323 protein-coding genes, 1 tRNA gene, 10 pseudogenes and 1 riboswitch (1 of these 335 only partly in view) are annotated in these 358,117 nt (G+C 61.4%); of the genes and pseudogenes, 135 read left to right on the top strand and 199 right to left on the bottom strand.

All coding sequences use genetic code 11. The features are described from left to right. Together ACZ9EJ_RS30755 and ACZ9EJ_RS30750 are read right to left on the bottom strand one after the other, a co-directional pair. Positions 1-1,047 (bottom strand): ABC transporter permease (locus ACZ9EJ_RS30755; RefSeq protein ID WP_476100478.1); only part of this gene is annotated, 1,047 nt, incomplete at its 3' end. 81 nt (positions 1,048-1,128) lie between these two features. Beyond that, a complete protein-coding gene (locus ACZ9EJ_RS30750; RefSeq protein ID WP_046629700.1) occupies positions 1,129-2,157 on the bottom strand; it encodes an ABC transporter substrate-binding protein in 1,029 nt (342 codons plus the stop codon). A gap of 191 nt (positions 2,158-2,348) precedes the next feature. Here ACZ9EJ_RS30750 and ACZ9EJ_RS30745 point away from each other — a divergent pair, with 191 nt between their 5' ends. Beyond that, complete coding sequence (locus ACZ9EJ_RS30745) at positions 2,349-3,350, top strand: LacI family DNA-binding transcriptional regulator (protein ID WP_046639998.1); 1,002 nt, start codon at positions 2,349-2,351, stop codon at positions 3,348-3,350. 39 nt (positions 3,351-3,389) lie between these two features. On the opposite strand, the pseudogene ACZ9EJ_RS30740 reads toward ACZ9EJ_RS30745, so the two are convergent. From ACZ9EJ_RS30740 to ACZ9EJ_RS30710, 7 genes and pseudogenes are all read right to left on the bottom strand, one after another. Further along, positions 3,390-5,250: pseudogene (locus ACZ9EJ_RS30740) on the bottom strand (DUF2264 domain-containing protein). 64 nt (positions 5,251-5,314) lie between these two features. Next, on the bottom strand, positions 5,315-6,595 hold the full coding sequence (locus ACZ9EJ_RS30735) for an ABC transporter substrate-binding protein (protein ID WP_046629698.1): 1,281 nt from the start codon (positions 6,593-6,595) through the stop codon (positions 5,315-5,317). Between the two features lie 31 nt (positions 6,596-6,626). Continuing rightward, positions 6,627-7,358 carry a DUF624 domain-containing protein gene (locus ACZ9EJ_RS30730; protein ID WP_046629697.1) on the bottom strand — a complete coding sequence of 244 codons (732 nt, stop codon included), beginning with the start codon at positions 7,356-7,358 and terminating at the stop codon, positions 6,627-6,629. A 20-nt stretch (positions 7,359-7,378) separates the two neighbouring features. Then, positions 7,379-8,488 carry an ABC transporter ATP-binding protein gene (locus ACZ9EJ_RS30725; RefSeq protein ID WP_046629696.1) on the bottom strand — a complete coding sequence of 370 codons (1,110 nt, stop codon included), beginning with the start codon at positions 8,486-8,488 and terminating at the stop codon, positions 7,379-7,381. A gap of 10 nt (positions 8,489-8,498) precedes the next feature. Then, positions 8,499-9,671, bottom strand: coding sequence for a glycoside hydrolase family 88 protein (locus ACZ9EJ_RS30720; protein WP_046629695.1), 1,173 nt, complete (start codon positions 9,669-9,671; stop codon positions 8,499-8,501). Between the two features lie 4 nt (positions 9,672-9,675). Continuing rightward, entirely contained in the window at positions 9,676-10,512 is an 837-nt protein-coding gene (locus tag ACZ9EJ_RS30715) for a carbohydrate ABC transporter permease (protein ID WP_040125532.1), read from the bottom strand. A gap of 3 nt (positions 10,513-10,515) precedes the next feature. Then, positions 10,516-11,514 carry a carbohydrate ABC transporter permease gene (locus tag ACZ9EJ_RS30710; protein WP_370649818.1) on the bottom strand — a complete coding sequence of 333 codons (999 nt, stop codon included), beginning with the start codon at positions 11,512-11,514 and terminating at the stop codon, positions 10,516-10,518. A gap of 172 nt (positions 11,515-11,686) precedes the next feature. Between ACZ9EJ_RS30710 and ACZ9EJ_RS30705 the strand changes: the two genes are divergently transcribed. Both ACZ9EJ_RS30705 and ACZ9EJ_RS30700 read left to right on the top strand, forming a co-directional pair. Beyond that, on the top strand, positions 11,687-13,468 hold the full coding sequence (locus ACZ9EJ_RS30705) for a heparinase II/III domain-containing protein (protein WP_046629693.1): 1,782 nt from the start codon (positions 11,687-11,689) through the stop codon (positions 13,466-13,468). 11 nt (positions 13,469-13,479) lie between these two features. Continuing rightward, a complete protein-coding gene (locus tag ACZ9EJ_RS30700; protein ID WP_046629692.1) occupies positions 13,480-14,268 on the top strand; it encodes a discoidin domain-containing protein in 789 nt (262 codons plus the stop codon). A 135-nt stretch (positions 14,269-14,403) separates the two neighbouring features. Here the strand turns inward: ACZ9EJ_RS30700 and ACZ9EJ_RS30695 are convergent, their stop codons facing one another. The 3 genes from ACZ9EJ_RS30695 to ACZ9EJ_RS30685 all read right to left on the bottom strand — a co-directional run bounded on the left by ACZ9EJ_RS30695 (position 14,404) and on the right by ACZ9EJ_RS30685 (position 15,908). Next, a complete protein-coding gene (locus ACZ9EJ_RS30695) occupies positions 14,404-14,790 on the bottom strand; it encodes a type II toxin-antitoxin system VapC family toxin (RefSeq protein WP_046629691.1) in 387 nt (128 codons plus the stop codon). Next, positions 14,790-15,044, bottom strand: coding sequence for a type II toxin-antitoxin system VapB family antitoxin (locus ACZ9EJ_RS30690; RefSeq protein ID WP_046629690.1), 255 nt, complete (start codon positions 15,042-15,044; stop codon positions 14,790-14,792). Before ACZ9EJ_RS30690 ends, ACZ9EJ_RS30695 begins: the two co-directional genes overlap by 1 nt. Positions 15,045-15,623: 579 nt before the next feature. Beyond that, on the bottom strand, positions 15,624-15,908 hold the full coding sequence (locus tag ACZ9EJ_RS30685) for a type II toxin-antitoxin system ParD family antitoxin (RefSeq protein WP_046629689.1): 285 nt from the start codon (positions 15,906-15,908) through the stop codon (positions 15,624-15,626). Positions 15,909-16,213: 305 nt separating this feature from the next. Here ACZ9EJ_RS30685 and ACZ9EJ_RS30680 point away from each other — a divergent pair, with 305 nt between their 5' ends. The 3 genes from ACZ9EJ_RS30680 (at position 16,214) to ACZ9EJ_RS30670 (ending at position 19,232) form a co-directional block, all read left to right on the top strand. Continuing rightward, positions 16,214-16,564 (top strand): transglutaminase-like domain-containing protein, encoded by a 351-nt coding sequence (locus tag ACZ9EJ_RS30680; protein ID WP_476100467.1) that lies wholly within the window; start codon positions 16,214-16,216, stop codon positions 16,562-16,564. A 169-nt stretch (positions 16,565-16,733) separates the two neighbouring features. Further along, positions 16,734-18,737, top strand: coding sequence for a putative bifunctional diguanylate cyclase/phosphodiesterase (locus tag ACZ9EJ_RS30675; RefSeq protein WP_046640000.1), 2,004 nt, complete (start codon positions 16,734-16,736; stop codon positions 18,735-18,737). Between the two features lie 231 nt (positions 18,738-18,968). Beyond that, the gene (locus ACZ9EJ_RS30670) at positions 18,969-19,232 is read left to right on the top strand and encodes a LysR substrate-binding domain-containing protein (protein ID WP_046640001.1); all 264 of its coding nucleotides are present in this window, start codon (positions 18,969-18,971) and stop codon (positions 19,230-19,232) included. A gap of 432 nt (positions 19,233-19,664) precedes the next feature. On the opposite strand, the gene ACZ9EJ_RS30665 is transcribed toward ACZ9EJ_RS30670, so the two are convergent. Next, complete coding sequence (locus tag ACZ9EJ_RS30665; RefSeq protein WP_255743150.1) at positions 19,665-19,841, bottom strand: hypothetical protein; 177 nt, start codon at positions 19,839-19,841, stop codon at positions 19,665-19,667. A 728-nt stretch (positions 19,842-20,569) separates the two neighbouring features. Here ACZ9EJ_RS30665 and ACZ9EJ_RS30660 point away from each other — a divergent pair. The 7 genes from ACZ9EJ_RS30660 to ACZ9EJ_RS30630 all read left to right on the top strand — a co-directional run bounded on the left by ACZ9EJ_RS30660 (position 20,570) and on the right by ACZ9EJ_RS30630 (position 27,563). Continuing rightward, positions 20,570-21,580 carry a substrate-binding domain-containing protein gene (locus tag ACZ9EJ_RS30660; protein WP_046640002.1) on the top strand — a complete coding sequence of 337 codons (1,011 nt, stop codon included), beginning with the start codon at positions 20,570-20,572 and terminating at the stop codon, positions 21,578-21,580. Positions 21,581-21,620: 40 nt separating this feature from the next. Then, a complete protein-coding gene (locus tag ACZ9EJ_RS30655) occupies positions 21,621-22,895 on the top strand; it encodes an ABC transporter substrate-binding protein (RefSeq protein WP_046629803.1) in 1,275 nt (424 codons plus the stop codon). Between the two features lie 72 nt (positions 22,896-22,967). Continuing rightward, positions 22,968-23,819 carry a carbohydrate ABC transporter permease gene (locus ACZ9EJ_RS30650; protein ID WP_037078359.1) on the top strand — a complete coding sequence of 284 codons (852 nt, stop codon included), beginning with the start codon at positions 22,968-22,970 and terminating at the stop codon, positions 23,817-23,819. Beyond that, positions 23,816-24,667: a carbohydrate ABC transporter permease gene (locus ACZ9EJ_RS30645; protein ID WP_046640003.1), complete on the top strand. Its 852-nt coding sequence runs from the start codon at positions 23,816-23,818 to the stop codon at positions 24,665-24,667. The genes ACZ9EJ_RS30650 and ACZ9EJ_RS30645 overlap by 4 nt, the downstream gene beginning before the upstream one ends. Positions 24,668-24,680: 13 nt before the next feature. Further along, positions 24,681-25,739 (top strand): ABC transporter ATP-binding protein, encoded by a 1,059-nt coding sequence (locus tag ACZ9EJ_RS30640; protein WP_046629685.1) that lies wholly within the window; start codon positions 24,681-24,683, stop codon positions 25,737-25,739. Between the two features lie 19 nt (positions 25,740-25,758). Continuing rightward, entirely contained in the window at positions 25,759-27,015 is a 1,257-nt protein-coding gene (locus tag ACZ9EJ_RS30635) for an MGH1-like glycoside hydrolase domain-containing protein (protein WP_046629684.1), read from the top strand. 200 nt (positions 27,016-27,215) lie between these two features. After that, the gene (locus tag ACZ9EJ_RS30630; RefSeq protein WP_046640004.1) at positions 27,216-27,563 is read left to right on the top strand and encodes a DUF977 family protein; all 348 of its coding nucleotides are present in this window, start codon (positions 27,216-27,218) and stop codon (positions 27,561-27,563) included. Between the two features lie 270 nt (positions 27,564-27,833). Here the strand turns inward: ACZ9EJ_RS30630 and ACZ9EJ_RS30625 are convergent, their stop codons facing one another. After that, positions 27,834-28,571: a FadR/GntR family transcriptional regulator gene (locus ACZ9EJ_RS30625; protein WP_046640058.1), complete on the bottom strand. Its 738-nt coding sequence runs from the start codon at positions 28,569-28,571 to the stop codon at positions 27,834-27,836. A 280-nt stretch (positions 28,572-28,851) separates the two neighbouring features. Between ACZ9EJ_RS30625 and ACZ9EJ_RS30620 the strand changes: the two genes are divergently transcribed. Continuing rightward, positions 28,852-30,507 (top strand): acyltransferase, encoded by a 1,656-nt coding sequence (locus ACZ9EJ_RS30620; protein ID WP_046640005.1) that lies wholly within the window; start codon positions 28,852-28,854, stop codon positions 30,505-30,507. Between the two features lie 19 nt (positions 30,508-30,526). On the opposite strand, the gene ACZ9EJ_RS30615 is transcribed toward ACZ9EJ_RS30620, so the two are convergent. The 13 genes from ACZ9EJ_RS30615 to ACZ9EJ_RS30555 all read right to left on the bottom strand — a co-directional run bounded on the left by ACZ9EJ_RS30615 (position 30,527) and on the right by ACZ9EJ_RS30555 (position 39,145). After that, a complete protein-coding gene (locus ACZ9EJ_RS30615; RefSeq protein ID WP_046640006.1) occupies positions 30,527-30,712 on the bottom strand; it encodes a hypothetical protein in 186 nt (61 codons plus the stop codon). A gap of 130 nt (positions 30,713-30,842) precedes the next feature. Further along, positions 30,843-31,079, bottom strand: a complete 237-nt coding sequence (locus ACZ9EJ_RS30610) for a GCG_CRPN prefix-to-repeats domain-containing protein (RefSeq protein ID WP_370651201.1) — start codon at positions 31,077-31,079, stop codon at positions 30,843-30,845. A 280-nt stretch (positions 31,080-31,359) separates the two neighbouring features. Then, positions 31,360-31,761, bottom strand: a complete 402-nt coding sequence (locus ACZ9EJ_RS30605) for a hypothetical protein (RefSeq protein WP_476100460.1) — start codon at positions 31,759-31,761, stop codon at positions 31,360-31,362. Positions 31,762-31,891: 130 nt separating this feature from the next. After that, the gene (locus ACZ9EJ_RS30600; protein ID WP_046640007.1) at positions 31,892-32,653 is read right to left on the bottom strand and encodes an ABC transporter ATP-binding protein; all 762 of its coding nucleotides are present in this window, start codon (positions 32,651-32,653) and stop codon (positions 31,892-31,894) included. Then, on the bottom strand, positions 32,650-33,690 hold the full coding sequence (locus ACZ9EJ_RS30595; RefSeq protein ID WP_046640008.1) for a FecCD family ABC transporter permease: 1,041 nt from the start codon (positions 33,688-33,690) through the stop codon (positions 32,650-32,652). Before ACZ9EJ_RS30595 ends, ACZ9EJ_RS30600 begins: the two co-directional genes overlap by 4 nt. Next, positions 33,687-34,709: an ABC transporter substrate-binding protein gene (locus ACZ9EJ_RS30590; protein ID WP_046640009.1), complete on the bottom strand. Its 1,023-nt coding sequence runs from the start codon at positions 34,707-34,709 to the stop codon at positions 33,687-33,689. Before ACZ9EJ_RS30590 ends, ACZ9EJ_RS30595 begins: the two co-directional genes overlap by 4 nt. Positions 34,710-34,855: 146 nt before the next feature. Beyond that, positions 34,856-35,044: a hypothetical protein gene (locus ACZ9EJ_RS30585; RefSeq protein WP_046629679.1), complete on the bottom strand. Its 189-nt coding sequence runs from the start codon at positions 35,042-35,044 to the stop codon at positions 34,856-34,858. Positions 35,045-35,050: 6 nt separating this feature from the next. After that, entirely contained in the window at positions 35,051-35,218 is a 168-nt protein-coding gene (locus ACZ9EJ_RS30580) for a hypothetical protein (protein WP_476100456.1), read from the bottom strand. A 318-nt stretch (positions 35,219-35,536) separates the two neighbouring features. Next, a complete protein-coding gene (locus tag ACZ9EJ_RS30575) occupies positions 35,537-35,740 on the bottom strand; it encodes a hypothetical protein (RefSeq protein WP_046640010.1) in 204 nt (67 codons plus the stop codon). Between the two features lie 171 nt (positions 35,741-35,911). After that, on the bottom strand, positions 35,912-36,355 hold the full coding sequence (locus ACZ9EJ_RS30570; RefSeq protein WP_251089797.1) for a hypothetical protein: 444 nt from the start codon (positions 36,353-36,355) through the stop codon (positions 35,912-35,914). Between the two features lie 11 nt (positions 36,356-36,366). Then, a complete protein-coding gene (locus tag ACZ9EJ_RS30565) occupies positions 36,367-36,759 on the bottom strand; it encodes a hypothetical protein (RefSeq protein WP_046629676.1) in 393 nt (130 codons plus the stop codon). Positions 36,760-36,819: 60 nt separating this feature from the next. After that, complete coding sequence (locus tag ACZ9EJ_RS30560; protein WP_037078387.1) at positions 36,820-37,392, bottom strand: hypothetical protein; 573 nt, start codon at positions 37,390-37,392, stop codon at positions 36,820-36,822. 475 nt (positions 37,393-37,867) lie between these two features. Continuing rightward, on the bottom strand, positions 37,868-39,145 hold the full coding sequence (locus ACZ9EJ_RS30555; RefSeq protein WP_046640012.1) for an ABC transporter substrate-binding protein: 1,278 nt from the start codon (positions 39,143-39,145) through the stop codon (positions 37,868-37,870). 194 nt (positions 39,146-39,339) lie between these two features. Between ACZ9EJ_RS30555 and ACZ9EJ_RS30550 the strand changes: the two genes are divergently transcribed. The 6 genes from ACZ9EJ_RS30550 to ACZ9EJ_RS30525 are packed head-to-tail and all read left to right on the top strand — an operon-like array spanning position 39,340 to position 47,476. Further along, the gene (locus ACZ9EJ_RS30550) at positions 39,340-41,856 is read left to right on the top strand and encodes a hypothetical protein (RefSeq protein ID WP_046640013.1); all 2,517 of its coding nucleotides are present in this window, start codon (positions 39,340-39,342) and stop codon (positions 41,854-41,856) included. Positions 41,857-41,871: 15 nt separating this feature from the next. After that, a complete protein-coding gene (gene bglB, locus ACZ9EJ_RS30545) occupies positions 41,872-42,966 on the top strand; it encodes a beta-galactosidase BglB (protein WP_046640014.1) in 1,095 nt (364 codons plus the stop codon). After that, the gene (gene pglB, locus ACZ9EJ_RS30540) at positions 42,963-44,327 is read left to right on the top strand and encodes a polygalacturonase PglB (protein ID WP_046640015.1); all 1,365 of its coding nucleotides are present in this window, start codon (positions 42,963-42,965) and stop codon (positions 44,325-44,327) included. The genes bglB and pglB overlap by 4 nt, the downstream gene beginning before the upstream one ends. After that, the gene (locus ACZ9EJ_RS30535; RefSeq protein WP_046640016.1) at positions 44,315-45,433 is read left to right on the top strand and encodes an ABC transporter ATP-binding protein; all 1,119 of its coding nucleotides are present in this window, start codon (positions 44,315-44,317) and stop codon (positions 45,431-45,433) included. Before pglB ends, ACZ9EJ_RS30535 begins: the two co-directional genes overlap by 13 nt. After that, positions 45,420-46,415 (top strand): carbohydrate ABC transporter permease, encoded by a 996-nt coding sequence (locus tag ACZ9EJ_RS30530; protein WP_046629669.1) that lies wholly within the window; start codon positions 45,420-45,422, stop codon positions 46,413-46,415. Before ACZ9EJ_RS30535 ends, ACZ9EJ_RS30530 begins: the two co-directional genes overlap by 14 nt. A 2-nt stretch (positions 46,416-46,417) precedes the next feature. Beyond that, positions 46,418-47,476, top strand: a complete 1,059-nt coding sequence (locus tag ACZ9EJ_RS30525) for a carbohydrate ABC transporter permease (protein WP_046640017.1) — start codon at positions 46,418-46,420, stop codon at positions 47,474-47,476. A 3-nt stretch (positions 47,477-47,479) separates the two neighbouring features. On the opposite strand, the gene ACZ9EJ_RS30520 is transcribed toward ACZ9EJ_RS30525, so the two are convergent. Both ACZ9EJ_RS30520 and iolG read right to left on the bottom strand, forming a co-directional pair. Then, positions 47,480-48,520, bottom strand: a complete 1,041-nt coding sequence (locus ACZ9EJ_RS30520; RefSeq protein WP_046629667.1) for a LacI family DNA-binding transcriptional regulator — start codon at positions 48,518-48,520, stop codon at positions 47,480-47,482. Positions 48,521-48,803: 283 nt separating this feature from the next. After that, on the bottom strand, positions 48,804-49,799 hold the full coding sequence (gene iolG / locus ACZ9EJ_RS30515; protein ID WP_046640018.1) for an inositol 2-dehydrogenase: 996 nt from the start codon (positions 49,797-49,799) through the stop codon (positions 48,804-48,806). Between the two features lie 169 nt (positions 49,800-49,968). Between iolG and ACZ9EJ_RS30510 the strand changes: the two genes are divergently transcribed. From ACZ9EJ_RS30510 to iolB, 5 genes are all read left to right on the top strand, one after another. Continuing rightward, positions 49,969-50,781, top strand: coding sequence for a MurR/RpiR family transcriptional regulator (locus ACZ9EJ_RS30510; RefSeq protein WP_046640019.1), 813 nt, complete (start codon positions 49,969-49,971; stop codon positions 50,779-50,781). Positions 50,782-50,910: 129 nt separating this feature from the next. Next, the gene (locus tag ACZ9EJ_RS30505; RefSeq protein ID WP_046629664.1) at positions 50,911-52,839 is read left to right on the top strand and encodes a bifunctional 5-dehydro-2-deoxygluconokinase/5-dehydro-2-deoxyphosphogluconate aldolase; all 1,929 of its coding nucleotides are present in this window, start codon (positions 50,911-50,913) and stop codon (positions 52,837-52,839) included. Continuing rightward, entirely contained in the window at positions 52,836-54,659 is a 1,824-nt protein-coding gene (iolD, locus tag ACZ9EJ_RS30500; protein ID WP_046640020.1) for a 3D-(3,5/4)-trihydroxycyclohexane-1,2-dione acylhydrolase (decyclizing), read from the top strand. Before ACZ9EJ_RS30505 ends, iolD begins: the two co-directional genes overlap by 4 nt. 1 nt (position 54,660) lies before the next feature. Then, complete coding sequence (gene iolE / locus ACZ9EJ_RS30495; RefSeq protein WP_046640021.1) at positions 54,661-55,572, top strand: myo-inosose-2 dehydratase; 912 nt, start codon at positions 54,661-54,663, stop codon at positions 55,570-55,572. Next, positions 55,569-56,378 (top strand): 5-deoxy-glucuronate isomerase, encoded by an 810-nt coding sequence (gene iolB, locus ACZ9EJ_RS30490; protein ID WP_046640022.1) that lies wholly within the window; start codon positions 55,569-55,571, stop codon positions 56,376-56,378. The genes iolE and iolB overlap by 4 nt, the downstream gene beginning before the upstream one ends. On the opposite strand, the gene ACZ9EJ_RS30485 is transcribed toward iolB, so the two are convergent. Together ACZ9EJ_RS30485 and ACZ9EJ_RS30480 are read right to left on the bottom strand one after the other, a co-directional pair. Further along, the gene (locus ACZ9EJ_RS30485) at positions 56,375-57,898 is read right to left on the bottom strand and encodes a sulfatase family protein (protein WP_080955714.1); all 1,524 of its coding nucleotides are present in this window, start codon (positions 57,896-57,898) and stop codon (positions 56,375-56,377) included. The genes iolB and ACZ9EJ_RS30485 overlap by 4 nt on opposite strands. A gap of 133 nt (positions 57,899-58,031) precedes the next feature. Next, entirely contained in the window at positions 58,032-58,982 is a 951-nt protein-coding gene (locus ACZ9EJ_RS30480) for a LysR family transcriptional regulator (protein ID WP_046629660.1), read from the bottom strand. 170 nt (positions 58,983-59,152) lie between these two features. Here ACZ9EJ_RS30480 and ACZ9EJ_RS30475 point away from each other — a divergent pair, with 170 nt between their 5' ends. The 6 genes and pseudogenes from ACZ9EJ_RS30475 (at position 59,153) to ACZ9EJ_RS30450 (ending at position 67,624) form a co-directional block, all read left to right on the top strand. Further along, positions 59,153-60,661 (top strand): ABC transporter substrate-binding protein, encoded by a 1,509-nt coding sequence (locus ACZ9EJ_RS30475; RefSeq protein WP_046640023.1) that lies wholly within the window; start codon positions 59,153-59,155, stop codon positions 60,659-60,661. A gap of 12 nt (positions 60,662-60,673) precedes the next feature. After that, positions 60,674-61,615 (top strand): ABC transporter permease, encoded by a 942-nt coding sequence (locus ACZ9EJ_RS30470; RefSeq protein WP_046640024.1) that lies wholly within the window; start codon positions 60,674-60,676, stop codon positions 61,613-61,615. Continuing rightward, on the top strand, positions 61,612-63,375 hold the full coding sequence (locus ACZ9EJ_RS30465; RefSeq protein WP_046629657.1) for a dipeptide/oligopeptide/nickel ABC transporter permease/ATP-binding protein: 1,764 nt from the start codon (positions 61,612-61,614) through the stop codon (positions 63,373-63,375). The genes ACZ9EJ_RS30470 and ACZ9EJ_RS30465 overlap by 4 nt, the downstream gene beginning before the upstream one ends. After that, positions 63,372-64,184: an ATP-binding cassette domain-containing protein gene (locus ACZ9EJ_RS30460; RefSeq protein WP_046629656.1), complete on the top strand. Its 813-nt coding sequence runs from the start codon at positions 63,372-63,374 to the stop codon at positions 64,182-64,184. The genes ACZ9EJ_RS30465 and ACZ9EJ_RS30460 overlap by 4 nt, the downstream gene beginning before the upstream one ends. Before the next feature lie 4 nt (positions 64,185-64,188). Then, complete coding sequence (locus ACZ9EJ_RS30455; RefSeq protein WP_046629655.1) at positions 64,189-65,949, top strand: sulfatase family protein; 1,761 nt, start codon at positions 64,189-64,191, stop codon at positions 65,947-65,949. 12 nt (positions 65,950-65,961) lie between these two features. Further along, a pseudogene (locus tag ACZ9EJ_RS30450) lies at positions 65,962-67,624 on the top strand (glycoside hydrolase family 3 protein). A 75-nt stretch (positions 67,625-67,699) separates the two neighbouring features. On the opposite strand, the gene ACZ9EJ_RS30445 reads toward ACZ9EJ_RS30450, so the two are convergent. Continuing rightward, positions 67,700-68,653: a formylglycine-generating enzyme family protein gene (locus tag ACZ9EJ_RS30445; RefSeq protein ID WP_046640061.1), complete on the bottom strand. Its 954-nt coding sequence runs from the start codon at positions 68,651-68,653 to the stop codon at positions 67,700-67,702. Positions 68,654-69,176: 523 nt separating this feature from the next. Between ACZ9EJ_RS30445 and ACZ9EJ_RS30440 the strand changes: the two genes are divergently transcribed. The 3 genes from ACZ9EJ_RS30440 to ACZ9EJ_RS30430 are packed head-to-tail and all read left to right on the top strand — an operon-like array spanning position 69,177 to position 72,551. Continuing rightward, positions 69,177-70,658: a lipopolysaccharide biosynthesis protein gene (locus ACZ9EJ_RS30440; RefSeq protein ID WP_046640025.1), complete on the top strand. Its 1,482-nt coding sequence runs from the start codon at positions 69,177-69,179 to the stop codon at positions 70,656-70,658. A 41-nt stretch (positions 70,659-70,699) separates the two neighbouring features. Next, positions 70,700-71,698, top strand: coding sequence for a polysaccharide pyruvyl transferase family protein (locus ACZ9EJ_RS30435; RefSeq protein WP_046629652.1), 999 nt, complete (start codon positions 70,700-70,702; stop codon positions 71,696-71,698). Between the two features lie 31 nt (positions 71,699-71,729). Next, a complete protein-coding gene (locus tag ACZ9EJ_RS30430) occupies positions 71,730-72,551 on the top strand; it encodes a hypothetical protein (protein ID WP_046640026.1) in 822 nt (273 codons plus the stop codon). A gap of 77 nt (positions 72,552-72,628) precedes the next feature. Here ACZ9EJ_RS30430 and ACZ9EJ_RS30425 read toward each other — a convergent pair whose 3' ends face one another. Beyond that, the gene (locus tag ACZ9EJ_RS30425; protein WP_046640027.1) at positions 72,629-73,669 is read right to left on the bottom strand and encodes an SMP-30/gluconolactonase/LRE family protein; all 1,041 of its coding nucleotides are present in this window, start codon (positions 73,667-73,669) and stop codon (positions 72,629-72,631) included. 347 nt (positions 73,670-74,016) lie between these two features. On the opposite strand from ACZ9EJ_RS30425, the gene ACZ9EJ_RS30420 reads away from it, so the two are divergent. Beyond that, positions 74,017-75,939, top strand: a complete 1,923-nt coding sequence (locus ACZ9EJ_RS30420) for a methyl-accepting chemotaxis protein (RefSeq protein WP_046640062.1) — start codon at positions 74,017-74,019, stop codon at positions 75,937-75,939. 297 nt (positions 75,940-76,236) lie between these two features. Here ACZ9EJ_RS30420 and ACZ9EJ_RS30415 read toward each other — a convergent pair whose 3' ends face one another. The 7 genes from ACZ9EJ_RS30415 to ACZ9EJ_RS30385 all read right to left on the bottom strand — a co-directional run bounded on the left by ACZ9EJ_RS30415 (position 76,237) and on the right by ACZ9EJ_RS30385 (position 82,594). Further along, positions 76,237-77,679, bottom strand: coding sequence for an amidohydrolase family protein (locus ACZ9EJ_RS30415; RefSeq protein ID WP_046640028.1), 1,443 nt, complete (start codon positions 77,677-77,679; stop codon positions 76,237-76,239). A 79-nt stretch (positions 77,680-77,758) separates the two neighbouring features. Further along, on the bottom strand, positions 77,759-78,142 hold the full coding sequence (locus ACZ9EJ_RS30410; protein WP_046640029.1) for a hypothetical protein: 384 nt from the start codon (positions 78,140-78,142) through the stop codon (positions 77,759-77,761). Then, positions 78,139-78,999, bottom strand: coding sequence for a DODA-type extradiol aromatic ring-opening family dioxygenase (locus ACZ9EJ_RS30405; protein ID WP_046629636.1), 861 nt, complete (start codon positions 78,997-78,999; stop codon positions 78,139-78,141). The genes ACZ9EJ_RS30410 and ACZ9EJ_RS30405 overlap by 4 nt, the downstream gene beginning before the upstream one ends. Before the next feature lie 39 nt (positions 79,000-79,038). After that, positions 79,039-80,223 (bottom strand): CaiB/BaiF CoA transferase family protein, encoded by a 1,185-nt coding sequence (locus tag ACZ9EJ_RS30400; protein WP_046629634.1) that lies wholly within the window; start codon positions 80,221-80,223, stop codon positions 79,039-79,041. A gap of 9 nt (positions 80,224-80,232) precedes the next feature. Then, a complete protein-coding gene (locus tag ACZ9EJ_RS30395) occupies positions 80,233-81,045 on the bottom strand; it encodes a citryl-CoA lyase (RefSeq protein WP_046640030.1) in 813 nt (270 codons plus the stop codon). 21 nt (positions 81,046-81,066) lie between these two features. Next, the gene (locus ACZ9EJ_RS30390; protein WP_046640031.1) at positions 81,067-81,642 is read right to left on the bottom strand and encodes an NADPH-dependent FMN reductase; all 576 of its coding nucleotides are present in this window, start codon (positions 81,640-81,642) and stop codon (positions 81,067-81,069) included. Positions 81,643-81,778: 136 nt separating this feature from the next. Beyond that, entirely contained in the window at positions 81,779-82,594 is an 816-nt protein-coding gene (locus tag ACZ9EJ_RS30385; protein ID WP_046640032.1) for an IclR family transcriptional regulator domain-containing protein, read from the bottom strand. Between the two features lie 120 nt (positions 82,595-82,714). Between ACZ9EJ_RS30385 and ACZ9EJ_RS30380 the strand changes: the two genes are divergently transcribed. The 5 genes from ACZ9EJ_RS30380 to ACZ9EJ_RS30360 are packed head-to-tail and all read left to right on the top strand — an operon-like array spanning position 82,715 to position 87,295. Continuing rightward, on the top strand, positions 82,715-83,983 hold the full coding sequence (locus ACZ9EJ_RS30380; protein ID WP_046640033.1) for an amino acid ABC transporter substrate-binding protein: 1,269 nt from the start codon (positions 82,715-82,717) through the stop codon (positions 83,981-83,983). A 52-nt stretch (positions 83,984-84,035) separates the two neighbouring features. Next, positions 84,036-84,914, top strand: coding sequence for a branched-chain amino acid ABC transporter permease (locus ACZ9EJ_RS30375; protein WP_046640034.1), 879 nt, complete (start codon positions 84,036-84,038; stop codon positions 84,912-84,914). Then, positions 84,911-85,861: a branched-chain amino acid ABC transporter permease gene (locus ACZ9EJ_RS30370; protein WP_046640035.1), complete on the top strand. Its 951-nt coding sequence runs from the start codon at positions 84,911-84,913 to the stop codon at positions 85,859-85,861. Before ACZ9EJ_RS30375 ends, ACZ9EJ_RS30370 begins: the two co-directional genes overlap by 4 nt. Continuing rightward, complete coding sequence (locus ACZ9EJ_RS30365; RefSeq protein ID WP_046640036.1) at positions 85,858-86,571, top strand: ABC transporter ATP-binding protein; 714 nt, start codon at positions 85,858-85,860, stop codon at positions 86,569-86,571. The genes ACZ9EJ_RS30370 and ACZ9EJ_RS30365 overlap by 4 nt, the downstream gene beginning before the upstream one ends. After that, on the top strand, positions 86,564-87,295 hold the full coding sequence (locus ACZ9EJ_RS30360; RefSeq protein WP_052754065.1) for an ABC transporter ATP-binding protein: 732 nt from the start codon (positions 86,564-86,566) through the stop codon (positions 87,293-87,295). Before ACZ9EJ_RS30365 ends, ACZ9EJ_RS30360 begins: the two co-directional genes overlap by 8 nt. Positions 87,296-87,351: 56 nt before the next feature. Here ACZ9EJ_RS30360 and ACZ9EJ_RS30355 read toward each other — a convergent pair whose 3' ends face one another. Continuing rightward, entirely contained in the window at positions 87,352-87,975 is a 624-nt protein-coding gene (locus ACZ9EJ_RS30355) for a TetR/AcrR family transcriptional regulator (RefSeq protein ID WP_046629797.1), read from the bottom strand. 264 nt (positions 87,976-88,239) lie between these two features. Here ACZ9EJ_RS30355 and ACZ9EJ_RS30350 point away from each other — a divergent pair, with 264 nt between their 5' ends. The 9 genes from ACZ9EJ_RS30350 to ACZ9EJ_RS30310 all read left to right on the top strand — a co-directional run bounded on the left by ACZ9EJ_RS30350 (position 88,240) and on the right by ACZ9EJ_RS30310 (position 97,108). Further along, complete coding sequence (locus ACZ9EJ_RS30350; protein ID WP_046640037.1) at positions 88,240-89,100, top strand: FAD binding domain-containing protein; 861 nt, start codon at positions 88,240-88,242, stop codon at positions 89,098-89,100. After that, positions 89,097-89,591, top strand: a complete 495-nt coding sequence (locus tag ACZ9EJ_RS30345; RefSeq protein ID WP_046629615.1) for a (2Fe-2S)-binding protein — start codon at positions 89,097-89,099, stop codon at positions 89,589-89,591. The genes ACZ9EJ_RS30350 and ACZ9EJ_RS30345 overlap by 4 nt, the downstream gene beginning before the upstream one ends. Beyond that, the gene (locus ACZ9EJ_RS30340; protein ID WP_046629612.1) at positions 89,588-91,957 is read left to right on the top strand and encodes a xanthine dehydrogenase family protein molybdopterin-binding subunit; all 2,370 of its coding nucleotides are present in this window, start codon (positions 89,588-89,590) and stop codon (positions 91,955-91,957) included. Before ACZ9EJ_RS30345 ends, ACZ9EJ_RS30340 begins: the two co-directional genes overlap by 4 nt. A 35-nt stretch (positions 91,958-91,992) precedes the next feature. Continuing rightward, entirely contained in the window at positions 91,993-93,243 is a 1,251-nt protein-coding gene (locus ACZ9EJ_RS30335) for an ABC transporter substrate-binding protein (protein ID WP_046629610.1), read from the top strand. Positions 93,244-93,264: 21 nt separating this feature from the next. Continuing rightward, entirely contained in the window at positions 93,265-94,140 is an 876-nt protein-coding gene (locus tag ACZ9EJ_RS30330) for a branched-chain amino acid ABC transporter permease (protein WP_046629608.1), read from the top strand. A gap of 10 nt (positions 94,141-94,150) precedes the next feature. Then, positions 94,151-95,149 (top strand): branched-chain amino acid ABC transporter permease, encoded by a 999-nt coding sequence (locus ACZ9EJ_RS30325; protein WP_046640038.1) that lies wholly within the window; start codon positions 94,151-94,153, stop codon positions 95,147-95,149. Beyond that, positions 95,146-95,901, top strand: a complete 756-nt coding sequence (locus ACZ9EJ_RS30320) for an ABC transporter ATP-binding protein (protein WP_046629604.1) — start codon at positions 95,146-95,148, stop codon at positions 95,899-95,901. Before ACZ9EJ_RS30325 ends, ACZ9EJ_RS30320 begins: the two co-directional genes overlap by 4 nt. Beyond that, positions 95,894-96,598, top strand: coding sequence for an ABC transporter ATP-binding protein (locus ACZ9EJ_RS30315; RefSeq protein ID WP_046629602.1), 705 nt, complete (start codon positions 95,894-95,896; stop codon positions 96,596-96,598). Before ACZ9EJ_RS30320 ends, ACZ9EJ_RS30315 begins: the two co-directional genes overlap by 8 nt. A 72-nt stretch (positions 96,599-96,670) precedes the next feature. Further along, complete coding sequence (locus ACZ9EJ_RS30310; protein WP_046629601.1) at positions 96,671-97,108, top strand: CoxG family protein; 438 nt, start codon at positions 96,671-96,673, stop codon at positions 97,106-97,108. Between the two features lie 33 nt (positions 97,109-97,141). Here ACZ9EJ_RS30310 and ACZ9EJ_RS30305 read toward each other — a convergent pair whose 3' ends face one another. From ACZ9EJ_RS30305 to ACZ9EJ_RS30265, 9 genes are all read right to left on the bottom strand, one after another. Further along, a complete protein-coding gene (locus ACZ9EJ_RS30305) occupies positions 97,142-97,822 on the bottom strand; it encodes a glutathione S-transferase family protein (RefSeq protein ID WP_046629599.1) in 681 nt (226 codons plus the stop codon). Between the two features lie 99 nt (positions 97,823-97,921). After that, entirely contained in the window at positions 97,922-100,027 is a 2,106-nt protein-coding gene (locus tag ACZ9EJ_RS30300) for a molybdopterin cofactor-binding domain-containing protein (RefSeq protein WP_046629596.1), read from the bottom strand. Further along, on the bottom strand, positions 100,027-100,506 hold the full coding sequence (locus tag ACZ9EJ_RS30295) for a (2Fe-2S)-binding protein (RefSeq protein ID WP_046629796.1): 480 nt from the start codon (positions 100,504-100,506) through the stop codon (positions 100,027-100,029). Before ACZ9EJ_RS30295 ends, ACZ9EJ_RS30300 begins: the two co-directional genes overlap by 1 nt. Positions 100,507-100,618: 112 nt before the next feature. Then, positions 100,619-101,731, bottom strand: coding sequence for a Bug family tripartite tricarboxylate transporter substrate binding protein (locus tag ACZ9EJ_RS30290; protein ID WP_080955715.1), 1,113 nt, complete (start codon positions 101,729-101,731; stop codon positions 100,619-100,621). Continuing rightward, entirely contained in the window at positions 101,728-102,351 is a 624-nt protein-coding gene (locus ACZ9EJ_RS30285) for a nuclear transport factor 2 family protein (protein WP_046629595.1), read from the bottom strand. The genes ACZ9EJ_RS30290 and ACZ9EJ_RS30285 overlap by 4 nt, the downstream gene beginning before the upstream one ends. A gap of 48 nt (positions 102,352-102,399) precedes the next feature. Next, a complete protein-coding gene (locus ACZ9EJ_RS30280; RefSeq protein ID WP_046640039.1) occupies positions 102,400-103,905 on the bottom strand; it encodes a tripartite tricarboxylate transporter permease in 1,506 nt (501 codons plus the stop codon). An 18-nt stretch (positions 103,906-103,923) separates the two neighbouring features. Further along, on the bottom strand, positions 103,924-104,385 hold the full coding sequence (locus tag ACZ9EJ_RS30275) for a tripartite tricarboxylate transporter TctB family protein (protein ID WP_046640040.1): 462 nt from the start codon (positions 104,383-104,385) through the stop codon (positions 103,924-103,926). Between the two features lie 235 nt (positions 104,386-104,620). Next, positions 104,621-105,382: an SDR family NAD(P)-dependent oxidoreductase gene (locus tag ACZ9EJ_RS30270; RefSeq protein ID WP_046629589.1), complete on the bottom strand. Its 762-nt coding sequence runs from the start codon at positions 105,380-105,382 to the stop codon at positions 104,621-104,623. A 33-nt stretch (positions 105,383-105,415) separates the two neighbouring features. After that, positions 105,416-106,189 carry an HpcH/HpaI aldolase family protein gene (locus ACZ9EJ_RS30265; protein ID WP_046629587.1) on the bottom strand — a complete coding sequence of 258 codons (774 nt, stop codon included), beginning with the start codon at positions 106,187-106,189 and terminating at the stop codon, positions 105,416-105,418. A 219-nt stretch (positions 106,190-106,408) separates the two neighbouring features. Here ACZ9EJ_RS30265 and ACZ9EJ_RS30260 point away from each other — a divergent pair, with 219 nt between their 5' ends. Both ACZ9EJ_RS30260 and ACZ9EJ_RS30255 read left to right on the top strand, forming a co-directional pair. After that, the gene (locus tag ACZ9EJ_RS30260) at positions 106,409-107,302 is read left to right on the top strand and encodes a beta-keto acid cleavage family enzyme (RefSeq protein ID WP_046629794.1); all 894 of its coding nucleotides are present in this window, start codon (positions 106,409-106,411) and stop codon (positions 107,300-107,302) included. Between the two features lie 251 nt (positions 107,303-107,553). After that, entirely contained in the window at positions 107,554-108,354 is an 801-nt protein-coding gene (locus tag ACZ9EJ_RS30255) for a cupin domain-containing protein (RefSeq protein WP_255736582.1), read from the top strand. A 44-nt stretch (positions 108,355-108,398) separates the two neighbouring features. Here ACZ9EJ_RS30255 and ACZ9EJ_RS30250 read toward each other — a convergent pair whose 3' ends face one another. Together ACZ9EJ_RS30250 and ACZ9EJ_RS30245 are read right to left on the bottom strand one after the other, a co-directional pair. Next, positions 108,399-109,406, bottom strand: a complete 1,008-nt coding sequence (locus tag ACZ9EJ_RS30250) for an NAD(P)H-quinone oxidoreductase (RefSeq protein WP_046629584.1) — start codon at positions 109,404-109,406, stop codon at positions 108,399-108,401. Positions 109,407-109,432: 26 nt separating this feature from the next. Then, positions 109,433-110,380: a DUF6282 family protein gene (locus ACZ9EJ_RS30245; RefSeq protein WP_052754062.1), complete on the bottom strand. Its 948-nt coding sequence runs from the start codon at positions 110,378-110,380 to the stop codon at positions 109,433-109,435. Between the two features lie 119 nt (positions 110,381-110,499). Here ACZ9EJ_RS30245 and ACZ9EJ_RS30240 point away from each other — a divergent pair, with 119 nt between their 5' ends. Next, the gene (locus tag ACZ9EJ_RS30240; RefSeq protein ID WP_046629574.1) at positions 110,500-111,282 is read left to right on the top strand and encodes a helix-turn-helix domain-containing protein; all 783 of its coding nucleotides are present in this window, start codon (positions 110,500-110,502) and stop codon (positions 111,280-111,282) included. 82 nt (positions 111,283-111,364) lie between these two features. On the opposite strand, the gene ACZ9EJ_RS30235 is transcribed toward ACZ9EJ_RS30240, so the two are convergent. After that, entirely contained in the window at positions 111,365-112,039 is a 675-nt protein-coding gene (locus ACZ9EJ_RS30235; protein WP_046629572.1) for a GntR family transcriptional regulator, read from the bottom strand. A gap of 239 nt (positions 112,040-112,278) precedes the next feature. Here ACZ9EJ_RS30235 and dctP point away from each other — a divergent pair, with 239 nt between their 5' ends. The 6 genes from dctP (at position 112,279) to ACZ9EJ_RS30205 (ending at position 117,990) form a co-directional block, all read left to right on the top strand. Next, on the top strand, positions 112,279-113,262 hold the full coding sequence (gene dctP / locus ACZ9EJ_RS30230) for a TRAP transporter substrate-binding protein DctP (protein ID WP_046629570.1): 984 nt from the start codon (positions 112,279-112,281) through the stop codon (positions 113,260-113,262). A 97-nt stretch (positions 113,263-113,359) separates the two neighbouring features. Further along, positions 113,360-113,878 carry a TRAP transporter small permease gene (locus ACZ9EJ_RS30225; RefSeq protein WP_046629568.1) on the top strand — a complete coding sequence of 173 codons (519 nt, stop codon included), beginning with the start codon at positions 113,360-113,362 and terminating at the stop codon, positions 113,876-113,878. Then, a complete protein-coding gene (locus tag ACZ9EJ_RS30220; RefSeq protein WP_046629566.1) occupies positions 113,875-115,176 on the top strand; it encodes a TRAP transporter large permease in 1,302 nt (433 codons plus the stop codon). The genes ACZ9EJ_RS30225 and ACZ9EJ_RS30220 overlap by 4 nt, the downstream gene beginning before the upstream one ends. 4 nt (positions 115,177-115,180) lie before the next feature. After that, positions 115,181-115,621 carry a type II 3-dehydroquinate dehydratase gene (locus ACZ9EJ_RS30215; protein ID WP_046629564.1) on the top strand — a complete coding sequence of 147 codons (441 nt, stop codon included), beginning with the start codon at positions 115,181-115,183 and terminating at the stop codon, positions 115,619-115,621. Positions 115,622-116,107: 486 nt separating this feature from the next. Next, on the top strand, positions 116,108-117,277 hold the full coding sequence (locus ACZ9EJ_RS30210; protein WP_046629562.1) for an ABC transporter substrate-binding protein: 1,170 nt from the start codon (positions 116,108-116,110) through the stop codon (positions 117,275-117,277). A gap of 314 nt (positions 117,278-117,591) precedes the next feature. Beyond that, entirely contained in the window at positions 117,592-117,990 is a 399-nt protein-coding gene (locus ACZ9EJ_RS30205) for a c-type cytochrome (RefSeq protein ID WP_080955717.1), read from the top strand. Between the two features lie 180 nt (positions 117,991-118,170). Here the strand turns inward: ACZ9EJ_RS30205 and ACZ9EJ_RS30200 are convergent, their stop codons facing one another. From ACZ9EJ_RS30200 to ACZ9EJ_RS30190, 3 genes are all read right to left on the bottom strand, one after another. Continuing rightward, complete coding sequence (locus tag ACZ9EJ_RS30200; RefSeq protein WP_080954062.1) at positions 118,171-118,464, bottom strand: type II toxin-antitoxin system RelE/ParE family toxin; 294 nt, start codon at positions 118,462-118,464, stop codon at positions 118,171-118,173. 2 nt (positions 118,465-118,466) lie between these two features. After that, complete coding sequence (locus ACZ9EJ_RS30195) at positions 118,467-118,745, bottom strand: type II toxin-antitoxin system ParD family antitoxin (RefSeq protein ID WP_046629560.1); 279 nt, start codon at positions 118,743-118,745, stop codon at positions 118,467-118,469. A 339-nt stretch (positions 118,746-119,084) separates the two neighbouring features. After that, on the bottom strand, positions 119,085-119,855 hold the full coding sequence (locus tag ACZ9EJ_RS30190) for a nucleotidyltransferase domain-containing protein (RefSeq protein ID WP_370650409.1): 771 nt from the start codon (positions 119,853-119,855) through the stop codon (positions 119,085-119,087). A gap of 250 nt (positions 119,856-120,105) precedes the next feature. On the opposite strand from ACZ9EJ_RS30190, the gene greA reads away from it, so the two are divergent. The 8 genes from greA (at position 120,106) to ACZ9EJ_RS30150 (ending at position 127,967) form a co-directional block, all read left to right on the top strand. After that, a complete protein-coding gene (gene greA / locus ACZ9EJ_RS30185; RefSeq protein WP_046629557.1) occupies positions 120,106-120,588 on the top strand; it encodes a transcription elongation factor GreA in 483 nt (160 codons plus the stop codon). Positions 120,589-120,713: 125 nt separating this feature from the next. Further along, complete coding sequence (locus ACZ9EJ_RS30180; RefSeq protein WP_046629555.1) at positions 120,714-121,646, top strand: MYG1 family protein; 933 nt, start codon at positions 120,714-120,716, stop codon at positions 121,644-121,646. A gap of 99 nt (positions 121,647-121,745) precedes the next feature. Then, positions 121,746-122,957, top strand: a complete 1,212-nt coding sequence (locus ACZ9EJ_RS30175) for a LysR family transcriptional regulator (protein ID WP_046640041.1) — start codon at positions 121,746-121,748, stop codon at positions 122,955-122,957. Positions 122,958-123,253: 296 nt separating this feature from the next. Next, positions 123,254-124,432, top strand: a complete 1,179-nt coding sequence (locus tag ACZ9EJ_RS30170) for an ABC transporter substrate-binding protein (RefSeq protein ID WP_046629551.1) — start codon at positions 123,254-123,256, stop codon at positions 124,430-124,432. A 178-nt stretch (positions 124,433-124,610) separates the two neighbouring features. Then, positions 124,611-125,468 carry a branched-chain amino acid ABC transporter permease gene (locus tag ACZ9EJ_RS30165; RefSeq protein WP_037083028.1) on the top strand — a complete coding sequence of 286 codons (858 nt, stop codon included), beginning with the start codon at positions 124,611-124,613 and terminating at the stop codon, positions 125,466-125,468. Beyond that, the gene (locus ACZ9EJ_RS30160) at positions 125,465-126,502 is read left to right on the top strand and encodes a branched-chain amino acid ABC transporter permease (RefSeq protein WP_080954061.1); all 1,038 of its coding nucleotides are present in this window, start codon (positions 125,465-125,467) and stop codon (positions 126,500-126,502) included. Before ACZ9EJ_RS30165 ends, ACZ9EJ_RS30160 begins: the two co-directional genes overlap by 4 nt. After that, positions 126,502-127,251, top strand: coding sequence for an ABC transporter ATP-binding protein (locus ACZ9EJ_RS30155; RefSeq protein ID WP_046629547.1), 750 nt, complete (start codon positions 126,502-126,504; stop codon positions 127,249-127,251). Before ACZ9EJ_RS30160 ends, ACZ9EJ_RS30155 begins: the two co-directional genes overlap by 1 nt. Continuing rightward, a complete protein-coding gene (locus tag ACZ9EJ_RS30150; protein WP_046629545.1) occupies positions 127,248-127,967 on the top strand; it encodes an ABC transporter ATP-binding protein in 720 nt (239 codons plus the stop codon). Before ACZ9EJ_RS30155 ends, ACZ9EJ_RS30150 begins: the two co-directional genes overlap by 4 nt. A 72-nt stretch (positions 127,968-128,039) precedes the next feature. Here the strand turns inward: ACZ9EJ_RS30150 and ACZ9EJ_RS30145 are convergent, their stop codons facing one another. Genes ACZ9EJ_RS30145 through ACZ9EJ_RS30135 form a run of 3 tightly spaced genes read right to left on the bottom strand, consistent with a single transcriptional unit; the run spans position 128,040 to position 130,999 of the window. Beyond that, the gene (locus ACZ9EJ_RS30145) at positions 128,040-128,792 is read right to left on the bottom strand and encodes an ABC transporter ATP-binding protein (RefSeq protein ID WP_046629543.1); all 753 of its coding nucleotides are present in this window, start codon (positions 128,790-128,792) and stop codon (positions 128,040-128,042) included. Continuing rightward, positions 128,786-129,856, bottom strand: coding sequence for a FecCD family ABC transporter permease (locus ACZ9EJ_RS30140; RefSeq protein WP_046629542.1), 1,071 nt, complete (start codon positions 129,854-129,856; stop codon positions 128,786-128,788). Before ACZ9EJ_RS30140 ends, ACZ9EJ_RS30145 begins: the two co-directional genes overlap by 7 nt. 6 nt (positions 129,857-129,862) lie before the next feature. Next, positions 129,863-130,999 carry an ABC transporter substrate-binding protein gene (locus tag ACZ9EJ_RS30135; RefSeq protein ID WP_046629539.1) on the bottom strand — a complete coding sequence of 379 codons (1,137 nt, stop codon included), beginning with the start codon at positions 130,997-130,999 and terminating at the stop codon, positions 129,863-129,865. A 115-nt stretch (positions 131,000-131,114) separates the two neighbouring features. Between ACZ9EJ_RS30135 and ACZ9EJ_RS30130 the strand changes: the two genes are divergently transcribed. From ACZ9EJ_RS30130 to ACZ9EJ_RS30110, 5 genes are all read left to right on the top strand, one after another. Beyond that, positions 131,115-131,900 (top strand): class I SAM-dependent methyltransferase, encoded by a 786-nt coding sequence (locus ACZ9EJ_RS30130; protein WP_046629537.1) that lies wholly within the window; start codon positions 131,115-131,117, stop codon positions 131,898-131,900. Between the two features lie 309 nt (positions 131,901-132,209). Then, positions 132,210-132,725, top strand: a complete 516-nt coding sequence (locus tag ACZ9EJ_RS30125; protein WP_046629790.1) for an invasion associated locus B family protein — start codon at positions 132,210-132,212, stop codon at positions 132,723-132,725. A 42-nt stretch (positions 132,726-132,767) separates the two neighbouring features. Beyond that, positions 132,768-133,043, top strand: coding sequence for a type II toxin-antitoxin system VapB family antitoxin (locus tag ACZ9EJ_RS30120; protein WP_255736584.1), 276 nt, complete (start codon positions 132,768-132,770; stop codon positions 133,041-133,043). Further along, entirely contained in the window at positions 133,043-133,435 is a 393-nt protein-coding gene (locus ACZ9EJ_RS30115; protein ID WP_046629535.1) for a type II toxin-antitoxin system VapC family toxin, read from the top strand. Before ACZ9EJ_RS30120 ends, ACZ9EJ_RS30115 begins: the two co-directional genes overlap by 1 nt. 145 nt (positions 133,436-133,580) lie before the next feature. After that, positions 133,581-136,682 (top strand): response regulator, encoded by a 3,102-nt coding sequence (locus ACZ9EJ_RS30110; RefSeq protein ID WP_255736585.1) that lies wholly within the window; start codon positions 133,581-133,583, stop codon positions 136,680-136,682. Between the two features lie 134 nt (positions 136,683-136,816). On the opposite strand, the gene thiD is transcribed toward ACZ9EJ_RS30110, so the two are convergent. From thiD to thiM, 3 genes are read right to left on the bottom strand one after another with little or no spacing between them, the layout of a single operon-like run. Then, the gene (gene thiD, locus ACZ9EJ_RS30105; RefSeq protein ID WP_255736586.1) at positions 136,817-137,620 is read right to left on the bottom strand and encodes a bifunctional hydroxymethylpyrimidine kinase/phosphomethylpyrimidine kinase; all 804 of its coding nucleotides are present in this window, start codon (positions 137,618-137,620) and stop codon (positions 136,817-136,819) included. Further along, on the bottom strand, positions 137,617-138,255 hold the full coding sequence (gene thiE / locus ACZ9EJ_RS30100; RefSeq protein WP_046629533.1) for a thiamine phosphate synthase: 639 nt from the start codon (positions 138,253-138,255) through the stop codon (positions 137,617-137,619). Before thiE ends, thiD begins: the two co-directional genes overlap by 4 nt. After that, positions 138,252-139,052, bottom strand: a complete 801-nt coding sequence (gene thiM, locus ACZ9EJ_RS30095) for a hydroxyethylthiazole kinase (protein WP_046640042.1) — start codon at positions 139,050-139,052, stop codon at positions 138,252-138,254. The genes thiE and thiM overlap by 4 nt, the downstream gene beginning before the upstream one ends. Positions 139,053-139,102: 50 nt before the next feature. Further along, positions 139,103-139,198: riboswitch (TPP riboswitch) on the bottom strand. 114 nt (positions 139,199-139,312) lie between these two features. Here thiM and ACZ9EJ_RS30090 point away from each other — a divergent pair. Beyond that, on the top strand, positions 139,313-141,556 hold the full coding sequence (locus tag ACZ9EJ_RS30090) for a heavy metal translocating P-type ATPase (protein WP_046640043.1): 2,244 nt from the start codon (positions 139,313-139,315) through the stop codon (positions 141,554-141,556). A 28-nt stretch (positions 141,557-141,584) separates the two neighbouring features. Here the strand turns inward: ACZ9EJ_RS30090 and ACZ9EJ_RS30085 are convergent, their stop codons facing one another. After that, positions 141,585-143,279: a glycoside hydrolase family 13 protein gene (locus ACZ9EJ_RS30085; RefSeq protein ID WP_046629527.1), complete on the bottom strand. Its 1,695-nt coding sequence runs from the start codon at positions 143,277-143,279 to the stop codon at positions 141,585-141,587. 144 nt (positions 143,280-143,423) lie between these two features. On the opposite strand from ACZ9EJ_RS30085, the gene ACZ9EJ_RS30080 reads away from it, so the two are divergent. Together ACZ9EJ_RS30080 and ACZ9EJ_RS30075 are read left to right on the top strand one after the other, a co-directional pair. After that, a complete protein-coding gene (locus ACZ9EJ_RS30080; protein ID WP_046629525.1) occupies positions 143,424-143,603 on the top strand; it encodes a hypothetical protein in 180 nt (59 codons plus the stop codon). A 10-nt stretch (positions 143,604-143,613) separates the two neighbouring features. Beyond that, positions 143,614-143,841 (top strand): hypothetical protein, encoded by a 228-nt coding sequence (locus ACZ9EJ_RS30075; RefSeq protein WP_046629786.1) that lies wholly within the window; start codon positions 143,614-143,616, stop codon positions 143,839-143,841. A gap of 79 nt (positions 143,842-143,920) precedes the next feature. Here the strand turns inward: ACZ9EJ_RS30075 and ACZ9EJ_RS30070 are convergent, their stop codons facing one another. The 4 genes from ACZ9EJ_RS30070 to ACZ9EJ_RS30055 all read right to left on the bottom strand — a co-directional run bounded on the left by ACZ9EJ_RS30070 (position 143,921) and on the right by ACZ9EJ_RS30055 (position 148,173). Continuing rightward, complete coding sequence (locus ACZ9EJ_RS30070; protein ID WP_046629522.1) at positions 143,921-144,727, bottom strand: class I SAM-dependent methyltransferase; 807 nt, start codon at positions 144,725-144,727, stop codon at positions 143,921-143,923. A gap of 153 nt (positions 144,728-144,880) precedes the next feature. Further along, positions 144,881-145,951: an HlyD family secretion protein gene (locus ACZ9EJ_RS30065; protein WP_046640044.1), complete on the bottom strand. Its 1,071-nt coding sequence runs from the start codon at positions 145,949-145,951 to the stop codon at positions 144,881-144,883. Between the two features lie 49 nt (positions 145,952-146,000). After that, positions 146,001-147,563 carry an MFS transporter gene (locus tag ACZ9EJ_RS30060; protein WP_046629785.1) on the bottom strand — a complete coding sequence of 521 codons (1,563 nt, stop codon included), beginning with the start codon at positions 147,561-147,563 and terminating at the stop codon, positions 146,001-146,003. Positions 147,564-147,717: 154 nt separating this feature from the next. Beyond that, positions 147,718-148,173 carry a MarR family winged helix-turn-helix transcriptional regulator gene (locus tag ACZ9EJ_RS30055; protein WP_046629518.1) on the bottom strand — a complete coding sequence of 152 codons (456 nt, stop codon included), beginning with the start codon at positions 148,171-148,173 and terminating at the stop codon, positions 147,718-147,720. A 249-nt stretch (positions 148,174-148,422) separates the two neighbouring features. Here ACZ9EJ_RS30055 and ACZ9EJ_RS30050 point away from each other — a divergent pair, with 249 nt between their 5' ends. Next, positions 148,423-148,626 carry a hypothetical protein gene (locus ACZ9EJ_RS30050; RefSeq protein ID WP_046629517.1) on the top strand — a complete coding sequence of 68 codons (204 nt, stop codon included), beginning with the start codon at positions 148,423-148,425 and terminating at the stop codon, positions 148,624-148,626. A 224-nt stretch (positions 148,627-148,850) separates the two neighbouring features. Here the strand turns inward: ACZ9EJ_RS30050 and ACZ9EJ_RS30045 are convergent, their stop codons facing one another. Both ACZ9EJ_RS30045 and ACZ9EJ_RS30040 read right to left on the bottom strand, forming a co-directional pair. Beyond that, positions 148,851-149,474: an MFS transporter gene (locus tag ACZ9EJ_RS30045; RefSeq protein WP_476100539.1), complete on the bottom strand. Its 624-nt coding sequence runs from the start codon at positions 149,472-149,474 to the stop codon at positions 148,851-148,853. 21 nt (positions 149,475-149,495) lie between these two features. Further along, entirely contained in the window at positions 149,496-150,272 is a 777-nt protein-coding gene (locus tag ACZ9EJ_RS30040; protein WP_476100411.1) for an MFS transporter, read from the bottom strand. A gap of 229 nt (positions 150,273-150,501) precedes the next feature. On the opposite strand from ACZ9EJ_RS30040, the gene ACZ9EJ_RS30035 reads away from it, so the two are divergent. From ACZ9EJ_RS30035 to ACZ9EJ_RS30025, 3 genes are all read left to right on the top strand, one after another. Beyond that, the gene (locus ACZ9EJ_RS30035) at positions 150,502-151,347 is read left to right on the top strand and encodes an IclR family transcriptional regulator (RefSeq protein ID WP_476100409.1); all 846 of its coding nucleotides are present in this window, start codon (positions 150,502-150,504) and stop codon (positions 151,345-151,347) included. A gap of 327 nt (positions 151,348-151,674) precedes the next feature. Further along, positions 151,675-152,910, top strand: coding sequence for a peptidase T (gene pepT, locus ACZ9EJ_RS30030; RefSeq protein ID WP_046640046.1), 1,236 nt, complete (start codon positions 151,675-151,677; stop codon positions 152,908-152,910). Between the two features lie 228 nt (positions 152,911-153,138). Further along, positions 153,139-154,716 (top strand): ABC-F family ATP-binding cassette domain-containing protein, encoded by a 1,578-nt coding sequence (locus ACZ9EJ_RS30025; RefSeq protein WP_046629509.1) that lies wholly within the window; start codon positions 153,139-153,141, stop codon positions 154,714-154,716. 6 nt (positions 154,717-154,722) lie between these two features. Here the strand turns inward: ACZ9EJ_RS30025 and ACZ9EJ_RS30020 are convergent, their stop codons facing one another. From ACZ9EJ_RS30020 to ACZ9EJ_RS30000, 5 genes are all read right to left on the bottom strand, one after another. Then, positions 154,723-155,280 (bottom strand): isochorismatase family protein, encoded by a 558-nt coding sequence (locus ACZ9EJ_RS30020; protein WP_046629506.1) that lies wholly within the window; start codon positions 155,278-155,280, stop codon positions 154,723-154,725. Positions 155,281-155,440: 160 nt separating this feature from the next. Continuing rightward, on the bottom strand, positions 155,441-155,674 hold the full coding sequence (locus ACZ9EJ_RS30015; RefSeq protein ID WP_046629504.1) for a hypothetical protein: 234 nt from the start codon (positions 155,672-155,674) through the stop codon (positions 155,441-155,443). A gap of 156 nt (positions 155,675-155,830) precedes the next feature. Beyond that, positions 155,831-156,613, bottom strand: a complete 783-nt coding sequence (locus ACZ9EJ_RS30010; protein WP_046629502.1) for an SDR family oxidoreductase — start codon at positions 156,611-156,613, stop codon at positions 155,831-155,833. A gap of 76 nt (positions 156,614-156,689) precedes the next feature. Further along, entirely contained in the window at positions 156,690-157,109 is a 420-nt protein-coding gene (locus tag ACZ9EJ_RS30005) for an HD domain-containing protein (protein WP_046629499.1), read from the bottom strand. Positions 157,110-157,167: 58 nt separating this feature from the next. Continuing rightward, entirely contained in the window at positions 157,168-157,542 is a 375-nt protein-coding gene (locus ACZ9EJ_RS30000; protein WP_046629497.1) for a GFA family protein, read from the bottom strand. Positions 157,543-157,698: 156 nt separating this feature from the next. Here ACZ9EJ_RS30000 and ACZ9EJ_RS29995 point away from each other — a divergent pair, with 156 nt between their 5' ends. Next, on the top strand, positions 157,699-158,202 hold the full coding sequence (locus ACZ9EJ_RS29995) for a hypothetical protein (RefSeq protein WP_046629496.1): 504 nt from the start codon (positions 157,699-157,701) through the stop codon (positions 158,200-158,202). 24 nt (positions 158,203-158,226) lie between these two features. Here ACZ9EJ_RS29995 and ACZ9EJ_RS29990 read toward each other — a convergent pair whose 3' ends face one another. From ACZ9EJ_RS29990 to ACZ9EJ_RS29965, 6 genes are all read right to left on the bottom strand, one after another. Further along, positions 158,227-159,603, bottom strand: coding sequence for an FAD-binding oxidoreductase (locus ACZ9EJ_RS29990; protein WP_046640047.1), 1,377 nt, complete (start codon positions 159,601-159,603; stop codon positions 158,227-158,229). After that, complete coding sequence (locus ACZ9EJ_RS29985; protein WP_476100537.1) at positions 159,600-161,285, bottom strand: thiamine pyrophosphate-requiring protein; 1,686 nt, start codon at positions 161,283-161,285, stop codon at positions 159,600-159,602. Before ACZ9EJ_RS29985 ends, ACZ9EJ_RS29990 begins: the two co-directional genes overlap by 4 nt. Beyond that, positions 161,285-162,514: an alpha-hydroxy acid oxidase gene (locus ACZ9EJ_RS29980; RefSeq protein WP_046629489.1), complete on the bottom strand. Its 1,230-nt coding sequence runs from the start codon at positions 162,512-162,514 to the stop codon at positions 161,285-161,287. Before ACZ9EJ_RS29980 ends, ACZ9EJ_RS29985 begins: the two co-directional genes overlap by 1 nt. 12 nt (positions 162,515-162,526) lie before the next feature. Then, positions 162,527-164,227 (bottom strand): thiamine pyrophosphate-requiring protein, encoded by a 1,701-nt coding sequence (locus ACZ9EJ_RS29975; protein WP_046629487.1) that lies wholly within the window; start codon positions 164,225-164,227, stop codon positions 162,527-162,529. 44 nt (positions 164,228-164,271) lie between these two features. Beyond that, a complete protein-coding gene (locus tag ACZ9EJ_RS29970; RefSeq protein WP_046629784.1) occupies positions 164,272-165,735 on the bottom strand; it encodes an NAD-dependent succinate-semialdehyde dehydrogenase in 1,464 nt (487 codons plus the stop codon). Between the two features lie 139 nt (positions 165,736-165,874). Next, the gene (locus ACZ9EJ_RS29965) at positions 165,875-166,666 is read right to left on the bottom strand and encodes an SDR family NAD(P)-dependent oxidoreductase (RefSeq protein ID WP_046629486.1); all 792 of its coding nucleotides are present in this window, start codon (positions 166,664-166,666) and stop codon (positions 165,875-165,877) included. A 226-nt stretch (positions 166,667-166,892) separates the two neighbouring features. Here ACZ9EJ_RS29965 and ACZ9EJ_RS29960 point away from each other — a divergent pair, with 226 nt between their 5' ends. From ACZ9EJ_RS29960 to ACZ9EJ_RS29945, 4 genes are all read left to right on the top strand, one after another. Next, the gene (locus ACZ9EJ_RS29960) at positions 166,893-167,678 is read left to right on the top strand and encodes an alpha/beta fold hydrolase (protein ID WP_046640048.1); all 786 of its coding nucleotides are present in this window, start codon (positions 166,893-166,895) and stop codon (positions 167,676-167,678) included. Next, entirely contained in the window at positions 167,675-168,835 is a 1,161-nt protein-coding gene (locus ACZ9EJ_RS29955) for an LLM class flavin-dependent oxidoreductase (RefSeq protein WP_046629481.1), read from the top strand. The genes ACZ9EJ_RS29960 and ACZ9EJ_RS29955 overlap by 4 nt, the downstream gene beginning before the upstream one ends. A gap of 405 nt (positions 168,836-169,240) precedes the next feature. After that, positions 169,241-169,426: a hypothetical protein gene (locus ACZ9EJ_RS29950; RefSeq protein WP_046629479.1), complete on the top strand. Its 186-nt coding sequence runs from the start codon at positions 169,241-169,243 to the stop codon at positions 169,424-169,426. 120 nt (positions 169,427-169,546) lie between these two features. After that, positions 169,547-170,218, top strand: a complete 672-nt coding sequence (locus tag ACZ9EJ_RS29945) for a spermidine synthase (protein ID WP_046629477.1) — start codon at positions 169,547-169,549, stop codon at positions 170,216-170,218. Positions 170,219-170,270: 52 nt separating this feature from the next. On the opposite strand, the gene ACZ9EJ_RS29940 is transcribed toward ACZ9EJ_RS29945, so the two are convergent. Further along, positions 170,271-170,978, bottom strand: a complete 708-nt coding sequence (locus ACZ9EJ_RS29940) for a GntR family transcriptional regulator (protein WP_046629474.1) — start codon at positions 170,976-170,978, stop codon at positions 170,271-170,273. Between the two features lie 201 nt (positions 170,979-171,179). On the opposite strand from ACZ9EJ_RS29940, the gene ACZ9EJ_RS29935 reads away from it, so the two are divergent. From ACZ9EJ_RS29935 to ACZ9EJ_RS29910, 6 genes are all read left to right on the top strand, one after another. Next, on the top strand, positions 171,180-171,791 hold the full coding sequence (locus tag ACZ9EJ_RS29935; RefSeq protein ID WP_046629472.1) for an NADPH-dependent FMN reductase: 612 nt from the start codon (positions 171,180-171,182) through the stop codon (positions 171,789-171,791). 63 nt (positions 171,792-171,854) lie between these two features. After that, positions 171,855-172,979 carry an LLM class flavin-dependent oxidoreductase gene (locus ACZ9EJ_RS29930; RefSeq protein WP_046629470.1) on the top strand — a complete coding sequence of 375 codons (1,125 nt, stop codon included), beginning with the start codon at positions 171,855-171,857 and terminating at the stop codon, positions 172,977-172,979. Between the two features lie 14 nt (positions 172,980-172,993). Then, on the top strand, positions 172,994-173,773 hold the full coding sequence (locus tag ACZ9EJ_RS29925; RefSeq protein ID WP_046629463.1) for an alpha/beta fold hydrolase: 780 nt from the start codon (positions 172,994-172,996) through the stop codon (positions 173,771-173,773). 272 nt (positions 173,774-174,045) lie between these two features. Beyond that, entirely contained in the window at positions 174,046-176,397 is a 2,352-nt protein-coding gene (locus ACZ9EJ_RS29920; protein WP_046629460.1) for a xanthine dehydrogenase family protein molybdopterin-binding subunit, read from the top strand. A 10-nt stretch (positions 176,398-176,407) separates the two neighbouring features. After that, complete coding sequence (locus tag ACZ9EJ_RS29915) at positions 176,408-177,130, top strand: enoyl-CoA hydratase/isomerase family protein (protein WP_046629458.1); 723 nt, start codon at positions 176,408-176,410, stop codon at positions 177,128-177,130. Positions 177,131-177,290: 160 nt separating this feature from the next. Continuing rightward, complete coding sequence (locus tag ACZ9EJ_RS29910) at positions 177,291-178,352, top strand: methyltransferase domain-containing protein (RefSeq protein ID WP_046629456.1); 1,062 nt, start codon at positions 177,291-177,293, stop codon at positions 178,350-178,352. Positions 178,353-178,500: 148 nt separating this feature from the next. On the opposite strand, the gene ACZ9EJ_RS29905 is transcribed toward ACZ9EJ_RS29910, so the two are convergent. The 15 genes from ACZ9EJ_RS29905 to speB all read right to left on the bottom strand — a co-directional run bounded on the left by ACZ9EJ_RS29905 (position 178,501) and on the right by speB (position 193,350). Then, positions 178,501-179,490 carry an AraC family transcriptional regulator gene (locus ACZ9EJ_RS29905; RefSeq protein ID WP_046629454.1) on the bottom strand — a complete coding sequence of 330 codons (990 nt, stop codon included), beginning with the start codon at positions 179,488-179,490 and terminating at the stop codon, positions 178,501-178,503. A 77-nt stretch (positions 179,491-179,567) separates the two neighbouring features. Beyond that, a complete protein-coding gene (locus tag ACZ9EJ_RS29900) occupies positions 179,568-180,383 on the bottom strand; it encodes an SDR family oxidoreductase (protein ID WP_046629452.1) in 816 nt (271 codons plus the stop codon). 103 nt (positions 180,384-180,486) lie between these two features. Beyond that, complete coding sequence (locus ACZ9EJ_RS29895; RefSeq protein ID WP_476100401.1) at positions 180,487-181,449, bottom strand: thioesterase family protein; 963 nt, start codon at positions 181,447-181,449, stop codon at positions 180,487-180,489. Further along, entirely contained in the window at positions 181,446-182,504 is a 1,059-nt protein-coding gene (locus ACZ9EJ_RS29890; protein WP_046629448.1) for an alcohol dehydrogenase, read from the bottom strand. Before ACZ9EJ_RS29890 ends, ACZ9EJ_RS29895 begins: the two co-directional genes overlap by 4 nt. A gap of 183 nt (positions 182,505-182,687) precedes the next feature. Further along, positions 182,688-183,188: a MarR family winged helix-turn-helix transcriptional regulator gene (locus tag ACZ9EJ_RS29885; RefSeq protein WP_046629446.1), complete on the bottom strand. Its 501-nt coding sequence runs from the start codon at positions 183,186-183,188 to the stop codon at positions 182,688-182,690. After that, positions 183,185-184,054 (bottom strand): fumarylacetoacetate hydrolase family protein, encoded by an 870-nt coding sequence (locus ACZ9EJ_RS29880; RefSeq protein ID WP_046629444.1) that lies wholly within the window; start codon positions 184,052-184,054, stop codon positions 183,185-183,187. Before ACZ9EJ_RS29880 ends, ACZ9EJ_RS29885 begins: the two co-directional genes overlap by 4 nt. Positions 184,055-184,082: 28 nt before the next feature. Beyond that, positions 184,083-185,132 carry a gentisate 1,2-dioxygenase gene (gene gtdA, locus ACZ9EJ_RS29875; protein WP_080954059.1) on the bottom strand — a complete coding sequence of 350 codons (1,050 nt, stop codon included), beginning with the start codon at positions 185,130-185,132 and terminating at the stop codon, positions 184,083-184,085. Positions 185,133-185,356: 224 nt separating this feature from the next. Further along, complete coding sequence (locus tag ACZ9EJ_RS29870) at positions 185,357-186,259, bottom strand: IclR family transcriptional regulator (RefSeq protein WP_046629442.1); 903 nt, start codon at positions 186,257-186,259, stop codon at positions 185,357-185,359. Between the two features lie 59 nt (positions 186,260-186,318). Then, positions 186,319-187,398 carry an iron-containing alcohol dehydrogenase gene (locus ACZ9EJ_RS29865; RefSeq protein ID WP_052754060.1) on the bottom strand — a complete coding sequence of 360 codons (1,080 nt, stop codon included), beginning with the start codon at positions 187,396-187,398 and terminating at the stop codon, positions 186,319-186,321. Between the two features lie 110 nt (positions 187,399-187,508). Next, complete coding sequence (locus ACZ9EJ_RS29860; protein WP_046629438.1) at positions 187,509-188,279, bottom strand: carbon-nitrogen hydrolase family protein; 771 nt, start codon at positions 188,277-188,279, stop codon at positions 187,509-187,511. Between the two features lie 12 nt (positions 188,280-188,291). Further along, positions 188,292-189,086 carry an ABC transporter permease gene (locus ACZ9EJ_RS29855; RefSeq protein WP_046629436.1) on the bottom strand — a complete coding sequence of 265 codons (795 nt, stop codon included), beginning with the start codon at positions 189,084-189,086 and terminating at the stop codon, positions 188,292-188,294. Next, on the bottom strand, positions 189,083-189,937 hold the full coding sequence (locus ACZ9EJ_RS29850; protein ID WP_046629434.1) for an ABC transporter permease: 855 nt from the start codon (positions 189,935-189,937) through the stop codon (positions 189,083-189,085). The genes ACZ9EJ_RS29855 and ACZ9EJ_RS29850 overlap by 4 nt, the downstream gene beginning before the upstream one ends. Then, positions 189,934-190,971: an ABC transporter ATP-binding protein gene (locus ACZ9EJ_RS29845; RefSeq protein WP_046629432.1), complete on the bottom strand. Its 1,038-nt coding sequence runs from the start codon at positions 190,969-190,971 to the stop codon at positions 189,934-189,936. The genes ACZ9EJ_RS29850 and ACZ9EJ_RS29845 overlap by 4 nt, the downstream gene beginning before the upstream one ends. A gap of 157 nt (positions 190,972-191,128) precedes the next feature. Beyond that, positions 191,129-192,217 carry an ABC transporter substrate-binding protein gene (locus ACZ9EJ_RS29840; RefSeq protein ID WP_046629430.1) on the bottom strand — a complete coding sequence of 363 codons (1,089 nt, stop codon included), beginning with the start codon at positions 192,215-192,217 and terminating at the stop codon, positions 191,129-191,131. Positions 192,218-192,291: 74 nt separating this feature from the next. After that, positions 192,292-193,350 (bottom strand): agmatinase, encoded by a 1,059-nt coding sequence (speB, locus tag ACZ9EJ_RS29835; RefSeq protein WP_046629429.1) that lies wholly within the window; start codon positions 193,348-193,350, stop codon positions 192,292-192,294. 183 nt (positions 193,351-193,533) lie between these two features. On the opposite strand from speB, the gene gcvA reads away from it, so the two are divergent. The 3 genes from gcvA (at position 193,534) to ACZ9EJ_RS29820 (ending at position 197,025) form a co-directional block, all read left to right on the top strand. Continuing rightward, positions 193,534-194,475 (top strand): transcriptional regulator GcvA, encoded by a 942-nt coding sequence (gene gcvA / locus ACZ9EJ_RS29830; protein WP_046629427.1) that lies wholly within the window; start codon positions 193,534-193,536, stop codon positions 194,473-194,475. 123 nt (positions 194,476-194,598) lie between these two features. After that, positions 194,599-196,317 carry an ABC transporter ATP-binding protein gene (locus ACZ9EJ_RS29825; RefSeq protein WP_046640049.1) on the top strand — a complete coding sequence of 573 codons (1,719 nt, stop codon included), beginning with the start codon at positions 194,599-194,601 and terminating at the stop codon, positions 196,315-196,317. A gap of 36 nt (positions 196,318-196,353) precedes the next feature. Further along, the gene (locus tag ACZ9EJ_RS29820) at positions 196,354-197,025 is read left to right on the top strand and encodes a DUF2161 domain-containing phosphodiesterase (protein WP_046629422.1); all 672 of its coding nucleotides are present in this window, start codon (positions 196,354-196,356) and stop codon (positions 197,023-197,025) included. A 66-nt stretch (positions 197,026-197,091) separates the two neighbouring features. Here ACZ9EJ_RS29820 and ACZ9EJ_RS29815 read toward each other — a convergent pair whose 3' ends face one another. Together ACZ9EJ_RS29815 and ACZ9EJ_RS29810 are read right to left on the bottom strand one after the other, a co-directional pair. Further along, positions 197,092-197,418, bottom strand: coding sequence for a hypothetical protein (locus ACZ9EJ_RS29815; RefSeq protein WP_080954058.1), 327 nt, complete (start codon positions 197,416-197,418; stop codon positions 197,092-197,094). Positions 197,419-197,505: 87 nt separating this feature from the next. Continuing rightward, positions 197,506-198,369 (bottom strand): DMT family transporter, encoded by an 864-nt coding sequence (locus tag ACZ9EJ_RS29810; RefSeq protein ID WP_046629420.1) that lies wholly within the window; start codon positions 198,367-198,369, stop codon positions 197,506-197,508. A gap of 199 nt (positions 198,370-198,568) precedes the next feature. Here ACZ9EJ_RS29810 and ACZ9EJ_RS29805 point away from each other — a divergent pair, with 199 nt between their 5' ends. After that, positions 198,569-199,924 (top strand): aminotransferase-like domain-containing protein, encoded by a 1,356-nt coding sequence (locus tag ACZ9EJ_RS29805; RefSeq protein WP_046629782.1) that lies wholly within the window; start codon positions 198,569-198,571, stop codon positions 199,922-199,924. Between the two features lie 48 nt (positions 199,925-199,972). Here ACZ9EJ_RS29805 and ACZ9EJ_RS29800 read toward each other — a convergent pair whose 3' ends face one another. Next, positions 199,973-201,016, bottom strand: a complete 1,044-nt coding sequence (locus tag ACZ9EJ_RS29800) for a GlxA family transcriptional regulator (protein WP_046629418.1) — start codon at positions 201,014-201,016, stop codon at positions 199,973-199,975. A gap of 148 nt (positions 201,017-201,164) precedes the next feature. Between ACZ9EJ_RS29800 and ACZ9EJ_RS29795 the strand changes: the two genes are divergently transcribed. Continuing rightward, positions 201,165-202,241, top strand: coding sequence for a class I SAM-dependent methyltransferase (locus ACZ9EJ_RS29795; RefSeq protein WP_046629416.1), 1,077 nt, complete (start codon positions 201,165-201,167; stop codon positions 202,239-202,241). A 68-nt stretch (positions 202,242-202,309) separates the two neighbouring features. On the opposite strand, the gene ACZ9EJ_RS29790 is transcribed toward ACZ9EJ_RS29795, so the two are convergent. The 3 genes from ACZ9EJ_RS29790 to ACZ9EJ_RS29780 form a co-directional block, all read right to left on the bottom strand. After that, entirely contained in the window at positions 202,310-203,383 is a 1,074-nt protein-coding gene (locus ACZ9EJ_RS29790) for a glycoside hydrolase family 25 protein (RefSeq protein WP_046629414.1), read from the bottom strand. A gap of 128 nt (positions 203,384-203,511) precedes the next feature. Next, positions 203,512-204,066, bottom strand: coding sequence for a sugar O-acetyltransferase (locus ACZ9EJ_RS29785; protein ID WP_046629412.1), 555 nt, complete (start codon positions 204,064-204,066; stop codon positions 203,512-203,514). A gap of 23 nt (positions 204,067-204,089) precedes the next feature. Next, positions 204,090-204,575, bottom strand: coding sequence for a GFA family protein (locus ACZ9EJ_RS29780; protein ID WP_046629781.1), 486 nt, complete (start codon positions 204,573-204,575; stop codon positions 204,090-204,092). 137 nt (positions 204,576-204,712) lie between these two features. Here ACZ9EJ_RS29780 and ACZ9EJ_RS29775 point away from each other — a divergent pair, with 137 nt between their 5' ends. Continuing rightward, positions 204,713-205,582, top strand: coding sequence for an NAD(P)-dependent oxidoreductase (locus tag ACZ9EJ_RS29775; protein ID WP_046629411.1), 870 nt, complete (start codon positions 204,713-204,715; stop codon positions 205,580-205,582). Positions 205,583-205,615: 33 nt separating this feature from the next. On the opposite strand, the gene ACZ9EJ_RS29770 is transcribed toward ACZ9EJ_RS29775, so the two are convergent. Next, positions 205,616-206,065: a DoxX family protein gene (locus ACZ9EJ_RS29770; RefSeq protein ID WP_046629409.1), complete on the bottom strand. Its 450-nt coding sequence runs from the start codon at positions 206,063-206,065 to the stop codon at positions 205,616-205,618. A 150-nt stretch (positions 206,066-206,215) separates the two neighbouring features. Between ACZ9EJ_RS29770 and ACZ9EJ_RS29765 the strand changes: the two genes are divergently transcribed. Further along, on the top strand, positions 206,216-206,518 hold the full coding sequence (locus ACZ9EJ_RS29765) for an Rdx family protein (protein ID WP_046629407.1): 303 nt from the start codon (positions 206,216-206,218) through the stop codon (positions 206,516-206,518). Between the two features lie 102 nt (positions 206,519-206,620). Further along, positions 206,621-206,707: transfer RNA gene (locus ACZ9EJ_RS29760), tRNA-Leu, on the top strand. Between the two features lie 149 nt (positions 206,708-206,856). Here ACZ9EJ_RS29760 and ACZ9EJ_RS29755 read toward each other — a convergent pair. The 3 genes from ACZ9EJ_RS29755 to ACZ9EJ_RS29745 all read right to left on the bottom strand — a co-directional run bounded on the left by ACZ9EJ_RS29755 (position 206,857) and on the right by ACZ9EJ_RS29745 (position 210,488). Further along, positions 206,857-207,957 (bottom strand): hypothetical protein, encoded by a 1,101-nt coding sequence (locus tag ACZ9EJ_RS29755; RefSeq protein ID WP_046629405.1) that lies wholly within the window; start codon positions 207,955-207,957, stop codon positions 206,857-206,859. Next, complete coding sequence (locus ACZ9EJ_RS29750; RefSeq protein ID WP_080954057.1) at positions 207,957-209,291, bottom strand: glycosyltransferase family 4 protein; 1,335 nt, start codon at positions 209,289-209,291, stop codon at positions 207,957-207,959. Before ACZ9EJ_RS29750 ends, ACZ9EJ_RS29755 begins: the two co-directional genes overlap by 1 nt. Before the next feature lie 279 nt (positions 209,292-209,570). After that, positions 209,571-210,488: a hydrogen peroxide-inducible genes activator gene (locus ACZ9EJ_RS29745; protein ID WP_046629403.1), complete on the bottom strand. Its 918-nt coding sequence runs from the start codon at positions 210,486-210,488 to the stop codon at positions 209,571-209,573. A gap of 208 nt (positions 210,489-210,696) precedes the next feature. On the opposite strand from ACZ9EJ_RS29745, the gene katG reads away from it, so the two are divergent. After that, complete coding sequence (gene katG, locus ACZ9EJ_RS29740) at positions 210,697-212,880, top strand: catalase/peroxidase HPI (RefSeq protein WP_046629401.1); 2,184 nt, start codon at positions 210,697-210,699, stop codon at positions 212,878-212,880. A gap of 73 nt (positions 212,881-212,953) precedes the next feature. Here the strand turns inward: katG and ACZ9EJ_RS29735 are convergent, their stop codons facing one another. The 6 genes from ACZ9EJ_RS29735 to cyoA all read right to left on the bottom strand — a co-directional run bounded on the left by ACZ9EJ_RS29735 (position 212,954) and on the right by cyoA (position 218,618). Continuing rightward, entirely contained in the window at positions 212,954-213,409 is a 456-nt protein-coding gene (locus ACZ9EJ_RS29735) for a hypothetical protein (protein WP_255736616.1), read from the bottom strand. 125 nt (positions 213,410-213,534) lie between these two features. Continuing rightward, positions 213,535-214,284, bottom strand: coding sequence for an SURF1 family protein (locus tag ACZ9EJ_RS29730; RefSeq protein WP_046629397.1), 750 nt, complete (start codon positions 214,282-214,284; stop codon positions 213,535-213,537). A gap of 36 nt (positions 214,285-214,320) precedes the next feature. Then, positions 214,321-214,728, bottom strand: coding sequence for a cytochrome o ubiquinol oxidase subunit IV (gene cyoD, locus ACZ9EJ_RS29725; protein WP_046629394.1), 408 nt, complete (start codon positions 214,726-214,728; stop codon positions 214,321-214,323). After that, entirely contained in the window at positions 214,725-215,357 is a 633-nt protein-coding gene (gene cyoC / locus ACZ9EJ_RS29720) for a cytochrome o ubiquinol oxidase subunit III (RefSeq protein WP_046629392.1), read from the bottom strand. Before cyoC ends, cyoD begins: the two co-directional genes overlap by 4 nt. Positions 215,358-215,361: 4 nt before the next feature. Further along, entirely contained in the window at positions 215,362-217,365 is a 2,004-nt protein-coding gene (gene cyoB / locus ACZ9EJ_RS29715) for a cytochrome o ubiquinol oxidase subunit I (RefSeq protein ID WP_046629390.1), read from the bottom strand. Positions 217,366-217,385: 20 nt separating this feature from the next. Continuing rightward, positions 217,386-218,618, bottom strand: coding sequence for a ubiquinol oxidase subunit II (gene cyoA, locus ACZ9EJ_RS29710; RefSeq protein ID WP_046629388.1), 1,233 nt, complete (start codon positions 218,616-218,618; stop codon positions 217,386-217,388). Between the two features lie 330 nt (positions 218,619-218,948). On the opposite strand from cyoA, the gene ACZ9EJ_RS29705 reads away from it, so the two are divergent. Continuing rightward, positions 218,949-220,307 carry an MFS transporter gene (locus ACZ9EJ_RS29705; protein WP_046629386.1) on the top strand — a complete coding sequence of 453 codons (1,359 nt, stop codon included), beginning with the start codon at positions 218,949-218,951 and terminating at the stop codon, positions 220,305-220,307. Between the two features lie 165 nt (positions 220,308-220,472). Here the strand turns inward: ACZ9EJ_RS29705 and ACZ9EJ_RS29700 are convergent. The 8 genes and pseudogenes from ACZ9EJ_RS29700 to ACZ9EJ_RS29665 form a co-directional block, all read right to left on the bottom strand. Then, positions 220,473-220,821 (bottom strand): annotated as a pseudogene (locus tag ACZ9EJ_RS29700) (dihydrodipicolinate synthase family protein); the annotation flags it as partial. Between the two features lie 6 nt (positions 220,822-220,827). Beyond that, a complete protein-coding gene (locus ACZ9EJ_RS29695; RefSeq protein WP_046629384.1) occupies positions 220,828-221,970 on the bottom strand; it encodes a M24 family metallopeptidase in 1,143 nt (380 codons plus the stop codon). A gap of 103 nt (positions 221,971-222,073) precedes the next feature. Continuing rightward, positions 222,074-223,324 carry an NAD(P)/FAD-dependent oxidoreductase gene (locus tag ACZ9EJ_RS29690; protein ID WP_046629382.1) on the bottom strand — a complete coding sequence of 417 codons (1,251 nt, stop codon included), beginning with the start codon at positions 223,322-223,324 and terminating at the stop codon, positions 222,074-222,076. A 34-nt stretch (positions 223,325-223,358) separates the two neighbouring features. Further along, positions 223,359-224,075, bottom strand: a complete 717-nt coding sequence (locus ACZ9EJ_RS29685) for a GntR family transcriptional regulator (protein WP_046629380.1) — start codon at positions 224,073-224,075, stop codon at positions 223,359-223,361. Between the two features lie 148 nt (positions 224,076-224,223). After that, on the bottom strand, positions 224,224-225,552 hold the full coding sequence (locus ACZ9EJ_RS29680) for an FAD-dependent oxidoreductase (protein ID WP_046629377.1): 1,329 nt from the start codon (positions 225,550-225,552) through the stop codon (positions 224,224-224,226). 335 nt (positions 225,553-225,887) lie between these two features. Next, positions 225,888-226,190: an Eco29kI family restriction endonuclease gene (locus ACZ9EJ_RS29675; RefSeq protein ID WP_476100535.1), complete on the bottom strand. Its 303-nt coding sequence runs from the start codon at positions 226,188-226,190 to the stop codon at positions 225,888-225,890. Continuing rightward, positions 226,111-226,386, bottom strand: coding sequence for a GIY-YIG nuclease family protein (locus ACZ9EJ_RS29670; RefSeq protein ID WP_052754058.1), 276 nt, complete (start codon positions 226,384-226,386; stop codon positions 226,111-226,113). The genes ACZ9EJ_RS29675 and ACZ9EJ_RS29670 overlap by 80 nt, the downstream gene beginning before the upstream one ends. Positions 226,387-227,064: 678 nt before the next feature. Then, a complete protein-coding gene (locus ACZ9EJ_RS29665) occupies positions 227,065-228,345 on the bottom strand; it encodes a hemolysin family protein (RefSeq protein ID WP_080954074.1) in 1,281 nt (426 codons plus the stop codon). 588 nt (positions 228,346-228,933) lie between these two features. Here ACZ9EJ_RS29665 and ACZ9EJ_RS29660 point away from each other — a divergent pair. Further along, positions 228,934-229,020 (top strand): small membrane protein YohP, encoded by an 87-nt coding sequence (locus ACZ9EJ_RS29660; RefSeq protein ID WP_441937964.1) that lies wholly within the window; start codon positions 228,934-228,936, stop codon positions 229,018-229,020. Positions 229,021-229,465: 445 nt separating this feature from the next. Here the strand turns inward: ACZ9EJ_RS29660 and ACZ9EJ_RS29655 are convergent, their stop codons facing one another. The 4 genes from ACZ9EJ_RS29655 to ACZ9EJ_RS29640 are packed head-to-tail and all read right to left on the bottom strand — an operon-like array spanning position 229,466 to position 232,091. Then, a complete protein-coding gene (locus ACZ9EJ_RS29655; RefSeq protein ID WP_046629376.1) occupies positions 229,466-230,044 on the bottom strand; it encodes a DUF2076 domain-containing protein in 579 nt (192 codons plus the stop codon). Positions 230,045-230,072: 28 nt separating this feature from the next. Then, positions 230,073-230,789, bottom strand: a complete 717-nt coding sequence (locus tag ACZ9EJ_RS29650; RefSeq protein ID WP_046629374.1) for a Bax inhibitor-1/YccA family protein — start codon at positions 230,787-230,789, stop codon at positions 230,073-230,075. A 17-nt stretch (positions 230,790-230,806) separates the two neighbouring features. After that, a complete protein-coding gene (locus ACZ9EJ_RS29645) occupies positions 230,807-231,568 on the bottom strand; it encodes an anti-sigma factor family protein (RefSeq protein WP_046629372.1) in 762 nt (253 codons plus the stop codon). Then, positions 231,561-232,091 (bottom strand): sigma-70 family RNA polymerase sigma factor, encoded by a 531-nt coding sequence (locus ACZ9EJ_RS29640; RefSeq protein ID WP_046629369.1) that lies wholly within the window; start codon positions 232,089-232,091, stop codon positions 231,561-231,563. The genes ACZ9EJ_RS29645 and ACZ9EJ_RS29640 overlap by 8 nt, the downstream gene beginning before the upstream one ends. Positions 232,092-232,352: 261 nt before the next feature. On the opposite strand from ACZ9EJ_RS29640, the gene ACZ9EJ_RS29635 reads away from it, so the two are divergent. Then, a complete protein-coding gene (locus ACZ9EJ_RS29635; RefSeq protein ID WP_304655468.1) occupies positions 232,353-232,490 on the top strand; it encodes a YHYH domain-containing protein in 138 nt (45 codons plus the stop codon). 484 nt (positions 232,491-232,974) lie between these two features. Here ACZ9EJ_RS29635 and ACZ9EJ_RS29630 read toward each other — a convergent pair whose 3' ends face one another. From ACZ9EJ_RS29630 to ACZ9EJ_RS29605, 6 genes and pseudogenes are all read right to left on the bottom strand, one after another. Next, positions 232,975-234,225: an SAM-dependent methyltransferase gene (locus ACZ9EJ_RS29630; protein ID WP_046629367.1), complete on the bottom strand. Its 1,251-nt coding sequence runs from the start codon at positions 234,223-234,225 to the stop codon at positions 232,975-232,977. Between the two features lie 347 nt (positions 234,226-234,572). Then, on the bottom strand, positions 234,573-234,773 hold the full coding sequence (locus tag ACZ9EJ_RS29625; protein WP_046640050.1) for a hypothetical protein: 201 nt from the start codon (positions 234,771-234,773) through the stop codon (positions 234,573-234,575). 144 nt (positions 234,774-234,917) lie between these two features. Continuing rightward, positions 234,918-235,217, bottom strand: a complete 300-nt coding sequence (locus ACZ9EJ_RS29620; RefSeq protein WP_046629362.1) for a hypothetical protein — start codon at positions 235,215-235,217, stop codon at positions 234,918-234,920. A 65-nt stretch (positions 235,218-235,282) separates the two neighbouring features. Beyond that, a complete protein-coding gene (locus ACZ9EJ_RS29615; protein ID WP_046629360.1) occupies positions 235,283-235,822 on the bottom strand; it encodes a hypothetical protein in 540 nt (179 codons plus the stop codon). Between the two features lie 386 nt (positions 235,823-236,208). Further along, positions 236,209-236,310 (bottom strand): annotated as a pseudogene (locus tag ACZ9EJ_RS29610) (IS630 family transposase); the annotation flags it as partial. Further along, positions 236,304-237,200 carry an AraC family transcriptional regulator gene (locus ACZ9EJ_RS29605; protein WP_046629358.1) on the bottom strand — a complete coding sequence of 299 codons (897 nt, stop codon included), beginning with the start codon at positions 237,198-237,200 and terminating at the stop codon, positions 236,304-236,306. The pseudogene ACZ9EJ_RS29610 and the gene ACZ9EJ_RS29605, both read right to left, overlap by 7 nt. A 164-nt stretch (positions 237,201-237,364) precedes the next feature. Here ACZ9EJ_RS29605 and ACZ9EJ_RS29600 point away from each other — a divergent pair, with 164 nt between their 5' ends. The 3 genes and pseudogenes from ACZ9EJ_RS29600 (at position 237,365) to ACZ9EJ_RS29590 (ending at position 239,272) form a co-directional block, all read left to right on the top strand. Beyond that, on the top strand, positions 237,365-238,105 hold the full coding sequence (locus ACZ9EJ_RS29600; protein ID WP_046629778.1) for an SDR family NAD(P)-dependent oxidoreductase: 741 nt from the start codon (positions 237,365-237,367) through the stop codon (positions 238,103-238,105). 173 nt (positions 238,106-238,278) lie between these two features. Further along, positions 238,279-238,671, top strand: coding sequence for a helix-turn-helix domain-containing protein (locus tag ACZ9EJ_RS29595; protein ID WP_046640051.1), 393 nt, complete (start codon positions 238,279-238,281; stop codon positions 238,669-238,671). Then, positions 238,613-239,272, top strand: a pseudogene (locus ACZ9EJ_RS29590) (IS630 family transposase). Before ACZ9EJ_RS29595 ends, ACZ9EJ_RS29590 begins: the two are co-directional and overlap by 59 nt. 259 nt (positions 239,273-239,531) lie before the next feature. Here the strand turns inward: ACZ9EJ_RS29590 and metG are convergent. Then, positions 239,532-241,130 (bottom strand): methionine--tRNA ligase, encoded by a 1,599-nt coding sequence (gene metG, locus ACZ9EJ_RS29585; RefSeq protein WP_046636202.1) that lies wholly within the window; start codon positions 241,128-241,130, stop codon positions 239,532-239,534. A gap of 581 nt (positions 241,131-241,711) precedes the next feature. Here metG and ACZ9EJ_RS29580 point away from each other — a divergent pair. Together ACZ9EJ_RS29580 and ACZ9EJ_RS29575 are read left to right on the top strand one after the other, a co-directional pair. Next, on the top strand, positions 241,712-241,936 hold the full coding sequence (locus tag ACZ9EJ_RS29580; protein ID WP_046636204.1) for a hypothetical protein: 225 nt from the start codon (positions 241,712-241,714) through the stop codon (positions 241,934-241,936). A gap of 153 nt (positions 241,937-242,089) precedes the next feature. Next, entirely contained in the window at positions 242,090-243,898 is a 1,809-nt protein-coding gene (locus ACZ9EJ_RS29575) for an amidohydrolase (protein WP_046636206.1), read from the top strand. A gap of 678 nt (positions 243,899-244,576) precedes the next feature. Here ACZ9EJ_RS29575 and ACZ9EJ_RS29570 read toward each other — a convergent pair. Continuing rightward, positions 244,577-245,503 carry a LysR family transcriptional regulator gene (locus ACZ9EJ_RS29570; RefSeq protein WP_046636208.1) on the bottom strand — a complete coding sequence of 309 codons (927 nt, stop codon included), beginning with the start codon at positions 245,501-245,503 and terminating at the stop codon, positions 244,577-244,579. 145 nt (positions 245,504-245,648) lie between these two features. Here ACZ9EJ_RS29570 and ACZ9EJ_RS29565 point away from each other — a divergent pair, with 145 nt between their 5' ends. Then, positions 245,649-246,308 carry a hydrolase gene (locus tag ACZ9EJ_RS29565; RefSeq protein WP_046636210.1) on the top strand — a complete coding sequence of 220 codons (660 nt, stop codon included), beginning with the start codon at positions 245,649-245,651 and terminating at the stop codon, positions 246,306-246,308. 199 nt (positions 246,309-246,507) lie between these two features. Here ACZ9EJ_RS29565 and ACZ9EJ_RS29560 read toward each other — a convergent pair whose 3' ends face one another. The 8 genes from ACZ9EJ_RS29560 to ACZ9EJ_RS29525 form a co-directional block, all read right to left on the bottom strand. Further along, entirely contained in the window at positions 246,508-246,849 is a 342-nt protein-coding gene (locus tag ACZ9EJ_RS29560; RefSeq protein WP_046634193.1) for a hypothetical protein, read from the bottom strand. Positions 246,850-246,895: 46 nt separating this feature from the next. Continuing rightward, on the bottom strand, positions 246,896-247,459 hold the full coding sequence (locus ACZ9EJ_RS29555) for a hypothetical protein (RefSeq protein WP_255736804.1): 564 nt from the start codon (positions 247,457-247,459) through the stop codon (positions 246,896-246,898). Between the two features lie 26 nt (positions 247,460-247,485). Then, positions 247,486-248,736, bottom strand: coding sequence for a DUF5996 family protein (locus ACZ9EJ_RS29550; protein ID WP_046634198.1), 1,251 nt, complete (start codon positions 248,734-248,736; stop codon positions 247,486-247,488). Positions 248,737-248,830: 94 nt separating this feature from the next. Next, entirely contained in the window at positions 248,831-249,766 is a 936-nt protein-coding gene (locus ACZ9EJ_RS29545; RefSeq protein ID WP_046634199.1) for a pirin family protein, read from the bottom strand. Positions 249,767-249,785: 19 nt separating this feature from the next. Continuing rightward, a complete protein-coding gene (locus ACZ9EJ_RS29540) occupies positions 249,786-250,784 on the bottom strand; it encodes a LysR family transcriptional regulator (RefSeq protein WP_080954212.1) in 999 nt (332 codons plus the stop codon). Between the two features lie 33 nt (positions 250,785-250,817). Then, positions 250,818-251,855: an LLM class flavin-dependent oxidoreductase gene (locus tag ACZ9EJ_RS29535; protein ID WP_046634201.1), complete on the bottom strand. Its 1,038-nt coding sequence runs from the start codon at positions 251,853-251,855 to the stop codon at positions 250,818-250,820. A 556-nt stretch (positions 251,856-252,411) separates the two neighbouring features. After that, the gene (locus tag ACZ9EJ_RS29530) at positions 252,412-253,425 is read right to left on the bottom strand and encodes a homoserine dehydrogenase (RefSeq protein ID WP_046634204.1); all 1,014 of its coding nucleotides are present in this window, start codon (positions 253,423-253,425) and stop codon (positions 252,412-252,414) included. Positions 253,426-253,441: 16 nt separating this feature from the next. Next, entirely contained in the window at positions 253,442-255,205 is a 1,764-nt protein-coding gene (locus ACZ9EJ_RS29525) for a monovalent cation:proton antiporter-2 (CPA2) family protein (RefSeq protein WP_046634206.1), read from the bottom strand. A gap of 371 nt (positions 255,206-255,576) precedes the next feature. Here ACZ9EJ_RS29525 and ACZ9EJ_RS29520 point away from each other — a divergent pair, with 371 nt between their 5' ends. Beyond that, a complete protein-coding gene (locus ACZ9EJ_RS29520) occupies positions 255,577-256,344 on the top strand; it encodes an alpha/beta fold hydrolase (RefSeq protein ID WP_046634207.1) in 768 nt (255 codons plus the stop codon). A 757-nt stretch (positions 256,345-257,101) separates the two neighbouring features. On the opposite strand, the gene ACZ9EJ_RS29515 is transcribed toward ACZ9EJ_RS29520, so the two are convergent. From ACZ9EJ_RS29515 to ACZ9EJ_RS29505, 3 genes and pseudogenes are all read right to left on the bottom strand, one after another. Continuing rightward, positions 257,102-258,091, bottom strand: a complete 990-nt coding sequence (locus tag ACZ9EJ_RS29515; RefSeq protein ID WP_046634209.1) for a zinc-dependent alcohol dehydrogenase family protein — start codon at positions 258,089-258,091, stop codon at positions 257,102-257,104. Between the two features lie 62 nt (positions 258,092-258,153). Then, entirely contained in the window at positions 258,154-258,456 is a 303-nt protein-coding gene (locus tag ACZ9EJ_RS29510; protein WP_046634211.1) for an ArsR/SmtB family transcription factor, read from the bottom strand. Between the two features lie 566 nt (positions 258,457-259,022). After that, positions 259,023-259,358 (bottom strand): annotated as a pseudogene (locus ACZ9EJ_RS29505) (hypothetical protein); the annotation flags it as partial. 267 nt (positions 259,359-259,625) lie between these two features. Here ACZ9EJ_RS29505 and ACZ9EJ_RS29500 point away from each other — a divergent pair. The 4 genes and pseudogenes from ACZ9EJ_RS29500 to ACZ9EJ_RS29485 form a co-directional block, all read left to right on the top strand. Beyond that, positions 259,626-259,940 carry a helix-turn-helix domain-containing protein gene (locus ACZ9EJ_RS29500; protein WP_046634215.1) on the top strand — a complete coding sequence of 105 codons (315 nt, stop codon included), beginning with the start codon at positions 259,626-259,628 and terminating at the stop codon, positions 259,938-259,940. Continuing rightward, a complete protein-coding gene (locus ACZ9EJ_RS29495) occupies positions 259,933-261,177 on the top strand; it encodes a type II toxin-antitoxin system HipA family toxin (RefSeq protein ID WP_046634217.1) in 1,245 nt (414 codons plus the stop codon). Before ACZ9EJ_RS29500 ends, ACZ9EJ_RS29495 begins: the two co-directional genes overlap by 8 nt. A 73-nt stretch (positions 261,178-261,250) precedes the next feature. Beyond that, positions 261,251-261,382: pseudogene (locus ACZ9EJ_RS29490) on the top strand (HNH endonuclease); the annotation flags it as partial. Continuing rightward, positions 261,378-261,774: pseudogene (locus ACZ9EJ_RS29485) on the top strand (toll/interleukin-1 receptor domain-containing protein); the annotation flags it as partial. The pseudogenes ACZ9EJ_RS29490 and ACZ9EJ_RS29485, both read left to right, overlap by 5 nt. A gap of 195 nt (positions 261,775-261,969) precedes the next feature. Here ACZ9EJ_RS29485 and ACZ9EJ_RS29480 read toward each other — a convergent pair. The 7 genes from ACZ9EJ_RS29480 to ACZ9EJ_RS29450 form a co-directional block, all read right to left on the bottom strand. Beyond that, positions 261,970-264,078: a beta-galactosidase gene (locus tag ACZ9EJ_RS29480; protein WP_046634382.1), complete on the bottom strand. Its 2,109-nt coding sequence runs from the start codon at positions 264,076-264,078 to the stop codon at positions 261,970-261,972. A gap of 107 nt (positions 264,079-264,185) precedes the next feature. Continuing rightward, positions 264,186-264,977 carry a 2-oxo-tetronate isomerase gene (gene otnI / locus ACZ9EJ_RS29475; protein WP_046634219.1) on the bottom strand — a complete coding sequence of 264 codons (792 nt, stop codon included), beginning with the start codon at positions 264,975-264,977 and terminating at the stop codon, positions 264,186-264,188. Between the two features lie 11 nt (positions 264,978-264,988). Then, positions 264,989-266,695, bottom strand: a complete 1,707-nt coding sequence (locus tag ACZ9EJ_RS29470; protein ID WP_046634220.1) for an ABC transporter ATP-binding protein — start codon at positions 266,693-266,695, stop codon at positions 264,989-264,991. A 10-nt stretch (positions 266,696-266,705) separates the two neighbouring features. Further along, entirely contained in the window at positions 266,706-267,896 is a 1,191-nt protein-coding gene (locus tag ACZ9EJ_RS29465) for an ABC transporter permease (protein WP_046634222.1), read from the bottom strand. A 10-nt stretch (positions 267,897-267,906) separates the two neighbouring features. Next, on the bottom strand, positions 267,907-268,893 hold the full coding sequence (locus tag ACZ9EJ_RS29460) for an ABC transporter permease (protein ID WP_037083921.1): 987 nt from the start codon (positions 268,891-268,893) through the stop codon (positions 267,907-267,909). Positions 268,894-269,001: 108 nt separating this feature from the next. Further along, complete coding sequence (locus ACZ9EJ_RS29455) at positions 269,002-271,110, bottom strand: alpha-amylase family protein (RefSeq protein ID WP_046634225.1); 2,109 nt, start codon at positions 271,108-271,110, stop codon at positions 269,002-269,004. Between the two features lie 88 nt (positions 271,111-271,198). Beyond that, positions 271,199-273,124, bottom strand: coding sequence for an ABC transporter substrate-binding protein (locus tag ACZ9EJ_RS29450; protein ID WP_046634226.1), 1,926 nt, complete (start codon positions 273,122-273,124; stop codon positions 271,199-271,201). 172 nt (positions 273,125-273,296) lie between these two features. On the opposite strand from ACZ9EJ_RS29450, the gene ACZ9EJ_RS29445 reads away from it, so the two are divergent. Next, a complete protein-coding gene (locus ACZ9EJ_RS29445; RefSeq protein WP_046634230.1) occupies positions 273,297-274,346 on the top strand; it encodes a LacI family DNA-binding transcriptional regulator in 1,050 nt (349 codons plus the stop codon). Positions 274,347-274,402: 56 nt separating this feature from the next. Here ACZ9EJ_RS29445 and kduI read toward each other — a convergent pair whose 3' ends face one another. The 9 genes from kduI to ACZ9EJ_RS29400 all read right to left on the bottom strand — a co-directional run bounded on the left by kduI (position 274,403) and on the right by ACZ9EJ_RS29400 (position 283,147). Then, entirely contained in the window at positions 274,403-275,251 is an 849-nt protein-coding gene (gene kduI, locus ACZ9EJ_RS29440; protein WP_046634233.1) for a 5-dehydro-4-deoxy-D-glucuronate isomerase, read from the bottom strand. Between the two features lie 154 nt (positions 275,252-275,405). Next, complete coding sequence (locus tag ACZ9EJ_RS29435) at positions 275,406-276,032, bottom strand: class I SAM-dependent methyltransferase (RefSeq protein WP_046641271.1); 627 nt, start codon at positions 276,030-276,032, stop codon at positions 275,406-275,408. A 95-nt stretch (positions 276,033-276,127) separates the two neighbouring features. Further along, positions 276,128-277,273, bottom strand: coding sequence for a glycoside hydrolase family 88/105 protein (locus ACZ9EJ_RS29430; protein ID WP_046641270.1), 1,146 nt, complete (start codon positions 277,271-277,273; stop codon positions 276,128-276,130). Between the two features lie 6 nt (positions 277,274-277,279). Beyond that, complete coding sequence (gene pglA, locus ACZ9EJ_RS29425; RefSeq protein ID WP_046641269.1) at positions 277,280-278,794, bottom strand: polygalacturonase PglA; 1,515 nt, start codon at positions 278,792-278,794, stop codon at positions 277,280-277,282. Between the two features lie 4 nt (positions 278,795-278,798). Next, the gene (locus tag ACZ9EJ_RS29420; RefSeq protein ID WP_046641268.1) at positions 278,799-280,055 is read right to left on the bottom strand and encodes an ABC transporter substrate-binding protein; all 1,257 of its coding nucleotides are present in this window, start codon (positions 280,053-280,055) and stop codon (positions 278,799-278,801) included. Between the two features lie 32 nt (positions 280,056-280,087). After that, positions 280,088-281,197 carry an ABC transporter ATP-binding protein gene (locus ACZ9EJ_RS29415; RefSeq protein WP_046641267.1) on the bottom strand — a complete coding sequence of 370 codons (1,110 nt, stop codon included), beginning with the start codon at positions 281,195-281,197 and terminating at the stop codon, positions 280,088-280,090. A gap of 4 nt (positions 281,198-281,201) precedes the next feature. Next, on the bottom strand, positions 281,202-282,110 hold the full coding sequence (locus ACZ9EJ_RS29410; protein WP_046641266.1) for a carbohydrate ABC transporter permease: 909 nt from the start codon (positions 282,108-282,110) through the stop codon (positions 281,202-281,204). 3 nt (positions 282,111-282,113) lie between these two features. Further along, positions 282,114-282,998, bottom strand: a complete 885-nt coding sequence (locus tag ACZ9EJ_RS29405; RefSeq protein ID WP_046634248.1) for a carbohydrate ABC transporter permease — start codon at positions 282,996-282,998, stop codon at positions 282,114-282,116. Then, the gene (locus tag ACZ9EJ_RS29400) at positions 282,995-283,147 is read right to left on the bottom strand and encodes a hypothetical protein (protein ID WP_476100378.1); all 153 of its coding nucleotides are present in this window, start codon (positions 283,145-283,147) and stop codon (positions 282,995-282,997) included. Before ACZ9EJ_RS29400 ends, ACZ9EJ_RS29405 begins: the two co-directional genes overlap by 4 nt. Before the next feature lie 165 nt (positions 283,148-283,312). Between ACZ9EJ_RS29400 and ACZ9EJ_RS29395 the strand changes: the two genes are divergently transcribed. The 3 genes from ACZ9EJ_RS29395 (at position 283,313) to ACZ9EJ_RS29385 (ending at position 285,610) form a co-directional block, all read left to right on the top strand. Next, the gene (locus ACZ9EJ_RS29395; protein ID WP_046641264.1) at positions 283,313-284,221 is read left to right on the top strand and encodes a helix-turn-helix domain-containing protein; all 909 of its coding nucleotides are present in this window, start codon (positions 283,313-283,315) and stop codon (positions 284,219-284,221) included. Between the two features lie 172 nt (positions 284,222-284,393). Continuing rightward, complete coding sequence (locus ACZ9EJ_RS29390; protein ID WP_046641263.1) at positions 284,394-285,413, top strand: ketopantoate reductase family protein; 1,020 nt, start codon at positions 284,394-284,396, stop codon at positions 285,411-285,413. After that, entirely contained in the window at positions 285,410-285,610 is a 201-nt protein-coding gene (locus tag ACZ9EJ_RS29385; RefSeq protein ID WP_046641262.1) for a hypothetical protein, read from the top strand. Before ACZ9EJ_RS29390 ends, ACZ9EJ_RS29385 begins: the two co-directional genes overlap by 4 nt. A 76-nt stretch (positions 285,611-285,686) precedes the next feature. On the opposite strand, the gene ACZ9EJ_RS29380 is transcribed toward ACZ9EJ_RS29385, so the two are convergent. From ACZ9EJ_RS29380 to hutI, 5 genes are read right to left on the bottom strand one after another with little or no spacing between them, the layout of a single operon-like run. Beyond that, on the bottom strand, positions 285,687-286,271 hold the full coding sequence (locus ACZ9EJ_RS29380; protein ID WP_046641261.1) for a HutD/Ves family protein: 585 nt from the start codon (positions 286,269-286,271) through the stop codon (positions 285,687-285,689). Positions 286,272-286,276: 5 nt separating this feature from the next. Continuing rightward, the gene (gene hutU, locus ACZ9EJ_RS29375; RefSeq protein ID WP_046634263.1) at positions 286,277-287,950 is read right to left on the bottom strand and encodes a urocanate hydratase; all 1,674 of its coding nucleotides are present in this window, start codon (positions 287,948-287,950) and stop codon (positions 286,277-286,279) included. Positions 287,951-287,963: 13 nt separating this feature from the next. Then, entirely contained in the window at positions 287,964-288,782 is an 819-nt protein-coding gene (hutG, locus tag ACZ9EJ_RS29370; protein WP_046641260.1) for an N-formylglutamate deformylase, read from the bottom strand. Next, entirely contained in the window at positions 288,783-290,318 is a 1,536-nt protein-coding gene (hutH, locus tag ACZ9EJ_RS29365; RefSeq protein WP_046641259.1) for a histidine ammonia-lyase, read from the bottom strand. It abuts the gene before it with no gap. Further along, positions 290,315-291,568 (bottom strand): imidazolonepropionase, encoded by a 1,254-nt coding sequence (gene hutI, locus ACZ9EJ_RS29360; protein WP_046641258.1) that lies wholly within the window; start codon positions 291,566-291,568, stop codon positions 290,315-290,317. Before hutI ends, hutH begins: the two co-directional genes overlap by 4 nt. 98 nt (positions 291,569-291,666) lie before the next feature. On the opposite strand from hutI, the gene ACZ9EJ_RS29355 reads away from it, so the two are divergent. Both ACZ9EJ_RS29355 and hutC read left to right on the top strand, forming a co-directional pair. Then, on the top strand, positions 291,667-293,013 hold the full coding sequence (locus tag ACZ9EJ_RS29355) for a formimidoylglutamate deiminase (protein ID WP_046641257.1): 1,347 nt from the start codon (positions 291,667-291,669) through the stop codon (positions 293,011-293,013). Then, the gene (hutC, locus tag ACZ9EJ_RS29350; protein ID WP_046641256.1) at positions 293,010-293,735 is read left to right on the top strand and encodes a histidine utilization repressor; all 726 of its coding nucleotides are present in this window, start codon (positions 293,010-293,012) and stop codon (positions 293,733-293,735) included. The genes ACZ9EJ_RS29355 and hutC overlap by 4 nt, the downstream gene beginning before the upstream one ends. A 36-nt stretch (positions 293,736-293,771) precedes the next feature. Here hutC and ACZ9EJ_RS29345 read toward each other — a convergent pair whose 3' ends face one another. The 17 genes from ACZ9EJ_RS29345 to ACZ9EJ_RS29265 all read right to left on the bottom strand — a co-directional run bounded on the left by ACZ9EJ_RS29345 (position 293,772) and on the right by ACZ9EJ_RS29265 (position 315,452). Then, positions 293,772-295,508: a M14 family zinc carboxypeptidase gene (locus ACZ9EJ_RS29345; RefSeq protein WP_046641255.1), complete on the bottom strand. Its 1,737-nt coding sequence runs from the start codon at positions 295,506-295,508 to the stop codon at positions 293,772-293,774. Further along, positions 295,505-296,350, bottom strand: a complete 846-nt coding sequence (locus tag ACZ9EJ_RS29340; protein ID WP_476100374.1) for an ABC transporter permease — start codon at positions 296,348-296,350, stop codon at positions 295,505-295,507. The genes ACZ9EJ_RS29345 and ACZ9EJ_RS29340 overlap by 4 nt, the downstream gene beginning before the upstream one ends. Positions 296,351-296,355: 5 nt before the next feature. After that, complete coding sequence (locus ACZ9EJ_RS29335; RefSeq protein WP_046641253.1) at positions 296,356-297,279, bottom strand: ABC transporter permease; 924 nt, start codon at positions 297,277-297,279, stop codon at positions 296,356-296,358. A 65-nt stretch (positions 297,280-297,344) separates the two neighbouring features. Next, positions 297,345-298,880 carry an ABC transporter substrate-binding protein gene (locus ACZ9EJ_RS29330; RefSeq protein ID WP_046641252.1) on the bottom strand — a complete coding sequence of 512 codons (1,536 nt, stop codon included), beginning with the start codon at positions 298,878-298,880 and terminating at the stop codon, positions 297,345-297,347. A gap of 37 nt (positions 298,881-298,917) precedes the next feature. Next, positions 298,918-300,750: an ABC transporter ATP-binding protein gene (locus ACZ9EJ_RS29325; protein WP_046634291.1), complete on the bottom strand. Its 1,833-nt coding sequence runs from the start codon at positions 300,748-300,750 to the stop codon at positions 298,918-298,920. A gap of 333 nt (positions 300,751-301,083) precedes the next feature. Next, complete coding sequence (locus tag ACZ9EJ_RS29320) at positions 301,084-301,842, bottom strand: iron ABC transporter ATP-binding protein (RefSeq protein ID WP_046641251.1); 759 nt, start codon at positions 301,840-301,842, stop codon at positions 301,084-301,086. After that, on the bottom strand, positions 301,839-302,780 hold the full coding sequence (locus ACZ9EJ_RS29315) for an iron chelate uptake ABC transporter family permease subunit (RefSeq protein ID WP_046641250.1): 942 nt from the start codon (positions 302,778-302,780) through the stop codon (positions 301,839-301,841). The genes ACZ9EJ_RS29320 and ACZ9EJ_RS29315 overlap by 4 nt, the downstream gene beginning before the upstream one ends. Before the next feature lie 10 nt (positions 302,781-302,790). Further along, entirely contained in the window at positions 302,791-303,768 is a 978-nt protein-coding gene (locus ACZ9EJ_RS29310; protein WP_046641249.1) for an ABC transporter permease, read from the bottom strand. After that, entirely contained in the window at positions 303,765-304,664 is a 900-nt protein-coding gene (locus ACZ9EJ_RS29305) for a siderophore ABC transporter substrate-binding protein (protein WP_046641248.1), read from the bottom strand. The genes ACZ9EJ_RS29310 and ACZ9EJ_RS29305 overlap by 4 nt, the downstream gene beginning before the upstream one ends. 43 nt (positions 304,665-304,707) lie before the next feature. Next, positions 304,708-305,007, bottom strand: a complete 300-nt coding sequence (locus ACZ9EJ_RS29300) for a DUF2218 domain-containing protein (protein WP_046641247.1) — start codon at positions 305,005-305,007, stop codon at positions 304,708-304,710. A 107-nt stretch (positions 305,008-305,114) separates the two neighbouring features. Next, positions 305,115-307,325 carry a TonB-dependent receptor gene (locus ACZ9EJ_RS29295; protein WP_052764644.1) on the bottom strand — a complete coding sequence of 737 codons (2,211 nt, stop codon included), beginning with the start codon at positions 307,323-307,325 and terminating at the stop codon, positions 305,115-305,117. Between the two features lie 197 nt (positions 307,326-307,522). Further along, the gene (locus ACZ9EJ_RS29290; protein WP_251090672.1) at positions 307,523-308,497 is read right to left on the bottom strand and encodes a FecR family protein; all 975 of its coding nucleotides are present in this window, start codon (positions 308,495-308,497) and stop codon (positions 307,523-307,525) included. Between the two features lie 100 nt (positions 308,498-308,597). Further along, positions 308,598-309,113 (bottom strand): sigma-70 family RNA polymerase sigma factor, encoded by a 516-nt coding sequence (locus tag ACZ9EJ_RS29285; protein WP_046634306.1) that lies wholly within the window; start codon positions 309,111-309,113, stop codon positions 308,598-308,600. 259 nt (positions 309,114-309,372) lie between these two features. After that, positions 309,373-310,674, bottom strand: coding sequence for a DUF6005 family protein (locus tag ACZ9EJ_RS29280; protein WP_046634308.1), 1,302 nt, complete (start codon positions 310,672-310,674; stop codon positions 309,373-309,375). After that, positions 310,671-311,951: an AMP-binding protein gene (locus tag ACZ9EJ_RS29275; protein ID WP_046634311.1), complete on the bottom strand. Its 1,281-nt coding sequence runs from the start codon at positions 311,949-311,951 to the stop codon at positions 310,671-310,673. The genes ACZ9EJ_RS29280 and ACZ9EJ_RS29275 overlap by 4 nt, the downstream gene beginning before the upstream one ends. Then, the gene (locus ACZ9EJ_RS29270; protein ID WP_046641246.1) at positions 311,948-313,684 is read right to left on the bottom strand and encodes an IucA/IucC family protein; all 1,737 of its coding nucleotides are present in this window, start codon (positions 313,682-313,684) and stop codon (positions 311,948-311,950) included. Before ACZ9EJ_RS29270 ends, ACZ9EJ_RS29275 begins: the two co-directional genes overlap by 4 nt. After that, positions 313,668-315,452, bottom strand: coding sequence for an IucA/IucC family protein (locus tag ACZ9EJ_RS29265; RefSeq protein ID WP_046641245.1), 1,785 nt, complete (start codon positions 315,450-315,452; stop codon positions 313,668-313,670). The genes ACZ9EJ_RS29270 and ACZ9EJ_RS29265 overlap by 17 nt, the downstream gene beginning before the upstream one ends. A 499-nt stretch (positions 315,453-315,951) precedes the next feature. Between ACZ9EJ_RS29265 and ACZ9EJ_RS29260 the strand changes: the two genes are divergently transcribed. After that, the gene (locus ACZ9EJ_RS29260) at positions 315,952-317,154 is read left to right on the top strand and encodes a mandelate racemase/muconate lactonizing enzyme family protein (RefSeq protein WP_046641244.1); all 1,203 of its coding nucleotides are present in this window, start codon (positions 315,952-315,954) and stop codon (positions 317,152-317,154) included. A gap of 11 nt (positions 317,155-317,165) precedes the next feature. Continuing rightward, entirely contained in the window at positions 317,166-318,080 is a 915-nt protein-coding gene (locus tag ACZ9EJ_RS29255; RefSeq protein WP_476100364.1) for a DMT family transporter, read from the top strand. A gap of 79 nt (positions 318,081-318,159) precedes the next feature. On the opposite strand, the gene ACZ9EJ_RS29250 is transcribed toward ACZ9EJ_RS29255, so the two are convergent. From ACZ9EJ_RS29250 to ACZ9EJ_RS29230, 5 genes are all read right to left on the bottom strand, one after another. Further along, positions 318,160-319,164, bottom strand: a complete 1,005-nt coding sequence (locus ACZ9EJ_RS29250) for a TRAP transporter substrate-binding protein (RefSeq protein WP_046634320.1) — start codon at positions 319,162-319,164, stop codon at positions 318,160-318,162. 33 nt (positions 319,165-319,197) lie between these two features. Then, positions 319,198-320,475, bottom strand: a complete 1,278-nt coding sequence (locus tag ACZ9EJ_RS29245; RefSeq protein WP_007761243.1) for a TRAP transporter large permease — start codon at positions 320,473-320,475, stop codon at positions 319,198-319,200. Beyond that, entirely contained in the window at positions 320,475-321,008 is a 534-nt protein-coding gene (locus ACZ9EJ_RS29240) for a TRAP transporter small permease (protein WP_046634322.1), read from the bottom strand. The genes ACZ9EJ_RS29245 and ACZ9EJ_RS29240 overlap by 1 nt, the downstream gene beginning before the upstream one ends. Before the next feature lie 341 nt (positions 321,009-321,349). Further along, positions 321,350-322,060, bottom strand: a complete 711-nt coding sequence (locus tag ACZ9EJ_RS29235; RefSeq protein ID WP_046634326.1) for a FadR/GntR family transcriptional regulator — start codon at positions 322,058-322,060, stop codon at positions 321,350-321,352. A gap of 34 nt (positions 322,061-322,094) precedes the next feature. After that, positions 322,095-323,540 carry an FAD-binding oxidoreductase gene (locus tag ACZ9EJ_RS29230; RefSeq protein ID WP_046634328.1) on the bottom strand — a complete coding sequence of 482 codons (1,446 nt, stop codon included), beginning with the start codon at positions 323,538-323,540 and terminating at the stop codon, positions 322,095-322,097. 180 nt (positions 323,541-323,720) lie between these two features. Here ACZ9EJ_RS29230 and denD point away from each other — a divergent pair, with 180 nt between their 5' ends. Both denD and ACZ9EJ_RS29220 read left to right on the top strand, forming a co-directional pair. Further along, positions 323,721-324,704, top strand: coding sequence for a D-erythronate dehydrogenase (gene denD, locus ACZ9EJ_RS29225; RefSeq protein WP_046634330.1), 984 nt, complete (start codon positions 323,721-323,723; stop codon positions 324,702-324,704). Between the two features lie 175 nt (positions 324,705-324,879). Next, entirely contained in the window at positions 324,880-326,478 is a 1,599-nt protein-coding gene (locus ACZ9EJ_RS29220; RefSeq protein ID WP_476100359.1) for a diguanylate cyclase domain-containing protein, read from the top strand. 36 nt (positions 326,479-326,514) lie between these two features. Here ACZ9EJ_RS29220 and ACZ9EJ_RS29215 read toward each other — a convergent pair whose 3' ends face one another. Genes ACZ9EJ_RS29215 through ACZ9EJ_RS29200 form a run of 4 tightly spaced genes read right to left on the bottom strand, consistent with a single transcriptional unit; the run spans position 326,515 to position 331,581 of the window. Continuing rightward, positions 326,515-328,308 (bottom strand): ABC transporter ATP-binding protein, encoded by a 1,794-nt coding sequence (locus ACZ9EJ_RS29215; RefSeq protein WP_046641243.1) that lies wholly within the window; start codon positions 328,306-328,308, stop codon positions 326,515-326,517. After that, positions 328,302-329,321: a glycosyltransferase family 2 protein gene (locus tag ACZ9EJ_RS29210; RefSeq protein WP_080954214.1), complete on the bottom strand. Its 1,020-nt coding sequence runs from the start codon at positions 329,319-329,321 to the stop codon at positions 328,302-328,304. Before ACZ9EJ_RS29210 ends, ACZ9EJ_RS29215 begins: the two co-directional genes overlap by 7 nt. Beyond that, positions 329,321-330,424 carry a glycosyltransferase family 2 protein gene (locus ACZ9EJ_RS29205; RefSeq protein ID WP_046641242.1) on the bottom strand — a complete coding sequence of 368 codons (1,104 nt, stop codon included), beginning with the start codon at positions 330,422-330,424 and terminating at the stop codon, positions 329,321-329,323. The genes ACZ9EJ_RS29210 and ACZ9EJ_RS29205 overlap by 1 nt, the downstream gene beginning before the upstream one ends. Beyond that, positions 330,409-331,581, bottom strand: a complete 1,173-nt coding sequence (locus tag ACZ9EJ_RS29200) for an acyltransferase family protein (RefSeq protein WP_080955789.1) — start codon at positions 331,579-331,581, stop codon at positions 330,409-330,411. Before ACZ9EJ_RS29200 ends, ACZ9EJ_RS29205 begins: the two co-directional genes overlap by 16 nt. 688 nt (positions 331,582-332,269) lie before the next feature. Between ACZ9EJ_RS29200 and ACZ9EJ_RS29195 the strand changes: the two genes are divergently transcribed. From ACZ9EJ_RS29195 to ACZ9EJ_RS29185, 3 genes are all read left to right on the top strand, one after another. Continuing rightward, the gene (locus ACZ9EJ_RS29195) at positions 332,270-333,394 is read left to right on the top strand and encodes an efflux RND transporter periplasmic adaptor subunit (protein WP_046641277.1); all 1,125 of its coding nucleotides are present in this window, start codon (positions 332,270-332,272) and stop codon (positions 333,392-333,394) included. Continuing rightward, positions 333,391-336,447 (top strand): efflux RND transporter permease subunit, encoded by a 3,057-nt coding sequence (locus ACZ9EJ_RS29190; RefSeq protein WP_046641241.1) that lies wholly within the window; start codon positions 333,391-333,393, stop codon positions 336,445-336,447. Before ACZ9EJ_RS29195 ends, ACZ9EJ_RS29190 begins: the two co-directional genes overlap by 4 nt. Before the next feature lie 279 nt (positions 336,448-336,726). Continuing rightward, positions 336,727-337,449 carry a response regulator transcription factor gene (locus ACZ9EJ_RS29185; protein ID WP_046609676.1) on the top strand — a complete coding sequence of 241 codons (723 nt, stop codon included), beginning with the start codon at positions 336,727-336,729 and terminating at the stop codon, positions 337,447-337,449. Between the two features lie 212 nt (positions 337,450-337,661). On the opposite strand, the gene ACZ9EJ_RS29180 is transcribed toward ACZ9EJ_RS29185, so the two are convergent. Further along, complete coding sequence (locus tag ACZ9EJ_RS29180; protein WP_046641240.1) at positions 337,662-338,510, bottom strand: MipA/OmpV family protein; 849 nt, start codon at positions 338,508-338,510, stop codon at positions 337,662-337,664. 261 nt (positions 338,511-338,771) lie between these two features. Between ACZ9EJ_RS29180 and ACZ9EJ_RS29175 the strand changes: the two genes are divergently transcribed. After that, positions 338,772-340,127 carry an ATP-binding protein gene (locus ACZ9EJ_RS29175; RefSeq protein ID WP_046641239.1) on the top strand — a complete coding sequence of 452 codons (1,356 nt, stop codon included), beginning with the start codon at positions 338,772-338,774 and terminating at the stop codon, positions 340,125-340,127. 152 nt (positions 340,128-340,279) lie between these two features. On the opposite strand, the gene ACZ9EJ_RS29170 is transcribed toward ACZ9EJ_RS29175, so the two are convergent. Next, positions 340,280-341,161, bottom strand: a complete 882-nt coding sequence (locus ACZ9EJ_RS29170) for a glycosyltransferase family protein (protein WP_476100353.1) — start codon at positions 341,159-341,161, stop codon at positions 340,280-340,282. Between the two features lie 307 nt (positions 341,162-341,468). Beyond that, on the bottom strand, positions 341,469-341,786 hold the full coding sequence (locus tag ACZ9EJ_RS29165; protein WP_046634346.1) for a hypothetical protein: 318 nt from the start codon (positions 341,784-341,786) through the stop codon (positions 341,469-341,471). Between the two features lie 540 nt (positions 341,787-342,326). On the opposite strand from ACZ9EJ_RS29165, the gene ACZ9EJ_RS29160 reads away from it, so the two are divergent. The 3 genes from ACZ9EJ_RS29160 to ACZ9EJ_RS29150 are packed head-to-tail and all read left to right on the top strand — an operon-like array spanning position 342,327 to position 346,916. Next, on the top strand, positions 342,327-343,286 hold the full coding sequence (locus ACZ9EJ_RS29160) for a class I mannose-6-phosphate isomerase (RefSeq protein WP_046641238.1): 960 nt from the start codon (positions 342,327-342,329) through the stop codon (positions 343,284-343,286). Then, positions 343,283-345,583, top strand: coding sequence for a glycosyltransferase family 4 protein (locus tag ACZ9EJ_RS29155; protein WP_046641237.1), 2,301 nt, complete (start codon positions 343,283-343,285; stop codon positions 345,581-345,583). Before ACZ9EJ_RS29160 ends, ACZ9EJ_RS29155 begins: the two co-directional genes overlap by 4 nt. A gap of 34 nt (positions 345,584-345,617) precedes the next feature. After that, positions 345,618-346,916, top strand: coding sequence for a glycoside hydrolase family 130 protein (locus ACZ9EJ_RS29150; RefSeq protein WP_046634351.1), 1,299 nt, complete (start codon positions 345,618-345,620; stop codon positions 346,914-346,916). A 254-nt stretch (positions 346,917-347,170) separates the two neighbouring features. On the opposite strand, the pseudogene ACZ9EJ_RS29145 reads toward ACZ9EJ_RS29150, so the two are convergent. Together ACZ9EJ_RS29145 and ACZ9EJ_RS29140 are read right to left on the bottom strand one after the other, a co-directional pair. Beyond that, positions 347,171-347,718, bottom strand: a pseudogene (locus ACZ9EJ_RS29145) (efflux RND transporter permease subunit); the annotation flags it as partial. A 1-nt stretch (position 347,719) separates the two neighbouring features. After that, positions 347,720-347,791, bottom strand: a pseudogene (locus tag ACZ9EJ_RS29140) (TetR/AcrR family transcriptional regulator); the annotation flags it as partial. Between the two features lie 33 nt (positions 347,792-347,824). Here ACZ9EJ_RS29140 and ACZ9EJ_RS29135 point away from each other — a divergent pair. Beyond that, entirely contained in the window at positions 347,825-348,124 is a 300-nt protein-coding gene (locus ACZ9EJ_RS29135; RefSeq protein ID WP_476100532.1) for a hypothetical protein, read from the top strand. Positions 348,125-348,134: 10 nt separating this feature from the next. On the opposite strand, the gene ACZ9EJ_RS29130 is transcribed toward ACZ9EJ_RS29135, so the two are convergent. After that, positions 348,135-348,338 (bottom strand): hypothetical protein, encoded by a 204-nt coding sequence (locus ACZ9EJ_RS29130; protein WP_476100550.1) that lies wholly within the window; start codon positions 348,336-348,338, stop codon positions 348,135-348,137. Here ACZ9EJ_RS29130 and ACZ9EJ_RS29125 point away from each other — a divergent pair. Further along, positions 348,256-349,182 (top strand): ArsR/SmtB family transcription factor, encoded by a 927-nt coding sequence (locus ACZ9EJ_RS29125; protein ID WP_046641234.1) that lies wholly within the window; start codon positions 348,256-348,258, stop codon positions 349,180-349,182. The genes ACZ9EJ_RS29130 and ACZ9EJ_RS29125 overlap by 83 nt on opposite strands. A 32-nt stretch (positions 349,183-349,214) precedes the next feature. Here the strand turns inward: ACZ9EJ_RS29125 and arfA are convergent, their stop codons facing one another. Beyond that, on the bottom strand, positions 349,215-350,762 hold the full coding sequence (gene arfA, locus ACZ9EJ_RS29120) for an arabinosylfuranosidase ArfA (protein ID WP_476100529.1): 1,548 nt from the start codon (positions 350,760-350,762) through the stop codon (positions 349,215-349,217). A gap of 13 nt (positions 350,763-350,775) precedes the next feature. After that, positions 350,776-351,006 (bottom strand): ABC transporter ATP-binding protein, encoded by a 231-nt coding sequence (locus tag ACZ9EJ_RS29115; protein ID WP_046634363.1) that lies wholly within the window; start codon positions 351,004-351,006, stop codon positions 350,776-350,778. A gap of 325 nt (positions 351,007-351,331) precedes the next feature. Here ACZ9EJ_RS29115 and ACZ9EJ_RS29110 point away from each other — a divergent pair, with 325 nt between their 5' ends. The 3 genes from ACZ9EJ_RS29110 to ACZ9EJ_RS29100 all read left to right on the top strand — a co-directional run bounded on the left by ACZ9EJ_RS29110 (position 351,332) and on the right by ACZ9EJ_RS29100 (position 355,573). Continuing rightward, entirely contained in the window at positions 351,332-353,428 is a 2,097-nt protein-coding gene (locus ACZ9EJ_RS29110) for a carboxy terminal-processing peptidase (protein WP_046634365.1), read from the top strand. A 129-nt stretch (positions 353,429-353,557) separates the two neighbouring features. Beyond that, a complete protein-coding gene (locus ACZ9EJ_RS29105) occupies positions 353,558-354,325 on the top strand; it encodes an SDR family NAD(P)-dependent oxidoreductase (RefSeq protein ID WP_046634367.1) in 768 nt (255 codons plus the stop codon). Positions 354,326-354,334: 9 nt separating this feature from the next. Next, complete coding sequence (locus tag ACZ9EJ_RS29100) at positions 354,335-355,573, top strand: D-arabinono-1,4-lactone oxidase (RefSeq protein WP_046641232.1); 1,239 nt, start codon at positions 354,335-354,337, stop codon at positions 355,571-355,573. An 87-nt stretch (positions 355,574-355,660) separates the two neighbouring features. Here the strand turns inward: ACZ9EJ_RS29100 and ACZ9EJ_RS29095 are convergent, their stop codons facing one another. After that, positions 355,661-356,560 carry a LysR family transcriptional regulator gene (locus ACZ9EJ_RS29095; RefSeq protein ID WP_046634371.1) on the bottom strand — a complete coding sequence of 300 codons (900 nt, stop codon included), beginning with the start codon at positions 356,558-356,560 and terminating at the stop codon, positions 355,661-355,663. Between the two features lie 15 nt (positions 356,561-356,575). Here ACZ9EJ_RS29095 and ACZ9EJ_RS29090 point away from each other — a divergent pair, with 15 nt between their 5' ends. Continuing rightward, on the top strand, positions 356,576-358,117 hold the 5' portion of the coding sequence (locus tag ACZ9EJ_RS29090; RefSeq protein ID WP_080955787.1) for an MmgE/PrpD family protein. 99 nt of this gene lie beyond the right edge of the window; the window shows 1,542 of its 1,641 coding nt (coding positions 1-1,542); its start codon is at positions 356,576-356,578; its stop codon lies off the right edge, out of view.

Below are 358,117 nucleotides of genomic sequence, written 5' to 3'. Positions count from 1 at the left end.
CCAGCGGTTTGCGCGCAATGTCTGCGAAGCCTCCTCCATCGAGGGGCTCACCCCTTCGACGACGCCGATCAGCACCAGGAAGGAAATCGGCGTGAAGGAAAGGACCTGGGCGATCCAGATGCCGGTGAGGCCATAGAGCCAACGGCTGGGCTCTATGCCGAAGACCGACGAAAGGCCCTGGGTGACGACGCCGGCTCGGCCGAACAGGAGCGTCAGCGCAAGGCCGATGACAAAGGGCGGTGTGATGATCGGCAGCACGGTCAGCAGCCGCAGGCCCTTCTTGAAGGGAAAATGCGTGCGCGTTGCGACCAGCGCGAAGGCGAGACCCAGGAGCGTTGAGCCCGCAGCCGTCATGATCGCCAGGAAAAGCGTGCGCCAGGCGATCCCGCAGCGTGTGCCGCCGACAAGACAATCGAGGCTCCAGATCGAGGAGTCGGCGATGTTGCGGCTGAAACCATCGAAATTCACCGAGCCGTCGAAATCCTGGAAGGCGCCGATGAACATGCTGCCGATCGGATAAAAGACGAAGACCGTGACGAGGAAGATCAGCACGGAGATGGTGGAGACGACAAACGCGTCGCCGCGCATCACACCCCTTTCGGCAAGGCCGAAGGAAAATAAGAGGACGAAGACCACGGACATCAGGACGGCGCCGGCCCCCATCGACGACTGGCCGCCGGCGAGCTCACCAAAGAGCGTCTGGGTGATCGTCCAGCTCCAGCCGGTATTGCCGATGGCAAGCCCCTGGAGCGCGAGAAAGACGACGCCCAAGCCGCCCGCCCAGGCGAGAAGCGCGCCGCGCCGCATGGGATCTGCCACGAACCGCGCCGCGGCTGCGCCCAGAAGTGCCAGCAAGGCGGCGAGTAACCAGAAGCGGCCGTGCATGAAGATCTGCAGCATCCCGGGAGCGGCCGAGACCGCCCCCGGGAAGTCCCCCAGCCAGGAGAATGATAGAAAACCCTTCTCGATCCGGTACCACGGCAAAACGACCATGGCCGCGGCGCCGAAGGCAAGGACAAGGTCCAGTCTGCGATTGCGATTGTCCATGGCCGGCCGCGACCTCATCGAGAGCATGGAAAGTCAGGTCGCGCTACAGGCCAAGCCGCAGCGCGACGATGGCGATCGGGATCAGTTGGCGCTCGCGCCGATCTCCTTGTCCCAGCGCTCAAGCAGCTTTTTGCGGGTGTTCGGGTCGCCGTATTTGGTGAAGTCGTAATCGATCAGCTTGATGTCGGCGAACTTCGGCGCTTCCTTCGGCACTTCCGCCTTGGCGTTTGACGGAAGCTGGAAGGACTTCGCCTCCTTCATGTGCGACTGCACGTCGGCCTTCAGCGCCCAGTCATACCATTTCTTGGCGTTTTCCAGGTTGCGGGCGCCCTTGACGATCGACATCGAGCCGATCTCGTAGCCGGTGCCCTCGCAGGGCGCGATCGACTTGACCGGGAAACCTTCGACCGTCTGAGCCACCGCATCATGCATGAACACGATGCCGATCGCCGTCTCGCCGCGGGCGGCGGCCTTGACCGGTGCCGAGCCGGACTTGGTATATTGCGAAATGTTGGCGTTGAGTTTTTTCAGATAGTCATAGGCCTTGTCCTCGCCCATGATCTGCACGAGCGTCGCCAGCGCCGTGTAGGCAGTACCGGAGGAATTCGGGTTGGCCATCTGGATCTCGCCCTTGAACGAGGCGTCGAGAAGGTCGGCCCAGCACTTGGGCTCCTTGTAGTTCTTCTGCTTGAAGAGTTCGGTATTGTAGCCCCAGCCGAGCGCGCCGGCATAGACGCCGACCGTTCGGAAACCGGAGCTTTCCGCCTGCTTCTTGGCCCAGTCGTTAAGCTCCCCGAGAAGCGGCGACTTGTATTCCTGGGTCAGTCCTTCGGTCGCCGCCTGTAGGTGCGGGTCGCCGGTCCCGGCCCACCAGATGTCCGTCTTCGGATTGCGCGCTTCGGCGCGGATCTTGGCATAGGTTTCGCCGGACGACAGGCGAACCATGTTCACCTGAATGCCGGTATCCTTCTGGAACATCTGCTGCATCATCTCGCAGATGACCACGTCTGCGGAGCAGATCAGGTTGAGTTCTTCAGCGGCACGAGATGCCGATACGTTCATCGTCAGGCCGGCCGCGAGTGCGGCAGCGACCGTGAGAGTCAGGCGCATGATTATCCTCCCAGATTATGGTGACGCCTCCACATCACCCGCCTTTGCAAGCGTGTGCAATGGTTTCACGTAGCTGTGGATCTTGTCAATAACAAATCGCTAAAGAATTCGATGCTGCGCCACACTTCTTGTCATCCACCTGTTGCACTCGCTTGCAAAAATAGGCATTGATTGAGGCAAGGGAGGGGGCGATGAGCCGCAAGATTTTCGTCAGCGCCAAGGAAGTCGCTGACCGGGCGGGCGTGTCCCGGTCGGCCGTCTCGCGTACGTTCACGCCGGGTGCGAGCGTTTCGGAAGAAACGAGGCGGCGGGTGACCGAAGCGGCCGACGCCCTGGGCTATCACGTCAACCATCTCGCCCGCGGGCTGATGCGCAACGAAAGCGGCATTGTCTGCCTGATCGTTTCCGAGCTCGATACGCCCTATCGCGCCAGCCTCATCCGCGCGCTCACCGGCCAGCTCCAGAGCGCCTCGAAGGTCGCCATGCTGATCAATACCGACCGCTCCGACGACAGCGTCGACCAGGCGCTCCGCCAGGCGATCAGCTACCGCGCCGATGCCTCGATCATCCTGTCGGGCATGCCGGACAGGTCGATCACTGATCTCTGCCTGAAGAGCGGACAAAGGCTTGTTCTGATCAACCGCGACGAGGATCGGGAGGGCGCCCTGATGATCAACCTCAATGATCGTGAAGCCGCCCGGCGCAGCTTTTTCGCCCTGTTGCGTGCCGGCTGTCGCAACTTCGCGTTTGCCAATTCTGAAGCGATGACGCCGAGCCTGATGGCCCGCGAGGAGGGTTTTTGCGCGGCCGGTCGCGAACATGGCCTGGAGGTGTCCGTCGAACGTTTCGGCCCGACCACTTATCAGAGCGGCGTGGTGCTGGCGCAACGGCTGCTCACCCGCGAAAAGCGGCCCGACGCGATCTTCTGTGTCAACGATCTGCTTGCCTGCGGCTTGATGGATGCCGCCCGGCATCAGTTCAACCTTGCCGTTCCGTCCGAACTCTGCGTCGTCGGCTTCGACGACATCGAGCAGGCATCCTGGTCCTCCTACAATCTCACGACCTTCGCCCAGCCCGTCGAGCAGATTGCGGCCGAAGCCGTGACCTGGCTCGATCAGGTCACGTCGGCTGGGTCGAATTCCCGAAGACTTGATGCGGAACTCGTCTGGCGCGGATCGGTGAGAGGCGGATGAAGCGGCAGGGAAGCATAGGGTAGGCCGCTGTGGCCTGCCTCACTTGCCGCCGGCGAGGTTGAAGGCTGGGATCACCTGTCCTTCCGTGCGGAACAGCCGTTCCAGTTCCGCCACATCCGGGCAGACCGGGACGGACTGCAGAAAGGCCGGATCCATCTCGGTTTTGGGGAGTGCGATGACCGCTGCCGCGAGCAGCGTCGTCCCGGCCTCGATCTGTCCACGGAGCTGGGGAAGAAGCGTCCTTGCGTGAATGAGATTGGTATTGGCGATCGGGCTCATGGCATGGCCCTCCCGCTTCAAGGCAGGCGAGAGGTCGATGATCGCGCTGGTGTCTGTCCGGCCGTGCCAAACAGCGAAACCTTCGCCTCGGCTGGCGATGTCGGCCTGGAAATCCGCCTGTTCAATGGCAAAGCCGCCCTCCGTCGTTTGCAGAGTGCGAGGGGTGGCAATGCGGTGGATGCGGATATGCCACGGGTTGGCCGGCACCAGCCATGTCTCCACCGTGACGTCGCTCCAGGGCTTCCAGCGGGAATAGAGCCTGTCACCGGCGATCAGCGCCTGCTCGAGGGTCTCGCGCATGCGGAAATGCACGCCGTCGTCGGACAGGCCCAGCATGCCGTCAAAACTTGCTGCCGCGAAATGCCGGTCGTTGGCCTCGATGTTGAAGGCGTAGCGGGTGGAATAGACGAATTTCGAGTATTTCTCATGGGCGCCGCGCATCTTGTCGTGCTGCTGACCGGAGGCGAGAACGACGACATTGCCGGGCGTATGCATGGCGACCATGCCGGGCTCCTCGAGCGGAACCGGGTCCGGAAAGGAGGGCGCGGGGGCTTCCTGCGCCAGCCAGAACGGATGGTCCTCCGACAGAGCCAGGGGCAGAAAAAATTTCAGCGCCCAATAGGGAGAGCCGGCAGAATTGTAGCTCTCGCTCATCAGCAGATTGGGATAACCGTAGCCGATTGACAACACGCCGTCGCGGTCGGCGATCGGAAGTTTCGACCACCAGCGGATATGGCGCATGTAGTAGCCCTTGATCTCGGCCCAGGGCAGGGCTTCGACGCCCGCAAACGCCAAAGCGCCCCAGAAGCCGCCGGCGGCAAACCGGTATGTCTGGCTGCGCCCGAAGGCGAGCGCGGCGCCGTCTGGGCCGAACCAGTGGCGGATATCCTGCGCAAAGACACGGGCTCGCTCGCGATAGGCATCGCCGCGCTCAGTATCGGCCTTCGCGAGCACCGAATAGATCAGCGCATAAAAATGCAGGGCGAAGGGGATATAGTGGTCGACGCGCTTGACCGGCCCGTCGCGATACCAGCCTTCGCCCAGCCGGAAGGCCTCCGTCTCGTCGAGATAGGTCTCCGTCATGGACCGGTCAAAGCTTATGCCGACGCGCGTCAGGCCGAGATCGATGAGAACCCGGAAGAATTTCCAGTTGTTGTCGATGAATTCCTTGTCGCGGGCCGACAGGAGATAGGCTGCGACGGTCTTCTTCTGCTCGTCGCCAAGCGGATCCCATATCTGTTCGGGAACCAAGGCAAGCGCAAAACCCACCGCAGCCAGTTCCACCTGACGCTGGTCGCGATCGGAGATGTCGCCCCAATATTCCGGATGAGAGGGATCGGTGCCGTTGGCGAGGCCGCGGCGGTAGAGGTCCCAATACGGGAAGTCATGGCCTCCGGCTGCAAGCGGCACGATCCCCCAGAGCGGCCGGGCAAAACCTTCGAGGTCGGCCGCGGCACGGTCGAAATGCGCGCCGGTGGCACTCAGGCGGACCCGTGCGCCACCTTGCGAAAAATAGGCAAGAAGCGGTTTGAACAGATCCAGCACCGCCCTTGCCAAGATCGGCTCGGGAAAGAAGAGGGTTCCCGCAAAGGGGATTGGTTCGAACTGGGTCGTAGATCACGGGCAAACCATTTTTTATCGAAAGAAAAGACCCGCGGAGGACGCGGCCTCCGCGGGTCGGGCTGTTACTTGATGGCCTTCACGCCGTCGGTCATTTCCTTCAGGCCGTCGTCGATGGAGATGTTGTCGGTCATGATCGAGTCATGCGCACGGTTGAGGACAACCTCGATCTTCGCGGCATTCGGATTGACGGCCATTTCCAGGAAGGACTTGCCGGACTGGAGTGCGTCCTTGCTCGCCTGGTCCTGGGGGAAGCCGGGCAGCGATGCGATCTTGGCGGTGACTTCCGGCGTGCGGACAGTCGGGATCGTGCCGGTGCCGGCGATGATGGCCGCACCTTCCGGGCCGGTGACGAACTTGATGAAGTCAAGCACCTCGGCCTTGTGGGCGGAGTTGGTGTTGACCGCGAGACCGGAAATCTGCGCTGCGGTCGTGCCCGCTGCAACGCCGTCCGGATGCGGGAACTTCACGATCCCCCAGTTCTTGCTCTTGGATTCGCCGGAGGCAACCTTGGCGATCTGGGTGCCGACGAACCAGGTCCCCATCGGCAGCATGCCGATCGTGCCGTTGAAGAACAGCGCCGAGTAATGGGTATTGGAGGTCTTCAGCGACCCATAGGACGGAACAACACCGGCCTTCTGCAGCGCAAGCGCCCGCTCATACCACGGCTTCAGGAAAGCGTAGTCCGGTCCAGCCAACGTCTTTTTGCCGTCGAGGATGCCCGGAAGCTGGACCGTTGAGCGCCATGTGTGGAAGAGGGCGCCGTAGGTCTTGTTTGCGCCCATGCCGCCTGCGAGCTTCGTGGCGATCTGGTCGAACTGCGCCCAGGTCATGTCGTTGGTCGGATAAGTAACGCCGGCCTTGTCGAAAATGTCCTTGTTGTAATAGACGACCCAGAAATCCGAGCGGAACGGCAGGGCATAGATCTTGCCGTCGATCTTGAGCTCGTCGACAAGGCCGCCGAAGGACGCGGGATCGATCTTCTGTTCCGTCATGAAGCCGGAGAGGTCCGAAATCGAGCCGGCGCGGACGAGGTTCGTGTAGTTCGGAACGTCCTTGACGGTGACGATGTCTATATCCTTGGAGCCCCCCGCGAGCTGCGTGGCGATCATCTGCTGGTAGTCCTGCGAACCGAGGTCCACGGATTCGAACTTAACGTTCGGATTCTTGGCCTGGTATGCCGCTATCAGCGGCTTGTAATAAGCCACCTTGTCCCAATCCCACAGCGCCCATTTGAGCGTCACGGCATTGCCCGATTGTGCGTATGCCGATCCTGCGAACGACGTCGCCATGGCGAGACCCGCCATCGCCAACCTCACCGATCTCCCGAATTTCCCCAAATACATTTCCGTTCTCCTTCCCTGAAGTGTCTCTGGATTAGATATGCTTGGCGTCACCAGCATGCGGTTCGCGATGCGCCTGTATTGCCATTGGCAGGGCTAGAACCATGACCGCTGCCCGATGGACGCCGAATGTGACGGCGAACATTCCGAGTGAAAAATTGAGGGTGGCCGGCATGAACACCGACACCGGATAAAAGACGATATGCGCGAGCCAGAGCGCGGCGACGAATACAAGCGCGGCGAGCGCCGGCAGAGGACGGACGACCGATGCGATGGCTGCGAGCCGCAGCAGCACTGGCGCCGAAAGATCGCGCATCACCATCAGCACCACGAGGTGGCAGGCCACCAGGAGGATGAAAACCGTCGCGATCAGCGCAATCGTCAGCGGCAGGGCGAGGACGAGATTGTCTTTCGCGGTTGCGGCATAGGTGACGATCGCATAGACGCCGAGGCCGATCGCAAGGGTGAAGGCAAGGCCCCACGCGGTCGCGCGCCAGAAATATCGGAAAAACGCTTCGACGAAATCCCGCAGGAGATAGGTGTTGCGGTCTTCGACGAAGGCGACCGAAATGCGGGCGGTTGCAGCGATCGCGGCGGGGATGGTGACGACGAAGAGCGCGGCCAGAATGAACAGGATGTTCAATTTGACCATCTCCCACCACTCGCGCGCGAACGTATCGGCGAAAAGGGCGAGACCGGTCTTCTTCGGCGCATTCTTCGGAATGCCCGGCCCCTCCTTCGTCCACATGTCGCGCAGCCATTGCATGGCCGTTTCCTCCCGCCCGCCTAATAAAGGATCGAGCGCTCCGTTTGCTTGTCGAACAACTGCATATTGGTCGTGTCGACGACCAGCTTGACCTCGTCGCCGATCGCGCCCTTGAAGCGGGGCGACACGCGCGCGATCAAGCTGCGCCCGCCGGCGACGATATTGAGGTGGATTTCCGAGCCCATCGGCTCGGCGAGTTCCATGACGGCGCTGAACGGCGCCAGGTTTTCCGGCGCGATGTCGGCTGGCGGCAATTCGTGGAAGTTCTCAGGCCGGATGCCGATGACCAGCTCGCGGCCTTCATAGGGTGCGATGCGGCTTTTGTCGAAATGCGCCGGCAAGGGCAGTTCCCGCCCATCGAACAGGGCAAAATATCGCTCGCCGCGCCGCTCGATCACGGATGGCATCATGTTCATCTGCGGTGCGCCGATAAAGCCGGCGACGAACATGTTGAGCGGCCGGTCATAGAGGTTCTGCGGGGTATCGACCTGCTGGATATGCCCGTCCTTCATCACCACGATGCGATCGGCCATGGTCATCGCCTCGATCTGGTCGTGGGTGACGTAGATGAAGGTGGCATGCAGACGCTTGTGCAGCTTGGTGATCTCGGCGCGCATGGTGCCGCGAAGCTTGGCATCGAGATTGGAGAGCGGCTCGTCCAGCAGGAAGACTGCCGGATTGCGTACCATGGCGCGCCCGAGCGCGACGCGCTGGCGCTGGCCGCCGGACAGAGCCTTCGGCTTGCGGTTGAGAAGGTGCGTGATGTCGAGAATCTTCGCGGCGTCCTGAACCTGGCTGTCGATAAAATCCCGGGAGACTTTCCGAAGCTGCAGGCCGAAAGCCATGTTCTTGTAGACGGTCATATGCGGATAGAGCGCATAGTTCTGGAAGACCATGGCGATGTCGCGGTCCTTGGACGGCACATCGTTCATCAGGTCGCCGCCGATCTGAAGCTCGCCGCCGGAAATCTCCTCCAGCCCGGCGATCATCCGGAGCGTCGTCGATTTGCCGCAACCCGACGGCCCGACGAGAATGATGAATTCCTTGTCGGCGATCTCCAGATCGATGTCATGGACGACAGTGAGGGCGCCGTAGGACTTGTTCAGTTTTTTCAGTGAAATGCTGGCCATCGGTTATCTCTCACCAATAGGAAGACCAGGCGCGCGCGAGGCGCGTCAGGGCTTCCATGTAATAATAGTCGCCCCAGGAGACGCACTCGTCGACGCCTTCGCCGCGGCAGGTGTTGTAGGGCGATTTTTTGGAATAGGTCCCGTTGAGGACAAGGCCGTTGGACATGGCCGGGTCCTTGACCGCGTAGTGCTCGGCGAGGCTCTTCATCATGCGCCGCGCCAGCTCGCGGTAACGCACGGCGGCATCGGCCTCGACAAGGTCGGCCATTTCGAGCAATCCGCAGGCAACGATCGAGGCCGACGACGTATCGCGCGGCTCACCATCTCCGTCGGAGAACACCAGATCCCAGTAGGGCACCATGTCGGCCGGCAGCTTCTTCAGATAGAAATCGAGGAGCCGGTCGAAGGTGTTGCGATATTCGTCGATCGGCTCATAGCGATAGGAAAGCGCCATGCCGGCAATACCCCATGCCTGCCCGCGCGCCCAGAAACTGTCGTCCTTGTAGCCCTGTTTCGTCGCACCGCGCACGGGGGCACCGGTAACCGGATCCATGTAGAACGTATGATAGGTGGAATTGTCCGGCCTGACCGAATTTGCCAGCGTCGTGCGGGCATGGATGAGCGCGATGTCGCGGTATTTCCCATTACCCGTCTCGCGGCTTGCCCAATAGAGCAAGGGCAGGTTCAGCAGGCAGTCGATGATGTAGCGGTATTCGTCCGCGACACCCTTGCGGCCCCAGGCCTGGATGAACTGGCCGATCGGCTGGAAGCGCTCGATAAGCTGGTCCGCGGCCAGAATGGCGGCCTTGCGTCCGTCCTCGTCGCCGACAAGCTTCCACGCCGCGATGCAGGAGGGCGAATAGAGAAAGCCCATGTCGTGGTGGTCGGTCTCGATGCGGTTCTCGATCCTATGCAGAAAGCTCTGCACCTGGATCTGCGCCGCATGCTGGAAAACCTTGTCGCCCGTATGCTCGAACGCCAGCCAGATTTCTCCCGGCCAGAAACCCGCGGTCCATTGGGTGTTCTCGACGGCGGGATAAAAATTGCCGACGCTGGAATGGTTCTGGCACGCATAGGTGAAGGCCGGCAGATTGCGCCGGACCTGGGCGACGGCGAGATCGAGCGCTGCCTTGACCTCGGCATCCGTGATCGGTTGGGGAGCGATCTGCGTGAAGGCATTCATGACGTTAACCCTTGAGGCCCGACGACGCTACGCCTTCGACGAAGAAGCGCTGCAGCGACAGGAAGACGATCAGCACGGGAATAAGGGCGACGACCGATGCCGCCATGATCAGCCCGTATTCGGCGGAATATTGCGAGATGAACATGCGCAGGCCGATCTGGATGGTCTTCAGCTCCGTCTTGGTCAGGTAGATCATCGGACCGAGGAAGTCGTTCCAGGTGGTGACGAAGGTGAAGATGGTCAGCGTCGAAAGCGCGGGCTTCGACAGCGGCAGCATGATGCGCGCCCAGATCTGATATTCGTTCATGCCGTCGATGCGCGCTGCTTCGCAAAGCTCCGTCGGGATCGACATGTAGAACTGCCGCATGAGGAACACACCGAAAGCGGTGAAGGCCTGCAGGCAGATCAGCGCCAGGTGCGTATTGTTCAGGCCGAATTCGCGCATCAGCAGGAATTGCGGCACCATGTAGACCTGCCACGGCATGGCAATCGTCGCGATATAGCCAAGGAAAAGGGTGTTCTTGTAGGGAAAATCGAGCTTGGCAAAGGCATAGGCGGCGAAGCTCGACGTCAGTAGCTGGAGCAGGGTGACGATGATCGTCAGCTTCGATGTGTTGTAGATGAACAGGCCAAGCGGGATCTTCGTCCAGATGTCCACGTAGTTCTGCCACTGTGGTTGCGACGGAATCCACTCGATCGGGAAGACGAAGACATCGCGGCTGAGTTTCAGCGAGGCTGACAGCATCCAGGCGAAAGGCATCAGCATCACCGCGGTGATGACGATGACCGTTGCATAGACTGCAATGCTCTTGGCGGTGACCTTGCGTCCGGCAATCTTCACGGATCAATCCTCCTTCTGTCGGCGGAACTGGACGACCGTGACCGCCAGCACGAGAAAGAAGAGAACAAGCGCAATCATGCTGGAATAACCGAGGTCCCAGGAGATGAAGGCTTCGTTGTAGATGTGATAAACGAGGACCAGCGTTGAGGTGCCGGGCCCGCCCTGGGTGATCATGTAGATCTGGTCGAAGACCTTGAACGACTGGATGGTCAGCATGACCGTGACGAAGAAGGTCGTCGGCCCGAGCTGCGGCAGGGTGACATAGAGAAACTTTTGCCACGCATTGGCGCCGTCGAGATCGGCCGCCTCGTAGAGCTCGGAATTGATGCCCTGCAGCCCGGCGAGGTAGATGACCATGTAATAGCCCATGCTCTTCCAGACGCCGAAGAGGATGACCGTCACCATCGCCCAATGCCGGTCGGCTGCCCAGCCCGGCATGTCCTTGGGGTCCAGGCCGAGTGTATAGAGGATCATGTTCACCGGCCCCATTTCGGGGTTGAAGATCATGTTCCAGACCACGGCAACCGCCACCAGCGAAGCGACGTAGGGAAAGAACATCGCCGTGCGGAAGAAGTCGCGCCCGAAGATCTTCTGGTTCAAGAGGATCGCCAGGCCGAGCGCGCAGGCGAGCGTCGCGGGGACCGATACGACCGTATAGATGATCGTGTTCCAGAATGCGGCAATGAAGACCTTGTCTTCGAACAGCCGCCAGAAATTGTCGAGACCGGCAAACGTGATCGCATTCGAGCCGTCCCAATGCATGAACGCCAGCACGAAGGCGAACAGGATCGGACCGAGTGTAAAGACGGCGAAGCCAAGGAAATTCGGGGCGATGAAGGAGTAGGCGACCAGCGCGCTCTGCATCTTGCGCCGACGGCGCGACAACACCTTGCCCGACCGCCGGGATGCTGCCGGCGCATCACCTGCGGCAATGGTCGAATTCGACATGGACACTTTATCCCTCCTCGAACCAGGATGCTCCGATCGATGCCCAAGGGCCATCCACGGCCGCCCATTGTGTTACGGGCGTGCCGCCTCCCTATCGAGGGGATAGCACATCTCTCACATTGGTCAAACAAATTTATGGATAAATCATATGAATTCTGTAGTCATCTTAAAATACGTATGATAGGTGGCGAATGAGGTCGTTTATCGGTCGCATGGAGGAAGGTCGATGTTCAGCGAGATCGCCGGGTCGCTGCCGCCGGTTTTGGCGGACTTCATGCCCGGCGCGCCGATCGGCGACCGGGTCGCCTGGGATGCCGTGTCCGATGATATGCGTTCTGCGGTCATGCGGGATGCGGAGGCGGCGCTTGGCCGTTCGTGGTCGGTCATCAAGGCTTCTGACTATCGCGAATATTCGCTGAACGGGAACCGCTCGCGTTTCGAAGCGCTGTATTTTTCGCGGCGACGGATGTTGAACGATCTGGTTCTTGCCGAGCTGCTCGAGGCCAAGGGGCGGTTCATCGATGCAGTCGTGGACGGCATCTTCCTGATCTGCGAGGAAAGCGGCTGGCAGCTTCCGGCTCACAACGCCTATGAGCGGGGTGGGCAGCGATTTGCCTTGCCCGATACGGAGCAGCCGGTCGTCGATCTGTTTGCGGCGGAGACAGGTGCCCTTCTGGCGACCGCGGCTGCTCTGATGCGAGATGGGCTCGACGAGGCCGGCCCGCAGGTCGTCGCCCGCATCGAGCGGGAGATCCGGTTGCGCATCTTGTCGCCCTATCTCGACCGGCATTTCTGGTGGATGGGCAACGGCAGGGAGCGAATGAACAACTGGACGGCGTGGATAACCCAGAACGTCCTGCTTTCAGCCTTCGCCCTCAAGACGGACCAGGGCCTGCGGCTGCGGGTCGTCGAGAAAGCCCTTTCCAGCCTCGACGCCTTCATCAAGGATTACGCGGATGACGGGGCCTGCGAGGAGGGAGTGGTCTATTACCGCCATGCGGCGCTCTGCATGGCCGGGGCGATGGCCATTCTCGACACGGTGGCGCCGGCTTCGATGGCGCCGCTTTGGAAGGCTCCGAAAATCCGCAGCATGGCGGACTATATCGTCAACATGCATGTGGCCGGCCGCCGGTATTTCAATTTTGCCGATTCTGCCGCGGTGATAGAGCCATGTACCGTTCGCGAATATCTGTTCGGCAAGGCCGTCGGGTCCGATGTCCTGGCGGCATTCGCCGCGCGCGACCGTCTGTCGTCGGAGCACAAACACCTGCCTGAGGAGTGGAACCTCTGGTATCGCGTGCAGGAACTGCTGGTAACGCCGGAAGCCGGCGGAGAAGCGAAGCTGGCGGGCGATACGTTTTATCCGGGAATTGGCCTGTTCGTTGCCCGCGACGATCGCTTTGCGCTTGCCGTCAAAGGCGGCAATAACGGGGAAAGCCATAACCACAACGACGTCGGCAGCCTGACGGTCTATAAGGACGGCAAGCCGTTCCTGATCGACGTTGGCGTCGAAACCTACACGGCAAAAACCTTTTCCTCCGAGCGCTACGATATCTGGACCATGCAGTCGGGCTTCCACAACCTGCCGACTTTCGGTGGTGTGAGCCAGGCCCCCGGGGCGGATTTTGCGGCGCGGGACGTCCACGCTGAATTCACCGAAAAACAGGCGCAGGTTTTTCTGGACATCGCGGCGGCCTATCCGGTCGAGGCACGCGTGCAATCCTACCGGCGAACCGTCACGCTTCGGCGCGGACAGGAGATCGAGGTCGTGGACATTCATGAGGGCGAACTGCCAGCGGTGCTTTCTGTGATGACCTGCGTCGAGCCGATCATCGACCACGCCATTCATTTCGACGGTCTCGGTCGCATCGACCTTGAGGGGGCAGGCGGGATCGAGGTCGAGGCAATCGACATCGACGATGCCCGCCTGCGCATCTCCTGGCCCCCGAGAATTTATCGACTGCGCATCCCCTTTGCCGGGACCTGCCTGAAACTGCGGATCGTCTGAGGAGGACGAGCATGGAACTGACACTGAAGGTCGTAGATGTGGCGGGCGAGGTCCGCGCCAGGGCAACGGGCACGGACGAGGCCTATCTCGTTTTTCGCGACAGCTACAACGACGGCGATCAGGTCGTCGTCGAAACGTCCCAGCCGGGATATCTCATGCTCGCGCTCGACGACGCGATGACGCCCGCGACCGTCTATATGAAGGGGCGTAGCTATGCGCTCGGGGTCCCTTTTGGTCCCAAGCGCATTCCTTATTCTCCGCGGGCCTTCGAAGGCAAAATCCACAGACTGTGCGTCCGCAAGGCGCGCCCGGAGGAAATCGCAGCGCGTCGGAACCTGGCGTTCAATCCGTGGGATGACCATGCCAATGCCTCTGTCTTTCCGCACGCCAAGGCGAATGTCGAGACACGCGGGGAGGCGGTCTTCGCCGCCCGCAACGCCATAGACGGCGAAAAGGCGAATGACGATCATGGCTTCTGGCCCTATACGAGCTGGGGGATCAATCGCGATCCGGATGCGACGCTGACGCTGGATTTCGGCCGGCCGGTGAAAATCGACGAGATCGTCCTCTACCTGCGAGCGGACTTTCCGCATGACGCCTGGTGGGAAAAGGCGAGCGTCACCTTTTCCAACGCCGAGACCGCATGTTTGTCGCTGGTCAAGACGGGTGCGGCTCAGTGTTTCCCGGTGAGGGAGCAGACGGTGGAATGGATCAGGCTGCACAGCCTGATCAAGGCCGACGACCCATCGCCCTTTCCGGCGCTGACCCAGATAGAGGTCTGGGGACGCGAGGCGGACTAAGTGAATCTGCGCCGAAGGTTGACCCCTATGATCCGGTCGATATAGCCTTGATCTACAGATGCGCCGGCAGGGGAGGGGCCGGCGGAGCAGGAAGAACCGGTGCATCGTTGGGCTGCATGGTCGGGTTCGTCGTGATTAGAGTGCCTGAACATCGGTCTGCGAAAAGTCTTTGCCCTTGAACAGCAGCGGCTCGCCGGTCAGTGCGGCGAGAGCGTACGAGAAGCAGTCGCCGTAGTTCAAGGCAGCCGGATGACGGCCCTTGCCGTAGCGGCGCCGGGCCCGGCGAGCCTGATCGGCGTGCTCGGCGCTCACCGCAACGACATCTACTTTGACCTTGTGCAGCCAGAGATCGAGTTCAGCTCCACCCGCTTCGCCAAAGCGCCCCTCGATGACCATCGAGGCTTCGAGAAGCGTTGCCGCCGAAATGAGCCGGAGGGGATCGTCGGCAATGCGTTCGCGATAATATTGGGCATCCGGCTCACTGAAGAAGATTGCGACGATCGCCGACGTGTCAATCACCATCAGTTCGGAACACCGTTTTCATCGTAGCCGATGATTTCATCCGGGCTGCGGTCATCGAGAACCGGCAGAGCGCTGAGGCGCCGTTGCATTGCCTCCATATCCTCGAGAAGGGCAGCCTTTGCCGCTTCCGATCCCATACGCTTGAGACGTTCCTCAAGCGCGCGTCGTGTCGCTAGGGTGATGGTTTCACCGGTACGTGCAGCCAGCTCACGCGCGAGCTTTTCAGTATCGGGATCTTTGATGCTCAGTGCCATAGCAGGTATCCAGGTTCCTCTATATCCACAATCTACCTGGTAAATCGTCGCAGCGCACGCAACTACGCATGTGAGTGAGCGCCGAAGGTTGACCCCTGTCATCGGGCCCGAAAAGCCTTGATCTGGTGAGATAAAATGCAGATCGGGTGGGGTCACGATCGGCGCCGATGATGACCTCGCCCTCGTTGCGAGTTTGCAAGTAAAGTCAGGCGGTTACCGCCGTTCAAACGGGGTCAACTTTCGGCTCTGTTTCACATCCTTGTTACTATTTGCGGTCGTCGAGAGGATGCTCGCCGCGTTGAAAGTGCTGTCCTGCGTACAGGAGGCGCAAAAGACCACCTCGTTGTCCTCGACAACAAACACCACACTGACGCGGCGCTAAAGCCGATAAGCCGCATTCCATTGCGCGCGTCGCGGATCGTGCCGCGCTCCGGAAATGTCTCAAATTCCGTCAGGAATGCCCGAATCCGCGCGATATTTTGCGGGCTAGGACCGCGGAGGATGACGTCCTGCGAACCGACCGATAAATCCAGGCGACATCTGCTTCCGCTTCCTCGGTGAGACGAACGCGATAACGCTTCACGCACCCTCTTCCTGATCAATGGCATCCATCTGCGCTTCGATGCGCTTCCACGCTTCATCCAGCGGCCGGGCTTTACCACGATTGGCTTTATGCGCGTCATAGGCGGCCGCAGCTTCGTGGCGCAACCATTGTTCGACAGCGTTCTCCCGTTCTTGCAAAGCCCGCAATCCCTCGCGGATAACTTCGCTTTCGGAAGCATAATCTCCGCTGGATACCCGGCTTTTCACCAACGTTGCCATCTCGATCGGCAACGTGATACTCATCTGCTGAGTTGAACGCATGGGTTGATACCCTTTATTTCTACACTCTTATAGCATGGAATGGGATAGAATCCTACTCCTTCATGACAACCTCGGAAAATCCGGGGCAAGGGGGATATCAACCAATCCAGCGGTGTCACCGGTCGCTGAGTGTGAATCAGCGCCGAAGGTTGACCCCATGATCGGGGCCGTAGAGCCTTGATCTACTGAGATGGAATGCAGATCGGCTGGGGTTCACGATCGGCGCCGATGATGACCCCGCCCTCGTTGCGAGTTTGCAAGTAAAGTCAGGCGCTTGCCGCCTTTTCAAACGGGGTCAACCTTCGGTGCTGTTTTACAGATGGGGCTCTTGCAGGGACTTCGCCGTTCTGTTCGCCGAGGCGGCACGTAGCTTAGGCTTCGGTGCCCGGATTGTTTCCGGCTACATCTTCAAGCCGGACCGCACGCTTGGAGGGTCGACGGACAGCGGCTCGACCCATGCGTGGGCGGAAATCTTTGTCCCAGGAGCAGGCCGGATAACATTCGATCCAACCAACCGAAGCATGGGCGGTGCAAACCTCATTCCAGTGGCGGTAAGCCGCGATATCGCGCACGTCGTACCGGTTTCAGGAAGCTCTGGCAGCACGGACGCCTTTATGGCAATGGATGTTGCGGTCGAGGTCAAGGAAACTGAATGATCCTAATAGCGCGCGGCTCCCTTCGGTCATAACAGGTCATCATGCGCGTCTGGGGCGATATGCGCACGAGGTACGTGACCGCAGGAATGACGGTCCTATATAGCCTCGTTGCATTCGGCTCGCCCTACACCACATACACGTGTATGCTCCAGAGAGCAGAGGATGGAACATGCTCACCCCCTTCGAGGTCGTTTTCGCTAACATCGCTCAAGGCATCGCCCTTCTGGATTCGGATCTGCGGGTGCTGGTGGTAAACAATCGCCTGTCGCAACTGCTGCAAATTCCGGAACTGACTATGGGAGTGGATGCAAAGGCGATCGCTGAGCAGTTGCCTGCTGATACCCAAGCTAGGCTTTGGTTGACACACTTGGTCACCGAACAGAAATCGCTGCAGCAGGAAATAGAAGTCGGCAACGGACTCCTCTCCCTGACTTCCACTCCCGTGGGCGAGGGCCGCTGGTTGATCCAGTGCAAGGATATATCAGCGCACGCGGTGATAAAAAAAGAGCTTTCCGAACAGACAAACCTTTTCGATACGGCTTTAGCCAACATGCCTCACGGGTTGTGCATGTTCGACGCGGACAAAAATCTGATGCTGTGCAACGCGGCGTACTCGCGCTTGTACAATTTGCCGGAGCAACTGACCCGACCGGGTACACCATTGCAGCAGATTCTCGACTATCGGGTGATAGCGGGCAATGCGCCCGCCCATCGTGAAACCTATTTCGATGTAGTCGTCGAAGCCGCCCTGAAACGGTCAGTGGCAAGTCAGAACATATCGCTGATGGATGGGAGAGTCATAAAGATCTCACACAATCCCATGGAGAACGGCGGATATGTCGCAGCGCATGAAGATGTCACCGACGCGGTGCGTGCGGATGAGCAAATCAAATACATGGCTGGCCACGACCCGCTGACGGGGTTGCCCAATCGAACGCTGTTGCGCGAGAAGATCGACAGGGAGCTCGCAGTCAGCGGGAAGACAAGCTCCTTGCTATGTTTGGATCTGGACCGATTCAAGGAGGTAAATGACAGCCTGGGGCATGCCGTGGGCGATCTCCTGCTCAAAGCGGTTGCAGACAGGCTGACGGACTGTTTACGCGACGGCGACAGCATCGCGCGCCTCGGCGGCGATGAATTCGTTATCTTCCAGACCGATGTCCAAAGCAGAGACCAGGTTTCATCCCTGGCCCAGCGGATTATTGACGTTGTCGACAAGGCTTTCATCATCGATGGAAAATCCGTTCGCATTGGCGTCAGCATCGGCATTTCGATGGCTCCGGACGACGGCGACATGGGCGACTCGCTTTTGCGGCACGCCGACACGGCTTTGTATAAGGCAAAGGCGATGGGCCGCGGCACCTTTTGCTTCTTCGAAACCGTGATGGATGCCGACAGGCAAGCGCGTCGTGATCTTGAAACTGTGCTCCAGCAGGCCCTCGAAACCAATCAATTCGAGCTTTACTATCAGCCGCAGGTGGATACGGTAACCGAACAGGTTGTTGGGTTCGAGGCCCTGCTGCGTTGGCATCACCCTGAACGCGGTCTGGTTTCGCCGGCTGAGTTCATCCCGCTGGCGGAGGAAACCGGAATGATCGTGCCCATTGGGGAATGGGTCCTGCGTCAAGCCTGCAAAGATGCCGCGAGTTGGCCGGCCGATATCGGCGTGGCCGTCAACCTTTCCCCGCTGCAGTTCAAGAGCCAGACGCTTGCGCACACCGTCGTCTCCGCGCTTGGCGATGCAGGGCTACCAGCATCTCGGCTTGAACTCGAGATCACTGAATCGGTTCTGCTGACCGACAACGACACGGCCTTGGCAACGCTGCACCATATCAGGAGCCTGGGAGTGCGGATTGCGATGGACGACTTTGGTACCGGATATTCATCGTTGAGCTATCTTCGGCTCTTTCCATTTGACAAGATCAAAATCGACCAATCCTTCATTCGCGAACTTGGAAACTCCAAGGATTGCGCTGCCATTGTGAAAGCCGTCGTCGATCTGGGGGCAAGTCTCGGCATCACGACCACTGCGGAAGGTGTCGAGACCAGCGATCAATTGAACCGGGTAAGAGAGCAGGGCTGTAGCGAAATACAAGGCTACTTGTTCGGAAAGCCTCTCCCTATCAGCAGCGTCCATGAACTGTTGAAGCGCCACTCGCCTGAGGCTGCCTGACGGATTTGCCTGCCAAAAACGGCCTACGCGTGAACCTCGTTTTGCCGCAGAATGGTAGCGATTTTCATGATGTTTCTTCCTTCAGTAGCCGTCTTCACGACCGAATCTCCTGGGCCGAAGACCAATCACTGGTCGGCGCAACTCAATGAGTGAAAGAGGAAACCGCTCCCAGAATAAGTCGGCGCCTTCGGCTCAAACTGGCATTTTCGTGGGAAGAATGGCAGTGACGAGGTGATCCGTGTCTCCGGTGGCCTCATCACGGACAGTGGCGATATCCTGCGGGAGGCGGCTATCAACGGCCTCGGTATTTCCCAGGCGACATGGTGGCTGTTCCGCAAGGAGATGCAGCGGGGCCTGCTGGTGCCCCTGCTGCAAGATTACGAGATTGAGGCGGACCCGATTGCGATCGTCTTTCCGGCGAGCCGTCGGACACCTGCAAAGGTGCGCGCAGTCGTTGATTTTCTTCTTAAAATTACTAGATGTGACACGCCATAGGTGTGAATCGGCGCCGAAGGTTGCCCCTATGATCGGGCCCGCAGAGCCTTGATCTACCAACAGGTCGCTGAAAAACATGTCCCTGAAGGATCGCTTTCTGCGGTTGCGGTTGGTGACAGGTAACGGACACTTTGTGTGTTACGCGGGCGGGTGTCTTGGATGCTCTACGCCGAGCAGTTACGCGTCGATCAATCTGGGCATCCTTGCGAGATTGCAGGCAGCCATTGTTAGTGTGAACTGGGCACTGAGCGAACCGCTCTCCGTATCCAAACCACGCGTGCCCATGCCCCTGTTCAACATCACAAACAGGAATCATGTTTCGTCTTCAGCGTCCATAGATGAGTTTTTCAGCAGCGTGCTAAGTGTCTCGGAGTCCGATTTCCACCGAGACCGCCGAAGAGGACGTGCCTGAAAATCGCTCGGAAGTCCTACTCAGCGCCGCGGAGGATCCAGCGTTGGAAGGGACTTCGCGTGAGCGGCCGCTTCGCCGGAGTAGGGGAAGTCCTCACCGAGCTGGCGGTCGCCGTCATAAACTTTGAAGGTCGGTCCCTCGAGCTCAACAATCCTATAGCCGTTGACGAACTCGACCTTCGGCGTTTTCCATCCCATATCAGCTTCCTTCTTAGAATCTCTAAAGCCGCAGCACGCGCTCGCCGGCACACTACAGTATTCTTTGCCCCGGAATCACCAAGACGACTTGCACCCGCTCATGTTATCAGGAGCTTGGTAAGTGGCACCATTAACGCGGTACGCCGATCCGATCAAAACGGTTTCGTTACAACAAACGCGATGATCGCCGAAAGCCCGAGGATCATTGCCGTCAGGACCGTAGCGAAACCGGCCATAGACGAGGCTGGCGGCCTGAGACGCCCGGAAAACATCCTTTAAGACCGCGATCGTGCGACAACGACCAATGCCGGAGTCGAAACAAGTCGATCGAAGCGAGGGGATCTGGCGATGATCTCCGGTGTCGCGTAGGCCAACGCCAGGATTTCTGCCCTGGTGCCGCCTAATCCGGCGACGATCGCAGCGATATGCGCGGATATTAACACCCGATAGAACATCGTCACCGACGTCGATATGTCTGGGACGCTGAAGTGGCTTCGATGTCGTCAAGTGCGGACGAGGGATCGTGATCAACGTCACGCCCGGCCGCCAACCGCCGGCGAACGTCCGCTTCCCGGGGGTAGTCAGCCGCCGTCCGGACACAAACCCGGCCAAGTCAATTTCGACGAGCCACGCTTGGAAGACGATAGGTGCCGGAGGGATCTCCAAAACGTTTTGGTTGACTCTCAAAACGTTTTGGAAAATGTTTGCTTCAATTCGGGAGGAAGATTTTGGCTAATCTGAAACAGCTGGCACATTCGCTCGGACTGTCGATTACCACTGTGTCCCGAGCACTTGATGGTTATTCCGACGTGTCCGCGGCCACCCGCGCGCGGGTTCGTGAGGCAGCAGAGGCAGCAGGTTATCGGCCGAATGCCTCCGCTCGTCGGTTGCGCAAGCAGCGCGCTGAACTGGTCGCCGTGACGCTGCCGAGTGATCCTGGCCACGTAGGCCCCCCTCATTTCCTCGACATGTTGTCAGGCTGCGCCGAACATCTCGCCGCGGCCGGTCTCAATCTCGTCATCGCGCCTGTGCCACGGGGTGTCAGCGAACTTGAGATATGCCAACGTTTCGTCGATGGGCGCCGCGTCGACGCCATGCTGCTGGTCCGCACCAAACGCAAGGACGAGCGCGTCGAATACCTTCAGTCGCGTGGCATTCCCTTCGTCACCAACGGCCGCACCGAGAGCCTGATCCCCCATCCGTTTATCGACGGCGATGGTTTTGCCGGGTTCCGCGCCGCGACGCTGCGCTTCCATGCGGCGGGGCATCGGCGCATCGGCCATATCGCCGGGCCCCAGGAATATTACTTCGCGCATGTCCGTCGCCGCGGCTGGCAGGCGGCGATGGAGGAATGCGGGCTTGCGGCCGATCTCTGCGCCCAAGGAGCGCCGCTCGAACAGGGCGGCTATCTCGCAGCACTCGAACTGCTGCGCCAGCCGTCGCGGCCGACCGCCCTTGTCTGCGCCACCGACGAAATGGCGATCGGTGCGCTGCGGGCGCTGCGCGAGGTCGATGGCGGTAACCAGATCAGCATCGTTGGCCATGACGATCTGCCGATGGGTGCCTTCACCAGCCCGCCGCTCTCGACCATGCGCATGACCGGCGAGAACCTCGGCGCGAGCTTCGCCTCGCTGCTGCTGCGCGCCATTGCCGGAGAGCCCGCCGAAGAGCTCCAGGAGCTTCACGCGATCGAATTCGTCGATCGCGACAGTCACCGCCGCCCGCCACTGGCGGCATAGACAGCAGTGCATTCAAGACAAATAAATGAAGGAGGAGAAGATGAAGCGTATCGTGTCACTTACAATTCTGGCTTCGACGGTGCTGGCGTTCGCCTCGCCGGTGCTTGCCCAGACGGTTTTCGTATCTACCCAGCTTCGCCCGATCGAGGAGGCGACCGTGGTCCGGCAGGACCTTTTGAAGGATGCCGGCAAGGTCGACTACGTGGTCGAGGAGCCGCCGCAGTTCGCAGTGCGCATGGAGGCCGAAGCGCAGGCCGGCAAGCACACCGTCAGCCTCGTCGGCGCGCTGCATGGCGAGCTTTCGCCGCTCGCCGACAGGGGCCAGCTCGAACCGCTTGACGAACTTGCCAAGAAGCTCGCCGCCGGCGGCATGCCGCAATCGGTTCTTGATCTCGGCAAGCTCGGCAAGCCCACGCAGCAGTATATTCCGTGGATGCAGGCGACCTATGTCATGGCCGCGAAGAAGGAAGCCCTGCAATACCTGCCGAAGGGCGCAGATATCAACGCGCTGACCTACGACCAGCTGATCGAATGGGGCAAGAATATGCAAGCTGCCACCGGCCAGCCGCAGATCGGTTTCCCGGCTGGTCCGAAGGGCCTGATGGCGCGTTATTTCCAGGGCTATTTTTATCCGTCCTTCACCGGGGGCGTAGTGCGCACCTTCAAGAATGCAGATGCCGCAGCCGGCTGGGAGAAGCTGAAGGCGCTCTGGGCCTATGTCACCCCGAACTCGACCAATTACGACTTCATGCAGGAACCGCTGGCCTCGGGCGAGGTCATGGTCGCCTGGGACCATGTCGCCCGCCTGAAGAACGCCATTTCGGCGGCACCGGATGACTATGTCGTCTTCCCGGCACCAGCCGGCCCCAAGGGCCGCGGCTACATGCCGGTTCTGGCCGGGCTTGCCATCCCCAAGGGCGCACCGGACACGGCAGGGGCCACGAAGGTCATCGAAACGCTGACGACGCAGAAAACCCAGCTGCTTACGGCTTCGAAGGTCGGCTTCTTCCCGACGCTCAACGTCCAGCTGCCGCCGGACCTCGACAAGGGCGTGGCGCTTCTCGCCGGTGCGGTCACCAAGACACAGGGCTCCAAGGACGCCGTGATCTCGCTTCTCCCGGTCGGCCTCGGCGACAAGGGCGGCGAATTCAACAAGGTCTACATGGACGCCTTCCAACGCATCGTGCTGCAGAACGAGCCCATCGCTGATGTGCTCGTCAAACAGGGCGCCACCATGGCCAAGCTGATGACGGACACCAAGGCACCCTGCTGGGCTCCGGACGCCAAGAGCGACGGTGCTTGCCCGGTCCAGTAATCCTCCCGGGAAGCGTCCGGGCGCGAATGCCCGGGCGCACCTTACCCTTCAACATGTCCGAGGCGGGAGCCGATGACCCAAAACCGACCCTGGATTCCCTATCTGCTGATCCTGCCGTCAGTCGCCTTTCTGGCGCTGCTCTTCGTCGTGCCGCTGGTGCAGACGATCTGGCTGGCTCTCTCGGACAACGGCGCACCGTCGCTAGCGAATGCCGAGCGCATGGTGACCGATATCAATTTCACCCGTTCGGTCAGGAACACCTTTCTGTTGACGATCGTCGTCGTGCCGGTGCAGATCGCTATCGCGCTTGCCATGGGCACGATGGTCTCCAAGGTCGGCCGCGGCCGCGAGACCATTCTCTGGATCTGGACCATCCCGCTTGGCATTTCAGACCTCGCTGCCGGCCTCGTCTGGCTGTCGATCCTGCAGAATACGGGCTATTTCAACTCGCTCCTCTTCAGCCTCGGTGTGATCGGCCGGCAGGCGAGTTGGCTGTCCTACCAGACGCCGATCGCGCTTTTCATCGCGATCGCAGTTGCGGAAATCTGGCGCGGCACGGCGATCGTCATGGTCATCATCGTCGCCGGTCTCAACCAGGTACCGAAGGAATTCAAGGAAGCCGCCGAGATCTTCGGCGCCGGCCCATGGACGCGCTTCTGGCGCATCACCCTGCCGCTGATCCGGCCTGCCCTGCAATCGGCGCTGATTCTGCGCACCGTACTCGCCTTCGAAGTGTTCGCAGTGGTCTACGCGCTCGGCGGGCGAAATTTCCCGGTGCTCGTCGGCGAGGCCTATAACTGGCAGAACCAGAACCAGAATTACAGCGTCGCGGCGGTCTACGCGGTGCTGATCATGATCATCTCGCTTGCCGCGACGCTGATCTATCTGAAGGCCCTGAAAGTCGATCCGGAGCGCTTGCCATGAGTAAGGAAACCATGAGCACGATCAAGGCCAGTCCCGCAAGCTTCGCCTCCTCCCGCCGCTGGCTCCTCTGGAGCGGTATCGCGGCGCTCTGCGCCTGGGTTCTGGTGCCGATCTATCTGGTGGCGCTTGGTGCGCTCGGCGGTCGCCAGGGCGTCTATATCTGGCCGAAGACGGGATTGCCGACCGGAATTTCGCTCGAACCCTTCATTCTGTTCCTGAAAACCGAAGGCGTCGTCCAGTCCTTCCTCAATTCATTCGGAGCGGCGGGCATCACGGTAGCGCTGTCTATTCTGCTCGGTGCGCCGGCGGGTTATGCTTTGGCCCGCTACGATTTCCGGGGCAAGGACAGCTACCGGCTTCTGGTCCTGTTGACCCGCGCCTTCCCCTTGGCGATCCTGGCGCTGCCGCTCACCGTCTCCTTCATCCGGCTCGGCCTCTATGACACGATCATCGGCGTCGGCCTCATCCACACGGTGCTGGCGCTGCCTTTTGCGGCGCTCGTCACCCAGGGCATATTCCTGGGCGTTCCGAAAGAACTCGAAGAGGCCGCCTGGGTGTTCGGCTGCACCCGCGTCCAGGCCTTTTTCAAGGTGGTCGCGCCGCTGGCTTTGCCCGGCATCGTCGCCACGGCCGTGTTCGCCTTCGTCATCTCCTGGAACGAGGTGTTCGCCGCCTCGGTACTGACGGTGCGCAACCGCACGCTCACGGCCTATCTGCTGACGGTGCTGTCGGAAAGCCCGATGCATTACCGCTTTGCCGGCGGGCTTGTGCTCATTCTTCCTTCCGTTGTCTTCATCTTCGCGGTCAGGCGTTACCTCTTCGCGATCTGGGGCATTTCCTCCAAATAACGGGACCATCGACATGGCCAATATTGTCATTGACCGCATCCGCAAGAGTTTTGGCGCGTTCCAGGCGCTGAAGGAGGTCTCGCTGACAATCAACGACGGCGAGTTCGTATCGCTGCTCGGTCCCTCGGGCTGCGGCAAGACCACGCTCCTGCGCATCATCGCCGGTCTTGAAACCTCGACTTCGGGGGATGTCCGCATCGGCGACAGGTCGATCATCGGCCTGGCACCCAAGGATCGCGGGCTGGCGATGGTCTTCCAGAACTATGCAGTCTTCCCCCATATGACGGTCTACGAAAACGTCGCCTTCGGCCTGCGCATGCAGAAGGCGGACGATACGCGGGTGAAGGCGCAGGTGGAGAAGGCGGCCGGTCTGTTGCATATCGAGCCGTATCTCGACCGTTACCCGAACAAGCTTTCGGGCGGCCAGCGCCAGCGCGTGGCGGTTGCCCGCGCGCTGGCCGTCCAGCCGAAGGTGCTGCTGATGGACGAGCCACTCTCCAACCTCGACGCATTGCTGCGGCTCGAAATGCGCACGGAACTGAAGACCGTGCTGCAATCGGCGGGCACGACGACCATCTATGTTACCCACGACCAGACAGAGGCGATGGGCCTGTCGGATCGTATCGCCGTCATGCACAATGGCGTCGTCGAGCAGGTCGGTCATCCGGTCGAGATCTACAATCATCCGGCCACGCGCTTCGTCGGCGGTTTCATCGGCAACCCGCCGATGAACTTCATCAAGGTGCCCGTCTCGAACGGCCAGGTGGCGGCAGGCGAAGAACAGCTTGCGGCGCCGAAGGATGTCGGCAATGAAATCGTGCTCGGCCTGCGCGGCGAGGCGGTCGAACTGGCGCCGCTGCCCCAGGGGCTGGAGATGAAGGTGCGGGTCGCCGAGCCGATGGGCTCGCACCTGCTGCTGACCGGTTCCATCCACGACCAGCCGGTGCGGGTCATCCTTCCGGCATCCGAGACCGTGAAAAGCGGCGATACGATCGGCCTGAAGCTCGACAGCAAGCGCATCACCTGGCTTTCGCCCGAAAGTGGCAAGTCCTTTCCGGCCCTCTTGGCCTGAGCATACCGGAGTACCCGACATGAACGTGCATATCACTGAGGCGAAGCGCATCCTGGTCGCCAATGACCGCGGCGGCTATACGGTGCCGACCGACCGGCTCTACCCCTTCCAGTGGAACTGGGATTCCGCCTTCGTCGCCATGGGTTTCGCGCTTTATGATACCGACCGTGCCTATCGCGAACTGGAGCGGCTGATCGAAGGCCAGTGGGCGGACGGCATGGTGCCGCATATCGTCTTCCACCAGCCGAGCGAGACCTATTTCCCCGGTCCGAGCGTCTGGCGCACCCGCCACACGATCCCCACCTCCGGTATCACCCAACCGCCGGTCTTTGCGATCGCGCTGCGCAAGGTTTTCGAGGCGGCCGGCAGCGGCGCCGAGGCACGCACCCTGCCGCTCTACGAGGCCGCGCTGAAATGGCATCGCTGGTGGTATTACGCGCGTGATCCGGAAGGCACTGGCCTGGTCGCCCTGCTGCACCCCTGGGAGAGCGGCAGCGACAACTCGCCGGCCTGGGACATCGCGCTCGCCCGCGTGCCGACCACCACCGACACGCCGGTCGTGCGCAAGGATACCGGTCACGTGAACGCCTCGATGCGCCCGCGCGACGAGGACTATAACCGCTTCATCCATCTGGTCGACACCTATGCCGCCTGTGGTTGGGATCCAGCGAAACAATGGGAAAAGGCGCCATTCAAGGTGGCCGAGATCCAGACCACGGCCATCCTGCTGAAGGCAGGCGAGGACCTCGAACATCTCGCCCGCGAATTCGGCCGGATGAAGGATGCCGCCGAGATCGCCGCCTTCAACGAGCTCACTCGCAAGGCGATACTCGCGCAATGGCGTCCGGCCCTGTCCCGCTTCGTGTCCCGCGACCTGATCTCCGGCGAGGATGTCGAAGCCGCGACACAGGCGGGCTTCATCCCCCTCCTGTCGCTCGACTTGGAAAAGAATATCGCCGACGCGCTGGTCGATGAGATGAAGGCCTGGTCGAGGGGCCTCAAAGTCGCCTTCCCGACCACCAAGCCGGGCATCGCAAGCTGGGAACCGAAACGCTACTGGCGGGGCCCTGCCTGGGCGATCATCAACTGGCTGCTGATCGACGGCTTCAAGCGCAACGGTCAGCTGGAAGCGGCCGAAGAGCTGCGCATATCGACGGTCGCGGCGATCGAGGCGGAAGGTTTTGCCGAATATTTCGACCCGGTGACGGGCGAAGGCTGCGGCGGCCTCGGCTTTTCTTGGACGGCCGCCGCTTATATGTGGCTTACGTGGGCATAAGGTTCACAATTCTGGACCTGCTGCGCCATCAGGGAGAGCTGGTCCGAGTTCCCGACACCCAATCTTGATAACCGGCGGCGGCGGTTGCGCTTCAGGAAGGGTGGGCTCCTGGGTTTCCAAGGCTGCACAAATCAGATTCATGACTGTCTTTTGGAGACAGTCATGGGTGTTTTGGATCGTGTAGTCCTTCAGGACGAACAGTGGGAGCGGATATTATCTTGCACTGCGGCGGACACAGGGGCACGAGCCGAGCCGATGAGCAGGGTTGGAATCCGTGGGTTGACTCCTTCCAGCGAAGCCTGCAGCGGCAGAAACAGCGGCTGGAGCGCAAGATCGAGGGCGAGCGCATCCTTCTTGGTGATCTGCCGGAGCTGTCCATCGCAATTCTCGAATTGGCCCGCGAGCGTGGAAGAGTGACCGTGATGGACGCGGCCAAGGTCACAGGCGCAAGCAGAAATACCGTCAAGGATCATCTGCGCGCATTAAACTCGCAGGGGCATCTAGCCCTTCATGGAGCAGGCCGCTGTACCTGGTACGGCCTGAGCTGACCAAGGAAAATGACCGGTGGACCGCCAGTGTGTGAATCAGCGTCGAAGGTTGCCCCCTATGATCGGTCCCGTAAAACCTTGATCTACTGAGATGGAATGCAGATCGGCTGGGGTCATGATCGGCGCCGATGATGACCCCGCCCTCGTTGCGAGTTTTCAAGTAAAGTCAGGCGCTTGCCGCCTTTTCAAACGGAGTCAACCTTCGGTGCTGTTTCACAGCGGATTGGGGCTTAAGAGCCGGGCCGGCCATGCGGTCGGCCAGCTAAAGCATCAGCTCGAAAACGCCTTGAAATCCCTCAGCACATCCCGGTAGCGGATCTGGCTTCCTCTCAGGTGGTCGCGCATGGCATTGCGCGCTGCCTCTTCGTTGCGATCCGAGATCGCCACGACGATCGCTTCATGTTCCGTATGGATCATGCGGCGGTAGGAGGTCTGTTCTCCGGACCGTTCGCCGGGGGTCGCCCTTGATTGCGGAATGGCCGCGGTGCCATGAAATTCCAGATGCTGCCGGAACAGCGGGTTGTTCGTGGCGTCGGCGATGGCGAAATGCAGCGCAAGATCCGCCTCGCGGATGGATTCGTTCCGCTCGATGCATTGCAGGATATGGCGATGACAATCGAAGATCGCCTCTTCCTGAGCTGGTGACCGGCGCATCGCCGCCAGACCGGCAGCCTCGATCTCAAGCGGAGCCCGCACCTCGAGCACCTCCAGATCGGACGATACGCGCGCGCGGTCTATTTTCCGGCCGGAAGGGGCCGGGGCATCCTGGCTGAGTACATAAATGCCCGCGCCCTGTCTCACTTCGACAAGTCCGTCGGAACGCAGAGCGGCGACGGCTTCCCGGACCACCGTGCGGCTGACGCCGTGGGTTTCCGTCAGTTCGACTTCGCTGGGGAGTTTGTCGCCGGGCAGGTACTGACCGCTGGCAATTGCTGCGCGAAGACTTTCTCCGACCCGTGACACCAGCGATCCCGGTCCCCTGTTCCGATCCTTGGTCTGGGTTGTCACGCTCAATCCCCGCTGCAACGACGCGACGCTTCTGCGCCGTATTCATCACACGTGTATGACAAATTCAGGCTCATATCAATGCGGGAGTGAATTCCATCTGTCTTTGGAAGCATTGCTCAAGGCCGGGGAGGCCATAAACTAAAGCTGGACGCTCGGATTCGTCTGCTGTATTTCCTCAATTTGCCGAATGTCAAAAATTGGTATGATGACATCGGCTATCGCTTTCCGACCCTGTCGGCTTTTTTTTCGGCCTGAAGCCGGCGTGCAAACGAGTGACGAGATGCGGACAAATCCAGAAGTTTCCGAATCCGAGTTGGACCGGGAAGCCAGGCTGCAATTCCTCACATGGGAGCGCGGACCTGCGGATATCCAAAGCGATGTCCAGAAAAAGTTGAAGGAAAAGCTGGCACAGTCCGCCGGAGCACGGATCGCGGATAGTGCTTATATCGCAAGCGACGCCCGCGTCTTTACATCCTCCCTGGTCGTCGGCGATCGATCCTGGATTTCGGGACATGCGCTCGTGCGGGGAGAGGTGGAACTCGGCGCCAATTGTTCGGTCAACCCCTACGCATGCATTTCCGGAAAGGTCCGGTGCGGAAACGGCGTGCGTATTGCCTCGCTCGTCTCGATCGTCGGTTTCAATCACGGTTTCGACGATCCGGACATACCGATCAACGATCAGCCTCACGAGACGCTCGGCATTACGATCGGCGATGATGTCTGGATCGGTGCCAATGCCGTCATTCTGGACGGCGTGACGATCGGTAGGGGCGCCGTTGTCGCCGCCGGGGCCGTCGTGACCAAAAACATTCCAGATCTGGCGATCGCGGCCGGCGTACCGGCCAAAGTCGTGCGCCGTCGCGGGGAAACGGCGGCAGTGGGAAAATCGCGCCGGGCCGAGGTCGAGCGGGCGTTGCTGCGGATCAGCAGGGTGTCGGAAGCCGAGTGGCGGGATGTGCGGGAACGGCATCTGACGCCGGAGGGTTATCTGTCGCCGGATGCCCACGGTGTTGCGCGCATGAGCGTCAGGCACGAATGTGATGCGATCGAGATTGCCGCCGGTTTCGGAGAACAGCTTTCCGGGAATGAGGCAAGGGCGGTCGTCGATCGTCTTCAGGCGCTTCAGGATCCCGCGACCGGCTTTTTCCCCGATCCGTTTCAACCGCCCGACCCAGCGAAGAACATCCGCGATAACTCCCCGGCTCTCTATAACGTGCTGGCGGTCGGTTATGCGCTGGAGATACTCGGAGCGCATCCATCCCACTCCATCTCGGGCGTTGAGCTGGACGCGGTCGGGCTTTGTGACTGGCTGGAGGCCTTGCCCTGGAGCAGCCGCGCATGGTGGTGCGGCGACCGGGTCGACGCTATCGCCACTGCGCTTTATTTTAACGCCCGGTATTTCAGGAGCGGCAGGGGGAAGGAAATCCTCTTCGGCTGGCTTTCGACCCATATCGATCGTTCGACAGGACTGTGGGGGAAACCAACCGCCGAACAGGGCTTTCTGCAGCCGGTAAACGGCTTTTACCGCCTCACACGTGGAGCCCATGCCCAGTTCGGCGTCCCTGTTCCTTTTCCTGAAGCTGCGATCAATTCCGTCATGACGCACTACCGAAACAACCAGGGTTTTTCCGGGTCGACCTACACGGCGTGCAATCTGCTCGATACGATACATCCGCTTTGGTTGTGCCTCAAGCAGACGGATTTCATGCGCGGCCAGGCGGAAGCAGTGGCTGAGGACATCATTCTGCGTTCGCCGGACCGGTGGCAGGTAAAAAAGGGCTTTGCCTTCGCAGATGGTCAGGTGGGAAGCCTGCAGGGCACGGAAATGTGGCTTTCGACCCTTCATCTTGCCGCGGACCTGTTGGGCATGGCTGAAAATTTCGCCTACGTTCCCAAAGGCGTGCATCGGACGCGGCCGGCGGGACTGGGGCTGTAGCGGAAGCGCAGATTGTCGCCTAGCGGAACCGCGGCGGCCGCGGCGGCGAGTTCGAGCGGATCTCGTGCACAGGCGCGTGTTTTCCCAGCAGTCTTAACATCTTCTTTTCGTCCTCCAGCCGCATTCCGTTTTTACGGCAGTGTTCGGCGACGTCGTGGTCGCGTGGCCCGGGAATTCTGACCTGCCGGTTGGTATCCTTTTTCATGTCGTTTCCTCCTAACGATAAAACGCCGCAGTCCGGCAAATGTTCATTAGAAGGAACTAAAATTCAACCCCTGCCGTCTCAGGCCCGGCATTAAAAAAGCCCCTCTGCGGAGCAGAAGGGCTTTCTCGTATCAACGCCAGTCCCGATGATCGCGCCAGTCGCGATGACCTCGCCATTCCCAGCGAGGCGGCCCTCGGTAATCCCATCGATCCCGACGATCCCACCGATGGCTATAGCGGGGCGGCGGCGGCCGCCAGCGGTTGGGGCGGCAATCGCCCCACCGGTTCAGGTGGTAACCGCGGCCGCAAGCCCAATCGACCTTTTCGGCGGTTGGTTTTGCCGGGACGGCAATGTTTCCAATCGGCATGGCATTTGCCGCGCCTCCAAAAAAACAAGCTGCGACCAGACTGGCCGCCAAGACTATCCTGCGCATCGGTTTCCTCCAGAAATGCACACGCGGACAGATTGCGGCGCCATCCTTGAACCGTTGCTGAAGTCCACATTCATCTGCGCTTCAGCTTATGTACAGCGCTTAAGGCGCGGTCTTCGCGCACCTCTGCTCAAGCCCCGGAGGCTCTCTTCCAAGAGAGTGCGGCGAGGCGGCTCGAAGAAGGGACCGATCGGTTTCCTTCTGGTCTCAGCCGGCCTCAGCGATAACGTGGGCGGTCCCGGCCGTCGCCGCGACTGTCGGAATCGTCTGAAGACGATCCTCGCTCCAGCCGGTCCAGCACCTGCAGGAGAAGATCCGCACAATCCTTTGTCGGTTCGCCGTCGGCGCAGCGCAGGTCGATCGTGGTTCGCCCGTTCTCGATGCGGAAACGCGCGCCACGCTCCCGTGGCGGTCGACGGTCCGCCACCGGGGTCATCCGCCACTCGTCCCCGTCCCTGTCGGCGTCCGGTCCCTGAGGGCCAGGCGGTGGTGGGTTCGGCGCTCGATCCCGATCTGTCTGTGGCGGGGTGCTGGGAGACGCGTTAGGAGTTTCCTGCGCGAGTGTCAGGTTGGCCGACAGCGAAAGAACGGCCGCTGCCGTGATGAGAAGACGTTTCATGTCGGGCCCTCCGGTTCTGGGTGACCAACAACAATGGCAAGGGCTTGTTTGTTCCGGCCAACATTCGCGCAGCCGCCTTCGGCTCGGTTCACGCGGGCGTTCGCTCGAACCTTCGTCGTTGATGGAAAGATCAGACGAGGTAGTGGATATGGGGTCGTGAATGGTGCGGCGAGGCTTCTACCCGTGCTTCGACGGAGAATACATCCCTGAGCAGGGCTTCGGTCAGCACCTCTTCCGGTGTCCCGCTGGCGACGATCCTGCCGTTCTGCATGACGATCAGCTCATCGCAGAACATGGCCGCATGATTGAGATCGTGAAGCGCGATGATGCTCGTCATCGGCAGGCCGGAAACCAGCCGCATCAGGCCGATCTGATGCTGGATATCCAGATGGTTGGTCGGTTCGTCGAGGATGAGTTCCTTCGGCGATTGCGCCAGCGCCCTTGCGATATGGGTCCGTTGCTTCTCGCCGCCTGAAAGCGATTGCCAGCGGTCGTTGCGCTTGTGGGCCATGCCGGCCCGCGCAAGAGCGGTCTCGACCGCTTCGTCGTCGGTGAGCGACCAGCCGGAAAATATCGACCGGTGCGGAAACCGCCCGAGCTTCACCACATCGACGACCCTCAGATTGGCATTGGTCGTGGCGTGCTGTTCAACAAAGGCGACCCGCTTTGCGATCGCACGCCGCCCGATCGTCTTGAGATCCTTGCCCTCGAGCATGATGGAGCCCGAATGCGGCAGTTTCAGACCCGCGAGCAAACGCAGGAGCGACGTCTTTCCCGAGCCGTTCGGTCCGAGCAGGCCGAGCGTCTTGCCCGGTCGTGCCTCGAACGAAACCCCGTCGAGCACGGTTTTCCTGCCAATTTTCCAGGTGAGGTTCTCGGTCTTGATGCTCATGACGCGCGTTGGAACCGGTAGAGGATGATCGAAAAGAAGGGCACGCCGACCAAGGCGGTGACGACGCCGATCGGCAGGACCTGCTGCGGGATAAGGGTGCGCGACGCAATATCTGCCACAACCATGAAAACGGCACCGATGACGGCGCAGGCGGGAAGCAATCGAACATGCAGCGGCCCGACGGCGAACCGCGCCACATGCGGGACGACAAGGCCGACGAAGCCGATCGAGCCGACCATGCTGACGATCGTCGCCGTCATCATCGCGGTGAGTGCGAAAAGCACGATGCGTGCCCGCGCGACATTGACGCCGAGCGATGCCGCCGCTTCGTCGCCGAAGGCAAAGGCGTCGAGCACGCGGGCATAAAGCAGGCAGGCCACCAGGGCCACACCGACGATGATCGAGACCAGCATCAATTCGGGCCAGCGGACACCGCCAAAGCTACCGAGCAGCCAGAACATAACGTCGCGCGCCTGCTGGGCATTGCCCGACGTCGTGACGATGTAGGAGGTCGAGGCATTGAAGAGCTGCGAAGCGGCGACACCGGCAAGAATGGTGCGGTCCGCACCGCCGCGCGTGCCGTTGGATAGCAGGGCCACGAAGAAGAAGGCCGCGAAGGCGCCGGCAAAAGCACCGGCCGACAATGAAACCGCGCCCGCGCCGACACCGAGGATGACGATCGCGACGGCGCCGGTGGACGCGCCCGCTGAGATGCCGAGAACATAGGGCTCGGCCAGCGGGTTGCGCAGCAGCGATTGCATGATTGCGCCCGACAGGGCGAGGCCCGCGCCGCAAAAGGCAGCGACCAGCGCCCGGCTGAGACGGTAGTCCCAGATGACCGTCTCATGGATGCGGTTGAGCCCGACCGCCGTCCATCCCAGCCGGTTGGTGACCGCAGAAAAGGTGGTCGAGAGCGGGATCGGCAGATCGCCGATCCCGACGCTGATGCCGACGACGAGACCGATGGCTGCAAGCGAAGCCACGAGCACGGCCGCGAAGGCGAAAAGCTGCTGAAGAAAGCGGCGCTTTTCCGTCACTTCAGAAGACCGATGGCCTTCAACTGTTCGGCCACCTGTTCGGCGCCGTAGATCGTCCGCACGGTCGGGTTCATGGCCTGACCGTCCATCACCACCATTGCCTTGTTCTTGACGGCGGTGATCTGGCTGACGGCCGGATCGGTGGTCAGGAACTTGATCTTTGCTTCCGGCTTGTCGAGCTCCCAGCGGTTACGGTCCAGATTGGCGACGACGATCACGTCCGGATTGGCAGCGATGATGCTTTCCCAGCCGAGCGTCGGCCATTCGGCTTCGGCGGTGACGGCATTGCGGCCACCCAGGACATCGGCGATGAAGCCGGACGCTGCGTTCTTGCCGCCAAGATAGGCATCGGCCGACGGGCTGGGGCTGGAGAACCAGAAGACGTAGGAGAGGCTTTTGCCGTCCTTCGAAACGCTGGAGCGGAGCTTGGCCTCGCGCGCCTTGAAGTCGGCGATCAACGCCTGGCCGCGATCGGCGACATCGAAGATCTGCGATAGTTCATCGATTTCCTTGTAGAGCAGATCCATGTTCCAAAGCTGGGCGCGGCTGCCATACTGGTCCTTGACCTCCTTGGTGCTGAGGCAGGTGCTGGGCGAGAGATAGGTCGGGACGCCGACCTTGTCGAAATCCTCACGCTTGGCGACCTTGCTGCTCGGGCCGACCAGGCTTGGCAAGGCGGCGGCCACGAAATCCGGGTTCTCGGCCAGAATCGATTCGAAGGTCGGGAATTCGACGCTCAGAAGCTTGACCTTGGCATTGGCGTCAGCAAGCTGCGGCAGAACCTTGCTCGGCCAGAAGGCGGTGCCGGCCATCTTGTCCTGGAGGCCGAGCAGCAGCAGGATTTCGGCGCTGTTCTGGCCAAGGCCGATGGCCCGTTCGGGCGCCTTCTGGAAGCTGACCTGCGCGCCGCAGTTTTCGACGGTCAGGGGGTATTTCGTCGATGCGTAAGCCGAGGAAACAGTGAAGCTGGATGCAGTCGCGATCAACAGCGCGGTCAAGGTGGATTTTAGCGTGAGCATGGCAGGTCCTGGTTCAAGTCTGCCACGGCGAATAGCCGTTCCTGCTCGTTTTAACAAGATAAAGCCAGTCACCTTTGATGTCGCATTTGAACGGCCTGCGCCTCATCTCTCTCCGCAAGGCCGCAAGGCGCAGCGGGGTGGTGGCGTCAGGTGTGGGCATAGATCCCATACAGCGCGATGAACATGTAAAGGCAGAAAGCTGCCACCGCCACGCCGGCGATAAACATGACCAAGCCCCGGCCGGCGATGACTTTGCGCTTTTTTTGGGGTTCGGAATCTGCCGATGGTGACAATCCCGTCGGCGTTTCGCTCCTTGGCGTTTCGCTTGGCTTCATCGTCTATCACTTCGTCTGGTCGATGGCGTGCGGGGATGGCGGTGTCCGGGAACCCGCGGGCTCGCCGGGGTGCAGGAAAAAGAAATAGACAGCACCGATGACAAGTGCGGCCGCTAGAATGGCGGTGACAAATTTCATCATGTTGTTGCCGGCTTTTCTGGGCGTGTCGTTCATGAAGGCTCGAACAGGCGGATCGGGGAATAGTTCCTCGACCAATGCCGGAAGCGCATGACGCCCCCCAAGAGCGATTCGAGGGCTCCAGGATCAACCTGGTCTTCAGGCCGCTGCCGCAAGCAGGACGCTTGCGAGGATCAGGCAGCCAAGCGCTACGTTCAGTCCGATGTAAAACGCCAGTTCATGTTGGTTGCCGGGTCTGCGGTGCATCTCGTTCTCCTCCTGAAAGCCAAACCTGCCGTCGCGTTGGAAAGTTCCGGCCGGGCATTGTCATGGCGCTGAAAAGGGATCGCACGAAGGAGAACGCGAAGACGCTTCCTAGTCTCCCGCGGCCCCAAGCCCAAGCGGCCCATTGATCCGGTTCAAGGCTTCCCCGAGGGATCTGACCGCTTCCATCGTCGCGGCCTGCGCCGACATCAGCATCGCGAGGTCAGCGTCCTTGCCCTGGTGGGACAGCGCGAGGGCGCGCTTGTGCAGCTGTTGGCTCATGGTGCTGAGCTGCGCAAAGGTATTTTCGTCCATCTTCATCCTCCGAAGTCTGCGCGGCTTTAAAGCCCCAGGCGGCATTCCGTTCCCTCAGCGAGCTGAATGGCAGGAATTCGTAAGCGGCGAACTGAACATGCGGGGATCATCCGCATGCCCCGAAGGTTCCGGCTCCCGCTCTTGGTGGGAGCCGGTTCGTCGTTTTCCAGGTCACTGCTGCGGCAGAACCACATTGCTGTCGGTGGTGCTCTTGACCGGCTTCTGGCCCGGGACATGAGACATGCTGCGCGTCTTGCTTTGCAGCTCGTCACCTTTGACCCGCGTTTTCGTCTGCGATTTGCTGAATGTGCCTTGGTCCATGGCCTGCGCCTTCGACTGCGCCTTCAGCTGGTTGGGGTTCTCGTTGACCTTAGTCTGGCTTTGGGCCTTGCCATCGGCTGTCGCCGCACTGCCTGCAGAGCCGATCGAGGCTGTCGTGCCATCGTCGGTGCGACAGGCTCCGGCGGTACCGAGTGTGCTTGCCGATGTGCCGCCTGCGGCGGCACTGCCACCGGAGCCGACCGTACCAGCCGCGTTGCAGTCCTGTGCAAACACGGGTGTCGTGGCGACCGAGGCCATAAGCACGAGGCCTGCCAGAGTTATCTTCTTAGACATGCCTATCTCCTTCATTTCCGAGGCTTGGTGACGTCGCAGGTGCCGTCCGACCGGCGGGTGATCACTGTCCCATCAGGCCTGGTGACACTTGCCGTCGAAAATGCCTGATTGCCGGCCGTGCCTGTCGTGACGGACGAGCCGGCGCTGGACGAAGCCGAGCCACCGCCCGAGTGCATGGTGGTTGTCTTGCCGTCGATTGTCGTCGAGGACGAAACGCTGCCGCCACCTGCGGTTACCGATGTGGACGTGCCGTTGGCGATAGAACCCGTGCTCTCGATGATGGTACAGGTCGTGCCGTCGTCAAGCTTGATGGTTTCGGTGGCAAAGGCCGAGATCGCGGTGATGGTCGCGAGGATCAGCGGCAGTGCGAACGTGCCTCTGTATGCGAATGATGCCGATGTCATTTCGGCTCTCCTATGGATAGGACGAAGGCGGAACAATCCGCCCTCGACCGATGGATGGGACTAGCAGGAAGCGCCGTCTTTCTTGGCCTGGCCCGGAGGACATGCCTTCTTGCCCTGTCCATGTTCCTGACCGGCCGCGCCAGCCGAGCTGCCGCCGGTTCCGACCGAACTGGTCGACATGCCGTCCTTGGCGGACGTGCCGCCGGTCCCGAGCGTCGAAGCGGAGCCAGACCCGCTGCCGGAACCTGCCGCCGAACCGCCGGTGCCGACGGAGCTGCTGGACTGGCCATCGCCCGCGGACGTGCCACCGGTGCCGAGCGTCGAAGCGGAGCCCGACCCGCTGCCCGAGCCTGCCGCCGAACCGCCGGTGCCAACCGAGCTGCTGGACTGGCCACCGCCCGCGGAAGATCCGCCGGTGCCGAGGGTCGAGGCGGAACCGGAGCCGCAGTTGGTGGTGCCGGGCGCGCAATTCGTTCCGGCGGAGCTGCCGCCCGTCCCGACCGTGCTGCTGGACGTGCCGCCGCCGGCACTCGTTCCTCCGGTGCCGACGGTGCTGCTGGTCTGGGCGAAGGCAGACAGGGTAGTGCCCGCGAGAAGTGCTGCGGCAAAGGCCGCACGTGTGACGATGTTCATGTCTTATCTCCTTGAGTTTCCACATGCTTCCGACCGCGACAGCGTTTTCCGAAGCTGCGGAACAAACTGGCTCTTGGCGGCGCATGTTCCCGCCCAGGGGCTTCAGTCCGATCAGGGCTGAGACCTTAGCCCATGGGCAGCATCGACCAAGGTCTGGTGCGAGGGGGAAAAGGTCCCGAACGCGGAACTTCGGCCGCATCGCGGTGTTCAGGGCGTCTCGGAAAGGGAGGTTCAGATGGAGGAGAGTGTGTATCAGGCCCGTTGGCTGCTGATCATCATGGCTTTGCTCGCTGTCGGCTTGACCGCAGTCGGGGCCGCGGCCGGATAAGCCGTCGCAGCGTCATTCCATCGGGGCGGGTCTCTCGCTGTTCGGCCCTAGAGACAGGCAGCCGAAGCACCCGATGCCGGATCAAGAGTTGCTTCTTCCAGATGAGGCATGCCGGGCTGAATTGGCTACCCGGCATGCCTGGTCGTGTTACTTGACTGCCAGCGCCTCGTTGATCTTGCCGGCGTCAGCCTCGAGGTTCTTGTAGGTTTCCTCCAGGCTCAATTCGCCAACGATGAGCTGGCTCATGCGCTGGACGATCTGCTGGTAGATCGCCGTCCCGCCCTTCATGCGTTCGAAATCGCGCGCGGCCTGCGGAACGTTCTTCTTGTTGTCGAGAAACACCGCCATCGATGCCTTGGCGTCGTCGCTGGAGATCTTGTATTGCGGGTTCTTGATGTCCGCTCCGGTCAGGATGACATAGGTTTCGGCGATTTCGCGCTGTACCTTCTCGGAGCCGAGAAACTCGATGAATTGCGCTACCGCTTCGGGATGTTCCGTGCGCTTGAAGCCGACGATCGCGGTCGCGCCTGGCATCGCATAGCAACCCGCATCGCCGCAGGGAGCGTTGATGGCCGTCCACTGGAACGCGTTGCCGATCTTCTTCTGGAAGGGGTTCACCATCCAGTTGCCGGCGAGATAGGTGACGACATTGCCGTTGACGAATTCGTCGCCCATGTTCTTGTACTGCGAGCCGCCGGCCGCCCCCCACATTTCCTTCGGGAAACTGCCGTTCTGGGTCCAGGAATAAAGGTCCGCGATATATTTGCGGGCGCCTGCATCCGGGAAGTTGAACTTGCCGTCCTTCACATAGACCGAGCCGTAGGAATAGGCGCCGCCCGAGAAGCGGTGGCCCGACCGGTCCATGGTAAAGGGGATCTGCGCGCCTGTGGCCTTTGCGACGCGGGCCGAGGCCTCGACGATCTGCTTGAGCGCGGCCTTCGGGCCGGGCAGGGGTTCGCCGGCCTGCTCGAACAAGGTCTTGTTGACGAACGGCAGGTTCAGCGTCTGGGACGCCACGTAACCGTTGATCGACTTCGGGTCGTTGATGTTAGGCAGGCGAAGCTGGTTGAGGCTGTCTCCGTGGAGCTTGGCGAAGGTGTCCGGGTCCTTCATGTAGGAGCGCATGTCGAGATAATAGGGGGCGAGCTGCCAGTCGGTGATCTTGGCGAGATCCGGTCCCTTGCCTGCCGCCAGCTGGACCGGCAGCTGTTTCACCACCGCATCATAGCCGGACGATACGAAATTGACCTTGACGTCGGGATGCGACGCCTCGAACTCCTTGCTCAAGGCGGCCATGCGCTCGACATAACCCTGGTCGTCGTCGGTGAACAGGAAAGTAATGGTCTTGGCGTCCGCCATGGCCGCGCCCGAAAGAGCGAAGGCCGAGAATACGAACGCACTTATCCCTGATAGAAGTCTCTGCATTTTTCATCCTCCCAATGAAAATATTTTCACAATTCGGAAGGTTTCCTTTCGGATTTTCCCTCGAATTTCTCCTTTTTGAAGCTTGACAATCCAAACGTCAAGCTGTCTTGTCGCCTAAATTCGAAACTGCTGACAAAGCTGAAACGGCAAGTTTAGAATTATGAAATTATTTTCATGGCCTGAGGGAGGCAGTCATGGAGCATTTACCTGCGGCCGCAGCCCGTTCGGGCGGCGCCAGCTATCATGTCGCCCCCGGCGAAACCTTCACCGCATGGGTCGTCTCGGACTTGCGCCAGACGTATTTTCCGGGTGAGCCCGCGCCGGCGGAAGATCGTGCCAACTACCGGTTCATCAACGGCTTCGTGGATGTCGGCGACCTTCCTTGCAGAAAGGCCTTCCAGGCGCAGATGATCGGACGGGAAATCCGTCCCGAGAACGGCTGGAAACCGGCCTCCCTGAACCTGCCGGGGCCGAATCGTCGTGTCGAATTCACAGGCTTCTGGCACGTGCCCACCCATGTCAGCCGCTGGCTGCGCGGCAGTTTCCGCGCCGAAGCCGCCCGCGACGTTCCGATGCGGCTGAGAACCTGCGGCGGCGTGCGGATCTGGGTCAACGGCGAGGAACAGGTGCGGTTCGAGCCCTTCCGGCGCAACGTCGAGAGCGAGACGTCGATCCTCCTGGCGCTGAAGGCCGGCGACAATGACATCCTCGTGCTGACCGAAGACCTGGCGGAGCGGGACACGATCTGGTTCTTCGAGCTGGAACTGGCCGATACCCAGCCGCTGGACATCGCTTTGCCCACCGCGCTTGACCGGCAGGAGGTCCGCCGGCTCGAGCTCCTTGCGCGCGCCATCCGCCCCGCCGCCGACGTTTTCGTCGACCGCCCGCTGGAAATCCTCTTCGACACTCCGCCGGGTGCCGATCTGCCCGTCGGCATCGAAGTCTATAGTCACGGTCATGACCGGGCCGTACTGGCGAAGGCGGACCTGACGCTCGCCGCCGGCGAGACGCGGCTGGTCGCTGCCAAGATCAAGGGCCTGCCGGACGGATATCACGGCATCAGGCTGAAGATCGGTTCCGGCGCCGCAACCGTTGCCCGCCATATCGACGCTGCCTTCATGAGCGACCTCGTCCTGCCTCAGGCCGCGGCGACACTTGCCGAGCGCAAGCGCGAGGCGCTGGTCTTCAGCGCCCGTTTCGGCGCCGAACGGATCGGCCGCGTGCTTGCCATGGCTGCGTCAGGCGAGATCGACCGCGAGGTGATGGAAAGGATCATCACGGCCACCCTCGAGGTCATCGACAGACGGGAGGATTGCTCGGATTTCGTCATGGTGCCGCTCCTCTGGCTTCTCGGGCAATACGAGCACGTCCTGTCGCCGGAGACCGCGGCCAGAATCCGCGCGTCCGTCGTCGGCTACCGCTACTGGGTGGACGAGCCCGGCAACGACGTGATGTGGTTCTGGAGCGAGAACCATGTCCTGTGTTTCCACACGAGCCAGTTCATTGCCGGCAGTCTGATGCCGGATACCGTATTCTCCGCTTCCGGCAGGACGGGTCGCGAGCAGGCGCAGCTTGCGGAAGACCGGCTTCGCCGCTGGTTCGACAGCGTCGAGGCGCACGGCCTCGCCGAGTGGAATTCCGCAGCCTATTATCCGGTGGATTTTATCGGTCTGCTGGCCCTTGAGCGCTGGGGTAGCGACGATATCGCTCCGCGCGCCCGATATCAGCTGGATCTGATCTTCCGGATGATCGCGCTGCACACGCTGGCGGGCGTTCCCGCCGGTTCGCAGGGGCGCGCCTACGACAAGGAACTGAGGGCCGGCCCCCTGACGGAACTGGCGCCATTCGCCCGCGTGGCATTCGGCAGCGGCTGGCTGAACGGCGGCGTCGCCTCCCTGCCGATGTTCTGCGCCGGCTCCTACACCCCGCCGGCCGACCTGCCGGACTATGCCCAGCTGGTGCAGGGACGCTCGATCGAAGCGCGTTATGCCCAGGGGCTCGAAAGCGGCAAGCTCGTGCTCTTCAAGACGCAAGCTTCGCAGCTCTCTACGGTCATTGATCACAAGACTGGCCGGCGGGGCCACCAGCAGCACGTGCTCGATATCCGGCTTGCCGGCCACCCGATGGCGAGGCTCTGGGTCAATCATCCCGGCGAAGACGATCCCTGGGGCACGCAACGCCCCTCCTATTGGGCCGGCAATGGCATCCTGCCCCGCGTCATGCAATATCGCGACGTCGTTCTGCTGATCGCCGACACCGAGGGCACGCGCCATGCCTGGACCCATGCCTATCTCGGTCGTGACGGCCTCGACGAGGTCGCCATCGACGGAAACTGGCTCCTGACCCGCTCAGGCCGGGGTTTTGCGGCACTTTATGCGACGAACGGACTTGAACTCGTGACCGACGGAGCGACCGCCGGACGTGAAGTGCGCTCCGAGGGCGCCCTCACCGGCTGGGCGGCCGTGGTGGGCGCGGGCGACGAAGCCGCTTTCCATCGTTTCGTCGAACGTATCCGCGCCACCTCCGTCTCGTTCGACGCTGAAGGCAGGGTGCTGAGCCTTTCACCGCCGGGCCGCGAGACGCTCGCGCTCTCCTATGCTGGAGAATTCACCGTCGGCGGAGAACCGCGACCCTTCGTCCACGACCAGCCCGTGCCGATCCTGACCTATGACAGCACGACCGCCGCCGGCGACCATCCATTCTATGCATAAAGGACATTCCGACCGATGGATTCGATGACCTTCAACAAACCGGCCCTGCAGGAGACGATCGATCAGGTCGCGGTTGCGTTCAGCCGCCTCAAGGGCATCAAGGAAGGCCTTGCCGGTGCCGATGCGGACGGCGGTATCCAGTTCGACGAATGGGACTGGGAAGTCGGCGTCGGCCTCTACGGGTTCCTGCGCCGTGCGCTTGCCGCCGGCGACCGGAAGGCCATCGACGATCTGGTCGCCTGGTACGGCCGGCAAATCGGCCGGGGCCTGCCGCCGCGGCAGATCAACAGCACGGCGCCCATGCTGCCGCTCGCCATCCTTATCGACCATGTCGACAGGCCGGACTTCCGCGCGCTGGTCGAGGACTGGGCGGACTGGCTCGTCCACCGGCTTCCGAAGACCGAGGACGGCGGCTTTCAACATGTCGTCAAGGAACGATTGAACGACGGCGAGCTCTGGGACGATACGCTGTTCATGGCTGGCCTGTTTCTGGCACGGGCGGGCGTCGCCTGCGGGCGTCGCGACTGGATCGATGAGGCCGTCTACCAGTTCATGGTGCATACCCGCTATCTGTCCGACCCGGTCACCGGCCTCTGGTATCATGGCTGGACCTTCAATGGCCGGCACAATTTCGCCAGGGCCTTCTGGGCGCGCGGCAACGCCTGGATCACGGTTGCCATTCCCGAACTGTTCGAGCTCGTTCCCGACCTTGAGGAAAAGGACAAGCGTTTCCTCTCGAACGTGCTTGCGAGCCAGGTCAGCTCGCTGAAGCGGCTGCAGCGCCCCGACGGCATGTTCCATACACTGCTCGACGACCCGACATCGCCCCTTGAAACATCGGCGACGGCCGGGATCGCCTACGGCATCCTGCGCGGCATCGACGCGGGCATCCTCGATCCTTCCAACCGGGTGCATGCGGAGCGGGCGCTTTCGGCCGTGCTCTCCCAGGTCGATGACGAGGGCGTCGTCCAGGGCGTTTCGGATGGCACGCCGATGGGGCACGACCTGGAATTTTATCGTCGGATCCCCAACCTGCCGACCCCTTACGGGCAGGCGCTGACGATGCTGCTTTTGACGGAAGTCCTGCTCGAGGGCGAGGAGGGTGCATGAACAGGTTCCCGTCCCTTCTCATCGAGCCCGTGCAGGAGGATGAGACGGCGCGCATTCAGGCGGCGATCGATGAGGTCGCAGCACGTGGAGGCGGCTGTGTGGAACTTGCAGAAGGCACCCACAATACGCGCGGGCTGAGGCTGCAATCCGGCGTCGAGCTTCATCTGGCAAAGGGTGCGATCCTGCGCCCGGCGGCCGACTACGGGGCTTACGGGGAGACGTCGGTGTCGGTTGTCGCCGAGAAGTCGAACCGGGCCATGATCGCTGCCAGAAACGCGACGGGCATAGCCCTGACCGGGCCTGGGCGGATCGAGGCGGGCGGCGAACATTTCATCGCCGGCAACGACGAGGCGATGGGCACCCTTGTACCGGCGGAGTTCCGCCCGCGGGTGGTCGTCTTCGAATCCTGCCGCGGTGTCCGGATCGAGGGGTTGGAAATCCTCGATTCGCCAATGTGGACGCTGCACCTCGTCAATTGCGACGACGTCTATGTCGGCGGCGTGAAGGTGTCGAACAACCGGCGCATGCCGAATACCGACGGCCTCGTGCTCGACGCCTGCCGGTACGCGGTTGTGGAGGACTGTGTCATATCGACGGCCGATGACGGCATCTGCCTGAAGACCAGCGCCGGACCGGACGGCCAGGCGATCGGGCAATGCGAAAACGTGCTCGTGCGACGCTGCGTGGTCGAAAGCAACAGCTGCGCGCTGAAACTCGGCACGGAGTCCTTCGGCGATTTCACCGACGTCGTCTTCGAGGACTGCCGCGTCCACGGGTCAAACCGGGGATTGGGCCTGTTTTCGCGCGACGGCGGGCACATGACCGACATCCGCTTCTCCCGGATAGAGGTCGACTGCCACGAGACGCTCGACGGCTTCTGGGGATCGGGCGAAGCGCTGACGGTGACGGTGGTGGACCGCATTCCCACCCGCCGTGCCGGCGCCGTTCGAAACCTCGTCGTCGAGGACCTCCATGGTCAGATGGACGGGGCGATCGCGCTCGTTTCGACCTCCGCCGCGAAAATCCACGGCGTCAGGCTTTCGCGGCTGCGGCTGCGGCAGAGAAGAGGCCTGCTTGGAACGGGACTTCGCTATGATCTGAGGCCGACCAACGCGGATATCGCACCGAGCGCGGACGCTGCCGGGCGCGCGAATGCATGGACGAAGGGTGCGGACGGACGGGTGGTCGGCCTTGTCGACTACCCGGGAGGCATGCCGGCGCTTTTCACCGCCGGCATAGAGGGGATTACGATCGAGGAGACGCATTTCGAAAGGCCGCAACCGATACCGGAAGGCTGGAACGTCCAAAGCGTCATCCATAAAGTGACTGAACCTGACGGGAGCAGGGAATGGGAAATCTGAAACTTACGAATGTCACCAAGGCGTTCGGCGCGCTAACCGTTCTGCACGGCATCGACCTGACGATCGACAACGGCAAGTTCGTCGTTTTCGTCGGCCCGTCCGGCTGCGGCAAGTCGACTCTTCTGAGGATCATCGCGGGGTTGGAGGACATCAGCGCCGGCGGCATCGAGATCGGCGGGCGTGACGTCGTCCAGCTTTCGCCGGCTGAGCGGAAGATCGCCATGGTCTTCCAGTCCTATGCACTCTATCCCCACATGAGCGTGCGCAAGAACCTCGCCTTCGGGCTCGAGAACCTGAAATTCAAGCGCAGCGAAATCGAGACGCGGATCGGGGAGGCGGCGCGCATGCTGGCGATCGAACCCTATCTGGATCGCAAGCCGCGGCAGCTTTCCGGCGGCCAGCGCCAGCGTGTCGCGATCGGACGCGCCATCGTGCGCAACCCCGATATCTTCCTTTTCGACGAGCCGCTCTCGAACCTCGACGCGGCGCTGCGCGTCCAGACAAGGGCCGAAATCACCCGGCTGCATCGCCAGTTGAGGACGACGATGATCTACGTCACCCACGACCAGGTCGAGGCGATGACCATGGCCGACGAGATCGTCGTCCTGAACGGCGGGCGGATCGAGCAGGTCGGAACGCCGCTCGAACTTTTCGACAACCCGAGGAACCTCTTCGTGGCTGGCTTCCTGGGCTCGCCGCGGATGAACATGCTGAAGGGCAAGGTGACGGCGCTTGGCGAGGCCGGGATAACGATCGACGCCGGCTACGGCGCGCCGCTCACAGCGTCAATCGATCCCACCGCGGCGAAAGTGGGCCAGGCCGTGCTTGTCGGCATACGGCCCGCGCATTTCGCGGTCGGCGATGAAGGACTGCCGTTCGTCGTCCAGTATCACGAGAGCCTTGGAACCGAGACCTATGTCTACGGGACGCTCGAAGGGCGAGACGAACAGATCATCGTTCATCAGACCGGCCATTTCGCGCCACGGCCCGGCGACCTTCTGCGGATCATGCCGTTACCCGGCCGGGTGCACGTCTTCGATCCCGATAGTGGCCTCGCCTTGCCGCAGTCGGTCAGCCAGCGGAGTGATGTCCATGAGCACGCCTAAGGCGACCGATCTCGGCGGCCGCGCCCTCGACTTCGTCATGGGCGTCGTCGAGGCGCCCATCAACGGGTTCGAGCGGCTGATGGGCAGGAAGCGGATGCCCTATCTGTTCCTCGCGCCGAATCTCATCCTTTTCGGCATCTTCACCTTCCTGCCGATCGCCATCGCGGTTGGCTATGCCTTTACCGGCGGCACCGGCCTGTTCGTGTCGGAGCGGCCTTTCGTCGGCTTCGACAATTTCCGCCAGCTCCTGCAGTGCGAAGATTATCTTCGTCCGGGGAGCTGCCGCGAGTCCCTGTTCTGGACGGCGGTCTGGAACACGCTCTGGTTCGTCGGCTTCAACGTCGCCGCGACCCTGCTCGTGGCATTGGTGACGGCTCTCATCCTCAACCGGGCGATGGCCGCGCGCGGTTTCTTCCGGGCCATGTTCTTTTATCCCGTCCTGCTGTCCCCGGTCGTCATCGGCCTGATCTGGAAATGGTTCCTGGACCGCAACGGCCTGCTCAACGCCTTCCTGCAAATGCTCGGCGTACCGCCGGAAATCTTTCTGCTGGACGTCGGCTGGTCGCGTTTCTTCGTCGTCGTCGTTTCCGTCTGGTTCCATATGGGCTTCTATACGCTGATCCTTCTGGCCGGCCTGCAGGCCATTCCGAAGGATCTTTACGAAGCCGCCTCGATCGATGCGGCCTCGCCCCGGCGCACGCTTTTCCGCATCACGCTTCCGCTTCTCGGGCCGAACCTGCTCGTCGTGCTGATCCTGTTGATGATCCGCTCGGTCCAGATCTTCGACGAAGCCTGGGTGCTGACCAATGGCGGCGGGCCCGGCACCGCAAACAGCTTCATCGTGCAGTACATCTACCAGATGGCCTTCGGCAGCGACCTGCGCCTTTTCGGGCTCGCCTCGGCGGCGTCGGTGCTGATGGGTCTCGTGCTGCTGGCCCTGACGCTCATACAGCTGCGGCTTGGCCGCAAGATGGAGTCCTGACCATGTCGCAAGGCCTATCCCCCATCGCCTTCCTGACACGCACCCGCCGGCGGGGCCGGATTGGCGTCACCGACATTCTTTCCTGGGCCTGGCTGATCCTGGGTACGCTTGCCGTGCTCGTTCCGGTGGTCTGGGCGGGCCTTTCCTCGTTCAAGCCGGCCGCCGAGATCACCCGCTTTCCGCCGACGCTGCTGCCGCGTGCGGCGGTTCAGCAGACGGTACCGGGTTTCGACGCCCCGCTCAGCCTCTGGACCGTCGATGTCGACGGTCAGCGGCGCGAGATGGCGATGGTCCGGCGTATCGGGCTGAAAGCGCAGATGATCGATCCGAGCAATCCCGGACCGCCGGTCAGCGTCGATGTCAAAAACATCGCGCCGGTCCAGCGGCTCACCATCGCGATGGAGAACTATACCGATCCGCTTACCAGGTTCGACTTCCTCACCTTTTTGCAGAATTCGGTCTTCGTCACCTTCGTTGCGACACTGCTGACGCTTGTCGTCAATGCGCTTGCGGCTTTCGCATTGTCGAAATACCGGTTCCGGGGCGAGAAGGCGATCTTCGTCCTGATCATCTCGACGCTGATGATCCCCCTGACGGTGGTGATGGTCCCGGCCTATCTGGTCGTTGTCGGCGTCGGCCTGGTGGACAGTCTCTGGGGCATCATCATCCCGACGGTCGCCTCGCCGACCGGCGTCTTCCTGCTGCGCCAGTACATGCTCACCATTCCAGACGAACTCATCGAGGCGGCCCGTGTCGACGCGGCAAGCGAGTTCCGGATCTTCTGGCGCATCGTCCTGCCGCTGACGGCGCCGGCGCTCGCGGTGCTGGCGATCTTCTCCGTCCTGTGGCGATGGAACGACTTCCTGTGGCCGCTGATCGTGCTCAGCAGCCGGGAAAACTTCACCCTGCAAGTCGGTCTCAATGCCTTCCAGGGCGAGTTCTCCGTGCAGTGGAACTACATCCTCGCCATGACCTTCCTGAGCCTGGCGCCGGTCACGGTCGTCTTCCTGTTCCTGCAGAAATACATCACGACCGGCATTGCAGGCACGGGAATGAAGTGAGGTTCACCGGCGGGGCGGCGCGACGCTGCCCCGCAGCACCAGCTTGCAGCCGAGTTCCAGCCGATAGGCCGGCCGCAGCGGATCGTTGGCGACGAGCCGCTGCTCCAGAAGGCTGATTGCGGCCGCCCCCAGCCGGTCGGTCGGCAGTTGGACCGTCGAGAGCGGCGGCGTGCTGAACTCGCCGGGCACGATATCGTCGAAGCCGAGCACGGACATGTCTTCCGGCACGCGGATACCGAATGCGGCCAGCGCCCTCAGGCAGCCGAGCGCCAGGTTGTCGGCGGCGCAGAAGATCGCCGTCGCGCCACGCAGGCTGCGATCGTCGGAAAGCAACTGGCGGATGGCCTGTTCGCCCTGGTGGGGTTCGTATCCCTCCGCCTCGACGATCATCTCCGGCGATACGGCAAGGCCGGCTGCGAGATGCGCATCGGCGTAGCCGTCATACCGGCGGCGGATGGTGGTCCTGCCCTTCCAGGTCAGATGCAGGATGCGGCGATGGCCGAGCGAAAGCAGGTGCTCGGTTCCCTGGCAGGCGCCGAAGCGGTTTTCACCGGTGACCGTATCGACCAGCATCGAAGGGTCCTCACCGTTCAGGATGACGAGCGGCGCAGGCCCTGCGGCGAGGGCGCGGATCAGTTCCGGCCGGTCGTCGTTGAGGATGACGATGCCGTCGACGTTTTCGGCCTGCGCCATGCGGCGCACCTCGTTTGCGTCGATCCGGCTGCCGGCGCTGACGAAAGGGACGATCCGGATGCTGAGGCGCTCGCATTCCTGGCGCAGGCTGTTGAGCATCGTCCAGCTGACGAGATTGACGTCGCTGTGAGGCGCCGCCTCGCTGGTGATCGCCAGGAGGATCGTGCGAAGCGTGGCGATCGTCGCCCGGCTTCTGCGCTGTTCCAGATATCCCAGCCTTTGCGCGGAATTGAGCACCCGCTCTCGAACTTCCACGGATATGGGCGCGGTTCCGTTGAGAACATGGGACGCGGTACTGAGCGAAACACCGGCATCCAGAGCCACATCTTTCAAGCCTATCTTGGCTTTCAACGGAATTTCTTTCGATTTAAGCCGGCTTCTGAAGCACCAATACGAGCAAGCAATTTCTCACGTTATCGTGCAGGCCATTTGGACATCTCCGCGCAAGGCTCGTGGCCGGAGCGGATACCTCATCCCCTGATGCGATGAACTTCGTCCATCATGCATGCTCACGTGGCTCCAGCGCAAGACAATCCTGGCGCGGCCGTTTGTGGAAAAGCCGCGCCCGCCGTTATTGTGGAAGCCCTTTCGTCTCCCCGCCTTAACACCTGTCTTTGATGCCAGCTGCCTGTGATTATTGGCCGATGACGATCGACTTGCCTTCCTTGACGGCCCGCAGGGCCGCGTCCGCGAGCGCCAGGGCGATCACGCCGTCTTCGGCGGAAGGCGAGGGCTCCGAGCCGCTTTCGAGGCTGTCGATGAAGGCGGAAATTTCCGCCGCATAAGCCTCGGTATAACGGGTCATGAAGAAGTCGTGCAGCGGCGGGCGGGTATAGCCGTCCTTGTTGGCGATCTCGATCGAGACCGGCCGCTGGTTTTCGGCGGCGACGGAGCCGAGCGATCCGTGCACCTCGATGCGCTGGTCATAACCATAGCTTGCCCGGCGGGAGTTGGAGATGATCGCCTGCCTGCCGCTTTTCGTCGTCAGGATGAGGCTTGCGCTGTCATAGTCGCCAAGCTCGCCGATTTTCGGATCAACCAGCACGGCGCCGGACGCCATGACGCTGTGGATTTCCTCACCGAGCAGGAAACGCGCCATGTCGAAGTCGTGGATCGTCATATCGCGGAAAATGCCGCCGGAAACCTTGATATATTCGGCCGGCGGCGGGCCGGGATCGCGGCTGGTGATGGTCACCATCTCGACCTTGCCGATCCTGCCGTCGTCGATCGCCTGTCGCACGGCGCGGAAATGCGGATCGAAGCGGCGGTTGAAGCCGAGCATCACCTTGGCGCCGGTTCTGCGCACCGTCTCGACGCAGGCTTTGGCGCGGTCCACGTCAAGGTCGATCGGCTTTTCACAGAAGATCGCCTTGCCGGCCTTGGCGAAGCGTTCGATCAGGTCCGCATGGGTATTGGTCGGTGTGCAGATGATGACGGCATCGATATCGCGATCGGCCTCGACCGCGTCGATCGTGCTGACCTTGCAGCCGGTGCTGTCGGCAATTGCCTTCGCCGCATCGGTCATGGCATCCACGACGGCGACGAGCTTCGCCCGCTTGTCCTGCGCAATGGCGCGCGCATGTACCTTGCCGATCCGGCCTGCGCCAAGAAGCGCCAGTTTCGTGACCATGATGTCCTCCCGTGACATTGTCCGCTGTTTCAGCCAGGCCCGCCTGCGCGCGGGCGACGCAGCCGTTTTCCCTGCTGCGTTTCAGACTGTCCAAATCGAAATTTGGAATATATGTTCTATTTTTGCTAGTTTGTGATTTCATCCATGTCAAGGAGAACGGAAGAACCGAATGGAGGACAGGGCGCCGACCAGCATCAAGCAATTCGAAGAACGGCTGATCGACGTTTCGGAAAGCCTGCCGAAGCGGCTGCGGCAATGCGCCGACTATGTCGCGGCCAACAAGGACCGGATTGCGGTCTCTACGGTGGCCGAGATGGCGGAAGGCGCGGGCGTACAGCCGTCGGCCTTCATGCGCTTCTGCCGGATTCTCGGTTTTTCCGGGTTCTCCGAAATGCAGCGGCTGTTTCGCGAGTTCTACGCGGGCGGCTGGCCGGACTATTCGACGCGACTGAAACATCTGCGGGAAAAGGCCGAGGGCAGCGCTTCCGCGCTGCTGGGCGAGTTCGTCGATGCGGGCCGCGCGTCGCTCGAAAACCTCCTGAAGACGATCGACGCAAAGACCCTGGACGACGCCGTCGACACCCTGGCGAAAGCCCAGATGATCCACATCATCGGTCTCAGGCGTTCCTTTCCGGTCGCAAGCTACATCTCCTATGCGTTCGAGAAGATGAACGTCCCGGCCATGCTGCATTCCGGCGTCGGCGGGCTCGACAACCACAATGCCATCCGGACCGGCGACGTGCTGCTGGCGGTCACCTTTTCTCCCTATTCGGCAGAGACGGTCGATATGGTCGAGGCGGTGAGCGCGCGCGGCATCCCGGTCGTGGCCTTGACGGATACGATCGTCAGCCCCTTGCGGAAGTTCGAAACGATCACACTTTCAGTCTCGGAGGTTGATTTCGGCGCGTTCCGTTCGCTGTCGGCGACACTCTGTCTGGCCATCGTGCTGTCGGTCGCGGTGGGCACAAAGCGATCCGAGTGAATGTTTATGTTGAAATCTTAAAAAATGGAATTTATAGTCCATTTCTGACTGGAGGCGGCCGGGGAGGATCGGCCGGTTCCGGGCGCTATCGACGGGGCATGGAGTCCCGCCGCAGCGAGGGAGGAAATCTTGGCGTCACTGGATCTCATCACGATCGGCCGTTCGTCCGTTGATCTTTACGGCGTGCAGGTCGGCGGGCGTCTGGAGGATATGGCCTCCTTCAACAAATATATCGGCGGCTCGCCGACCAACATCGCCGCGGGTGCGGCAAGGCTCGGGCTGAAATCGGCGCTGATCACCCGCGTCGGCGCCGAGCATATGGGCCGGTTCATTCGCGAGCAGCTGATCCGCGAGAAGGTCGACGTGCGCGGCGTCAGGACCGATCCCGAGCGCCTGACGGCGCTCGTTTTGCTCGGCATCCGCGACCAGCACCAGTTTCCGCTGATCTTCTATCGCGAGAACTGCGCCGACATGGCGCTTTGCGAAGACGATATCGATCCCGGCTTTATTGCAGAAGCGGGCTGCGTCTGCGCCACGGGTACCCATCTCTCCCACCCGAATACCGAAGCCGCCGTCTTGAAGGCGCTGCGGCTCGCCCGCGAGAATGGCGCCCGCACGGCCCTCGACATTGATTATCGCCCGAACCTGTGGGGCCTTGCGGGCCATGAGGCCGGCGAAAGCCGCTTTATCGAGTCCGGCAAGGTGACCGCCAAGCTGCAATCGAGCCTGCATCTGTTCGACCTGCTGGTGGGTACGGAAGAGGAATTCCATATCGCCGGCGGTTCGACCGATACGCTCGAGGCGCTGAGGGCGGTTCGTGCCGTCTCCAAGGCGACGCTGGTCTGCAAACGCGGGCCGATGGGCGCGGTCGTCTTCGAAGGCGAGATTCCGGACAGTCTCGACAAGGGGCAAACCGGCCAAGGTTTTCCGATCGAGGTCTTCAACGTGCTCGGCGCCGGCGACGGCTTCATGGCAGGTCTGCTGAAGGGCTGGCTCACCGGCGAGGACTGGCCGACGGCGCTGAAATACGCCAATGCCTGCGGCGCCTTCGCCGTCTCGCGCCACGGCTGCACGCCGGCCTATCCAAGCTGGGAAGAGCTGCAGTATTTCTTTCGCACCGGCATCCGGGACAAGGCGCTGCGCAAGGACGGCGCGCTGGAGCAGGTTCACTGGTCGACCAACCGGACGGGCGAGTGGCCGCAATTGCGGGTCTTCGCCTTCGATCACCGCATGCAGCTCGAAACGATCGCCGACGAGGCGGGCCAGAGTTCGGAGCGGATCGACGAGTTCAAGGCACTCTGCCTGAAGGCCGCGCTCGACGTTTCGGATGGCAGGCAGGGCTACGGTATTCTCTGCGATGGGCGGCTTGGCCGCGAGACGCTTTACAAGGCGACGGGCACGGGCTTGTGGATCGGCCGGCCGGTGGAATGGCCGGGCTCGCGCCCGCTTACCCTGGAGCCCGAGCTTGGTCCTGATTTCGGCGGCATCGCGGAATGGCCGGTCGAGAATGTCGCCAAGGTTCTCTGCTTCTACCATCCCGATGATCCGGCCGAGATGCGGGAGGAACAGGAAGAGGTGATCCAGCGCCTGTTCGCCGCCACCCGCCGCAACCGGCTGGAAATGCTGCTGGAGGTGATCCCCTCCAAGGTCGGACCGGTCAACGATCGAACCGTTGCCGATATCATCGAGCGCTTTTACGAGATCGGCGTCTATCCCGACTGGTGGAAGCTCGAGCCGATGAAGAGCGAGGCCGCCTGGGCGAATGCCTGCGCCGCGATCGAGAAGCACGATCCCTATGTGCGCGGCATCGTCGTGCTCGGGCTCGATGCGCCGATGGCGGAGCTGGAGGAAAGCTTTGCCACTGCGGCACGCTTCGATCTTGTGAAGGGGTTTGCGGTCGGTCGGACGATTTTTGGCGATGCCGCGCGGCGCTGGTTTGCCGGCGCGATCGGCGACGAAGAGGCGATCGCCGACATGGTGCGTAAATACCGCGAACTCTGCACGGCCTGGGACACGGCGCGCGCAAGAGCAGGCAGCGGAGGAGGAAACGGCCGATGAAAACAGTGAGATTGACCGCGGCGCAGGCGATGGTGCGCTATCTCGCCAACCAGATGACGGAGGAGGGTGTTCCCTTCATCGCCGGTGTCTGGGCTATCTTCGGCCATGGCAATGTCGCCGGCATGGGCGAGGCGCTGGCGGGTATCCGGTCCGACCTGCCGACCTATCGTGGTCAGAACGAGCAGTCGATGGCCCACGCGGCGATTGCCTATTCGAAACAGCTGCGCCGCAGCCGAGCAATGGCGGTGACCTCCTCGATCGGACCGGGCGCGCTCAACATGGTGACGGCGGCCGCACTTGCGCATGTGAACCGCCTGCCGGTGCTCCTCATCCCGGGCGATGTCTTTGCCAATCGCGGCCCAGATCCCGTCCTGCAGCAGATCGAGGATTTCGGCGATGGTCTTGCAAGCGTCAACGACTGCTTCCGGCCGGTCAGCCGCTATTTCGACCGCATCAGCCGGCCGGAACACCTTCTGACCGCGCTGCCGCGCGCCATGCGGACCCTGACGGATCCCGCCGATTGCGGCCCGGTGACATTGGCTTTCTGCCAGGACACCCAGGCCGAAGCCTATGATTATCCGGAAAGCTTCTTCGAGCCGAAGACCTGGCATTGGCGCCGGCCGCGGCCGGATGAGAACGAGCTTGGACGTGCGGTCGAGGCGATCAGGGCCGCAAAAAACCCGGTCATCGTCGCCGGCGGCGGCGTGCATTTTTCCGGCGCGACCGGGACGCTCGCGGCGTTTGCGAGCCGGCACAATATCCCGGTCGTCGAGACGCAGGCCGGCAAGTCGGCGCTGTCCTGGGACCATGCATCCAATTTCGGCCCGGTCGGCGTGACCGGCGCTTCGAGCGCCAATGCCGTTTGTGAAAATGCCGATCTGGTGATTGGCGTCGGCACCCGTTTCCAGGATTTCACCACCGGCTCCTGGGCGCTCTTCAAGAACCCCACGCGCCGTATCCTGTCGCTCAATGTCCAGCCCTATGACAGCGCCAAGCACGAGGCCATCCCGCTCGTTTCGGACGCGAAGGTCGGACTGGAGCTCATCAGCGCGGCGCTCGGCGATCATCGTTTCGGGGCAGCGGATGCGAGCCTGAAGGAAGACTGGTTTGCCAAGGCGGATGCGGTCACCGCCGCCCCCACGGACGGCAATCTTCTGCCGACCGACATGCAGGTGATCGGCGCAGTCCAGCGCGCCTCGCGCGACAACACGGTCGTCATGTGCGCGGCCGGCACCATGCCGGGCGAGTTGCATCAGCTCTGGAAGGCGGGCAGGCCGCTCTCCTATCACATGGAATACGGCTTCTCCTGCATGGGCTACGAGATCGCCGGCGGGCTCGGCATCAAGATGGCGGAGCCGGATCGCGACGTGATCGTCATGGTCGGGGACGGTTCCTACATGATGATGAACTCGGAGCTTGCGACGGCCGTCGCCATGGGCGTCAAGATCACCGTCGTGATCACCGACAACCGCGGCTACGGCTGCATCAACCGGCTGCAGATGGCGACTGGCGGCGAGCAGTTCAACAATCTCTATGCCCACACCAACCAGGCGAATCCGATGGAGATCGATTTCACCGCCCATGCCGCCGCAATGGGCGCCGATGCCCGCAAGGTCTCCTCGATCGCGGACCTGGAAGCGGCATTGAACGGCGCGAGGGAAGCCAAGGTCGCAACCGTGATCGTCATCGACACCGATCCCTATCCGACGCCCGAAGGCGGGGGGTACTGGTGGGACGTCGCGGTGCCGGAGGTCTCTGGCCGCGCTGAAGTCAAGCAAGCTCGCGCCGCCTATGAAGCGGCACTCAAGGAAAGACGCTGACATGATCCTCTACGGTACCAATCCCATCGCATGGTCGAATGACGACGACCGCTCGCTCGGCGCCCATATCAGCCTTGACCAGTGCCTGGACGAGACCGCGAAGATCGGTTTCGACGGCATCGAGAAAGGCCACAAGTTCCCTCAGGAACCGGCAGCATTGAAGGCCGTGCTGGAGCCGCGCGGGCTGCGCTATGTTTCCGGCTGGCATTCGCTGAACCTGCTCGTCAACTCCGTCGAGGACGAGAAACGTGCGATGCAGCCGGCGCTCGATCTCCTCAAGGCGATGGGTTCGAAGGTCATCATCGTCTGCGAGACGTCGAACGCGATCCACGGCGACGACGGCAAGGCCGTCAATGACCGTCCGAAACTCGCTGACGGCGACTGGAAATCCTTCGGTGCCGGCGTCGAGGCGCTGGCGGAGTTCGCAGCCGGGCAGGGCGTCACGCTCGTCTACCATCACCATATGGGCACGATCGTCGAAAGCGAAGACGAGATCGACAGGCTGATGGCCCATACCGGCCCGCACGCGAAGCTCCTGCTCGATACCGGCCATTGCCTGTTCGGCGGCGGCGACCCGGAGCGCGCCGCGAAAAACCACATGGCCCGCGTCGGGCATATCCATGCCAAGAACGTGCGGCCCGATATCGCCGCGCAGGTGCGGAGCGAAGGTCTTTCCTTCCTCGAAGGTGTCCGCCGTGGCGTCTTCACCGTCCCGGGCGACAAGGAAGGCGGCGTGAGTTTCCCGCCGGTGCTGAAGGTCGCCGCCGACCATGGTTATGAGGGCTGGCTGGTGATCGAGGCGGAACAGGACCCGGACGTTCGCAATCCCTTGGAGTACCAGAGCATGGGTCTTTCCTCGCTGAAGGCGATGGCCCAGGCCGCCGGCCTCGACAAGGGGAGGGGCAACGCATGACCAACCTGCTGCGCAAGCCGACCGGCGCATCCGGCAAGGTGCATGACGTGACGCCGAAGGATGCCGGCTGGGGGTATGTCGGCTTTGGCCTCTACCGCCTGAAGCCGGGCGAAAGCGCTGCGGAAAAGACCGGCGATACCGAAGTTATCCTCGTGCTGATCGAGGGCAAGGCGGAGATTTCCGGCGGGGGCAAGGCTTTCGGCGAACTCGGCGACCGGATGAACGTCTTCGAGCGCAAGCCGCCGCACTGCGTCTATGTGCCCGCCGGTTCCGACTGGAGTGCCAAAGCAACCACCGAATGCACGCTCGCCGTCTGTACCGCGCCGGCCAAGCCCGGACGCGAAGCGGCGGTGATCGGACCGGAAGGGCTTTCCCTCAACACCCGCGGCAGGCAAGCCAATACCCGCTACATCTTCCCGATCGCCATGGAGGAAAGGGACGTCGCCGACAGCCTTCTGGTCACCGAGGTGTTCACGCCGGCCGGCAATTGGTCCTCCTATCCGCCGCACCGGCATGACGAGGACAATTTCCCCGACATGACCTATCTGGAAGAGACCTATTACCATCGGCTGAACCCGGCGCAGGGGTTCGGCTTCCAGCGGGTCTTCACCGAAGACGGTTCGCTTGACGAGACCATGGCAGTCTCCGACCACGATCTCGTGCTGGTGCCAAAGGGCCATCACCCCTGCGGCGCGCCCTATGGCTACGAGATGTATTACCTGAACGTCATGGCTGGCCCGATCCGCAAATGGCGGTTCAAGAACCACCCGGACCATGACTGGATCTTCAGAAGGGACAATCCCTAAGCCGGTTGCCTGGGATGCTCGGCGATGTCGCCGATCTCGGCCATATAGGTGTCGAGCTTGGCGAGCATCTCGCGAAAAACTCCCGCATAGGCGGGATCGTCGACGACGTTCCGCAACTCGTGCGGATCTTCCAGGCAGTCGAATAACTCCCATTCCGGCGGTGCGCCGTTCGGTCGAGCGCCGGGCTGTCCCAGATCGTCGTTGTACCAGTAGATGAGCTTGTAGCGGGCGTCGCGCACTCCGTAATGCGCCCAGGCGCCATGGATGGCATCGTTGTGCATCCAATAGCGATGGTACACCAATTGCTGCCAGTCGTCCGGAGTCCGCCCCTCCAGCACGGGTCGCATCGACCGCCCCTGCATGAATGAAGGCGTCCGCGCCCCTGCATAGTCCAGGAAGGTCGGGGCAAAATCGACGTTGCAGGCGAGGTCGCGACTGGTCGTGCCGGCCGGGATCGCCGCCGGGTAACGCGCCAGGAACGGCATCTGCAGGCTTTCCTCGTACATGAAACGCTTGTCGAACCAGCCGTGTTCACCAAGGAAGAAGCCCTGGTCGGAGGTGTAGATCACCAGCGTGTTCTCGGTCAGGCCTTTTTCATCGAGGTAGTCGAGCAGGCGACCGACATTGTCGTCGATCGATTGAACCGTCCGGAGATAGCGCTTCATGTAACGCTGGTATTTGAATTCCGCGAAAGCCTGTGGATCGGTGAAGGTGTAGTTCCGGCCGGTCGAGGCGCATACCACGGTGATGCTGTCGCCGATTTTAAGTTCAGGCACGCGGCGAACCGGGATCTGATCCAGCATCAGCTCTCCTGCGACGGTCGCCGGCCCCTCCGGCTGCACGAGCCCGAGATCCTCCCAGTTGAGGTCGGAGCGAATGCGCATGCGGGCCGCCGCCGCCGCCGCCGCGCGGGCGGAATAATCGTCGTTGAACGTCGACGGCAGCGGAAGATCCTCTTCCGCCCAGAGATGATTGTATCTGGGGTCGGGAACGAATTGACGATGGGGCGCCTTGTGATGACACATCAGAAAGAAGGGGCGACCATCGCCTTTTTCGATGAAATCGATCGACTTGTCGGTGATGATATCGGTGACATAACCCGGAATTCGCCGCCGGCCTTCGCGATCGATGAAGGCCGGGTCCCAGTAATCCCCCTGCCCAGGAACGACGGCCCAGTCATCGAACCCTTTCGGTTCGTGGAGAGGTCCTTCGCCGAGATGCCATTTGCCGAAAATGCCGGTGCGATAGCCTGCCGCTTTCAAAAGCTTGGCGACGTTGGGAATACGATTGTTCATGTGCGTCACAAGCGTCGTGACGCCATTGACGTGGTTGTGCGTGCCGGTCAGGATCGCGGCCCTCGACGGCGTGCAGATCGAATTGGTGACATAGGTTGCATCATGCCTCACACCCTCCTTTGCGAGACGATCGAGATTGGGAGTGTGGTTGAGACCTGCGCCATAGGCCGAGATCGCCCGCGCGGCATGGTCGTCCGACATGATGAAAATGATATTCGGTCGCAAGTATTCCTCCCTCGCATGCGGCAGGAATACGTATGATCGCGACCATCGAACCCACCACCGCCTTGGTCAAGGATACAGCGTCAGGCCATGCGGAAATAATGCAATTTCAGAAGCGAGCGATGCTCAAAACTGATCACTGCTGATCGCCAGGCCCGGTCTCCGGTGGGTTATCGAGATGAAACCGCTCCTTGCAGAGTGCGATCATCTGGCGCACCGGAGCCCAGTCGCTCAGTTCCTCGCGGTAGATCACCCCCGTCCGCGTATGCCTGTAGTTGAGGTTGACCGGCACCGGGACGATGCGCGGGCAGGAGGTTGCAAGAACGGCCGCATCGGGCAGCAGGCAGAGGCAATCGCTCCGCTGAAGAATGGACAATGTCGAATGCAGGCTCTCGCAGCTCAACCGGATGTCGGGCTCCCGCCCCAGCCGCTCGAAAAGACCGTGCTGCGTGGTTGCCTGATAGATCGGAAGCTCGGAATGGACGAGCCAGGGATAGTCGAGCAGGCGCTCCGGTGGAACCGCTCCTGCGCCATCGCGCGCGGCGAAGATCGGATGATCCTCGCGCGCCATCACATTGTTGATCACTTTCGTCAGCGCAAGTGCGACGAGGCGGAAGTCTTGCGGATCATCGATGGTCACTCCCGTGAACAGCATGTCGAGGCGCCCCTCCAGGAGATCGGTGAGCGAAGTCGCATAACGGCTGTTCCTTAGTTCGAACACGATCTTGGGGAATCGTCGCTGCATGTCGACGAGCAGTTCGGGCAGGATTGCAGGACGCCACATCGGTCCGGCGCCAATCCGGAGATAGGCCTTGCCTATTGCCCTGTCGGACATCAGCTCCTGCTCGGCCACCTCCCAGTGCCGCATCATCCGCAACGATTCCGACAATACCCTCTCGCCGAACAGCGTCGGACGGACGCCGCGTGCATGCCGGTCCAGAAGCGGCCGCCCGAAATGGGCCTCCAACTGGGCGAGAGATCGAGACAGGGCGGGCTGCGTAAGGTTCAGCCGCTCGGCGGCACGACGCAGGCTGCCTTCCTCCACAATCGCCTGCAGACGGAAGAGGTGGGTGATCTGATCCAGCATGGCAGTGATAAGCTTCGTTTATCGGTCGCGCCGTTAATTGCATTTTTCGTGCATTGCCTCAACTGGTATGACTTTAGAACGCCAAGAATGTGTATTTGGCAGAATCTTATTCGCTACATGCAGCCTGTCTGGCCGGGGAGCGGGCAAGTCAGGCTCTCGGGGAGGAGAGCATGCGAAACCGATTGATTTTGTCCGCCTTGACGGCGGCTTTTTTATCCGTGCCGCCGATTGCCAAGGCAGAGGTCGCGAACAGTCCCGAGACGCTTGCGCTCGCCGGCATTCTGGATAACGACACCTTCGACCGTGCCGGCCTTTCCATCGGCCATCGCGCCCAATACTGGATGCCGGTCTTCGACACGCTGCTCTACACGGCGCCCGATGGCAAGACGATGCCGAACCTGGCCACCGAATGGCGCTTCAACGGCGACGGCACGGAGCTGACGCTCAAGCTGCGCGAAGGCGTGAAGTTCAGCGACGGAACGCCCTTCAATGCGGAAGCGGTGAAGGCAAACCTCGAATACCTGCGCGATGGCGTCGGGCAGAACACCTGGATGGCTGGCGCCATCAAGAGTGTCGAGATCGTAGGCCCTGTCGAGGTGAAGCTGCATCTCAAGGAGCCAGATCCGGGCATGCTCTTCAATCTGGCGACCGTCGGCGGCGCTATGGCGAGCCCCGCGACGCTCGGCAAGGCTGATTCCAAAATGCTTCCGGTCGGCTCCGGGCCCTACATCTACGATACGGCGCGCTCGGTGACCGGGCGCCAATACGTCTACAAGCGCAATCCGGATTATTGGAATGCAAGCGCCTTCCCGTTCGAAACCATGACGATCACACCGATCAACGATCTCAGCGCGCGGATGAATGCGCTGAAATCCGGCCAGGTGGACGCTGGCGCGGGCGAAGGGCAGGTCGTCACCGAGGCCGAAGCGAGCAAGCTGACGGTCTCCAGATTGCCCGTGGACTGGCTGGGTCTGTTTCTCTCCGACCGCGACGGCAAAATGGTGAAGGCGCTGTCCGACGTCCGCGTCCGGCGCGCGCTCAATATGGCATTCGATGAAAAAGCGATCCTGAAATTCGTCGCCAGGGGTTACGGCGAGGTCACGGACCAGCCCTTCGTTCCGCCGAGCGAGGCCTTTGATCCATCACTCGACGGGACCTATCAGTATGATCCGAAGGCGGCCCGTGCGCTGCTTGCCGAAGCGGGGTATCCAAACGGCTTCAGCGTCACCATGCCGGATATCGGCACGCTTGCCCCCTACACGCCGATCATCACCCAGCAGCTCAAGGATATCGGCGTCACCGTCAGTTGGGTGAAAGTTCCGCCGAATGTCACGATCGCCGAGTTGCTGTCCGGCAAATACCCGATGTTCCTCTTCCGTCTGGGCAGCCAGTCGCCCTGGGCCGACTTCAACAAATTCGCCTTCGCAAACTCCCCCTGGAATACTTCCAAGGCAAAGGACGAGAAGCTGGAGGCCCTCCTGAAGAAAGCCCAGTTCACGCCTCCGGGCAAGGAACAGAATGCCGCGATGCAGGCCGCCAATCGATACATGGTCGAGAATGCCTTTTTTGCGCCCTGGTTCCGCATCGACAGCATCTACATCTCCAACGCGCAGGTGAAGGTGCAGATGCAGGCCCAGAACATCGTGCCTTGGCCGCGCAATTATGCGCCCGCAAAGTGAGTTCGGACGCCGATGATACGGTATCTTCTGAAACGGGTTGCTTCCGGCATCGCGCTGCTTTGCCTGGTCTCGACCGTAACTTTCATGATGGTTTTCGGCGCCACGGGCAATGTCGCCCGCAACATCCTCGGTGAGAATGCCACGGCCGACCAGGTGACGGCGCTGAACAGCCGGCTGGGGCTCGACCGACCGCTGATGGTCCAGTTTGGCGATTGGGTGAGCCATGCCGTCCGCGGCGACCTCGGCCCGTCATGGACGATGAGCGAGAGCGTGGCATCGGCACTTGCGAGCCGGCTGCCCGTCACCCTGTCGATGGTGACGATCGCCGTCGCGATGATGGCACTGCTTTCGGCGATGCTCGGCATTGCCGCGGCTGTCCGCGGCGGCTGGGCGGACCGCGTCATCCAGATCGTCAGCGTCGCGGGTTTTGCCATGCCGAACTTCTGGCTTGGCCTGCTGCTGGTCCTCACCTTCTCGGTCAAGCTCGGTTTGTTGCCTGCAACAGGTTATGTTTCGTTCGGCGCTTCACCATCCGCTTGGGCGGCTTCCCTGGTGCTGCCCGTAACGTCGCTGGTGCTTTCGGGAATAGCCTCGGCCTCCCAGCAGATCCGGGGCGCGGTTATCGATGCGCTCAAGCAGGACTACGTGCGCACGCTCCGCGCCCGCGGCGTCAGCCCGCGCTCGGTGCTCTATCGCCATGCACTGCGCAATGCGATGCCGGCGGCTCTGACCGTCCTGTCGGTACAGTTCATTGCCCTTCTTGGTGGTGCCGCCGTGATCGAGCGCGTATTCGCCATTCCCGGCATGGGCTCGTTGACGGTCTCGGCAGCGCTGATCGGCGATGTTCCCGTGCTCATGGGAGTGGTCGTCACCCTCATCATCGTGGTCGTTCTGGTGAACATACTGATCGACTTCCTAAACGCATGGGCAAATCCGAAGGTGAGGATGTCATGAGCGATATCAACACTGCCCAGGCGCCAATCCCCGCCGCTACGCAGCGCCGTCATTTCGTCCGCTCGGTGCTCACCAATCCGACAGGTCTTGTCGCCTCGCTGGCGCTGCTGGTCGTCGTCGCGTCGGCGATCTTCGCGCCTCTGCTTGCACCCAACGACCCCTCCGCCGTCCAGATATTCAAGGTCAACGCCGTCGCCGGCGACGGTTATCTCCTCGGCGGCGACGGTTCGGGGCGCGACATATGGAGCCGTCTCGTGCATGGCGGCCGCAACACATTCCTCGGCGCGCTGATCACGGTGGTCATCGCCGCATCCATCGGGGTGACAGCGGGGCTCTTCGCCGGCTTTTACGGCAGGAAGCTCGATCTGGTGGCCCGCTGGATCTCCGACGGCATCATGGCACTGCCGGCGCTGATCGTGCTGCTCGCCTTCTATCAGGCACTCGGGGCTTCGATCTATCTGTCGATGGCGGTCTTCGGGGTGATGCTGTCGCCGGGCTTTTTCCGGCTGACGCGCAATCTCGTCAACGGCGTCAAGCACGAACTCTATATCGACGCGGCACGGGTCTCGGGCCTCAGCGATCTCCGGATCATCACCCGGCATATCCTGCTTTCCGTGCGGGCGCCGGTGGTCATCCAGACCTCCATCGTCGCCGGCATTGCGATCGTCGTCCAGTCCGGTCTCGAGTTCCTCGGGTTGGGCGACCCCAGCACGCCGACCTGGGGCGGCATGCTGCAGGACGCCTTCTCCAACATCTATGTCTCGCCGCAGGCGATCCTCTGGCCGGGGCTGGCAATCACGGCGACGGTGGCGTCGCTGGTGCTGCTTGCGAATGCCATTCGCGACCGCATGCAGCAGGGCGGCGTTCAGGTCAGAGCGCCGAAGGTCCTTCCCCTGGCGGCGAGCGAACCGCTGCCGCAGGCCGCACCCGATGTGCTCCTCGACGTGCGGGACCTGGTCGTTGCCTATCCTGCGAACGACGGCTGGCGCGAAGTCGTAAAGGGCGTGAACCTCAGCCTCCGGCGCGGCGAAGTTCTGGGGCTCGTCGGCGAAAGCGGATCGGGCAAGAGCCAGACGGCCTTCGCCATCCTCGGACTTCTCTCGCCGGGTGGTCGGGTTCTCTCCGGCTCCATCCTCTTCGACGGTATCGATCTCGGAAAATCTTCCCAGCATGAGGTCCGGGCACTTCGCGGCAAGCGCATTGCCTATGTTCCCCAGGAGCCGATGGCCAATCTCGATCCGGCGTTCCGGATCGGATTCCAGCTTGTCGAGCCGATGATGACGGTGCTTGGAATCTCCCGGGCGGAAGCGACGCGGCGGGCGCTGAGACTGCTTGCCCGCGTGAAGCTGCCGGATCCGGAACGGGTATTTCGCGCCTATCCGCACGAGATCTCGGGGGGCATGGCCCAGCGCGTCCTGATCGCCGGTGCGGTCGCCTGCAGCCCCGACCTTCTGATCGCCGACGAACCGACGACTGCGCTCGACGTAACCGTGCAGGCGGAAGTGCTCGATCTTCTGCGCGATCTGCAAAAGGAGTTCGACATGGCGGTCATGCTGGTGACCCACAATTTTGGCGTCGTGGCGGATAGTTGCGACCGGGTGGCCGTCATGAAGGATGGCAGGGTCGTCGAAACCAATACGGTGACGGAACTGTTCGCCGCTCCGGCGCACGACTACACCCGCATGCTTCTCGACTCCGTTCTCGAGGACGGGCAGACCCGCACATATCGACCGCCGATGACGGAGGAGATGCGCGCATGAACGATCAGATCCTTGTCGATTGCCGCGACGTGAACGTCCATTTCGGCGCCCATCATGTCCTGAGACACGTCAATCTCACCATCCGCCCCGGCGAAACCGTGGGGTTGGTGGGCGAGAGCGGGTCGGGCAAGACCACGCTCGGGCGCGCCATTCTCGGCATCGGCCCGGTCAGCTCCGGCGAGATAGTGTTCGACGGAGAGAATATCGCCGGGGTGCCGCCCCGTGCGCGCAAAAGCCAGGCGGCCATCCAGGCGGTCTTCCAGGATCCCTACAGCTCGCTCAATCCGTCGATGACGATCGAGGACATCCTGACGGAACCGATTATCGCGCGCCGACTCGCCTCGCGTGCCGATGCCTCCAGGCAGGTCCGAAAACTGCTCGATCAGGTTGCGCTGCCAAGCGACGCGGCGGAACGGTTTGCCCGCGAGTTTTCCGGCGGCCAGCGCCAGCGGATCGCCATTGCCCGCGCGCTGGCGCTGTCTCCGCGCCTCATCGTCTGCGATGAACCGGTCTCCGCGCTCGATCTTTCCACCCAGTCCCGGGTGATGGACCTGTTCATCGAGATCCAGGAGCGGACGGGAGTCGCCTATCTGTTCGTTTCCCACGATCTGGCCGCGGTGCGCCACATCTCACACCGGGTTGCGGTGATGCGTTTCGGCGAGATCGTCGAATTTGGAGAATGCGATCAGGTGACGGCGCGTCCCGCTCACGACTACACGAAGCGCCTGCTTCTCGCCGCCCCGGTTGCCGATCCCGCAAGGCAGGCGGAACGGCGCGCCGCGTTTCGCGCCCTCGAAATGACGGCCTAGACCGATGCGCGCGATCGTCCTGATGTTCGACAGTCTCAACCGCCGCCTTCTGCCGCCCTACGGCGACAGGATCGCCCATGCGCCGAATTTCGGGCGGCTTGCGGAAAAGACGGCCACGTTCGACCGCTGTTATGCCGGTTCCATGCCCTGCATGCCGGCGCGGCGCGAAATGCATACCGGCCGGTACAACTTTCTCCACCGGTCCTGGTCGCCGATCGAGCCGTTCGATGACAGCGTGCCGGAACTGCTGAGAAACGCCGGGATCTACACCCACCTGGTCACCGATCATCAGCACTATTGGGAAGATGGCGGAGCCACCTATCACACGCGCTTTTCCTCGCACGAGTTTTTTCGCGGCCAGGAGGGCGACCTCTGGAAAGGTATCGTCGAAGGTGTCGACCGCGGGCGTCTCGCCGACTTCCTCTACCAGATGCGGCGGCAGGACCCCATCAACCGGACCTATCTCAAGGACGAGCGTAACCATCCGCAAACCCGGACCTTCGATGCCGGGCTTCAATTCATAAAGGACAATGCCGGCCAGGACGACTGGATGCTGCAGATCGAGACATTCGATCCGCACGAGCCGTTTTTCAGCTATGCCGAATATCACGCGCTCTACCCCGATACGGGCGAGGATTTCGACTGGCCGCCCTATGATCGCGTCACCGAGGCGGACGAACGGGTTCTCCAGGCGCGGCACCGCTATATGGCGCTGCTTTCGATGTGCGACCGCAATCTCGGCCGGCTGCTCGACATGATGGACGAAAAGAACATGTGGGACGATACGATGCTGATCGTCTGCACCGACCATGGCTATATGCTCGGCGAAAGGGGCTGGTGGGGCAAGTCCGTCATGCCGTGGTACGACGAGACGATCCACACGCCCTTCTTCGTCTGGGATCCGCGGGCCGGGGTTGCCGGCGAACGGCGCTCCGCGCTCGTTCAGACCATAGACATAGCGCCGACGCTGCTCGACCTCTTCGGACTCCGGCCAACGCCCGATATGCAGGGAAAACCGCTTCTCGACACAGTCAGGAACGATGCTCCGGTCCGCAAGGCCGGACTGTTCGGGAATTTCGGGGGGCACGTATGTGTTACCGACGGCCGTTACGTCTACATGCGATGCTGCGCCGCCGAGGACAATTTGCCGCTCCATGAATATACGTTGATGCCGACCCACATGCGCGCCCGCTTTTCCCCGGACGAACTGTCGAAGGCGGAACTCGCGCAGCCTTTCTCTTTCACCAAAGGGGCTCCTGTCCTGCGCATACCGGGATGGACAATCCGGGGACCCTGGGTCTTCGGGACCCTGCTCTACGATCTTGAGACGGATCCGGAGCAGAAAAATCCGCTCAGAGATGATAGAGTTGAATTGCGGATGGCCGAGTTGCTCGTGGATCTGATGCGCGCCTCCGATGCGCCGTCCGATCAGTTCGAACGACTGGGCCTTCCCGAGACGGGACCGGTGTGCAGCGAGCACCTGCTGGTCGAAAGACAATGGGCGCAGGTGGTTTCCGGCCAGCGCAGCGTGGCGCGGGCAAGCGATTTCCCCCCGGGGGCTCGAGTGGCAAATATTCCGATCGCGAAACTCATGGCCGACGAAACCGCGCGCCGCATCCTGATTGCGGAGGTTCCCCGTCTTGCGGACAAGCCGCTGCCGGCCCCACTCGCCGCAAAGACGCTTGTGCAGGCCGCAGCGGCCTTGCCGGAACTGGACCGGGAAAAGCTCGAGGCGCTCGAGCGTGCGCTCACAGAGCAGGTTTGAACGGAGGGATCGATGCCGTCGACACTGGATCATCTGACGATACCGCCCTTCAATCTCGATCGCGAAGCGATCGACTGGGTGACCCGGACGTTCCGGACCCTGGACGATACCGCGCGCGCCGCCCAGCTGTTTAATCTCAATTCGCGCGGCGACGACCGCGAGACGGAGATCCTTCGGCTTGGCGAGCTGCAGCCGGGTGGCATCACCCGTTATTTCGGTGCCGACGGCGATGCGGGAACGCGAGCATATGGCGGCGATCCAGGCCGGCGCCAAAATCCCTCTGCTCGTTTCCGCCGATCTCGAAGGCTCTCGCATGAGCCTCACCTTCGGCACGGCCGTTCCCAATCCATTGGCGCTTGCCGCCGTCGATGACGTCGCGCTGACGGAGGCGATCTCCGACCTGATGGCGCGCGAAGCCCGGTCCGTCGGGATCAACTGGTCCTTCACGCCGGTTCTGGATATCAACGCTGCCTTTCGCAGCCCGATCGTCGCAACGCGGGGATACGGCTCGGATCCGGCGCTGATCAAACGTCATGCGCTTGCGCAGATGCGTGTCTTCCAACGCCTCGGCCTTGCCGCGACCGTCAAACATTGGCCGGGCGAAGGCTATGACGAACGCGACCAGCACCTGGTCACCACCATCAATCCGTTGTCGATGGAAGAATGGCGCGCCACGTTCGGCGTGCTTTACAAGGCCGCCATCGACCAAGGGGTCAAGTCGGTCATGTCAGCGCATATCGCGCTGCCGGCCTATCTCCTGGAACGCGATCCCGAGGCGGGTGAAGAAGCTTATCTTCCGGCTTCGGTCTCTGCGCCGCTCAATACCGCACTCCTGAGGGGTGAACTCGGCTTCAACGGCCTGATCGTCTCCGATGCAAGCGAAATGGCAGGCCTTTCGGGCGTGATGCCGGCGCATGACGCGAAGATCGAGATCATTGCGAGTGGTTGCGACATGGTTCTTTTCTCCTCGAAACCTGAAGCGGAAATCGCTGCCGTGCGTGACGCCGCCCATTCCGGGCGCATTTCAGCCGAGCGTTTCCAGGACGCGGTCACACGCGTCCTCGCCCTCAAGGCGTCGCTCGGCCTGCATCGCAGCGTCGAGATGCCGATCCATGTGAGGGAACCGTCGGGCCAGGAATGGGCCAGCGAGGCTTTTGCTCGCGCCCCAACGCTGGTGAAGGACAGGAACGGCACGCTGCCGCTCGATCCTGAAAAGCATCGCCGCATCCTTGTCGTTTCCGGCGGGATCGTCGAGCCGATGCCGAATGCGAGGCTGGATTTCAAGCTGCCGGAAATGCTGGCTGCCGAGGGTTTCGAGGTGACCCTTAGTCCCTATGGCACGCCGCTCGATGCGGAAGGGCACGACCTCGTCCTCTATCTGTTCGGCGAGGAGACGCTTCTGACGCGGGGGCGTATTTTTCTGGACTGGCGCGCACTTCATGGGGATTTCAGGGCCGCCATGAAACGGCCGTGGACGAGCCTGCCGACGGTGATGATCTCCTTCGGCTTTCCCTACTACCTCTACGACGCCCCCCGGGTGCCCACCTATATCAATGCCTATTCCACCCACGAGGCGATGCAGGCCGCAGTGCTGGAGGCGCTGATGGGGCGGAGGCCGTGGAATCGCAACAGTCCCATCGATCCCTTCGCCGGAGCGCCTGACGCACGATATTGACGGGCTCCGGGCAGGCGCCGGATGAAGGGCATGAGGCGCCCCTCCGATCGACCAGACCGAGGCGCCACCGTGCAATCAAGGACCACTATCCTTTCCAGCCACGATGTCATAAGCGATCCGGAAGCCGGTATTGCTTGAGGCGCTGTCCGGGGAAAGGCCCATCCGCGCTGCGATCCGGTACCGATAGCAGTAGCTTTTGTGGCAGAGGAACGAGCCGCCCTTCAGCACCTTGTCGGAGAAGCGCTTCGCATGCTCGTTCCGCGTCTTCGCCTGTTTTGAGAGCGAGCGCACCTTGAAAGGATCGGCTGTCCATTCCCAGACATTGCCGGCGAGATTGTAGAAACCGGCTTTATTCGGGGCGAAGCTGCGCACCGGCGCGGTGCCGAAATATCCGTCCTGCAGCGTGTTGGTGTCGGGAAAGCGGCCCTGCCAGATATTGCAGAAGATCGACTCATCGGTCGGTTCCTCCTCGCCCCAGGGATACCGCCGGCGGCGGTTGCCGCCGCGCGCGGCGTGTTCCCATTCCGCTTCCGTCGGCAGTCGGCCGCCGACCCACTTTGCGAATGCGAGTGCGTCGTTCCAGGAGACGTGGGTGACCGGATGGTCAAGCCGATCGTCGATCGAACTGCCGCGGCCTTCCGGCTGCCGCCAGGTGGCATTGTCGATGCGCGTCCACCAAGGGGTCCCGGCGACACCACCCGTCGCAAGTCTGATGTCGCCGAGCAGCGGTGCGAATACGGCGGAAGAGCCGAAGCGTTCCGATTCCGTGACGTATCCGGTCGCTTCGACGAACTCGGCAAACCGGCGGATCGTGACCGTCTCGGCCTCGAGGTGGAAATCCTGCAGCGAGACCTTGCGCTCCGGGCCCTCGCCATCGGCGGGAATCACCGGGTCATGGGTTCCGACGAACGTGTCGCCGCCCTTGACGGCAATCGTTTCCCCCCGGAGGCCGCGAGAGATCGTGTGTGCCGGTGTGTCGAATATTCCCTGCTCCGTTTCCCGTCTTGATCCTGAACAGCAGCCACCCATCGCGTTTTCCTGATATGCCTTCATTTCTTCCACGGACTTTCCGGCCGCCAGCCTCCTCGTCCGCATCGACGCTTTTGCCTTGGCAAATGTATAAACGCTCGACCGCGGGAATGCCAAAAGCAATCGGACGACGAATGCCGGAAATGCGCCCATCCCGCGGCGTTGTGCACCTGCTCTTTCGCACTTGCGAAGGGGATCACAAAACAAACATCATTTCCGGTCAACTAGATCGTGAACGGTCTCCAGCCCTGATCAAGGCTGCCGGATCGCGCCGTCGGACGAGACGATCGACTCGTTCGGTCACTAGGAATGCACACTAGGCTACTAGGGGGAAATTGCATGGAGAGATCGATGACCGAAGTGTCCAGCAGATAGGCCCGCCCATTTTAATGCGGCAAGGAAATCTCACGCATCACGGGCGCGGAACCTGCGGCTTGAAAAGGAGCCGGAATTCCGCGGAAAAGGGTAGCTACGGAATGATGTCGCTCACGTACGATCGGTATTTGTCGCGAAGAGGTCGGTCATGAGCATCGCCGATCGCCTGGTCACCGGAAGTCTCTGGGTCTCCCTCTCGAGGGTCATCGTCAATGGCTTGTCGACCCTCAGTACCATCATCCTGGCCTGGTACTTGCTGCCGTCGGATTTTGGCCTCGTAGCGCTTGCGACGACCATGCTCGCCATCGTGACGACGATAACCGAGCTTTCGTTGAACGAAGCTCTTATCCGTCACGAAGCCCCGGAAGAATCCCATTTCAGCGCCGCATGGACACTGGCTGCGACCCGCGGCCTGATATTATGCGCCTTGTTCGCCGCGTTCGCCTATCCGGCGTCCCTCATCTACGACGAGCCGCGCCTTTTCGACGTCCTCCTTGTGCTGAGCCTTAGCCTGCTCATCAACGGGTTCGCAAATCCGCGAAGGATCATGCTCCAGCGGGAGCTGATTTTCCGGCAGGAGTTCGTGCTGAACGTTGCCCAGAAGATCGCCGGATTTGTGGCGACCGTCGCCATCGCCATCATCTATCAAACCTATTGGGCGCTTGTGGTCGGCACATTGGTGATGCAGATCACCAATGTCGTGGCGTCCTATTTCATCCTGCCGTTCCGGCCCCGGATCACCTTCTCCCACATGCGCGAATTCTTTTCGTTTTCGATCTGGATTACCGCCGGGCAGATCGTCAACACGCTCAATTGGCGTTTCGACTACCTGCTCATCGGCAAGCTGCTGACTGGCTCAGCCCTGGGATATTATTCGCTGGGCGGGCAGCTCGCGATGACGCCGACGCGCGAAGCGACCGCGCCGCTGACCGCCACCATCTATCCCGCTTTTGCCAATGTCCGCCATGATCCCGCCCGTCTCGCCGCAGCCTATCAGCGAGCGCAGGCATTGCTGACGGCGGTTGCGTTACCCGCCGGGATCGGAATGGCGGTCATCGCAGATCCCCTGGTCAGGCTCGTGCTGGGTGAAAAGTGGCTTCCGGTGATTTTCATCATCCAGGCGCTGGCGTCCGTTTATGCGCTGCAGACATTGGGATCCCTCAATCAGCCTCTCGGCATGGCGCTGGGGCAAACCCGGACCCTGTTCATCCGCGACGCGCAGATGCTTCTCGTCCGGATCCCGGTGATCACGATCGGCCTGGTGTTCTGGGGGCTTCCGGGGTTGATTTTCAGCCGCGTGCTCACCGGCCTCTTCAGCGCTTTCGTAAACATGCTCATCGTCAAGCGCTTCATAGATGTTTCGGTCTCGGCACAGCTATGGGCAAATTTCAGAGCGCTTGCGAGCTCAGCCGTGATGGCTGTCGGCGTCGCGCTTACCGATCGCTACATGGGAGTCGAAACCACGCATACAGGGCTGGTCCTGCAGCTTGCCGCCCTTATCTGCCTTGGAGGCGTTCTCTATTGCGGCTCCAGTCTCTTTCTTTGGCTGGTGATGGATCGTCCAAACGGTCCGGAGACTGAAGTCAGAAAGATCGCCGCCAAGGTCTTGTCCAAAGTCAGTCACGCCTGATCGCGGGGCTTGTTGTTCTAAACTTTTGAAAGAGAGGCATAATGTCAGGTGCTCAGCAATCCGAACTTATCACCAAGCTTCAGGACAGGACCCACGATTGCCTTAAGGAGTTCATCCGGCCCGATGAACCGATAGCGATACTGGACTTTCCTGATATCAGGAATTGCGGAGATTCCGCGATCTGGCTGGGAGAGATGGCCTATTTGCAGCAGCGATATGCAAAGCGGCCTTCCTATGTTTGCACGACCGATGATTTTTCACCGGATGAACTCAAGAGCTCTGCCCCGAACGGCCCGATCTTCATCCATGGGGGTGGCAATTTCGGCGATATATGGGTGTTTCACCAGGATTTCCGGGAACGCGTGATGGAGCTGTTTCCCGACCGGCAGATCGTCCAGTTTCCGCAATCGATTCACTACAAGTCCGCGGAGCGGCTGGAGCAGAGCAAGCGCGCGATCGGCAAGCACAGGAACTTCGTGCTCCTGGTGCGCGACGAGGAGTCGTTTCAGTTCGCCAAGGAAAATTTCGATTGCCAGGTCTATCTGTGCCCGGACATGGCATTCTGCATCGGCAGGATAGAGCCCGCTGCGCCGCAATTCCCGGTCCTCGCAATGCTCCGCCAGGACAAGGAGCAGGTCGGAACGGTCGATTTTTCCGCCTATCCGGACATCCCCAAGGAGGACTGGATTACCGAGAGCCGATCAAAGGTGCGTGTTGCAAAAGCGCTCGGGGCGGCCTCCGCACTGCTGCATCTCACCCCTTCCGAAATGCGGCTGCGCAAACTGGATGCGGCCGCCAACAACCGCTTCCAGCGCGGCATACGGCAGATTTCCCGCGGCAAGGCCATCGTGACGGACCGTCTGCATGTGCATATCTGCTCGCTTCTCATCGGACGCAGCCATGCTGTGCTCGACAATAATTACGGAAAAATCCGCAGATTCATGAACGCCTTTTCCGGAGGCACCGATCTCTCCTACAAGGCGACTTCGCTCGACGACGGCATCCGATGGGCAAAAGAACGGGCAGGTGTCGCGGCATGACGCTGCCTGAGATCAACGACCGGAGGCTGTCATGAGTGTTGTGACCTTCATCATCCCCGTACGGCACCAGGACAACGCGCGCGACTGGGCCATCCTGAAGCGAAACCTGACCCAGACCGTGGCATCCATCGCGAACCAGACCAATCCCGACTGGCGGGGGGTCATCGTCGCCAACAGAGGGGCTGATCTTCCCGCCCTGCCGGAGAAGTTCTCGGTGGCATGGGTGGACTTTCCGCCGAACGACATCCACGAGCGGGGCGATGCGACGGAAGAGGATTTTCTCGATTCATTCCGCGCCGACAAAGGCCGCCGCGTGCTTGCGGGCATGCTCACGGCCCGCGATTGCCGCTTCTTCATGATCGTCGACGATGACGATTTTGTCAGCGCCCGAATTACCGCATATGCTGCCCGGCACCAGAACGAGAACGGTTGGACGATCGACAAGGGCTATATCTGGGACGATGGCGGCAGCATTCTGCTGTGCCGCGACCAGTTCAACCACTATTGCGGAACCTCGCTGATCATTCGTTCGGACCTCTACGGACTGCCGTCAAAGGCGGAAGACGTTTCGCTCCAATGGATCAAGGACATGCTCGGCAGCCATGTCCGCATAGAATCCATCCTGGCCGAACGCGGAACGCCCTTGAACGCGCTGCCATTCAGGGGTGCGGTCTACCGTGTCGCCCACAAGGGATCGCACAGCAAGGCGCCCAGCCTGATCCACATGTATTTCCTGAACAGGAACGTTCTCAGGCAGCCTGTCCGGGTTCTCAAGAACTTGACGAAGCTCCGGCCGCTGTCAGCGGGATACAGAAAAGAGTTTTTCGGGCTTGCCGCCGGAAAGACGGATTAGATATCGCGGCGCATCGATGGTAGCGGCGAAAGCGGCCGGAACCTGATGGCCGGCCGCTTCGGATTTCGTCGCGGCAATTAAACGGCGCCGCGGGTTTCCACGTAGACCGCATAGACCGAGTGGCTGCTCGCCATATAGAGGCGGTTCTTCTTCGGGCCGCCGAAGACGAGGTTCGGGCATCGCTCCGGAAGCTTGATGAAGCCGATCGCCTTGCCGGCCGGGTTGAATATCTTGACGCCGTTCAGATCCTCGGGCCTGGCGCCTGCAGCGCCGTTCGATCCCCAGCCGCACCAGAGATTGCCATCGACGTCGATCTTTAAGCCGTCGAGACCGCCGTTGTCGTCGGCCGTCACCAATGCCGTCTTGTTCGACAGTTTCACGCCATCCGCGCCGACATCGTAGCTCCAGATGATGCGGAATGGCGATGCGCGCCCTTCGACGATGTAGAGCTTCTTTTCATCCGGAGAAAACGCGAGGCCGTTCGGGCCTTTCAGCTCGTCGGTAACGAGGCCAAGCTTGCCGTCCGGCGATATGCGATAGACGGAGTGCGGCAGCTCCGCCGTGCCCTTCTCGCCCTCCCACTCGCCGGCGATGCCGAAGGGCGGGTCCGTGAACCAGATGGAGCCGTCCGACTTGCAGACGATATCGTTCGGGGAGTTGAGCTTCTTGCCGTTGTAGCTGTCTGCGAGCACGGTGATCGATCCGTCATATTCGGTGCGGGTGACCCGGCGCGTCAGATGTTCGCAGGAAAGCAGGCGGCCTTGGCGGTCGCGGGCGTGGCCGTTGGCATAGTTGGCGTTGGCGTTGTAGACGCTCCAGGTCTCGTTGGCTTCGTCATAACGCATGACCCGGTTGTTCGGAATGTCGCTGACGAGCAGGTAACGCCCGTCGCCGAACCAGACAGGACCTTCCAGCCAGCGGGCGCCGGTGGCGACCTGTTCGAGCGAGCTGCTGGCGACACGATATTTCGTAAAGCTCGGATCGAGGACCTGGATGGCGGGATCGGGATAGATGGGGCTTGGCGTAAAGCCGATCGCTTGCGCGGATGCCATTTTCGGGAGGGTGGTTGCCAGAGCGGCCGCTGAGAGCGTCATGATGTTGCGGCGTGAAAAATTCACGGGGAAATCCTCTCATTATGGATAGTTGATTTCATATCAATTTAACCGGTTTGACGGGGAACCGAGACCACGGTCCGCCACCCAGATAAAGGCAGTCCATTGTGCGCCGCAACAAACAAGATCGCCTTCTGCCGCCTTTGGTTAAGCAGTGGTGAAGTCTGGGCGGAGGTTCGAGCGAACCTTTGATGCGCTGCGGCAAGAGTAAGATTTTATTATGAAAAAGCGCCTATGAAAAAGGTAGGATCAAGTTCGATCACCATGCGCATGATGTGCACCGTCCGGCACTGCTCCGGTATTTTTTACTTTTCGATGCACTGTCGCTCTTTCACGGTTTTTTGAGGTATCTGATGCTCAAGAATTTGAAGATTAAAACAAAATTTCTCATGGCGATTGCCATCCTTGCCGTCATTTCCCTGGCAGGCCTGATGTACGTCACCAGCAGGTTCACCGCCGCCAACGAGGCCTATTCCGGCTTCCTGCAGAAGGAAAGCAACGCAGCGACCTTCGGACCCCGCGGCGCGGCCGGCATGTGGACCTCGACGACATGGCTGAGCCGCGCCCTCGCCCAGGACCCGGCAAGCGCGGCTTTCCAGGATCTCTCGGGCCGGTTTTCCAAGGAATTCGCGGGCGCCCGTGACCGCCTGAGCCAGATCCCGGCGCTGGTCCCGAGCCGCAAGGCGGCGATCGACGAACTGCTTGCCGGTGCGGACGCGCTGAAGGCAATCGGCGACGATCTTCTCAAGGCCCATACCGCAGGCGACCAGGAAAAGGTCCGTGCGCTCTCGGCCAAGCTCGACCAGGCAATCGTCGACCTCTCGCCGAAATTCGGCGCCAATAACGGCGCCATGGCCGAAATCCTCAACAACGGCGCCAAGACGCTGAGCCAATCGGTCTCCAGCACGATCACCTATGCGATCGGCGGCATGCTTCTAGGCATTGTGATCGCCGCCGTGCTGTCCATGACCATTGCCCATAAGGGCATCACCGCGCCGATGGCCCGCCTGCGTGAGCGTATGGCGTCGCTGGCTGCCAGCCAGACGGAAGCTGCCATAGACGGTCTCGACCGCAAGGACGAGATCGGCGAAATGGCCAAGGCCGTCGCCATCTTCCGCGACAACGCGCTGGAGCGTGCCCGCCTGGAACGGGAAGCCGAAGACAATCGCGGCCTGTCCGAGCGCGAGCGCATAGAGCGCGAAACCCAGAGGACGCGCGAAGCCGCCGAGATCAAGTTCGCCGTCGAAAACCTGGCAGAGGGCCTTAGCCATCTGTCGGACGGCAATGTCTCCTATCGCATCGAAAAACAGTTCACCGCGACGCTGGACGGTGTCCGCAACGATTTCAACGCCTCGGCTACCAAGCTGCAGACGGCCCTGGAGCAGGTGGCGGAGAATGCCCGCAGCATCCAGGCCGGCTCGGCGGAGATCAAGGCAGCCGCCGACGATCTGGCCAAGCGCACCGAGCAGCAGGCGGCTTCCGTCGAGGAAACCGCCGCGGCTCTCGAGGAAATCACCACCACCGTCAAGGACGCCACCAAGCGCGCTCAGGAGGCCGGCGCGCTCGTTGCCCGCACCCGTAGCGGTGCGGAAAACTCCGGCGAGGTCGTCCAGCGCGCCGTCAGGGCGATGGAACAGATCGAGAAGTCCTCGGGCGAGATTTCCAACATCATCGGCGTCATCGACGATATCGCTTTCCAGACCAATCTTCTGGCATTGAACGCCGGCGTCGAAGCGGCCCGTGCGGGCGATGCGGGCAAGGGCTTTGCCGTCGTCGCCCAGGAAGTGCGCGAACTCGCCCAGCGTTCAGCCAAGGCCGCCAAGGAGATCAAGGCCCTGATCACGACGTCGAACGAGCAGGTCAATGCCGGGGTGCAACTGGTGGGCCAGACCGGACAGGCGCTGGTAACGATCGTCGCGGAAGTGCAGGAAATCAACCGGCACGTGAATGCCATCGTGGAGTCTGCCCAGGAACAGTCTTCGGGCCTTCAGCAGATCAACACGGCCGTCAACCAGATGGACCAGGACACTCAGAAGAATGCCGCGATGGTCGAGGAATCGACCGCGGCAAGCCATGGTCTCGCCCGGGATGCGGCATCGCTCAACGAACTGCTGGCCCAGTTCAAGCTGCCCGGTCAGCGCCACGTTCCGCGTGCGGCCGATCGCCGCGACACGCCGGCCGCCTCGCCGGCCCGCAATCTGGCCCGCAGGGTTGCCACGGCCTTCTCCGGCGGCTCCGCGGCCGCTGCGGTCAGCAACGATTGGCAGGAGTTCTAGGCGCGCCTGCCGGGATCTGGCATCGCACGGTATTTTGGAAATGGTGCAGGGTCCTTCCGGACCTTGTCACCGGCTCCCCGTATCCGAGCGCTATCTGACCCGCGGCTAAGAGCCTTCGGAGGCTGTCCCAAACCTCTCACGAACGCCCGCCGCACTCGGCCGGCGTCGCCGAGACCGACGGTCTCGGCAATCGCGCATCCCGCCGATCAGCACCAAGAACCTGCACGTCTATCCGCCGAGATCGACAAGCGTCGAAAACTGCGACTGGCCGCCAGGCCGACGCTGATGGCATATCACTCAGAACAGATCCGGCCTGATTCCGGCGGCACCCAGCAGGAAGTCGCGGCTTGCCTCCAGTTCCGACCTCAGCCTGGCGATGTCATGACCAAGCAGCGTGCCCTGCCATTTGCGGATCTTGCCGGCGCAAAGCACCGTTGAGACGTTGGACCGCTCCATCAGGGTGACGACGGCGCCGGGGACGTGGTTCAGCGGGGCGACGTTGATGGCATTGGCATCGAGCAGAATGATGTCGGCTTCCTTGCCCGGCGTCAGCGTGCCGGTCTTGTGGTCGAGCTTGAGGCCCCGCGCCCCTTCGATCGTCGCGAAGCGGATGACGTCGATCGCCGACAACAGCTTCGGATATTCCTCGCCGCGCAACGCCTTGTCGTTCGCCAGCATTCGCTGCAGCGTGATCGCCGAGCGCATCTGGGTGAACATGTCGGCGGTCATGGTGCATTCCACATCCGTCGACAGGGACGGTTGAAGGCCGAGATCGAGCGCCTGTTGAAGCGGCGGGTTGCCGTGCCGCATCTGCATCTCGATCGGTACCGAGAGCGATATATGCGAGCCCGCATCGGCGGCACGCTTCCAGGCCATGTCGCTCATGCCGGTCATGTGGATGAAGATATTGTCCGGTCCGAATTTTCCGGCCTCCGCCAGCTGGTCGAAGACCGGCTGCATGCCGAAGGTGCCGACCACGTGCAGCGCGATCGGAATTCCGAGCTCCCGGCCGAGCGCCCAGGCCTCCTCATGGAACGGCAGGTAGATTTCGCCGCCCATGACCATGGTCAGCAACTGGTCGTCGCTCGCAAAATGCTCGGCCTTGATGCGTCGGGCATCGCCCGGATATTTTGCAGCGTCGCCCCAGCCTTCGAAATAACCGAAAACGCCGCGCCGCCCGGCATCGCGAAGTGCGGTGATCGCCGCATCGGAATGTTCCGGCGAATGGTGGATCTGGCTGACATCCATGACGGTCGTCACGCCGGCATCGATCTGGGAAAGCCCGCCGAACAATTCCGAAATGTAGACATCCTGCGGCCGGTAGAGGACCGAGAACTTCTGGAGCAGCCATTCGTAATAGTTGGCAGCACTTTCCGGCCGCCCGTCATTGATCAAGATCGCATTGGCAAGCAGGCTTCGAAGCGCCGTCTCGAACTGGTGGTGATGGGTGTCGATGAAGCCCGGCATGACGACCGTCCCGGAAGCGTCGATAACGGCGGCCTCCGGCGCGTTGATCGAGGCGGCGACCTCGACGATCCGCGATCCGCGGATCAGCACGTCGCCCCTGGCAAAATTGCCGACGGCGCTATCCATGGAGAGCACCGCGCCCCCGCGGATCAGGGTAAGGCGATCGGGATCGCCAACGCCGACCGGCATGCTGGCCGGCGCGGCAATAATCTTGCCGGAGCCGCTACCGAGTTCCGCCGGCGCATGCGCCCGGTTATTGCAGAATCTGCACATGGTCTTCCCCTCCCAGCCTGAAATGACGATGCTCCCGGTCGCCGGTGCGGCGTCGGAGGGCTTCGCTACGACGCGTCTCTCAGCGCGCGGCTGCCTGCCACAGCGCTACCGACGGGTAATCCTTGCCGTTCCAGTGCTTAAGCTTCTCCGCGAATTCGCGCTGGAAGGAGAGGGGGCCGCTCTTTGCCATGTAATCCTCGTCATAGATGGCGATGAAGATCGTCAGCGACAGGAAGAAATGGGCGCCCATCTCGAACAGCGCCACATAATCGTGGTTGATCAGAGCTTCGCGTTCCAGGTCGGTAAGGGAGTTGACGGTCGAGATTTCCGCGTCGTTCAGCTTCGGGCCGATCGACTGCTCCCAGCTGGCGACGAGCGAGCGCGGGTCTTCCTTGTAGCGGCGAAGCAGTTCCGGGTCGCGGTCGACGGTAAACAGGAACTTGTTCACATAATACTTGCTCATGCGGCTGCTCCTTCCGGATACCAGGTGAAGTATGCCTCCATCGTGTGGAAGAGGTCCAGATTGTCATGATAGGCGGTCGGGATCGGCCCGGCGATCCCCATCATCAGGATCAGGTCCATGAAGCCATGGGTCGCGTTGCCGCTCTTCGTCATGCTTTCATGGGTGACGTTGGCGAGGATTTCCTCGATATTGCCGGTCGACAGCCATTCGATCGCCTTGCGGTCGAATTCCGGATCCGGGCCGGTTTCCTTGAACTGGCGCGGGCCTCCGAGTTCGAGCGACAGGTGCCCGCTGCCGACGGCGGCGATGCGCTTGTCGGAGGGGAACTCGTCGATGATCTCGCGAATGGCGCGGCCAAGATCCCAGAAGCGTTTTGGCGAGGGCAGGGGCGGCGCGAAGATATTGGTGTAGATCGGCACGACGGGCAGGTCGGCATCGGGACGGGTGGTGATGATCGGGCAGATGATCGAATGGTCGAGCTTCAGTTCATGGCTGAAGGCGAAGTCGAAACCGCGGTCCATCAAGCCCTGGTGCATGAAGTTCGACAGTTCCTCGTGACCTTCCAGCACATATTTCGGAATGCCGAACTCGCGCTCTTCATTATAGAAGGTCGCGTCGTAGCGCGGCGCCTTGCCGATCAGGAAGGTCGGATAGTTGTCGAGGAAGAACTGGTGGAAATGGTCGGCGCCGACCATGACCAGGATATCCGGCTTGGCGCGGGTCAAGGTCTCGCGATAGGCCTCGACCTTGCGTTTCCATTCCGCCGCCTGCGGCATCTGCTGTTCCGGCGGCATGGTTGTCGCCTTCAGGTAAAAGGGGTGGTGGGTGGTCGCAAGGACCGCTGCCAGGGTTGCCATCTTCTCCTCCGAATTTGTCCTGTCTCTTAGACCGAATTCCTAACCCGCCACAGCCGCCGTCTCCGTTTCCAGCGCCGGCCAGGCTGTCGGATTGCTTTGCAGCGCCGCGCGGATCTCGTCCCCGTGCTGGTTGACGACCGGCGCGGCCCGCACCGTCTTTGCGTGTTCGCCATCGAACGAATAGGCGGGCCGCACGGTCTCCTTGGCACCTTCGATCCGGCCGGCGACCGGTACGAACATTTCAAGATGCTGTGCCTGCGGATCGTTCACCACATCCGGGATGGTGTTGATCGGCGCGAAGGGCACGTCGAATTTCGAGAAGCGCTCCACCCATTCCGGCCGGGTCCTGGTGGAAAAGATCGCGTTGAGCTCGGCGTTCAGCGCGTCGTAATTATCGATGCGCTTCAGCCGCTGCGAGAACCGTTCGTCCCTGGCAAGTGCCTCGCCCTCGATCGCCTCGACCAGTGCATCCCAGAACTTGTCGAGCGAGGACAGGTGGAAGGCAAACAGCTTGTCGTCCCTGCAGCGGACGATGAAGGCCTGCGCAAGGCGCGGACGATCGACGCCGCTCGGTTCTTCGCCAAGGGCGAAATAGCCCATGAAGGGCTCGACCGCGAAATGCATCATCGCCTCGACCATGGAAATGTCGATGCGCTTGCCCTTGCCGGTGCGGCCGCGTTCGATCAGCGCCGCCGAAATGCCGAGCGATGCATAGATGCCGGTGATCGCATCGGCGAGCGCCGGGCCGATGAAGCGCGGTTGTTCGGGATCGATCGAGACGCTGAGAAACCCGCTGACGGCCTGCGCGACGGAATCGTAGACCGGCCGCTGCGCATAGGGACCGTCGGGGCCAAACCCGCTGATCGAGCAGTAGATCAGCCTGGGATTGATCTTCGACAGCGTTTCGTAGTCGGCGCCGATGCGGCCTGCCGCGCCGGGGCGGAAATTCTGGATGTAGACGTCCGCCTGGGCGATGAGCTGGTAAAAGACGTCGCGGTCCTGCTCGTTTTTGAGATCCAGCCCGATCGCCCGCTTGTTGCGGTTATAGGCCTGGAAATGGGCGCTGTAGAAACCGGTCTTGAAGCTGCGATAGGGATCGCCATTGCCGGCCGACTCGATCTTGATGACGTCGGCGCCGAGATCGGCAAGCATCATGCCGGCGCAGGGGCCGGTAATGAACGTGCCCTGTTCGACGATGCGGATTTGGTCCAGAGCTTTGAGCATGTCCGGGTCCTAGTTCTCGTTTGCCATGAAGCCGTCGGGCGCGGGGCCGTCGTATTCGATGGCGCTGGCGGCGGCGGCAGACATGACGAAGCCGATCGGCCTTGTCTGTTCTTCAAGCAGGTGGCCGATCAGCCCGGCGGTGCGGGCCAGAAGCGGCACGCCCTTCAGGGCGAGCAGCGGGTAACCGGCATCGAGCAGCACGCAGGGAATGGCGCTTGAAACGTTCATGACCAGTGGCCTGCCGATGATCTCGGGGATGAGCCCTTCGACCGTCTTGGCGATCTCGCAATGGATGCCGGCGACGCCGAGTTCGCGGGCGATCGCCAGCAGGCGTTCGGCGCGCGGGTCATGGCCCTTGTGCAGGGGGTGCCCGTAGCCGGGCACCGGCTTCTTCTGTTGCCTGTAATCGCGCAACAGCTTTTCGGCGGCGGCTTCCACCGATCGGCCGCTCGCCTCCGCCTTTTCGCGGATATCGCGGAAGAAGGCTCCTGAGGTCTCGGACGCGCCGAGAATGACTGAACCGCAACCGAGAAGACCGGCGGCGACGGCGCCCTGAACCGCTTCGGGAGAAGCGGCGAGCGTCATCCGCGCCACCTGCACGCTTGGCACCAGGCCATGTTCGGCGATCGCCACCAGCGTCGCGTCGAGCATGCGGCGCTGCTTTTCGTCCGGCAGAGAGCCGGCGACCAGCAACCAGGTATATTCCGTAAACGAGATCGAACCGATCAGGTTGTCGACGAGGTCATGGCCCCGTACGATGATCGTCTCCGGATTAGAGGTGCAGATCGCCTGGTAGGGCGCGGATTGCTTGCCGATTTTCATGCTGATGTCCTTGGAGAATGGTTAGGCTGCAACGCTGGCCTTGCCGGCGAAGCGGCTGGCCCAACGGTCGAACTGATCCATGAACTGCTGCAGGAAGAGGCGGGTTTCCTCATTGGTCACATCGCCTTCGGGGGTAATGAGGCCGGGCGGCAGATGGATGAACGCTTCGGGTAGCCCCATCACGGCAACGTCGAGGCAGCCGAGAATGGCACGCAGGTGCTGCTGCGCCGCTGCGGTGCCGATCCGGCCGTAGGAGGCGCCTGTGATCGCTGCCGGCTTGCCGGCCCAGGCGCTGGTATCCCTGGGCCGCGAAGCCCAGTCGATGGCATTCTTCAGCATGGCAGAGATCGAGCGGTTGTGCTCGGGGGTGACGAAAAGCAGCGCATCGGCTCGCTTGATCTCTGCCTTCAACCGTTCGACCTGCGGGGGCGCGCCGGCATCCAGCACGTCCTGGTCGAAGATCGGCAGGTCACGGATCGTCACCCATTCGAAATCGATGTCGGGCTTCGCGAGCCGCGTCAGGGCGAGGGCGAGCAGCCTGTTGAGCGACGCCTGCCGTGCGCTTCCGACGATGACTGCGATGTGCAATCGCGCCATGAATCCCTCCCATGCCATCCTTAAAAGTATTCGCTTGGCGAATTTATATTCGTATAATGAATTTCGATGACGCGGAGTGTCAAGCCCTGTCGCAGGAGCTTTGAAAATTTTCGCAGGCGGAGTTGGTTTTGAGGGATCAGCGGGTGGCCGGGTTGGCCGGCGCCAGCGAATGCACAAGCGCCGGAAAACGGCTGAACAGCTGAGAGAGCCGGTTGGCCGCCAGCCGCAATTCCGGCAGGCGCTGTTCGACCAGTTCCTCCGGCGTCAACCGGGGCGTATAGCCGGAACTGTTGATCGCGCAGACGACCCGTCCGGTATTGTCCTTGACCGGCACGGCAAGCGCTGTAATGCCGTAATCGAGCTGGTCGACGGTGATCGAATAGCCCTTTGCGCGGGTCTCGATCAGGATGTCGCGGAGTTCGGCCTCGTCGGTCACCGTGTAGTCCGTCAGCTTCACCGGCGTATAGGCCTGAAAAAACCGGTCCATCTCCTCTTCCGCAAGAGCTGCCATCAACACCCGGCCCATCGAGGTCGCGTAGGCTGGATAGGTGACGCCGAGGCTGGCATTGCGCCTTACGCCGCGGCTTTCGGAAAGATGTGCAATGTAGAGCACGTTCGTGCCGTCGAGCACGGCCATGTTGGCGGCATCGCCGAAAAGCGAGGTGATCCGGTGCAGTTCGGGAGTGACCGCTTCTTCGACATTGAAGGCGTTCAGGTAGGCGGAACCGAGGGTGAGGACGCGGGGTGCGAGGAGAAAATGCTTGTTGTGCCGGCGGATGAAACCGAGCGCCTCGAGCGTCAGGACATTGCGCCGGACGGTGGCGATCGACATGCCGACCTTGCGGGAAAGCTCGGCCAGCGTCATTTCCGGGTCCTTGGCGTCAAAAGCCTCCAGAACCGACAATCCTCGTGCCAACGCCTCGACGAACTCGGGCGAATTGCTGTCAATCATCGGAAATTCTCCTGCTGTGCGGCATTTCGTTCGCACACGGGATTGACAAGCGCAAGACCTGCTGCCTATCGTTATGCGAATATTTATTCGTCTAGCGAATTTTCTTGGGAGGGAAAAGCTATGAAGACAAGGCGTCAGTTTCACAAGCTCATGGCGGTAACGGCTGCGGGTCTTGCCGCGCCTGCAATCCTGGGCAGCAAGGTATTCGCGCAGGACAAGCCGATCCGGGTTGGCGCCAGCGTGTCGCTCACCGGTCCGCTTGCGAGCACCAAGAACGGCCAGATCGGTTACGAGCTCTGGCGAGACGATGTCAATGCGGCAGGCGGCCTTCTCGGCCGCAAGGTCGAACTGGTCATCTACGACGACCAGAGCAGTGCCGCCAACGTGCCGGCGATCTATTCGAAGCTCGTCGATGTCGACGCCTGCGACGTGCTGTTTTCGCCTTATGGCGCCAACCTTTCCGCGCCGGTCATGCCCTTCATCAAGCAGCGCGACCTGTTCATGATCGGCATGTTCGGCCTCGCCGGCAACGATGTCGCCAAGCACGACAAGTTCTTCCACAGCGGCCCGTGGGGGCCGAATTCCGGACGGGACTGGGCCCGCGGCTTCTTCGATCTTGCCAAGGCGCAAGGGGTCAAGAAGATCGCCATCATCAATGCCGACCTGGAATTTTCGAAAAACGCCGCAAAGGGCGGCGCGGAAGTCGCCAAGGAATACGGCATGGAGGTCGTGTTCAATCAGAGCTATCCGCCGAACACGTCCGACTTCTCCTCGATGATCCGCAATATCAATGCGGGGGATCCGGAAGCGATCTTCATCGCCTCCTATCCGGCCGACAGCACGGCGATCATCCGCGGTGTCAAGGAAATCGGCATTTCCGACAAGGTGAAGCTCTTCGGCGGCGCCATGATCGGTCCACAATACGGGGCGCTGCTCGGTTCGCTCGGTCCCGAACTCAACGGGCTCGTGAACTCGCATACCTTCGTTCCGGAGCCCACCATGCAGACACCGGCGATCAAGAGCTTTTTCGACCGGTACACGCCCATCGCCGTGAAGCAGGGTGTCGATCCGCTCGGTTTTTACATTCCGCCCTTCTATTATGTCGCCGGCCAGCTGGCGGCGGCTGCGATCACCGGTTCGAAATCTGTCGACCCGGCCAAGATGGCGGCCTTCCTGCATGCCAACGCCGTCGATACCATCGTCGGCAAGATCGCCTTTACCGAGATCGGCGACTGGAAGGAACGCCGCGTCCTGATGGTGCAGTTGCGCGGCATCAAGGGCAACGATCTCGAACAGTTCCGCAATCCGGGCCACCAGGTCATCCTCGACCCGCCGTCCCTGAAGACCGGCGAGCTTGCCGCGCCCTACAACAAGGCGCGCGCCAGCTAATCCTTCAACCGATCCAGAGAGCCGGCGCAAGGCCGGCTCAAGGACCCTTTACATGCTATCGATCGACATTCTGCTGAACGCCATTGTGACGGGCATTATGCTGGGGAGCGTTTATGCATCGCTCGCCCTCGGGCTCGGGGTCACCTTCGGCACTCTCCACATCCCCAATATCGCCCATCCGACGCTCGTCGTCGCCGGCGCGTTCTTCGTCTACACGCTGACCCAATGGGGGCTTGATCCGATCGTCGCGGCGTTGATCGGCCTTGTACCCTTCTATCTTCTCGGGGTCGTGCTCTACGCCTTTTACTCGGCTGTTTTCGAACGCAAGGGCGGCGCCAACGTGCTGCAGAGCCTGACGCTGTTCTTCGGCCTGTCGCTCGTCATCGAGATCCTGCTGTCGCTCGGCTTCGGTTCCGAGCTCAAGTCGGTCAGCGTTTCCTATATCGGCTCGAGCCTCAAGCTCGGCGTCCTCACCGTTCCCTACCGGCTGCTGATCCCCGCGCTTCTCGCCCCCGTGACGATCGCAGCCGTCTGGTTTTATCTCAGCCGCACCAATTCCGGCACGGCGATCCGCGCGGTGGCCCATGAGGAGCGGGCGCTTTCGATCGCGGGCCTCAATCCGGCCTCCGTCAAGCGGCACGCTTTCGGCATCGCCACCGCGACCGCCGTCATCGCCGGAGCCGCCCTGATCATGGTCGGCCCGATCGAGCCCTTTGCCGGGCGCTACCAGATCGGCCGGGTCTTTGCGATCGTGGTTCTCGCCGGCATGGGGTCCATTCCCGGCAGCCTGGTGATCGCAATCATTATCGGCATCGCGGAGGCGCTGGTCTCCAGCTACCTCAATCCCTCCTGGTCCCCCGGCGTCGCCTTTGCGATCCTGCTGCTGGGCCTCGCCCTGCGCCCGCAGGGCCTGTTCGGAGCTGCGCGATGAGAAAGAATTCCCTCGTCTTCCTCGCGGGTATCGTCATAGTCCTGGCGCTCGGCTTCCTGATGCCGTGGCTGCTCAGGAACCCGTTCTATTTCTTTGCCGGCTATGTCGTCCTTCAATATGTGACGATCGCCACCGGCTGGAACATTCTCGGCGGTTACGCGGGCTATATCAATTTCGGCGCGGCCGGTTTCTTCGGCGCCGGCGTCTATCTTTCGGCATTCCTGTTCACCACGTTCGGCCTGCCGCTGCCGCTCTGCATCCTGGCTGCCGCGATTGTCGGCGCCATTCTCGGCGTGCTGATGGGCTACCTGACATTGCGTATCCAGGGCGTCTATTTCGCCATCGCCACGCTCGGCCTCGTCGTTGTCCTCGAAACCATCGTGCACAACATCTCAGGTCTCGGCGGGGCAAGCGGCATGGCCGTCTACGGCCCGCGGCCGCCTGCCTGGAGCCCCGGGCCTTCGCAATACAATTTCACCGTCATGGTGGTGATCGCGGTCGTCAGCGTCGCACTCGCCCGCTGGGTGGAGATTTCCTGGATCGGCCGTGGATTGAGGGCGGTGCGGGCAAGCGAGGACGCGGCGGAATGTTCAGGCGTGCCGACGCTTCGCCTCAAGCTGGTCGCCTGCGCCCTGAGCGGCGCGGTGCTTGCCGCGGCCGGTGCGCCCTATCCGTTCTACACGTCCTTCGTCGAACCGGTCACGGCCTTCAGCCTGATCATCGGTTTGAACGCCATCGCCATGCCGCTGATCGGCGGCACCCGAACCTGGGTTGGCCCGGTGATCGGCGCTCTTCTGCTCGCCTCGGTTCAGCAGATCGCCACGGTCACCATATCCTCAGAGCTCAACATTCTCTTCGTTGGCGCGGTCCTGATCGCCTTCGTGGCTTTTGCTCCCGGCGGCATTTCCGATCTCTTCTTCCGCAAAAAAGGCAGGGCAAGACCATGACGGAGGCGGTTCTCTCCCTCAAGGGCGTCGAAAAACGGTTCGGATCGTTCCGCGCGCTCGGTCCCGTCGACCTCGATGTCGGCGCAGGCGAACGGCTCGGCATCATCGGCCCGAACGGTTCCGGCAAGACGACGCTCATCAACTGCATCACCGGCGTCTACCGTCCCGACAGCGGATCGGTGTTTTTCGAGGGCCGGGATATCTCGCATCTTCAAGCCCACAAGCGAGCCCGGATGGGCATCGCCCGCAGTTTTCAGATCCCGCGGCCGTTCACCGGCATGACCGTGTTTGAAAACCTCCTCGTTCCGCTCGATTACTGCCATGTCGAGGGCAGCAAGCATGAGCGGGCAAGAGCGGTGCTTGCGAGCGTCGGGCTGTCGGGCCGCAGCTCGGATCCGTCCGAGAAGCTGACCCAGCTTGAATTGCGCAAGCTGGAACTGGCTCGCGCGCTTGTCGGAAATCCGAAGGTCCTGATCGCGGACGAGGCAATGGCGGGCTTGTCCGAAGAGGAGATCGACGAGGTTCTGGCGATCTTGCTCGCGCTCAACCGGTCAGGCGTCGCGGTGATCATGATCGAACATATCATGCATGCGGTCATGCGCTTTTCCGAACGGGTCGTCTGCTTCGAGACCGGCCGCCTGATCGCCGCCGGGACCTCATCGGAGATCGCCGAAAATCGGCTCGTTCAGAAGGTATATTTCGGTGAATAGGCTGATCATTGAAAACCTGTCGGCAGGCTACGGTGCCGTCTCGGTCCTGCGAAAGGTCTCGCTGGAACTGAACGAGAGCGAAATGGTCGCGCTGCTCGGCATGAACGGCAACGGCAAGAGCACGCTGCTCAACTGCATCCTCGGTTTCGTGCGGGCCAGCGCGGGTCGGATCGTGCTCGAATGGAACGGCAAGAATACCGACCTCACGAAACTTCAGCCGCACGAAATCGTCCGCCATGGGCTGTCGATCGTCCCGGAGGGGCGGCGCCTCGTGCCGAACATCTCGGTCGAGGACAATCTCAAGCTCGCGGGCAGCAACCCGCTGGTCCGGGACCGGATGAAGCAGAACCTCGCCTATTGTTTCGAAACCTTTCCGCTGCTTCTGGAGCGCCGCAGACAGATCGCTTCGACCATGAGCGGCGGCCAGCAGCAACTGCTGGCGATCGCCCGTTCGCTGATGACGGCGCCGAAGATCATCATCATCGACGAACCCTCGGTGGGCTTGGCGCCGATCGTCGTGCGCGACGTGCTGAATGCCATCACCCGGCTGCGCGAGAAGAGCAACATGACGATCCTGATGGCGGAGCAGAGTTTCTTCCAGGCGATCGACGTGTCGTCGCGCGCCTATGTGCTGGCGCATGGCAGCATTCAACGGGAGTTCAAGCGCTCGGATGGCGAGATCGCCCATGACGAGATCCGCCGCGCCATGCTGGGCGCACATTAGGGGAGGCATATCGGAACCGCGGTGATCATGACGGACGGCGGCATCAGGCGGATGCGCTAGGGTTTCCGTTGAACGATCGCCTTTGCGATTGCGGGGCCGCCGAGCATGAAGCTTCTGACGCCGTCGCGGACGATGTCGTCCAGAGATTCCGGGGTGGGCGTCGCATATACGAACCGACGGATCGCCAGATAGAAGATGCGGCCGTGGAGACCCCAGAACAATTCGGTCTCCCGCTCGCAAAGCGGCGCCTCGTCCGGGCCCGGCAGGCCCAGCTCGTGGCGGAGTTCGAGGCAGGCAGGCTCGACGATCTGCCGGCGCACGATGTCGAGATAGCGCGTCGTGATGTCGAAGGTCTTGAGGCCGGAAAAGACGAAGATCCGGACCCAGTCGTAGTGGAAGACGCGCTCCACATAACGCAGATAGAATTCCGTCAGCCGGCTTTCCAGTGATCGGCCGCGGTCGATGATGAGATCGGCCCAGCTATCGTCCCAGCGGCTGAGATAAACATGTTCGTAGACCCGCTCGATCAGGGCTTCCTTGCTGGGAAAATGCCGGTAGATCGCCGAATGCGTGATACCGATCCGCTTGGCGAGCTCGCGGGTCTGGCCCTCGAAACCATGTTCGGCGAAGAAGCGGACGGCCTCTTCCAGGATGAACTGTTCACGCTCGTTCGCCCGCATGTATTGTTTGGGACGCCGCGGTTTTTCTCCGCCACCTTCGCGCTCAAGGCTGTTCTGCTGATCCGTCATGCCTGCCCTGATCTGCCATGCCCGCCACCGAGTCATCGGCAACCTTGTTTCGCATAGCGATACCGCGACAGGCGTTTGAGACCAAGTGGTAATTTTATTTGAGACCAGTTGGTTATTTTTCTTGACCGGCGGATCGACCTGCGAAATATTGTAACCAAGTGGTCACAAATCCGGAGGGCCACGTGGGAGGAGCCGGTGAAGGCGAGAGCTTTCGACTACATGCGCCCGAAATGCGTGCAGGAAGCCTTGGAAGCTTTCGCCAGCGCGGATGGTGATGCGAGCTATATCGCGGGAGGGCAGAGTCTCGTCCCGGCGCTCGCGCTTCGGCTGCAGGCCCCCGGCCTTCTCATCGATATCGCTCGCCTGGACGAACTGCGCGGTCTTTCCATCGTCGACGGTCATCTGCGCATCGGCGCCACCACCCGCCACTGCGAAATTCTCGGCTCGAACCTCGTGCGGGAACATGCGCCACTGCTTGCAAAAGCGGCTCCTTTCGTGGCGCACCCGGCGATCCGCAACAAGGGTACATTCGGAGGTAGCCTGGCGCTTGCCGATCCCGCATCGGAATTTCCCGCCATGGCGCTGGCGCTTGATGCGATCATCGAAATCGCCTCGGTTGAAGGCAGCCGCCGCGTCGGCGCCGGGGATTTCTTCATCGATCTTTATGAAACGGCGCTTCAGCCCGGCGAGATCATCACCGCGGTACACGTCCCCGTGGCAACCGTGAAAACCCGGACGGCCTTCGACGAATTGGCCCGCCGGCGCGGCGACTATGCGATCGTCGGCGCAGGCATCGATGCGCAGATGCAGGGCGGTTTTGTCGAGCGCATGCGGATCGCCTTCCTTTCGGTGGGCCCGACGCCGGTCAGGGTGAGTGCGGTCGAAGCCGCGTTGACCGGGCGGCAGTTGACGCCGGAGGCGATCCGGCAGGCACAGGACGTGCTCGGCACGGAGCTTGATCCGGCCGGCGACGAGCACACGCCTCCAGAGATGCGCCGGCATCTTGCAAGGGTGTTGCTCGGACGACTGCTTGGTCGGCTGGAGGCGAATGTATGAGCGGCAAGGTGGCAATTTCGCTGACCGTGAACGGCGAGACGATCGAGGCGCTGGTTGCACCGCGCACCACGCTTGCCGATTTCCTGCGGCAGGACATCCAGCTCACCGGTACCCATACGGGTTGCGAAATGGGTGTCTGCGGCGCCTGCCTGGTACTGCTGGACGACCGACCGGTGCATGCCTGCCTGATGTTTGCGGTGCAGGCCGACGGCTGCGCCGTCGAGACGATCGAGGGCCTGACCCATCGACGAGCGATCGACGACCTCCAGAAGGTGTTTCACGAGCGCAATGCGTTGCAATGTGGTTTCTGCACTCCGGGCATGCTGGTGAGTGCCTACGGGATTCTGGCTTCCGGGGGTGAACCCGATCGCGACGGTATCCGTGACGCGCTCTCCGGAAACTACTGTCGCTGTACCGGTTACGAAGCGATCGTCGATGCGATCGAAATGACGGCGAGACAGCGTCGGCAGCATAGGGAGGAGGAGGCATGAACGCGTTTGCCGGCTCCATCGACAGGCCAAACTCCTATATCGGCCGCTCTGTATCGCGACCGAATGCCAAACGTCTGCTCGAAGGCCGGGGGCGGTATGTGACCGATCTCGTGCTGCCGCGCATGCTACATGCGGCTTTCGTCCGCAGCCCCTATGCGCATGGAAGACTTGTCTCGATCGATATCGAGGAGGCAAAGGCCCTCTCCGGCGTTCGCGCGGTCTTCACGGGTGAGGACCTGGCATCGATCTGCGCGCCCTGGACCGGCACGCTCGAGCATTTCAACAACATGAAGTCTCCGCCGCAAGTGCCGCTACCTCTCGAAAAGGTGATGTGGTCGGGGCAGCCGGTCGTTCTCATCGTCGCCGACAGCAGGGCAATCGCCGAGGATGCCGCCGAGCTGGTGATCGTCGATATCGAGGAGCTTCCGGCGCTGGCGGATCCGGTCGAGGCCATGTCTGCCGAAGCGATGTCGCAAGAGCTCGCCGACAATATCTGCTTTGCCACGAAACTCGACAGTGGCGGCGTCGAGGAGGCATTCGATGCAGCGGACACGACGGTCGGGCAGAGCTTCATTTTCGGCCGGCACACGGCGGTGACGCTCGAACCGCGCGCGATCGTTGCCGACTACGATCCGAGCGAGAACCGGCTGACGGCCCACCACGCGACCCAGACGCCCTATCAGTTCCAGGATGTCTATTCCCGCCACTACGGCATTCCGGAAGCCAATGTCCGCGTCATCGCGCCGGATATCGGCGGTTCGTTCGGAATGAAACTGCATGTCTATCACGAGGAGATGGCGGTTGTCGGCGCGTCGATCCTGCTCGGTCGCCCCATCAAATACGTCGCCGACCGGATGGAATCCTTCGTCTCGGATATTCATGCCCGCGACCACCGGGTAACCGGGCGTCTTGCCCTCGACAGGGACGGCCGCATCACGGCTATGGATGTGGACGACGTAACCGCGATCGGCGCCTTTTCGAGCTATCCGCGCACCAGCGCGGTCGAGGGAAACCAGGTCATCCGCCTGATGGGCGCGCCTTATGACTTCTCGTCCTATCGCGCCAATCTTTCGGTCGTGTTCCAGAATAAGGTGCAGACCAGCCAGTATCGCGCCGTCGGGCACCCGATCGCCTGTGCGGTGACGGAATGCCTGGTCGATGCCGCGGCGCGCGAACTGGGGCTCGATCCGTTTGAAATCCGCGAACGCAATCTCATTCCGGACAACAGCTATCCCCGCACATCGCCGACCGGATACCAGTTCGAAAAGCTCTCCCACCAGGTCTGTCTCGCGCGACTGAAGTCGATCATGAATTATGACGATCTTCTTGCGGAGCAGGCAGATCTGCGGGTGAAAGGTGTGCTGCGCGGTATCGGTATCGCCCTCTTCGTGGAGATCACCAACCCGAGCCCGGCTTTTTACGGTGTCGGCGGCGCGCGGATTTCCGCGCAGGACGGCGCCATCCTTAAACTCACGCCGTCCGGCGAGGTGCATTGTTCGATTTCCGTGACCGAACAGGGCCAGGGGACGGAGACCATCATCGGTCAGATCGTCGCGGACCAGCTCGGCATCGATCGTGAAAAAGTGCGGGTGATGACCGGCGACACGGATACGACACCCCACGGCGGCGCCACCTGGGCCTGCCGTGGGGCGGGCATCGGCGGCGAAACGGCGCTGCAGGCGGCGCGCAAGCTGAAGGCAAATCTGCTCGCCGTTGCGGGCCTCATCCTGCAGGCGCAGCCGGGCGAGCTTGATATCCGCGCGGACTGGATCGTCGAGGCGGTCACGGGCCAGCAACGCATCAGCCTGGCGGAAGTCGCACGCATCGCTTTCTTCCGGTCGGACACGCTGCCGCCCGAAACTCAGGCGCAGCTTTCCGTTGTACATCACTATGCGCCGCAAGGTTATCCGTTCGCATTCACGAACGGGGCCCAGGGCTGCCTGGTGGAAGTGGATGCGGAGACCGGTTTCGTGAAGATCCTCAAGCATTGGGTGGTCGAGGATTGCGGCCGCATCATCAATCCGCTGCTGGTCGACGAACAGGTGCGGGGCGGCGTGGTGCAGGGGCTGGGCGCGGCCTTTTTCGAGGAATGCCTCTACAACGAGGACGGTCAGCTCACCAACGGTTCGCTTGCCGACTATCTCGTGCCGATGGCCTGCGAGATGCCGGATATCGAGATTTCCCACGTGGAGACGCCGACCCGGGACACCGAACTCGGTGCAAAGGGCTGCGGCGAGGCGGGCACAGCGGCGGCTTCCGCTGCCGCGATGAATGCCGTCAACGATGCGCTTGTCGGACACGGCGCGGTGCTGACGCAGATACCGATGACGCCGACGCGCATTTTGAGGGCGCTCGGCACGATCTGAACGCAATAACGATCCGATGTCAGGAGGAGGACAGGATGACAAACGAAATTGAGAAGCTGGCTTTAAGGCCGATCGGCCGCCGCGCAGCCCTTATCGGGTTGGCCGGCGTGGCCGGAACACTTTCGATGCCGTGGATAGCCCGGGCGCAGGCGGAAACCATCCGCATCGGGTTTCCGACGCCTTTGACCGGCCCGTTCGCCGCCGAGGCCAACGACCAGGTCCGCAGCGCCCAGCTCGCTGTGAAGCTTGCCAACGACAAGGGCGGAATTGCGGGCCGCAAGGTCGAGCTCCTGGTGCGCGACGACAAGCTGAATGCCGGCGAAGCCGCTACCCGAACGCTCGAACTGATCGAAAAGGACAAGGTTCATGCGGTGGTCGGCGCACTTTCGAGCGCCGTACAGCTTGCGGTCAACGAGGTGACCCGTGCCCGCAGCATGCTGTACATCTCGATCAGCCAGTCGGACACCATCAACGAGATCAAGGATTTCAGCCCCTATACGTTCCATGAGGCGCTCAATCCGACGATGACGACCGCGGTCGTCGCCAAGCACAGTTTCAAGAAGGGTTCGAAGGTCGCCTATCTTGTTGCCGACTATGCCTACGGTCACGAGATGCTGCGCGGTTTCAAGCGGGCGGCCAAGGAAATCGGTGCGCAGACAGTCAGCGAAATCCTGCACCCGTTCGGCGCGGCGGACTATTCGACCTTCATCCCGACCATCCTGGCATCAGGCGCAGACATCCTCTGCATCTGCAATTTCGGCCGCGATCAGGCCAATTCCATCAAGCAGGCGGTGGATTTCGGTGTGAAGGATCAGATGAAGATCGTCGTGCCGGTGCTGCTCCATAACCAGCGGCTTGCGGTTGATCCCGAAGTTTTCGAAGGGGTCACCGGCGGCGCGAACTATTACTGGGGCCTGGAAGAAACGGTGCCTTCCGCAAAGGCGTTCAACGACGCCTTCAGAGCCATGTACAAGGGCACGATCCCGACCGATTACGGAGCCTACGGCTATACCGGCGTCGCTTCCCTGTTGATGGCCATCGAAAAGGCAGGCGGAACGGAGCCGCAGAAGGTCATAGCGGCCCTGGAAGCGTTGAAATATGATATCGCCAAGGGAGAGCAGTCCTACCGCAAGTGCGACCACCAGTCGATGCAGTCGGTACTCGTCCTGGAATCAAAGGCGAAGAAGGCGATGAAATCGGATGCCGATCTCTTCAAGATCGTCGCCGCGGAACCTGCATCGGAGAGCGTTCTGCGAACCTGCTCCGAACTCGGCTTCAAGAGCTGATACCCTGGGACGGATGAGGTCATGACTGTCCAATTGATTGCAATGCAGCTGTTTTCGGGTCTCGCGCTGGGCGCGGTCCTGATCATGGTTGCGCTCGGCCTGTCGATCATCTTCGGCATGCTCGGCATCGTGAACTTCGCACATGGTGCGCTGTTCATGGTGGGAGCCTATGCGGGGCTCTACGTTGCCGGCCTGACGGGGAGCTTCTGGTGGGCCCTCCTGATCGCGCCGGTCATGATCGGCCTGTTCGGCATGCTGATCGAGCGTTTCCTCATCCGTCCACTCTATGGCCGCTCGCCGGACGATCCGCTGCTTCTGACCTTTGGCCTTGGTTACGTGCTGGTCGAGGCGGTACGGATATTTTTCGGCACCGACGGCATTCCGTTCTCGACGCCGGGAGCCCTTCGCGGTGTGGTGAACCTCGGCATCGGCTTTTTTCCGCTCTACCGGCTGTTCGTCATCGGCGTGGTCGTCGCCGTTCTGTTGCTGCTGTGGATCGGTCTCGAAAAGACGAAATTCGGCCTGATCGTCAGGGCAGGTTCCGCCGATCCGCTGATCATGCGCGTGCTGGGTGTCGATATCAGCAGGTTGTGGCTGGTCGTGTTCGGGATCGGGGTCGGCATCACCGCACTCGGCGGCGTGCTTGCTGCGCCGATGCGCAATGTCAGCCCGGAAATGGGCACCCTGGTGCTGGCCGAGGCCTTCGTGGTGACCGTCATCGGCGGCATGGGCTCGCTTCCTGGCGCCGTCATCGCCGGGCTCATCGTCGGCGTCTCGGTCAGCATGACATCGCTCTTCGCACCGGAAATGGCAACGATCGTCATGTTCGCGCTGATGGCGCTCATTCTGCTGGTGCGTCCGAACGGCCTTTATGGCCGCGCCGCACCTGGACTTTAGGGAGACCGCCATGTCCGTCATCAGAAATGCGGAACTTGTCCCGGCGCCCGCCCGCCGCAGCTTCGCGACGCTGTTTTCCAACGTCAGTCGCTGGCGGGTACCGCTTTCAATCCTGGCGCTCTGCATCCTGCCCTGGGTGCTGCCCTCGCAGGCGCTGGCCGTCAACGTGCTGATCTACGGCCTCGTCGCGGTCGGATACAACCTGCTTTTCGGTTACACCGGCCTGCTTTCCTTCGGTCATGCGGCCTTCTTCGGGGCCGGAGCCTATGCGACGGGTATTGCGATCGGTGCTTTCGGGGTCCACTGGTTCATCGCGATGCTGATCGGCGTGCTGGTTTCGGGCCTGCTTGCGACGGTCATGGGCGTGCTCGCCATCCGCACGCGTGGCATCTACTTCTCGATGGTGACGCTCGCGCTGGCACAGCTCGTCTACTATGCGGCGCTGCAAGCCTCCTCCTGGACAGGCGGCGAAAACGGTCTGCGCGGCTTTACGGTCAGCACGCTGCACCTTCCCGGCTTCTCGGTGAATTTCCTCGATCCTCTCGTGAAATATTACGCGATCATGATCGTGGTCGCGGCAGCACTCTGGTTCGTGTCGAGGGTACTGAGTTCGCCTTTCGGCGCGGTGATCGAGGCGATTCGCGAAAACGAGACGCGGGCGCGCGCCTGCGGTTATGATGTCGAGCGAACCAAGCTGTTGTCCTTCATCCTTTCCGGCATTCTCTGTGGGCTCGCGGGCACGCTGTCGGCGATGCATCTTTCGATCGTGCCCCTGGATTCGCTCCACTACCATACGTCCGGTCTGATTGTGATGATGACGCTGCTCGGCGGCGCCGGCAGCTTCTTTGGTCCCTTTATCGGCGCGCTGGCGTTTCTTTCCATGGAAGACATCTTCTCGCTCTGGACATCCAACTGGCAGCTCATTGTCGGCGTGATCTTCATCCTCTTCGTCCTCTATCTGCCGAAGGGCATCTGGGGCACCTTGATCTCCTGGGGTAAAAGTCGATGAGCGCACCCATCATGAGCGTTACCAATATCGGCAAGCAGTTCGGGGGCCTGGTCGCGTTGAAGGACGTGACGGCCGATTTCCGGGAAGGCCAGATCACCGCCATCATCGGGCCGAACGGTGCCGGCAAGAGCACGTTCTTCAACATCCTGTCCGGCGCCCTGAAGCCCTCGAGCGGCACGCTCAGGTTTCGTGGCGCGGATATGGCGGGCGTGCCGCAGCACGACTACGTGCACCGCGGAATCGCCCGCTCGTACCAGATCACCAACATCTTCCCCAACCTTTCCGTCCTCGAGAACGTCCGTGTCGCCGCACAGGCTTTCCGGTCCCGCATGAACATCTGGGCAGACCGCAGTGCAGACCGGGATAGCCTGGACAGGGCGTCAACCATGCTCGCATCTGTCGGGTTGTCGGCGCGGGCGGCGACGCCGGCCAAGTTCCTGGCGCACGGACAGCAGCGTGCGCTGGAGATCGCTATCGCCCTGGTGGCCGATCCGGCGCTTCTTCTGCTCGATGAGCCGACTGCAGGGATGGGGCCGGAAGAGACGCGCGAGATGGTCGCGCTGATAGAGAAGCTGGCGGCCCAACGCACGATCCTGCTGGTCGAGCACAAGATGAAGATGATCCTCGGCCTCAGCGACCGCGTGCTCGTACTTCACCATGGCCAGTTGCTGGCCGACGGGACACCGACCGAAATCCAGGCGAACTCCGAGGTTCGCCGCGTCTACCTGGGACAAAACGATGGCTATGCTTGAAATCGAAGGCCTGAACGGCTGGTATGGCGCGAGCCATGTGCTTCACGGGGTATCGTTCGCGGTGGAACCCGGCGAGATCGTCGCGCTTGTCGGCCGCAACGGCGCGGGCAAGACGAGCATCATCCGTTCGATCATGGGTCTCATGCCGCGCACCACCGGCGCCATCCGCTTCAACGGCGAAGACATATCCCGGCTAAAGGCTCATGACCGCTATGTCCGCGGCCTCGCCTATGTTCCCGAGGAACGTCGTATCGTGCGTGGGCTGACGGTGCTGGAAAACCTGCAGCTGGGGCTCGTCGCCGACCGCAAGCGGATCGACGAGGCGGCTGCGATCGACGAGATCGCCCGCAGTTTCCCGCGTTTGAAGGAGCGGTTGCATCAGGAGGGTGTGACGATGTCGGGCGGCGAGCAGCAGATGTTGGCGATAGCCCGCGCCATGATCGCCCGGCCGAAGATGATCCTGCTCGACGAGCCGTCGGAGGGCATCATGCCGGTGCTGGTCGAGGAGATGGGCGCACTGTTCAGGCGGCTGCGGGAGGAGGGGACGACGCTGCTCCTTGTCGAGCAGAATGTCGAATGGGCGCTGAACCTTGCGGACCGGGCGGTTATCGTCGACCAGGGCGAGATCGTCTATCGCAGCGATGCCGCAACACTTCTGGCGGACAAGGACATTCAGGAGCGATACTGCGCGGTCTGAGCCGCAATCCACCGACCCGATCATCATCGAACACAGGGCTTCGTCGGTTACGCGGCGAAGAGCGATATTCCTATGGAAATCACTGGAGAATACCGGCTGGAAGAGCCACGTGACGACGTGTGGGCGAGGCTCTTCGATCCCGATGTCCTGCGCCGTTGCATTCCGGGGTGCAAGGAACTGACGCAGACGGCCGAGAACAGTTTCGACGCGAAGGTCGTGCTCAAGATAGGCCCGGTTTCCGCAACCTTTGCGGCCACCGTCGAGATCATCGATATCGAGGCGCCGGAGAGCTGCCGCATCATCGGCAAGGGAAACGGCGGCATTGCCGGTTTCGCCAAGGGAGACTGCGCTGTCAGGCTTGCGCAGGATGGCGGCGCCACCATCCTGACCTATAGCGCCAATGTGGACATCGGCGGAAAGATTGCAGCATTGGGCGGCAGGTTGGTGCAGGCGACATCGAAAAAGCTCGCCGACCAGTTCTTTGTTTCATTCTTATCGCGCGAAGATTAATGCGGGCTGATGCGGCTCGAAACGGAGATCCCCTCATTTGAAGTGGGGGTTATCCTCCCGCTCCAGCACCGCCCTCACGGCCGGCCGCTCGAGCATCTGGTTGTGATGCCTTGTGAAACTCTTCAAGCTGTCCATGGGCAGTCCGTTGCTTCTTCCCCAGCCGTAGAAGACGAGGGCGTAGGGATCCACCACCGTGTATCGGTCGCCCATGATCCACTCGTTGCCAGCGATCAGCCCGTCTATCTCCTGCATGCTCTCCCAATAGGAAGAAACTGCCTTGCTGCGAACGTCGTCATAAATTTCTTTTCTTTCGACGAACCTGTAAGGCCTGAACTTCGCTCTCTGGAAGATATGAGGCGTGTTCGAGAACCAGGCCATCTGGGAGATGCAGAGCGTCTGGCCGAGGGTGTCCGCCGGAAACAGGCCGGCGTCAGGACTGGTCAGGGCAATAAACGTCAATATGGCGGTGTTCTCGGTGATCACCCTGCCATCCGGCGCGATGAGTGCCGGCACCCTGCCACGGGGATTGATTGCGAGGTATTCCGGAGTGAGATGCTGGTTTTCCGAGAGCAGCGTCCTCACCGGTCTAAACGGCTTGCCGGTCTCCGCGAGGGCGATGTGCGATGCCAGCGCACAGGATCCGGGACTGTAAAACAATGTCAATTCGCCTGTCGGGTTCGATATTCCGCCCGCAGCTGCAGATTGATCCGCCATTCTCAACTATCCTTCTTATTCGATGCGAGCGGAAGCTTTCCCGGACGCGCGATTCAAAAGTCGATGTCCCATCCGAACTCGGCCGTGCCGGCCGTCTCGTCATGCCATCAGGGCCGTCATGATCCGATCGCGGGTCATCGGCATATGATGGATACGCGTGCCCAGGGCATGGGCGACCGCGTTGCCGATGGCGGCTGCCGTTGGACCGCCTGCGCATTCCCCGACGCCGAGCGGCGGGTATTCGCTGGCCTCGACAAGCTCGACGCGAATCTCGGGTATCTGGGAAAAGCGGATGACCGGATAACTGTCCCAATCGAGCGTCGCGACACCCTTCGGACCGAAGCGGACCTCCTCCATCAGCGTCCAGCTGATGGCCTGGACAATATTGCCTTCGATCTGGTTGAGAATTCCGTCGGGATTGATGGCGAGCCCGGCATCGACGGCGCACCAGACATCCGTGATCCGCACGGCCTCGTCCACGTCGACGGCGGCGACCACCGCCGCATAGGCGGAAGAATTCTTGTAGCGGGCAAGGCCGACACCCAGCCCGCTTCCACCGCCCCCCGCATCGCGGGACGACCAGTTCGCCATCGCGGCCACTTTCTCGAGAACGCGACGGGCGCGAGGGTCGGAAAGGATGGCCAGCCGGTATGCAAGCGGATCTTCGCCGACGCGTGCGGCCAGATCATCGAGAAGGCCTTCGATCGCGAAGACGTTCAGCGTCGCTCCGAGGCCACGCAGTGACGAGGTCCGCACCGGCACGTCGTGGATCAGATGCAATTCGATCCGCTTCGGGCCGATGTCGTAAAGGGGAATGCCGTTGCGGACAGCTCCGCCGCCGCGTTCAAGCGGAATGTCGAAGGGTTTGCGCTCAGGTGGCGGCGTCTTCATGGCGTGGGCGGCGAGCAGGCTGGCGCCGCCGACGCCGGGCCGCTGGCCATGGGTGGCGCTCCAGATTTCGGTGGTCCAGTCGACGGGCCGGCCAGCGGGATCCAGTCCTGCATGGACGGTGACGGTCATGGCGGAGGAGAGCGGCTCATAGCCGAATTCCTCTTCGCGCCGCCACATGAGGCGGATCGGCTGGTCGGGTAGCGCAAGTGCCACGAGGGCAGCGTCGAGGGCGGCGTCGTCGGCACCGTTGTGGCCATAGCAGCCGGCTCCCTGGACATGATGGCAGGCAACTGCGTCGAGAGAAACTCCGACCGTCCTTGCGATATTCTCCCTCAGCGGGTGCATGCCTTGAGCATGGGACCAGACGGTTAGGATACCGTCACGGTAAAGCGCGATCGCGCAGGAGGGCGCGATGGAGCCGTGCGAAAGGAACGGGCGGGTGAAGCGCGCGCAGACGCGATCCGTCGAAAGCGCCGGCGGAGGATCGCCCATAAGACGATCGTCCGAGGGCTGGGAGGCGACCCAGTCGGGCGTCGCCTGTTCGGGGGAGAGATTGAGGGCGTTATCCCAGACGGCGCATTCTGTTGCAGCGACGGCGGCAGCGCGGACCGCGGTCTCGTCGGTGCCGACGAATGCCACGAAATTGTTGAGGCGAACGATGCCAATGTCGGCTCCCGATCTGCGCCGGATGATCGTCTCATCCAGTTGCAGAAGCGCCGCGCCCGGCCCGGGCTGGCGCAATGTCCGCGCGTGCAGCATTCCCGGAAGCACCATATCCTGGAGGAAGCCGGACCCGGTGAGTTTTGCCGGCAGGTCCAGCCGTGGGACAGATCTGCCGACGAAGCGATGAGCGCTTTGGGGTTTTGGCGCAACCGTGCCGGTGGCTTCGGCGGAAAGGTCGAGTTCTCCAGCAATGCTCCAATAGTCGATGCCGCTCGGCGCACCGTTCTTCAAGAAGGCGCCGTCCGCGACCGTCAGCTCGTCGGGCGCCGCATTCAAGCGCAGCGCCGCCCGCGCCAGGGCAAGTGCCCGGACTTCCGCTGCGACGAGGCGGATCGCAGCGCCGGAATGCTCGATGGACCAGCTTGAGGCGGTATAACCTTCGCCTGGACCCTCGACGCTGTTGCCGGACATCATCCGCACTTGGTCTATGCGAAGATCCAGTTCCTCCGCGGCGATCTGCGCAAGCGCCGTCAGCACGCCCTGGCCGAGTTCCACCTTGCCGGTGCCGATCCGCACCGTGTGGTCGTCCTGAAAGCGAAGCCAGCGGTCGAGCCGGGGATTGTCCTTGAGGCTGAAGGTGAGCGCGGGCATCAGGCTACCTTTTCACGCATGTCGGCTGCCGCCTTGAGCACGGCGCGCAAGATGCGCGGGTGCGAACCGCAGCGGCAGAGATTTGCGTCGAGCGCGGCGGCGATGTCGGCCCGTGTCGGGTCGGGATTGTGATCGAGGAAAGCCTTTGCCGCGATCAGAATGCCCGACAGACAGTAACCGCATTGTCCCGCCTGCTCGTCGAGGAATGCCTGCTGCAGCGGGTGCAATGCATCCGCCGAGCCCAAGCCTTCGACCGTCGTGATGGTGCAGCCGGAAAGCGTGCCGATCTCCCGGCTGCAGGAATAGGCGGCAACGCCGTCGATCAGGACCATGCAGGCGCCGCATTGCTCCAAGCCGCAGCCATACCGGCTGCCTTTCAGCCCGAGGTGATTGCGCAGCACGTCCAGAAGCGGCGCTGTCGAAGGCACGTCCAGCTCATGCGCCTGCCCATTGACATTGAGAGTGAGGCATTCGTTCATCCGGTTCAATTCCATCCCTATGCCAGCATCTTCGAGTCCCGGCGAGAGGTGTCGCGGCCGAGTGATTGCGGCCGCGACCCCGAAAAGCCTTACCGCGCCTGCGATGCGCAGCTCAGGTTGGCTCGACAAGCCCGGCCTTGACCAGCGGCTCGATCGAGCGGATCTCGCGTTCGATCGAGCCGGCCATTTCGTCAGGCGAATTGACGACGGGGGTCAGTCCGAGCGACGCAAATTTCTTCTGTGCCGCCGGGGTATCGCTCCACTCCTTGATGGCGGTATGGATCTTGGCTACGATTTCCTTGGGCATTCCCTTTGGACCGACAGCGCCGAACCAGAGGGTCTGTTCGTAGCCGTTGAGGCCCTGTTCTGCGACGGTCTGCACCTCTGGCAGCTCCGGAATTCGCTTGGCCGAGGTCACCGCAAGCCCGCGGATTTTTGCCTCGCGGATATGGGGAAGATAGTTTGACGGGGCGTCGAGCGCGAAGTGGATGTGTCCGCCCAACAGGTCCGCCAGCAGCGGCGGCGAGCCCTTGTAGGGAATATGGTTGATCTGCACGCCGGCCATCTGGCCGATGATGGCAGCGGCTATGTGCCCCTTGGTCCCCGCTCCCGGATTTCCGATATTCAACTTTCCAGGGTTTGCCCTTGCATAGGCGATGAGTTCCTGGACGGATTTCGCCGGAGCCGAAGCGCTTGCGCTCAGCAGCGCCGGGCTTTCAGCGACAATGGAGATCGGTGTGAAGTCCACCTGCGGATCGTATGCAAGGTTCTTTTGCACCACCTTGTTGGCCGCAATCGGCGCGCTGCCGCTGATCATGATTGTGTAGCCGTCGGCTGCTGCGCGCGCGAGCCTGCCGCCGGCCAGGGCCCCGGCTGCGCCAGCGTGGTTCTCGATGACGAATTGCTGGCCGTATTTGGCCGTCAAGGCGTCCGCCACCAGCCGGGCAATTATGTCACTGGTGCCCCCTGGAGGATAAGCCGAGATCACCACCACCGATTTGCTCGGCCAACTGTCGGCCAGCGCAATTCCTCTGGACGCCAGCATGGCAGCTGTCCCGCCCAACACGATAAATTCCCGCCTGTTCATTGCACGTCTCCTCCCACCCGTTAAATCGAGTTCTATAGGCGCAACACTATCGTGCCGGATTGCGAGCGCGAACCTCTGACTGAGACCATTCCGCTGCTTGGAATGGTCCGCTCGATAGCAAGCCTTGATGGCCGTCATTCCGTGCCGGCAAGCCAGCGTTCCTCGCCTTCGTGAAAAGCGCCGAGTTGCTCCGGCTGATCGTCGCCCAGCAGATCGGGTTTTACCGTCACCCCGCGCGTGTGCTGGATATATGCCAGAAATTTGTAGGAGGGGCGCATCGTTGACAGGACCGACCAGTCGATGGGAAGTCTCTCCGCCGGGTTGACGGGCTTGGCGATATCCCTTTCGAACAGGACCTCGAAGGTGAGGAGCTTCCAGGTCCCGGCCTCCCGCACGGCGCGGGAGAAGAACCGGCAGAAGACGTGAAGGTCGATCTCGACGCCATCAGGCCTCGCGCGGTTGAAGATCATCGCCGGACTTTCGACCGTTGCCCGGTCCCCGGTCACTTGCGCAAAGGCGGGAAAGACCCAGTGTTTGCTGTTGCCGGTCGCCTTCATCCACTCGCGCGTCGCGTCCACATAGGCCTGACCGCCGCGTCCCTCGTACCAGCTCGTCCGGACATAGGCGTCGCGGTGGAAGCATGCGCTCATCACGTCAAAACGGCGCTGGTCACGGGCAAAGCGTTCGCGGCGTACGAGATCGAAGAGTTCTTCGCGGTCTAGAAGGGCCTTTAGGCGCGTGCCGTCGTCCTGCTGCATAAGGGTCTCCTCAAGGTTGGTGCGTATATGGATTCCGCGCTGTGCCGATCAGTCGACTTCCTGCAGCCCTTCCTCGCGCACTTTGCGAAAGCGCGGCGACACGATCGACAGGAGTAGCAGGGCGGCGACGACCAATGTTCCGAGACTGAGGGGGCTCGTGAAAAAGACGCTTGCATCTCCGTGAGAGATCAGCAGCGTCCGGCGCAGATATTCTTCCGCCATGGGACCAAGGATCATGGCCAGGATGAGCGGCGCGGGCTCTGCTCCCATCCGCTTGAAGAAATATCCGAGCACGCCGAACAGCGCCATCATGTACACGTCGAAAACGCTGTTGTTGATGCTGTAGACGCCGATGGCCATGAAGACGCAGATCGTCGGGAACAGAAAATGGTATGGCACCGAAATCAGCTTTGCCCACATGCCCACGAGCGGCAGGTTCAGGAAAAGCAACATCAGGTTGCCAATCCACATCGACACGACCAGGCCCCAGAACAGGGCAGGCTGCTGAGACAGGATTTCCGGCCCGGGCTGGACACCCTGCACGACCAGCGCTCCGATCATCAGAGCCATGGTCGCGGTTCCCGGCAGGCCGAGCGTCAGCATCGGTATGAAGCAGGTTTGCGCAGCGGCGTTGTTCGCGGCCTCAGGTGCCGCTACCCCCTCGATCGCACCCCTGCCGAATTGCTCGGGATGCTTCGATATCTTTTTCTCCAGGGCATATGCCGAGAAAGACGCGAGCAGGACGCCGGCGCCCGGCAACACTCCGAGCAGGACCCCGATACCGGTGCCGCGCAGGATCGGCGCAGTCATCCGGCGCCAGTCCTCGGCCGTCGGAAACAGGCTGCTGACGGGCGCGACCCCGACCACCCGCAGACGCTCGTTTTCCAGGTTCATGAGGACGTCGCCCAGACCGAATATGCCGGTGGCGACAACGACGAAATCCAGCCCGTCGAGCAGGTAGGGCGAGCCGAATGTAAACCGTGCGGCCCCTGAATTGATGTCGGTTCCGATCATTCCGAGGATGATGCCGAACAGCGCCATGCCGAAGGCCGTCAGCAGCGACCCGCTGGTCAGCACCATCGAGGTGATGAGGCCGAGCATGATCAGCGAGAAATACTCCGCAGGTCCGAAGGTGAGGGCAAGGCTTGCCAGCAGTGGCGCTGCTATCACGATGAAAAGCGTTCCCACCGTGCCGGCGAAGAAGCTGCCGATGGCGGCGGCCGCCAGCGCGCGCCCGGCTTTGCCCTGCTTTGCCATCTGGTGCCCGTCGAGCGTGGTGACGACGGATGAAGCCTCTCCGGGAAGATTCATCAGGATCGCGGTCGTCGAGCCTCCATACTGCGATCCGTAGAAGATGCCCGCCAGCATGATCAGCGCCGTGTCGACCGGCAGACCGAACGTGAACGGCAGGAGCATGGAAATAGTCGCGATCGGTCCGAGGCCGGGCAGGACACCCACCGCGGTGCCAAGAAGCACTCCCGCAAAACAATAGGCGAAGTTGGACAGCGTCGTTGCCGTCGAAAACCCCAGGAGAAGTCCATTGAAAATGTCCATGTCAATCCTGCAAAGCGGTTAGAAACCGGGAACCCGTAGCCAGCTTCCCACGATGGGGATGGGCAGGCCGAGGAGTTCGATGAAGACGACGGAGCAGAGCGCGGCAAAGGCGAGAGAGCCTGCGGCGGTCTTCCATCCGATGTGAAATTTGATGCTCGTCGCCGCGGTCAAGATCGTCAGCAGGAGAACGGCCAGCGGCAACCCCAGTGTCTCGACCGCCAGCCCGAAAATCACGACGGCGCCGGGGATCAACAAGAGCGGCTTCCACCGGATGGCGGGCAGAATTTCCGGCTGTGCGAGCTGCGACCGAAACAGGACGAGGAGGCCCGTCAACACCAGCAAGCTCGAAATGATGACAGGAAAATAACCCGGCCCCATCCGGCCTGAGGTGCCGAATGGGTAACTCATCGCAACTGAAACGGACACGACGCCAAAAACAACGAAAAAGAGTCCCAGTAGAACGTCTTGGCTCAGCTTCATTCGAGGCTCCCATCCCAAAGTTGTTCATGCGATTTGCAATAATGCGCGCTCATTGGTCTGTCCAACAAGCGGACCAATACCCCTCGCCAGATCGCAACATTCACAATACAAAGCCGGCTCACGCTGGCAATGTCGCAGACAATCTGTTTCGCCAGACGATTGACCAACCTGCAGAAGCAGCGGGAAGGCAGCGCCAGAAGGCGCCACCGCTTTTGAAAATCTGCGGCTTCAGCGGCTAGAGATGGCGGCCTTCGTCGACCGGTATGACGATCCCAGTCGAACTGGTGAGGTTGACGATGCAGGCTGTCACTGCCCGCGCGACATCGTCGGGAGCGGTGATCCTGGCAAGAGGAAGTCGTTCTGCGACTTTTTGCAGCTGATCCCGGGTACGGTGAGGAACGAAATCCGTATCCACCCCGGCGGGCGAAACGGAGAAAACCCGAACTTTGGGCGCCAGCACCTTGGCAAGCGCAATTGTGAGCGCATCCAATCCGCCCTTCGCCGCAATATAGGCCAGGCTGCTTCCCACGCCGGTCCGGGCGGCAATAGAGGAGATATTGACAACGGCGGCGTTGTGGCCTTGCTCCAGCATCGGGCGGAACGCCCGAACCATCGCGAAGGGGCCTCTGAGGTTTATCGCTACGGCGCGATCGAATATGTCGTCGGTGAGTGCGTCGAGATCATTTGCCGCGACCGGGGTCGTCGCACCCCCGCAATTGACCAGGGCATCGAGGCTACCGAATTTTTCACCGACGGCAACGGCTGCCTCCGCGACGGATGCCGGATCATCGATCGCGATGCGCAGGGCCATGTGGCCGCTGCCATAAAGGCTTTGGACGACGTCAGCGGCGATCTCCGGGCGGCTGTTGTAGCCGACGACGATGGTGGTGCCCATCCGGGCGAGCCGAGCGGCGATGGCGCGCCCGATCCCGCTGTTTCCGCCGGTCACGAGCGCAACTCTTGGAACGGCCAGTTCCGGAACTTCGATCAGTGGCATTTTTTCTCCCCAAAAGACCTGCCGACAATGAATTTAAGCCGAATATTCCCTGAGAGCCGCGGCGGCGGCCGATCGGATGAAGCCATGGTCGCTCGACACCAGCATCGCGCGCGCGCCGAGTTCGGCCGCAAAATCGAAGTCGGCCTTGCTGGTCGGCAACATCATGAGCGGAATATCGGCCGCTCGTGCCGCCGCCGCGATCTGCCTGCTTAGTTCCGCCACCTTGGCGCCGGCATGCGGATCGCCTCGGTGTGCTGCCGTCAGATCTCCCCGGCCGATGAACAATGCGTCTATGCCATCTACCCTGGCAATATCCGCCGTCAGGTCAACGGCTTCGAAATCCTCGATCATGGCGATGCAGGCGACCCGGCTGTCCTGCAGCGACATATGATGCTCCGCGTCAATACGTCCCCAATTGCTGGCGCGTGTCAGTCCGGCAAAACCTCGGCTGCCTCCCGCATACCGGCAGCTGCGTGCGATTGCCCGAGCCTTTTCGACCGTGCTTACATGCGGGACCATGATCCCCATCGCGCCCGAATCGAGCGCCGACAGGATGTTTGCTTCACTGAATTCGGCGATGCGCACGACGGGCGCGATATTCGATGCACGAGCGGCAAGGATCATCAGGTCGGTTATGTCGCGGCCGAGCGCGGCATGCTCCTGGTCGATGACCACGAAATCGTAGCCGATCGCCCCCAATATCTCGACCACCTGCGTCGTGGGAAGCTTGAGGAATGTGCCGAGCATCCGCTGGCGTGTCAGCAGTCGTTCACGGAATGCGGTAAAAGCGGGACGCTGTTCTGTCATCTGGCTACCTTTCGTTGCCGATCCCTAGCCATTTCATCGCCAGGAGCGAAGGCAATTGCGGCCCCGTTTCTCCCTGCGAAACATTCCCCACCCGGCCGGCGTTTCTTCTCGCGAAACGGGCGGCGATACCAATTGCGATCCGCGGCTTCGGATGCGAGCCAATGTCTCAGGACAGTGCGACTTCATTCGCGCGTGACGTTCAACGAGGAACACAAAGCCTTGGCTAATCCGACCATCATAAGCTGCGCCGTCACAGGCAATATCACGACGATCGACCAGACCCCTTATCTGCCTGTCACTCCGGAGCAGATTGCTACTGCCTGCATCGATGCTGCGCGGGCGGGCGCTGCGATCGTGCATATCCATGTGAGGCATCCGGACGGCAGGCCCAGCGTGGAATTGCAGCACTACCGCGAGGTTGTCGAGCGCCTGCGGGCAGCGGACGAGGACGTGATCATCAACCTCACGACCGGCCCCGGCGGGCGGTTCGTTCCCAGCGAAGACGAACCGCGCATCGCGGCGCCCGGGACCACGCTGATGCGACCGGAGCAGCGGGTCGAACATGTCGCTTATCTGCGGCCCGAGATCTGCAGTCTCGATTTCAACACGATGTATTCCGGTTCGTCCGTGGTCATCAATACGCCCCGCAATCTCGCAGTCATGGCGGACATCATTCGCAATGCGGGTGTACTGCCGGAGATCGAGGTATTCGATACGGGAGACATACAGCTCGCCAACCAGTTCCTTCAGGAGGGGAGGCTGGCGGAGCCCGCACTGTTCCAGATCGTGCTCGGAGTGCGTTACGGGGCAGTCGCCACGCCGGAAACGCTGATGTACATGAAATCGCTTCTGCCGGCACGCGCTCATTGGGCGGCGTTTGGCGTAGGGCGCTGGGAGTTTCCGATGCTGGCGCAGGCCTGGCTTCTGGGCGGTCACGTTCGGGTCGGGCTGGAGGATAACATCTATCTGGAAAAAGGCGTCCTCGCCTCGAGCAACACCGTGCTCGTGGAGAAGGCCGTGCGCATTTTAAGAGAGCTGGGAGGCGCCATCGCGACCGCCGGCGAGGCGCGAGAAATTCTGGGGCTCAAGAAGCAGCTTCCAAAGTCGCGCTAGAACCTGCCGGCGGTGCATGCCGCTCGGCCGGTTTCCCGGGAACCCGCGGCGCAGCCCTGCTCAAAACAATCCGGTTCCCTGGCGCAAGCCAGACGATTTCGACGACAGCCAGCAGTTCTGGCAGAAAAGCGGAGATGCCAATGTACGTTCAGAGTGATCCACGATCCAATCTGTCCAATGCTGCAAAACCTAGCGGCACGAAAGTGCACAGCAGCTATTTCGGCTCGCAGCTTTCCCTATTCTACGAAGCCGTGCCCCAGATCGCCGATGCCAACGGCGACACATGGATCAGCCGTGGACAGAACTTTGTCGTTGCATACAGCAACGCGAAAGAGGGCGGGCTCTTCTCACGGCGGTCGCAGCCCGATGAATATGCCTTGATCATTCCCGACAGGGAGACGTCGGTCGAAATCACGACCGCAGATGGAACCACCGTCGTTCCGGGATATTCCATCGCCTTCGTGCCGCCGGGCGACAGCTCGATCCGGGTATCCACGGGCGGCAGCATCGTGCGCCTTTTTACACCGAAGTCCGAGGACCTCGCCAGCATCGCCTCGAACGCGGATGCCTTCCTCGGGGCGCATCCCAATGTCCCACCCTTCGAAGCCTGGCCGGAGCCGCCCGGCGGGCTGAAGTTGAAGTGGTACACGCTGGAGGTTCCGGACGATCCGTCCCGGTTCGGGCGCATCTACCGCTCTACGACGTTCATGATCAATTACCTGTCGCCGCGCATCGGTCCTCGCGAACGGGACAAAGTGTCCCCGCACCATCACGACGATTTCGAGCAATGCTCGCTGGCGTTAAGCGGTTCCTTTACGCACCATCTGCGCTGGCCCTGGACCACGAACATGAACATCTGGCGGGAGGATGAACATCTCTACTGCGAATCGCCGTCGATCTGCGTTATTCCTCCGCCCGCGATCCACACGACAACCGCTGAATCCGCTGGCGTAAACCAACTGGTGGACATCTTCGCGCCGCCACGGATGGATTTTTCGCAAAAGCCGGGCTGGGTCCTCAACGCGGACGATTACCCGATGCCGCAGTCCTGACGGTCTATCGGTCGGCCGCCGGCTCCGGGTCTCAGGTTCGGCCGCTACTCCGGAACGGTGTGGGCAAGCGCCGGATCGACGGCAAGGACAACTTTGCCGATCTGGCGGTTTTCGTCCAGGATGCGATGAGCCTCCTGCACTTGTCCGAACGGGACGACCTGATGAATGCGGGTGACGATGCGGCCGTCCTCGATCAGCGGCCAAACGTAACCGACCAGGTCCTTCGCAAGCCGTCCCTTGTAGGAGGGCGGCCTTGGTCTCAGCGTCGATCCGGTGATCGTCAGTCGTCGGCGAACCAGCGTACGGATATCCACCTGCGCCGTGCTGCCTTGATGGCTGGCGATGAAGACGAGCCGGCCGTCGTCCTTCAACAGGTCCAGCTGGCGCTGCGTCCCATTTCCGGCTTGCCCGTCCAGGATGACATCGACCCCTTCGCCGCCGGTCAGGCCGCGGATGTGTTCATCCCAGGCATCGCGATAGTCAACCGCGGCTTGCGCGCCAATCATCCTGCAGACAGCCCGTTTGTCATCGGTGCCGGCGGTTGCAAAGACGGTCGCGTCTCGAAGATGTCTGGCGATCTGGATGCCGGCCATTCCAACCCCGCTGGTTCCACCCTGGATCAGCAGGGTCTCCCCATATTCCAGACGCGCCAGCCAGATCAGATTGTTCCAGGCCGTGAAGAAGACTTCCGGAAGCGAGGCAGCCTCTATAAAGCTCAGACCTTTCGGGATCGGCATGCATTGCACAGCCGGCGCCACGCAGAACTCCGCATAGCCGCCGCCGTTGACGAGCGCGCAGACCAGGTCTCCCACCCGAAGCCCGTCAACACCTTCGCCGACATCGTCGATGATACCGGCAACGTCGAGACCGGGAATTTGCGAGGCGCCCGGCGGTGGCGGATAGAGACCGCGCCGCTGCTGGACATCCGGCCGATTGACCCCGGCTGCGACGACACGGATCAGCACTTCTCCGGCCTGCGGCCGCGGCCGCGGTCGTTCAACGATCCGAAGAACTTCAGGCCCGCCCGGACGTTCGATCCCGATGACTTGCATGTAGCGAGGTCAGCTGAACGGAATGGTCACGTCGCCAATCCGACCAGCTTGGCCGGATTGTCCGCGACCATGGTGCGTACGTCCGTTTCGCTGAATCCCAATGCCAGGCACAGCTTGATCGCCTGGCGCATGCCTTCCACAGGCGTCGGATTGTCGATCTGCCCGAGATCCGAGCCGATCGAGGAATGTTCGACGCCAGCAGCCATGATGTGTTCCTTGAATTCCTCCGGCGTATAGGTGTTGAAGCGGGAATCGACATACAGTCCAGCGGACTGTTCGATGACGGCGCCGAGTTGAGCCAGTTCACGAACGTCGTCGGGCGTGAAGTGGAGCCCGTACATGGGATGATTGACGAGCAGACGCTTGACGCCGCGGGCACGCGCTTCATCGAAGAGCTTCCAGATTTCCCAGACATGCAGATGCCCGGAGGACAGAATGACATCGAATTCCGCAATCATGTCGAGGATCTGCTTCACCTCGTCCAAAATGTTCCCATAAGCATCGACAGGCGTCAGCGCCGGCGAATGCCTCAGCTGGACATTTGAAGCAAGCCGCGTCTTGCGATGCGCGCTGCGGATGTGATTGGCCGCCTGTGCGGTTGGCATCCAGATCAGCTTTGCGCCCATTTTCAGCTGGGCGTCGACGACGAACGGGTTCAATCCGCCCGTCGAATTGTTGAGCACGAGGCCGCTGAACATCGACAGACCTCGGTCTCCGAGCAGCCGCTCCATCATCGGGATCACTGGCGCCACCGAATAGTGATGGTCTTTAAACAGAAGTCCGCGCATACCCGCCGCCGCCGCCTCCTCGGCGGCCTCCATGTGGTCCAGCTTACGAGGCATCGTCGAGGGGCCGGAGTGAACATGAAGATCAACTGCGCCACGCAGCAAAGTGCTTGCCAATTCATCGTCAACACCGGCGATAAGCCTTCTGACTTCCTGTCTATTGCGGTTCATGTCGTCTGCCGAAGCCATGGCAATCTCCTGCTTACATCTTGAACCTCCCTAAAGCTTGACTCCAGATCGCGACAACTTATCATCCCCGGCATTTCGCTAGTCGAAACAGCCATCTAGATTCTACGGGAGGAGGATCCATGGGCATTCGAGCAATCGAACGCGCGATGAATGTTCTGCAAGAGCTGAACCTTCACCCAATCAATACAATTGCCCAATTGCATGCCCGGACAAAGCTCCCGAAACCTACCCTCGTTCGCATCCTGCGTACGCTCGAGGAAGCCGGATATGTCGAAAATGACACGCGGCAGGGAGGCTATCAGGTCAGCGGGCTGGTGACGTCCCTGAGCTCCGGCTTTCACAAGGGGCCGCTGGTGGTGGAAGCGGGCCGCGCCTGGGCCATCGCGATGACCCGCAAACACAAATGGCCGATAGCGATAGCCCTGCCCGACTACGATGGGATGGTGGTGCGCTTCAGCACGGTGCCGGACAGCTTCATTTCGCCGTTTCACAGCACGGTCAACAAGCGCCTCTGTCTGCTTACGCGCGGACTGGGGCTGGCTTACCTTGCCTTCCTCGAGAAGGATGAATTCGACCTGATCATCGACGTGCTGAAGAGATCGGACGATCCGGAGAACGCGCTCAGCCATCATCCAGCCGAACTGAAGCGGGTTATCGGCAAGGTTCATCGAGACGGCTATGCCACCCGGTCGTCTCTCGTGGAGCCGAAAAACTCCAATACCATTGGGGTTCCCATCATGGGCCAGGGCGGGCGGGTGCTAGCGAGCATAGGACTGACCTACTTCAAGTCGGCCTTCGGCTCGGAACGGGAAGCTTGCGAACGCTACGCCCCGATCCTGCAGTCGGCCGCGGGTGCGATCTCGGAAGATCTGGACCGCCTCTCCAACAGTTTTGCCACCTGATCCACCCGGGCCGCCTGCCGGACCGAGACAGCAAGGGCTGCTGGACCGTCTCGGCAAGAACTGCTGTCGATTGGCGGCCATATCAGCTGATGCGGCCGCTTTTCAGAACATGTTCGGTGCCGTTGCGGACATGCCGCGTCAGTATATCCCGAGCGCCGTCAACATCCCGTTTCATGGCAAGCTCGAAAAGCCGCCGGTGGTCGTCCACCACCGGTTTGCCGCGAAAACTCTCGGCCAGCAGATGGTAACGCAGGAAGCGGTCGAAGACGGACGAGAGCGTCGCCATCAGCGTCTCGGAATTGCAGGCCGAGACGAGCGCCTGATGAAATTCCCAATCGTAACGTACCCAATCGACGGTACGTGAGGCATCGCCCTCGAGAAGCTGACGCTCGATCGCCGAAAGCTTGTGATGCGCTGCCACGATGCGCGCTTCCCAATCAAGATCTCCCGTTGCGAAGGAGAGGCCGATCGCATGGCTCTCAAGCAGGATGCGAAGATCCGCCAGTTCCAGGAGTTCCTGCCGGGACGCCGGGCTCACCTCAAACCCACGCTGCCCTTCGGCAATAACAAGGTTCTCTGTGGTGAGCCGGCTCAATATTTCCCTGAGCGTCGAGACGCTGACGGAATAACGCTCCTTGGTTTGCTCCAGCCTGATTTTGGAACCGGGGGGCAGTGCGCCGGAAATGATATCCTGGCGTATCCGCCTGAATACGGTCTCGCCGATCGTCTGGGCGGCCTCTTTTTCCGATTTGAGCATGTTTCCCCCTTTGAGCTCATCGTATATAGCTGATGAAAAGAAAAATATAGGATATAACCTGGTTAGTATGCTATTTTCTGTTTTATGTCCGAAGGCTCGAAAAGCCAGGCAAAGGCAGAATTGACTTATACGAACTATTTCGTACAATACGGAGGTGCAACGTTCTCGGGAGGAATGGCTTGCACTAGGCAGGCTTCGTCGCAGGTAAGCGGCGCGCCGTGAGGAGGAGGAACCAGCCCATGACATTCGAACTGACCCGCCGACACTTTCTCGGCGCCACATTGGCAACCGCCGCCCTGTCCGTGCCGGCGATGGCGCAGGACAAGCCGGTCCTGAAGTTTTCCGCGGTATTTTCCGAACAGGATATTCGCGCCCAGATGACCAAGATGTTCGCCGAGGCGATCGCCGGCTCGTACAAGCTGGAGCCTTATTACGGCGGCAACCTCTTCAAGCAGGGCACCGAGCTCGTCGCCATCCAGCGCGGCAATCTGCAGATGGGCAATATCGCTCCGCAGGATGTTTCCAACCAGATTCCGGAATGGTCAGTGCTCACCTCGGCCTATCTGTTCCGCGACGCGCAGCATGTGACCAAGTTCTTCCGGAGCGAGGCCGGCGCGGAATTCAAGAAGATGGCCGACGAAAAACTCGGCGTTTATATTCTCGGCCCAACCTATTTCGGCGCTCGGCAGATCGGTTTGAAGCCGAACAAGAAGATCACCACGCCCGCGGACATGGCGGGTATCAAGCTGCGCATGCCGGGTGGCGATGCATGGCAGTTCCTCGGCGCCGCGCTCGGGGCCAACCCCACGCCGATGGCTTATGCCGAAGTCTATACCGGTCTGCAGACCGGCGCGATCGACGGCCAGGACAATCCGCTGCCGAACGTCAAGAACATGAAGTTCTATGAAGTCATGTCGCAGATCGTCATGACCTCGCATCTCATCGGCTACGATCTGCTGACCATTTCCAGCAAGATCTGGAAGGGCATGAGCGCCGACCAGCAGAAGTCCTTCCAGGCCGCCGCCGACAAGGCGATGAAGTGGAGCGAGGACCAGCACCTTGCGCAGGAGAAGACGCTGGTCGACGAATTCAAGAAGGCCGGTCTCAATATCTACGAGCCGGACATCGCTGCCTTCCGCAAATTTGCCCAGGAGAAATACCTGGCCTCCGATCTTGCCAAGTCGTGGCCAAAGGGCGTTCTCGAAAAGGTTGCGGCAATCTGAAATAGTCCGCCCAAGGGCGGGCTCCTCACAAATGCGGCGGCGGGCCGGAGCGATCAAACGCCCGGTCTGCTGACCGAGCCTCCGGGGGAGGGGGTAAATGAATTCGAAACTTATCGCTGCGAGCGGCTGGCTGCGGCGCCGCGCCGAAAATCTCCTGGCGCTGATGCTGCTCGGGATGTTTGTCGCTTTCGTGCTGCAGATCATCTTCCGCTACATCCTGAACCTTTCGGTTGGCTGGACCAACGAGATCAGCGTCGTGTTGTGGATCTGGATCGTGCTGTTCGGCGCTGCCTTCGTGGTGCGGGAAGTGGAGGAGATCCGCTTCGACTTCTTCTGGGCTGGCGCGGGTGACAGGGCGCGGCGGGTGATGCAGATCATCTGCGCCATCGCGCTCGTCGTCCTGTTCGGCATATCCCTGCCGGCGGTGATCGACTACGTGAGTTTCATGAAGGTGGAAAGCACCGCCTATTTGAAGATCCGCTTCGACTACCTTTATTCCATCTATATCGTCTTCGCCGTCGCGATGATCGTGCGTTACATATGGCTCGGAGTGCTCGCTGTACGCGGCAGGGCGCCCGAAGCCTTTGATCCCACTAAAGCGGGCTCGGGCGTATGAACTTCACAAGCCCCTTTTCGATCGCGATCGTCGTCATCACGGCGCTCGCCTTCCTCGGCCTGCCGATCGGCCTTTCCATGATGTGCGGCTCGATCCTCTACCTGCTCCTCGCCGGGGCGGACATGGGCACGGTGGCCGAACAGTTCCTGAATGGCATGTATTCGAACTATGTCATCCTGTCGGTGCCGCTCTTCGTGCTGGCCGCAGAGTTCATGAATATCGGTTCGATGACCGAACGGCTGCTGGCGTTCTGCAACGTACTGGTCGGCCGCTTCCGTGGCGGGCTGGCGCAGGTCAACGTGGTGCAGAGCATCATCTTTGCCGGCATGTCGGGGTCGGCGATCGCCGATGCCGCCGGAAGCGGCCGGATGATGCAGAACATGATGACGCGGGATGGGCGCTACACGCCAAGCTTTGCCGCGGCGTTGACGGCCGTCACGTCAGTCATCGGCCCGATCATCCCGCCCTCGATCCCGATGGTCATCTATGCGCTCGTGTCGGATGCCTCGATCGGCTACCTCTTCCTCGCAGGGATGGTGCCTGGCCTGCTGATGGCCGGCCTGCAGATGATGCAGGTGGCGATCACCGCGCGGCGCAAAAATTTCCCCGTCGAAGATCCGGTGCCGCTGCGGGATATTCCCCGCATCACCTGGCGCGCCTTCCCGGCCTTGATGATGCCGGTCGTGCTGCTCGGCTGCATCTATTCAGGTATTACGACCCCGACCGAAGCCGCCGCGCTCGCGGCTGCCTATGCGCTGGTGATCTCGCTGGTCATATACCGGAGCATCAGCTTCGGAGCCTTCTACGATTCGCTTTTGCTCAGCGCCAAGTCGACGGCGTCCATCGGCATGCTGATCGCCGGCTCTCTGGTGTTCAACTATGTCGTGACGATCGAAAATATCCCCGACGCCCTGCGGGTGCTGTTGACCAGCTGGGACCTGACGCCCACCAGCTTTCTCATCCTTGTCAACATCCTGCTGCTTCTGCTCGGCTGCGTGCTGGAGGGCACGGCGATCCTCCTGATCATCGTGCCGGTCTTCATTCCGACCGCCCAGGCGCTCGGAATCGACATGGTGCATTTCGGGGTCGTGGTGGTCGTCAACATCATGCTCGGCCTCGTCACGCCACCTTACGGTCTGCTGCTCTTCATCATGACGAACATTTCCGGCGTGCCGGTGAAGGACATCATCAAGGACGCGGCACCCTTCATTTTCTGGATGGTGGTCAGCCTGGTCATCATCACTTTCGTGCCGGACGTCGTCCTCTGGCTTCCGCGCCTAATGGGTTATCAGGGGTGAACCGATGAAGCCGATCTATATTCTCAACGGTCCGAACCTCAATCGGCTCGGGAAACGCGAGCCGGAAATCTACGGCACCACGACGCTTGCGGAAGTGGAGGCGTGGTGCCGGGAGGCGGCGGGCGAACGCCCGGTCGAATTCCGCCAGACCAACAGCGAGGAGAAGCTGATCGACTGGGTGCATGAGGCAATCGACGAGGGTGCGGGGATCATCATCAATCCTGCCGCTTTCACCTTCACGTCCCTGGCGCTCCTCGATGCTTTGAAGATGTTCCAGGGGCCGATCATCGAGTTTCACATCAGCAACGTCCATCGCCGCGAACAGATCTATCACAACTCCTATGTCTCCATGACGGCGACGACGGTGATGGCCGGTCTCGGGGCTACAGGCTATCCGCTGGCGGTGAAGGCGTTGGAGCGACTGATCGAAGAGCAGAGACGATAGGCCATCTCGAGCGGCCGGCGTTCCGGCAAATAACGCTCGCACCCCAAAAGGCTAATATTGACAGGCAATGTATACAGACCTATTGCTGGTATAACGCAATTGTGGGGGAGCGGCAGGCCGGCGGTTTTCTTGGTCGCGTATGGCATTCCTTTTTATCCAGGTTTTTCTTGCAGTGTCGATGCCCGGGGCGGAGTTAATCGTTTCCATGGGCGGTTGTTGGCAAGACGCGACGGAAGAGGCGAGGCTGTATACACGGGATTTGCAAATCCGGGCCAAATTCTCAGAAGCGACTGGGACATGTCTGGTCACGTTCTGCCGGCTGACGAAAGCGGAAAATAGTCGGACGCCAAACTGTTGCGGCCGTTGACTGTTGATCGCGATGTCCCCGATATATCCCGACAGGTTGTGATGGGCCGGAGGCCGCAAGGAGGACGCGGCCCGTCGACAGGAGTTTTGAGAACAGTTCGTCTTAGAGGAGGAAAGAGAATGATCACCAGAAGAACATTGATGGCTGCGGCCGGTCTCGCCATGGGCGGGCTCGTTGCCATTCCGGCGTCCGCGCAGGAGACGGTCAAGATCGGCCTTATCCTGCCGATGACCGGCCCGTTCGCATCCACCGGCCGCCAGGTCGAAGCGGGCGTCAAGGCCTATATGGCGCTGAACGGCGATACCGTCGCCGGCAAGAAGATCGAAGTCGTGCTGCGCGACGACGGTGGTGTCGCCGACCAGACCCGCCGCATCGCCCAGGAACTCGTCGTCAACGACGGCGCCAAGATGCTGATGGGCTTTGGCTTGACGCCGCTTGCCATGTCGGTTGCGCCGGTTCTCAACCAGGCGAAGATCCCGGCGATCATCACCTCGGCTACGACCTCGGCGATCATGCCGCAGTCGCAATACTACGTCCGCACCTCGATGGGCGGCCCACAGTCCGCCGTTCCGGTGGCCACCTGGGCGGTGCAGAACAACCTGAAGAAGGTGGTGACGCTGGTCTCCGATTACGGCCCGGGGATCGATATCGAGCAGGGGTTCACCAACCAGTTCAAGAAAGACGGCGGCACGATCGTCGAGGCGATCCGCGTGCCTTTGGCGAACCCGGATTTCGCCCCCTTCCTGCAGCGCGTCCGTGACGCCAAGCCCGACGCGGTCTTCGCCTTCGTGCCGGCCGGCATCGGTGCGCAGTTCATGAAGCAGTATGTCGACCGCGGCCTGGCCGACGCCGGCATCAAGCTGATTGCCACCGGCGACGTCACCGACGACGACCTGCTGAACGGCATGGGCGCGGTCGCCAAGGGCGTCATCACCGGCCATTTCTATTCGGCCCTGCACGACAGCCCGGAAAACAAGGCTTTCGTCGCCCAGGTCAAGAAGGCTGCCAACAACATGCGCCCGAACTTCATGTCGGTCGGCGGCTATGACGCCATGACGCTCGCCTATATGGCGCTGAAGAAGACCAATGGCGATACCGACGGGACCAAGCTCATCGAAGCCATGAAGGGCGCCACTTGGACGAGCCCGCGTGGCCCGATCACCATCGATCCGGCCACCCGCGATATCATCCAGGACATCTACATGCGCGAAGTCAAGGAAGTAAACGGCGAACTCTACAACGTTGAATTCGCGACCTTCCCGAAGATCAAGGACCCGAACGCCAAGTAAGGCGAGGTTGGTATTGCCAAGATAGGAATGGCGGGCTTTGGTCCGCCATTTTTGGTTTTGGGCCTGCTTACGGCCCGGGGCGAACGTTGCGCTTGAATGGAGCTTTTCCCACGGAGAGTCTCGCGCGATCGGCGTTGAATTAGCGGCCGACCGCCCCGTTGTTCCTTGGTTCGTTCGTTGGCGGCTAGATCCATCGCTAATTGAGCACGTTGAAAAGCCACAATCATGGTCCTTGTGCCAACTTCGCGTTGATCGCGACGTTACTGTCGCCCGTGAAATCATTCGTGAGCGATCCATCGATCACGAGGTCTCCGATGTATTTCACAGTGCACAGCCGTCGCCGATGGTCAGAAATCGCGACTAAGGCAACCATTCAGTTTGGCCTGAAGCTCTTCGTGGGGATAGTCGTTTTCGTTGGTGCCGCCCATGCCAGTGCGTCTGAGCCTGCCACTACAAAGCGAGGTCACGACCTCGTCTCGGACAACTGTTCCGTCTGTCACGCCATCGGCAAAACAGGCGATAGCCCGCTTGCGGCTGCTCCGCATTTCAGGGACCTTCATCAGCGCTACGACGTGGAATTCCTGATGGAGGCGCTGGTCGAGGGGATAACGACCGCACACCCGGAGATGCCGGAATTTCGGTTCAGCTCTCCGGACGCCGCGGCAATTGTCGCTTACCTCAAGTCACTGGAAGAACCGAAAACCCGAGACTGAGCCTACCGTGTCATTCCTCAGTGCGTCGCAGCCGTACCATTTTCATATATCGTAGATTGGGCGATCGGGTAGATCTCGCCGTCGGAAGCCGACATCAACTGACGACGGTTCCATAAGTATGCTTACGCCTGACAACGGATGCGATCCGGGTCTATATGAAGGGCACCGTAAGCCCGCCGTTCATATATTGACTTTGGATGATATCTTTCTGCGCCCATGCAGGACGCGGACGATTTCAATGGTACCGCCACTGAGCCGATAAAGAGTCAGATATTCACCTGAGACGAGATGCCGAAGTCCAGGCGCGATATCGTCGCGCGCAACTCCCGAGTAGGGGTGTCGGGCGAGATTGTCCCAGCGTGCTTCAATCGCGTCAAGAACACGGTCAGCTGCAGATATGTTGTCAACGGCTATGTAGGACCATATCTCTATCAGGTCCTCGTCCGCACGATTGGTTCGGATAACTGGAAGCACGGTTAGCGTTCGTGTCGTGAGGATTCTAATCGTTCGCGCGCTGTAGCTTTTACCTCTGCCATTGTCGTGCGCGAACTTGGGCCGCTTTCGATGCCCTCCTGCACGAGCACTCGCAAATCCTCGACGGTATAGCCGAGTAAATCACGTCGCTCCTTCCACTCGCGGACGGCATCACGGATGGCTTCGCTCGTCGATGCATATTCGCCAGCATCGACCGCGCTTCGCACAAAGCCCGCCATTTCGGATGTCAGTGCAATCGTAATTTTCTCGACCGTCGCCATACTTTTCAGCCTCCGACTTACGCGTAATGGTATGCGATTGGCGTACCGTATGCAAGGGATGTCTATTGTATTCGGAGCAGTACACGACGCCTGGAGCCGAATGACTATCCAACCCGCCCCAGTCGGCCACCAAGTGGTCGTAGGTTCAAATCTAATCAAGGCGACCGGTTTTGACCCGCCATTCGCCCACTGATAGAATTCGCTAGTCGCTATTCCGCTCAAGCATTTTGAGGTGCTCCGTGCATACGTCTATGACCAACTCCAGCAGCAGGCTGGTCCGTTCTCCGAGCCACGAGAGCGCCTCCTCGCTGATCTCGTAATGTTTGGAGTACCGCGCCTTCACATAGGCTTCGTTGAGCGTGTTGAACCAGGCGCGCTCGCGGTGCTGATCGCGCGGGAACGCCTCGGCCAGACGCCGGTCCTGCTCCTCGGCAAGCGAGCGCAGGAATTTGATGTTGTGGGAGGGCGGGCCGTAATTCGTGAGCGTGAGGAGCACGCAGGAATAGGTCTGCTCAAGCGATTGATGGAGAAGAAACGCGGCCTCGTGGGTATACCGGCTTGAATCGCTGACATCGCAAGAGTCTTCAGATTCCGCGCTGTCGTAGATCGCTGTTCAAAATGCTCCCTCGCAACCCGCAGCCGATCTACCGGCGAAAGAGCCTGCGGCTCCGCAAGCAGCTCATCGTCCAGTTCATAAAGGACGATGCCTTCCTTGCGGATATCGGAGAAGAAGTACTGTCCCTCCTTCAGATAGGTGTTCACCTCCCGCCTGGAATGGACGATGAAGCTCACCGGTGTCTCGATCGACTTGTCGCGGATCAGCCGGTCGGCGGCCTTGCACCAGTAGTCGGCGAATTCGCAGAGCCTGCGGTCGTTGACGATAATCAGCAGATCGAAGTCGGAGCGATAGCCCTTCATGGTGAACGGCTCGTCGACCCGGCCGCCCTTGGCATAGGAGCCGAACAGGATGATTTTCAGGATCCGGCCGCGCTTCTTGAACTCGGCCGTGCCCTGTTTCAGGGCGTCCTCGAATTCCTCGTGCAGGATTTCCAGGACCCTGCCGAGCTCTCGCTGTTTGCGCGGTGGTATATGATCGAGCGACGATTTCATGAGCAATCGATAGGAGAAAGATCTGGAACCGTCCACTGGCAGTTCAGGTAGTCCCCCGGGTCCACCGCCAGGGAATTCGGGCAGCGATTTGGTGTCCGCCGAGTAGTGAAGCGCAGGTTGCCGCGCGCGGGATGCTCCGATGGATCGAGATTGGCGGTTGTTGCGTTGTTGTCGTATGCATGGGTCCGACAAATGGCGGGCCAAGGCGTTCCATGTGTCGCGGGTGCGCCCTACCAGACGGAGTTTGAGATTGAGTGTTGCCTTCACCAAGGAAGAGAGTTCCGAAACCGCTTCGGAAACCCTGCTGCCCGACCGTCCGATTTCGCCGCACCCGAACTTGGTGACGGAAGCGGGGTTGAAGGCTTTGGAATTGCAGCTCCGGGATGCGCGCGAAGCCTATGGCGCGGCGAGCGCGATCGAGGACGTCAATGAACGGCGGCGGCAGCAGGCAAATCCCATGCGTGATGCGCGCTATTTTGCAGCGAGAGTTCACACGGCCCAGCTCGTTCCGAACCCGACGTCGATCGAGAATGTCGCTTTCGGCAGCACGGTGACCTTTAGCCGTGACGATGGGCGCGTTCAGACCTATCGAATCGTCGGAGAGGATGAAGCGGATCCCAAGACCGGATCGATCTCTTTCGTTTCCCCGGTGGCCAGGCTGCTGATGGGCAAGGCTGTCGGCGATGTCGTCAGCGTCGGCGATCAGGAGCTGGAGGTCCTCGCAATCTCCTGAAGCGCTCATATGGACGCTGTATACGTGTTCAAACGGGCGAATGACGGGTTGAGCAGGCGTCCGGCAATGGCTATCAGGTGCGGACTGCAAACCGACCTTCAGCGAACCACGAGGCGCATTCCGGCATGACCCCAGATTTTCTCGTCACCCATTCGGGTGGCTTTCATGCCGACGAACTGCTGTCGAGCGTCGTCCTGACCCGGCTTTTTCCGAAGGCTCGGATCGTTCGCAGCCGCGCGCCCGAATGGATTACACCCGGTGCCGACCGCATCATCTACGACGTCGGCGGCGCCTATGACGCTGCGGCGCAAGTCTTCGATCACCACCAGCGCGGCGCGCCGCTGCGGGACGATGGCCAGCCTTACAGCTCGTTCGGATTGGTCTGGAAGCATTATGGCCGTGATTATCTCGCCGCGCTGGGCCTTCCCGGGGCTCATGTCGAGACCTTGCACGCCTCTTTCGATGCGAGCTTCGTGCTTCCGGTCGATCTGATGGACAATGGTGCGCTCAGCCCTTCGATTGCGGGGCCGCTGGCTGGGCTCACCCTGCCATCTCTCCTCGAAACCCTGAAACCCGTTTTCGACGAGACCGATCCGGAAGCGGAAAACCGCGGTTTCCACGCGGCACTGGCCATTGCCCGCAGTTTCGTCGAGGCAAGGATTGCCCAGAGCGCCGCAAAATTGCGGGCCGAGGCACTCGTGCATCAGGCGATCGTGGCTACGGGCGAAGGGCGCATTCTGGAATTGCCGGCTGGGATGCCATTCCGCCCGGCGATCATCAAGGCAGGCGCCGATCATCTGTTGTTCGTCGTTCACCCGCGTGACAAGGACTGGTGCCTCACGACTATCCGCCGTGCGGACGAAGGTTTCGAGGTGCGCGCCGATCTGCCGGCGGCCTGGGCCGGCCTGACCGATCGGGATCTCGAGGCAGCCTGCGGCGTCGAGGGCGCGAGCTTCTGCCACAATGGCCGGTTCATCGCCGCCGCCAGGACCCGCGAGGCGGCGCTCGCCATGGCCGAGCTGGCGGTCAGGGAAGCCGTTTCCAACGAGGCCAAATAAGGGGCGGGGGCGGCAAGGAAGGGGTGGCAGCCGCGGAGACGCGGTCGGTAACCGGGCTTGCGCTTCCGGCATCTGCCAGATGTGCTAGAAGAGCCCATCATGAATTCCTCGCGGTCCGCCTCGTCATCGACGATCCTGCATCACAGCCTCAGGCACCTGAGAGCGTTCCTCGCGGTCGTCGATGCCGGCTCTGTGACCAAGGCGGCAGAGCTCTGCTTCGTCTCCCAGCCTGCGGTCACCCAGGCACTGTCGAAGATAGAAAAGACCGCCGGCCTGCCGCTCTTTTCCCGCACTCCGCAGCGGATTTTTGCCAATGGCGCCGGCGAAATCCTGGCGCTGCGCATCAAGCGTGCCTTCGCATATCTTGATCCCGCCTTGTCGGAACTGTCGCCGCGACTGCGGGTAACGGCGACGACCGCGCAGCTGAAATCGCTGATCGCGGTTCGGGAAACCGAGAATTTTACGCTTGCGGCGGCCCGACTGGACCTCAGCCAGCCAGCGGTCTATCGCGCCGTCAGCCAGCTCGAAGAGGAGGCGGCGCGTCCGCTGTTTGAACGCACGTCCTACGGCATCGTCGCGACGCGTGCGGCCCATACGCTCGCTCAGGCGGCAAGGCTCGCCTTTGTCGAACTGGAACAGGCGGATGCGGATCTTGCGGAGCTGACGGCCGCCGAGATCGGCCAGATCGTCATCGGCGCGACGCCGCTTGCCAAATCCTATGTGCTGCCGAAGGCGATCGCGGGGTTCCGGAAGATCCGGCCGAACCTGCCGATCCAGATCCAGGAGGGTCCTTACCCGGACCTGCTGGGTGCTCTGCGCCGTGGCGAAGTGGATTTCATGATCGGCGCGCTTCGAGTGCCGGCGCCGATCGGGGATGTGGAACAGAAGGTTCTGTTTCACGACACGGTGGTCATGGTTTCGGGGCAGGCACATCCGCTGGCCGGTCGGGAGGAGCTGACCGTGGAGGACCTTGCCGCCTTCCCCTGGGTCGTCAACCAGAGCGGGACGCCGATGCGCCGGTATTTCGACAGCGTCTTTGCCGGTTCGGCAAATGGCCCGCCGAAGAGCATCGTCGAGACCGGTTCGCTGATCTTGATGCGCGAGCTCCTGGATTCCACCGACCATCTCGGCTGCACATCCCGTCTCCAGGCCGAAGCGGAGATCGCCCGCGGGCTGATGCGGGCACTGCCCTTCGACCTCAGCCACACATCGCGGCCGATCGGGGTGACGACGAGAAGGAACTGGCTGCCGACGGCCGCACAGCAGGCGTTCCTGGAGCTTTTGCCCACCTGGTCCGATCGATTGCTATAACCATAACTTATGAGTCCGGCAGATGAACTGATTGAGCGTGGAGACGCGGCCGGGCTAAGGTGCAAATGTGCCAGAGAGGTGGAGAGTCTGGTATTGGCGCGGGAATCGCCGTGTCGAGGCCATGGAGGTTAACGAAAAGTTGAAAATGGTGGGACGTCGAAGTATCTCGGCCCGTTGACTGACGTATCGGCGGTCTACGATATAGGCTACCGGTCATGGCAGGCCCTGGGCTGACGTCCGGATCCAGTCCAGCAAGGGCCACGACAAGAAAATTCCGCACTCGGAGGAGGAAATACATGCTGAACAGAAGAATGCTCATTGCAGCTGCCGGCGTAGCGCTCAGCTGCCTTGCTGCCATTCCGGCGGCTGCCCAGGAAACCATCAAGATCGGCCTCATCCTGCCGATGACCGGTCCGTTTGCATCGACCGGCCGTCAGGTTTCGGCCGGCGTCAAGACCTTCATGGCGATGAAGGGCGACACGGTTGCCGGCAAGAAGATCGAGCTCGTCATCCGCGACGACGCCGGCACGGCCGACCAGACCCGCCGCATCGCCCAGGAATTGGTGGTCAACGACGGCGCCAAGGTTCTGGCCGGCTTCGGCCTGACGCCGCTCGCCATGGCGGTCGCCCCGGTCGCGACCCAGGCGAAGATCCCCTCCGTGGTCATGGCTGCCGGCACGGCCTCCATTACCAAGGCGTCGGAATACATCACCCGCACCTCGGGTACCCTGCCGCAGTACTCCCTTCCGGTCGGCACCTGGGCTGCCGCCAACAAGATCAGGAAGGTCGTGACGCTGGTTTCCGACTACGGTCCAGGCATCGACGCGGAGAAGTGGTTCACCAAGGAGTTCAAGGCCAAGGGCGGCGAGATCGTTGAAGCCGTCCGCGTCCCGCTCGCCAATCCCGATTTCGCGCCCTTCCTGCAGCGCGTCCGTGACGCCAAGCCCGATGCGGTTTTTGTCTTCCTTCCGTCGGGTGCCGGTTCGCTGTTCATGAAGCAGTTCGCCGACCGTGGCCTTGCCGATGCCGGTATCAAGCTGATCGCGACCGGCGACGTGACCGACGACGATATCCTCAACTCGATGGGCAAGCCGGCAATCGGCACCATTACCGGCCATTTTTATGCGACCGCCCATGACAGCCCGGAAAACAAGGCCTATGTCGCAGCCTTCAAGAAGGCCAATTCCGACATGCGCCCGAACTTCATGTCGGTTGGCGGCTACGACGGCATGGCGCTGATCTACGCGGCGCTCGAAAAGACCAAAGGCGACGTTACCGGCCCGGCCTTCATGGCCGCCGTCAAGGGCCTCTCGTGGACGAGCCCGCGTGGTCCCGTCTCGATCGATCCGGAAACCCGCGATATCATCCAGAACATCTACATGCGCGAGGTCAAGGACGTAAACGGCGAGCTGCAGAACGTCGAGTTCCAGACGTTCAAGGATCTCAAGGATCCGGAAAAGGCGGAAGCCAAGTAAGGGCGCTTTGCAAACGGACGGCGGGAGACTGCTTCCGCCGTTCCGCTGCGAGAATATCCTGGCATCCTTGTTCTTGACCGCAGTCTCCCGAGTGGGAATGTTAGGATCTGTTGATCGGTAAACGGGCGCGCGGCCATGGGCGGAAAAACGCCGGCGGTCGCTCTCAAAGAAGAGCCAAATGCTTACAATCCTGTTCGATGGCATTGCCTACGGCATGCTGCTTTTCATTCTGGCCTGCGGGCTGACGGTAACGCTCGGTCTGATGAATTTCATCAACCTGGCGCATGGCGCGTTTGCCATGGCCGGCGGCTACGTGACGGTGGTGATGATGAACCGTTACGGCATCTCCTTCTATTGGTGCCTGCCGGCGGCCTTCATCGTTTCGGCACTGATCGGCCTTCTGCTGGAGCGGACGCTCTACCAGTGGCTCTACCAGGCGCCGCATCTGGACCAGGTCCTCTTCTCGATCGGCATCGTCTTCATGGCGATTGCAGCGACCGACTATTTCATGGGCGGCCAGCAGCAGTTGATCAACCTGCCGCCGGAACTTTCCGGCCGCATGGACGTGTTCGGCGTCGGCGTCGGCCGCTACAGGCTCTTTACCATCATCGTCTGCGCCGCACTGGCGCTCGCTCTGCAGCTCATCCTCTCGAAGACCCGCTTCGGCAGCCGGCTGCGCGCCGCGGTCGACGACCGGCGCGTCGCCATGGGCCTCGGCATCAATGTACCGCTCGTCTTTGCACTGACCTTTGCCTTCGGTTCGGGCCTTGCGGGCTTGGGCGGCGCGATGGGCGCGGAAATCCTCGGCCTCGATCCGAACTTCCCGCTGAAATTCATGATCTACTTCCTGATCGTCGTCTCCGTCGGCGGCACGTCCACCGTCTCGGGACCGTTCCTCGCCGCCTTGCTGCTCGGCATCGCCGACGTGGCCGGCAAATATTACGTGCCGGCGATCGGTCCCTTCGTTATCTACGCGCTGATGATCGTCATGCTGATCGTGCGGCCGAACGGCCTGTTCTCAAGGGGCGGCCGATGAGCGTTCTTCCGCAGGAAACAACCGTGTCCGCAAATTCCTCCACCGCCACAGCCGAGACCCGCGCTGCGAAGCTGATGAAGCGCAGAAGCCGCATCCGCTTCTACGAATTCATCGTCTGGATCGCCGCGATCGCAGCCTATTTCCTGCTGCCTTCGAAGATGCTGATCCTCACCGAGATCGCCATCCTGGCGCTGTTTGCCGTGTCGCTCGACCTGGTGCTTGGGTTTGCCGGCATCGTTTCGCTTGGCCATACCGCCTTTTTCGGCCTCGGCGCCTATGTGGCGGGCCTGTTGGCGCTGCATTTCATCGCCGAACCGGTGACAGGCCTGATCGTCGCCGGTATCGTGTCCGGCCTTCTCGGACTGCTCACCAGCTTCCTCATCCTGCGCGGTTCGGACCTCACCCGCCTGATGACGACGCTCGGCATCGGTTTGATGATGGCGGAAGTCGCCAACCAGATGGCCTGGCTGACCGGCGGCGCCGACGGCCTCAGCGGCTTTTCGCCCGGCCCGATCCTCGGTCTGTTCGAGTTCGATCTGTTCGGCAAGGTCGGTTATCTCTATTGCGTCGTCGTTCTCTTCATCGGCACGATGATCATGCGTCGCATCGCCTTCTCGCCCTTCGGCCTGTCGCTGAAAGCCATCAAGGGCAATGCGATGCGCTCTGCGATGATCGCCGTGCCCGGCCGCAAGCGCATCGTTATCGCCTATACGATCGCGGCGGTGTTTGCCGGCATGGCGGGTGCGCTGCTCACCCAGACGACGGCCTTCGTTTCCCCCGACGTGCTCGCCTTCCATCGCTCGGCCGACGTGCTACTGGTGCTCGTCATCGGCGGTACGGGTTATCTTTATGGCGGGATCTTCGGCGCGATCCTGTTCACGCTGGTCAAGGACTGGCTGTCGGTGATCACGCCGCAATACTGGATGTTCTATATCGGCCTGCTGCTCGTCATCCTCGTGCTGATCGGTCGAGACCGGCTGTCGCGCTGGGTCGAATACCTGCCCGAGCGCCTTTCGAAGAAGGAGGACCGCTGATGAGCGAGATCGTTCTCGAGACCAGACACCTGGTGCGACGCTTCGGTGCCTTCCTTGCCACCAATGACGTGAGCCTGAAGGTGGAGCGCGGTGCTCGCCATGCGCTGATCGGCCCGAACGGTGCCGGCAAGACGACGCTGATCAACCTTCTGACCGGTGTTTTGCCGCCGTCGGAAGGCCAGGTTTTCCTCGAAGGCGAGGACATCACCTCGATGGCCTCGTTCCGTCGGGTCAAGCGCGGGCTGACCCGCACCTTCCAGATCAACCAGCTCTTCAACGAGTTCACGCCGCTCGAAACCGTGGCGCTGGCGATTGCCGAGCGGGAAGGCGTCGGCCACAATCTGTGGCGGTCGATTGCCGGTTACGGCAAGGTGGTCGACGAGGCGGCAGCCCTGCTGGCGCGCTTCGGCCTTGCTTCTGTGATGGGCGAGCGCACCGTGATCCTGCCCTATGGCAAGCAGCGCCTGCTCGAGATCGCGCTCGCTTTCGCCTCCAGGCCGCGGGTTCTGCTGCTCGACGAACCGGCCGCCGGTGTGCCGGAGGACGAGCGGCACGAAGTACTGCAGATCGTGTCCGACCTTCCCGCCGACGTCACGGTACTTCTGATCGAGCACGACATGGATCTGGTCTTCTCGTTCGCCAACCGGATCTCGGTTCTGGTGGCGGGCGCCGTCTTCGTCGAAGGAACGGTGGCGGAAATCTCCGCCGATCCGCGCGTCAAGGCGGTCTATCTTGGAGAAAATGCATGAGCGCCCCGGTTCTTCTCACCGAAAAGCTGGTCGCAGGTTATGGCGAGGCGAGCGTTCTCGCCGGCATCAGCCTGAAGATCGAGGAAGGCCGCACTCTGGCCCTGCTCGGCCGCAACGGCACCGGCAAGACGACCTTCGTCAATACGCTCGCCGGCGTCACCACGCATCATTCCGGCTCGATCCACCTGATGGGGCGCGACGTGACGAAACTGCGAGCCGACCGACGCGCCGCGGCCGGCATCGGCTGGGTGCCGCAGGAGCGAAACATCTTCAAGTCGCTGACCGTCGAGGAGAACATGACGGCGATCGCGCGTCCCGGTGTCTGGACGCTGGAGCGGGTCTATACGATGTTCCCGCGTCTCAAGGAGCGCCGCAAGAACCTCGGCAACCAACTCTCTGGCGGCGAGCAGCAGATGCTGGCGGTCGGTCGGGCACTGATGGTCAATCCGAAACTGCTTCTGCTCGATGAACCGACCGAAGGGCTTGCGCCCATCATCGTCGACGAGTTGCTGGCGGCGATCCAGCGGATCACGCAAGGCGAAGGCATGTCGGCCATCATCATCGAGCAGAAGGCCCGCAAGGTTTTGCCGCTTTCCGACGACGCCGTCATCCTCGATCGCGGCGCAATCGTCTACCAGGGCACCAGCGCCGACCTGCTCGCCAACGAGGATATTCTCGGCCAGCATCTGACCGTGGAAAAGGGCGCAAGGCACTAATTCTCAAACGCGCGAGAGGGCATAAACCCCCTTTCGACGCCAATGAGCTGAACTCCGGATCCAGCGATCCGCTCAGTGTGCCGTCCCATCGACGATCACGTGGTCGTGGTCCATCGAGCATTTCTCGATGCGGGCATGCACCCTGTAGACGTCCCGCAGCATATCGACCGTGACGACGTCGCGCGGGTTGCCGCAGGCGCGCATGCGGCCGTTGGCGATCACCAGGACCTTGTCGGCAAAACGCAGTGCCTGGTTGAGGTCGTGGATGGCGATCATCACGATCATGCCCTTGGAGCGCGCTCGCCGCTGCATGAAATCCAGCACCTCGACCTGGCGGTGAAGATCGAGCGCGCTGGTTGGCTCGTCCATCAGCATGATTTCCGGCTCGCGCACCAGCGCCTGGGCGATCGACACAAGCTGGCGCTGACCACCGGAAAGCGCACCGAGATCACGAAACGCGATGGAGGTGATGTTGAGCGCCCTCATGATCTCGTCGATGAACGAGAGATCGCTGTCGCTGACGGTCCAGGACTGACCCTGCTTGCGGGCAAGAAGAATGGATTCATAGACGGTCAGCACCGCATTGGCGGACGTGTCCTGCGGCATGTAGGTGATGGCGTTCCTGGTCCTGGCGCCATCGATGACGATATTGCCCGGTCCCTTCAGGAGGCCCGTGATGCGCTTGAACAGCGTCGACTTGCCGGCGGCGTTGGGGCCGATGACGGCGATCAGCTCGCCGGCCTGCATGACCGGCGTCGTCACGTCTTCCACGAACAGCTTGCGGCCGTGATAGGCGCCAACCGATTGCAGTTGCATCGCTACCATGACCGGCTCCGGTTCGAGAGGATGAGCGAGAAGAAGAACGGAACGCCGACCAGTGCTGTGATGATGCCGATCGGGAAGACGACGCCGGGGATGATCGACTTCGAGACGATCGAGGTGACCGACAGAAGCAGCGCTCCCGACAGGATCGAACCCGGCAGGAAGAAGCGCTGGTCTTCGCCGAGGATCATGCGGGCGATATGGGGCCCGACCAGGCCGACGAAACCGATCGTGCCGACGAAGCTGACCGGGACTGCAGCGAGCAGCGAGATGATCAGCATGGTTTCGAGCCGGATGCGCCGAACATTGACGCCAAAGCTCGCGGCCTTGTCCTCGCCGAGCCGGATGGCGGTCAGCGCCCAGGCGTGGCGGGCAAACAGCGGCAGCGCGATCAACAGGACGGCAAGCGTGATGCCTATCTTCGGCCAGGTCGCCTTGGTGAGGCTGCCCATGGTCCAGAAGACGACGGCCGACAGCGCCTGCTCGGAAGCGAGATATTGCAGGAAGGCGAGCAGCGCATTGAAGGTGAAGACCAGCGCAATGCCGAGCAGGACGACCGTCTGCACCGAAACGCCGCGCATCTGCGAGATGAAATGGATGAACAGCGTGGCGATCAGCGCCATGATGAAGGCATTGACCGGTACGAGCAGGGTGGCTGCGACCGGCAGGATGGAGACGCTGGTGACGATCGCGAGCGCTGCCCCGAAACTGGCGGCCGCCGAGATGCCGAGCGTGAACGGGCTGGCGAGTGGGTTGGCAAGGATGGTCTGCATCTGCGCACCAGCGACCGACAGCGCGGCGCCGACGACGATCGCCATGACGGCAACCGGCATGCGGATATCCCAGACGACCGCCCTTATCTGCGCCGAGACGGAAGAGGGATCGATCAGCGCGGCGATCACCTCGCTGAGGCTGTAGCGGGCAGGGCCCCAGGCGAGATCGACGGCGAATGACAGACAAAGGGCGGCTGTCATGGCTGCGAGGATCATGAGCTTGCGCCGGGCGAGGGCGCGATAGCGCTCGCGCCCGGCTTCAGCTTCGATCGGCAATGCGGCGATCTCGGCCATATCGGTTTACTTCGCTGCCTTGGCGTCCAGCCAGTAACCCGGCTGATAAGGGACCGGCAGGAATTTCTCGTGGAATTCCTTGAAGGTCGCGTCCGGATCGAGATCGGCGAACAGGTCGGGATGGAACCATTTTGCCATCTGCTGGACGGCGACGAACTGGTAGGGGCTCGTATAGAACTGGTGCCAGATGGCATGCACATTGCCGCCCGCGACCGCCTTGGAACCGGTGAAGGCCGCGTTCTGCATCAGGGCGTTCAACGCCTTGCCGCTGTTCTCGGCGGTTGCGGCGGCCGTCGGACCGACATTCACGAAGTCCTTGGCGTTCTTGGTCTGGCTCCAGTTGGAACCGGTGACGACGATGACATCCGGATTGGAGGCGACGACCTGCTCGGCATTGATGGAGCCCGTATAACCCGGCAGGAAGTCCGAGCCGAGGTTGTGGCCGCCGGCCCAATCCACCATCAGGCCGAAATTGTCCGGGCCGAACGTGCCGCAGCACTCGACGAGGCCGGCCGCACGATACATGAAGACATTGGGCTTCTTCGGATTGGCCGCCTTCAGCTTGTCGGTAACGCGGGCCATCTGTTGCTTCCAATAGGCGGCGACGGCTGCGGCGCGATCCTCGTGGCCGAAGATCTGGCCGAGAACCTTGAGGCTCGGTTCGGTATTGTCGAGGATGTGTTCGCGGAAATCGATATAGACGATCTTCACGCCGATCTTGTTCAGCATCTCCTCGAGTTTAACCTCGTCGGCAGCCTTCTTGTTGCCGATCGGCAGCAGCATGACATCCGGGTTCAGCTTGACGACGGTCTCGGTCTGCAGCGTACCGTCGGTCAGGTTGCCGAGGAAAGGCAGTTCCTTGCCCTTCGGGAATTTCGCGAGATAGGTGTCGTAACCGTCCTTGTCGGTGGTCAGCAGGTCGTTGCGCCAGCCGACGATCTTGGCGAAGGGGTCGTCCTTTTCGATCGGAGCAACCGAATAAAGCATGCGGCCTTCCCCGAGAATGACGCGCTCGACCGGCTTGTCGAACTTCACTTCACGGCCTGCCACGTCCTTGACGGTGAAGGACTGCGCCAGCACGGAAAAGGGCAGGAGGCTCGCCAGCACAACCGTTGATGTTGCAAGCATTTTCGCGAAATTCATCTGGAAACTCCCCCGATGTCTGATAATGTCCGCATGCATATGAAATATGACTTTTGGAATCAAGTTCTATGTTTTAGAGCTTTTCCAAAGTAGTCTGACTGTCGGGGCGCCTATAATGAATTCGATGAACTCCAACTATTCCATCCGTGATGAAATCCGCGACTTCTGGTCGGAGAGGGCGGCGACGTTCGACGAGAGCGTCGGCCACGAAATCTTCTCGGAGGAAGAACGCAAGGGCTGGCAGCGGCTGATCCGCAAGCATCTCGGCGACGGCGCCGGCCGCGCCGCTCTGGACCTCGCCTGCGGCACCGCCGTCATTTCGCATCTGATGAACGACGTCGGTTTCAAGGTCACCGGTCTCGACTGGTCGGATGCGATGCTGTCCCAGGCACGCGCGAAGGCAGAGAAGCGGGGCACCGATATCCGCTTCGTATCCGGCGATGCTGAAAATACCATGGAGCCGAAGAACAGCTACGACGTCATCACCAACCGGCATTTGGTGTGGACACTGGTCGATCCGCCGGCCGCCTTTGCGGAATGGTTCTCCGTCCTGAAGCCCGGCGGCAAGGTGCTGATCCTCGACGGCAACATGGGCAAGGAGACCTGGGTCAAGAGCCTGCAGAAGTTCTTGTCCAGGATCACCGGCAAACCTGCGCCAAGCCACATGAGCCCAGCCATGGCGGCGCGCCACCAGAACATCCGTTCGCGTGTCTATTTCTCCAACGCGATGCCGGCGGAAGCCGTGGTCGATCTGCTGACCAAGGCGGGTTTCGTCAACATCGTCGTCGATCGCAGGCTGTCCGACATTCATTGGGCCCAGGCCCGAAAGATGCCCTTCCTGCGCGGCCTCGAACGCATGGTGCAGGAACGCTTCGCGATCTGTGCGACGAAGCCGGAATAGTCTCCCGATTGAGGAGGCAGTTGGCAGCCGGCTTTGGCCCCGCCGCAAATATGCACGGCATTTATGGCCGCCTGACATGATTGTGATTGGGCTGTGACCCTGGGGCATTAACCTTTGACCGCTTCCCCCAAAATGCGGGGGAGGCGCAAGGTAACGCGGATCACGATCCGGCCTCACCCGGGCCTTGCGAGTGCCCCGTTTCGGGACGTGCTCCCGATGCAATTAACCTTGTGATAACCGATCGATTTTTGAATGGGCTATCTTCTGCGCGTGGCCGCCGCCGCCGCGGCTCCCTCGCCATTTCCGACCATGGAGACAAGATTGTCCATCAAGCTTTTTGCCCTTTCCGCGCTCGCTCTTTTTACAATCGCAGCACCCGTCCTTGCCCAACCCACCCCGAGCATGGTGAGAAAATTCGATGCCTGGGGCCTCTATTCCTACAAGGGCGACGGCGGCACGACTTGCTACGTGCTGACGACGCCGACGCAGATGCAGCCCGCCAATGTCGATCATGGCGACAACTTTTTCCTCGTCGCGCCAAAGCCTTCCGGATCCGGATTCTATCCGCAGGCGATCATGGGTTACGACCTCAAGGGCGGATCGCAGATGACGGTCACCGTAGATGGCCGAACCTTTGCCCTGGAGCCGAAGGGCAATTCCGGCTGGACGAAACAGGAGAGCACCGATGCAGCTCTTATCGCCGCGATGAAGTCGGGAAGCAGCATGACGCTTGAGGCGGTCTCCCAGCGCGGCACGCAGACCAGCTACACTTTCTCGCTTTCCGGCGTGAGTGCGGCATTGAACCAGGCAGGGCGCTGCAGCTGACAGGGTTTCGCTGGCTTTGTCATGACGGATGTGGTACCTGTCATGACAAAGACCGGAGCGACGGCCATGAACCTGCAGATACGTGATCCCCTTGCGCATGAACTAGCCCGTGAACTGGCAGAGAAGCGAAAGATTACATTGACCGAAGCGGTGATAGTCGCCCTGAAAGCTGAGCTGGAAAAGGAAAACTCCGCACAGGAGAAGAGCAGGTCGCTGGTCGAACGGCACGCCTTCCTGGCCGAAAAGCTGAAGGCACTTGGCGCCGGCGAAGGCCGTGAGATGACCAAGGACGAGATCGACGATATGTGGGGCCACTAGTGTTCATCGACACCTCGGTGATCGTGGCAATTCTTGCCCAGGAAGATGATGGCCCCGCCTGGTCGAAACGGATGGAGGCTGCCGAGCGCCTCCTGACAAGCCCGCTTGTTATTCTCGAGGCAACGATGGTTCTGTCGACCAGGCGGATTGCCGATCCACTTGTGACCCAGATGGTAGTTTCGGACTTCCTCCGAAGCAGCGGCGTCGAGATCGTCCCAATCGAGGAAGCAGATGGCGAGCTGGCGATCCGGGCTTTCCGGGACTACGGAAAGGGCAGCGGGCATCCGGCGCAGCTTAACCTGGCCGATTGCCTTTCTTATGCCTGCGCCAAAAACCGCGGCCTGTCGCTGCTCTACAAGGGCGGCGATTTTGCCCGTACGGACCTCGCCTGACGCCTTCCGGACTGCGTGGAAAATAGCCCTCGGCGCCCATGGCTTTTTCAGGGCGGTGCCCTAATTGACGATTATCAAAAAGGCTGTCTAGGTGATCGTTGTCATGTAAGACGGCAGCATAGCGCCGATCGCCGCCGAAAGCCCGATGATGAATCATTCGACTGCCGAGACAGCCTTTCTTTCCCATAGCGGCGAAATGGCCCGTCTTATCGCGGCTTTCGATTGGGCGGGCACCTCGCTTGGGTCGATCGCCACCTGGCCGCAGAGCCTCAAGACTACAATTTCGCTCATGCTTCGTTCGCCAGTACCGATCGTCACGCTGTGGAACGAGGACGGCGTGATGATCTACAACGACGCCTATTCCGAATTTGCCGGACGGCGCCATCCCGGCATCCTCGGCTCCAAGGTGCGTGAGGGCTGGCCTGAAGTCTCCGAGTTCAACGACAACGTCATGAAGGTCTGTTTCGCCGGCGGCACGCTTGCCTATTCCGACCAGGAAATGGTGCTCGACCGCTCCGGCGTGCCCGCCTCCGCCTTCATGAACCTCTATTATTCTCCGGTCTACGACGAGGTCGGAGAACCCTTCGGCGTGATGGCGATCGTCGTGGAGAACACTGCCAAGGTGCGGGCCGAGCGACGACTGCAGGGTGAGGGCGAGCGTCTGAGGCTGATGTTCGATCAAGCGCCGGGCTTCATGGCCATGGTGACCGGACCGGACCATGTTTTCGAAATGGCGAACGGCGCCTATATGCGCCTTGTCGGCGGCCGGGACCTGCTCGGCCGGCCGATCCGGGATGCCCTGCCGGAAGTGGCGGAGCAGGGTTTTTCCGACCTGCTTGACGAGGTTCGCAGAAGCGGCCGCCCTCATCTCGGACAGGGGGTGAGCGTGATGCTGGCGCGTCGGCCCGGACAGCCGGCAGAAGAGCGTTTCGTGGATTTCGTCTATCAGCCGATCGTCGACGACGCCGGCCAGCCGACCGGCATCTTCATCCAGGGCAGCGACGTCACCGACCAGAAGAAGGCGGAGATCGCGCTTCTGCAGGAGACCCGGCATCTCGAGGTGCTGAACCGGCTCGGAGCCGAACTTTCCGCCGAACTCGACCTCGAAAAGGTGGTGCAGATGACCACCGATGCCGGCGTCGAACTGACCGGTGCGCAGTTCGGAGCGTTCTTCTACAATGTCGTCAACGACCGCGGCGAAAGCTACATGCTCTATGCGCTGTCCGGTGTTCCGCGATCGGCCTTCGAGAATTTTCCGATGCCGCGTAACACGGATGTTTTCGCGCCGACATTCGGCGGCGAGGGCGTTATCCGCTCCGACGACATCATGGCGGACCCACGCTACGGCCGGAATGAACCGTATTTCGGCATGCCGAAGGGCCATCTGCCGGTGCGCAGCTATCTGACGGTTCCGGTGATCTCCCGCTCCGGCGAGGTGATCGGCGGCCTGTTCTTCGGCCATGCCCAACCCGGTCAGTTCCGTGAGGAGCATGAGCGTTTGGTGGTGGGAGCTGCCGGTCAGGTGGCGATCGCCATCGACAATGCCCGGCTTTTCCGTGCGGCAGAGCGCGATCTGGCGGAACGCCAGCGTGCCGAGGAGGCGTTGCAGGCGCTGAATGCCAGCCTCGAACAGAAGATAGCATCCGAGATATCCGAGCGCCTGAAGACGGAAGAGGCGCTGCGCCAGAGCCAGAAGATGGAGGCGCTCGGCCAGCTGACAGGCGGCGTCGCGCACGATTTCAACAACCTGCTGCAGGTAATTTCCGGCAATCTTCAGCTTCTCGCCAAGGACGTTGCCAACAACCAGCGCGCCGGTCGCCGGGTAGAGAATGCGCTTGCCGGTGTACAGCGGGGTTCCAAGCTCGCCAGCCAGTTGCTCGCCTTCGGCCGCCGCCAGCCGTTGGAGCCCAAGGTCGTGAACATCGGCCGGTTCCTCACCGGTATGGAAGAGCTGCTACGCCGAACGCTGGGCGAGGATATCGAGGTCGAGACGATCCGCTCCGGCGGCCTCTGGAATGTGCTGGTCGATCCGACCCAGATCGAGAATGCGCTGCTCAACCTCGCGATCAACGCCCGCGACGCGATGGAAGACGGCGGTAAGCTGACGATCGAGGCGGGCAACGCGTTCCTCGACGATAATTATGTGCGCCAGCATGCGGACGTGCCGGCCGGCCAATATGTGATGCTGGCGGTGACCGACACAGGCACCGGCATGACGCCGGAGGTGATGGAGCAGGTGTTCGAGCCGTTTTTCTCGACCAAGCCCGTCGGCAAGGGTACCGGCCTCGGCCTTTCCATGGTCTACGGTTTCGTCAAGCAGTCCGGCGGCCATATCAAGATCTACAGCGAGCTTGGGCAGGGCACCACCGTCAAGATCTATTTCCCGCGCATCCAGCGCAGCGAGGATCTCGTCACCGACGCCGATTTCGGTCCGGTGACCGGCGGCACCGAGACCATTCTGGTGGCGGAGGATGACGAGCAGGTGCGCGCCACCGTCGTCGAACTGCTCGGCGATCTCGGATATGCGGTGCTGAAGGCGAAGGACGCCGCGGGCGCGCTGAGCGTCATCGAAAGCGGCGTGCCGGTCGACCTTCTCTTTACCGACGTGGTGATGCCGGGACCGCTGAAAAGCACCGACCTTGCCAGGCATGCGCGCGAGCGGATGCCTGATATAGCCGTGCTGTTCACCTCCGGTTATACGGAAAACTCGATCGTGCACGGCGGCAGGCTCGATCCCGGCGTCGAACTGCTCTCGAAACCCTATACCCGCGAGGCCTTGGCGCGAAAGATTCGCCACGTGCTGAACGGCCAGCAGCATCGCAACCGGGTGAGGGCATCGTTCGCAACCAAGCCGCCTGCCCCGCCGATCGGGCAGCGGCCGGTTCTCCCGCATTATTCCGTGCTGCTGGTCGAGGACGATTTCCTGATCCGCATGAGCACGGCCGATCTCCTGGCCGAACTGGGGCACCAGGTTTCCGAAGCCTCGACCGCGGAGGAGGCGATCACCATGATAGAGGCGCGCAGCTTTGACGTCGTGGTCACGGATCTCGGCCTGCCGGGCCTTTCCGGCGGCGAATTCGCCCAGCAGGCGCGTAGACTATCTCCCGATGTCGGTATCGTGTTCGCAACCGGCAACGACCGGATTCCCGACGAGGCGGCAGTAGAGGGCGCGGTTCTTCTGAAAAAGCCCTACGGCAGCCAGGAGATCGCCATCGCCTTCGAGAAGATTGCGGCGCAGAAGGGCTGAGAACCGGCCGTCGCACTATCGAGCTGGACGACTGTGCTTTCACCGTCGATCGCGAGAAAGCCCCGGGTAACTTCTTGCGACCGCCAGGACTGACGTGCCCCGATATGGTCGGAGCCCTTCGCCTTGAACGTGCCTCACCACCACTGGTAAAAATGTGATACCGGTCCGTGGCCGGTACCGACGGTGAGGGTATCGGCCGCTGCGATCGCTCCTGCGAGATAGGTCTTGGCGACGGCGACCGCCTGCGCGGACGAGGCGCCCTTGGCGAGTTCGGCGGCGATCGCGCTCGACAGCGTGCAGCCGGTGCCGTGGGTGTTGCTGGTCGGGGTGCGCTTGCCCTCGAACCAATGGATGCCGGTGGCGTCGGCCAGCACATCCGGGCTGTCCTCTCCTTCCAGATGGCCACCTTTTACCAATACCGCCTTCGGGCCGATCGTCAGCAGCCGCCCAGCCTGGACCGCCATCTCCTCTCGGGTCGTGGCGACCGTGTCGCCGAGCAGCGCTGCCGCTTCCGGCAGGTTGGGGGTGACGACGGTGGCGAGCGGCATCAGCTTGTAGGTGACGGCGTCCACCGCGTCGAGCGCCAGCAGCGGCGAACCGCCCTTGGCGATCATCACCGGATCGAGCACGATCGGCACGGTATCGCGGTAGGGACGGAGTGCCTCGGCAACCGCTTCGGCGATCTCGGCATTGGCAATCATGCCGATTTTCACGGCATCGACCCGCACGTCGAGAAAGATCGCGCGGATCTGGTTTGCGACGAAGGCTGCGGGCACTGCATGCACGCCGCTGACCCCTTGGGTATTCTGGGCGGTCAGCGCCGTCAGCGCCGCCATGCCATAGGTGCCGCGCGCCGCGAAGGTTTTCAGGTCCGCCTGGATGCCGGCGCCGCCGGAAGGGTCCGAACCGGCTATCGACAGGACATTCTTGATGCTCACGTGCGTGCCCTTTCGATTTCCGCGGCGATCCTGCGGGCTGCGGCCCGCGGATCGGGCTGGCCGCAGATGGCGGAGACGACCGCGATGCCCTTTGCGCCGGCGGCGAGTGCAGGTCCGGCATGTTCCGCCTTGACGCCACCGATCGCGACCGCCGGAACCGGCGCCATGGCCGCGATGCGCGCAAGCCCGTCGAAACCGATCGGCTGCTTGTGGTCAGGCTTGGTGCTTGTCGCAAAGACGGGACCGATGCCCACATAATCAACGATCGACGGATCCACCCGCCGCGCCAGGTTCTCGGTCTCGACCGAGAGGCCGAGGATCATGCCATGGCCGACGCGCTGCCGCGCCATCACGGCGACCATATCGCTCTGGCCGACATGCAGGCCTTCGGCGCCGATCGCGATCGCCGCTTCCACGTCGTCGTTGATGATCAGCGGCACGCCGGTGCCTGCCAGAACCGCCTTCAGCGCACGGCCGGTTTCGATCATCTGCGCTGTGTCCGCCTGCTTGTCGCGGAGCTGGACGATGGTCGCGCCGCCGGCGACCGCCAGCCTTGCCGTCTCGACCATGCCGATCTCCCGGCAGAGATCCGGATCGAGGACGAGATAGACGGAAAGATCGAAGGTCTTTTTCATGCGGAAACGATCCTTGCCTTGGCATCGAGTGTCTCGCCGGTCAGCGCCGCGAGACGGTCGAGGAAGATCGGCGAGAAGAAGCCGGGCCCGGAGGCGGTGAAGGCCGCTTCCTCTCCCGCGACCGCGAACATCGCGAGTGCTGCGGCCGTCGCCTCGAAAGGATTGTCCGTGCTGGCCGCAAAGGCACCCACAAGGCAGGTAAGCGAGCAGCCGAGCGCGGTGACCCGCGGCATCAGGGCCGAACCACCGAGGATGCGGGCCGAACGCCGACTGTCGGTGACGAAATCCACCTCGCCGGTAACGGCCACCACGCAGCCCTGCCGCCGGGCGATGGCGATGGCGGAGCCTTCGGCCGCCGCGACGCTGTCGCCGCTGTCGACGCCATGGCCGCTCGACTGGCTGCCGGCCAGCGCGATGATTTCCGATGCATTGCCGCGGATGACGGTAGGTCGCAGTTCCATGAGCTCGGCAAGTGCGGCGCGGCGATAGGCGGTGGCATAATGGGCGACGGGATCGAGCACCCAGGGTTTGCCAGCTTCGGTGGCGGCTTCGGCCGCGGCCTTCATGCCGGCCAGGAAATCCGGCGACAGGGTGCCGATATTGATCGTCAGGGCCGAGGCGATGCGGGCGAATTCGCCGGCTTCTTCCTTCGTGTGCACCATGGCGGGGGAGGCGCCGGCCGCAAGCATCACGTTGGCGGCGATGTTCATGGCCACGAAATTGGTGATGTTCTGGACGAGCGGATTTTTCGCGCGCATCGCGGTCAGCAGCTGGCCGGGGGTCTCGCTAAGGGGCATTGTCGTGTGCATGTCTGCCTCGTTCGGCGGGGCAGGCGCGGGGCGCGGTTGTCAGCGCCCGGACGACTCCCTCCGCCAGCATGATCTGGTTCAGGTTCTAAGGGTGCTTCTCAGCCCGGCTCTGCCGGACGCCCCTGTCTTCACCATGGCTTACAGCAAAGATAATGCGCTTCGCCAGTGATTTTTTCTGATTTTGGGCCTTGCAGCTCTAGTCGCTAGAGGTTGTAGAGACGAGGCTCGGTCCAAACGGGAAAGAGACGATGAGCGCGACGACACAGGCACGATACAAGGTTGGCGGCATGGATTGCGCCAGCTGCGCGACGAAGATCGACACCGCGGTGCGCCGCATGCCGGGCGTCGAGGACGTGTCCGTTTCGGTGGCTTCGGGCACGATGACGGTGAGGCATGACGGGACCGGTGATCTTGTCGCCATCGAGAAGAAGGTCGTGGGGTTGGGTTATTCGCTCAGGGCTTTGGGAAGGGGCAAACTCCCGATCACCCCCATTGAGGGGGAGATCCGCGGGACGCACGACCACGACCACCATCATCACGCCCATGATGGCGCGCACGATCATTCCCCTCACGACCACGGCTCTACCGAAATTGAAGGCCTGCACGGCCACGATCACGGTCCGATGGAGGGACCGTGGTGGAAATCGGCCAAGGGCCGATTGACGATCCTGGTCGGTGTTGCGTTGGCCGTGGCTTACGGGATCGGCCACCTGCTGCCGGCCTATGACGCTTACATTTTCACGGCCGCGATGCTGATCGGCCTCGTGCCGATTGCCCGTCGCGCCGTCATGGCCGCATTTGCCGGCACGCCGTTTTCCATCGAGATGCTGATGACGATCGCCGCCGTCGGTGCTGTTGTCATCGATGCGTCGGAAGAGGCGGCGGCCGTGGTTTTCCTGTTCCTGATCGGCGAACTGCTGGAAGGGGTGGCAGCCGGCAAGGCGCGGCAGAGCATCCAGAGCCTGACGGCGCTGGTGCCGAAGAACGCGCTGCTCGAAGAGAACGGCCGGGCCCGTGAAGTGCCGGCCGAGAGCCTTGCCGTCGGCGCGATCATCCTCGTGCGTCCCGGCGACCGCATTTCAGCGGACGGCATCATCATTGCCGGCGAAAGTGCAATCGACGAAGCGCCGGTGACGGGGGAAAGTACGCCGGTTGCCAAGGGTATCGGCGATACGGTGTTTGCCGGCACGATCAACGGCGATGCGGCCTTGCGGGTCCGCGTGACGGCCGCCGCCGAGGACAATACCATTGCCCGCGTGGTGCGGCTGGTCGAGGAGGCGCAGGAGAGCAAGGCCCCGACCGAACGCTTCATCGACCGGTTCTCCCGCTATTACACGCCGGGTGTCGTCGCCGTTGCGGCTTTGGTCGCCATCCTGCCACCGCTTGTCGGCGGCGAGTCCTGGAGCGAGTGGGTCTATAAGGGCCTGGCGATACTCTTGATCGGTTGCCCCTGTGCTCTGGTCATCTCGACACCGGCGGCAATCGCCGCGTCGCTGTCGTCAGGCGCCCGCCGCGGTCTGCTGATGAAGGGTGGCGCGGTGCTCGAAACGCTCGGCAAGATCACCGCTGTCGCGCTCGACAAGACCGGAACGCTGACTGCCGGCAAACCTCAGGTGACCGACGTCATCGCCTTCGGCCGCAATGCGGAAGACGTGCTGCGTTTTGCTGCCGCTCTAGAGGCCGGATCGAGCCATCCGCTCGCCGTCGCCATCCTTGCCAAGGCTGCCGATGACGAGGTCGAGATCCCGGCTGCAGCGGATGCCAGGGCACTTGGCGGCAAGGGCGTGACGGCGACTGTCGAAGGTCAGGAGGTTTTCCTCGGTTCGCCAAAAGCCGCGGCTGAGCGGGTTTCGCTGCCGATGGCCCATTCCCGGCGGATCACCGGCCTTAACGACGAAGGCAAGACTGTCTCGGTGCTGATCGTCGGCGGGGTGCTTGCCGGTGTGATCGCCATGCGCGACGAACCGCGTCCCGACGCCAGGGCCGGCCTGAAGGCGCTGACCGATGCCGGCATCAGGACCGTGATGCTGACCGGCGACAATGCACGCACCGCCGCCGCGATCGGCAAGGATCTCGGCATCGAGGTGCGTGCCGAATTGATGCCGGAAGACAAGAGCCGCATCGTCGGCGAGTTGAAAAGCGAGGGTTTCGTGGTCGGCAAGGTCGGCGACGGGATCAACGACGCCCCAGCGCTCGCCGCAGCCGATGTCGGCATCGCCATGGGCGGCGGCACGGACGTGGCTCTCGAAACCGCCGACGCCGCAACGTTGCACGGTCGGGTCGGCGACATCGCCGCCATGATCGAGCTGTCAAGGCGGACGATGCGCAATATCTACCAGAACATTACGATCGCCCTGGGTTTGAAGGCTATCTTCCTGGTGACCACCATCCTCGGCATTACCGGGTTGTGGCCGGCGATCCTTGCGGATACCGGCGCGACGGTGCTGGTGACGATCAATGCGTTGCGGTTGCTGCGGGTGAGGGCGGTTTGAGGGGCGGATCGGTAGGTGACGAGTCTTTTCAAACAGGCCGTGCCAGAACCGAGAAAGCCTCGTATGGCTTCAGCGTCAGGTTCTCGCCCAGTCGGTCGACGGGTTCATAGTTCGAGATCAGGCATTCGCCGGACATTCGCAATTCGCCCGGCAGCTCGACCGCCACTTCGCGGGCCGTGAAATTGGCCAACACCACCATGCGCTCCCCGTCGAGCGTTCGCGAGTAGACGAAGACGTCCGGATGGCTGTCGAGCCAGCTCTGATAAATCCCATAGACGATCACCGGGTGTCGTTTCCTGAGCGCGATCAACTTGCGATAATGGTTCCAGATCGACTTTTCGTCGGTCATTTCGCGTTCGGCATTGATTGTCGGATAATTGGGATTGACCTCGATCCACGGCATGCCTGTCGAGAAGCCGCCATAGGGCGCGGCACTCCATTGCATCGGGGTGCGGGCATTGTCGCGGGCATTTTCGTTGGCGCCCTTGATGAATTCATCGGGCGACAGGCCGGCCTCGATGTGGAGGCGGTGCATGTTGAGCGTCTCGATGTCGCGATATTGTTCGATCATCGTGAACGGCACGTTGGTCATGCCGATCTCCTCGCCCTGGTAGATGAAGGGCGTGCCCTTCATCAGGTGCAGCACGGTTGCCAGCATCTTGGCCGATTCTGCCGGATGACCGGTGGCATCGCCATATTTGGAGACGGCGCGGGGCAGGTCGTGATTGCCCCAGAAGAGCGAATTCCAGCCGTCGTCCGACAGCGCGTATTGCCATTTGCCGAGCACCGATTTCAGTTTCACCAGGTCGAACGGTTTCGAGCGCCATTTGCCAAATATCTCATCCCATTGCTGGGTCACATGCTCGAACTGGAAGACCATCGACAGTTCGTGGCGGTTGCGGCCGGAATACAGGAGAGCCGAACCGGGCGTCGCGCTCCAGGTCTCGCCGACGGTCAGGATATCGCGATTGCCGAATGTCTGGCGGTTCATTTCCTGCAGGTAGTCGTGCAGGTGAGGCCCGTCATGGACGATTTCCCGGTCCACCTGCTTGCCGATATAATCGATGACATCCATGCGGAAACCGGCGATGCCGCGCTCCAGCCACCAGTTCATCATCTTGTAGATCTCGTCCCGGACCGCCGGGTTTTCCCAGTTGAGATCCGGTTGGCGGGTCGAGAACAGATGCAGGTAATATTCGCCGCTCAAGGGATCGAGCGTCCAGGCCGGGCCGCCGAAGGAGGATTTGAGGCTGTTTGGCGGTCCGCCGTCCGGGGCCGGTTTGCGCCAGATGTAGAAATTGCGGAACGGGTTGCTTAGGCTCTTGCGGCTCTCGAGAAACCACGGATGTTCGTCCGACGTGTGGTTGACGACGAGATCGAGGACGATACCGATGCCCCGGTTCCGCGCCTCCGATACCAGCCTGTCGAAATCGGCAAGCGTGCCGAATTCCGGTGCGATGTCCTGGTAATCGGAAATGTCGTAACCGTTGTCGTCCATCGGCGACTTGTAGATCGGCGACAGCCAGATCACGTCGATACCGAGGGATTTCAGGTAGTCGAGCTTGGAGGTGATGCCGGGAATATCGCCGATGCCGTCGCCGTTGAGATCGCAGAAACTGCGCGGATAGACCTGATAGACGGTGGCGGTATGCCACCATTTGCGTTCTATCGGCAATGCAGCCTGCCTGATCGCGGCGGCAAGCTGATCCTGAAAGTCGTTCATCAAAGCCCTCCCTGCCTCTTCAACCTGTTCGAACGCGAGAGCGCGACGGGGGTTCCTCACCCGGGCGGCAACAACGCGTCAGACGGAACATCGGGACCCGCTGCGGGTTCGACCAGTGGGAAACCAAAAGAAAAGGAGACCTTGATGAGCAGCAGACTTCCCCCGACGCCTCCGCAAAACCTGAGCCACAAGGGCTCCGGGGAGCAGACCCATGCGGCCGACATCAAGCGCGGCAAACCCCAGGCGAACGATCCCGGCAAGCAGGGTCAGCAAGGCAATACCAAGGTCAACACGACCCATCAGGGTTATCAGCAGGACCGATAGGGAGTTCATGATGTCGACATCGCAGAAGACAGCCGCAAGCATCCGCCAGGGCGGGCCGGGCGCGTCCCATGAAAATGCCCCCGATGTGAGAAAGGGCGTGCCGCTCGAGGTGAAGAAGCCGCCGGCCGACGACGACCGGCGCTCCAGGAGCCGGGTCTCCGGCGGCGGCGGCGAACGCGACAGCCACCATACCCATGATGCGAAGAAGAAGGGCGGACAGGCGCGTTCAACGCATTGATCCGTCGCATGGGACGAAATGAAAAAACGCCCTTCCGGTAAAATGCCGGGAGGGCTTTGTGTTTGCGCTATCAACAAGATCAGGCGGGGGGAACCACTCCCCGGCAGGCCCAGGCGACGGAGACGAACGATCGCGGCCCGTCCGGTTTGCCGGCCTCGTAGGCGGCCCTGACCGCGGCGTCGGTTTTCGCCCGAAGCGCCGGTTCGAGCGAGTCAACATATTTGCCTAGCGGTCCTTCGCCGGCGGCGATCGGCGCCCAGTAGTCGTCGAAGGACTGAAAATCCATCCGGATCATCAGCGAGACTTCCGCCACGTCGATGAGACCTCGGCGCAGGAAGCTGTCCTTCATCTCGCCCGGCTGCATCATCGGCTGGAAGAAATGGTGGCTTCGCATCTGCCGGGCATTGTCGTCCAGCATCGAAACCGTGTCCCACATCATCCGCATGGCGGGCATGCCGCCGAGATGATCCCAGACGGTTGCAGCCACCACCCCGCCCGGCCGCACCACGCGCCGCATTTCGGCGAGGGCCTTGTCCGCTTCCGGCACGAAATGCAGGACGAGAAGCGCCATCGCCCGGTCGAAATATCCGTCCTCAAACGGCAGCGCGCAGGCATCCGCCTGGCTGATCCTGATCCTCGGATCGGTGTTGCGACGGATCGCCTCTTCGACGAAGACGGGCGAATAGTCGATCGCCGCGATCTCGGAAAGATTGGCTGCCTTCGGCAGTGCGAATGTCAGGCTTCCCGTGCCGCAGCCGACGTCGAGAACCTTCTCCCCATCTTGAAGACCGGCGAAATCGATCAGCTGAGGTGCCAGCCTCTGGCTCCAGCGCCCCATGAGTTGCTCATAACCGGCGGCTTTGCGAACATTGAAACTCGATGTCATGACGCCCTCCCAAGCTTTCGGGATGGAGGCTATCCCTGGTTCCGCCGGTTGCCAAGACGGCAAAACAGGCTACGCGAGTAGAGGATGGCGTCGTCGGTGCCGAGCAGCATCGGAATGTCGGTAATGTTCGGATTCTCAATCACCTGCCGGCGATCAGTCGAGCTTGGCCTCGGCTAGAGCCGCGCCGCCCTGGGCGAGGTCTACGCTTGCGACCACCGACATGCCAGGGACGAGCCTTTCGGTCAGCCTCTGTTGCGGCTCGATGGCGATCCGAACCGGAATGCGCTGGGCAACCTTGGTGAAGTTGCCGGTAGCGTTGTCGGCCTTGATGACCGAAAATTCCGAACCCGTGGCCGGGGCGAAACGCTCGATCCGGCCGGTGAATTTTTCATGCCCCAGGGCATCGACGGTGAAGGACACCTTCTGGCCGGCCGCCATGCCGCCGAGTTGGGTTTCCTTGAAATTGGCGACCACCCAGACATGCGTGGGCACGATCGAGCCGATCTGGGTGCCGACAGATACATACTGTCCGACGCGGCCCGCGACCTCGCCGAGCGTGCCATCCTGCGGCGCGGTGATGCGGGTATTGGCAAGGTCGATCTCGGCAAGCTTTACCGCCGCTTTGGCGCTTTCGACATTGGCTTCGAGTGACTTGCGGGCGACGACGATCGTATTGAGATCCTGTTCGGCGACCAGTTCGGCGGCCTCCGCCTGATGCACTGCTGCCTGGGCCTGGTTGAAGGTGGCGCGGGTCTTTTCCGCGTCGCTCTGGGTGGCGATGTTCTTTTCGAGCAGGCCCTGGGTGCGGTCATAGGCGGTTCTGGCCGCGTCGAAGGCGGCATTGGCGCTTTCGACAGCCGCCTTGGCGGACTGGATCTTGGCTTCGGCCGACTTGCGGCTCTGTTCGGAATTGGAGAGCGAAGCTTCTGCCGTCGCCAGTGCCGCTTTCGCCTGTTCGAGCTTCTGGGCGTAGATGCGGTCGTCGATCCTGGCGATCAGGTCGCCCTGGCTCACCCTCTGATAATCCTGCACCGGCACTTCGGTGAGGTAACCGGCAAGCTGGGGACTGAGGATGGTCACCTGGCCGCGCACATAGGCGTCGTTGGTGGTCTCGACCGAGCCGTGGAAGGGCGGCAGGTTCCAGGCGTAGAGCACGACGACAATGCCGGCAGCGCCGATGGCAAGTGCGACATAGGTGGCGATGAAGCGGAAGATCTTGGACATGGCAGTTTCGTTTCTGGTTCTTTATTTCTTCTTGGGATGTGATCGAGCGTCAGGCCGCGGCGGGCATGGCGGCCCGGATTGACGAAAGCCGGTGTCGGTTGCGCCAGGCGACGTGGAGGAGAAGCAAGGCGAGGGCCGCGAGCGACGCCCAGGCGGTCAGCAGGAAGGCGTCGTCATAGGCGAGCGCATAGGCCTGCTGCTGCACCTGCCTGGTGAAGAGGGCGGCACCCTGCAAAACCTGCTGGTTCGGGTCGGTCAGCACCCTGCCATAGGCGCCGCCAAGCTGTTTCAGGCGGGCTGCGACGAGCGGGTCGGTGGAGGCGAGTTCGGAGACCAACCGGAAGGAGTGGAACTGCTCGCGCCATTGCACGAAGGTGCCGTAGAACGCGCTGCCGAGATAACCGCCGATCTTCTGGGTGGCGAGGAAAACGACGATGAAGGAGAGGATGTAGCTCGGTCCGCGTTTCATCGCGGCACCCAATCCGATCATCAGCGCTGGCGGCAGGAAGAGGCCGCTCGCGAAACTCACCAGGAATTGGCTGAGATACATCTGCTCCGGCCGGGTCAGAATGGTCGACTGGCTGTCCATATAGCTGCCGGCCGCCACCAGCAGCAGCGAGACGGCGTGGATCGCCGAGGCGCGGGCGGGCTTCATGATCATGGCGCAGCTGATGCCGGAAACCACGGCGCCCGCGAGGATGACCCAGTAAAGCCCAGCCATCTGCTCGTTCAGCATGCCGGCATTGCGCAGAAAGTTGACCGCGCCACTGGTCTGTTCGGAAAACAGCAGACGGGACACCATCAGCGCGCCGGCAAAGTGCAGGATTTCGCGCGAGGTAAGCCAGCGAATGTCGACCAGGTGGTTCTTTCTGTTGAGCTCGATTGCCGCGAAGATTGCCGAGGCCGCGATGCCGGTGATGATCATCCAGGCCAGCCAGTCGACCGCCGTCCACCAGTAGAGCCGACCGACGGTCAGTACGACAGCAAAGCAGCCGAGGGCGATGGCGAGGAAGATATAGCTGACAACATCGAGGCTGCTGATGACTTTCGCGCGCGGCGGCGAGGCGAGCGGCAGCAGGTAGACAAGACCGAGCGAGACCATGGCGAGCCCCAACTCGACCAGATAGAGCGCATGATAGTCACCGATATCGAGCAGATAGGGTGAAATGATCCCGGTCACCGGCGAGGGGAGGGCGAGCGCCGTCAGAGCAGCGCAGAGGCCGATGCTCATCTTCTTTGCCGGGGAGACCGGTTCGAGAATATAGAGGAAGCCGAGTGAGGTCATCGGCGCTGCGGCAACGCCTGCAAAGAAGCGCAACGCCAGGGCGCTCTCGTAGCTGTCCGACCCGAAATGCGCCAGGCACACCAGCACGTAGACGACAATCGCCACCTCCGCGAAGCTGCGGAGGCCGTACTGGGCACGCACCTTGAAGAGCAGCAGCGTCAGGCTGGCATTCGGGAAGAGATAGGCTGCCATCAGCCAGGTGGCTTCCGTCTGGGTGAGATCCATCGGACCGGCGATCTGCTGCAGGTTGGTGGAGATGAAGCTCATGCCGAGCCCCTGCGTCAACGCGATCAGCGTGCCGGCCAGCATATAGGCTGCGATCATCATCGGCGACTTGGGTGCGAAGGCAGGCGGCGCGATTGCGGCAGGCCCGGAGGAAGCGGCGGGCGGTTGGGGCCTCGGTCCGACGGTTTCGGCCGGCTCCGCGTGTCGGCGGAAATCCGCTCTTATGATCGCTGCTTGGTCTTGCCTTGCTGCTGCCTCACGCGGGGACATTGATGTCCTCCATCTCGCCGATATTGGCCGTGATCCGCTCGAACAGCGCCATTGCGACCTGTACCTGGTCGGCGTCGATGTCCTGAAAGATCTGCTCGCGTATGCGGTCGGCAATCGAGCTGACGAGGCTTGCCTGTTCCTCTCCGTGGGCCGTTAGAAACAGAAGCTTGACACGGCGATCGTTTGGGTCCGGCCGGCGTTCGATCAGGCCGTTCTCCTCCATCCGATCCAGGAGACGCACCATGGTCGCCTGTTCGAGTTCAAGTTCGCAGGCCAGTTCGCTCTGCGTCATGTTCTGCTTTCTGGCGAGGCGAAACAGGGCGCGGGCGCGCGGATAGGTCAGCCCATGCGCCGTGACCTGCTGGTTGAAGGCCGTGCGGATCTTGCGGCTGACCTTGGTCAGGGCCTCGAAGAATTCGGATGCGATCGGATCATTTTTCATCGTGAGCTTAATATTAGTATGCTAAGTTTTCTCACGCTTTACTTAGCGCACGAACTAATTCGTTTCAAGGGCTGGCGGTCGCTTCGCGCGGGTTTGGAGGCGATGACAAAGAGAGGTGGGTGCTGACGCTTGAACCCGCCGACATCCTGCGGCAGGCACGGCGGTGCGGGATTAACCTCCCATTAACCATGGTTGGCTAGAAATGATGATGCGCGAATGACCTGCGCGCCTAACCTCTATGGGATCAACATGTACGTTGTATCGGTGCTCGACAATGGCGACCAACGGACCTTCGTGTCCGAAAGCCTGAAAATATTAGACCGGATCGTCTACGCCACCATCTGTGGCTCTCCAAAGCAGTTCCTGCTTTCGGAGGTCGTCGATATCGTCCCGGTCGATGCAAAACCTACCAAAGCTCCAACGACACGCAACGCCGCCTCGCTGATCCAATAGTCACCTGAAACCGGGCTGACCGAGGAGCGAAAGCAATTTCGTAGCCGTGAGCCGGCCTCAGGCGGTCGTTGATCATGATCCATGTCGGGACCCGGCCGGGAGCTCGCTCACGCGCGCCTGCTCACGTGGCTGCAGCCGATCACACACCGGGTTGCAGCCATGGAGGGCTCGCCGGCCAATGTCGGCGAGCTTTCATGGGCCATGCCCCATAAGCGGCCCCATCGTTACTCCGCCGCGTCGGCCTGATCGGCCGCTATTCTTTCCTCCTTCGCCTCCTTCTTGCGGCCCGCGAGCACGTCGCCGGCCGTCTCCGACAGGCGGAAGAAGGAGAAGCACGAAGATGCGGAAATGATCGCGATGATGATGAAGGACATCGCGAAGGCGAAGTTGGTGAGCGTTTCGGCGCCGCCGGAGAAATAGTGTAACAGCATTGCAGACATCGCGACGCCGGTACTCTGGGCGATGCGCTGCGCCATCTGCGACAGCGACGTCGCGTGGCTCATCTCGGGGTCTTCGGTCTCCGCGAATGTCAGCGTGTTCAGCGACGTGAACTGCAAGGCGCGGAAGAAGCCACCGAGCAGAATGATGACCACCATGACCACCGGCGCCGTGGCGGGCGTGAAAGTGGCAAGCAGCGCCATCGAGGCGCTGGCAATCAGTGCGTTCCAGAAGAGCACGCTGCGGAAACCGAAACGGCGCAGGATGCGCCTCGTCATGGTTCGCATGCCGAAGGCGCCGATCGTCGACACGAAGGTGATGGCGCCCGATTGCAGCGGCGTATAGCCGAAAACCTCCTGCATCAGCAGCGGCAGCATGAAGGGCAGGGCACCCATGCTGATCCGGAACAGCGAACCGCCGGTGACGCTCGATCAGAATGTGGGATAACGGAAGAGCTTCAGGTCAAGGATGGCATTCGGCGTTTTGCGTGCATGGCGGATGTAGAGGGCGAGCAGAGCGACACCGCCCGCAACCAGGACCAATGCGCTGGAACTCATGCCGCGGGCGAAGGAATCGAACCCGAAGATGACCGCGCCGATGCCGCCGCCGGTGAGGATGAAGCCGGGGAAATCAAACGAAGTACGCTCCGTCGGCGGGATTTTCTCGATCAGCGCAAGCGTCAGGATGATTGCGACGATGCCGACCGGCAGGTTGATCCAGAAAATCCAGTGCCACGAGCTGATTCCGGTGATGAAACCGCCAAGCAGCGGCCCGATCGCCGGGCCGACCACGGCCGGCATGCTCATCAGCACCATGGCGGACACCAGTTCCTCGCGCGGCACGGAGCGCACCAGGATCAGCCGTGCCGTCGGCAGCATCAGCGCGCCGCCGAAGCCCTGCAACGCGCGCGCTGCGATCAGCATGGTGAGGGTGGTCGAGGCGGCGCAGAGCAGCGAGGCAAGGGTGAACAGCGCGATTGCCGAACAGAACACGCGCCGGGCGCCGAAGCGGTCCGCAAGCCAGCCGCTCAGGGGCAGGAAGACACCCAGCGAAAGGACGTAGACGGTGATCGCCGAATGCAGCGCAAGCGGCGGCTCGCCAAGTGCGTCGGCAATCGTCGGCAGAGCCGTGGCGATCGCCGTCGAATCGATCTGTTGCATGATGAGCGCCGATGCGACGATCAACGGCACGGTCTTGCGGGTGTCCAATGGTAGTCTTTCGGTTCAAGCCGTTGTTTCGTAAGCCCGGTTCCTGGCAGGCCACCAAACCGCGCAGCCACCAATGATGTTTCCGCTTGCTTCGGTCGTCGTCATGTGTTCTTCTATATGGAACGCCGGTCCATCCATAGGATAATCCCTTGGCTGTCGGGCTGTCAACGACGCTTTTGCAATCGCCGTGTGCGAGCGTGTGTCAGCCGATGCCCGGCGGCAGATTGTCATGGGAGCGACAACTGACATGAAGACCATGGGTGACATCGAGATCACGGGCAGACAGGACGAGGACCGGAAGGGCCGCCTTTCCTCGGTCTCCATGGCGATCCGCATCCTCAAGGCCTTCGAGGGCGATGATGCGGAAATCGGCGTCACCGAGCTTGCCCGCCGTCTCGGCATCGCCAAGAGCACTGTCCATCGCCTGGTAGTGACGCTGATGGCCGAGGACTTCCTCGAACAGAACAGCGAGACCGGCCGTTATCGGCTGGGGCTGGGGCTTTTCGGGCTGGGATCGCTGGTGCGCAACCGTATGGATCTTTCCACCGAAGCGCGCACGCTGCTGATCGACCTGAGGCAGGAAACGGGCGAGACGGTGCTGCTTGCGGTACCGGCCGGGCCGGAGATCATGTATGTCCGCGTCCAGCCGTCCCGGCAGGCGGTGCGCATCAATGCGGAAATCGGCATGCGCGCGCCCTATCATTCGACGGCCGCCGGCCGTGCCGTCCTCGCCTTCCAGCCGGAAGACCGCGTCGCTGCCCTTGTCGGGGCGACCCTGCCGCTCCGAACCCCCAAAACCGTCACCGAACCCGACAAGCTGCAGAAACTGCTCGGCAATATCCGGCGCCTTGGCTACGCGATGGAAGACGAGGAGAACGAACTGGGCATGCGCGCCATCGCCGCACCCATCCATGACGCCCAGTCGGAGGTGGTCGGCGCGGTCGCCATCGCCGGTCCCGTCCAGCGCCTGTCGCTGAAGAATCTCAACGGTTTTGCCGAACCGCTGCTTGTCGCGGCGCGGGCAATCTCGGCCCGGCTAGGGCATCGCGGCTCGCTCGGTGCCGGCGATTCCTGAGGTGCGGCAGCAGTGACGATTGAATGTTCCAGAAGGGTTGCCGCGGGTCGGACCTGCTCCAGTTCAATAATCGAACCGTTCGGTTCGATCACGTCGGCGCACGTCTTACGAGGAGATCAAGGCGATCGCCACTTATCTCAAGAGCACCAAAGGCGGCCTGGCGCAGAAACCGCAGCCTATCCCGGCGAGCGATGCGCATGAAGGTGGAGCGGCGATCTACCACGACACCTGTTCAGCCTGCCATGTTGCCACGGTAAGGGCTTCACGCGCCCAGATCCTCCCGCTACAACTCCGTTGTTCCGTTTTACAATTCTGGATTTGAGAGCCATGGCCGACAGCGTTACCGATCGTTTTCTCCGTTATGTTGTCATCGACACCCAGTCGGACGCCATGTCGCCGACCCAGCCTTCGACAATGAAGCAGAAGGATCTCGGGCGATTGCTGGTGGAGGAAATGCTGGCGATCGGCATCACCGACGCCCATCTCGACGAGCACGGCTATATCTACGGGACGATCCCGGCGACCACATCGAAGAACAACGTGCCGGTCATCTGCTTCTGTGCCCATATGGACACGGCACCCGATTTCTCCGGCACCAACGTCAAACCGCAGATCGTCAGGAACTATCAGGGCGGCGATATCCAGCTTGTCGGCGACCGGAACCAGGCGATCCGGGTGTCCGAACATCCGGTGCTGAAGGACCAGATCGGCAACGACATCGTCACCTCCGACGGCACGACACTTCTGGGCGCCGACGACAAGGCCGGCATTGCCGAGATCATGTCGGCGGCCGAATTCTTCATCAACAACCCGGACGTCAAGCACGGCGCGATCCGCATTCTCTTCACCACCGACGAGGAGATCGGCCGCGGCGTCGACAAGGTGGACTTAAAGAAGCTCGGCGCCGATTTCGGCTATACTCTGGACGGCGAGACCGCCGGCACGATCGAGGACGAGACGTTTTCAGCCGATGCGGTGGAGATCGCCATCAAGGGTGTCGCCATGCATCCGGGTTTTGCCTTCGGCAAGATGGAAAACGCCATCAAGATCGCCGGCGGCATCGTCGCCAAACTGCCGAAGGACATGACGCCCGAGACTACCAAGGGCCGCGACGGCTTCATCCATCCGACCGGCATTTCCGGGGTGATGGAAAAGGCGCACCTCTCCTTCATCATCCGCGATTTCACCGAGGAGGGCCTGAAGGCCAAGGAGACCCTGCTCGAAGACATCACCAGGCAGGTGATCGCCGACTATCCCGGCTCAAGCTACACGTTCACGGTCAAGGAACAGTACCGCAACATGAAGGTGGTGCTCGACCAGCACCCGGGCATCGTCGATTACGCGGTCGAGGCGATCAGCCGGGCCGGCATGACACCGGTGCGCGGCAGCATTCGCGGCGGTACGGATGGTTCGCGCCTCTCCTTCATGGGCCTGCCCTGCGCCAACCTCTTCGCCGGCGGCCACGCCTTCCATTCGCCACTGGAATTCGTCAGCAGCCAGGACATGGAACTGGCGGTGAAGACGGTGATCGAGCTTGCGAAACTGTGGGAGGAGCGGGCGTAACCGCTCTTTCCAGATGGTGTGCTTTAAGGCCCACGAGGCATCTCCTGTTGCCCCCCGGTCAACAGACAAGGGCCCCTCGCACTACCCCGCCAGCCGTCTCCCTGCCAGTCTTGAACGCGCCGCATTTTCCGCCTAAAAAACCGCCATCTGCAGCACCAACAGGATGGTGGATCATGGACCTCAACCGAAACGCAACGCCGCTTTGCCTTGCCATTCGGGAATCGATCCATGCCTTCCATTACGCTTGCAAACCTTTCGTGGTCCACGCCTGACGGCCGGCCACTCTTTTCCAATCTGAACCTCAGCTTCGGGCCCGAACGCGCTGGCCTTGTCGGGCGCAACGGCGTCGGCAAGACGACGCTTTTGAAGCTGATCGCTGGCGAACTGACGCCCGCATCCGGCACGGTCTCCGTGTCCGGCAGCCTCGGCGTGCTGCGCCAGAGCGTGCTGGTCGCGACCGGGGAGACGATCGCCGACCTTTTTGGCACGAGCGATGCATTGGCGGCCCTTGCCCGAGCCGAGGCGGGTGAGGCCTCCGCCGAGGAGCTTGCCAATGCTGACTGGATGCTGGAGGCGCGCATGGCCGCGGCGCTGGCCCGGGCAGGCCTCGATGCGGATGCGCGCACGCCGCTCGAAACCCTGTCAGGTGGCCAGCGCACCCGTGCGGGGCTCGCAGCACTGATCTTCGCCGGGCCGGCTTTCCTGATCCTCGACGAACCTACCAACAATCTCGACCGCGAGGGCCGCCAAACGGTGATCGATCTGCTGTCCGGCTGGCGGGGTGGTGCGATTATCGTCAGCCACGACCGTGGACTGCTCGAAACCGTCGATGCGGTCGTCGAACTGACTTCGCTCGGTGCCACCCGTTATGGCGGCAACTGGGGCCGCTACCGGGAGCGCAAGGCGTTGGAACTGGCGGCCGTCGAACACGATCTCGCTGACGCCGAAAAGCGGATGGCGGAGGTCAACCGCGCGGCGCAGGAAACCACGGAGCGCAAGGCGCGCAAGGATAGCACCGGCAAGAAGAAGGCCGCGCGGGGCGACATGCCGCGCATCGTCGCCGGCGGCATGAAGCGGAGGGCGGAAAACACCAGCGGCGACAATGCCCGGCTTGCCGAGCGGCTGCGAACCCGGGCGGCCGACGACATCTCCGCCGCGCGGGAAAAGATCGAGATCCTGCAACCGCTCTCCGTGGCGCTGCCGCCGACCGGCCTGCCGGCAAGCCGGGTCGTACTCCGGATTGACAATGTCACCGCCGGTTATGACGTTGAACACCCGGTCCTGCGCGACTTTTCCCTCGAGATCACCGGACCGGAACGCATCGCCGTCACCGGGCCGAACGGTTCGGGAAAGACGACGCTGCTGTCGCTGATTTCGGGCAGCCTGGCGCCCTTCTCGGGCACGGTGCGGGTGCCGGCCAAATCCGCCATGCTCGATCAGCGGGTGAGCCTGCTCGATCCGGCGCTCTCGATTCGCGACAATTTCCGGCGTCTCAATCCGCAGGCGGACGAAAATGCCGGCCGTGCGGCGCTCGCCCGCTTCATGTTCCGCGCCGATGCCGCGCTGCAGGTGGTCGGCACCTTGTCAGGCGGGCAGATGCTGCGGGCGGGGCTTGCCTGCGTTCTCGGCGGGCCGGAGCCACCGTCGCTGCTCATTCTCGACGAGCCGACCAACCATCTGGATATCGATTCCATCGCCGCGGTTGAGGCCGGATTGCGCGCCTATGACGGCGCGCTGCTGGTCGTCAGCCATGACGAGGTGTTTCTTGAGACGATCGGCATCACCCGCCGGCTGGACCTGGGCTAGGGCCGGTCAAGCCGCCGGCGAGCCGGTAAGCACCTCGGTCGTCACCAGTTTGGCACCGGCCTCGGCGAACTGGGCATTGTAGCGGCGGATGATGGCAGCGGCGCTCTCCTGCGGCTGGTCGAGCGTGCTGTGGGCGTCGGAAACGACCGTCACCTTCAGCCCGGCCGCGATCGCGCCCTGCACCGTGCCGGCGACGCAGAAATCCGTCTGCGCACCGAGGATCACTACTTCCGGCGCACCCTGGCTCTCGACCCATGCGCCGAGTTGCGGATTGCTGAAGGAGTCCCGGACGGACTTCGAGAAGGTCGGCTCGTCGTCCCGCTGGCCGAGCGCCGGCCAGACGGGCCAGCCCGGCTCTCCCGGCGCCAGCGGATCGCCGTCCGGCCCGTCATGGCGCACGAAGGCGATCGCCCGGCCGTCACGCCGTGCCCAGTCGATGACCTTTCGGGCACGCTCGGTCAGGAAATCCGCCTCGTGCAGGGGCGGCTCGACAAGGCCGTCGAACATGTTTGTCTGCAGGTCGATGACGATGACCGGCGCTTTTCCCGCTGAAGTGCTGGACATGGGTTGGCCTCCATTCAAGACAAGAAATTGCCGGATTCCTTGCGGATTTCAATCCATATCTTTTCGCTCAGGGCCTGATCGGTTACGGCATGCGTCAACGGGCCGGTCGGCCGGGAAAGGGCAGCCCGAGCGCCGCCCTCTCCCGTTTGCGATCTGGCGATCAGCGGCAGACGCGGGTGGTCTTGACGACGACACGGCCGTGGTAACGGGTCTTCACCTTCTTGACCATGCAATCACGGTGGCGGGGACGATATGGACGGTAGACTTCGCGGACGGTGTGGCGCGGGGCGATACGCTCATTGGTGGTGATGGTGACGCTCGCGGCGTTGGAGGGGCCGGCCACGGAGAGAATGGAAGAAATGGCCAGGGCCGATGCGAGAAGCAGGTTTTTCATTGGGTGTTTCCTCAATCTTTTGCGCGATTTGAACGCGGATCGAGGAAAGGGGTTCCACGAAGGGGATGGGACTGAAGTCCTACGCCCGCCCTTCAGCCCACTGGTTCCCCGCCTGATGGCTCCCTTCGCGAGCACCGATCAAAGCGGAAAACAATCCTACCTCAGCAGCCCCTGTCCGCCGTCCACATAGATCGGGGTACCGGTCACATGTCGAGAGCGGTCGGAGGCGAGGAAGGCGATGACTTCGGCAACGTCCTCGCTTTTTCCCGGCCTGCCGTCGCTGATCGGAACCTGGCCCTCCGGCCATTCCACCGGAATGGCGGTTTCCTGTTCGTGGCGGAGCTTGGTGTTGTCGCGGATATTGGTCTCGATCTCGCCGGGGCAGACGGCGTTGACGCGGATGTGATGTTTGCCGAGTTCCAGCGCCAGCTGCTGCACCATTGCCACTTGCGCGGCCTTGGTGGCGGTATAGGCGGTGGCGCCGGGTGTCGTGAAGGTGCGGTTGCCGTTGATCGAGGAGATGACGATGATCGAGCCTGTACCCTGCGCCTTCAGATGCGGCACGGTAAGATGCAGCGTCAGATAGGTGCCGCGCAGGTTGACGGCGATCGTCCTGTCGAACTCTTCCGGCTTCAGGTCGTCGATCGGCGCCCAGACGCCGTTGATGCCGGCATTGGCGACGACGATGTCGAGCCGTCCGAGCTTTCCAGCAAGCCGGTCGATCGCCTCGCGCATCCGGTTCTCGTCGGAAACGTCGGCTTCGAGCACCAGCGCTTCGCCGCCGGCCTTCTCGATCTCTCTGGCGGTTTTGTCCAGCTCGGTCCTGGTATGGCCGAGCAGGGCGACCTTTGCGCCTTCCGCCGCGAGTTTCATCGCCGCCGCCTTGCCGATACCGGAGCCTGCGCCTGTTACCAGAGCCACCTGATTGTTGAGTTCCATGAGCCCATCCTGTCGCCGGAGCGCGGCTTCTGCCGCGCGAAAACGAACGGCAAGGGATGGTGCATGGTTCCCGGGATCAGGATGGATATCGCTCGTTGAGGATGCGCAGGCCTTCGGCAAATTTCGAACCGTCGCCGCCCATCTGGCGCATCTGGGCAAGATTGTCGGTGAGGTCGGCGCGCTTGACCGGCCGGGCCAGCGGGTTTTCGATCGAGCGGCGGACGAAGGTGAAATATTCCTCGCCGTCGCGCTTGCTCATCGCATCGACGGCATTGACGACCGCTTCGGAAAAGCCTTCCTGGCGCAGACGCCCGAGCGTCCAGCCGGGGCCTTTCTCGACCACGTCATGCAACCAGGCGACCTGTTTTTCGTCCTCGCCGTCGACGTTTTCGGCGACGCGCCGGACGTGTTCGATGAACGGGCCGCCGGTTTTCGAAGACTGTCCTTCATGGGCCTGCGTCGCGATGGCGATCGCCTTGTCGATCAGTTCCGACATTTGTCTGTCTCCGTCCGTTCGGCGGCACTTTATAAGGTCCGCGCGCGACGACAATGCGTCAGCTGCGGTCTTCCTCGAACTGAGTGACAGGAAGCGGGCTCAGCCAGTTCTCCCGCCGTTTCACCCAGAGTTCGTAGGTCGGTTCAAGGTCCGTCGGGGCCATGTCGAGCGCGCCGACACGGATCTCGATTTCGTCGCCGTCGCTTTCGCTGAAGACGCGTGAGCCGCATTCGGGGCAGAAACCGCGACCATGGAAATATTTGACCTCGCCAGTGCTTTCAAAGGCATGTCGCGGCCAGATGCCGAACGTGGCGAAGCTGGAGCCGCTTTCCTTGCGGCAGTCGGTGCAATGGCAGAGCCCTATCCTGAGCGGTGCATCCTTCACCGAAAATTGCACCTTGCCGCAAAGGCAGCTTCCAGACCGGATGATCATGTTTTCTGCTCCTTCTTCCTCGTTCGGGAAACGCAGTTAGGGCAGGGGAGGACGAAGGGAAGAGATCAGGCGGGTTCCGAGGCGGCCGCCCTGGGGTCCTTGTGGAACGGAACGGCTCGCCCGGCGTTCGAAGCAGACACAAATGGGATTATCGCCATGCGCTCGTTTCTAGTCTCCGCCGCATTTATCGCCTCGGCTTTCTCGCCGACCTTGGCTTCGGCGGCTGAGGGTGACTTTTTAAAGACGCTCGCCGGCAGCTGGAGCGGCAACGGGACCGTGCTGACCCGCATCGGGGCCAAGCCCATCAATGTCACCTGCAGCTTCAATTCCACGACGGGAGATACGACCCTTTCGATGCAAGGGACCTGCCGCGGGCTGCTGGTCATCCGCCGCAGCATATCGGCCGATCTCAAGGCCTCGGACCGCGGTTACAGCGGCACCTATACCGGCCCGTCGGGGCAGCCCTCGACCTTGTCCGGCAATCGCCGCGGCAATGCGATCAATCTCGGAGTCCGTTGGGCACGGGTGATCAATGGAGACCGCGTCGCCAACATGACGATCGAGAAGATCGGCAATGATCGCATGCGGCTGCGGACGGTCGACAAGGATCCGCAGAGCGGCAAATCGGTGGTGACCAGCAGCATCGATCTCAGCCGCTGACCGATCTCGGGCCGGCGTCTGCGTTCACTCCACCTGGCCGAGCTTGCCGGGGTTCATGATGCCCTTCGGGTCGATCGCCGCCTTGATGGCGTTCATCATGTCGATGGCGTCGCCATGTTCGCGGCGCAGATATTTCAGCTTGGAGATGCCGATTCCGTGTTCGCCGCTGAACGTGCCGCCCATGTCGATGGCGCGCTGGTAGAGCCGCTCTGCAAGCCGTTCTGCTTCCGCCAGTTCTTCCGGGATTTCCGGCTTGATCAGGTAGCCGACATGGAAATTGCCGTCCCCCACATGGCCGATGATCTTGCCGATGACGAAGGAATTGTCGATGTCCTCGCGGGCGGCGAGCACCGCTTCGGCAAGCCGCGAAATCGGCACGCAGACGTCTGTCGTGAAGGCCTTGCAGCCGGGGCGTAGCGTCTGGTTGGAATAGATCGTCTCGTGGCGGGCCTTCCACAGCCGCTCGCGGTCTTCGGTGCGGGTCGACCATTCGAAATCCGAGCCGCCGAATTCGTCGGCGATCTCCCGCACGGTGTTCGACTGTTCCTCTACCCAGCGCGGGCTGCCGTGGAATTCGAGGAAGAGGGTGGGGGCGAGTTTCAGGGTCAGACCCGCATGCCGGTTGGCAGCCTCCACGGCCACCTCGTCGAGGAACTCGATCCGGGCGACCGGGATGCCGCTCTGGATGGTCGCGACGACGGCTTCCACAGCGCCGCGCATCGTTTCGAAGGCACAGACGGCCGACGCGATGGTTTCCGGGATCGGGTGGAGCTTGACGGTCACCTCGGTGATGACGCCGAGCGTGCCTTCGGCGCCCACATAAAGCTTGGTCAGGTCATAGCCGGTCGAGGATTTTTTCGTGCGCCGGCCGGTGGTGATGATCTTGCCCTGCGGCGTCACGACCCGCAGAGCCAGGACGTTTTCGCGCATCGTGCCGTAGCGCACCGCGGTGGTGCCGGAGGCCCGCGTCGAGGCCATGCCGCCGATCGAGGCGTCAGCGCCGGGGTCGATCGGGAAAAACAGACCGGTATCGCGGATATGGGCGTTGAGTTGCTTGCGGGTGACGCCCGCCTGCACCTGAACGTCGAAATCCTCGTGGTTGACCTGGACGATCTGGTTCATGCGGGTGAGATCGAGCGAGATCCCGCCCTTGAGCGGGATCGTATGCCCCTCCATCGAGGACCCGGCCGCAAACGGCGTGACCGGGATGCCAGCCTCGAAACAGGCCGAGACGACGCGCGCCACCTCGTCCTCGCTTTCGGCATAGACCACCGCATCCGGCAACCGTGTCGGCTGCCGGGACATGTCGTGGCCATGATGTTCGCGCACCGCTTCAGTGGTCGAAAGCCGGTCGCCGAAGTGGAGTTTCAGGGCGTCGAGGGTGGATTCCAGGGAGGTCATTTTTTCTCACCCGTCAGCATGCGGTGGTAGCGCGAACGGGCGATTTCCTGCGTCGTGATGAATTCGAGGAGAACCGGCACGCCCTTTTGCGTCTGCTCGATGCCCCGCTTGATCGCCGGGATGATCTCGCTCGGCTCGGTGACGCGTTCGCCATAACCGCCGAGCGCGCGCGCAAAGGCGGCATAGTCGCCGGAAATGTCGGTCGAGCGGTATTTCTCCGTCGAAACCTTCATGATCGGCAGTTCCATCGCCATGGAAAAATTGTTGAGCAGGATCGACAGGATCGGCAGGCGCTCGCGCACCGCGGTTTCGAAATCCATCCCGGTAAAGCCGATCGCCGCATCGCCCCAGACGTTGATGCAGAGCTTGTCGGGATGCATCAGCTTGGCGCCCATGGCGAGGCCCAGGCCGTAACCGAGCTGGGTCGTCTTGCCCCAGCCGATATAGGTGAGCGGCTTTACCGATTTCCAGAACGGCGAAAGCTGGTCGCGCGGGCTGCCGGCATCATGGGTGATGATGGTGTTTTCGATATCGACCGTATGCTGCAGGTCCCAGAGCACGCGATAGGGCGACAGCGGCTTGCTGTCGGAGGTGAGTTTCGGCATCCATTCGGAAAGCCATTCTTCCTGCACCCTGGCAATTTCGGCGGCGACTTCCGTATGGTCGCGCGGTAAAACCTTGCGGGCTTCGAGCTCGGCAAGTACCGCGTCGAGCGTCAAGGCTGCATCGCCGACCAGCGCCACCTTGGCCTCGATATCCTTGTTGACGTGGTCGGGGTCGAGCGTTGCGTGGATGACCGTCTTGTCGAGCGGCATCTGCACGCCGAAGGCGGTCTCGGTGAAGGAGCAGCCGATGCCGAAGATCAGGTCGGAACTATCGAGGAAGTGGCGCAGGGTCTTGGAGATCGCCGCACCGCCGGCGCCGACCGACAGCGGATGGGTTTCCGGGAACGCGCTCTTGCCTTCGAGGCTGGTCGAGACTGGGATTGCCAGCAGTTCGGCGAGCTGTTTCAGCTGCGGCCAGGCCTGCGCGTAATGAATGCCCTGGCCGGCATAGAGGATCGGGCACTTGGCGGCGAGCAGCAGGTCGACGGCGTCGCGCACCGCGATCGGGTCCGGCCCGTAGCGGGTGGAGAGAACCGGCCGGTAGGTCAGCGGTTCCGGCACATCGTCCTGCCAGATGTCGTTGGGGATTTCGATCAGCACCGGCCCGCCGCGACCGTTGCGCAGCTTGGAGAAGGCGCGGCGAAAGATGTTGGGGATCTCGGCGGCGGAGGTGATCGGCTCGGCGGACTTGGTGATGTCGCGCATCGAGCGTGTCGCATTGTAGTTCGGATCGACATGCGCGACGCGACGCTCATAGCCCATCGGCAGCACCAGCAGCGGCACGGATTCCGAATAGGCCTGGGCGATACCGCCATAGGCGTTTTCGGTGCCTGGTCCGAGCTGCATGGCAAAGACGCCGATCGTCTTGCCGGATGAGAGGCGCGACATGGCGTCGGCCATGTGCAGGCCGTGGCGTTCCTGGCGCACGATGATCGGGCGGACATCGGCCATGGCCGCGTGTTCGAGAACGTGGTTCACGGGGTAACCGCAGATGACCTCGATCCCCTCGCGCTTCAGAATTTCCACGATGGCGTCGGCAACTTTCATGGGTTTCTCCTCCCCGGAGACGTGATCGATTAGAGGTGAGGTTGGAAATCGTGTGCCGTCCAGGCGCCGGGATGGCGAACGGGCGCGCGGCGGGCCTGGTCGGTATTCAGCAACCCGCTCTGGCCGAGCGTAATGCGGTATTCCTCGATGAAGGCCTGCGCCATGTGGGTGGCGCCATGGTCTCCGAGTGCGGCAAGGCCAAGCATGAAGGCACGGCCGGCAAAGGACGAACGGGCGCCGCAGGCGACCGCGCGTACCATGTCGACGCCGGAGACGACGCCGCTGTCGAACAGCACCGTACCACGTGTGCCCACCGTGCGGGCGATTTCCGGCAGCACGTCGATCGTCGCGGGTGCCGCATCGAACTGGCGGCCGCCGTGGTTCGAGACGACTACGCCGTCGAGGCCGAGTTCCAGCGCCTTCTCGGCGTCGGCCGGGTGCATGACGCCCTTGACCATCATCGGGCCTGGCCATTTATCGCGCAGCCTAGCGATCTGCTCCCAGGGGAAGCCGCCGCCGATATGTTTCTGCACGAAGGCGGAGGTGGTGACGCGGTCCGGGGCGCCGGCAAAGCCTGCCATGTTGGCGAAGGTCGGCATGCCCTTTCGGCGGATCGCATCCAGCCAGAAAGGGGCCAAGGCCGCAGCCATCATCGTCTTCGGCGTCAGCCGGAATGGCATGGTGAGGCCGTTCCTCAAGTCGCGCGGCCGCTTGGCGCGCACCGGCACGTCCAGCGTCGCGACCAGAACCTTGGCGCCGGCGATACGGGCGCGTTCCGCCATTTCGAGACTGTATTGATGGTTGTTGGGCGCCATCGGGTAGAGCTGGAACCAGGTGACGTCAGGCGCCCATTCCACCACCTGCTCGATCGTCGCGCAGGCAAGCGTGCCGACCAGATAGGGGATGTTGTGGGCCTGGGCGGCCTTGGCGAAACGCTCGGTCGCGCCCGGCCACATCATGCCGTCGAAGCCGATCGGCGAGATGCCGATCGGTGCGGCGTAACGATAGCCGAAGAGTTCGACCGAGGTATCGACATTGGACACGTCGATGCCGTAGCGCGGCACGACTTCGACGGCCTGCAGCGCGGTCCGGTTGCGGCCGAGGCCGGTTTCATCGCCGGCGCCGCCCTGCAGAAACTCGTAGGCAAAACGCGGAATCCGCCATTTCGCCCGTTTTTCGAGATCGCCGATCATCGGATAACGCCGGCGGAGTTCCGCCAGCGTCTCTATCGTCCTTGCGTCGCTCCCGGCTCCCCCCATGACCGACGCCTCCTAGTAGGAAACCATGACTTCGAGCATGGCCTGCCGGCCGCTCCTGGTCGCGGCGAGTGCCCGCTGCAGCGCCGCCGGCAGATCGGCACCGGTCTCGACGCGTTCGGCATGGGCGCCGTGGGCGCGGGCGACGGCGGCATAGTCCGGTGCCGGATCGAGCGCGGTGATCGGCATGGTGTTGGCGGTTGCCGCACTGCCGTCCGGATACATGTAGAGCGTCGAGCGGCGCACGGCGTTCCAGATGCCGTTGTTGAAGACGATCGTCAGCAGCGGCAGCTTCAGCGCGGTCGCGGTCTGGTGGCAGGCGACAGGATTGGCGAACATGTAGGAGCCGTCGCCGATCGTGGCGATCACCTGGCGGCTGCGGTCGCCGAGCTGGGCGCCGAGCGCTGCGGTCAGGCCAAAGCCGAGACCGCCGGACAGCGGCGTCGAGAAGTAGGATTTTGGATGCTTGAACTCCATCACCGACGGATCGATGCCGAGTTCGTTCACCACGGTCGTCTTCTCGTCCATGATGGCGGAGACACAAGCGCTGACATGGGCGGGTGTCATCGGCGAACCGTTGCCGAGGGCAGCGCGCTTGGCGGCCGCTTCGACCTGGGCTGCCTTCACCTTGGCCCACTTCTCTCGGCGCTCGGAGAAGGTTTCGGACGCCGGCACACGCTCGGTCATCGCAGCGGCAAGCGCCGCGATCGTCTTGTTGATGCCGCCGGCGAGCGCGATGTCGATCGGAAAGCTGCGGATCGGCACGCGGCTATGCTGCGGGTCGGGGCCGATGGCGATGACCTTGGCACCTTCGGCTATGTCCGTATGGTCTGAAATCCACGGCACCGCGGCATTGATCACGACCACGACATCGGCTTCCTTCAGGACCTGGGTCGAGTCGCGGCCGATCATCATCGGATGGTCGCTCGGCAGTGCGAGACGTGTCGCCCACATCTCGACGGTCGGCAGCGCAAATTTTTCGACGAAGCCGGCGAGCGGTTCGAAATCCGGTGCCAGTTCCGGGCTCTGGGTGATGATCAGCGGGTTCTTGGCCTTGGCGAGAAGGTCAGCGGCCTGGGCGATCAGATCGGGGTCGGCCGGGCCGTAGGTGGTCGGGGTGACCGTCGAGCGGTGATTGATCTCGATCTCGGCGCCTTCGGCCAGCGCCTCGCGTGGCAGGCTCAGGTAGACCGGACCGCGGGGCTCGCTCATGGCGATGCTCATGGCGCGGTCGATGACGATGCCCGCCTGTTCCGGATAACGCAGTTCATAGTCCCACTTGACCACTTCGCGGACCATGCCGCCCTGGTCGAACATTTCCTGGCCCCAGTGGATCGGCGAGGAGCGCGAGCCGAAACGGCCGTGTTCGGTGATCGGCGTGCGGCCGGAGAACATCATGACAGGCACGTTCTCGGAGCGCGCGTTGATCAGGCCCATCACCGAGTTGGCAAGCCCGACATTGACGTGGACGATGACGCCGGCCGGTTTTGACGTCATCAGGTAATAGCCGTGCGCCATGCCGACCGCGACACCCTCATGCGGGATGACCAGGGCTTCCGGCATTTTCAGGCCGGTTTCGGGCTGGCGGGCAAACGCCTCGATGATCGACGGGAAGTCGGTGCCGCCATTGGCGAACAGGACATCGATGCCGGCGGCCTTCATGTGCGACAGAATTGCCTCGGCCGCGAATGTTCCGGTCGGTTTTTCGTGTTTCATGCTGCAATCCTCGTGAAAATTCTAAATCCGCCGGAAAGATGTCCTCAGGTGATGCTGACCGTCTTGGTGACCATGTAGGCATCGACGCCCTCGATCCCGACTTCGGAACCGTGGCCGCTCGCCTTCACCCCGCCGAACGGCGTTTCCGGCATGGAGATGTTGAAGGAATTGATGCCGACCATGCCTGCTTCCAGCGCGTCGGAAAGTTTTGCGATGGTCTTGTGCGAGTTTGAGAAGGCGTAGGCGGCGAGGCCATAGGGCAGTTCGTTCGCCTTGGTGACCGCGTCGTCGAAATCCGAAAAGCGGTTGAGCACGGCGACCGGGCCGAACGGCTCTTCGCTCATGATCCGCGCATCGCTCGGCACGTCGGCAAGCACGGTCGGGGCATAGAAAAAGCCTTCGTTGTTGATGCGATGGCCGCCCGCGAGCAGCTTGGCTCCCTTGGCGGTGGCATCCTGCACCAGCGCCTCGATTGCGTCACGCCGGCGGCCGTGGACCAGCGGTCCCATGCCGGTCGCCGGATCGAGGCCGTCCCCGACCGTGATCTTGCCGGCTCGCTCGGCAAAGCCGGCGCAGAAGGCCTCGTAGGACTTGTCCTGCACATAGAAGCGGGTTGGCGAAACGCAGACCTGGCCGCCGTTGCGGTATTTGCGCTGCACCGACATGTCGAGCGCGGCCGTCTGGTCGGCATCGTCGAAGACGAGCACCGGCGCATGGCCACCGAGTTCCATCGTGGTGCGCTTCAGGGTTTCCGAGGCGAGCCGGATGAGGTGCTGGCCGACCGGAACCGAGCCGGTAAACGAGATCTTGCGGATGATCGGCGAGGCGAGCAGGTGGCGCGAGATGAAGTCCGGCACGCCATAGACGACGGCGATGACGCCGGCCGGAACGCCCGCATCGAGAAGGCATTGGGCGACGGCGGCAGCCGATGCCGGGGCCTCTTCACCGGGCTTGTAGATCATCGTGCAGCCGGCGGCGAGCGCCGAGCCCATCTTGCGGGCGGCATTGCCGACCGGGAAATTCCAGGCCGAAAACCCGGCTGTCGGGCCGACCGGTTCCTTGACCACCTGGAAGCGGGTTTCGCCGATACGGCCGGGAATGACGCGGCCATAGGTGCGGCGGCCTTCCTCGGCGAACCACTCCATTTCTTCGGTGGCGAAATGGGTTTCGAGCCGCGCTTCGGCGATCGGCTTGCCCATTTCGAGCGTCGCGAGCGTGGCGATCTCTTCCTGCCGGTCATGCATCAGCTGCGCTGCGCGCTTCAGGATACGGCCGCGCTCGCGCGGGTTCGTCGCGCGCCACAGCGGAAAGGCGCGTTTGGCAGCCTCGAGCGCCTGGTCGAGATCCTGGGCCGTCGCATGCGGCACCACGCCGATCGCTTTTTCGGTGGCGGGGTTGATCAGCGGCTGCGTCTTGCGGTCGCCATTCTCCAACCAGGCGCCATCGATCAGGAGACGCGCCGACTGGTAAGCGTCGGACGAGCCGGCTGGATTGGTCGCGATGTTCATGATCGTCTCCTCCGTTTTCATGAGACGAGTGCGTTTGGCATTCGTCAATTTCGGGCTTTTCCGAAACCCGACTTCCTCGTCCACTTATAGGGGATAAAGCAGGGAGCCTGATATTGTCAATTCCAACGTTCACGCCGGTTCAGATAGCCACCGTACCGCCGTCGATCGGGATTACCGCTCCGGTCATGAAACTCGATGCCTTCGATGCCAAAAGCAGGGCGAGGCCCATGATCTCGTCCGGCTCGGCGATGCGGCCGAGCGGCACTGTATCGGCAAAGGCCTTTTCCACCTCCGGTTCGCGGATGCGGCCGCCGGCGATATTGGTGCGGAAGGGGCCGGGCGCGATGCCGTTGACGAGCACGTTATAGGGCGCCAACTCCCAGGAGGCCTGCTTGACGAGGTTGACCACGGCGCCTTTGCTCGATGCATAGGCGTAACCGGTCATCGGGTCGGCGCGCAGGCCGGCAATCGAGGCGATCGCGACGATGCGGCCGCTTCTCTGTTTCTTCATGTGCCTGGCGGCGGACTGGATGGCGACGAACGTGGCGGTGAGGTTGACGTCCACCACCTTGTTCCACAGATCGTCGCTGACATTCTCGATCGCGCCGGCCTCGGTGCGGGAATTCGGGCCGCCGCTGATGCCGGCATTGGCGACGAGAATATCGAGGTGTCCGTGCTTTTCGGCAACGCCATCGATGGTGTTGCGCAGGCTTGCGCTGTCACAGACATCGACCTGATGGCTTTCGGCGGAAAAACCCTGGTCGTTCAGCCATTGACAGGCGGCGGCGAGCGCCTCGGCGTCGAGATCAAGCAGCGCCACACGCGCGCCATTGGCCGCCAGCGTCTTGGTGATGGCAAGGCCAAGGCCGCTTGCCGCACCGGTGACGACGGCGACTTGACCCTTCAGGTCGAACAGTTTTTCCGCTTGCATTCCTATCCTCCCTGCGACCCGGCGAACATGATCCTCCCCATCCAGGCGGCACCTACTTTTTGTATGCAATCCTCGAAGATGCAAGTTAGAAATTTGCTATTATCAATCAAAATTTGACAGAAGCATATTGACCCTCCCCGAAAGGTTATACAGATTGCCGCCATTCGCGGGTGCCGAGGAGCGCCTGCCTTAACGGTTGTCAGGTCCCGGGGAGGGTGAAACACCGATGAGCTTTACCGAAAGCCTTGAAACCGTCACCGGAACGAAGATCCGGATCATGCGGAAAGGCACCGGCGGTCCGCTGCTCTTCCTGCATGGCGCGAGCGGCGCCTCTCGCTGGCTGCCCTTCATGGACAAGCTCTCCGAAACCCATGAGGTCATCGTGCCGGAACATCCGGGTTTCGGCGGCTCCGACAGTCCCGAATGGCTCGACAACATTTCCGACCTCGCCTTTTTTTATCTGGATCTCCTCGACCATCTCGGCCTCGAGAAGGTCAACCTTGTCGGCACGTCGATCGGCGGGTGGCTGGCGGCCGAGATCGCCATACGCAATGCGACGAAACTCGGCTCCCTGACCGTCGTGGCGCCTGCCGGCATCCGCGTGAAGGGCATTCGCAAGGGCGACGTCTTCATGTGGAACCCGCAGGAGACCGCCCGCAACCTCTTTCACGACCAGGCGTTTGCGGAAGCGATGCTGGCGGCTCCGCCGCCGTCGAAGGAAGGGATGGAGATCCTGCTCAGGAACAAGCTCACCTCGGCCAAGCTCGCCTGGGAGCCGCGGTTCCTCAATCCGGACCTCCACAAGTGGCTGCATCGCATTTCGGTGCCGACGCTGATCGTCTGGGGCGACGACGACAAGGCGATGCCGGTCGGTTACGCTCCGGCCTGGCGGGAGCTCATTCCCAACTCTCGGCTCGAGATCATCGAGAACTGCGGACATCTGCCGCAGATCGAAAAGGCCGACCGTTTTGTCGAACTGGTCAGTGGCTTCATCGGGGAGGTTACGCGATGAAATTCTACTTCATGCACCTGATGCCCTATGCGGATCTCGATCTTTCCTATGACGAGAAGCACAATTCCGCCTGGGTCACCCTGCCGAACACCTATTACGACCCGAAGAAGGGCCACCAGCTCTACAACCGTTATCTGGACGAGCTCGAATATGCCGACCAGCTCGGTTTCGACGGCATCTGCGTCAACGAACACCATTCGAACGCCTATGGGCTGATGCCGATACCCGGCGTCATGGCCGGCGCGCTTGCCCGCCGCACCAAAAACGTCAAGATCGCCATTCTCGGCCGCGCGCTGCCGCTCCTCAACAACCCCCTGACCGTCGCGGAAGAATTCGCGATGGTCGACAACATCACCGGCGGCCGTCTGATCGCCGGCATGGTGCGCGGCATCGGCGCCGAATACCATTCCTGGGGCGTCAATCCTGCCTTCAGCCACGAACGGTTCCAGGAAGCCCACGACCTGATCCTGCAGGCCTGGACGCAACCCGGTCCGAGCGTCTTCGAAGGCAAGCACTACAATTTCGAATACGTGAACGTCTGGCCGCGGGTCTACCAGGACAATCCGCATCCGCCGATCTGGATCCCCAGTCAGGGTTCCAGCGAGACGATCGAATGGGCCGCCCATCCGGATCGGAAATACACCTACCTCCAGACCTTTGCCTCTGTCTCGACCGTCGCCCGCTACATGAAGATGTATAAGGACGTGGCTGCCGGCTACGGCTACGAGGCGACCGAGGACCAGCTCGGCTGGTCGCTGCCGCTCTATGTCGCCGAGACTGACGAGATCGCCCGCCGCGAAGCCAAGGAGCATATCGAGGCGTTCCTGCAGAAATTCCTGCGCATGCCGATGGAGATGCTGCTGCCGCCGGGCTACACCTCCGTCAAATCCATGGTCGGAGCAATGTCGGCCAAGGCCGGCCATTCGATGAAGCAGACGATCGACAGCGTCATCGAAGAGGGCAAGTTCATCTGCGGCAGCCCGGCGACGGTGCGCGAGAAGCTGGAAGAATACCAGGCGCAGATAGGTTTCGGCCATCTGCTCACGCTCCTCCAGTTCGGCACCCTGCCGGCCGAGCTAACCCGCAAGAACATGGAGATCTACTCCAAGGAGGTCATGCCGTATCTGCGCAGCGTGACCGCCAGTCGGGCGGCTTGAGGAGGGGATGCCAATTTGATGATTTTGGTAGGCCTATGAAGCCTTTGGGCGTAGTCATATCACCCAAGGTTCATCTTGATGTGTGATCGCGATTGTCGTCATTTGAGGCGTAGGACCGCACTATTGTCACCCCCCAGTCGCTGCGGTCTTAGCGGCCGGCGCCCCAAAAGCCGGCCGCTCCCCTCGGGGCTATACCCCTTGTGCTAGGTCTTTTGGACGAATTGAGGACTTCGCAGTCCGGAGTACAATAGCATTCTCCTAAGTCGAGCGTAGAAGAGGTTACGTCTTAGGAGAGGCCCGCGCAGGGGGAAAAGGCGCGGGCCTTTTTATTTTTGCAGCACAGCATCAAAAAGGTGATGCTATTTGTAAAATTTCATGCATGTTCGCCGCGGGCTGGGGCGAGACATGATTCCAAAAAACAACGATGGGCGCTCGGATGATCTTCCGATCGGAGGCGATTATTCGGAGTTTACCGATAGCGAACTCGAAGAGCTCGCTTCTGTGCTGATCCAGGCGCTGACAATTCCGCCGCTGTCGGCCTGTTCCAGCTCAGGCGTTGCAGAGCCTGCCCCACAACCGCCATCGGAATGAATTCACCCTCGTCAGCATGACCTCGGTGCTCCGCTTCTTTCACCTCCTGCCGATAGTCCGGTATTTTCTCCGCAATGTCTGTGTTAGGAGGCGTCCCACACGAGACGATGAGATAGGCCGATGCTTCCCTGGATACAGCTGGACTGCGCAACCATTCCCGGCGAAGGCGGCGAACTGCGCCTGAAGCAGCGCGGGTCCGAATTTTCCATCATGCTCGGCTCGACCGAGCTGATGAACAGCCGGCTGAGCGGTTCGGAAGAGGCGCTGGCGACACTCTCCTGCGAGCGGATTGCCGGGCGGAAAAACTCCCACATGCTGATCGGCGGCCTCGGCATGGGGTTTACCCTGCGAGCGGCCCTGGGAGCCCTCCCGGACGACACCAGGGTAACCGTCGCGGAACTGGTTCCGGCCGTGGTCGACTGGGCGCGCGGGCCGATGGCGGAATTTCACAAGGGCACGCTCGACGATCCGCGCGTCGATATTCATGTCGGTGATGTCGGCGCGCTGATCCGCTCGCGCACTGCCGCCTACGATGCCATCCTGCTCGATGTCGACAACGGCCCCGACGGGCTGACGCGCGCTTCCAACGACAGCCTTTATAACCACACCGGGCTTCGGGCCGCCAAGGCTGCGCTGCGCGAAAACGGCGTCCTGGCCGTCTGGTCTTCGGCACCGGATGCCGGCTTTACCCGCCGATTGCGAGATGTCGGATTTGCCACCGAGGAGGTTTACGTGCGTGCCAACGGCAAGCGCGGCGGCCGCCACGTCCTGTGGATGGCCACCAACCGGTAGCAGGTCGGCAACGGCCAGTCCGCGGAGCCTCAACGAAACCGGCTGTCGCACCTCATTTCGCCCCGTCTTCATGCGCCAGCGAGCCCGAAGCGGTGGGCAGCAGCGAGAAGAGATGGGCGTTCATCGCCGCTTGCGCCCATTCGGGATTGCGGGCCTTCAGTGCCGAGAGGATTTCCCGATGCTGGGCGTGGGTGCGGCGCGTGCGCACCTCGACCGGCTCCGAGTAGCGGTTGAAGATCGAGGCCGGCAGTTCCAGCGAGGAGGCGAGGATCTTTTCGAGCCGTGGGCTTTCGGCGGCAGCGGCGATGACCGCGTGGAATTCCGCGTTGAGCTTGTCGAACCCTTCGAGATGTTCGTTCCAGCCGAGTTCCTCGAACTGGGTCTCCATCAGCCGTTCCAAATCCTGCAGTCGCTGCAGGTCGGCCTCCGAAATGCGGCTGGCGGCGCGGCTTGTCGCATGACCTTCGAGAATGGCACGCAGCCGAAAGATCTCGACCGCGTCGTCGAGCGAAAAATCCGCGACGATCCCCCGCCGGTAACGTTCCAGCACCACGAGGCCCTCGGCGTTCAGCCGGTTCAACGCCTCCCGGATCGGCGTGCGGGAGACGCCGATGGCGGCGGCGAGCTGGTTTTCGAGCAGCTTGTCGCCGGAGCGCATTTCGCCCGTGAGGATCAGATGCCGGATATGATGATAGGCGGTCTCGACGGCGCTCTGCGTCGCCGCGTCCTTGGCTCCGTCTCTGGTTGTCTCATTCGTCAAGCCGCCACCTGTCCCTTCCCCCTGATGATATGGGAGATTACGACAAACAATCCGCCGAAGCCAACCGCCACGAAGTGCATACCATTTCGCCGAAGACGGCGTTATTTCCGCACATACTTCTTGACATCTCGAAAAAAGGTATACAAAAATTCCTCAGGAGGCCTGATAAGGCAGTTGGCTGCGGCCGAAGGAGGAGACCCCATGACGCAGACCCGCAAACCCTTTATCGTCGGTATCGGTGGCACCCAGCGCCCCGGTTCGAGTTCCGAACTCGCCCTACGCTACTGCCTCGTGGCTGCCGAAAAGGCCGGCGCGGAAATCGACCTCATCTGTGGAGCAGAACTCGAACTGCCGCTCTTTGACCCAGGCGTGATACACCGCACTCCGGCCGCCCTTCGCCTGCTCGAGTCGCTTCGCCGTGCCGACGGCATCATCATCGCAACCCCGAGCTATCACGGCGGCATGTCCGGCACGATCAAGAACGCGATCGACTATACGGAAGACATGCGGGGTGACGTGCGCTCCTATTTCGATGGTCGCGCCGTCGGCTGCATCGTCTGTGCCGCCGGCGACCAGGCGCTCGGCGCAACACTGATCGGCCTGCGCTCGGTCGTGCATGCGCTACGCGGCTGGCCGACCCCTTACGCGGCGACCATCAAATCCAACGAGAAACCTTTCGTCGAGGGCAAGCCGGCTCGCCGCGAGGTTGCCCAGCCCCTCGAAATCGTCGCTTCGCAGGTCGTCAGCTTTGCCAAAATGGCGATGGCCAGCCGCATCGAAGACGTCGCGCCACGCCTCGTCGCTAGCAACTGATCCGATTTCAGTCGTCGCGGATCCGTTTGCCTTCATCCGGCGACGGTCCCAGTGGAGCTTTCCATGAAGTTCAATTTTTTCCACCTGATGCCCTATCCCGACTACGACAAGCTGCCGCATGAATGGCCGGTCAGCACGCACGGGATCGACAGCACCCGCATCCAGGCGCTCTACAACGAATATATCGACGAGATGGTCGACGCGGAGAATTATGGTTTCGACTGGGTGGGCTGCAACGAGCACCATTTCAGCCCTTACGGTCTGATGTCGAACCCGAACCTGATCGCCGGCGCGCTTGCCCGCCAGACGTCCAAGGCGAAGATCGCGATCGTCGGCAACCTGTTGCCGCTTTTGAACCCGGTCCGCGTTGCCGAAGAATATGCGATGATCGACGTGATGTCGGATGGCCGCCTGATCGCAGGCTTCCTGCGCGGCATCCCGCACGAATACATCGCCTACAATATCCCGCCGAGCGAATCCCGCAGCCGCCTGCGCGAAGCGACCGAGCTGATCATCAAGTGCTGGACCGAGGACGAACCTTTCGGCTGGGAAGGGGAGCACTACCAGTTTCCGGCCGTCTCGATCTGGCCAAAGCCGATCCAGAAACCGCATCCGCGCATCCTGATGTCCGCCAGCAATGCGGAATCGGCGGAATTCGTCGCCAAGATGCGTGCGATCATGGGCATCACGCTGATCCAGGACCTGTCGATCGCCAAGGCCGCCGTCGAGAATTTCAAGAAGACCGCCCGCTCCTACGGCTGGGAGCCGACGCCGGACGACATCCTGGTCGGCCAGCAGATCTGCATCGCCGATACGGATGAGGAGGCGAGGCATCACATGGCCGCCGCCCAGACCTATTTCCACCAGACGCTGATGCGCCCGCAGCGCTCCGCCCAGCAGCTCGTTCTCGGGCAGAGCCGTTACTATACCGAGGCCGATGCCGGGGAGAGTTTCCAGAAGCGCCTCGCAACGCTGCGCAGCCGTACTGTGGAAGAACAGATCGAAGCCGGGTCGATCATCTGCGGCAGCCCGCAATCGGTGATCAAGCAGATCAAGCGTCTTCGCCAGGAGCTCGATTGCGGCCTGCTGAACCTGACGATCAAGGTCGGCAACATGCCGGGCAGCGTCGTTCGCCGCGGCATGGAACTGTTCCGCGACCGCGTCGCCCCGGAAGTTGCTGGCCTTTAAGAGGAGTTTGATCGATGAGCTTTGAATTGAAGACGGTCGAGCTTTCCGGCGGCAGGCTCTCCTATCATGTCGGCGGCGCGGGGCAGCCGGTCGTTTACCTCCACGCCGCCGGTGGCGTGATGCTGACCGAGCCGCTGAAGGCGCTGACGGGCAACCACACGGTCTATGCGCCGATCTGCCCGGGCTTCGACGGCACCGAGCCGAACGAAAGCCTGAAGACGGTACAGGACTGGGCGGCCATGGTCGCCGAATTCGCCGAAAAGCTTGTTGGCGCGCGTTTCGACGTGATCGGCTCGTCGTTCGGCAGCTGGTCGGCCTTGTGGCTTGCCGTCGAACATCCGAAGATGGTCGACCACCTGGTCCTCGGCGTGCCGGCCGGCTTCCGCTTCGAAGGCAAGGGCGGTCTGCCGGCCGATCCGGAGGCGCGTTTCAAAGCGCTCTACGCCCATCCGCAGAAAATCAACTCCACGCCGAAATCGCCTGAAGTCATGGCCGACAACGGCAAAACCTACGAGCGCCTCGCCAATGATGTTCAGGTCGACGAGGCGCTGAGTGCCCGACTGCCCTCGATCGAGGCGGTGACGCTGATCCTGCTCGGCACGGAAGACAAGGTCGTGCCGGCAGAGGCCGGCGCGCACCTGAAGCGCAATATCCCGACCTCGCAGCGCGCCTTCATCTTCGACGCCGCCCATTCGATCGAAGTCGACCAGCCGGAGCGTACGCTGCGGCTGTGGACCGACTTCCTGAAGCGCGGCCCCGGCTACGTGCTTAACCAGGGGCCGGAGGCCGCCTGACGCCATCCCTTCCCAGGGAAGCTTGGCCCAGACCTCGGTCTGGGCCTTTTTTATTGCGAGGCTTTGCGCTTTCGCTCATTCCGGTCGGCGCTCGGCCGCCGTCGAAAGGGAGAGCTTTTCAGGGCCAGGCACCGCAGTCATGATTTTCAACATTGACGGATATAATATGTCTATTATGAATTGATTTGCGTTTCGCTTCAGGAAGGCCCAAGAGCCGCATGCGGAATGCCATCGTCCGGGATATGTGGGACGATGCGAATGGGAGGAATGGCATGATCGGCGAAGACGTCAGGCGCAAGGAAGACAACCGGTTGATCACCGGCAAGGGTCAATACGCCGACGACCTCAAATTCGAGAACACGGCCTATGCCGCCTTCGTCCGCTCGCCGCATGCCCATGCCATCATCCGCAGCATCGACACATCAGCCGCCCGCGACATGCCGGGCGTGCTGGCCGTTCTGACCGGCGAGGATATTGTCGCCGCCGGCATTGCGCCGATCCCGCATGCGATCGGCAGTTCGCAATTCGGCTCCGACATCCGCATCAAGAACTATGACGGCACCGAGCGCGCCCGCACCCACCACCAGGCGTTGCCGACCGACAGGGCCCGTTTCGTCGGCGAGGCGGTCGCCATGGTGATCGCCGAGAGCACCAATCTCGCCAAGGATGCCGCCGAGGCGATCGAGATCGACTGGGAAGAGCTGCCGGCCGTCGTGCGCGGCGTCGACGCGCTGGAAGAGGGCGCCCCGCAACTATGGGACCATGTGCCGGGCAACCGGGCGATGGATGGTGAAGTCGGCGACAGGGCCGGCACTGAAGACGCATTTGCCAAGGCCGCCCATGTCCTCGAATTTACGAGCTGGGCGCAGCGCGTCACCGGCGTGCACATGGAGCCCCGTTCCTCCGCCGCTGAATACGATCCGGAGACCGGCAAGTTCACGATCCATGCCTCCGGCGGCCATGGCGTCGTGATGATGCGCGAGCAGATCGCGGCGTCGCTCGGCGTCGACATGGCCTTCGTGCGGGTTGTCGCGCCCCGCGATGTCGGCGGCAATTTCGGCACCCGAAATGCCACCTATCCGGAATTCGTGCTGCTGCCCTATGCAGCCAAGCTCACCGGCCGGCCGGTCAAGCATCAGGCGGAACGCATCGAGGCATTCCTGTCGGATTTTCAGGGCCGAGACTTGCATGTGAAAGCCAGGCTTGCGCTCGACGAAAACGGCAAGTTCCTCGCTTTCCATTCGGTCAATACCAGCAATATCGGCGCCCATACGGTGTCCTACACGCCCCTTAACAAGGGCATCCAGCTGATGACCAGCCTTTATCGGGTGCCGGTCGCGCATGTGGAATTCCGCGCCGCGATGTCGAACACCGTACCGACCATCCCCTATCGCAGCGCCGGCCGCCCCGAAGCCATGTATATCATCGAGAGGATGATCGACCTTGCCGCCCGCAAGTTCGGTTTCGACCGGGTGGAACTGCGCCGCATCAACATGATCCCGGATGAGGCCTCGCCCTATACCAACCCGATGGGCGTCACCTATGACAATGGCGACTATATCGGTTGCATGGACAAGGTGCTCGACATGGCCGACTGGAAGGGTTTCGAAGCGCGTCGTGCCGAGGCCCGCAAACGCGGCATGTATCGCGGCATCGGCCTTTCCAACTATATCGAGGGCACCAGCGGCGTGCCGCGCGAGCGCGCCGAGATCACGGTCGATCCGACCGCCGGCATGGTTGACGTCGTTATCGGCACCCAGAACACGGGGCAGGGGCACGAGACGGCATTCGCCCAGCTGGTCGGCTCCTTCCTCGGCGTCTCCCACGAGGTGGTGCAGATCCGCGCCAGCGATACGGATTTCGTCTCGGCCGGCGGCGGTTCGCATTCCGGACGCTCGCTGCGCTTCGCGAGCATCGTCATGCACAAGGCGACCGCCGAGATCATCGAGCGCGGCCGCAGGATCGCCGCCTTCATGCTCAACGTCGCGCCGGAAGAGATCGACTTCACCGACGGCCATTTTCGCGCCCGCGGATCGAACGGCGTCGTCAGCCTGTTCGAGGCAGCGCAGGCTGCCGAAAACGACCTTGGCCTGCCAGATGAGCTGCGGGGCACGCTTGCGGCGATTTCCGACGAGACCACCCACGGGCTTGCCTACCCCTATGGCGCCGCGGTCTGCGAAATCGAGATCGATCCGGAAACCGGTTTTTTCCATATCCCGCGTTATTCGACGGTCGATGACGTGGGCAAGGCGCTGAACCCGATGATCGTCGACGGGCAGACCCATGGCGGGATCGTTCAGGGCGCCGGTCAGGCGCTGTTCGAATGGTCGAACTATGATCGCGAGACCGGCCAGAACCTGTCGGCCACCTTCATGGATTATCAGGTGGCCCGTGCGTCCGATTTCCCGAGCTTCGACACCCATATCAGCGAAGTACCGGCCAAAAGCCATCCGCTCGGTTTCCGTCCGGGCGGCGAGGGTGGTACGACACCGTCGCTCGGCGTGACGATCAACTCCATCACCGACGCGCTCGCCGATCTCGGCGTCACCCATATCGAAATGCCGGCGACGCCCTCCCGTATCTGGGAAGCGATCCGGGCGGCAAAAGCCAAACAAGAAGCGTGAGGAAAAAGCATTGTCCGACGTCCTGATCAATACTCGGGGGAACGCCCTTGAGATTACCCTCAACCGTCCCGACAAGGGCAATGCGCTGACGCCCGAGATGGCGCAGGCCATCACCGCCGCATTGAAGTCGCTGTCGCCGGACATCCGCGTTGTGCTGATGAATGCCAAGGGCGGCGATTTCTGCACCGGCCGCAGCGCCGCGATGCCGGCCGCCGGTTCTCGCGCCACCGCGCTCGACCTGCGCAACGCGATCTCCGATCCGGTGCTCGATTTTTATGAAGTGCTGCGCGAAATCCCGGTTCCGTTCATCACCGCCATCCGCGGCAGGGCCGCCGGCGTCGGCTGCGCCATCGCGGCTCTCGCGGACGTCGCGATCGCCGCGGAAAGCGCCAGTTTCCAGGTGCCGGAGATGAATCACGACATTGCCCCGACGCTGGTGCTCAATGCCCTTGCCGACCGGGTTTCCCGTGCCACGCTCGCGCGCATGGTGTTCACCCGCGACGTGATCCCCGCGACGGAGGCCAAGATGCTCGGCATCGTCGGCATAACGGTTGCCGATGCCGGCATCGATGCGGAAGTGGAACGCATCGTCGGCCAACTCGAAAAGAACTCGGTGCCGACCGTTCGCGGCATCAAGGCCTTCCTCTCGATGAGCCCGGAAACCTCCTTCGCATCCCGCAAGGAACTGGCCGCGCTGATCAACTGCGTGGCGACGGCGGAGAAATTCCGCTGATTTCAGCGCAGCCCTCATCCGCCGATCGGTAGCTTCTCCGCGATGGAGAGAAGGTATTGCGGAATTCGATCGGCCGTCTAGTCCGAATGCATCATTGACGGGGTGCTGCCTCAGCGTAGAATTCCGCCGGGCTGGGGCGGGCGTACCTATGGAGGGTGCCATGCAGGAAGCTGATATGCAGAAAGTCGACGAACTTGTCGGTCGCCTGGTCGGTGATCTCGGCGCCGGCGTGTCCGGCGTTCTCGTCGTGCTGGGTGACCATCTCGGCCTGTTCCGGGCGATGATGGATGGACGGCCACGATCCTCGATGGAGCTGGCGGAAACGACGGGGCTCACGGAACGGAACGTGCGCGAATGGCTCGCCGCCATGGCCGCGGCCGATTACATCTCCTATGATGAAGCCTCGAACAAGTTTGCCATGACGCCCGAGCAGGCGCTGGTTTTTGCCAATGAGGACAGCCCGGCCTTCTTTGGCGGCGCTTTCGAAATCGTGCAGTCGATGTGGATGGACGAGCCGAAGGTGGAGGAAGCCTTTCGCACCGGCCGTGGGCTCGGCTGGCATGAACACAGCACCTGCCTCTTCCGGGGCACGGAGCGCTTCTTCCGGCCCGGTTACAACAGCCATCTGGTCAACGAATGGATTCCGGCGCTTCAAGGCGTCAAGGAAAAACTGGAACGTGGGGCGGAGGTCGCCGACGTCGGCTGTGGTCACGGCGCCTCGACGATCCTCATGGCCAAGGCCTTTCCGAAGTCGCATTTTCACGGGTTCGACTATCATGCCCCTTCCATTGAGCGGGCAAAACGCGCGGCGCAGGAGGCTGGCGTCGGCGACCGGGTGACGTTCCGCCAGGCTTCGGCGAAGGAATTCCCGGGCGGCAACTACGATCTCGTCGCCATGTTCGACTGCCTGCATGACATGGGCGATCCGGTCGGAGCGGGACGTCATATCCGCGAGACGATGGCGAAGGGCGGCACCTGGATGATCGTCGAACCCTTCGCGCATGACGGCTTGAAGGACAATCTCAACCCGGTCGGGCGTGTTTATTACGGCGCATCGACCATGATCTGCACTCCCGCCTCCATGGCGCAGGAGGTAGGCCTTGGCCTCGGAGCCCAGGCTGGGGAGATGAAGCTTCGCAAGGTGGCGCGCGACGCCGGCTATTCGCACTTCCGACGGGCGAGCGAAACTCCATTCAACATGATCTTCGAAGTGCGAGCCTGAGTTTTCGGGTCTAAGCGGCTCCGTATGTACAAGCCGGAGTGAAGCCCTGACGCCACGAATTATCGGTGGTGTCAGGGCCGGCCCGCGGATACATGCGCAGCCCGTCGCTGACGACGCCTCCAATGCCTCAACTCAGGTCATTGCGAAATCAGGCGTGCTGCCTGACACTATCGGGGGTTTTCCCCGTCCAGCTCCGGAATGCCCGATAAAAGGAGTTGGGCTCGTCGAAGCCCAGGAGGAATGAAATCTCCGACGCCGGAAGAGCCGTTTTTTCCAGGTAGTGGCGTGCCAGCGCCTCCCGCGTCTCCTTCAGAATCTGCTGGAAGCTCGTACCCTCGGCTTCGATCCGGCGCTGGAGCGTACGCTTGCTCACCGCCAATTTTTGGGCGATGGCCTCCATGGTCGTCAGGCCGCTCGGGATGGCCTCGTGAAGTGCGGCCCGGACCCGTTTGGCGACGGTCACCGATGCGTCGAGGTCCGCCAGACGCTGGCGCAGATCAGGTTCGAATGCGGCCCAAAGAGGTTCGTTTGACGTCAGGAACGGGCGGACTGCATCGGATTTTGCAAACCTGACCATATGATGAGGGCCACGGCGGAGACGAGCGCCCAGGAAATCCTCATAGGGAGCCAATGGCGACGGCAGCTCTGTCGTCGTAACCTCGATCGGAGAGACGGCCTCTCGGGTGCCGACCCGGACAAGGGTGACACAGAAAAGCAGCTCCATTGTCACCAGAGACACGGGAGGGCGCCGCGGCCCGTCGAGCCAGGCGAACTGGATGGTCAGCATGTCGCGGTCGTCGCGCACGTCCATCTGCATCGGGCCGATTAGCTTCTTGTATTTGGCGACGCGCTGCGCCGCCACCAGCAGATTGGGACTGCAGAGCGCCGCGAACAGGGGCGGAGAGAAGGATTCGGCGCGGACGGCTTCGCAAACTCGAATGGGAAAAAGAGGGTCGCTCTTCTCCTGCTCGGCACTTTCCCAGAGACGATAATAGTCCTCCGGCTCAAGCCGCACCGAAGGCTGGTGCAACAAATCGTCCGGAAGGCCGGCACGGCGCAGCACATTCGCCGGTACGACGCCGAGGTCTGCGAGCAATGTGCGCCAGGTCGTGTCGAGAGCGTAGGTGAGCGTCTGCATGGGGAACCTTAGGCTTGATTGGAGCCGATTGTCTATCGCTCCGCGCCAGGGGATGGCGCGGAGCGACAGGAGGATTGTCAAAGCCCGAACTGTGCCTTCATGCCGCCGAAGAAGGTTGCGTCGTCGGATACAGCCCGACTTCCGAGTATCTGCACTGCGTCCGCGCCGGCCGCATAGCGAAGCTGGTCGGTGCCATCAGTGGTGGCTCCATAGATCACCTCGGCCACAAGCTCAGGCTCGGAGGCATTCTCCATCATCGGGCCGAAGAAGCCGAACAGCGACTGCACGAGCGGCTGATATTCGGTGAGGCTCTCATCATTGCTCATGTCGAATGAGCGGCCGCTGAAGTCGGTCCTGATGCCGCCCGGTTCGATGACCTTGACGGTGATGCCCAGCGGCGCGAGTTCGTACTGCATCGACTCCGACAGGCCCTCCACGGCGAATTTCGTGCCGTGATAGAGCGTGCCCAGCGGGAAGGCCATGCGGCCGCCAATCGACGAGATATTGACGATGGTCCCGCCGCGGTTGGCGCGGAAATGAGGGAGCACCGCCTGTGTCGTCGCCAGCAGGCCAAGGACGTTGACGTCGAACTGACGACGGATTTTGTCGAAGGGCGTCGCCTCCAGCGGGCCATATGCGCCATAGCCCGCATTGTTCACCAGAGCATCGATGCGTCCGAACCTGGCGATCCCCGCATCGATTGCCGAGCGGATGGAGGGCGCGTCCTGAACGTCGAGACGGGTGACCAGCACATTGTCGAGCTTCGTCAGTTCAGTCTCCCGCTCGGGCGTGCGCATCGTCGCGATGACGTTCCAGCCGTTCTGGTGGAAGAGCTTGGCGGTGGCGCGTCCGAGGCCGCTGGACGTGCCGGTGATGAGGATGGTCTTGGTCATGGGGTTCTCCTTCGTGTTGATGAACACAAAGGTATGGGCAGACCGTGCCACGCGCACTGGCAGGAGATGCCAATCGACTAGCGGATCGCGCCACCAGGAGCTGTTAAAGCGCCAGCCCCTCGGTCACCAGCGAAGCAAGCGCCTCGGTGGCAGCCGGAGAGATCTGCACGATCGCCCGCGCATCGAGATCGAACACCACCGCGACCGACTGCATCGTGCCGAACACCCTTCCCGTGAAGGGGTCGACCATCCAGAAGATCAGCGACATGACGCGCTGGTCGGTCTTCTGCAGCCCGCCCCAGATCTCGAAACAGTCGCCGACGCGCGGTGTTTCCCCATAAAGGATGCGGAACTCCAGTACCGCGCCGCCGAGCTTGCCGGGCGGCGTTTCGGCATGTTTGCTGACGATCTCGCGGATTGGGCCGGTCAACTGCTTCACTCCGCCGCCGACCGCGCCGATGAATTTCTGCGAGCCGAGACGGTTGAAGGCGTCGCAAGCCTCCCGTTCGATCAGGCTCATCGCGGTGCGCTTCAGGCCGAGCGCAACCGCCCGGTCGCGGGAGGCGCTGATCGTAACCGGTTCGTCGCCGGTGCCGCGCGCCAATGCCTCCTTGGGAGCCTCGACCAGCCCGGCGGAAGCTTTTTCGCGGAAAGTCGCCGGCCAGGGTCGGGGCGTCTTGAGGTCGGTCGCATCCACATGGGTCACCCGCACCCGGAAGCTCGCGGCCAGTTGGCCGGAATGGCTGTTGTGCAGCATGAGAACCGCAAACGCCGTCGTTTCGCCGATCTCGAGGAAGCCGGCGGTCATGTGCAGCGACGTGCCGGCATGGGCCTCGCGGTGGAAGCGGATGTGATGCTCGTTATAGGCGATTGTCGTGGCTGATGTTGGCGAGAACAGGCCGGGCAGGCCGTTGAAGCCGAAGAGTACTGCAAGGCCTTCGTTGGCACGGGCGACATAATACTGGGTGTTCCAGTGGGCGTTCTCGTCCACTTCCCACTGGCGCACGCTGCCGCGCCAAACCTCGATCATTGGAGCTTCGATCATTTCTGCCTGTTGCGCACTCACGCCGGCTCCTCCTCCAGAACGATACGTCCCTTGACGGCACCCTTGGAGAGCCGGTTCATCGCCTCGTTGATCGATGATTTCGGCACCGCCTCATAGGGAATAGCGTCGAGTTTTCCGCTTTTTGCGAGCTCGACCAGGTCCCGCAATTCCTGCAGCGAGCCGGTGATGCTGCCGATCAGGCTCAGGCCGCCTTGCGCCATCCGCATTGTCGGGATGGTAAGCTGGCCGCCGAACATGCCGACCATGATGATACGGCCACCGCGCGCCAGCGCCGGGAAGCAAAAGGCCGCCGTCTGGCTGTTGTTGACGAAATCAATGATGGTTCGCACGGGCCGGCCGACCGTATCGACGATCCTCTTCGTCATGTCGTCGCCGGTCGAAAGCACAGTTTTCTGAGCGCCGGCCTCGGTTGCGATCTTCAGCTTCTCTTCCGAAACATCGACCACAACGATATTACGGTGCCCGAGCGCCTTCAGGATGACGATGCCGCTGAGGCCCAGCCCGCCCGCCCCAACCACCACGATCGCCTCGTCGGGGCGAACCGGCATGGCCTTTTTGATCGCCGAATAGGCGGTAAGGCCCGAGCAGGCATAGGTGGCGGCAAGTGCGGGGTCGAGATCGCCGGTATCGATCAGGTAACGGCTATGCGGCACCACCACATGGCTGCCGAAACCGCCGGGCCTGCGCATGCCGAGCGGCCGGCCCTGCATGCAGAGGTTTTCCTGGCCCGCGCGGCAGGTTTCGCACTCGCCGCAGCCGAGCCACGGATAAACGAGCCTGACATCGCCGACCTTGACGTCCTTGACCTCAGGGCCGACGGCGGTGACGGTGCCCAGGATTTCATGGCCGAGGGTGAGCGGGTACTTCATCCCGATACTGTCGATCGACACTTGCCTGTCGCCCATGTCGAAAATGCCCTTCCACAGGGTCAGGTCCGAATGGCAGAGCCCGCAATGGGACACCGAGACGACGACCTCGCCACCTGTCGGTTCAGGGGTCGCGTCCTCGACCTCCCGCAGCACTTCCGATGCCTCGAATACCTGCCATGACCGCATGATTTTCGCTCCTCCCAGATGCTGAGAAATGAGTATCAGGCCGCCTGTTATGTGGCAATCGGGAAATGGCTGGTTGGTTGAGAAGATAGCGCTGGTTGTGGTGCTTGGCGTCTGGGATATGGATGCTCCCACGCCATCCTCATCCCTGTGACAAGCACAGGGATGAGGATGGGGAGGCAGGCGCTACTCCGCCTTTTCCTGCCCCTCGATCGCCGCCTCAGCGCCCGCAATCGCCTTGTCGAGCAGTTCCAGAAATGCCTGTCGCTCCTCCGGCGAAAGAAACCGCAGCAGGTCGGCCTCGTGCTGCGGCGTCGAGGTTTCCACCAGGGCGGCGGCCTCGAGTCCGTTCTTGGTGAGGCGCAGTTCGTAGACGCGGCCGTCATCGGTGGCGCGGTCGCGTTCGACGAGTTTGTGTTTGATGAGCGGGCCGAGCGTCTGCACCAGCGTCGGCGGTTCGATGCGCAGGCGGCGGGCAAGCGCGATCTGGCTGATGCCGGGATAACGGCGGATCAGCAGCAGCACGCCGCCCTGGACCGGGGTGACCGCTAGCGAGCGGGCGCGGAACCAGGTCTGCCAATGGCTGCCGAACAGCGCCTGCAGGCGGCGGATGCGAATGCCGACGACACCGTCGAGAAGGACGGCATGGCCGTCCTTCTCTGCCGATGGGGTGGGCTCCGAACTCATGTCTTGTCCCAGTTGCCGTAGACCTTCACGTCCATCGAGCCGATGCCTTCGAACGTGCCGTGCAGCACGTCGCCGGGAGCGATCGGGGCGACGCCTTCCGGCGTGCCGGTCATGATGATGTCGCCGGGATAGAGCGTGTAGGCCTTGCTGGCAAATTCGATCAGCTTCTGGACGTTGAAGATCAGCATGCTGGTGTTGGATTTCTGCCGGGTCTCGCCGCCGATCGTGAGTTCGAAATCGAGATTGTTCGGGTTCGGGATCTCGTCTGCGGTCACCACATAGGGGCCGAGGACGCTGAACGTGTCGAGCGACTTGCGGTAGCTGCGCTCTTCCGGGCCGCGGATGGTGATGTCGTAGCAGATGGCATAACCGGCGACATAATCCAGCGCATCGGCTTCCGACACGCGAAACGCTTGTCTGCCGATGATGACGGCGAGTTCGATCTCGTGGTCGGTGCGCCGGTCTGCCCAGTCGACGACGACGCCTTCCGACGGGCCGACCAGCGAGCTGACCGCCTTCAGGAACACGCCGGCCTCGGCGATCGGCTTGATCTTCATGCCGTGATGCAACTGGTCGCTGTCCAGCACCTCGTCGAGGTGGAGCCGGTAGTTGACCGGGGCGCCGACGATCTTGCCGGGATTGGCGATCGGGCTGAGAAGCGCGACGTCCGGCAGCGGCTTAGACGGTGCGGTCTTCGCCATCTCTTCCATGACGGGCCGCAAGTCCGCGAAATGGGCCATGAACTGGTCGCCGTGGGGGAAGGGGTAACGGTAGTTCGGCAGGCGATCGAGGACGCTTGTGACGTCCTTCACCTGATCGCCGACGACCACGCCGAGACGATTATCGTCGTAGCGACAAAAACGCATGATTTCTCTCCCTGATCCTGGTGTTCGCTCAGACGCGGGTGCGGTCTTCGCGGAAATAGCCAAGCTTCTCCTGCGCCACGCGGTCGGAGAAGCAGAACACGACGACGTCCTCGTTCGCCTTGAACGAGCGCCACGACCAGCCGGGCACGACGATCACGTCCTTGGGGCCGAAGTCGAAGGTTTTCGCGCCTATTGTAATCGAGCCGGTGCCTTCGGCGATGCACATGACGATATGGTCCGTGGAGCGGATGTTTGCCGTTTCCATGCCCTTCGGGAAATGGCTGAGCCAGGCAGACATGGTCGGCATGGTCCAGCCGCCGTCGAGCGGATTGGAGTACCGCAGCGTCGTGCCGATATGCGTGTCGACCGCCTCGCCGCGGGATGCGCGGTAAAGCGCTTCGCGGCTGCGCTCATAGGGATAGTTGAAGATCGGCGTCGTCTGGCCATAGGGGCTGGAACCGCTGATCGGCAGCATGCCGGAGCCGAAACGGGCGAGCGAGTCGCCTTCCGGCCGAAGCAGTTCCTGTTCGGTGTCGTTGGAATCTTCGCGGAACACCGCTTCGAAAAAGGCGATCATCGGCACGTCGAGACCGTCCAGCCAGGCGGCCGGGTCGGAACCGTCATTGCCGTGGTCGTGCCAGGCCCAGACGGGCGTGATGACGAAATCGCCGAACGCCATGCGGGTGCGCTCGCCGCCGACGGTCGTATAGGCGCCCGAACCTTCCAGCATGAAGCGCAGCGCCGAAGGCGTGTGGCGATGGGCTGGCGCAACTTCGCCCGGCATGATGATCTGGATGCCGGCATAAAGCGTCGAGGTGGCACGCGACTGGGCCGGGAAGGCGGGGTTTTCGAGGATCAGCACGCGACGTTCCGCCTCCTCGGCGGTCAGCAGGCTGCCGGATTCGAGGATCAGCGGGCGGATGTCGTCGTAACGCCAGCGATGCGCCTGCGCCCTGGAAGTCGGCTCGGGCGGCAGCATGCCCTTCATCACTTCCCAGAGGGGTGCCATGTTATGCGGCTTGAGCCGCGCATAAAATTCCTCCCGTTTCGCAACGGTGGCTGCATCGATCTCATGCATGAAATCCTCCTCCTTGGCTCCTCCAGCCAGAGATCGTAAGGTACACTAATTAATTTGATGTGGTCAATTACCGAAGCAGGCCGCGAGGGCCTGATGCTCTGCCTCCGTAACGCTCGGCGCCCCTTGCACGCTGGGCGGCTGGAGCGGCTATTTCGCGGCACATCCCCTCTCCGGTGAGAACGAGGTGGGGAAGCCGGATGAGGGCGCTTTAACTTTTCAGAATGTCACCGCCCCGCCGTGCTTTTCGCCTTTGTCGGCTTGCGCGGCGCGGGCAGCTTGACTTTGTTCTCGCCCTTGGCCCCGCGCCCAGGTGCGCCGAGCCGTTCGGAAAGCCGGTGGGCGGCGGACAGCAGTGCTTCGATCGTCGGTTTCTTGCGGGAGCCGGCGAGCTGTTTGTCGGAGCCGAGCACGGTCATGGTCGCGACGATCCGGCCGCTATAGTCGAAGACCGGCGCGGCGATCGCGGCGAAGCTCGAATTGATGCTGTTGACCGTCATCGCATAACCCTGGTGGCGCACGGTCTCGATGATCTTCTGGATGTCCTTGATGGTGGTGACGCGCGGCGAGAGCAAGGCGGTGTCATCCGACGCACCCCGCTTGGCTGCAGCGATCTCGTCCTGACGCACCGCCATGGTTTCGCTTTCGTTGAGATAGGTGAGGAAGACCTGGCCGGTTGCCGAGGTCAGAAGCGGCAGCACGTAGCCGAGGCGCACGGCAAGCGATCCTTGCCGCTCGCCGTCCACCTTGGAAACGATGCCCGGCCCGCGGTCGCCCCACAGCGAAAGATAGGTCGCGAAACCGGCGGTGCGCTGCAGCGCCGCCAGTTCCTCGCGGGCGAATTCCACCACGTCGAGCTGACGGATGGCCGACAGGCCGAGCTGGATCGCGAAGCGCCCGAGCCCGTAATGGCCGGTGACCGGATCCTGAAAGGCGACGCCCTCCTTGACGAAGCTGACGAGGTAGAGATGCGCCTTGCTGGGCGGCATGCCGGCTGCGGCAGCAATATCGCGCAGCGGCAGCGGGCCGTTCGCCGCCTCCATGGCGCGAATGACCTGGAAGCCGACCTCGATCGACTGAATGCGGCGCTGGGTCCATTCCTCCGGCGCCTTGGTCTTATCTGACGGCATCCTAAATCCCCTGTGTTCCCAGACAATTATATTTATATTTTGTGCAGGTCGAGCCCGCTTTAAGCGTAGTTTTCCACAACCCGGAAGGCGGCGACCAGATCATTGGCACCGAGCATCCGTTCCTGATTGACCATGAACGGGCTTTTTGCGCAGGCCGTCGCAAGAGGCTCGATCGCCGCATCGCCGACATCCGGGAGGCCAAGCGCCGAAAGCCGGCGCGGCATGCCGATCTCGTCGTAAAAGCCGAACAGGGTCGTCAGTTCGTCTTCGCTACGGCCCTCCGCAACGGCCTGCACCAGCGTGCCATAGGCGGCATGTTCGCCGTGCAGGGACTGTTTTCGCACCGGCTCGATCGCGCCGAGTTCGGTCGCGACCGCATGGGCGATGGAAAGACCGGTGTTTTCGAAGGCGACGGCGCTGAGCCAGAGGATCGCCTCGACGACGGCTTCGAGATCCGGTGTCACCTCGCCTGTTCCGGCCACCCGCATGGCACCCGGCCCGTGTTCGAGCAGCATACGGTAACAGATATCGCCGAGCATCACGCCCGTCTTCAGCGGCCGCGTGCCCTGCTTTGAAAGGCCGGTGCCTTTCCAGGCGCCTTCCGTCTCGAATTTTGCGGTCAGCGCATCGCCGATGCCACCGAGCAGCAGCCGGGCAGGGGCTTTGGCGATGATCGCGGTGTCGACAATCACGAAGGCCGGGTTCTGGTCCATCTGCTCGACTGCGATCATCCTGTGGTCGTCGTCGTAGATGACGATGCCACGGGTCGAGGGTGCGTCGGTGGAGGCGACAGTCGGCACGCTGACGAAGGGCAGGCCGGTGCGGCGTGCCACACCCTTGGCGACATCAAGCGTCCGCCCGCCGCCGATGCCGACCACCACTTCGCCGCCCCTGGCGCGAACCAGTTCGGCCAGGCGGTCCATTTCCCGGTAGGTAACGTCCGCATCGAAGGGGATGATGGTGGGCGTGATATCCTGGCGGGTGAGCGTTTCGGTCAGGCCCGCCTCGACATGGGGAAACACCGCGGCGTCGCAGATTGCTACGACCGAACGGCCGAGCGTCGCCGCCTTTTCGCCAAGCAGATTTAAGGACCCGGGACCCTGGATATAAAAAGCCGGAGCCCGGAATATACGTGTCATGCCTCCCCCCGGAATGCTGTAACGCCGAACGCTATACAACATTATCAAAGGAATTGGGAGCTTCGCCAAGGTCGTATTGACCTGGGCTGATTACTCCGGAGGCGCGGGACTCAAATGAGATCGGCGAGATAGGTGTTCTCCGCCCGCGACTGGGCGTAGGCCGTCGGATCGATCTCGGCGATGATCAGGGCCTCACCCTCGGCGGGTGCCTCGGCAATCAACCTGCCGTCCGGTGCCGCGATCCGCGAAAGGCCGGCATAGGCGAACAGATCGTCGGAGCCGCAATGGTTGATATAGGCGACAAAAACCTGGTTCTCGAAGGCGCGGACCTGGATCATGTGCTCGGCGATGAACTGACCGGACCAGCCGGTCGGCAGCGCTGTCGGCACGACGACGAGATCGGCGCCGCCCTTTGCGAGCTGCCGGACGTTTTCCGGGAATTCGACATCGTAGCAGATCAGGAACCCGAGCCTGACGCCTTCGTGCGTCACCAGAACCTGGCGGCGATCTTCCTGTGCGAACCACTTGCGCTCATAGGGGCCGTAGAGATTGCATTTGCGATAGACCGCCGTCTGGCCCTTGCCGTCGGTGAAGAAGGCACTGTTGAAGGTGTTTTCGAAGGTCTTTTCGGCAAAGCCGGCGACGATCGCCAGCCCATGTTTGGCGGCGATCTCCGACAGCCGGTCGGTTACCGGGCCGTGCGCGGGCGTGGCGAGATCGGGAAATTTCTCCGCCGCGCCATAACCGGTCAGCGCCAGTTCCGGGGCGATCAGCAGGGTGGCGCCCTTGGCGGCCGCCTCATCGGCCGCCGTCTCGATCTTGGCGAGGTTCGCCTCGATGTCGCCGACGACGGGCTGCATCTGGAAACCGGCGATCTTCATGGGCTCGTTCCTTTAGCGCTCGTCCGACATGGCGCCCAAGAGTTTCGGCAGGTCGCCGAAGCGCGCCACCAGGCCGAAAATCACTGCCGCGATGACCAGGAAAAGCACCGTCACCGCGGCCATGGTCGGCGTATAGCCGTAGCGCAGCGCGTTGAAGATCTTGATCGGCAGGGTTTCCATGGTGAAACCAACGGTCATGTAGGCGACAATATATTCGTTCAGCGACAGAACGAAGGCGAAGGCGTAACCGGAAACGAGATAGGGCAGGATCAGCGGCAGTACGACGGTTCTGAAGATGACCCGGTCGTCGGCACCCATGGTGGCGGCCGCTTCCACCAGAGAACGGTCGATCGCCGAAAAGCCGAGCGACAGGGTCACCAGCGGCAGCGTGACGAAGAAGATGCCGTGGCTGATCACCGCCGTCCATGGTTGGCCGTAAAAGCCGGTCGTCGCCCAGAAGGTAAGCAGCCCGAGCGCGGTAATGACTGGCGGCAGGGTGAAGGGCGCCACACCGAGAAGCTGGAATATGTTGGCCCAGGGGGCGATCCGCCGCCACAGGAACCAGGCAAGCGGCAGTGCGATCAGCAGCGCCAGAAGCGCCGAGGAGGCGGCAAGCGTCAGCGAGGCGACCAGCGCATTGCGCCATTCGGGATTGGTGAAGATCTGGCCGTACCAGGAGAGCGAAAAGCCCTGCGGCGGGAAGGCGAGCGTCTGGCGCGCATTGATCGACACGCCGGCGACGACGATCAGCGGCAGAGCCAGGAACAGGCCGACGACGAAGAAGAAGAGGCGGCGCATTGTTGTCATTTCGCTTGCCTCTGCTGTCCGGCATAGAGCGCGAGACCGACCAATGCCAGCGACACGAGCACAAGGAAAACGGCCATGGCGGCGGCAAACGGCATGTTCGATTGGTAGATCGCCTGGTCGGTGATCAGCACCGACAGCGTCCAGTGCTGGGGCCTTCCGAGCAGTTGCGGCAGCAGGTAGGAGCCGAGCGCGAAGATGAAGACCATGATCAGCGTCGCCAGAATGGTGTTGCGCAGCGCCGGCACCACGACGGTGAAGAAGGCCTTGACCGGCGAGGCGCCGAGCGTGCGCGCCGCTTCGGTGAGCGTCGGGTCGAGGCGCACCAGCGCCGGATAGAGGACCAGTACCGTGTAGGGGAAGGCCTGATAGGTCATGGCGGTCATGACCGCGCCGAAACTCGGGGTCAATGCCTGGGCCTGGGCCATAAGCCCCAGCCAGACGAACAGGTTGGTGATGCCGGCGGTGCGCGAAAACAGCGTCGACCAGGCAAAACCGATCATCACTTCCGAGAGCGACAGGATGGAGAGCAGCGCCACCAGCCAGACGATCTGGATCTTTCGGGGCGAGCGGGAGAGGAGATAGGTGAAGGGAATGCCGATCACGACGCAGGCCGCCGCGACTGCGATCGCCAGGAACAGCGAAAAGCCGAGGACCTTGCCGAAGAACAGGCTGAGGAAACGGGCATAGTTGTCGAATACGAAGGCGGGCGTATAGAAACCGCCTTGTTCACGCTGAAACACGGAGACCGCGATCATCGTGGCGAACGGCACCACGAAGAACACGATCAGCATGCCCGCCGGGAAAAAGAGCGGTCCGTAATCGGCAAGGCGTTGCGGCGGTTCGCGTCTCATCTGGCGAGCACCACGCTGGTGGCCGGATCGAGCCTGATGCCGACGCTCTGGCCGACCGAAACGTCCGGCCGGTTGCGCGGCGAGGATACCGCGATCACCTGGGTGCCGCCCGCCTCCACGAAGGTTTCGATCGCCCCGCCGAGATCACGGATGAAGGTGACGGTGCCGGCAATCGCCCCGTGACCGGGGGCGGTGAGCTGCACGTCTTCCGGCCTCACCGAGAGCATGCCTTTTGCCGCACCGGCGGGGAGCGCTATACCCTCGACCAGTTCGCCGAGCACGCTGGCGCGGCCGGCGCTGTCGGCTGCGACGGGCAGGAGGTTGGTCTGGCCGATGAAATCGGCGACGAAACTATCGGCTGGGCGGCGGTAGATATCGACCGGGGCGGCCGCCTGGCGGATCTCGCCGCCGTTCATGACGACGACGGTATCGGCCATTGTCATCGCCTCGCGCTGGTCATGGGTAACGACAATGGTGGTAATGCCGAGCCGCTGCTGAAGTTGGCGCAGTTCCACCTGCATCGCCTCGCGCAGCTTCGCATCGAGCGCAGACAACGGCTCGTCGAGCAGGAAAAGCTTTGGCGAGATGGCGAGTGCGCGGGCGATCGCCACGCGTTGCCTTTGGCCGCCGGAGAGTTTTGCCACGGAACGATCGGCAAAACCCGGCAGATGTATCATCGCCAGCAGTTCGTCGACGCGCTTCTTCTGTATGTCCTTGGGCGTACCTCGGATTCGCAGCGAATAGGCGATGTTTTCTCCGACCGTCAGGTGCGGGAACAGCGCCAGCGACTGGAAAACCATGCCGAGGTCGCGCTTGTGGGTCGGCACCTGGGTGATATCGGCGCCGCCGAGCTGGATCGAGCCGCCGGTCGGAAGATCCAGGCCCGCGATCATCCGCATCAGCGTGGTCTTGCCGCAGCCCGACGGTCCGAGCAGGCAGACGAACGTGCCGTCCGGCACCGACAGGTTCACGTCGTTGACGGCCGTGAAGTTGCCGAACTGCTTCGTCACATGGTTGAGGTTCAATCCGGACATGCGGTCTCCGCGGTTTTAGCTCGCTTATTTCGTCGAGAGCATGCAGTAGTCCCCCCTCATCCGCCTGCCGCCACCCTCTCCGCTTGGGGAGAGGGTGGCCGAGCGAAGCGGAGGCCGGGTGAGGGGGCTTCCGGCTCCGGCCTTATGCGGATTGAGATCAACCCGCGATCATTTCCGTCCACTTCTGGTTCAGGAAGTCGGACTTGGTCTGGTAGAGATCGTAACGCGGGATGATCGGCTCGATATCGGAAGAGACCGAGGCGAATTCGGCGGCGGTAAGGTCGAGCAGGTCGCGCTTGACGGTCGGCGAGGTGCCGACTTTCCGCGAGAGAGTCGCCTGGATGGCCGGCTGGCACATGTAGTTGATGAACGTATGCGCTTCCTCGGTCTTCTTCGAGGCACGCGACAGCGCCCAGCAGCCGCTGTCCTGGATGCCGCCTTCCTTCGGGAAGGTCGAGCGGACGGGGCTGCCCTGCGAGGCGGCAAGGCCTGTGACGTCGTGGTAATACTGGCCCATCGGGATTTCGCCGGATTTCAGCGCCTGTTCGAACTGCGCTTCGTCGCGATACCAGAGGCGGACGTTCGGCTTCACTTCCGAGAGCTTTTCGAGCGCCTTGAGGATGCCCTCGTCGGTGTCGAGCGCCTTGGTGCCGCCCATGAAGGTCTTCGCCGTCACTTCAAGCAGGAAAGAGTTGGAAACAAGCGCCAAAAGGCCAAGCTTGTCGGCATTCGCCTTCTCCCACAGCGCTGCCCAGGAGGTCGGTGCTTCCTTGTAGGCCTGCGTGTTGGTCACCAGCGTGATGTACCAGGAGACGGCGCCGATGCCGGCGATCTTGCCATCCGGATATTTGTTGACGAAGTTGGCGATGAGGTTCTTGGAGTTCGGCAGCTTGGCGGCATCGAGCGGCGCCCAGAGATTGGTGGTCTGGCCCTTCAGCATCGCGACCTGCGACATCATCGAGACGTCGGCCGGAGCAGCGCCCGCCTTGGCGGCCTGTTCGAGCTGAACCAGCCAGGCTTCCCCGGTCGGCTCGGCGACGGATTCAATCGCTATGCCGGTCGCCTTGGTGAAGTCCGGAAAGATGTTCTTGTCGAACGAATCCTTGAAGAAGCCGCCATAGACGCCGACCTTCAGCGACTTGTCCTGGGCGCGCAGCACCGACGGCATGGCCAGCATGGAGGCACCGGCAACACCGGCACCGAGCACGCTGCGGCGACCGAGTTTGGCGTTCAGAATGTCACGCATGATTTTCTCCTTTGTTTTTTAGGCCAGCCGGTGTTTCACCGGCTGGCGAGTTCCCTTGTTGTCTGCAGTTTATGTCAGGCGCGGCCCTTCACGGAAGGGCTGAAGACCATCAGGCTCAAAATTTCGAACAATATCTGGGCGCCCGCATGCGCCGTGTTGTTGGTCGCGTCATATTGCGGTGCGACCTCGACCACATCGCCGCCGACGATGTTGATGCCTTTGAGGCCGCGGATCAGTTCAAGCACTTCGCGGGTGGTGAGCCCGCCGATCTCGGGCGTGCCGGTGCCGGGCGCAAAGCTTGGGTCGAGGCTGTCGATATCGAAGGAGACATAGGTCGGGCCGTCGCCGACGATTTGTCTGGCCTTCTCGATGATCGCGGGCAGCCCCATGCCGGTCACTTCCTCCGCATGGATGACGGTCATGCCGGACTCGTAGGAGAATTCCCAGAGATATTCGGCGGCACCCCGGATGCCGATCTGGATCGTGCGGGTGGGATCGAGCACGCCGTCCAGCACCGCGTTGCGGAACGGGCCGCCGTGGTGGAACTTCGTTTCGTCGAAGAATCCGCTCGTATCGCAATGGGCATCGATATGGATCATGCCGACCGGCGCCTTTTTGCCGACGGCCTTCAGGATCGGATGGGTGATCGAATGGTCACCGCCGACCGAGAGCGGCAATACACCGGCATCGACGATCTGGCCCACGCGCTTTTCGATGTCGTCATGGCTCATTTCCAGCCGATAGCGGCTGCGGAAGGCCACGTCGCCGATATCGGCGACATTGAGTTCGTAGATCGGCGCGCATTCCATCACGTGGTTATAGGGGCCGACGCGCTCGATCGTGCGCAGGGCCCGCGGCCCGAAGCGCGAACCCGGGCGGTTGGTGACGCCGAGATCCATAGGCATGCCGACCATCGCCACCTGCAGGTCACCGAAATCCGGGTTCTCCGCGTCGAGCGGCCTGTAGGGCGCATCAAGAAGCGTGGGGATGCCAGCATAGGGCGCGACGCGGGTGCCGGCCTTGTCGAAGATCTTCTCGCCGACCTTCTTAAATTTCGGATCGAAGATCTCGCCGCCGGGGCTGTCGAGATATTTTGCGCGCAGTTCCTCGAGCTTCTTCGCATCGAATGTCATGATCGCCTCACCTGTCTGCAGAGCTGCTTGTGTGCAGCCTAATTTTTGTTCCGCCGGGCTTGTCGCCCTTGTTTTCATCATTATCCGTCAGGTGCGGGTGGAAAAGCAATTGAGATTGTTCTAGCAGTAGCTGTGAGAAAAACTAACAGTTAAGATCAATCCGAGGAGCAGTCCGGGATCAAGATGAGCAACCGTCTGCCGCCGCTCAATCCCCTGCGCGCCTTCGAGGCCACCGCCCGCCGCGGCTCGGTTTCGGCGGCGGCGCGGGAGCTCAACGTTACCCACGGCGCGGTCAGCCATCAGATCAAGGCGCTGGAAAGCTCGCTGCAGGTCTCGCTGTTCGAGCGCGGCGCCAAGCGACTGAAGCTCACTTCCGAGGGCGCTCTCTTGCTTCCTGCCGTCAGCCAGGCCTTCGGCGAGATCGCCGCCGCGACCGCGCAGATGAAACGGCCGGCGACATCGGGCGAACTGTCGATCACCTGCGTGCCCGCGCTGTTGTCTTTCTGGATCGTGCCGCGTCTCAACTCATTCACCGAGCAGTTTCCGGGCGTCCGGCTGAAGCTCGCCGCCTCCAACGATCCAGCAGTGCTGCATTCGTCGGATGTCGACGTGGCCGTCCTTTACGGCGACGGCAACTGGCCGGATGCCTGGACGCGGCTGTGGAGCAACCTGCAGCTATTTCCGATCGCCAGCCCGACCCTGCTCAACAGCCGGCCACTGCGCTCGATGCGCGATCTGGAAGACCATGTCCTGCTGCATGGGGACGCGGACGGGCGCGAGTGGAACACCTGGCTTTCCGCCGCCGATGCGATCGACCTGCCGCGCAGGCAGCAATATTTCATGGGCGATGCCCGGTTTTCGACGGAGGCGGCGCTGCACGGCCAGGGGATCGCGCTCGGCGACACGATCACTGCCAGCAAGCTGATCGCCCGCGGCGAGCTGGTCGTGCCCTTCGACTTGAGCGTTCCGGCCAACGATGCCTTCTACGTTGCCTGCCGGCCGGCCATGCGGTCGGCGCCGATCGTGCGTGTCTTCATCGACTGGCTGTTCGCCTCGCTGGAGGCAGATCAACTCGCCGAACCGCATACCTCCGCTCGCATCCTGTTGCGCGGCCGCCGCGCCTGATATCTATCCTATATCCATTGGCCGGGTGCTCAGGCGCGCGGAGGTTTACCTCGCCGGCGAACCCGGCTAAGCGGGTTCAAAAACTTGCCGCTGCTACTCATCTATTGATTTCAAGAGTGTCCGATGCTTCGTCGCTTCTTTGCCTATTACCGTCCATACCGTGGGCTTTTCCTCCTGGATTTCGGCTGCGCGATCATCTCCGGCGTGCTGGAACTCGGCTTTCCGATGGCGGTGAAGCTGTTCGTCGACCGGCTTCTCCTCAGCCACGAATGGCTGCTGATCCTGCTCGCCTCTGCGGCGCTCCTGTTGATCTATGCGATCAATACCGGCCTGATGGCGATCGTTACCTATTGGGGCCACATGCTTGGGATCAATATCGAGACGGACATGCGCCGGGCCGCCTTCAACCATCTCCAGAAGCTCTCGTTCAGCTATTTCGACAATCAGAAGACCGGCCATTTTGTCGGGCGCCTCACCAAGGATCTGGAAGAGATCGGCGAAGTCGCCCATCACGGACCGGAAGACCTGTTCATCGCCATCATGACCTTTGCCGGCGCTCTCGCGCTGATGTTCTCGGTCAACCCGCAGCTGGCGATGATCACCGCCGTCGTCGTGCCGATGACCGCCTGGGTGACGAGCCATTTCGGCGGCCGAATGACCGACAATTTCCGCCGTCTCTTCGGTCGCGTTGGTGATTTCAATGCCCGCATCGAGGAGAATGTCGGCGGTATCCGGGTTGTGCAGGCCTTCGCCAACGAGCAACACGAACGAGAGCTCTTCGAACAGGACAACCAGAACTACCGGCGCGTAAAGCTCGATGCCTACAAGCTGATGGCCGCCAGCAGCTCGCTCAGCTACATGAGCATGCGGCTGACCCAGATGGTGGTGATGATCGCCGGCGCTTATTTCGTGCTGTCGGGCGAGTTGACCGCCGGCGGCTTCATCGGCTTCCTGCTTCTGGTGGGCGTGTTCTTCCGCCCGGTCGAGAAGATCAACTCGGTGATCGAGACCTACCCGAAGGGCATTGCCGGTTTCCGCCGCTTCACCGAACTGATCGATACCGAGCCGGATATCGCCGACGCGCCGGATGCGATCGACGTCGATCACCTCAAGGGCGAAATCGCTTACGAGAACGTCTCCTTCGGTTACAGCCCGGACAAGCCGGTTCTGGAAAACGTCAACCTTGCGATCCGCGCCGGCGAAACGATCGCCTTCGTCGGCCCCTCGGGCGCCGGCAAGACGACGATCTGCTCGCTGCTGCCGCGTTTCTACGAGATCGGTGGCGGAAGCATCACCATCGACGGAATGGACATCCGCAAGATGACCAAGGTGTCGCTGCGCCAGCAGATCGGCATCGTCCAGCAGGACGTCTTCCTGTTCGGCGGCACGATCCGCGAAAACATCGCCTATGGGCGCCTCGGCGCCAGTGAAGCCGATATCATCGAGGCTGCTCGCCGGGCGCGGCTCGAAGAAATGCTCGCCGGCCTGCCGCAGGGCCTCGACACCATGATCGGCGAGCGCGGTGTCAAGCTTTCGGGCGGCCAGAAACAGCGCGTCGCGATCGCCCGCATGTTCCTGAAAAACCCGCCGATCCTGATCCTCGACGAGGCGACCTCGGCGCTTGATACCGAGACGGAACGCGCCATTCAGGGCTCGCTTGCCGAACTCTCGCAGGGTCGCACGACACTGATCATCGCCCACCGCCTCGCCACCATCCAGGGTGCCGACCGCATCGTCGTCATCGACGGCAACGGTATCCTCGAACAGGGCACCCACCAGGACCTGATCGCCAAACGTGGCGCCTATACCAGGCTCCACGCGGCGCAGGTTGGGATGATGTGATACTGTCCACCCACTGATTCACCGCCGCCGGACCGCATGGAAACCTCGCTCTACCTCCCCGTCAAGACCTTTCTCGAAAGCTTCGGATACGAGGTGAAGGGGGAGGTGGGCGGTTGCGATCTGGTGGGGTTGAGCGGGACGGATCCGCCTGTCGTTGTCATCTGCGAGCTGAAGCTGACCTTCAATCTTGAACTGATCCTGCAGGCGGTCGATCGGGCTGGCGTTTCGGACGAGGTCTGGATCGCGGCGCGTGTTTCCGCAAAGGGCAGGGGCCGGGAGGCGGACAAGCGGTATCGCGATCTCTGCCGCCGGCTCGGGATCGGCATGCTCGGCGTTTCGGATCAGGGCGAGGTGAGCGTGCTGGTCAGTTCAGTCTCGCCGATGCCGCGCACCAATCCGAAACGGCGCACGCGGCTCGTCAAGGAGCATTGCAAACGGCGCGGCGATCCGGCGGTCGGCGGCAGCACCAAGATCCCGGTCATGACCGCCTATCGTCAGCAGGCGCTCGCCTGCGCCTCGGCGCTTAGCGGCGGTCCGCTTCGGCCGCGAGATCTCAAACACGCAGCTCCTACAGCGGGGACGATCTTGCGTGCCAATTATTACGGCTGGTTCGAGCGCATCGACAAGGGGGTCTATGGGCTCACCGAGGTCGGGCGGCAGGCTCTGCAGCGCTGGCCGCAGACGGTGCCGCGCGAGAACGAGTTTTAATTGCGCCAAACAGAAAGCCGCCCGCCTCGAAGGCGGACGGCTTTGTTTATCTCTCGAGCAACAGCCTTACGGCTGCGTACCGGTGCCACCGGTTGCACCACCGGCCGGCGGAGTTGCCGGGGCGGGGCTAGCTGCCGGCGGAGCTGCCGGGGTGATCGGAGCCGGTGCGGGGGACGACGTAGAGTTGTCGGTTACCGGCGGATTGGTCGAAGAGGTGGTCTGAGGGTCGGTCGAAGAACCGCCCATCTGCGACCATACGAATGCGCCGACCAGAATGACGGCGATCACGGCTACCCACGGCACCCACGAGGAGCTGCTGCCGGTACGAATTTCCGTTGTCCGGATGTCCGGATCACGGGGCTCGAACTTTCTGTCATTGGGATCAAAAGTCATGATTGCTTCCTCCTTCTGCAGCCGGATAATGCCTCGGTACGCGTTTGGTTCCCGATTTCGTGAACGGCGCAAGCAGGTCGTGCCGAATTAACGTGCAAATTTCTTTGCGCCTGCCACACAGGCAACCACCGCAAGCGTTGCCGCGAACATGCCGAGGCTGACCTTTTCCCCGAGGAGTGCGGCGGCCAGGAGCAGGCCGAAAAAAGGCTGCAGAAGCTGCAGCTGGCCGACGCCTGCAATGCCGCCGAGCGCAAGGCCGCGATACCAGAAGATGAAGCCGATCAGCATGCTGAACAGCGAAACATAGGCCAGGCCGAGCCAGGACGTGCTGTGGAGGTTTGGAAACGCGGCCGGCACGGCCACGATCGACAGCGTGAGCATCACGGGCAGGGAAAGCACCAGCGCCCAGGAGATGACCTGCCAGCCGCCGAGTTTGCGCGAGAGGCTGGCGCCTTCCGCATAACCGAGCCCGCAGACTATGACCGCCGCCAGCATCAGGAGATCTCCGACCGAGGAGGCTGCCTGTTCCTGAAACAGCGCGAAGCCGGCGACAATCGCGCTGCCGACGCAGGAGAAGAACCAGAAGACGGGCTTTGGACGCTCGCCGCCCCGGAGTACCCCGAAGATCGCTGTCGCGAGCGGCAGGAGGCCGATGAACACGATCGAATGCGCCGAGGTGATGTGTTTCAGCGCAAGGGCCGTCAATAGGGGGAATCCGATGACCACGCCGAGCGAGACGATCGCGAGCGGCAGGAGATCGGAGCGGGCAGGGCGTTTTTCGCGGAAGGCCAGCAGCAGACACAGCGCCAGCAGGCCGGCGATCGTGGCGCGCGCCACGGTCAGGAACAGCGGATCGAAATCGGCCACCGCAATCCGGGTGGCCGGAAGCGATCCGCTGAAGATCAATACGCCGATCATGCCACTGATCCAGCCGCTTGCCGTGTTGTTCATCAAAGTCTCCTGTATCTGCGGGTATTCCCCTTGGACGCTCGTCCGAGCGCGTTCCTTGGGTATTTCCCGCTATCAGCCGGAGCCATGGCGCTACCAGAGACAATACGATACAATTTGCAGAAACTGTTATGGTTCATGGAGCGGTACGGTGGATGCAAGGGCGGAACAGAAGGGCGGCGGCCAACGTATCGGGACCGTCATGGCGGAGATCCGCAGTCGTATGGCCGGCCGCGGTCTGGTGCCTGGCGCACGGCTGCCTTCGGTGCGTGTGTTCGCCAAGGCGATGCATGTCTCCGTCTCGACGGTGGTGGAGGCCTATGAGCGGCTGGCCGCGGAAGGGCTGATCCGCTCCCGGCCGGGGTCGGGCTTCTACGTCTCGAGCCCGCTGGCACCGCTTTCGCTCTCCGAGATCGGCCCGAAGCTCGACCGGGCAATCGATCCGTTCTGGGTATCGCGCCAGGCTCTCGAGGACGGCGACCTGTTGAAGCCCGGCTGTGGTTGGCTGCCGTCCTCCTGGATGCCGGAGGCGGCGATCCGAAGGGCTCTGCGCAGCCTGTCGCGCAGCGAGGATCGGGTCCTGTCGGACTACGGCACGCCGCTTGGCTCGCCACAGCTGCGGCAACTCCTTTCCCGGCGAATGGGCGAGCACGGCATCGCTGCTGCTCCCGACCAGATCATCCTTACCGAATCCGGCACCCAGGCGATCGACCTTCTCTGCCGTTTTCTGATCGAGCCGGGCGACGCGGTCCTGGTCGACGATCCCTGCTACTTCAATTTCCACGCCCTGCTGCGTGCGCATCGCGCAAAAGTCGTCGGCGTGCCGATGACGCCGGCCGGGCCGGATATCGAGGCGTTTGAAAAGGCGATCGAGGAGCACAGGCCGCGGCTCTACATCACCAATTCGGCGATCCACAATCCGACCGGCGCGACACTTTCGCCGGTTGTGGCACACCGGCTCCTGAAACTCGTCGACCGGGCCGGGCTGACGGTCATCGAGGACGACATCTTCGCGGACCTGGAACACGAGCCGGCGCCGCGTCTGGCCGCCTTCGACGGGCTCGACCGGGTGGTGCATATCGGCAGCTTTTCGAAGACCCTGTCGGCTTCGGTACGCTGCGGTTTCATTGCCGCCAGGCGGGAATGGATCGAGGGTCTGGTCGATCTGAAGATCGCCACGAGCTTTGCGGCGGGCCGGCTGTCTTCCGAACTCGTATTGCTGCTGTTGACCGATGGCAGCTACCGGAAACATCTGGAAGAGCTGCGCGTCCGGCTGTCGCGGGCAATGGAGGCGACGACGGGACGTCTTGCGACGCTCGGCATCACGCCCTGGCTGCAGCCCCGCGCCGGCCTGTTTCTCTGGTGCAGGCTTCCGAACGGCATAGAGGCGGCCGATGTGGCGCGTACCTGCCTTGCCGACAATGTCGTGCTGGCCCCCGGCAACGCATTCAGCCTCTCCCAGAACGCCGGCAGCTTCCTGCGCTTCAACGTGGCGCAGTCTGAGAATGCGAGGATATTCCGGAGCCTGGAGCGAGCTCTGGACGCCTTGCGTCAATGACGGCCTGGGTCAATAACGGGTTGAGAGCTGCCGACCGGGGTTCGGTCGTCAGGTATTCTTGTCCGGGCGCGCAAAATCCGGGATCTGGAAACGCCGCCGGTAGGCGCCGGGTGCCAGGCCCGTGACGCGCTTGAACAGACGGCGAAAGAAGGCGGGCTCTTCATAACCAACCTGCCAGCTGATCTCGTCGACCGAAGCTTCCGTCCCCTCCAGCCGGCGCTTGGCCTCCTCGATCCTCAGGCGCTGCACGTAGGCGATCGGGCTGACACCTGCTGCGGCCGTAAAACGGCGCTTGAACGTGCGTTCGGTAAGGCCAGCCCGCAGGATCATCTCTTCGAGAGGGTTCGCGACGGAAAAGTGGGTTGCGATCCAATCCTGTGCCGCCTGGACTGCCGTATCGCCATGCCCCCTGTGGCCTTCGAAGACGATATAGGGGGCGAGCCCGTCCTGATGCCATTGCAGCGCGAAGTAGCGCGCGATCGACTGGGCCGCCGCAGCCCCCATATGGCGGGCGATGAGATAGAGGACGAGGTCGTGCCAGGTCATCGAGGCGCCCGAGCTGATCAGCTCCTCGCGCCGCCCGGAAACGACCAGCACCCGTTCGGGATGGATCGGCACCTGCGGAAAGGCGACCGCGAAGGCACCGGCATAACCGAAATGCACGGTCGCATCGGCGCCGTCGAAGAGGCCGGTCTCGGCCAGCAGGAAAATGCCCGAACAGGCCGAGCATATCAGCGCGCCGCCCGCATGCATCCGGTTTACCCAGTCGACCAGCTCCGGGTAGCGGCCTTTCCGCCAGCCGTCCGGCCTCAGCAGGATCGACGGAACGATGACGATATCGGTCGCCTCAAGCGTGGCGATGCTGCGCTGGACGGTGACCGGCACCAGGCTTGCGAGCGTCATCGGCCCGGCCTCAATTCCGACAATCTGGACTTCGAACGGGCGGGTTATCGCAACGTCCGGCGGCGGCAGGACGGAAAAGGCGTTCATCACGTCGAAGACGCCGCTCAGCGTCGAGACCACGGCGTCGGGAATGGCCACGAGGCTGACATGCAGCGGCTTCAAGCCTGTCCCGGTCGCTTTATGCGGCATAACGATCCTCCAACGATCAAATCCCTACACCGAGCCTGGGAGTGGCGCAAACGGCCCGATTGTGGATTTTCCCGCTCTGCCCGAACCGGTCTGGACCTGCGATCCTCTGCCATCATCAACTTCCGATGAAGGAACAGGAGATAGCAATATGGACTACGTCAAGACAAACGAGATCGATCCGGCCAAGCTGGACGCGATCGTTTCCCGCGCCATCGGCGATCTGTCGGCGGGGTACGGAGGCGTCATGGTCAGTATCGGCCACCGTCTCGGGCTCTACAAGGCGATGGCCGGGGCCGGACCGCTTAGTGCCCACGAACTGGCAAGCCGCACCGGCTGCGCCGAGCGTTACATCCGCGAGTGGCTGAGTTCGCAGGTCGCCGGCGGTTATGTTCTGTTTCACGCCGTCAGCGACAGTTTCGAACTTACCCCGGAACAGGCGCTGGTGCTTGCCAACGAGGATAGCCCGGTCTTCCTCGCCGCCGCCTGGGGCGTGCCGGCTTCCATGTGGTCGGACGAGGAAAAGGCGCTGGAGGCCTTTCGCAAGGGTTCCGGCATTCCTTGGGGCGACCATGATGGCCGGCTTTATTGCGGCGTCGCCTCGCTTTATCGCAACGCCTACAAGGCAAGCCTGGTCCCGGAATGGCTGCCGGCGCTCGACGGTGTGGTCGACAAGCTGAAGAGCGGCGCCTCGGTCGCGGATGTCGGCTGTGGCCATGGTCACTCCACGGTGCTGATGGCGCAGGCTTTCCCGGCTTCGCGGTTCCGTGGCTTTGATACGCATCGGGTATCCCTCGACGAAGGCCGCAAGATCGCGGCGGAAGCGGGCGTCACCGGACGGGTCGCGTTCGAGACAGCGCGCGCCGAAAACTATCCCGGCAAGGGCTACGACCTGATCTGCTTCTTCGATTGCCTGCACGACATGGGCGACCCGTTGGCGGCAGCCCGGCATGCGGCGAGAACGCTTGCGCCGGATGGTACGGTGATGCTCGTCGAGCCTTTCGCCAACGACCGCGTCGACGACAACATCTCGCCCGTCGCACGCATGTATTACGCCGCATCGACGACGATCTGCTGCGCCCATGCGATTTCCGACGGCGGTCACATGGTGCTTGGTGCGCAAGCCGGCGAAGCAAGGCTGCGGGAGATTTTCTACAAGGCCGGCTTCACCCGCTTCCGTCGGGCGATGGCAACGCCGTTCAACCTCGTCCTCGAGGCGCGGCTGTAATCCATCCGCATTGACGTAACCTCCAGGGAGCGTGCGGGGTCTGTTTCACAGGGCCCTGCGCGCTTGTTCTAATTCTGTGCGATCGTCGTGCGCGGCGAGGCCCAGTTGTGCCACTGCTCTTCCGAGCCGTGGAAGACGTTGAGGTCGATCTTGCCGTCGACGCCATGCGACAGGCCGGAGCCGGAATATTGCCAGAAGAGCCACCTGCGGCCCGGATAGACCTTGGAAGGGTGCTGTGCGACCGCGCGCAGCCAGAAGGGATAGTTGAGAAGCTCGCCCGACAGATTGTCCTCGTAGAAATCCGGCGCTGTGTAGATAATCGGCCGCTGGCCGTAATAGCGCTCCAGCTTGTCCATGAAGACCTGCATCTTTTCGAGCACCCGGGCGCGGGAGAGTTTCGCCTTGCAACTCGACTCGCCGTTCCATTCGACGTCGATCACGGGCGGCAGCGCGTCGGGATCGCGGGGCACGTTGCGGATGAACCAGTCGGCCTGTTCGCCGGCGGTGCGGCACCAGTAGAAGAAATGGTAGGCGCCGCGCCTGATGCCCGCCTCCTTGGCTCGTCGCCAATTGGTTCTGAACATCGGATCGAGATGGTCGCCACCATCGGTGGCCTTGATATAGGCGAAGTTGGCGCCCTGGGTCCGAAGCTTCGCCCAGTCGATGTCGCCCTGCCAGCGCGACACGTCGACGCCGTGCACCGGGTAGCTTCTCGGCGAAACCCTTCCGAAATTGATCGGCTTGGCATCGCGGAACTGGCGGCTGTAGATCTGCAGGCGCCCTCTGCGGGGGGCGGTTTCCAGTGCCGGCTGGTCGGGTACCAGCATGGCGACCGGTCGTTCGGCGGGAAGCGGCATGCCGACCGTCATTTCCCGCGCAAAGGCCTGCGGTGCCGGCGTCGCGCCGTTCCAGGCGATATCCTGTTGCTGCGGTAAGGTCTGTTGCGGAGGGGCCTGCTGCGCGCCGAGGCGCGAGGTCTTGCCGACACCCACCGAAGGGACAGGGGCGGCGGGCAGATCGACCGAGCCTGTCTTCTCCTGGGTTGCGACGCCGGCGACCAGTTCGTCCGGACCGGATGCCGAGGCGCAGCCCGCCAAGGCGAGGCAGGTGACGAGGAGTGCTGGTACAGCCGATAAACGCATTTTGAAACCCGTACGCAAGACAACAAAGACGGCCGCCCCCGCCGTCGATAGATCCCCGACAGGAATTGCTAACGGAAAATTACCAAAAAATGCTGAATCCAATCTTTACGCGCGGAGATGTTCTGAAATCAGCCGCGCGGCGTGATCAACCGCGCCGGGTTTCCCACGACCGTGGCCCCCGGCGACACGTCCCGCGTGACGACGGAGCCAGACCCGACGATCGCTCCGCCACCGATCGTGATGCCGCCTAAAATGATTGCGCTGCCACCGATCCAGACGTCGGCGCCGATGCTGATCGGGCGGCCGATCTCAAGGCCCCGGGCGCGCAGCACGGGGTCGCGGTGGTGATCGGCGCAGTAGATCTGGACGCCCGGCCCCAGCATCGAACGGGCACCGATTCGAACCGGTGCGGTGTCGAGGATCGTGCAGCCGGCATTCAGATAGACGCCTTGCCCAAGAAAGACATTGAAGCCGTAGGCGCAGTGGAAGGGTGCTTCCAGAAATGCGTCGGGCGCCGCGCCAAACAGCGTGCGCAGTGCAGGGGCCATTGCACCGCGCTCGGCGGGCGACATGGTGTTATGCGCATGCACGGCCATCCGCGCCTTGTCCCTCAACGCATCGAGTTCCGGATCCAGGCAGCAATACCACTCGCCGGCCGCCATCTTTTCGCGTTCGCTCGCCATCCCGCCTCGTGATCCTTCCCGCGTCAGCGTTCCGCCCCGGCCTTGACCCGGGCGGCCTCGCGCCGCGCCAGGCTTTCGGGCGGCCACATCGTCTTCGTACTATAATATTCATCGAGGACATTGGCGTTTTCTGGCAGGCCCAACCAAGCGACTTTCGAGCGGGTGAAGATATGCACGTCCGGTGAGAATTCGGAGCGCCTTTCGAGCGTCTGGACCCGGATGAACAGCATCCATTTGCGTCGGCCGTAGTCGCTCCAGACCGCCGTCTGGCATTGCGGGCAGCGGTAAATATCGTGGGGCAAGCCGCTATCGGTCTTCATGGAAACCGCGACCGGCTCGGTCTCGGTGATCTCCACCCGGTCGGCTTCCATCAGGGCATTGATGGCAAAGGCGCCACCGCTCTGCTGCTGGCAGTCGGTGCAATGGCAGCAATGGATGAACATGGGCCGCCCATGCATGCGATAGCGGACTTTGCCGCAGAAGCATCCGCCCTCGAATATCTCGCTCATCTTCCGTCCGAGCTCCCTCACATTGCGCATGACGAATATGGAATATTCCTCAACCCTCCCGCAATGCAAAATGAACAAGACGAGACCGGCATGTTCTGCTTTAACTCCGGCAGCAACGATATGAGCAGGATCAACGCATGACGAAAGAGCGGATTGGTATCGTCGGCCTCGGCCGGATGGGCAGCGCCATGGCCCGGCGCCTCGCGACCCAGGGATTTGCGGTGGCGGGATGGACGCGCAGCGGCCTTGGCCCCGACAAGGCGACGGCCCTTGGGATCTCCGCCTCGGTCGATCTGGTTTCACTGCTCGATGCTTCGGACATGGTCATCCTTGCCCTGCTCGACGATGCCGCGGTGCATGCCACGCTCGGAGAGCTTGCCGTCGCCGATCTTGCCGGCAAGCTGATCGTCGATACCAGCACCGTCAGCCCCGAGACGCTGCGTGCCCATCACGATGCCATGGGCAAGGCGGGTGCGGCGCTTCTCGATGCACCGATCTCAGGCGGGCCGGAAATGCTGCTGGCGGGCACGGTCGGTCTTTATATCGGTGGCGCGGAGCAGGATTTTCAGCGTTTCCTGCCGGTGGCCGAGGTGCTCTCGAACCGTATCCATCATGTCGGTAGACTGGGAGACGGCGCCTCCGCCAAGCTCGTCAACAACATGATGCTGATGGGGCTGTGGCAGATCATGAAGGAAGCCGTGGAGCTTGGTGGCAAGGCGGGGCTGGGGCGCGACAAGATGATCGAGATCCTGTCCGGCAGCCCGGCGGCGAGCCCGGCCATGCGATCTCGGCTTCCCGTCATACTCGGCGAAACCGAGGCGGTCGGCTTTCCGGTCTCCGGCGTGCTGAAGGATATGGGCGTGGTTCTCGATCTTGCCCGCGGCCTTGGCGTCGCAACGCCGGCCATCGAGGCGGCGCGTGCCAGCTTCGAGAATGCAGCGGCGCTTGGGTTTGCCGAGGCCGATCTTGGCACCGTCGTCCGGCTGGCGCTCGAAGGAAAAGGCTGAGCCCCGGGGAGAGGCTCAGCCATGACAGCGAGGTCAGAACGTCCGGCCGAGGCGGGCGTCGACTGAATGGCTATTGCCGCCGCGCAGGGCGAAGAACAGGAAGATCGCCGCCCATAGAATGGACTTTTCCGCTCCGGCGAGACCCTGGTTCTGCACGATACCATGGAAATAGACGGTGACCAGAAGAACGATCATCGCGGCGAAGGAGGCCGGGCGGGTGAAGAGGCCGATGGCGACGAGGATGCCGCCGAAAAATTCCGTCGCGGCGAGCAGCGGCGACCAGAAGACGCCCGGATAGAAGCCGAGGCTTTCCACCATGCCGGTTGCGCCGAACGGATTGGTGATCTTGCCGAAACCGTGGGTGACAAGCAACACGCCGGCCGTCACGCGCAGGATCGTCTCGACGATCTCATGGGCGGAGGTATAAACGGGGGCGAGCGCCGGAATGATCAGGCGGGAGCGGGTGGTGGATTGAAGAGCCATGGGACCTCTTTTAATGAAAACAACGCGACTATCGTTGGAGCAGCCCAAATTGACGTTCGCGCCCTTTCTGTCGAGATGCGCGCGTTCAAAACCTGACCATCCTGGTTGACATTATCGTGAGACGGAATTGACTTGGGTAGAAGGCGAAACATGATGGAAAAACCGCGCATTACGATTCTCTATTGCACCCAGTGCAACTGGCTGCTCAGGGCCGGGTGGATGGCGCAGGAGCTTTTGCAGACCTTTGGCGACGCGCTCGGCGAGGTGGCGCTGATCCCGGGCACCGGCGGCAATTTCGAGATCCAGGTGAATGGCGAACTCATCTGGGAACGCAAGCGGGACGGCGGGTTTCCCGGGCCCAAGGAGTTGAAGCAGCGGGTGCGCGACATGATCGACCCGGACCGAGACCTCGGCCATCTGGACCGCAAGGCGAAGGAAGACGGCGAGAGCTGAAGCCGTCCGTGACAGATCCATGAAGGTTTTTCGGCGACGGGCACGGAAACTTCAAAAAGCCAGTTGACAGGGGAAGGTCACACCCGTACATGGCTCTCCGTCGCCCAGATGGCGGAATTGGTAGACGCGCCAGCTTCAGGTGCTGGTACCCGAAAGGGTGTGGAGGTTCGAGTCCTCTTCTGGGCACCATTCCATTTATTGAGCATTGTTTTTGCTCTGTTTTTTAGGTAAATTTGTCTCACTTTCACCCACCCCTTTCGGGGCGTGGGACAAATTTCATTGCTGGTTTGTTCTGATCTCGGTTTGTTGATTGCGGCGGCCGCTAGTTTCCAGCGGTTCTACGGGCTCAGCGGCGAAGTTTGCAGGATGTATTCCTCATATTCATGATACCGGGCGATACCAAGCCAACGACGCAATCGTCGGGTAAGGGAATCGAACATAGCCAGCGGCATGCCCTGAGCCAGAAAATGGTTGCGGAATAGAAAGACGGAGATACGTGCAGGAAGCGTCTGAGGCTGAAGCCACGAAATGTCCTCGTGGAGTTGCTCGCTATATTTCTCGGCAGCAACACGGTAGGGGGAAAGTTCGATCGACACCGCGTCGTAGTAGGCACGTAGATCTCGTTGCCTCAAAGCACTCCAGAACCTCCGCCCGGCTTTCATCTGCGTCCAAGGCTTGACGCCCATTGCATGAATGAAGTGTGGATGCCCGCGTAACAGGCATTGCAGGCGCTCAAACGGGGTCCAACCGGCAGGGCCGAAGCACTGGGCGATATCCAAGCCCCGGCGTAGCAATCTTAGAGGTATGCCCGCAAATCTCTCGGCGCCAAGGAGGGCGGTAAGCACCTCCTGATCGCCAAGCATGTGAATGGGTCGTTCTGCAGCTCGTTTGGCTTGCGCGTGTCGATAACGTGGGTGATGCAGAAGCTCTGTCCAGGCTTCAAGAAGTTGCCGATGATCTTCTGTGGCTCTCAGGATGCCGGTGTTCACGGTTGCGGTCAGGGCGCGCCCCGGCTTCATGCCCCAGTACAGGGTGCGCTTCAAACTTCCTTGCTGCTGCGACCAATAGGTCTCTTCCGTAGCGACAAAAACATCACGGGGCAAATTGTCCAGCCCTGCCGTTCCGGCCCCAATCCAGATGATGTCAGAATCGAACCAAAAAACCTCCGAATGTCCGAGATCGAGAAGGCGCAGCAATGCCGCTGGCTTCACGTCGAAACCACCGATTTCGTCGACATCAAAGACGAGTTCTCGAATGAAGGGAAAATCTGCCATCCAAGCCCTGAAGCTCTCGGGCATGGAGCGGTGGGCGACATATAATACCGCTCCGGGAAAACGGTTCATCAGACTCAGCAAGGTGAGCTTAACGCCCGTGAAATTGTGAGGTCTGTCCTCGTAGACACAAATTGCTCGGGTTGGCTCGGTTGACGAGACCGTCATTACTTGCCCCCGACAATCAAGGCCATTTGTTTTTCCCGTTTGTCTGAGTTCAAATCGTTGTCTTCCGCAGCTTTGACGTGATTTTGGATTGCCACGGCGTAAAGCTGTATGATTTGCGTGATCTTGTCGTCCCAATCAAAGTGCGTAAGCGCTTTTGCGCGGCCAGCTTCCCCAAGGCTGCGCCGTAGATCCACATCATCGGAAAGACGCTGCATCGCCTCGGCGAATCCTGCAATAATATTGTCTCGGGACGTTGGCTGGACGAGGACGCCGCAATCGTCATCCAGATAGTCGTCGGGGCCACCCCACTTTGTTGCGATGACAGGCAAACCGACGGCCATCGCCTCGAGAACGACGGCACCCCCGCATTCGTGAAGGCTGGGCATGACGAAAACATCCGACTGCTGCAGAACCCCTGCACATTCGCGTTGAGGCAAAAATCCGTGAAAACGTACCCGGCCAACCAGATCCATGGCCTCAACCATCGCTTCGAGCTTACTGCGCATCGGGCCGTCACCGACGATATCCAGTTCCACACGTTCCCGGCTTTTGACGCGTCTCAATGCCATTAGAAGGAGATCCGCTGCCTTCCAGTCAACCAACCTCCCCAGATAGACGAAACGAACCGGCTTTCCCGGCCGATCGTCAGCGTGGTTGCGCCGCGTCCAGAGTTCAGCGTCAATGCCATTTTCGACGAGCATCGCGACCGTGCCGCCGATATTCGCGGGTAGAACCGCGCGTGTTCTCTCGTTGGCTGCCAGCAGCAGTGCGGCTTCTCGCTTGCCGCGCATCAAAAGATGCATGACGTCTGACAAACGCCGCCCAAGCTTAAACAGTAAATCACCGGTGCCACTTGTTCGTCCCTTCGGATGGACGCCCGGCGGATAGGACATATTGCCGTTCATCGGTCCGATAACAACCGGCGCACCCACGTTGATGATCAGAGACGGTTCACGTGGCGAGACCGGAATTGGCTGGTGGACGACCTCTATGCCCAGCGTGTGGACCAGTTCGCGCGTGATGCGCCGCGCGCTCATCTGTGTCGCGACGCGGCTGATATAGCCGACGGTGATGTTGGCGAGTTGGTCCGGCAAGAGCTGCCCCAACCTCCACATCAGAATATTCAGCCGGGTGTCCTTGATGAAATGCATGTGGTCTACAGCGTCGGGTGCGTGAGAAGTCAACTCCTCCCGAGTACGCTCATGAACCACAAGCCAGGTCTCTATGCCCCGGGCACGCAACCGGGTGAAATAATGCCATGGGAGGGAAGCTTCGCCACCGAACTTCAGCGAGGCGTGTTCAGCGACAATCAGAACCTTATTGATGGAACTCATGTTCTACCCTTGCAATAAGATAGCCGCCATTTTCTGGCACCGCCGATATTTGGGCAACGCCGTCTAATGTAGCCTGCGGCTACCCCTAAAGAAGGTGAGAGACGCCGTGCGGGCATGGGGCCAATGAGGGAAAATTCGGAATATGTCGTTCAAGGGACCGCGCGATCCGGATGATCCCCCGGAGATTGACAGGCTTTCGGATTGGCTCTTGCTCACGATTGCCCGAACTCTGCTCGTGGATCACCCGGGGCTCCCTCCGGGAGCCGCTTCGTTGCGGTCTTAGGGCTGCATCGCGTGCTGCCTGCGCACCGTGTCGGCCGACCCGCGCACCACCTCGGAAATCTGCAGGAGTTGGGTGACCAAGGGCGTCGAATTGCGCCAGATCATTCCGATGCTGCGTGAGGGCCGCGGCGACTGGAAGCGGGAGATCGACACCTGCGCCGAGCGCGTTTCCACCGGGACGGCCATTTCCGGGATCAGCGTGATGCCGATACCGGCGCTGACCATCTGCACGAGCGTCGACAGGGAACTGCCCTCCATGACTTCCCGCAGGCGCGTCGTGCCTATCTTGCAGAACGAGAGAGCCTGGTCTCGAAAACAATGGCCTTCCTCCAGCAGGAGCAGGCGCATTTCGCGGAGGGCCTCGCGTTCGGGTACCGGCTTGCCCTCGTCCTCTCGTCGCCGGACCAGCACGAACTCCTCGTCGAACAATTTGAGCTCGGTCAGGAACGGTTCCGACACCGGCAGGGCGACGATTGCCAGATCCAGTTCGCCCTGCGCCAGTTCCTGGACCAGTTTTGCCGTCTGTGTCTCTCGCACCTGTATTTCAATCCCGTCGAAGGTTCTGTTCAGATCGTTGATGATCGCCGGCAGGAGATAGGGCGCGATCGTCGGGATGATCCCGATGCGCAAGCGCGCCAGAAACGGATCGCGCGACGCACGGGCAAGGTCCGCCAGTTCATCCACCGCCCGCAGGATGTCGCGAACCCGCAGCGCGAAGGTCTGGCCGAAGGCGGTCAGTTTCACTTCGCGCGCATTCCGTTCGAAGAGATCGCCGCCCACTTCCTGTTCGAGTTCCTTGATCTGCATCGACAGGGCTGGCTGGGAAATCGCGCAGGCATCGGCTGCGCGGCGGAAGCGGCCGTCCCGCGCGAGGGCTTCGAAATAGCGGAGCTGTTTGAGAGTAAGATTCTTCATAACCCCAGCTTATCGCCGCGATCAGTAAATCCAACTTAAATTTATGAGACGCTTCCGATAAGAAGGAAGACGAGGGAGGGCGCGCGTTTGGCTTGCTCCGGTTAAACAGGCGGGACTACAGTCGGGAATAGCGCGGCCGGACCCAGGCGGTTCGGGAAAAATTGCCCTCTTTTGCACGGCAGATAATTAAGTCATCAAGGAGATAGTCATGGATGCGAAATCTAGCGAAAACGCCGGCAAATGTCCGGTCGCCCATACGCCTCGCGGCAGATCGAACCGCGACTGGTGGCCTAACCAGCTGAACGTCCAGGTCCTTCATGGGCACTCGGTGCGTTCCGACCCTATGGGCGAGGCGTTCAATTATGCCGAAGAGTTCAAGACGCTCGATCTCGAGGGCCTGAAGAAAGACCTTCATGCCCTGATGACCGATAGCCAGGAGTGGTGGCCGGCCGACTTCGGTCACTACGGCGGCCTGTTCATCCGCATGGCCTGGCACAGCGCCGGCACCTACCGCATCACCGATGGCCGCGGCGGCGCCGGCCAGGGGCAGCAGCGTTTCGCGCCGCTCAACAGCTGGCCGGACAACGTCAACCTCGACAAGGCCCGTCGCCTGCTCTGGCCGATCAAGCAGAAATACGGCAACAAGATCTCCTGGGCGGATCTGATGATCCTCACCGGCAACGTCGCGCTCGAATCGATGGGCTTCAAGACGTTCGGGTTCGCCGGCGGTCGCGCCGACGTCTGGGAGCCGGAAGAGCTCTACTGGGGTCCGGAAGGGACCTGGCTCGGAGATGAGCGCTACAGCGGCGAACGCCAGCTCGCAGAACCGCTCGGTGCCGTGCAGATGGGCCTCATCTACGTCAACCCGGAAGGCCCGAACGGCACCCCGGATCCGCTGGCATCCGCCCGCGACATCCGCGAAACCTTCGCTCGCATGGCGATGAACGACGAAGAGACCGTGGCGCTGATCGCCGGCGGCCACACGTTCGGCAAGACCCATGGCGCTGGCGATCCGTCATTCGTCGGTGTCGACCCGGAAGGCGGCGAGCTCGAATCCCAGGGCCTCGGCTGGTCGAGCAAGTTCAACACCGGCGTCGGTCGCGATGCGATCGGCAGCGGCCTGGAAGTGACCTGGACCCAGACCCCGACCCAGTGGAGCAACTACTTCTTCGAAAACCTGTTCGGCTTCGAATGGGAGCTCACCACGAGCCCGGCCGGCGCCAAGCAGTGGGTGGCCAAGAATGCTGAAGCTTCCATTCCGGACGCTTTCGACCCATCGAAGAAGCAGCTTCCGACCATGCTGACCAGCGATCTGGCGCTGCGTTTCGACCCGGCCTACGAGAAGATCTCGCGCCGTTTCCTCGAAAACCCGGCTGAATTCGCCGATGCCTTCGCCCGCGCCTGGTTCAAGCTGACCCACCGCGACATGGGGCCGAAGGTTCGCTACCTCGGTCCGGAAGTGCCGGCCGAAGATCTGATCTGGCAGGACGTGATCCCGCCGGTCAATCATGACCTGGTCGACGACCACGATGTCGCCGACCTCAAGTCCAGGATCCTGGCATCGGGCCTCACGGTACAGGAACTGGTCTCGACCGCCTGGGCTTCCGCCTCCACCTTCCGCGGTTCCGACAAGCGCGGCGGCGCCAATGGCGCGCGCATCCGGCTTGCGCCGCAGAAGGACTGGGAGGCCAACCAGCCGGCGCAGCTCGCCAAGGTCTTGGGCGTTCTCGAAGGAATCCAGAGGGATTTTTCCGCCACCCGTACCGGAAGCAAGAAGATCTCGCTGGCCGACCTGATCGTCCTTGCGGGTGCCGCCGGCGTCGAAAAGGCTGCCAAGGCAGCAGGAGAGGACATTGCCGTACCGTTCACGCCGGGCCGTATGGACGCTTCGCAGGAACAGACGGACGCGGCTTCCTTCGCGCCGCTGGAACCCCGTGCCGATGCCTTCCGCAACTATGTCAACAGCGGCAAGACGCAGTTCATGAAGGCTGAAGAAGCCCTGGTGGACCGCGCTCAGCTGCTGACGCTGACGGCACCGGAAATGACGGTTCTCCTCGGCGGCCTGCGCGTGCTGAAGGCCGGCCAGCCCGAACACGGCGTCTTCACGTCCCAGCCGGAAACGTTGACGAACGATTTCTTCGTCAACCTGCTCGACATGAGCACCGAATGGTCGCCTGTTGCCGGCAAGGATGGAGTCTACGAAGGCCGTGACCGCAAGACCAAGGCACCCAAGTGGACCGGTACCCGCGTCGACCTGATCTTCGGCTCACATTCGCAGCTTCGTGCGATCGCTGAAGTCTATGCCCAGTCCGACGCCAAGACCAAGTTCGTGAAGGACTTCGTGGCGGCATGGACCAAGGTCATGAACGCCGATCGGTTCGATCTCGTCTGATCGATCAAGATGGCCCGGACGTGGCTCAGCTACGTCCGGGCACTTTTTCAGTGCTGATGATACGCCGGACTTCTCAGGCCGGTACGAAGGCCGAGGCGATCGCCAGCACGAATCCGAGGATCGTGGCGCAGACCGACAGCGCTTCGCGCGTCTTTTCGGAGCTGACGCCCCATCCCTCGCTGATGAGATAGCGCGCGATCAGGCCCAGCGACAGCAGGCCGACGCAGCCGAGGAAGGCGAAGAAATAAATTCCATACTGCATGTTGGAGATCTTCTTGGTCAGCACCTCGGTTATCCCGACCAATGTCGAGAGGGATAGAAGCAGGCTGCCGATGATCAAGTATTCGGCATGTTGCGATCGGGCGGTCGAATAGAGCGACAGGATCGTGAACAGGAACGCGACAAGGACGATGGCGATGTAATTGCCGCTGACATGCCCGGTCGCGGAAATCGACATGAAGATCGATGTCAGGATGAACAGCGCTGCCGCCAGGATGATCTTGTATTTCGAGTTGAAAAACTGGCGCATGATACCGATCCGCTCCAAACTGGCCGTCTCCGGCGCTGGTAAAGGCCGGTTCTCGGACTATGGGAAATTCGGCGCGTGATGAACAGCTTGCCGGGCTGCTATTCGGTGGAAATCCACGCCCGAGTTCAGGCCGGACGTTTCCGCTGGATGGCGTAGGCCCCTCCGGCGCTCATCACGGCCAGCAGATACCAGGTCACGGCATAGACGAGGTGGCTGTTGCGGAAGCGGATCACCGTCAATCCGCCGACCGGCAGGCCGCCCGGGATCGGCGTCGCGTCGGCATCGATGAAATAGGGCGCCACCTTTTCGAGACCCTTGGCGGCGGCAATCGCTGCCACGTCGCGAGAGTACCAGCGGCCGCTCGCGGGATCGTTGGAGCGCAGGAAGGCACCGCCCGGCTCGCTGATGCGGATGAGGCCGGTAATCTTCACGGGGCCCTGGATCTCTCCGTCCGCGCGTGCCGCCGGGTCGCGGCGGTCGAGGGGGACGAAACCACGGTTGATGAGGACGGTGGTTCCGTCCTTCTGTTCCAACGGCGTCAGAACCCAGAAGCCGGGACCGAGATCGGTGACGGCCTGAACCAGCGTTTCCTCGCCATGATGAAAGAAGCCGGTGGTGGTGACGCGGCGATATTCGTCGTTTTCGGCGTTGATCGCAGGCCAGGCCGGCGATGAAGGGGCGGGTGCCGGCGTCGCGGTGACCCGGGCGTCGACGCGGGCGATCAGATCGAGTTTCCAGGAGAGCCGCTGCACTTGCCAGGTGCCGAGCCCGATAAAGGTCAGCGCCAGGAAGAGCATCGCACCCGCGAATACGAGCCGGGAGCGGGCCGGCTCCCCATCCGCTGTCTGTCCGGCCAAAGGATGATCGAGAGCCACGCGTCTATCCTTTCCAGGCTCATCCCCGACAGGGGATCACGGCATGTTCTTCATCATCTCCGGCGACATCGGCATCATGTTGGTGTTCAGATGGTGCATGACCCAGAGCGATCCGGCAAGCGTGATGCCCACCAGTACAAGGGTGAAGAGCAGTGCCATCATCGTCCATCCGCCTTCCGACCGCGGGTTCATGTGCAGGAAGTAGACCATGTGCACGATGATCTGGATCACACCCAGCCCCATGACGAGGAAGGCTGTGAACAGCTTGCTGTCGATGGCGCCGCTCATCACCAGCCAGAACGGAATGGCCGTCAGGATCACCGACAGGGCGAAGCCGATCATGTAGCTCCTGAATGTGCCGTGTGCCGCCTCATGGCCATGGCTGTGGCCGTGATGGGTCTGGCTGGCGCTTTCGTGCGACGGAGCGTTGGGGTGCGAGCTCATCCGAGGACTCCCATCAGGTAAACGAAGGAGAAGACGCCGATCCAGACGACGTCGAGGAAGTGCCAGAACATCGAAAGGCACATCAGGCGGCGCTTGTTCTCGGGGATCAGGCCGTGCTTGCCGACTTGCACCATCAGCGTGATCAGCCAGATGATGCCGAAGGTGACGTGCAGGCCGTGGGTGCCGACCAGCGTGAAGAAGGAGGAAAGGAAGGCCGAACGGGTCGGTCCGGCGCCCTCGTGGATCAGGTGGTTGAATTCGTAAAGCTCGAGGCCGAGGAAGGCGGCGCCAAACACGCCCGTCACACCGAGCCAGAACAGGGTCTCGGCCTTCGCCCCCCGTTCCATCTGCAGCATGGCAAAGCCGTAGGTGATCGACGAGAAAAGCAGCATTGCCGTGTTGACGGCAACGAGCGGCAGGTCGAACAGGTCGGCGGGCGAGGGACCGGCCGCATAGTTGCGGCCCAGCACGCCGTGGGTGGCGAAAAGCACCGCGAAGATCAGGCAGTCGCTCATCAGGTAGAGCCAGAAGCCCAGCATGGTGCTGCCTTCCGGATGATGCTCGTCGGTGACGTAGAATTGCGGCTTGCCGTTGTCCGTGCCGTGGGTTTGCGCTTGCGTCTGGCTCATGATCTCAGGTCCGTTCCGCGAGCAGCTTTGAGCGCGCGTCCTCTGTTGCGGTCACGGTTTCGGCGGGAATGTGGAAATCCCGGTTGTAGTTGAAGGTGTGGCCGATCGCCGTGGCGACCATCGCGATGAAGGAGAGGGCCGCCAGCCACCAGATGTACCAGATCATGGCGAAGGCGAAGACGATGCTGATGCCGGCCAGGATAATCCCGGTGCCGGTGTTTTTCGGCATGTGGATCGGCTTGAAGCCGCCGAGCGGGCGTTCGTAGCCGCGAAGTTTCATGTCGTACCAGCTGTCATGATCATGCACGACGGGCGTGAAGGCGAAGTTGTAGTCCGGCGGGGGCGAGGAGGTCGACCATTCCAGCGTGCGCCCGTCCCACGGATCCCCGGAGGTCTCGCGCAGCTGGTCGCGGCGCAGGAACGAGACGACGAGCTGGATGATGAAAGCCCCGATGCCGCAGGCGATGATCCCGGCGCCGATGGCGGCGATGACGAACCATACCTGCAGGGAAGGATCCTCGAACTGGCTGACGCGGCGGGTGACGCCCATCAGGCCGAGCACGTAGAGCGGCATGAAGGCGACGAAGAAGCCGATCTGCCAGCACCAGAAGCTGATGAGGCCCCAGAACCTGTCGAGCTTGTAGCCGAAGGCCTTCGGCCACCAGTAGACGATGCCCGCCATGAGCCCGAACAGCACGCCGCCGATGATGACGTTGTGGAAGTGGGCGATCAGGAAGAGCGAGTTGTGCAGCACGAAGTCGGCCGGCGGGATGGCCAGCATGACGCCGGTCATGCCGCCGATGACGAAGGTCACCATGAAGCCGATCGTCCAGTACATCGGCAGCTCGTAGCGGATGCGGCCGCGATACATGGTGAAAAGCCAGTTGAACATCTTCGCGCCGGTCGGGATCGAGATGATCATCGTCGTGATCCCGAAAAAGGCGTTCACGCTCGCGCCGGCGCCCATCGTGAAGAAATGGTGGAGCCACACGATGTAGGAGAGGATCATGATGACGCACGTGGCGTAGACCATCGAGGCGTAACCGAAGAGGCGCTTGCCGCTGAAGGTGGCGACGACTTCGGAAAAGATGCCGAAGGCCGGCAGTACGAGGATGTAAACTTCCGGATGGCCCCAGATCCAGATGAGGTTGATGTACATCATCGGATTGCCGCCGAGGTCGTTGGTGAAGAAGTTCGTTCCGACATAGCGGTCGAGCGACAGCAGGGCGAGCGTGGCGGTCAGGATCGGGAAGGTTGCAACGATCAGCACGTTGGTGCAGAGCGAGGTCCAGGTGAAGATCGGCATCTTCATGAAGGTCATGCCCGGCGCGCGCATCTTCACGATCGTGGCGATCAGGTTGATGCCCGATAGCGTCGTGCCGACGCCCGCAACCTGCAGGCCCCAGATGTAGTAGTCCACCCCGACGCCCGGACTGTAGTCCGCGCCTGAAAGCGGCGGATAGGCCAGCCAGCCGGTGCGGGCGAATTCCCCGACGAAGAGCGACATCATGATGATGACGGCGCCGGCCGTGGTCATCCAGAAGGAGAAGTTGTTGAGGAAGGGGAAGGAGACGTCGCGCGCGCCGATCTGCAGCGGCACCACGTAGTTCATGAAACCGGTCACAAAGGGCATCGCCACGAAGAAGATCATGATCACGCCATGGGCGGTGAAGATCTGGTCGTAGTGATGCGGGTTGAGGTAGCCCTCGTTTCCGTTGAAGGCGATCGCTTGCTGGATGCGCATCATGATCGCATCGGCAAAACCGCGCAGCAGCATGATGATGGCGAGCACGATATACATGATGCCGATCTTCTTGTGATCGACGCTCGTGAACCACTCGGTCCAGAGATAGCCCCAGAGCTTGTATCTGGTGATCAGCGCCAGGAGGGCGATGCCGCCGATTGCGACCGCTATGAAGGTCACGATCAGGATCGGTTCGTGATAGGGGATGGCTTCCAGGGAAAGCCGTCCGAAAAGAAATTGAGTGAGCGTGGTGTTGCCGAACATGGGTTTCTACCGGATTTCGTTCAGGGCTTTGACGGGGCGTCGTTGTTGAGCTGCGCCGGTGCCGCGCCGCCCTGCGGAGTTTCGGGCGTGCTTCCGGAAGCGCCACCGTGCATGTCGTGCCCGCCTGGCGCGGCGTGCGCGCCCTGGTTCGTCGACGCCCCCCCGGATTGTCCCTGGGGCTGCTGGCTGTTGACGCCTTGCGCCGGTTCCGGGCTGCGGGCCGGATTGCCGGTGGCCGGGAAGGTGGCGGCAGGCGCCGCCGTGCCGTGCGCCGCTTCGCCCGCATGGCGGTTGTCGTGCTCCAGCCTGGCGCGGTTCTCGTGGCTTTCGGTGCCGGCACCACCCGCCATGTCGATATGCATCATCTCGTCCATGCACATCTTGCCGGGCGTCGCGCACATATTGAGCACGGCGCGATAGAGCCCGTCCTCGACGGATGCATAATAACGCACCGGTTCCTTGGCGCTCGGTTTCTCGAGCTTCAGATAGGCGTCGCGGTTGAGCGCCGTGCCGTTCTGCTTCACGCGGGCCACCCACTGGTCGAAACCGGCCTGGTCGACGCCGTGGAACTTGAAACGCATGTGAGAAAAACCGTCGCCGCTGTAGTTCGAGGAGAGGCCTTCGTATTCGCCGGGCCTGTTGATGACGGCATGCAGCTTCGTCTCCATGCCGGGCATGGCATAGATCATGCCCGCCAGCGCCGGCACATAGAAGGAATTCATCACCGACGAGGCGGTGATCCTGAAGTTGATCGGCACGTCCACCGGGGCCGCCATCTCGTTCACTGTGGCGATGCCGTAGTCCGGGTAGAAGAACAGCCATTTCCAGTCGAGTGCCACGACCTCGACCGTGAGCGGCTTTGTCTCTGCCGGGACGGCACGCTGGGCGTCCAGCCGTTCGAGCGGCCGGTAGGGGTCGAGCTTGTGGGTGCTGATCCAGGTGACGGCACCGAGCGCGATGATGATGGCGAGCGGTGCGGACCAGATGATGACTTCGAGCCGCGTCGAATGATGCCATTCGGGATCATAGGGCGCGCTGGTGTTCGAGCTGCGATAGCGCCATGCGAAAAACAGCGTGAGGAAGATCACCGGCACGATGATGATCAGCATCAGCACCGTGGCAACGACGATCAGGTTGGCCTGCTGTTTGGCGATATCGCCGGAAGGCGACATGACGACCAGATTGCATCCGGAAAGGCCTACAAGGACCAAAAGAGCGAACAACCGTGCTACGATTTTCAACTGAGGGGTCATCTCGAGCTCAAATTTGCGTTTTGTCTAGTTCGGAATAGGCTTGTTCCGGTGCAGGCTGAAATGAGGTGGTTCGTCGCAGTGCAGCAATATGTCGCAGTGCAGCAAAAAACCGCATGGCCTTGTGCACCGTTTTGCGGCACCACCGGCACTCTCGGCATTTGCCTCCGCCAACCGGAAATCTAGGACAACCTACCGGACTGACCAGAGGGTGTGATTGAGAAGACGGTGCGGCTTGCCGCGATTGTCAGGTTTTTTTAGCCTTGTTCCTTGATCTCGACAGCATCTTGATCAACATTTCGGGGCGAGGCGAACTATCGCCAGGAGGATTTCATGAGCACGGTCGTCAATCCCGCGTCAACAGGTCCGACATCGTCCGGCCTCGAAAGGGACGCCCGTCGCATTCATGACGACAAGCCGATCTCGCCGGGCAGCATCGCGCTCGGTGTGATCATCGGCCGCATGTCGGAATTCTTCGACTTCTTCGTCTATGGACTGGGCTCCGTCCTCGTCTTTCCGAAGCTGATCTTCCCGTTTGCGCCGACCCCGGTTGCCGCAACCCTGATGTCGTTCGCGATCTTCCCGCTCGCTTTCATGGCCCGGCCCGTCGGGTCGTTCGTCTTCATGTGGATAGACCGTAATTATGGGCGCGGCACCAAGCTGACGATCGCGCTCTTCCTGCTCGGCGGATCGACGGCTTCGATCGCCTTCCTGCCGGGTTACGATGCGATCGGCTACTGGGCGGTGGCGTTGCTGGCGCTGTTCCGCATGGGGCAGGGTTTTGCGCTCGGCGGCGCCTGGGACGGGCTCGCTTCGCTCTTGAACCTCAATGCGCCGCCAAACCGGCGCGGCTGGTATGCGATGATCCCGCAGCTTGGCGCTCCGATCGGCTTTGCGCTGGCGAGCATCCTGTTCGGTTATTTCGTCGCCAATCTCTCGGAAGCCGATTTCATTTCCTGGGGCTGGCGTTATCCGTTCTTCGTGGCGTTTGCGATCAACGTCGTGGCGCTGTTTGCGCGCCTGCGCATCGTTGCCAGCAAGGAGTTCGGCTCGGCGCTCGAAGCCAACGAGTTGCAGGCCCGGCCGATCTTCGAAATGCTGAGCAAGCACGCCCATGACGTCGTGCTCGGCGCCTTCGTGCCGCTCGCCAGTTTCGCCATGTTCCATCTGGTGACGATCTTCCCGTTGAGCTGGGTGACGCTCTATGGCGGGCAGTCGGCGGCGGAATTCCTGTTCGTGCAGGTGCTCGGTGCTGCCGTCGGCATTGTCGGCATCATCCTGTCCGGCCTGATCGCCGACCGAATCGGCCGCCGCAGCCAGCTGATGATCGGCGCGGTTATCATCGCGATCTTCTCGTTTTCGGCGCCGTTCCTGCTCGATGCCGGCGGCAAGGGGCAGGATGCCTTCATCATCATCGGCTTCGGCATCCTCGGCCTCTCTTTCGGCCAGGCCTCCGGTGCCGTCTCCTCGCGCTTCGGGCAATATTACCGCTATACGGGTGCGGCGCTCACCTCCGACCTCGCCTGGCTGGTCGGCGCCGGTTTCGCACCGCTGGTGGCGCTCGGCCTCGCCAGCAGCTTCGGCATCATCTTCATCGGCGGATATCTGATCTCCGGCGCGATCTGCACGATCGCGGCGCTCAGCCTCAGCCGGGTCCTGGACCAGAGCGGCGAGCCGGGGCAGGGGCGGTAATATCCTCCACCCACATTCCTGTGTTTGTCACAGGAATCCAGCCACGGTGCGTCGGCGCCGTGAGTGAAAGCATGATCTTGAAGAGCCTTTCGCGCCCAAGGGCTTGGGCGCGCTGGATCCCTGTGACAAGCGCAGGGATGAGTGAGTATTGGAGGCAGTGCGCCCTCAAGCAGCCTTCTTGGCAAGCGTTGGCCGCGTGGCGGCAGCCTTTTTCGACCATCGCCGTCACTTCCGCACGGCGCGCACCCGTCAGCGGCGTGCGTGCGGACGCGCTCGAAGCGTGGCCCATGATCTGCTCGGCGAGCTTGATCGACTGGACCAGGTCGTGCTCGGCATCGAGATGCAGCAACGGCATGAACCAGCGATAGATGGCGCGGGCCTTGACCCAGTCGCCGCGGGCGGCGGCGGCCACGAGGGCAACGGATTCCTGCGGGAAGGCGCTGGTGAGGCCGGAGACCCAACCCTTGGCGCCCAGCATCAGGCCTTCGAGGGCCACGTCGTCAAGGCCGGCGAAGTGCGGTCACGCGAAGGGTTCGGTCGGGCTTTTGCTCGGCTGGGTGAACCATTGCGGCCCGGTTTCGGTCATGTGGATATGGTCTTCGAGACGGATGCCGAAGCGGTCCGGGAAAACGATCATCGGTTCGTTGGAGAAACACATGCCCGGTTCGAGCACGGTCGCATTGCCGCGAACGATATAGGGTTCCTCGTGGATTTCGAGGCCTAGCCCGTGGCCGGCGCGATGCGGCAGACCAGGCAGGCGGTAGTCCGGGCCAAGCCCGTGTTTTGCCAGAACCTTGCGGGCCGCATCGTCGAGGCTGCCGCAGGCGGCGCCGAGGCGGGCGGCCTCGAAGACAGCCTGTTCCGCCTCGCGCTCGATCGCCCAGGCGGCAGCGAATTCCTTCGTCGGCTCCTCCAGCACGTAGGTGCGGGTGAGATCCGAATGATATCCGTCGAGCCGGCAGCCGGTATCGACCAGAACCACGTCGCCGGGGGCATAGGCCTGCTCGCCGTCGGCGCCGTGGGGAAGCGAGGTCGCGACCCCGAAAGAGACGATGCAGAAGCTCGAACCACCTTCGGCGCCCAGCGCGCGATGCTGTTCGTCGATATGGCGCACCACATCGGAAGCAAGCACACCCGGCTGGATAAAGGCATGCGCGCGGCGATGCACTTCCAGCGTCAGGTTCATCGCATGCTGGATGAGGTCGATCTCGGCCTTCGATTTCCGGAGCCTGAGATCGCGGATCAGACGGCCGCCATCGACAAGCCGCTCGGTACTGAAGACGGCAGCAAGCTGGTGGTAGACGAACAGCGGCAGCGCGTCGTCGAGAGCGACTTTCACGCCGGAAGGCAGAAGTGAGGCGACCAGCGCCGCGCTCGCTTCATCCTCCTGCCAGACGACGATCTCGCCGGGCAGATGGGGCAGGCTCTCAACCCGGCTCTGTTCGAACCCCGGCACGATGTAGGTGACCGAATTCGGGGTCACCAGCGCGCCGAGCAGGCGTTCGCTCTGGTGCCAGACCAGGCCGGTGAAATAGCGCAGGCTCTCGCTGGCGCCGAGCAGGATACCGCCCAGCCCCCTTTCGTCCAGCGCCGCCTGCAGCCGGACAAGGCGCTGCCGCCGCTCTTCGTCGGTGATCTTCGCGGCGGGGTGCGACCAGGCCATGTCCGCTTCCTTTCGATTTCGTTCGACTTATATCGTTCTGTAGTCAGTTTGTCGACAAAGGTGTTTGGCGCATGTCGCCGACCGGCATCCGCCGTCGTCTTTGTCAGCGAAACCGGCTGATGCTGTAAGGCTCGACGTCGAGGGCAGGTTCTCTGCGTGCGGCGATATCGGCGACCAAGCGGCCGGTCGCGGCCGACTGCGTGAGCCCGAGATGCCCGTGGCCGAAGGCGTAGATGATTGCAGGCGATGCGGTCGAAGCACTGATGACCGGCAGGCAGTCCGGCATGGAGGGACGAAAACCCATCCATTGGCGGCCGCCCTCGGTCTTCAGGTCGGGCAAGAAGCTTTTTGCTTTTGTCAGCATCGCTTCCGAGCGCTTGTAGTTCGGGGCCAGCTTCAGCCCGCCGAGCTCGACTGCGCCGCCGACGCGGATGCCGGAGGAGAGCGGTGTCACGACGAAGCCGTGATCGTTGAAATAAAGCTGGCGATGAAGCGGGAAGGCGCCCGGCGGCAGGGTCGTGTTGTAACCTCGCTCCGTTTCGAGCGGCGCATGATCGCCGAGGCCGGTTACGATCTTCTTCGACCAGGCACCGCCGGCCAGTACGACGGTCTTCGCCTCGAAGACGGCGCGATCCGCCAGAATAACTCTGGCGCCATCGTTTATGGGCTCGATGCGCACGACCTCCCCGATCCTGAGCGAAGCGCCCCGGGCCATGGCGTTGCCGAACAGGGCCTGGGTGAATTCCAGCGGATCGGAGACCTGCAGGCCGGAAGGCGTGAAGATGCCGTGCCGGAACTGCGGCGCAAGGCCCGGCTGGAGGGAGTCGATCTCGTCGCGGCCGACCCTCTGGAATTCGAAACCGGCCTTGAGCTTCGCCTGCCAGTCGTCAGAGGCAGCATTGAGGCTTGCCTCGCTGTCGTAGAGATCGAGCGTGCCGGTCTGCTTGATCATCGCCCGAAGGCCGGCTTGCTCGACGGTCCGCAGCATTTCGCTGCGCGCCATCGGCATCATCCTGGCATGCACGCCGACGGTACGCTCATAGGCCGGCCGGGCGCTGGCGCGCCAGAGGCGCCACAGCCACGGCACCATATTGAGTGCGTAGGAAGGCGGCAGGCTGAGGGGACCGAGCGGATCGAGCAGCCATTTCGGCGCTTTCCACATCATGCCGGGTGCGGCGATCGGGATGATTTCCGGAAAGGCGAGAATGCCCGCATTGCCGCTGCTTGCACCCCGTGCCACCTCGCCGCGCTCGATTATCAGCACCGAACGTCCGTCGTCCAGCAGGTACTGCGCCGACATCGTGCCGATAATGCCCGAGCCGATGACGACGGCGTCGACCGAAGAGGAATTCATGATTTCTGTCCTGTGAAGCGAATGCGGACGGGGGTCAGGATGCGGCAAGATCGATTGGTTGGCCGAGATCGCGGGCGATATAATCCTGGATCTGCCGGACGATCTGTTGTGCATGCTTGATGGCGAGCCTGTCGGAGCGCTCGACGTCGCGCGCCTCGATCGCGGCGATCATCTCCTCGTGTTCGTCGACATACTGACGTGGCAGCCGATCGTCGAAGGTACGATAATAGAGGCGCAGGATGCGGCGCCCCTCATCGAGCAGTCGGGCGAAGAAGGTAGTGTAATAGGCATTGCCGGCGAGTTCGGCGATCGCCACATGGAATTCCCGGTTCGCCTCGATCATCGCGAAGGCGTCGTGGGCGGCGACCGCTGCGGCGAACTCCGCCTGCCGCTTGCGGATCTCGCCCATCGCCTCCGGCGTCGCGCGCATCGCGGCACCGCGGGTGGTGACACGGTACATCAACGTCAGCGCATCGAAATAGGGAGGCAGAGAGGCGAAATCGATCGTCGCGACGATCGTATTGCGGTTCGGCAGCGTCGTGACGAGGCCATCGGCGGAAAGTCGCAGCAGCGCTTCACGGATCGGCGTGCGCGACATGCCGAAGCGCTCGGACAGCCGAACCTCGTCCAGCGGACTGCCGGGGGGCAAGGTCATGGCGAGGATTTCACGGCGCAGGATCGTATAGACGCTCTGAGTCCCGGAGCCGCGGATGCGGGAAATATCGGTTTCTGCAGGTTCGTTCTTCGCCATCGTTGACCGTGTCTCCCTCGTCACGCCACTGCGCTATATATTTGCACACATATTGTCGACATGGAATAGCCTGAAGGGATCCCACGCGATCAAACGGGTTGTGCCTGAAAGTGAGCACGTCGTGACGTCCCTGGGACTGACGCAGTGGTTATTGGTTCGTGGCCTTCGTCCTGCCGCTCGCCCGGGAGCCGATAACCTGCCCTGCCGCTAGTCTGCCCGCTACGATCGCGCCTTCGACATAGCCCGGATAGGATGGGGAAAGTTCCGACGATACGAAATGAATGAGCGGGAGACCTTCAGTGATGATGTCCTCCGCATGGCGGGCATCGAGATCGATCACGACATCGCTATAGGCGCCGCCGCTCCACAGATCATCGACCCAGTCGCGGACATGGATATCGCGCGGATTGCCGCCTTCAGGGCCGAAGGCTGCACTTAGTTGTTCCCGGATGAAGGCGATCAGTTCCGCGCGCGGCCGCTTGTGCCATTCCTGCGCTTCCGGCCCGCCGACAAAAACGATGAGGCCGGCATAATCGTCGTGGCTGGCATCGCAGGCATAGAGACCTTGGGGTTCATGCCACATGACGGCGCCGGAAAGCCCGTGTTCCCGCCAGAATGGCTTGTCGTAACTGACCTGCAGCTTGATCGAAAGGCCGGGCGCCCAGGCGCAAAGCGCCTTCTGCAGTCGTTCGGGAAGAGCAGGCGAAAACGGAATCCTGCGGATCATCACCGGCGGCAGCGCGAGGATGATGCGTTTCGCCGAGAGCCGCTCATTGCCGGCCATGATGGTGACGCTGGTTCCGGAATGTTCGATGCCCGTCACCGCGGTGCCGAGGCGCAGCCGGTCGCCAAGCCGCGCCGCGAGCTGGTCGGCCAGCGCATGCAGCGAGCCGGGAAGGAACATTTCCATTTCCGAATAGGTATTGGTGATGCGCCGGTCGTTGGACGCGAGCCAGGTGAAGGCAACTTCTTCCGGCGCCCGGCACCAGAGGCCCTTGATCAGCCGCAGGAAACTTTTCCTGACATCGTCCGCCACGTCGTCTTGCCGGGCAACCCAATCGGCCACGGTCAGTTTCGCCAGCTCCGGATTGTCCGGGTCGGTTGCGATCATCCGGTCGCGCAGCGCATCGACGCCTTGCCAGCGCGCAAAACCCTGCTGCGGCGAGACCGGCGGCCGGTAGATCATCTCGCCATCGTAGTGGGTCATGACCGGCGTCCCGCCGTTTTCCTCGATGAGCCCCATCAGTTCGCTCATGTCGCGACAGAAGAATTGTCCGCCGGTATCGACCCGGGTACCGTCCGGCAGAGTCTCGGACTCGACTTTGCCGCCGACCCGATCGCGCGCCTCGAGCAGCAACACGTCGAGCCCTGCATCGACAAGCTCCAGCGCAGCACTGAGGCCCGTAAAACCCGCGCCGACGACGATGGCATCCCGCTCAGGCATTGTTTTCTCCGACTGTCTCCCTGCCTTTGCCATTACCGCAAGCGCTCGGGCACGTCTATGAGGCTGGAGGCGGGCGACCGGAATCCGTGCGCTCCCGGGAACCTATGCCTGAGAGCGGCGGATTGGTCCACCGCTGCCATTGTCGCGGTTCCTATCTCTCTGTCACTCCCAATTAGCGAGCACTGACTTCCAATCTGCGGGCCTGGATAGGCAGTCAGCGAAGATTGGGGGAGTATATGTTCGGTGGGTTATAGACTCGGGGAGCGGGCGCGTGCTCTTCGACAGCTTCAGCCTGTTCCCAGAATTGGCGAGCCTCGGCGCTATCCTTAAGGAAACGGTGAATGAGTTACGTTTGTGCCTTTCAGGCGCTAGCAACTGGCGAAACCCACGTGTTTGCCAATTCCGTACACAATCCGAGTTTCGTTATTCCAGAGTGGCCTAAACAATCCAATTAGCTGTCTCTCCGCAGCCGCCTGGTAACCGCTTTGAACCGCCAGATATCTGCATTCAAAATCGCGGCTTTCGATGCCCGCGGCTTTTCGAATGCTCTTGCGATGTTCTTTCAAGCGATCAAAGAGCTTCGTTCCCTGGTCAACTGGCGATTCTGGATTCCCCTCCGGATCGGCCTTGCCGACGTATTTGTGGGGTCTCTGTTCCGGCGACCGGCGCATATGGAGGAAAATCATCCGGGGAATAGATCGCATAAACGCCTGCACCAGAGAAGCCTTGCAAATCCTCTAGTCGCTGGGGCGGCTGCGCGACCAACGCGATCGAAATGAAGCGGCCGATCAGGTTGGGCTCCGTGGGATCAAAGAAAGATGTGGGCAATTGGACAGCATCAATTTCTCTGACCACCTGCTCCAACATCCTCTGCATTTCCAGCAGTCTACCAGTAGCTTGTTGCGAGCGGGCGCGGAGAAGCCTTGGCCGTGATGAGTGTCCTTCGCTTCTGCAACGAGCCGTTCTATTTTTCGTCGCCCGTGAGCCGGTCCAGAAGCTGACGCGCAGAAAGCCCGCCGAGCCGTCTGCCAACCTCAACATCCGGCCGTCGGTCACGACGCTTAATCGTTTCTTGCAGTTCTGCGAGCGGAACCGGATGTCTATCCGGAGGCGCTGAAAGAACTTATGGACGGGGGAGGAGTATAATTGACGCAGCTGCGTTAACGCACATCAATGCATTTAGCGAGTGCCTCTGAGTTCAGAGGCTCATGGTCGGGCTCACGCAGTTGCAGAACCGTTAACGAAAGCTAAGCAACCCAAGGTCGAGAATCGCCCATCAAGGTCGGGCAGGCATGATTTGCGATTTATGACGGCCAGATTGAACGATAATGCAAGATTATCGTTCATTTTCTGCGACTGACAGGCGGTGCGGATAAGTGGCGCACATTAGTAAGAAACCGCACATCTTGATCTCCCCGGCTTCGCTGGAGCGCGTTGTCGCGCTGCACTGATACCGATGAAGTTGGCCTCAGGCCGGACTGTTTCGTCCGGCCTCGTCATTGTTGCCAGCCAACCGATCACTCCTGGAGCGTCAGCCGAGCCGCTTCAGTCTGCAGCCTTCTTGACCAACAGCTTGTCGACGCGTCGGCCATCCAGATCGACCACCTCGAAATGCCAGCCCTTTGTCGTAAAGCTTTCTCCCAAGGACGGGAGGCGTTTCAGTTCATCGATGACGAAACCGGCGACCGTTTCGTAGTCGGGCTCCTCAGTGAGGGTAAATCCCATTTCGCCTGCGAATTCGTCGATTGGCATCCATCCGGCGACGAGGAACGACCCGTCGTCGCGTTTCACGATCGCAGGCTCTTCGCTTTCACCTTCCTGGAAGACGCCGGTGATGGCCTCGAGAACATCCCCCGATGTGACGATGCCTTCGAAATGACCGTATTCGTCATAGACGAGGACCATGTGAGAAGGCGATTTACGCAGCGATTGAATGACATTCAGAGCACCGGTGCGGTCGGAGACGACAGGCGCCTCCCGCATGAGGCTCCGCACATCGAGGTTGGTTCCCTGCAGGAACGCATCGAGCGCGTCCTTTACGAAGAGCACGCCCAGGATCTCGTCCGAGGAACCGTTTCTCACGGGCAGGCGCGACTTTTGGGAATTGCGCAGCTGCTCGCGGATTTCGGCCAGATCATCCTCTATGTCGATCACTTCGACGTCGCGACGAGGCGTCATCAATCCGCGGGCGGCCCGATCAGCCAGACGCATGACGCCCGAAATCATCTCTGACTCCCCGGTCTCGATGACACCAGCGTTGTGGGCTTCAGCGAGCACCGTGCGAATTTCCTCGTCGCTCATCCTTTCGTCCGTCTCGCCCTTCTGACCGAGCAGCGCGAGAACGGCCTTTCCTGATGTGTTGAGAAGCCAGACCAGAGGCATGGCGACCTTGGACAGGAGCGCCATGGCCGGAGCGACCTTCGAAGCCACAGTCTCGGGGGCTCTGAGCGCTATCTGCTTCGGCACCAGCTCTCCGACAATGAGCGACAAATAGGTGATGGCCACGACGACCGACCCGACACCCAGGCCGTCAGCCATGGCTTCCGACAAGCCTTGAGCTTGAAGCCAGCCGGCAAGCCGCGCGCCGAGTGTCGCGCCAGAAAACGCGCCTGACAGAACGCCAACCAGTGTGATGCCAATCTGCACGGTGGAGAGAAAGCGGCCGGGATCTTCAGCAAGGCGAATGGCGATCGCGGCGCCCCGGTTGCCCTGATCGGCAAGAAGCTTCAGGCGGACCGGGCGGGAGGAGACGACAGCGAGTTCCGACATGGCAAGAACGCCGTTTATGATAGTTAGAAGGATGACGATGGAGATTTCGGTTAACACGAGAGGTCCATTGATTGGGTCGAGACGTTGGCAAGCGAAAAATGCTTGCGGATCCGGGATGCCGATGAGCCGGCCGATCCCCACGTTTTCACTGCCTGAGAAGAAGCCTGGAATGAAAAAAACGTCGACATCCACTCATATACGACACGATCATCCGGTCTTGCAAACCGAGGTGCCACGAGACGCAAGCAGTCGTCTCGGAGACGGCGGGATCGGGCGTAATGTGGTCGAGGACCTGACGCCGTGGCGTCGACGAGGTTGCTATGGATAGCCCGCTGGCCGCGAGGGAGTGGCATGTCAGAGGGTGTCCACACCGGAACTGAGATGGCCCCGGCCGGCTTACCCAGGCGTGCGAGACTTCGCGGTCCGGGTGATTTGTCTTCATCCGATCGCCAGGCGGTTGAGCACGAGGGACGGCCCCACCGGGCATTAATGTTCAATTTGGAAACCTCTAAATCAGCCGACCGCCTGCAGGAGGCCAAGCAGTAATTTCAATTGCCTTGTCGATGCACACCGGAACAACCAACACACCTATGTTGTTTACGCTGAGGGAGCCGCATCATGCGTCGATGACAGGAGTGAGTTGACATGCTTAAGTTTATCGGTGGAACTATAGGAGCGATTTTTCTCATTGGATTGATCGTGGTGGTCTTGTTCCTTAAACTTATTTTCTGACGCGGCGTCCGTTTTAATGGAACCAGCCACAACTAGAGACGCGCGGCCGATGAGGCCTTCCGCCCCTATACTCAATCACACTCCACTTGGGTCTATGTTTCTTGCTGCGGCATCACCTCACGCTAATCCGTCGGCCGTTGCGTTGGCCGCATGGGGCATGCTGTTTGATGGAAAAGAACTTCCTGACTGCACGCTTGTCGAGTTGGTCGCGATACTTGTGGAGCGAGCGTCAGTTCCACCAGCAACTCGGTCGGCGTGAATCGCAGCTCTTTCGTTCCGCGTCCGCGGCGCGCCCCTGCATCGAACAAGTTAGCAAGAATCATTGCCAACTGAGGGCCCATCTAAACTGAGAACATCATCCAATCGTCTGTTGATGTTCTCGATGAGCCGCCGGAGCTTGGGAGGATAGGACGCCCCGGCGGCTCAACTCGAATTGGTGACGAGATCAGATGTCCTCGTCGCCACCGAAGTCCGTCTCATCTGCCAGAGCTTCGGCCTCCGGTGCGGCAGCCTCGGGTGTTGCGGCTTGCGCCTTGTCAGCGCCGAACATGCCACCGATCGCGTTGCCGAGAAGAACACCGCCGGCGACGCCCATGGCAGTCTGTGCCGCGCCGGCAAGGAAGCCGCCACCGCCGCGGCTCTGGGTCGGCATGCCGTTCTGGCCATACCCCTGGTTCTGCCCGCCCCACGGAGAACCGGGAGCGGCGCGCCCATCGAAGGACGGCTGTGGTGACGCGGAGCGCCGGGCAGGGGCGTTGTTGCCGAACATCGAGGAGAAGAAGCCTCCTCCGCGCGAACCCTGTGTTTCCTGAGCTTCGAGTTCTTCAATACGGCGCTGTGCCGCTTCGAGAGCCTGTTCCTGCACCACGATTGTCTGGGCCATGTAGTAGGGCGCGCCGGGCTGTTGGCTGATCCGCTCCTGGATGAAGCGTTCGGATTCGGCATCGCGATGGCCGGCTTGGCGCTCGACATGGGCGAGCTTGGAGAACAGGCCGTCAATGGCCTGCTGGTCGTTGCGATCCATGAGATGTCTCCTTGGGTATGGACTGCTGTTACTCTTCGCGCTGCCCAGTGAAGTTCAGCAGCAGCTGGAAGATGTTGACGAAGTTCAGGTAAAGCGACAGAGCGCCAAATACGGCGAGCTTCTGCTGGGATTCCTGGTCGTAATTGTCGGCGTACTGCTCCTTGATGTTCTGGGTGTCCCAGGCAGTCAGACCGACGAAGACGACAATGCCGATGACCGAGACGGCAAATTGCAACGCACTGGATGCGAGGAAGATGTTGACGATCGAGGCGATCATCACACCGATCAGACCCATGATCATGAATGACCCGAACTTGGCGAGGTCGCGCTTCGTCACATAGCCGTAAAGGCTGGTCGCGCCGAACATGGTGGCGGCGATGAAGAATGTCCGCGCGATGCTCGCTCCTGTGAACACCAGGAAGACGGATGCGAGGGATAGGCCCATGACCGCGCAAAAAGCCCAGAAAGTCATCTGCGCTGCGGACGCTGACATCGAATGCATCTTGAACGAGAAGAAGAAGACGAAGGCGAGCGGTGCCAGCATCACCACCCATTTCAAGGGAGTGGAGAAGATCGGCACGTAGAGCGCAGGGGTCGTGCCGACGATGAAGGCGACAAGCCCCGTTACAACCAGGCCAAGGCCCATATAGTTGTAAATGCGCAGCATGTGCTTGCGCAAGCCTTCGTCGAAAACTGCGGCAGATGCGGGGTTATGGGTGCCGTAGCGGTCCTGTTGCGGATACATGATTGTCTCCTTGACGATCAGTAGAGTGAGTTTTTGAGAAGTTCGGCCTCGTCGATCAGGCCGATGTTGGGAGTGCTCGAGATCACCGCATAGGCGACTTCGCCGAGCTGCCACCAGGCGGCTTCGGCGTCCATGAAATCGAGGTCTTTCACGGGCTCCACTGCGAATTGGCCTGGGCGGACGGCAAAGAGCGAGATCAGCGCGCCCTCTTCCGTCCGGACACTGGTCTCGACGCTGGGCCCGAAGTCCGATGGGAAGACCTGGACGTCAATGACCGTCCACCCCGTTGGCAGTTCCGGCATCACGATCCCTGTGGCGGCGCGGATGTCATCGCGGTCGTAGATCTTGACTTCGGGTTGAGACGGCATCCCGGCGCGGACGAGCGATGTCTGGTGGGCGCGAACGGCCTGTCCGACGAATGAAGGCGGAGGAACGGAAGCGTTGACCTCGCCTGGTCCCATCGACGAATGTGCAAACCAGCCGGCTGTCAAAAGGATGCCCACGGCCGCTACCTTCTGCAGGGCCGTCCACATCCGGGCATTGGCGAGCCCCGAGGACAGGTGACGAGCTGCTTCCCGGGTCCGCGGGTTACAAACGACACCGCCTGCGGTCATCGCAAGCTTTAAGGTTGTGCGCATTCCGAGATCCGCCATCACCCGGGCGGCCACCTCGGGATGTTTCGCGAGCCAGGTTTCGACCCTGAGCCTTCCAGCAGGGTCCAACTGGCTGTCGACATAGGCATCTAGGTCGGTATCGAGAATGGTTGCGACGTCAGTCATTGCCGCCTCCTACGATTTTGAGATGGCTGGGCTTCCTGGTTCCGTCCTCAAACGCCCGGAGGTTAGCCCTTGCTCGAGACACCCGGGACATCAGCGTCCCAACAGGAATGCCGAGCGTGTCGGCGGCCTCCTGATAGGACAGGTCTTCGACGGCGACGAGATGCAAGGCTTCGCGCTGCTCTTCCGGCAGGGCCAGAAAAGCTTCGCGAACCTGGGCGAGATGTACGGAATGCTCTTGGCCCGCGGCATAAGACAAATCGGTTTCCAACATTGTCACATCGTCGCGGCGGGTTCTTGCTGCTGAAGACCGCACCCGGTCTACGTGGGTATTGTGGACGATGGAGAGCAGCCAGTTCCGCAGGCTCGCACCCGGACGAAAGGTCGCCCGCCGTTCGTAGGCCCGAACTAGGGCATCGTGAACGAGATCTTCTGCATCAGTCGCGTTTCGTGCCAGCGAGCGCGCATAGCGCCTAAGCGTGGTCAACTGTCCGATTACATCAAAAGCACGTCTGTTGCGGTCCATGTCTCCATATACGGAGCCGGCACTGTTTTTCTTCCATCATCGCCGGATTATTTTTGAACTCGGATGAAAGGTGCCGTTGCTGACGGTGGCACCGCCAGGGCCCGACGAATGATCTTCGCTATCTTAACCTAAAGGCGAGTTTTCGAAAAATACAACTCGACTCGTCCGCCAAGTAGGCTAGGTTGAAGCCGGGTCAGGGAGTACTCGTTGATATCGCGATACGCGTGTGTTGTCCTGCCTAGACGCTTTTGGGAGGAATTTATGAAGCTTGCAATTACCAGTCTCATACTTGTCATCGCCCTCGGGTTATCGAGCTCACTGGCCACCGCGCATAGTGGCGGGACCGATAGCAACGGTTGCCATCAGGACAATAAGAACGGCGGTCGTCATTGCCACTGAGTGGATTGCGACTGCTGTCTTGATCGCGTTCGCGACCGCCGGCGCCGCTCATGCCTGGGACGGCGTTGGTAACAGCACCGGCGGATCAATCGAGACAGGCAAGGGAAACCTGGTTCATATTGGACGGATGATTGAGATTTACGACTATAGTGGGGGGGTGCCGCGACGTCGACGTCCAGAGTATCCGCCGCTACGGCACCTCAGTCGAGGTGAGGTCTATGACCACGACAGCGGCGAGACGCGTACCTTGGACATGGAAGTCGACTAGCCGGAAACGTGGCTCGGCTTTGCTCGTGCTCCGCACAACCAGCTTGCCGCATTGTCGGATCCGATCGTGGTGGAAATTTCTGACCATAGGACTACGCCCTTCTGGTCGATGAGGTGGTGTCGCCCGCTTCAACGTCGGGTGGCCAGTCCCCAGCACGTTCCTGGCGTTGCTGAAATCAGTCGGGTAGCGATGACAGACAGTCGATGGGTGCCTGGCCTAACGACCCTTCACAGATAGGCCGATCGCCTGTTCCTGAAGCAAATAGGCTTTCTGCCGTTCTGTAATATAATCTCGAACGATCGGGGCCGCGTCCCGGCTGCGGGATAGCTGCATGTGAAACACCAGTTGGCTACCGGTCCGAAACATCATTTCGCAGCTTATCAGATAAAATTCCCACATCCGGGCAAAACGCTCATCGTGCAATTCGATGACCTTGTCGCGGTTCTTCTCGAAACGTTCCACCCAGTGGGCCAGCGTCATCGCATAGTGGACGCGTAAAAATTCGAGGTCGGTGACCCAAAGGCTATTGCGCTCTACGACCTCGAAGACTTCCGACAAAGCCGGAGAATAAGCTCCGGGGAAAATATACTTTCGAAGCCAGGCGCTCGCCATGCCGGGAGGGCTCATGTGGCCGATCGAATGGATGACGGCGATACCATCATCCGGCATCAGCGCGTTCAGCTTCTTGAAGAACTCATCGTAATGACTGACCCCGACATGCTCGAACATGCCAATCGAGACTATCCGATCGAACGTCCCGGTGACATCTCGATAGTCGCGCAGATCGAACCGGACACGATCGGCGACGTCAGCATTCCGGGCTCGTTCAGTCGCCAGCACCTGCTGTTCCTTCGACAGGGTGACGCCAACCACTTCGACGTTTTCCAGTTGGGCGAGGTAAAGCGCCATGTCGCCCCAGCCGCAGCCGATATCAAGCACCTTCATCCCCGGCTTCAGATGGAGTTTCGAGGCCAGCAACCGAAGCTTGTTTCTCTGGGCCTGTTCCAGGGTTTCGTCCGCCTCACGAAAATAGGCGCAGGAGTAGAGCATGTTGTCGTCGAGGAAGAGTTTGTAGAAATCGTTGCCGAGATCGTAATGGTGGGCGACGTTGCGCTGCGCCTCACCCTTGACGTTGGACTGCTGGCGCTTGCGGAAACGCATCTTGATGGCGCGCAACAGCTTTTGGATTGGATAGGAGCCAAGCGACAACCGATTGATCGAGAACAGGGTCAGGAAGTCTCGAAGTGTCGAACCGTTTTCAAAGCGGAGTGTGCCGTCCATATAGGCTTCGCCGGCCGCGAGTTCCGAGTTGAAGACCAGAGTGCGGTAAAGTCTGCGCTCTGTCAGTCGCATCGTCACTTCCGGGCCCGCCTCACCTGCAAAGACATGGCTGCGCCCATCGGCGTCAATCACCGTCAGCTTGCCTCTGCGGATGAAGGCTTTCATCATATGCGACAGAGGAAACATGCAGGACCTCGACGGATGGAGCGGGATTGAAGCGTCGCGAGCGACGATTCTGCAATTGGATGAAACGACCATAGACAGCGGAGACCAGACTAGCCTCCAGCTGACGATAACAATGTAGAAGTCGATCGACAACATCAGCCGCATCTAGCCGCCGGCGTTTGAAGAAAAGTCGCCGCGCTGGTCGATAGATCGCGGCGCAATCTTGCCATCAGGCGTGTGCCTTGCGGTCAACTTCGCCGAACTGAATAAACGCCAGCTACACGATCAGCTGCAGGGCTTCTGCGATGTTCGAACAAGAGTATTTGATGCTTATCCCGAGTTGCCCAAGGACGTCTCCCTCTATTCGGTCAAGGAGCGTTATCGTCGATGGTATCCCTTCGGCCCAACAGAGTCGCCAGATGGAATTGCGTGGCGAGAAGGGCGATATACGCCCCGAGTTCGGCGACTTCTTCTATCGTTACGGCCGTGCCGGCTGCCAAGGGGAGCTTGAATCCCAGGTGCCCTTCCGCAGCCGTTGAGACGAGCATGGCGACAACGACCAGAGCCATTGACGATCCTGGAGCTTCACCGGTGTTTAACAGCTGCAGCCCCAACTGCGGAAGGCGTCTCGCTACGATGACGGCAACGCTGAACAGGAGTAGCAACAATACAGCTGCGGTAATGTATTGCGAATACGGCAGTGCGTTAACAGATTAGCGTGGTCCATTCGTTCCGACTGACGTGGGGTCCAGGAACACCGCGCCAAAACTAAGATCCCTGGAAACGAGCAGGATCCAGAGGGGAATCGCTGCGAGCAAAATCGCCTTCGGCTGGTTAGCTGACTTTTGATACAGGAAAATCGTATGCAGCGGACCCAGCAGAAGGACTGCCGCCTGGGCGTTCTCGATCGGCTGATTTTCCCAAGCCCACCATGGAGGAAGCACGATCCCGAGCAGAGGGGCTGCGATCACCAATCCCAACGCGGTCAGAAAAACCACTTTCGGAAGAAGCAACCAGGGAAGGATTCGTCTCGGCATTTCAGGGGAACTATAATTTATTGATCCCCGTTGCAATCCATCTAGTTCTCCACCAACTCTTCCGCGACTGCGCTGGCCAGGACCTGATCAGTTCCACGAGGATACCGGGGCAGGGTAAGCGTGATGGCAATGTCGCGTCCCGCGACGTTGGCCGAATAGCGCTTGTAGATCGTATCCTGGCCTTGCTCCTCCCCGAGAAGCATGGCCTGGACCAGGCCCGTCAGACCTTTCTCGGCTGCCCTCGCGTCGCTCCCGGCAGATGCAGTCGTGCAGCCTTCGACCGTTCTCTTCCCCACCATCGCCCTGTAGACGACCAGGGCTTCGAACGGGGTTCTTTCGCCATCGCCGATCGTCCAACCCTCGATCGCGATAGGATCATCGACTGGCGTAAAGGCCATGGCCATGTCTGCTGCCAGTGGAGCCCATCCCTCCTGCCGTGCCTTCGACAGCGTTGCCTCGAACTTTGGTCCTTCTCGCAAACAATGGGAGACGAACAGATCGACGCTGGTCTCAGCTCCGTTGGCGGTCACGGGCATAGCTATCCTTGCAGCGAGCAAGATCGGCAGAACAGATATTTTCATGCTGCCTCCCAGGAACAAGCCGTTATACCCGCCGCTACAGCTGCCACCACTTTCAAGACAATACCCGCCAAGGCTTCAAGGCTTTTTGATGTATTTCCAGGAGGCGCGTCGGATTACGACCGATTGCCTCGTCGATGCATGTGAGGGACTGCAATTTACGCTGCTGACAGATTGCCTCCGCGTAGCTCGACGCGTCGAGGGAAGAAGTCAAGAAGATTGCAAGCGGGTTCAACTAACATCCGGATCCTGTCGCCGAGGTGGCGAATTTGACCTTGCCCCAAAGGGGACTTGGGTGATCCGGCGGTAGGCCTGCAAAAACGCCGCCAGGTCGGCGACCGGCCTAAGCCAAGCACCTTTCGCCTTAACCAACCGCTCGGCTCGCTCACTTTGTGGAATCCGACATTGTCGAGGATGACGACGTCTCCAGGCGCTAATGTCGGAGCGAGCTGGGTGCCGATCCAGGTCTCGAAGAGGCGACGGTTCATCGGCGCTCATGCCCCCGTTGCAAGTCGGCGACGGGAGGACTGCCGAACATGCTCTTGTACTCCCGACTGAATTGCGATGGGCTAACGTAACCGACCTCATAAGCAACACGCGACACGTTGGCGGAACCGGCAGCCAAGAGCTTTCGAGCTTCCAAAAGACGGATATGGCGTTGAAAAGCAAGCGGGCTGAATCCCGTCACACCCTTGAAGTGTCGATGAAACGACGTGACGCTCATTCCTGCGGACGCTGCCAAATCGGGGATGTTGACGGGCTTGTTGTGGTTGGAAGCAAGCCAATCGGCGGCCGCCTTGAGTTGCTGGAACCGCTCGTCTCGCTGACCGATCTGACGTAGCGTATCTCCCATCGTACTCTGGAGCAGGCGGTAGTAGAGTTCGGTCTCATAGTGCGGCGCAAGCAAGCCGATGTCGTCCGTAGTGTTCAAGAGCCCAACAAGCCGTGCCAGTGGCTCGCCGAACAGGCCGTTCAGCTCTCCCGCCGCTACCGCGCAGGTCCAGCGGTCGTCGCGTTTGGGCATATTGAGCATGACGCGCGTAAGCATAGTTGTATCAAGATGAAGGCTAATTGCGACATAAGGCAGATCGGGCGTAGCGTCGGTGAATTGATGGATAAAGGGCAGACCAAAGGACGATGCCGCGCAAGCACCCGCCGTCAGTTCGAAGCGGTTGGCGCCCATAATTAAAACCTTTATCCCACGGAGAACTGCGTAAAACATGGGTTCGAACACAGCTGGCGTGGGTGAAGTCGGGACCGTACTCGTCCAGACCGTCAGACGTGGGACAGGCGTCGTAATCCCGACAGTTCCCGTACGGCCGGCGACAAAAGGAGCGACGTCGTCCAGCAGGCGACCGGTCACGTTCTCGGAGATGTTCATTCCCAGCGATATGACAGATGTGGAAGGATCAGGCAAGGATGTGGTGGGATCGGAGATGGTGATTTTCTCGTGACCGCTTATCTGCAGGCCGGAAGGGAACGGAAATGACGACCTTCCTGGCCCTGAAAGTGGGCCTCCGAAAACATGTAGCAAAAGGATGTAACATGGCTGATCTTATGGGGAAGCGCGCTCTCGTTACCGGAGGGTCACGGGGTATCGGCGCTGCGATCGCGCTGGTGTTGGCCGAGAAGGGCGCGGACGTGGCAATCACATACAACCAGTCGCCTGGGCGCGCGGACGGCGTCGTGTCGTCAATCGAAAAGCTGGGCCGACGTGCGCTGGCCGTGCAGGCCGACAGCGCCGATCCGGACGCTGCTAAGCGGGCCGTGACTGAGACAGTCGAAAAGTTCGGTGGCCTTGATATTCTGGTGAATAGTGCGGCCATCGGGTTAGCCGGACCGATCGCCGACCTCGACCTCACGGAGTTCCAGCGCCTTATGGACATCAACGTGCGTGCACCAGTCGCTTTTGCAAAAGCCGCTATACCGCACTTGACTAAGGGCGGCCGTATCATCTCAATCGGATCGGCGCTTGGGGATCGCGTACCCTTTCCAGGAGTGACTGCTTACGCGATGTCGAAGTCGGCATTGCACTCTTTCACGCGCGGTCTGTCGCGGGAACTTGGGCCAAACGGCATTACCGTCAACCTGGTATCACCCGGGTCAACTGATACGGAGGCAAATCCAGCTGATGGCGCAGGCGCTGATTTCCAGCGAGGCCTCTCATCGATCGGACGCTTTGCGGAGCCGCGCGAAATTGCGGACGCTGTTGCATTTTTGGCAGGCCCCGGCGCAAATATGATTACCGGTACAACCGTTACCGTAGACGGGGGCGCAAACGCTTGAGTCAGGCCGCGTTTGACTGATTTCGCTAACCACTCGATCGGAAGCAGGCACTGGCAATAGGGCCCGCCGCCCCGATCAATCAATTTAGCCTAAAGCGTGTCGCGGCTAACCAGATTCAAGATTCCCGATTTGGTTGAATTGTGATTCACTATGCCGATGAGAGGAGAAACCTCATGGGCAAGCCGCATCCGATTGAGTTGCGTGCGCGTGTCGTAGCGTTTGTGGAGGAAGGTTATAGCAATCGTGAGGCCGCCCGGCACTTCCGGGTGTCGCCGCGGTTCGTCAATAACATGATGATCCTGCAGCGATCGTCAGGCTCGCTTGCTCCCGCCCGGCAGGGCCATCCACCCGGCAGCAAGCTTTCAGTCCATAGCCAATGGATCAGCGAGAGGGTGTCGGGCCAAGGCGAAGTGACATTAGATGAACTGTGCGTCGAACTGGCTGGGCGGGGTGTCGAAGTGCATCGCGCCACGGTGGGCCGTTTTTTGCATCGGCTTGGATTGAGCAATAAAAAAAAGCCTAAAGGCAAGCGAACAGCGCAGGCCAGAGATCGCCAAGGCGCGTGACCTATGGATCAAACGTCGAAGGCGCTTCTTCAACAAAGCGCTGGCGCGGCTCATCTTCATCGATGAGACATCGACGAATACGCGACTGACCAAGCGCACCGGATGGTCCCGCAGGGGCCAGCGGTTCGTCGCCTATGCTCCCTTCGGAAAATGGAAGACGCAGACCTTCATCGCCGGGCTGAGATCGCACGGGATGGTCGCGCCTTGGATCGTCAACGCACCGATGAACAGTCGCATCTTCGAAGTCTGGATCGAGACTCAGCTCGCGCCGACACTATCGCCAGGCGACGTCGTCATTCTCGACAGTAAGGCGGAGAAGCAAATGATCCAGTGAATCATTTGCCTGCCGAACGGCTTCCATAAAAGCGAGCGGGCAGAGCAATTGGTCAAGGCAAAAGGTGCGTGGCTGCTCTTCCTGCCGCCCTATTCACCGGACCTGAACCCGATCGAAATGGCCTTTTCCAAACTCAAGGCTCTGCTGAGAAAACGAGCTGTCCGCAGCTTCGACACCATCACACAGGCGCTCGGCGATATCATCGGCCTCTTCTCAGTCTCCGAATGCCGAAACTTCTTCAAAGCGGCAGGATATGAGGCGGAATAGATGCGACATGCTTTAGTTGATTCCAGCAATCGCACTGCGCGGTCGGATCGGAGCGCGCAGTGCGATTGAGCTTTTTCGCGACCATTCTGCGGGGCTGACTTGCTTGTCGAGATCACTTCTGGGAATCCGGTCGATGAAAGAGGACAATGTAACTGCCTGTCGGTGGTGGCGTTCCTCAAAACGCCACCACTCTGGATCGCAGGACAGGGCTCGCGAACGTCGGCGGTTGGTTCAAATCGCCAGGGAGGTTGGTTATGCTTTACGGATAAGGCGAAATCGCTTCATTGCTGGCAGAAGCGGAAGAGAGATGAGCCCTCCGCTGCGGAAACAGAACTGTGCCAGGCAACGTTCTGCCGCCTGATACCGTCAAGGGGACGTCGTACCTTGCGGGCACTACAAGGCCAAGTTTGTCGTGCAATTCCGCCGCCGCTCTGGGCAGGAAAGGCAGAAGACACCGCGCTACGATGGCAAGGCCATGGACCTGCTCCGCCAATGTGGCCCCGAGGCGAAGCGATATTGCGGCTCGCTCATCTGTTTCGATGTTTCTGAGCAGTGCTTTCGCATCCCCCCAAGGGGCCTGCCTCGTGAATTCCCTGTTCGCCTCGCTCAGATAGGCAAAAATCTCGGCAAGGCCGACATGAAGCTCATAATTGTCGAAAGCCTGATGAACTCTTTCGTAAAGTCCTGACGCTTGTCGCACAAGCGCACTGTCCAGGACTTGAGGTGTGACCCCGTCGAACGCACTGCCCAGAAGTGTCAGCACCCGGTTCGCCAGGTTCCCCAGTTGTCCGCCAAGTTCCCCAGACCACGCGGCCTCCAGCCGTTCTTCGGAAAAATCCCCATCATCTGCGGAGCGTATGTGCCGAAGCAGATAGTATCGGAGGGCATCCGGCGTGCCATACGTCTCGACGAGGCGATCCGGGGGGATTCCGTTTCCGGCCGACTTGCCGATTTTCCTGCCGTCGACCGTAAGATAGCCGTGCACGAAGATGGATGAGGGCAGGGGTAGACCGGCTGATAGTAATATTGCCGGCCAATAGATGGCATGGAATTTCGAGATGCCCTTTCCGACGAAATGGATGCGTTCACCATCACCGGCCCAGTAGCGCTGATAGATCAAATCGTCAGATCCGTGCCCGAGGCCGGTCAAGTAATTCGCGAGGGCATCAAACCAGACGTAGACGACTTCGTCGCCGCCGGGGACCGGCACGCCCCATCCACGCGCCCGTTCCGCGCTGCGCGACACGCTGATGTCCGTCAGTCCACGCCGGAGCAGGGCGACGATTTCGTTGCGTCTATGCGCAGGCGTAATCTGAAGCTTTTCAGTTTCGATCAGATCAAGGATCCGGTCGCCGTATCGGGAAAGGCGGAAAAACCAGTTTTCTTCTTGAACTAGTTCAAGGGGTACGCCGTGCTCGGGGCATTTCCCATCATCGAGTTCCGATGGCTCGTAAAACTGCTCACAGCCCACGCAATAGAAGCCTTCGTAAGCCTTCCGATAAAGATCGCCACTGGCGGCGCAGGCATTCCAGAGGGAGTGGACGCAAGCGAGGTGTCTTGGATCGCGCGACGTGCGAACGAACTCATCGTTGGAAATGTCAAGCTGTCTGCCGAGCCGCTCGAAACTGTCGCCGTTCGCAGCGACAAAATCGGCGACCGATTGTCCCACGGCTTCTGCCGCGCGAACGTTTTTGAGGCTGTTGTCGTCGGTTCCGCACTGAAAACGGACATCCTTACCGAGCAGCCGGAAATGGCGAGCATAGGTATCGGCCTGCACGAGCTCGAGCGCAAATCCGACATGCGGCGAAGAATTCACATAGGGTATCGAGGTGGTGAGGTAGGTCGTCAATACAGTCATTGGAATATCCTCTCGAAGGTTGGAAAGGCCTTGGAGGCGGATAGCCAAAGAAAAACCGCCTCGAAGGGCGGTCTGTTGTGCACCGACGACGCACGGAACCCGCCACGCTATGAGCGCAGCATCATCATCGTGACGTTGATCGTGTTACATTTCATATTCATAGCGATATCATTTGCCAACTCGCATAACAAGGTTTCATCCGTTCCGCGCGGCGCGACACTGTTTTGCAGATATCATTGCACCGGATGTTTCCAAGACTTCGGATTAGCGTTCCAATCCCGATCATGGAGTTTTCGCAAGTGCGAACGCGTGTTGCAAACGGAGAATGGTACGTCGATCAACCACCTCGCGGCTTGTACCGGAGAGCGATCGAACCGAGCGGCGCCTCAAGATACGGCCGAGCGCTGGAGGCGTCGAACCGGCAGCAAATCCATGATAGCTGACACGCAGATGAGGTAGAGCCGCGCATGGCGCATCTTTGCTAACCGTGCGGATGAGGCGCGGGGCAGCCACGCTCCGGGCGACGCTGTTTAAATTGAGCGGCTAACGGCAGCACTCAATCGCCCATCCGGAAACTGGAAATGCGCCGGTCGATCTCTGCCTCGACCTCAGTGATCCTCCGGCTGGACGTCGATACGCGATGCCCACTGGCCGTGCCGTTGACGATATCTACCCGCAACAGAAAATTCGCCGAATATGCGTGGGTTTCGTTTGGTGTTCCTATTCTTGCAACAAAGCGTCGCAAGGCAGAGGGCTATCAGGTGGCTCAAGAGAATGACAAGATCTCCGTGGTCGGCTTTCCATAGAGGCCACGTCGCAACGCGCGCCAACGAACGGCCAATACCGGACTATTCCGCAATCTTTTGTAACGGTCTCGACCAACTCCGTCCATCGTACGAGGCCGGAAGGCCCAGCATCGCTCGCCCACAATTCGTAAAAATCAGCCGCTTGAGGGGAAAATGATCAGGAAAATACTCATTGCGTCGTTATTGACGATTTCTTCTTTTTCCGCGGTTCAGGCGCAAACGACGCAGGGCCAGTCCGGCGCTGATCTGATCGTTTTCAACGCAAAGATCTTCACCGGCAACCGCGCGCAGCCCGAGGCTTCGGCCCTCGCCGTTACGAAAGGGCGCATCTATTCCGTTGGCTCCGATGCAGACATTCTCGGCCTGAAGAATTCTGAGACCAAGGTGATTGATGCGCGCAGCCGAAGGCTGATCCCCGGCATCATCGATGCTCATATACACGTCCTCAACGACTTGGCCTATAACTACAACATCCGATGGGATGGTGTCCCGACGCTCCGTCGGGCGTTGACTATGCTGAGCGAGCAGGCCGCACGCACGCCGGAAGGGCAATGGGTCAAGGTGATCGGCGGCTGGTCCCCCTACCAGTTCGAGGAAAACCGCTTTCCCACGTTGGACGAACTGGAGAAGGCCGTACCCGATCGCCCATTGATCGTTCAATATGCCTATAACCAGGCGTTTTTGAATAAGCGGGGGATGGACGCACTTGGCGTGGGCACGGACCGGTTCCCGAAGGTGCCGGACACTGAAATCGAAATGGACAGTCGCGGCAACCCTACCGGTGTGATCCACGGTTACACCTGGTTGTTTCTCGCCCTGGAGATGGTGGTGCCGCAGCCTACGTTCGACGAACAGGTGAGTTCGATGATCAGCAGCATTCACGGTCTGAACCGGTTCGGCGTGACCTCGGTCATCGATAATGGAGGCAGGTGGCCATATCCTGAGGCCCAGGCGCGGGTTGCCGTGCTTGCACGAGACAACCGCCTCAACGTGCGGATGCCTTTTGTGGACTTGCAGCTCGGCGACGGGGGGCCGGTCAACATGGTGGATCTGCATATCGAAGCGGTCATGAAAACGGCGCCGATCGGTGTCGGACAGAACCTGCATCCCACCCTGGACCATGGCCATGAATATCGAGGAGCGGGCGAGGTTCTGAGCGGGGAAGTGCACGATCATGAGAACTTCGATCGCCCGGCGGTCATCATTGAGCCGGAGAAGATGAAGCGCTTCGTGGAACAGGACGTGAGGAAGCTGGTTGAGCGACGCATCCCTTTCCGCATGCACACCACCTATAACGAGAACATCACCCCCTTTCTCGATGCTCTGGCGAAAGTGAACGAAACGATCCCGCTCGACGGTCTCAAATGGAGCCTCGAACACGCCGAGACCATCAGTCCCGAGAACATCGAACGGGTGAAGAAGCTAGGTGGCGGTATTGCCCTAGATACAAAAATGGCACTGCACGGAGACGGTTTCATAAAGACCCATGGACGCGATAAGGCTTTGCACACGCCGCGGCTGCGTATGCTCGTGGACAGCGGCATGCCGCTGGCGATGACCACCGATGCCTTCCGTGCAGCCACGTTCAACCCATGGGTCGGCATTAGCTGGATGGTGTCCGGAAAGTCTGTGTCCGGATCCGAGGTCCTCGCATACGACAACCGCCTTTCCCGCACCGAGGCACTGAAGCTCTTCACCACTGGCGCGGCGTGGTTCATGAAGACGGAATCCGAAATGGGCCAGATCGCACCGGGCAATCTCGCGGATTTCGCTGTACTCGACAGGGATTATTTTTCCGTGCCTGAGGATCAGATCAAATCCGTCTCCTCCGTTCTGACTGTGATGGGCGGTAGGGTCGTGTTTGGTGCACAGGACTACAGCGCTCTTTCCCCAAAACTGCCTGCGATCCTTCCGGCTTGGTCGCCCGTTGGATATTTCGGCAGCTATTACGGGGAGAAGTGACCTTAGCGCCCATGTTTCTGCATGCTGTATTTGGGAAAAAGCGACAGTCGCGCCGAGGCGAGACGCCGCGGCTGATCGCCCGGGTATGCTGCAGGCCTGCCGACTAGCCACCCGTGAGGCTGGGCGTTCAGTGGCAAGGTAGCCGAAGCGCGGAGGCGAGGCAGAAGGCAGGCATCGAAGAAGCATTGCAGACCTACAAGGTGGCGCTGAACGCCTCGGTATCGAAACGGTGCTGACCATATTCGCACCTGACGGCGTCTTCAGGGCCCCTAACAGCCCTTCGACGGTCGGCGCTGATGCAATCCGGGCTGCCTAAAATGGCATCTTCCAGGCGATTACGTTAGGTACCGAGTTGACGGTCGAGGAGGTCGTGCAGGTCGCTCCGAACTGGGCGTTCGCCCGCACGAGCTCAACGGGCATGTGACTGTGAACGCGATAAAACAGCGTGTCCCCGACGCCAACCACGAACTGTTCATCTTCCAAAAAGGCGAAGACGGCGCGTGGAAAAAAAATTGCGCGCTACGCGTTCGCGACGACGAACCCGCTCCTCCGGTAACTGGGCACGCGCAACACCTGACAGGGTCACCGAGGCGAGAAGGACAGACTGGACGGCGATCAGCGGTCTTATGCAGCCGTCATTCTGCAGCTTCGGCCGAGTATAAAGGCCATGCGAACTCGCTACCCTTGCGCCGTTGGGTCGTCTTCCTTGCCGACATTCTGCGCGCCCACGCCAACGGGCGGGGCCCCGAAACATTCCATGAGCATGTCAGTGAGGACTCTCACTTTTCGGGAGGGATACTGACCGGGCGGCCTCACGACGAAGATACCGGCAGGCGGTATCGGATGTCGCGCCATAATTGGCACAAGTGCGCCAGAAGAAATATGGTCCGCGACGAGCGGTTCGGGCAAATAGGAGATCCCGATCCCTTCCAGAGCGGCTGCTACCAGCGATATTGCATTGTCAGCAACGAAACGTCCTCGCGGACGCACCTTGATGATCTTGTCGCCATCAGTGAATTGCCACGTCTCAGCCTCACGCATCACGACATGGTGTTTCGCAATCTCCTCCGGTGTTTCGGGAGCGCCATGAGCCTCTATGTAGGCAGGGCTCGCGACAAGTTTGGCAAAGATCGGCCCGACACGTTTTGCGACGAGATTTGAATCTGGAAGGTGACCAAGCCGGATGGCGCAATCAAAACCCTCTCCGACGAGATCAACGAAGCGATCCGTGTAGGAAGACTGAATTTGTAGTTGTGGGTGTCGGCCTGCCATCTGAGAGAGCACGGGAGCAAAATGCGTCGGACCAAATGACAGCGGAGCGGCTACGCGCATGCGGCCTCGAAGCTCACCGGCCGGCAGGATCGTTTCCCGTGCTACATCCAGTTCGGCAGAAATCCGGGCTGCGTACTCCCTGAATGTAGCACCTGCTTCTGTTAGCGCTATACCGCGTGTCGTCCTTGCGAGTAACTGTGCACCGAGCTCCGCCTCGAGCTGGGTGATCCTCCGACTGACCATCGACTTGGAAATACCCAGGCGCAGGGCGGCCGCCGACACCCCTCCCGCATCAGCAACCTCGACGAATATCCTCAGATCCTCAATTTCCACTTCGCGTTCCCTCTATTGCAACACAGCGTTACACGGTCGACGACTACCGGGCTCCAGAAGAGAATGACAGGTTCCCCGCGGATGGCCCCCGATAAGGGCATCCTCGCAACAAGCCTGAACGAACCGCCAATAAAGGATGTATTCTATGACCTTTCGAAACGGCCTCAATTCTCTCCTTCGTCCCGAAGATTCCGTCCTCATTCTGATCGATCATCAGCCTTACCAGCTAGCCAACGTCAATAGCCATGATCCTCAGGCTGTGGTCAACAACGCGACCGCCCTGGCAAAGACGGCAAAAGCTTTCAAAGTTCCAACCATCCTCACCAGCGTGATCGCTGATCGTGGTGGCAAGCTCTTCAGGCAAATCACGGACGTCTTTCCGGGGCAAGAAGTGATCGACCGGACCTGGGTGAACACCTGGGAGGATGGGAAGGTGGTAGAATTGGTCAAGGCGACTGGCCGCAAGCAATTGATCATCGCCGGCCTGTGGACCGAAGTTTGCGTTGCGATGCCCGCGATTCAGGCAGCCGGCGAAGGCTGGGACGTCACCGTAATTACCGACGCATCGGGCGGAAGTTCAACCGAGTCTCACCAGGTCGCCATCCAGCGGATGATAGCGGCTGGCGTCAACATGATGACCTGGATGGCTCTGGCGAGCGAATGGCAGCGGGACTGGGCGCGCACTGAGCACATAGAAGAACTGACCGAGGTGCTCATCTCGCATATGGGCGGCAGCGGCATCGCATATATGTGGGAGCAGCAGTTGCTCAACTCGCCGATCCCGACGACCAAGGGCGGGCACTAAACTTGGTTGGGACGATGAGGATTTCGATGGAGCTTCGCGAAACTGCGAACGATCCGTCGGTCCTCGTCGTCCCCCTTTACCCTTGGTCGTCTCTCTGCGACTCGAGCGTGGGAACGCAACCTCCATCACTGGCGGTTGAAGGCTGTAGCTCAATCAAACAGATCTAAAATTCCACACGCAATTTTCTCGCCATTCCCGGCTACCTGGGTGGGTAGGGCTCGATATCCGCCGACCAGTAGTGCCTGGCGATGTTCTGACTGTTGCGGATGACGTGGTAGGCGATTTCGGGATCCCCGCCTTCGAGTGTGTCCGGGTCCGCACCGCACATGAGGCAGTACATTCTCTGATGAATGACGCTCGCAAAATATGACAGCGCCGGCGCGGATTCTTCATGCCCGATCCCTCGCATGCCTTCGGCAGCCTGTTTGACCGCCTCCTCCAAGGCTACGGAGACCGCATTGGCCAGCGCCTTGTCCGCACTCTCGATGACGGCGACGGTCTGTCTTTCAGACTGTGTAAGAACAGGGCAACTTTTTGTCACGCTAATTCCATGAATAGGTAAGGTTTCCGATTGTGCAGCACCGCACCTAGTGCGGTGAACCGGTGAGGAGCGACAGGTAGCTTTTTGCTCTTTCGGTAAACTCGCGGTCGGTGTCGGATACGGACTCAAGCCTCGCGTGGCGTGCGTCAATTGCTGCTTCGAGGTGATTTGTGATTTCCGGATCCGAAGCGCGCGCGCGATCGACCAGAGCTCGAATAACCGTTTTCAGCACGAAGTTCTGGGCGGAGAGTTCCAGTTGCTGTCGTTCACTCTTGTCCTTTTCGATGTCTTCCCGGCGGTCTTTCTTCTTCCGAAGTGCTGCTGGACTGCCGCGTTCCCTCTCCCAGCGGCGGGCGGCACTGCGTCCCAAGTAGAGGAATTTCCATGCGGTTTCAGGATCTCCTCCCATACTGGTTGTCAGGTCGGCTCCGCACAAACGCAGGAACAGGTGGCGGAGAACGCCGTCGGCGAAATAGTCATGTGGCGAGATGCGTGAACCCAGTCTCTGAAGTTCATCTCCAGCGGTCCTGGCAGCGTTATCGATGGCCTCATCGATGGCCTCCATCAGGATCTTATCTGCCTCCTGGAACAGGTAGGTTTCTTTCTGCATGCTATCCTCCATGCTAGGCAGTTCACTCACTGGCGAAGAACGTCCTGCCACTCTGGATGCCGTTGAATCTGGGCTTTGGCAAACGGGCAAAGGGGAATAATCGAAACCCCTTCGCGTCGGGCGTCCTCGATCGCCTGGCGTACAAGGCGCTCACCGACCTTTCGTCCCCTCAAAGCGGCAGGAACATCGGTATGGTCGATAATGATGAGCTGTTTTCCAGCTCGACTGTAGGTCATCTCCGCTTCGACGCCCTCAACCACGATCCGGTACCGCCCCTTCGACGTCCCATCCTCCCGTTCTACCTCCTCGCTGACCGAGGGAGCAGCCTTCTTCGGAAGCCTCTCATTCAGTTCCCGGACTTTGCCGCGCTGCCCGTGCGTGCACTCGAGCAGATCTCGGTCCCAACCTCCCAGATTGGCGGCAGCTTCGTAGGTGGAGACGAGAAACGCCAAGAGGGCTTCATCAGGATCAGCAGCGGACTGCACCGCCTCGTAAGGCAGGATGAATTCCGACAGGCCCTCATGCCAGAATGCGGCATCGGGCCGGACCGACGAGGTACGAAAACCGCTCGGTGCCGGATAGGCGTAGGCGTAGAATGCTGGATAATCGATGCCACCGCCTCCGGGCCAAAAGCCCGCCGAAGAAACCTCGCGGTCATAGGCTTCCTGCGCCACGTCATCTGGTAACGCCGGTATGCCTCCCGGATGGATTGGCGCCTGCCGTCCCGAAAACCGTGTGACGGCCAGATCGAAGCTTCCCCAGAAGATATGCACGGGGCTGGATTTCCCAATGAAGGAGGTGCGGAAGGCTTTGAAAACGCTGTCTATCGCCATCAATGCCTGGTGAAAACTCCGAACGGCATCACGGTCATAAGGGCGTTCCCGATGGTCTTCCTCGAACGGCACGGGGTCCGCCACTTCATTTGGCTGCCCATGGAAGTCCGGCCTGCCGCCGAGTTCGGAGATCAGACGAGCGAAATTGGCATGGAACTCCGCCACCGTAGATGTCCCCAGCGCAAAAGAAGCACGACGTCCGTCGCCGCTCGTACCGACGACCGCATGGTCATGAAAGTCGAATATAATCTCGATGCCAGGGCCATCAGGGATCGGGGATGATGTCAGACCGGAAGGGGTTACGTAGAAGGTCGCGTTCCAAGAATGATTGAGCCACGGTGTATGAGCCAGCCGATATTTGCCGACGACCTGCAGGTAGAGATGCAGGGCGGAACACGTTTCCCGCCAACTGAGGTAGTCGAGGCGTGGCCATTTCTTGCTCATTTTGCTTTCTCCATCCTGTTCGAAACGCGCGAGGTCGTGAATGCCGTTCCTGGCCTGATTCATCGCTCCAAGGCGATCGCGCTACAGCCGTCGGTCAGTCTGGAAGCGGTATATGCTCGTCCCGGTCATCGACCGGAAGATCGAACCGCCCCTTGCCCCAATTCTGTGCACGCCATTCCGCCTTGGCCTCCTCGATGCGATCCTTTGAAGAGGCAACGAAATTCCACCAGACATAACGCGGCCCGATAAATGTCGCGCCACCGAGGATCATCAGCCGTGCGCCTCGTTCACTCGCCGCGACCGTAATCCTGTCACCAGGACGGAACACCATCATCTGCGGTGCTTCGAAATCCTGGCCGGCGATCGAGATCGAACCTTCGACGATATAGATGCCTCTGTCCTCGTGATTGTCCGGCAAGGGGAGGCGGCTTCCAGGGCCCAACGCTACGTCGGCATAAAATGTTTCTGACAACATGGTGGCGGGCGCGGTCTGGCCATAGGCGTTGCCCAAGATAAGCCGTACGGAAGCGCCACCGTCCTCAATGACCGGCAACGCCTCCTTGCCATGGTGTTCGAACGTCGGCTCCATGTCCTCGTGGCTTTCAGGCAAAGCCAACCAAGTCTGGATCCCGAACAGGCTGTTCGGCCCCGTTCGGGCCGTTGCCGTCGTGCGCTCCGAATGTGACACGCCACGCCCTGCGACCATCCAGTTCAACTCACCTGGGCGGATGATCTGGTTGGCACCGGTACTGTCGCGGTGGTGAAAGTCGCCGCGATACAGATAGGTGACCGTGCCGAGCCCAATATGTGGATGCGGCCGGACATCAATACCCTGGCCTGTCAGGAGTTCGGCCGGCCCCGCCTGATCGAAGAAGATGAATGGTCCCACCATCTGTCGGTTCGGAGCCGGAAGAGCACGCCGAACCTCAAAGCCGCCAATGTCGCGGGCACGCGGAATGATGAGGGTTTCGATCGCGTCGATACTTACCTCGTCAGGGCAACCGGGCTCAAATGCGGGATTCCAACTCATGTGCGGTTACCTTTCCTATCTATAACGGTTTAGGTCGCGCGACGTGCTTCGATTGCTGCGTCTTCCTGATCCATCTGACGCGGGTGAACTGTTCAGAGAACAGGAGAACTGATCGGGGTGTCATAAGACCAGTTTCTGGGCTCCACGGATCCCGAAGCTTTTCGAACGACGCGATCAGAAATTCGGAGAGGATACGCACCTTGCGCGGTGGATGCGGACTGGATGGCCTCACAACATGAACGTCCCCGACGGGTAGCGGAAAGCGAGTCATGATCGGAACGAGGGCGCCCGACGCGAGATACGTATGGGTTACACAATCGGGAAGCCGTGCAATGCCAACCCCTGCAGCCGCGGCTTGGGCGATCGCCGCGCCGTTGTTGGAACTGAAGCGACCCTGTGGCTGCACGGTGATGATCCTGTCGCCTTCCAGGAACCGCCAGGCCTCGGCACCCAACAGTGCTTGGTGAGATGCGATCTCGTCCGGCGTTTCAGGCGAGCCATGCGCCCTGATATAGTCCGGGCTAGCAACGAGCTTGCCATAGATCTCGCCAACGCGCTTGGCGATCACGTTGGAGTCGCGCAAGGCGTCGACTCGAATTGCGCAATCGTACCCTTCCGCAACCAGATCGACGCAGCGGTTGCAATATTCGGCATGGATCTGAAGCTGCGGGTGGTGGCGCGCCGTGTCCGTAAGCACGGATGCGAAGTGCATTGGACTCGATGTCAGCGGGAGGGCAACCCTCAAACGTCCGCGAAGGTCGCCCTCAGGCATAATCGTTTCGCGGGCGATGTCTATTTCCGTGCAGGTTTTTGCCGCGTAATCGCGAAACGTGACACCCGCCTCCGTGAGGCCGGCCCCACGGGTGGTGCGCGCAAGAAGTTGCACTCCGAGTTCTACCTCCAGCCGGGCTAGCCGCCGGCTGACCATCGACTTGGAAATCCCCAATCGACGCGCCGCGGGCGATACACCTCCGGAATCGGCAACTTCGACAAAGGTCCGCAGATCTTCGATGTCCATTCGGGGCCCCCGTGTTGCGATCAAGCTCAGAAATCAGGTCCGTTGCGCTGCTCTGACGATTGGCGCAACTTCGGTGCCCAGGAGTTCAATCGATTGTCTCATCGCTGTAGTGTTGAGAGCGGCCGTACTCATCTGGAAGGTGATGCGGGATACGCCACCCAGTGTTTCATTGGCCTGCAGCATCTTGGCCGCTACCGTTTTCGGATCACCGACCAAAAAGGCACCCTCCGGGCCTGCCATAATTTCGAATTGCTGCCGCGTCGGCGGCGACCAGCCGCGCTCGCGACCGATATTCGTTGTCAGATACGCCCAGCCCGGGAAAAAGGCGTCCCTTGCGGCCGCATCGGTTTCGCCTACGAAGCCCATCGCATGAATACCGATCTTGAGCATCTCCGGCCTATGCCCTGCGCGCTTGCCGGCTTCGCGATAGAGATCGACGAGCGGGCGGAAGCGTTCGAAGCTTCCGCCTATGATCGCGATCATCAGCGGAAGGCCAAGCGCACCGGCGCGGGCAAAGGACTGCGGCGTGCCGCCTACGCCGATCCATATCGGCAGGTGCTGTTGATGAGGCCGTGGATAGATGCCTTGTCCGCTAAGCGGCGGTCGGAAACGCCCTTCCCAGGTGACATTCGTCGACTCTTGCAGAGCAAGCAAGAGATCGAGCTTTTCCGCAAAAAGGTCGTCGTAGTCACGCGTGTCCAGGCCGAACAGTGGGTAAGCTTCGACGAACGACCCGCGACCAACAACGATTTCCGCGCGCCCCCCGGATATCAGATCGAGGGTTGCAAAATCCTGAAAAACCCGCACAGGGTCGGCGGCACTTATAATTAATACCGCGCTCGTCAATCTGATCTGGCTGGTCCGCGCCGCTGCAGCAGCCAGTATGATCGTCGGGGCTGAGTCGAGAAACTCCGCGCGGTGATGTTCGCCGATACCGAACACATCCAATCCAACGCGGTCCGCCACTTCGACTTCCTCGATCAGTTCCGCCATGCGCACGGTGGACGAGGGAACCTGACCTGTGCTCGGGTCTGGTAGAACAGCTGCAAAACTGTCGATGCCGATTTCCATTATGGGTCCTTTGAAACCTGTGTGGCGCAGAGCTTCTTTCACTGCGGGCGCACCGCCACCGACGCCTCGAAAGTGTCATTTCAGTAGGTCACACGGTAGTGCTCGTTCTTGCGAAGCTGTGTCGCAAAATGGGGAACGCTACCAACGAGGCACACATGCTGGGTGCGGATGCATGGAATCTTGCGGAACGACAGAAGATCATCAGGTCAAATCCACTAGATTGCCTCACGGCCGGCACACAATAGCGATCCTGACCGAGGAGATGGCGGGGCTTGAAGAAGCCGCTCTCGCTGCTTGCGTCACTGCCGTAGAGGTTGCATTGGCGCGCAATCGGCAATTATGATCTTACACCACCGCCGTCGGGCATTCAGGTTGGACGCGCTCAGCATTGCCAAGGAAAGTGCGAGCAGCGTGGAGAGGCGGATTGAACGTTTCGGTTACATCATCAACTCAACGTCGTAGCCGGCGTCCCGCAAGGAAGGTTCGAATCTGCCGAGATCTTCGAACCCGACATTTCGAATGGCCTGCAACTTGCGGTTCGTCATCGTCATGCCTTCTATTCCGCCAGGGGGCTTGAGGCCCGCGCGGTCAGGATGTGCTCAAGATCCTTCAGCGCGGCGGCGGCGGTGGCCAGCGGCTCCTTGCCGGCTCCGATCGCGATCGTTTCGCCCATCGCGTCAGTGGTAATGCGGATCGCCTTGTCCTTTCCGCGTATGTTCGCGAATGGATCGGAAAGCGGATATGTCCTGATGCCGACCTCGGCGCGAAATGTGTCGTTGAGATGCGTAAGGCTGCCGACAAGTTTGGGAACGTGCCCCTCCCTGCGCCATGCCTCGATAAGCTCTGTGGTCACCGACTGGATGCCCTGGACGTTCAGGTCATCCATCGTCAGGTTGGCGCCGAGGCCGAAATTGGCGAGGATCAGCAGCTTACAGGCAGTATCCCAGCCTTCTGTATCGTTGCGCGGATCGGCTTCGGCGAAGCCGCCCTGCTGCGCCTCGCGCAACGCCACGTCGAAGCCGATCCCGCGCGTCGTCATGGCGTCGAGCAGGTAATTGGTGGTGGCATTCAGGATGCCTTCGACCTCGAGCACTTCGCAGCCCTTGAGGCTGTGGTGGACGAGATCGATCGTCGGCAAGGCGGCCGCAGCAGCACCACTAAGTTTCAGCATTGCGCCCGAGAGTCGGGCAAGCTCGCGCAATTGCCGTCCGCTGTGGACCAAGGCGCCTTTCGATATGACGATCGTGTCACGCCCGGTCGAGAGGGACGAACTGATGTAGGCGAGCCCTGGCCCGCCGGTGCGGAAATCGCTCGGCCCGGCTTCGATCAGGATATCGGCGCCGCTTGCCGCGATGAAGTCCGGACCCGTAAGAGCGTCTTCTAGATTGTCCAGCCGGTCCGCCTCGAGGCCGTTCTCATCCCTCAAGCCGGATCGCGATCCGCAGACGGCAACCAAGCGGACATCCGCCCCATAGACCTGGGAGTAACGTCCGCGGCGGGACAGAAGCAGGTTTGCCGTCGCTCGACCAACACTCCCGAAACCTGCAATGGCAACCTTTATCGTTTGCACGGGCCTCTACTCGCTGCTATTCCTGTACCGACAGCCTGCTGAGCGGTTCCGGAATGGGCTGGATGTGAAGACGGTTGCGGCCTGACATGATATCTCCTTGCACCTGCTCCGTGAGGCGCGCGATATCCCGCTGACGGATATCTTCGGCTGCCTCCTCGATATCAAGGTCACCATAGCCCAAAACGCGCAATCCCTCGGCTCCCATCAGATAGGCGGACTCGACCGTCTCGCGGATCTGATAGTCCACGCCCGCGCGGATCATCTCCACCGCATGTCCGCGATCATAGCTTCGCACGAGAAGCTTTGCCTGCGGAAATTCATGTTGTGCCAGTTCCACGATCTGCAGCGCGGCTTTCGGATCATCGATGCAGATCATCAGGGCATCTGCGGAACCGGCACCGGAATGGCGCAGGGTATCGAGCCTGCTCCCGTCGCCGAAAAAGACCTTGAACCCGAACCGTTCCGCCTCGCGGATACGGTCGGGATCGGCATCGATCACGGAGAGACTGACACCCCTGGAAAGCAGCAGTTGCGAGGCGATCTGGCCAAACCGGCCGAAGCCGATCATCAGTACAGTCCCGGTCAGATTCCGAGCTGTATCGACCCCGTCCATCGACGATTCTTTTCTCAACAGCCGGTCCGCCGCGATCATGAGAAGCGGCGTCAGCGCCATCGAAAAGATCACCACGGTGGTAAACAGGGCGTTCTCGCGGCTATCGATCACGCCGCCTGTCGTCGCTGCAGCATAGAGCACGAAAGCGAATTCGCCGCCCTGCAAAAACATCGACGTCCGGTGCAGAGCCTGGTGATTGGAACTGCGGAACAGGCGCGCAACCGCATAAACGACGACGCCCTTTGCGATCGTGAATGCGATCAGCATGGAGACAAGAAGCCACCATTCGGTGGCCAGGACGGAGAGATCGAGCGACATCCCGACAGCCAGGAAAAACAGGCCCATCAGAAGACCGCGAAACGGCTCGATATCGCTTTCGATCTGATGCCGGTAGCTTGAACTCGACAGCATGACGCCGGCGAGGAACGCGCCCATCGCCATGGAGAGGCCGGCCAGGTCCATCAAAAGCGCTGCTCCTAGAACCACCAGCAGCGCGCCGGCCGTCATCACCTCGCGCGTTCGGGCGCGTGCCAGCAAGGCGAAGAGCGGGTTCAGCCCCCATCTCGATACAGCCAGAAGCACGAGCAAAGCGCCAAGTGCCAGCAGGATTTCCATCCAGCCCGATTGGCCTTGCGACAAAGGCGACAGGAAGGCGACAATGGCCAGAAGCGGCACGATCATGAGATCCTCGAAGAGCAGGATCGACACCGATTTCTGGCCCTCTACGGTGGAGATCTCGCCGCGATCCTGAAGAACCGACATGATGACGGCCGTCGAGGAGAGGACAAAACCTGCCCCGGCGACGAAGGCTACCGGGCGGGACAAACCGAAGGCCAGCATGCCCGTCAGCGTAAGGGCCGCGATGGCCAGGGCGACCTGTACGAGCCCCAGACCGAAGATCTGGCCACGCATGGCCCACAGCTTTTGAGGGCGCAATTCAAGTCCGATCACGAACAGGAACATCACCACCCCGAGTTCCGAGAAATGCAATATCGACAGGGCGTCCGCAAACAGGCCGAGCACCGAAGGACCGACAAGCACGCCGGCAGCGAAATAGCCCAGGACCGATCCGAGGCCCAGCCGCCGAAACAGAGGCACCGCAACGACAGCCGCTCCCATCAGGACGATCGCCGGTCCGATCGTCTGCCCCAAGCTCGCTTCAGTCATTCATTCGCCTTTCCATTTATCGGCTTGACCGACGACACCAGCCGATGGCGCCCTTTCCCCGCTTGTTGCACGGCAATTCGACAAGCAGCGGACAACGATATGGCGGGTTTCATTCAAGCCAAACCGCTGTCTTCACCTGCGCGCCTTTCGCCACGAGTTTCCTGATGGCTACTGGTAGCGTTGCGGAGATTGCCTGAATAGTCGCGGGCAATGCAAAAGTCTGTCGCGGATAGAGGAACGCCAAACCCCTAGCTAAGGCGCTGAATTTTTGCGAATTTCTGGACCCAAAGTCTGATGTGCTGTCGTTCAGGTGCGTCTCAGCTTGTCCGTTCCCGCCGCAATTGAACAACGAACACAGTCAGGAGATTTCCATGTCCAATCTTGCCGTCACGGCGGTCGTCGCAAGCCCCCTTTTGTCCGGAACTGCTGTTGCGCAACAATCGAAGCCCACCATCGTACTCGTCCACGGGGCGTTCGCGGACTCGTCAAGCTGGAACGGAGTGATCACGCGACTTCAGCAAGACGGATACAAAGCGGTTGCGATCGCCAATCCGCTACGCAGCGTTTCGAGCGACGCGCGTTTTGTTGCTGATGTTGTCGACAGCATCGAAGGACCAGTGGTCCTCGTCGGACATTCCTATGGTGGCCAGGTAATTTCGAACGCCGCTAGAGGACACGATAATGTCAAGTCCCTCGTCTATGTGGCGGCCTTCGCACCCGACGTTGGCGAAGCGGCGGCCGACCTGGCGGGCAAGTTTCCAGGTGGCACGCTCGGCGAAGCGCTCGCTCCTCCGGTCAAGCTAACGGGGGGCGGCGTCGATCTCTACATCGATCAGGCAAAATTCCATGACCAGTTTGCTCACGACGTTTCAACCGAAGCTGCTGCGTTGATGGCAGTTGGCCAACGGCCGATCACCGAAGCCGCTCTGACGGAGAAATCGGGTGAGCCAGCCTGGAGATCATTGCCCTCCTATTTTGTCTATGGCGATGGCGATAAAAACATACCTGCCAAGGCGCTCGGGTTCATGGCCGATCGTGCGGGCTCCAGGCGCACGGTCGTTGTTGAAGGCGCATCGCATGTGGTTATGTTTTCCAAACCGGAGATCGTGGCGGATTTAATCGAAGAAGCCGCGAAGTGACGTGTGCCTATACAAAATACGCAACTCCCACTCAGGAGGCGCTGTAACTATTCACGCCGCGATATGTGCGAGAGCGGAGGACCACAAAGTTCTGGTCGACGTTCATTGGTCGCCGAACTTTAGCGCTCCTCCTGTTCTTCACGACGACGCGTGGACTGCCGGCTCGCAAAAGAGGATGAGAGCCTCGCTGACGATGCCTCTTCAATGAGCGGCATTCTCGCATTGGGCGGCACCAGACGGTGAAATGACGTTAGTCATTTGGCGTAGGCGTCGCCTGTCTTTGGGACAGACGGCGTTGCCCTTCTTCACCGAAGGTGACAACGAGATTTGCGTGCCGGTAAAAGGTGGCTGTAAAAAACGACCTGACAACCACCCAGTAGTTTTCTAAAGCCGCCCGTACTAAACGGCGATGTTCAAGTCATCATATTCGCTGGCGGTAAAAGCCGCGGCTTCGATATGATGGACCTGCGGTTCGTCCGAAAAATAGTCCTGCAAGCCCATCATGAACGTCTGATGGTCTTCACTCGCCTCGAAGCCCGGCGTGTGATCCTCGAGCGAGCGCCATCGCACGATCAGGTGGAACAGTTCGGGCCTTCGATCCCTTGTGCCAGAAGATGACCGCGGTAACCCTGTGCGCGGCTTAGCAACGGAACGACTTAGGTGAATGCCTGCCTGAACGTGTCAATATGCTCCTTGCCAACCGGTAGCACAGCGATCTCATAAATCATGGTTGCACCTTTGAGGTGAGTTGGAGCGTTTAGGAACTTGCACGCGCAGTGGCAGCCGATGGGTCGACTGCGATCGCGATTTTTCCCCGGACACCATTGTTCGGGGTCTCAAGGCGTGCATGGGCGAGAGAAATGTCATCAAGCGAATAGACGGCGCCAACGTGCGGCCGTAACTGACCACGCTCCACCAATGTGCTCAGTTCATCAAGCTTGCCTTGGTTCTGCCTTGTGAAAACGAAATGAAAACTCGCGTTCTTGCCCCATGCCTCGATGAGGTTCTGTGGGTGTGCGATATCGACGATCGTTACGACGCGGCCAAGTTGCGCGAGCACGTTCGGGCTGCGGGACAATGTGTTGCCACCCAGCGTGTCAAACACGACGTCGACCCCGCGGCCATCCGTTTCCCGCATGATAGCGTCGACATAATCTTCTTTCCTGTAATCGATGACGACGTCAGCCCCGACACTTCGTGCAAACTCGAAGTTGTCTTCGCGTACGGTCGTGAAGACCTTTGCACCGATGGCTTTCGCGACCTGTATCGCCACATGACCGACCCCACCCGCGCCGCCATGGATCAGGATGCTTTCTCCCACTCTCAAAGCTGCACGCGAGACGAGGGCCTCCCACGCCGTCCCGCCAACCAGGCTCAGGCTCGCTGCTTCGAGATGGCTAAGCGACCTCGGTTTCCTTCCGATGATGTTTTCGTTCGCAACGTGGTACTCGGCATAGCTTCCCGGCCCCTGGAATATCTGCGGGGTGTACCAGACTTCGTCTCCTGGAGAGAACATCGTCACGCCTGGTCCGACTGCGTCGACAACCCCGGATACATCATGACCGGTGATGGCCGGCAATGGTACGAAGTCGCGGTAGTCGCCGCGCCGAACCTGATAATCCAAGGGGTTGATCGACGTGGCATGTACGCGCACCAGGACTTGTCCTGCCTGCGGAACGGGCTTTGGTAATTCGGAAAGCTCGAACGAATCCGGGCCGCCAAAAGAGTTGAGTGTCATCGCTTTCATTGTAGATCCTCGTTTCGTTGATTTGGGATATCGCGATTTTTCGATATCATGCGTTAAAAAAATTACAGGTCTTTGCCTATTGTCTCGGCAAGAGCACTGATGGTTGCTTCGTTCCGCTTGTAGTAAGTCCATTGACCGATGCGCCTGACTTCGACCAGGCCGGCCCGCTGCAGCGTTGCAAGATAATCGGACACAGTTGACTGCGACAGACCGACACCTTCCTGTATGCTACTGACGCAGACACCTACCGTGTGAACGTCACCTTCGTCCTGCGGAGGAAAATTCTTCACGGGATCCTTCAAACCCCGCACGATTTCAAGACGTGTACGGTTTGAGAGGGCTTTGAATATCTCGAGCAGATCCATGCCCTAAATATATCGGTAATTAGCGATATGTCAATACGATAAATGACCACGTGGCCATCTTGCTGTACATCCGCCGATTGAGGTGGGTGATCTTGAAAAGCAAACATGCGAGGTTGTAGCATCGAAGCGGTCGATGCTCACCACGATGGGTTGACGAGCCCTTAAAAAGGCGTTGCTATGCCGACTATATCATAACCCTTTAGATCGTCGCGGAGAGGATATGTGCCTTCCAGCACCGAGACACGCGGGATTCAAGCTTCTCGTTAGTTGGGAGTCAAAATTACAGGCCAGTGGTTCGCGTCCCTTCAAAGGCGACGCTTCCACCTGAACCTTGTTGAGCCAAGGGTATCGGAAGCGAAGAATCCCGGCGACGGAATCTTCCCAACTGCCTCTTCTCTGAGCGCCACGCGCAACACCGTCAGTGCCAATGGCGTGTCCAATTATTTCGACAGCCATACAGCTTTCCGGCTCCAGGCGTCGAAATAACCCGAGTATCGCGTCACGTATACGTTTCTTCGAGATTTGACGCGCTAACCTCAGAATAATCGGTCCGACATCTCGACAAATTTCACCGTCTTGACGAAGAATGTGCCAGGATCTTTCGCTCTCCCGAGCAGCACGCCGCGATGCTTGTCGATATAGGCCTCAAGGTATTTGTAGAGATCGAGCAGGTCCGGCAGGATCAAGCGGAACGGCTTCTGTCCGAAAAACGATGACCCGGAATTCTTGAATGCGACCGAAGGGATCAGCACTTCTCAGCCGCCATCACGATCGCTCCAGCGCAGCTCACCGCACTTCATATCTTCGAGCCGCCGCTCCAACGTCGGGAAATGCCCGCGCGGGCAGACGCGAAGCTGACGCAGGTTTTTCTGTCGAAGGCCGAGATGCAGGCCGAGCCGCAGATGAAAGATCGTGTTTGGGCATGCACATTCCGTTTCTCTCTGGCAACAATGCCGAGGGCGAGCGGAAATAGGAACGTGGCTTTAACAAAGCATGTATGGTGGGTGCGACTCGCTGGCCGTAACGCGGCCATTTAGAAATCAGCATAAATGATATATAAACAGATCAATTCAATGGCGATGGTCCGTATTCATATCTTTTTCGTTGACTGAGCTCAGAATGTTTGAGATAGCTTGCCCTGCTCCACGGAGAACTTTTGGGTAGGTAGGATGGCACGGTCTGAGTCAGATGCCTTGCTGGAAATCGGGCAGTTGCTGAAGGCTACGCGCAAAGGCAGGCAACTGACGCAGGAGCAGGTTGCCGACCTAGCTGGTATATCGCGTCCCCGCTACCGTGAGATAGAATCCGGAAGCAGTTCTGCGCGCACGACGACCCTGATCAACATCGCCCGCGCTCTCGGACTTGAATTGATGCTCATACCGCAGGCGATGGTTCCAGCCGTTGACGCATTGTTGCGGCCGCACGACGATCTAGACGATCTTCCGGCATTCATGGCTCATCCGGACGGGGATGAGAATGTCTGAAACTTTCCCCGATCCGAGATCCATCTCGTCGCTCGAAGTGCTGCTGAATGATCTGAGGGTCGGCACAATCATTCGGACGCCCGGCGACTTCAACGCCTTCAGCTTCGAGCACAGCTATCGTGCGACAGGCGGCTTTCCGGTGCTCAGCCTGTCGTTCCGCACAGCCACTGGCGGCTTGCGCAAGGACCCGAAACCCGTAGCCAGAGCGTTGCCGGCATTCTTTGCCAATCTGCTACCTGAAGACAAGCTGCGCGAGGCGATGGAAAAACACCACGCGGGTAGTGTTCGCGCGGGAAACGATTTCGACTTGCTCGTCGCGCTCGGGTCTGATCTGCCTGGCGCCGTCCGCGTCGTGCCGAGCGACAGGGCGATTGTGCGTCTCGACAATCTGCCAGCCCATAAGCCGAAAGCACGGTTTTCGCTCGCGGGCGTCCAGATGAAGCTTTCGGTGATCAAGAACACGGGCAAGGGCGGTGGGCTGACTTTGCCGCTCGGCGACGATCAAGGATCCTACATCGCAAAGTATCCATCGACCTCGTTTCCCGGCGTTTCGGAAAACGAATATGCCAATCTCGCACTGGCGGAAGCGATCGGCATGGAGGTGCCCGAACGGGAGCTTGTTGAGCAGTCGGAGTTCGAGGGTATACCGAAGGAATTCGAGACGCTGTCGGATGGAAAAGTCCTGCTCGTCAAACGCTTCGATCGTGGCGCAAACGGCGAGCGCATCCACATTGAGGATTTCGCGCAGGTGTTCGGAATCTATCCTTCGCGGAAATACGAAGGGGCTGCCTATCATGATATCGCCGCAGCACTGAACGTTGCCGTTTCCTCCGCCGCTGCTCTCGAGTTCGTCCGTCGACTGGCTCTGGCAGCCATAACCGGCAATGGCGACATGCACCTGAAGAACTGGTCATTGATCTATCGTGGGGTAGGCGACAAACCGCAACTCGCGCCTGTCTACGATGTGCTATCGACGGTCCCTTACATCCCTGCCGATGCTATGGCTCTATCGCTTGCCGGCGAGCGCCGCTTTAAGGCGTTGAATGCGCAGCGATGGAAAGCCTTCGCCAATCGTGCGCGTTTGCCGGAAGCGGCCGTGCTCAAAACGGTGGTTGATACGGCCGAGCGCGTAAATGAAGTTTGGTGGTCGCTGCCGGAACGGAAAGCCATTCCGCCGAAAGTGCTCGAGCGTATCGATACGCACGTAAGGCTGATGACAGCGATCCTTGGCACCTGAGGGCATGCATAGTGACCGTTCTCCCTGGTTTGAATCGCGGTCACCATGGTAGAGATCGAGTAGGGGATTCAGGATTTTCATTCACCGCACAGATTCTATCTACGACGACAGCCCGGTTGAGCAATATCAGTTTCCGAGCCAGTATCTCGGCCGCGTCCAAGCCTGCGTTGGGGACTGGATCATCTACTACGAACCTCGGAAGGTTCCGCGATGTTTTTCTATGTCATGCGCGGGACGATCGTCAGGGAGATGCCAAGACGCTACATGACCTGCTTGAAGCGCGCGGCGTATCAGTCTGGTTTAGCGAGAAGGGCGTCGCTCTCGGTACATCGCTGCTTCGGGAAATTGACAAAGGATTGGCGAAATCACGCGTAGGGTCGTTCTTGTAACGCCCGCATTGCGTCGCCTTCCAGCCGCAGGGGTAAGGAGCTTTCAGCCCTGTTGGCGACGGAACAGCTCGTGCCGATCGTGCATTACACGACATATGACGCTCTGAGGAACGTCAGTCCTCTTTTGGCCTCGCGAAGCGGGTTAAGCACCGAAGAAGACACGATGTCCGTGGTAGCCGACAAGCTCGCCGAGCTTATGGCTACTTAGCGTCGAGGAAGAAGTCCGGATGCTTAAAACGAATACCCGTCAAGCTCACTGGCGCCGAGCAAACCCGGTTAAGTACGATGCTCATCTTGCCGTGCAGCGAGCCGTCAAAGCAGGGAGTCTGGCGAAGCAGACATGCGAAGCCTTGCGGGTCGTTCTCCCTGTAACGTTTTGAGCAAGGTAAGACGCGGATTGGTGTCATGCGAGCTGCAGGATCAGGACGTCGCGGGCCGGCACCTCGATCATGCCGCCGTCATGGGCGTGTCCGACGAGCCAGACGGCCTTGCCGGGGGCAAGACGCCCATGGCCCTCGGCGAGCTTGACTTCGGTCAGCTGCGCCGAACGGGTCGGATTGACGAGCCAGAGGAAGCTGCCTTTTTCGCCCTTATGGATACGTGCGAACAGCGCCTTGTTCGACAGGGTCACATGCGGCGCGCAGCCGCTCCAGCGCAGCAGTTCGGCGAAGAAGGCGCCGTTCGCCTTGCCCTGCGACTTGTAATAGGCGACCGACGGATTGGTGCCGATCAGCAGCGTGCGCCCCTTGCCATAAGCGTTCTCGACCACGGCAAGCCGCCCGTCGTCGAAATTGCCGCGCGCTGTGCCGCCGGCCAGCATATAGGACTGCAGGAAACCACCGCCATCGACCGTTGCTCCATCCAGCTTGAAATGGATGCGGTCGCCGATGTCCGGCATGAATTCGACCTGATCCTCCCGGGCGCCGAACACCTTGTCGAGGCCCATATTCGGTTGCACCTGGCCGACATGGCCGCGGTCGCCGAAATAACCGGGGCAGGCTTCGGCAATCAGCGTGCCCCCCTTTTCCACCCAGGCGGCAAGACGTTCTGCCTGCTTCGCGGTGAACATGATCGGGTAGGGGAAATAGAGGCGATCATAGGCATCAATATCGTCGATATGCACCCAGTCCGGCTGGACGCCGTTTTCGAGGAAGGCGCGATAGGCGCCCCACATGGCTTCCGGATAGGGCTTTTCCTTGCGGTCGTAGTTCAGGAGGTAATCCCATTCCTGGGTCTCGGGAACTACCAGGATGCCGATTTCGCCGCGCACCGGTTTTGCCTCCCAGAGAGCGGCCTGTGCCGGGTCGTTGGCCCATTTCGCCATGTCGCTCTGCATCTTCGAGCGCGGCGTGCGGGCGCCGTCCATGCCGTATGCGCCGAAAGCGCCGAAGAGCGGACCGTCGAGCAGCGGCCGCCAGCGCAGGTTCAGCACGCCGCGGGCGCCGCCCGCAAACGAGGTCATGGTCCACAGGCGGATATCTTCCGGTTCGGCGATGCGGCCGTCGTCCTTGTCGCGGCCGATCACCTGCGGCTGCAGCCAGAGCGGTCCGCCCTGGCGTTCGGCATGCCAGAAGGGTTTGCCGCGGGCAGCGGCGCGGTTGATGTCGACGCCGTACCAGTTCTTCCAGGCTTCCGATCCCTTGCGGGCCTGGATCCAGGTGAAGCCGTAGATCTCGACCTTGGAGGCCGCCAGCCAGTCGTCGCAGCCGTTCGACGCCATGTTGGGGATCGCACCGGATATGCCATGGGCAGCGATCGTGTTCTTTGGATCGACGGCGCGGATGGTGTCGATGCGCCATTGCATCTGTTCGTAGAAATTGTCGCGCTTGAATTGCAGCCAGTCGATGCATTCGGGATAGGGCGCCATGTGGACCGGCGGTTCGACGTCCTCCCATTCGGCATAACTGTAGCGGTGCCAGGCCTTGGCGAGCAATTTCAGCGTGCCGTATTTCTTCTCCAGCCAGGTGCGGAAGGCGGACTTCGCATAGCTGCTGTAATCGACATCGGCGGAATAATTGCATTCGTTCCAGACGTCGTAGCCGTAGATCGCCGGATGGTCCTTGTAGCGGGTGGCGAGTGCGGTGAGGAACCTGCCGGCCGCTTCCTTCACTTCGGGGCAGTTGAGCGTCAGCGCGCCTGCGCCGCCGCCATTGTTGGAAAAGCCGCCGGTTGCAGCAGAAACACCCATATAGGAGCCGAGTCTGGTGCCATCGGCATTGACCTGCAGCGCATCGGCATATTTGCGCACCGCCCAGTCGGGCACGGCATGGATGAGCTCGGCGATGACCGTCTTGATGCTATTCTTGGCGGCGAGGTCCATCTGCCGGTCGTATTCCTCCCAGTCGTAGACGCCCGGCGCGGTTTCGATCGCGCTCCACATGAACCAGTGGCGGAAGATGTTGAGGCCGTCCTCGCCCGCCGTTGTGTAGTCGCGCTCCCAGTCTTCGCGAGGCGGGTTGGACTTGCGGAAATAGACGGCGCCGAAGGGGAATGGGATATCGTTCTTTAGCATGGTCCTGTCCTTTTTCATCGATGGCGGACATGGCTCCGCCCTCCGGGAAGGGCTCCGGTTTGGAAGCGGCGAAGATGAGGTCCGATTAGTTCGGAAAAGCGTTGATCTTAACGAGGCCCTCCGCAGAGATGGGGCTTCATCCAGGTGAGGCCGTTGCTGGTGCCGGCCTTCGGTCGGTATTCGCAGCCGACCCAGCCGTCGTAACCGAGGCGGTCGAGTTCAGGGAGAATGAAATCGTAGTTGATCTCGCCCATGCCGGGCTCGTTGCGGCCGGGATTGTCGGCGATCTGAACATGGGCGATCTTGTCCTTCAGGCGGATGAAGGTCGGGATGAGGTCACCCTGCATGATCTGCATGTGGTAGAAATCGTACTGGATGTAGAGATTGTCGGAGCCGACCTTGTCGAGGATGCGTTCCGCATGATCGGTTGTCGACAGGAAGAATCCGGGAATGTCGCGCAGGTTGATCGGCTCGATCAGCAGCTTGACGCCGGCATCGGCGCAGTGCGGTGCGGCATATTTGAGGTTGTCGACCAACACTTTTTCCAGAGCCTCGACATCAGCCCCGTTCGCAACGAGGCCGGAGATCACGTTGACTTGTTGGCAGCCGAGCGCCTCGGCATAGTCGAGCGCCAGAGCCACGCCGTCGCGGAATTCCTGGATGCGGTCCGGCAGGCAGGCGATGCCGCGCTCGCCGCCGGCCCAGTCGCCCGAAGGCACGTTGAAGAGCGCCTGGACGAGGCCGCTTGCCTTCAACGCATCGGCGACCTTCTCTTTTGGCTCGGCATAGGGACCGAGATATTCGAGCCCGCCAAAACCGTCCTTCGCGGCGGCCGCGAAGCGATCGAGGAAGGGCAGGTCCTGATAGAGGAAGGAGAGATTGGCGGAGAATTTCGGCACTGGCACTGTCCTTAGAGAACGGGTGCGACGAAGCGGTGCCGGTGCAGCATGCGCTTGTCGCGGGGGTCGGGATTGGGAACGGCGGAAATCAGGCTCCTGGTATAGGCCTCCTGCGGCGCGGTGCAGATCTGCTCGGCCTCGCCGAGTTCGACGATCTTGCCGCGATGCATGACGGCGACGCGGTCGCAGAAATAGCGCACCACTGAAATGTCGTGCGAGATGAAGATGAAGCTGAGGTTCAGCCGCTGGCGGATATCCAGCAGCAGGTCGAGGATCTGGCTGCGGATCGAGACGTCGAGCGCCGAGGTCGCCTCGTCGGCGATGATGATGCGCGGATCGAGCGCCAGCGCACGGGCAATGCCGATGCGCTGCCGCTGGCCACCGGAAAAGGCATGCGGATAACGTTCCATGCCCATCGGATCGAGACCGACGAGACGCATCAGTTCGGCGACGCGCTCTTCGAGCGCCTTGCCCTTGGCAAGGCCGTTGATGATCAGCGGGTCGCCGATCACTTCCTTGACCGTCATGCGCGGGTTGAGCGAGGCAAACGGATCCTGGAAGACGAGGCGGACTTCCCGGTGGAAACTGCGCAGCTCCTTCTTGGTCAGGCTGGTGACATCCACCTCGCTGCCATCCTTGTTGCGGTAGACGACGCTGCCCGTCGTCGGCTCGACGGTGCGCAGGATCAGCCGTCCGAGCGTCGTCTTGCCCGAGCCGCTTTCGCCGACGATGCCGAGGTTTTCGCCGGGATAGAGATCGAAATTGGCGTCATCGACCGCCCGCAGCGAATTGGTTTTTCCGTGCCAACCGAACGTCTTGCCGAGATTGCGGACCGAAAGGATCGGCTGCTGCGGCTGCGCTGAGGCGGCCACCGCCGGCACCCTGCCTTCGACATGGCGGGTGAGCTTCACCGTCGAGGCGAGAAGCTGGCGCGTGTAGGGGTGCTGGGCGTCATGGTAGATCGCATCGACCGGACCACGCTCGACGATACGGCCGAAGCGCATGACGGCGACATCATCGGCGACCTCGGCGACGATGCCCATGTCGTGGGTGATCAGCAGCATCGCCATGCCGCGCTCCACCTGCAGGCGCTTGATCAGGTCGAGGATTTCGGCCTGGGTGGTGACGTCGAGCGCCGTGGTGGGCTCGTCGGCGATCAGGATATCGGGATTGCCGGCAAGCGCCATGGCGATCATCGCCCGCTGACGCATGCCGCCGGAAAATTCGAACGTGTAGCGGTCGGCCATCTGGTCGGGATTTGGAATTTCCACCTGGCGCAGCAGTTCGACCGTTTTCGCCCGCGCGGTGCGCTTGTCGAGATCGCTGTGCAGGCGAACGGCCTCGATGATCTGCGAGCCGATCGTGTGGACCGGCGACAGTGAGCTCATCGGTTCCTGGAAGATCAGGCCGATCCTGCGTCCGCGGATGGCGCGCATGGCCTGGCCATCCGGATCGTGCCTGGCGATATCGGTGACCGCGCCACCGTTGCGCAAAAGGATGCGCCCGCCGACGATGCTGCCGGGCCGATCGACGATCTGCAGCAGCGAACGGGCGGTGACGCTCTTGCCCGAGCCGCTCTCGCCGACGAGGCAGAGCGTCTGGCCGCGCTTCAGCTCGAAACTGACATTCTCGACGGCATGCAGGATATGGGTCCGCAACCGGAAATCGATCGAGAGGTTTTCGACGGAGAGGACGACGTCTTCGGCAGGATCGGTCATGTTTTCCTCCTCAATTGTCATAGGGGTCGGCGGCATCGCGAAGGCCGTCGCCGAAGAAATTGAAGGACAGCACGGCGACGATCACCGCAAGCGAAGGCCAGATCAGCAGCCATGGGGCGGTTGCCACCGTGCGGATGTTCTGGGCGTCCTGAAGCAACACGCCCCAGCTGACGACGGGTGGTTTCAGGCCGATGCCGAGGAAGGACAGCGAGGTTTCGGCAACGATCATGGTCGGCACGGCAAGCGTCACGACGGCGAGAATATGGCTCGTCAGCGACGGCAGGATATGGCGGAAGATCAGCCGCTTTTCGCTCGATCCGTCGAGCATGGCGGCGGTCACGAAATCCTCGCTTCGCAGGGCCAGGAAACGGCCGCGCACCTCGCGCGCAAGACTGGTCCAGCCGAGCAGCGAGACGATGATGGTGATGACGAAATAGACGTTGACCGGCGACCATGTCAGCGGGATCGCCGCCGCAAGGCCAAGCCAGAGCGGGATGGTCGGCATGGCGCTGACCACCTCGATCATGCGCTGGATCACCGTATCGACCCAGCCGCCGTAAAAACCCGATATCGAGCCGAGCACGACGCCGAGGACGAGCGACATGACGACGCCGACGAGGCCGATCGACATGGAAATCCGCGTGCCGTAGACCAGCCGCGAGAAGACGTCGCGGCCGAGGCGGTCGGCGCCGAGCAGATACATCGGGTCGTTCGGATTGAGCGGGCCGATCAGGTGGCGGTCCATCGGGATCAGGCCCCAGAGTTCGTAGCGGGCGCCTTTGACGAACAGGCCGACCGGCACCACCTTGCTGTCGTCGACGACGAAGGTGCGCCGCAGCGCCACCTTTTCGATCTCCACCTTGTAGCCCTTCACATGGAAGTTGAACTCGGAACTGCCGTCCGGCTTGGTGACGAAGAAGCTCAAGCCCTGCGGTGGCGCGTAGGTATATTGCGGCCGCGAGGTCGAAGGCAGGCTGGGCGCCAGGAATTCGGCAAACAGGCCGATCAGATAGAGGATCAGGATGACCGCACCCGCGAACATCGCCACCTTCTGCCGGACCAGCTTGCCGGCGATCAGCCTCCAGGGTCCGACGGTTGCGGTCGAAACGCTCTTTCCGGCTTTGAGCGGACTGATCGAGGGGCCGTCTGCGACGGTGTGAACGGGGCCGGAATAGGTTCCGAATGTCTCGTGCGTGCTCATGCGGCCTCCCTCAATTGAACCGGATGCGCGGATCGAGCAGCGCGAGCAGCAGATCCGAAAGCAGCATGCCGACAAGGGTGAGGGCACTCAAAAGCAGGATGAAACTGCCGGCGAGATACATGTCCTGCGATACCAGCGCCCGAAACAGCAGCGGGCCGGCGGTCGGCAGGTTAAGCACGATGGCGGTGATCGTCACGCCGGACACCAGATGCGGCAGCACCCAGCCGATTGCCGAGACGAACGGGTTGAGGGCGATGCGCACCGGATATTTGAGAATGACCTTGTATTCCGGCAGGCCCTTGGCGCGGGCGGTGATCACATAGGGTTTGTGCAGTTCGTCGGTCAGGTTGGCGCGCAGGACGCGGATCAGCGCAGCCGTTCCCGAGGCCCCGATGATGATGATCGGGATCCACAGATGGGCGAGGAAATCGCCGACCTTGGCAAGGCTCCAGGGAGCCTCGGCATATTCGGGAGAGTTGAGACCGCCGACGCTCTGGCCGAGATAGCGGTAGGCGAAATACATCAGCACCAGCGCCAGGATGAAGTTCGGCACGGCAAGCCCGATGAAGCCGAAGAAGGTGAAGACGTGGTCACCGATCGAATGGCGACGGACGGCGGAGTAAATGCCGATCGGCAGCGCGACGATCCACACGAACAGCAGGCTTAAGAGCGAGATGACCAGCGTCGAGCCCATCCGGCCCCAAATCAGGCCGGAGACGGGCTGGTTCCATTCGAACGAATGACCGAAGTCGCCGCGGCTGACGATGCCCCAGATCCATTTGAGATACTGGATATAGAAGGGATCGTCGAAGCCGTAGATTTCCTTCAGCCGCTCGATCTGGGCCGGATCGACCGCCTGGCCGCTGTCGCTCATCGTGGCGATCATCGATGTCAGGTAGTCACCCGGCGGCAGCTGGATGATCAGGAACGATATCAGCGACATGCCGAACAGGGTCGGGATCATGTAGAGCACGCGCTTGAAGATATAGCCAAGCATCGGAATAGTTCTCCTCCCGTTGAAGACGCCGTTGCGGCGCCACCTTCGGATCTCCATCCGCTTCCGGCCCTCCAGGCCGAAAGCCTTCCTCCATTTCAGTTTCCCACCTTATTTCCAGGTGAGATGCAGCACCTCCAGCCGCTCTATGCCCGGCACGTCCACTTCCGCGCGTCCATCCTTCACGCTGAAGCTTGCTGCCCTGTCCGCAACGACGAGCCAGGCCTTCGCAACCGATTTGCCGCTCGGAACTTCCACCGAAACGGTCTGGGCCGCCAGCGGATAATTTTCGCGGATCGGCCCTTTCATCATCATCGGGTTGGTGAGGTTGAAGAGGCTGAGCGCGATACCCTCGGTGTTTTCCCTGAGCGCGAGGTCGATGACGCCCGGGCCTTCGACGGTGACGCGAGGGGTCTTGCCGAGCGCCCAGTGGACGGCGTTGGACAGCAGGCGGGCGTGATCGACGGCAAAGACTTCCCAGAAAATTTCGCCGATATTCCAGGGAATATAGACAGTGCGGCCACCCCTGCCGGTTTCGCGGGCGATGACGGCCGCCCCTTCCGGGTCTTTACGCGGATAGACTTCCTCCATCGGAAGATCCGGGAAATCGGGAACGTAGAGGACGGGCGTTTCAGCGCCCGCAGCCGGTTCGACATGGATCAGCCTTGTGCCGCCCATGATCCGCTCGGCACCATCAAAACCCCTGTTGACCGGGTGGTCACCGGACAGCGCCACATAGGTGTTCTTGACGATGCCGCGCGGGCCGGAGACGAATTTTGCGCCGAGCACGTCCGACAGGCCGAATTCGGGCCGCGTCTTGCCGAATTCGTCACGGAGCGAGGTCTCGTAGGAGGCGACGACACTGCCGCCGCGCGCAACATAGGCGCGGATGGCCTCGTTCTGCGCATCCGAAAGGCAGGAGGCGTTGGCGAGGATGATGACCTTGAAGCGATCGAGATTGTCCTTGGTCAGCACCTGATCGGACAGAAGCTCGAAGGGCAGGCGTGCCTCGACCAGGGCGTGGTAGACGCCGAGATCGTGTTTCTCCGCGGCGTGGCGTTCTTCCGGGGCCCAGTGGCGCAAGGTGGTCGACGGGTCGATCACGGCGATTTCCGCCGTCGGCCTCATGCTTTCGAGGACCGGCTCGACGGCCGACTGAAGCACGAAAGCCTCGGCGACCGGCTCCACCCAGCGTTTGTCGGGCACCACGCCGTTGAACTTCGTGAACCAGGCGAAAAGCCCGTGGGCCGTGCCGTTGTTGATCCACAGCTGCATCTCCTCGCCCGAGGTCACCGCATCCTTCCAGCGGTATTCCTCCTCCGGGCCGATCGAGGTGATCAGCACCACGGGGCGATCGGCAAAGGTGGCACGGATGCGCTTGCCGTTGCGCCCCGCCGACCAGCCGAGTTCCAGCCCCTTGCGGCCCTGGTGGTCGACAACGAGGAAGGGGCAATGTTTGGTGATGACGGAGAGATCGAACTCCATCAGCGACGCGCCGCTCATATTGGGGATGAAGCTCGCATGCGGTCGCATGGCTTTCACCGCGTCGTCCCACTGGGCGATCACGTCGGTCAACACGCGGCGGCGCCATTGCAGCCAGGCCTGCCAGGCCGGGTCCTCGGCATCCGCCTTCTTCGGCAGGGCGAAGCCGGACATGTCCTTGAAGCGGCGGGCGCTGTCTTCGCTGTAATCGACGCCATGGCCCTGCCAGCGATTGGCGAAGATCGCGTCGATATCGTATTTGCGGACGATCTCCTTCACCACTTCCGGCATGAACACCGAATTGTAGTCGCCATAGGCATTTGTCACCCAGACATCCGGATAGGCCCAGTGGCGGCGCGGCGTGCCGTCGGCATTGAGCATCACCCATTCCGGATGCGCCTTGGCCGCATCGTCATGGATGGCATGCGGATCGACGCGGGCCATGACATGCATGTCGAGCTTGCGGGCGGCATCGACGAGAGCGCCGAAAATGTCCTTGTCGCCCAGATATTGGCTGACGTAGTGATAGGGAACCTTGCTTGGATAGTAGGCGATGTAACCGCCGGCACTCAGGCATAGGGCGTTGGATTTCGTGCGCTTGAAGACGTCGATCCAGAAGGCGGGGTCGTATTTTTCCGGGTCATCCTCCACGAAGGTCAGCTGAGTCCAGCGCGTCGCGGTCCTGTACCAGTCGGGAGTTCGCAAGGTGTCGGTGTTCTGTCGTCTCGCCTCGAGCATGATAGGTATCCAGTTATCGGAAAAAGGGGCTCCGTGGCGCCGGCCAGCTTGCGCCGGCGCCTGGAAAACATCGGAATGGGCGAGGCCTTCAGACCTTGTAGAACTGCTCCGGCATGGTCGGGGCAGGGGTCGGCCAGCCGAACGAATTCGGCATGGTCTTGGTGATGTTCTTCATGTTGTTCTTGACGATGCCGTAGCCGTCCGGCGGCTGCGAAATGCCAAAGACATAGAAGTTGTCGGCGGCCCCCTGCAGGATCTGTTTCATGATCTCGCGCTGGCCCGCCTGATCCGATGTCGCCTTCAGCTTGTCGTAGAGGGCGAGCAGCTTCTTGGTCTCTTCCGGCGGCTCCTCGGCATTGGCGTTCTTGGGATCGAGATACCAGAGCTGCCAGGCCGGCGCATACATCGCGTTGCTGTCGGTGGGCACGTAGTAGCGCGGATCGAGCATCGCCGCGACGCCGCCATTGGCGCCGAACTGATGCGCTGTCGCGTCGAAGTCGCGGCCCTGGCGAACGCGCGTTTCCCAAAGAGAGCGGTCCATGGTGCGCATCTGCGCATCGATGCCGACCGCCTGGAACATCGGGATTGCCAGCTGGAAGAGATCCAGGAAGATCGGGCGGGCCTGGTCGATCTCGAAGATGATCGTCAGCCGCCGACCCTTCTCGTCGAGACGGAAATTCTGGCTGTCGCGCTTCGGGACCAGCTCGTCGAGCATCGCATTCGCCTTGTCGACGCTGTACTCGGTGAACTGCCTGGCGAGCACCTCGTTATAGAGCGGATCACCTTCCTTGATCGACGGCTGGGCGGGCGCGCCCTGGCCGACCAGCACCGCGTCGATCAGCGTCTGACGGTCGAGTGCGGTTGAAAGAGCTGCGCGAAACGTCTTGTTTCGGAAGAGCTTTCGCTTCGTCTCGTCATTGTGGTTCAGGTTGAAGATGAAGTTCATGACGTTGGCCTCGGTCGAGGTCAGCGTGTAGAAATCATAGTCGCCCTGCTTGCGGGCGTCATAGAGAACCGACTTGTTGTTCGGCGTTGCGATATACTGGTCCATCAGGTCGATTTCGCCCTGCATGCATTTCAAGAGCAGCACCTGCGGATCGGCGACCATCTGGTAGACGATGCGGTCCATATAGGGAAGCTGGTTGCCCTCGGTATCGACCTTCCAATAATAAGGGTTGCGTTCGGCCACCACCCGCTCGGTATTCTCGCCCGGTGCGATCGTGAAATACCACGCGTTGAGGCAGGGCTTCTTCGAGGAATTGAGGAAGAAGGCGTTGTCGTCCTGGAAGCCGGAGGCCGACTGGAACGCGGCGATCCAGCTCTGGAAACCGCGGCTCTTGGCAAGCTCGTCTGCCTTTGGATTGTAGTCGATGTGGAACTGCTCGAGATAATGCTTGGGGCAGCGGGTCGTGTGATCCCAGTTGGACCAGGCGACCTGCAGCGGGAACATACCGTTAGGCTTCTCGAAGATCACCTTGAAAGTCTGTTCGTCGACCACTTCCAGCTTGGCGGGCTTGCCGGCGGTTTTCCAGTGGCCCTGGCTGGTGACGGCGACGCGCTTGTCGGTCAGCACGGTGTCGTACCAGAACTTGACGTCGGCGGTGGTGTAGGGATGTCCATCGGACCACTTCATGCCCTTGCGCAGGCGGATGGTGTAGACGGTGGAATCCGCGTTACCTTCGAAGGCTTCCGCGACATTGAGCGTCACCCCCGACCAATCGGGGGTATAACGCAGGAGAGGTTCATAGGCCTGGTATCGGAACAGCATCGAGAGGGAACCGCCGCCGACCAGCGCCAGCTTCCAATCGCCTCCGTATTTTCCAACGCTTTCAAGGGGTTTTATCACAAGGGGGTTGGCGGGCAGTCGATCCTTGACGGGAGGCAGGGCGCCGCTCGCGACCTTGTCCTTCAAGAGGCCTGCCTCCTTGTAGTCGAGGGCTAAAGCCGGCAGGGCCGGCAAAATCAAAACGGCCGAGGTCCCGGCCAGAAACGCACGACGTTTCAGCTTGATCATGAGTGTCTCCTCCACACGCAGTCCCCGCCGTTACCTATTATTTCCCTTGGGCGTGGATAACGAAAAGTTTGCATTAGAATACTGTTAGGTAAAGTGTTATGTAGCGTTGTTTGGCAAAATTGCGTTTTGCGGTGCAGCAGGTCGCCAGGCGGCAGTTGCAGAGGGGGTTGGAATGAAAGACAGGGGGCGGGTCACGTTGCAGACCATCGCGCGCGAGGTCGGCCTTTCGAAATATGCGGTGTCCAGATCGTTGTCCGGCAAGAGCGGGGTCAGCGAGGAGACCCGCGAGCGAATACGCGAAACCGCCGAGCGGCTCGGATACAGTAAACCCGCCAATCGGGCTACGTCCGGCGATATCGCGGTGGTGTTTCATGACCTCGATCCGGTCAATAGCGAGCTACACATGCAGATCCAGAACGGTGTGCAGGCCGAGGCGCACAGGCTCGGCATGGGGCTTCGGCTGTTATGGACCCACAGCCAAGGGCAGCTTGAAGAATTGGCGCATACTTGTGCGGGCCTGCTTCTGGTCGGACCGCACGACCGCGAGGCGATCCGCGCCGCGATGGCGACCGGCACTCCGATTATCCGCTTCGGCTGGGTCGATCCGCTCGAAGATGCCGATCAGGTCTCCGGCACAGACCACGAGGCAGGGCAGGCCGTGATCCAATACCTGATAGACCTCGGCCATCGTTCCATCGCCTATGTCTATGGAGTCCCTGGTTATCGCGGCCGACGCGAGCGCTTCTACGGAGCACGCGAAATTGCAGAGCGTCACCCGGATGTTGCCCTGCATGTGCTGCAGTTCGAAGAGGAAAACGGCTTTGCCGAAGCCTATCGGGAGCTCAAGGACAAGGGCGATCGGCCGACCGCCTTCTTCTGCGCGCATGATGGTTTGGCGCTCACCGTTGTTTCCGAACTCCTGGGCCAGGGTTATCGCATTCCCGATGATGTCTCGGTGGTCGGTTTCGGCGATTTTTCGCCGGCAAAGCAGATCTCGCCGGCTTTGACGACGGTGCGGATGGAAGGCCAGGAATGTGGAGCCGTCGGCCTGCGGCTGCTGCTCGAGCGGATCGAAAACCCGCGCCAGCCGGGGACGCCGGCGCGCAGGATCCATGTGGCGTCGCGGATCGTCGAGCGCCGCTCCACCGGCCCATGCAAGGACCCCGCGCATTCGGGCGAACGCACGGTAGTCCGACAGGAACCGCGGATAGTGCCCGTCTGATGGTTCCCGCGCTTCGGGCAGATCAGGTGCCTGATGGCGAATGGTCGTCGATGGACCTATTTGAGGCTCTTCATATCCACCATGTCCATGTCGGTGAAGGACTGGTTGTCTCCGGCCATGCTCCAGATGAAGGCGTAGGCCCCGGTGCCGGCGCCGCAATGGATGGACCAGGGCGGCGAGAGCACGGCCTGTTCATTGCGAATGATGAGGTGGCTGGTCGCCGCCGGACGCCCCATCAGGTGGACGACGAAGGCATTCTCCGGCAGTTCGAAATAGAGATAGGCTTCCATCCGCCGGTCATGCAGATGCGCCGGCATGGTATTCCAGACGCTACCGGGTTCCAGCCGGGTCAGCCCCATCAGCAGCTGGCAGGTCGGAAGCACTTTCGGATGCAGATATTGGTAGAGCTTGCGCTTGTTCGACGTGGCATTGTCGCCGAGATTGTTCTCGATCGCATCCGTGCTGCTGACGATCCGCGAGGGTAAGGTGGCGTGCGCCGGCGCACTGTTGATATAAAATTTCGCGGGCGCCGACGGATCGTCGCTCTCGAAGAAGATCTCCTTCGTTCCCATGCCGAGATAGAGCCCGTCCATTGGCAGGAGCTCGTAAGCCTTGCCGTCGGCGATGACGCGGCCCGGTCCGCCAATATTGATGAGGCCCAGTTCGCGGCGCTCCAGCAGATAGTCCGCGCCGACCAGTCTGGCTAATTCGCTGCCGACACCGAGGCTTGCCTGCGTGGGTGCCACCCCTGCCACCAGCATGCGGTCGTAATGGGTATAGACGGCCTGCAGCGTTCCCGCGACAAAGAGATCCTCAATCACGAAATTTTCGCGTAGGTCCGCGCTCGTCATGCGCTCCGACTGGCTGTAGTGAACGGCATGGCGCGTCCGGACATCGATCGTCATGGTCTGTTTTCTCCTGTTTCTCGGCGCGAGCGCGCTGGGTAGTGTCTCAGTTTGACTTCGGCCTTCGACCCGGACGGGAAGTTTGGTCTATCCGGCTTGGCGTCCCATGCAGACGCGGCACACCGCTTCGATCCGGGCCTAAACCATGTGTGCGTTATGCCCGACTCGCCCGAACGCTCAGCCACCGATCATTGGGGCTTCCGACGCAATGACGTAGCTCGCTGACAATCCAGCCAGCGTCTGTCAGCGTCGATCGCAGGGCAGGCTCGCGCCAGTACGTTTCGACGTAGCGCCGAGGCGCTACAGCGCTGCCGTGCGTGGACACATCGTCGCCATCGCCCTCTCTAACCGAGGCGTGCAGTCGGCCACCAGTCCGGGTCGCCTTGGCAAGCCGTCCAAGCACCACGCGCAAATCTTCGCGCGCGACGTGGATCAGGCAGGCACAGGCCCAGATCCCGTCATACGGCGTGCCAGGACGCTGCGGGTCGGCCAGGTCTTCCGTCAGCGGGTCCAGCAGGTCAGCTTCGAACCCACTCTTGCGAAGCAATTCCACAAAACCCTTCGAAATGTCGGTGCGCCGGACGCTAATCCCCCGCTTCTCAAGCTCAAGTGCATCTCGCCCGCCCCCGCTTCCGATCTCCAGCACCCTCCCCGAACCACCCAGCTCGGTCACGAAGGCATCGATCTCGGTCGCGACCCATTTGGGCATCGCTGCGGCTTCGGCAGCGTACTCCGCCGCGACCGAATCATAGGACCGTACAGTGTCCCTGTCGGTGCCCATTTTAGCGCGCCTCCCTCAAGACAAAGCCTCCAATGAGCGGGAGGCCTACCTCTCAACCATAACAGAAGTTCGGTCTGAGACACTAGCGAGCGCTGCTATCGCTTGACGGCGGCGCTGAGCTCGACCTGATCCCCCAGCCGCGCAGACTGGGACATCATCGATTGTCTGTCCAGCAGCGTTTCCGCATAGGCCATCATCAGAGGTCCGACGCCCTTGATGTCGTCGGGGCGGATTTCCTCGGAGAGATAATAGCCGACGGAGCCGTCGCGATAGCGGCCGTTGAAGCCTCCAAGGCCTGCAACGCAACAGATGTTGTGAAGCCTCAGCCGTCCATCCGCATCCCGCCGTAGCTCCTGTCCGGTCAGCGATTGCAGGCTCGCTCGACCGGCCTCGGAAACGCCGGGGGGGCCGCCGAGCCGCGCGAGTTTCTGAACGAAGTAGGAGAACATCGCGGTGGCTGAGCTTTCGGGATAGTTCTGCGCCTCGTCCGGCCGGTCGATCACCTGCAGCCAACGGTGATCCGCGGTGCGAAGAGCGATGATCCGGGATGCCAGCGCCGCCGCGCGGTCGCTCAGCTCCCGTCTGGATGTGCCGGCGGGCAGGTTCTCGATGATGTCGACGAAGGCCATCGCCAGCCAGCCGATCGATCTTGCCCAATGGGCCGGGGAAAGGCCGCTTTCCGCATCCGCCCAAGCCTGTTGCCGGGCCTCGTCGTAACCGTGGCGATAAAGATCCGCCTGCCGGTCATAGGTGAGGTCGAGCGCCGTCGTGAACTGCCGGAGCGCTTCCTCGACGGCCTGGGGTTTTGAGACCGCTTGCGCGTATTCCACCTTGAAGGGGAGCGCCATATAAAGCCCGTCCAGCCAGATCTGATGCGGGTAACGCAGCTTGTGCCAATAGACGTCGCTGCCGGTGCGCGGATGCGTTTCGAGCTGCCGCGCAAGCGGTGCGGCGGCATCAAGCCAGCGGCTCTCGCCCGTCAGCCGATGGAGAAAGACGAGCGCACGGCCGGGCAGGATGTTGTCGATGTTGAATTCGTTGATCTCGTAGCCGACAAGCCGACCCTGCGCGTCGATCTGACCACTGACCAGCCGGATGAGATGATCCAGCCATGGGCGCTCGCCGGTCGCTTCATAGAGCGCGATCAGGCCGCGATAGAGGCAGCCGTCCTCGTAACACCAGGCCCCGCCTTTGTAATATTCATAATCGCGTGCGTAATTCTCGAAGTAGTCCTGAAGCATTGGATTTCAGTCTTGAGCTGGATGGATGGAAACCGGAGAAAGCCGTGCTAAGCGGCTGAAAACGGCGTTTTCCGCAACGATACCGGCATGCCGGAGCGGCAGGAGTAGAGAGGCCATTTCCGGCACTTCGGCCTCGGCATCCGGCGCGAAGGAAACGGTGTAGTTCTCGAAGACAATGTCGCGGATCGCCGCTTCCGGCAGGCCGTAGAAGACGGCGGCAGCCGTTCGCGCGCCGGTAACCGTAACGTTCTCGACGGAGATCGAGCTAATGCTCGGCGTTTCCAGGGAGACCGGCAGCGGCGACCGGGACTGGACGTAATCGGACCGGCCGTCGGCATCGCAGAAATAGAAGGAATTGACGGCGACCGGGGTTGCGACATCCTCCATCAGGCTGTCGGCCAGGCGGATGTCGGCGACCGTGCCGCCGCGTCCCCGGCGTGTCTTGATGCGCAGCCCCCGGTCCGTTCCCTTGAAATGGCAGTTTCGGATGGTGATGTCGCTGATGCCGGCGCTCATCTCGCTGCCGATGACCACGGCACCATGGCCGCGCTCCATCAGGCAGTTCTCGATCCGCACATGCTCGGTCGGGCGGTCGGGTCCACCCTGAAGGCTGCGTTTGCCGGCCTTGAGCGCTATGCAATCGTCGCCGACCGAGATATGCAGGCCGACAAGGCGGATATCGGAACTGCTTTCGGGGTTGAAACCATCGGTATTCGGAGAGTCCGGATCGTTCTCTATCGTGAGATCCGCTGCAATGAGCCGTTTGCAGAAAACCGGATGGACTGTCCAGGACGGCGAGTTGCGGATGGTGAGGCCGGAAAGCGTCACATCCTCGCAAGCCGAGAGAAAAATGGTGCGGGGGCGCCTGGCGCCCTGGCGTGTTTCCTTCGGCCATGACCACCAGTCGCCGCGATCTCCGCCGCCGTCGATGGTGCCGGTGCCGGCAAGATGCACGTCCCGGCAGTCGATCGCATTGATCAGGCTGGCGTAACAGGCCTCCGCCACGCCTTCCCAGGTGCCAAGAATGCGGCCATCCGCATGGCGCGCCGGCAGGATGGGAAAATCGTGCCTGTTGGCGATTGCCGCGAGCTCCGCGCCGTCTTCGAGCAGCAAGGTCATGTCGCTCTTGAGGAAGACCGGACCGCTCAGCCAGCGCCCCGCCGGAATTCTCAGCGTGCCTCCCGGAGCGAGCACCGCGATGGCCCGTTGGATCGCTTGGGCGTTGTCCTGTGCGTCCGTCGAAGCGCCGAAGTCGCGGATGTCGAGCACGGCAGTTTCCTGCCGTGTGATAAATTCGAGCCGGGCACCAGCTGCATGGAAAAAGTAGGTTGTGCCCGGTTCAAGAGAAGCGACCGTGAAGACGACAGTCCGTGTCGTCCCCTCGGCGACCAACGCGCCATCGATCTCCCGAACCTGCCAGGCAAGCGTGTCATCGCGCATGTGGAGATGCCTTTCGGCATCGACGCTGAAGGTCGCGCTGCGGGGACCGGCAATCAGGAGTTCGATGGCGACGTCCGTCACGTCCTCAGATCCCCGTCAGCGCTTGGTTGATACCGGCGATGATCTCGGTTGCGGCATCCTTGGAGGATTGCTGGCCATAGGCGAAGGCTTCGAAATTGGTGTCGAAGACTTCCGTGACGCGCGGATGTTCGTTGAGCGGCGAGACGCCGGGGCTGGTCGGCTCCATCACCCGCTTGTAGGCTTCCAGCTGCACCGGTTTGATCTTGCCTTCCTTGGTCAGCGTATCGAGCGCCGCCTTGCTGGACGGAATGCCGCGCGTCGCCCCCATGATCTTGACCGCTTCCGGGTCGTTGAGCAGGCAGTTGAGCACCTGGGCCGCGGCCTTAGGATCCTTGCTGTTCCTGGAGATCGAAAACAGCATGGAGGGCTTGCGGTAGACGCCATCGGTCTTTGCGCCCTCGATCGTCAACAGCTTGACGGGCACGAGCTCCTGGCCCTTTTCCATCGGCGTTGCGATCTTGCCGTAAGTGCTGTCCCACTGGTAGGTGCCGGCGACCTGGCCCTTTGCCCATTTCTGGTTTTCATGCAGCGGCGTATTGCCGCCGGCGGCGACCTGTTTCCAGCTCTCGATGACGCCCTTGTCGACCAGTGTCTTGTAGAATTCCAGGCCTTCGGCGAGTTCGGCTTCGCTCCAGGCGACCTTGTTGGTAGCCGGGTCGATCAGGTCCTTGCCGGTCTTCTGGGTGGTGCGCAGGATCACCATCAGGCGGGCGTCGAGAGCGGCGCCTTCGAAGGGATAATACTCCTTGCCGAGCTTTTCCTTCATCTTCGGCGCTGCGGCGATCAGCTCTTCCCAGGTTTTCGGGATCGGGATGCCGGCCTTGTCGTAAGTCGTCTTGTTGAACATGAAAACGCGGCCGGTGGTCGAGACGGAAATGCCGTTCAGCTTGCCCTTGACGGTGCCGCTGTCGAGATCCGGCTTCGACCACTGGCTGAGGTCGATGATGTCCTTGTACTGGTTCAGGTCGGCAAAGCCGTCGCCGTTCTTGGTGAATAGGGGCAGCCAGGGCCAGTTCACCTGCATGATGTCGGCCTCTGTGCGGCCGGCGAGCTGCGTGGCGATCTTTTCCTGATGGCCCTGGAAGCCGGTGAATTCAGGCGCGATCGTGTGGCCGAATTTCGCGCCGCAGACCTTCAGGGCCTGCTGGGTTGCGACATGGCGGTCGTCGCTGCCCCACCAGGACATGCGCAGATCCGAAGCGAATGCGGTCGAAAGGCTGGTGGCGGCAAACAAAGCCGCGGTCATGAACATGGTTCTCATTTTGGCTCCTCCCAAGTTGGAACGATGAAGTTTCAAATCGCCAGGCTGATATTCTCCCCGGACTGGCGGTCGAACAGATGCACTCCCTTCGGGTCCGGGCTCAGCCAGACCCAGTCGTCGCGAAGCGCGCCGCGGTCGTAGGACGCGGACGGCACCACGGCGATCAGGCGTTTCGGGCCGATGTCGACATAGAGGTAGACTTCGTGGCCCATGAACTCGATATGGGTAAGCTTGCCCTTGATGGTGCCGGGCGTTTCGGCCGCGACGATGCGCAGGTGCTGCGGCCGGATGCCGAGCGTGACGTGTTCGCTGCGGCCGGAAATCCGCTTGGTGAACTCGTCGCCGAGCACAATCACCTGCTCCGCTGCCCGCACGCTGTTTTCTCCTTCGAACGTGCCGTCGAGGAAATTCATTTCCGGGCTGCCGATGAAGCCCGCGACGAATGTATTGGCTGGGCGGCTGTAGAGCGTCACCGGATCGGCGACCTGCATGATGTGGCCGTCCCGCATGACGCAGATTCGGTCGCCCATGGTCATGGCTTCGGTCTGGTCGTGGGTAACGTAGATGACGGTCGCCTGCTGGCCGTCCGCCTTCAGGCGCTTGTGCAGATCGGTGATGCGCACGCGCATCGAGGCCCGCAGCTTGGCGTCGAGATTGGAGAGCGGCTCGTCGAACAGGAAGACCTGCGGTTTCTTGATCAGCGCCCGGCCGACCGCGACGCGCTGCGCCTGGCCGCCGGAGAGCTGTTTTGGAAGCCGGTCGAGCAAGGGGTCGATCTCGAGAAGATTGGAGACGTGCTGGGTGGCCTGTTCGATCTCGGCGGCCGGGCGGCGCTTCAGCCGCATGCTGAAGGAGAGGTTCTTGCGCACCTTCATATGCGGATAGAGCGCGTAGTTCTGGAAGACCATGGATATGCCGCGGTCGCCCGGCGTCTTGTCGTTGACCAGCTCGCCGCCGATACGGATCTCGCCGCCGGTCACCCGTTCCAGCCCGGCGATCATGCGAAGCGTGGTGGACTTGGCGCAGCCGGACGGGCCGACCAGCACCATGAATTCGCCGTCTTCGACATCGAGGTTGATGCCATGCACGGCGCGGAACGAACCGTAGTCCTTTTCGAGGTTTCTCAGTTGAAGACGCGCCATGTGACTATCCTTTGATCCCGCCGGAGGAGATCCCGTCGATGAAATATTTCTGGGCGAGGAAGAAGACCGCGAGTGCCGGCGCCAAGGACAGGACCGACATCGCCAGGACCCGGTTCCATTCGAAGGCTTCGGTCGTGTCGATCGACAGTTTCAGCGCCAGCGAAATCGGGTACTTGTCGACCGAAGAGATGTAGATCAGGGGTCCTAGGAAGTCGTTCATCGTCCACATGAACTGGAACAGGCAGACCGAGATCAGCGCCGGCATCAGAAGCGGCACGACAATGAAGATCAGCGTTTGCCAGGTGGTGGCTCCGTCGACCCGGGCTGCCTCCTCCATGTCGCGCGGAATGGCGCGCAGGAACTGCACCAGCATGAAGACGAAGAAGGCATCACCCGCAAGCGCCGAGGGCACCCAGAGCGGCAGATAGCTGTCGAGCCAGCCGAGATCGCGGAAGATCAGGTATTGCGGAATGCGAGTAACGACGTTCGGCAGGAGCAGCGTCGCGATCAGCGCTGAAAACAGCACCTTCTTAAAAGGGAAATCGAAGCGGGCGAAGCCATAGGCGACCGCGGTGCAGGAGATCGCCGTGCCGATCACCTTCGGGATGACGATCCACAGCGTGTTGACGAAGAACGTGCCGAAGGAATAGGGCGTCGAGGTTTTCCACCCCTTGATATAGCCGTCGAGTGTCGGGTTCTCCGGCCAGAAGCCGGGATTTGCGAAGATCTCCGAATTGGTCTTGAACGACGCCCCGATCAGCCAGATCAGCGGATAGAGCATCAGCAGCCCGACCCCGGTCAGCAGAGCGAAACGCAGCGCGGCATTGAAACGGTGCCGACGCGTTTCGCGGCTGCGGGCGATGTCGATGTCGCGGGCGGCTGGCGAGTTCTGAGAGAGGATGTGATCGGTCATGGGTCAGCTCCTCTTGTCGCCGGCGTAATAGACCCAGTGGCGAGAGGACCAGAAGGCGACGAGGGTGAGGGCCATGATGATGAGGAACAGGACCCAGGCGATAGCCGAGGCGTAACCCATGTCGAAGCGCTTGAAGGCCTCGTCATAGATGTAGATCGGCAGGAGATAGGTGGATTTCAAAGGCCCCCCTTGGGTGATGATGTAGGGTCCGTTGAACTCCTGGAAGGCCTGGACCATCTGCATGATCAGGTTGAAGAAGATGACAGGCGTGATCAGCGGCAGGGTGATGTAGACGAAGCTGGTCCATTTGCCGGCGCCGTCGATCGAGGCTGCCTCGTAGAGCGTCTTGTCGATGCTCTGGAGCGCGGCAAGGAAGATCACCATGGCCGAACCGAACTGCCAGAGGCGCAACAGCGTGATGGTGAACAGCGCATTGGTCGGGTCGCCGAACCAGTTGACCGGCTCGAAGCCCAGCAGGGCAAGGCCCATGTTGACGAGGCCGACATCGGCGAAGATGTAGCGCCACAGGACCGCGATGGCGATCGAACCGCCAAGGATCGACGGCACGTAATAGGCCGTCCTGAAAACGTTGATGAATTTCAGCTTGTAATTGAGGATCACCGCCATGAAGAGCGCGAAAGCGAGCTTCAACGGCACCGTCATGAACACGTAGACCAGCGTGACCCAGAGCGATTTGCGGAACGTCCGGTCGTTGGTGAACAGCCGGATATAGTTCTGCAGACCTGTGAAGACCGGCTCGTTCATCAGGTTGTAGTTGGTGAAGCTCAGATAGAGCGACGCGAGGAAGGGCAGGGCGGTGAAAACCAGAAGCCCGATGATGAAGGGCGACAGATAGATAAGCCCAAGGAACCTGTTGTCGCCGCTCATGCCGCCCGCCCCAGTCTGGCGTGGAGCCGTGCGTGGGCGGCGACGGTTCCGTCATAGGCAAGGTCGCCCATGAGTTTCGTCGCCCAGTTGAGCGTGCCGCCCTCGATATAGGCGGCATTGAACGAAGAGACACTTCCTTTATTGTGCATCGCAACCTCTGGCACTTCGATCTCCGGACCCACCTGATCCCTCAGGTTTCCAAGAAAGAAGTGCCATTTCCTCCCATTTCCGTCTCTGACATGTTGAGATATCAGCTCCCACGCTGATATTCTCACTTTGCTAGTCAGATCAAATCGACAAATTCGGGGAAAAGGATGGATAAAATTGAAGGTAGCGTTCTGTCCGCGATTCCGATGAACGCGATGGCGTTGACGCTGACGCGCTCAACCATAAGGATGCAGCACTCGCATACCTGGGGCGTGGACAAATCGAACAGCGTGCATGACCTGATCATCTGTCTGACGGGCTCGGCACGATATGAGGTGGGGGGCGAGACAATCGACATGGCGCCGGGCAGGGCGATGCTCCTGCCTGCGAATACGTGGTTTTCCGGCTATTCGACCTCGCGGGAAGCCTATACCGGGATTGCCCAGCATTTCACGCTCGACCTCTTCGGGCGGCTCGACCTGATCGCCCAGATGAACCTGAAACACGCCGTCACGCTCGCACGCTGGGAAATGATGGAGCCGCTGACGCGTTATTACCACGACAATTCGCCGCCCTATTCGACCACGCTGCTTCAGCATCACCTCTTCATGTTCCTGCTGATCGAATTCATCGAACAGGCCCATACCGGCTGGAGGGAGCAGTCGGTCGGCAACGTCAACAATCCGGATGCGCTCTCCTTTTCGGTCATGGTGGCGGCGAGCCAGATCGCGGCCGATCCGCTGGGCGAGGAGATCGTCGGAAGAACGATCAAATCGGTGCCCTATAATCCGGATTACTTCAAGCGGGAGTTCCGAAAGCGGGTTGGCTGGACGCCCGACAAGTTCCAGGAATTCAAGCGGATGGAGCGGGCCATGGGCCTGATGGCCGGCGGTTGTACGGTGAAGCGCGCCGCCGAGCTTTCCGGCTATACGGACGCCTACTACTTCTCCCGCATGTTCAAGCGCTATATCGGCATCAGCCCGCAGGGCTATCAGCAGTCAGAAAAGCGCAGCCGTGAAGGCGCCTTCCCGAGGGGCGAGGAGGACGGCCAGCTGATCTATCCGCTGACGCGCTGAACAGGCCGGATGGGCTTGGCGGCCAACACCTGCGACCGCCGATCAGGTACTGGGTGGGCCAATAGCTGTTCTCGAAGGCGCGCCGGGTCTTGCAAACCGCAACGAGCGCGCGTTAGGCAATGTGGGATATAGCGCTCGCAGGAATGCGGGCGTTTTTGGAAGGACCTTGGACATGAGCCAGCCAATTCTGATCTGGGGCGCCGGCGCGATCGGCGGCACGCTGGGTGCGGCTTTCATCCGCGCCGGCGAGGACGTGATCTTCGTCGACAACGTCAAGGATCATGTCGATGCGATCAATGAGAAGGGACTGAAGATCGTCGGCCCGATCTTCGAAGATACCGTCCGGGCCAGAGCCTATTTGCCGGAAGAGCTGGAAGGCGCGTATCAACGGACTTTCCTCTGTGTCAAAGCTCATCATACGGAGGCGGCGGCAAGGTCTCTCGTCCAGCATCTGCCCGCCGACGGATATCTGGTTTCCGCCCAGAACGGGCTCAACGAACGAGTGATTGCCCGTATCGTCGGGGAACATCGCGTCATCGGCTGCTTCGTCAATTTCGAGTCGGATTATCTGGAGCCGGGCGTCGTGCAGTATGGCGGCCATGGCGCCGTGGTGATCGGCGAACTCGACGGGCGTTTCACGGAGCGGGCCGAGGATATCTACCAGCTGATGCGGCAGGTCGAGCCGAAGGCTCTGATCACCAGCAATATCTGGGGCTTTTTGTGGGGCAAGCTCATCTACGGCGCACTGCTGTTCGGCACAGCTCTCACCAATGACAGCATTGCCGATGTACTCGAAAATCCGATCGCCCGCCCGGTTCTGCGCCGGCTTGCGCTGGAAGTGGCGACGGTGGCGGCTATCAACAACATCCGGCCGGAAGCCTTCGACGGATTCGATCCGTCCGCCTTCGGGCCGCTGGCTTCACCGCAGCAGACCGAGACGTCCTTCGATGACATGGTGGCGCAGAACCGCAGGTCGGCAAGATCGCACTCCGGCATCTGGCGCGATCTCGCGGTGCGCAAACGCAAGACCGAGGTGGAAGCACAGGTGATGCCGGTCGTAGAGATCGGCAGGGAATTGCGCGTTCCGACGCCGCTTGCCGCGCGCCTAATTGAGATGATCCACGAGATCGAGGACGGTAAACGCCCGCTCGACATGGCCAATCTCGAAGAGCTGGCGAATGCGGCGGCATGAACATCTCGTCGACGGCAAGCTGGGGCTCATCTCGATTTCGCAATCTGCCAGAGAAAAAACGGACCACCGACGAGGGCGACCAGCAGGCCGACAGGCACCTGCCAGGAAAGATGATGGACCGGCCGAGCCAGTCGGCGACCGCCATTGTGATACCGCCAAGGAACGAGCTGACGAAAAGCTGGGGCAGCGGCCGATGATAGCCGAGATAGTCGCAGCTCCGTCATATAATCGCGGTCGAGAACGACGAGGAGCGCGCTTGCCGGACCGAGAGCGTCAGTGCAAGCCGTGCCCAGCCTCGGGATGCAGCTCTATCAGGAAAACCTCCGAGTCCCCGGAGATAACTAGGTCGCCCGTCACTTCGGCGCCGACGCTCAGGCAATCAAGCGTCCCGAGTTCAAATTTCTCCGAACTCAACGCGATCGTGTGTTTTCCTGTCGCAAGAACAAATCTCAAAAATGCCGACGGCCGCAGCGAGACGGGCGTCGGTTGCCTGATGACGCGATGAGAGAACCGGCCGCGCCGCGTCATCACGTTGAGGTCCGTTGTCACGCCATTGACCAATGTGGCAAAAACCGGCCTGTCGGCAGCGAACGGATAGGGCTCGGAACTGCGCGTGAGAGTGACAGACGTGTCGCCATCGACCGTCAAATCCATCCCGTCCCCGGAGAGGATCGCCAGGGTTCGATCCACGTCCGGAAAGCTTGAGAACGGTCCGTCGGAGGCAACGCTCGCCATGCTGATGCGCCAATCGAAATCCTCGATTGATGCACCGGCGGGATGGACGGCGATCTCCACCGTCTCGCCGCCTCCGTTTTTCCACGGCATTCGTTTGTAGTCGGATGCGCGCAGGATTTTCATGGGGCTCAGTTTCCGAGAATGCCGGGCAGGCGAAGTCCGTTTTCCTTGGCGCTATCCACCGCGATCTCGTAGCCCGCATCCGCATGGCGCATGACGCCGGTGGCGGGGTCGTTCCAGAGCACGCGTTCGATCCGGCGGTCGGCGTCCTCGGTGCCGTCGCAGCATATGACCATGCCGGAATGCTGCGAATAACCCATGCCGACGCCACCGCCGTGATGCAAAGACACCCAGGTGGCACCGGATGCCGTGTTGAGGAGCGCATTCAGCAGCGGCCAGTCGGATACCGCGTCCGAACCGTCCTTCATCGCTTCCGTCTCCCGGTTGGGAGAGGCGACCGATCCGGAGTCCAGATGGTCGCGGCCGATCACGATCGGCGCTTTCAGCTCGCCGTTGCGCACCATCTCGTTGAAGGCGAGGCCAAGCTTGTGGCGGACGCCGAGGCCCACCCAGCAAATGCGCGCCGGCAGGCCCTGGAAGGAAATCCGTTCACGCGCCATGTCGAGCCAGTTGTGGAGATGCGCGTCGTCCGGCAGCAGCTCCTTCACCTTGGCGTCGGTGCGGTATATGTCTTCCGGATCGCCGGAAAGGGCGGCCCAACGGAACGGGCCGATGCCGCGGCAGAACAGCGGGCGGATATAGGCCGGCACGAAGCCCGGGAAGGCGAAGGCGTTTTCCAGCCCTTCGTCCTTGGCGACCTGGCGGATATTGTTGCCGTAGTCGAGGGTCGGGATGCCGGCGTTCCAGAAGGCGATCATCGCCTCCACATGTTCGCGCATCGAGGCGCGGGCGGCTTTTTCCACCGCCTTCGGATCGCTTTCGCGTTTCGCCTTCCATTCGGCGATCGTCCAGCCCTTCGGCAGGTAGCCGTTGATCGGATCGTGGGCGGAGGTCTGGTCGGTGACCATGTCCGGACGAATGCCGCGACGGACCATTTCGGGCAGAATCTCCGCGGCATTGCCGAGCAGGCCGACGGACTTCGCCTCGCCTGCTTCCGTCCAGCGGGTGATCATCTCCATGGCTTCGTCGAGCGTTTCCGCCTTCGCGTCGACATAGCGGGTGCGCAGCCGAAAATCGATGCTGTCCGGATTGCATTCGACCGCCAGGCAGCAGGCGCCGGCCATGACGGCGGCCAGCGGCTGGGCGCCGCCCATGCCGCCAAGGCCGCCGGTCAGGATCCATTTTCCCTTGAGGTTGCCGCCATAATGCTGGCGTCCGGCCTCGACGAACGTTTCATAAGTGCCCTGCACGATGCCCTGGGTGCCGATATAGATCCACGACCCGGCCGTCATCTGGCCGTACATGGCAAGGCCCTTTTTGTCGAGTTCGTTGAAATGGTCCCAGGTCGCCCAATGGGGCACGAGGTTCGAATTGGCGATCAGCACGCGCGGCGCGTCCTTGTGGGTGCGGAACACGCCGACCGGCTTGCCGGATTGCACCAGCAGCGTTTCCTCCTCCGTAAGCGTCTTCAGCGTCGCAACGATCCGGTCGAAATCGTCCCAGGTGCGGGCAGCGCGCCCGATGCCGCCATAAACGACCAGCTCGTTGGGGTTTTCCGCTACGTCCGGGTCGAGATTGTTCATCAGCATGCGCAACGGCGCTTCCGTCATCCAGCTTTTGGCGTTGAGCTGGTTGCCGCGGGGGGCGCGAATTTCGCGGATATTGTGGCGGGGATTGGTCATCGGAACGTTCCCTTTATCGGTTGTTGTTGTTCTCTGAAGCGAGGTCGAGGGCGATGCGCTCGATCCGCGTCAGGATATCTTTCAGATGGGCGCGCAGTCGCTCTGCCTTGGCCGCGTCATAGGCAAAGGGCAGGGTCTCTGTGGCGAGATGGGTGGCCTGTGCAAGTTCCATCTGGATGGCGTGGACGCCGGTTTCCGGCTTGCCGTAATGCCGTGTCGTCCAGCCGCCCTTGAAGCGGCCGTTGAGGATGCTGGTGTAGCCCGACGTCGCCGCCGTCACGGCGAGCACCGCCTGCTCGATTGCCGGGGCGCAGGTCCTGCCCATGTCCGTGCCGATGTTGAAATCGGGCAGGGTGCCTTCGAAGAGGAACGGGATATGCGAGCGGATCGAATGGCAATCGTAGAGCACGGCAATGCCGTGAATGGATTTGACCCGTTCGATCTCGGCTGCGAGCGCGGCATGATAGGGCGCATGAAAATCCCGCAGCCGCTCTGTGGTGTCGACCTCGGTCGGCGCGGCGCTCTGCTGCCAGATGTTCTTGCCGTCGAAATCCGTCTCCGGGATCAGGCCGGTGGTGTTCTGGCCGGGATAGAGGCTGACACCCTGCGGGTCGCGGTTGGCGTCGATCACGTAGCGGTGGAAGGTGGCGCGCACCGTAGTGGCATCCGCGAGAAGGCCATCGTAGAGCTCATGGATGTGCCAGTCCGTATCGGCCAGGAGGCGACCGTTGTCGTTCAGCCGCTCCCAGACAGCTAGGGGCACGTCGGTTCCCGTATGCGGAAAGCCGAGAATGACGGGGGAGGTGCCCTGTCTGACTTCGAGCACAGCCATTCAAGCCTCCAGAGCCGGCAGGATATCCGATGAAACGGATGCGGCGAGCGCGCCCGAAGTCACGAGATCTGTCGCCGCCTTGAGGTCGTTCGCCATGTAACGGTCCTCGTCCAGGCTCGGAACGGCGGAGCGGATGGTGGCGATCACCTTCTGAAGTTCCGGGCTCGTCGTCAGCGGGCTGCGCAGTTCCACCCCTTGAGCCGCCGTCAGCGCTTCGATACCGATGATGGTCGCGAGGTTGTCAGTCATCTGGAGAAGCCGGCGCGCGCCATGGCAGGCCATCGAAACGTGGTCTTCCTGATTGGCGGAGGTCGGCGTCGAATCGACGGAGGCCGGATGCGACATCTGCTTGTTTTCCGACATCAGGGCGGCGGACGTGACTTCCGCGATCATCAGCCCGGAATTGAGCCCCGGCTTTTTTGCGAGAAAGGCCGGGAGGCCGTAGGAGAGGGCCGGGTCGACGAGTAATGCGATGCGGCGCTGGGCGATCGCGCCGATTTCGCAGACGGCAAGCGCGATCTGGTCGGCGGCAAACGCCACCGGCTCGGCGTGGAAATTGCCGCCGGAGACGACGCTATCATCTGACAGCACCAGCGGATTGTCGGTCACTGCATTCGCTTCGATCTCGAGAGTCCGGGCGACGGAGCGCAGGAGATCGAGGCAGGCGCCGTCGACCTGCGGCTGGCAGCGGATGCAATAGGGGTCCTGCACCCGTTCGTCGCCTTGCAGATGGCTTTCGCGGATGACCGAACCCGACAGCAGGGCGCGCAGAGCCGCGGCCGCATCGATCTGGCCCTTGTGGCCGCGAAGTGTGTGGATATCGGGATGGAAAGGCGCAGACGAGCCCATGGCGGCATCCGTCGACATCGCACCGGTTACCAGTGCGGCCTGGGCAGCCCGATGAGCACGGAACAGGCCGGCCAACGCCAAGGCCGTAGAGGTCTGGGTGCCGTTGATCAGCGCAAGCCCTTCCTTGGCGGCAAGCACGACCGATTTCAATCCGGCTTTCGCGAGGGCCTCGGCAGCCGGCAATAATGCGCCTTGATAAAAGGCCTCGCCTTCGCCCATCATCACGGCCGCCATATGCGCGAGCGGCGCGAGATCCCCCGACGCGCCGACCGAGCCCTTTTCCGGAATGAGCGGGATCACGCCTTTTTCCAGCATCGCCTCGATCAGGCGCACCAGTTCGAGACGGACGCCGGAGGCGCCGCGCCCAAGTGAGACGAGTTTCAGTGCCATGATCAGGCGGACGATATTTTCGGCAAGCGGGGCGCCGACACCGCAGCAATGCGACAGGATCAGTTTGCGCTGGAGTGTGGCGACATCGGCACTATCGATCTTGATCGACGCCAGTTTTCCAAATCCCGTGTTGATGCCGTAGACCGGCTCGTTGCCGGCGGCGATCTGGGCGATCCGCGCCGCAGCCTTTTCGATCCTGGTGTCGAACGAAGGATCGATCCGTACCGGCGTGCCGTTCCAGTAGATGTCCTGAAGCTCGCGAAGGCTCACCGAGCCAGGTGTCAGAACGATGCTCATGCGAAAACCCTCTCGCCCTTGAAGATTCGTGTCATCAGCGGGTTGAAGCCGATGCGATAGACAAGCTCAGCCGGCCGCTGGATATCCCAGATCGCAAAGTCGGCGGATTTGCCGATCTCAAGCGTGCCGGTTTCGGCCTGAAGACCGAGGGCGTACGCGGCCTCCCGCGTGACGCCGGCAAGGCATTCCTCGACCGTCAGGCCGAACAGTGTCGCGCCCATGTTCATGGTCATGAGCAGCGAGGTCAGCGGTGAGGTGCCCGGATTGCTGTCGGTCGCAAGCGCGATACGGGTGCCAGCCTCGCGCAACGCCTGGACAGGCGGCGCCTGCTTTTCCCGAAGCGTATAGAAGGCACCCGGCAGCAGCACGGCGACCGTGCCGGCTTCAGTCATGATCTTGGCGTCTTGTGCGGAAAGATATTCGAGGTGGTCGGCTGACAATGCGCCATAGGAGGAGGCAAGGCGCGCGCCGCCAAGATCGGAGAGCTGTTCCGCGTGAAGTTTGACGGGAAGGCCAAGCGCCTTCGCCTTGTCGAAAACCCGGCCGATTTCGGCGGGCGAGAAGGCGATGCCTTCGCAGAAACCGTCGACCGCGTCGACCAACCCTTGCGAATGGGCCGCCTCAAGACCCGGCAGGACCACGTCAGTAATGTAGTCGCCGTTACGGCCCTTGTATTCCGGCGGTGTCGCATGTGCGGCAAGCCAGCTCGTTACGATCCGCACCGGCCTGACGTCGCCAAGCCTGCGGGCAACCCGCAGCATCTTCAGCTCGCCCTCGATGTTCAGCGCGTAGCCGGATTTGATCTCGACCGTGCAGATGCCTTCGGCCAGCAGCGTGTCCAACCTGCGAAGCGCCTGCTCCAGAAGTTCGTCTTCCGAGAGGGCATTGGTTTCCATCACCGATGAGATGATGCCGCCGCCGGCGCGTGCGATCTCCTCGTAGGTCGATCCCGCCAGGCGCATTTCGAATTCCATCGCGCGGTCGCCGCCGAATACCAAATGGGTATGGCAGTCGATCAGGGCCGGGGTGATCCATCGCCCGCCGCAATCGGTTTTGTTTTCGGAGTTCTCAAATTGGGCAGGCAGGTCGGCCAGTGTGCCGACGAAGGCTATCCGCCCGCCGCGCACGGCGATTGCACCGGCTTCGATTATGCCCAGACCGGATGCCGAGGGAGCAAAGGTGGCGATCCGCGCATTGTGCCAGAGCGATGCGGGCCCTGCTGCAGATTTTGAAGAATCTTCCCCATCCATAAGCTTTTCGCCTTTCCTTATGGGCGAACATGTATATACATAATAATCCGAGTGACAAGAGGAATTTTGGTCTCCGCGAGGAAAAGGGAAGGGCGTCCATGGCCACGCTTCACGCGCAATTGGCTCTTCTGCCGGAAGGCTGGCAGCAGAATGTAAGGCTGACGATCGAGGCGGGCCGGCTCGCCGGAGTGGAGGTCGGCATCGAGGCTGCGCCAGGAGACGAGCGTCACAAGGTGCTGGTGCCTGCGATGCCGAACCTGCACAGCCATGCCTTCCAGCGCGCCATGGCGGGTCTCACGGAAGTTCGTGGCCCCGGCGACGACAGCTTCTGGAGCTGGCGGACGCTGATGTACAAGTTCGCGCTGTCGATGACGCCGGAACAGGTCGAGGTCGTCGCTTTACAACTCTACATGGAAATGCTGGAGGCCGGCTTCTCGCGGGTTGGCGAATTCCATTATCTCCACCACGACAGAGACGGTGGGCACTATGCCAATATCGCCGAAATGGCCGAACGCATCGGGGCGGCAAGTGCCGAGGCAGGCATTGGTCTGACGCTCTTGCCGGTCTTTTATGCCCATTCCGGCTTCGGTGGTGCTGCGCCCATCGAAGGACAGCGCCGGTTCATTCATTCGATGGACGATTTCGCAAAGACGATGGAAGGCTGCCGTCGCCTGACCGACTCCATGCCCGGCGCGGAACTTGGCGTTGCTCCCCACAGCCTCCGGGCGGTAACCGCAGAAGAACTCGATCAGGTTGCGCGGATGGCGGTTGACGGGCCTGTGCATATCCATATCGCCGAGCAGGTGAAGGAGGTCGAGGACAGCCTCGCCTGGTCCGGTGCCCGGCCCGTCGAATGGCTTTTCGCAAACATGCCGGTTACCGAGCGCTGGTGCCTTATCCACGCGACGCATATGACCGAGGAGGAAACCCGCCGCATGGTGGACAGCGGCGCTATCGCGGGTCTTTGCCCGATCACCGAATCCAATCTCGGCGACGGCATTTTCCCCGGCGAGCTTTTCCTCGGGCAGAATGGCCGCTTCGGCATCGGCTCTGATTCGAATATACTGATCTCAGTGGCGCAGGAACTGCGCCAGCTCGAATACTCCCAGCGCCTCGGCTTGAAGAAACGCAACGTCCTTGCGCAGCCGCAAGGTTCGACAGGAAGGCGGTTGTTCGAGACGGCGCTTTCGGGCGGCGGAATGGCGCTCAACGCCGGCGTTGGCCTGGCTCAAGGCAATTACGCCGATATCGTTTCGCTCGATGTCGAGCACGTTCCCTATCTTGCCGCCGATCAGATTCTCGATCATTGGATATTTGCGGGCGGCATTGCCGTGGATTGCGTCTGGGCGCTTGGCCGCAAGCAGGTCGAGGGCGGGCGGCATATCCGGCGAGATGCGATCGGCCGGCGGTTCAGAACGGTAATGCAGGAATTGCTGACACTATGACCAATGGCAAGGAAGCCACCCTCCATCATCGCATCCTGAGCGATATAGAGGGGCGGATCGTCTCCGGCGAATGGCCTCCCGGTTATCGCCTGCCTTTCGAGGTCGATCTTGCGGTACAATACGGATGCTCGCGGATGACCGCCAACAAGGTGCTGACGCATCTGGCCAGAGCCGGGCTGATCGAGCGGCGCAAGAAATCCGGCAGCTTCGTATCGCAGCCGGTGACCCAGGCCGCAGTGCTTGAAATCCATAGTATCGAAGCAGAGGTCCGCTCCCTCAAGCTTCCCTATTCCTACAGGCTGGAAAAAGGGATTAGGCGTGAGGCAAACCCCGCCGATAAGCAGCATCTGGAACTTACGGAGACGGCATCCGTCCTCGATCTCCTGTGTCTTCATCATGCCGGCGAGCGGCCGTTCTGCCTTGAGGAGCGGCTGATCAACCTTGCGACCGTGCCGGAAGCCGAAGGAGAGGATTTTTCCAAATCGGCGCCCGGGACCTGGCTTATCAGCCAGGTCCCGTGGAGTACCGCGGAACATCGGATCTATGCGCTGCCGGCCAGTGCGGAGGTTGCAAAGATGCTCGACATTTCCAGGAACGCGGCCTGCCTCGCGATCGAACGGCGGACCTGGGGCAGCGGCGGGCCGGTGACATTCGTGCGCTTCACCTATCCGGGCGACCGGCATGCGCTGGTCGCTCGCTTCACGCCCGGGGGACAGAGTTAGGGCGCTGGATGGCTAGTCGATGCAGACCGTGGGCGCCTATGCCCCGGGTTTCGAGATCGGAGCCGGCTCCTCGATCGTCTGCATCGCCTCATAGGCCGCAAGCACCGTTTCCATCTGTGCGGTGTGACCCTGAATAAAGGCCGGGCCATAGATGGTTTCATCCGGATATTCGGTAATCAGCGTCAGCGGGACCGTGTGGCGATCGTCGATCGAGATCAGGCAGGGGAAGCCGTTGATGATGCGGAAGCCGGTTTCGCCGGCATGGGTTTCGAAAAGCCTGATCTGCGCAGCGTTGTAGGCGACGAGGCCGGGAATGGCGGCGAGGTGGCGGCTGACGCGGTCGATCACGATCTCGGCCTGCGCGGTCCATTCGGCGTGATGGCGCATGATCAGGAAGAAGCCTTTCGGCACCGTCCACATAGCGAACGTGCGCGGCACGTAACCGGAGAGCGGCCGCGTCCATTCATGCGAGGGATAACCGTGCAGGTTGACATGCAGCTTGGCGCCGCTCAGCCTCTCGGCCTCGATGCGGATCGCCTTTTCGAACAGGTCCTTGCCGGAGCGATATTCGAGATCGTCGCCAAGCGCGGTATAACGCGCCGCATGGTGCATGTGCAGCGGGTTTTCGGCGCGAAGCCGCCAGTGCACCTGGTAACCGTCGGGATTTTCGAGCGGCGATATGACGAAATGCGCGTTCGGTCTTGAACTCAGCGTCTGCGCGGCACGCAACGCGCCGACGATTCCGGTCGTCTCGTTGGCATGCTGGCCGCCGCTGATGATGACGGGTTTGTCGCCGCCCGCGTGATAACGGGCCTCGACGGCGCGCCCGGTCCGCGAGCGGGCTTCGAAGGCCGCGCCATCGATCGCGGCGAGTTCCCGGCGGATCTGCGCCACGGAGACGGGCGATATGGCGGAAGCGAGTCGCTGCGGCTCGGTCACCGCTTCTGAAGTCCAGAGTGGCCGTGTTTCGATGCGGACAGAGATGGTCTCCCCTTGGCGGATTTCCGGGATGATCTGGCCGGGTTGCAGGCCGCGGTCGCCGATCGGCCGGCCGGATTTCTTCTGGAAGATTTCCAGAAGCGTGAAATAGAAATCCTCGTGGAGCGCCTCGCGCAGGCTGACGACCTCTTCGCCGACGGCCAAACGCCGGTCTTCGGCCGGCAGGGTAACGGCGATATTGAGCTCGTCGAAGTAGGGTTCCGTCGCCCCCCAATCATGGGCTGCTACGGCTTCGACAGCCGAGGAGAACAGGAGTTCATAGTCGGTTTCCAGCCGCTCGCCGGTTCCGCCGTCGAGGCTCAGCCAGCCGGTTGGCGACAGCAGGGTTTCGCCGATGAAATCCGTGTGGAGCCGGTTCGGCGCAAAGACTTTATGGGTTCTGATGCTGCCATCCCTGGCCGTCAGCGTCACCACGTAAAAGGCATCTTCCGACCCGGCTTCGAAGGTCAGCCGCGCCGCGCCGGCAAGACCGGCCAGAGGATAGGCTTCCAGCAGGAAACGGTTTTTCGGGCAAGCCTGATGAACGGGGTAGACGATATGCAGAGCCGAAAGGTCCTCGAGATCAACCTCTTCGAGAAGGAAATGCAGCAACGGCTTGTAGGCGCTACGGAACTTCGCATCGACGCCCGTGGCGGCGAGTTTCGCCTCGGCCGTCCTGCGGCTCTTTTCGTCGTCGAACACCCAGGCTTCGATCCTGGTACCCTTGGCGCCGGAAAAGCGGGCGACGAGGGTGTCGAGCGTGCGTTCGACCTGCTGTGCGTGGATCAGTGTCATGCGGATGTTCTGCCTGTGGGATCGAGACTGTCGCGCAGCCAGTCGCCGAGGAGGTTGAGGCCAAGGACGGTGAGAAGGATGGCAAGGCCCGGGAAGACGCTGACCCACCAGGCGGTCTGCAGATAGGTGCGGCCTTCGGCCAGCATGCCGCCCCAGCTCGGAATGGTCGGATCGATGCCGAGGCCGAGGAAGGTGAGGCTCGATTCGAGCAGGACGTTGGTGGCGACGTTCAGCGTCATCAGCACGATGACCGGGCCGATCAGGTTGGGCAGCAGATGCTGCACGATGATGCGCCAGTTCTTGACGCCGATGGCGCGCGCCGAAAGGATGAATTCGCGCTCGCGCAACGTCAGCACCGAACCGCGCACCAGGCGGGCATATTGCACCCATTGCGAGACGATCAGCAGGATGATGGTGTTGGCGAGCCCGCCGCCGACGATGGCGATGAAGGTGATGGCGAGCAGGATGAAGGGCATTGCCAGCTGGATATCGGCAAAGCGCATCACCAGCATGTCCCAGATGCCGCGGTAATAACCGGCGATCAGCCCCATGAAGACGCCGATGGTGACGCCGCCGGCAACCGAGACGAAGCCGACCAGAAGCGAGATCTTGCCGCCGGCCATGACGCGGGCAAGCACGTCTCGTCCGAGCGGATCGGTGCCGAAGACATGCGCCGGCCTGACGAACGGTGGCACGAGGCGTGACATCAGGTCGATCTTTTCGGCGCCGCCGGGAAAGATTGCACCGGAGAAGATGACAGCTATGCCGATGACGCCGACCAGCAGGGCGCCAAGGACGAATTCGAGCTTCAGGAAATTCGAGGAAGCAGCGCGCGAAGCCATGGCTCTCACTCCGTCCGGATGCGGGGGTCGACGAGGCCGTAGGCGATGTCGACCAGAAGGTTGATGCCGATGATCATCAGCGACAGAACGGTGATGACTGCCTGCAGCACCGGATAGTCCCGGGCGCCGACGGCGTCGAAGGCGAGCGTGCCGAGGCCCGGCCAGTTGAAGACGCGCTCGACGACGACGATGCCGCCGAGCAGGCCGCCGAACTGCAGGCCGAAATAGGTGATCAGCGGGATGGCGCAGTTTCGCAGCGCGTGTTTGTAGAGCACCGCGTTTTCGCTGAGGCCCTTGGCGCGGGCGACCATGATATATTGCGAGCGCAGCGTCTCCAGCATGGTGGTGCGGACGAGGCGCACATTGGTCGCCGTCAGGATGACCCCCATGGTGACGGCCGGCAGGATGAAGCTCTCAAATCCATCCATGCCGCTCGGCGGTAACAGAGGCAGGGCAATCGCGAAAAGCAGCACGAGCATCGTCGCCAGCCAGAAATTCGGGAAGGACAGACCGACGAGCGACAGGATGCGGATCATCTGGTCGGCCCATTTGCCGCGTGCGGTTGCCGCCTTGATGCCAAGCGGAATGGAAATCACGATCGAGACGATCAGCGAGGTGAAGGCGAGCGCAAGCGTCGCGGGCAGCGCCTTGCCGATCAGCAGCGACACCGGCGTGCCGCCGAGGAAGCTCTTGCCGAAATCGAGCGTGAATATGCCCTTCAGGAAGTTCAGGTATTGAACGAAGAACGGCTCGTTGAGGCCGAGCCCCTCGCGGATACGCACGAGATCGGCCTCGGTGACGCTGCCGGCACCCTGCGTCAGCATCAGCGCCGGATCGCCGGTCAGGCGGATCGCGAAGGCAACCGTCAGCGTCACGGCGATCACGACGAAAACCGCCTGAGCCAGGCGTTTAATCAGGAATGCGGCCAAATCTCTCGTTCCCTTGTTCTTGTTCGAGCCGCCGCCTCCGGTTTGAAGGCGGCGGCCGCGAAATTTTAGTCGACGGTGACGTCGGTGAACTTCAGACGGCTGTCCGGCACGGGCGTAAAATTCTTCACGCGCTTGTTGATGCCGAAGATGGCGTTCAAGTTGTAGAGCGGCATTTCCAGCGCCCGGTCGGCTGCGTAATGGGCGATTTCCTGCAGCACCTTTTCGCGCTCGGCGACATTGGTGATGGTGCGCTGCTTGGCGAGCAGCTCGTCCATTTTCGGGTCGCTGTCGTAGGGGTTCCACTTTTCCTTGGTCTTGTACATCGCGACCGCAGTGTTGTCGTAGTCGAGTGTCCAACCGCCCCAGGACTGCTGGAACATCGCGCCCGTCTTGCCATTCGGGATGATGTCGTTCAGCAGAACGTTGGTCTCATAGGGCTTGATCGTCGCGGTGATGCCGATCGTCTGCAGATAGGCGGAGATCGCCTGCGCGACTTCGATGAAGGTCGCCTCATTGCCGCGAAGGTCGATCTGCAGGGCCGTGCCCAGAGCGACGCCGGCTTCCTTGAGGAGAGCCTGCGCCTTCGCCGGATCGTAGGGAAGCGGCTTCATGGCCTTGTCGAAGCCGAAGGACAGCGGCCCCTGGAAGCTTGCGATCGGCTGTGCCTGGCCACCGAGGATCGACTTAATGATCGCATCGCGGTCGACGCCCATGATCAGCGCCTGGCGGACCTTCGGATCCTTGGTGATGCCGTCGCGCGTGTTGAAGCGCAGCGCATAGACCGTCGGGCCGGGAGAAGTGACCACGGCGAGCTTGGCATTGCCCTGGATGGTCGGGATCATGCCGATCGGGATGGTCGGCGGTATGACGAGATCGACACGGCCGGCCTGCAGTTCGGCAACCGCTGTCGCCGGCTCGGAGATGAACTTGTATTCGAGATCCGAAATTTTCGGCGCGCCGCCGAAGTAATCGGGGTTGGCGGAAAGCAAGATGTTCACCTTCGGCTCGTAGGAGACGAACTTGAAGGCGCCGGTACCGACCGGATGGGCGTTGAAATAGGCGTCGCCCTTTTCGGCAATGTATTTCGGCGGAACGATCATGCCGCCGTAACCGGCGAGCTTGGTGAGGATGACGGGATCGGCGACCTTCATCTTGAATTCGACGGTGTTGGCGTCGATGATCTCGACGCTGCCGATCGAATTGTAGTTGGACTGTTGCGGACCCTTGGCGCCTTCCGGACCGAGCAGGCGGTCGAAGGTGAACTTCACCGCTTCGGCGTCGAAGGCCTCGCCGTTGTGGAATTTTACGCCTTCACGCAGCTTGAAGCGGATGCGCATGCCGTTGTCGAGCACTTCCCAGGAAGTCGCGAGACCCGGCACGAGCTTCAGGTCGGGGCCGCGATAGGTGAGGCCGTCAAAGATATTGGTCGAGACCGAGGCCCAGTTGACCAGGAAGGTGTCGATCGGATCCCAGCTGCCCGGATCCTGTGGTGAGGACACCGTCAGCTTGCCGGCGGCGAGAGCCGAGACCGGCGCGAACGCCGTGCCTGCCAGCGCCATCGCCACGAATGCCGTCCGCAAACCCCTCTGCATTTTTATCATCGTTTTTGCTCCTGTTGAAAAACCGAATGTCAAATCGTCACGCGCTGCGGGCCACGTAATGTCCTGGCGCGATCTCCTCCCGGGCGAGAAGCACCGGTTCGTTGCCGACAGCCCGGACCGGGCTTGGAATGTCTCCCTCGATCATCGCCAGCGGCTTGCGCTGGCGCGGATCGGCGACCGGCACGGCTGAAAGAAGCCGGCGGGTATAGTCGTGCGAGGGCGTTTCGAAGATCTGGCGGCGATTGCCGAATTCCATGATCTGGCCGAGATAGAGGACCGCCACCCGGTGGCTCATCTTCTCGACCACGGCCATGTCATGGCTGATGAAGAGATAGGCGAGGCCGCGCTCTTCCTGCAGGTCCATGAACAGGTTGATGATCTGCGCCTGGATCGAGACGTCGAGTGCCGAAAGCGCCTCGTCGGCAATGATGAGCTTCGGTTTCGAGGCAAGCGCGCGGGCGATGCAGACGCGCTGGCGCTGGCCGCCGGAAAACTCGTGCGGATATCGGCGGGCATGCGCGGAGGTGAGGCCGACCCGTTCGAGCAGGGCATCGACGGTCTTGGCGATCTCCTTCTCGCTGTCGAGAAGGCCGTGGGTGCGGATCGGCTCGGCGATCGAAAAACCGACCGTCTTGCGCGGATCGAGCGAGGCGAACGGATCCTGGAAGATATACTGCACGTCCCGGCGCAGGTCGTGGCGTTCGGCCATGCTCATCGCCGACAGGGGCTTGCCCGAGAAGGTGATATTGCCGGCCGTCGCCTTCTGAAGCTGCTGGATGGTGCGGCCGATCGTCGACTTGCCCGATCCGGATTCTCCGACCAGCGCCAGCGTCTCGCCCGGATGGATGTCGAAAGAGACCTTTTCCACCGCGTGGACGCGATGGGTGACCTTGCCGAGCAGGCCCTTCTTGATGTCGAAACGTACCACGAGATCGCGCACCGAGAGCAGCGGTGCGGCATCATAGCGGGCGGTATCCTGGATGCGCTCGACACCGGAGAGCTTCGGTTCTCCGTCTTCGAGCACCGTCAACGGCAGGCGCTTGGGAAACTCCTCGCCGGTCATGCTGCCGAGCTTCGGCACTGCTGCGAGCAGCGTGCGCGTATAGGCATTGGTTGGTCTTTCGAAAACATCGAGCGCCTTACCCTTTTCCACCGCCTTGCCCTTCCACATGACCACCACGTCGTCTGCCATTTCGGCGACGACGCCCATGTCATGGGTGATGAAGATGACGGCGGCGCCGAGTTCCTTCTGCAGGTCGCGCAGGATATTGAGGATCTGGGCCTGGATGGTGACGTCGAGCGCCGTGGTCGGCTCGTCGGCGATCAAAAGCCGCGGCCGGCAGGCGAGCGCCATGGCAATCATCACCCGCTGGCGCATGCCGCCGGAAAGCTGGTGCGGATAGCGGGTCAAGAGTTCCGCCGCATCCGGCAGGCGGACCATGTCGAGCAGGCGCTTTGCCTCGGCGAGTGCTGCGCTGTTCGACTTGCCCTCGTGCAGCTTCAAAATTTCGGCCACCTGGTCGCCGATCGTGAAGACCGGGTTGAGCGAGGTCATCGGCTCCTGGAAGATCATCGAGATCTCCTTGCCGCGAATGCGGCGCATCCTCTTCTGGTCGAGCTTCAGGAGATCGATCTCGCCGCCTGCGGTCTGGAACAGGATGCGTCCGGTCGGATAGCTGGCACCGAGCATGTCGGCAAGCCGCATGATCGACAGCGAGGTCACCGACTTGCCCGAACCGGATTCGCCGACGATTGCGACCGTCTGGCCGGCCGAGACGGAGAAACTCAGATTCTCGATGACGCGCGAGGCGCCAAACTCGACCGACAGGTCGTCCACGGCCAGAAGAGGGGTGGAGGCGGTTGGCGTCACGCGGGAAACTCCCTACCGATGGCGGCGGCGCAGACCGCCTGATTGAAGGCATCGGCAGCGGAATCCACGAGATGCGCGTGACGTCTGGCGTGGCGGCTGCTGGCAGCCACCCCCATCGGTATCCGGTTGCTCTCCCGTCTATGGCGGCTCCGAATTTCTTTCGGTCTTTCCGTCAAATGCCTCATCCCTGCCTTGATAAGAATATGTCATCACTTTGTCGACAATTTGTCAACGGCGCAACGAGCTGATATTCCTGACGGTCGGACGGCGAAGGTTCAGATGGTCTCTACCCGGGCAGGTTCACTTCTCTCCGTCCCGTTGAAGGTCCCCAGGCTAGCGGAAATGCAGGACAACCGGCGTATCGTCGACCGTTTCCACCCGCATCTCGAAGCCGAAGATGGCTTGCAGGGTTTTGGGCGTCAGCAAGTCGCAAGGTGCGCCATCGGCGACAATTCGGCCGGACTTTAAGGCGACGATCCGGTCGGCATGGGCACCCGCCTGGTTGATGTCGTGCAATACGATGACGATGGTTTTTCCGTTTTCGTCGGCGATCCTGCGGAGCGAACGCATCAGTTCCCGCGCGAAATACATGTCGAGATTGTTGAGCGGTTCGTCGAGCAGCAGGTAGTCGGTCTCCTGGGCAAATGCCATCGCCACCAAGGCTCGCTGCCGCTGGCCGCCGGAAAGAGTTTCGATAAAGCGGTCAGCGAGGTCCGTCAGGTCGAACTGTCGCAGCGACTGGTCGATGATCGCGTAGTCGGCGGGCGTCAGGCGTCCGCGTCCATGCGGAAAACGGCCGAAGCCCACGAGTTCGCGCACGCGCAACCGGCTGGTAAAGATCGAATCCTGTCGCAGGATGGCGAGGATCCGGGCGAGATCGCGGTTCGGTGTCGTGTCTACGGGGAAACCGTCGACAGTGATCCTCCCGGCCTGCAACGGCTGCAGCCTTGCGATGAGCGACAGGAGCGAGGATTTGCCTGCGCCGTTCGGGCCGACCAGAGCGGTGATGCCGCCCTTCGCGATCGTCAGGGAAATGTCGTGGAGGATCTGCGTCTTGCCGTGCCGCAGCGAGACGTTCTCTATCCGGATCATTTGCGGCTCCCGAAAACGAGCAGAACAAGAAAGGCGAGGCCGCCCACGAATTCGATGACGACGCCGAGTGTCGAACTGCTGCCCAGCGCATGCTGAAACAGCGTCTGTCCGCCGACGAGGATGATGACGGCCGTCAGCATGGCGGCGGGCATCAGAACCGCGTGGCTTCGCGTATCGACGACGCGTTCGGCAAGCGCCACGACCAGGAGGCCGAAAAATGCGACAGGCCCCACCAGCGCCGTCGAAACGGCGACAAGCGCCGAAACGAGCAGCAGCAGCCCGGTGACGGTGCGCGACCAGCCGATCCCCAGCCCGGTCGCCGTATCGGCGCCGAGTGCAATGACATCGAGCACATGCCGCGCCCTCCAGGCAATCACGATGCCGGCGATTGTCAGGATGGAGGCAAAGGCGAGAAGGTCGGTGCGGACGTCGTTGAAATTGGCGAAACTCGCGCCCTGGACGACGGCGAAGTCATTGGGATCGACCAGGCGTGCCAGCAGCGAATGCAGGCTGCGGAACAGGATGCCGAAGATGATGCCGGCGAGCAGCATCAGACCCATCTCGGCGCGGCGGCGGAGCATCGGCGAAAGAAGGCCCGTTGCCAGTGCCATCAGTACAACGATCTCGCCGCCGAACTTGAGCTGCGCGTCGAGCGCCGCATAACCGAGCCCGCCGAGCAGGAAGACGAGCAGCATCTGGCCGAACAGGTAAAGCGCGTCGAGACCCATGATCGATGGGGTCAGGATGCGGTTGTTGGTGACCGTCTGGAAGATCACCGTCGAGATAGCGATCGACACGCTCACCTGCAGAAGGGCTGCGAGCTTCGTGGCGCGCAGGGCGAGCACGAAGCCGATATTGCCGCGCAGCCCGATCGCCATGAAGGCGATGAGGCAGAGGAGGGCCACCCCGGCCAGAAAGAGAAGCCGGCGATCGGGCATGTGCGGGCGCTCAGACATGGGAAGGCCGGCGGAACAGAAGCCAGAGGAAGATCAGCCCGCCGACGCAGCCCATCATCGTTCCAACCGGGATTTCGTAGGGATAGCGGATCAACCGCCCGAGGATGTCGCAGCCGAGCACCAGGATCGCGCCGCTCGCTGCCACGAAAGGCAGCGTGCCGCGCATGTTGTCGCCCATCAACCTTGAGACGATGTTCGGCACCACGAGGCCAACGAAGGGGATCATGCCGACGACCACGACGCTCAAGGCCGAAATGACGGAGACGATGATCAGCCCGAGCTGCAGCATGCGCGCATAGTCAAGACCGAGGCCGATGCTCGCATCGCGGCCGAGTGCCATGATCGTCAGCCGGTCGGCGACGATCCAGGCGATCACCACCATCAGTGCCCCGAGCCACAGGAGTTCGTATCGCCCGCGCAGGACGCCGGAAAAGTCGCCATTGGTCCAGACCGAGAGATATTGCAGAAGGTCGGCCTCCCAGGCGAGGAAGGTGACTGCCGCGCCGATGACGCCGCCATAGACGAGCCCGAAGAGCGGCACGAGGAAGGGCTGCGTCGGCGGAAGCCGGTGCGCCGTCATCAGGAAGAGCGAGGTCCCGAGAAGAGCGGCGGCACTCGCCGCCAGGCTTTTGAACAGAAGGCTGGCGGAGGGAAAGAAGAGGGTGACGAGCAGGATACCAAGCTCGGCGCTCTGGGCCGTCCCGGCGGTTGCGGGCTCCACATAGCGGTTGCGGGCAAGCGTCTGCATGATGAGCCCGGCGATCGCCAGGCCGGCGCCGACGAGGATCGCCGCGAGTGTGCGGGGCAGGCGGCTGACGAGCAGGAGTTCGAGCGCCTGCGCGTCCGAGAACAGAAGGGTGACCGGCATGTCGCCGACCCCGACACAGAGGCTGGAAACAAAAAGGATCGCGAGCATCAGGCCGGCGATCCACCCCGTTTTCGACGATTGCTTGGCGGCGGCAATGCTCATCTGGCGGCGGTGAATGCCTCAGCGATGGTCGCGACGACCCGCTGGACCGACTGCACCCCGCCGGCGGCGATGTAGAAGTCTGCGGCCGGCAGATAGATCACCTGGTTCTTCTTCCAGGCCGTTGTCTCGGCGACCAGTTCGTTGTCGAGCGTCGTTTTGGCGCTCTGTTCGCCGGAACCGATCGCGGCGGCGCGGTCGAGCACCAGAAGCCAGTCGGGATTTGCCTTGGCGATGAACTCGAAGGAGATCGCTTCGCCGTGATTGGCGGCTTCGATGTCGGGCGCCGCCGCCGGCAGGTTCAGCGCGGCATGCACCCAGCCGAAGCGCGAGCCGGGACCATAGGCGGTGACTTTCGGCCCGTTGGTCATGATGATCAGGCCCTTGCCCTTTCCGGCAATCGCCGCCTTTGCGGCCTCTATGCGGGCATCCAGTTCCTTCCCGGCGGAAGCCGCCTCCGCCGTCTTGCCGAAGAGAGCGCCATAGGCGGCCAACCGTTCCTTGGCCTGGGCGACGAGGTCGTCGCCATCCATGGTCATGTCGATGGTCTGCGCGACCTGCGCGGTCGCCGAAGCCTTGGTCGAGGAGCGGCCGCCGACGATGATCAGGTCCGGACCGAGCGCGCTGAGGGCCTCGAGATCGGGCTCGAAGAGATCGCCGACGATTTCCGCGCCCTGTTTCAGGTGCTCCAGTTGCGGGAGGTACAGCTTCTGCGGAACGCCGGCCGGCTTGATGCCGAGGCGATCGAGCGTATCGAGCGCCGCGATATCCAGGACCGCGATTTTGGCGGGTGAGGGGGCAACCCGCACTAGGCCCTTGGCGGTCAGGATATCCGCCGCGTGGGCGGGGAGGGCTGAAAAAGCAAAAGCGGCAAAAGCCGCGATCGTCCGCAAGTTCATTCTCTCACCATCTCATGGTCGTTGGCCGAATGCGGATCGCGCCTCAGGCCGCCCGATCCGGTCTCTGCCACTGCAGGGCTTCCAGATTTTCACGGAAAGCGAAGCGCACGAGATGCCTCTCAATCACCGATTCCGTTTCCGTCAGCCGTTCCTCGTCGGCTGCTGTTGCGACGATCCTGAGGCCGCCGTCATCTGCCTCGAGAATGGCGGTACCGCAGGAAAAGCGGCACTCCCCATGGGTCTCGGAATAGGAGACGTCGATCTTGTGAGCGAAATGCTTGCACAACTGGACAAGGTATTTTCCGCCGTGCTCGGTGCGCCATTCCGTAGTCGCCTGTAACAAAGCTCTCTCCTTAAGATGAGTAAAGATATCCACTTATCTCACCGGTACAGCCGCGGCAATCGGGAGCGCGGTTGCCGCACGATCATGTGAACGCATGATCATGTTCTTCAAAACGTCGCCTTGGCGGTCAGAAGGAAGCTGCGGCCCGGTTCGTAGAGGGGTCTGACGGTCCCAAATTCCTGACCATAGGTGGCGCGGTCCGCATAGGTCTCGTCGAAGACGTTCTGGACCTCGGCGCGGAAGGTGAAATTCGGCAGAGCCTCGGGCTTCCATTCGGCGAAGGCGTTGACCACCTCATAGGCCTTGTAGGCCGGGGCGCCGCCGGCGACATGGTCATATTCCGGGGCGATCTCGATATCGCCGCCGATCGTCAGGCCCCAGTCGACAAATGTATGGGCGGCCGTGATGGTGATGATATCGCCAACCGGCGTGGCGAGATAGTTGCCGGTATCGGAGTCGGCGGGAACGCCATCGATATCCACTCGGATATGAGCGTATTTGACTTTCACATAGCCATTCGCCCACTCATAGCCTGCGCCGAGTTCGAACCCTTGTGATACCATGTCCCGTTCGATGATTGAACCTGTCGCGGCCGGGCTGTAGCGCACCGCACGCGCATTGTAGATGTCCGTCCGGAAAAGGCTTGCCTCTGCAGTGAAGCCTTCATATTCCGCCTCGATCCCAACCATGTAGTTGTTGGCGGTGACCGGTTCCGGCCCGTCGGGACCATAAGTCCAGGCTGGGTTCATGACGAAGTTTTCCGCCAGCGGTATGCCGGCCCAGACATGCGAGAAGCCGGCCTTGGCGGTCAGCACGTCCGTCAGGTCGTATTCGCCGGAGATATTGCCGCTCAGGCCGCCATTGTCGTAATCCTGCCCGCCGACACCGGTGAACCACTGATAGTCCGCTCGGCCGCCGAACGAAAGACGGGTGCGGTCCCAGGGCTCCAGCCGTGCCTGTGCATAAAAGCCAGTATTCCGCGCCTTTTCTTTCGACGAATCGACGTCGGCATCCAGATCCGCGATGTCGGAATAGAAGTCGACGCCCGCGACGACATTGCCGATATCGAAGGAGAACTTGTTCTCGAACTTCCCGTTGAAGCTGGTCGTGTTGCCGGTGGCGTCATAAAGATACCCCGCAGAGCCATAGACCGGCACGGTGACTTCCGAGCCGCTATAGGCAAGCACCACTCTCGGATCCCACCAACCTTCGGGCGAGGTATCCGTATAGGTGAAGACAAGGTTCTGGCGGTCGATCTCGTAATTGCGCACCAACGGCTCCCACGGCGGCCGGACGATATGGCCGGCATTGGCACGGTAGGGACGCAACCCGTCGTCGCGGCTGCGATCGTAACTGATCTCGAAGCGGTCGCCGCTCTCTGCCTCATAGGCAAGTTTGCCAAGGCCCGAGAGCAGGTCGGTTTCGGTGCCGGAAACCTCACTTCCGGCGCCGCTGACGAAGTCGTCGCCCTTGGCAAAATTGAAATAGCCGAGGAACTCGAAACCCTCACGCTTGCCGTACGCGGAAAGCCCGGTCGTCACCGTATCGCTGTTGAAGTTGTAGGTCGATGTGACGAAGCCGCCGAAGGATTTTCCCGGCGCCAGAAGATCGATCGCATCCTTGGTTTCGTAGTTGATCGAGCCGGCAAGCGCGCCGGGACCGGCGTCGGCCGGTGCGATGCCTGCGTCCACGTCCACTGCCTTCAGCAGGCTCGGGTCGATCAGGTTGGTCGCGTTGTGATGGAAGACCTTGTTGTTCTGGCGCGCACCGTCGATGCTGACGGCGAGATTGGTTTCCTCGACCCCGTGGACATAGACCTTCTGCGACATGGGAAGCGAGCTGCCCACCTGTATGCCGGCCTGTTCCCGGAACACGTCCGCGAGGTCGGTGGGGTTGATGCGCTCGAGCTGTTCAGGGCCGATGACGGTTTCGCCGACATCGCCTTCGGCGCCCGGCTGGCCCTGCAGGACGATCGGCCTCAGTGTCGTGGCTCCTTCGGCCGGCACATCGCCGGACGCACTTGCGGGAGTGCCGATGACGGCCGTGCCGTTGGCGATCCTGTAATTCACGCCCGTCCCTGCAAGCATGCGGGCGAGCGCCTGATCCGGCGTGAGATTGCCGCTGACAGCCTGTGCGGTGACGCCGCGGGAAGTCGAGGCAGCCAGCGTCACCTGAAGGCCGGACTGGCGGCCGAAGCTATTGAGAGCCGAAGCGAGTGGCTGAGCCGGGATATTGAAGCTGCGCGTCGCCGTCTGGGCGAGAGCCGGGGATGTAAAAATCGCGCTTCCGCCAATCGCGGCGGCCGCGACCGTTGTCATCAATCTCACTGCAAAAGCGTTCCGCCTGCCCTTTGCCCCCACGCCACGCACTACTACACTTACCGGCAAAATCATCCGCCCCGTCTCCTGCTACACTGTCTTCGCCAAGGCCCCCCGGCCTGCGCTTCAGGATAGAGACGACTGCGCCCGGCGCTTTTTTCACCGCATCGCAAAAATTTTCAGGAAATTTTAACGGCCTAGAAAAGCGCTAGCACCCTGAGATAGGGCGAGATGTGGTGCACCCTGCCGCCATAGGGCTGGACCAGCGCTTCGAGCGCCCGATCGGGATCGGAGAGATCGTAGAGACCGGTGACGCGCCGATTGGCGAGATCGCCGCTCGGGATGCTGATCCAGGCGGAGTGATAGCGCTGCAGCTCGTCGACGACCGAGGCGACCGTCACGTCATTGACGAACAGCCGTCCGTTCCGCCAGGCCGCCATGTCTTCCGGCGCCAGTCTTGCACGCGACACCTGGCCATCGGTGCGGCTGACGGTCACGGAATCGCCGGGAGAAAGCTCGAAGGTTTTCGCCGCGCCGTCGACCGTGAGGCCAACCAACCCGCGAACCAGTTCCACCGTCGTATCTTCGGGCTTGATATGGACGTCGAACGCGGTGCCGAGCACGGTGACATTCACGCCGGCTGCGGTGACGGTAAAGGGCCGCGCCGGATCATGTTTGACGTCGAAGAAGGCTTCGCCGGAAAGCAGCGTCACATGCCGTGCGCCGTTGGCGAAATCCGTATCGATCGCGCTTTCGGCGCCGAGTTCGACCGCGCTGCCGTCCTCGAGCGTGATCTTGCGCAGTTCGGCCGTTGCAGTCCTGAAATCTGCCCGGTAGCGAATGAAGAGCGAGGGGCCGGCCAACGCCAGCACAAGACAGGCCGCCAGCGCCAGCGCCGCGCCCGCACCCAAGACCCGCCGTCGGTGGCGGGCGGCAAGCATTTTCGCCTGGCCGGCCGGTCTCCAGAGGTCTTGATGTATGGGCGTTGTCTCGCCCATCAGCTCCCAGGTCTTGCAGGCCTTCGTCCAGGCATCGCGATTTGCAGGCGAGCGCTCGAACCAGCGGCCGAAATCGCGCTCGTCGGCGGCTGTACGATGTGGTTCGCGCAGGCGCAGGAACCAGTCCATCGCCTCCTCCAGAATGCTCTCGTCCGTTTTGTCGTGCCCTGCCAAGTCTCAACCTGCTTCGGATGTCTTGCGATCTCTATCCGAAATTCCCCTTCTTGCGTAGAAACGATTGGCTGGTCCGGATTTTTCGCATGTGTGGAGATATTCAGGCGTTTTTCCTGTCGAGCGCGGTGGCGATCTTGACCATGGCGGTCCGCACGTGGCGATGGGCGGTGGCAACGGAGATGCCCAGGTGATCGGCCACGCCTTCGAGCGTATGGCCGCCGAAACGGTACATTTCCACCGCAATCCGGATCTCGCTTGGAAGCGCGTCGAGTGCTGCCGCCGCAACGCGCACCTCGTCGCCGAACATCACCGTCTGTTCGGGATTGTCGGCGGCCTGTGGAATGGTCCAGAAGGGCGGGTCTTCGGCATGGCCACGATACTCGATCTTACGGCGCTTCAAGACGTCGAAGGAGAGATTGCGGACGATGCGATAGAGATAGGCAAGCCCCTGGCGCGCCGATTCGCCGGGCGTCTTCCCCGGCGCGAAACGCAGATAGGCTTCCTGCACGATGTCCTCGGCCGCTTCCCGGGAGCCCAGGATCCGAGCGGCATAGTCGACCAGCGCCGAGCGGTGGGCGAGATAGAGGCTGTGACGACTTTCAGCTTCCAAGGTCATGGGGTCAGAGTATCTGAGCTCGTCTAATATGCTGACCCAGCGCTCGCCACGATGTGCAACGGCTGGGTCGATGATATGAATGACATGGTTGGTTTGCCCATCATGCGGCGCATATCTATCATCAAAAACTTGAATGCAATAGTCATATTATGATGGCGGCAGCAAAGGCGTGGATTGCCTCTGCTGCCGTTATAGGTCCTGCACCCGTCGCGACACTTTGAGAAGGACGCGAGGCGGGAGAGATATGCATATTTCAGCCCTATCCGGCGGCTCTTCGGAGCTTCGGGGCAGTGAGCGGTACGTTTTGGTCGCACCAATCGGAAAAGACCTCGCCAAGCCTGTCCTTCAGTTTGCGTTCCAGCCGGTCGGCCTCGTCAAGGCGCTCGAAGACGGCACCGGCCTGGGTCCTGTCACCGGTCTGGCTGAGCTTCATGCAGACGTAATGCAGGTTCTTCAGCGATTGCACGAGCGCTTCGATCTCCTCGCACCAGGTCTCGAATTCGGCGGCAGGCAGCTTCAGGGCGCGCCAGAAGAAGGCGAAACCGTGCTCATAGGCATATTTGCGGATGGTGATCACCGGTAGTTCGCGCACCGCGGATGCCAGGTTCGCCAGCTGCAGCCCGTTGCGGCCCTCGATATGGGCCGTGACAATGCTGCGTACGGCATCGGACAGCGGATTGCGGTCGGCGACGAAGCAGGCCTCGAAATAATCCCTGAGGTCTTCCGGCGCCGGATTGCGTACCTGTGCGTTGTCGAAGACGTAACCGCCGCCGACCGTCGGCTGCATGATCGCGTGGATCACCTTTTCCCGCTCGATCTCGCCTTCCCACCGGTAGTCGGGATCATGCACGAACCATTTGTCCGGATCGGCGGTCTTCTGCAGCATCAGGTAATGCGGGAAGGGGTTCTGGTTGAATTTGTTCTCGCGCTCCGGGAGATGGAACATGTCGAGCATGACCATGACCGAGCCGGTGTCGGGCCGGCTGTCGACGAGGTCGAAAAGCGTGGCAAGGTTGTCGCTCTTGGATCTTGCCGGGTCGTACCACTCCCGGACCTGGACCTGGTAAAGCCGCTGGAACCAGTCGCGGAAGAAGTCCTGGGTGATCTCCGGCGAATGGTAGAGGAGCTGGAAGCCTTCGCTGACGGTGAACCTCGCATCCCAGACCCCGAAATAGAAGGGCCGCTGGTCGAGCCCCTGCCGTTTCAGGCCGTCGCAGACGCAACTGACGAAACAATGCACCTTGATGTCGTAATAGGCCTCGCCGTGGACGCCCTCATCCGCCGTCCCGCCCGTCATCGGGAATGACGGAATGATGGCCTTCGGCACATAGAGCGCCACGAGATCCGCAACCGTGTCGAGCTCCTGCCGCGCGATCGCCTCTTCAGGCATGGCAAGGCCATATTCCAGCTCGAGATTGAGGAAGATCTGCAGGATCAGAACGGAATCGAGATAAAGATCCTCGTTGAGGCGCGCTTCCGGCGCGAAGCCACGCATATGCGGATGGGCCATGTGTTCGGAAAGCACGGTATGGACGGCTTCGAGGATATCTTCGCGGTTCATGAGGCAACTCCTGCTTCGGGGCCTGCGAACTCGCCGGCCGCATGGCGGGCCGCGACCTCGCGGCGGCTGATCTTGCCGTTCGCCTGACGGGGGACTTCTGCGACCTGGATCATTTCCATCGGCAACTGGTGGCTGGCGAGATGTCGGCTGCACCAGGCGCGGATATCCTGCGGTGCCACCGGCTGATTGGCGCTGTAGAGCAAGGCGACGCGTTCTCCGGCAAAACGGTCGCTCCTGCGGAAGGCAACGGCGTCGGTGATACCAGGCATGGCCATCACCGCGTCCTCCACGTCACCGGGATAGACGTTGAGCCCCGACACGTTGATCATGTCGTCCATGCGCGACACGAAGACCAGCATGCCGTCCGCGCGGCGGTAGCCGAGGTCGCGGGTGTGGATTGCCGTGCCGCCATCGCTCCGGACGACTATCTCGCCGGTATCGTCAGGGCCTGTTCCGGTCTCGGCCGCCAGATGCGGCAGGACGAAACCCATGTCGCCTGCGGCCCGCATGTCCGGATTGATGGCGATGCAGCCGGATTCCGAGCAGCCATATTGCTGGAACAGATGCTCGCTTCTTGCGCGGATCTGCACGAACCATGGATCGGGCAGCAGTGTACCGGAGGTCATCGCGGCATGGAGCTTTTCTCCCTCCGGCAAAAGCCGCGAGAGCGTGTGGAGGATCGCCGGGGAGGAATAGAGAAGCGGTCGCTCGGTCTCGCGCAGCACTTTCAGGAGATATTTCGGATTGGCGGTCTCGACGATGACAGGGACCTGGCCGCGCTTGAGAGCCACGAGAATCCCGCAGATCAGCCCGTAGGAATGGGTGGTCGGGCAGGCGATGACCGGCGTCATGCCTTCGGGTTCGCGGAAGGTTGCGACATAACTTTCGACTTCCCGCTCGATTTCGGCCCAGGGCCGGGCGATGCATTTTGCTGCCCCGGTCGTTCCCGAACTCATGTGCAGCAGCCGTCCCGGCCCTTTCGCCTCCTGCCTCGTCTCGAGTACTTCCGCCGTCAGGCTGTTGTAGAAAAGCCGGTCGCAGTTGGCCGTAGTCGCCAGTTTTCGGGCGGCGGCATAGGGCGTGCCGGGATGAATCGGCAGGACGCTGGCGCCGGCCTTTCGGATGGCGAAGAACAGGGACAGCCATTGCGTCGTTTCGCTGAAGCAGACCGCGTAGTGGCCGCTGTCGTTTTCAGCAAGACCGATCTGCGCGGCGATGCGTCTCGATGTTTCATCGAAATAGGCGTGATCGTAGAGCCGTCCATCGATCTGGATCATGGCTTTCTCCTTCGTTCAGACGTCCTGGCAGCCAAGGCATTCGGCACCTCGTGGTGATATTCCGGCTTCAGCGCGAGGAGCTTTCGGGTGACCAGGGATTCGGTGAGGATGAGAGCGTGGTCGTGCCCCAGCAGCGATTGCCGGTGCTGCATGTCCCGCTCTTGCGCATAGCCGGCGAGCAGGTTTTCGACCCGCTGCCAGAAACGGAATTCCGGAAGGCCGTAACAGACGTCGAGAAGATGCGAGATCTCCGCCAGATTGAACACGAAAAGCGTGTCCATCACGAGTTCCCGCAGGGAATCGAGATTGTCCGTCCAGTAATACTGATCCGGTTCCGCATGGCGGTAGAGCGGGTTCAGCGAAGCGAAATCCGGAGCTCCCTTCGGCTCGCGCAGAAAATCGGGCGCAAATTCCACGCTCTCGTGGAAATCGCGCAGGATAAGCCGCACCGGCCAGCCGTTCCGATGGACGAGCAGCATATTCTGGCCGTGGGCTTCAACGGCGATCCCGTGGGCGACAAGGAGGTGCCAGACAGGCAGGACGGCGACCTCCAGAAGCCGGTTCATCCACGGCATGAGACCGAAACGCTCGATCCACTCATCCGCAAAGGGCTTGCCGTCCGATTCGATCATCATCAGGGCGTTGAACGGGATGATTGCCTCGCCGGGCGACAGAGTCACCTCGGCATTCTCCCGCCAGATCGCGCCCAGCTGGCCGGCCAATGGCCCTCCGGCATCGGCGATGACCCCGGCATATTCCTGCAGGATGGCGAGCGGGAATTCCCGGCCAAACAACGGATCGTCGCGGACGATGCCGGCGATCCAGGCGGATAGAGCCGGCGCCGTGCAGACCGAATGCGGCTCCAGCGTCCTGCGAGACGAAGTGTTGACGATGTTGAGCGGCAGCTTGATGCTTGCCGCGAGGGGCCGGTCGATATTGAACAGGGACCGGACTGATTGGCTCGCGACGTAACGATCACCGGCGGGGCCGAGGCAATGCGCCTCTCCGGCGGCGGTCCACCCCGCGCGCATGGTTTCGCCAAGGTCTTTCCATTGCCACGGGTGGAGCGGCATCAGCCCGAAATCCTCGGCCGACAAGCCGAGCTGCTTCCGCCTCGCCTCCAGCGCTGTCCAGGTCTCGTCGCCAAGTTCGGCACGCCAGAAGGCATCTCTGCTGCCCGGAAGCGCGTGGGCGAGATGTTTTTGCGCGACGAGCAGCCAGACGAGCTGGAATGCCTGCCCGGCTTCCGGTCCATAGGCGGCATGATCGGCGAACGAAAATCCGGTTCTGGCTCTGTAACAGGGATGGTACGGATGCCCTTCGTCGACGGCACCTTCCAGTTCGACAAGTGAGAGGGTGCGGCGGTTCTTGAAGGGCAGATTCTGGTGGTTCCATTCGGAAAAGGCGATCGTCTGCTCTAGCTCGCCGAGCAGCTTGCCGCGCGTGATGCCGGTGCCGGGCAATGACGGGATGATCGCGCCAAGCGATGCGCTTTCCCAATCGCCATCCAGGGCCCGCATCTCCACCGATCCCTTTGCGATGCGGGCGCGTCCGAACGGGCCGATTGTGCCGCGGCACCGGAATTCCCGGCCGCCGAGCATCCACTGAAATTGCGTCGCATCGCCACAGTCGCTTTCGCGCACCTCTATGATGCCCTCGAACAGCAGTGCCGCCACGAGCTGGCGGATGACGCGGTCGCGAGGTTCTCCCGCGGCTTCAAGAGGCAATGGCATGGCCGGTCCTCGGGGCTGCAAGCGCGATCGGAACCCTGAGCGGGTTCAGGATCGGCCGATACAGGGAACGCACGCCGCTCGACTGCAGTTCGTCGACATCGAAAAGGCGGGTCGTGAGATTGGCCTTCGACGTGATCGTCGGCAGATCGAGAACGTGCCTTGCAAAATCCCGGCCGGCGCCCGACATCGTTTCGGCGCAGTGTTCCAGATGCGCCCGCAGGGCAAGTAGAAGAACACCTTCGTCGCAAAGTCGGTCATGGCCCATGCGGCTGATGACGGAAAAGACCTGGTTGGCGATCAGATAATAGGCGAACCGGTCACGGATCTCGGCGTCCGCGAAATAGAGCGAGGCAATGGTTTCCGTTTCCGGCGCATGCCCGGCAAGCAGGCTGCGATAACGCTCCGAAAGATAAAAGCCCTGATTGTCGCGATAGTAGCTGGCGGCCGGATAACCCATGCCGATATCGAGGAGGGTGTTCTGCTGGTGGGCTTCGAGCGCCACTCCGTAATCGTCGTAGAGCCGGATCAGTGGCTCCACGGCACAGCCGAGATAACGCTGGAACCATGCAAGCGCGGTGTTTGAAGTGCGGTCGCCGCCTCTGGCTGCGAGCTTGCGGATGGTCCGCTCCAGTCTCGACAGGTCGCCGGGAAGCGGGTCGGCGGTGAGGGCGGCTACCGTCACGACGCCCTGTGCGCTGGCGCCCCTGAAAGGATTTTCGCGCAGGATGACCTCGAAACCGCTTTCCTCGCGGCCGGGCATATCGAGGGTGATGTAGGCGGGATCCTGGATGATGCGGAAATTTTTGGAACGCTCGGCAAAGCCGATGCCGTCCATCAGTTTTGCCATCGCTACCCCGGCTTCAAGCTCCGGCCGGCGGTTGATGCGCACGGAATTGGTGATGCGCACGGGAAGCGAGAACTTCAGCATCCAATCGGAACGAGGGCTGTAGACGGTGCGCACCGATGAGGTCGCGGTGAAGAGAGACCCGGCGGGACCGATATGACGCAGGCTGCCGTCGCGCTGCATCGCCTGGATGCCCGGATCGAGAAGAAGCGCTTCGGCCTGCAGCGGATGCATCGGTATGAGGCGCTCGTCCGGGTCGATGCCGAGATCGGCTGCGGAGGCACCAAGCCCGGAGCGGATGATTTCGTGTGCCTGCATCGTTCGCGCCGAAGCCTCGCGGACATGTTCTGACCTGGCGGCAAAATACTGCAGCTGGAATTGTCCGCGCAGTTCAGGGGCGTATCGCTCCTGCTGCCAGAATGTCATGCCTTGCCGGCTTTTCGGGGTCGGGTGTTGCCAGTGGCCGAAGACGAGCGATTGTTCCGCCTCGATGAAATGTCCCTCGTCCGGCGGCGCGGGAGAGGCCTTTTCGAGGTACAGCGTCATCTGCTGGTAGCTGTCGAGAACACGGACCAGCAGCTCCAGTTCAAAGCTGCGCAGGGCGTCGGTCCGGTCCTCCTCCATTTGCCGGTAGGCTTCCTGGAGGAGGAGATGCAGCGCCGACATCGGCTCGACCGCCCGCCAGGACATGTCGGACGCAGCGCGCGTCCACAACCTGCCGAAATGCTGCGGTCCGCAGATGGACGCGGAGACGATCTCTGCGCGCAGGAGGATCTGCTGCTGCGGCAGTGGCCATTCGATCGCATCGACCGGTCCGCTTGTGCTGCGGTGGACAATTCGACTGCCAGGACTGACTTCCCGCAGATAGCAGTTCGCAAAACTCTGGAATGTTGCCGCTTCCGCGGTCTGCCTTGACGATTGCATATGTCTCCATCCCCGTTGCGCAAGCCGACGACCACGCAATGGCTTTCCAGTCAGCGTCAGGCGGCCCGAGCCGACAGCCTGTGCCGGTCTTCAGCCGGGCATCCGCCGACAGTGATCTGGCTGCTCAGAGTGTTTTTTCTGGATTGCCGGCAGCAGAGCCGGGGCAGGAAACAGTTTGACGTTCGGCCCTGCAGGAAGAGCGGGAGCCGAACGCACCACGTTGCCTCGATGCAACGGGCTCGTTTCGGTCTGCGGTGCCTGAAGCTGTGATCTCATGGCGGCGAACCCGTTCCTGTCATCCGTTTTTGCGTGCCTTGCTCCTGCTCTGCAGGCGCTCGGCAACAAGGACGATTTGTCCGCTCCTTTTTTTCATCGCTTTCAGAATTTTTGATCGGCGCCGGCAGGCTCCGCTTTGATGATTATCCTGTGGGCGACAAAATCGCGGGTCTTGCCTTACCAAAGGCCAAGGCCTGTGGTTGAATTCGCAAGGGAGGAAACAATGAAGATCACCAAGCTTGAAACTGTGCGCGTCGCAGAGCGTGCGAACCTGTTGTGGGTACTGGTCCACACCGACGAGGGAATTACCGGCCTCGGCGAAACCTTTTTCGGGGCGGAGACCGTGGAGAGCTATATCCACGAATACGTGGCTCCGCGGGTCATCGGCCGCGACCCGCTGCAGATCGACCTGCTGGCGCAGGACCTGGTCGGTTATATCGGGTTTCGTTCCTCAGGCGCGGAAGTGCGGGGCAATTCGGCGTTCGATATCGCGCTTTGGGACATTTTCGGAAAGGTCACGAACCAGCCGATCGCCCAGCTGCTCGGAGGCTTCAGCCGCAGGGAAATCCGCACCTACAATACCTGCGCCGGTACCGAATATATCAAGAAGACGACCGGCCAGGCGACAGCCAACTACGGTCTGACCGATGGCACCAGCTATGACGATCTGAACGGCTTTCTCCATCGTGCCGACGAGCTGGCCGAATCGCTGCTCGAAGAGGGCATTACCGCGATGAAGATCTGGCCGTTCGACGCGGCTGCGGAGAGAACGAAGGGCCAGTATATCTCGATGCCGGACCTGAAACTTGCGCTTCAGCCCTTCGAGAAGATCCGCAAGGCCGTTGGCGACCGGATGGACATCATGGTCGAGTTCCACTCCATGTGGCAGCTCCTGCCGGCCATGCAGATCGCCAAGGCCCTGACCCCGTACCAGACCTTCTGGCATGAGGATCCGATCAAGATGGACAGTCTGTCGAGCCTGAAGCGTTATGCGGAAGTGTCGCCGGCGCCAATCTCAGCCTCCGAGACGCTCGCGACCCGCTGGGGTTTTCGCGATTACCTGGAAACCGGCGTTGCCGGCATCGTCATGCTCGACATTTCCTGGTGCGGCGGTCTTTCGGAGGCCCGCAAGATCGCGTCCATGGCGGAAGCCTGGCACCTGCCGGTCGCGCCGCACGACTGCACAGGCCCCGTGGTCCTCTGCGCCTCGACGCATCTGTCTCTCAACGCACCGAATGCACTTGTGCAGGAAAGCGTGCGCGCATTCTACAGGACGTGGTACCGGGACCTGGTGACGGCGCTGCCGGAGGTGAGAAACGGCATGATCACCGTGCCGCCTGGCCCGGGTCTTGGGCTGGAGCTCAATCCCGAGCTCGATCGAGCCTTTACCGTCAGCCGGCGGACGTCCGACGCCTCCATTCTCTAAGGTGCAATAAAATGACCATATCCTCGGCGACCGTGCTCAGGACCGCGAGCGTGACCGGCCCGATGCTGATGCTTCTCGGCATGCTGATGTTTGCCCTCAACGATGCCATGGGCAAGTGGCTCGTTGCAAACTACGGGCTTGGTCAGGTTGTCCTGATCCGCAGCCTTGCAGCACTGATCATCCTCGTGCCGATGGTCTGGAAGGCGGGTTTTGGCAATCTGCTGACCGTCGAACGGCCCGGCATGCAGTTCTTCCGCGTGGCGTTTTCGACCGCTGAAGTGTTCTGCTTCTATTATGCGGTCATGTACCTGCCGCTCGCCGACGTCATGACCTATTGGCTGGCGGCGCCGATCTATGTTGCGGCGTGCTCGCCCTTCCTGCTCGGCGAAAAGGTCGGCTGGCGGCGCTGGACGGCGATCGCCGTCGGCTTCGTCGGCGTGATTATCACGCTCGAACCTTCGAGCGCCATGTTCAGCATGCCGGCCGTCATTTCGATCGTCGGCAGCGCCGCCTTTGCCTTCATGCTGATCTCCGGGCGTTTCCTGCGCGGCACGCCGGATAGCGCGCTGGTCTTCTTCCAGGTGACGGGAGCCGGCGTCGCCGGCCTTGCCTTCGCGCCCCTGGACTGGTCACCGATCGCGTCGAGCCGCGATCTTCTTCTGCTCGGGCTGCTCGGTATCGTCGCCATGGCAGCGCATATGCTGGTCAACCGCGCCCTGAAGATCTCCGATGCCGCGACCGTCGCGCCGCTTCAATATACGCTGCTGCTCTGGGCCGTGATCTTCGGCTGGATGTTTTTCGGCGACATCCCACGGTTCGGCATGATGGTCGGGGCGGCCCTGATCGTCGCCTCAGGCCTGTTCATCTTCATCCGAGAACAGATGCTCAAGAAGCGCCAGAGCGTGCTTCCGGCGATCCCCGAATAATAAACGCCCGCGGCGCCTGAAGCGCCGCGGGCCTGTTACTCTGGAGAATTGACCGCTTCGGACGAAGCGGTTTCTTACCCTATTTGCGGACTTCCTTGAGCTCGGCGACGATGGCGTCGACTACCTCGGCGCCAATTGCAGCCTTGTGCTTCTCATAGACGACCGCGGACTTTTCGCGGATGCGCTGCTGCTCTTCCGGCGAAAGCGTGTTGACCTGCAGGCCGGCCGCCTTGATCTTCTCAAGCGACTTCTTGTTGAGATCGCCGATCACCTGGCGTTCCACATCCCGGCCGACGACCGCGCAGGCGCGAAGGGCAGCCTGCTCGTCCGGGGCATAGGTGTTGAAGATTGCCTTGGAGAACAAGAAGAGGAACGGCGTGTAGGCGTGGTTGGTCTCGGTGACGTATTTCTGGACTTCGAAGAACTTCGAGGTATCGATCGTCACATAGGGATTTTCCTGTGCGTCGATCGCCTTGGTTTCGAGCGCCGAGAAGACTTCGCCGAAGGCCATCGGGGTGGCGTTGGCGCCGAGGTTCTGGAAGGTGTCGAGGAAGATGTTGTTCTGCATGACGCGAACCTTCATCCCCGAGAAATCTTCCCACTTGTTGACCGGGCGAACCGAGTTCGACAGGTTGCGGAAGCCGTTTTCCCAGTAGGCGAGGTTGACAAGGCCGGCGGCATCCAGCTTCTGGTTCATCATGTCGCCGAACTTGCCGTCGAGCACCTTGTAGGCTTCCTGCGAATTGCCGAACAGGAAGGGCAGGTCGAAGACGCCGAGTGCCGGAACGATGCCGACCAGCGGTGACGACGACGTCACCACGGCTTCCTGGACACCGGAGCGCAGGGCCTGGGTGGCCTGCAGGTCACCGCCGAGCGCGCCGCCCCAGAAGGCGGTCAACTTCATCTTGCCGCCAGACTTCTCGTCCAAACATTTCTGCATTGCATTGATGCCGTTTCCAACCGGATGGTCGGCATTGATGCCGTTCGAGACACGGATGTTGCGCGCCTTGAATTCGGCGAAGGCCGGTACGGCCGACGCGCATGCGATGGCAAGGGCGGTGGTAGCCAGTAGCAGTTTTCTCATATTATCCTCCCATGGATGAGCTTGAGACAGGTTTTAATGGAGCCAGCGTGCAGGCACGAGCACGAGGTCTGGAAACAGGACCAGCAGGAACAGCACAATCGTTTCAGCAATCAGGAACGGCCAGACCCCGGCCGTCACCTTGCCAAGCGGAATGCGCGCTACGCCACTGACCACGTTCAATACTACGCCGACCGGCGGAGTGATGAGGCCGATGGAATTGTTCATGATGAAGAGTACGCCGAAATAGACCGGGTCGATGCCAGCCTGCTTGACGATCGGCATGAGGACCGGCGTCAGGATCAGGATGGTCGGCGTCAGGTCGAGCGCCGTGCCGACGACGAGCACCAGGATCATGATGGCGAACATCAGCAGCATCGGGCGGTCGATCAGTGGCTCGATGTAACCGACGATCTCGGCCGGGATGTTAGCCGCGGTGATCAGCCACGAGGAGACCAGCGCCGCCGCGACCAGGAACATGATGACTGAGGTGGTCTTGGCGGCCTGCAGGATGACGTGCGGCAGGTGGCTTGGCTTCAGCTCCCGATAGATCACCATGCCGACGAAGAGCGCGTAGGCGGCGGCGACGACGGCGGCTTCGGTCGGCGTCATGATGCCGGCCTTGATGCCGCCGAGGATGATCACCGGCATGCCAAGCGCCCAGGCGGCACGGCCGGTGACGCGCAGGCGTTCGCTCGTCGATGCCTTCGGCAGCGGCTGGACATTGTCCTTCCGCACGACGATGAGCCAGGCGATGATCAGTGACAGGCCCATCAGGATGCCAGGGAAAATGCCGGCAAGGAAAAGCTGGGTGATCGAGACGTTGCCGGCGACGCCGAAGACGATGAAAGCCATCGATGGCGGGATGACCGGCGCAATGATGCCGCCTGCGGCGATCAGGCCGCCGGAACGCGGAATGTTATAGCCAGCCTTGGCCATCATCGGGATGAGGATGGCGGCAAGCGCGGCGGTATCGGCCGCGGCCGAGCCCGAGATGCTCGCCATGATGATTGCCGCCATGATCGCGACGATGCCGAGGCCGCCGCGGATATGGCCGACGCAGGCAATCGCAAAATCGATGATCCGGCGCGACAGGCCGCCCGAGTTCATCAACTCGCCGGCAAGAATGAAGAAGGGGATCGCAAGCAGAGTGAACGTATCGACACCGGCGATCATGTTCTGGGCGATGATCTGGGTGTTGAACATGTCCATGTACCACATGAGCACGACGCCGCAGAACATCAGTGAGAACGCGACGGGCACGCCGATCGCCATGGCGCCGAGAAGCGATACGATGAAGACGATCAGGGTCATCAGGTACGCTCCGCCATCTGCTCGATCGTCAGATTTTCGCCGGCAAAGATGCTGATCTCCTCCGCGGTCGCCCGGCCGGTGAGATAGCGGAACAGCCGCTCCAGCGCGATCAGCGACAAGCCGCCGCCGGTAAACAGGCCGATGCCGTAGACCCAGATCATCGAAATGCCGGTCACCGGCGCGGTCATGCTGGCGTTGATCTCGAACTGCTGCCAAGTCCCCCAGAAAAAGATCATCGAGCAAGCGAGGATGATGAGGTTAGACAGGATCATGCAGACGAGCCGGCCCTTGCGGCCGAAAAGGGCCACGACGCTTTCGACGCCGAGGTGACCATGTTCGCGAAATGCGACGACTGCGCCGACGAAGCTCAGCCAGACGAAGAAGTAGCGGGAAAGTTCCTCAGAGACGGACATGCCGGAATTGAAGGCGTAGCGAAGAACCACATTGGCAAACACCATGATCGCCATTGCTGAAAGCAACAGGATCAACAGAACTTCCAACGCCTTAAAAAAAAGATCGATTGCCTTTTGCATATTCCCCTCCCGAATTCCTATGGAAGCTCAGGCCGGGCGAGGTTCTTGGTCAACGCCGGCAACCCAAAATTCCGCTTGAGGCATTTGCCCCGATGATCCGCATTGTTGACCAAGCGGTCAAACCCGAGAATCGAGATCTCGATGCGGTCTCTGACTTCCTGTGCGATCAGCCTCTCCTCCATCGCCGGCAAAGCGCCTCTCCCGCGCTCGTCAATTGTCAGGATGTCTGACAACCCTCCACCTGCGGTATTTCTAAAGAGAGTTTTACTCGCTGTCCAGCGGCCCGTGACCGCTTTGAGGAAATCCCCTGGATCGATCTAACCAGGCGGCCGGCTGGAAACTTAATAAACTTTCAATTGCAGGTCGAGACGGCTTGCCGCACCGTGAAGATGATGGCGCATCGCCTCCCGGGCGCGGATTGGGTCGCGGCTCGCAACGGCGTCGCGGATTGCGACATGTTCCGCGATCGTCACCTCGACGATCTCGGTCAGCACGGCTGCGTCCCTGGCGGTATTGATGGCCAGATGAATTCGCTCCGCGATAAATCCGAGGAACAGCAGGAAGTATTCATTATGGGTGGAAGCCGCGATCTGGCGATGGAAGGCGAGGTCGGCGAGGACGCCTTTCTCGGTCCATTTCTCCCCGCCCGTCATCTGCTCGAGCGCTTCGTCCAGTTTCACAAGGTCTTCGGCGGTGTGATTGGCGGCTGCGAGACCGGCGGCTTCGATCTCGAGGGGCAGCCGGAGCTGAAACAGGCTTTGAAAACTCGCGTGGTCGGCGAGATTGCCCTGTTCGATGCGGATCGACTGCCTCTGCTCGAAATCAGTGGCGAATGCTCCCACGCCTTGCCGGGTCTCGACCAGACCCTCATTGCGAAGCTGCGCGATGGCTTCGCGCACGACCGACCGGCTGACGCCAAAGGTCTTTGCCAGAATGTGTTCCGTCGGCAGCTTCTCGCCGGCCGCGATCCGGCCCTCGCTGATCTCGCGCCCGATCTGCGCCGCGATCCGTGTTGGCAGATGCTCGTTTCGTCTGATCTGGCTGAAGTCCATTACCACGGCGCCGGCCCTCCCTCGTGACGCTCTTCTACGACTTCCCGGTAAAATTCAACTGGCAGCCGGGATTCATCACCATGTCGGGATCGATGGCATTCTTGATGGCCGTCAACAGTCGGCGCTTCGTTTCCGGAAGGCGCGCATCGAAATCCGCCCGCTTGAGCCGGCCGATGCCGTGCTCGGCGCTCAGGCTTCCCTGGAAGCGGTCAAGCACCTGGTTCAGGATGGTCTTGGACCGGTAGATCCTTTCGAGCCGCTGTTCATGGGGCAGTTCCACGGATGGCAGGACGTTGAGATGGACATTCCCATCGCCGACATGACCGTAGGAGACGCAAACGCAGTCAGGCAACGCGCCGTGGATCGCTTCTTCGGCCTCGGCGACAAAGGAGGGCACCTTGGAAAGCGGAACCGAGACGTCGCTGCGCATGTGGACACCGCGTTTCGCCTGGCCTTCGTTCATTCCCTCCCGGATCAGCCACAGGTTTCGCGCCTGCGCCTGTGACGAGGCGATTGCGCCGTCGAGGACGATTCCATCCTCCATGACGCCTTCGAGGAACCGCTGCATCAGGTCGGCGATATCGACGAGGCCCGAACCGGAAACCTCCATGAGAACATAGCAGGGGTAGTCGGTCGCCATCGGGATCGGCAGGTCCGGGATGGCTTCCCGGGCGAGCGTGAAGGCAAGGGGCGGCATGAATTCGAAGGCGGACATCAAATCGCTGCAGTCACGCCGGGCACGGCGATAGAGGGTGATTGCGTCCTCCAGAGAGGCGAGGCCGACAAGGGCGGTCGCAACCTGATCGGGGTTGGGCGTCAGCTTGATCGAGACGGCGGTGACGATGCCCAGCGTGCCCTCCGCGCCGATGAAGAGCTGCTTCAGGTCTATGCCGCGATTGTCCTTCCTGAGCGTAGAAAGCCCGTCGAAGACCGTGCCGTCGGGCAGCACGACCTCCAGTCCCAGCACCAGTTCGCGCGTCATGCCGTATCGCAGCACATTGATGCCGCCGGCATTGGTCGAGACGTTGCCGCCGATCCGGCAGCTTCCCTGCGCGCCGAGCGCGAGCGGGAAGAACATCCCCTCTGCGGCGATTGCTTCCTTCAACTCCCACAGGATGCAGCCCGCCTCGACGATGGCCGAGAAGTCGTCGACATCGATCTTGCGGATGCGATTCATGCGTTCCAGGCTGAGAACGACTTGACGCTCCGGCGCATCGGGAATGCCGCCCAACACGAGGCCTGTATTGCCGCCCTGCGGAACAATCGCGAGACCGAGTTCACGGCAGCCTTTCACGCAAGCCGCCACCTCATCCGTCGATCGCGGCCTCAGAACGGCAACCGCAGTGCTGGTTACGTCGCCGTGCCAATCGCGACAGTATCGCGCCATCGCATCCGTGTCGGTCAGGACAAGGTCTTCGCCAAGCATCGACCGCAGCTGGAGGCGCTGCTCTGCGGCCGGGTCAGTTTGCAGGCTCGTCATTCTTTGTAGTTCCTTTGGATGATCCGTCCCTTGGGCTGGATAGTTTCGTTTGCCCCGCACCTTTTCCCGGCGCACAACTATCCTGTTTTCAACGCAAGCATATAAGGTTATCAGACAACCGTACAACATAAATATCGACGTATCCGGGCAGTCGTGGCTCGGGTTCAGATGGGAGGAAACATGCATATTCTGATCATAGGCGCGGCGGGCATGGTGGGTCGCAAACTGACGGCGCGCCTCATCGCGGCGGGCGGCGTTCTCGGCAAGCCGATCGACAAGCTGACCCTGGTCGACGTGGTGAAGCCCGACCATCCGGAGGGCTTTTCCGGATCCGTGGTGACGAGCGACGCCGACCTATCAATGCCGGGCGAGGCTGAAAAGCTCATCAGGTCGCGCCCTGACGTGATCTTTCACCTTGCCGCGATCGTCTCGGCGGAGGCGGAGCTCGATTTCGAGAAGGGCTACCGGGTCAATCTGGATGGCACCCGCTACCTGTTCGATGCGATCCGCCTCGCAAACGGCGAGGACGGCTATAAGCCGCGGGTCGTCTTCACGTCATCCATCGCTGTCGCAGGCGCCCCGCTGCCATTCCCCATTCCGGATGATTTCCATCTGACGCCGCTGACCAGCTATGGCACCCAGAAGGCCATTTCGGAGCTGCTCCTTTCGGACTACACCCGCAGGGGTTTCTTCGACGGCATCGGCATCAGGCTGCCGACGGTGTGCATCAGGCCAGGCAAACCCAACAAGGCCGCATCCGGCTTCTTCTCGAACATTCTGCGGGAGCCGCTGATCGGACAGGAGGCAATCCTGCCCGTGTCGGACGACGTGCGTCACTGGCATACGTCGCCTCGCTCGGCTGTCGGGTATCTCGTCCATGCGGCGAACATGGATCTTGAGCGGGTCGGTCCGCACCGCAATCTTTCGATGCCGGGCGTCAGCGCGACCGTTGGAGAGCAGATCGACGCGCTTCGCCGGGTGGCGGGCGAACGGGCAGTAAATCTCATCCGTCGCGTACCGGATGAGATGATCATGAAAATGGTTGCGGGCTGGGCACCTGGTTTCGAGGCAAAACGGGCAACTGCCCTCGGCTTTACCGCGGAGAAAAATTTCGACGAGATCATCCGCGTCCATATCGAGGATGAGCTTGGAGGCCGCCTGTGATGAGAAATCCGCACGCGGACCAGGGATGGCCCCAAGACGAGCGGCGGCGCCTGCTCAGATGTCGGAATGCCTAAAAGCGAGCGCCGCGTCATTTACATGCGCCGTTTGAACTTTAGCGATTTGTTTCATGGTTGCCGCGTATCCTCCCTCCATAGATTTTTCCGGGCAGATCGGCGTGCCTGAGGGAGCTATGCTTGGTGCGGAAGTGATGAACCTGCTGGAATCCTGCCCGCTCGCCGCGCTCATTGTGAACGCAGCGGGCTTCGTCACCTTTGCGAATGCGGAGGCAAGAGCACTCTTTGGCACAGCCGACACTTTGCATGGCACGGGCATAACCGATCTCCTGTCCGGGTGGCCGCTGGACAATCCCGAGGGTTCGTCGGTTCTCTTGACCGGCAGGGCGGGGGAAGCCCGGACCTGCAATATCAGAGTTTCGCCATTTCCCGGCTCGGACGAGCCCTTCACCGTGGTCTGGATCGAGCGCGGCGGCCAGGAGACGTCCGCGGGGCTCGCCGCTCGGGAAGCCAATCTTCGTCTGCGATACGTCATCGAGATGTTGCCGCAGGCGGTCTGTGTCTTCGACGCCAAGGACCGTTACGTCCTTTGGAACCAGAAATACGCCGATCTTTATGCCGATATCGCCGAATACCTGACGCCCGGAATTCCGTTCGAGGAGATTTTGAAGATCAGCCTTGCGGGCGGCAGCATCCAGGAGGTGGTGCCGGACCAGGATGTCTGGCTCAGCGAGCGCATGACGAAGTTTCGACAGCCCGTTTCCCAGGAGGAGCGGCAAATGAAAGACGGGCGATGGTTGCGCTATGACGATCGCCGCACGCCGGATGGCGGCGCCATCGGAATGCGCATAGACATTAGCAGCCTCAAGCAACGGGAGGAGTGGCTTCGGCAACTGTTCGACGCAAACCCGATGCCTATGCTGCTTTGCGACGGCGACAGCCTCGCGATCCTTGAAGCCAATCACGCGGCGCTTCAGTTCTATGGATACGAGAGATCGGTCCTTCTTGCCAAAGCCGTTTTCGACATGCACGCCGAAGGGCAAGGCGAGGAGTTCGCCGCAAGGCTCCGCGATCTCGACGGCGATTGCGAAGCCCGCACCGTCTGGCGCCAGCGCACGGCGCAGGGCCGGGAACACCACGTCCTCATTTACGTCCGGTTGCTCTACGACAGCGGCGATCGGCGGCTCCTGCTGACGATCGCCGATGTCAGCGACCGGGTGCTGGCGGAGGCGGAGGCCAACAGATTGGCTCATCACGATATTCTGACGGGCCTGCCGAACCGGATGCAGTTCTACAAAGCTCTCGACGAGGCACTCAAGCCCGAAGCGAACGAGGGCGTTGTGATCGTCTACTGCCTCGATCTCGACGGATTCAAGCCGGTCAATGACACGTTCGGCCACGCCGCCGGCGACGAGGTCTTGAAGCTTGCCGCTGAGCGGTTGTTTTCAGCCGCAGGCGGGCATCTTGTGGCCCGCCTCGGCGGCGACGAATTCGCCATTCTCGTGAAAAGCGATGGCCAGGCGGATATCGGCCTTGCCGAGCGCTGCATATCGGCCTTGAACGCACCTTTCCGGATCAAGGGATTGTCGATCAGCATCGGCGTCAGCATAGGTATTGCAGCGGCAAGTGTTGTGGCCGGTGACCGCGAAACGCTTGTACAGGCCGCGGATCGGGCGCTCTATCGGGCGAAGTCGGCCGGCCGCAACACCTGGCGGATGGCCGAAGACGAGATTATGCCATTGGTTGTCACGGTTCGTTGAGGCCAGGGGCAGAACCCATTGGCGCTCGGCACCTGGTCACGACGGGCTGCCATGCGATATCTCATGCTCGTAAAGCTGTTCCATGCTTAAGGATGCAACTTCGGCAAAGGGCGTCTGATTGCGGACGCGGCCGGCACCGAGAATGACAACCTCGTCACAGAAGGAAATGGTGCTGTGATGATGGCTGACAACGATTGTCGTGCGGCGCCCGGCTCTCAATTTCAAAGTCTCCACGATCGCTGCTTCGGACAAGCCGTCCATGGCATTCGTGGCTTCGTCCAGGATCAGGATTTCCGGATCGCGGACCAGCGCTCTCGCCAGGGCGATCCGCTGTCGTTGACCGGCCGACAGGCTCGCTCCCCGATAACCGACGACAGTTTCATATCCGTCAGGCAGCTTCTCGATAAATTCGTGCGCTTCGGCAAGTCTGGCCGCGCTTTCGGCCTCGGGGAGGGAGGTATTGTGGCCGTAGACGATGTTCTCGAAAATGGTGCCGTCCACCAGTTCAAGATCCTGGCTGGCAAGCGCAATCTGCCGGCGCCACTGAGCGGGATCGATTTGGCCGAGGGGAATGCCGTCGACAAGAATATTGCCCTGATCCGGCTCCACGAACCGGCATAGGAGATTGACGATCGTGGTCTTGCCGGCGCCCGACCGTCCGATAATTGCGGTCGAGCGGCCCTGGCGGATCTGGAAGCTTACCGAACGCAAGACCACGGGTCGTGTGCTTGCGCCCGGATACCTGAAGGTCACCTGGTCGAACTTGATCTGCTGGCGGAGCCCCCGGATCGGACGACTACCCTGGGGCGCCGCTGGTTTGTCGGATGAATCCAGTAGCCATCCGACCTCTTCCAGCGCACCACTCCATCCCTGGATCTGGCTCCAGGCCATCTGTAGCGCGCGGACATGCGGTTGCAGCCTGTAAAGCAGGACGACGAAAGCCACGATCACCGGGAAACCGACCCCAAGCCGCCATGCGCTGACAACCACGCCCAGAAAGAGGGCGGAATGCAGCACTTCGGTCAGCGGCGGGAGAGCCGCCTGGCGGCTGCTAAGAACGAAGCCCGCTTTTCGCACGGCATTCGAAGTCGCCTCGAAGATCGCTTTTTCACGCAGTTCCTGTCCGAATGCGCGGATGAGGCGCCCGGCGTGAACGAGGTGAAGCATCCTTGCGGCAAGTTCACTGTTAAACGACGTCACATTGCGGCTCGGGCCCTTCAGACCGGCCGACAGCAAGGCATGGATCGCCTGGATCAGGACAAGCCCAAGCGTAACGCATAACGACATCTGCCACGAAAGAAGCAGCAAAAATGCGAGCAGGATAACGGCCGCTGACGCATTCACGATCGCGGCAAGGATGGTCTGGACCGCATCCGAGGCCCGCCAGGATTCGTTGGAGATGATGTTCAGCAGTCGCCCCGGGCTCTGCTGCAGGAAGAACGAGTAGCCGATCGTCAAAAGCTGGTCAGCGAGACGGTTCCGGATCGAATGACCGGCCTTGCCATATATGAAATTGGCAAGCACCGCGTTGGCAAAAGCCAGCACGTTTTTCACGGTGATCAACCCGAGAATGGCAGCCGCGATGGCGATTAGCCGGGTCTGGTCGTCCAATCCCGCGCCCACCCGCTGAAAGACGGCGGAAAGGCCGGCCATTCCCGAAGCGTCGCTTTCGCCGGCAATGATGCTGAGCATCGGGATGACAAGACCGATGCCGGTGCCTTCGAGCACGGCGCTGCTCAGCCCAAGGATGACGACGACAACCAAGAGACCGGTGTTTTTCCCCAGTGCCTCGCGCAGGAGGTGAGAACTCGATGTGAGGAAATCTAGCATGGCGGGGATCCCCGTTGCGGGCGACGCAGGTGGCTGGTCGTGTCAGCGTCCGCCTGTTTTGGCCACCGAATGGCGAGCAAGGCAAATTTGGCTGCTCCGACCAGGTTCATGACCACGATCGTCAGGTGGGACAGGGAAATCTCGGGATCGAAACGGTAGCCGCCGAACAGCTCCCGCCAGGCCGATCGGGTCGTCCAGCAGAAGTGACGAAGCAGCCAGGGGGCCTTGAACACATGCTTGACGCAAAGACCGCCGTTTCCAAAGCTGTAATCCCGGTGAAGCTGTTCGATTGCATCGCGGGTGGTTCGGCCGTGAAAATGCTGGACCGTCATGTCGGGAACATATTCGATTGGGATGCCGAGTTGATAGGCACGGACGAGGTAATCCGTATCTTCTGCGGACCGCAGCGGGCCGCCGGCCCCGAACCGTTCGTCAAAGCGCCCGATGCGGGCTGCCGCTTCCCGATGCATAGTCATGTTGCAGCCGAGCACAAACCCGCCCGGATGAACATCCGGCGTGAAACGAGCCCGAAACCGCGACCGCTTGATGGTGAAAGGCAGGTCGTGCGGGCTGCCGAGATCGACGCGGCCACCCCGGACAATACATCGCTCACCGGCCGAATAATGCCGGTTGAGATCCTGAAGGTAGGAGGTCTCGACGACGCAGTCATCATCGATGAAGATCAGAAGCCTGCCTCGCGCCCGCTCCATTCCCGTATTGCGCGCGGCAGCGAGGCCAGGCCGCAGCTCCACCATCCATCTGACGGGGACAGCGGATTTCGCCGCGATACGGGACAAACGTATGGCTGTATCGTCGGTGGATCCATTGTCAACCACCACCAGTTCGCAGCTTAGGGAACAGGCTTGGCAGGCGGCTTCGATCGAGCTGATACACGCCTCGAGCGCGGCGGCCCTGTTCCTGGTGCAGACGATAAAGCTTGCATCGATGGGGTGGCGCCCCTCGGGAGACAAGGGGGGACTGGCGTGTGGGGCCTGCTTGTTCTCCCCGGACATCAGGCGAGCCCTCGAAGCGGTAACACCGTCCTGGCCGGCACCGATTGATAGTACCGTGCCACCCCATCAAGCCTCCGGATCGCCTCCTCCGACATGCGGCTCAACCAGGGCGCCGCCACGGCGGCTCGAAGGCCGTAGCGTTCCCGCCGCCGGATGACGTCCCATTTTCCCGTTCGCATGAGAAATGCGTGGGTCAACTCCGGACGTTGCTCGTCGGCAATGAATTGGTAGAGGAAATAGAAGAAGCAAAGCGCTCCTTCCGCGTAGCTGCGAGCGCCCGTACCGGTTTGCTCGGCCACTCTTCTTTCGATCGCGAGCATGCAATCGGCGGCTCGGCGCACCGTGTCCGGCGTAACGGCTGCGCCGATATCAAGAAGAGCGTCGGGATCGTCGTTAAGAGCCTGCCGTTCGAGGTTCTCGGCGACGATCTTCAGGTGGGTTCGGCGCATTTGCCGCCTGTGCCTGTTGGTGACGCTGTCGCTGTGGATACGATAGGCGATCAGGCTCTCATCGATCATCGCCGCCGGAAACTCGCGTGTAATGCGCCTGAAGAGATCGAAGTCCTCCGCGTGGACGTAGCTTGCGTCATAGACCAGCATATCCTCGGGAATGACCGTGCGATTGTACATCACCGTCGAATGCAGGAAGATCGTGAAAAACAGCGACAGTATGTGCCAATCCCCCGACTGGTAAATGGGATTTGGCGTGCCGCGCACGACGCGGCTGCCGAGAAGCCGATCGACTTCCGTTCCGCAGATCGCAAGCTGGGGCTGCCGCTCAAAGAACGCGACCTGACGGGAAAAGCGGGTTGGATAGGAGATGTCGTCCGCGTCCATTCGGGCGATCAGGTCACCTCTGGCAAGGGCAATGCCCTCGTTCAGGGTCGCGATCAGCCCGCGGTTCTCGCGCGAGACGATGCGGACGCGATCGTCAAGTTTCTGATATCGGTGCAGAATATCCAGCGACAGATCGGTCGAGCCATCGTCGATGGCGACGACCTCGAAGCGCCTGTAGTCCTGACGCAGGATGCTCTCGACCGCGGCAGCGAGATAAGGTTCGCCGTTGTAGACGGGCAACAGGACGGAAATCAGCGGGGAGGACATCGTTCGGCTCCCAATGGCGTGGCAAATCGAAGTTCCTGCATTTGCCCAGCTTCCGAAATGGCTGTGGCAGACGGCGCGTCATACGTCGGGTCAAGTTTGCTTGGGGGGACGTATGGGAAACAACGCTTGAGCTGGTTGAGTGGTTTTTCGAACGCCAGCCACGAGATCGCGGCCAAGACCAGCGTTCCCGTGGTCGCTACGATGAGGCGCCCCAAACCCTGTTCCGAGACGTTGAACGGAATCCAAGGCTGTGCACTGACGACAAAGGAGAGGACGATCGGATGGTACAGGTAAACCCCGTAGCTGACGCGTCCGACAGCGGTAATCGGCGGAAATTCCAACAGGCGGCCCGGAGCTCCCCGCAGGCCCGACGAACAGTATCCGACCAGGGCCGCAAGCGGTATAAGCGGAAGGACCTCCAACCCGATCCAATGCATCCAGGCAAGCGTTGGTGACAAGGGGAGCGGTTTCAGCCACATCAAAATGGCCGTTGCAACAAGCAGGGGTACGGAACTCAGCCGCATCCAGTGCGGCAATGTCCGTGACCGCGCGCGATGGAGTGCAAGGAGCGCGCCCGCCACCAGTGCGTCCATCGACGCTGGAGGAAGAAGATCCCGCGCGAGCGAAGGCGTCCCCGTAAACGGCCAATAGAACCGGTAGGCGAGCGAGCACGCAATGAGAGCGATGCAGATCGGCTCAAGCCAGCGACGCGGGGCGAGCAGGATGACGAGCGGCCAAAGGACATAGAACTGCTCTTCGATGCTCAGGCTCCAGGTGTGGCAGAGAATCCAGGGCGTCCATTCGTCGCGAAGGGCATACCAGAAATTCGACAGGTAAAGGGCATGCCATTTGATGCTGCCGCGCGCCTGCTCGAGGTTAACCAGCCAGACGAAGATCAGCACTGCAAAGTAGGGCGGGAATATGCGCAAGGCCCGTCGGATATAGAACGACCTTATCGTGGTGCCCGGTTCGTAACGGGCGGTAGAGCGGGCTTCCAGCAGCACTCGGGTTATCAGGAAGCCGCTGAGAACGAAGAACAGGCGTACGCCGATATGGCCCCAATGCGACCCGTCGGCCGCGAAGAAATGCGCGTATAGAACCATCGAGACGGCAAGGGTTCTGAGCCCATCCAATTGTCCGTCGCGTGCATGAAGCATGGAGCCCCCCAGTTGCCCAGAACTTGTGATAACTCCCGCCTCGCTCGCTGCTGCCGCCGTGCTTCTGTTTGGAACCCCAAGGAACTATTTTGGCAGTTCGAAAAGTTCAGGCGAAATCGGACCAAACTGTGGCCGCCACGGCTATTCAGACTTTAGCCCCGCGGCGGGGCAGCCTTTGGTCCTATTTGGAGACGTAAATTTCGACTGTCCGTTGTGCATGGTGATCCAGAACCGATATTCGCTGCAGGGCCCCTATTTCCGCTGCGCCGTGGTTGGCGGGGCGGCACGGTTTGTCCCTCGGCGCCTTGCCGGCCCGCCCGGCCCAGGTGTTTGTCGCACGCGTATGCCGCAAAACAGGGAAATTGTCGCAAAGTATCGCATCGCAACATCCCATGCGTAAAGGGGAGTCCGGCAAATTATGCAGGCCGTCCTGCATGCCGGTCCAGGCTGAGAGGCGCATGAGCGTGCCGTAACATTTCTTAATGTGACTACACAGTGCGGCTCCTGCCCATCGTTATCGTGTGACCTAACCAAACCGGCCAAGGGCGCTTGGCGGCTTAATTAAAAGGTCCACTCAATGATCGCATTATCGACCGTATCATCCACGCTTCGACGCTGCTTTGCGCTTGTCGGCAAAGCAGCGGTGCTCGCGTGCATGCTTTCGACCGCGGTATCGGCAGACGCTCAGATGCCGGTAACGACGATCGTCGCCAAGCGAGGCGCGCTGACGGAAAGGATCGAGGTGGTTGGTTCGCTTGCCGCGCGGGAAGAGATCGAGGTCTATCCCGCCGTCCTCGGCAAGGAGGTGCGGCAGATCCTGGTAGAGGCTGGTCAACATGTCGAGCGCGGCCAGGCGCTTGCGGTCCTGGACACGACCGAAGCCCTGATGTTGCTGGACAAGAATGCGGTGAGCCTCCTTCGCGCGCATGCTGCCGTGGCCGTCGAGAGCAGCAAGATAGATGTGGCAATGGTCACCGAAGCCGAAGCGCGCAAAAAGCTGGAACGCAGCCGCTCGCTGCAGCCGAAAGGTGCCATCGCCGACAATGTCCTTGAGGAAGACTTGAACGCTCACGCCCGAGCCGTCGCGGAGTTGAGACTGGCGCGCCAATCGTTGGAGCTCGCCAACGCAGATCAACAATTGATCGCCAGCGAGCGGCGGGAAATCGAACTGACCGTTCAGAGGAGTACCCTTCGGGCGTCCAGTTCGGGCCGGATCTTGAGCAGGAGCGCGCGTGTCGGTGCTATGACATCGAGTTCCGCCGGAGCTCTTTTTGTCATCGCTGATGACGATGATATCGAGTTCGTGGCGCAGGTGACGGAAACGAGCTTCGTTCGGTTGCGCGAAGGCATGAGCGCCGAAATTACCTTGCCAGGACGCGACGCAGCCATCGCAGGGACCGTCCGGCTGAATGCCGCGCAACTCGATCCCAAGACAAGAAGCGGGACTGTGCGGATCGAACTTGCAGACAAGGCCAGACTTTTCCCGGGCGTCTTTGCGCGCGGCAGCATCAGTGTCGAAGGCCGGCAGAATGTTCTCCTTCCGGGAACAGCCGTCAGAAGCACGGTGGCTGGCCACAACGTTTACGTTGTTTCGGACGGGCTCGTGGATATCCGCCCGGTCCGCATCGGATCGCAGCAAAGCGGGTTCGTGGAAATCGTCGACGGCATCCGGGAGGGTGAGGAGGTCGTCCTGAAATCAGGTGCCTTCCTGAAGGCACAGGAGCGGGTGAGGCCGGTATTGGCCGCGACGCCGGAAGCGCGTGCCGACGCATCCACATCGACCCCAAATCGGCTCGGAGCTCGACTTCAATGAACATATCGGCCTGGGCGATCCGTAATCCGCTTCCTTCGATCCTCCTATTCCTAATCCTTGTCGCCGCGGGTCTCTACAGCTTCTCACGGCTGCCTGTTACTTACTTCCCGACGATCGACGAGCCGGCGGTGAATGTGACTATCGACCAGCCCGGCGGCGCGCCGAGCGAGTTGGAGACTGAAGTTACTCGTCTTGTTGAAGACGCAGTCGCGTCTCTTGCAGGCGTAGAAGAGATCAAGTCGACCGTCACCCAGGGCCGCTCCGTTACCGCTGTCGAATTTGAGTTAGGCGTGATTTCGCCTGACCGCGCCATGGGTGACGTCCGCGACGCAGTTGCCAAAATCCGCAGCGATCTTCCCGATGGAATAGATGAGCCTGTCATCGAGCGAGCGGAGGAGGAAGCACAAGCGGTCGTGACCTATGCCGTCACAAGCCAGGACATGACCGTTGCGGAGCTTTCGTGGTTCGTCGACGACGTTGTTGCCCGGCAGCTGCAGGGTCTGAAGGGCGTTGGCCGCATTGACCGTGTCGGAGGTGCTGACAGGGAGATCCATGTCGCGCTCGATCCTTCGCGATTGCAGGCGCTTTCCCTCACGGCGAACGCCGTCAACGAAAGCCTCATCGAAAGCCAGTTGGATCGCTCTGGGGGGCGCAGCAACCTGAATGGCAGGGAACGGGCGCTGACGACCGCCGCGGCGGCGCGGACGATTGCAGAACTCGGTGATGCTCGCATCCTCCTGTCGGACGACGCCAGTGTGAAACTGGACGATGTCGGCAGCGTCCAGGATACGATCGCCGAGGCCCGCGCCTTTGCCACTTTGGATCAGGAGGAGGTCGTAGGCTTCGCGGTATATCGCTCGAAGGGTGCGAGCGAACTTGTCGTGGCGGAGGAAGTGGCCGCCGCACTGGAGAAGCTCAATCTCGAACAGCCGTCGACGCGCTTCAAGCTGGTCGACGACAATATGTCCTACACGGCGGGCAACTACAACTCGGCCATGCATACGCTCTATGAGGGAGCAGCGTTGTCAATCGTCGTCGTGTTTTTATTCCTGCGCGACTGGCGGGGCACGATCGTTGCGGCAATCGCGCTTCCGCTTTCGATCATCCCGACCTTTTTTGCCATCGATCTCCTGGGCTTCTCCCTCAATATCCTCAGTCTGCTTGGGATCACCCTTGTGACAGGGATTCTCGTGGACGATGCGATCGTTGAAATCGAAAACGTGGTACGTCACCGCGACATGGGCAAATCCGCCTACCGGGCCGCATTGGACGCCTCCGACGAAATAGGGCTTGCGGTCATGGCCATATCCGCGACGATCATGGCTGTCTTCACGCCGGTGGGTTTCATGAGCGGAGTGGTCGGGCTGTACTTCCGGGAATTCGGGTTGACGGTTGCGATCGCGGTATTCTTTTCGCTTCTGGCGGCCCGATTGATCACCCCGATCATGGCCGCATACATCATGACCAACGCTCCTCCGTCCGACGTCCGGAGAGGGCGTCTGGTGTCGGCCTATGGACGGCTGCTGAAGGTCAGCCTCCGGTGGCGATGGATGACGGTCGGATGCGCATTTGCGGCCTTCGCCCTGGCTTTATACGGTCTGATCTCCCTGCCGACCGCCTTTTTGCCGGAAGAGGACACGGGGCGGTTGACCCTCTCCGTGGAGCTGCCTCCGGGGGCGGCCTTGCACGAAACAAGAACAGCGACGGACGAAATAGCCTCCGTGATCCGGCGGGATTCCGCGGTGGAAGGCGTGTTCGTCAGGGCGGGGTCGAGCACGGCGGGACAGGAGGATATACGATATGCGACCGTGCTGATCGATCTGTTCCACAAATCCGAGCGCGACCGTTCGTCGTTCTCGATACAAACCGATCTTGAGAAGGCGCTTTTCTCGATTTCGGACGTCAGGCTGCGCTTTCTCAATACCCGCGGTGGGCGGGACATATCTTTCGCTGTCCTGTCCGCGGATGGCGCTATGGCTCAGCGGGCCGCAGACAATATACTGCATGAGCTCACTGCCGACAGGAACTTCGTCAACCCAAGCGCCGACAACGTAGCTACGCGCCCGGAACTTCGGGTGAAAGTTGACCCCGACAAGGCTTCAACGATCGGTGTATCTGCGGCAGAACTTGCGCGCACAATCCGGGTATCGACGGTGGGCGACGTCGACAGCCGGCTGCCCAACTTCCTTGACGGCGGCCGACAGATTCCAATCCGCGTGCTCCTCCAGGCGCATGCTCGCGACGACTTGCCAACCCTTGAGATGTTGTCGGTCCCGACGACGAAAGGGACGTCGGTTCCGTTGTCGTCTGTCGCCGAGATCAGCTTCGATGAGAGGGTCGCCGCCATCGAGCGGTTTGATCGCCAGCGTCGCATCGAAATCTCGGCTGATATGGCTGAGGGCATGACGTCGGGCCAGGGTCTCGACAGGCTGACACAGCTCGACAGCGTCAAGAACCTGCCGGCGGGTGTGCGCATTCAAGCGACCGGGGATTCCGATACCGAAGGCGAGGTGTTCTCAAGCTTTGTGGTGGCGATGGGATCGGGTGTCATGCTTGTACTTGTCGTTCTCATCCTCCTCTTCGGAAGCGTGCTGGCGCCCTGGACTATTCTGGCTTCCCTTCCGCTTTCTATCGGCGGTGTTGCAACTGGCCTGATGTTAAGCGGCCACGCCGTCTCGCTTCCCGTCGTCATCGGCATCCTGATGTTGATGGGGATCGTGACGAAAAACGCCATCATGCTCCTGGACTTCGCCATCGAACGCGAGGCCCATGGGATGCCTCGGGTCGATGCGATCATCGAAGCCTGCTTGGAGCGCGTTCGCCCGATCATCATGACCACGTTTGCCATGATCGGGGGAATGGCCCCCTCGGCGCTCGGGGTAGGGGACGGAGGCGAATTCAGGGCGCCCATGGCGATCGCGGTGATTGGCGGTCTGCTCGTGTCCACGGTTCTATCATTGCTCGTCATCCCGTCGCTCCACCTGATCGTTTCCGACCTTGGCGATCGTACCGCTCGGATCTTCAAGCCCTTCCTCCAGTCGGCCGAGATCTGAAGGTTGCAGGCCCCGCAAGGACGCTTGCACGACCAGCGGAGGGCCGGCCAGCCACCTGGCCGGCCCTGCCGTTTATCGCAGAGCGGTTTTTCCGCGGTGCCGCCACTCTGTCGGTTACGTCAATTCTGCGTGGCGGTGCGAGCGGTCGCGGCTCTTATCGCCATGGCTGGGCGCTTTTGGTATCACTGCGAGCAGCGACCGTAACAAAACTTAATAAAGCGAAATATTCGAGGACCAGCAGCCGGCCGATTATAGGGTCCTCAAACAGGAAAAGACTCGATGCAGCCCAATTCAGCATCCGCGAAGATATTGATCGTGGAAGACGACTTCGAAATCGGCAATCTTCTGGCGTCGACGATTCAGGAAAGCGGGATGCTGCCGACCGTGGCTGAGGACGGAAACGTGATGCAGTCCCTGCTTCGCAGCAATTCCTATGACCTGATTATTCTCGACGTCATGCTGCCGGGCGAAGATGGGCTAAGCATTTGTAAGCGCATCCGCTCGGAAAGAACGATCCCGATAATCCTGCTGACGGCACTCGGAGAGGAAGTCGATCGGATCGTGGGACTTGAAGTCGGTGCCGATGATTACATCACAAAGCCCTTCAGTCCGAGGGAGGTGGTCGCTCGGATTCGCAGTCTCCTGCGTCGCGCCTCTTACGGCCTGACAAGTAGCTCGGCTCAGAGGAAGCTGCGTTTTGACGGATGGGTGATCGACCCGATGCGGCGCCGGCTTCACGACCCCAGCAACGCCCGCATCGCTTTGACAACAACGGAATTCGATCTTTTGCTGGCGTTCTGCAGAAATCCGGGCAGGGTCATCACCCGCGAGGAGCTGCTCTTGTTTACCCATTCCGGGCTGGCTGGGCCGATCGAGCGCAGTATTGACGTCCATATCAGCCGCCTCCGTCAGAAGATCGAGGCTGATCCTCGCGAGCCGACGCTCCTGCAGACGGTCAGACTGGGGGGATATACTTTCACCGCGTCGGTGGAGGAGGTCTGAAATAGGCCCAACCCTTCTCCGGTGCCGCAATTGCCGTGCGGCCGCGGTGGCAGCCGATGTTGTGACTGGGAACTGGCGCCCGGACGCCTGTTCCCAGCGACCACGGCATCGCATCTTGTAGTGAAAAATATTGCCGCACGGCAAAACGCACGCCTGCACGGATCGGAAGCGATCCGTGCAGGCGTGCGCCATTTGTTTTCTCTTCCCGGCTTTCAGAATTTGTAGCCGACAAAAGCAGAAACGGAAGGCTGGATCTTCTTTTCGACGATCGGGCTATCCGCGGCATCTCCGGTGAGCACTCCGATGCCTGCCTCACCGCGTACCAACCAATGTTCGCTCAATGCGTATGTGGCAGAGGCAGAAAAATCGACACGCTTCAAGCCAGCTTCTGCCTTGTATTCACGAAGGCCCGAACGTGCCGACTGAGCGGCATCGACGCCGAAATAGGCCTGCATGTGCTTGTCATCGGCGACGGTGGCTTCGGCGCGTGCGCCCAGAATGAGACGCTCCGTGACCGGGGCAGAGTATTCCACCCCAAACTTTCCGATCAGGCTTTCGCTGCCATTGATGGTCTGGTCGACGCTCGCATAGATTTCGACCGGACCCCAATCATAGCCGACTTTTGCGCCGACCGTTGCGGCGAAATCGATGTCGCCGAGACCGCGGAGGCGATCACCGTCACCGTCATCCCGCCCCGTTTCATAACCGATTTGAGCGGCGATAGAAAAGCCGCTTTGATTGAGGACAGTGACGCTGATCCCACCTGGATCGATTTCCAGCCATTCGCCATAGGTGAACACCACGAAGGGAATGGGGCTGACTTCAAATTCATCGCTCCCTTCGTATTTGGGATCGTAAGAGGCGCCGGCACCAACGATCAGGCTCCAATTGCGCTCCGGTTGGCGTTTGTCGAAACGCTGCTTGTCGAAAGGTGGCTCCGGCGTCTGCTCCGTGGTGGTCTGGTCGGCGCCATAGGCGGTTGGGGACAATCCAGCAATGCTGAATGCAGCGCATAAGGCGAGGGGCGAAAGACGCCGCTTGGCTTTTTCAAGATGTAGCATAAGGGCTCCAGAACAGGTTATCAGTCCCCCCAAACAGAGGAGCCTGCGACGGCTTGTGTTTCATGCCGGAGCCATCCGGTGCATGTTTTTTTGTTACGCTTTGTTGCGGCCCGCCGCGATCAGCGACGAGGCGGCCCTGCCGTAACAAAACGTAATAATCGCGCAGTAGGAAACGCGGGATCTTGTGAGGGAGTTCGCCTATATTTCTGCTTCGTTGAGCGACTTCGACTCAGGCGCGCTTCACAATTCAACAGGGTGCTCATGTTCTTCCGGCGGCTTCCAGGCCTATCGACGATCCATAGTCAGATCACCGGCGTTATTCTTCTCGGTCTCACCATCACCGTTTTAGGCGGCTCTTTTCTCGAGCAGCGTGTCGGAAATGGGTACTCGATGGTTGACGTCGAGGAACTCGCCGACAGTGTGTTTACGATAGCTTCCGTCCTCAAAACAGCCACGCCTGAAGAACGCGACATCGTTCTTCAGGCAGCCAATCGTGCCGGTTGGGATCTCAATCTGCGGCCTCGGGCCTTGGCGGAAACGTTCAAGAACTCATCGCCGCAGGAAAGTGCCCTGGACGCGACGATAGATTGGCTTTTTACCCCCGACGGGAAGCAGGTGCCACTCGGTGGCTGGCAAACCTTCGTTGATGACAAGCGTGTCGTCTCAGCCGAGGTTGACGATAAAACAATCCTCGTTTTGGGCGGTCTTCCAAGCACTGCGTTCTGGAGCGAGGTCCTCATCAGGGGGCCACACTATCTGGTAGCGCTTATCACCTTGATCGTGTTGTTTTCCTCGTTCGGGGTCTGGGCGATCACGCGACCGTTGCGGAAGATCGCTTCAGCGGCTGCGAATGCCGACATTACATCTGGCCGGGTAATCTTCGAGGAAGAAGGCAGCGTGGAGATCGTTGCTGTTGCACGCTCCCTGAACGGGATGAGCGATCGTATCACCGATATGATCCAAAGCAGGACGCGGATGCTGCGTGGGGTGAGCCACGATCTGCGCACGCCATTGACGAGACTGAGACTTCGAGTAGAGCGGGTCGGCGACGGGCAATTGCGCGATATGTTGCTGGCGGATATCTCTCGCATCGATAGCCTTCTCAAGGAGAGCCTCAGCTATCTGCGTGACGACCACCATCGGGAGCAGGTGGAAACGATTGACCTGGCAACGACGCTGCAGACGATCTGCAGCGAGTTTGACGATGTGGGCCATAAGATCAATTATATCGGCCCCAATCATCTGTCCGCCAATTGCAAGCCCCTCGCGATAACACGTGCAGTGACCAACCTTTGCGAAAACGCTGTGAAATTTGGCGAGAAGGTCGCAATCGAGCTGACGCGAAGCGGAGACAAGGTGGTGGTCGACGTGTCGGACAATGGCCCCGGGATACCGAAGGAATCACGTGCGAGGGTGCTGGAGCCATTCTTCAAACTGAATGCGGCGAGGACTGATGGCAACGCCGGGTTCGGGCTGGGATTGTCCATCGTTGCGGAAATCGTGCAAGCCCACCGGGGAACGCTGGAACTGTTGGACGGGGAGCCATCCGGGCTCTTGGCGCGACTAACGTTTCCAGCAGATCTCCAGGCGGACGGCGTCACCGCCCAGGTTCGGTGAACGCCCGGGTGAATATTTTCCGGTACTTCAGCCATGACATGCTCACCTAGTGCCTTCTCGCATCGCTCGGGCAACGGGCGCGGCTGGCGTTGTCGCCAAGGGATGTCAGCTATGGCCATAACCCGTGGGGCTTAGCCGCTCTGGTTCGGCATTTATTGTGGAGGCGCGGAGACCCCTGCCTCGAAATTGTCTGCAGCTCGGGGGGCCGAAATGGGACTTGTGCGCCAAGCGTGTGGAACAATCGGCTCCGGTCTGTCACCGAGGGAAGCCAGCATCGCGTCCGCCTGATTGAAATACTGTTTGATCCACGGGACGGGGCCGATCCCGAAGCGCCGTGTCGATCCCCATCGCTGGCCGTTTTCGACCAGCGTATCCCAGGGTCTGGGGTTCCCGTGGAAGACGATGATCCTCGCGTTCCGCGGCTGCTTGATCCTCGGCAGCAGCAGATTGATCGGGAAGTATTTCGTGCAGCTTCTCTTGAAACTGACGCAGAAACCTGCCGGCCAATAGCTTTTTTGCCTCACCGCCTGCGTCAGGTAGGACTGGTCGTTCTTATATCGCGCTATGATCGCGTCTGATTTGCTGACGAAGTCGTGGTAGATTGCGTCGACATTTCCTGCGTGAAATCCAAAGACGGATGATTGGGCACCCCTGTCGGGCCTCAAACTATTCGGGAGAAGGCTCCAGAGATCCGGGTTCCATTCCCGTTGGATTACAAAATGACGGCGCTCTCGAAGCAAGCCGATCAGCGGGGCGAGCGACCGTTGGACCATGACGTCAAGATCGAGGAAAAGCACGACGTCTCCCGGCGGGAAAAGACCCGGTGCAAACACGCCGATCTTGGGCCAGCACCCTCGTCTCCACGCCTGCTCAGGCAGGCCGAGATTCGGGATATGACGAGCGAGAATGCTGGAAGCAAGGCCGCGACGATCGTCCGTCAGGCAGACAAAGTCGAACGGCTCCTCCATGTTGCGCAATACGCCGGCATAAAGAGCATTGACATGGCTGGCGGTGAAAGCCGTGCCCCATTTCATGCAAACAATCGTAACCAACATCCCGCTCCATCAACAATCTGAAGACGGCTTAAGCGACTTTGGTACGGGTGATTGTTTAGTGTTGTTATATGATGTTGCCGAAGGTTGTCTTCGATTTCGGCGGTGCGGATGACCGACGGTGCCCGGCTTAGGATGGGTGGGATCAATTTGCGCTTCGGACCGATAGCGACAGACGGCGGGCGGGTAACTTTGACTGAGACATCGCCGGGCGACTGGGCATCCACCTTGGCAGGCGAATCACGGACGTGCCACCGCCTTTGCACTCAGAAAGTGCATGGCCAACGTGCTATATGCCCAGGGAGTTCGCGGCGTCGGCCACTTCTTTTCGCATCGCGTCGAGCGATCCACGCAATACCCTGAAGTCGGCACTTAGAGCAGGCGCGGCGTCCTGTTCTTCCCAGTAGAGGAGTGTGTTGTGCCATCCGGTTGTCGTCTCGATCAGCCCACGCATCCGCTGCATCGTTCTTTCATCAATGTTGGCCGCCGCCCGTTCCGCGTTGCGTGCAAGTTCCACGAGATCGTTGGCCTCCACACCCCAGATCGGCAAGGCCGTTCGCAATTTGAGAATTTGCTCGTTGATGTCGTCTATCTGTGTTTTTTCCATATGTCTTATCTACCGCTCGATTGCGGTTATTCAACGAGGCGATATAACTAAAAGTTGATGAGCTCTGGAGGCTGCATCTATCGATGGTTTAGTCGTCTTTGCTTGCTGGTCTTTGGTTTGCGCATGCTTGGCGCCGCGCCTGACGAACCTCGCTTGCAAAATCAATCCTTATCATCCCTAACGACCTAGAGGAGGGGGCCGCCCCTCGCCAGCCCAATCCCAACCGGAATGGGTCGCGGCGGCAAGCCGAGCGATCTCCGATTTAAGTTAAATCTCCGGGTTTTGGGCATTGAAAAAAGATGCTGCCGCTTGAAATATTCAGAGATAGGCGCATATTCGGGTGTGGCTGATGAATTTATTTTGCCTGGAAGCGCGATATATCAGGATTTTTCTTAAGAAATCGAAGATTCGCGTCTGAATCACCATAATACTGCCGATAAATATTACGAATACTTCGACTTTGAGGCACTTTCGCTTCGAAGGAAGGCTGCTCCGATCTCAGGTCGCCCCGATCTTAGCGGTAAGATCCAGGAGGCCTCCATGACATTCGAGCATGCGAACGTGCAGACATCGTGCAGACCGTGGGGGAGCCACGATCTCAGGCCTTGGAGCCTGAGCGGCAACCCCCACGCCGCCATCGGTGAACTGAGGTTTGAGCGTAGCGAGACGCAGGCGCCTGACCCTGCCTTGCTTCTCAAACTGCTCTTCACGAAGGAGAAACTGTCGATCCAGGTCCACCCTGACGACGCCTTTGCGCAAACCATGGGGATGGCCAACGGCAAGACCGAGGCATGGTATGTGCTGTCTGCGGAAGACGGTGCCCAGGTTGCGATCGGCCTTGATCGCCCATTGACCCAATCTCAATTGCGGGATGCGATCACCGATGGATCGATTGCCGATCTCGTCAAATGGCAGCTGGCAGCACCTGGCGACGTGTTTTTCGTTCCAGCGGGAACCATCCATGCCATCGGTGCCGGCCTCGTCATTGCCGAGATCCAGCAAAGAAGTGACACGACATTCCGCCTCTTCGACCATGGCCGCTTGCGCGAACTCCACATAGATCAGGCATTGGCCGTCGCGGATCTGGTGCCGGCAAGACCGGAAATGATGCCCATGCATCTTACCGTCGAACGATTGAAGCTTGTATCCTGCGCCTTTTTCGTCCTGGAACGGATCGACCTTCCGCCGGAGGCAAACTGGGAATTGCAGGCGCAGCGCGAGACCTGGGGCCTGGTCATCGCAGGTGACGCCACCATAGGATCGATGCGGGCTTGTGTTGGAGATGTCTTCTTTGCCGAAGCGGATCGAAGCGTCATCAATGTCGGGCGCAGTGGCCTGACGGTCCTGCTGGCCTATGCCGACAGCGCACCTCAACCCGGACTGCTGCGCGATCTCGACGATCGTCAATCCCAGCTTCCGGTCCGCGATCTGACGCGGCCGGACATTTCATCAAGAATACCCGTCAGCGTGCTGCCCCGCTCGATGGAGGGGCGCCCATGACCAGCTTCAAGAATACTTATCCCAAGAATATTGCCCTTATCGGCAACTCGCTGCCTCGCCGCTGCGGCATCGCAACCTTCACGACCGACCTGCAGCAGGCCATCTCGAAATCACCTGCCGGTGTGGAGACCGCGATCATCGCGATGACGGACCACGGTCATGCCTATGACTATCCCGCCAGCGTCTGGCTTCAGATCCCGGACGAAAGTCTCGATGACTATATCCGCGCGGCCGAGGCTCTGAATGCCGCTCGGTTCGATGTCGTCTGCCTTCAGCACGAATTCGGCATTTTCGGCGGCGAGGCCGGAAGCCATATACTCGCGCTGCTCTCGCGGCTGGAAATGCCGATCGTAACCACGCTGCACACGGTGCTCGCGCAACCCAATCCGGCCCAACGCCGCGTCCTCACGCAGATCGTCGACACATCGGCGAAAGTGGTGGTTATGGCGGAGAAGGGTAGGGCGCTGTTGCGTGAGGTATATGGCGTTCCGGCGGAAAAGATCGAGGTGATCCCTCATGGGATTCCGGACATCGCCTTCTGTGAACCCGACCTCGCAAAGACGAAGCTCGGGTTCGAGGCGCGCTCGGTCATCCTGACTTTCGGGCTGCTGTCCCCCAACAAGGGCATCGAGATCATGATCGATGCGATGCCGCTGATCCTGAAGAGCGAGCCCGACGCCGTTTATGTGGTGCTGGGCGCGACCCATCCCAATCTCGTCCGCAACGAGGGGGAAGCATACCGTGAACGCCTGATTGCCCGCGCTCTGGATCTCGGTATCGAGAAGCACGTGGTCTTCCTCGATCAGTTCGTCGACCAGGCAACGCTACTGGACTTCATTTCCATGTGCGACGTCTACGCCACCCCCTATCTGAACGAGGCGCAGATGACATCGGGCACGCTGGCCTATAGTTTTGGCCTGGGGAAGGCGGTCGTGTCCACGCCCTATTGGCACGCGCGAGAACTTCTGGCGGACGGACGCGGCATCCTCGTTCCTTTCAGCGATGCAGAGACAATCGGCGCAGAAATCGCCACTTTGCTCACCGACAATGCCCGGCGGAAAGCCATGCGCGTGCGGGCTTATGCCAGTAGCCGGTCGATGACATGGCAGAGAACGGCAGAACGGTATCTCTCGCTGTTCGGTGATGCGACCCAGCGCAGATCTCGGCCGAACGCAATTCTGTCGGGCGGAAATGCTTCGGTGCGCAAACTTCCCGCCGCGCCCGAGCCGGAACTCGCCTATCTTCTTTCGATGTGCGACGACACCGGCCTGTTTCAGCACGCCGTGCATTCCGTACCGGATCGCTCACATGGTTATTGCGTCGATGACAATGCGCGCGCTCTCCTTCTGGCCGTTACTCTCAACACACCGGGGGAGGAACTCCTGCCGGAGCCGTTGACGACGCGTTTCGCGTCATTCGTGCAGCACGCCTGGAATCCCGACAAAAAGCACTTTCGCAATTTCATGGGTTTTGACCGGAGATGGCTTGAGGACAAGGGTTCCGAGGACAGTCATGGCCGCACGCTCTGGGCTTTGGGAGAGTGCGCCCGTAGCGATGCCAATGCGTCCCGTCGGAACTGGGCTGCTGGCCTTTTCGCCGAAGCTCTGCCGACTGTCGAGATGTTTCGCTCACCGCGCGCCTGGGCCTTCACGCTCATAGGGCTGGATGGCTATTGTGCCGCAAACGGAGAGGACATCGTCGCCAAGCGGATGCGGCGTCTTCTCGCGGACCGCCTCATGGATATCCTTGCTCGAGTGGAGACGCAGGATTGGGTCTGGTTTGAGGAAGGTCTTTCCTACGACAATGCGCGACTACCCCAGGCACTGATCCTTTCGGGCCTCGCCAGTGAAACATCTGCCTATGTGGTTGCCGGGATGAGGACCTTGACTTGGCTGATGACCAAGCAGACGGCGCCAGCGGGCCATTTTCGGCCGATCGGAACCGATGGTTTCGGCGACGTACGCAAGCCGCCTCAGGAATTCGATCAGCAGCCCCTGGAGGCCGCGGCGACGATTTCCGCCTGCCTTGCCGCTTGGCGCGTGGATCAAGGCATGGAATGGAAAAATGAAGCCAACTCTGCATTTGCCTGGTTTCTCGGAAGCAACGATCTTGCACTGACCCTCGTCGATACTGACACGGGCAGTTGCCGTGACGGACTGCATCGTCTGCGCGTCAACGAAAACCGGGGCGGAGAATCAGTGGTCTCCTATCTTCTGGGCCTCTTAGAGTTCCGCAGATTTGCCCGCATCAGCGACCAGCATGCAAAACTCGCTCCTCTTCGCACGTTGCGCGCATGAGCGCCCAAAGCCAATTAAAGCAATTGAGGTTCCTTTGTCACAAGCCACTTTTCTGAACCGTCAGGCTCTCTTCCTGCGACCCGACTCGTCGCGCGTCGTCGTGCGACCTTTCAAGCCGGCGACCGAACCGCGGGACCTCAACCCCACCGAGAAGACGCGTGCAAATCATATCGTTGATCGCGTCCTGGGGCTTGATCTGGAGGCGGCGGAAATCCTGCTTGCCGACGTCCTGGAAAATTTCGACGGCCGCCACCGCAACCTGCTCGCGAGGTTCGAAAGCCGCGCTGCGGAAATGGAAGATGCGTTCGCGCCTCATGCCAATTTCACCAAAACCCAGCGCCAGCTTGTCGGAGCCTATTTTCTCAACGAATATTCCTTCGAAGCGTCTGCGTTATTCAATCCGAGCATTGTCTCTCATCCGGATCAGTCCGGGCTGGAAAAGGGAACCCGGCGTTTTGTCGTCAGCTTGCGCGCGGTTGGAGAAGGGCATGTGTCGTCCCTGACGTTCCGCACCGGCGTGATCGCGGCCGATGGCAGCGTTGATATCGATCCGACGGTGCGGCTTGCTTCGACGCCAACCGTCACGGCGCGCACCTCCCTTCCGGCAGGCGAGCAGGTCGACATCAGTTTCGGTTCCGAGCAGTCGATCAGCGAGCGGGTCATCTTTCCGATAACAGCCGTTCAGTCCAACGGAATCGAGGACGCGCGGTTCGTCGAATTCGACGATAACGGGGAGAAGACATTCTACGCGACCTACACTGCCTATAACGGGATGGGTATCCGCTCGGAACTGCTGGAGACCAAGGATTTCCTGTCTTTTCGCTTGAGCCCACTCGCAGGTACCGTAGCCAGGAACAAGGGGATGGGCCTATTTCCGCGCAAGATCGACGGGCGGTATGCGATGATCGGTCGGCAGGATAGCGAGAACCTCTATCTCGTCTATTCCGACGATCTCTACACCTGGAATGGCGGGCAGTTGATCCTCGGGCCTAAATTCCCGTGGGAATTTATCCAGATCGGAAATTGCGGATCCCCCATCGAGCTCGACGAGGGATGGCTGCTCTTGACCCACGGCGTCGGTCCAGTCCGCAAATATGCGATTGGTGCAGCTCTTCTCGATAAGAAGGATCCGTCCAAGGTTCTCGCCCGCTCGGCCGAACCGCTGGTGCGCCCGGAACCGTCTGAGCGCGAGGGATACGTGCCGAACGTTGTCTATACCTGCGGCGCGATGCGCCATAACGGCCATATCATCCTGCCCTATGCGGTCTGCGACACGTTCTCGAATTTCTCCTCGATCAGGATTTCAGATCTCCTGAAAACATTGGATGGCTGAAGCAATTTCGTTCCACATCGCCCGTGGGGGCGAACAGGGATGGGAAGACCGTCGGCATATCGGCGATTGCCAGCCTCTGCGGTTCGATAAATTCTTGAGAAGAGATTGCCGCCCATCGCGGAGATGGGCGGCCGAGGCGCAGGGGTAAGGGGGAATTTACGCCTCGTTTTCGAGTGTCGGATTTACGCGCTACGCTGAAGTTATCCGTAAGGGCGGTGGGTTAAGCCTTGCGAAACCCGAATGTCTTCCGCAGGTCACTCCGCAGCCAATGCCAGTTCTTGATGTCGAGCCTCCGGCTCGGATTGCTGATACGTCCGTTGTTCCGGTGGCTTGATGCGGAACCATGTCGCGTAGAGCGCTGGCAGGAACAGCAGGATCATGATCGTTCCGACGGCGGTGCCACCGATCAGCGTGTAGGCCATTGATCCCCAGAAGACCGAGTGCGTCAGCGGGATGAAAGCGAGCACGGCAGCCAGCGCCGTCAGTATGACAGGTCTCGTCCTCTGTACGGTTGCCTCGATAACGGCGTGGTAATCATCCAAGCCGGCCGCCTGGTTTTCCCTGATCTGTTCGGTCAGGATCAGGGTGTGGCCCATAAGAATGCCCGCCAAACCAATCAGCCCGAGAATGGCGCTGAACCCGAAGGGCTGATTGAAGATCATCAAGACCGGGACGACGCCTGCGAGCCCGAGCGGTCCGTCAGCATCACCATCGTCATCGTTGACAAGCTGCGAACCTGAAGGATGATGACGATCAGCATTGCGGCAATCATGACGGGAAACACTTGAACCAGAGCGACGTTACATCAAGTCCTTGAGCCCGATGCCATCGAAGCCGTGCTCGCGAAAGAGCCTGCTGGCGACGTTAATGCTCACGCCACGTCGACGCCGCTCGGCGACCGCGGAGAAATCGAGGCGATCAAGACAGTGTTCGGTTCGACGGCAGGGATAGCCGTGAGTGGCACGAAGTCGGCGACAGGACACCTTCTTGGCGCTGCAGGTGGCCTGGAAGCAATCATCACGATCCTGGCACTCAGGGATCAGGTCGCACCGCCAACGCTGAATCTGAGTGCTGCCGATCCCGCAGGCGACGGGATAGACTTTGTCGCGAACAAATCCCGGCCTTTGCAGATGGACTATGCGATCACCAACGGCTTCGGGTTCGGAGGCGTGAATGCGAGCGCCCTGTTCCGGCGTTGGCGCGAATGACCCGCCTAAACTACAGTTTTCCGGAGGAGGCTGCCGCACGGGCGTCGTCATCCACGCACATCGCCGGAAAATTCGTTCCTACTAAATCAAAAATGTTGATATAGATGAGGGAGAACAGCATGATCTGAAATATGAAGCCGAATTTTCTGACAGTATCCGCAGGTGCCGGCAGCTTGGTTCTTCGAGGCCTGGCGTCACCAATTCGCGTCAACATTCTTCAGCTCCTCCATGACCGGGGAAAGCTGAACGTCAACGAGATCAGTGCGGCGCTCTCGCTGCCACAGTCGACAGTGGCCGTGAACATCCTGACCCTGGAGGAGGCCGGCCTCATCGAGACCTCTTCCGTCAAGGCGACCAAAGGCAATCAAAAGGTCTGCAGCGCCAAATACGACGAGATCATCGTCCGCTTCGACACGGCTGAGAAAGACACCAGAAACAACCAGATCGAGGTCGCGATGCCTCTCGGGCTCTACACGAGCTGCGAAGTTTCTGCGCCATGCGGGCTTTGCTCACCGGACGGCGTCATAGGCCTGCTGGATGTTCCCGATTTCTTTCTCGATCCCGGCCGGGTGCAGGCAGCGTTGATCTGGTTCGGCCGCGGCAATGTCGAATACAAATTTCCAAACAACGCCAAGCTGGTTAACTCGGCGGTCGAGGCAATCGAGTTTTCGATGGAGCTTTCGTCGGAAGTGCCCGGCACGAACCTCAACTGGCCCTCCGACATAACGCTGTGGATCAACGAACATCGCATCGGGACCTGGACGTCGCCCGGTGATTACGGCGACAAGCGCGGGGTCTATACGCCGCAGTGGTGGAAACTTGAAGGCTCTCAATACGGCAAGCTGAAGACTTGGCGCGTCACCAGGCAGGGATCGTTTATCGACGGCGTATCGATCTCCAGCGTCACAATCGATGACATCGGCTTGGCCGAGCATCACTCGATCAGGATGAAAATCGGCATAGAAGAGAAGGCCCCCCATCCGGGAGGCATCAACATCTTCGGCCGCGGTTTCGGCAATTACGACCAGGACATCATCATGCGGCTCTATCTCGCCTGACGGGCCTGCACGAGCCGTTCTCGGCTTCGGTTTCACTGGGAAGCGCCAAACCGAACGACGTTCCATGACGCCGGAGGAACGGTGACCGTCACTTTGCCGCTCGTCACGTCGATATCCTTCAGATCTCGAGGCGCCACGGTGTTCGGCCCATTCCTGGTGTTGCTCGCCTTGAGGTCGTCGTGATGCAGCGAATGGGCTCGCTGCAGCTTCAACGCGCCAAAACCGGTTGCCGCGACATCAATCTGCAGATCGTCGGAAAGATGACGGTTCAGGATGAAGAGGGTGACTGTCTTGTTCTCCTCGGAATGCACCGCCGAGAACTTGAGGTAAGGAACGGCGTCGATCTTGTCGTAGAGATCTTCCGTGTGATTGGGGTCGTAGTAACGGGTGGCATAGGTCGGCGTATCGACGCGGGTCCTGAGGACACTGCCCCTGCCAAGATTGCTGAAGTCCGAGAAGGGCCAGAAGATCGTTTGCCGCCAGGCCGGACCACCGGTCTCCGTCATGATGGGCGCGATTGCGTTTACGAGCTGGGCGAGGCATCCGGCCTTGACGCGATCGGCATGATTGAGGAGTGAGATGCAGGCGCCGCCGAAAGCAAGCGCATCCTGCATGTCGTATTCCTCCTCCAGGATGGGTGGGGCGACGGGCCAGCCTTCCTTGACGCGGTTATGCTCGCCTCGCCGGGTGCGATACCAGACATTCCACTCGTCGAAGCTCAGCATGATGCGCTTTCGGGAGCGACGCCGCGCTGCGACGGCATCGGCGATCGAAACCACCTCTTCGATGAAGCTGTCCATCAGGTCGGGACTTGCCAGGAATGAAGGCGTATCGTCGGCATAATTGTTGAGATAGGTGTGGAGCGATATGAACTCGACATGATCGAATGTGTGTTCGAGGACGATCCTCTCCCATTCGCCATAGGTTGCCATTTTTCGCCCGGAGGAGCCGCAGGCCGCCAGTTCGATCGTCGGATCGGTCATCCGCATCATCTTTGCGGTCTCGGCCGCGATGCGACCGTACTCTTCGGCCGTTTTGGCTCCCATCTGCCAGCCGCCGTCCATCTCGTTGCCCAGGCACCAGAATTTGATGTCGTGCGGCTTTTCCCAGCCATGCCGTTGGCGAAGTTCGGAAAGGTGGGTGCCGGAAGGATGATTGCAGTATTCAAGCAGATGGCGGGCTTCGTCCGGTCCGCGCGTGCCGAGGTTGACGGCCAACATCGGTTCGATACCGGCAAGCCGGCACCAGTCCATGAATTCGTTGGTCCCGAAATGATTGGTATCGACGGATTTCCATGCCAGGTCGAGGCGGCGTGGGCGCTGCTCGACCGGGCCAACGCCATCCTCCCAATTGTAACCGGAAACGAAATTGCCGCCGGGATAGCGCATGATGGTGGGATTGAGCTCGCGGACGAGCTCCAGCACATCCCGCCTGAACCCTTTTTCGTCCGCGGTTGGATGGCCAGGTTCAAAAATGCCGCCATAGACACAGCGGCCAAGATGTTCGATGAATGCGCCGAACAGACGGCTGTCGGTCTCACCGATGATAAAGTCCCGGTCGAACCGGGCTTGGGCCTTGATCATCTCTCAAATCTCACTTTGCTTCAGGAAACGGGTAATTCGCCGTCAATGCGACTGCAGCTCTGTCTCTTCGGTCGACGGATGAGGCGATGCGCGCTTGCTGGGACGCGGTGCTGCCGCTGGTCAGCACGCCGCGACCGTTCGGGGTCGGGATGGCGGACTTCAGGAGCTGTGAGTAGGGATGCCGGGGGGCATCAGGGACCGAGCGCGCCTCGCCGCTTTCGACGATTTCACTCGTGCGCATGATGATCCTGTCGAAAGCATGCCGTTATCCTCCCAGTTCCAGCGTGCCAATCGGCTATCCGAATGGCCTCGATACTGCCCGAGCGACAAAAAATGTCAACCGGATTTGTGATCTATATCATGTTTTCGGATATAATAGCCTTTGCAAGGCAGAAGTCACGAGTGAGTGGAAGGGAACGAGCACGCGAATTATGGTCATCGGCATGGCGCCATTCTCCATGATGAACACGAGATGTTGCTTATTCATCTGGTTGCCAAGGCGACATCATTGTTGCACCACCATTGCGTGGTATAAACTCGACTTTGCAAAATGGGATGAAAGCTGAATGCGCATACGATATGGTTTCCTTGGCCTGTTCCTTGCAATCGCGCCGTCCGCATATTCCCTGGAACTTGGACCGCCGCCGGTCTTGTCGCCGCTGCAGGAGCAGGCGCAAGCCGCTCATTTGAGTGCACAGTTCCTGACGCGATATGCTTACAAGCCTGTCCCGCTTAACGATGCCTTGTCGGCTAAAATCATGGATCGGTTTATCGAGTCGCTGGATTCGGACCGGAGCTTTTTCCTGCAAGCCGACATCGACAAGTTCACGGCCGACAGTAGCAAGATCGATGATGCCATCCTCGGCGAGGACCTGAAGGTTCCGTTTTCGATCTTCAACGTCTATTCGCAGCGAGTTGTGGAGCGCATGACATATGCCCGCAGCCTGCTCAAACAGGGCTTCGATTTCAGCGTGCGGGAAGAGTATTCCCTGTCGCGCGACAAAGAGCCCTGGCCGAAATCCGAAGAGCAAAGCAATGACCTATGGCGCAAGCGCGTCAAAGGTGACTGGCTGCGGTTGAAACTGGCAGGCCAAGCCGATGCGACGATTCGCGATACCCTCGACAAACGTTACAAGAATATCCTGGAGCGCGTTTATACCTACAAGAGTGACGACGCGTTTCAGTCATTCATGGGTGCCTACACCACGTCCGTTGATCCGCATACGGACTATTTTGGTGCTGCCGCCTCGGCCAATTTCGACATTTCGATGAAGCTCTCACTGGTCGGTATCGGTGCCGTTTTGCAGGAGCGCGATGGTTACACCACGGTCCGCGAACTCGTACCGGGCGGACCCGCGCAGGTTTCCGGAAAGCTGGCCGTCGGCGACCGCATTGTCGGTGTCGGTCAAGGCGACGATGGTGCCGTAAAGGAAGTCGTGGGCACGCGCCTTGATGAAGTCGTGCAGATGATACGCGGAGCGAAAGATTCCGTTGTGCGCTTGGATATCTTGCCGGCAGATGCCGGAGAGAACGGAAACCGCCGCCTCATCAGTCTGGTGCGGGACAAGATCAGCCTCGAAAAACAGGCTGCAAAGAAGACCGTCCTGCCCGTGGAGGATCGCGGCGTCGCGCGCAAGATTGGTGTGATCACCTTGCCTGCGTTCTATGAGGACTTCGACGCGCGGCGAAAAGGCGACAAAGACTATAGAAGCGCAAGCCGAGACGTTGCCAAGCTTCTTGGCGAGTTGAAGCGGGAAAAGGTCGATGGCGTCCTGATCGACTTGCGCGACAACGGTGGGGGCTCGTTGGCCGAGGCGATTGATTTGACGGGCCTGTTCGTGGGGAAAGGCCCGGTGGTTCAGCAACGCGACGCCGAAGGCAAGATCAAGGTGGAAAGCGATGATCTGCCTACGCCGGCGTGGACAGGGCCGCTCGGGGTATTGATCAATCGCGGCTCCGCGTCGGCCTCGGAGATTTTCGCCGCAGCGATACAGGATTACGGTCGCGGCGTCGTCGTCGGAGAGCCTAGCTTCGGTAAAGGTACCGTGCAAACGGTCGTCGATCTCGACCAGGTGGCCCACAACAGCAAACCGAAATTCGGTCAACTCAAACTGACGATCGCCCAATTTTTCAGGATCGATGGAGGAACGACGCAGCTGCGTGGCGTGACACCCGACATCAGCTTTCCGGGCCTCTCGGACCCCAAGACCCTGGGTGAAGCGAGTTATGACAATGCGCTGCCTTGGGGCCAGATCAAGCCTGCGAATTACACGGCCGCAGGCAACAGGAGCGGGTTGCTTCAGCAACTGCAAAGCCGGCATGATGCGCGGGTACAAGCCGATCGGGATTTTCAGCGCTTCGTTGAAGACGCCGCCGAACTGAAAGCGCAACGTGAAAAACGTGTCGTCTCCCTCAACGAAGTTGAACGTCGAAACGAACTCACTGCTCTTTCGACCCGGCTCAAGGCGCGCGAGCAGACAAACGACGGTCTGGCTCCCGGCAAAGACGATGGCCTGCAAGCAAACGAGCGGAGCCTGAATGCTGACATCGCGATGGAAAATGCCCGCAAGAACGCAAAGGACGTCTTGAGAAACGAAGCAGCCTCCATTGTTGCCGATGAAGCGGATCTGATGGAAAATGGGCGAAAGACCGGCACCCGGTAAATGGGAAATGCCGATGGAAATAGCTATCGAGCAGGAGCATAGCCGCCCTTCATCGGCCGGAGAATAAGAGGCGCGCAAAGAGCCCCACTCAGCCATCGATCGGGCGTCATCAGCAATCGTGGAGGTTGAATGGCTGGTCGTCTGGACGGTAAGATCGCGCTCATCAGTGGCGGCGCGGGTGGGTGCGGCCTTGCCGCCACCGAGCTTTTTGCGCGAGAGGGCGCGGCGGTGGGAATTGTCGATCTCCCGCAGAGCCAGGGGGCGGCTGTCGCCGCCCGCCTGCGTGAAGAAGGCCTGAAGGTGGCATTTGCGCCAGCCGACGTTTCCGACGAACGGCAGGTAAACCAGGCTGTAGACGCAATTTCGAGCGAACTTGGACCGATAACGGTGCTGTTCAATCATGCCGGAACGATCATCGTCCGGCCCTTCCTCGAAACCTCGGTGGCGGACTGGGATAGGCTAATGGCCATCAATGTCCGCAGCATGTTCCTGATGACGCGTGCCGTCCTGCCGCACATGATCAAGGCGGGTGGTGGGTCTATCGTCTGCACGTCGTCGATATCGGCGGTTGCCGCGACACCGATGGAAGTTCTCTACGATACGACCAAGGGCGCGTGCCACATGTTTGCCCGGGCGATCGCGGTCGAATTTCGCGACCGCAACATTCGCTGCAACGCGGTCTGCCCCGGCTTTATCCAGACGCCGCATGGCCAGAAGGAAGTCGAGGAACTGACCCGCTACGGGATCGACGTCTCGGATGCGGCGATCGCGGCCCAGCAGGGCAGGATGTGCAGGCCGGACGAGGTCGCCAAGGCGGCACTCTACCTCGCGAGCGACGACGCCAGCTTCGTCAGCGGTACCCATCTGTTTGTCGATAATTGTTTTACAGCGATGTGAGGGGAAAACATGGCTCTGGAAAAAGGCGGCCTGTGGCGCAACTGGGTCGGCAATCAATATTGCGTTTCACAATTCAAGGCATCGCCGGAAACGGAAGCCGAAGTGGCGGAGCTCGTCCACGAAGCCGACAGGCGTGATCTGGCCGTGCGCGTTTCGGGCTCGGGACATTCCTTCACACCCGTCGTCGGCACCAACGGGCTGTTGCTGTCGCTCGCAAATCTGCACGGCGTGCAGAACATCGACCATGATCGGAAACAGATCACAGTCGCAGGCGGAACACGCATCAACGAAGTCGGCAGGACGCTGAAAGAGCACGGTCTTTCACTGATCAACCAGGGCGATATCGACAGCCAGGCCGTCGCCGGCGCGTTTACGACCGGAACCCACGGTACCGGGATCAAGCTCGGAAATCTGGCCTCGTCGATTGCCGGCATGCGCATCGTCACCGCCACCGGGGATGTCCTCGATATCGACGGTCGCGACAGAGACAGGCTGCATGCAGCTCAGGTCTCGGTGGGAACGCTTGGGATCATCTCCTCGCTGACGCTCAACGTCATGGACGCCTATAATCTGCACGAACGTCTCTGGAGGGACGATTTCGAGACCTGCATGGAGCGTCACGACGAGCTGGCCTCCAGGCACCGCCATTTCGGCTTCTTCTGGTGCCCGACGCCGGAAAGCCGCCATCTGTACTGCCTTCCCGATACGTCTGCGGTATCGAGCACGAACAAGCTGGCCGATGTCTGCGAGATGAAGGTGATGGACATCACGCAAGCCGCTCCGATGGAAAGCGAGTTCGAAAAGATCGCCTACAGTTCCGAGGTCTATCCGATCGAATACGTGCCGAACTTCGTCGAACTGGAATACGCTGTTCCCCTCGAACACGGCAAGGCCGCGATAAGGGCCGTGCGGGATCTGATGCTGAACAAGCATACCAACTGCATCTATCCGATCGAATATCGCTTTACCGCCGGTGATCCGGCATGGATGAGCCCCTTTCACCGCCAGGACAGCATCACCCTTTCGGTGTCGGGTGGTCCGGGTATCGACTACTGGCCGTTCCTGAAGGATGTCGATCAAATTCTGGGCGGATACAATTCCCGCCCGCATTGGGGAAAGATGCATTTCCTCGACACGGACGACGTCACACGACTTTACCCTCGCGCCGAGGAGTTTCGAGCGCTGAGACGGGATCTGGATCCGAAGGGCCGGTTCCTGAACGATCATTTGAAGATGTTATTTGGATAGGCTCACGCCAGACGATTGCGACTGTAGGCTGTAACTCTCCTATCGTCGTGGTCGCGGGACATCTCTCGAAGGCGGGCGATTGGCCTGTCACGGTGACTTTGCGCAAAGTGCTTCCAGTTCCTTGGCGAAAGACATCACCACGGGCCGCAGGACGCTCCGGCGTCGGTAGGCTATGCCGATATTGCGGGTCCACGTCCGGCTGTCGAGCTTCAAGGCCACAAACTGCGCGTCGCGCCCCTGCACGAACACACTTGTGCGGGTGAGATAACTGAGCCATTTCGAGCCGGCGATCATCGACATCTGGAAGGTCGATGAGGTTGTTTCGCAGATCGCAAGGGGGCGGGGAAGCTGCGCGGCGGCAAACATCGCCTCGAGCGCCAACCGATCCGGTTCCGGTCGGGCGGGGATCACCCAGCGATATTCTGTCAGGTCGGCAAGGCTGACTTTAGGCAGCTTCACCAACTCATGATCTCGGTCAGCCACGATGTCGACCGGAATTTCGAGCAAATTGAGAAACTCGATCTCTTCGGAAATCTCTTTCGGCCGGGCCATCACCGCAATGTCGATGGCGCCATTGAGCAGGGAATCGTAGAGCGCGGAGCTCAGCTCCTCATTGAGCGAAACATCGACCTCCGGTTGGGCTTTGAGAAACCGCTTGATGGCGGTCGGCACGATTTCGCGCATTGCGGTCGTGACCGCACCGATGCGCAGCCGGCCTCGACGGGCACCGCGCATGGCGTCCAATTCGTTCCGCGCTTCGTCCGTCAGGGAGAGTACGAGCTCTCCATATTCGATCAGCCGCAGACCATAATCAGTCGGTTTGACGCCCCAAGGACCACGGTCCAGGAGGCGAACGCCCAAGGACTCTTCCAGCGCGCGAATACTCTTGCTGAGCGCGGGCTGCGTCACATTCAACCTTTCGGCTGCGACCCCGAAACTGGCATAACGCGCCACCAGAACCAGATTCCTAAGCTGCCTCAGATCCACGGTCTCTCCAATCGCATGTCCAATAACTTCCGGTTATCCAGCGAGCTTCCGGCGTCGTCTCGACTCCCCAAAGCGGCAGTTTCCATGATGCGCCAATCCCATATTTGGGGGCAGGGCTCGTCCGCAGCCATTTCTATTATAACTAAAACTCATCGTATGAGACTAGTTAGTTTCTTGCCGATGCCTATCCCTTTGGCCATCATCGGCCGCAATAACTGGCAACAATGCCGGATGGGAACGACGATGAACGCGGTGACGGCGCCAAGAGCCTCTCAAATGCGCGACGAACGAAAGCCGGCATTTCGGGCATTGTCCGAATGGGCCGCCGATGCTTGCGGCTTCAGTCCGGTGGCCTACCGTCGCGGTAAAGACGCGTTCACGGATATCACGGCGTGCATGATTGCCGGAATGAACGAAATTGCGACCGGTTCCGTCGTCAACGCGATAGCTGAAGATGGCCGGGGGCAATGCTTCGCCTTCGGAGCGTCCGGGAGGGTGAGTGCACCCTGGGCGGCCCTGATCAATGGAACCGCAGCGCATGCGCTCGATTTCGACGACAATTTCGCGCCCGCCTTTACTCATGCCACGGCGGTCCTCGCTCCCGCGCTTCTGTCTCTGGTGAGTGGCCGCAGGATCGATGGGAGCGCGCTCATCGACGCATTCATCGTCGGGCTGGAACTCCAAGGGCGTATAGGTCGCCTCATGCAGCCTGCCCACTATAAGCGCGGCTGGCATTCCACATCGACGATCGGAGCGATCGGCACCGCCGGGGCTTGTGCGCGCCTGCTTGGCGCTACCCCGGACCAGGTGCTCGCCGCAATGAGCGCGGCAACCAGCATGGCAGCCGGTTCGAAGCTGCAGTTCGGTTCGATGATGAAGCCCATCCATGCCGGGCTTGCAGCGAAGAATGCCGTTCTCGCGGCCCGGTTCGCCATGGCCGGTATCGGCGCCAATGACGACCCTCTTGCCGGCGACTGGGGTTTTGCGGCGTTGACCGGCGCGGGCAGGATTGGTGCCGAAGTCATGATCGACGGTCTCGGCGAGACGCTGGAAATCGAGACAAGCGGACTGCTCGCCAAGCGGTTTCCCTGCTGCGGAGCGGTTCATCGGAGCGTCGATGCCTTGGAGGTCCTGCAGAGAGAGCCGGGCTTCTCGCTGGAGGCGATCGATCGGATCGATATGTCTTTGCCAGAGATGGCAAGACGGAATCTCCGCTTCGACTGTCCCGCCGATGAAATGGAAGCACGGTTCAGCGGTACCTATTGCATGGCACGAATGTTGGTCGACGGAGGGCTGGAACTCGAGCACTTCACGCCGGAAAGCGTCAGGGATGAGCGGATTGCCGTGTGGCTGCCTCGCATCCGGCTGATCGCTTACGACAATGCCCTGATGGTCGATGGCGCGAATTTCGAGGCGATCACACGGGTCTATCTGAAGGACGGCAGGGTCATGGAAGCGACGGTCAGCCATCCGAAAGGTTCGCCGGAGAACCCGCTGAACGAGGACGATCTGCTGGCAAAATTTCAGACGTGCTGCGCCTGGAGCGGTCACGCCGCA

It is taken from the genome of Neorhizobium sp. USDA 3394, from assembly GCF_056280385.1.
Note: the sequence above shows the minus strand (reverse complement) of the source record. Positions and strands in the feature narration are given on the sequence as shown.

Excerpts from the sequence above, each read along its gene's own strand:
- ACZ9EJ_RS30750 (WP_046629700.1), bottom strand. The coding sequence starts at position 2,157 with ATGCGCCTGACTCTCACGGTCGCTGCCGCACTCGCGGCCGGCCTGACG.
- ACZ9EJ_RS30745 (WP_046639998.1), top strand. The coding sequence starts at position 2,349 with ATGAGCCGCAAGATTTTCGTCAGCGCCAAGGAAGTCGCTGACCGGGCG.
- ACZ9EJ_RS30735 (WP_046629698.1), bottom strand. The coding sequence starts at position 6,595 with ATGTATTTGGGGAAATTCGGGAGATCGGTGAGGTTGGCGATGGCGGGT.
- ACZ9EJ_RS30730 (WP_046629697.1), bottom strand. The coding sequence starts at position 7,358 with ATGCAATGGCTGCGCGACATGTGGACGAAGGAGGGGCCGGGCATTCCG.
- ACZ9EJ_RS30725 (WP_046629696.1), bottom strand. The coding sequence starts at position 8,488 with ATGGCCAGCATTTCACTGAAAAAACTGAACAAGTCCTACGGCGCCCTC.
- ACZ9EJ_RS30720 (WP_046629695.1), bottom strand. The coding sequence starts at position 9,671 with ATGAATGCCTTCACGCAGATCGCTCCCCAACCGATCACGGATGCCGAG.
- ACZ9EJ_RS30710 (WP_370649818.1), bottom strand. The coding sequence starts at position 11,514 with ATGGCCCTTGGGCATCGATCGGAGCATCCTGGTTCGAGGAGGGATAAA.
- ACZ9EJ_RS30705 (WP_046629693.1), top strand. The coding sequence starts at position 11,687 with ATGTTCAGCGAGATCGCCGGGTCGCTGCCGCCGGTTTTGGCGGACTTC.
- ACZ9EJ_RS30700 (WP_046629692.1), top strand. The coding sequence starts at position 13,480 with ATGGAACTGACACTGAAGGTCGTAGATGTGGCGGGCGAGGTCCGCGCC.
- ACZ9EJ_RS30695 (WP_046629691.1), bottom strand. The coding sequence starts at position 14,790 with ATGGTGATTGACACGTCGGCGATCGTCGCAATCTTCTTCAGTGAGCCG.
- ACZ9EJ_RS30690 (WP_046629690.1), bottom strand. The coding sequence starts at position 15,044 with ATGGCACTGAGCATCAAAGATCCCGATACTGAAAAGCTCGCGCGTGAG.
- ACZ9EJ_RS30685 (WP_046629689.1), bottom strand. The coding sequence starts at position 15,908 with ATGCGTTCAACTCAGCAGATGAGTATCACGTTGCCGATCGAGATGGCA.
- ACZ9EJ_RS30675 (WP_046640000.1), top strand. The coding sequence starts at position 16,734 with ATGCTCACCCCCTTCGAGGTCGTTTTCGCTAACATCGCTCAAGGCATC.
- ACZ9EJ_RS30665 (WP_255743150.1), bottom strand. The coding sequence starts at position 19,841 with ATGGGATGGAAAACGCCGAAGGTCGAGTTCGTCAACGGCTATAGGATT.
- ACZ9EJ_RS30655 (WP_046629803.1), top strand. The coding sequence starts at position 21,621 with ATGAAGCGTATCGTGTCACTTACAATTCTGGCTTCGACGGTGCTGGCG.
- ACZ9EJ_RS30650 (WP_037078359.1), top strand. The coding sequence starts at position 22,968 with ATGACCCAAAACCGACCCTGGATTCCCTATCTGCTGATCCTGCCGTCA.
- ACZ9EJ_RS30645 (WP_046640003.1), top strand. The coding sequence starts at position 23,816 with ATGAGTAAGGAAACCATGAGCACGATCAAGGCCAGTCCCGCAAGCTTC.
- ACZ9EJ_RS30640 (WP_046629685.1), top strand. The coding sequence starts at position 24,681 with ATGGCCAATATTGTCATTGACCGCATCCGCAAGAGTTTTGGCGCGTTC.
- ACZ9EJ_RS30635 (WP_046629684.1), top strand. The coding sequence starts at position 25,759 with ATGAACGTGCATATCACTGAGGCGAAGCGCATCCTGGTCGCCAATGAC.
- ACZ9EJ_RS30620 (WP_046640005.1), top strand. The coding sequence starts at position 28,852 with ATGCGGACAAATCCAGAAGTTTCCGAATCCGAGTTGGACCGGGAAGCC.
- ACZ9EJ_RS30615 (WP_046640006.1), bottom strand. The coding sequence starts at position 30,712 with ATGAAAAAGGATACCAACCGGCAGGTCAGAATTCCCGGGCCACGCGAC.
- ACZ9EJ_RS30610 (WP_370651201.1), bottom strand. The coding sequence starts at position 31,079 with ATGCCGATTGGAAACATTGCCGTCCCGGCAAAACCAACCGCCGAAAAG.
- ACZ9EJ_RS30605 (WP_476100460.1), bottom strand. The coding sequence starts at position 31,761 with ATGAAACGTCTTCTCATCACGGCAGCGGCCGTTCTTTCGCTGTCGGCC.
- ACZ9EJ_RS30600 (WP_046640007.1), bottom strand. The coding sequence starts at position 32,653 with ATGAGCATCAAGACCGAGAACCTCACCTGGAAAATTGGCAGGAAAACC.
- ACZ9EJ_RS30590 (WP_046640009.1), bottom strand. The coding sequence starts at position 34,709 with ATGCTCACGCTAAAATCCACCTTGACCGCGCTGTTGATCGCGACTGCA.
- ACZ9EJ_RS30585 (WP_046629679.1), bottom strand. The coding sequence starts at position 35,044 with ATGAAGCCAAGCGAAACGCCAAGGAGCGAAACGCCGACGGGATTGTCA.
- ACZ9EJ_RS30580 (WP_476100456.1), bottom strand. The coding sequence starts at position 35,218 with ATGAACGACACGCCCAGAAAAGCCGGCAACAACATGATGAAATTTGTC.
- ACZ9EJ_RS30575 (WP_046640010.1), bottom strand. The coding sequence starts at position 35,740 with ATGGACGAAAATACCTTTGCGCAGCTCAGCACCATGAGCCAACAGCTG.
- ACZ9EJ_RS30570 (WP_251089797.1), bottom strand. The coding sequence starts at position 36,355 with ATGTCTAAGAAGATAACTCTGGCAGGCCTCGTGCTTATGGCCTCGGTC.
- ACZ9EJ_RS30565 (WP_046629676.1), bottom strand. The coding sequence starts at position 36,759 with ATGACATCGGCATCATTCGCATACAGAGGCACGTTCGCACTGCCGCTG.
- ACZ9EJ_RS30560 (WP_037078387.1), bottom strand. The coding sequence starts at position 37,392 with ATGAACATCGTCACACGTGCGGCCTTTGCCGCAGCACTTCTCGCGGGC.
- ACZ9EJ_RS30555 (WP_046640012.1), bottom strand. The coding sequence starts at position 39,145 with ATGCAGAGACTTCTATCAGGGATAAGTGCGTTCGTATTCTCGGCCTTC.
- ACZ9EJ_RS30550 (WP_046640013.1), top strand. The coding sequence starts at position 39,340 with ATGGAGCATTTACCTGCGGCCGCAGCCCGTTCGGGCGGCGCCAGCTAT.
- bglB (WP_046640014.1), top strand. The coding sequence starts at position 41,872 with ATGGATTCGATGACCTTCAACAAACCGGCCCTGCAGGAGACGATCGAT.
- pglB (WP_046640015.1), top strand. The coding sequence starts at position 42,963 with ATGAACAGGTTCCCGTCCCTTCTCATCGAGCCCGTGCAGGAGGATGAG.
- ACZ9EJ_RS30535 (WP_046640016.1), top strand. The coding sequence starts at position 44,315 with ATGGGAAATCTGAAACTTACGAATGTCACCAAGGCGTTCGGCGCGCTA.
- ACZ9EJ_RS30530 (WP_046629669.1), top strand. The coding sequence starts at position 45,420 with ATGAGCACGCCTAAGGCGACCGATCTCGGCGGCCGCGCCCTCGACTTC.
- ACZ9EJ_RS30525 (WP_046640017.1), top strand. The coding sequence starts at position 46,418 with ATGTCGCAAGGCCTATCCCCCATCGCCTTCCTGACACGCACCCGCCGG.
- iolG (WP_046640018.1), bottom strand. The coding sequence starts at position 49,799 with ATGGTCACGAAACTGGCGCTTCTTGGCGCAGGCCGGATCGGCAAGGTA.
- ACZ9EJ_RS30510 (WP_046640019.1), top strand. The coding sequence starts at position 49,969 with ATGGAGGACAGGGCGCCGACCAGCATCAAGCAATTCGAAGAACGGCTG.
- iolD (WP_046640020.1), top strand. The coding sequence starts at position 52,836 with ATGAAAACAGTGAGATTGACCGCGGCGCAGGCGATGGTGCGCTATCTC.
- iolE (WP_046640021.1), top strand. The coding sequence starts at position 54,661 with ATGATCCTCTACGGTACCAATCCCATCGCATGGTCGAATGACGACGAC.
- iolB (WP_046640022.1), top strand. The coding sequence starts at position 55,569 with ATGACCAACCTGCTGCGCAAGCCGACCGGCGCATCCGGCAAGGTGCAT.
- ACZ9EJ_RS30480 (WP_046629660.1), bottom strand. The coding sequence starts at position 58,982 with ATGCTGGATCAGATCACCCACCTCTTCCGTCTGCAGGCGATTGTGGAG.
- ACZ9EJ_RS30475 (WP_046640023.1), top strand. The coding sequence starts at position 59,153 with ATGCGAAACCGATTGATTTTGTCCGCCTTGACGGCGGCTTTTTTATCC.
- ACZ9EJ_RS30470 (WP_046640024.1), top strand. The coding sequence starts at position 60,674 with ATGATACGGTATCTTCTGAAACGGGTTGCTTCCGGCATCGCGCTGCTT.
- ACZ9EJ_RS30465 (WP_046629657.1), top strand. The coding sequence starts at position 61,612 with ATGAGCGATATCAACACTGCCCAGGCGCCAATCCCCGCCGCTACGCAG.
- ACZ9EJ_RS30460 (WP_046629656.1), top strand. The coding sequence starts at position 63,372 with ATGAACGATCAGATCCTTGTCGATTGCCGCGACGTGAACGTCCATTTC.
- ACZ9EJ_RS30455 (WP_046629655.1), top strand. The coding sequence starts at position 64,189 with ATGCGCGCGATCGTCCTGATGTTCGACAGTCTCAACCGCCGCCTTCTG.
- ACZ9EJ_RS30445 (WP_046640061.1), bottom strand. The coding sequence starts at position 68,653 with ATGGGTGGCTGCTGTTCAGGATCAAGACGGGAAACGGAGCAGGGAATA.
- ACZ9EJ_RS30440 (WP_046640025.1), top strand. The coding sequence starts at position 69,177 with ATGAGCATCGCCGATCGCCTGGTCACCGGAAGTCTCTGGGTCTCCCTC.
- ACZ9EJ_RS30435 (WP_046629652.1), top strand. The coding sequence starts at position 70,700 with ATGTCAGGTGCTCAGCAATCCGAACTTATCACCAAGCTTCAGGACAGG.
- ACZ9EJ_RS30430 (WP_046640026.1), top strand. The coding sequence starts at position 71,730 with ATGAGTGTTGTGACCTTCATCATCCCCGTACGGCACCAGGACAACGCG.
- ACZ9EJ_RS30420 (WP_046640062.1), top strand. The coding sequence starts at position 74,017 with ATGCTCAAGAATTTGAAGATTAAAACAAAATTTCTCATGGCGATTGCC.
- ACZ9EJ_RS30415 (WP_046640028.1), bottom strand. The coding sequence starts at position 77,679 with ATGTGCAGATTCTGCAATAACCGGGCGCATGCGCCGGCGGAACTCGGT.
- ACZ9EJ_RS30410 (WP_046640029.1), bottom strand. The coding sequence starts at position 78,142 with ATGAGCAAGTATTATGTGAACAAGTTCCTGTTTACCGTCGACCGCGAC.
- ACZ9EJ_RS30405 (WP_046629636.1), bottom strand. The coding sequence starts at position 78,999 with ATGGCAACCCTGGCAGCGGTCCTTGCGACCACCCACCACCCCTTTTAC.
- ACZ9EJ_RS30400 (WP_046629634.1), bottom strand. The coding sequence starts at position 80,223 with ATGCTCAAAGCTCTGGACCAAATCCGCATCGTCGAACAGGGCACGTTC.
- ACZ9EJ_RS30395 (WP_046640030.1), bottom strand. The coding sequence starts at position 81,045 with ATGAAAATCGGCAAGCAATCCGCGCCCTACCAGGCGATCTGCACCTCT.
- ACZ9EJ_RS30390 (WP_046640031.1), bottom strand. The coding sequence starts at position 81,642 with ATGGCGCGATTGCACATCGCAGTCATCGTCGGAAGCGCACGGCAGGCG.
- ACZ9EJ_RS30385 (WP_046640032.1), bottom strand. The coding sequence starts at position 82,594 with ATGATTGACAGCAATTCGCCCGAGTTCGTCGAGGCGTTGGCACGAGGA.
- ACZ9EJ_RS30380 (WP_046640033.1), top strand. The coding sequence starts at position 82,715 with ATGAAGACAAGGCGTCAGTTTCACAAGCTCATGGCGGTAACGGCTGCG.
- ACZ9EJ_RS30375 (WP_046640034.1), top strand. The coding sequence starts at position 84,036 with ATGCTATCGATCGACATTCTGCTGAACGCCATTGTGACGGGCATTATG.
- ACZ9EJ_RS30370 (WP_046640035.1), top strand. The coding sequence starts at position 84,911 with ATGAGAAAGAATTCCCTCGTCTTCCTCGCGGGTATCGTCATAGTCCTG.
- ACZ9EJ_RS30365 (WP_046640036.1), top strand. The coding sequence starts at position 85,858 with ATGACGGAGGCGGTTCTCTCCCTCAAGGGCGTCGAAAAACGGTTCGGA.
- ACZ9EJ_RS30355 (WP_046629797.1), bottom strand. The coding sequence starts at position 87,975 with ATGCGGGCGAACGAGCGTGAACAGTTCATCCTGGAAGAGGCCGTCCGC.
- ACZ9EJ_RS30345 (WP_046629615.1), top strand. The coding sequence starts at position 89,097 with ATGAGCGGCAAGGTGGCAATTTCGCTGACCGTGAACGGCGAGACGATC.
- ACZ9EJ_RS30340 (WP_046629612.1), top strand. The coding sequence starts at position 89,588 with ATGAACGCGTTTGCCGGCTCCATCGACAGGCCAAACTCCTATATCGGC.
- ACZ9EJ_RS30335 (WP_046629610.1), top strand. The coding sequence starts at position 91,993 with ATGACAAACGAAATTGAGAAGCTGGCTTTAAGGCCGATCGGCCGCCGC.
- ACZ9EJ_RS30330 (WP_046629608.1), top strand. The coding sequence starts at position 93,265 with ATGACTGTCCAATTGATTGCAATGCAGCTGTTTTCGGGTCTCGCGCTG.
- ACZ9EJ_RS30325 (WP_046640038.1), top strand. The coding sequence starts at position 94,151 with ATGTCCGTCATCAGAAATGCGGAACTTGTCCCGGCGCCCGCCCGCCGC.
- ACZ9EJ_RS30320 (WP_046629604.1), top strand. The coding sequence starts at position 95,146 with ATGAGCGCACCCATCATGAGCGTTACCAATATCGGCAAGCAGTTCGGG.
- ACZ9EJ_RS30315 (WP_046629602.1), top strand. The coding sequence starts at position 95,894 with ATGCTTGAAATCGAAGGCCTGAACGGCTGGTATGGCGCGAGCCATGTG.
- ACZ9EJ_RS30310 (WP_046629601.1), top strand. The coding sequence starts at position 96,671 with ATGGAAATCACTGGAGAATACCGGCTGGAAGAGCCACGTGACGACGTG.
- ACZ9EJ_RS30305 (WP_046629599.1), bottom strand. The coding sequence starts at position 97,822 with ATGGCGGATCAATCTGCAGCTGCGGGCGGAATATCGAACCCGACAGGC.
- ACZ9EJ_RS30300 (WP_046629596.1), bottom strand. The coding sequence starts at position 100,027 with ATGCCCGCGCTCACCTTCAGCCTCAAGGACAATCCCCGGCTCGACCGC.
- ACZ9EJ_RS30295 (WP_046629796.1), bottom strand. The coding sequence starts at position 100,506 with ATGAACGAATGCCTCACTCTCAATGTCAATGGGCAGGCGCATGAGCTG.
- ACZ9EJ_RS30290 (WP_080955715.1), bottom strand. The coding sequence starts at position 101,731 with ATGACGGCCATCAAGGCTTGCTATCGAGCGGACCATTCCAAGCAGCGG.
- ACZ9EJ_RS30285 (WP_046629595.1), bottom strand. The coding sequence starts at position 102,351 with ATGCAGCAGGACGACGGCACGCGCCTAAAGGCCCTTCTAGACCGCGAA.
- ACZ9EJ_RS30280 (WP_046640039.1), bottom strand. The coding sequence starts at position 103,905 with ATGGACATTTTCAATGGACTTCTCCTGGGGTTTTCGACGGCAACGACG.
- ACZ9EJ_RS30275 (WP_046640040.1), bottom strand. The coding sequence starts at position 104,385 with ATGAAGCTGAGCCAAGACGTTCTACTGGGACTCTTTTTCGTTGTTTTT.
- ACZ9EJ_RS30270 (WP_046629589.1), bottom strand. The coding sequence starts at position 105,382 with ATGCCACTGATCGAAGTTCCGGAACTGGCCGTTCCAAGAGTTGCGCTC.
- ACZ9EJ_RS30265 (WP_046629587.1), bottom strand. The coding sequence starts at position 106,189 with ATGACAGAACAGCGTCCCGCTTTTACCGCATTCCGTGAACGACTGCTG.
- ACZ9EJ_RS30250 (WP_046629584.1), bottom strand. The coding sequence starts at position 109,406 with ATGCAAGTCATCGGGATCGAACGTCCGGGCGGGCCTGAAGTTCTTCGG.
- ACZ9EJ_RS30245 (WP_052754062.1), bottom strand. The coding sequence starts at position 110,380 with ATGGCTTCGGCAGACGACATGAACCGCAATAGACAGGAAGTCAGAAGG.
- ACZ9EJ_RS30240 (WP_046629574.1), top strand. The coding sequence starts at position 110,500 with ATGGGCATTCGAGCAATCGAACGCGCGATGAATGTTCTGCAAGAGCTG.
- ACZ9EJ_RS30235 (WP_046629572.1), bottom strand. The coding sequence starts at position 112,039 with ATGCTCAAATCGGAAAAAGAGGCCGCCCAGACGATCGGCGAGACCGTA.
- dctP (WP_046629570.1), top strand. The coding sequence starts at position 112,279 with ATGACATTCGAACTGACCCGCCGACACTTTCTCGGCGCCACATTGGCA.
- ACZ9EJ_RS30225 (WP_046629568.1), top strand. The coding sequence starts at position 113,360 with ATGAATTCGAAACTTATCGCTGCGAGCGGCTGGCTGCGGCGCCGCGCC.
- ACZ9EJ_RS30220 (WP_046629566.1), top strand. The coding sequence starts at position 113,875 with ATGAACTTCACAAGCCCCTTTTCGATCGCGATCGTCGTCATCACGGCG.
- ACZ9EJ_RS30215 (WP_046629564.1), top strand. The coding sequence starts at position 115,181 with ATGAAGCCGATCTATATTCTCAACGGTCCGAACCTCAATCGGCTCGGG.
- ACZ9EJ_RS30210 (WP_046629562.1), top strand. The coding sequence starts at position 116,108 with ATGATCACCAGAAGAACATTGATGGCTGCGGCCGGTCTCGCCATGGGC.
- ACZ9EJ_RS30205 (WP_080955717.1), top strand. The coding sequence starts at position 117,592 with ATGTATTTCACAGTGCACAGCCGTCGCCGATGGTCAGAAATCGCGACT.
- ACZ9EJ_RS30195 (WP_046629560.1), bottom strand. The coding sequence starts at position 118,745 with ATGGCGACGGTCGAGAAAATTACGATTGCACTGACATCCGAAATGGCG.
- ACZ9EJ_RS30190 (WP_370650409.1), bottom strand. The coding sequence starts at position 119,855 with ATGAAATCGTCGCTCGATCATATACCACCGCGCAAACAGCGAGAGCTC.
- ACZ9EJ_RS30180 (WP_046629555.1), top strand. The coding sequence starts at position 120,714 with ATGACCCCAGATTTTCTCGTCACCCATTCGGGTGGCTTTCATGCCGAC.
- ACZ9EJ_RS30175 (WP_046640041.1), top strand. The coding sequence starts at position 121,746 with ATGAATTCCTCGCGGTCCGCCTCGTCATCGACGATCCTGCATCACAGC.
- ACZ9EJ_RS30170 (WP_046629551.1), top strand. The coding sequence starts at position 123,254 with ATGCTGAACAGAAGAATGCTCATTGCAGCTGCCGGCGTAGCGCTCAGC.
- ACZ9EJ_RS30165 (WP_037083028.1), top strand. The coding sequence starts at position 124,611 with ATGCTTACAATCCTGTTCGATGGCATTGCCTACGGCATGCTGCTTTTC.
- ACZ9EJ_RS30160 (WP_080954061.1), top strand. The coding sequence starts at position 125,465 with ATGAGCGTTCTTCCGCAGGAAACAACCGTGTCCGCAAATTCCTCCACC.
- ACZ9EJ_RS30155 (WP_046629547.1), top strand. The coding sequence starts at position 126,502 with ATGAGCGAGATCGTTCTCGAGACCAGACACCTGGTGCGACGCTTCGGT.
- ACZ9EJ_RS30150 (WP_046629545.1), top strand. The coding sequence starts at position 127,248 with ATGAGCGCCCCGGTTCTTCTCACCGAAAAGCTGGTCGCAGGTTATGGC.
- ACZ9EJ_RS30145 (WP_046629543.1), bottom strand. The coding sequence starts at position 128,792 with ATGGTAGCGATGCAACTGCAATCGGTTGGCGCCTATCACGGCCGCAAG.
- ACZ9EJ_RS30140 (WP_046629542.1), bottom strand. The coding sequence starts at position 129,856 with ATGGCCGAGATCGCCGCATTGCCGATCGAAGCTGAAGCCGGGCGCGAG.
- ACZ9EJ_RS30135 (WP_046629539.1), bottom strand. The coding sequence starts at position 130,999 with ATGAATTTCGCGAAAATGCTTGCAACATCAACGGTTGTGCTGGCGAGC.
- ACZ9EJ_RS30130 (WP_046629537.1), top strand. The coding sequence starts at position 131,115 with ATGAATTCGATGAACTCCAACTATTCCATCCGTGATGAAATCCGCGAC.
- ACZ9EJ_RS30125 (WP_046629790.1), top strand. The coding sequence starts at position 132,210 with ATGGAGACAAGATTGTCCATCAAGCTTTTTGCCCTTTCCGCGCTCGCT.
- ACZ9EJ_RS30120 (WP_255736584.1), top strand. The coding sequence starts at position 132,768 with ATGACAAAGACCGGAGCGACGGCCATGAACCTGCAGATACGTGATCCC.
- ACZ9EJ_RS30110 (WP_255736585.1), top strand. The coding sequence starts at position 133,581 with ATGATGAATCATTCGACTGCCGAGACAGCCTTTCTTTCCCATAGCGGC.
- thiE (WP_046629533.1), bottom strand. The coding sequence starts at position 138,255 with ATGAAAAAGACCTTCGATCTTTCCGTCTATCTCGTCCTCGATCCGGAT.
- thiM (WP_046640042.1), bottom strand. The coding sequence starts at position 139,052 with ATGCCCCTTAGCGAGACCCCCGGCCAGCTGCTGACCGCGATGCGCGCG.
- ACZ9EJ_RS30090 (WP_046640043.1), top strand. The coding sequence starts at position 139,313 with ATGAGCGCGACGACACAGGCACGATACAAGGTTGGCGGCATGGATTGC.
- ACZ9EJ_RS30085 (WP_046629527.1), bottom strand. The coding sequence starts at position 143,279 with ATGAACGACTTTCAGGATCAGCTTGCCGCCGCGATCAGGCAGGCTGCA.
- ACZ9EJ_RS30080 (WP_046629525.1), top strand. The coding sequence starts at position 143,424 with ATGAGCAGCAGACTTCCCCCGACGCCTCCGCAAAACCTGAGCCACAAG.
- ACZ9EJ_RS30075 (WP_046629786.1), top strand. The coding sequence starts at position 143,614 with ATGTCGACATCGCAGAAGACAGCCGCAAGCATCCGCCAGGGCGGGCCG.
- ACZ9EJ_RS30070 (WP_046629522.1), bottom strand. The coding sequence starts at position 144,727 with ATGACATCGAGTTTCAATGTTCGCAAAGCCGCCGGTTATGAGCAACTC.
- ACZ9EJ_RS30065 (WP_046640044.1), bottom strand. The coding sequence starts at position 145,951 with ATGTCCAAGATCTTCCGCTTCATCGCCACCTATGTCGCACTTGCCATC.
- ACZ9EJ_RS30060 (WP_046629785.1), bottom strand. The coding sequence starts at position 147,563 with ATGATGATCGCAGCCTATATGCTGGCCGGCACGCTGATCGCGTTGACG.
- ACZ9EJ_RS30055 (WP_046629518.1), bottom strand. The coding sequence starts at position 148,173 with ATGAAAAATGATCCGATCGCATCCGAATTCTTCGAGGCCCTGACCAAG.
- ACZ9EJ_RS30050 (WP_046629517.1), top strand. The coding sequence starts at position 148,423 with ATGTACGTTGTATCGGTGCTCGACAATGGCGACCAACGGACCTTCGTG.
- ACZ9EJ_RS30035 (WP_476100409.1), top strand. The coding sequence starts at position 150,502 with ATGGGAGCGACAACTGACATGAAGACCATGGGTGACATCGAGATCACG.
- pepT (WP_046640046.1), top strand. The coding sequence starts at position 151,675 with ATGGCCGACAGCGTTACCGATCGTTTTCTCCGTTATGTTGTCATCGAC.
- ACZ9EJ_RS30025 (WP_046629509.1), top strand. The coding sequence starts at position 153,139 with ATGCCTTCCATTACGCTTGCAAACCTTTCGTGGTCCACGCCTGACGGC.
- ACZ9EJ_RS30020 (WP_046629506.1), bottom strand. The coding sequence starts at position 155,280 with ATGTCCAGCACTTCAGCGGGAAAAGCGCCGGTCATCGTCATCGACCTG.
- ACZ9EJ_RS30015 (WP_046629504.1), bottom strand. The coding sequence starts at position 155,674 with ATGAAAAACCTGCTTCTCGCATCGGCCCTGGCCATTTCTTCCATTCTC.
- ACZ9EJ_RS30010 (WP_046629502.1), bottom strand. The coding sequence starts at position 156,613 with ATGGAACTCAACAATCAGGTGGCTCTGGTAACAGGCGCAGGCTCCGGT.
- ACZ9EJ_RS30005 (WP_046629499.1), bottom strand. The coding sequence starts at position 157,109 with ATGTCGGAACTGATCGACAAGGCGATCGCCATCGCGACGCAGGCCCAT.
- ACZ9EJ_RS30000 (WP_046629497.1), bottom strand. The coding sequence starts at position 157,542 with ATGATCATCCGGTCTGGAAGCTGCCTTTGCGGCAAGGTGCAATTTTCG.
- ACZ9EJ_RS29995 (WP_046629496.1), top strand. The coding sequence starts at position 157,699 with ATGCGCTCGTTTCTAGTCTCCGCCGCATTTATCGCCTCGGCTTTCTCG.
- ACZ9EJ_RS29990 (WP_046640047.1), bottom strand. The coding sequence starts at position 159,603 with ATGACCTCCCTGGAATCCACCCTCGACGCCCTGAAACTCCACTTCGGC.
- ACZ9EJ_RS29980 (WP_046629489.1), bottom strand. The coding sequence starts at position 162,514 with ATGGGGGGAGCCGGGAGCGACGCAAGGACGATAGAGACGCTGGCGGAA.
- ACZ9EJ_RS29975 (WP_046629487.1), bottom strand. The coding sequence starts at position 164,227 with ATGAAACACGAAAAACCGACCGGAACATTCGCGGCCGAGGCAATTCTG.
- ACZ9EJ_RS29970 (WP_046629784.1), bottom strand. The coding sequence starts at position 165,735 with ATGAACATCGCGACCAATCCAGCCGGCTCGTCCGACGCTTACCAGTCG.
- ACZ9EJ_RS29965 (WP_046629486.1), bottom strand. The coding sequence starts at position 166,666 with ATGCAAGCGGAAAAACTGTTCGACCTGAAGGGTCAAGTCGCCGTCGTC.
- ACZ9EJ_RS29960 (WP_046640048.1), top strand. The coding sequence starts at position 166,893 with ATGAGCTTTACCGAAAGCCTTGAAACCGTCACCGGAACGAAGATCCGG.
- ACZ9EJ_RS29955 (WP_046629481.1), top strand. The coding sequence starts at position 167,675 with ATGAAATTCTACTTCATGCACCTGATGCCCTATGCGGATCTCGATCTT.
- ACZ9EJ_RS29950 (WP_046629479.1), top strand. The coding sequence starts at position 169,241 with ATGATTCCAAAAAACAACGATGGGCGCTCGGATGATCTTCCGATCGGA.
- ACZ9EJ_RS29945 (WP_046629477.1), top strand. The coding sequence starts at position 169,547 with ATGCTTCCCTGGATACAGCTGGACTGCGCAACCATTCCCGGCGAAGGC.
- ACZ9EJ_RS29935 (WP_046629472.1), top strand. The coding sequence starts at position 171,180 with ATGACGCAGACCCGCAAACCCTTTATCGTCGGTATCGGTGGCACCCAG.
- ACZ9EJ_RS29930 (WP_046629470.1), top strand. The coding sequence starts at position 171,855 with ATGAAGTTCAATTTTTTCCACCTGATGCCCTATCCCGACTACGACAAG.
- ACZ9EJ_RS29925 (WP_046629463.1), top strand. The coding sequence starts at position 172,994 with ATGAGCTTTGAATTGAAGACGGTCGAGCTTTCCGGCGGCAGGCTCTCC.
- ACZ9EJ_RS29920 (WP_046629460.1), top strand. The coding sequence starts at position 174,046 with ATGATCGGCGAAGACGTCAGGCGCAAGGAAGACAACCGGTTGATCACC.
- ACZ9EJ_RS29910 (WP_046629456.1), top strand. The coding sequence starts at position 177,291 with ATGCAGGAAGCTGATATGCAGAAAGTCGACGAACTTGTCGGTCGCCTG.
- ACZ9EJ_RS29905 (WP_046629454.1), bottom strand. The coding sequence starts at position 179,490 with ATGCAGACGCTCACCTACGCTCTCGACACGACCTGGCGCACATTGCTC.
- ACZ9EJ_RS29900 (WP_046629452.1), bottom strand. The coding sequence starts at position 180,383 with ATGACCAAGACCATCCTCATCACCGGCACGTCCAGCGGCCTCGGACGC.
- ACZ9EJ_RS29890 (WP_046629448.1), bottom strand. The coding sequence starts at position 182,504 with ATGCGGTCATGGCAGGTATTCGAGGCATCGGAAGTGCTGCGGGAGGTC.
- ACZ9EJ_RS29885 (WP_046629446.1), bottom strand. The coding sequence starts at position 183,188 with ATGAGTTCGGAGCCCACCCCATCGGCAGAGAAGGACGGCCATGCCGTC.
- ACZ9EJ_RS29880 (WP_046629444.1), bottom strand. The coding sequence starts at position 184,054 with ATGCGTTTTTGTCGCTACGACGATAATCGTCTCGGCGTGGTCGTCGGC.
- gtdA (WP_080954059.1), bottom strand. The coding sequence starts at position 185,132 with ATGCATGAGATCGATGCAGCCACCGTTGCGAAACGGGAGGAATTTTAT.
- ACZ9EJ_RS29870 (WP_046629442.1), bottom strand. The coding sequence starts at position 186,259 with ATGCCGTCAGATAAGACCAAGGCGCCGGAGGAATGGACCCAGCGCCGC.
- ACZ9EJ_RS29865 (WP_052754060.1), bottom strand. The coding sequence starts at position 187,398 with ATGACACGTATATTCCGGGCTCCGGCTTTTTATATCCAGGGTCCCGGG.
- ACZ9EJ_RS29860 (WP_046629438.1), bottom strand. The coding sequence starts at position 188,279 with ATGAAGATCGCCGGTTTCCAGATGCAGCCCGTCGTCGGCGACATCGAG.
- ACZ9EJ_RS29855 (WP_046629436.1), bottom strand. The coding sequence starts at position 189,086 with ATGACAACAATGCGCCGCCTCTTCTTCTTCGTCGTCGGCCTGTTCCTG.
- ACZ9EJ_RS29850 (WP_046629434.1), bottom strand. The coding sequence starts at position 189,937 with ATGAGACGCGAACCGCCGCAACGCCTTGCCGATTACGGACCGCTCTTT.
- ACZ9EJ_RS29845 (WP_046629432.1), bottom strand. The coding sequence starts at position 190,971 with ATGTCCGGATTGAACCTCAACCATGTGACGAAGCAGTTCGGCAACTTC.
- ACZ9EJ_RS29840 (WP_046629430.1), bottom strand. The coding sequence starts at position 192,217 with ATGCGTGACATTCTGAACGCCAAACTCGGTCGCCGCAGCGTGCTCGGT.
- speB (WP_046629429.1), bottom strand. The coding sequence starts at position 193,350 with ATGACATTCGATGCGAAGAAGCTCGAGGAACTGCGCGCAAAATATCTC.
- gcvA (WP_046629427.1), top strand. The coding sequence starts at position 193,534 with ATGAGCAACCGTCTGCCGCCGCTCAATCCCCTGCGCGCCTTCGAGGCC.
- ACZ9EJ_RS29825 (WP_046640049.1), top strand. The coding sequence starts at position 194,599 with ATGCTTCGTCGCTTCTTTGCCTATTACCGTCCATACCGTGGGCTTTTC.
- ACZ9EJ_RS29820 (WP_046629422.1), top strand. The coding sequence starts at position 196,354 with ATGGAAACCTCGCTCTACCTCCCCGTCAAGACCTTTCTCGAAAGCTTC.
- ACZ9EJ_RS29815 (WP_080954058.1), bottom strand. The coding sequence starts at position 197,418 with ATGACTTTTGATCCCAATGACAGAAAGTTCGAGCCCCGTGATCCGGAC.
- ACZ9EJ_RS29810 (WP_046629420.1), bottom strand. The coding sequence starts at position 198,369 with ATGAACAACACGGCAAGCGGCTGGATCAGTGGCATGATCGGCGTATTG.
- ACZ9EJ_RS29805 (WP_046629782.1), top strand. The coding sequence starts at position 198,569 with ATGGCGGAGATCCGCAGTCGTATGGCCGGCCGCGGTCTGGTGCCTGGC.
- ACZ9EJ_RS29800 (WP_046629418.1), bottom strand. The coding sequence starts at position 201,016 with ATGCCGCATAAAGCGACCGGGACAGGCTTGAAGCCGCTGCATGTCAGC.
- ACZ9EJ_RS29795 (WP_046629416.1), top strand. The coding sequence starts at position 201,165 with ATGGACTACGTCAAGACAAACGAGATCGATCCGGCCAAGCTGGACGCG.
- ACZ9EJ_RS29790 (WP_046629414.1), bottom strand. The coding sequence starts at position 203,383 with ATGCGTTTATCGGCTGTACCAGCACTCCTCGTCACCTGCCTCGCCTTG.
- ACZ9EJ_RS29785 (WP_046629412.1), bottom strand. The coding sequence starts at position 204,066 with ATGGCGAGCGAACGCGAAAAGATGGCGGCCGGCGAGTGGTATTGCTGC.
- ACZ9EJ_RS29780 (WP_046629781.1), bottom strand. The coding sequence starts at position 204,575 with ATGAGCGAGATATTCGAGGGCGGATGCTTCTGCGGCAAAGTCCGCTAT.
- ACZ9EJ_RS29775 (WP_046629411.1), top strand. The coding sequence starts at position 204,713 with ATGACGAAAGAGCGGATTGGTATCGTCGGCCTCGGCCGGATGGGCAGC.
- ACZ9EJ_RS29770 (WP_046629409.1), bottom strand. The coding sequence starts at position 206,065 with ATGGCTCTTCAATCCACCACCCGCTCCCGCCTGATCATTCCGGCGCTC.
- ACZ9EJ_RS29765 (WP_046629407.1), top strand. The coding sequence starts at position 206,216 with ATGATGGAAAAACCGCGCATTACGATTCTCTATTGCACCCAGTGCAAC.
- ACZ9EJ_RS29755 (WP_046629405.1), bottom strand. The coding sequence starts at position 207,957 with ATGACGGTCTCGTCAACCGAGCCAACCCGAGCAATTTGTGTCTACGAG.
- ACZ9EJ_RS29750 (WP_080954057.1), bottom strand. The coding sequence starts at position 209,291 with ATGAGTTCCATCAATAAGGTTCTGATTGTCGCTGAACACGCCTCGCTG.
- ACZ9EJ_RS29745 (WP_046629403.1), bottom strand. The coding sequence starts at position 210,488 with ATGAAGAATCTTACTCTCAAACAGCTCCGCTATTTCGAAGCCCTCGCG.
- katG (WP_046629401.1), top strand. The coding sequence starts at position 210,697 with ATGGATGCGAAATCTAGCGAAAACGCCGGCAAATGTCCGGTCGCCCAT.
- ACZ9EJ_RS29735 (WP_255736616.1), bottom strand. The coding sequence starts at position 213,409 with ATGCGCCAGTTTTTCAACTCGAAATACAAGATCATCCTGGCGGCAGCG.
- cyoD (WP_046629394.1), bottom strand. The coding sequence starts at position 214,728 with ATGAGCTCGCACCCCAACGCTCCGTCGCACGAAAGCGCCAGCCAGACC.
- cyoC (WP_046629392.1), bottom strand. The coding sequence starts at position 215,357 with ATGAGCCAGACGCAAGCGCAAACCCACGGCACGGACAACGGCAAGCCG.
- cyoB (WP_046629390.1), bottom strand. The coding sequence starts at position 217,365 with ATGTTCGGCAACACCACGCTCACTCAATTTCTTTTCGGACGGCTTTCC.
- cyoA (WP_046629388.1), bottom strand. The coding sequence starts at position 218,618 with ATGACCCCTCAGTTGAAAATCGTAGCACGGTTGTTCGCTCTTTTGGTC.
- ACZ9EJ_RS29705 (WP_046629386.1), top strand. The coding sequence starts at position 218,949 with ATGAGCACGGTCGTCAATCCCGCGTCAACAGGTCCGACATCGTCCGGC.
- ACZ9EJ_RS29695 (WP_046629384.1), bottom strand. The coding sequence starts at position 221,970 with ATGGCCTGGTCGCACCCCGCCGCGAAGATCACCGACGAAGAGCGGCGG.
- ACZ9EJ_RS29690 (WP_046629382.1), bottom strand. The coding sequence starts at position 223,324 with ATGAATTCCTCTTCGGTCGACGCCGTCGTCATCGGCTCGGGCATTATC.
- ACZ9EJ_RS29685 (WP_046629380.1), bottom strand. The coding sequence starts at position 224,075 with ATGGCGAAGAACGAACCTGCAGAAACCGATATTTCCCGCATCCGCGGC.
- ACZ9EJ_RS29680 (WP_046629377.1), bottom strand. The coding sequence starts at position 225,552 with ATGGCAAAGGCAGGGAGACAGTCGGAGAAAACAATGCCTGAGCGGGAT.
- ACZ9EJ_RS29675 (WP_476100535.1), bottom strand. The coding sequence starts at position 226,190 with ATGCGCCGGTCGCCGGAACAGAGACCCCACAAATACGTCGGCAAGGCC.
- ACZ9EJ_RS29670 (WP_052754058.1), bottom strand. The coding sequence starts at position 226,386 with ATGTTGGAGCAGGTGGTCAGAGAAATTGATGCTGTCCAATTGCCCACA.
- ACZ9EJ_RS29660 (WP_441937964.1), top strand. The coding sequence starts at position 228,934 with ATGCTTAAGTTTATCGGTGGAACTATAGGAGCGATTTTTCTCATTGGA.
- ACZ9EJ_RS29655 (WP_046629376.1), bottom strand. The coding sequence starts at position 230,044 with ATGGATCGCAACGACCAGCAGGCCATTGACGGCCTGTTCTCCAAGCTC.
- ACZ9EJ_RS29650 (WP_046629374.1), bottom strand. The coding sequence starts at position 230,789 with ATGTATCCGCAACAGGACCGCTACGGCACCCATAACCCCGCATCTGCC.
- ACZ9EJ_RS29645 (WP_046629372.1), bottom strand. The coding sequence starts at position 231,568 with ATGACTGACGTCGCAACCATTCTCGATACCGACCTAGATGCCTATGTC.
- ACZ9EJ_RS29640 (WP_046629369.1), bottom strand. The coding sequence starts at position 232,091 with ATGGACCGCAACAGACGTGCTTTTGATGTAATCGGACAGTTGACCACG.
- ACZ9EJ_RS29635 (WP_304655468.1), top strand. The coding sequence starts at position 232,353 with ATGAAGCTTGCAATTACCAGTCTCATACTTGTCATCGCCCTCGGGTTA.
- ACZ9EJ_RS29630 (WP_046629367.1), bottom strand. The coding sequence starts at position 234,225 with ATGTTTCCTCTGTCGCATATGATGAAAGCCTTCATCCGCAGAGGCAAG.
- ACZ9EJ_RS29625 (WP_046640050.1), bottom strand. The coding sequence starts at position 234,773 with ATGGCTCTGGTCGTTGTCGCCATGCTCGTCTCAACGGCTGCGGAAGGG.
- ACZ9EJ_RS29615 (WP_046629360.1), bottom strand. The coding sequence starts at position 235,822 with ATGAAAATATCTGTTCTGCCGATCTTGCTCGCTGCAAGGATAGCTATG.
- ACZ9EJ_RS29605 (WP_046629358.1), bottom strand. The coding sequence starts at position 237,200 with ATGAACATCTCCGAGAACGTGACCGGTCGCCTGCTGGACGACGTCGCT.
- ACZ9EJ_RS29600 (WP_046629778.1), top strand. The coding sequence starts at position 237,365 with ATGGCTGATCTTATGGGGAAGCGCGCTCTCGTTACCGGAGGGTCACGG.
- ACZ9EJ_RS29595 (WP_046640051.1), top strand. The coding sequence starts at position 238,279 with ATGGGCAAGCCGCATCCGATTGAGTTGCGTGCGCGTGTCGTAGCGTTT.
- metG (WP_046636202.1), bottom strand. The coding sequence starts at position 241,130 with ATGACTGTATTGACGACCTACCTCACCACCTCGATACCCTATGTGAAT.
- ACZ9EJ_RS29580 (WP_046636204.1), top strand. The coding sequence starts at position 241,712 with ATGCGCCGGTCGATCTCTGCCTCGACCTCAGTGATCCTCCGGCTGGAC.
- ACZ9EJ_RS29575 (WP_046636206.1), top strand. The coding sequence starts at position 242,090 with ATGATCAGGAAAATACTCATTGCGTCGTTATTGACGATTTCTTCTTTT.
- ACZ9EJ_RS29565 (WP_046636210.1), top strand. The coding sequence starts at position 245,649 with ATGACCTTTCGAAACGGCCTCAATTCTCTCCTTCGTCCCGAAGATTCC.
- ACZ9EJ_RS29555 (WP_255736804.1), bottom strand. The coding sequence starts at position 247,459 with ATGCAGAAAGAAACCTACCTGTTCCAGGAGGCAGATAAGATCCTGATG.
- ACZ9EJ_RS29550 (WP_046634198.1), bottom strand. The coding sequence starts at position 248,736 with ATGAGCAAGAAATGGCCACGCCTCGACTACCTCAGTTGGCGGGAAACG.
- ACZ9EJ_RS29545 (WP_046634199.1), bottom strand. The coding sequence starts at position 249,766 with ATGAGTTGGAATCCCGCATTTGAGCCCGGTTGCCCTGACGAGGTAAGT.
- ACZ9EJ_RS29540 (WP_080954212.1), bottom strand. The coding sequence starts at position 250,784 with ATGGACATCGAAGATCTGCGGACCTTTGTCGAAGTTGCCGATTCCGGA.
- ACZ9EJ_RS29535 (WP_046634201.1), bottom strand. The coding sequence starts at position 251,855 with ATGGAAATCGGCATCGACAGTTTTGCAGCTGTTCTACCAGACCCGAGC.
- ACZ9EJ_RS29525 (WP_046634206.1), bottom strand. The coding sequence starts at position 255,205 with ATGACTGAAGCGAGCTTGGGGCAGACGATCGGACCGGCGATCGTCCTG.
- ACZ9EJ_RS29520 (WP_046634207.1), top strand. The coding sequence starts at position 255,577 with ATGTCCAATCTTGCCGTCACGGCGGTCGTCGCAAGCCCCCTTTTGTCC.
- ACZ9EJ_RS29515 (WP_046634209.1), bottom strand. The coding sequence starts at position 258,091 with ATGAAAGCGATGACACTCAACTCTTTTGGCGGCCCGGATTCGTTCGAG.
- ACZ9EJ_RS29510 (WP_046634211.1), bottom strand. The coding sequence starts at position 258,456 with ATGGATCTGCTCGAGATATTCAAAGCCCTCTCAAACCGTACACGTCTT.
- ACZ9EJ_RS29500 (WP_046634215.1), top strand. The coding sequence starts at position 259,626 with ATGGCACGGTCTGAGTCAGATGCCTTGCTGGAAATCGGGCAGTTGCTG.
- ACZ9EJ_RS29495 (WP_046634217.1), top strand. The coding sequence starts at position 259,933 with ATGTCTGAAACTTTCCCCGATCCGAGATCCATCTCGTCGCTCGAAGTG.
- ACZ9EJ_RS29480 (WP_046634382.1), bottom strand. The coding sequence starts at position 264,078 with ATGCTAAAGAACGATATCCCATTCCCCTTCGGCGCCGTCTATTTCCGC.
- ACZ9EJ_RS29470 (WP_046634220.1), bottom strand. The coding sequence starts at position 266,695 with ATGACCGATCCTGCCGAAGACGTCGTCCTCTCCGTCGAAAACCTCTCG.
- ACZ9EJ_RS29465 (WP_046634222.1), bottom strand. The coding sequence starts at position 267,896 with ATGAGCACGCACGAGACATTCGGAACCTATTCCGGCCCCGTTCACACC.
- ACZ9EJ_RS29460 (WP_037083921.1), bottom strand. The coding sequence starts at position 268,893 with ATGCTTGGCTATATCTTCAAGCGCGTGCTCTACATGATCCCGACCCTG.
- ACZ9EJ_RS29455 (WP_046634225.1), bottom strand. The coding sequence starts at position 271,110 with ATGCTCGAGGCGAGACGACAGAACACCGACACCTTGCGAACTCCCGAC.
- ACZ9EJ_RS29450 (WP_046634226.1), bottom strand. The coding sequence starts at position 273,124 with ATGATCAAGCTGAAACGTCGTGCGTTTCTGGCCGGGACCTCGGCCGTT.
- ACZ9EJ_RS29445 (WP_046634230.1), top strand. The coding sequence starts at position 273,297 with ATGAAAGACAGGGGGCGGGTCACGTTGCAGACCATCGCGCGCGAGGTC.
- kduI (WP_046634233.1), bottom strand. The coding sequence starts at position 275,251 with ATGACGATCGATGTCCGGACGCGCCATGCCGTTCACTACAGCCAGTCG.
- ACZ9EJ_RS29435 (WP_046641271.1), bottom strand. The coding sequence starts at position 276,032 with ATGGGCACCGACAGGGACACTGTACGGTCCTATGATTCGGTCGCGGCG.
- ACZ9EJ_RS29430 (WP_046641270.1), bottom strand. The coding sequence starts at position 277,273 with ATGCTTCAGGACTACTTCGAGAATTACGCACGCGATTATGAATATTAC.
- ACZ9EJ_RS29420 (WP_046641268.1), bottom strand. The coding sequence starts at position 280,055 with ATGAGAACCATGTTCATGACCGCGGCTTTGTTTGCCGCCACCAGCCTT.
- ACZ9EJ_RS29415 (WP_046641267.1), bottom strand. The coding sequence starts at position 281,197 with ATGGCGCGTCTTCAACTGAGAAACCTCGAAAAGGACTACGGTTCGTTC.
- ACZ9EJ_RS29410 (WP_046641266.1), bottom strand. The coding sequence starts at position 282,110 with ATGACCGATCACATCCTCTCTCAGAACTCGCCAGCCGCCCGCGACATC.
- ACZ9EJ_RS29405 (WP_046634248.1), bottom strand. The coding sequence starts at position 282,998 with ATGAGCGGCGACAACAGGTTCCTTGGGCTTATCTATCTGTCGCCCTTC.
- ACZ9EJ_RS29400 (WP_476100378.1), bottom strand. The coding sequence starts at position 283,147 with ATGCACAATAAAGGAAGTGTCTCTTCGTTCAATGCCGCCTATATCGAG.
- ACZ9EJ_RS29395 (WP_046641264.1), top strand. The coding sequence starts at position 283,313 with ATGGATAAAATTGAAGGTAGCGTTCTGTCCGCGATTCCGATGAACGCG.
- ACZ9EJ_RS29390 (WP_046641263.1), top strand. The coding sequence starts at position 284,394 with ATGAGCCAGCCAATTCTGATCTGGGGCGCCGGCGCGATCGGCGGCACG.
- ACZ9EJ_RS29385 (WP_046641262.1), top strand. The coding sequence starts at position 285,410 with ATGAACATCTCGTCGACGGCAAGCTGGGGCTCATCTCGATTTCGCAAT.
- ACZ9EJ_RS29380 (WP_046641261.1), bottom strand. The coding sequence starts at position 286,271 with ATGAAAATCCTGCGCGCATCCGACTACAAACGAATGCCGTGGAAAAAC.
- hutU (WP_046634263.1), bottom strand. The coding sequence starts at position 287,950 with ATGACCAATCCCCGCCACAATATCCGCGAAATTCGCGCCCCCCGCGGC.
- hutG (WP_046641260.1), bottom strand. The coding sequence starts at position 288,782 with ATGGCTGTGCTCGAAGTCAGACAGGGCACCTCCCCCGTCATTCTCGGC.
- hutH (WP_046641259.1), bottom strand. The coding sequence starts at position 290,318 with ATGAGCATCGTTCTGACACCTGGCTCGGTGAGCCTTCGCGAGCTTCAG.
- hutI (WP_046641258.1), bottom strand. The coding sequence starts at position 291,568 with ATGGATGGGGAAGATTCTTCAAAATCTGCAGCAGGGCCCGCATCGCTC.
- ACZ9EJ_RS29355 (WP_046641257.1), top strand. The coding sequence starts at position 291,667 with ATGGCCACGCTTCACGCGCAATTGGCTCTTCTGCCGGAAGGCTGGCAG.
- hutC (WP_046641256.1), top strand. The coding sequence starts at position 293,010 with ATGACCAATGGCAAGGAAGCCACCCTCCATCATCGCATCCTGAGCGAT.
- ACZ9EJ_RS29345 (WP_046641255.1), bottom strand. The coding sequence starts at position 295,508 with ATGACACTGATCCACGCACAGCAGGTCGAACGCACGCTCGACACCCTC.
- ACZ9EJ_RS29340 (WP_476100374.1), bottom strand. The coding sequence starts at position 296,350 with ATGGCTTCGCGCGCTGCTTCCTCGAATTTCCTGAAGCTCGAATTCGTC.
- ACZ9EJ_RS29330 (WP_046641252.1), bottom strand. The coding sequence starts at position 298,880 with ATGATAAAAATGCAGAGGGGTTTGCGGACGGCATTCGTGGCGATGGCG.
- ACZ9EJ_RS29320 (WP_046641251.1), bottom strand. The coding sequence starts at position 301,842 with ATGATCCGGATAGAGAACGTCTCGCTGCGGCACGGCAAGACGCAGATC.
- ACZ9EJ_RS29315 (WP_046641250.1), bottom strand. The coding sequence starts at position 302,780 with ATGCCCGATCGCCGGCTTCTCTTTCTGGCCGGGGTGGCCCTCCTCTGC.
- ACZ9EJ_RS29310 (WP_046641249.1), bottom strand. The coding sequence starts at position 303,768 with ATGAGCATTGCCGCCGCCAAGCAATCGTCGAAAACGGGGTGGATCGCC.
- ACZ9EJ_RS29305 (WP_046641248.1), bottom strand. The coding sequence starts at position 304,664 with ATGAACTTGCGGACGATCGCGGCTTTTGCCGCTTTTGCTTTTTCAGCC.
- ACZ9EJ_RS29295 (WP_052764644.1), bottom strand. The coding sequence starts at position 307,325 with ATGACAACGGTCGCGGCCGCCGCGATTGGCGGAAGCGCGATTTTTACA.
- ACZ9EJ_RS29285 (WP_046634306.1), bottom strand. The coding sequence starts at position 309,113 with ATGACCTTGGAAGCTGAAAGTCGTCACAGCCTCTATCTCGCCCACCGC.
- ACZ9EJ_RS29280 (WP_046634308.1), bottom strand. The coding sequence starts at position 310,674 with ATGAACCGCGAAGATATCCTCGAAGCCGTCCATACCGTGCTTTCCGAA.
- ACZ9EJ_RS29275 (WP_046634311.1), bottom strand. The coding sequence starts at position 311,951 with ATGATCCAGATCGATGGACGGCTCTACGATCACGCCTATTTCGATGAA.
- ACZ9EJ_RS29270 (WP_046641246.1), bottom strand. The coding sequence starts at position 313,684 with ATGCCATTGCCTCTTGAAGCCGCGGGAGAACCTCGCGACCGCGTCATC.
- ACZ9EJ_RS29265 (WP_046641245.1), bottom strand. The coding sequence starts at position 315,452 with ATGCAATCGTCAAGGCAGACCGCGGAAGCGGCAACATTCCAGAGTTTT.
- ACZ9EJ_RS29260 (WP_046641244.1), top strand. The coding sequence starts at position 315,952 with ATGAAGATCACCAAGCTTGAAACTGTGCGCGTCGCAGAGCGTGCGAAC.
- ACZ9EJ_RS29255 (WP_476100364.1), top strand. The coding sequence starts at position 317,166 with ATGACCATATCCTCGGCGACCGTGCTCAGGACCGCGAGCGTGACCGGC.
- ACZ9EJ_RS29250 (WP_046634320.1), bottom strand. The coding sequence starts at position 319,164 with ATGAGAAAACTGCTACTGGCTACCACCGCCCTTGCCATCGCATGCGCG.
- ACZ9EJ_RS29245 (WP_007761243.1), bottom strand. The coding sequence starts at position 320,475 with ATGACCCTGATCGTCTTCATCGTATCGCTTCTCGGCGCCATGGCGATC.
- ACZ9EJ_RS29240 (WP_046634322.1), bottom strand. The coding sequence starts at position 321,008 with ATGCAAAAGGCAATCGATCTTTTTTTTAAGGCGTTGGAAGTTCTGTTG.
- ACZ9EJ_RS29235 (WP_046634326.1), bottom strand. The coding sequence starts at position 322,060 with ATGGACTTCAGCCAGATCAGACGAAACGAGCATCTGCCAACACGGATC.
- ACZ9EJ_RS29230 (WP_046634328.1), bottom strand. The coding sequence starts at position 323,540 with ATGACGAGCCTGCAAACTGACCCGGCCGCAGAGCAGCGCCTCCAGCTG.
- denD (WP_046634330.1), top strand. The coding sequence starts at position 323,721 with ATGCATATTCTGATCATAGGCGCGGCGGGCATGGTGGGTCGCAAACTG.
- ACZ9EJ_RS29215 (WP_046641243.1), bottom strand. The coding sequence starts at position 328,308 with ATGCTAGATTTCCTCACATCGAGTTCTCACCTCCTGCGCGAGGCACTG.
- ACZ9EJ_RS29210 (WP_080954214.1), bottom strand. The coding sequence starts at position 329,321 with ATGTCCGGGGAGAACAAGCAGGCCCCACACGCCAGTCCCCCCTTGTCT.
- ACZ9EJ_RS29205 (WP_046641242.1), bottom strand. The coding sequence starts at position 330,424 with ATGTCCTCCCCGCTGATTTCCGTCCTGTTGCCCGTCTACAACGGCGAA.
- ACZ9EJ_RS29200 (WP_080955789.1), bottom strand. The coding sequence starts at position 331,581 with ATGCTTCATGCACGCGACGGACAATTGGATGGGCTCAGAACCCTTGCC.
- ACZ9EJ_RS29195 (WP_046641277.1), top strand. The coding sequence starts at position 332,270 with ATGCCGGTAACGACGATCGTCGCCAAGCGAGGCGCGCTGACGGAAAGG.
- ACZ9EJ_RS29190 (WP_046641241.1), top strand. The coding sequence starts at position 333,391 with ATGAACATATCGGCCTGGGCGATCCGTAATCCGCTTCCTTCGATCCTC.
- ACZ9EJ_RS29185 (WP_046609676.1), top strand. The coding sequence starts at position 336,727 with ATGCAGCCCAATTCAGCATCCGCGAAGATATTGATCGTGGAAGACGAC.
- ACZ9EJ_RS29180 (WP_046641240.1), bottom strand. The coding sequence starts at position 338,510 with ATGCTACATCTTGAAAAAGCCAAGCGGCGTCTTTCGCCCCTCGCCTTA.
- ACZ9EJ_RS29175 (WP_046641239.1), top strand. The coding sequence starts at position 338,772 with ATGTTCTTCCGGCGGCTTCCAGGCCTATCGACGATCCATAGTCAGATC.
- ACZ9EJ_RS29170 (WP_476100353.1), bottom strand. The coding sequence starts at position 341,161 with ATGAAATGGGGCACGGCTTTCACCGCCAGCCATGTCAATGCTCTTTAT.
- ACZ9EJ_RS29165 (WP_046634346.1), bottom strand. The coding sequence starts at position 341,786 with ATGGAAAAAACACAGATAGACGACATCAACGAGCAAATTCTCAAATTG.
- ACZ9EJ_RS29160 (WP_046641238.1), top strand. The coding sequence starts at position 342,327 with ATGACATTCGAGCATGCGAACGTGCAGACATCGTGCAGACCGTGGGGG.
- ACZ9EJ_RS29155 (WP_046641237.1), top strand. The coding sequence starts at position 343,283 with ATGACCAGCTTCAAGAATACTTATCCCAAGAATATTGCCCTTATCGGC.
- ACZ9EJ_RS29125 (WP_046641234.1), top strand. The coding sequence starts at position 348,256 with ATGAAGCCGAATTTTCTGACAGTATCCGCAGGTGCCGGCAGCTTGGTT.
- ACZ9EJ_RS29130 (WP_476100550.1), bottom strand. The coding sequence starts at position 348,338 with ATGTTGACGCGAATTGGTGACGCCAGGCCTCGAAGAACCAAGCTGCCG.
- ACZ9EJ_RS29115 (WP_046634363.1), bottom strand. The coding sequence starts at position 351,006 with ATGCGCACGAGTGAAATCGTCGAAAGCGGCGAGGCGCGCTCGGTCCCT.
- ACZ9EJ_RS29110 (WP_046634365.1), top strand. The coding sequence starts at position 351,332 with ATGCGCATACGATATGGTTTCCTTGGCCTGTTCCTTGCAATCGCGCCG.
- ACZ9EJ_RS29105 (WP_046634367.1), top strand. The coding sequence starts at position 353,558 with ATGGCTGGTCGTCTGGACGGTAAGATCGCGCTCATCAGTGGCGGCGCG.
- ACZ9EJ_RS29100 (WP_046641232.1), top strand. The coding sequence starts at position 354,335 with ATGGCTCTGGAAAAAGGCGGCCTGTGGCGCAACTGGGTCGGCAATCAA.